Origin of the sequence: Nonomuraea jabiensis, from assembly GCF_014204795.1 — a bacterium.
In the GTDB taxonomy this organism is placed as follows: domain Bacteria; phylum Actinomycetota; class Actinomycetes; order Streptosporangiales; family Streptosporangiaceae; genus Nonomuraea; species Nonomuraea jabiensis.
Genome location: NZ_JACHMB010000001.1, coordinates 8,773,252 through 9,228,393 on the forward strand (window position 1 = coordinate 8,773,252; position 455,142 = coordinate 9,228,393).

The following is a 455,142-nucleotide window of genomic DNA, read 5'->3' on the forward strand; positions in this document are numbered from 1 at the left end:
CGCCGCGAGCTGCGAGGTCACCCGGTCCTCGTGCCCGTCGGCGGAGACCTCGGCCGGGACCTTGCTGAGGGCGTTCAGCCGGCGGCCTTCCCTGCGGCGGTGCCGGGCCACGACATTCGTCGCGATGCCGTATAACCACGACCGCACGGTGCCTCGTCGGGAGTCGAAGCCGCCTCTGCCGTTGAACGCGATCAGGAAGGCGTCCGCGACCAGATCTTCGACGTGCTCGCTGCCGAGCCGGGCGGCCAGATATCGGTAGAGCTCGGTGAAGTACCGGTCGTACAGGAGGGCGAAAAGGTCAGGGTTGTCCATCGACCGCTCGACCACGGTGACGTCTTCCATCACGTCACTGGTGTCAGGTGGTGCAGCCATGGCGTCCTTTCGGAGGGAACTGTCACCCCGGAATTCGCCGCTCAGCCGTTTTTCTTCACGCCCGCGATCAGCCCAGGTCGAGGCGGGCGAGTTCGGTGCGGGTGGTGACGCCGAGCTTGGGGAAGGCGCGATACAGGTGGTGGCTGACGGTCTTGGGGCTGAGGAACAGCTGGGCGGCGATCTCCCGGTTGGTGACACCCGTGGCGGCCAGGCGTACCACCTGCAGTTCCTGCGGGGAGAGCGAGGCGGCCAGGTCGGGCGCGCCCTGGGCGACGGCCTCGCCCGCCGCGCGCAGCTCGGCGCGCGCCCGCTCGGCCCACGGCGCGGCGCCGGCGCGTTCGAAGGTCTCCAGCGCCGAGCGCAGGTGGGTCCGGGCTTCGTTCTTGCGGCGGGCGCGGCGCAGCCACTCACCGAAGAGCAGGTCGGTACGGGCCCGTTCGAACGGCCGGTTCGCGTCGGCGTGCGATCGTACGGCCTGCTCCCAGTGCCGCTCCGCCTCCGCGTCGCCGGTGGCGAGCAGGGCCCGGCAGCGGTGCAGGACGGCCTCCGCCCACGGGTGGCGGGCGGCGCCGGCCCAGGACTCGAAGCGGGCGAGCGGCCCGGCGGCGCGGCCGGGCAGGCCGAGCCGTACGGCGGCCTCGATCTGGTCGGGAGCGAAGTAGACCGGCATGATCTGGTGCCGCAGCGGCCCGCGGGCGGCGGCGTCGAAGCGCTCCAGCGCGGCCTCGAAACGGCCCTGACCGAGGTCCAGCAGGCCGAGCGCCCACTCGGCCCAGCCCACGATCGTCGCCACCGGATGGCCGCCGACGTGCGCGATCGTGCGCTCGGCGAGCTCCCGGCAGTCCCGCTCCCGCCCCTGGACGGCGGCCACCATGGCCATGACGCTCTCGAAGTGCGCGATGCGGTGCGTCTGGCCGATGTCGGTGGCGAGCCGGCGTCCCTCGGTCGCGGTCGTGACGGCGTCGCGGAAGCGCCCGAGGTACATCTGGTGGATCGCCAGCACCGCCTGGGCGAGCGGCAGCAGCCCGATCATGCCGTCGGCCCGGCACTCCTCGATCGCCGAACGGGCGATGGCGAGCCCGTTGCCGAAGTCGCCCGAGATCCCGGCCAGCGAGCAGATGCTGATCCGCAGGGCGGTCATGCCGGAGGGGATCGCCGCGGCCAGGGCGACGAGCTCGCGGAACGGCGGCAGCGCCCGGTCCAGGTCGCCGGCCAGGAAGTCCGCCATCGCGCGGGCCGCCCGGACGAACCCGTCGAGCCCGTCCTCCGCCGTCAGCGGCAGGCCGGCCAGCCGCGCGGAGGACTCGGCGACGGCCGCCGGATCGCTGACGTACCAGGCGTTGCGCACCGCGTCGAGCAGGAGGAGCGCCGCGCCCTTGCGGTCCAGGCCGGCGATGGCGGCGGCCCCGTCGAGGAGGATCCGGTGGGCCTCCTGCACGGCGCCCCGGTCGAACGCGATCCGGCCGCGCAGCCCCGCCAGCCGGGCGAGGGTGCGCGGGTCGTCGCCCAGCCGCCGGGCCTGGTCGGCCAGGACCTGCGCGTGCTCCAGGGCGCCGGCGTCCGCGGCCGCCTCGGCCGACAGGGCCAGCCGCCGGGCGCGTTCGGCCAGGCCGGGGGTGAGCCGGGCGGCCCGCTCCAGAGCCGCGGCGGCCGCGGCATGGCCGGCGCGTTCGCGGGCGCGGCCGGCCGCCTGTTCGAGCGCGGCGGCGATCGGCTCGTCGCGGCCGGTCACGGCGGCGGCCAGGTGCCAGGCGCGGCGGTCGGCGTCCTGGTCGTCGTCGAGCACGCCGGCGAGGGCGCGGTGCACGGCCAGGCGCTCGTCGTAGGTCGCCCGCCGCGCCGCCGCCGTACGCATCAGCGGGTGGCCGAAGGACAGCCGCCCGCCGGCGGTGGACAGGAAACCGGCGCGCTCGGCCGGGCCCAGGGCGGCGGCGTCGACCCCCAGCCTCCCGGCCGCGCGCACGACGACGTCCAGATCCCCGGCGTCGTCGAGGGCGGCGACCAGCAGCATCGTCTGGCTGCCCGGCGGCAGGACGGCGATCCGCGCCTCGTACGCCTCCTGGATCCGGCGCGGCAGCGGCAGCGGCTCCTGCGCGTGGTGCGGCGAACCGGGCATCCGGGGCAGCTCGATCAGGGCGAGCGGGTTTCCGCCGCTCTCGGCGAGGATCCGCTCCCGCACGCCGGGGCCCAGACCGGGCGTGTGCTCGCGCAGCAGATCGCCGGCGGCCTGCGGGTCGAGGCCCTCCAGCCGCAACTCGGGCACTCCAGGTGCGTGGAAGGCGTCCCTGGCCGCGAACAGCAGGGCGATCCCCTCGGAGTGCAGCCGCCGGGCCGCGAACAGCAGCGCCTCGGCCGACGACCGGTCCATCCACTGGGCGTCGTCGACCAGGCAGAGCAGCGGGCCGTCCTCGGCCAGCTCGGTGAGCAGCGACAGGGCGGCCAGGCCGATGAGGAAGCGGTCCTCGGGGGCGGTGGCCAGGCCGAACGCGCCCTCCAGCGCCCTGGCCTGCGGCGCCGGAAGTCTGCCGATCCGGTCGAGCGCCGGGCGCAGCAGCAGGTGCAGCGCCGCGAAGGGCAGCTCGGCCTCGGTCTCGATGCCGGTGCCGCGCAGCGGGCGCATGCCCTCCGCCGACCGGGCGGCGTGGTCGAGGAGAGCGGACTTGCCGATGCCGGGCTCGCCGCGCAGGATCAGGCTCCCGCTCCGGCCGCCCCTGGCCTGCGCGAGCAGCGCGTCGATCTGCGCCTGCTCCCTCTCCCGTCCCCACAGCACCATCAGAATGTAGCGTCCCCCGCCACCAGACAATCGTCCGATACCGGGCAGACGCTCTCCCTCCCTAACGTCGTAACGCCACGTGAGGAGAGACATGGAGTTCTTACTTTTCCTGCTGCTGTTCGTCGTGCTGTGCGGGTGGCTCGACCGCTGGGCCACCCGAACCCCCAAGCCGGTCTCCAAGGAGGGACGCTGAATGTTCGTCGGACACTTCGGTCTGGCCGCCGCCGTCAAGGCCGCCCAGCCGCGCGTCCCGCTGTGGGCGGTCATGCTCGCCACGCAGTTCCTCGACGTCATCTTCGTGATCCTGTACCTGGCGGGTGGGATCGAGTCCTTCCAGGCCGTCGCCCCGGGCACCTACGGCGAGGCGCTGATCGACGCGCAGTACACCCACTCGCTGCTCGGCGCGTTGCTGCTGTCGGCGCTGTACGGCGGCTTCGGAGCCTGGCGGTGGGGCCGCACGGCCGGGTGGGTGCTGGGCGGGGTGACGTTCAGCCACTGGCTGCTCGACCTGCTCGTCCACCGCGCCGACCTGCCTCTGCTGCCCGGCAACGCCGGCGGCCTGCCGCTGCTCGGCCTCGGACTGTGGCAGACCCCGTGGCTCACGGCGGTCGTCGAGGGGGTTCTCGTGGTGGTCGGCGCGGTCCTGTACTTCCGCTCGGTACGGGAGCGCGCCGAGGTCACCTGGCGCGCGCTGGTCTCCGGCGGCGCCATGGCGCTGCTGCTCGCGCTGGGGCTGGTCGTGGACGTCCTCAGCTAGGAAGGCGGCGACATGTTCGTTGACGTTCCGGGCGGTCGCCTGGCCTACGACTGCGCCGGCGAGGGGCCGCTCGTCGTGTGCGTACCCGGTCTGGGAGACACCCGCGCGGCCTACCGGTTCCTGCGCCCGCCGCTGGTCGAGGCGGGCTACCGGGTGGTGACGGCGGACCTGCGCGGCCACGGGGAGTCCTCGGCGGGCTGGGCGGACTACTCCCAGTCCGCGGTGGGCGGCGACCTCGTGGCCCTGCTGGAGGAGCTGGACGCGCCCGGCGCCGTCCTGCTCGGCAACTCCTACGCGGCGGGCGGCGTCATCCGCGCCGCCGCGGAGGCGCCCGAGCGGGTGGCGGGGATCGTCGCGATCGACGGCTTCATCAGGGCCGTCCCGCTCAACGCCGCCGTCCGCGCGCTGGTCCGGCTGGTCGCCGCCTCCCCGCGGCTGTGGAGCCTCTACTACGCCCTGGCGCACCGTACGGCCAGGCCCGCCGACCTGGCCGGACACCGCGCCGCACTGGTGGCCATGCTGCGCGACCCGCAACGGCGCGAGGCGATGCGTGCCATGCTCCTCGACCGCGAACCGGACGCCGAGCGGGCCATCGACCAGGTCCGCTGCCCGGCCCTGGTCCTCATGGGCGCCAGGGACCCCGACTTCCCCGACCCGGCGGCCGAGGCGCGGGCCCAGGCGTCGCTGCTGCGCGGGCAGGCCGTCATGATCGACGGCGCGGGCCACTATCCGATGTCGGAATATCCCGAGCGTACCGCCGAGGCTCTGCTGCCCTTCCTGAAGAACGCGTTCTGACGGCGCTCACGCCGCCCGCCGCGACCAGAGCGTGTGCGCGGCCCAGGCCGCCGCCGCGCCCACCGCGTACCAGAAGAGGTCGGGCGGGTTGAACGTGCTGCCCAGCAGCGGCCGCAGCACGGCCGGGATCTCCCCGAGCTGGGCGAACTCGATCACCCAGCTCGCCCCCGCCGCCAGCGCCGCCGCCACCCAGGGGCGCACCCTGGGGCGGATCAGCACCACGAGCGTGTAGATCAGCACGGTGTAGAGGGCGTCGCCCGCGTACTTCGACACCGGGCCGTCGAACAGCGCGCGCACCCCCAATCCGGCCACGACGGTCAGGACGGCTACGCAGGCAACGGGCAGGCGGGGCACCGGATCACGTTATCGGCGTATCGCGGCTCCCTGTGACGGGCCGCAGCCGCGTACGGGAGCTGATCGGCGCACGGCTGGAGGGGGACTCCTACGGAGATCACCGCTGGTGGCTCGGGGACGTGCGGATCGACGGCCTGGACCGGCACTGCCAGCACCTGTGGATGAGCCCGGAGCAGGCAGGAGCGGCGCCCCGTCGCGCGGGCCGTCCTCGACGACAGCACCTCCCGGCTGCGGGCCGTCACGCGTGCCGCCGCCGACGGCGACGGGTCCTCCGCGCAGCGCGGCCTCACCGGGGACCGCGGCCACCCCGCGCCGTACGGCGCCGTCGACGAGCCTCTGGCCGTCCCGCTGCGCACGGTCCGCGTCACCACCGACACCGCGGCGGCCGCTCCCGGCACGGTCATCGACACCGACGGCGACGCGCACGGCAGCTACGACGTCCACGAGGACACCGCGTGCTCATCCGCCCGGACGGCTACATCGCCGCGCGCTCTGTGGCGACGTCGGCGATGGCACGGGAAGCGGTACGGTGACGCGGCGGCGACCCCGCCCGGCCCGCCTCATGACGGCCGCCAGGTCTGCTCCGCGGCCAGGACGCGGGCGGACTCGGCGGGAGCCGCGTTCCGGACGGTGAGCAGGTCGCCGTCGCCATCGAGGACCGTGACGATCGCCGGGGCCGGGGCAGTGAGCCGGTGGGACGTCCCGGGGTCCGGATCACCGAAGGTGCTCAGGTCATGCCTGCGGACGACGTACGTCGGCGCGCCCTCGGGGTTGAGGGCGTGGCGGATCCCGGTGCGGCGCCGGTGTTCGGCGAGGGTGCGCCAGGGATAGGGGTCGTCGGTCACGTCCGGCTCGGGTTCGTCCTGGGGCGGCGGGACCGTGCGTTCCCGCAGGACGGGCCAGTCCATCGAGGGGACGTAACCGGACGGGGGAGGCGAGTCTCCGGGCGACCGCTGCGGGAGCGCGTGGCGCGCCGGGTCGAAGACGTCGCGGAGCGGCCAGAAACGTAACAGCACGTGTGCTCGCCGCGGGTCCTCCCAGAAGTCGCTGTCGCTGCTCCTGGCCGGTGGCACGTGGTAGGCGCGCACGCCGTACAGGAAGTGGGGCGGGCCCAGCACGAGGGCGTCGACGGAGCCGCCGCCATCGTCATCGCTTATGGTCACGATCCCGGCGGCGCTGAGGTACGTGCTCTCACCCGCCGGCACCCAAGGGGCGGGGGCGACTGGCGGGGCGGCGTCCCAGCTCTCCAGACGGACGTCGGTCCTGCCGCGGGAGACGGTGCTCTCGATCCGCATCCAGCCGGGCCCGCTCTCCAGGATGCCGTCGGCCAGCGACGGGCCTCCCTCGGCGCCGCACAGGTCGATGAGAAAGAAGCTGGCGTAAGGGGTGGAGACGTCGTCCCGGAAGGTGCGCAGCGTGATCGCCATGGCCTCTCCGCAATCGGTAGGGGAATCGTCCGCGGACAGTGACCGTAGGGGGCGGGGCCGACAGTTTCGCGCCGTCGTACGTGTCAGGCCGATCGGGCCACGTCGGGCTGGTCGAGGCTGGTACGGAGGGTGACCGGCTTGAGCAGGACGGCGCCGAGCACGCCGATCGTGCCGCCCAGCGAGCGGAAGAATGAGACCGTGGAGCTGGCCGCGCCGATGTCCTTGAGCGGCACGGCGTTCTGCACGACGAGCACGAAGTTCTGCAGGGTCATGCCGACGCCCAGACCGACGCCCAGACCAACGCAGAGCATGGCCGCGCCCATGAAGACGAGCGAGGTCGTGTGGTCGATGGTGCCGAGCCCGGCGAACCCGGCCGTCAGGAGGACGGCGCCGGTGACGATGAACGGCTTGAGCTTCCCGCTCCTGCTGATCAGCCGGCCCGCGACGTCGCGGTGGGGTTCTGCACGCGGGGCTCCAGGATGAGGGGACAGCTGATCGCGCAAGGTCAGATGATCACGGTGCGGACGCCCTCACCTCGCCGACGACCTCCTCGCTCGACGGGGAGACGACCTTCAGCACCTCGCCGCCCTCCGGTTCGACCCGCTCACCTCCGACGTAGAACTCACCCGTCCTCGTCACGCTGGTCGAAGACGTCGTCGGCGGCCATGACGCACTGCCCGGACGCGACGCACTTGTCCTGGTCGACGATGATCTTCACGTTCTTCTCCTCCTCGGTCACCAGGTGACGGGCAGCTCGTAGGCCCCGTACACGAACCCGTCGTGCTTGAACGGGATCTGCTCCAGGTCGGCGGCGAGCGCCAGGGTGGGGATCCGCTTCAGCAGGGCGGGGTAGGCGACCTGCAGCTCCATCCGCGCCAGCGGCTGGCCCAGGCACTGGTGCACGCCGTAGCCGAAGGTGACGTGGAGCCGGGGGTTGCGCTGGAGGTCCAGCCGGTCCGGGTCGGGGAAGACGGACGGGTCGCGGTTGGCGGTCTCGTTGACCACGACGATGCCCTCACCGGCCTTGATGAGCTGACCGGCGATCTCGATGTCCTCCAGCGCCACCCGCCGCAGCCCGCCGTGGGTGATCGTCAGGTACCGCAGCAGCTCCTCGACCGCCGAGGCGACCAGCTTCGGGTCGTCGCCGTCGCGGAGGAGGGCGAGTTGCTCGGGGTCCTGCAGCAGGGCCAGCGTGCCCAGGGTGATCATGTTCGCGGTGGTCTCGTGGCCGGCGAACAGCATCAGCACGCCCATGCGGGCGGCCTCCTGCCGGGACAGCTCGCCGGCCTTGACCCGCTCGACCAGCCCGGACAGCAGGTCGTCGCCGGGCTTGGCGAGCTTCTCGCCGATCAGCCCGTCCAGGTACTCGGCCAGCCGCAGCTGGGCCCCGCCCCGCTGCTCCGGGGTGGAGTTGCGGTTGATGATGGTCCGGCTGTTGGCCTGGAAGAACTCGTGGTCGTCGTACGGGACGCCGAGCAGGTTGGAGATCACCAGCGAGGGCAGCGGCAGCGCGAAAGCCTCGACGAGATCGGCGGGCTTCGGGCCGGCGAGCAGCCGGTCGATCAGCTCGTCCGCGATCTCCTGGGTGGCCGGGCGCATCGCCTCCACCCGCTTGACCGTGAACGCGGAGGTCACCATCCGCCGCAGCCGGGCGTGCTCGGGGTCGTCCATCATGATGAAGCCGAGGCTCGCCGAGTCCGCCTTGGAGATGCTGTCCATGGCCGCGGCCTCCGCAGGGGAGAGCCGGGGGAGGCCGCGCGCCGGCTCGACGCTGACCTTGGGATGGCCGAGCACGGCGCGGTGCTCCGCGTGGCCGGTCACCAGCCAAGCCGTGCTGCCGTCCCACAGCCGGACCCGGGCCAGCGGGCCCTCCTCCTGCCGTGCCCGCATCGCGGGCGCCGGGTCCAGCGGGCACTTCGCCGATCTGGCGATGTCGTACTCCGGGATTGTGGTCACGGTTCTCTCCTGGAATGTGTCTCAAAGCGAGCTGCGCGGGACGGCCGATCACCGGCACGGCGACGTGCGCATTGGATTAAGTCAACCGATTGATTTAAACTCTAGCGTGGGACGGATGCCTGTCAAGCCGGAGCAGCCCTCGACGGGGACGGCCACCGGCTGAATAGGCTGTCCTCCGTTACGCCTCGCCGGCACGGCCGAGGACCTGCGGCGGCCTGTGGGACTGGGCCGTCGCAGGCTGCGCGAAAGTCCCGGTGCGGTGAATGACGATGATCAGCAAGATGACACGGGAGGAGCAGGTCAGCGCGACCCGGGAGGCGCTCCTGACCGCGGCCGAGCGGCTGTTCGCCGAACGCGGCGTGCACGCCGTGGGCAACCGCCAGATCAGCGAGGCCGCCGGGCAGGGCAACAACGCCGCGGTCAGCTACCATTTCGGCACCAAGGCCGACCTGATCCGCGCGATCGCCCGCAAGCACGCCGAGCAGATCGAGCGCATCCGCGAACGCATGATGGCCGACCTCGCCGGCTCCACCGACCTGCGCGACTGGGTCGCCTGCCTGGTCCGCCCGCTCACCGAACACCTGGAGACCCTGGGCAGCCCCACCTGGTACGCCCGCTTCGCCGCGCAGGTCATGGCCGACCCCGCGTTCAACGCGATCATGGTGGACGAGGCCCTGACCGCCGCCCCGGTGCTGCGGCTCTTCAGCGACGGCCTGGCGCGGTGCATGCCCGACCGTCCCGCCGCCCTCCACCGCGAACGCATCACCATGGCCCGCCACCTCATCGTGCAGATGTGCGTCGAGCGCGAACGTGCCCTGGCCGAACACACGCCCACCTTCCGGCCCACCTGGGACGACACGGCCGACGGCCTGATCGACGCGATCGTCGCGCTGTGGCAGGCCCCCGTCCGGGGCACACCGCAGTGAGGCCCGCCCGCGCTGCTCAACAGCCTGCGCGGTGCGGCGCCGGCAGGGCGACGGCGGTGCAGGATTTCGCCGCGGCTGTCACAGGCCCGGAGGCTGCCCGGTCTTAGCCGGCGACCCGGTGGCGACGAGGTGGCCCGGCGGAGCGAAAGGGATCGCCATGAAGATCGTGGTAATCGCGCGGGACGGGCCTGATCGGGTCGAAGCTGGTGGCGAAGCTGGGCGAGCACGGTCACGAGGCGGTGGCGGCGGCGCCGAACACGGGCGTCAACACGCTGACCGGTGAGGGGCTGGCGGGCGCGCAGGTGGTGGTCGACGTGTCGAACTCGCCGTCGTTCGAGCGGGCCGCGGTGCTGGAGTTCTTCGTAAGGCGGGCATCCCGTTCTCGCTCATCCACTCGACCCAGTTCTTCCAGTTCGCCCGCGGCATCGCCGACGAGGCCACGGTGGACGGCAAGGTGCACATCACGCCCGTGCTGTTCCAGCCGATCGCGGGCGACGACGCGGCCCCGGGCGGTCGGCCGGACCGGGGTGGGGGCGCCGTTGAACGGCAGGGTCGAGATCGCCGGGCCCGAGGAGTACCGGATGGACGAGTTCTTCCGCCAGGCACTGACCGCCTGGGGCGACCCGCGCGAGGTGGTCACCGACCCGCACGCGCGCTACTTCGGCAGCGAGCTGAGCGAGCGGTCGCTGGTTCCTGGCGACGGCGCCGTCCTCGGCACGATCGGCTACCGCGACTGGCTCGGCCGGAACACGACCGGCAAATAGCCGAAGGCGCGTCGTCGGGCACGGGCGAGGCCACCGCGCCGGTGACCAGGTGGCAGCGGGCGCGGCGCACGAGTCGCCGCGACTGGTCCTTGCCCAGCTGTGTCGACCGCGTCGCGTCGTGCGGCCGCCGTCTCGGGGGCCGTCAGCGCGAGGAACGCCGGTGGGCTGATGATGACCGAGCGATCGGCGCGGGCCCATCGCTGACCGCTTTATCTCGGAGGTAATCGACACCACGTGCCTTTGCCGAGAGGGTTGTGGCATGAGCGCTGACACCCGTGACGTCGTGGAGGAACTGCTGCGCAGGATGGCCAAGGGCGACCATCCCCGCACCGCGGAGCTGTTCGCCGAGCCGGTCGACTGGCAGCTCGCCTGGCCCGCCGAGGGGCATCCCGCGGTGCCGTGGATCCGGCCCCGGTCCAGCCGCGCCGAGGTGGCGGATCACTTCCGGTCGCTGGAGGCTCACCACGTGCCCGAGCTGAACGGCACGTCGGTGACGCGCATCCTGGTCGACGGGGCGCACGCCGTCGTGCTCGGGGAGATCGCGCAGACGGTACGGGCCGGCGGAACCGCGTACACCTCGCCGTTCGCGCTGCACCTCACGGTCGAGGACGGGCTCATCACCCGCTACCACATCTACGAGGACAGCCTCACGGTCGCGCGAGCCCTCGGCGGCCTCCAGCCCTGAGCTCTCAGCCGTGCCTGGGGCGGGAGCTCTCGCGCGGGTGCAGCTCCGTCTGCAGCACCATCCGGGCCGCCGGCCGGGCCGGGTTGTCGATCCGGCTCGCCAGCAGTTGCGCCGCCGCCCGCCCCAGCTCGTACGTCGGCTGCCGGACCGTGCTCAGCCCGGGCCGGAACAGCCGGGCCCACGGGATGTCGTCGAACCCGATCACCCCCACCTGCCCGGGGATCGGCACCCCCCGCTCGGTCAGGCACTCCACGGCCCCCACCGTCATGAGGTTGTTGGCCGCGAACACGGCGTCCATCTCCACCCCCTCGTCCAGCAGCGCGGCCATGGCCGAGTAGCCGCCCTCCTCCCGGAAGTCAGCGTGCCGCACCAGGGCACGATCCACCGGCACGCCGGAGGCGCGCAGCGCCCGATGGTAGCCGCGCAGCCGCCGCATGGCGGTGGACATCCGCCGCGGGCCCGTGATGCACGCGATCCGGCGGTAGCCGGACGACAGCAGGTGCGCGGTCGCCATCTCCGCGCCCTTCTCGTTGTCCACCATCACCGCGTCGACCTCGGTCTCGGCCAGCTCTCGGTCGATGGTGACCACGGCGGTGCCGGCGGCGACCAGGGCGGAGATGTCCGTCGAGTCGTCCGCCGGAGAGATGATCACGCCGGCCATGTTGTCGGCCAGCGCCACCGCGATGTACTCGGCCTCCCGATCCCGGTTCTCGTCGGTGTTGCACAGGACCACCGAGTACCCGAACTGCCGGCCCCCGTCCTCCACACCCCGTACCAGAGAGGTGAAGAACGGGTTGCCGACGTCGGAGACCAGCACCGCCCACAACGTCGTCTGCCTGCGCCTGAGATTGCGCGCCACCCCGTTGGGCCGGTAGCCGAGCTCCCGCACGGCCGCGAGCACCCGCCCCGCCAGTTCCGGGTTGACCGTGGAACGGCCGTTGAGCACGCGGGAGACCGTCGCGGCGGAGACCCCGGCGTGCCGCGCGACATCTTGGATCTTGATCAACCTCGTCCCATCTCGGAGACACGGGCAGGAGAAATCGATTACGCAGCAGGGAACGGCAGCCGCTCCGCCACCGGCGCCAGCCCGAACGGCTTGTGCGGCAGCGTCTGGTACCAGTACGCGACCGACGAGAAGTCGTCCGAGCGCTTGTTGGCGTGGCCGTGCTCGATCGTCACCCTGATGGACTCGGTGAACGTGATCGGGTCCTCGACGTGGAAGCGGTAGAGGGAGATCTCGCCGCTCCAGTTGTCGCCGCCGGGCAGGGTGATGCCGTGGTACGGCGCGTGGTAGGTCTGCGTCGGGCACCAGGCGGTGTTGAAGTAGTCCTCGGTGCCGGTGCCGTGCAGCGAGGGCGGGAACGGCTCCCCGTCGATGAAGATCATGTCGTCGCCCTCGCCGTACCAGTTCCAGTCGCTGGTCTCGCGCAGGTTGCGGATGTTGAGCACGCAGCCCACGTAGTGGCCGCGCCCCTCGGCGTCGAGGATGACGTAATTGCCGTCGCCCGTGTCGTTGATGCCCTCGACCTGGTACTCGCGGTTGCTCTGCGTGCCCTGCGGGATCCCGTCGGTGGGCCGCTCGCGCCGCCACTGCGCGTGGAAGTAGCCGAGGTCCTCGGCCGCCGAGTCGAACAGCTCGTAGTCGACGTAGTAGTAGAAGAACACCGGCTCGGCCGACAGCTCGCTGATCAGCTCCACCTTCGCGCGGCTCGCGAACGGCATGTGGAACCACGAGTTGAAGCCCTTGCCGTCCTGCGGGCTCATCTGCAGCGGCGCGGAGACGAAGTTCGCGGTCTTGGCGTGGCCCATGCCGAAGAAGTCGCCGAGCGGCACCAGCACGCTGGGGTGCTCCTGGTCGTCCCAGGTGATCTTCAGCACGAGCCTGCGCAGGTAGTCGACGTCCACCGCGTCCGGCACGTCCTTCAGCGGGAGCGCCACCGTGCACCAGATGTGGTTGATCGAGCCGGGGCCCTCGATGTCGGCCAGGGTCACGGTGGTGCCGGCCGCGACGGTCAGGCGGTCCTCGTTGCCGCCCGTGCGGTCGTAGCTGGAGACCCGCTTGCGCCTGGAGGCCCGCAGGCGGGGCAGGTCACGCAGGCTGCTGCCGTGGTTTCCGTAGCTCATATGCTCCTCATTCACTTCAATCCGGAGGTCTTGATCGCCTCGACCAGGCGGCGCTGGCCGAGCACGAACGCGATCAAGGTGGGCACGGCCGCGATCACCGTCGCGGCCAGGACGTAGTTCCAGGCCGAGCCGTACTGGCCCTGGAGGGTGGCGATGCCGACCTGCACCATGCGCAGCTCGGGGTCGCGGGTGGCGGTCAAGGGCCAGAGGAACGCGTTCCAGTTGGCCAGGAAGAACAGCACGGCGAGCGAGGCGAGCACGGGCCGGCTGAGCGGCACGACCACCTGCCACCAGCGCCGGAAATATCCGCATCCGTCAAGATCTGCCGCCTCTTCGAGCTCGCGCGGGATCGTCAGGTAGTACTGCCGGAGCAGGAAGATCCCGAACGCGTGGAAGATCGCCGGCAGGATCAGCCCCGCGTACGTGTCGAGCAGCCCGAGCTGCCTGGCCACCAGGAACAGCGGCACAAGGATCACCGGCAGCGACACCAGCAGCGTGGAGACGATCATCGAGAAGATCACCTGCCTGCCGGGGAAGCGCAGCCGGGCCAGCGCGTAGGCGGCCATCGAGTGCAGCACGAGCGCGACCACCGTGACGGCCACGGAGACGACGAGGCTGTTGAGCATGTACGTGCCGATGGGCACCTCGGTCAGCACGTAGAGCAGGTTGTCCAGGGTGAAGCGGCTGGGCAGCGCCACCTCGAACAGCTCGTCCGCCGGCTTCAGCACCGTCACCAGCAGCCAGACCAGCGGCGCCACCGTGACGGCCGCCAGCACGTACCCGACGAGGGCGCGCAGCCTAACCGACATCGAACCTGCCTCCCTTCGTGAGCCCGAACATCAGCCCCGTCGCCACGACCAGGAACCCGACGACGACCGTGGTCAGCGCCGCCGCATAGCCGTAGTTGTTGAAGGTGAAGGCCTGCTGGTAGATGTAGAAGACCACGCTGGACGTGCTGTTGGCCGGACCGCCCTTGGTCAGCACGTAGACGAGGTCGAAGGCCTGCAGGCCGGTCACCGCGCCGACGGTCGAGTTGACCAGCACGAAGAAGCTGGTCGGCCGGAGCAGCGGCCAGATGACGTGGCGGAAGCGCTGCCAGGAGGTGGCCCCGTCGACGCGCGCCGCCTCCTCGTACTCCTTGGGGATGTCCTTGAGCCCGCCCAGCAGGATCAGCATCTGATACCCCATGAGGAACCAGATGCTGATCACCACCAGCGACCCCAGCGCCAGCGCGGGATTGCCCAGGAACGACACGTCGCCCAGCCCCACCGGCCGCAGCAGCGCGGGCACCGCGCCCTGCTTGTCGGCCAGCAGGAACTGCCACACCACGCCGACCACGACGAGGCTGATGACGTGCGGCAGGAAGAACATCGTGCGCACCAGGCCGACGCCGGGGAAGTGGTCGCGGACCAGCAGCGCGAGCCACAAGCTCACGACGAACCCGATGGGGACGAAGGTCACCATGTACGTCAGCGTCACCTTGACGCTCTGCCAGAGCTGCGCGTCCTCGGCCATCTGGCGGAAGTTGTCCAGGCCGACGTAGGTGTAGCCGCCGAACCCGTCCACGCTGAACAGCGACACGCCGACGGCCAGCACCATGGGGAGGCCGACGAAGACGAGCAGCCCGAGCAGGTCAGGTGCGACGAACGCGTAGCCGGCCAGCGCCTCTCTCCTGCGCCGGGTCCACCACACGCGGGGCACGGCCTCGCCGGCGACCGCCGTACCCGGATCGACCAATGTGGCCATGACTACCTCCTTTCGCTCAGGGGCCCGCCGCCGGGTGCCTCCGGCGCGGGCCGTGCCCGTGGGGTCGCGCCCGCGAGGGCGTCAGAGCATGGCCGCACCCTTGTAACCCTTCAGGAAGGCGTCGATCTTGGCGGCGGCGTCCGCCGCCGCCTTGGCCGGGTCCGCCCCGCCGAGCTGGGTGGCCTGGATGGCGTCCGAGACGGCCTTGTACACCTCGGGCGTGTAGCGGGGCTCGCCCCGGCCGCCCGGCACCACCTGCTCCAGGAACACCTTGAGCGCGGGCTTGTCGAACGCCCCCGCCGCCTTGGCCGCCTCCTGGACGGACTTGCGGGCCGGCAGGTTCGTCTTGACGACCGTGTTCCACTGCCGGCCGCGCTCGACACCGGCCGCGTCGGTGGCGCCCAGCGCCCAGGCGATGAACTTGGCCGCCGCCTCGGGGTTGGCCCCCTTGGCGTTGGCGACGAACGCCCACCCGCCGATGTCGGTGGTGTAAGTCCCGCCTTCAGGAACGGGAAGCCGGAACACCCCGTACTTGAAGTCCTTCTTCTCCTGCTCCAGCTGCGACACCGACCAGATGCCGCTCTGCTGCATGGCGACATACCCGCCGGCGAGGTTCGCCGGGGCGTTGCCCGCGCCGTCGCCCTGCGGCTTGCGCGGCGCGACCTTGCTGTTGACCGCGTCCTGCCAGAGCTTCAGCGCCTGGTGTACGCCGGGCGCGTCGAACCCGGCCCCACCGTTCTCCGGCACGGCCGAGCCGCCGGCCATCCACATGAACGGGTACCAGGTGAAGTTCTGGTAGTAGCCGGGGATGGTCTCGAAGAGGATGCCGAACTGGTCCTTGGTGGTCAGCTTGGCGGCCACGTCCAGCAGCTGGTCCCAGGTCTGGGGGAGGTCGCCCTCGGCCAGCTTGGCCTTCTCGAAGGCGTCGATGCTGTAGTACATGGCCAGCGGCTCTTGTTCCATCGGCAGGCCGTAGACCTTGCCGTCCACCTTGCGCGTGTCGAGCACGCCGCCGTCGAAGTCGGCGATCTGGTCGGGCTTGAGGTGCGGCGTGAGGTCGGCCAGCACGCCGCCGTTGTGGTAGCGGAGGAAGTCGCCGGGGCTGAGCAGGAAGATGTCGGGCCCCTGGCCGGCGGAGAAGGCGGTCTGCAGCGCCGTGCCGGCGAGGTACTCGGAGACGGGCAGGTAGTGGAGCTTGACCTTGACCTCGTTGTTGGCGTTCCACGCCGCCGCCAGGTCGGTGAACCACTTGCTCTGCGCGTCGCCCTGCGGGTTGGGGCCGTAGAAGTTCCAGAACGTCAGCTCTTTGGCGTTGCCGCTCCTCCCGCCGCTCCCGCACGCGGACAGCAGCGGTGCCGCCATCGCCGACCCTAAGACGACGGCGCCGCCACGCAGCAGAGATCGGCGGGTCACCCTCTCGAAAGCCGACATGTCGCATCCTCCTGATCTTGCAGAGAGCTCGGGGGGTGAGCAATCGATTTCCAGAAAGGTAGGCGTCGGTGAGCTCATCGTCAAGAAGTTCCTGCTACGGCTTGCCAAATCCGGGAATCGATATCTCCCCGAGACCTGCGAGCTCGCTCTGACGGCCCATCGGGCGTCACGATGCCCCGCCGCCCGCCGCCCGCCGCCCGCCGCCCGCCGCCCGCCGCCCGCCGCCCGCCGCCCGCCGCCCGCCGCCCGCCGCCCGCCGCCCGCGGTGCGGGAGGCGAAGGGGCCGGGTGTGGGAGGCCCTCAGGTGGAAGCGCAGCGCGCCGAAGGCGAGGGGGGAGGCGCCAGGCGGCGAAGTGGTCGGAGGGGGTTAGAAGGGCTGGAGGGGCCGGAGAGGCCGGGCGCCGTCGGGGTGGGCGGTGTGCTGGTGGGCGGCGTCGGTGGTGAACGTGTCGTGGACGAGGCGCGGCGGCTGCCTGGCCAGGCCCCGGCGGTGCGCCGGGGCGGGGCCTCAACATCAGCGTTCGAGAAATCGGTTCACCGTTGCGATTCTGTGATGTGAGCGGGATTGACGGCCTCAAGGGTCAGATCTACCTTGAGGGAAATCGATTTCTGAGCAATCGATTTCTCAGGCATGGAGGACATACCGTGGCACGTATCGGAGTGCTGAGCATCTCGGACGGGCGGGACTTCGTCGCCCGCGATCTCGTGGAGCACATCACCCACGCCACCACCGCCCTCGCGGAGGCGTTGCGCAAGGAGGGCCACGAGGTCATCGTGGCGCCGGAGATCGTGTGGACCAACGAGCTGGCCACGTCGCAGGCGCGGTGGCTGGCCGATCGCCGGCCCGATCTGACCATCTTCAACTACGCGGTCTGGGCTTTCCCGCATTTCACCATGCTGGCCGCCGAGTCCACCCCAGGGCCGCTGCTGCTCATGGCGAACATCGATCCCGCGCAGCCCGGCATGGTCGGCATGCTCGCCGGCGGCGGCGGGCTGGACCAGATCGGCCGGGTGCACGCCCGCGCCTGGGGAGACATCGATGACCCCGCCGTCAGGGAGCGCGTGCTGACCGAGGTGCGGGCCGCCCAGGCGGTCCGGGGCCTGCGCGGCTCGACGTTCGGCCGGATCGGCGGCCGGCCGATGGGCATGTACACCGCCGTCGCCAACACCGACCAGTGGATGCGTACGTTCGGCGTCGACGTCGAGGAGATCGACCAGTGGGAGATCGTCCGGCGGAGTGAGAACGCCTCCCAGGCGCGGGTCACCCAGGCCCGCCAGTGGCTCGAGGCCAAGGGGAACGTGCACTACGACGGCAAGCAGCTCACGCCGGACCTCCTCGAACGCCAGATCCGCACCTACTACGCGATGCGCGAGCTCATCGACGAGTGGAACCTGGACTTCTCCGGCATCAAGGGCCAGCCCGAGCTGACCACCCACTTCTGCACGATGGACCTCGCCGAGGCCTTCCTCAACGACCCGTACGACTGGGAGGGGCCGAAGGACACGCACGTCTGCGCCACCGAGGCCGACATGGACGGCGCGCTGACGATGCAGATCCTGAAGCTGCTGAGCGGCGACCCGGTGCTCTTCGCCGACGTCCGCCACTACCACGCGGACAAGGACGTCTGGGATCTGTGCAACTCCGGCCAGCACGCCACCTGGTACGCGGCCAGGTCCGACGACCCCGAGGAGAACCTCGCCAGGACGCACTTCTACCCCGAGGTGTTCTTCTTCCCGGCCGGTGGCGCGAGCGTGCACCACCTGGCCGCGCCCGGCGCAGCCACGTTCGCCCGCCTCACCCGCAGGGACGGCCGCTACCGCATGCACGTGATGCGCGGCGACTTCGAGCTGTACGACGACGCGACCAACGAGGCGATGGCCCGGCAGTCCACGTTCGAGTGGCCGCACGCGTTTACCAGGCTGCACGTGCCGGCCACCGAATTCCTCGGGCGGTTCGGCTCCAACCACATCCATGCGGTCCCCGGCGACTACATCGCCGAGCTGGAAGCGGTCTGCAAGCAGCTGGGCGTCGAGTTCGAGGGGTTCGGCGATGCGGCTTAGCCCTCTCCTCCTCGCGGCCGCGCTCGTCCTGGGCGGGTTGAGCGCACCGGCGCAGGCGCAGGCGAGCGCCAAGGGCCCCGTCGGGTGGGACGTCTACCGCAGGCTCGACCGGCTGCCCGAGCTGCCCGTCGGCGTGCAGACCAAGCAGTTCTCCAGCTTCGACCGCACCGGCGACAACAACGACGGGTTCGAGGGCACGTACTCGTGCCTGAACACCACCGCGCAGGGCTGCGTGATCGCCGAGCACACCGGCGCCGGCGAGGTGCAGGCCATCTGGTTCACCAGGGACGGCGGCGACGTCAGCAGGACCGGCAGGATCACCGTCGAGCTCGACGGCAGGAAGGTGGTCGAGGCGAGCCTCCAGGATCTCGTGGACGGCAAGCTCGGCGCCCCCTTCGCCCACCCCCTCGTGGGCAACGCCGACCAGAGCTCCGGCGGCGTCTACGTCGAGGTGCCGATGCCGTTCACCCGCTCGATGCGCATCACCACCGAGCACAACCCGCTCTTCTACCACGTCAGCTACCGCACGTTCGCCGACGCCGAGGGCGTGAGCACGTTCGACCCCGCCGACCGGGCACAGGACGTCATCGACCGGCTCAAGGCGGGCGGCGACCCCAAGCCCGCCGTCCCGGGCGCGCGCTCCCAGGACGCCGCGATCCGCCTGGCCCCCGGCCAGTCGGTACGGATTGCGCGCACCCAGGGCGCCGGCCTGCTGTCGGCGATCAGGCTGAGGCTCCCCCAGGCCGAGCAGGTGCTGCCGAGGACCGAGGCCGACGAGGGCCGGGCGTTCGGCCGGAACGGCTCCAGCGAGTTCACGGTGAAGATCGACCCCGCCAATGACGGCGTGCGGCTGACCAGGCGCATCGACCCGGCCATCGGCAGGCAGGCCGCCAAGGTGCTGGTGGACGGCCAGGAGGTGGCCCAGTGGCCGCCGAGCAAGCCGGGCGCCGCCGGGATGTGGGCCGACGAGGTCGTGGACCTGCCGGCCAGTGCCACCAAGGGCAAATCGCAGATCACGATCAAGAACGTGTTCGTCTCGTCGGACCTCGACTACAACGAGTTCACGTACTGGGTGGACAGCGCCGGCAAGCGTACCGACACCGTGGACGTGGGTGACGCGGCCGACGAGGCCGCGCATGACTACACGATCGTGGCGCAGACCTGGCAGGGCGAGCGGACCTTCGCCTTCCCGATGGACCCGGCCCAGCTGGCAAGGATCAGGACGGCGCAGGAGATCCTGCAGGGGCTGCGGCTGCGGATCGCTTTCGACGGCCGGCGCACGGTCGACTCGCCGGTCGGGGAGTTCTTCGGCAGCGGGCACGCGATGCTGCCCGTCAAGTCGCTCATGTACGCCGTCGACGCCGCGACCAGCACGCTCAGCGCGTGGTGGCCGATGCCGTACCGGACGGGCGCGACGATCGAGCTGTTCAACGACTCCGGCCGCACGATCGAGGGCCAGGCGACGGTCACGTCAGCCAACCGCCCCGTATCAGGAAATGTCGGATACTTCAGGACGCAGTCCCGTGCCGGCGGCACCACCCCCGGCACGAGCTGGCCCTTCCTGCGGGTCTCCGGCGCGCAGGGCAAGTTCGTCGGGATCAGCCACACCATGCGCGGCCCGGCCAACCGCAACTACCTGGAAGGCGACGAGCGCGTCCATGTGGACGGCTCGCGCACCCCGCAGATCCACGGCACCGGCACCGAGGACTTCTACCAGGCGGGCTGGTACTTCAACCGCGAGACCTTCAGCACCCCGTTCCACGGCAACACCGCCCACCTGGCCCCGGCGACCGGCTGCCCGGCGGACGACGACTGCACCGGCGCGTACCGGCTGATGATCGGCGACGCCGTGCCGTTCGCGGGCTCGCTGACGTTCGACATCGAGCACGGCTGGACGAACGACGTCGAAGGCGTCTACTCCTCCACCGCCTACTGGTACGGCTCCGACCGCGCCGCGACGGCCCAGACGGACTCGCTGACGGTCGGCGACCCGGCGAGCGAGCGGCAGCACCGCTACACCGGGCAGGGCGAGGTCACCACGCTGGAGTCGGCGTTCGAGGGCGACTTCAGGAACCCCGTCACGCTCAAGGCCACCCAGCGGGTCACGCAGGCCCCGGTCACGTTCAGGCTCGCGATCGACCGGGACAACCAGGGCGTCGAGCTGCGCCGTACGAGTGACCAGAGCGTCGCCGGGCAGCACGCCGAGGTCACCGTCAACGGGCGGCGGCTGGCCGACTGGGTGCAGCCGCTGGGCAACCGGAGCCGCAGGTGGCTGGAGGACGTCTACCAGATCCCGGCGGGCGTCACCCGCGGGCAGCGGGAGATCACCGTCCGGCTGGCCCCGAAGACCCCCTGGTCGGCGGCCTCCTACACGGCGTGGAGCCTCCGGTGACCACCGTCCTGGCGATGCGGGCCATCGGCAAGTCCTTCCCCGGCGTGCGGGCCCTCGACGGGGTGTCGATCACCGTGGCGGAGGGCGAGGTGGTGGCCCTGCTCGGGGAGAACGGCGCCGGCAAGTCCACGCTCATGAACATCCTGGCCGGAGTGTTCAAGGACTACGAGGGCGAGATCGAGATCGGCGGCGAGGTCGCCCACATCCACTCGCCCAAGGACGCGCGGCGGCACGGGATCGCCATGATCCACCAGGAGCTCAACCTGGTGCCCGAGCTGTCCGTCGCGGACAACATCTTCCTCGGCCGGGAACGCGCGATCCTCGACCGCGGGGCCACCGAGGCCCGCACCGCCGAGCTGCTGCGCGGCCTCGGGCTCGACCTGTCGCCGGGCACGCTCGTCAAACAGTGCAAGATCGCCGAACGCCAGCTCATCGAGGTGGCCAAGGCCCTGTCGCAGAACGTCCGCGTCCTGGTCATGGACGAGCCCACCTCGGCCCTGGCCGACGCGGAGGTGCGCCGGCTGTACGAGGTCATCCGCGACCTGACCGGGCGCGGCGTGGCCGTCATCTACATCTCGCACCGGCTGGAGGAACTGCAGGAGATCGCCGACCGGGTCGTCGTGCTGCGCGACGGCCAGTACATCGGCGAGCGCACCGGCATCAACCGGGACGAGCTCATTCAGATGATGGTCGGCCGCCCTCTGGGCGAGATGTTCCCGCGCGCCGACGGCGACACCGAAGGTGAGGAGTTGCTGCGGGTCGAGGGGCTCTGCGTGCCGGGGGATCGGGACACCGGGCGCACGGCGCTACGGGACATCTCGCTGACGGTGCGCAGCGGGGAGATCGTCGGCGTGGCCGGGCTCATGGGCGCCGGGCGCAGCGAACTGCTCGAATCGATCTTCGGCGCGCACCGGCCGTCGGCGGGAGCGATCAGCCTGCATGGCGCGCCGTACCGTCCCAGGAGCCCCAAGCAGGCGATCGACCGGGGTGTCGCGCTGGTCGCCGAGGACCGCAAAGCGCAGAGCCTCGTGCTGGGGAACAGCGTGGCCTTCAACGCGAGCCTGTCATCGCTCGGGCGGTACCTGCGGTTCTGGACCGTGGACCGGCGGCGCGAGGGCACGGCCGTCGAGCAGCAGGTGCGCGCGCTGCGGGTCAAGACGCCCGGACTGCGCTTCACCGTCGGCAACCTCTCGGGCGGCAACCAGCAGAAGGTCGTGCTGGCCAAGTGGCTGCTCACGGCGCCCTCGCTGATCCTCATGGACGAGCCCACGCGCGGCATCGACGTGGGCGCCAAGGCGGAGATCCACGCGCTCATGTCGTCGCTGGCCGCCGAGGGCAAGGGCGTGCTCGTGGCCTCCTCCGAGCTGCCCGAGCTGCTCGCCATGTGCGACCGGATCCTCGTGCTGTGCGAGGGCCGCATCACCGCCGAGTTCCCGAGGGGGCAGGCCACGCAGGAGGCGATTCTCGAGGCCGCCATGGCAAGACAGCAGGAGACGATGTGACAACCGTGAAGACCGCGCCGCCCGTGAAGGCGCCGGGCGAGAGCCGGATGCGGCGCACGCTCTCCGCCCTCGGGGCCGCGCAGGCGTACATCGGCCTGGTGCTGATCCTCGCCGTCGGGATCGCCACCAAGGGCGAGATGTTCCTGAACGAGACCAACCTCACCAACGCCATCGGCGCCTTCGCCTCCCGCGGCATCCTGGCGGTCGGCGTCACGCTGGTGATCCTGACCGGCGGCATCGACCTGTCCGTGGGGTCGCTGCTGGGCATCGCGTCGATGACGGCCGCGATGATGCTCGCCAAGTTCTCGCTGGAGCCGTGGCAGATCGTGCCGGTCTGCATGGTGGTGGGAGCCCTCTTCGGGTTCCTGAACGGCGCCGGCACGGCCTGGCTGCGCATCCAGTCGTTCGTCATGACCCTGGCCATGCTCTCGGTCGTACGCGGGCTCGACCGGCAGGTCAGCGACAACGTCAGCGTCGGCACCCAGATCGCCGGGCCCGACGGGAAGCTGACGCCGCAGGCGGAGGCGTTCCAGCTGTTCGGCACGCCCGGGCACAACCTGTTCGATCGCATTTACTATCCGGTGCTGGCCTTCATCGTGGTCTGCGTCGTCTTCCACCTGATCCTGACGAAGACCCGGTTCGGCCGGCACGTGTACGCCGTCGGCGGCAACCCCACCGCCGCCCGGCTGTCCGGTGTCAACGTCACCGCGGTCACGATCGCCGTCTTCACGCTGTCCGGCATGCTCGCCGGCTTCGCCGGACCGATCGACGCCGCCTACAGCGCCTCGGCCGACCCCCAGGCCGGGCAGTCGTTCGAGCTGGACGCCATCGCCGCCGCCGTCATCGGCGGAGCGTCGCTGGCGGGCGGCAAGGGCACCATCGCCGGCACGTTCGTCGGGGCGCTCATCCTGACGCTCCTGGACAACGTGCTCGGCCTCAACGCGGTCAGCGACAACTGGCAGCTCGTCATCAAGGGACTGATCGTCGTCGTGGCGGTCGTCCTGCAGCGTCCCGATCTCTTCAAGATCTTCCGAGGAGGGTCTCGATCATGAAGAAGACCATCACCATCGCGCTGTGCGCGCTCCTGGCGGCCGCGTGCGCGTCCAAGGCGCCCGCGCCGTCGGCGTCGTCAGGCGAGAAGAAGAAGTTCGTGGTCGGCTATTCGCAGTCGAACAACGCCGAGCCGTACCGGGCGCAGCTCAACCTGCAGTTGCAGCACTTTTTGAAGAAATATCCGGACATCGAGTTGCTGCCGATCGCCGACGCCAAGCAGTCGAGCGCCACGCAGGTCTCCCAGGTCCAGAACTTCATCACCCAGAAGGTCGACGCGCTCATCGTCTCGCCCACCGAGCCCGCGCCGCTGACGGCGGCCGTGCAGCAGGCGTGCGACGCCAAGATCCCCGTGATCGTCCTCGACCGCACGGTGAACACCGACTGCTACACCGCCTTCATCGGCGGCGACAACGTGCTCATCGGCAGGAAGGCGGGGGAGGAGGCGGTCCGGCTCCTGCCGGACGGCGGCAACGTCGTCGAGCTGCGCGGCATCATGTCCAACCAGCCGCAGATCGACCGCGACAAGGGCTTCCGCGAGGCCGTCGCGGCCAATCCCAAGATCAAGATCATCGCCGACCGCGAGGGCAAGTGGCTGAAGGAGCAGGCCACCCCGATCATGCAGCAGTGGCTCGCCCAGCACCAGCAGATCGACCTCGTGTACGGGCACAACGATCCCATGGCGCTGGGCGCGTACCTGGCGGCCCAGGCGGCGGGCAGGGCCGACAAGATCAAGTTCATCGGCATCGACGGCCTGGCCATCCCCGACGGCGGCATCCGCGCGGTCCAGCTCGGCCAGCTCTCGGCCACGTTCATCTATCCGACGGGCGCGCAGGAGGCGGCCGACACCGTCAACAAGGTCCTGCACGGCCAGCAGGTCGACAAGAAGCAGGTGCTCGGCACGACGCAGGTCACCAAGGACAACGCGGCCGAGCTCTACAAGCAGTTCGACCTGTCGGGGCAGAACTGATGTTCCTCGGAATCGACATCGGCACCTCCAGCTCCAAGGGGGTGCTCGTGGCGGCCGACGGCACGGTCGTGGCGACGGCGGTCCGCGAACACCGCACCGCCACGCCGCGGCCGGGCTGGTTCGAGCACTCGGCGCAGGACGTCTGGTGGGCCGACTTCACCTCGATCGTGGCGGAGCTGGCCCGCCCGGACGTCGCCGCCGTCGGGCTGAGCGGGATCGGGCCGTGCGTGCTGCCCTGCGCGCAGGACGGCACGCCGCTGCGGCCCGCGATCCTGTACGGCGTGGACACCCGGGCCACCGCCGAGATCGCGGCGCAGACTTCCCGGTACGGCGCCTCCGCGATCCTGGAGCGGTGCGGGTCCCCGCTGACCTCCCAGGCGGTGGGGCCGAAGCTGGAGTGGCTGCGCGTTCACGAGCCCGAGGTGTGGGCGCGCACGCGGCGGATCTTCATGGCGCACTCGTGGCTGGCGTACCGGCTGACCGGCGCGTACGTGCTGGACCATCATGCGGCCAGCCAGTGCACCCCCTTGTACGACACCCGGGCCCATGAGTGGATCACCGACTGGGACCTCTTCCCCGAGCTGGAGCTGCCCGCGCTGGCATGGAGCGGCGACGTCGTCGGCACCGTGACCGAGGCGGCCGCGGCCACCACCGGGCTTCCGGCGGGGATCCCGGTGGTCGCGGGGACGATCGACGCGTGGGCCGAGGCGCTGAGCGTGGGGGTGAGCTCGCCGGGCGACGTCATGCTCATGTACGGGACGACGATGTTCCTGGTCGAGGTGCTGGCCTCGCGGGCCGTCTCGCCGCGGTTGTGGGGGACCGCAGGGGTGTCGCCGGGGACGTACAACCTGGCGGCGGGGATGGCCACGTCGGGCGCGGTCACCGGGTGGCTGCGCGACCTGACCGGCGCCTCGTTCGAGTCGCTCACGGCCGAGGCCGCGGCGGTGGGGCGCGGGGCGGAAGGGCTGCTCATGCTCCCCTACTTCGCGGGAGAGCGCACGCCTCTGTTCGACCCGGACGCGCGGGGCACGCTCATCGGCCTGACGCTGCGGCACGGGCGCGGCCACCTGTACCGGGCCGCGCTGGAGGCGACCGCCTTCGGGGTGCTGCACAACCTGGAGGCCATGCGTTCGGCGGGCGGTTCGGCCAAGCGGCTGGTCGCGGTGGGCGGCGGCACGAAGGGCGGGCTGTGGACGCAGATCGTGTCCGACGTGCTCCAGCAGGCGCAGGTCCTCCCCGCCCACACGGTGGGCGCCGCTTTCGGCGACGCCATGCTGGCGGCGCAGGCGTGCGGCGTCTCGTGTGCGGGCTGGAACCCGGTGGCGTCCGTCGTGGAGCCCGACCCGGCCGCCGCCGAGGACTACGCGCGGTTGTACGGGCTCTACCGTGACCTGTACGACTCCACCTCCCACATCGCCCACGAGCTCGCGAGCCGTTAACGGCGGGTGCTGCTCTGGCGGGGATGGAGTTCGGCGGGCAGGACGATCGTGGCGGGCTTGGCGGCCGGGGCGGCGATGCGGTCGACCAGCAGGCGGGCGGCCATGCGCCCCAGCTCGTACGTCGGCTGCGTCACCGTCGACGGCGACGGGTGCACCAGGTCCGCCCACGGGATCTCGTCGAAGCCGACCAGGCCGACCTGCCCGGGCACGTCCACCCCGCGCTCGGTCAGGCAGCGCAGCGCGCCCACCGTCATGAGGTTGTTGGCCACGAAGACCGCGTCGGGAGGCTCGGGAGAGGACAGCAGTGCGGCCATGGCGTCGTAACCCCCCTGCTCGCGGAAGTCCGCGCGGACGATCACCGGATCACCGGGCAGCGCCGCCGTGTAGCCCCGCAGGCGCAGGTCGGCGGTGCTCACGCCCTCGGGCCCGGCGATGCACGCGATCCGCCGGTATCCGGCCGCGAGCAGGTGCTCGGTGGCCGTGCGCGCGCCTCCCTCGTTGTCGACCACCACCGTGTCCACGGCGCCCCGGGGCAGCTCCCGGTCGACCGCGACGACGGGGACGGGCGAGTCGATGAGCGTCTTGGCCGCCTTGACGCTGCCCGAGGAGGAGATGATGACGCCGGCCATCTGCTCGCTCAGCGCCGCCGCGACGTAGGTCTCCTCCTTGGCCGGGTCCTCGTCGCTGTTGCACAGCACGACCGAGTAGCCCTCCTGCTGCGCGACGTCCTCGACGCCGCGCACCATGGCGGTGAAGAACGGGTTGCCGATGTCGGAGATGATCACGGCCCAGAGCGTCGTGCGGCTGCGCCGCAGGTTGCGCGCGACCGCGTTGGGGCGGTAGCCGAGCTCGCGGACCGCTGTGAGCACCCGGGCGACCATGGCGGGGTCGACGGTCTGGGCGCCGTTGAGCACGCGGGAGACGGTGGCGGCGGACACGCCGGCCTCTCGCGCGACATCGTAGATAGTGGGCATCGCACCAAGTTTCTACCATCGCGGAGCCCCGCGCCCCTCCTCGCCGCAGATGCGGGGCCGAGGTCCTGGTCCAGGAATCGCTTTCCGATCATGATCATACCTCCTCATTTCCTGAAAAATTGAAATGTGCTGATTTACCTGGGCAAATGCTCGACAGAAATCCTGACAAATCAGGGCTTGACGGCTGTCAGGTCGCGATTATACGTTCATCCAGAAATCGATTGCTCAGCTCTCTTCTCCCTTCACCCCCCACCTCACGGCCTCCTGCCTGCCATGCGCTCAGGAGTCCCGCACCGCCAGGAGAAGTCATGTTCTCGATCGTTCGACGATGTTTGGGCGCGGGCCTGGCCACGCTGCTCATGATGACCATCGCGGCCGTCCCGGAGGCGAGGGCCGCCGCCTCGCCGCCGCCCAGCCCGTTCTTCTCGACCGTGCAGATCGACTCCGGCGCGACGGTCGGCGCGCCGGCCGCGGGCGACAACCGCAACCACGGCGACCTGTGGCCGAACTGCTGGTCCGACGACGACAACGTCTACACCGCCTACGGTGACGGCATCGGGTTCGCGGGCACGTACAGCGACATCGGCGTGGCCCGCGTCTCGGGCATGCCCGGCAGCCTGACCGGCGCGCAGTTGCCGATCGGCGACAACGTCGGCCAGGTGTGGACGGCGAACCACACGCGCAAGCCCACCGGCATGGCCTGCGTGGGCGGCACCCTCTACCTGGCCGTGCAGGACCTGGCGTTCGACTTCGACGACGCCCCGGCGGCGACGATCGCGAAGTCGACCGACCACGGCAGGACGTGGACGTGGGACAGGTCGGGGCCGATGTTCGGCAACGGGGTGTTCACCACGATCATGTTCCTGGACTACGGCAAGGCGTACGGGAACGCCCCCGACGGCTACGTCTACGCCTATGGCCTCGACCACAACTGGCGCGACTCCTTCGCGAACCGGGTGCCCGACCCGGTGGACCTGTGGCTGGCCCGGGTGCCCAAGGACCAGGTGCAGAACCGGTCGGCCTGGGAGTTCGTCAGCGGCTTCACCGCCTCCGGCGCGCCCACCTGGTCCGCGGACATCGCCAGGCGGGTCGCGGTCATGCACGACGACCGGCGCGTCTACCAGGACGTCTACACCGCCGGCCGGGCGAAGAACCTGACCGTGGTCAGCCAGGGCGGCGTGGTCTACAACAAGCCGCTCAACCGCTACCTCTACACGTCCTGGACGGAGTACACCTTCGAGTTCTACGAGTCGCCCACGCCGTGGGGCCCGTGGAAGCACTTCTCCGGCAAGGACTTCGGCGGCTACCCGTGGACCACGACCAAGCACGGCGGCTACGCCACCACGATCCCGTCCAAGTACATCAGCGCCGACGGCAAGTCGATGTGGCTGCAGTCGAACGTCTGCCCGTGCGGCGGCGGCTTCCCCGAAGGGCAGCACTGGGCGTACACGTTCTCGCTGCGCAGGATGCGCCTGGAGCCGCACGTGGACACCACCCCGGCCAACCCGCCCGACGGCGCCAGGAACCTGGCCCGCGAGCCGGGCACGGCCGGCGTCGAGCGGGTGGCGCATTTCGGCAACGTCGGCTACTACAACGACGGCGACAAGGCGCGGAGCGAGGACGACTGGAACGACGAGCGCAAGGGCGCGAGCTGGTGGGGCTACACCTGGCCGCGCGAATACCTGATGAACAAGGTCGCCTTCACCGGCGGGCAGATCTTCGGCGACGGCGGCTGGTTCGCGAGCGATCTGCGGGTGCAGGTCCGCAGGAACCACGAATGGGTGAACGTCACCGGACTGCGCATCACGCCCGACTACCCGTACGACAACACGGCGGGTCCGAACCGCACGTACGAGCTGGGCTTCAACCCGATCGACGGCGACGGCGTGCGCGTCATCGGCGCCCCGGGCGGCACCCGCACCTTCACCTCCATCGCCGAACTGGAGGTGTACTACACGGGCACCAGCGGGACCATGTTCGGCGGCTCGCCGGCGGACTTCACGGGTGACGGCAAGGACGACATCGTGGCCTTCACCCACGGGGCGAGCGCGGACGTGTGGGCCGCCGCCTCGACCGGCACGGGCTTCGGGGCGTCCGCGAAATGGCACGACTTCTTCGCCCCGAGCGGCGAGATCCCCTACACCGGCGATTTCACCGGCGACGGGAAAGCCGACATCATCACCTTCACCCAAGGGGCCACCGGCGACGTGTACGTGGCGCCGTCCACCGGCAACGGCTTCGGGCCGGGCGTGAAATGGCACGAATGGTTCGCCCCGAGTGGTGAGGTCCCGGCGGTGGGTGATTTCGACGGCGACGGCAAGGACGACATCGCCACCTTCACCCGCGGCGCCGCCGCGGATGTCCACGTGGCGCTGTCCAGCGGCACAGCCTTCGGCGCCGGCCAGAAATGGCATGACTTCTTCGGCGCGAACGGCGAGTTCCCGGCCGTCGGCGACGTCAACGGGGACGGCAAGGACGACCTGATCGTCTTCACCCAGGGCTCCACGGCGGACGTGTACGTGGCCATGTCCACCGGCCACGGCTTCGGCCCCGCGACCAAGGTGGCCGACAGTTTCGCACCCGGCGCGGACCAGCCCCGCGTGGGCGACTTCGACGGCGACGGCAGGGACGACATCGCCGCCTTCACCAACGATCCCGCCGCCGACGTCTCCGTGGCCCTCTCGGACGGCGCGGGATTCAAGGCCGCCACGAAATGGCACGACGACTTCGCCCCGGCGGGTGAGTTCCCGTACGTCGGCGACTACGACGGCGACGGGAAGGACGACATCGTCTCCTTCACCCACACGCCGTCCGCCGACGTGCGCGTGAGCCTGTCGACCGGCACCTCCTTCTCCGGCGGCGGCAAGTGGCACGACTTCTTCGGCCTGCCCGGCGAGACCACCCTCTGATCCAGGAGACATCATGTACAAGTCCCGAATCGGCCGCGCGTTATCCGTCACCGCGGGCGCCCTGGCGATCGCCGCGGCCTCGGCCATGCCCGCCCAGGCGGTCCCCGACCCCGGCAAGCACCGCTCCAACGCCGAACTCCTCCTCGCCTGCCCGTCCGTCCCCGCCACCCACGACCAGTGGGTGACGACCGCCGTCCACCGAGTCGGCCGCAGCCTCAACGCCAACGACAAGGTGATGCTCGCGGCGTTCGAGACCGGCTGGGTCGAGTCCCACATGAACAACCTCAACTGCGGCGACAAGGACTCCCTCGGCGTCTTCCAGCAGCGCCCGAGCCAGGGCTGGGGCACCCCTGAGCAGATCCTCGACGTCAGCTTCGCCGCCAACTCCTTCTTCACCCGGGCCATCAGGAACGACGCGGCCAACCCCGGCTACACCCCGGGCCAGCTCGCCCAGAGCGTCCAGCGCTCCGCCTTCCCCGACCGCTACGACCAGTCCGAGGCCAAGGCCCGCTCGCTCCTCAACGAGGCCGCGTGGATGCACGGGATGCAGGCGGGCTCGCCGGCCGACTTCGACGGCGACGGCAAGGACGACATCATCACGTTCACCAAGAACGCCTCGGCCGACGTGTACGTCTCCACCTCGAGCGGCACCGCCTTCGACGGGACGTCGGTGAAGTGGCACGACTTCTTCGGCCTGGGCGGCGAGACCACCTACACCGGCGACTTCACCGGTGACGGCAAGGACGACGTCGTCGCCTTCACGCACGGCTCCAGCGGCGACGTGTACGTGGCGCCGTCCACCGGTACGGGCTTCGGCCCTGCCGCGAAATGGCACGACTACTTCGCGCCCGGCGGCGAGATCGCGGCGGTCGGCGACTTCGACGGCGACGGGAAAGACGACATCGCGACCTTCGCCCGCGGGACGACCCAGGACGTCTTCGTGGCCCTGTCCAACGGGAACGGGTTCGGCGCCGGCCAGAAATGGCATGACTTCTTCGGCCTGAACGGCGAGTTCCCGGCGGTGGGTGATGTCGACGGTGATGGCAGGGACGACATCATCGTCTTCACTCAGGGTTCGATGAATGACGTGTATGTGGCGACGTCCACCGGATCGGGGTTCAACGCCGCGGTGAAGGTGCATGACAATTTCGCGCTCGCCGGTGAGCAGCCGCGGGTCGCGGATGTCAACGGTGACGGCAAGGACGACATCGTCACGTTCACCAACAACGGTCTCGGTGATGTGTGGGTCGCGATTTCCGACGGTCAGGGGTTCGGTCCGGCCGTGAAGTGGAACGACTGGTTCGCTCCGAACGGCGAGTTCCCCTACACCGGTGATTTCGACGGTGACGGCAAGGACGACATCGTCACCTTCACCAAGGGCGCCACCAATGACGTCTTCGTCGGCCTGTCGAACGGCACTTCGGCCTTCGGCGCCGGGGTCAAGTGGCACGACTTCTTCGGCCTCAACGGCGAAACCACCCTCTAGAAGGAGCCGGAACAAATGCAGTGGAAGCATGTGCGTAAGGCCGCCTTATGCGCGGCCGTCGGCGGGCTGCTGCTCACCGCCAGGCCCGCCGTCGCCGCCCAGCCGGACGGGCTGGACAAGGCGTTCGCCGACGCGACAGCGGAATATCAGGTCCCCAAGGACCTGCTCGTGGCGGTCGGTTACGGCGAGACGCACCTCGACGGCCACAACGGCGCACCCAGCAGCGACAACGGCTACGGCGTCATGCACCTGGTGAGCAATCCGCGGCACAAGACCCTCGAACAGGCCGCCGAGCTCACCGGCGAGTCCGAGGCCGAGCTGAAGAGCGACACCGCGGCCAACATCCGCGGCGGCGCGGCGGTCCTGCGTGCCCTCGCCGACCGGGCGGGGCTCGACGCCTCGAAGCGCAAGGACGTCAACGCCTGGTACCCGGTCGTCGCACGCTACAGCGGCGCCGCCGATGACCGGGTGGCCCGGCTGTACGCCGACACCGTCTACGGCCTGCTCGCCCAGGGCATCAAGGCCGGGGTCGTCGTCCGGCCGCGCGAGGTGCGGCCGGAGCGCGGCACGTACGAGAAGGTCAAGCCCCTGGCGGCCACCACCGGTGAACCCCAGGCCGGCATCCTGAGCACCGACTACCCGCCCGCGCACTGGGTGCCCGCCAACGGCAACAACTACTCGCCCGGCCGCTCCAGCCCCATCCGCAAGATCGTCATCCACGTCACCCAGGGGTCGTACGCCGGCACGATCAGCTGGTTCCAGAACCCGTCCGCGCAGGTCAGCGCCCACTACGTGATCCGCTCGTCCGACGGCGACGTCACGCAGATGGTGCGCGACACCGACACGGCCTACCACGCACGGTCCTCGAACTCCGAGGCCCTGGGCATCGAGCACGAGGGCTTCGTGGACAACCCGTCGTGGTTCACCGACGCGATGTACCGCTCCTCGGCCGCCCTGACCCGCTACCTGGCCGACAAGTGGGGCATCCCGCGCACCCGGGCGAACATCGTCGGCCACAACGAGCTGCCCGGCAACGACCACACCGACCCGGGCCCGCACTGGAACTGGGACTACTACATGTCCCTCGTCAACGGTGGCGGCGGCCCCCTCCAGGGCGGCTCTCCGGCGGACTTCGACGGTGACGGCAAGGACGACATCGTCACCTTCACGCACGGCGCGAACGCCGATGTCTACGTGGCGAAGTCGACCGGCGCCGCCTTCGACGGCACGTCGGTCAAGTGGCACGACTACTTCGCGTTGAGCGGCGAGGTCCCGCTGACCGGGGACTTCACCGGTGACGGAAAGGACGACATCATCACCTTCACCCAGGGGGCGAACGCCGACGTCTACGTGGCGCCGTCCACCGGGAACAGTTTCGGGGCGGCGACCAAGTGGCACGACTATTTCGCGCCGAGCGGTGAGGCGCCGGCGGTCGGCGATTTCGACGGTGACGGCAAGGACGACATCGTCACGTTCACCCGGGGCACGGCCAACGACGTGTACGTGGCGTTGTCCAACGACCACGGATTCGGTGCCGGCGTCAAATGGCATGACTTCTTCGGCCTGGACGGCGAGTTCCCGGCGGTGGGTGATGTCAACGGTGATGGCAGGGACGACATCATCGTCTTCACTCAGGGTTCGACGAATGACGTGTATGTGGCGACGTCCACCGGGACGGGGTTCAACGCCGCGGTGAAGGTGCATGACAATTTCGCTCTCGCCGGTGAGCAGCCGCGGGTCGCGGACGTCAACGGTGACGGCAAGGACGACATCGTCACGTTCACCAACAACGGTCTCGGTGATGTGTGGGTCGCGATTTCCGACGGTCAGGGGTTCGGTCCGGCCGTGAAGTGGAACGACTGGTTCGCTCCGAACGGCGAGTTCCCCTACACCGGTGATTTCGACGGTGACGGCAGGGACGACGTCGTCACCTTCACCAAGGGCGCCACCAATGACGTCTTCGTCGGCCTGTCGAACGGCACTTCGGCCTTCGGCGCCGGGGTCAAGTGGCACGACTTCTTCGGCCTCAACGGCGAAACCACCCTGTGAAAGGCACGCCGATGATGCGAAAGCTGCTCGCCGCGCTGGCGACGAGCCTGCTTCTCGTGGCCGCCCCCGTCACCGCGACCGGGCAGCCCGCGGTCGCGGCGGCGGGGGCCGACAAAGGGCCGATCGGCTGGGACGTCTTCCGGCGCCTCGACCGGCTCCCGTACCTGAGCCCCGGCACCCAGACCCGGCAGTTCACCAGCTTCGACCGGGCCGGCGCCAACGTCCAGGACGGGTTCGACGGCGTGTACTCCTGCCTGCGGACCTCGGGCACCCAGTGCGTGATCGCCGAGGACACCGGCGCCGGCGAGATCTCCTCGATCTGGTTCACCAGGGACGGCGGCGACGTGTCGGCCACCGGCACGATCACCATCGAGCTCGACGGCGCCGTCGTCGTCAGCGCGCCTCTGCAGAGCCTGGTCAACGGGCAGGTCGGCGGGCCGTTCGTCTTCCCGCTGGTGGCCAACGCCGACCAGAGCTCGGGCGGCGTCCACATCAAGGTGCCCATGCCGTACCGCCAGTCCATGCGGGTGTACACGCAGCACAACCCGCTCTTCTACCACGTCACCTACCGGCACTTCCCCGACGCGGAAGGGGTGCGGCGGTTCGACCCCACGGAGAACGCCTCCGACGTCGTCAACCTGCTGAAGGCGTCCGGCACCCGCGACCCCAAGCCGGCCCGGCCCGGCGCGCAGACCGTCACCCAGAAGGCGAGCCTGACGGCGGGGCAGCAGCGCGAGTTCACCCGGGTGACCGGCTCCGGCGCGATCTCCATGCTGCGGGTGCGGGTCCCGGACGCGCAGGCCACCGACGACACCCTGGCCGGGCTGCGGCTGCGGCTCGACTTCGACGGCCGTACCGCCGTCGACTCGCCGGTCGGTGAGTTCTTCGGCGCCGGACTGGGCGAGTACCCGGTCAAGTCGCTGCTGTTCGCCGTGGACACCGCGGGCGGCGGCTGGTACACCACGTGGTGGCCGATGCCGTACCGGTCCGAGGCCAGGGTCAGCCTGGTCAACGGCACCGGGCGCACGCTGAACGACCTGGAGGTACAGGTCACCTCCGCGGCCGACGCCTCCTGGGCGGACGCGCTCGCGCCCGGCGGCCAGGCCGGCTACTTCACCACCGAGTCGCGGCGCGGCCCGGCCGTACGCGACTCCGACTGGCTGTTCTCCGATCGCACGGGACGGGGCAAGTTCGTCGGCGTCTCGCACACCATGAACGGGCTCATCCCCGAAGGTCTCACGCGGGAGTACCTGGAGGGCGACGAGCGCGCCTACGTGGACGGCGCCCTGACGCCGCAGCTCCACGGCACCGGAACCGAGGATTTCTACGAGTCCGGCTGGTACTTCAACCGCGGCGAGTTCACCGCTCCGCTGGCCGGCAACCCGGCGCACGAGAAGGCCGGCGGCGGCTGCGCGTACGAATGCGACGCCGCGTACCGGCTCATGCTCTCCGACGGCGTGGAGTTCTCCTCCGCGCTCAGGTTCGGCATCGAGCACGGCCCGCAGAACGACAAGCCCGCCACGTACGGCTCCACCGCGTTCCTCTACACGCAGCCCACCTTCGGCACGCACCGCACCGGCGTCCTCGACGTCGGCGACGCGGCCGGCAGGGCCGCGCACGACTACCGGGAGAGCGGGGCCGCCACCCAGGCCACGCTCACCTCGGTGTACGAGGGGGACGAGGACCACCAGACCGTGCGCGGGGTGACGCGGTCCACGTCGAGCCCCGTGTCGTTCCTGCTCGGCGTGGACGCCGCCAACGCGGGCGTGCTGCTGCGGCGCACCTCCGACCAGGCGGTCGCCGGCCAGGCGGCCCGGGTGCTGCTGGACGGCGTGGACGTCGGCGAGTGGCGGCAGCCGCTCGGCAACGGCACCCAGCGCTGGCTGGCGGACACGTTCGCGCTGCCGGCGAGCGCGACCGCGGGCAAGTCCGCCATCAGGGTCGAGCTGCGGCCCACGGCCGGCGCGCCCCCGTGGACCGCTGCCCGGTACGCCGCCGACAGCCTCGTCCCCGCGCAGCACGCCGACGACCGGGCGCCCACGGCGGATGAGGGGCCGTTCCTGGTGGGGGGAGACAGGCACGCGCTGCACCTCACGTGGCGCGAGCCGGACGACGACCTCGGCATCCGCGAATACCGCGTGTACGGCTCCACCTCGCCGTCCGCGCAGAACACGCTGCTCGGCACCACCCGCGCGCCCGGCTTCACCCACGGCCCGCTGGCCGCCGGCGCGACCTGGTACTACCGGGTGGAGGCGGTGGACCTGTCAGGCCGCACGGCCGCCGCCGGGCCGATCGTCTCCGGCCGTACCGGCACGCCCACCCGCACCGACCTCGACAAGGACGGGCGCGACGACGTGCTGACCTTCACCCGGGGGAGTACCGCCGACGTGTACGCCTCGCTCTCCGACGGGACGAGGTTCGTGCAGGACGGGTGGAAGTGGCATGACTCGTTCGCCGTCGGCCAGGAGATCGCCCTGACGGGGGATTTCGACGGCGACGGCCGCGACGACGCGGTGACGTTCACCCGGGGGAGCGCCGCCGACGTTTTCGTGTCGCTGTCGGACGGGACGAAACTTGTGCAGAACGGCTGGAAGTGGCACGACTACTTCGCCGCCGGCACGGAGATCCCGGCCGTGGGGGACTTCGACGGCGACGGGCGCGACGACATCGCGACCTTCACCCGGGGCGACTCGGGTGACGTCTGGGTGGCTCTGTCGACCGGGTCCGGGTTCGGGGCGTCGCGCAAGTGGCACGACCGCTTCGCGATCGGCGACGAGATCCCCGCCGTGGGCGACTTCGACGGCGACGGCCGGGACGACGTCGCGGCCTTCACCCGGGGCACGTCCGCCGACGTGTTCGTGGCGCTGTCCAGCGGCAGCGTCTTCCGGCACGACGGGTGGCGCTGGCACGGCAACTTCGCCGCCGGCTCCGAGACGCCTGCCGTCGGCGACTTCGACGGTGACGGCCGCGACGACATCGCGACCTTCACCGGCGGCTCGGCGGCCGACGTCTTCGTGTCGCTGTCCGACGGCGGGAGGTTCGTGGAGAACGCCTGGAAGTGGCACGACGCCTTCGCGGGCGGCGACCAGGTTCCGGGCGTCGGCGACGTCAACGGCGACGGCCGGGCCGACGTGATCGCCTTCACGCGGGGCGACGCCGCCGACGTGTTCGTGGCCACCTCGGAGACCGGCCGTTTCCAGCCGGCGCCGGTGAAGTGGCACGACCACTTCGCCGCCGGCACGGAGTGGCCGCAACCGAGCCGGATCCGCTGACCCGCCCCACGGCACCGAGCCCGCCCCCGGCCCTCCGGGAGCGGGCTCACGCCGAAGCGGAACGACTGTCGCTGAGGGCGCGCAGGCGCTGGAGCGCGCGGTGTGAAGGCGTGCCCGGGGCGGCGGTGTAGAGGACGATGCGGTGATCCCCGCCGGGCAGGGGCAGGACGTCGCAGTCGAGCTCCATCACCCCCATCACCGGGTGCATGGCCCGCTTCGTCACCGTCCGCTGCACTTCGATGTCCTGCGCCGCCCACAGCTCGGCGAACAGCGGGCTGGTCGCCGTCAGCTCGTCCACGAGCTGCCGTACGTCGGGATCGTCCGGGTAGCGGCCGCTGGCCCGCAGATCGGCGACGGCCTGGCGGGCCTGCCCGGCATGATCGCTCAGCAGGGCGGGCGCGCCGCCGAACAGCCAGCGCAGCGTGTTGCGCTCACGGGGCGGTCTGGCCGCCGGGTCGCCGATGAGCGCGACCAGCATCCTGTTCCAGGCGAGCAGGTCCCAGCAGACGTTGACGATCACGGCGGGGAACTCCTCGAGGCGATCCAGCAGGCGCAGCGCGTTGTCGGGAATCTCCGGCGCCGAGCAGGTCCGAACCGGCGCCTGGCCACCCATCCGCAGCAGATAGTCGTGCTCGTCGCCGCTCAGCCGCAGCGTGCGGCTCAGCGCGGCCAGCACCTGCGCCGACGGCTGCGGCCCGCGGCCCTGCTCCAGCCGGATGTAGTAGTCGACCGAGATCCCGGCCAGCAGCGCGACCTCCTCGCGGCGCAGGCCCGGCGTCTGGCGCCGGCCGCCCGCCGCCATCCCCGCCTCTTCCGGCCTGACCCGCTCGCGCCTGCTCCGCAGGAAACTGCCCAGCTCGTCCTTGTTCATCGTCTTCCATCATGGCCTGGTACCACGAGTCCCAGGCCCACGGGGGCCTACCCGCCGTCCCGGCCGCGCGGCCAGCCTGGTCGCATGACGATTCTGGTGACCGGGGCGCGCGGGCACGTCGCGCGCGGCCTCGTACAGCGACTTCTCGCCACGGGCCGCGCCCGGGTTCCGGCCGTCCGCGCGGGCGGCCGGAACCCGGGCGCGGCCCGCCTGCCCGCCGGGGTGGAAACGGTGCTCTGCGACCTCGCCGACCCGGACACGTTCGACACCGCGCTCGCCGGCGTCACCAGGGTCTTCCTGTACGCCGAGCGGCGCGGCCTGGACGACTTCGTCACCCGTGCCGCGACCGCCGGGGTGGAGCACATCGTCCTGCTGTCCGCGCTGCTGGCCGACCCCGACTCGACCGACGCGATCGGCCGCATGCACGGCGACGCCGAGCAGGTCGTGGCCCGCTCGGGGATCGCCTGGACGTTCCTGCGCCCCGGCGCCTTCGCCACCAACACGCTCCAGTGGGCGCCGTCGGTCCGGGCCGAGGGGGTGGTCCGCGACCCGTTCCCGGACTCGCGTTCGGCCCCCGTGCACGAGGCGGACATCGCGGCGGTCGCCGCCCTCGCCCTGACCGAGCCGGGACACGAAGGCGCGACCTACCCGCTGACCGGGCCGGAGCTGGTCAGCCGCAGACGCCAGGCCGAGCTGATCGGGGAGGCCATCGGCCGTCCGGTCCGCTTCGCCGTCCAGGATCTGGACGAGTACCGCGCGGAGCTGAGCGCCTGGACGACGCCCCAGGTCGCCGAGGTGGTGATCAAGGAGTCCGCCGCCGCGGTCGACCGGCCCATGCCGGCCACGGACACGGTCGAGAAGGTCACCGGCCGGCCCGCCCGCACGTACGGCGAGTGGGCCCGCGACCACGCCGGGGACTTCCGCGACGAGCCCTCGTGATCGTGGCCGGGGCCTTCAGGAGCCCTTGACCAGCGTGAACGCGCCGCGGGTGAGCCCCAGCTGCTCCGAGAGCGCCCGCGTCTGGTCGAACGGGGTCTTCGGGTCGATCGCCAGGGTCGTCACCACGAACGATCTCCCGTCCGCCGTTCTGGCGAGGTAGCCGAGGTCGCTCACCCCCGGCTCCGACCCGCCCTTGAACCAGACCGACGGCCACTGGGCCCTGTCCAGCGCGAGCCCCGCGTCGCTGATCGACAGGGCCTCGCCGACGTGCTTGTCGGGCAGTCTGGACAGCCGGGCGAAAGCCTGGCACACCTGCGCGGGGGAGGCGTACCACTCGAGCGTGTCCAGCTCGCGCGGCGCGGTCCACCCGGCGACGCGCGACAGCGGCACCTTGGCGACCACCCGGTCCAGGTAGGCCCGCTTTCCGGCCGTTCCCAGCGACAGGTACTTCCTGGCGTGGCGCGGGTAGCCGGCGCCCTTGAGCACGAACATCTCCCGCGTGGTCAGCCAGGGCGTGTCACGCCGGTCGCGGGCGCCCCAGGCCCGCGCCGTACGCTCGACGTTCTTGCGGCCGGCCCGGTGGATGAGCAGGTCGGCGGCGGTGTTGTCGCTGATCGAGATCATCAGCTTGGCGGCCTCCAGCACCGACACCTTGCTGTTGTCCGGGCGGTTCTGCAGCTCGCCCGACCCCAGGCTCTTCAGCTCCGGCGTGATCGTGAGCTGGGTGTCCCACCCGAACGCCCCGCTCGCGATCCGCTCCGCCACGGCCCCCAGGACGTAGAGCTTGAACATGGAGCCGAGCGGGCGCGCCGTACTGGGGGCGACGGAGTGCACGGGGCGGCAGGCCCCGTCCTTGGTCACCTCGGCGGCGATGAAGCCCGCCTGCGGCGCGAGCCTGCCCAGCCGCTGGTCCAGCTCCGCCCAGTCCTTGGGCGCGGGGGAGACGGGCGGGCGGAACAGCAGTCCGTCGACGAGGCCGGCGCCGTCCGTCGTGAGCGACAGGTCGAGCAGGGTGCCGGCCGCCTCGACCTTGGCGACGATCAGAGCGCTCTCCGACCTGGTGAGCTCCTGGAGCCGCATGCCCTTGAACGCGGTCAGGGTCTGGTTCAGCTGGTCGGCGGGGACGCTCTGGAGGAACTCGGCGCTGAAGTGCTGCTTCAGCTCGCTCTCCGGGATCGGCAGGCGCGTGGCGGCGTCGAGCAGCCAGCGCAACTGCCTGCCCGCGGGCGTGTCGGGGATCTCGGGCGCGGCGACGGCGGCGGCCTGTACGGGCGTGGTGTGGCCCGCGCTGACCGCCGTCATCGTCGTTGCCATGGTGGCCGCCGCCAGGATGCGGACGACCTTGGACGAAGTGGGGTTGCTTCTCATGGTGCCCAGGCAATCGCGGCGGGGGCGTGGCGGGCCACCAGGGGAGCCACCGTTCTGGCCGGTGGGGATGGCCGTACGAAATATGCGGATAACCTCATAGCCCTCTCGCCGATCGCTGACGACGATGGAGGCTTATGGGTTCGAGGCTGGTGGCCGGGGTGCTGGCGACGGGCGCGGCCGCCGGCATCGTGGCCAACGTGATCATCACGAGCCGCATCACGGCGAGCCGCGGCGTCCCCCTCCCGGTGACCGAATGGGTGTACATGGTGGTGGCGCTGCTCATGCCCGCGCTGGGCTGGTTGCTGGCCACCCGGCGTCCCGAGCTGCGTTACGGCTGGCTGCTCCTGGTCTGCGCGCTCTTCCTGGGGATGGGCCTGACCGGCACGGTGCTGGCGATCGCGGGCGCGGCGCCGCGCTGGCTGACCGCCCCGCTCTCCTCCGTCCTCGCCGCCTTCTACGGCCTGAACTGGATCTTCGTCCCGCTGCTCTTCCCCGAAGGGCGGCTGCCCTCGCGCCGCTGGCGCGCGTTCGCGTGGATCTCCGGCATCGCGATCGCCCTGCACGCCATAGGGCTCATGCTGGGCGGCGCCGTCGCGCGCGAGCCGCTGCGGGTGCTGGAGTCGCCGCTCGCTCTGGTGGGGGTCTTGTCGGCCGCCGCCGGCCAGTTCATCACGTGGATCATGGCGCCGATCGGGCTCTGCGGGCTCGTGCTCCGCCTGCGGCGCAGCGCGCGGGTCGAGCGGCGCCAGTACGCCTGGATGGTCGGGGGCGTGACAGTGAGCCTGCTGGGCGGGGTCGCCCAGCTGGTGTTCATGACGAGGGCGCCGATGCTCGCGCTGCTCGGGACGGTGGCCATGACGGGGGCGCTGCCCGTCGCGATCGGGGTCACCGTGGTCCGCCACCGGCTGCTCGACATCGGGATCGGCATCCGGGGCTCGCGCCTGCACCTGATCTTCGACGTACGGCCGACGGTGGACGAGGTGCTGTCCGACCTCGGCACGGCGCTGGAGGACGCGCACGAGCCCGCGGAGCAGCTCGGCCGGGTGGCCGGGGCCGTGCGCGCCGCGCTGGAGGCCACCTGGGCGGCCGTGACGCTGGCGGACGGCACCCGCGTGGTCGCCGGCCGGCAGGAGGGCCCGGCGACGCTGACGGTGCCGGTGCATGGAGGGCTCGGCCGGATCGAGTGCGGCCCCCGAGGCGTGGGCGGGCTGACCCGCGTGGACCGGCGGCTCCTGGAGGCGCTGGCCGTGCCGGCCGGGCTGGCCATCCAGAGCGCCGGCCTGGCCACCCGCCTGGTCAACGCCCAGGAGGCGGAACGCCGGCGCATCGAACGCAACATCCACGACGGCGTCCAGCAGCAGCTCGTCGCGCTCATCGCCGGTCTGGAGCTGGCCCGCTCCACCGGCGCGAGCCCCGACATGCTCGCCCACCTGCGCGAACAGGCCCGCCAGACGCTCGCCGACCTGCGCGAGCTGGCGGCCGGCATCCATCCGTCGGCCCTCAGCCAGGGCGGCCTGGTGGAGGCGGTGGAGGAACGCTGCTCTCGCCTGCCCGTGCGCACGACGGTGACCTCGGACCCCGGGCTGCGGGCCAGGCGGTTCGCGGACGAGGTCGAGGGCGCGATGTACTTCACGGTCAACGAGGCCGTCGCCAACGCGCTCAAACACGCGGGCGCCGCCACCATAGAGGTGGGCCTGTCGCACGCGGGCGGCCGACTGCGTGCCACGGTGGCCGACGACGGCAAGGGCTTCGACCCGGGTGCCACCGGCCGCAGGGGGCTGGCCACGCTGTCCGACCGGCTGGACGCGCTCGGCGGCGGGCTCGACCTCGACAGCTCGCCGGGAAAGGGGACACGGGTGAAGGCGTGGGTGCCGGTCGATGGGTGAGCGGATCCGTACGGTGGTCGCCGACGACCATTACCTCGTACGCGAAGGAACCCGCCAATTGCTCGACATGTCGGGCGAGATCGCGGTCGTCGGCGCGGTCGGCAACGCCGACGAGCTCCTCGACGCCGTCCGCCGCCTCGGCCCCGACGTCGTGGTCACCGACATCCGGATGCCCGGCGGCGACTGGCGGCCCGGCTTCGAGGGCATCGACGCCGCCCACCGCATCAGGACCGCGCATCCGGGGGTCGGCGTCGTGGTGCTGTCGCAGTTCTCGGACGCGTTGTTCGCCTTCGAGCTGTTCAAGCACGGCACCGAGGGCTACGCCTACCTGCTGAAGGACCGGGTCGGAGACCTGGACGAGCTGCTGGGGGCCATCAGGGCGGTGGCCGGCGGCGGCTCCGTCATCGACCCGAAGGTCGTGGAGGGCCTGCTGGCCAGGCGCGACGTCCGCGGCCAGCAGGAGGCGCTGACCGGACGCGAACGCGACGTGCTCCGGGAGATGGCGCACGGCCGCTCCAACTCGGCCATCGCCAGGGCGCTGCATCTGTCGATCTCGTCGGTGGAGAAGAACGTCAACGCCATCTTCACGAAGCTGGGGCTGGAGAACAGCGGGGACGTGCACCGCAGGGTGGCGGCGGTCCTCGCCTACCTCGGCCCCGACCGGTAGGCGCGGCCGCTTGTGCGCGGGCGGCGATGCGAACGAGACGGTGACCCGTGGCGGGTGACCGCCAGGTGATGCCGGGCACGACTTACTACGATGGGTAGCCATGGAGTTGACGGAGCGATTCGAGTGGCGTGGGAGGCAGATCGCCTGGGGCCGCGCGGGCGACGGTCCGGCCGTGGTGTTCTGTCATGGCACGCCGTTCTCGTCGGTGCTGTGGCAGCCGTTCGCGGAGGCCCTGAGCCGCGACTTCACCGTCTACCTGTGGGACATGCCTGGATATGGCCGTTCGTCCAAGCATGCCGAGCATCCCGTGGACTTCGGCGCGCAGGCCGACGCGTTCGCGGCGCTGCTCGCGCACTGGGGGCTGGACCGGCCGCACGTGGTCGCCCACGACTTCGGCGGTGCGGTGTCCCTGCGCACGCACCTGATCCTGGGCGTCGGCTACGCCTCGCTCATGCTCGTGGACGTCGTGGCCATCCCGCCCAGCGGTTCGCCGTTCTTCAGGTTCGTGCAGGACCATCCTGACGTCCTGGGGCAGCTCCCGGCGTACATTCACATCGCCATCGTGCGGGCCTACATTCAGGGCGCGAGCCATCGCGGCCTGCGCGACGACGATCTCGACGCCCTCGTGCAGCCGTGGACGGGGGAGGAGGGGCAGCCTGCCTTCTACCGGCAGATCGCCCACTATGACGAGCGCTTCCTCGAAGAGAACGAGGAAGCGCTGGGCCGCATCGCCATCCCCGTACGGATCCTGTGGGGCTCCTGCGACGCGTGGATCCCCACCGAGATCGGCCGGCGGCTACAGGGCCTGATCCCCGCCGCGGAGCTGTCGCTGATCGACGCCGCCGGTCATCTGGTCCACCACGACGCGCCCGTCTCGCTCATGGACGAGATCCGCGCCTGGCTCACCGTCCGCTGAGGCACCGCAGGAATCTACAATGTAAAGGCGCCGGGGCTGAGAGCCGCAGTCACGCCGATCCCGCGAGCAGCGAGGTCGCGGCGAGCTCCTGCCGGTGCAGGCGGGCCTGTTTGGGCATGTTCCAGCCGAGCACGCCGGTGACCCGGCCGTCGTGGCGGTAGACGGCGACGAAGCGGCGTTCGGCCAGGGAGCCCTCGGCGATGGTCACCTCGGCGTCCGGGGACGGCATCCCGTGTACGTGGATCTTGGCGTCGAACTGGTCGGTCCAGAAGTAGGGGATCGGGGTGTAGGGGCGGTCGTCGCCGAGGAGGTTGCCGGCGACGGCGATGGCCTGTTCGGTGGCGTTGGTCCGGTTCTCCAGCCGTAGGGACCTGCCCAGGGTCTCGTGGTGCCAGCGGGCGACGTCGCCTACCGCGTAGACGCCCTCCGCCGCGCGGCAGCGGGAGTCGCACACCACGCCGTTGTCCAGGTCGAGCCCGCTGCCGGCGAGCCAGTCCGTGGCCGGGGCGGCGCCGAAGGCGACCACGACGACGTCGGCGGGCAGCACGTCGCCGGTCTCCAGGCGTACCCCGGTGACGCGGCCGTGCCGTTCGGTCAGAGCGCTGACCGCGGCGCCGAGCCGCAGCTCGACCCCGTGCTCGGCGTGCAGGTCGGCGAGCAGTCCCGCGACCGGTTGGCCGAGCTGGATGGCCAGCGGCGCCGGTTGGGGGCCGGCCAGGGTGACGTGTACGCCCATGCCGCGCGCGGTGGCGGCGATCTCGGCGCCGAGCACGCCGTCCCCGACGACCACCAGGCGCGTGCAGGACAGCAGGTCGGCCCGCAGCGCCGGCGCGTCGTCGAGCGTGCGCAGCACGTGGACGCCGGTCAGCCCGGCCTGGCCGGGCAGCGTGCGGGGGCGCAGTCCGGTGGCGACGACCACGGCGTCCGCGCTCAGGGCGCGTCCCGATGCCGTGCGCACGGTACGGGACGGGACGTCCAGCCCGGTGGCCGGGTCGCCGAGCACGAACTCCGCGTCCAGCGCGTCCAGCGCGGCCGGGGGTCGGAGCTGGGCTCGCTCGGGCTCCCAGGCGCCGGACAGGACCTGCTTGGACAGCGGCGGCCGGTCGTAGGGCAGGTGGGATTCGGCGCCCAGCACGGTCACCCGGCCCGCGTACCCCTTGCGGCGCAGGGCTTCCACGGTGGCGAGGCCGGCGGCGGAGGCGCCGGTCACCAGCACGTGGTCCGGGGTGTTCACGCGTCCTCGCTCACGGAGATCGCCGCTCCGGGGCAGACGTCGGCGGCCTCGCGGACGGCCGCGTGGAGCTCCGCGGGCGGCCGCTCGTTGAGCAGGATCACGATCCCGTCGTCGTCCCGCTGGTCGAACACGTCCGGGGCGACGAGCACGCACGTGCCGGCGGCGCAGCACTTGTCCTGGTCGATGGTGACTTTCATGGGTTCGTCTTCCTTTTCGGGTGATGGGCAGGCGGCGCGCAGGAGACAGCGAGTGAGAGCAATTCAATCGACTGACTTAATTAAATCACATGATTGAGTTGGGTTAGTGTGAGGCTCCTGACAGGGAGGAGAGGGTGATGGCGGGCAGGGCTGCGCGCCCCGAGCGGGGGAGCGCGACGCGGGAGGCGATCCTGGCAACCGCGGAGCGGCTGTTCGCCGAGCACGGGATGCATGCGGTGTCCAACCGCCAGATCAGCGAGGCCGCGGGTCAGGGCAACAGCGCGGCGGTGGGCTACCACTTCGGCACCAAGGCCGACCTGGTCCGGGCGATCGCGCGCAGGCACGCCGAGGAGATGGAGCGGCTGCGGGTGCGGATGGTCGCCGACGCCGCCGGTTCGACGGACGTACGCGACTGGGTGGCCTGCCTGGTGCGCCCGTTCACCCGCCATCTGGAGGCGCAGGGCAGCCCCACCTGGTACGCCCGGTTCCGCGCACAGGTGATGACCGACCCGGCGCTCTACCAGATCACGGTCGAGGAATCGCTCCTGTCGCCCTCGCTGCGGCTGCTCGTGGACGGCGTGAACCGGTGCCTGAGCGATCTGCCGGCCGCCGTGCAGCAGGAGCGCTGGGCCATGGCGCGTCACGTGATCGTGCACATGTGCGTCGAACGGGAACGCGCCCTCGCCGAGGGCGCCGCCACCCTCCCGTCCAGCTGGGACGACCTCGCCACCAGCCTGATCGACGCGATCGTCGGGCTGTGGCGGGCGCCGGTGACGCCCATCTGAAGTATCCGGTGAACTTCGGCGTGGGCGTGAGCCAGCCGTACGGAACGGAGATAGGCCATCGGGGTGGTCCGCAGGTGTTCACGGAAGCCGAGCTGGAGGGTACGGACGCTGACCTTGGCCGCGGCGGCGATGTCGGCAAGGGTGACGCGAAGGGCAGCGTGCTGGTGGCCTCCACCCCAGGTTCGAACCGCAGCCGTTTCTTGAGCACCTCCTCCACGGCCGCCAACGGAACCTGCATCATCAGAACGTCGTGATCGACGCTCCACCGCATGTCGATCTTCTGCTTGGGGCCTATGGGGGAGATCGGTGCGGTGACGTCCCTTCTCAATGAATGGTTTCTTGGCTGGTTGCGGCTGAACTCGCGCTGCGGCGAGCGGGTCCGGCCAGGTCGTAGGGCCGATCCGGGCGCCTGATCCGTCGTGAGATGCTGCATTCGTGACGACTCAGCCTGCCGAACCGTCCCCGCGCCGCGGGCGTGGCCGTCCCGGCCATGACCAGGCCGCGGTCCTGCGCGCCGCGGTGGAGCTGTTCAACCGCAAGGGGTACGACGCCACGAGCATGGGCGATCTGGCCAAGGAGCTGGGCCTGACCAAGCCGGCCATCTACCACCACGTCACCAGCAAGGAGCAGCTGCTCGGCCAGGCATTGGACGACGCGCTCGACGAGCTGACCGCCGTCGTGACCGAGGCGTCCCGGGACGGGGCCGGGGGGACGAGCGCGTACGGGCGGCTGCGCGAGGTGCTGCGCCGCAGCGTCGAGGTGCTGGTGGCGCACCAGTCCTCGGTCACGCTCCTGCTGCGGGTGCGCGGCAACAGCGAGGTCGAGCTGGCGGCGCTGGAGCGGCGCCGCTGGCTCGACGACCGCCTCGCCGCGCTCGTCACCGAGGCCATCGCGGAGGGCGCGCTCCGCGACGACGTGCCGGCGACGCTGGTCAGCCGGCTGCTGTTCGGCATGGTGAACTCGCTGGTCGAGTGGTACCGGCCCGACGGCGCCTACGACCGGGCGATGGTCGCCGACGCCATCACCGCCATCGCCTTCGACGGCCTGGCCAAACACGAAGCCTGAAAGTCTTACCAGGTGTAGAAGCCCTGGCCCGTCTTGCGGCCGAGATGCCCGGCCGCCACCAGGTCGCGCAGGATCCGCGGGGGCTCGAACCGGGGCCCCAGCTCCCGGGCCAGGTGCTCGGCGATCGCGAGCCGCACGTCCAGCCCCACCACGTCGGTGGTCCGCAGGGGTCCCATCGGGTGCCGGTAGCCGAGGGTCATCGCCGTGTCGATGTCGGCCGCGCTCGCCACGCCCTCCTCCAGCATCCGCATCGCCTCCAGCGCCAGGCAGACGCCCAGCCGGCTGCCGGCGAACCCCGGCGAGTCCGCGACCGTGATCGGCGTCTTGCCCAGCTCGGCCGCCCACTCCTGGGCGAGCGCGCCGCCGTAGCGGCCGATCGGCGTCCGGACGCCGGAGACGACGAAGGATTCGGGCATGAGAAAGGCTCCTTATGCGTCGAAGTCGACGGTGACGCGCTCGCCGACCGGAAAGGTCTGGCAGGTCAGGACGAACCCGGCGTCCACTTCGGCCTGTTCGAGGGCGTAGTTGCGGCGCATGTCCACCTCGCCCGCCCGTACGACCGCGCGGCACGTCCCGCAGACGCCGCCCTTGCAGGCGAACGGCAGGTCCGCGCGCGCCGCCTGGGCGCCGTCGAGCAGCGTCGCGTGGCGGGAGACCGTCGAGGTCGTGCGCAGGCCGTCGAGCACGGCCGTCAGCTCGCTCGTCGCGCCGGGCGCGACCCCGTCCGCGGCCCGTCGCGGCCGCGGCGGCGGCTCGTCGACGTAGAACAGCTCGACGTGTACGCGGGAGGCGGGTACGCCCAGGTCGGCGAGCACTTCCCGGGCCTGCTGGATCATGGCCAGCGGCCCGCAGAGCCAGACGTGGTCGAACACCTCGACCGGCACCAGCTCGGTCAGCAGCCGGCGCAGCCGGTCGCCGTCGAGCCGCCCCGAGAACAGCTCGACGTCGCGCGGCTCCCGCGAGAGCGTGTGGATCACCTGGAGCCGGGGGCCGTACCGGTTCTTCAGGTCGCCCAGTTCCTCGGCGAACATCACGGTCCGGCTGGTCCGGTTGCCGTACAGCAGCGAGACCTGGGTCCGCGGGTGGGTGAGCACGGTCGAGGCGAGCGACAGCATCGGGGTGATGCCCGACCCGGCGGCGACGCACAGGTGCCGCTCGCCCGCGGCGGGATCGGCCCGCCAGGAGCCGGCCGGGGTCTGGACCTCGATCCGCGTCCCCGGCGCGACCTCGCGTACCAGCCAGGACGAGAACAGCCCGCCCGGGATCTCGCGGACCCCGATCCGAGGCTGCGCGCCGGCCGGCGCGCAGATCGAGTACGACCGGCGCTCCTCGCGCCCGTCCACGACGCGGCGCAGGGTGAGCGACTGCCCGGCGCGGAAGGCGTACGCCTCGCGCAGCTCGTCCGGGACGGCGAACGTGATCGCCGCGGCGTCCTCGCACAGGCGGTCCACCGCCGCCACGGTGAGCGGGTGGAAAGAGGCCATGTCAGATCTCCTTGACGTGCTCGAACGGCTCAAGGCAGCCGGTGCAGCGGTAGAGGGCCTTGCAGGCGGTCGCGCCGAACTCGGACGTCAGCCGGGTCGCCGCCGACCCGCAGCGCGGGCAGGGCGGGGCGCTCCTGGCCGGCCCCAGCGTGAGCGGGATCGGGCCGCTCCGCCGGGGGGCGGGGCCGGGGGCCGACAGCCCGGCCTCCCGCAGGGCGGCCCGGCCGCGCTCGCTGATCCAGTCGCTCGACCAGGGCGGATCCAGGACGATCCGCACCTCGACCCGGGCGAACCCGGCCGCCCGCAGCCGGTGGACGAGGTCGTCGCGCATGGTCGCCACGGCCGGGCAGCCGGTGTACGTCGGGGTGATCGAGACGACCACCTCCTCGCCCACCTCCTCGTCACTGTGCACCTCGACGCCGCGCAGCACGCCGAGGTCCGCGAGGGTGAGCATGGGCATCTCGGGGTCGCGCACCTGCGCCGCGACCTCGGCGGCCCGCTCGCGGGCGCTCACCAGCGCCCGCTCGGGTGGGCGCGGGCGACGACCTGCATCTCGGCGAGCAGCGGGCCGAGGGCGTCGGTGTGCGCGCCGTCGCGGCCGGTGCCGGGCAGCGGCGCCCGCTCGGGCCGCTCGACGCCGCTCACGGCGAAGACCTGGTCGAGGACGGCGTCCACCTCGTCGCGCAGCTCCACGTCGAAGCCGGTGAGCTCGGCCTGGTACGGCCACAGGGCGTCCAGCGCCGCCACCAGCCTGCGCCGCGACTCCTCGGTCCCCTGCGCCAGGGTGAGGAACCAGCGTCCCGCCCAGTCGCGGTGGTAGGTGATCTCCTTGACGCCCTTGGCCGCCACCGCCGCCAGGACCTGGTCACGGCTCGTACGCAGCCGCTCCAGCAGCGCGAGCCGGGCCACGGAGAACAGCAGCAGCCGCACGACGACGTGCGCGAAGTCCCCGTTCTCCACCTCGGCGAGCCGTACGTTGCGGAACTGCTCGGCGTCGCGGAAGTACGCCAGCGCGTCCTCGGCGGGCACCGGCGAGCCCTCGGGGAGGGCGGGCACGACGCCGGGATCGGCGGCGGCCGCCCGCGACAGCAGGAGGCGGGCCTGTCCGAGCAGGTCGAGCGCCATGTTCGCCAGCGCGATGTCCTCTTCCAGGTCGGGCGCGCGGCTGCACCACTCGGCCAGGCGCTGCGACATGATCAGCGCGTCGTCGCCGAGCATGAGGCAGCGCGCGGCCAGCTCGGCGGCGTCCACGCCCGGCGGCACCGTGGTGTCGACCCCGGCCAGGGGGTCCTCGAAGCCGGTGCCGAAGGCCCACTGCGAGGAGTCGCCGGCGAATTCGTCGTTCATGAGTGCCAACCGATCACATGTGCGGGACGTTGTCGGGAATGTCGTAGAACGTCGGGTGCCGGTAGACCTTGTCGCCGCTCGGCGCGAACAGCGGGTCCTTCTCGTCCGGGCTGGAGGCCGTGATGGCGTCGGCCCGTACGACCCAGATGCTCACGCCCTCGTTGCGCCGGGTGTAGACGTCGCGGGCGTGCCGTACGGCCATCGCGTCGTCGGCGGCGTGCAGCGATCCGACGTGTACGTGGTTGAGGCCCCGCTTGCCGCGGACGAACACCTCGTACAGCGGCCACTCCCGCCGGTCGCCGCTCATCGCGTACCCGCCCGCTCCGCGAACGCCGCCGCGGCCTCGCGTACCCAGGCGCCGTCCTCGTGCGCGGCCCGGCGGTGCGCCAGGCGCTGCGCGTTGCACGGCCCGTCGCCGCGGATCACGGCGGCGAGCTCCGCCCAGTCGGGCTCGCCGAAGTCGTGGTGGCCGCGCTCGGCGTTCCAGCGCAGGTCGGGGTCGGGGAGCGTCACCCCGAGCGCCTCGGCCTGCGGGACCGTCATGTCCACGAACCTCTGGCGCAGCTCGTCGTTGGAGTTGCGCTTGATGCCCCAGGCCATCGACCGGGCGCTGTTGGGCGAGTCGGTGTCGGGCGGGCCGAACATCATCAGCGCCGGCCACCAGAACCGGTCCACCGACTCCTGGACCATCGCCCGCTGGGCGTCGGTGCCGCGCATCATCGTCATCAGCAGCTCGTAACCCTGCCGCTGGTGGAACGACTCCTCCTTGCAGATGCGGATCATGGCGCGCCCGTACGGGCCGTAGGAGGTGCGGCAGAGCGGCACCTGGTTGCAGATCGCGGCGCCGTCGACCAGCCAGCCGATCGTCCCGACGTCGGCGTACGACAGCGTCGGGTAGTTGAAGATCGAGGAGTACTTCTGCCGGCCCGTGAGCAGCAGCTCGGTCAGCTCGGCACGCGAGACGCCCAGGGTCTCGCACGCCGAGTACAGGTACAGCCCGTGCCCGGCCTCGTCCTGCACCTTGGCCAGCAGGATCGCCTTGCGGCGCAGCGACGGCGCGCGGCCGATCCACGCGCCCTCGGGTTGCATGCCGATGATCTCGGAGTGCGCGTGCTGGGCGATCTGGCGTACGAGCGTCCGGCGGTAGGCGTCCGGCATCCAGTCCCGGGGCTCGATCCGGTCGTGGCGCGCGATCGTCGCCTCGAACGCGGCTTCGAGCGCTTGCGGCTCCGCCGGTGTCGTCGTCATCGGTTTCCCTCCTCGGGCGTCGCGCCGTATTTACTTATCGCTCGGTCAGTAATACCGTGGCACGTGTCGGGGTACCTGCGCAAGGGGCCCTGTGGAGAGGAGAGGACGCGTGAGCGCGCTGCTGGAGAGCTACGCCGCCGGACGATGGTTCCGGGCGGCCGATGACGGGGAGCCCCTGCTCGACGCCGCCACGGGCGAGGAGGTCGCGCGGATCTCCAGCCGGGGGCTGGACGTCGCCGCGATGGTCCGCCACGCCCGCGACACCGGCGGGCCGGCGCTGCGGTCCCTGACCTTCCACGAGCGGGCGGCCCTGCTGAAGGCGCTGGCCAAGCACCTGACCGAGCGCACGGAGGAGCTGTATGCGCTGTCGGTGCGCACCGGCGCCACCTCGCGCGACACGATGATCGACGTGGACGGCGGCATCGGCACCCTGTTCAGCTACGCCAGCAAGGGCGTGCGCGAGCTGCCGAACGACACCGTCGTCCTGGACGGCGGCCTGGAACGCCTGGGCAAGGGCGGCACGTTCGTCGGCCAGCACCTCTACACCTCGCGGCCGGGCGTCGCCGTGCAGATCAACGCCTTCAACTTCCCGGTCTGGGGGATGCTCGAGAAGCTGGCCCCGGCCTTCCTGGCCGGGCTGCCCTCGATCGTCAAGCCCGCGAGCCAGACCGCGTACCTGACCGAGCTGGCCGTACGGCTGATCGTCGAGTCCGGCATCCTGCCCGAGGGCACGCTCCAGCTCGTCTCGGGCGGCGCGGGCGGGCTGCTCGACGAGCTGACCGTCCAGGACTCCGTCGCCTTCACCGGCTCCGCGCACACCGCGGGCATCCTGCGCCGCCACCCGAACGTGCTGGACGGCGGCGTCCTGCTGGGCGTCGAGGCCGACTCGCTCAACTGCTCGATCCTGGGGCCGGACGTGCGGCCGGAGGACCCGGAGTTCGACCTGTTCGTCAAGGGCGTCGTCACCGAGATGACGGTCAAGGCAGGACAGAAGTGCACGGCCATCCGCCGGATCCTCGTGCCCTCGGCCCTGGCCGACCAGGTCGTCGAGGCGCTGGCCGCGCGCCTGGCGAAGGTGACCGTCGGCGATCCCCGCAATCCGGACGTGCGGATGGGCGCGCTGGCCAGCCTCGGCCAGCGCGACGAGGTACGCAAGGCCGTCGAGGCGCTGCGGGCCGGCTCGGAGATCGTCTTCGGCGACCCCTCCGGCGCCGCCCTGCTCGACGGCGACCCCGAGCGCGGCGCGTTCATGACCCCGCTGCTGCTGCGCGCCCGGCCCGGCGCCACCGAGCCGCACGACGTGGAGCCGTTCGGGCCGGTCGGCACCGTGCTCGCCTACGACGGCCTGGACTCGGCGATCGCGCTCGCGGCGCGCGGCAGGGGCAGCCTCGTCGCCTCCGTCGCCACCCACGACGCGGAGGTCGCGCGGACCGTCGTGCTCGGGCTCGCGCCGTGGCACGGCCGGGTCCTCGTCCTGGACAGGGACGACGCCAAGGAGTCCACCGGGCACGGCTCGCCGCTGCCCGTCCTCGTCCACGGCGGCCCCGGCCGGGCCGGCGGCGGCGAGGAGCTGGGCGGCGTGCGCGGCGTCCTGCACCACATGCAGCGCACCGCCGTCCAGGCCTCCCCGGACCTGCTCACCGCGGTCACCGGCCGCTGGACCACGGGCGCCGCGCGCGCCGAGTCGGGCGTCCACCCGTTCCGCAAGTCCCTGGCGGAGCTGCGGGTCGGCGACACGATCGCCTCCGCGCCGCGTACGGTCTCGCTCGCCGACATCGAGCACTTCGCCGAGTTCACCGGCGACACTTTCTACGCGCACACCGACGCCGCGGCGGCGGCGCGCAACCCGCTGTTCGGCGGCATCGTCGCCCACGGGTACCTGGTCGTGTCCCTGGCCGCCGGCCTCTTCGTGGACCCGGCGCCCGGACCGGTCCTGGCGAACTTCGGCGTCGACTCCCTGCGCTTCCTCACCCCGGTGAAGGCGGGCGACACGATCGACGTGACGCTGACCGTCAAGCAGATCACCCCGCGCAGCTCCGCCGACTACGGCGAGGTCCGCTGGGACGCCGTCGTCGCCAACCAGGACGGCCAGCCGGTCGCCACGTACGACGTGCTGACCCTCGTGGCCAAGACCTGGCCGCTGCCCGAGCGGGAGGCCTGAGGTGGACGGCTCCCCGCTCCTGCTGGAACGCGACGGCGCCGTGGCCGTGCTGACCCTCAACCGCCCGGAGCGCCGCAACGCGCTGGACACCGGGCTGAAGACTGCGCTGCGCCGGGCGCTGGAGGAGGTCGCGGCCGACGACGCCGTACGCGCGGTGCTGCTGACCGGAGCCGGGACCGCCTTCTGCGTCGGCCAGGACCTCGCCGAGCACGCGGCGGCCCTCCGCTCGGACGCCGGGCACGCCTTCGACACCGTCGAAGAGGACTACGCGCCGATCGTCCGGCTCCTGGCCACCATGGGCAAACCGGTCGTCGCCGCCGTCAACGGCACCTGCGTCGGCGCCGGGCTGGCCCTCGCGCTGGCCTGTGACCTGCGGGTGCTCGCGGAGGAGGCCGTCTTCGCCACGGCGTTCACGGCCATCGGGCTGACGTGCGACTCGGGGCTGTCCCTGACGCTCGTACGGGCGGTCGGCGAGGCCAAAGCCAAGGAGCTGGTCCTGCTCGGCGAGTCGTTCGGCGCCCGGCAGGCGGTGGAGTGGGGGATCACGGGCCGCGTGGTCCCCCGGGAGGAGGCCGGCGCGGTGGCGCGCGAGCTCGCGGCCCGGCTCGCCGCCGGCCCGACCGCCGCCTACGCCGAGTCCAAGCGGCTGATCGCCCGGGCCTGGGACCAGGACCTCGGCGCGGCGCTCACCGCCGAGGCCCGCGCCCAGGCCCGCCTGGGGTTGACCGCCGACCACGCGGGAGCGGTGGAGGCGTTCCTCGACAAACGCAAACCCACCTTCGAGGGCCGCTGACCCACCGGCCGTCTGCGGGCGGGGCAGCCGATCGCCACCCACGCGCCGGCCCGCGTGTCCTCGAAGGCCGGCCGGGGCGTGGACGCCGGTCACCCCAGGCCCGTACGACGCCGGCGGGCCGTCAGGCGGCCGGGGCGGTGTGGATCGAGGTGGGGCGGGTGGCCGCGTCGTAGGCGGCGCGGGAGCCGGTCGCGCCCATGCCGCTGTCCCCGGCCGGTTCGTACAGCCGCTCGGGGCCGCCGCCCTGCCACTGGTTCACCCACACGACACCGGCGGGGATGCGGCGGGCGGCCGCCATGTGCGCGGGGTCGGCGGTGTACACGGTGGCGGCCAGGCCGAAGCGCGACGCGCTGGCCCGCTCCAGCCCCTCCTCGAAGGAGGAGACCACGGCGACCGGGGCGATCGGGCCGAAGGTCTCCTCGGTCATCACCAGCATGGACTCGTCCACGCCGGTGAGCACGGTCGCGGGATAGAAGAAGCCCCTGCCCTCGGGCACCACCCCGCCGGCCCGCACGGTCGCGCCGCGCGAGACCGCGTCGGCGACGTGCCGTGCCACGATGTCGCGCTGCCGCCGGTCGACCAGCGGGCCGAGGACGGTGCCCGCGTCGTGCCCGTCGCCGAGCGCGTACGTGCCCGCCGCCTCGACCAGGGCCTCGATGAACGGCTCGGCGATGTCGCGGTGCACGTAGACGCGTTCCATGGAGGTGCAGATCTGGCCGGAGTTCGCGAAGGCGCCGAAGGCGACCGCGGCGGCGGTGGCCACCGGGTCCACCCCCGCGTCGACGACCACGGGGTCCTTGCCGCCCAGCTCCAGGATCGAGCGGCGCAGCAGCGCCCCGGTCCGTTCGCCGACCTTGCGCCCGGACTCGACGGAGCCGGTGAAGTGCACGAGCCCCACGCGTTCGTCGGCGACCAGCGGCGCGCCCGCGCGGGAGTCGCCGAGGACCAGGTTGACCACGCCGGGCGGCAGGTCCATCAGCTCCAGCAGCCGCACCGCCGACATCGGCGAGCGCTCGGACGGCTTGAGCACGACGGTGTTCCCGGCGGCCAGCAGCGGGCCGAGCGCGCCCAGGGTCATGGGCACGGGGAAGTTCCACGGCACGATGACGGCCGTGACGCCGAGCGGGGCGCGCACGATCGTGGTGCTGCCCCCGTCCGGCGCCGGGATGATCTCCTCGAACGCGTACTCCAGGGCCTCGGCCACCGCCGCCTTGAACCCCGTCGCCGCGCCGCCGATGAAGGCCCGGCCGAGGGCGACGGGCTTGCCCATCTCCCGGCATTCGAGCTCCGCCAGCTCGTCGGCGTGGGCGGCGATCGTGTCCGCCCATCGGGACAGCCGCTCCACCCGTTCGGCGACGCTCAGCGCGGCCCAGTCCGGCTGCGCGCGTACGGCCGCGTCCACGGCCAGGCGCACGTCCTCCGGCGAGCCGCTGGGGCAGCGGGCGACGACCTCCTCGGTCGCGGGGTTGACCACGTCGTGGAAGGCGTCGCCCCGGGAGTCCTCCCAGATGCCGCCGATCAGGTTCCGCAGGGTTTTCACAGGGCTCCTTGGAGGCGGTCGGCCATGAGCTCGCCGACCATGATCGATGCGAGGTTGGTGTTGGCCCGGGGTACGGACGGGAAGATCGACGCGTCCACCACGCGCAGTCCCTCGACCCCGAGGACGCGGCACGACGGGTCCACCACGGTGGCGGCGTCCCCGGGCGCGCCCATCCGGCAGGTGCTGGTGCCGTGCTGGGCGTCGACGGCGGTGGCGAGGAGGTGCTCGTCGAGCGCGGCGTCGTCGTCCAGCACCGCGAACAGCCGCTTGTTGGCGGCCTCCACGGAGCCCGCGACGACCGTGGCCGCCTCGGGGCCGCGCGCCAGCTCGACCAGGGCGCGCACGCCCTCGCGCAGGCGTCGCAGGTCGCGGGAGTCCGACAGCATGCGTTCGCGCACCTCGGGCTGGGCCTGCGGGTCGGCGGAGGTCAGCGTCAGCACGCCGCGCGAGTGGTTCTGGTTGAGCCACACGCCGAAGCCGCCCGCCGGGAAGCGGGTGTCGGCGGCCTCCATGGACAGCACGTTCTGGTTCAGCGAGACGAACATCATGTCGTGCGGAGCCCCGCCGGGGCCGCTGGTGTAGCGGACGCAGACGTTGGTGTGGCGGTCGTCGGCCGTCTTGACGGCGGCCTCCCGGGTCAGCGGCAGCTCGACGACGATCATCGGATGGTCCTGCATGCCGCGCCCGACCGGGAGGTCCCGCCGTACCGCGATGCCCAGGCGGCGCAGGTCGGCGGCCGGGCCGAGGCCCGAGCGCATGAGGATCGCGGGGGAGTGGATCACGCCCGCGCTGAGGACGATCTCGTCGGCGTACTCGGTCACCATCGTCCCGCCGACGACGGCCCGCACGCCGACGGCGCGGTCACCGGCGAAGACGACCTGGTCGACCAGGGCGTCACCGCGGACGGTGAGGCCGGGCAGGGACCGGGCAGGCTCCAGGTAGCCGTCGTTGACCGTGACCCGGCGCCCGGCGCGCGAGTTGATCGGGTACGGGGAGACCCCGGCCGCCCCGGGCGCGTTCACGTCCGGCGCCCAGGCGTGCCCGGCGGCCAGCGCGGCGGCGGCCAGCGCGGCGTCCGCCCCGCCCCACCGCTCGCGCGGCATCCGGAAGATCGGAGTCGGCCCGCCCCGCCCGTGGTACGGCTCGTCGCCGAACTCCTCGTCGTCCTCCAGCTTCGCGAAGTACGGCAGCACGTCCCGCCACGACCAGCCGGCGCATCCCGCCGCGGCCCAGTCGTCGAAGTCCTCCATCGGCGGGCGGATCGCGATCTGCCCGTTGATCGACGAGCTGCCGCCGACGCCCCTGCCCCGCCAGTACGGAGCCGGCGCCTGCCTGTCGGTGCGCGAGGAGGCGACGCCCATCCAGACCATGCCCTCGACGGCGGTGGGGTCCAGCAGCGCCCGGACCGGGTTGGGCGAGCGCCACGCCTCGTGCATCTGCGCCGAACGGTAGTCGGGCCCGGCCTCCAGCAGCAGGACGCGCCTGCCCCGCTCGGCGGAGCGGGCGGCGAATGCCGCGCCGGCGGAGCCCGCTCCGACGACGATGATGTCCCAGCCCGTGTCTGTCACGGCGAACCTCCTGCGCTCGGCCCGGAACCGCCCGGGCCACCGTTAGCCGGTAGACTGCCCCCAGCAGAAAGTTCAGTCAATAGTGAAAGTTCATTTTTTTCTGAACGGATGGTGTTCCGCTGGTGTCCGTCGGCGACGTGAACCCCCTGATCGACGACTTCGGCCTGCGCATCGGCCGCGCGATGGGCTGGCCGCCGATGGCCGGGCGCGCCGCGGGAGTGCTCATGCTGAGCGAGACGCCCATGACGATGGACGACCTGCAGACCGCCCTGAACGCCAGCAAGGGCTCGGTCTCGGAGACGACCCGCCTGCTCGTGGTCAACGGGACCGTACGGCGGTTCAAGGAGCCCGGGTCCCGGCAGTACGTGTACGAGTGGCGCGACGACGCCTGGATCGGCTGCCTGCAGCACCAGCTGGAGCAGACGATCGAGCTGCTCGCCCTGGCCGAGAACGCCCGGGCCCGCGCGGCCGAGCTCCCCGAGCGGCAGCGCGCCCGCATGGCCGAGATGCACGAGTACTACACGTTCATGGTGCGTAGCCTGGAGGCGCTGCTCGGCGAGTACAGGGCGGTGCGGGCACGCTGACCGCTCACCCGGCTCCGGCGCCGCGGGCCTCCTCGAACACCAGCCACGTACGGGTGGCCCGGATGCCCGGGATGTCCTGGATGAGCTCCAGCACCACGTGCCGGAGCGTCGCGTTGTCCGGGGTCCTGACCAGGGCCAGGACGTCGTAGTCGCCGCCGACCAGGGCGAAGTTCTCGACGTAAGGGGTCTCCCGGAGCCGGGCCGACACCGCGCGCCAGGAGTTCTGCTCGATGGTGAGCGAGACGTACGCGCTGGTACCCAGACCGGCCTTGTGCGGCGCGATCCGGCTGCGTGGAGAACCCCGCCGTCCTGCTCGCCCACGTCTGACGCAGGGAAGTGCCCGGCGTCGCCGCCCGCCAGGGGTTGACAACGGGTGTCTTGATCCAACACCCTTTCACTACTCAAATAGTGAAAGGGTGTTTTGGTTGATCGAGTTCAACCTGGACCGCGGCTCGGGGGTCTCGACGTACCTGCAGCTCGTCCACCAGGTCAAACAGGCCCTCCGGCTGGGTACGCTGCGGCCCGGTGACCAGTTGCCGACCGCCCGCGAGGTGGTCGAGAGCCTGGCCATCAACCCCAACACCGTGCTCAAGGCGTACCGGGAGCTGGAGCGCGAAGGGCTGGTCGAGGGGCGGCCGGGGATGGGGACGTTCGTCCAGCGGGGCATCGCGGGCGCGACGCTCGCCGAGCACACGCGGCTGCGGCGCGGCCTGGAGGCGTGGGTGCGCGAGGCGCGCGCGGCCGGGCTCGACCAGGAGGACCTGCGGGCCTTGTTCACCGTGGTCCTGGCCGACGCCGCGAAGGAGGGCGCGGCATGACTCTCGCGCTGGAGGTGACCGGGCTGGGGGTCCGCTACCGCCGTACGTGGGTGTTGCGCGACTGCTCGCTGTCCGTGCCCGAGGGACGCGTGGCGGCGCTCGTCGGGCCCAACGGCGCGGGCAAGACCACGCTCATGCACGCGGCCGTCGGCCTGCTGCGGCCCGCGCGGGGAAGCGTCCGCGTGGCCGGCGAGGCGGCGTTCGTGGCCCAGGACAAGCCGCTGTACGACAGCTTCACCGTCGCCGAGATGCTCACCTTCGGCCGCCGCATGAACACCCGCTGGGACGCCGCCGCCGCTGCCGACCGGCTGGCCGGGCTGGGCATCCCGCTGGAACGGAAGGTGAGCGGTCTGTCGGGCGGGCAGCAGGCGCAGGTGGCGGTCACGCTGGCGCTGGCCTGCCGGCCCGACCTGCTCATACTGGACGAACCGCTGGCCAACCTCGACCCCCTCGCCCGCCACGACGTGATGCGCTCGATCATGGCGGAGGTGGCCGGGCGGGAGCTGACCGTGCTGCTGTCCTCGCACGTCGTCTCGGACCTGGAGGAGACGTGCGACTGGCTGATCGTGCTGAACGGGGGCCGGCTGCAGGTCAGCGGTGACATCGAGGAACTGCTCGACGGGCATCTCGTGCTCACCGGACCGGACGGGGCGTCGGCGGCGGGGATGCGCGTGGTGACCGCGAGCCGCACGGGCAGGCAGGTCACCATGCTGGTCAGGGGCACCGCCCCGCTCGATCCTCGCTGGCGGGCGCGGCGCCCCCGGCTGGAGGAGCTCGTCATGGGCTACCTGCGCAGCCCCGAGTCGGCGGCACTGCCGGAGCTGACGGGGGTGGACGCGTGATCTGGGTGACGTGGCGCCAGCACCGGGCGCAGCTCCTCGTGACGGCGGGCTTCCTGGCGCTGCTGGGGATGCTGCTGCTGGGTTCGGCGGTGGAGGCGAGCCGGTACGTGGCCGAGCACACCCCGCCCGGCTGCCCGGGGCCCGCTGTGGCGTGCGGAGACCTGGCGGTGGCGCTCGGGCAGCGCTACGACGCGGTCTACTCGGTGTTCGGCTGGATGCCGCTGGTGGCACCGGCGTTGATCGGGGCGTTCTGGGGCGCGCCGCTGCTCGGCCGCGAGTACGAACGCGGCACCCACCGCCTGGCCTGGACCCAGTCCGTGCCCGTGTGGCGGTGGCTGGCGGTCAAGCTGTCGGTCCTGGGCGGGGCGGTCGTGGCGGGCGGGCTGCTGCTGTCACTCATGGTGAGTCTGTGGCGGCCGGTGTTCCGGGCGGGGGCCGACTCCACGTTCGGCAACATCGGCGTGTTCAACATGGTCGGCGTGGAGCCGGCGGCGTGGTGGCTGTACGCGTTCGCGCTGGGCACGCTGGCCGGCACCCTGTTCCGGCGTACGCTGCCCGCGATGGCGCTGGTCGTGGCCGGGGTGGCGGTGACGATGTTCACGCTGTTCCGGCTGAGCGACTTCTACGCCGAGCCGGCGCGTACCGAGCTGTCCGGCACCGTGCTGCTGGACGACCCCGACGCCCGGCTGGTGAGCGCCACCTGGGTGGAGCCGTCCGGGAGGGAGGTCGCCGAGCTGTCGGGGAGCGGCTGCCCGCGCCGGGCGGACGCGGGGCAGAGCGACAGGAACACCCAGGCGTGGCAGGCGTGCCTGTTCGGCAAGGGCTACCGGTACGCCGTGTACTACCATCCGCCGACCCGATTCTGGCGCTTCCAGTGGACCGAGGCGGGGATCCTGGCGCTCGCGTCGGCGGCCCTCGGCGGTCTGGCCGTCCGCCGCACCCTCCGCCGCCCCGGCTGACAGGCCGGGTCCGCCAGGGGCTCGTCAAGTCCCGCTGGTGACCTCGTCCACGCCCCGGTCCAGCCGCAGGCCGCGGGTCTCCCTGAACGAGGTCAGCACCACCACCAGCGACACGGCCGCGAGCCCCACCACGTAGAACGCGGGCGCGACGGCGCTGCCCGACGCGGAGACCACCCCGGTCGCCACGAACGGGGCGGTGCCGCCGAACAGCACGTACGCCGCTTGCACGAGCTGACCACCGCCAGCCAGCTCGCCAAGCTGCGCGCGGAGGAGCTCGACGTGGGACTCGTCCGGCATCCCTGTGACACGGTGGGGCTGGAGTCCAGCGAGGTCGTCCACCGGCGGCTCGGCGTGGTGCTGCCCGCCGGCCACCGCGCGGCCGGGCAGGAGGTGGTACGCCTGCGCTCGCTCGACGGCTCGCCGCTGGTGATCTTCCCCCGGGAGATGGCACCTCGGCTCTACGACCACATGCTGGAGGCGTGCCGGGACAACGGGTTCCTGCCCGGCGCGATCAGGCACGCCAGAAACCCCCACTTCGTGCACGGCCTCGTCATGTCGGGGCTGGGGGCGCACCTCAACGAGGAGCCGTACGACGAGCTGCCCGCCGGGCTGGTGTGGCGGCCGATCGACGAACCCTGGCTGACCTGGTCGACCTCGGCGGTGTGGCTGCCGGTGCAGGGCGGCGAGGTCGCCACCGCCTTCGCCGCCGCGGCCCTCGCGGGGCTGCGCGAGGTCGGCCATGCCTAGCTGCGGCTGGGGGGTCAGCGCGCCTGGCGGCGCCAGGCCGAGGGGCTGAGGGCGCGGGCGCGCTTGAACGCCACGCTGAAGGCGAAGGCGTCCTCGTACCCGACCTGCCGGGCCACGGTGGCGACGGTCGCCTCGGTGTCGCGGAGCAGGTCCGCGGCCAGGGCCATCCGCCAGCCGGTGAGGTAGGTGAGCGGGGGCTCGCCGACCAGGCCGGTGAAGCGCGCGGCGAAGGCGGCGCGGGACATGCCGACCTTGGCGGCCAGCTCGGCGACCGTCCAGCGGTGGGCAGGGTCCTCGTGCAGCAGGCGCAGTACGTCGCCGATCGCGGGGTCGGCCAGCGCCCGGTGCCAGGCGGGCCGTGCCGGGTCCGGCCTGGCGCACCAGGCGCGCAACGCCAGCACGAGCACCAGATCCAGCAGGCGGTCGAGGATGGCGTCCTGGCCGGGTTCGTCGCGGGCGACCTCGATGGCGAGCAGATCCAGGGCCGCGCGGGTCCGCGGCCCGGCGGGCACGACCGCCAGCGGCGGGAGCATGTCCAGCAGGCGGTCGCCCACGTCGCCGCGGAGCTCGTACGCGCCCCGGATCATGACCGTGGCCCCGGGCAGGCCGTCACCGTAGGTGCGCGGCGCCAGGCTCCGGTTGGCCGCCGTCGCCACCTCCTCGCCGCCGACGACGTACTTCTTCTGTCCCTGAATCACCACCTGGGGCGGGGTGGACGGGCTGTCCGCGATCGTGTAGCCGGTCGTGGCGCTGATGAGGGCGATGTCACCGGCGGCGAGCTGTACGGACGCGCCGTCCTCGTCGAGCCGGACCGACGCCTGGCCGCCGAGCGTGGCCACGACCGTGAGCGCGGGGGCGTCGGCGAAGCCCAGCGACCAGGGCGGCCGCTGGACCAGCTTCCTGACCAGCGCGTTCCTGGCGCGGGCCCGATGTAGCAGATCGCTCAGGACATCCACGCCCACCACGTTAGACGATCACAAATGTATCCCGGACGTTCCCCCATGGATCGTCTTCGCGTTGTGGAGTTCCCTAAGGGGAATGACGAACCTCCTCATCCTGGGCGGCAACGGCAAGACCGGCCGCCGCATCGTCCGGCGTCTGCGGAGCGCCGGCCATCCGGTACGGGCGGTGGCCCGTACCACCGGCCACCTCCCCTTCGACCTGGGCGACCCCACGACCTGGGCGCCCGCGCTCGACGGCGTCACCGCCGCCTACCTCCTGGAGCCCGACCTGCGGGGGAGCGGCGACCACCGGGCGCGTATCCCCAGGTTCGTGGCCCAGGCGGTGGCCTCGGGGGTGCGGCGGCTGGTGCTGCTGTCGGCCTACGGCGTCGGCGAGGCCGGCGACAGCCATCCCCTCAAGGCCGCCGAGCAGGCGGTGCGCGGCTCCGGCGTCGATTGGACCATCCTGCGGCCGGACTGGTTCGCGCAGAACTTCAGCGAGAGTTTCTGGCGGCAGGGGGTTCTCTCCGGGGAGCTGTTCCTGCCGGCCGGTGACGGGAGGACGCCGTTCGTCGACGCCGAGGACATCGCCGAGGTCGCCGCGGCCGCGCTGACCGACGACCGCCACAGCGGCCAGACGTACCAGCTGACCGGCCCGCGGGCGATCAGCTTCGGCGAGGCGGCCGATCTCATCGGCAAGGCCACCGGGCGTACGATCCGTCACGTCGACGTCGAGCCCGAGGTCTTCGTCGAGCGTCAGGTCTCCCATGGCGTTCCCGCCGAGGTCGCCCGGCTGCTCACCGGCCTCTTCGTGGCCATCCGCGACGGCCGGGGCTCCCCGGTCTCGGACGGCGTGGAGCTGGCCCTCGGCCGCCCGGCGAGGCCGTTCGAGGACTACGTCGCAGAGACCGCCGCCGCCGGCCACTGGGACTGACCACAGCTGATCGGCTCTCGAACCCCCGCGGTGCTAGGGTCCGGTCGTGAACCACGAACGATCAACGGGGCCGACCGGCTTCAGGTAGCCCGCCAGGAGATACCTGGCGGTGCTACCAGGGGAGCCCCATGTCCCGCACTGCCCATCACCTTGACCGCCCGATCCCCGACGCAGGTGATCGGCGCGGAAGCCCATGGCGATCGGTGACGATTGTCGATCTCCGTTACAGCGCCGCCTGCCTCCGCGAGGCCCGACGAGCGGGCCATCGGGCACGCCCCATCCCCGTCCGCCGGAAGGTCGACGTCTACTCCCGGGCCAGGGCCGATCGTCGGGACCGGTGGGTGGCGCAATGGGCCAAGATCGAGGAGCGTCGAGCGCGCCAGCGCCTGCGGCTCCAGCTCGAAGCGATCCGCCAGACGGTCAACGCCGCCGAGGCTGTCGACGATCTCGAGGTCCACCCTGCCCGGCATCGCCGCAACGCCATCTGGCTGTATTGATCAGGGGATACGCCCTCCATCCGTAGATCCGGCGTCGCGTCCGTCGGATCGTCAGTCCATGATCATACCGGTCCTTGGGCGGTGGGCAGGAGGAACAGTCCGGTCAGATTCCAGGTTTTGCGTTGCCGGATCGGCCTGGTCAGTGGTCGTCCGGCCGTCTTCAGCGCGTCCGCCGCCCAGCCGAGCAGCTCCCGCAGGCCGTCGATCCGCGCCCACGGAGCCCGCAGTCGCTCGGGCCTGTCCAGTGCTCCATGGTCGGTGGGGAGTGGAGCCGTCAGCCGCCCGGGCGCGGGCCGCTCCAGCGCTTCGACGTGATAGGTCACATGACCGTCGCGGGCGCCTTCGCCGCCGTCCACGCCCAACAGCCACAGCACCAGCACCTTCACGCCGAGCACCTGGCGCAGGTGCGCGATGACCGGCTCCACCTCGGCCCACCACGGACCTCCACGGCGAACGGGCCGACGACACCGAGCCGCTCCTCACCCGATGTGACCCACGCGCTGACCGTTCTTCCCATCCGGACAGTCCGCCACGGAATATCCGGCCGGTGCGGCGCCCGCGTCGGCGGCCCTCGGCGGCCTGGCCGTGCGCCGCGCCCTCTGCCCTCGGTGCGTCTCAGGCTCGGTGGCGGTGCGGGCAGCGGCCGTTCGGGCGCGCTGAGCCGGGCTGGTCGCCAGGCGCGGGCTTACGTTGATTCGCCCTGGATGAGCCGGCATTCGCCCACGTCGGTGAAGTCGGCCTCGGTGGGCTCGTGGTGCAGGAGGAGCTCGGCCAGGCGATCATAGAACGTGTGCGGCCCGAAGCCGATGGTGGTGAGCCGGGGGCTGGTCTGGGTGGCCACCGGGGTGTCGTCCACGCCCATCACCCCCAGCTCCTGTGGCACCGTGCGGCCGATGACCCGCGCGGCCGCCAGTGCCGCCGCGGCGGTGTCGTCGTTGTAGCAGGCCAGGCCGGTGCCGATGGGCAGCGAGGCGATGGCGTCCAGGTCGGCGTCCGCGCGCAGCGCCACGGTGATCACTTGCGGTTCGTCCATGCCGGCGGCCCGGCACGCCTCCCGCACGCCCTGCTCGCGGGCGCGCAGCAGCACGTCGTCGCGGGCTTCGGTGAGGCGGGCGTAGGCGATGCGCCGGTATCCGCGCCGCATGAGGTGTTCGGCCTGCGTCCGTCCCACGGTCCAGCTGTGCCCGCCGGGCTGGGAGATCGCGTGGGCGATGTCGAGGGTACGCACGCCGGCCGAGCTCAGGACGGCCCGCTTGCTCTCGCTCAGCTCCGACAGCGCGATGACCATGCGGGGCCGGGCGGTGGTGATGACCGCCGCGAAGGATCGCGCGGAGGCGGTGGCCGAGCACATGAGCAAGGACAACCCGTGCTCGGCCAGCGCCTCGGTCAACTGGTCGGCCACCTGGCTGAACTGGCCGTTCGGTGAGATCGGCAGCACGAGGAGGATCAGGTCGCTCTGCCCGCGCGCGAGCGCGCGGCCGGCCGAATGCGGGCGGTAGCCGAGTTCGGCCACGGCCCGCTGGACGGCGTCGCGGGTGGTCTGGCTGAAGCGGTCGCCGTGCCCGTTGAGGATGTAGCTCACCGTCGAGCGGGACACGCCCGCGTGCCGGGCGACGTCTTCGCTGCTGACCCGCATCGCACTCCTGTTCAGTCTGGAGCGATTCGCCCCAGACAGATGCTAGACGAAACGGCTGCGGGCCCCCTACGCTTCCCATTCACGCGCGTGTTCACACGCGTGAATCACGCGCGTGAACATGACAGGAGAACCTCATGCCAGACGCTCTGCCGGCGCAGGATCCGGAAGCGGTCACCCCCCGCCCCAGCGACGCCCCCACCCCACCCCCTGCCGCCGAGCCGGCGCCCGGACGCTGGCTATGGGTGATCTATCCGCTGGCCATGGTCGCGATGAACGCCGTGTGGGGCGGTGTGATGCAGGTGCTGCTCGGCAAGCAGATCGCCGCGATCGTGCCGGAGCAGGCCGCCTCCGCCGCGGCGCTCGGGATGGCCCTGAGCGTCTCGGCCGTCTCCAGCGTCGTCTCCCAGCCCATCGCGGGGATGTTGTCGGACCGCACCCGCACCCGCTTCCTCGGCCGCCGCAACGTGTGGATCTTCGGCGCCGGAATCGTCGGCGCGCTGGGGCTGGTCGCCATGTCCCAGCTGACCTCCACCATCGCGATCGCCATCACGTGGGCGGCGATGATGTGGCCGCTGAACGCCACACAGGCCAGCCTGACGGCGGTGCTGCCCGAGCGGGTGCCGCAGCGGCTGCGCGGCAGCATGTCCGGCGTGCTGGGAGCGGCCGGCCTGATCGGGGCGTACGCCGGTGTCGCCCTGGCGGGCCTGTCGCGGGACCTGTTCATGGGCTATCTGCTGGTCGCCGGGCTCTTCCTGCTGCTGACCCAGATCTTCGCCCTGACCACCAAGGATCGTCCGGCGCCGGAGCCGGACGCCCGCACCGCGCCCGGGGACGAAGCCGGCGGCACGAGGCTCAGCCTGCGCGGCGCGCCGGACTACTGGTGGGCCTTCACCGGCCGCTTCCTGCTGATCTTCGGCTACTTCTCCGTCAGCAGCTTCCAGCTGTACATCCTGCGCGACCACATCGGCCTGGGCGACATCGACCGGGCGGCCACCACACTGGTCGCGATCTCGGGCCTGAGCACGCTGCTGAGCCTGGCCTTCGCCCTGCTCGGCGGCTGGATCTCGGACAAGACCGGCCGGCTGCGGTTGTTCGTCGGCGTGTCGAGCCTGATGTTCGTCCCGGCCGGGCTGGTCTACCTGCTCGTGCCCACGCTGACCGGGGCGTGGATGGCCACCGCCGTCACAGGAGCGGCGTTCGGCGTGTACATGGCGGTCGACCAGGCGCTGATCACGCGGGTCCTGCCAGGCGTCGGCAACACCGGCCGGGACCTGGGAATCATGAACATCGCCAACGCCGGCCCGCAGATCATCGCCCCCAGCGTCGCCGGCGCCGTGGTCGGCGCCACGGGCGACTACCGGCTGGTGTTCGTGCTGCTCATCGTCTGCACCGCGCTGGGCGCCCTGTCGGTGCGCTTCATCAAGGGTGTCCGCTGACCCCGTCCCCCTGAGGAGAGAACAACCATGATCCGCGAACCCTTCAACGACGGCTGGCGCGTCACCCGCCGCACGTCCATCTTCGAACTGTTCACGGCCGGCGACGGCGCCGGGGCGGTCAGCGTGACGCTGCCGCACGACGCCATGCTCGCCGGCGGCAGGTCCGCCGACGGCTCGGACGGCTCGCACACCGGGTACCACCGGCCCGGCGCCTGGCGCTACGACAAGGAGTTCGAGGTGCCCGCCTCGTGGGCGGGCAAGCGGGTGAGCATCGAGTTCGAGGGCGTGTACCGCGACGCCATGGTCTACATCAACGACGCCTTCGCCGGCCAGTGGGCGAACGGCTACTCCACCTTTCACCTCGCCGCCGACCCCTACCTGCGCTACGGCCGGACCAACACCATCCGGGTCGAGGCGCAGGCGTACAAGGACTCGCGCTGGTACAGCGGCGCCGGCATCCACCGCCCGGTGCACCTGCTCGTCGGCGACCTGCTGCACGTCACCCCGACCGGGCTGCGGGTGACCACCCCGCAGATCGACGACGAACTGGCCGTCGCCGCGGTCGCCACCGAGGTGGTCAACGAGGGCACCGGCACCCGTACCGTCGAGGTCCTGCTGGAGGTACGCGACGGCGACGGCGAGATCGTGGCCGCCGACCACGCCCCGCTGACCGTGCTGGCCGGTGAGCGGGCCATCGTGCGCCGGCGCGCCTACATCCGCCACCCCGCTCTGTGGAGCGTGGAGGAGCCGAACCTGTACACCGCGACCGTCCGGCTGACCGACGCCGGCGGGCAGGTCGACGAGGCCCGCGCCACGTTCGGCATCCGCAGCGTCTCGGTGGACCCGATCCGGGGCCTGCGCATCAACGGCGCCACCGTCAAGCTGCGCGGCGCGTGCGTGCACCACGACAACGGCCCGCTCGGCTCGGCCGCCATCGCCCGGGCCGAGGAACGACGCGTGCGACTGCTCAAGGACGCCGGCTTCAACGCCATCCGCTCCGCGCACAACCCGCTCAGCACCGCGATGCTGGAGGCCTGCGACCGGCTCGGCATGCTCGTCATGGACGAGACGTTCGACATGTGGACGGTGTCCAAGACCGACGACGACTACGCGCGCCGGTTCCCGCAGTGGTGGGAGCGGGACGTGGACGCCCTGGTGGCCAAGGACTTCAACCACCCCAGCGTGATCTTCTACTCCATCGGCAACGAGATCCTCGAAGTGGGCACCCCGCACGGCGCCCGCTGGGGGCGCCTGCTCGCCGAGCGCATCCGGGCCCAGGACCCGACCCGCCTGGTCACCAACGCCCTCAACGGCATGATGGCGATCATGGACCAGATCCCTGCGCTCATGGCCCAGGGGAGTGGCGCACAGGCGGACGACGCGCAGACTCAGGCGCCCGACGCGCAGGCTCAGGCGAACGCCGGCGGGCCGGCCGTCGAGGGCGGCTTCAACGACCTGCTGGACGGCATGGGCGCGCTCACCGCCCTGCCCGAGGTCGGCGAACGCATCGCCGAGTCGGCCGCCGTGCTGGACGTCGTGGGGCTCAACTACGGCGACTCCCGCTACCTCACCGACCACCAGACCCACCCCAACCGGGTCATGGTCGGCTCGGAAACCTTCCCCACCCTGATCGACCGCTACTGGAAGCTCGTCACCGAGCATGGCCACATCATCGGCGACTTCACCTGGACCGGCTGGGACTACCTGGGCGAGAGCGGCATCGGCCGGCCGACCTATCCCGGCGAGGGTCCCTCCTTCGGCGCTCCGTACCCGTGGCTCACCGCCTCCACCGGCGACTTGGACATCACCGGCCGCCGCCGCCCCATCTCCTACTACCGCGAGACCGTCTACGGCCTGCGCCGCACCCCCTACCTGGCCGTGCAACGCCCCGAGCACCGCGAGCACCCCTTCCGGCCCAAGGCTTGGGCCTGGAGCGACTCCGTCGCCAGCTGGACCTGGGACGTCCCGGCCGGCACCCCCGTCACCGTGGAGGCCTACACCGACGCCGACGAGATCGAGTTCGTGCTCGACGGCACCACCGCGGCCAGAGTGCCCGTCGGCACCGACAAGGCGTACCTGGCCACGGCCGAACTGCCGTACCAGCCTGGCACGCTGGAGGCGGTGGCCTACCGGGACGGAGCCGAGACCGGCCGCTGCCGGCTGCTCACCGCGGGCGCGGCGGCGCGGCTGCGGCTCACCCCCGACCGGCCGCACCTCGGCGCCGACCCGCAGGACCTGGCCTACCTCGACATCCACCTTGTGGACGAGCACGCCACGATCAACCCGATCAGCGACCGCACCGTGACCGTGGACCTCGACGGCCCGGCGACCCTGCAGGCCCTGGGCACGGCCAGGCCCTCCACCGAGGAGCCCTTCCACACCACCTCCTGCACCTCCTACGAAGGTCACGCCCTGGCCGTGCTGCGCCCCACCGGCGGCGAAGGTCCCGTCACGGTCACCGTCCGCGCCGACGGCCTCCCGCCGGCCACCGTCACCATCGAGGTGCGGCAGCCCGGCGGCACCGTTTCCGGCACCGCCACGCGCCACGAACCGGCACGTTCATGAGCCGGCGCTGGGGGGTTCCCGCGCGGGCCGAACGTGTATTCTGGCAGGTCAGGGGGATATTCGGTGCGGCGCCGACGGGTACGCCTTGATCAGTGAAATGCCTGAGCAGAGGCTCGATCATGGAACTTCAGAACCAGACCGCGCTGGTGACCGGAGGCGGCTCGGGGATCGGCCGGGCGACCGCGCTGGCGCTCGCCCGCGAGGGGGCCTTCGTCATCGTCGCCGGTCGCAGTGCCGGCCACCTCGCCGAGACGGTCGCCGGGATCGAGGCCGCGGGTGGCAGGGCCCGTGCCGTTCCCGCGGACCTCAACGATCTGGACGCGCTGCGGCGGCTGGCCGACGGAGCCGGTGACGTCGACATCCTGGTCAACAACGCGGGCGTCTACCCCTTCATGCCGACCCCGAAGCAGGATCTGGAGTCGTTCATGCGGGTGTTCGACACCAACGTACGGGGGCCGTTCTTCCTGACCGCCGCCCTCGCGCCGAGGATGGGGGCCAAGGGGTCCGGCAGCATCGTCAACGTCAGCTCGGTCGCCGCTCTTCAGGGCATTCCGGACGCCGCCGCGTACGGGGCGACGAAGGCTGCTCTCGACGCCCTCACCCGCTCTTGGGCCGCCGAGTTCGGCGGTCGCGGGGTGCGGGTCAACTCCGTCGCCCCTGGTAACACCAGGACCGAGAACGTGGTGAAGGCCCTCGGTGCGGAGATGTTCGAGGAATGGGGGCGGACGGGCAATCCGCTCGGGCGCCTCGGCCGGCCGGAGGAGGTCGCCGAAGCGATCCTCTTCCTCGCCTCCCCGCGGTCGAGCTATATCACCGGGGTCACCCTGCCGGTCGACGGCGGCTACGTCGCACGCGGTTGAGCCGGTTGGGGCGGCCGGATGGCCGTGCCGCGCGGGGTGGAGGATCCCCGTCCACGTAGGATGTCAGGGATATCGGAGGATCCTCCGATATCCCTGACTCGCTATGGAGCAATACCGGAGGTCCCTCCGCTTTGAGTTCGCCTGAATCGGCGTCCGCCGACACCTCCGCAGAGCGGCCGGCCGCGACGCAGCGCCCGCTGCGTGCCCATGCCCAGCGCAACCGGGACAAGCTCATCGCCGTCGCCCGCGCCGCCTTCGCCACGGCCGGCGACACCGTGCCGCTCGAAAGCATCGCCCGTGAGGCGGGCGTCGGGATCGGCACCCTCTACCGCCATTTCCCCACCCGCGAAGCGCTGGTGGAGGCGGTCTACGCCGCCGAACTCGACGACATCGCCACGAGCGCTCCGGCCCTGCTCGAACGGTTCCCGCCGCAGATCGCGCTGCGTGCCTGGATGGAGCGGTACGCGGCGTTCGCCGCGGTGAAACGCGGGATGGCCGACGCGCTGCGTGCCGGCCAGGCCTCGGGCCGGATCCCGACCTCCACCACCAGGGAACGCATCACCGCCGCGATCGCGACGATCCTCGCCAAGGGGGCCGAAACGGGCTCGCTCCGTGCGGACGTCGACCCCGACGAGGTCACCACGATGGTCCTCGGCGTCCTTCTCGCCACGGCGGCCCGCGACACCCCCGAGCAGACCGGCCGGCTCCTCGACCTGCTCGTCGACGCGCTGCTCCCCAGGGCGGCCGGGTAGCGGCGGGCGGGGGCAACGCCGCCGCGCCAGGGCCTGTGCGCAAGCGGTTGCTCAACCGGCGCCGCGTGCCGACAGCAGCACCACCCGGCGGACACCGGCCCCCGCCACGCGGGTCGGCCTGGGCGGAGACGCTCTGCGGGGCGGCCGCCAGCCACCGCGAGGAAGTCCTCCACGGTGGCGGCCGGTCTTGGCCCGGGCGCCGGCACGAGAACCGCGGGTGCGCGGCATGCCGCCCAGCGGCCTGGCCGTTACGGTGCGGTGGAGCGGGCGACGACCTCAGCCGTCGCCGATCCGCACGCGGTGGCTCTCGCCGTCGGACAGGAACGCCGCCAGCGCCCGCCCCTGCTCGGCGACCTCGTCGCGGTCGGCTCCGGACAGGCGGCCCAGCGGGGTGACGGCCACCGTGCCGTCCTCGACGGTCCAGGTCGCCGAGACCCGGCCGTCGACCAGGACGACGCGGGCGCCGGCGACCGACAGGCCGCGGTGGGCGTCGTCGATGATCCGGCCGCGGTCCTGGTAGCCGAGGATCGCGTTGTCGAAGGCGGGCAGGAACCGTACCGGCGCGGGCGTGCCGGGGTCGGGGCGTGGCGCGTCGGGCAGGTCCAGCAGTTCGCGGCCGCGCTCGTCGCGGAAGGAGACGAGCTCGGGGCGTACCGCGGCCACCGCGGCCGGCAGCCCGGCCAGGCCGCACCAGGCGCGCAGGTCGGCCGAGGCCGCCGGGCCGTAGGCGGCCAGGTAGCGCCGCACCAGGGCCTCGCCGACCGGGTCCGAGCCGTTCGCGGCGGGCGGGTCGATCTCGCGGCCGAGCCAGGAGGACAGCAGCGCGTTGCGCACGCCCGCCTTCGTCCGCCACAGCCCGCGCGGCGGCAGCTGCACCATCGGGACGAGGGCGGCGACCACCATCTCGCCCAGCACGCGCGGGCCCGGCGCCGGCCAGAGCTCGGCGAGCACCCGCCCGATCTCGCCCATCGAGCGGGGCTGCCCGTCGGCCATCACCGCCCGGCCCGCCGCCGCGAGCTCGTCGAGGTCCACGCTGTCGAGCTCGCGGCGGTAGGTCCCGAGCATCCGCTGGCGCAGCATGGCGTCGTGGCGGGCGCGCCAGGCCAGGGCGTCCTCCGCGGTGAGGAGGTGGACGGTACGGCGCATGAGAATGGTCCGCACCAGGCGCCGCCCGGTCAGCAGGTCCGACAGCGCCGCCGCGTCGAACGCGCGCAGCCGCGACCAGAGCCCCACGAACGGCTCCTGCGGTTCCTGCGCCTGCAGGCCGCACAGGTGGGCGACGGCGTCCCGCACCGGTAAGTCGGCGCGGTCGAGCAGCAGCTGCCGCGCCAGCGTCGCGCGGTTGAGTGTCCGGGTGTCGAGCACGGTCATGCGATCATCCTGCCGTGCCGTCGACGACGTTTGAGCCCTGAGTCCAGAGCGTGAGCCTCACTGTCTGCCTTTCGGTGCGTGGCCGGGCGGGTGGCGGGCCGCGCCCGGCCTGTGATGATCAGTACTGGGCGGCGACGTCGACGACCCAGGTGACGCCGAACCGGTCGGTCAGCATCCCGTACAGCGGGGCCCACTGCGCGGGCCCCAGAGGCTGCAGGACGGTCGCGCCGTCGGAGAGCTTCTCCCAGTACGCGGTGATCTCCTCGGCCGTCTCGCCGCGCACCGAGACGAAGAACGCGTTCTCCCCCCGGCTGTAAGGCAGGCGCGAGGGCACGTCGTAGGCCATGACCTGGAATCCGCCGGCGGAGCTCACCTGGCCCCACATGACCTGATCGGCCTCGGCCGGCTCCTGCACGTTGCCGGCGTCCTTGTAGGTCACCACGGCCAGGTCCCCGCCGAACACGGACTGGTAGAACGCGAGTGCCGCCTGGGCGTCTCCGCGGAAGTTCAGATGGGTCACGGTGTTCACGGACATGATGGGCTCCTTTGCCGGTCGTCATCCCGTCGCCGACCACATTCCCAGGGGTAGCGGTCAGGTTGTGGCCGCTTCTCTGGGCGATACTGGGCCGGTGCAGAAAACCTCGTCCCGTCTGCTGTCGTTGCTCTCGCTGCTCCAGGCGCGCCGGGACTGGCCCGGAGCGCTGCTGGCCGAGCGTCTCGGCATCAGCCCGCGTACCGTGCGCCGCGACGTCGACCGGCTGCGCGAGCTCGGCTATCCGATCGTGGCCGCCAAGGGCCCCGACGGCGGCTACCGGCTCGACGCCGGTACGCGGCTGCCGCCGCTGCTGTTCGACGACGAGCAGGCCGTCGCCCTGGCCATCGCCCTCCAGGCCGCGCCCACCGGCGCCGGGATCGAGGAGGCCGCGGCCCGTGCGCTGACGACCGTCCGGCAGGTCATGCCCGCGCGGCTGCGCCACCGTATCGACGCCCTCCAGATCACCGCGGTCGAGCGGTATGTGCCGGATCCCCAAGTCGACAGCGCGGTACTGGTGTCCGTCGGCGCCGCCGTACGTGCCCGGGAGGTGCTGCGTTTCGACTACGCCTCACCCGGAGACGGCGGTGCGCCGGGCACGCCGCGCCGGGTGGAGCCGCACCACCTCGTCACCTGGGGCGGGCGCTGGTATCTCGTGGCGTGGGATCTCGACCGGGAGGACTGGCGTACCTTCCGGGCCGACCGGATCGCGCCGCGCGCCCCCACGGGGCCCCGCTTCACGCCGCGTGAGCTGCCCGGGGGAGGGGTGGCCGCCTTCGTGGCCGATCGGTTCCGGGGCTCCGGCGGCTCCGGCGACTGGCCCTGCCGTGGCGAGGTCATCCTCGGCGTGCCGGCCGCCGCCGTGTCCCCCTACGTTCACGACGGGGTCGTCGAGGAGCTCGGCCCGGACCGGTGCCGGCTCATCCTGGGGTCCTGGTCGTGGGTCGGGCTGGCCGCGAGCGTCGGCAGGTTCGACGCCGACGTCGAGGTCGTCGGCCCCGCCGCGCTCAAGGACGCCTTCGCGCACCTGGCCCGCCGCTACGCCGACGCCTCATCGTCCCATGACACGATTCGCCATCCGGATGCGTGATCGGGCCATGGCCGGGACCGGGCCGCGATGGCGATGATGAGGTGATGACGAACCCCGACCTGAAGACCCCGTACGAGCGCGACGGCTACCTCGTCCTCGACCGCGCCCTCGAGCCCCGCGAGGTGGGCGAGCTGCTCGAAGAGGCCGTCCGCATCTGCCGGGGCGAGCTCGGCGACATCAGCGGCGCGCTGCCCGCCGGGGACGCCGACACCGACGACGACGTGCTGCGCAGGTTCCTGTGCGTCCACTACCCGCACAAGCTGTCCGGCCTGATGCTCGACACGATGCGCCATCCGGCGATCGTGTCGGCGCTGACCTCGGTGATCGGCCCGAACGTCAAGGCGATGCAGTCGATGTTGTTCATCAAGTCCGAGGGGGAGCCGGGGCAGGCCTGGCACCAGGACGAGCTGTTCATCCCGACCCGTGACCGTTCGCTCGCGGCGGCCTGGATCGCGCTCGACGACGCCACCGTGGACAACGGGTGCCTGTGGGTGCTGCCGGGATCGCACCGGCGCGGCGTCCTCTACCCGAACCGCGAGCACGACGACCCCCGCTACGACTGCACGGTGGAGTCGTACGGCTTCCCGTTCGACGACTCCGACGCGGTACCCGTCGAGGTCGCGGCGGGCACCGTGGTGGTGTTCAACGGCTACCTGTTGCACAAGTCGCTGCCCAACACCGGACGGCGCGGCTACCGGCGGGCGCTGGTCAACCACTACATGAGCGCCGAATCCCTGCTGCCCTGGGCCGTACCGGCGGAGGGGACGGGCATGGCGCAGGCGGACTTCCGGGACGTCGTCCTCGTCGCCGGCGCCGACCCGTACGCCTACAAGGGGCTCCAGGACGTGCGCAGGCCGCGGATCCGCCCGAATCGCGACGGCGGCTGTGACAGATGACGATCTCCGTCGATCTGGTGGCCCGGCTCGAGCCGAGCGTCGCGGACTATCCGCCCGGCTCGACCTTCGGCCCGCGGGAGGCCAGGTCGTACCAGTTCGTCTGGCTCCTCCGCGGCAGCGCCACCTGGCTCTGGGACGACGTCGCGCTGTCGCTGGCTCCGGGAAAGCTGCTGCTCATCCGGCCGGGGATGCGTGACGCGTTCCGCTGGGATCCCCGCACGCCGACCCGGCACGCGTACGTGCATTTCACGCTCACGGGGCAGGTGCCGGGCGACTGGCCGCTGGTACGGGACCTGACCGGGCGGCATGACCCGATGGGCGCCCTGTGCCGGTACCTGCTCTGGCTGGGCGCCGAATGCCCGCCGCGGTGGCGGGTCCAGGCCTGCGAGACGCTGCGCCTGCTGGTGCTGATGTTCCTGGCCGATCCCGCGCCGGCGCAGCGCACGCCCTCGGTCCTGCCGCCTCCGGTGATCGCGATGCTGCGCGCGGTGCGCGAGCGCTGGTCCGACGGGGTGGCCAGGCCGGTCCCGATGCGGGAGCTCGCCTCGGCCGCCCGGGTCTCGCCGAGCACGCTGTGCCGTACGTTCCGCCGCACGTTCGGGGTCGGCCCGGTCGCCGCCCTCGAACTGCTCCGCCTGACCAGGGCCGAACCGCTGCTGTGGCAGAGCAACCTGTCCATGGGGGCGATCGCCGTGCAGTGCGGGTTCGCGGACGCGTACCACTTCTCCCGCCGGTTCCGCGCGATCTACGGGATGGCGCCGACCGCGTTCCGCCGCACGCCACCGGAGGCCGCCCCGCCGTCACCGGCCGAGTCCTTCGGCCTCACGGTGCTGCAACCGCTGGTCCAAGCCCCCTGACCCGGCCGCAACGCGTCGCCCGGTGCCGCGAATGACCTGCCGGGGAAACGCTCGAAGAGCTGCGTCACGTACCTCCTCACCCGACCCCGCGCGGGTCGCCTCGGCGCCCGTACGCCTGCGACAACGCCAGCAGGACGGCCAGGCCCGCCCCCACGGCGACGCAGTGCTCGGCCACGGCCACCCCGCGAAGTTCGACCGGCTGGTACGTCCCGGCCACCAGCCACGCCAGCCGCCACGCCCCCCACGAGAACAACGACCCGGAGGCGACGAACCCCACGGCCATGGGCAGCCACACCGGCGTCCGCCCGCTGCCCCACGGACCGAGCGCCCACAGGCTCCAACCGGCGCCCGCCGCGCACAGCGCGCTGTTGGCCATGAGGAGCCTGCCCTGGGTGTCACACACCGCGAGCAGCCCGTAGGTGCTGCCCGCGGCCCAGGAGATCCACGTCGCGGTGAGCCCCCCGAGCGGCGCCAACGCCCACAGGAACCGGCCGTCCGCTCGTTCCCGGCCCACCCGCCCCGCAAAGGCTCGGGGCCATCGTTCACGCAGGAAGAGCGGCAGGCCCACGACCAGCGCCACCGCCATGCCGGCGAATCCCACGCCGATGAGCACGCTCTCCCAGGCCGGCGTGGCGGCCGCCGGCTCGGGCGCGCTCGGCGCCACCAGGCTGGCAGCGATCATGTACGGGATCATGGACACGAGGAAGCCGCCGGCGACCCACCCGAGCGGCAGCACCAGCCAGCCCGGCAGCCGCGTCCCCCACGACTGGGCCAGCGCCAGGCCCAGCGCGGCGCCGGCCAGCGCCATCACCACCGTGATCGCGTTGAGCAGCACCCAGTGGGCCGTGCCCTGCCACACCTCGGCGGCGATCCAGACCAGCTTGACCAACAGGTAGAGGGACATCGCCACCGCCGCGGTGAACCCTGCGGCACGGCGCAGCAGCACGAGCGTACGGACCTTGATGTGTACACGCATGTCAGGAGCCTCGCGGCGCGCGCCGGTGCCCGGCCACCCCCGCAAGAGGCAGGTCCCTCCCCAGCGAGGGGGAGGCAGGGGCGCGGAACGCCGGGTCGGCTACGCTGCCCCCGAACGGTCACGAACTCTACGAAGGGGGACGAACGGGTGCACGGGACTGTCACTGCCGTCAGCAGCAGCGGCGAGCACTCCTTCAGCAAGCCGACCCGGGAGAGCATCACCCTCCTGGCCGGGCTCGGGGTGGAGGGTGACGCGCACGCGGGTGTGACGGTCAAGCACCGCTCCCGGGTCGCCCAGGACCCGACCCAGCCGAACCTGCGCCAGGTGCACCTCATCCACGAGGAGCTCTTCGCCGAGGTGGGGCGGGCGGGCTTCACGGTCAGCCCCGGCGAGCTCGGCGAGAACATCACCACCCAGGGCCTCGACCTGCTCGGACTGCCGGTCGGCACGCTCCTGCGCATCGGCGAGGAGGCCGTCGTGGAGCTCACCGGGCTGCGCAACCCGTGCGTGCAGATCGACGGCTTCCAGAACGGCCTGCTCAAGCAGGTCGTCGGCCGCGACGAGGCCGGGCACCTGGTGCGCCGGGCCGGCGTCATGAGCGTCGTCAGGACGGGCGGCGTCGTACGCCCCGGGGACGTGGTCAGGGTGGAGCTCCCCGCCGAGCCGCACCGCCCCCTCGACCGGGTCTGACCCGGCCGGGCGGCCACCCCGGTTAGGGTGGTCCCCATGATCGACACGACGACGGCCCTGCGAGCATTGCTGGACGACGGGGGCTCATGGATCCCCGTCACCGACGGCGAATCCGGGGCCGCTGTCTTCCGCTCCGACGACGGCACCCGATACGCCAAGTGCGTCCCCGCCGATTCCGTGACCGCGCTGGAGGAGGAGCGGGCCCGCGTCGAGTGGCTGGGCACGCAGGGCGTTCCGGGCCCGCGCGTCCTCGACTGGCGCGTCACGGCCGACGGCGCCTGCCTGGTGACCAGCGCCGTCGCGGGCGTCCCCGCCCATCGCGTCCCGGCCGCGGAGCTGCGGGCGGCCTGGGAGAAGATCGCGGACGCCGTACGCCGCCTGCACGACCTGCCCGCTCGCCAGTGCCCGTTCGCGCGGGATCTCACGTGGATGTTCGCCATGGCCGGCGACGTCGTCGCACGGGGCGCCGTCAACCCCGCGTTCCTCCCGGAAGAACAGCAGGACACGCCCGCCGGCGAGCTGCTCGCCCGCCTCGAGCCCCAGCTGGAGCGCCGCCGCGCCCAGGAGGCCGCCGAGATGGTCGTCTGCCATGGCGACCTGTGCCTGCCCAACATCATCCTCGACCCGGACACCCTGGACGTGGCGGGCTTCATCGACCTCGGCCGCCTCGGACGCGCCGACCCGTACGCCGACATCGCACTCCTGCTCGCCAACGCGCGGGAGACGTGGCCCGACGAGGAGCAGGCGAACCGGGCGGACGAGAGGTTCGCCGAGCGGTACGGCATCGTCCTCGACCGTGACCGCGAGCGCTTCTACCTCCACCTCGACCCGCTCACCTGGGGTTAGCACCGGGGGAGCCCAGCGTCCTCCGGGCAGGGCCGCTGCGGGACTCTCACACTTCTCACACAGTCGCATGCGATGACTGGTCCCATGACAGATTCGCGAGCGGGCAAGTGGTGGTGCGCATGACGGACAACGCCGTGGCCGCGCGAGGCGACGCGTCCCTGCCTCCCGGGCTGACCGCGACGGTGGAGATCGTGGTTCCCGTGTACAACGAGGAGCGGGCCCTGCCCGGCTGCATCGACGTTCTCCGTGACTATCTGGGGCGGTGCTTCCCGTTCGAGTGGACGATCACGGTGGTGGACAACGCCAGCACCGACCGCACCCCGGTGGTCGCCGCGGAGCTGGCCGACCGCCATCGGGGTGAGGTGCGGCTGCTGCGGCTGGAGCGCAAGGGGCGGGGGCTGGCGTTGCGTACGGCGTGGGCGCGCAGCCAGGCCGACGTCGTGGTCTACATGGACGTCGATCTGTCGACCGGCCTGGACGCGTTGCTGCCGCTGACAGCGTCGCTGGTCAACGGGCACTCCGACGTGGCGATCGGCTCGCGGCTGGCACGCGGCGCCCGGACGTTGCGCGGACCGCGCCGGGAGATCATCTCGCGCGCCTACAACGCGTTGATCAGGGTGACGCACGGGGTGGGGTTCACCGATGCGCAGTGCGGGTTCAAGGCCGCCCGTACGGAGGTGGTCCGCCCGCTGCTGGAGAAGATCGAGGACGACGGGTGGTTCTTCGACACCGAGCTGCTGCTGCTCGCCGAGTACAACGGGCTGCGGGTGCAGGAGGTCCCGGTGGACTGGGTGGAGGACGTGGACAGCCGGGTGCAGGTGGTGTCCACCGCCGTCGACGACATCAAGGGGCTGATCAGGGTGGCCAGGGCCAAGGCGTCCGGCGCGGCCCGCGTTCCGGATCTGCCGCGCCGGCCCGAGCCGCGCGCCGCGCACCCGGATGCCGTGCTGGCCGACAGGCGCGGCGGCGGCATGCTGTGGCAGGTGTTGTCGTTCGGGGCGATCGGGGTGCTGTCCACCGTGGCACATCTCGGCCTGTACGCGCTGCTGCGGATGTGGCTGCCCGTGCTGCTGGCGAACCTGCTGGCGTTGACGATCACCACCATGCTCAACACCGAGGCCAACCGCCGCTTCACCTTCGCCGGCTCGCGTGGCTCCACCGCCCGCACGCACCTGCTGGGGCTGGTGGTCTTCGCCCTGTACTACGCGTTGACCTCCGGCGCGCTGCTGGTCCTGCACGCCGTCGATGCGAATCCGCCGCGCCTGCTGGAGCTGATGGTGCTGATCTGCGCCTGCGTGCTGGGCACGGCCGGGCGCTTCCTCCTGCTGCGCGGCTGGGTCTTCGGCCGGGCCTCCACCTCTTCCGAAAGCTGACCGACCGATGACTGTCATCTCCCTGCCCGCCCCCATCGCCCGCCGGTGGCGCCCGTACGCGCTGAGCGCGATCTGCGTGCTCGCCGCGCTGCTCTACGGGTGGTCCTTCTGGACCTGGGGCTGGGGCAACACGTACTACAGCGCCGCGGTCAAGTCCATGTCGACGAGCGTCACCACGTTCCTGTTCGGCTCCTTCGACCCGGCGGGCGTCTTCACGGTGGACAAGCCGCCGATGGCGCTGTGGCCGCAGGTCTTCTCGACCTGGATCTTCGGCTATCACGGGTGGGCGCTGCTGCTGCCCCAGGCCGTCGAGGGGGTGGCGGCGGTGTTCCTGCTGCATCGCACCGTACGCCGCTGGGCCGGTGACGGCGCCGGCCTGATCGCCGCCCTCGTGCTCGCCCTGACCCCGGTCACCGTCGCGATCAACCGGGACAACAACCCGGACACGCTGCTGGTGCTGTTCCTGGTGGCCGCCGCGTACGCGCTGACCCGCGCGCTGGAGGCCGGCATCGCGCCGCGCCGGGCCACCGGCTGGCTGATGCTGGCCGCGTTCCTGATCGGGTGCGGGTTCACCACCAAGATGCTGGCCGCGTGGGTGTGCCTGCCCGCGTTCCTGCTGGCGTACCTGTTCGGGACCTCCGCGCCGTGGCGGCGGCGGATCGGTGACCTCGCCGCCGCGGGCGGGGTGCTGCTGGCCGGCTCCCTGTGGTGGGTGGCCCTGGTGGACCTGTGGCCGGGCGAGAAGCCGTACATCGGCGGCAGCACGGACGGCACCGCGCTGGATCTCGTGCTCGGCTACAACGGGCTCGGACGGATCCTCGGCGGCGGGCTCGGCGGGGGCTTCGGCGGTGGGGGGCCGGGTGGTCTGCCGCAGTTGCCGGGCGGGGGTGAGCTGCCGGACATGCCGGGCGGGTTCCCGTTCCCCGGCTCGAACGGCGAGCCGCCCACCTCGTACGCCGGATCTCCGGCCCCGTACGGCGACTTCCCCATGCCCAGCGGCGGGATCGGCGGCCTGTTCGGCGGTCCCGCCGGCCCGGCCCGCATGTTCGACGACGCGGTGGGTGATCAGGTGAGCTGGCTGCTCCCGCTCGCGCTGCTGATCATCCTGGCCGTCGCCGTGCTCGCCGTCCTGGCCAGGCGCCGGGGCACGGCCATCGTGCCGGCCGTACGCGGTGGATGGCTGTTGTGGAGCGGCTGGCTGCTGGTCAACGCCGTCGTCTTCAGCTTCGCCTCCGGGATCTTCCACTCCTACTACACCACGATGCTGGCCCCCGCCATGGCCGCGCTGATCGGCGCGGGAACCGTGTGGCTGGCCCGCCGCCGCGAGGGCGCCCTCGCGGGCGCGGGAGCGGTGGCCGTCACCGCGGCCTGGGCCTGGGTGCTGATCTCCCGCGACCCGTCGTGGAACGGCTGGCTGCGTTACGCCGTGCCGGCCGCCGCCGTCGCCGCGATCGCCTTCCTTCTCCTCGTGACACGCCGTGGCCGCCCGGGTCCGGCCGTGGCGGCGGCCGTGCTCATCCCCTCGTTGCTGGCTCCGGCCACGTGGTCGCTCGCCTACGCCTTCGGCCCGCCCGAGACCAACCCCACCAACCCCACCGCGGGCCCGCGCGGCGCCTTCGGCGGCATGCCGTTCGCGGCAGGGCGAGACGGCTCGGGCGGCATGCCGGGAGCCGGCCGGCAGGACGGCTCCAATGGCCCTCCCGGATCCGGCCGGCAGGACGGCCCCGGCGGGTGGATGCCCGGTTTCGGGAGTGGCGGGCCAATGGGTGGCGGGCCGATGGGTGGCGGCAGCGAGCTGAGTGCCGAGCAGCGCAAGATCCTCGACTACGCCGTCGCCCACTCCGGCGGAGCCCGCATCAAGCTCGCCGTCAACTCTCCCGCCATGGCGACCGCCGCGTACATCATGAACAGCGACGCGACGGTGATCGGCATGGGCGGCTTCATAGGGTCCGACCCCGCGCCGACCGCCGAGCAGCTCGACCGCTGGGTCAAGGCAGGCGAGCTGCGCTACGTCCTGAACGGCTCCGGCCTGGAGCGTATGATGGCCGGACAGGGCAGCGGGGCGTCCCGTACGACCTGGATCACCAGCACCTGCAAGGCCGTGCCCGCCTCGGAGTACGGCGGCACGGAGCAGCAGAGCGACACCGCGGACCGGTCACCGTTCGGCGGTGTCCAGACCCTCTACCGATGCGGCTCGTGATCCGGCGGCGACGCCTCACACGTTGCTCTCACCATGAGCGTGTAGAACGAGGCCGTGAACGAACAATCCGCCGCGAAAGTCCTGGTCGTCGATGACGAGCCGAACATCCGCGAACTGCTGTCCGAAGCCCTGGAGCTGAACGGCTTCGCCGTGCGGACCGCCTCCGACGGACGCCAGGCGCTGGCGGAGGTGGCCCGCGAGCGGCCTGACATCATCGTGCTGGACGTGATGATGCCCGGCGTGGACGGGTTCGCGGTCGCCCGCAGGCTGCGCGAAGCCGGCGACAGCCCCATGATGCTGTTCCTGACCGCCAGGGACACGGTGTCCGACCGGATCGCGGGGCTGACCGCCGGTGGCGACGACTACGTGACCAAGCCGTTCAGCCTGGAAGAGGTGGTGCTGCGGCTACGGGCCATCATGCGCAGGACGCGGCCCGTGGAGGAGCAGGTCGACGACGGCGTGCTGCGGTACGCGGATCTGGAGCTCGACGAGGAGGCCCACAGCGTGCGGCGGGCCGGGCGGCCGATCCACCTGTCACCGACGGAATTCAGCCTGCTGCGCTACCTGATGATCAACGCCGAGCGGGTGGTCAGCAAGACGCAGATCCTCGACCGCGTGTGGGACTTCGACTTCGACGGCGAGAGCAGGATCGTCGAGTCCTACATCAGCTACCTGCGGCGGAAGATCGACTCCGAGGGCCCGCCGCTGATCCACACGCTGCGTGGCGTCGGCTACCGGCTGCAGGGACCCTCGTGAAACCGGCCTTGCCGCTACGGCACCGGCTGCTGATCGCGCTGCTGGGGCTGTGCGCGGCCGGGCTGGCGGCCTTCGCCACGGCGAGCGTGCTGCTCCTGGACCGTTCGTTGCTGGCGCGGGTGGACACCCAGCTGACCGAGGTGGCCACCACGTTCGGCCGGCGCCCGCTACCCCCTCCGCCGCCGGTCGACCTGGTCCGGGCCGTTGAGCTGCCGACGCAGTTCAGGATCGCCTTCTACAGTCCGTCCGGGACTCTGCTGCGCAACCTGCCCACGGAGGACAGGAGCGGCCCGGCCATCCCGCCTGCCGTGGTCTCCACGGCCTCGCCCGGTCCCGTCACCGTGCCCGCCAGGACGGGCCCGGAGCAGTGGCGCGTGCTGGTGAAGGGCCTGCCCGACGGCGCCAGGCTGGCGGTGTCGATGTCGCTGGAGCCCAACCAGGCGACCGTGCACCAGATCCTGATCATCGAGGTGGCGGTGGGCAGCCTGGTGCTGCTGCTGCTCGGCACGCTCGCCCTCGCCGTGGTACGGCTGGGGCTGCGCCCCCTCACCCGCATGGAACGTACGGCCGAGGCCATCGCCGGAGGAGACCTCGACCGCAGAGTCGATGACACCGACCCGGCGACCGAGAGCGGGCGGCTCGGCAGAGCGCTCAACATCATGCTGGAGCGCCTGGCGACCGCGCTGCGCGAGTCCGAGCGCTCCGAACGGCGGCTGCGGCACTTCGTCGCCGACGCCTCCCACGAACTGCGCACGCCGCTCACCTCGATCCGGGGCTTCGCCGAGCTCTACCACCACGGCCAAGGCGCCCGGGACCCGGCGGCCGAGCGGCTGCTGCGCAGGATCGAGGCCGAGGCCGCCCGCATGGGGGTCCTGGTCGAGGACATGCTGCTGCTGGCCCGCATGGACCAGGAGCCCACGCTGGAGCCTGCCGTCGTGGACCTGCACGTGCTGGCCGGGGACGTGGTGCACGCCGCCCGGGCCCGGGACCGCGATCGGCCCATCCGGCTGGCCGTCTCCGACGAACCGGTGTTCGTGCTCGGCGACGAGCACCGGCTGCACCAGGTCATCGCCAACCTGGTCGGCAACGCCATCCAGCACACGGCCCCGGGAGCGGAGGTCCGGGTCGAAGTCGGCCCGCGCGCCGTCGCCGGGGTGCCCGCTCCCGGGGTGGTGCACGTCGGCTCCGGACCCGCCCCGGACGCCAGGGCCGCGCTGATCGAGGTGCGCGACGAAGGTCAGGGCATCGATCCCGAGCACCTGCCGTACCTGTTCGACCGCTTCTACCGGGCCGACGCGGGCCGCTCCCGCGACAGCGGCGGAACCGGGCTGGGCCTGGCCATCGCCGCGGCGCTCGTGCAGGCGCACCACGGCCGGATCGAGGTGACGAGCACCCCGCGCCACGGCACCACCTTCCGCGTGCTCCTGCCGCTCAAGCAGCCCGAGGACGGCTGAACCCTCCGTTCACCTTCACGTCAGATTCGGTTCACACATTATTCCCAGCCTCGTGCTGTCGGATGTGTGCTGACGAAAGGAGGGACATGCTGGAAAGGTTCCGCAAACGAGCGGTTTCCGCAGCTGGCGACGCTGATCGGCCGGTGTCCGGGGCTGAGGTGGACGGCGAGCTGGGCCACCGGCTGCGGGCGCCGAGCAAGCTGCACGCCTTCAACCGGTACGAGATCAAGTACCTCGTGGACGCGGCGGAGGCGGTCGCGCTGCGGGAGGAGATCGAGCAGCGGCTGGATCGCGACCGGCACAGCGGCGACGCGGGCTACGGCATCTGGAGCGTCTACTACGACACCCGGCAGCTCCGCTTCTACTGGGAGAAGATCGAGGGGCTGAAGTTCCGCAGAAAGCTGCGCATCCGCCACTACGGTGACCGGTTCGCCGTGGGGGCCGACACTCAGGTGTTCGTCGAGATCAAGCAGCGGGTCAACCGGGTCACGCAGAAGCGGCGGGCACGGCTGCCGTACACCGACGCGCTGCGCCTGTGCGACGGGCGGCAGATGGTCGAGCACGACCCTTCCCAGCGGGCCTTCCTGGAGGAGGTGCTCGACCTGGTGCTGCGCCTGGACCTGCGGGCCGTCGCGATGACCGGGTACCAGCGGCACGCGTACGTGGGCCGCGACGCCGACGTGGGCCTGCGCGTCACCTTCGACCATCGCGTCCGCGGCCGGGACCGGGACTTCCACCTCGGCGCCGACGCCGAGAACCGGCTCATCGTGCCCGCCCGCAAGGCGATCGTGGAGGTCAAGGCGAACGAGCGGGTGCCGTACTGGCTGACCGACCTGAGCGCCAAGCGGAACCTGCAGGTGGTGCGGGTCTCCAAGTACTGCCAGAGCGTCGAGGCCCATGGGCTGGCCCCGCGCTCGATCTTCCACATCCCGGACCACGACGCCGGCTACGACCTCGACCGCTCTCGGTCGACCGCTCTCTCGGAGGCCTGACCCCCCATGGACTTCTCCTTCCAGGACCTGTCCGGCACGTTCAGCGTGGCCGACATCGCGATCGCGATGTCCCTGTCGTTCGTGCTCAGCGCGATGATCGGCTGGGTGTACCGGGCCACGCACCGCAACGTCTCCTACAGCCAGTCGTACGTGCAGACGCTGGTCATCCTCGGCATGCTGATCTCGCTCATCATGCTGGTCGTCGGCTCGAACATCGCCCGCGCCTTCGCCCTGGTCGGCGCCCTGTCGGTGGTGCGCTTCCGCAACGCCATCAAGGAGACCCGCGACGTCGGGTTCATCTTCCTGGTGATGGGCGTCGGCATGGCCGTCGGCACCCGCTTCTACCTGCTGGCCGTCGTCGCCGCGGTGGCGATCTCGCTGATCGTCATGCTGATGAGCCGGTTCAACTGGTTCGCGTTGAACGTGCGTCGTCAGGTCGTCAAGGTGCAGGTGCCCTCCGACGACGACTACACGCACGCCATCCAGGACGTGCTGGTGCGGCACACCGACGAGTTCGAGCTGGTCAGCATGGAGTCCATCAGGGCGGGCGCGCTGCTGGAGCTGATGTACACCGTCAAGATCAAGAAGGGCAGCGAGCCGGCCGACGTCATCTCCGCCCTGCGCGAGCGCAACCACGGCCAGTCGGTCACCGTCCTGACCGGGTACGACCAGACCGATCTGTAGGGGCACGCGCATGACAGCACAGCCCAGACGGCTCAAGCACCGCATCCCCGTCAAGCTCCGGCACAACTGGAAACTGGTCGCGCTGTGCACGGCGTTCCTGGCGGCGTGCTGGGGCGTGTTCGGCAGCGGGACCATCCGCCCGTACGTCACCAGTGTCCAGGCCGCCGAGGCCGAGACCGTGGTCACGAACCTGACCGGCACCAAGGACCTGTTCGACGCCTCCGTGGCGCACGACGTGAAGCTCACCTTCACCGACGCGGCGTACGAGGACATGCTGACGGAGTACTTCAAGGACGGCGAGAAGGAGTACGTCGAGGCGGACCTGACCATCGACGGCACCCGCATCCCCAGCGTGGGCATCCGCCTCAAAGGCAACTCCACCCTGATGGGGCTGACCTGGAAGGGGCAGGCCAAGCAGCGCGGTATGCCCGGGGGCGGCCGGCGGCCCGAAGGGCTGCCGGAGGGCTTCCAGCCTCCCGAAGGCTTCCAGCCGCCCGAGGGCTTTCAACCGCCCGGCGATGGACAGCTCCCGGCCGGGCAGCCGCAGACCGGGCGCGGTGGCGGCTTCGGCGGCGGTGGCGGGCCGGGGGGCTTGGGGGCCCAGCTCAAGGGCGAGGAGCCGGAGAAACTGCCGTGGCTGATCAGCTTCGACGAGTTCGTGGAGGGCCGCCGCTACCAGGGCCACACCCAGCTGGCCGTGCGCCCGGCCTCGACGGGCTCGACGGCGATGCTGAACGAGGCGCTGGGCATTTCGGTGGTCGGCGCCGCCGGCGAGCCGACCCAGAGCTCCACCTACGCCTCCTTCACGATCAACGGCCGCTCCGCCGCGCCGCGGCTGCTTGTGGAGTACCTGGACGAGGGATACGCCGAAGGTCTCGGCAACGGCGTGCTGTACAAGTCCCTGGCCTCCGGATCCTTCGACTACAAGGGCGAGGACCAGACCGGGTACACCGAGGACTTCAAGCAGATCAACAAGGTCGGCGGCAAGGACCTGCAGCCGGTCATCGACCTGGTCAAGTGGGTGAACGAGGCCTCCGACGCCGAGTTCGCCGAGGGTCTCGACGAGCGCCTGGACGTGGAGTCGTTCGCCCGGTACCTGGTCCTGCAGAACCTCATGGTGAACTTCGACGACATGGCGGGGCCCGGGCGTAACTACTACCTGTGGTACGACCTGGACACCAAGAAGTTCCAGGTCGTCACCTGGGACCTCAACCTCGCGTTCAGCGGAAACGCGGAGAGCGGCGTGAACGACACGATCAGCATGGGCTTCGGCCAGGGACGCCCCCAGCAGGGCCGGCAGGCTCGGGACTTCACCCCGCCCGACGGCGGCGGCATGATGCGCATGGGCCACCCCTTGAAGGAGAGGTTCCTCGCGAACGCCACCTTCAAGAAGCTCTACGAGGAGCAGTACCGCGCCCTGTACACCAAACTGCTGGCCGGCGGCACCGCCTCCGGCCTGCTCGACGACCTCGTCGCGGCCTACAAGCTGAACGAGAAGGCCGACCCCGCCAAGATCGAGGAAGAGGCGAAGACCCTGCGCACCTTCCTGCAGACCCGGACCAGGACCTTGGGCTCGGACAAGGCGATCAGCGGCACGTGACACCTCCGCAGCGATGGGTCCGCCGCGTCCCAGAGCCCGGCGGCCCCATCGTCCTCCGCCGCGAGCCCTCTGAACCGGCAGCGTGCCGTCGCGTCAGCCGGCGGCGAAGGGGGTGTCGGCGTCACCGGTTCCCGTTTCGGGGTCGTCCTCCCGCAGCCTGCGGTCGGGCAGGAAGAACGCGAGTGCCAGGGCTGCGAGGGCGACCACGGACAGGCCCGCGAAGATCGGCAGGAGCGCGTCCACGTAGGAATGCACCACCTGATCGCGGACGGACCCGGGCAGCGAGCGGACGAGCGCGGGGGTGAGCGAGTCGGTGCCCGTCCCGCCCAGGCTCGGTGCGAGGCCGGACAGAGAGCCGGTGAGCCGCTCGGCGAACAGCGCACCGACCGCGGCCGTGGCGATGGTCGCCCCGATCTCACGGAAGAAGTTGTTGGCGGAGGTGGCGGTGCCGACCTCGCTGCGCGGGAAGGCGTTCTGCACGGCCAGGACCAGGTTCTGCATGAGCAGGCCCATGCCGGTGCCGAGCAGCGCCAGATAGGCGCACACCAGCTGGACCGGCGAGTCCGAGTTGAGGGTCGACAGCAGGTACACGCCCGCCGGGACGATGACCAGACCCGAGATGACGAAGCCCTTGTAGCGGCCGATCTTGGCGATGAGCTGGCCGGAGACGGTGGCGGTGAGCATCAGGCCGGCCACCATCGGCAGCAGGAGCAGCCCGGAGACGGTCGCCGAGTAGCCGTAGACCATCTGCAGGTAGGTCGGCATGTAGCCGACGACGGCGAACATGCCGGCGCCGATGGCGATCATGCCGATGACGGTGGACAGGGCGAACACCCGGTTGCGCAGCATGCTCAGCGGGATGAGCGGTTCGGCGGCGCGCCGCTCGACCAGGACGAAGGCGATCGAGCCGGCGATGGTCACTGCGATGAGCGACAGGATCAGCGGCGAGCCCCAGGCGTGGTCGTTGCCGCCCCAGTCGGCGACCAGCACCAGGCTGGTGACCGTGATGGCCATGAGGGCGGTTCCGAGGTAGTCGAGTCTGACCGTCCGGCCGGGCTTGGGGAGCCGGATGCCGAAGTAGCTGACGGCGAACGCGGCGACGCCGAGGGGGACGTTGATCCAGAAGGCCCACCGCCACGAGGCGTTGTCGGTGATCCAGCCGCCCAGGAGCGGACCGGCCACCGAGGACAGGCCGAAGACCGCGCCGATGGCGCCCATGTACTTGGCTCGCTGGCGCACCGGCACCAGGTCGGCGAGGATGGCCTGGGTGCTGATCATGAGTCCGCCGCCGCCGAGGCCCTGGAGGGCGCGGAAGGCGATGAGCTGGCCGATGTCCTGGGAGAGGCCGGACAGCAGAGATCCCGCGACGAAGATCGCCAGTGCCCACAGGAACAGCGGTCGCCGTCCGATGAGGTCGCCGAGCTTGCCGTAGACGGGCATGCCGATGGTGACGGCCAGGATGTAGCCGGTGCTCACCCAGGCCATCTCGGACAGTCCGTCGAGCTCGCCGACGATGGTCGGCAGAGCGGTGGAGACGATGGTCTGATCGAGCGCCGACAGCAGCATCGAGACGATCAGGGCGGCGTAGATCCAGCCGAAGCGCGCCGGAAGCTTGGAGTCCGTCACCGGCGTGGTGATGTACGGGGTGCCGGTCATGTCAGCGGACTCCCAGTACCGGGAGGATGACGGCGTCGACGAAGCGTGCCGAATGGTCCTCGTGGACGCCGCGACCGGTGCGGGTGCGGCGCACGAGGACCGAGGCCAGGAGCAGTTCGGGGATGAACTCGCGGCCGGGGGAGTCGGGGGCGATCTCGCCGCGCGCGGCGGCCCGGTCGATGATACGGCGGGCGGCCTCGGCCATCGGCGCGGCCAGGACCTCGTTCATCGCCTCCTGGAGCTCGGGATCGGTCCTGGAGGCGTGCGCCAGAGCCGACATGACCGCCTCCTGGTCGTCGGCGACGGCGGCCATGCGGCGTCCGCCCTCGAGGAAGTCGCCACGCAGGCTCCCGGTGTCGATGTCGGCCAACGGCGGCGGCGCGGCATGCCGCAGTGCCTCGGTGACCAGGCGAGGCTTGCCCTTCCAGCGGCGGTACAACGTCGCGGTGCTCGCCCGCGTGGCGGCCGCGATCTGCTGCATCGTCAACCGTTCGTAGCCGTGCTCGCCGACCAGGCGCACCACGGTCTCGTAGATCTCGGCCTCGCGCTCGGGTGTGAGCTTGGAACGACCCTCCACATCTCCTCCTATCGAAACGAAATCATTTCGTTTCGATACTATGCGAGGATCGGTTGCCCGCGAACGCCGTCGCCTTGATCGCGGGGGCGGGCTCAGTCCTGGGTCGTCGGGCGGATGACGATCTCGCCGATCTCCACGTCGCGCGGTTGTTCGATGGCGAAGGCGACGGCGCGGGCGACGGCCTGCGGCGCGATGGCGTACTGGTCCATGTTGCGGCGGATCTCCTCGCGGACCTCGGGGTTGTCGATGGAGCCGGCGAGTTCCGTACGCACGTAGCCCGGCGAGATCGCCGTCGTCCGCAGCACGCCGTCGGTCGACTCCTGCCGCAGCCCTTCCAGGAGGGTACGTACGGCGTTCTTGGTGGCGGCGTAGACCGCCATCGTGGGTGAGATCTTCAGCCCGGCCGTCGACACCGTGGTCACGAGGTGGCCATGGCCCTGCTCGCGGAACACCGGCAGCGCGGCGGCGATGCCGTGCAGCACGCCGCGCAGGTTGACGTCGATCATCGCCGACCAGCCGGCCACGTCGAGGTCGGCCACGGGACCGATCTTGCTGATGCCGGCGTTGCCCACCAGCACGTCCAGCCGCCCGAACTCCGTCACGGCCAGGCCGACGAGCCGTTCGAGGTCCTCTCGGGCGGTGACGTCCACGGCGCTGGTGACGGCGCGCCCGCCGCGGTCGCGGATCTGGCGGGCGATCTCGTCGAGCCGCTGCGTTCGGCGCGCGCCGAGCACGACGGCGGCGCCCCGCTCGGCGAGCAGGCGGGCGGTGGCCTCGCCGATTCCGCTGCTCGCACCGGTGATGGCTACGACCTTGCCCGTGATGGCTGACATGGGGATTTCCTCCACAGTAAAATGGACACGTGTCCGGTTGGTCCCTCCACCGTATCGGACACGTGTCCGCTTAGCCAATCCGCCCTGCAGAGGACCGATGAACGCACCCCGCCGAGCCGATGCCACCGAGAACCGCGCACGGATCCTCCAGGCCGCACGAGACGTCATCGCGAACGCGGCCGAGGTGCGGCTCAATGAGATCGCCAAGCGGGCGGGCGTCGGCCAGGGCACCCTCTACCGCCACTTCCCGACGCGGGAGGCCCTGCTCGCCGAGGTCTACCGCAAGGACGTGGACGACCTCGTGGCCGCCGCGCCGGCCCTGCTCGCCGAGCACGCGCCGCTGCCCGCCCTGGCGGGCTGGCTGGATCGGGTGGCCGAGTACGCGAAGGTCAAGCGCGGGGTGTTCGCGGCCGTCGAGGTGGGGGTGTGGCAGGACCTGTCCGCGCACAGCCTCGGCCCGATCGGTGAGGCGCTGACCATGCTCCTCGACGCCGGCAAGGCCGAGGGCGTCATCCGCCCCGACGTGGATGCCCGCGACGTCATCCTGCTCATCGGCTACCTGACCCGCCTGGAGCCCGCGGAGTGGGACCCCCGCGCCCACCACCTCCTGCGCGTCATCCTCGACGGCCTGCGCCGTCACGCCTGAGCAGGTTCGCGCTCGGCCGGCCTGGCGTCGCGGAACACCTCCTTCACGAGCTTCTCCAACGCCACCGGGAACACCTGCATCACGTCGATTGCGGCGTCCCCGCTGGTCAGCGAGGCGGTCAGGGTCCTGCTGCCGTCGGGGGCGCTGTACATCAGCGCCCCGAAACCCAGGGTGCTGCCGTTGTGGTGGACGACGATGCCACCGTGGTCCGGGCCCAGGTCCTGCACGAACAGCCCGAGGCCGTAGCCGAGCTTCCCGTGCGGCCGGCGCATCTCGGCCAGCAGCTGGGCCGGCAGGAGCTTGCCGCCGTTCAGCGCGGCGACGAACGTGTGGAGGTCCTGGGTGGTCGAGATCAGATCGCCGGTGCCGGGCAGCAGGGAGGGGTTCTGGCGGGTGACGTCGACCACCTTCCACTGGCCGGCGTCCTCGTACCGGTAGTAGCCGTGGGCGTGCGGCCCGGGGATCTCCGTCTGGGCGCCCGGCGCCACGGTGTCCGACAGCCCGAGCGGCCCCAGGATCCGCCGCCGCAGCTCCTCGGCGTACGAGCGGCCGCTGACCTTCTCGATCAGCAGCAGGGCCAGCGTGTAGTTGGTGTTGGAGTAGCTCTGGTCCGTCCCCGGCTCGAACCGGGCCGGCTTCGACAACGCGAACCGCACCAGCTCCTCCGGCCGGTAGGTGCGCAGCCGGTTGTCCACCCACTCCTGGCCCACCGAGGGGATGCCCGGCACGAACGTCCCGTCGGGGTCGAGCTCGCCGGTGTGGTTGAACACCCCGCTGGTGTGCTGCAGCAGCATCCGCACCGTGATCCGCCGGTCCAGGCCGAACTGCGGCAGGTGGTCGGCCACCGGGGCGTCCAGGGCGAGCTCGCCGTCGGCCACCAGTTGCAGCACCAGGGTCGCGGTGAAGGTCTTGGTGGTGCTGCCCACCCGGAACCGCCCGTTCGTCGGCGGCTTCGCGGCCTCGCCCAGCTTGCGCACCCCGGCGCTGCCGACCCACTCACCCCGCTCGTCGTGCACGCGCAGCTGGATCCCGGCGAAACCGGCATCGACGAACTCCTGGATGGCTTTGTGCAGCTCCGGGCGGTCCTGCCCGGCAGCGGCCTCCGGCACGACCCCACGGCTGACCGTGTGGAGAGATTCACTCATGACCAGTCCTCGCTTTGCGATAGTACGTGTTTTGCGCAACTCGAAAGCTACGTTGCATTCAGGTGCGCGTCAATCCGGCAAAGGACGTTATCCCTGGTAAGTAGCTATGAATTGGCGCAATGACGCTGCGCCCGAAAGCAACACCATGTTGCAATGAATGGTGGCTAAGGCAACACTGGTGGCATGCCAGGAGGACGATTGACCCAGCAGGAACGCCAGCGCATCGCGGCCGGACTCACCGCCGGACTCTCCTACCGCGAGATCGCCCGGCGGCTCGACCGGCCGACCTCGACGATCACCCGGGAGATCGCACGCAACGGCGGCCCCACCGGCTACCGGCCCCAGCAGGCGCACCAAGCGACCCTCCAGCGGGCACGGCGCGGCACCCCGGCACCCCCGCAGGCGGCCGCGCCGCCGGCCGGAGCGATGGAACAGGAGATCCTCGAGATGGCGGTCAGAGCCGGGATGCCGAGGACGGCCGCGCGCGTGCACCACGACCTGATGCTGTCCGAGGACGGCAGGCGCACCGCCGCCGAGCTGGCCCGCAGGCTGAACGTCAGCCCCGCCTCCGTCTCCGTGGCCGTGAACTACCTGGTCGAGCATGGGTATGCCCGGCGCGAGCGCGATCCGCGGCGCCGCCGCGACATCTACGTGATCGACAACGACGCCTGGTACCGCTCCGTCGTGATCAGCAGGCGGCAGACCCTGGAGACCGTACGCGCCACGATGGCGGCGGCCGAGACCTTCGGGCTCGACAGCCCCGTGGGGGAACGGCTGGCCAAGACGGCGGCGTTCCTGGAACGCGTCAGCCTCGACATGATCGAGTCGGCCGACCGCTGGCGCCCCCTCCTGACGTGACGGGCCCGGCGTCCTGCTCGACCGGCACGCCGCGCCTCAGGATCGGCCGCAGGCCCCGGGGCAGAACTTGACCTCGGGGTAGCGCGAGGACGGCTGGTCCAGCAGGGGCTGCCGCCGCGACTTCAGGTGCTGGTCGAGGAAGGCCGCCACGTACGTGCGGGTGAGCTCGGCGGCGCGCGCCGCAGGCAGGAGGCCATAGGCGGGTTTGATGCCGAGGGCGCCCGCCAGCAGCGGTACGTCGGTGAACGACTGGTGCTCCGAGCCCGACAGCACGATCCAGCGCTTCCACCCGGTCAGCAGCTTCCAGTCGCGCTCCCACGAGTTGTCGCTGCCGCCGGGGACGTGCTGCGGCGAACCGATGAACATGAACGGCCGGGAGAGCCCGCCCTTGGGGATCCGGGCGTAGGTGGTGCCGTCCATGTCGATCCCGGCACGTACCCGGGGGTCCCGCACCATGGCCGCCAGGGCGGCGGCCCCGCCGATGGACTGGCCGACCATGGCGATTCTGGAGCGGTCGATCCGGCCGGCGCCGTCCCACGTCGAGGGCAGCCGGTCGAGCACGAAGGAGACGTCGGCCGCCCGGCCCGCGACCACGCCGGTGCCGAAGCCCGGGTCGGCGTCGCTGTCGCACGCGAGGCATTCGGCGACCCGCCCGTCGGCCAGGGTCGTGGCGTAGCTCTCGTAGGTGTGGTCGATGCCCGCGACGACGTACCCGCGGCTGGCCAGGTCTTCGGCCAGGGAGGTGAGGGTGCTCATCGGCTTGGTGAAGCCCGGGGAGAGCACCACCAGCGCAAGCTTGCGGCCCGCGGGTTCGGCGTCCTTGACGGCGTTGGTCCGGGTCTTGCTCAGCGTGTCGTCCGGCACGCCCGCGATCCTGCCTCCCTTCAGGGTGAGCTCGGACTCCTTCGGCGTCATGTAGGAAGCGCGCTGCCCGTCGCGCTGCTCGGCCGGGTACCACAGGGTGACCTTGAGCTCTCGGGCTTTCGCGTCGAGGTTCCAGGGGTCGGGGCGGGAGGTGTCCTTCAGGTACAGGGCGGTGGTGCCGACCGGATGGGGGCCGGTGGGGGCGGGCAGGGTGGCGGGGCCGGTGGGCGCGGCGGGCACCGCGGCGGAGCGGGGCGGCGCGGGCGCGGAGCAGGCGGACGCGGCGAGGACGGCCAGTCCGGCGGCGGCGGCCAGGAGGTGTCTCATCGGAAAGGTCCGTTCACTCGTGCAGCAAGGTCAGCGCCTTGGCCAGCGCGGGGTCGCGCCCGGCGGCCGCGTCCTTCGCGGTCAGGGGTACATGGTGGTCGGGCGGCACGCCGATCCGGTCGATCACCTCGCGGCCCGGCCCCAGGTGGTGTCTGGTGGGGAAGGCCAGCGTGGTGTTGTCGGCGAGCAGGTACGGCTGCGCCGGTCCGGAGATGACGCCGGCGGTCCTGGTGCCGACCAGCCGGCCGATGCGCAGGTCCTTGACCGCGGAGCTGAAGTGCTCGCACGCCGAGGCGCAGCCGCGGTCGGTGAGCACCACCAGCGGCAGGTCGAGCAGCTGGACGGCGTCGTCGGTCCACAAGGTCTCGCACTTGCCGTCCACGGTGCACAGGTGGCCGGTGGCCTTGCCGTGGACGAACGCGCTCACCAGCCGGATCGCCTCCTTGGGGCTGCCGCCGCCGTTGCCGCGCAGGTCCAGTACGACGCCGGTGAGCATGCGGCCGGTGCGCAGCCTGGAGATCGCCTTGAGGACCCTGTCGGCGGAGTCGGGAGCGAAGGCGCGCATCCGTACATAGGCGATGTCGTCGTCCAGCAGCTTCGACCGCACCACCTGCAGGGCGGCCAGGTCGCGCTGGAAGAGGCCGGGCCTGAGCGTCACGCTCCAGCGGCGGCCGGTGCTCTGCCGCCGCAAGCGCAGCCGGACCGGCCGCGCTTGCGGGTATCGCGGGTAGAGGGCGGCGATCGGGGGTGTCGCCTTCCCGTCGATGAAGGGCGCCGACCCGTTGATCGACTCGATGACGTCGCCCGGGCGAAGTCCGGCGGCCTGCGCCGCGCCGCCCTGCACGGTGGTGACGAACAGCGGCGCGAGGGCGGTGCCGGGGTTGGCGTGCACCTGAGCGCCGTTGACGTTCGCTTCGAGGCCCAGGCCGTAGCCGTCGCCGTCGTGGTAATCGGGTGGCCGCTCGACGCCGCGCGTCCAGCCGGCGTGGTTGTCGCCGAGGGCGGCCACGAGAGCCTCGAGAGTGACCACGGCCAGCTGGTCGCGCAGGCCGGGGACCTGGTCGGTGACCTTCCGGTAGACGGCCTCGAAGGCGGCCCAGTCGGCTTTGCGGTCGCCGGTCAGCGCCGGCATGCCGGCCTCCGGCACGTCGTGCCCGTCGCGGTCGAGCTCCTGCGTCAGGGCGGCGAAGGCGGCGGTCAGGAGCGAGCGGGCGTCCAGGGTGGCGCCGCTGTAGTAGTTGCCGAGGATGCAGAAGTACGCCTGCTCGACGACGTCGATCGTGGTGGCCGTCTCCGGTCCGGGGCGCGCCTGGGGCTGCGCGCAGGCCGTACCGGCGGCCGGGCTCGCCTGGCTGCGCGGCGGCGCCGGCGCCGTGCAGGCGGCCGCCAGGAGGAGGGCGAGCCCCGCCGCCGCGGCCTTGACGGCGGCGGCGGTCATGACAGCCGCCTGCGGATCCACCAGAAGCAGAACCATGCGAGGCCGAGGGTGAGCAGGGCGTAGATCCCGGTCTCGATCCACTGGAAGGGCCAGAAGCGCTCCAGGGGCTGGTAGGTCGCCTGCTGCCGGTAGCCGAGCCGGTTGATCTCGGCGGTGCAGCCGTCGCCGCCCACCGCCCCCGTCGGCGAGCAGGGTCCCGACGTCGTGGAGATCTGGATGGCGGCTCCGCCGTCGTCGTCGGAGATCGTGCGTCCGGAGGGATCGGCCATGGTGCTGGACATGACCCAGGCACCCGCGTGGCCCGGAACGGCCGATTTCAGGAGGATCCGCACCGGCCCGCCTCCCTCCCTCGAGATTCCGAGGTTCTCCACGTTCGCGTGGCTGAGCTGGAAGGTCCCGGTGACCGGGGGCATCAGGTGGGCGCGGACCAGCAGCGGCATGGCGAGCTGGATCGCGGCGAAGACGGCCAGGGTGAGGGCCATGGCGGGCAGGGTGCGGCGTACCAGCATGCCCACGGTCACGCCGAGGACGAAGGCGAAGGCCGCGTACCCGATCGGGGCGATGCCGCGCGCGCCGAACACCAGGGGGGCCATCAGGGCGAGGCCCTCCGAGGCCGACTCGTCCAAGGGGCCGGACCACCAGCTCACCGCCAGGCCGCACAGGCACGCGGCCGCCATGGCGGCCAGGCCGGTGAGCCCGAGCTTGACCGCCAGCCAGCGGCCCCGGGTGATGCTCTGGTTCCACACCAGCAGGTGCGTGCCCGCCTCCAGCTCGCGGGTGATCAGCGGTGCTCCCCAGAAGGTCCCGACGAGGGCGGGTAAGAGCAGCACGGCGAGATTGACGGCCAGGAAGGGCGTCTCGTACGCGCCGAAGAACCGGTTGTAGAAGCGGTCGCAGCTGCCGTCCTGGGTGCAGGCGGCGATCCCGGCGGAGTAGCGGCTGGCCAGGTCCGGGCCGGTCAGGGCCAGGACGGCGGTGAGAACGACCAGGAGGGTGGCCATCGTCGCGGCCGAGCCGCGCAGCTGGCGCCAGGTCAGCCAGATCATCGCCGCACCTCCAGGGGGACGCGCCGGTTCTCGGCGGTGCGCTTGTCCATGTAGGCCAGGACGAGGTCCTCCAGGCTGAGCCCGCTGACCGTCCAGGCCGGGTCATGGATGGGGCCCTCGGTGCGGATGATGAACGTGCTCTGCCGTTCGGTGTGGCGTGCGGAGATCACCTGCTGGCCGGCGGGCAGCCGGTCGGGGTCGCGGCGCGGCCCGGTGAGCCGGTGATGGGTGGCCAGCAGCTCGTCGACCTCCCCGGCCACCTGGACGCGGGAGTCGACGAGCACGACGAGGAAGTCGCAGACGCGTTCCAGGTCGGAGACCAGGTGGGAGGAGAGCACGACGCTGAACTCGTGCTCCACGGTGGCCTCCATCAGCCCCTGCAGGAACTCGCGGCGGGCCAGCGGGTCGAGCGAGGCGACCGGCTCGTCCAGGATCAGCAGCTCGGGCCGCTTGGCCAGGCCCAGCGTGAGGGCGAGCTGGGCGCGCTGGCCGCCGGACAGCTTGCCCGCCCGGTGGGCGGGGGCGAGCCCGAGTTGCGCGATGCGCTCCCGCGCCGCGGAGGCGTCCCAGCGGGGGTTGAGCCGGGCTCCCAGCCGCAGGTGTTCGGCGACGGTCAGCCCCGCGTAGACGGGGGTGTCCTGGGCGACGAACCCGACCCTGGCCAGCTGGGCGGGCGTGGCCGCGGGCCGGTCGCCGAGCACGGTGATGCCGCCCGCCGAGGGTTCGAGCTGGCCGCCGGCGAGCTTGAGCAGGGTGGTCTTGCCGGCTCCGTTGGGGCCCACGAGCCCGACGACGTGGCCCGCCGGGATGTCGATGCTGCACTCGCGCAGTGCCCAGCGTCTGCCGTATCTCTTGCCCAGTCCCTGGGCCTGCAGGACAGAGGTCACGCTATGTCCTCCTGAGCGAAGGTCCGAAAAGTGGTCATGAAGAGGGCCTCGATGCTTTCGTCGTCGAGACCGGCCCGGCGGGCCTTGGCCAGCCAGCGCTGCAGCTCCATCCGCAGCGGGCCGTGCGCGGCCAGGGAGGTGTCGGCGAGCGTCGCCGTCACGAACGTCCCCACCCCTGGCCGGGCGGCCACCAGGCCCTCGTGCTCGAGTTCGCGGTAGGCCTTGAGGACGGTGTTGGCGTTGATCGCCAACTGCGCCACGACCTCCTTGACGGTCGGCAGCTGGTCGCCCTCGCGCAGCACGCCGAGCCGCAGCGCGTGCCGTACTTGCTGGACCATCTGCAGGTACGGCGAGAGCCCGGACCTGCCGTCCAGATGGAACTCGATCACGGCTTCCTCCATTTATCTAGCTTCCTAGCACTTTAGGACTCTAGATGTTAGAGGACCGTAAGGTGGGCTACCGTGCCGCCGCCGGCCCGTACAGGGAGTCGAGGGTGAGGGGCGGCGCGGGTGGCAGCGGGTCGGCGTGCTGGGCCCGGAAGGACTGCAGCAGGTACGCCACCAGCCGCCGCGACCCCGCCGCCGCGACCTCGCTCGGCCCGGTGGCGACGCCGCAGTTGGCCTTGAGCAGCAGCGTCAGGTCGGCCAGGTCGAAGTCGGCCCGTAGCTGTCCCGCGGCCTTGGCCCGCCGTACCACCTTGGCGAAGCCCTGCTCGGCCCGCACCCGCGCCCGCTCGTAGTCGATCGCGCCGGGGAACGCCGTCAGGAACGCCTCGGTGAACCCCCTGTCGGCGACCTGCATCGCGCACACCGTTTCGATCGCCGAGCAGAACCCCCGCCACGGGTCCGGATCGGCCAGCGCCTCGTCCACGACCGACGCGCACGTGGCCAGCTCGTCCCCGAAGACCTCGATGATCAGCGACTCCCGCGACGGGAAGCGCCGGTAGAGCGTGGCCACCCCGACCCCGGCGCGCCGTGCGATGGCCGCCATGGGCACGTCGAGCCCGCGCGTGGCGAACGCCTCCCGTGCGGCCTCGAGGATGCGCACGCGGTTGTGCCGCGCGTCGGCCCGCAGATCCTGTGCGGGCTCCATCTGAGAGGGATGACCAGGCATGTTTCTCACATTAACGTAAGTGGATGGTGCCATCCGTTTAGCTCGGTAGCGTCGTTCCCGTGGAGATGAATGCGACTGAGATGCGCGCGGCCCTGTTCGACCGGTACGGGCCACCGGAGGTGCTGTATGTGGGCACGGTGCCCAAGCCGGTCCCCGGACCCGGCGAGGTGCTGGTGCGCGTGCACGCCACCAGCGTGAACGGCGGCGAGCTGCACGGCCGGGCCGGCAAGGTGCGGCTCGTGACGGGGCTGGCGCAGCGGGGCTTCCCCAAACGCATGGGGCTCGACTTCACCGGCGAGGTCGTCGCCCTGGGCCCGGACCCGGCCGAACCGGGCCCCCGGGTGGGCGATCGGGTGTGGGGGGTGCTGGGCCGCACGTTCGGCAGCGTCGCCGAGTACCTCGCCGTCCGCCCTCGCCATTTGTCCCTCGTCCCGGCGGGCCTGGACCTGGTGGAGGCAGCGGCACTCCCGGTGGGCACGACGGCGATCACGGCACTGCGCGACAAGGCGCGGCTGCGGGCGGGCGAGCGGCTGCTCGTACGCGGCGGCAGCGGCGGCGTGGGCGTCGTGGCGGTGCAGCTCGGCAGGGCGCTCGGCGCCCACGTCACCGCCCTGGCCGGGGCGCGCAACCTCGACCTCGTCCGCGACCTCGGCGCCCACGAGGTCTATGACTACGCCACCACGCGGCCCGCGGATCTGCCGCGCTTCGACGTGGTCCTGGACACCGTCGGCACCGAACACGCCGCCTACCGGCGCCTGCTGACCCCCTCGGGCCGCATGGTGGCGATCGCCTTCGACGTCAACCGGGCCGCCTCGGCCCTGTCGTACCTCGCCGCCTCCACCGTGTACGGCCGGCGGCGCGTGCGCTTCTTCAGCGGCCAGCCCACCCACCGCCTCTTCGCCGATCTGGCCCGGTACGTGGAGAGCGGCGCCATCCGCCCGGTCGTGGACACGGTGTTCCCTCTGGAGGAGATCGCCAAGGCGCACCGGGCCCTGGAGGCGGGCGGCGTGCGCGGCAAGATCATCGTTCGCGTCGTCTGAGCCCGGACGTCGTGGGCGGGGGACCGTCGCGTCGAAGGGCGGCTACTGGAGGCCGGCGCGGACGGACGTGATGCGCTGGGTGTTGAAGCCGAGCCAGTGCATCCGGCCCACATAGCGGGCGTGCTCGACCTTGAGGCAGCGGTCCATGATCACGGTCACGCCGCCGTCCCCGGCGATCCGCGCGCCCTCCTCGTTGATCACGCCGAACTGGCACCATAGGGCGCCGGCGCGCATCGCCACGGCCTCCTCCGCGATGGCGGGCAGCGCGTCCGGCGCGCGGAAGACGTTCACGAGGTCCACCGGCACGGGCACGTCGAGCAGGCTCGGGTAGCTGGTCTCCCCGAGGATCTCCGTCTCGCGGGGGTTCACGGGGATCACCCGGTAGCCGTGCCGCTTGAGGTAGTAGCCGACGAAGTAGCTGGCTCGCAGCTCGTTGTTGGACAGGCCCACGATCGCGATCGTTTTGGTGGAGTGCAGCACGCGCTGGATCGTCAGCGGGTCCTGGTATCGCGCGAGATCGGTCATGGCGTCTCCACCTTCTCTCCGGCCGGCACGGCGACGCGGGCGAAACCCTGCTCCAGGTCCCAGATCAGGTCCTCGACGGACTCGGTGCCGACCGACAGCCGCACCGTGCCCGGCCCGACGCCGGCCGCCCGCAGCTCGTCGTCGCCGAGCTGGCGGTGCGTCGTGCTGGCGGGGTGGATGACCAGGCTCTTGGCGTCGCCGACGTTCGCCAGGTGAGACCAGAGCGTCAGGCCGCCGATGAGGCTCTGCCCGCCGGCCCGGCCGCCGGCGCAGTCGAAGGAGAAGACGGCGCCGGCGCCGCGCGGGAGGTACTTGTCCACCAGCGGCCGGTACCTGCTCCCCGGCAGGCCGGGGTAGGTCACGTTGGAGGCCAGGTCGTGCGACTGGAGGAACGCCGCGACCGCCCGCGCGTTGCCGACGTGGCGATCCATGCGCAGCGACAGCGTCTCCAGCCCCTGCAGGAACAGGAAGGCGTTGAACGGCGACAGCGCCGCGCCGAGGTCGCGCAGGGTCTCGGCCCGCAGCTTCATCAGGTAGCCGTACGTCCCGAACGTCTCGTGGAAGCGCAGGCCGTGGTAGGCGGGCGACGGGTCCGCGACCACCGGGAACCGCCCGTTGGACCAGTTGAACGTGCCGGCCTCGACGACGACGCCGCCGATGCTCGTGCCGTGGCCGCCGATGAACTTGGTCGCCGAGTGGATCACGATGTCGGCGCCCCACTCGATCGGGCGGCACAGGTACGGCGTCGCGAACGTGTTGTCCACGATCAGCGGCAGCTCGTGCTCGTGGGCGATGGCCGCCACGGTCTCGATGTCGAGCACGTTGCCGGCGGGATTGCCGATCGTCTCGCCGAAGAACGCCTTCGTGTCCGCCCGTACCGCCCGGCGCCAGGCGTCCGGATCGTCGGGATCGACCCACGTCAGCTCCACGCCCATCTTGCGCAGCAGGTGCTTGAGCTGGTTGACCGTCCCGCCGTAGAGGGCCGAGGACGAGACGACGTGGTCGCCCGGCTGCAGCAGCGTGAAGAGCGCGGCCGCCTGCGCGGCGATCCCGCTGGCGAAGGCCACCGCGCCGCTGCCGCCCTCGAGGTTCGCCACCCGCTCCTCGAAGACCGCGACGGTCGGGTTCATGATGCGCGAGTACGTGTTCCCGTACTCCTGCAGGTTGAAGTACGCCGCCGCGGATTCCGGATCCTCGAAGACGTAGCTGGTCGTCTGGAAGATCGGCACCGCACGGGCGCCCGTGTTCGGGTCGGGCCGCTGCCCGGCGTGCAGTTGCCGGGTCTCGAACCCGAACTCGCGGGGCTGTTCGGCACGGGGGAACTGATCGGTCACGAAGACCTCTTCCTCGACGTCGTCCCGGCCCCGTCCTGGGCCAGGAACCGGCGGATGATGGGCGTCTGCCGCGCCTCCTCGAGCAGGAAGCAGTCGTGGCCGTACGGCGCCTCGATCACCTCGAACTCGACCGGTTTGCCGAGGGCGCGCAGCGCCTGCTCGATCTCCCGCGACGCCGACGGCGGGTACAGCCAGTCGGAGCTGAAGGCGATCAGCAGCGTCCGCGCGCGGACCCCTTCGAGCGCCGGCGAGAGGGACCCGCCGCCATGCTGCCGCGCGAGATCGAAATACGTCAGGGCGCGCGAGGTGTAGAGGTAGGTGTTGGCGTCGAAGCGCTTGACGAACGAGTCGGCCTGGTGGCGCAGGTAGCTCTCCACCTCGAACTCCGGCTCGATGATCGTGTAGCGGAGGGCGTCGGCGGACTGCAGCCGCCTGCCGAACTTCTCGCTCAGCGCGGGCGCGGACAGGTACGTGACGTGGCCGACCATCCGCGCCACGCCCATGCCGGCATGGGGCGCGCGGCCCGTGCCGTAGTAGTGGCCGCCCTGCCAGGCCGGATCGCGCATGATCGAGTCGCGCGCGATCGCGTTCCAGGCCACCCCCTGCGGGTGCAGGGCGTGCGTGCTGGCGATCGCCACGACCGCGTCGACCTGGTCGGGGAACAGGACCGCCCACTGCAGCGCCTGCATCCCGCCGAGCGAGCCCCCGGCCACCGCCGCGAGCCGCTCGATGCCCAGGGCGTCGAGGAACGCTCGCTGCGTGCGTACCATGTCCGCGACCGTGATCACGGGGAAGTCCGGCCCGTACGGCCTGCCCGTCGCCGGGTCGGTCGAGGACGGACCTGTCGTGCCGCCGCAGCCGCCGAGCAGGTTCGTGCAGATGACGAAGAACCGGTCGGTGTCGAACGCCTTGCCGGGGCCGATCATCCCGTCCCACCAGCCGAGCCCTCTGCCGCCCGCGCCGTCGCGGTCCTCGGCCCCGAACCCGTCGCGCGTGCTCTGGCCGGACGGCGCCTTCGCCAGGCCCGCGGCATGGGCGTCGCCGCTGAGGGCGTGACACACCAGGATGACGTTGTCGCGCCGGGGCGAGAGGGCGCCGTAGGTCTCGTAGGCCACGCGCACCGGGTGCAGCTCCCGGCCGCAGTCGAGGCGGACCGGCTCCGGCAGATCGAGGTGCCGGGTCTCCACCGTGCCGACCGTGCCGGCCGCGAGCGCCGGGGCTGGCTGCGACATAGGGCTATGGTAGCCGCCACGGCCAGTGTATGGTCAAATACCTACCGGAAATGTGGGAAGGACCGGAAGGGGCGGGACATGACGACGGTCGCCAATGGCGTGAACGTGCAGGCGCTGCTGGACGCGCGCGAGGTGCTGAAGGGCGCGCCCGAGGCCGCGCAGTTCGTCTGGCGGGCCTCCTCCAGGTGGCAGAACGGCGTCCACAGCACCACCACGGTCAAGGAGTTCTTCGGTCTCGGGCAGGAGCAGAGCCACCGGACCGAAGCGGTCTTCGACGCCGACCACCCCGCGGTCTTCGCGGCCGAGGACAACGGCATCACGCCGATCGAGTACCTCCTCGTCGGCCTGGCGAGCTGCCTGACGGCCGGCGTGGCGTCCGTCGCGCAGAACCGCGGCATCCAGCTGCGCTCGGTCGAGGCGACGCTCGAGGGCGAGCACGACATCCGCGGCATCCTCGGCGTCGACGCCGACGTCCGCAACGGCTTCAACGACATCAAGGTGACGTTCACCATCGACGCGGACGCCTCCAAGCAGGACATCGAGGCGCTGGTGGCCCAGTCCCAGAAGCGGTCGGCCGTGTTCGACGCCCTCACCAACCCGACGAACGTCACCGTCGAAGTCGCCTGAAGGGCCGAGCCATCGAGCACGTCACCACGGTCGTCATCGGCGCGGGCCACGCCGGTCTCGCCGCGAGCCACTTCCTCGGCGAACGGTCGATCGATCACCTGGTGATCGAGCGCGGCGAGGTGGCCAACTCATGGCGGCACGAGCGCTGGGACTCCTTCCGCCTGCTCACCCCCAACTGGCAGAGCCGCCTGCCGGGCCTTCGCTACGAGGGCCCGGACCCCGACGGCTACATGACCACGAAGGAGGTGACGCAGTTCATCGAGCGCTTCGCCGCGTTCTCCCGGGCTCCCGTCCGTACCGGCACGAACGTCACCTCCGTCCGGCGCAGCGGCGACGGATACCGGGTGACGACGAGCCGCGGCGAGCTGCGCTGCCGGACGGTCGTCATCGCCAGCGGAGCCTGCAACCGGCCGGCGGTGCCGCAGTTCGGCGACGCGGTGCCGCCGTCCGTCGAGCAGCTGACGCCGTTCGGCTACCGTGCCCCCGATCGGCTCCCCGACGGCGGCGTGCTCGTGGTGGGAGCGTCGGCGACCGGCGTGCAACTGGCCGCCGAGCTGCGCGGGTCCGGCCGGCCGGTGACCCTCTCGGTGGGGGAGCACGTGCGGCTGCCCCGCACCTACCGCGGGCGCGACGTGCTGTGGTGGATGGACGTCTCGGGCGTGTGGGACCAGCGGTACGACGAGGTCGACGATCTGGCGCGGGCCCGGCGGCTGCCCTCGCCCCAGCTCGCCGGCACTCCCGGACGCGCGACGCTCGACCTCAACGCGCTCACCTCGATGGGTGTCGAGCTGGTCGGCCGCTGGGCGGCCGTGCGCGACGGCGTCGCGCTGTTCTCCGGCGGGCTGCGCAACGTGTTCTCGCTCGCGGACCTCAAGATGGAGCGCCTGCTGGGCACGTTCGACGAGTGGGCGCGTACGCACGGCCGCGACGGCGAGGTCGGCCCGCCCGAGCGCTTCGCGCCGACCCGGGTGCCCGAGTCGGCGCGCCTGCGGCTCGACCTGCGCAGCGGCGAGATCCGCACGATCGTGTGGGCGACGGGGTTCCGGCCCGACTACAGCTGGCTCGACGTGCCCGTGGTCGACGAGAAGGGCCGGCTGCGCCATGACGGCGGTGTCGCCGACAGCCCGGGACTGTACGCGCTGGGGCTGCCCGTGCTGCGGCGGCGCAGGTCCACGTTCATCCACGGCATCGAGGCCGACGCGCGCGAGGTGATCGACCACCTCGCGCGGTACCTGGCCGGGCGCCGGTGACGGCTCAGCGGGTCCGCAGCACCAGCTCGCCGATCTCGGGAAGCACGGCCTCGGCGACCGAGACCTTCTCCCGGATGAGCCCGTTGGCGTGGAAGAGGTCGGCGGCGTGCTGCTGTTCGGCGACGAACTCCTCGCTGATTGGGTGCAGCCCCCACGGGCGGGTGCGCAGCGCGTGCTCCCAGGCGTCGAGGTCGCCGTCGAACAGGGCGGCCGCCTCACGCGGGTGCCCGGCGGTCCAGCGGTCGGCCTCCTGGAGCGCGGTGACGATCCTGGCCAGCTCGTCGGGCCGCTCCCGCGCGAAGTCGCGGCGGGTGAACCAGAGCGAGCGGTGGCTGAACAGGCCGTCGGTCTCCACGAGCGTCCTGGTGCGCGACTCGACCGGCGTCAGGTACGGGTAGGAGCCCACCCAGGCGTCCACGTCGCCGTTCACCAGGAGTTCGGCGGCGTTGCCGTAGGCGTCCACGGGGACGATGTCGCCCCAGCCGAGCCCGGCGCGCTCCAGGGCCAGCAGCAGCAGCGTGGTCTGCCACGAGCCGTGCCCGAGCGCCACCCGCCTGCCCTTCAGCTCCGCCACGGAGCCGATCGGCGAGTCGTCCCGCACCACCAGGCGGCCGTTCTCGACCCGCGGCTCCGAGATCGCCACGTACACGATGTCGTGCCCCTTGGCCTGGGCGGTGACCGGGGGAGTGGAGCCGGTGCCGATGAAGTCGTACCCGCCGTCGAACAGATGGTCGCCGTGCGCGGACGGCAGGTCCCGGGTGGGATCGACGCGCTCGCCCCGGCCGAGGGCGTTCAGGTCCACCCACTCCACGCCGGGCAGCAGGTCGCGGTGGCGGGCCACCCACAGGGTGTTGTTCTGCGGGAAGAAGCCGACTCGGGTGGTCATGAGGTGCGTCCTTTCAGTAGCGGCAAGACGTGGCGGCCCACGCGGCGGGCCTCTTCGAGATGGGGGACCCCGGCCAGGATGAAGGCGTCCACGCCGAGGTCCAGGAGCTGGTCGAGGCGTTCGGCGACCTGGTGGTAGTCGCCGACCAGGCCGAAGGCGGGGCCGTCGCGCAGCTGGCTGAACCCGCCCCACACGTTGGGGGCGACCTCCAGGGCGCGGGGGTCGTCCCCGGCCCCGGCCAGGAAGGAGCGGCTGCGCCGCACGCCGACGGAGTCACCCCCGCCGGAGTCGCCGCCGCGCGGCCTGGCCGCCCAGCCCTGCCGGATCTCCTCCCACGCCTCCTCCTCGCTCTCGCGGGCCAGCACGTCCACGCGCACGGCGAACCGGGGCGGCGTGGCGCTGTGCGCGCGCACGGCGTCGAACTTCTCCGCCAGCGCGTCGAACGGCTCCAGCCACGACAGGTAGTAGTCGGCGTGCCGGCCGGCGGCGTCGATGGCGGCGGGGGAGGAGCCGGAGAAGAAGATCTCCGGGAACGGCTGCCCGGCCAGCTCCTCCGGCAGGCCCGCGTCCTCCACCTGGTAGAAGCGGCCATGATGGGTGTGCCCGCCCTGCCAGACGCCCTTGAGCACGTCCAGGAACTCCGACGTCCGCGCGTAGCGGTCGTCGTGGTCCACCTTGTCGCCCCACCAGAGCTGCGCGGGACCGCCGCCGCCGGAGATGACGTTGTAGACGATCCGGCCGCCGGTCGCCCGTTGCAGCGTGGCCGTCATCCGGGCCGCCTGCACCGGATGCAGGAACCCTGGCTGGAAGGCCACCATGAAGCGGTAGGAGGTGGTCTCGCGGGCCAGCGTCGCGGCGGCGGCCCACGGGTCGTCGGTGTGCGGGAAGTTCGGCAGCAGCCCCCCGACGAAGCCGGACTCCTCGGCCGCCCGCGCGACCTCGCCCATGTAGTCGGCGTGGGTGTAGCCGTCGTCGCGGCCGTCCCGCGTGCCGGGGGCGGTGCCGCCCGGGGCGAAACCGCCGCGGCTGCGGACCCTGCGGCGCAGCGACGGCTGGTCGCCCTCCATGTGGATGCGCCAGTAGATGTCAACCGGCAAGAGCCTGCTCCTTGAGGTGCTCACCGAGGTGGTAGCCGTCCTCGGTACGGACGAAGAACTCGCTCACGCCGCGGCGGGCGTACTCCTCCACGCGCTCCTCCACGCGGTCGAGCGAGGCCAGGTGGACGCCGTAGCGCAGGCCGGGCAGCTCGGGGACGAGGGCCTCCAGGTCGTCGCCCTCGGCGAAGACGTGCACGTCCGCGTGCCGCCGCGACAGGGCGAGGGCCTCGGGACAGGTGCCGGAGAGCTGCACCTCGGGGAAGGGCGACGCCGACAGCGGCGGGCCGAACCCGCCCGCGGCGACCTCGTAGAAGTCGCCCCGGAAGTCGAACGGCCCGCCGTGCCAGACGCCCTTGGCCACGGCCAGGAACTCGCCGGCGCGGGCATAACGGTCGGGGCCGGTCAGGAAGTCGCCCTGCGCCCTGGCCACGGCCGGGTCCAGGTCCACCGCGAGCCGCCAGCCCAGCCGGCCGGCGGCGAAACGCTGCAGCGAGGCCGAGAGCTTGGCGGCGTAGACGGGGGTGGCGGCCGCGGCGTGGAACCCGGCGACCACGCGCAGGTGCCGGGTACGGCGCAGCGCGTTCGCGGCGACGGTCAGAGACTCCTGCCCGCCGGGGTCGAACGGCACCAGCGCCCCCGCCAGCCCCGCCAGGTCAGCGGCCACGGCGGCCCGGCCGGCCGGATCGGTCAGGGCGGGCCGCACGTCGGTGACGAACGCGGGCAGCTCCGGCGCGGCGGCGCTCCTGGTGGGCAGGACGACGTGGAAGCGGGTCGTCGCGGGGCGGGTCATCATGCCACCGCCGCCAGGGCGCCGGTGCAGGGGCTGCCGGAGATCAGCAGGACGGCCATGTCAGCTCTTTCCCAGGAGTTCGGTGGAAACGGGCGGCGTGCCCGCGTGGGTGTCGACGCCGAGGTCGGCGAGCAGGCGGCGGCGCAGCTCCACGAAGACCGGGTCCGTCCGGTCGCGCGGACGGTCGAGGCCGACCCGCAGGTCCGTGACGAACCGGCCCTCGCGCAGCACCGCGATCCGGTCGGCGAGCAGGATCGCCTCCTCGACGTCGTGCGTGACCAGCACCACGGCCGGGCGGTGCCGGGCGCACAACTCGGCGATCAGGTCCTGCATGTGCAGCCGGGTGAGCGCGTCGAGCGCGGCGAACGGCTCGTCCAGCAGGAGCAGCTCCGGCTCGCGTACCAGGGCCCTGGCCAGCGCCACCCGCTGGGCCTCGCCACCGGACAGCGTCGCGGGCCAGGCGTCGGCGTGCCGGCTCAGGCCCACCTCCGCCAGTGCCTCGAGCCCCTTGGCGCGGGCGGAGCGGCCCTGCCCGATGATCACGTTCGCGAGCGCGCGCTTGGAGGGGATGAGCCGCGGCTCCTGGAAGACGACCGTGCGCACCGGGGGTACCAGCACGGTTCCGCCGGTGGCGGCGTCCAGGCCGGCGAGGATGCGCAGCAGCGTGGTCTTGCCCGTGCCGCTCGCGCCGAGCAGCGCGAGGAACTCGCCCCGGCGCACGTCCAGGTCCACGCCGTCGAGCACGGCGCGCTCGCCGAAGACCTTGCGCAGCCCTCTCGTCCGTACGGCGAGCCCCGCCGGCTCCGGGCTCAGCTTTGGCGTCATCGGATGCTCACCGCCCTGCGCCACGGCATCGTTCCCCGTTCGACCAGCCGCAGCGCCAGGTCGGCCAGCAGCCCGATCACGGCGTAGAGCAGCACGCACAGCGCCAGGATGTCGGTACGCAGGTAGTCGGTGGCCCGGGCCATGAGGTAGCCGAGCCCGGCCGTCACGTTGATCTCCTCGGCGGCGATGAGCGCGATCACGCTGAGCGTGGTGGCCAGGCGCAGCCCGGCGAAGACCGACGGCAGCGCGCCCGGCAGCACGACCTCGCGGGCGATCGCGAGCCGGCCGAGGCCGAACGAGCGGGCCGCCTCCACGACCTTGCGGTCCACGTTGCGCACGCCGCTGGAGACGTTGACGTACATGGGGAAGGTGCAGGCCACGCCGATCAGCAGGATCTTGGAGGCCTCCTCGATCCCGAACCAGACGACGAACAGCGAGGTCAGCGCCAGGAAGGGGATGGCGCGCAGCGCCTGCATCGAGGAGTCCACCAGCTCCTCGCCGAGCCGGGTGAAGCCGGAGACGACGCCCAGCAGCAGTCCGGTGGAGGCGCCCAGCACCAGGCCGAGGCCGGCCCGGGTGATGGACACGCGCAGCGCCTCCGGGAGCTGGCCGTCGGCCCACAACTCGCCGAAGGTCCTGACGACGTCCTGGGGGCCGGCGAGCACGTCCTTGGTGAGGGCGCCGGAGGCGGTGGCCGCGTACCAGGCCGCCAGCAGCAGGACCGGGCCGATGGCCCGCAGCACGAACGTCAGCGCTGGCGCGCGTCCGGCGGCGCGGGGCGGGTTCGGGGCGACGAGCCCCTGCACTGCGGCGCTCATTGCTTCGCGTTCCCCAGCGTCGTCACGTCCACGACGTGCTGGGAGACGTCCAGCGGCGCGGTGAGCACCTTCTGGTCGAGGAAGAACTTCGCGACCTCCTGATATTTCGCGATCTCAGACGCGGTGACCGCCTGGGCGGGCTTGCCCTTCTTCTGGATGTCGACCACCAGGTCCTTCTGCTTGCCCTGCACGGCCTGCGGGCCCGCCTGGGTGAAGACGTTCAGGTACGCCGCCGGGTCGGCGATCTCCTTCGCGCTGCCCTCCTTGAGGAACTCGAACAGCGCCTTGACCACCTCGGGATGCTCGTCGAGCAGCTTGTTGGCGGCCACGTAGATCACGTAGTTGTCCGACTTGATGGCCTCGCCGTCGGCCAGGATCCGCGCGTCCAGGTCGGTGACGGCGGGGATGAGGAAGGTGGAGAACGTCGACCAGGCGTCCACCTTGCCCGAGCCGAAGACCGGTGCGGTCTGCGGCGGCTGCAGGTAGACGCGCTTGACCTTGTCCACCGGCACGTTGAACGTCTGCAGCGCCTTGAGCAGCAGGTACTCGCTGGTGCCGCCGTGGCCGACGGCCACGCTGCGCCCGGCCAGGTCCGCGACCGACTTGATCGGCGAGCCGTTCTTGACCACGATCCCCTCGCCGGCGAGGTCGGGCGGCACCGTGGCGAAGATCTTGAAGCTGGGTTTGACGGCCAGCGCGGTGACGCCGGCGGTGATCGAGCCGGTCGCGACGTCGAGCGAGCCGGCGTTGATGGCCTGGGCGGCGGGGGCGAAGACGGAGAAGTCACCGGCCCACTTCACCTTGGCGTTGACCTTGGCCAGGGCGGCGTCCAGGCTGCCGTCCTTCTTCGCGACGGCCAGGAAGCCGCTGTTGCCCGGGTCCGCGATCCGCACGACCACCTGCTCCTGGGCGGCGGTGGCGCCGGTGCCGCCGCCACAGGCCGCGGCCAGGAGGACGAGAGGGGCGGCGAGCAGCAGCTTACGCATGGGGGACTCCTTGGAGCGGGGTGTGGTCGGCCCAGGCCGCGACGTCCACGGGCGACTGGAGGAAGCGGTGGCCGCGCAGGAAGTGCTCCTGCCGGGCCAGCAGGTCGAGGCGTTCGGGCGACAGGTCCAGGTGGAGCGAGGCGCCGGGGACGTAGGCGGCGGCCACGCCGGTCGCGCCCGCGCCGGTCTCGGCGCCGAGGATCCTGGCGACCTCCGCCGGATGATCGGCGGCCCAGTCGGCCGCCCGCAGCAGGACGCCGAGGAAGCGGGTGACCACGTCGGGGTGCTCGTCGAGCAGGCGCTGGTGCACGGTGATCGGCCGCGGGGTGCCGTTGTTCACCCGCGCCCGCCGGTCCGGCACGGCGTCGAGGTCGATGCCGACCTCCGCGCCATGGCGCAGGGCGGCCTCGACGGCGAGCGCGCCCTTGACGTAGACCGCGTCCACCTCGCCGGCGGCCAGCGCGGCCAGCTCGGCCTCCCACTGGCCGCCGCCCGGCTCGGCCGGGACGTCCACCAGCTCGGCGTCGCCGAGGCCGAGCCCGGCCAGCGACAGCGCTCCGTGGAAGCCGCGCAGGGCCATGGCCCGCCAGAAGTCGATCGCGATGCGGTGCCGGGGAACGGCCAGGCGCAGGCCCTTGAGCTGCTCGGGGCGCTCCAGAGCGGTGCCGGCGCGGACCAGGACGGCCTGGTGCTCCTCGATCCAGGTGAGCCCGATGAGCCGGGTGGCCTCGCCGCGGGAGCGCGCCCAGAGCGCGGGCACGTTGCCGCCCTCGCGGAACAGGCCGGTCAGGGCGTGGGTGTAGTGCGTCTCGCGGGGGACGCCAGGCGAGTCGTCCTGCAGGGACCGGACCTCGATCCCGTCGGCGGCGAACTCCCCGGCCAGCCAGCCCTGGTCCGCCGCGATGCCCGTCGCGGTGGGCACGGGACAGCGGGTGAACCAGATGGTGTCGAGTGCGGCTGTGGTCATGGGAGAGAGTTTGCTAGTAAATTGGTAGGGAATGCAAAGAATATCCCGCGATGCGGGAAGCGTTCCCGGCCGGACCGGCTCTCACCTGGTCACGGCTCTCCCTACTCGGAAGACGGAGTTTCCCGCATGGCAGCAGAAGGCGGCGTCCAGTCCGTGCGCAGGGCGATCGGCGTGCTCGACTGCTTCGGCGGTGGGGACGCCTCGCTCAGCCTGTCCGACCTCTCGCGCCGGATGGGGCTGTCCACCTCGACCACGCACCGCCTGGCCAGGACGCTGACCGGCGCCGGCTTCCTGGAACAGGAGGCGCGCACGGGCCGCTACCGGCTCGGCCCGTCGATCACCGAGCTGGGCCAGCTCTCCTTCCACCGGCGCGGCCTGCACCGCATCCCGCCCGAGCTGGCCGAGCTGGCCCGGATCACCTCCGCCACCGTGGACCTGGCCGTCCGCAACGACCGGCACGCGGTCATCCTGAGCGGCGGCTCGCTCAACCCCGACAGCGGCATCGGCCTGCGCCGCCCGTTGCACTCCACGGCGCTGGGCAAGGTTCTGCTGGCCTGGGACCCGGAGGGCAGGGCGGACCTGGAAGCGCTCGGGCCCCTGCGGGCGCTGACCGGCCGCACGATCGTGGACCACGGCGAGCTGCGCGCCGAGCTGGACCGCGTACGCGAGGCCGGGTACGCGCTCAACGACGGGGAGTCGGGCGACGGCATCCGCACGGTCGCGGTGCCGGTGCTCGACCGGCAGGGCCACGCTCGTTACGCGCTGGCCGTGCGCTCCACGCCGCTGGTCATGAGCGACGCGCGGATCGACTGGTTCGTCACGCACGCGCGGGCCTGCGCGCGGGCGCTGGAAGTGCTGCTGATCCCGCCCGCCGAGCGCCGCCTGCGCACCTCCGACGGGTGGGCCCCAGCGTGATGACGCGGCCGCACTGTGCGGCGCGCGCGTCAAAGACGGAAGCGGTCGGTGGCGTCGATCAGGCGGTGCCGGGTGCCGGGCTCGGAACCGCCGTGGCCCGCGTCCTCGACGAGGTGGAACTCGGCCTCGGGCCAGGCCTGGTGCAGATCCCAGGCCTGGTCGGGCGGCGTCTTCATGTCGTAGCGGCCGTTGACGATGACGGCGGGGATGTGCCGGATGCGGTCGACGCCCGCCAACAGGCCCTCCTTGGGGAGGAAACCGCCGTTGCTGATGTAGTGGTGGGTGATGCGGGCGAAAAGGAGGACGGCGCCGTCGTCGAGCTCCGGCGGGTCGACCGGCAGCAGGGTGTTGGCCGAGAACTCCCAGCCCATCCAGGCGCGGGCGGCCGGGAGATGGACGGCGGGGTCGGGGTCGCCGATGCGGCGGCCGTACGCGGCGACCAGGTCGTGTCGCTCGTCGGCGGGGATCGCGTCGCGGAACGCGGCCCACTCGGCGGGGAAGAGCCGGGCCGCGCCGGTGGAGGTGAACGTCCAGTCCTCGTCGGAGGGCCGGACGAGGTAGACGCCGCGGAGCACGAGTTCGGTGACACGGTCGGGGTGGGCCTGGGCGTACGAGAGGGCGAGGGTGCTGCCCCAGCTTCCGCCGAAGACCAGCCAGCGGTCGACGGACAGGTGCTCGCGGAGCCGCTCCATGTCGGCGACCAGGTGCGCGGTGGTGTTGTGCTCCAGCGACACCCCCGGGCCCGCGGCGCTCGGCCGGCTGGCGCCGCAGTTGCGCTGGTCGAACAGCACGATCCGGTACGCGTCCGGGTCGAAGAACCGGCGGAAGGCGGGCAGGATGCCGCCGCCGGGCCCGCCGTGCAGGAAGACCGCGGGCTTGCCGGCCGGGTTTCCGCAGACCTCCCAGTAGATCTCGTTGCCGTCTCCGACGTCGAGCAGACCGGAGTCGTACGGTTCGATCGGCGGATAGAACTCCTTCAGCGCCATCAGAGTCTCCCGAGGGAACCGTCGTCTTCAGGCGACGGGGGAGTGGGGAGCGGGAGGGCCGCCAGGGCCCGAGCGTGCCTTGGCCTGTCAGGTGCGCGGGTCACAGGTTTCCTTCCGGGTTTTGTCGGTGCCGGCCGATATCGTGGTGGTCTCGTTACCGAGCGTGGGGGGTGGGGTGTGCGCAGGTCGTTCAAGTTCCTGCTGCGTCTCACCGTAAAGCAGGGCGCCGCACTGGCCGCCTGCCTGGAGGACCACCGCACGCTGTACAACGCGGCTCTTGAGCACCGCCGTACGGCCTACCGCAAAGCCGGGGTGACGGTGCGCTACGGCGAGCAGTCGGCGGAGCTGAAGCACATCCGCGCCGACGACCCGAGCGGTCAGGGCCGGTGGTCGTTCTCCTCTCAGCAGGCCACGCTGCGCAGGCTGGACAAGGCGTACCGGGCCTTCTTCGACCGCGTCAAAGCAGGCCGCACGCCAGGGTTGCCGCGTTTCAAGGGGCGGGGCTGGTTCGACACGGTTGAGTGGCCCAAGGACGGTGACGGCTGCCGGTGGGACTCCCAGCCACACCACCCGGCCGCGACCTACGTGCGGTTGCAGGGCGTCGGTCAGGTGCGGGTCCACCAGCACCGCCGGGTGCTGGGCATCGTCAAGACGATCAGCGTCAAGCGGGAAGGCGCCCGCTGGTTCGTCGTGCTGTCGTGCGATGAGGTGCCCGCACGCCCCCTTCCCGCCACGGGTGCGGTCGCGGGTGTTGACGTGGGTGTCGCCTGGCTGGCCACGACCAGCGACGGCGACCACCTCGACAACCAGCGCCACCTCGCCGCCTGCGCGAGCCGGCTGGCAGCGGCCCAGCGGAAGCTGGCCGGTAAGAGACGAGGATCCCAGCGGCGCGGTAAGGCCGTTGCGCGGGTGGCGGCGCTGCATGCCAAGGTGCGGCGGCAACGCCTTGATGCGGCGCACAAGGCCGCGCTTGCGCTGGTTCGCGGCTATGACGTGATCGTGCATGAAGCGCTGAATGTGGCGGGCATGACCCGGCGTGCCGCGCCGAAACCGGACGGCGAAGGCGGCTACCTGCCCAACGGGCAAGCGGCTAAATCCGGGCTGAACAAGAGCATTCTCGACGCGGGTTGGTCGGCGTTCTTGACGATCCTGTCGCACAAGGCTGAAAGCGCCGGTCGACAGCTGATCGCGGTGAACCCGGCCAACACCTCTCGTACGTGCTCGCGTTGCGGGCACTGCGCGAAGGACAACCGTGTCACCCAGGCCGTCTTCCGGTGTACGGGGTACGGGTTTTGCGGGCACGCCGACGTGAACGCGGCGATCAACATCTTGAGGGCAGGGCTTGCCCTTCGTGAGGCTGCGCAAGCGGCTTAGCGAGAAGCCGCTCCCTTCAAGGAGCGGAGGAGTCACGTGATCAAGTAGACCACCCGGACCAGGCGATCGCGCACTGTCAGACCGCGACCATCGTCATCGCGGGGTCAGTCCCGCGGTGCGGGCTCGGCCTGCCGGTGCTGAGCGGGCTCGGTCGCCGACACCTCGATCGGGCCGAACATGATGCCGCTCAGCCCGGTGGTGGCCAGCGCGACACCGGGCCAGGTCGAGCCGGTGTCGCCGGTACGGGCGCATGGGCGGCGCGACGGTCAGCGCCGGCACGGCGGCGGGCGGGAAGATCGTCAGGATCGACGAGATGACCTGCGGGAACACCAGGGGTGGTGCGAGGTGGCGAGCGGTCGCAGCCCGGCCGCGAAAAGCTTGTCTCTTTTGTAGACGAGGTTTCCCTCGGCGCGCTAACGTTGTCTTTGCTAGAGACGACGTTAGATCGTGGTAGTACTGGAAATCCGCGAAGGAGGCCGCACAGACAAGCAGGTGCACCCATGGTCGAGCGCTACCTCGGTGTTCTCGGCATCGCCGAGGCCCTGGGCGTGAGCCGTCATGCGGTGCACAAGTGGCGCAGCCGCTATTCGGACGGCTCCGATCACCCGTTCCCCCTGCCCGACGTCGAAGTCGACGGCGCTCCCGGCTGGCGGTCCGAGCGGCTGGCGGAGATCGTGCGGTGGCGCGAGGGGCTGCCCGGCCGCGGCGCGGGCGGGGGCCGCCCTTCCCTCGCACGTCAGGAGTACCTCAAGGAAGCAGAGTCGCGCGGCCTGACCCGGGACGAGGCCATACGCGCGCTCGCCACGTTCGGCGAGGAGTTTCCCGAGATGACCGAGCCGGAGATTTGCGCCTGGCTCGTCGGGAAATGGCGCGGCTAGACCCTTCCCCCCAACCCCATCAGCACGGAAGGCGATGACGCATGCCCGAAATCGGCGGAGACACCGCACCGGGATTCGAAGCAGTACGCGAGGCGTTCGCGGCCGACCTGGCCGCCCAGCAGGGAACGGGCGCCGCCGTGAGCGTCTACCTGCACGGCCGGAAGGTCGTCGACCTGTGGGGCGGCATCGCCGACCCCGGCACCGGCCGCCCCTGGGAGCGCGACACCCTGCAGCTCGTCTACTCCACCACCAAGGCCGTCACGGCCACCTGCGCCCTGCTGCTGTCCCAGCGGGGCGAGCTGGACCTCGACGCGCCCGTGGCGGAATGCTGGCCGGAGTTCGCGGCCAACGGCAAGGACCGCATCCCGGTCCGCTGGCTGCTCACCCACCAGGCGGGGCTACCCGCGATCGACCACCCGATCACCCCGGAGGAGGCGATCGCCTGGGAGCCCATGGTGGCCGCGCTGGCGGCCCAGCGGCCGTACTGGGAGCCGGGCACGGACCACGGCTACCACGGGCTCACCTACGGCTGGCTCGTCGGAGAGGTCGTCCGCCGGGTGTCCGGCCGCAGCCTGGGCACGTTCCTCGCCGAAGAGATCGCCGCCCCGCTCGGGCTGGACCTGTGGATCGGGCTGCCGGAAACCGAGCGGCACCGGGTCAGCCGGATCATCGAGACCCCGCCCGACTTCCAGGCCATGGCCCGGCTCGACCTGGCCACCCTTCCCGAACCCCTGCGCGAGGTCATGGCCGCCTTCGCCGATCCCACGTCGTTGACCAGGCGCTCGCTCGCGGTCGTCACGCCGCCGCTGGACCACAACAGGCCGGAGGAGCAGGCCGCCGAGATGCCCGCCACCAACGGCATCTGCACGGCCCGCGCGCTGGCCCGCTTCTACGCCGCGCTCATCGGCGAGGTGGACGGGCACCGCATTCTCACCCCCGCCACCTTGACCGCCGCGACCGCGGAACAGGTCAGCGGCATCGACCGCATCCTGCGCGTGCCCGTCCGGATAGGCACCGGGTTCGGCCTCCCGACTCCGGACGCGTTCTGGTACTCCCCGACCGCCTTCGGATTTCCCGGCCGCGGCGGCTCGCTCGGTTTCGCCGACCCGGCGACCGGCCTCGCGTTCGGTTACGTCATGAACCACGTCCTGGAAGGCGTGCCGGACCTGAGGGCCGCGAACCTGCTCGCCGCGGTCCAGAAGGCGATGGGCGCAGCGGTGTCGCCCGCCGGCAAGTGATCGTCAAGCGTTTTCCAACTGCGGCCCCTTACGTTAGGGGCATGCCTAACGTCGGTTTCGTGGAAATCATCTTCGCGTTCCTCATCCCGCTGGCGGCTCTCTGGGTCGTCATCTACACCGCCGTACGGGCGGCGATCCGCCACAGCAGGTGACAGCCCGGCAGCGAGCCCGCGTCGGGGCGGGCTCGGTTTGCCGCCTGACAGCCCGGTCAGATAGAAAGCTTGCGTGCTGAAAGGGAAAAAGGTCGGGCTCAGGGCCCGGTACGAGGACGACATTCCGATCCTTCGGGCCGAGCTCTACGACGACGTGGTCAACGCCTCGCGAGCCGAAGGCCGGCCGTGGCGGCCGATCACACCCGGCTCGAAGGATCCGCGGCTCGTGGTGGACGACCAGGAGCAGGGCCACGTCCCGTTCTCGGTCGTGGAGCTGGACGGCGGCACGCTGGTCGGCACCGCCAACCTGTGGGGCATCGACACCCACAACCGGTCCGCGCACATCGGGCTGGGGCTGCTGCCGTCGGCCCGCGGCCACGGCTACGGCACCGACGTGGTCGCCGTGCTGTGCCACTACGGGTTCGTCGTGCGCGGCCTGCAGCGACTGCAGATCGAGACGCTGTCGGACAACGCCGCGATGCTGCGCGCCGCCGAGCGCAACGGTTTCGTCCGTGAGGGCGTGCTGCGCTCCTCGTCCTGGGTGATGGGCGAGTTCCTGGACGAGGTGCTGCTCGGGCTCCTCGTGCAGGAATGGAAGGGCTGACTCCGACCTCGGATCGCCAGCTGCTCGCTCATTTGACTTCAAGCACACTTGAAGTCGTTGACTGGCGATCATGCAGACAGCAGGTACATCTCTCAAGCAGCGCGTCCTCCGGAAACTGGTGCGCCAGGCCCATCACCCCCGAGGCGTCGTCGGATGGGCGATCGGCCAGATGTTCGCCCATCGCCCCTCCAACCGGCAGCGCAACCTCTGGGCGGTGTCGTTGCTGGACGTGCGACCCACCGACCGGGTGCTCGAGATCGGCTTCGGCCCCGGCATCGCCATCGCCGAGCTCGCCCGCCGCGCCACCCGAGGTCACGTCTTCGGCGTCGACCACTCGCAGGCCATGGTCCGGCAGGCCGCCCGTCGCAACGCCGCGGCCGTCCGCGCCCGCCGCGTGCACCTCGCGCAGGCCTCCGTGGAGCAGCTGCCGAGCTTCGGCGATCCGCTCGACGCCATCCTCGCCGTGAATTCCGCGGGGTTCTGGCCCGACCCGGTGGGGCGGCTGCGCGAGCTGCGCCGCCTGCTCCGCCCGGCGGGACGCATCGCGCTCGTCAGCCAGCCGCGCTGCCCCGGCGCCACCCGGGACACCACCGTCCGGGCCGCCCAAGAGCTCCAGGACCTGCTCACCCAGGCCGGCTTCACCCACCTCCGGGTCGAGACCCTCGAACTCGACCCACCCGTCGCCTGCGTGCTGGCCGACAATCCGGCCGGCATGCCGTAGGCCGCTGTCCCGTCAGGTGAGCGGAACCTGGGAGGGCACTTCCCTGCGGCGTACGGCAATCGCCGCCCCAAGGGCGATGGCAGCATAGCCGCAGGTCACGGCCAACCCCGCCCACGGCGGGAGCGGGTAATAGCCCCCGAGCGGCGACGGGCTCACGTCCACGTGCGCGAACGTGGGGACGCTCTGCGTGATCGCGAACCCGGCGGCAGGGGTGATCGTCAGCAGCCATGGCGCCAGGCCCGCGGTCGCCAGCAGGTAGGGCACGACGACCAGCGCGACGGCCAGTCCGATGGCGACGATGCCCCGCCTGACCAGCGCGGCGAGGCCCAGCGCCAGCACGGCGGCGGCCGCGGTCAGGGCCGCGTAGCCGGTGATCACCCGGAGCTCGGTCTCCAGGGTGATCGGCTGAATCGGGTTCTGATTGGCGCGCAACATCGCCAGGCCGACGGGAATCACGACCCCTGCGGTCACCAGCCCCGTCACGAACGCGACCGCGCCGGCCACCGCGGCCTTGGCCGCCAGCAGCCGCGCCACCGGCGGGCCGGTCCCGATCAGCCCGCGCCGGTGGTCCGCCGTGAAGAAGGTGACCGCCGCCACGAGCACCGGGACCAGTCCCAGGGCCCCGCCGATCAGCATGAGGTCGGCGCGCAGGCCGCCCTCCACCGTGGCGGGTCCGATGTCACCGCCCCCGGTCACGATGAGCTTGTCACCGGACTCGACGACCCCGCCCGGGTGATGCGGGGTCTTGCCGTCGGACTCCATGGAGACGCCGACGTCGTCGCGGCGCCACGGACCGTTCGCGCCCCGCAGCGTGATCTGGTCGAAGGTGGCGGTGGCCTGGGCGAAGGCTTGCGCCATGTCCCACAGGGCGCCCGGTGAGGTGGCGAACAGCCCGATCTCGACCGTCTCCGGCAGCCCGGTCAGCTTGACCGCGCTCACCTCGGTCCACGCCTTGCCGTCGTCCGACTCGTAGCCGGTGACGGTGTCGCCCGACCTGGTCAGCCGGAGCCACTGGGGGCCGTTGTGAGGACCGCCGGGCACGTCGTGGATGTAGTTGTACTGCATCCGCACGCCGTGGTCCCCGGTGAGCATGACGGCGGCGTACGGTGTGCCCTGCTTGAGGCTCTGCCTGACCAGGAGCCCGGCCTTCGCCCACGGCACCACTCCCTCCTTGAGGTTGCGCACCCCGGGTACGGCGTCCGGCAGCCGGATCTGCCCGGTCATGTCGGATATGCGGGCGGTGAGGCTGCCGTCCCCCTTGAGCGGCTGGTGCACGAAGTAGTACTTGTCCCTGACCGCTGTGCCATCGGGTCCCACCAGCGGCGCGGGGCAGGCGCCTTCCCCCTTCCCGGTCACGCAGGTGGTGCGGGCGCCCCCGGCGACCAGCAGCCCGAGCGACACGGTGACCAGTACGGAGGCCGCCATGGCGAGCGCCCAGCCGCGCGCGGTCCGGAACCTGGTCCACTGCGCGCGCAGCAACTGAGGGAAACGATCCTGCCCCGCCTGCCGGCTGGATCGGTGAGGCGTGAATGAACTCATGCCGACCGGTTGTACGCGGCACCCGGTTCCATCCCGGTCGCACCCGCTGCGACTTGGCTGGAACCGGGGATCTGGCATCGTTGACCCATGGCACCTCGACCCGGCGGCCGGCCCGGCCGCTCAGCCCGCACGAGCACCGGCGGTGAGCGGCGGTGAGGGTCCTCGTCGTCGAAGACTTCGAGGTCCTCGCCCGCTCCATCGGAACGGGGCTGCGCCGCGAGGGCATGGCCGTCGACGTCGTCCTGGACGGGACGGCAGCCCTCGACCGCCTGGCCGCCACCCGTTACGACGTGGTGATCCTCGACCGTGACCTGCCTGGCGTGCACGGCGACGAGATCTGCCGGCGACTCGCCCACGGCCGGTGCGAGACCCGCGTCCTGATGCTCACCGCCTCCGGCACGATCGAGGACCGCGTCCACGGGCTCAGCCTCGGCGCCGACGACTACCTGCCCAAGCCGTTCGCGTTCGCCGAGCTGGTCGCCCGCGTCCGTGCCCTGGGCCGCCGCGCCACCCCGCCGCTGCCGCCCACCCTGGCCTGCGGGGACATCAGCCTCGATCCGGCCCGCCGTACCGCGTTCCGGGCCGGTCGCCGCCTTGAGCTGAGCCCCAGGGAGTTCGCCCTGCTCGAATGCCTGCTCGCGGTACCCGGCGTGGTCATCTCCGCCGAGGAACTGCTCGAACGCGTCTGGGACGAGGCCGCCGACCCCTTCAGCAGCGCCGTCAAGCACACCATGCACCGGCTGCGGGCCAAGCTCGGCGACCCGCCCGTGATCGAGACCGTCCGCGAAGGCGGCTACCGCATCGGATCGTCATGACCTCCCGGCAGCTCGCCAGAAGGTCCCTGCAGAGGCGGCTCGCGCTCGCCTACGCGGCGGGCATCTACGCCGCCGGGGTCTTCGTGGTCATATTCGTCGACGTCCCGCTCGCCGGCATCCACGCGGCCAGACCCGTAGGCGGCCCCTCATCCAGCACGATCACCGGGACCGGGTCCGGGATCAGCCTGCCCCAGCTCCTCATGGGATCCGCCGTCGCCCTGGTCGTCCTCATCCCCGTCGCCCTGGCTCTCGGCTGGTACGTCGCCGGCCGGTTCCTGCACCCGCTGCGCGCCATCACCACCACCGCCAAAGTCATCTCCGCCGGAGACCTCCACCGGCGCCTCGACCTCGGCGAGCCCACGGACGAGCTGACCGAGCTCGGCCACACCCTCGACGACCTGTTCGCCCGCCTGCAAGCCTCCTTCGACGCCCAGCGACACTTCGTCGCCAACGCCTCCCACGAGCTGCGCACCCCCCTCGCCGGCCTGCGTACCCTCCTCGAAGTCGCCCTCGCCGACCCCGACGCCGACGCCGGCACCCTGCGCTCTGCCTGCCAGGAGGCCCTGGCTCTCGGCGGACACCAGGAGCGGCTCGTCCAGGCCCTGCTCGCCCTGGCCACCAGCGAGCGCGGCGTCACCCGCTGGGACACTGTCGACCTCGCCCACGTCGTCGGAGGAGTGCTCGCCTCCCGCCGCGACCAGGCCACGGCGACAGGCATCGACCTCGCCGAACATCTCACGCCCGCAGTGACGGCCGGGGACCCGAGACTGATCGAAAGCCTCGTGGCCAACCTCGTCGACAACGCCATCCGCCACAACCACGCGGACGGGCACGTGAAGGTCACCACCGAGACCTCCGGCACGCAGGTGACGCTTACGGTCACCAACAGCGGGCCGGTCATCCCCGGCGACCAGATCCAGCGCCTCTTCCAGCCCTTCCAGAAACTGGCGGCCGAGAGAAACGGCCGGGGCGACGGCTACGGGCTCGGCCTCGCCATCGTCAACGCCGTCGCCCAGGCTCACCACGCCACCCTCACCGCCGGCGCGCGCCCCGAAGGCGGCCTGGCCGTCACCGTGCGGTTCGCGCAGCCGGGTGCCCGATGACCGGCCCGTCAGGCCCAGTTGGTGACGCGGCGCAGGACGTACTCGACCGGTCCGTAGCGGTGCGTACGCAGCCAGCGCGCGCTCAGCCAGAGCAGGACCGTGTAGATCGCCAGGGCCACGCCCATCACGGCGAGCGGTGACAGCTCGCCCGCCAGCGCCAGGCCGTACCCGGTGAAGACCAGGCAGCACAGCACCGACTGCCCGACGTAGTTGGAGGCCGCCACCCGCCCCGCGGGGGCCAGCGCGCGCCCGGCGGCGGGGAAACGCCGGGTCACCCGCAGCAGGGTCACCACGTACGCGGCGGCCAGCGGGATCGAGGTCACCGTGGACACCGCCGTGCCGACCAGCTCCCACGTGGCCGGCGCGCCGGCCGTCAGCGCGAGCAGGATCCCGCCGGGCAGGCCCAGGCCGAAGCCGACCCACTGGATGCGCGGCGCGAGATGCCACCACCGCCCGGTCTCCTCCAGCAGCCTGGACTTGCCCGCCGCCAGCCCGAACAGGAACATGGCCAGCGCCATCGGCCCCTGGAAGATCCAGACCATCGCGACGATCGGCGGGTAGAGCTCCAGTTGCAGGGTCAGCACGTCGAGCGGGCTGCCGGTGGCCAGGGCCAGCGCGTGGGCCGCCGCCGCGGTGTCGGCCGCCGGAGCCTGGCCGGCCGTCGGGTCGAGGGTGGACAGCCACGCCAGCCCGGCCCACAGCAGGGCCAGCACGCCGACGATGACCGATCCGGTCACGACGGCGGTCTTCGGCCTGATGTTGCGCAGGGCGAGCAGGAGCAGGCCGAGCATGGCGTACAGGGTGAGGATGTCGCCGATCCACAGCAGGATCCCGTGTGCCAGGCCGATCAGGAACAGGCCCAGGCACCTGCGCAGCGTCCTGGCCCGCACGCTCGCCCCCGCCCGCTCCGCCGAGCGCATCTGCAGCGTGAACGAGTAGCCGAACAGGAACGAGAAGATGATGTAGAACTTGGTCAGCACGAGGGCGGTGATGACCGTGGCCACGGGCCCGTCGGGGATGGGCATGGTGCCGTTGAGCGCGTAGCCGGGGTCGGCGAAGAAGCCGATGTTGGCCACCAGGATGCCCGCGAGCGCGAAACCGCGCACCACGTCGATCTCGTGGATCCGGCTGGCGGGCGGGGTGCGCACTTGTGTCATGCGCCCGAAGTTACGGACGGCGTGCCCGTCGGGGCATCCGACCTTGGTCTGCCTTCCGGCGACCAAAGCAGCACGCGATGTCTACCGCAGTCTTCTGGTCCGGGCGCCGGGTCTCCGCCTCAGGGGTGGTCCGGGATGCGCACCGAGAGCAGGGCGACGTCGTCGTCGTTGTCCGCGGGGCGGACGCGGTCGATGAGTACGTCGCCCAGCGAGGCGACGGGCCGGTGGGCCATCGAGGCGGCGTACCGGCTCAGCCGGGCCATCCCCTCGTCCAGCGTCCGGGTCGGCGACTCGATCAGGCCGTCGGTGTAGAGCACCAGCGTGGACAGAGGCGGCAGGTCGGCGACGGCGTCGGCGCGGACGGTGGGGATGCCGGTGCCCAGGAGCAGGTCCTGCGCCTCCTCCAGGAAGCGGGTCCGCCCGTCCCGCTCCACCAGCAGCGGCGGCGGGTGGCCCGCGTTGGTCCAGCACAGCCGCCATCCGCCGTCGTCGCGGCGCTCCAGCCGGGCCAGAACGGCGGTGGCCATCGTGGTCTGCGCCATGCGGGCCACCGCCTGGTCGAGCCGGTCCACGACGACGCTGGGCGGATCCTGGCCCGCGCCGGCATAGGCGCGCAGCATGTTGCAGACCTGCGCCATGCCGGCGGCGGCGTCCAGGTCGTGGCCGATCACGTCGCCGATCACCAGGGCCGTGGCGCCGTCGGGCAGGACGAAGGAGTCGTACCAGTCGCCGCCGACCTGCGAGGCGTGGGGCGCGGGCCGGTAGGAGGCGCTCATCTGCAGCCCGGGCACCGACGGCAGCAGGGGGAGCAGGTGGCGCTGCATGGTCTCGGCGACCCGCCGCTGCCGCTCGTACAGGCGGGCGTTGTCCAGCGCCAGGCCCGCCCGGCGGGCGATGTCCTCCACCAGCAGCAGGTCAGCGGTCGTGAACTTCGCCGGCTGACCGGAACGTCCCAGCGTCAGGGCGCCGACCACGCCGCGCACGCCGCGGATCGGCGCGATGCACGCAGAGTGCATGCCCGTCTCCCGGAACAGCTCCTGCTGAGCGACCGCGATGCCCGAGTCGGGAGGTCCCTGGTACGTTTCCGGGCTCACGAGCGTGGCGGTGACTCCGCGCAGCGCCCGCGACAGGGGCATCGGCGACTCCTCGGGAACGGGCGGCATCGGCCCCTCCAGGTCGTCCCGGTATGTCAGGAGACCGCCCTTGTAGTGCGCGACGGCGGCCCGCGACACTCCGCCCTCCTCGGTGAGCAGGTCGATCACCGCCCAGTCCGCCAGCAGCGGCAGGACCAGGCGTACGAGCTGGCGCAGCGTCTCGTCCACGTCCAGGCTGGAGGTGAGCGTCGTGGTCGTCTCCGCGAGCAGGGCCAGCCGGTCGAGCTGCGACATCGAGGCCGCGGCGCCGTCCGCCTCGTGCGGGGGCGGCGTGGACGAGGGGGTCTCGTGGAAGAGCACCAGCGCTCCCGTCCGGCCCTCTTCGAGCCGGCAGGGGGTGACCATCCAGGAGATCCGCATCAGCTGGCCGTCGCCGCGCTCGAACCAATCCCCTTCGCCCTGCGCGGTGCCGCCCACGATGAGGGGCTGCCGCATCGTGCACCGGCTGCGCGGCATGGGCTCGCCGTACTTGCCGCGGTGCAGCAGGTCGTGGGCGTCCCGGCCCAGCAGCTCCGCGGCGGGGCGGCCCAGCAGCCGTTCGGTCTGGGCGGTGACCTCTACGATCCGCCCGCTGTCGTCCACCACGTACGCTCCCGCGTCGGAGAGGTCGGGCAGGCGGGTCAGCCGCGTGCCGTCCACCGTCCATGACGCCCCGGTATCGCCGGCTGGCACGTTCACGGACGGCGCTCCTTCCCTGGTGCCGGTGACCTGCATTGTCACAGGTAGCCTAGAGGAACGCGGCATATGCCCGGCCAACGTCGTCACCCGCCGTCCCGCCCCCAGGCATGGGCCGGGCCCCGGCCGACGGGCGACCGGGGCCGGGTGGACCGGAGATCAGTCGGCGCAGATGGCGAAGACGCTGATGCCGACGTCGTTGTAGCCGTCCTGACGGCCGATGCCGATCCAGCCGCGGCCGTCATCGGTGGGGAACGACCCGACCAGGATCGCCCTGTTGCCGCGCGCTTCGGCGCCGCCCCCGAGGACCCTCTTGTTGCCGGGGCAGAGGAGCGTGCGGCGCTGGAAGTTGGGGACGTTGGCGTTGGGCAGGGTGACGAGCTGGTAGCCGGGTGGCAGAGCCGATGGGCGGGCGGCCGCGGGGACCGGTGCGGACGCCTGGCTGGCGACGGCGGTCGTCGTCAGGCACGCCCCCGCCGCGAGGACGGTGAGGGGGAGGGTCAGGAACCACTTCGACTGCATCGTTCTCCTTCTGTCGTGTCCCCTGACGACCACTACTCCGGGCAGCGTGCACTCAGAGTGATGGGTTGGTCGCGGGGGGCAAAGGGTCTGACACGATGAGTATCCGTGCCATTACTTACTGTGTCCATGCGTATCTGTGTTCGGTTCCCGCTCACCGGTCAGCCGACACGCGCGTTCACGTGTCGTACCTCGCGCACGCACGCTGCGGCTGCGGCACCGCCCAGGACGATGGCGGCGCATTCCGCGAGGACGGCGCGCACGCCGACCAGATCAGCGAGGGGGCCCGCCACCGAGTACGCGACGGGCACCAGGAGCGTGCCGATCATGGCGTTCGTGGCCACGATGCGGCTGAGCTGCTCGGCGGGGATGACCTCCTGCAGATGCGACGTCCAGGCGATCAGCTGGAGCGTTCCGGCCGCGCCGGTCAGCACGGCCGCGCCGGCGAGGACGGGCAACGGAGCGTTCGATGCCATGCTGACCAGGAGCAGCGCTTCGGGGATCGGGGTGACGCACGACAGCAGGCCGACGCGGCCCGGCGGGAAGAGCAGCGAGGTGATCGACCCGCACGCCAACCCGACACCGATCGCCGAGGTGACCAGCCCTTGACCAGGTGCGACGAACTGGCTCACCCCGCATACGAGCTGGCACGCCACGATGACGGACAGCCGTGGCAGCCGGTCGGCCACCACCCCCGCGACCGGTGTGACCGCGAGGAAGACGAGCAGCCCGCCCATCAACACGAACCCCAGCGCGGCGGGCCCGCCACCGGACTGGATGACGGCGAAGGCCAGCCCCAGCGGCGCCACGGTGGTGCCGGTGGTCGAGGTGAGCCTGGCCAGCGCGTACCGGCGATAGCGGCCGTTGGTACGGAGGAGCTCGACGGCCGTGGACAGACGGTGAAGCGTCATGAGGTGCGAGATCTCCCTCCTTCACGGGCGCTGTGGCGCCGCAGCCGTGATCAGTCAGGATCAGGCCATGACAAAGGCGCCGATCGCGGTCCCAGGTCCGGACGTGATCGCCTTCATGCTGCTGTGACCCGAGACGTCTGCCGACAACTTGGTACGGTGCCGGGAGGTGACACCGCTCGGAGAGCACGGCAGCGTTCAGGGGAGAGAGGCCAGGCGACGATGCAGGCGTCAGAAGTCCAGCGTGCGGTGACTACGGCCACGTCGATCGCCTCATCACTCGGCCTGACAGCCGACGACGCGATCGTCCTTCACAACTCGAACAAGCTCACGCTGCGGCTGCTCCCTTGTGACGTCCTGGCCCGGGTGGCGCCAGTAGCGGATCAGGTCGCACAGTTCGAAGTCGAGCTTGCTCAGCGGCTCGCCGAGTCCGGGTGCCCCGTGGCTGCTCTCGAGCCTCGAGTGGAGCCACGTGTCCACGAGCGTGACGGCTTCGCGGTCACGCTATGGACCTACTACGAACCCGTGACCGCTCGCGAGGTCCCGCCGGCCGACTACGCCAATGCGCTCGAGCGGCTGCACGCCGGCATGCGCAAGCTCGATCTCCCGACGCCGCACTTCACGGATCGGGTCGAGCAGGCTCAACAACTCGTGGCGAACCGCGACCGCACTCCGGCGCTCGCCGACGCGGACCGGGAGCTGCTCGGCGACACGTTACGACGCCTGAGACGAGGGATCGGCGAGCGCGGCGGCGCCGAGCAGTTGCTGCACGGCGAGCCGCACCCGGGCAACGTGCTCACCACCAAGAACGGGCTGCTGTTCATAGACCTGGAGACGTGTTGCCGTGGGCCCGTCGAGTTCGACCTCGCCCATGCGCCCGACGAAGTCGGCGAGCACTATCCGGGTGTCGATCAAGGGCTGCTGCGCGAGTGCCGGATCCTCGTGCTGACGATGATCACCACGTGGCGCTGGGATCGAGGCGACCAACTCCCGAACGGGCGCCAGCTGGGCACAGAGTGGCTCAGCCAGATCCGAGCGGCGCTCGATCGCGAAGGACTGGAGACACCTGGCTGATCACAGACCTCCGGGGTCGTGCGCCAACGTCGCGGACGCCAAGGCGACCAGGCGCCTTCCCTGCCGCGTGCTCGTCACTGCCCCTGCGTTGCCAGGGCGGGGTCCACTCGGGCTCGCCCGCGGTTAGATGACTGCGCCCGGCCGGCGGCGATCAAGGGCGGGTGTCTTCTCGCTCCGCTGATCTTCGTCAGGGGTGGCGGCTAGCATCTCCGCCATGTCTTCTTCTCGATCGGACGCGGCCCGGGTCCCGTTCACCAAGAACGCGCGGTGGTCCTTGGCGTGGAGCAGTCGCCCAGCGAGTGACCTGGCGTTCGGTGAGCCGGTCGGGGTGCCACGAACCGGCCACACCGATCGGGTGTGGGCGGTTACGACCATGGTCGTGGACGGGCGGCCGGTGGCGGTCACCGGCGGTCGCGATCGGACCCTGCGCCTGTGGGACCTGACGTCAGGCCGGCAGATCGGTCAGCCGTTCACCGGCCGCGCCGACTACGACTACGTGGAGTCCCTGGCGACGACGGTCCTGGACGGGCGGCCGGTGGCAGTCTTCGTTGGCGGCAACACCGGGATCGTGCGGGTGCTGGATCTGATGTCCGGTCAGCAAGTCTGCGAGCCGTTCAAGGGCCACGGCGGCTGGGTCAAAGCGGTTGCGACCACGGTGGTGGACGGGCGGCCGGTGGGAGTTTCCGGCGGTGACGACAAGACCGTACGCGTGTGGGATCTGCGGTCAGGCGAGCAGATCGGCCAGCCGTTCAGAGGTCACACCGGCTGGGTCACAGCGGTTGCGACCACGGTGGTGGATGGCCGATCGGTGGCCGTCTCCGGCGGCGCCGACCGCACTTTACGTCTGTGGGATCTGAAGTCCGGCCGGCGGATCGGAAAACCGCTGAGGGGCCACGGGTACGACGTCGAGCTGGTCGTGACCACGGTGGTGGACGATCTGCCGGTGGCCATTTCCAGCGGTGCGGACGACGGAACCCTGCGCTTGTGGGATCTGAGGTCAGGCCGGCAGCTCGGCGAACCGTTCAAGGGCGACACCGGCTTTGTGAAGGCGGTTGCGACCACGGTTCTCGACGGGCGCCCGGTGGCCGTTTCCGGCGGCATCGATGGAAAAGTACGGATCTGGGATTTGGAGTCACGCCGGCACATCGGCAAGCCGCTCACGGGGCACACCGATCAGGTTCGGGCGGTCGCGACGGCGGTGGTGGACGGGCGGCCGGTGGCCGTCTCCGCCGGCGACGATCACACGGTACGGATGTGGGACCTGTCGTCAGGGCGCCGAGTCGACGAGCCCCCGACCCGCCACACCAGCTGGGTCCATGCCGTCGCCACCACGGTGCTTGACGGACGCCCTGTCGCCCTGACCGGCAGCGACGACAGGACCGTCCGAGTGTGGGATCTGGCCACCGGCGAGCAGGCCGGTGATCCGCTCACCGGTCACACCGACACGGTCACCGCCATTGCCGCCGCGCCGGTTGGCGACCGACCGGTGATGGTCACCGGCAGCTACGACAAGACCGTCCGCGTATGGGATCTCCGCTCGGGGACGCAGACAGGCGGGCCGTTCACCGGTCATGGCCACGCCGTCTGCATGGCCGCCGTAGTGGAGTTCGACGGCCGGCCAGTCGCCCTGACCGTCACCGAAGACGGCAGCCTCCAGGTACTCGAGCTCACCACCAACCGGCCGACCACCACCGTCCCCACGGACGGGCCCGCCGGATCCGTGCGACACCTCGCCGCCACCACCATCGGCGATCGGCCGGCCGCGATCATCGTCAGCGACAGCAGCTCAGACCCCGTGAGGATAGGGGACCTGGCCACGGGCGACGCCCTCGGCAGGCTTCCCGCCGGAGCGACCGATGCGGTCGCCACGGCCACAGTGGAAGGTCAACCCATCGCTGTGACCACCAGCTACCAGACGGTACGCGTATGGAACCTCACCACCCGCCGGCAGATCGGCCCCGACCTGCACTTCCCCAAACCCGTGACAGCGGCGGCGATCAGCGAGGACGGACACGTCATCGTCTGTTTCGACCGCGACATCGCCGTGTTCACCAGCACCCCGGCACCCCCGGGTCAGAACGACTAGATCAGCTCGTGCCGGTGGGCGGCCGTGGCGGCCTGGACGCGGCTGCGTACGCCGAGCTTGGCGAGGATGTTGCTCACATGCGCCCCCGCCGTCTTGACCGAGATGAACAGCTCCTCGGCGATCTGCCGATTGGTGCGGCCGTCGGCGAGCAGGCGCAGCACGTCCCGCTCGCGCGGCGTGAGGCCGAAGCCGGCTCCCTCGGCCAGGCCGGTCTCCTCCCGCGCGACGAGCGGGATCCGGGCCAGGCGCGCCAGCCGTTCGATCCGGGTGTTCAAGGGCTCTGCCCGCAGACGGCCAGCCTCCCGGGCGGCGGCGGTCAGATGGGAGGAGGCCGCGGCGCGGTCTCCCGCTTCCGCGGCGTGTTCGGCGGCTCGCAGGAGGGCCAGAGCCTGCGGGTAGGGCTGACGAAGGTCCCTCCAGGCGGCCGCGACGCCTGGCCAGAGGTCCGGCTGTCCGGTCTCGGCGGTGCAGGCGAGGCGGTGGGCTTCCTGGACGGGACCGATCACCGGCAACGCGGCCGCGGTCCCGGGCAGGCCGGGCACGGGCAGGGACGCGCCCGCTTCGATCACGGGCCACAGGTAGCGTGGGCTCGTTCCTCCGCTGTTCAGCGCCTCCTCCACGAGGTGCGCGGCGTCCGCCGTGCGCCCCTGCGCCTTGCGTAGATCCACTTCCAGGCGCACCAGCAAGAGGTGGTCCTGGGCATAGGACGTGCCTCTGGTGAAGACGTCGCGGGCGTGGGCCGTGGCGTGCTCGGCGGCTCCGAGGTCGCCTCTGGCCAGCGCGATCGTGCCGGCCAGCACCATCAGGTACGCGCTGAGGCTCGGTGTCGGGGTGACCTGGAGCGCGTGCTCGACGATCTCGGCGGCCTCGTCCCACCGGCCCAGCGCGATCAGCGCCTCCGCGAGGTTACCCGCGTGGACCGGACCCGCGGTGCGGGCCAGGCCCGCCCGCGTGGCGGCGGCGAGTCCCTGGCGGGCCGCCTCGGCCGCCTCCGCGTACCTGCCGGTTCCCTGCAGGACGTCCGCCTCACAGCGATAGGCGTGCAGGAGCGCGCCCTGGTCGCCGATGCGCAGGGCCGTCGCCTGGGCGTTGACCAGGTGAGGCAGCTGGGCGTCGAGGTCGCCGGCGCGGGCCCGCGCGTACGTCAGGTTGACGGTGGCGATGACCTCGGCCCTGGCGTCGCCCGCGGCCCGCGCCGCCTCCAGCGCCTCGCGGGCGGCGACGCGGCCCTCCTCTTCCAGCGGGACCGTGAGGAGGCGGTTGGCGAGCAGATTGAGTACGGTCGCGCGGGCCGGATCCGCGCCCGGCGTGAGCCGTGCGGCTTCGCGTAGATCGTCCAGATCGCCCGGCACGCCGAGGAGGTGGCGCAGTTCGCCGCGGTGGGCGATCAGCCAGCCGGCGCGCGCGGGATCGGCACCGGCCGAGAGCGCGGTCTCGACGAGTTGGACGGCGGTCGAGTTCTCGCCCGCGGCGATGGCGGCGCGGATCGCTTCGTCGAGCACGTCAGCCTTGGAGGTGGCCGGATCGGGCGCCTGATCCCACAGCTCCAGCACGCGGAGCAGCAGGTGCAGGTGTTCCGCGTGCGCCAGGGACGCCGCGGCCTCGGCGGCGGCGCGGCGCGCGGCCGCCAGCGTCCTGGCCGGATGGCGCTTGGCGGCGTGCCAGTGCAGGGCGGACTCGTACGCCGCCCGGCCCAGCGGAGCGAGCTCCGGGTCCGTCTCCAGGGCTTCGGCGTAGCGCGCGTGGAGGTGCCCGCGTTCGCCGGGGAGCACGTCGTCGTGGAGCACCTCCTGGATCAGCGTGTGGCGGAACGCGTACACCTCCTCCTCGATCAGGAGGAGGTTCGCGCTCACCGCGGGGCGCAGCGCGTCGGTGAGCGCGGCGTCGTCCAGCCCGGTGACGGTGCGCAGCAGCGCGTGGCCGATCCGGGCGCCGCCGACGGCCGCGGCGTGGACCACCCGCCGCGTCTCCCGTGGCAGGCTGTCGAGCGGCGTGATCAGCAGGTCGCGGATGGACGCGGGCACCGGCGCGCCCGCCCGGGCCGACAGTGCCTCGACGAACAGCGGGTTGCCCTCGCTGCGCCGGAAGACGTCCTCGATGACGGCAGGAGCCGGCTCGCCGCCGAGCAGGCCGCGAAGCTGCCGGACCACCTCGCCCCTGCCGAGCCGGCCGAGGTCCATCCGGGTCGTCCAGGGCCTGCGGTCCCATTCGGCCAGCACCGGGCGGAGCGGATGCGTCCGGTGCAGGTGGTCGCTCCGGTAGGACACGACCAGGAGGAAGGCCGCGGCCGCCTGCTGGTTCCTGATGAGGAAGTCGAGCAGCTCCCGGCTGGAGCGATCGCTCCAGTGCGCGTCCTCGGCGACGATCACCAGGGGCCGCTCCTCGGCGAGGTTCTCGAAGAGGGTGAGGAACTCTTCGAACAGCCGCGCCTGCGTCAGGGCGGGATCGCCGTCGCCGGCGGGCCGGCCCAGGAGCGGCAGCAGCCTGCCCAGCTCACCCGGCTCGCCACGAGGCAGGAGACGGAGAAAGCCGGCCACGCCGATCTCGCGCAGCAGCCGGCGCAGCATGGCGGTGAACGGCGCGAACGCCAGGCCGTTCCCGCCCACCTGCGGGCAGTCGCCCGAGAGCAGCCAGGCCTCTCCTGCCAGCGGCGCCGCGAACTCGGTGATCAGCCGGGTCTTGCCCACCCCGGCCTCGCCGCCGAGCAGCACGGTGGAGGAAGAGCCTTCCCGGGCATGGGCGTAGCGCTCGCCCAGCGCGGCCAGCTCCGCGTCCCTGCCTACGAAGACCATGGACACAGGCTCTCAGACCGGGATGAAAACTAGGGATGCCGGATAGGGCATTCGCCCGATCCGCCTGGCCGCCGTTCCGGCGAAGCTGACCCGGTGCTCCGAACCGGTACGCGACCGCTGCTCAGCCGTCCGATGGTCCTCCTGGGAGTGACCTCGCTCGCCTCGATGACGAGCTTCTACCTGCTTGTCCCCATCGTTCCGCTGTACGCGGCATCAGGCGGTTCGGGGGAGACCGGCGCCGGGCTGTCCACCGGCGTCACCATGCTGGCGACGGTGCTCATGGAACTGGTCATGCCGGCGTTGCTGGCCAGGTACGGCTACCGCGCCGGCATGGCGCTGGGCGTCCTGCTTCTCGGCCTGCCCCCGGCCCTGCTGGTCCTGTCCTCCGCGTTGCCGATGGTGCTGGCCACGAGCCTGGCGCGCGGGGCCGGCCTGGCCATCGTGGTCGTGGTGGGCCCCGCCATGGTGGCCGAGCTGGCCCCGGCCCAGCGCCGGGGCGAGGCACTCGGCGCGTACGGCGTGGCCGTCGGGATCCCCGCGATCCTGGGGCTGCCGACCGGCCTGTGGCTGGTTCCGCTCATCGGCTACGGGCCGGTCTTCCTCGCGGGGACGGGGCTGGCGCTGCTCGCGCTCATCGGGATTCCCGGGCTGCCCGCGAGGGCGGCGCCGGTCGAGCAGCACGGGGGCGTCCTTCGCGCTCTGCGCCACGCCGGTCTCGCCCGGCCCGCCGTCGTCTTCGCGGCGATCACGACGGCGGCCGGCGTGCTGCTGACGTTCCTGCCGCTGGCCGTCCCCGCCGGCTCGCCGGGGACGGCCGCGACGGCGCTGCTCGCGCACTCCTGCGCGATGCCGCTCGCACGGTGGGCGGCCGGCCGGTACGGCGACCGCCACGGCCAGTCCGTCCTGCTGGTGCCGGCGGTGATCGCCGCGGTCGTCGGGATGGCCGGGATCGTCTGGCTCGACAACCCCTACGCGGTGATCGCGGGGGCGGCGCTCTTCGGTGCCGGGTTCGGCGCCGCCCAGAACGTGACCCTGGTGCTGATGCTCGCCCGGTCCCCCTCCTCCGCGTTCGGCCGGGTGAGCGCGCTGTGGAACCTCGCCTACGACGGCGGGATGGGGATCGGCGCCGTCGGGTTCGGCCTCGTGGCCGGGCCCGCGGGATATCCGGCGGGGTTCGCGCTGATCGCCGCGGTGCTGGCCCTCGCCCTTCTGCCCTCCTGGCTCGACACCCGATCGGAAAGGAAGCCCACCAATGAACGATGACCTGCGGCGCGCTGTTCAGAAGGCGCTGCCAGGCGTACGAGCCGACCTCGAGGCCCTCATCCGCATCCCGTCGGTGAGCGCCGACCCGGCCGCCGCCGGGGACCTGCGCCGCTGCGCGGAGCTGACGGCACGGCTCTTCCGCGCCGGCGCCGCGCAGGAGGTGCGGATCCTGGACGACGTCCCCGGCGGCCGGCCGGTGGTCCTCGCCAGTTGCCCCGCACCACCCGGCCGTCCCACCGTGCTGCTGTACGCCCACTACGACGTGCAGCCCGCCGGCGATCCGGCCCTGTGGTCGAGCGGGCCGTTCGAGCCGCGCGAAAGCGGCGGTCGGCTGTACGGCCGCGGATCCGCCGACGACAAGGCGGGAATCGCCACCCACCTGGCCGCGCTGCGCGCCCACGCCGGGCGTCCGCCGGTCGGGGTCGTCGTCGTCATCGAGGGTGACGAGGAGATCGGCTCTCCCACGCTCGGCGCCTTCCTCGACCGGCACCGTGACAGGCTCGCCGCCGACGTGATCATGCTCGCCGACTCGGAGAACGTCGAAGCAGGCGTCCCCTCGTTCACCACCATGCTGCGCGGCCTGGCCAACTGCGTCGTCGAGGTGCGGACGCTGGCCGAGAGCGTGCACTCCGGCACGTACGGCGGGGCCGCCCCCGACGCGCTCACCGTACTGTGCCGCCTGCTCGCCACCCTGCACGACGAGGACGGCCACGTCGCGGTGGACGGCATGGTCACCGGCCGCCCGCCGCGCACGGCCTACCCCGCCGAACGGTTCCGGGCCGAGGCGGGCGTGCTCGACGGCGTCAGGCTCCTCGGCTCGGGCACCATCGCCGAACGGGTCTGGACCGGACCCGCGGCGACCGTCCTGGCCATCGACGCGCCCCCCGTGTCAGGGGCCGCCAACGCCCTCACCGCGTCCGCCCGGGCCAAGGTGAGCCTGCGCCTCGCGCCGGGCGACGACGCGGTACGGGCCCGCGCGGCCCTGGCCAGGCACCTGCGCGAGCACACGCCCTGGGGCGCGAAGGTGGAGGTCACCGAGGCGGAGCTCGCGCAGCCGTACGCGGCCGACACCCGAGGCCCCGCCTTCGACGCGGCACGCCGCGCCTACCAGCGGGCCTTCGGCGCCGAGGTGGTCGAGCTCGGAGGCGGCGGCGCCATCCCCTTCGTCGCGGAATTCGCCGCCGCATACCCGGAAGCAGCCGTCCTCATCACGAGCCCGGGAGGCGATCCGGCCGCCCGCGCCCACAGCACCGACGAGAACCTGCACCTGGCCGACTTCGAACGCGCCTGCCTCGCCGAGGCATTCCTGCTCGCCGAACTCGCCGAACTCGACGACTGGCCTCGTCCGGGCCGGTGAGGCCTCAGTCGTCGTGGGCGATGAGCATGAGCTGCCGCCACAGCAGCACCACGAACACCGCGGAACCGGCGAAGGCGAACCAGAACGGCGCCGCGACACCGAAGCGGGTGGCCAGGACGCCGCCGATCAGCGAGCCGACCACCAGACCGGCGTAGACGCAGATGGCGTTGACGCTGCCCACCCGGCCCTGCAGCTCGCGCGGGACCGCGCGCTGGCGGACGGTGACCGAGGTCGTGCCCCAGATGAACGCGTGCGCGCCGAAGGCCAGGAAGATGCCCCCGGCGACCCACGGCGAATGGGTCAGGGCCAGGCCCAGGTGGGTGAACGTCTCGATGATGAGCCCGATCCGCATCAGGGCGCCGAGGCTGACCTTGCGGGTGATGGCCCCGTACAGGCCGGTGCCGATCAGGCCGCCGATCCCGCCGATGGTGGTCATCAGGCCGAAGCCCATGGCGCCGAGGCCGAGTTGCTCCTGGATGTAGAGGACGAGAACCGACCAGGCCGCGCCGAACGTGAAGTTGAAGATCAGGATGGTGAGCGCCAGCGTGCGGACCGCCGCGTGCCGGATGGTCCAGCTGAACCCGGCGATGAGCTCCCGTACGGTGTTGGGCCTGGGGTCGTCGGCCTGCCGGCCGTGCGGCGGCAGCGTGATCCGGGAGACCAGCACGATCCCCGCCACCACCAGCAGCAACTGGCTCGCGAACGGCCAGGTCAAGCCCAGGCCGAACAGCGCCGCGCCGATCGGCGGCCCGGCGAGCTGGTTGAGGGTGATGAATCCCGTGCCCAGGCGGGCGTTGGCGATGGCGAGGTCATCCTTGCCGACCATCATGGGCGTCAGCGTGGCCGTCGCGTTGTCGGCGAACACCTCGGCGATCGAGCGGAGGGTGAGCGCCACCAGCGCCGTCGCCACGGTCACGGTGCCGGTCACCATGAGCGTGACGAGCGCCGCCAGCACCACGGCCCGTACCGCGTTCGCGACGAGCACGATCCTGCGCCGGTTGTACCGATCCGACAGCACGCCCGCATACAGGCTGAACAGCAGCGGCGGCGCCCAGCCCACCAGGGCCGACAGCGAGATCAGCAGCGGGTCGCGGGTCAACGTCGCGATCAGCAGCGGGCCCGCGGCGGCGGCGACCCCGTCACCGAGATTCGTCAGCCAGCTCGAGGCCAGCAACCACCGGAATCCCGTCCCTAGCCGGGCAGGGAGGACTCGCTCCACGACTGTGATCACGAGCGCAAAACCATACGTTGTGAGGGCATCCACGGCAACGCGTTTTTCTGCCGGACCGTCCTGACGTCACTCCGCGCGCATGCGCCCGACCTCTGACTGGAAGACCGCCTCCGTCCTGTCCAGGAAGTCGGCGATCAGCTCCAGCTGCTCGTCGGTGTAGCCGTCCAGCGCGCCGCGCCACGCCCGTACGAACGGGGCGAACACCGGGGCGATCACCTGCGCGGCCTCCCGGGTCTGGAGCGTCACCACGACCTTGCGGCGGTCGGCGCGGTCGCGCTCGCGCCGTACGTACCCCACCGCCTCCAGCCTGTCGATCACCCCGGTGACGGACGCGGTCGTGATGCCCGCCCGCCTGGCCAGCTCGCTCGCGGTCAGCGGGCCGTCGCTGAGCAGGTTGAGGCAGTGCAGGTCGGTGGTGTTGACGCCGATCCGCTCCGCGGCGCCCTGGCTCATCGCCACCGACAGCGCGTTGGTCCGGCGCAGCGCGTCGAGCAGCTGGGCCACGAGCTCGGCACGCCTTGACATCCCCATCCAAACTCCTTAGCGTTCCAAATATCTAGGAAAACTAGAGATATGGTTCTCTAGTGGCTAGCTTACCGGAAGGATGGCAGATGAAGGATGTCATCAGGCGCTTCTACGATGAGGTGCTCAACGCCGGCGACCTCGACGTCGCCGACGAGATCGTCGGCCCCGGCTTCGCGCCCCGGAGCGGCGAGGTCACCGGCCCCGAGGCGCTCAAGAAGACCGCCCGCTACCTCCGCTCGGCGCTGCCCGACCTGCGCTTCGACCTCGAGGACCTGATCGCCGAAGGCGACCGGGTGGCCAGCCGGTGGACGTTACGGGGCACGCACGAGGGAGACTTCTTCGGCTTCCCGCCCACCGGCAGGCGGCTGGAGGTGCGCGCCTGCGTCTTCTTCCGCATGGAGAACGGCAAGGTGGCCGAGATCTGGCCGGTCATCGACTCCAGCTCCCTCACGGCCGCCCGGACGAACGCAGGAACCGCAGGTCCTCCATGACCAGGGCGACCCCGGTGGCGCCGCCGCGGCGGAGCGCCGGGGCCAGCGCGTCCAGGTCGGGCCGGCGGGACGGGCGGAGGTGGACGCGGTAGCCGTCCCCGGCGGGCTCCAGGGTGAGGGCCTCGCCGATGGCGAGCCTGCTCTCCGGGAGGTGGGCCGCGGTCGCTCCGGCGGCTCGTTCCAGGGCCGCGACCGAGGTGACCCCGGTGGCGACGGGCAGGGTCGTGTCCGGGCCGGTGACGTGTTCGCGCAGGTCACGCAGGCGGGCGGCGGCGGTCGTATGGGCGGGGTGGCCCTTGGGCAGGCGGTCGGCCAGGAGCCTCGCGGCGCGGGCGATGTGGCCCAGCGGCGGCACGGACGGACGCTCGCCGAGCAGGGCGATCAGCGCCTCCAGGGCGTCCTCGGCGCTGGAGGCGAGCGTGACCCACTGCTCGGAGGTGAGCGGGGTGAGCCTCGGGTGGCGTTCCGTCCAGTACGCGACCGCCCGGTCCAGGTCGGGGCCCGTACGCCAGAGGTCGGCGGGGTCGTCGGGCATGAGCAGCTCGGCGACCTCGACGGCCTCGTCGGTGGTGGTGAGCGCCTCCAGGGAGAGCGCGGCGACGCGCAGCTCGATCTCGGTCAGGCCGAGCTCGCGGGCGCGGGCGGCGTCGCCCTCGCGGAAGGCGGCGACGCGGCCCCGCGCCCAGCCGTCCGGCCAGGAGAGCGTGCGGGCCGAGGTGGACAGCAGGATCAGGCACTGGGCCGGTGACAGGCCGGTGGCCTCGGCGAACGCCCGTACGGTCGCCTCCCGGTCCACGGGCGGCGGGCCGTTCTCGGCGATCAGGTCGAGCGCCCGCCGGAGCCGGTCCGGGTCGCCCCAGCCGCGGCAGGTCCGCAGCTCGACGGCGCGGTTGCGGGTGAACGGTGAACCGCGCCCTGTCCCCCTTGATGCGCCCGCCCAGCTCGTGCACGCGGCGCTCGAACGCGCCGCCGCTCTCGTACCGGGCGTCCAGGTACGCGAAGGTGTCGACCACGCCGAACCTGCGGTCCATGCCCGCGGGACGCGTCCACACCTCGCGGCGTACCTGCTCGACGACCTGCGTGAGGTTCCGTCCCCGCCAGACGGGCAGCTCGTCGCCGAGCAGCAGCGGGTGCGGGATCGCGAAGGCGTCCGCGCCCGTCCACGCGCCCTCGCGCAGGAGCGCGCAGCGGCCGAGGTCGGGGGCCCCCTCGACGACCGGGGCGACGATCGGGGCGATGACCAGGTCGGTGAGCGTCTCGCGCCACACCGGGTCGTCCCACACGGCGGGGAACACCGCGGCCGGGACGGGCAGCGACCGCACCATCCAGGACTCGACCCGGTCGCGCACCACCCGCGCGTGCTCGCCGAGCCGGTCGCAGAGGGCGGCGAGCCGTACCGCGGCCGGATCCTTCCTGACGCCGGCGGGCACCTTGGCCGGCACGCGGCCCGCGGCCGTCCGGCAGGCGAGCACCGGCCGCCGCGTCCCCTCGACGGTGAGCGCGTGGCCCGTCGCGATCGCGATCCATCCCATGGCACGCCATTCTTGATCATCCCTACGACATTCGGCGGGAAACTGATCATTGAATCCGTGCGCGCCATTGCCGTAGCCTCCGACCATGGCGGTGCCGTCCGGCTACATCCTCTGCGGGACCCCGCGGACCGGAAGCACGTTGTTGTGCAGCCTGCTGAGCTCAACGGGAGTACTCGGCCGGCCCGAGTCCTATTTCCGCGAACCGGACGAGGCGACCTGGGCTCAGCGCCTCGGCGTGCCGACCGAGGGCGCGAGGGCACGCGACTACCGGGACTTCGTCAGGGCTGTTTCCGACGTGGCCCGCACCGAGAACGGCGTCTTCGGTGTCCGGATCATGTGGGGTTCGCTGGAGCGGGTCACGGACGGACTCCGGGGGTCCCGCGACGAGACGGACCTCGCGACTCTGGAACGCGCACTCGGGCCGCTGACGTTGATCCACCTACGGCGCGAGGATCTGCTCGGCCAGGCAGTCTCCTGGTCTCGGGCCGAACAGACGGGCTACTGGCAACAGGGCGACGTGGCGTCGCGGCGGCCGCACGAGAACCTCGATGAGATGCGCCGGCTGCTGGAGACCATCCGTGACCACAACCAGGCATGGGAATCCTGGTTCCGCTGTCAGGGAGTCTCACCGCACGAGGTCACCTACGAGCAGTTGGTGGGCGATCCGGGCGCGGTCGTCGAAGGGATCGCCGCTCGACTGCGGGTTGACCTACCCCCAGGGTGGCAGCCCAAGTCGGTCCACCAGAAGCAGGCCGACGAGGTGAACGAGAAGTGGGCGCTCGCTCTGCGGGCGTCTCTCGCGGCGCGTCCTCTGTGAGCCGTGGCGCCGAACCGCCCGCGCCCGCCCCGGCGTGCTTCGCCACAAGCGCTCAAGGACGGCGGCTCGGGTGCAGGCGTCTGCCGGGCAGGTAGACCGCTGCCGCAGAGCAGGCCGCGGCGACGAAAAGCACCGTCACGAACACCGGCGAGATCTCGACCAGCGCCAGGTTGTGTCCGAGCCCCACGATGACGGTGAGCTGGACCGCCGCGAGCAGTTCCGGCCAGTCCTCGAGCGCCTGGGCGGACACGAGCAGCAGCACCAGCAGGGCGGGCACGTAAGCCGGGATCTGCGGGTGATCCGAGCCGGTGTTCCGCAGGTAGACGCTGCACACGTCCGCGACGACCAGCAGCGTGGCCGTCATGCCCAGGACGAGTGTCGGCCGTGCCCCGTCCGCCCGCCAGCGCAGGACCACCCGCGTCACGAAGAAGCCGAGCAGAAGCACGGCGGCCGAGAACACCACCCGCCACGGGACCTCTTCTCCGGGATCGTCCATCATGTCGTGGGCGGACTGCTGGTTGATGATGATCATGACCAGTACGAGCACTCCGCCGAAGGCTCCTGCGGCTCTCCACCACCAGCGGCCGGGCTGGGCCAGGGCCGTCTCCGTGAACGCGACCAGCAGGATCAGCAGGGCGGATACCGTGGGGCCGACCAGTCCGGATGCGCTGAAAGGCGTGTTGACCTGGGCGAACACGCCCAGGTGCAGCGCGGCCAGACCGGCGGACGCGCCGAGGCTCACGGTGCGCCATCGGCCCTCCGGCAGCAGGCCGACCCCGAATGCCGCGGCGATCAAGAACCACGACCAGATGACGTAGTCAGTGACGACCGGGCGGTTGAGCATGGGCGGGTACGAGGGCATGCGCTCCGGGCCGAGCAACAGCAGCAGCCCCGACAACAGCGCCAATCCCCGCAGTGCCAGGAGCAGCCACGCCCGCCCGCGCGGCGTGTCGGAATCCACGTCCGCCGATGCGGCGTTGCTCGCACCAGGATTTTCGGTCAAGGAGCCGGGAGCCTGAGCAGCCGCGCGAACCTGGTCGGCTTCCACGTCGCCGTCGGACGCCTGATCGGCCTCCGGCGCCGCGCGGCCGACGTCCGCGGATGTCCCACGGCCGGCATCATCCGGCAGGATCTCGGGCTGGACGGCGGGCTGGACGGCGGGCTGGACGGCGGGCTGGGCGGCGGGGTGGACGGCGGGGTGGCCGAGGGCGCGTGACGCCGCTGCCGAGACGGATCGGCTGTCGTCGTGCGCGAGCTCTTCCAGGGCCAGCCGCGCCGCGAGCGCGAGCCCGGCATGGCGGCTGCGCCGCAACCGCTCCAATTCGCCGATCGTACCCTCCCGGATCTTGGCGATCGGGTGGTCGATGGCCTCCTGCAGTTCGGTCGGCAACGGCGCGGGCCGATCCACGGGACGGCCGCGCCGTGCGATGATCAAGTCGCCCTGTACGTCGAACGTCCACTTCCCGGGCGTCTGCTTGGCGGTGACGGCCCGGACCTTGTCGTAGACGAAGTCGTACAGCTCGTGGATGCCCACATAGCCGTCCTGGTCCTGGTCGGCCTCGCCGGTCTCGAGCCCTTCGACCAGCGCTCTGGTGAACACCGAAGGCGAGGTCGTCTCCTGGGCGTCGGCGAGGTCGGTCCCGTCGAAGGCGTACTCCAGGGCGTTGGAGGCGGTGATGACCACCCGCCCGCGCCCGCCGAACTGCTCCTCGACGTGCACGTCCGTCCCCGCCCGCGGCAGCGCGCCCCGCGCGAAGGCGCCGGCGTAGCAGCAGTCGAGCAGCAGGACGATGCGCCGGCTGCGGCTGCGGCCCATCCGCCGGTTGACGAACTCCGCCGACACCGCGGTGGCGCCGAGCCGGTTGAGCTTGGTGCTGGGCGTGGCGAAATACAGCTCGCCGTTGTCGTCCTTGACCCCGTGGCCGGAGAAGTGCAGCAACAGCAGGTCGTCGGGGTGACAGTCGGCGAAGAACTCCTCCACGGCTTCGTTGACGTCGGCGGTGGACTCGTTGAGCATCGTGCGCACGTCGAACCCGCCGATGGCCTCGTCGCCCAGCACCCTCGCCAGGGCCTCGGCGTCGAACGCGGGCGCCCGCAGCCGCCGCAGCCCGGGATCCCCGAACTCGTCGCTGGCCACGATCAGCGCGAGGCGGCGGCCGGACTGGCCGGGTGCGTCCGGCTGCTTGCGGCGGCGCAACCATACGTCGGTGAGCTCGCGTTGCTCCGTGGACGGGATGCCGGTCAGTTCCAGCACGTCGCCGTCGATCTCCAGCTTGACCGAACGGTGCTGATGGCGGCTGAGCCAGGCGGTCACCGCGTTCACGATCGAGGCCAGCAACTCCGTACCGACCAGCGAGATCACCAGGCCCCCGAGCGTGAACGACAGGACCGCCCTGGTGCCTTCAGCGGCCTCTGCCGCCTCGGCGGCGCCGGCCACCACGTCCAGTTCGAGGAGTTCGTTCCGCAGCCTGGCCGTGGCCTCGTCCAGCTCTTGGGCATCCGCGGCCGCGTCCATCACCTGTAGCCGCAACCGCACCGTCTCACTCACCATGGGCCGCCTCCGGGCAAACGCAGGACACCACGAAGACGGCACGTCGCCAGGGACCGAGCCGTCACATACCGATATCGCCGATGATCACGCTGTCGCTACCTGGAACTTCGGAGCTGGGCCGGCCGGTGATGATCGGGCATGCCTTTTCTGGTGGTGTGGGCTATGGTCGGCCCTATGACGGGACCGTGGAGAACACCACAAGGGTCCATCGCGTTCGCCGGCGTGATGGTCCTGGTCCTGCTGTCCCTGATGCTGACCAGCGCGTCGGGCAGAGCGAGTGGCCCCGCCGTGGTGCAGGGGGCGGCCTCCGGCCCGGTGTGGAGCCTGGGCGGAGGGGACGCCGACCTGTCCAGCCTGCCGCCGCAGGCCAGCGGCGTCCGCGAGCACCACGTACTGTCGCTGTGGCCACCGCTGCGTGGTGAACGCCACGGCGAGCTCGCCCATCTGGCGCTGCTGCCGTCACCGGGCTCGGACGCGGACACGTTCCGCGATCCTCAGCAGCTGGCGCAGCGCACCGCGGGATCGCGCAGCCCGCCGCTCACCTAGCCGACGTCCTCCCCGTCCGGCTCTGCGGCCACGCGCGCCGCGGAGTCTGAGCGCGCGCCCACGCCCAGAGGCTGTCCGCCCCGTGCGTGCCGCTGAACACGCGCCCACGCCCGGGCTGTCCGCCCGGCGTGCCGTCGCGCCTGGAGATGTCGACGACCGTCCCCGCGGCAGGAGATGTGACAGGGCCACCTGTCCCATGCCGCCCTTTCCTCCGACGTCAGGTAGGAGCTGATCATCGTCATGCCGTCTGCTGGATCCGTCCGCGTCCATCCGCGCCTGGTGGCGCTCGACCTGGGCACCGCGCGTACCCGATCGCTGGCCCTGAGCGGGCACGCCATCGCCGACCGGCCCTCCACGATCATGAGGCGGGCCGCCGGCGTGGCGGACGTGGTGCGGCCCATCCGGTACGGCATGGTGGCCGACCCGGGCGCCTGCCTCCGGCTGGTGCGCCTGGTGTTGCAGGACACCCGGCTCTACGACGGCCGGCCGCCGGCGCGGGTGCTGGCCGGGGTGCCGATGGCGGCGTCGCCGAGCGATCGCCGGGCGGTCCACGCCGCGGTGTCCGAGATCGCCGGGTGCGAGGTGACGCTGGTGGAGGAGCCGCTGGCCGCCGCCGTCGGCGTCGGCCTGGACGTCCTCGATCCCCGGCCCTGCCTGGTGCTGGACGTGGGGGCGGGCATCGTCGAGGCCGTGGCGATCGGTGGCGGGGCCGCCGCCGACGCGGTCTCCCTCCAGCTCGGCGCCACCACCGCCGCGGGGCTGCCGCCGTACGCGCTGGACAGCATCGTCGACATGACGGCGGGCCTGCTACGCCGCATGCCGGACACCTCGCGCTCCCGGGGCCTGGTGGTCACCGGCGGCGGCGCTCACCAGGAGCAGCTGCTGAGCCGCCTGCGCGCCGCGCTGCGGCTGCCGATCAACGTGGCGCCCCAGCCGCAGTACGCCACCGTCCGCGGCCTGATGCGCCTGTGCCTGCAGCCGGCCCTGGCCGACAGCCTCGGCGTGCGCTGACGTATTCCGTTCACAGAAAGGATCTTCCATCATGACCGACGACCACGCGACCTCACACCTCAGCAGCGTGCAGCTCCAGTCGCTGCGCCAGGACCTGCAGCAGCAGCTGGAGCAGCGCAGGCGGCACCTGGACGCGCTGCGGGTGCAGGAGCAGGACGGCAGCGGCGCCGACGGCACGTGGCAGGAGCTGGTCACCTCGATCACCGCCGCCGAGCGCGCCGTCGCCGAGCTGTCCCAGGCCTACGACAGGCTGGTGGCCGGCACCTACGGCCGCTGCGCCCGCTGCCGGACGGCCATCCCGTTCGAACGGCTCAAGGTCCGGCCGCTGGCCCGCAACTGCATCGACTGCCAGCGGCGGCACGAGGCCGCCTGACACCCCGGAAGGGAGCGGGGCGGCCCGCTCCCTTCCGCCGACCCGGAGTTGACCATGATCACATTGGACCGCCTGGTGAACGTGCTCGGCGGGTACGGCGTGCGGCTGTGCGGCCGTCCCGAGGCACGCTCGGCCTGGCTGCGCAGCGTGGCGATGCCCGATGCCACCGGCCGCCCCGCCGCCGGCGACCTGCTCCTGGCCGTCGGCACCACCTCGATCGCCGAGGCGGTGCAGTGGGCCGCCGCGTCCCGCGCCACAGCGGTCCTGGTCCGCCCCGCCGGGAACGGCGCGGACGCCGAGCGGGACGCCGCCGCGCTCGGCGACCGGCACGGGGTGGCCGTCCTGCTGGCCGACCCCGCCGTCTCGTGGAGCCAGCTCGCCGGCGTGGTGTACGGGCTGGTGCTGGAGAGCCGCGAGACCGCCTCCGGACGTGGCCCGACCGACCTGTTCGCCCTGGCCGACAGCCTGGCCGACGTCATCGGCGGGGCGGTGACCATCGAGGACCGGCACTCGCGGGTGCTGGCGTACTCCCGCTCCCAGCAGGCGGGCGACCCGGCCCGGCTGGAGACCATCCTCGCCCGGCGCGTCCCCGACCGGTTGCGCGAGCTGTTCCAGCAGCGGGGAGTGTTCGCCCGGCTGGCGGCGACGGACGAGCCGGTGTTCGTGCCCGCCGATGCCGAGCACGGCCTGACCGGGCGGATGGCGGTGGCGGCGCGGGCCGGGCGCGAACTGCTCGGCTGGGTGTGGGTGACCTGCGAGCGCCCGCTGACCGGCGCTCATCTCCGCGCACTGGCGGACGGCGCCCGCACCGTCGCACTGCACCTGCTGCGCTCCCGGGCCAGCGCCGACCTGGAGCGGCAGGTGGAGTCGGACCTGGTCATCCGGCTGCTGGAGGGCAGCTCCGACGCCGAGACGGTGATCAGCCGGCTGGGCCTGGCGCCGCAGCCGATGCGGGTCGTCGCCGTCCGCGCGCACACCTCAGATCGCCATGCCGCGCTGCTGCTGGCCTTCGAGCAGGCGACCACCGGATTCGGCTGGTCCAGGCCCGGCCGCAGCGCGCTGCTCGGCGACACGCTCTACACCGTCATCCCGGCCGAGCAGGCCGGCACGGCCCGGCAGTGGATCACGGCCCTCCACCGCGAACTGCCCGCTCAGGTACGCGTCGCGGCAGGGATCAGCGCACCCGCCGAGGTCGCGGAACTGCCCGCCGCCCGCCAGGAGGCCGACGAATGCCTGGCGCTGCACGAGAGCGCCGGACTTGGCGCCGTCCCGCCCGCCTACGACGAGTCCTGGGACGACATCCTGCTGCGGCGGCTGCGCGCGGCGTCGCGTACCGGCCGGACTCCGGCCCGCGGGCCGGTGAGCACGCTGCTGCGGCACGACACCAGTCACGGAACGCGCTTCGTGGCCACCCTGCGGGCCTGGCTGATGAACCAGGGCGACCTGGCCCTGGCCGCCGAGCAGCTCGGAGTCCATCCCAACACCGTGCGCAACCGGCTGCGCAAGATGGACGAACTCGTCCCGCTGGACCTGAACGACGGCCGCAAGCGTCTCGCCATGATCATCATGCTGGCCGCCGTCGAGGACGAGCCCCGCCACTGACCCGTTGTACCGGATCGACAACGGCCGCGCCGCGATTGTCGCCCGCCCACAACGCCGCGGGCCGTCGCCAGGGCCATGCTGACTGGGACATCCCGTCATTCGTCCCGTTGGAGGTTGGGCATGGTCGGCAACTGGCCGCGATCGGTGATCGTGGTGGGCGCGGGCATCGTGGGCCTGTCGACCGCGTGGTTCCTGCAGGAACGCGGCGTCGAGGTCCACGTGGTGGACCGCGGGGGAGTGGCGGCCGGCGCGTCCTGGGGCAACGCCGGCTGGATCGCCCCCGGCCTGGCCATCCCGCTGAACGAACCCGCCGTCCTGCGCTACGGCCTGCGCTCGCTGCTGAACCCGGCCGCGCCGCTGCACGTGCCCGCGAGCCTCGACCCTGGCCTGTGGCGGTTCCTGGCCCGCTTCGCCGCCAACAGCCACTGGCGGGCCTGGACCCGCGCCGCGCGCGCCAACGTGCCGCTCAACGACGAGTGCATCGAGGCCTACGAAGTGCTCGCCGCCGACGGCGTGTCCGCCCCGGTCGTGGCGGCGCCGATCACGGCCGCGTTCCGTACGCCACGCCAGGCCGAGGGCCTGCTGCGCGAGCTGCGCAGGCTCCAGGCGGTCGGGCAGCGGGTCGACCACACCGTGCTGGACGGCACCCGGCTCGTCGAGCACGTCCCGCTCGCCGGCGACGCGCTGAGGGCAGGGGTACGGATCGACGGCCAGCGCTACGTCGACCCGGGCGCCTTCGTCCACGCTCTGGCCAAGGCCGTCATGCGACGCGGCGCGACCGTGTACGCCGTCGAGGTCGACGAGGTCCGTACCGATGACCGGAAGGTGATCGTCCGCTCGGCCAAGGGCACCACCCTGTCCGCCGACGCGGTGGTGCTGGCCACCGGCGCGTGGCTGCCCCGGCTGGCCCGGGAGTGGGGCGTGCGCGTCCCGGTGCGGGCGGGCCGCGGCTACTCCTTCACCGTGCCGGTCGACCATCCCGTCCCAGGCCCGATCTACCTGCCCGACGTGCGGGTGGCGTGCACGCCGTACCAGGGTGGGCTGCGGGTGGCGGGCACCATGGAGTTCCGGGACCCGGACGCCCCGCAGGTGCCGGCGCGGCTGGAGGCCATCATCGCCTCCGCCCGTCCGCTGCTGCGGGGGGTGCGCTGGGAGGAGCGTACCGACGTCTGGGTGGGGCCCCGCCCCGTCACCGCGGACGGACGGCCGCTCATCGGCGCGACGGTGGCCCCCACCGTGTACGTGGCGGGTGGGCACGGCATGTGGGGCCTGGCCCACGGCCCGATCACGGGACGGCTGCTGGCCGAACAGATCACCACCGGGAAGCAACCCGACGCCCTGGCCGACTTCGACCCCCTCCGCTGACCCGGGCCCGCGCCGCCGATCGTGGCATGAGACAGGTATTGCATAGGAAGCTTTCCTATTTAATACTTCGATCAATGCAGCGTATCGCGGTGCGCGATGCTCCATCGCGCGCCTGCTGCACGTGACGCCCTGCCCTGCCGGCTCGGCGACTTACTCCCCGGAGGTCCTCGTGACTCGTCGTGTCCCTGCCCTCCTCACTGCCATGCTCGCCGGACTCGGCGCGCTGTCCATCTCCGCCTCGCCGGCGCAGGCGGCAACCGTGGAGGTGACCTACAGCCCGGTCTCACTCGGCGATTACTGCTCCACCAAGGTCAATTCCTCCTCCACCATCGGCTTCTACAACGGCGGCCTGAGCTGCTACCGCTGGAGCAGCGGCGGCTCCGGCATGACCTACACCGGTAGCGGCAGCGCCTCCGCCGCGTGCGCGTACTTCAACCCCACCTACACCTACCTCAGCCACACCCAGGGCGCCAGCCAGGCGCTGACCTGTAGGTACTCGGTCTGATCCCAGGCCGGTGCCGTCCCCTGGGCGGTCAGCCGCCGGGCGAGTGCGGCGAGGTTCGTCGTGCCCGGCCGGCGGCTCTCGGCCACGGCACGTACGGAGAGTCCGCCCGAGGCCGGCAGCTGTACTTCCCCGTCTTGAAGAGGGGTGTTGTGTCAGGTGCGATCGGTGTGCTCGAGTGTGGCGGCCCAGGAGGCGAGCAGGCGGAGCGCGTCTGCGGAGGGGGAGCCGGGTTCGGCGGTGTAGATGGTCATGGACAGGTCGGGCTCGGCGCGCAGGTCCATGCTTTCGTAGGTGAGGGTGAGGTCGCCGACGATGTGGTGGTGGAAGTGCTTGACGCCGGTGCCGTGGGTGCGGACGTTGTGGGCGCCCCAGCGGCGGCGGAAGTCCTCGCTGCGCGTGGACAGCTCGCCGACCAGGTCGTGCAGGCCCTTGTCGTGCGGGTCCTGGCCGGCGGCGGTACGCAGGTTGGCCACGGTCATGTCGGCGGCCAGTTCCCAGTCGGGGTAGAAGCGGCGGGCGGCGCTGTCGAGGAAGGTGAGCGGGCGAAGTTCGGCGGCCGGGTGGGGTGGGCGTAGACGTCGCAGTACATGGCCCGGGCCAGGTGGTTGGCGGCCAGCAGGTCCGACCGGTCGTTGCCGATGATCGCCGGGGTGGTGATGGCGTCGAGCATCCATTGCAGGCCGGGACGTGCCGCCGGCTGCTTGGGACGGCGGCGGCGCAGGATGGCGTTGCTGCCGTTGGCCTCGTGCGCGAGGCGCAGCAGGTGGGCGCGTTCGGCGTCGTTCAGGTGCAGGGCGCGGGCGAGCGCGTCGAGCACACCGGCCGAGACGCCGGCCAGGTGGCCGCGTTCGAGTTTGGCGTAGTACTCCACGCTCATTCCGGCCAGGGCGGCGACCTCGCTGCGCCGTAGTCCGGGGACGCGGCGCTGCCCGGCGACGGGCAGCCCGGCCTGCTCGGGGCTGATCTTGGCGCGTCGGGAAGTGAGGAATTCGCGCACTTCGGACCGGTTGTCCATGACCTGACGGTACGCCAGTCCCGGGCAGATTGAACCCGCACCTGGTCACGCCGCTGCCGAACCCGGCGAGCGCCGTTTCGGGCATGCCGGTGGTGATGTGGCTCGGCGACCGGGCCGTCACCGCGACCTTGATCGACACACCGCCATCGCGGCAGTTCGCCGCGATGTTGCCGTTGACCGTGCAACTGGCGGACGCGTGGGGGCAGGCGAAGGCGGGGCCGCTGCCGCGCGCCCTCACGGCCGATGGCGGCGTGGCGGTCCACGATCCCATCCCGGGTGAGGTCTGCTTCTGGCCCACGAACTCGGTGATCGCCATCTACTACGACGATCTCGGCCAGGCGGTCCCTGATCCGGGCCTGATCCGCCTCGGCGTCGTCAAGACCGGCTTGGACGGGCTTGCCGCGGCGGGCAACCGGGTCACGGTCCGGATCGAGCCGGCTGCCGCGACCGGCTGAACCGGCTGCTGCACCGGCGGCCGTCTCCATCATCACCTACCGAGGAAAGCGCTCTGCTCATGCGTGTTGTCGTCATGGCCGCTCCGGGACAGGTTCGCGTCGAGGACCGGCCCGACCCGCGGATCATCGAGCCGACCGATGAGATCGTCCGCCTGTCGGCGACCTGTATCTGCGGCTCGGACCTGTGGCCGTACCGGGGCGTGGAAAAGCTCGACGGGCCGCGGCCGATGGGCCACGAGTACGCCGGCATCGTCGAGGAGGTCGGCAGCCCTCGGACGACCTGGTTCCCGGCTTCCTGGCCGCCTCAGACGTGCTGGGCACCGGCTGGTTCGCCGCGGTGGCCGCACAGGCCGGACCGGGCAGGACCGTCGCGGTCGTCGGCGACGGCGCCGTCGGCCTGCTCGGCGTGCTGGCCGCCCGGCAGCTCGGCGCCGAACGGATCATCGCGATGAGCCGGTACGAGCCCCGCCAGAAGCTCGCCCTCGCCTACGGCGCCACCGACATCGTCACCGAACGGGGCGAGGAGGGCGTGAGCCGGATCAAGGACCTCACGAACGGGCTGGGCGCCCACCGCGTCATCGAGGCGGTCGGCACCCAGGAATCGATGATGCAGGCCATCGGCTCCACCCGCGCCGGCGGACACGTCGGTTACGTCGGCGTCACCCACGACGTGCGACTGCCCGGCATGGACCTGTTCTTCTCGCACGTGCACCTGCACGGCGGCCCCGCCCCGGTGCGCCGCTTCCTGCCCGAGCTGATGCGGCTCATCTGGGAGCGGCGGATCGACCCCGGCGAAGTGTTCGACCTCAGCCTCCCGCTCGACCAGGCCGCCGACGGCTACCGGGCCATGGACCGGTCGTGCTCGGCCTGCTCACGATCTTCGGGCCGGTCATCGGCGGGCAGCTCGCCAGCGTCACCGACTGGCGCGGGCTGTTCCTGTTCCTCGCCGCGGTCGGCCTGGCCATCCTCCTCGCCTCGATCGCCGTTCTCCGCGAGACGCTGCCGCCCGGGCAGCGCGTCGGCGGAGGGTCGACGCGCATGGCCGGCCACTTCCGGCGCCTGCTCACCGACCGGGTCTTCCTCGGCGCGGTGCTGATCAGCGGCCTCACCAACGCCGCCATCTTCGCCTACCTCAGCGGCCGGCTGGCTGAGCGCCGGTCGGAGCGGACGGCCCTCCTGATCGGGCTGGGCGTGTGCGCGTCCGGCGCGGCCGGGCTGCTGACCACCGCCGTGCTGCACCTGCCCCTGATCGCCATCATTCTGTCGCTGCTGGCGATGGTCAGCGGCGTCGCCGTCACCTCCCCACCCGTGACCTCGCTCGCCCTGGCCGGCTACCCTGACATCGCCGTCACCGCCGCTTCCGACCCCACGCCCCGGGGCGAGCGCCGAGCGGCATCGCACTGCCCGCCGCGCTTGGCCGGTGCGCGACGGCGCGGTCACCGTTGCAGGGCCAAGAGGCGGAACGCTGCCCGGACGATGGATTGGCTTCTGGCCGCGACGTCGATCGTGTCGGGTGCGGTGGTGGGGTCGGACACCATGAGGCTGGTGGCCAGCGCGCGGCCGTCGGCGGTGCGGGCGAGGTAGTGCAGGGTCACGACGCCGGGCTCGCTGCCGCCCTTGTACCAGACCGACGGGAATTGAAGCGCGTCGAGGTGAAGTCCGTCGTCGTTGAGCGAGAGCGCGTGGTGGATCTCGGGCTGGTCGAGCCGCAGCAGGCCTGCGTAGGCGTGGCAGATGTCGGCCGGCGAGGCGAAATACTCGATCTGGTCGATGTATCTGGGCTGGGGCCAGGTCTCGTGCACTTGCGGCAGCGGTAGCTGTTCCAGCTCCAGCACCGCGGCGGTGCGCTGGTGGGTCGGCAGGGCCAGGTACTGCCGTGCCCGGTCCTCATCCGAGGTGGCCTTGAGCTGGAAGAACGCCTTGGTGGTGAGGATGGGGACGTTCGCCTCGGGCTGCCGGTGCCCGAACAGCGACAGTTGGCGTCGCACCGCCTCCCGGCCCAGCCGGTGGATGAGGCGGTCGGTGGCGGTGTTGTCGCTGATCGAGATCATGTGATCGGCGTAGTCCGACAGCGGGAGCATGGTGCCGGCCGGGCGGTTCTGCAGGGTGCCCGAGGGCAGGCTCTTGTGGTCGTCGCGGATGGCCAGCTGCTCGTTCCACGAGAGCCGCCCTTCGGCGACGGCTTGGGCGAGCGCGCCGAGCACGTACAGCTTGAACGCCGAGCCGATCGGGCGTGGCGTGTCCGCGTCGAGGCCGTGCGCGATGCGGCACTGCCCGTCCGGCTCGATCCGCGCCGCGGCGAAGGATACGCGCGTTCCCAGCTCGGCCAGCCGTGCGTCGATCTCGGTCCACGAGGCCGGCTCGGGTTCCTCCGGGGTCAGGCGCAGGTTGTCCACGAGCCCCGCCGCCTCCACGTGCACCGTGATGCGGTAGCCGGTGGTGCGGCCGCGCACGGCTGCCTGGACCTGGTCCGGTTGTGTCATGAGGGTTTCCCGGAGGGCGAGCCGGCCCACCGCGGCCAGGGCGGCGTTGAATCCGTCCGGGCCGCCGATCGCCTCCAGCAGGGCCGGGGCCAGGTGCCGACGGATCTCGCCGTCCGGCAGCGGACCCCGCAGTGACGCGTCCAGCAGCCAGTCCAGCTGTCGCTCTGCGGGGGTGGAGGAGGTGTGCGTGGCGGTTTCGTCGATCACTGCTGTCCCTTTCCTGCAAGGGGTGTCGAGCCGGGGTGGTCAGCGTCTGAAGCCGGAGACGAGCCGGGCGATCGCCGATGGGCGCGGTCCCAGCCAGTCGGCGATGTCGCTGACCACGGCCGCGTCCACGTGCTGGGGCCTGTCGTAGTCCGCGGGCGTGGACGGACCTGAGCCGGGGAAGAACAGGTGGTCGTCGGCGTCGTAGACGCGGATGGTGACGTCCGTACGGTGGGCGAGGCCCGCCTGCCAGCCTGCCAGGTCGTCGGCGACGGTCACCTGGTAGTCGCGGCCGCCCTGCAGGATGAGCATCGGCTTGTCCAGCGCGGCCGCGGTCGCGACCGGGTCGTAGTCGCGCAGGTCGAGCCAGTACGCCCCGGAGTAGCCGAACGGCAGCTCCGTGGCGGGTGTATCGGCCGACAGATGCGGGCTGTCGACGAGTGCGGCCTGCCGCGTGAACGTCTCGACCGCGGCCTGCGCGCCGGGATCGAGCGAGGCGAGGTAGCGGACGACGCGGACGGCGGCCCGGTGCATGGGCTGGGTGTCACCGGCCAAGAGCACCAGTCCGGCCACGGACGGCTCGGCGGCGGCGACCCTCGGGGCCACCTTGCCGCCCATGCTGTGGCCCGCGACATGCACCCGCGCCGGGTCGACGGCAGGGTGGCGCTGGAGCAGGTGGATGGCCGCGACGGCGTGCGGGACGTACTCGTCGCGCATCGTGAAGTCCGGGATCGCCGCCACCTGGCCGGGGTGGGCGCAGGTCACCTTGTCGAAGCGCAGCACCGCCACGCCGCGGCCGGCCAGCCCCCAGGCCAGGTCCTTGAGGGGCTTGTTGGGGCCGCTGGTGGCGTCCCGGTCGAACGGCCCGCCGCCGCTGAGCAGCACCACTCCCGGCCACGGGCCGTGCCCGCGCGGCAGGCTCAACGTGCCGGGTACGGCCAGCGCGCCGGAGCCCACGGTGACCTCGTGCTCGTCGAACCTCTTGCGGCGGACGTACGACGGCGGCGTCCACTGCCTGGTGAGCGCGGGCGCGAGCTGCAGGCCCTGCAGCAGGCCGGTCTCGTCGACCGACATGACCACCGTCAGCCCGCCACGCTCGTACGTCACCGGGACGCTCACCTTGACCAGCTCCGCCTTCCCCGATGCGGTCACCGAGCTCTCGGGGGCCGGCTCGCTGATCGGCGTCCCGACCGCGGAGATCGCCCCGATCCTGGAGAGCTGGCTCTCCCAGGCGACTTGCAACGTCTCAGCGGAGACCACCGCTCGCAGCGGCGGGGCGAACAATGCCTCAATGTCCGCGAAGCGTCCACTCCGCGCCATCTCGACGACCGCTGTGGCGATCGCCGCCGGATCCCGTCCCCCGGTCATCCCGCCACCGTCCTTTCTATTATTGTGCGAACGGTAGCACAACATGAGACTGTTGCATCGGCCGGCTGCGCGCACGGCGGGGGAGAGGCGGGGTGCGCTGCGCGCTGGAGCGCGCCGCTACCGGCTACGCGACGACCGGGAGGACTCCTCGCCGGGGCGGTGGGCCGGCACCGTTACCGGCCGGGACGCTACCGGCCCACGCGCCCTCGGAGTGGCGGCGACTCAGGTGTTCAGTGACGCGATGATCGCCATCGTGGTGTAGGCCATGGTGAAGCCGCCTCCGATCGCATCGATGGCGGCCCCGACGCCCTCCAGCACCTCGGCCAGTTCGTCGGGTGGGAGTTGGGTGAGCGCGCCGGTGGTGGGCAGCAGGTCGAGCCAGTCGTCGCGGCTGTAGTACTGCTCCCAGTCGAATCGCCACTGCTCCGGCTCGCCGAACCCGGCCGTCTTCCGGATGCCGTCGGCGAACGTGGCGAACATCGCCTGGTAGATGTCCTGGGCCGGCCTCGGCGGTCCGGCGCTGAGCGGCGAGTCGGGCACCACCTTCCGGAAGACGGTGGCGAACGCCTCCGCGACGAAGGGCGGCGGGTCGTACGCATGCGCGAACACCGCCAGCAGGCCGCCGGGACGCAGCACCTGCGCCGCCTTGGCCGGGCCCGCGACGGGGTCCACCCAGTGCCAGGACTGCCCGGCGACGACCGCGTCGAAGGTGCGACCGGCGGCGTCCCAGTCCTCGAACGTCGCCACCTCGACCTCGACCCCGGTGCGCCGGGCGAACTCGGCCATCCGGACGTCCGGCTCGACACCCAGCACCTTGCACCCGGCCGCCAGGAACTGGCGGGCCTCTATGCCGGTGCCGCAGCCGACGTCGACGATGTCGGGGCCCGGGCTGGCGGTGATGATCTGCTGCACCAGGGCGTCGGGATAGGCGGGCCGGGCCCGGTCGTAGCGTTCGGCGTCGACCCCGAACGACTCCGCCATCTGCCTGGCCTTATGGGGCTCGTTCCGCGGTGGCTCTGGTTGCTCCTGCGATATAGTGGGCATGCGCCCACCGTAGTGGGCGGGTGCCCACTTCACAAATCCGGTTCGCGGTGGGCGAAAGCGTGTGAAGGAGGAACGGGCGATGCCCACTGGAGTGGCCCTCCGGGACGTGCGGCAGCAGTTGTTCGACGCCGCCGAACGCGTCCTGCTCCGGGACGGCGCGAACGGCCTGACCAGCCGGGCGGTCACGGCGGAGGCGGGCGTCGCCAAGGGTGTTCTGCACCGGCACTTCGAGGACTTCGACGCCTTCCTCGCCGAACTCGTGCGGGACCGCATCGCCCGGCTCGAGGGCCAGGCCGACGCCCTTCGCGGCTCCGCCGGGACCGGCGATGTCGCCGGCAACCTGACCGGGGCGCTCATTGACCTGTTCGACTCGGTCGCCGTGGCGATCGTCGGCCTGGTCATCTTCCGCGACGAGTTGCGCGCCCGGCTGCGTCAGGCCCGGCCGGCTCCCGGTGTCCCGGTCTTGACGGACGCCGCGGCCATGATCGCCGCCTACCTGAACGAGGAGTGCGAGCTGGGCCGCATCGCGGCGGACGCCGATGTGGACGCGCTGGCGCTTTCCCTGATCGGGGCCGGGCACATGCTGTTCGCCGGCCGGGAGGGGAGCCCGCCGGAGCCTGAGGAGGTCGGCAAGGTCGTCAACGCCGTCATCGCCGATGTCGTGCAAAGACGACTGCTATGAGCTGATGTCCTGCGAGGACGAGCTGTCGGCGAGGACCGCGACGGCGTCGTGGCGCCGCCGGGCGAGTTCGCGCGACACACCTGCGGAGCTGCCGGACATGACCTAGGCATGAACGTCACCGACACCGGGCCACCGGAGCGCACCCGGCGCTTCGCCCACCTCTACGAGCAGACGTATGCCGCGTTGCTGCGGTTCGTCGAGCGTCGCGTCCACCCCTCCCACGCCGAGGACGTGGTCGCCGACGTGTTCCTCGTCGCCTGGCGGCGCCTGGACGACGTGCCGCCGGCGGCGGACGAGGCGCGGGCCTGGCTGTTCGGCGTGGCGCACCGCACCCTCCGCAACGGGCTGCGGGCCGACCAGCGGCGGCAGGCGCTCACCGTACGCATCGCCGATGGCCGGCTGACCGACGCCGCGGCGGCCGGGCTGGACCCCGAGCTGGTGGCACGTCGGCTCGACCTCGTCCAGGCGTGGCGGCGGCTCAGCCCGCGCCACCAGGAGACGCTCGCCTTGGCCGTGTGGGACGGACTCACAGCCCCGCAGGCCGCGCGGGTGCTCGGCATTTCCCCCGTCGCGTTCCGGCTTCGGCTCACCCGGGCCCGGCGCGCCTTACGCCACCACGCCGACGCGGCCCCCGCCACTGCAACCCAGCCCGCGGCGACCGCCACCGTCGACTCCCGGAGCATGCGATGAACGACACCCTCGACCACACCCTGCGCGACCTCGACCCGGCCGTCACCCCCGCCGACCTGGACACCAGCACCGACCCCAAGGCCCGGGCCATGCTGGCCCGGGTGGTGGCCACCGACCCGATGGGGTCGCCCGCACCGACGAGCAGCCCTCGCCTGCTCACCAGAGGGCGGCTCACCGCTGTCGGCGGAGGGGTGGCCGCCGGCATCGCGGCAGCGCTGGTGCTGCCCGGCGTGTTCGGCGGCGGCTCGGCGATGGCAGCGTGGACCGCGACGCCGTACACGGTGAGCGGTGACAGGGCCACCGACGCCCAGGAGAAGTGCCTTGACCACGCCCAGGACGCCGCCAAGAGCACAACCGGGCGCGAGCTCGGTTTCCGGCCCGTGGTGACCGAGGGCCGGGGGCCGTGGACGCTCGTCTACGTCAACGACGACAGCAGCCATCTGGCCGAGATCAGGTGCCTGTTCCGCGACGGCGACCTCGCCGCCGCGGGTGGCAGCACGCCGGGGCCCGGCGCACAACCGCTTCCACCGGTTCCCGCGGGGTCGGCGCGGGCCGCCCTCGGCTCGGTCGTGAGCTCGAGTGAGGAGAGCGTGCGTATCGTGACCGGCAGGGTCGGCGCCGGCGTGGTGGGTCTGGAGCTCGCCACGGAGGCGAAAGGCAGCGTGACCGCGACCGTCACCGGCGGCTACTTCGCGGCCTGGTGGCCGGACGCGCCGACGACGGAGGAGCGCGAGAACGCCTCACGTCGTGGCGGCGTCAAGAGCGTCACGGCAATCCTCCAGGACGGGTCGCGGCACAACGTCCCCCTCGAGGAGCTCACCGGCCGGACGAGTGCGCAGCTGAACACACCGGCCACGGGCGGCTCCGCCCGCGACTGACCTGGCCACCGGCGGCGGCGCCGGGCCTCACGCTCCGGCGCCCCCTGTCACGGACGGCTTTCGGCCGGAGCCCGCCATGGACGGCGTCGGTGTATGAGCGGCAACCGAATGGCCGGTGGCGGCGAGAGTTTTCGGAACGGGCCGGCCATCGCGTACCGGTGGTCGGTGTCGCGGTCGCAGTACGCTCCTGGATAAGCGTGAGCGGAGGCCGAGGTGGCGCTCGATCCCATGACGGTGAACGCCGCCGGCGGCCGGTCAGCCGCGCGGGTTCCAGCCTGTGACGTCGATGTCCAGCCCGAGGCGGCGAGCGATGTCGTCCCACTTCACATACTTGAAGTTGGTGTTCTCGCGCACCTCGCCCGCCGGATCCGTCGCCTCGGGGGTGTTGGTGCCGTCGTGGGTGACGAACAGGCCCTTGGGGAACCGGCGGCCGAGCGGCACGTTGATCACCATCGTCCCGTCGCTGCCCTGCACGCCGTCGATGCCGCCGCTCTCGCCGACCTGGAAGGAGCCGAGGTAGGCGTTCTCGCCTCTGCGGTCATAGACGGCGAAGGTGTCGCTGCCCTGGCTGGAAGCGATCAGGTAACCCTTGCCGTCCTTGCCGTAATAAATGGTCAGGCCCTCGGCGTCCGCCGTCAGGTTGTGGCCGCCGTATCCGGGGTCGGCCCCGGGGGCGCACTCCTCCGTGGTGGGGTCGTAGGTGGCCGGTACGCCGTACTCGCGGACGCGGTCGACCAGCTTCGGGGTACCGGTGAGATCACCGGAGACGCGCCAGATGCCGACGTCCTCCTGGGCCGCGTAGAGCGTGCCGGTCTGGGCCTCGACGACCATGCCTTCGATCTGCGGGCCCACGCCCGGCTCGTCGCAGGGGCTCCAGCTCTGACCGTTCGGAAGGGTGAAGCTCGACGGCAGATCGATGGTCCGGAGCGTCGTGTAGCCGATCTTGCCGCCCGGGGCGTCGGTGAGCTTCAGCAGCGCGAGCCGCGTGGTGTGCCGGCGGCTGACCAGGACGTACGTTCCCGAGCTCCGCTTCCACGTCGCGAGGCCGTACACGGTCTCGGCGTCGTTCACCTCCGTCTGGGACGCGTTGAAGATGAACGGCGCGGCGGGGTCGGTGATGTCGGTGAGCGGCTGCGGGTTCTGGCCCGCCCTCGCCGAGTTGATCCGGTAGATGCGCAGCTTGTCGGAACCGCGGTCGGAGGCGACGAAGACATCCGACCGGCCCGCCTTGGACGTGTGCCCGTAGACGACATCCACGTTGTTCAGCCGGCCCGGCTCGTCGTCCTGACCCGGCGCGGCCGGTGCGGGCAGGTGCTGGAGCTGTCTGCCGTCCAGGTCGTAGACGTACAGACCGCCCTCCTTGGTGGTGGTCGCGATCAGGCTCCCCGCCGGAGAGGTGGGGTGGACCCAGATCGCCGGGTCGTCGCCGTTGGCATTGCCACCGGCCTCGTCGTCGAACAGGGGCGGGGTCTCGACCTGCGGCTCGATGGCGGGCAGGTCTTGCGCGGTCGCCGGTGGGACCAGGGCGCCGAGCAGGCCGATCGTCAGCACTGTGGACGCCAGCGAGGTCAGGGGGCGCATCGACTTCTCCTCATTGTGGAACCTTGCAGGCTTGATCCTCATGAGTGAAGCCGACCGGGCCATGAACCGTACCGGAATTTCCGCCCAAATCGCGGCGCCGCGCTGGTCGGCGGCGCCATGCTTACCACGGTGCTCACCACGGTGCCGGCCACTCCCACCGCTTACGCCACCTCGCGCCAGGTGGCGGCCGCCCTGCCGCCCCGGCTGCGGCACGGCCATCGGCGCGGCGGTGACTCAGCGCGATCGAGCCTCGATCAGATCGTGGAGCTGCTGGGTCACGGGATCGTGCGGGTGAGCGGCGTGGGAGATGTGCAGCCAGCCGTCGGCGTCGGTCTGGAGGAGGTCGTCGCGGATGGACGGGTCGGCACCGCGCTCCAGGAGCAGGCGGATCACGTGGAGACGACCGCCCGGGATCGCCCAGTGCAGGCCGGTCCGCCCGAGGTAGGGCGCGACGTCGGGATGGACGCCGTGGTCGAGGAACCAGCGTACGACCTCGACGCGGCCGTGCTGGCAGGCATGGACGAACGCCTCTCCCACGATCTCCGCCGGATCATCGGTCGGCGGCAGCCGAGACGGAAAGCCTGCGCCGGTGTCGGCGAGGTCGGGGCGCGCCGACGCGGCGCCCGGCCGGAGGCCGCCGTCGGCGTCGAAACAGGCCCGCACCAGATCCAGGCGGCCGCAGGCGGCATACGTCCAGAGCGCCTGCGGGACGATTCCGTGCTCGGCGAGCAGGTCGACGACCTCCGTGTTGTCGTGGTAGATGGCGTTCTCCAGCGGGGTGGCGCCCCATTTCCGGATGCCGGGGTCGGCGCCGGCGGCGAGCAGCAGGCGCACGTATTCGACCCGGTTGCAGCGGGCAGCCCAGGCGAGCGGGAGATCCAGGTCGGTGGCCTTGCCGAGCAGGACCTCGACTGCGGCGCGCGGCACGCCGAGCTCCTTGCCGAGCCGGACGCCGGGGATGAGTTCGGGGCCCGCGAGCATGTGCAGCAGGGTGTCGGCTTGCGAGGCGGTCAGGCCGGCCAGCCGATCGGTGTCGCCGGCCAGCAGCGCTTCGGCCTCGCGGCGCAGGCGCCGCCGCCTCTCACGGCGTTCGTCGAGGTCGCGCTGGGATTTCTCGGTGTACGACACGAGCTCCTGCCAGGTCGGGAAGCCCAGCTCCCGTGCGATGATCAGCCGCGCGTCGCGGAGCTCGGCGGTGGCGCCGGAGGCCGCGGTGGCGTGCCGGGGCACGTAGGCCCGCAACCGTCGCAGCGCGCCGGGATCGTCGCGGCGCAACTCGGCGAGGAGGGTGTCGGCCATCGAGGCGTAGATGCCCGGCCGGATTCCCATGAGGCGGGAGACCGGCCGTTCTTCGGTGGTGCCGCGGCTTTCGACGTGGGCGCGGAACTCGGCCCAGGTCCGGAATCCGTGCTCCTGAGCGAGCACGAACTGGGCGTCGCTGAGCAGGAACCGCTCGGCGGCTCGATCGCTCAGCACGTCGGCGACCCGGGCCCCGGCTGCCGCGTCGCCCGCCGCGTACGCGTGACGCAGGTGCTTGGCCTGCTTGCGGTAGTACTCCAGGTTCGGATGGGCCGGCAGCTCGAAATGACGATCGGACATCGCAACCTCCTTCGACGCCGAGGTCCGCTTGCCCGGCCGGAAAGAGGTTCGTCTTGTCCAGTGCGTTGGCGTTCTGCTCGAGGTGGGAACATCCCTGCCCGCGGACTGGCAGCGCCCTCGCACGCTCCTTTCAGAGTAGTGATCGCCTCCCCGTGGAGGCAACCGTCGCCACCGGCGGATGACCGAGCCGGTGGCTGTTCAGAGCAGGGTGGGGGCGCGCCCGGCGAGAATGCCCGCGCGGGCGAGTTGGACCTCGCGGGCCTTGCGGGCGGCGTACCACAGCAGCGGCCGCACAGCCGCGTCCACCGTCAGCCTGTCCTCGACCTCGGTCCCCGCACCGTCCGCGGCCAGGCCGAACCGGTAGTCGAGCCGTACCCCGCCCGGGCTGACCACCTCGCCCTCCACCGCCTCACCGGTGGCACGCAACGTGACCTCGATCAAGTTGTCGTACTTGACGAAGCCGAAGAAGCGAAACCGCTCCACGGACACGAACCGGCTCTCGCCGGGCGCCCGGCGCACGTCGCGGACGGCCACCACGAGCGGCGACAGGCCGACATAACTGGAAGGCTCGCTGAGGTGCGCGAGCACCGCGGACGGCGGGGCAGGGACATGGAAGGCGTTGCGGAGCACAGTCTGCGGCACGGGCTACCTCGTACTCATCGAAGAACGCGTTTCAGTATGGCAGCGACAGCCGCGCCGAGCTCGTGCGAGCCGCCGCCACGGACGAGGACGTCACGGCGTCCGTGCTGGCCGACAAGCGCAACAGGCTGGCGGTCACGACGTCCACGGCGCTGGCCGGCGCGATCGGCGCTCGCCAGAACGACATGGATCAGCCGCCTCCCTACCACGGTCCCAGCACGAGCGCGCTCTACACCATGGCCGGGTCCGGCAGCTCCATCCGCATGACCCGCCCGCCCATGGACTACAACGGCCACTTCGGCGAGAACACCGGAGTGCTCAGCCTGCCTTGACCGGCAACCGGAGCGGCCGGTAGACGAACCCGTCGCTCCACGCGACCGCCGACAGCTCCTCCTGCGCGCGCAGCCCCGGCAGGCGCGTCACCAGGGCGCGGAACGCCTCCTGCAGTTCCATCCGGGCCAGGTTCGCGCCCAGGCAGTAGTGAGGGCCGTGGCCGAACGCCAGGTGCGGGGTGGACGGGGCGCCGGCGAATCTGCGCAGGTCGAAGCGGAGCGGGTCCTGGAACACCGACGGGTCGTGGTCGGCGGCCCACAGGTTGGGCAGCACGACGCTGCCGGCCGGGATGGTCCCGCCGGACGTCTCGACGTCCTCGGTGATCCGCCGGAGCATGCCGTTGGAGCCGGGTGCCTCGTGGCGCAGGATCTCCTCCACCGCCGGATCGACCAGTTCGGGATGCGCCACGAGTTCGGCGTACTGGTCGGCGTGGTGGAGCAGGCGGAAGACGCCCCGGGCGATCATCGAGGCGGTCGTCTCGTGCCCGGCGAGGATCAGCGTGAACACCATGTTGGTCAGCTCGTCCTCGCTGAGCCCGTCCTCCTCGTCGCGTGCCGCGATGAGCAGGTCGATCAGGTCCTCGCCGGGCTCGGCCCGGTGCTGCTCGATCAGCTCTCCCGCGTAGGCCATGAACGCGGCGAACCCCTGGCCCCGGGCATCAGCACTCGCGTCCGAGGTGGACAGGAACATCTCCGTCCAGCCGCGGACCTGCTCGAAGCGGTCCATCGGCACGCCCAGCAGCTCGCAGATCACCCGAGCGGGCAGCAGCAGCGCGAAGTCCGCCACCAGGTCGAACTCCTCGCCGGCCGCGTCGATCAGCTCGCCGGCGATGGCCGCCGCCCGGGGCCGCCAGCGTTCGATGTGCCTGGGCGTGAACGTGCCGTGCAGGATGCGCCGGTATCGGGTGTGCTCCGGCGGGTCCTGGTTCATCAGCGCCGCCGGGTCGTCATCCAGGAACGTGCCCCTGACCATTCGCGGCAGACCGGGCTCGCGCAGGTTACGGCTGCTGGCCGGCGAGGTGAGCACGCTGCGGACATCCGCGTACCGGACGATCATCGGCACCCGGTCGCCGCTCGGGAGCGTGGCCGCCTCCATGGGCGCCTCGGCGTAGCGGCGGGTCAGGTCGGGGGAAGGGGTGCCGTACGGGCCGGGAGGAAGGTCCGGCCAGGTCGATGTGGTGCTGGACTGTTCTGTCAAAGCCGCCTCCGGGCGTTGCCGTCGTCCAACAAGCTCGCCGGGAACGTACGCAACCAGCCGCCGCCGGTCAAGACCGCCACCCCAGATCCCGGCCGGACAAAAGGCCAAGGATGTTAGATTGTCGGGCGGTTGATGTTGATCTGACAGTAGAGGCGTACTCGTGGCAGGGTTTGAGATCTACTTCGACACGCTCGAGGAGTGTGCCACCAAGGCCAAGGGAGTCGCGAACCAGTTCAAGAGTGCGGCGGAGGACGGTCCCACGACCGTCAGCACCTCGTGCTTCGGCGACCTGGAGAACGTTTCTGACAAGCTCGCCAAGGCCGTCAACGACTTCGAGGCGAAGATCGACGCCGAGATACGCCATGCGCAACAGAACCTGACCAAGGTCGAGGCGGCCATCCACCAGGTCGTCCACAACGTCCGTACGGCCGACCTCCCCGGCGTTCCCCGGACGGAGCAGGTGTGACGGACATCTGGGACCAGTACCTCAGCCCCATCCAGCGCGTCATCGACGACCTGAGCGGCGACCAGGCGCAGATCTCCAAGATCTCGGGGCAGTGGCGGACGCTGGCGGGCGACATCACCACGGAGACCGGCGTGATCAAACGCGCGGTCAACAGGGTGGACAGCGCGTGGAACGGCGCCGCCGCCGAAAGCTTCGCCAGGTACATGGCCAGATATCCCAAGTCCGGTACGGCACTGAGCGAGGCCCTGACCAGCTGCGCCGGCAAGCTGGACGCCGCCGGGAGCGCGCTGGAGACGGCCAAGGGTGAGGTGCAGGCCCTCTACCGGGAGAAACGCGCCTGGCTGGACGAGCAGCGCAGCGACCCCGACAGCACCACGATCTCGATGACGAGCATCAGGTCCCAGGTGTCCAACGCCCTCCAGCGCGCCAAGGTGCACACGGACAAGGCCGCCGAGGTGCTCGGTCAGGCCACCAGCGAGATCAACAAACACCTCGGCGAGGTGCGGTTCTTCACCGGCATCCCCGCTCCCGGCGATCAGGACTTCGTCCCGGGCAACAAGGCCGGGATGCCGTGGATCCCCGACCCGGACTTCCGGCCTCAGAGCCCGAAGACGCAGCTGGCGTCCTACAACGGCAACGGCCAGCCGCCCGGCGGCGGCATCGGGAACGGCCTCAACGGTGCGGGCGGCAGTGGCGGCAACGGCGCCAGTGGGGGTGGCGGTGGTGGCGGCGGTGCGGGCGCGCCTTCGCTGGCCGTCCCGCCGAACGCCCACAGCCTGGCGCCCAACCCCCGCGCCCAGGCCGTCATCGACTACGCCCTCAAGCAGCTCGGCGACCCGTACGTGTGGGGAGCGACAGGACCCGGCTCCTTCGACTGCTCCGGACTGACCCTGCGCGCGTACGAGTCCGCGGGGACCGCCATCCCCCGGGTCGCGCACGACCAGTGGCTGCGCGGACCGCGCATCCCCGATGGCAACGCGCAGCCCGGAGATCTTGTCTTCTTCGACAACAACGGTGACGGCACCGCTGATCATGTGGGCATCGTGCTCGACCCCGAGAAAGGTACGATGATCCACGCGCCCAGACCGGGCTCCGAGGTCAAGATCGCCCCCTACAGCCGTACCCCCATGGGCTTCACCCGGCCGGGAACGAGCTGACCCAACCACTCCGGAAGTACGGCATGCACCCCCTCATCGTCGCCGTGGCCCTTGTCACGGCCGCTCCCACCACCGCCCACGCCCGGACAGCCGAACCCGACCCGATGGCGGGCCTGCGTTCGCTGCTCGTGCGCGGCGCCGGCGCGACCGCCGAGTTCTACGGCCAGGCCTCCACGGACTTGTCCAAGGAGGTGCGGCTGAGCAACGGCAGGCGCACCTTCATCGGGAGCGGCATGGGGCTGCGCGGGACCGGCAAGGTCAAGCTGGGCCGGGCCGGCGTGCTCGCCTCGGAGCACACCCGGCAGCTCAGCGTGAGCAGCAAGGAGCTGATGGCGGAGGAGGCGCCCAGGGACCCTTACTTCGCCGGCGTGCTCGCCACGGTGGGGACGCTGCGCACGATCAGCGCGGGCGGCTGGCAGTACCAGCTCGCGCCGCAGGCGAAGACGTGGGTGCGTACCGGCCGCGCCAGTGGTGCCGCGGCCGCGTACGGTGACCAGTTCATCAACGTCCTGGAGCCGGCCACACTGCGCAAGCTGCTGGCCACCAAGACCCGCAAGAGCGTCGCGCCCTGGACCACGGATCACACCACCGGCCGCAGGCAGCGGATCTACACCCTGACCGGGACGATCAAGCTCAGGGACCTCTATCGCGTCTCTCCCAGCTTCCGCGAGGCCGCGGGGACGGCGGCCCTCGGGAATTCTGAGGTGACATGGACGTACATGTACGACGATCGCGGGTGGCCGTACCGGGTCGGCTGGCGCTTCTACGCGCACCCGCGGCCCGAGGTCCCGGGGCTCGGACACGACCGGATCCTGCGGGGGCACCTGGCCACGCAGTACCGGAACTGGGACAAGCCGATGACGATCACCGCGCCCCAGGCGAAGCCGGGCCGGGGACTCGCGGTGGACGACCTCGCCGACGTCCTCAGCGCCCCCGCCCGCCGCAAGTGAGGCGCGTACGTCCATCGCCCGCAGCGATGGGAACGGCCGAACAAGGGCGGGGACGACCATCGCCCCCGCCCTCCTCTGCCTCCCGACCTCACGTCGGGCTCGCGCCGTTCTCAGGGATTGCCGTACTTCTTGACGAACTGGTAGTACGTCCACGCCCATGCCCTGCAGTCGGGCCGCACCAGGATGAAGTAACCCCCGCACACCTTGTCGCGCATGGTGATGTAGAACCGGTTGTCCACGTCAAGCTTTCGCGTACGGGTGTTGTCGAGGTAGTACTTGTACTTCTTCTTCTGGTTGGCTATCAGGCCGTACCCGTAGTCGTGGGAGTCGCAGGCCGGCCGCATATCGAAATTGTGGGGTTTGTCCGGAGACTTCGTGCAGTGGTCGTAGTAGATGCCCCTGACCTTGAAGCCGCTGGCGGTCCGTTTCCAGTCGGGCTTGCGCCATTTGCCGCCGTGCCACGCCCAGGCCGAGCAGCCGGATTTCGTGTACCACATCCAGGTGACGGCCGTGTTGCACTTCTTCGGGTAGGACTGCGGAGGATCCACGCCGTCCGGCAGGAAGTCACCGGCCGGCGGCTCGGTGGCGTTGGGGTCGTCGAGCCCGGCCGCGCCCTCGGTCGGCCCGCCGTTGGCCGGCATGTCGGTGCCGGTGGCGACCACCTGGGGAGCGGCGGCGCCCGCCGGGAACGACAGCTGCCAGCCGCCGCTGGTGACGGACTCGATCGACGACAGGCGTCCCACCGGGTCGTAGGTGTAGGTGCCCTGGACGGCGCCGGCGCTGGGATCGGTCACGGTGCGCAGCAGGCCGTTCGGGTCGTAGGCGTACCTCGCCTCGATCTGGGGCGCCTCGGTCCCGTACGTGACCGCGATCTCCTTGAGCCGGCCCGCGTAGTCGCCGGTGGAGGTGCCGGTGGCCGTGGTGGCCGTGGCGTAGGTGAACCGGGTGACGGACGCGGGCGTCGCGGTGCCGGCCGGCTCCTTCACGGTGCTGACGCGGCCCTGGGCGTCGTAGGTGATCGTGGACTTGCCGAAGGCGGTGCTGCCCACATCGGTCACCCGCCAGGGGTCGGCGCTCGGCGCCCCGGCCGGCCGGGCCCAGGTGTAGGTGAGCTGGAGGTCGCCGATGCTGATGGGGGTGCCGTCGTCGGTGGTGAAGGTGTCGTCGCCCGCCTCCACGGGGCCCGGATCCGTCACGAGCGTCTCGACCGTCGTGGTGCGCATCGCTCCGATGACCGCGTCCCACTTGGTGGTTTCGGTGATCTTGGATCCGTCGGTGGCCTGGTAGGTCTGGATGCCGCCGCCGTCGGGGAAGGAGACGCTGCTCTTCAGGGGGTAGCTGGTCGACGTGCCTTCGTCGAGCTCCGTGACGACGATGGTGCCGTTCTGGTTCTCCAGCTTCCGGTTGATCTCTCCGCCGGCGAACTCGGCCTGCCAGCCCGGCCCGAAGACGCCCAGCTCGGGCCGGGTCGCCGGGGCGGACTGCGGCCTGGCCAGGTCGTCGGCGGCCAGAACCACGCCGTGCCTGCGGCTGATCGCGCCCGCGGACACGTCCAGCTCGGTGAGCTTGAAGGTTTTGGTGTCGGAGGAGTACTGGCCGGGGCCGATCTCCTGGACGTTGGCCGGTGGCGGGTCGTCGAGGGCGGCGGCGGAGACCTCGGGGGCGAGGAAGGGGAGGAGCATCGCCGAGATGGCGAGGGGGAGCGCTAATCGGCGCAAGAGGTGCCTCCAGGTAAAAAGAGAAAGTGATTTGATCACCTGGAGAGTAAGGGTCGGTAAATCGCTTGGCAAGAGCTGGACATTGCCCTGAAACAATGTTCAAATCGCCCTTGAAGTCATGCCCTTGCGTGCGATTCATGGCAAATTTATGGCGAATTTATGGCGGCACTGTGGCGCCTTTGAGAATAATGAATCGACGGCCGGGCGTGGGGAGGGCGGCAGCCCAGGCGAGGGTCCCGTGTCCTATGATCGGGGGCTTATGAGCCAATTGCGCACGCTGTCCGCCACAGAAATCCCCTCGGAACGACTCCTGCTCCGCAAGGCGCAAGCTGCCGACCGTGAAGGATTCATCGAGCTCATGACCGATCCCGAAGTCCGGGCATACCTCGGTGGCCCCCGGCCGCGGAGTGACGTCGAGCAGCACTTCGACCAAGCCATAAGCACCGGCGCGGCATCCGGTCCTGGCAATTATGTGATCGCGGACAACACGACGAACCGGCTTGTCGGAACATTGATGCTCGGCCGCCGGTCGGCCGACCGCCCGGGGCGTGTCGCCGAGGATGGCGAGGAACTGGAAGTGGGCTATGTGCTGCGGCGCGGCGCATGGGGCGCGGGGTACGCGTTCGAGGCCGCGACGGCCGCGTTGCGCGCTGCGGCCGGCGAACTCCCCGACCAGCCGGTCTTGGTCGTGACCCAGACCGCCAACAAACGATCTCTGAAACTCGCCGCCCGCCTCGGCTTCCGCCCCATCAGCACGTTCGAGGAGTTCGGCGCCGAGCAGACCCTCTGCACCGCTCCCTTGTCCACGTTCCGCATCTGAGCTCAGCATCGGGCCGGGCCGGTGAGCCCTACTTTCGCCAGCCGTTGATGGCCAGGCCGGGGTCGGCGGCCGCGTGCAGCAGCCGCCGGCCCCAACCGTAGGTCATCGGCAGCCAGTTGAAGTCGTGATCCGGTCCGACGATGTCGGCCAGCTCGATCAGCTTCATCATCTCCACCACCGCGGCGAGCGGCTTGGCCACGCGCCACGCGTCCCGCATCCGTTCCGGAGCGACGGTGTCGGCCCAGGCGGCGAAGAAGGCTTCGAGGTAGGTCGCAGCGTCCGGCTCGGACACGTCGAGCAGCCACGAGGCCAGATCGAACAACGGGTTCGCGACGGTGGCGAAGCTCCAGTCGTGCAACAGGATCCCGTCGTCGCGCACGACCACGTTGCCCGGGTGGAAATCGCGGTGGACGATCGTCGCCGGGACGGCCGCCTCGTCCAGGCGCTCGGCACACTCGACCAGATACGGCGTCAGTGCCCGCAGCCGGTCTGCCTCCTCGCCGGTCAGTGCCCGGCCCAGGTTCTTGGCCAGCTTGGGCGCCCGCCAGATGTCGTCGCGGGCCATGGTCGACCGTACGCCGTCGGCCAGCGAGGCCGGGCTGAGCGGGACACACCCCGCGGCGATCAGCTCGTCCCCGCGGTGAATGGTCTCCTTCTGCACCATGACCAGCTGTTCCAGGCAGGCGCGACGCTGCTCTGTGGAGAGCGCCCAGCCGTCCACACCGCCGAAGTCCTCGGCGAGCCACCACCGGTCACCGGGTGACACCGCGGTGATGGTGGCGAACGGCGCGATGCGCAATGACGCCAGGTATCGGGTGATGTCCGGTTCGCGGGCGAGCCTCGGCAGGACCGCCTTCAGGTACAGGTCACCGCCGTCAGTCGGCGTGCGGAGCACGGCGGACATGCTCCAGTGCTTGATCTGGCGGCTCGGACCGAGCCGCACGCGACCGGCAGCCTTGATCTCCGCGTCGATGTAGGACTCGGCCCGCTCGAACCAGCCGGGCCTGAACCAGTCGGAGACGGGCGGCCGGGATCGCGCCGCCCGGCGGTCGAATGCCAGGCTCTGCCCGGCCACCGCATCATGACCGTGCCAGGCGAACCCATCGGCGGAGACCGGCCGCGTCCCGCCCGCCGCCAGCAGCACCACCGTCGTGAAGTCCAGCGGCTCCAGGACCACCGTGGCCGGCCCGAGTTCGCGACGAACGCGATCGGTCAGCTCGCTGTCCATCGGCGGCCACTGGCCGTCGAACCGCATCCTCGGCAGCGCCGGACTGCCGCCGGTCATGTCGCACAGCACGGCACCGTCCTGGTCGACGATCACCAGCACGGATTCGGACGACATGATCACCCTCCAAGGCTCGACGGGTGGTGACCAGGTTGATCAGGCCGAGCGCGCCCAGACCGGCGATCTTACCGCCTCGACGCGCCGCCCGACCGGCCGAGCGCCGTCCTGCGGGGCTCCGCCGCACGTTCTACCCGGGAGATGAACAGCACGGGCTCGCCCGCACGAATCCCCGTCCAGCCACCGGCTACCGGCAGCAGCTCGTCCACCTGCTGCGCCCCCGGGCAGGGGACGATCCGGTCGATCGTGACGAGGTCGCCGGTCACCGGGCCGGCCGCGCGGACGGCGGCCTCCAGGGCGGCGGGCGCGATGCCGTGGGAGGGCGGGAACGGTGTCGTCCACAGGTCGGCGGCCGTCACGGTGGGTGGCGGGCCGGCCGCCGTCCCGAGGACGAGCCCCGACCAGGCCAGCCGGCCGCCGTCCCGCGCCGCGCCGGGGTGAGGGACGGGCGCCGGAGCCGGGAGCGAGGGCGGCTCGGGCCGGTAGAGCAGGCGCATGGAACCGGCGACCGCGCCGTCGGCGGCGGTGATTGACACGTGTACGGTCCAGCCCTCCTCCGCCGTCTCGCCCACCGCCGACGTGGTGAACCGGCTCCCCTCCTCGGTCAGGACCAGCGCCGACGGCCGCACCCGCACCTCACGCACCGAGGCGAGGTGCTGGAGCGGCCAGCCGGGCGGGACCACCCAGTCGGCGACCGAGCACGCCTGCTCCACCAGCACCGAGACCGGCAGCGCCGGCCGGCCGTCCACCGTGAAGTCGGCCAGGCAGGGATGGGCGCCGGGCCGGTGCACGATCGAGCCGCGCAGGGAGCGGAACGGCCGGAACTCCTCGACGGTGCCGAGGAAGTGGGCCAGGCCGTGCAGCCGGGGCAGGTCGGGGTGGCCGGTGAACAGCCAGAAGCCGCGCAACTGCGTGGGGACGAGCGCGCCGCCCACCTGGCCGATGAACATGACCTCGCCGGCGCCGCCGGAGCGCAGCTCGTCGATCCAGCGGCGTACGCCCTCGGCGGGGTCGATGGTGGACACGTAGCGGACCGCCGCGTCGTAGTTGGCGATCACGCCCAGGCGCTCCCACGTCGGCCAGCAGAGCGTCTGCGCCGGCAGCCCGTACGTGTTGCGCGCCCAGAACCCCAGCCTGGACAGCGCCTCGTTGCCGGCCGCGTAGTCGATCTGGCCGATCATGCCGCCCATGCGCCCCGCCAGCGACCCCACGTTGCAGAAGACCTTGAGCGCCGCCCGCCGCTCCGGCGTGGCGAGCACCGCCCCGGTCAGGGCCGCGAACCCCGACACCTTCACCTCGACCGTGCGTACGACCTCCTCGGGGGTCTTCCGGTCGAGCCGGGTCGGCAGGTCGATGCCGGCGTTGTGCACCACCACGGCCGGCGCCGGGAGGCGGGCGAACAGGGCGTCCACCTGCTCCTGCCGGACGCAGTCGCACGGCTCGTAGGCGATGCGCAGGCCGTCCCGCCGGGCGGCGGCCAGGTTGGCGGCGACCTGGCGCAGCTCCGACTCGCGCTTGAGCGCCGCCCGCGCCTCCCGCAGAGCACCGGCGGTACGGGCGGCGGCGATCCTGGCCCGGCAGTGCGCGGCGTAGCGGTCGTCCGGCAGCGTGAGCCAGCCGGCGGCGGGCAGCTCGTCGCGGCCGGTCACCACGACGCGGCAGCCGAACCGCTCGGCCAGGCCGCGCGCCAGCGCGAAGCCGACACCGCGCGCCCCGCCCGAGATCAGCACCAGGTCGTCCGGGCCCAGGTCCAGTGTGGGCACGGGCTCCGGGCTCGGCAGGGCGGTGAGGGCGTGGCGCACGCCACCCCGGTAGCCGATCTCGAACAGGTCCCAGGCCGCCAGCTCCGCCTCCAGCAGCCCGGCGAGCGCGTCCGCGTCGCCGGCGTCGGCGGTGTCGACGTCCAGCACCTTCACGGCCAGGTTGGGCAGCTCGCGGGGCAGGCACTTGGCGAACCCCGCCCAGATCCCGCCCAGCGGCGAGTCGATCGGCCCGTCGTCGTAGCCCATCAGCCCGCCCATCGCGGTGACCGCGACGTAGCAGCATCGGTCGGCGCGCGACTCCTCCCGCCAGGCGCCGTACCGGTGCCGCACCATGCGGGTGGTCCTGGCCAGCGCGTCCCGCCATTCGCCGCCGCCGAGCCGGTACGGGACGCCGGTGACGTTCAGGTCGACGATCCCGTCCCAGCCGCCGTCCGCCGGCTCGTGGCCGGGGACGCACACCTCGGCGCCGAGGCGGTCCGCCACGCGCCGGGCCAGTTCCGCGTCCGAGCCGATGACGAGCAGCCGCCGCGCCACCGGGGACGGCGGCGGCAGCGGGTGCGGCACCGGCTCCCACACCATGCGGCGCACGGGCCGCACGAAGGAGCCGGTCTCGAACGACACCAGGTGCGGCCGCACCGGCGCGGGCGCCGCGACCGTCATGCCCGCTCCTGGACGACCGCCGGCAGGCCCGAGCTCGGGAACAACGTGATGTAGTGGCCGCTGCGCACCTGGCGCGTGCCCGGCAGCCGCAGCCGGTAGCGCTGCGACAGCATCGCCACCGCCGTCACCAGCGTCGCCATCGCCAGCCCCTTGCCGATGCACATGCGCCGCCCGCCCCCGAACGGCAGGAAGGCGTGCTTGTGCCGGCCGTCCTGGGCGCCGTTCAGGAAGCGCTGCGGGTCGTAGGCCTCCGGGTCCGGCCAGTGCTCGGGGGAGCGGTGCGTGCCGTACACGCTGAGCAGCACCGTCGTGCCCGCCGGGACGTGCCGCCCCGCCAGGGTGTCCGGCTCGACGGCGTCGCGGGGGAACTGCCAGACCGGCGGGTGCAGGCGCAGCGCCTCGTTCACCGCCGCCGTGGTCTGCGGCAGCTCGCCCAGCCGCTCGGGGTCGGGCGGGCCGCCGGCCAGCACCTCGTCCACCTCGCGCTCGACGGCGCGGCGCGCCTGCGGGTGGCGGGCCAGCTCGTACATGGTCCAGGCGAGCGCCTGGCCGGTGGTGTCGGAGCCGGCCAGCAGCAGCGTGCGCAGGTTGTCCGACACCTCCGTGTCCGTCAGGCCGGCCGCCAGCAGCAGCCCGGCGGCGTCCGAGCCGGGCTCGCCGGCGGCCCGCCGCTCCTCGATCACCTGGCGGATGAGGCCGTCGAGCCACCGGGTCGACCACTTGCGGGCCCGGTGGTAGCGCGTCGGCACGAACGACGGGACCAGCGCCGGGACGCCCTTGATCGTACTGGTGTAGATCACCTTGTTGGCGATCGCGGCGGCCCGGGAGTAGTCGGTGCCCGACAGGTCCCGGCCGACCAGCGCCAGGCCCATCACCCGGGCGGACACGTCCATCAGCTCCGGCGCGACGTCCACGACCGCGCCCGAAGCCGCGTGCTCTGACCAGCGCCGCAGCACCGCCCGCGTGGCCGCGACCGCCTCGCGGGCGTTGCCGTTGACCCGCTGCGGGGTGAACGCCGGCTGCACCGCCCGGCGCGGGCCGCGCCAGCCATCGGTGTCGAGCGTCAGCAGGCCCGACCCCATCATGCCGAAGAAGCCCTGGTAGAGGGTGCCGCGCCGGTAGTTGTCCGGGTTGACCCGCAGCACCCGCTCGATCGCGTCCGGCTCGGTGACCTGGACGAACGTGATGGGCAGCCGCACCGTCACCAGCGAGTCGCGCTCCTGCATGCGCAGCGTGTAGGCCAGGGGGTCCTTGAAGTAGGGGATGGCGTCGCCGATCACCGGCAGCCCTCGCGGGCCGTGGGCGACCGGGCAGGTCCCTTCGCGGTTCATGGGCGCTCCTCGCGATCGAATCGCTCTCTGTCGACGTACTCGCCGGTCTCCTGGTCCACGTAGCCGACGACGGCGCCGATGATGTCCTTCACCTGCAGCAGCACCTCGCCGCTCGACGCGACCGCGATGGCCCGGTTGTCCGGCTCGGGGTCCTCCAGGTCGAGGTCGACGGGCGTGACGTACAGCTCCACCGGCTCGGTCAGCGCGGCGAGCGTCAGATCGGTGTGGCCGCCGTACAGGTCGATGCGGCGGATCGAGCGGGGGATCGCGACGGGCGTCCAGCGGCCCGCCACCCGCTCCAGGACGGCCACGCGCACGAGGCCGTCCAGCGTGACGGACGGGACCAGCAGGTCGGGGAACCAGCGGCGCAGCGCCGGCGCGTCGAGCGCGAGCCGGCCGCGCCGGCCCAGCGGATGCGTCCGGGTGCCGGTGGTGGAGGCGAACACTTCCCGCAGCAGCACCTCGGAGCCCGGCACGTGGTAGGGGTCGCGCAGCGGCCGGCTGCCGTGCTCGTCCCAGTGCGTCCAGGCGGGGCCGGGCACCGGGGCGTCGCGCAGCCGTACGGTGACCGAGAAGTGCACCCGGTCGCGGGCGACGGTGACGCCGTTCGGGGCGACCACGTCGCCCAGCACCTGCACCGCCACCACCGACTCGCGCTCGTCGGCGCGCAGCAGCCTGGCGGTAAGCCGCTTCACCTCCGGCCGGTCCGCGCGGTAGATCCGCAGGAACGACTCCAGCCGCAGGTCCTCGAAGACGACCGGCACCCGGCCCGGCACCAGGGCGACGGCGGCCTGCGCCGCCAGTTCGGGGACGAACGTGCCCGGCAGCGTGGGATAGCCGCGGACCTGGTGGAGGTCGAGGTATCCGTCCCTGTCCATGGAGAACGTCCGCTCGGCCACCAGCTCGGCGCCGTCGCGGCGGAGCACCCGGTCGATGTACGGCAGGGGCCGCGTCTGCGCCTGGGCCTCGGCCGAGAACTCCAGGAACTCGGGCACCGCGGCCCTGATCGCCGCCCGCTCCTTGTCGCCGAAGAACACGGTGACCGGGGCGTCCGGGGCGGCGGCCAGCTCGGCCATGAAGTGCTCTACGCCCTCCTCGGTCGGCGTCGGCGTGAACTCGCCGCTGCCCTCCAGGAAGTCGCGCATCAGCGGGGTGGCGCCGAGGCCGATGTCGCGCCAGAGGGTCCAGCCGATCGTGAACTCCCCGCTGGCGTTCATGGCGCTGGTGGTGAGGAAGTCGTTGGCGGCGCCGTAGTCGGTCTCGCCGCGCTGGCCCGTCAGGCCGATGAACGAGCCGAAGTTGCACCACAGGCGCGGCTCGCGGCCCCTGGTCGCCTCCTTGAGGTTCAGGTACGCGCGCACCTTCAGGTCGCGCACCGTGCGGAAGTCGGCGACGGACTTGGCGGCGACGCCGGACGCGCGGTTCGTGCCCGCGATGTTGAGCAGCAGGTCGATCGGGCCGTCCACGGCCGCGAGGGCCCGCTCGACCGCGGCGCCGTCCCGCAGGTCACAGCGCAGGTAGCGGACGCGTCCCGGGCCGCACAGCCGTTCCAGGCCGGCGAGCGTGCGCCGGACCTGCCGCGCCTCGCCGAGCCGGTCGAACCGGGCGTTCGCCTCCGGCACCGAGGCTCCCTGCCGTACCTGGGCTCGGATGAACGCGCTGCGGTCGAGCTCCTCGCCGGCCTCGTCCGGGAGCTCGGAGCTGCCCAGCACCACCAGCCGCGGCCGGTGGCGGGCGGCCAGCGCCTCCAGGATCGGCGCGCCGATGCCGCGCGCCCCTCCGGCGGCCACGACCAGCGTGTCCGGGCCCAGCGGCGGGACCTCGGACGGCGGGGCCGGGGTGGGCACCGCCCTCGGGGTGAGCCGCAGGCCGCCCGCGTGGTAGGTCACCGGGATGAGCCGCCGCGCGCCCAGCTCGGCGCTCACCGTGGCGAGCACCTCGTCGAGCGGCACGTCCTGGTGCACGGTGGCCAGCACGTCGGCGCCGGGGAACTCCAGCGCCAGGCTCTTGACCAGGCCGGTGAACAGGCCGGTGAAGGGCAGCGGCACGCCCGCCTCCGTCACGCCGCCCACGACGCTCACCACGAACGAGCCGCCGTCCAGGTGCGGGGCGCACTCCTTGGCCTTCATGAAGGTGCGTTCGTGCAGGTCGAGCAGGTCCTCGACTGGCTGAGACCAGCGGGCCGCGCGCAGGCGGGGGTCGGTGGCGTCCACGATCACCCTGACGTGCGCGGACGCGCCGTCGCCGCGGCCCGCCGCGAACTGCGCCGCGTAGCCTGACGCGTTCGTGAGCACGACGGCGTCGGGCGGGACGGCCGGCGGGGCCGCGCGGACGGGCCGGCGCGGGTCGGGGGCCAGCTCGAACACGTGCCGGTCGAGCAGCCGCCCGCTCGCACGCTCGGTGGTGGTGTCCTGGCCGGCGGTGGCGTCCCCGCGGGTGGGGCCGGTCGGGTGGTCGGTGGTGTCCTGGTCGGTGGGTCTGGTCAGCCGGATGAGCCGTGCCCGGGCGCCGGGGTCGGGCCGGAGTTCGATCGTTCGGTCGCCGCCGCCCTCCAGGAAGGCGATCAGCTCGCGGGCGCCCTGCGCGCCCAGCAGGTTGGCCCGAGCGCCGCTCATGCCGTCGCCTCCAGCCTCTCCTCGGCCGCCGCCTCGACGGACACCTCGGCCAGCACCGGCAGCCCCTCGGCCAGCGCCAGCGACTTGCGGGTGACCGCGAACAGGAACGTGCCCTCGCCGATCGGGCCGCCGCCGAGCAGCTCGCCCCACGAGGCGAGGCTGTTGCCGTTGCTCCCCGCCACCAGGGCGACGTCCACGTCGCCGAAGTCCAGGTAGCGCCCGGCCAGGTCGAAGGCGTCGGCCAGCGAGGCGGCGCCGCCGTCCACGGCGATGTTGAGCCCGCGCAGGTCGAAGTAGCCGCACAGGCGGGCGGCGATCACGTTGGGCATCTCGCCCGGGAAGGAGTCCTCGTCCGGCTGGGCGATCAGCCTCGTCACGCGCTCGCGCAGCTCGCCCGCCCTCTCACGCGCCAGGTGGTCGAGCTCGTCCAGGTAGGCGCGCACGGCGTACAGGACGGCGTTGCGCGTGGGCCCGGTGTGGCCCACGACCACGCCGGTCGTGCGGCTGTGCCGCGCGCAGAACTCGCGGATGCGCGGCTCCAGCCGCTGCATGCACTCGATGATCATGAGCTGGGTGCGGTCGGTCGCCCGGATCGTGGAGGCGGGCAGCCGCAGGCGGGCGAACGGCGGGTGCGGATAGCCGTCGCCGAACGAGTCCGGCAGGAGGTGCCGCCCGCGCGCCCACGCGCCGACCTGCTCGTTGTCCTCGGCGCCCGGCACGTGGGCCGACCAGCCGACGATCACCATGGACTCGCCGTTCCTGGCCCCGTACCCCGCCTTCGCGGGCCGGCCGGGCCGGAACTCCTGCACCAGCAGGTGCGCGTTGGTGCCGCCGAAGCCGAACCCCGACACGGCGGCAGTGCGCGGCCCGTCCGCTCGGGGCGGCCAGGGCACCGGCCGCGTGGGGACGCTCAGGTTGCACGACTCCAGGCCGAAGGCGTCCGGCGCCGCCGAGAAGCGGTGCTGGGCCGGGATCACCCCGTGCCGCAGCCCGAGCAGCGCGTGGATGACCGACACCACGCCCGCCGCCCAGCCGGTGTGGCCGATGAGCGACTTGTTCGAGGTCACCCGCACCGGGCGGGTGCCGGCGTAGGCGGCGCGCAGGCTCAGGAACTCGGCCTCGTCGCCCGCCGGGGTCCCGGTGGCGTGCGCGATGACCCAGTCGACCTCGTCGGCGGCGACGCCCGACTTCCCGAAGGCCCGCGCGATGGCCAGCTCCTGGCCGGCGCTGGACGGCGCGTAGATCGCCTTGCCCTTGCCGTCCGCCGACAGCCCGACGCCCGCGACGAGCCCGTGCACGGTGTCGCCGTCGGCCAGCGCCCGCGACAGCCGCTTCAGGACCACCACGCCCGCGCCGTCGGAGAACAGCACGCCGTCGGCGCCCCGGTCCAGCGCGCGGACCTCGCCGCCGCGCGACAGGCCGTGCAGCTTGGAGAACAGCACCGAGCCGCCGGGGGCCAGCGCGAACGCGCCGCCGCACACGGCGATCTCGGCCCGGTCCGCCAGGAGGGCGCGCAACCCCAGGTCGATGGCGTAGAGGGAGGACGAGCAGGCCGTGTCCACCATGAGCAGCCGCGTGTCCGCCGGGAGCAGGCCGTCGATGGCGCCCGCGCCGACCCGGTGCGGGAACGGCCGCGAGCGGGCGGCGTCACCGTGGGGCAGCACGCCAGGCCCGCCGAGCTCCCGGTCCACCAGGGCCTCCTGCAGGTGCTGGCTGCCGTCCGGCGTGTAGCCGAAGCAGGCGGTGAAACGGTCGGAGTCCCGCCTGGCCACGCCTTCGAGTGCCTGGTGAACGCTGTGCCGCAGCCACAGCGTGGTGTGGTCGAGCCCGGCGTCCGGGCGTTCGGCGGCCAGCGCGGGGTGCGGGGTGAAGCCGGTGATGAAGCCGGAGCGGCGCTGGTAGGTCTTGTCGGGGGCGCGGGGGTCGTCGTCGTGGAAGCTCGCCACCGGCCAGCGGTCCGGCGGGACGTCCACGAACAGGTCGGCGCCCTCGTTGAGCAGCCGCCAGAACGCGTCGGGGTCGCCGGCTCCCGGGACGGCCAGGCCCATGCCGACCACCGCGATCGGATCCACGCCCTGGATCCGTTCCACATCCTGGATCCGCTCCACGGGCGGCGGCGCAGGCTCCGGCACGGGGGCGGGGGAGGGGGCGGGGTCCGGGGACAGGGCCGCGCGGTGCAGCGACATGCCGCCGTCCGCGACCACCGTCTGGCCCGTGACCCAGGCCGCGCCCGGTGAGGCGAGGAGCAGCACCAGGTTCGCCAGATCGGCCGGGGTCGCCAGCCGGCCCATCGGGGTCGCGGCCACCGCGTTCGCGCTCATCGACGCGAACCCGGGGAACATCCGGCCGACCGGGTTGTCCAGCAGCCCGGCGGAGGCGGTGTTCACGCGGATCCCGTCCGGGGCGAACTCGGCGGCCAGGTAGCGGGTCAGCGCCTCCAGCGCCGCCTTCGACAGTCCCACCGGCAGGTAGTTCGCCGGCGCGTACGCCGCGCCGACCGAGGAGACGTTGACGACGCAGCCCGCGTCCGAGGCCGCCAGCAGCGGGCGGGCGGCGCGGGCGCACCACAGCGCGCCTTTGACATTGGTCTCGTACGCCTGGTCCAGGTGCTCTTCGGTCAGCTCGGCCCAGCCGGCGAAGGTGCCCGCGGCGGCATTGTTGACCAGCAGGTCCAGCCGCCCGTACACGGAGGTGACCTCGTCGAACATCCGGCGCACCTGGTCCTGCTTGGCCACCGACGCCCTGATCACCCGGATGCCGCCGCCCAGTTCCGCTGCCAGCGCCTTGGCCGCGTCGTAGGAGTGGAAGCAGTTCAGCACCACCGTGGCACCTGCCTGGGCGAGCGAGCGCACGATGTGCGCGCCCACGCTGCCCGCGCCGCCGGTGACGAGGGCCACCCTGCCCTCGAACCCGCCCTTCGCCGAGGTCATGCCGCGTCCGCCCTGGCCAGCGAGTCGACCACGAAGTCCACGACCTGGCCGAACGTGCGGTAGTCGGAGACCCGCAGGTCCTCGGGGCGGGGGCCGAGCTCGAACAGCAGGCCGAGCCGGCTCATGAGCTCCACCCGCTTGACCGAGTCGACGCCTAGGTCGGCCTCCAGCTCGGCGTGGTCCTCGAAGACCTCCTCCGGGTACTCCAGGGTGGTGGCGTAGAGGTCGCGCACGCGCGCCGCGATCGCCTCCCTCGGCTGCGCGGCGCCCGACCTCCCATCGGCGATGGCAGCTGGGCCGGGGCTGTCGGCGGAAGCGGCGTGCGCCCTCTCAGCGGTGCGCGGAGCTTCGGCGGTGCTTGGGGTGTGCGCGCCTTCGGTGGTGAATGCGGTGGCGACGGTGTGCGGGCCCTCGGCGGTGGCGCGGGGGCCTTCGGCGGTGGGTGCGGTAGGGGCGGTGCGCGGGCCGGTGGCGGCGGGGGCCAGGAACCGTCCGGTCTCCCGCAACGTGTCCACGTCCGCCAGCAGCGGCGTGTGCACGGACGCGGCCCGGTGCGCCGCCCGTACCCGAGACGTCAGCGCCCGCCCGGCGCCCACCTCGACCCAGACCCCCACGCCCGACCGGTGCAGCCGCTCGACGGCCGCGCCGAACCGCACGGGCGTGATGAGATGGGCGGCGAGCAGCTGGCCGAGGTCGTCCGAGTCGCGGTAGTAGCGGCCCAGGATGGGGGAGAAGACGGGCACGCTCAGCCCCCGCCGCCCGTACCCGGTGAGCCTGCGGCCGAGGTCCTGCGCGGCGGCGGTGAGCAGCGGGCTGTGGAACGGATGCGGCGCGCGCAGCACCGTGGCGGACAGGCCCACGGCGTCGGCGATCGCGGACGTGCGCCGCAGCGCGTCGGCAGGCCCCGACACCACCGTCTGCTCCGGCCCGTTGTCCACCGCGATCACGGCCCCGGAGGTCGGCAGCAGGTCCAGGATCTGCTGGGCCCGCTCCGTGGCGCAGCCCAGCGCCAGCAGCCCGCCACCACTGCTGTCGTGCTCGCGCAGCGCGATGATGCGATGGCAGAGGATCTCCGCGCCCTCGGCGACGTCCAGCGCGCCGCCGGCGACCAGCGCGGCGATCTCGCCGAGGCTGTGCCCGACCAGCACGCTGAACCGGGCGCCCTCGTCGGCGAGCGCCCGGAAGGCCGCGGTGGAGGTGGCGAAGACGGCCAGCTGCAGCACGTCCGGCGCCTCGTCGAGCAGGCGCTCCGCGGATTCACCGGAAAATGCGCGCCCCAGGCCTTTCCCGAGCATTCCCTGGGCCACTTCGTCAATGGTTTCGACCGCTTTGGCCACACCATCGCCATGCGTTTTCAACCGCTCCAGAATGTTCGGCGCATATGCGCCCTGGCCTGGGAAAAGGCCTACTACGATTTCGATGGTGCTCAGCATTGTCTACCCTTCCCGAGCACGACGACCGCGCGAATCGGCCGCCCCTTGAGATCCCCGTGATAAAGGTGCGTGCGGGGGATTGACGCATTCGACGATAACCACGGCCGGGAGTCGCCGAACACCCCTAAGGCGCGACCTCTGGGGTGATCCGGTGGGGGCGGAGGGGGGAGTGCGGTGACGTCCTCGAGTCATCCCTGACGGGCAACCCGCACCCACTACCGGCGCTGCGAGAAGCCCGACGCAACTGCCGTCCCGCCTGCGCTCGCTCGGCCTGGACCGCGTGAGAAGCCCCGACGCACCCGCCGTCCCGTCCTGAGCCGGAACGGCCGGCCGGTGATTGGCCGCGCCCATGGCCCCCGCGAAGCTCCGCGCCTGAGCCGGGCGCGTCACCTCGCGTCAGTGACGTCCCTTGCCCTTGCCGGGGTGCCCGGCGCGGTGCCCGGGCGGGACGTGGCCGCCGTCGGTGGTCGCCTTCTTGGCCTGGCCCGGCGGCACCGGCACTTCGGCCGCGGACGTGCCGGCGTGCTCGGCTTTCGGGGTGCGGCGCGGTATCGAGACCTGCCGGGATTGCGACGCTCTGGGGCGAGATGTCGTCGCCACCGTTGTCGTGGGTTCGGGAGTGGGCGTGGCAGGCGTGGCCCGAAGCTGGTCGCCGGGTTGCTGCGCGGTTGCGGGTGGACCGGGCGGGGCGTCCGGCCAGAAGCCGGCGGCCAGCGCGCCGACCGTGAGCGCGGCCGCCACGGCCACGTGCCATGCCGGCGCTCGCCGCTCCTGGCCGGGCGTACGGGCGCGCCGAGACCGGTACCGGCCCACGCCAGACAGGGCGCGACCGCTCGCCGCAGCCAAGCCGGGGGACGGCGGCAGATCCGGCGCACCGGTTGCCGGTGCGGCTGCGAGGTCCCCGGTTGCCGGTGCGGTTGCGAGGTCCCCGGTGGCCGGTGCGGCGACGGGCAGGAGGTCCCCGGTCTGTGGCAGGCCGTCAGGAGGCGGGGCGGAGATCTGCTCAAGATGCCGGCGGGCCGCGCCGACGCTCATGCGGCGCTCCGGGTCCTTGTGCAGCAGGCCCGCGAGGAGGGGAGCCAGCGGTCCGGCGCGCTCGAACGGGGCCGGCTCCGCGGTCAGCACGGCGCTGATCGTGGCCAGCGCGTCACCTTGTTCGAAGGGCGCGCGCCCCTCCACCGCCGCGTACAGCGTCACGCCCAGCGACCACAGGTCGGCCTGCGGTGTCGGCGGGCCGCCGCGCGCGCGTTCGGGGGCGATGTAGGCCGGCGTGCCGACCACCACGCCGGCCCCCGTGAGATCCACCGGCTGCTCCAGGCTGGTCGCCAGGCCGAAGTCGGTGAGCACGGCGTGGGTCTGGCCGGCGTCCAGCAGGATGTTGGCGGGTTTGACGTCGCGGTGCACGATACCGGCGGCGTGCGCGGCCTGCAGGGCGTCCAGCACCTGCAGGCCGATCCGGGCGACCATGGCGGGCGGCAGCGGCCCGTTCCCGGCGAGCACGTCGGCCAGGGTGGGGGCCGGAACGAGCTGGAGCACGATCCACGGCCGCTCGTCGGCTTCCACCACGTCGTAGACGGTGGCGATGTGCGGGTGGGACAGCCGGGCGGCCAGGCGGGCCTCGCTCATGGTACGCCCGAGCAGCGCCTCGCGTTCGGACGGCGGCCGCTCGTCGAGCGTGACCTCCTTGACGGCGACCGGGCGGTCCAGCAACTCGTCGTGGCCGCGCCAGACCCGGCCCATGCCGCCACGTCCCAGCTCGGCCTGGAGCCGGTAGCGTCCGGCCAGCAGCCAGCCTTCGTATCGCGAAACGGACATAGCGCCCGGACTACCCGATCACTGGACGCTCATGCAGCCGTCCCCCGACGAGCTCCAGCCGAAGACCCGCGGACCCCGGATACCATCCTGCCCGGCCCCTGCCGCAGCCATTGCACATGGGTTATCTTGCCTAGGATTGACATCACTGGAGTGCTATATACGTCTGGAGGCGTGATGGAGCTGAACTCGCTCAGGCAGTTCGTGGTGGTGGCGCGGCTGGAACACCTCAGCGGTGCGGCAGAGGAGCTTCGCGTCGCCCAGCCGTCGCTGAGCCGTACCATCGCCCGCCTGGAGAGCGAGCTGGGCACGCCGCTGTTCGACCGGAGCGGCCGGCTCCGGCTGAACGACACGGGCAGGCTCTTTCGCGATCACGTCGAACGCGCACTGGGCGAACTCGACGCGGGGCGGCGGGCCGTCGCCGAGGCCGCCAGCGAGGGGGTGGGCAGCGTGCGGCTGGCGTCGGAGACCTTCCTCACGCTCACCGGGCCGCTGGCGGCCTACAAGCGCGCCCACCCCACCGTCGAGGTCGAGCTCCGCTGGGCGCCGGCCGAGGACATGGCCCGACACCTCCGCTCCCAGGACGTCGATCTGTGTGTCGCCTCGCAGCCGATCCCCGCAGAGGGACTGGAGTCGGCGGAACTGCTCGACGAGGCGGTGGGGCTGGCCGTGCCGCTCGACCATCCGCTGGCGGGCCGTGCCTCCGTGAGCATCGAGGAGCTCGCCGATCAGCCCTTCGTCAGCGCCGGTAGAGGGCACTGGCAGCGGCGGCTCCTGGACCGGCTCTTCGCCGCGCGAGACCTGACCCCGAAGATCGTCTGCGAGGTCGATGAGCTCAGCGCCATCGCGGCCCTGATCAGCGCGGGGCTCGGCGTCGGTCTCGTCCCCGCTTTCGCCCGCAGCAGCTCCACGCGGGTCCCCGCCGCCTGGGTCCCCGTCGACAGCCCTGACTGCCGGCGGGTGGTCACCCTGTACTGGGGCGCCGGCAGCCACCTGTCCACCGCCGCCCGCCTGATGCGCACCACGATCGCCAATTGGAACTGGATCACCGGCGAACCGCAGGAGCAGCGCTGAGGACGCGCTTCATCATGGTCACGTCTGGTTGACGGCACTGCGCGTCAGGGAGGAGATCCGGCAAGGGTGTGTCGGGGTCGGCGAGTTGTCGCGGGTCGGCGGGGTGCGCGGTGGCGATGAGGGCGCGCAGGTGCTCGGCGGCGCCCCGGTTGTCGATGGTCAGGGCGGCCACGGGGATGCCGCGGTCGAGCCAGAAGGCGGTGAATCCGGGACCGGCGTGCTCGCCGCGGGTGATGATGCGGTCCCAGATGGTGGGGAGTCCGAGGTATTCGAGGGTGGAGCCGTACTGGGTGGAGAAGAAGTAGGGGACGTGGTCGATGGTCGTGGGCCTGCCGAGCAGGGTGGTCGCGGCTGCGAGGCCGTGGAGGACGGCGTTGTCCCAGTGTTCGATCCGTACGGGGTTCAGGTAGCGGGCGTGCTGGTGGCGGGCGACGTCGCCGGCGGCCACCGCGGCCGGATGCGAGGTACGCAGGTGCTCGTCGGTGAGGATGCCGCCGTCGACGCGTAGCCCGGCCGCCTGGGCGAGTTCGGTGTTGGGGATGGCGCCGACGCCGACGATGACGAGGTCGGCGGGGATCGTCCGTCCGGTGATGGTCTGGATGGCCTCGACCGAGCGTGTCCCGAGGATGGCCTCGACGCCGTCGCCGAGGAGCAGGTTCACGCCGTGGTCGTGGTGGCGGCGGGCGACGAGGCCGCCGATCCGGTCGCCCAGCACGTGGTAGAGCGGTGTGGGCAGGGGGTCGATGACGGTGGTGCGGTTGCCGAAGGTACGGCTGGCGGCCGCGAGTTCGGAGCCGAGCCAGCCGGCGCCGATCACGACGACGTCACCGGCCGCGCGCAGGGCCGTGGCCAGGTGTTCGCTGTCGTCGCGGTTGCGCAGGTAGCGGACGCCGTCGAGATCGGCGCCCGGCACCTGGAGGCGGCGCGGGCGGGCGCCGGTGGCGATGAGCACCTGGGTGAAGGGGAGCTCGGTGCCGTCGGCCAGTCGTACCCGCCGGACGTCCAGGTCGAGGGCGGTGGCGGGGGCGCCGAGCGCCAGCGTGATGTCCTGGTCGGCGTAGAACTGCGGCTTCAGGACGTCGAGGTCACCGGGCGCGGTCGTGCCCAGGAGGTAGCCCTTGGACAGGGCGGGGCGCTGGTACGGCAGGTGGGGTTCGTCGCCGACGAGGGTGATCGGCCCGTCGTAGCCGTGGTCGAGTCGCAGGGCCTGCGCGGCCGTCGCGCCGGCCAGGCTCGCTCCGATGACGACGATGCCGGGATCGGCGCTCATGGCAATCCTCCTGAGCTCGGCGAACGCGCTGGACCAGAGTGGTGGTGTCCCGGTCCCGCTCGGTCGAACCGCGGAACCGGGACTGGACGGGGGACTTGCGGGCTGCCCTGCCGGGCCGGGTCACTGCTGGAGAACGGCCTGGATCTCGAGGCTGATCGACACCTTGTCGCCGACCACGACGCCGCCGGCCTCCATCGGGGTGCTGATGTCGATGCCGAAGTCGCTCCGGCTGATCTCCGCGGTCGCGGAGAAGCCGGCCCGCTGTCCACCCCACTGGTCCGCGCCGAACCCGCTCACCTCGAGGGCCAGCGGCACCTGCCGGGTGACGCCGTGCAGCGTCAGCTCACCGTCGATGGCCCAGCCGTCGCCGGTCCGGCGGATACCGGTCGAGCGGTAGCTCATCGTCGGGTACTTGCCGATCTCGAGGTAATCGGCGCTGCGCAGGTGGTTGTCGCGCATTTCGTGGCCGGTGTCGATGGACGCGAGGTCGATCGTCGCGGTCACCGACGAGTCCAGCAGGTTCTCGCTCGTGACGAGCGTGACGTCGTAGCTGGTGAACCGGCCACGCGTCTTGCTGATCATGAGATGGCGGACAGAGAAGGCGATCTCGGAGTGCACCGGGTCGGCTTTCCAGGTGCCGGCCAGATAGCCCGGGATCTCGACGGTCGCGGGGACGGTGTTCATGGCTTCCTCCATGGACGTGGGGGAGTGGGGAGTGGGGGTGGCCGCGATCACGGCTCGAGGTCGACGACTCCCTTGCCGCTGGCGATGTCGAGCGGCACCGAGACCTGGTCGTGCGCGATCAACCACGTGCCGTCGATCTTCTGGAGGCAGTACGTGACCCTGACCCACATGCCGCTCGTCGCCGTCCCGTTCTTCAGCGTCCCGCTGAGACGGGCGAAGGCGTGCCCGAACGCCACGTCATCGCCCACGGTGAGCGTCAGGTCGCGAACCTCATAGCTCACCCGCTCGAAGAACGTGAACACGGGCGCCCAGTTCTTGAGCTTCGCCTCGATCCCCACATGCTGGAGCGGCGGCTCGACGTCGAAGGACACGATGTCCGTCGCGTACAGCCGCTTCAGACCCTCGAGATCCTTGCCTTGGAGCCCTTCGACGATCCTGCCGACCAGCTCGCGGATCTCGGCTTCGTCAACCTCGCGTTGCGTGGGCATCGCTACCCCAACCCTTCCTTTTGCGGTGGAACCTTCCGACACCCCCAACGCTATGGCTAAGAAGTTATTCTGTCTAAGATCAATATTGCTATGAGGTTATGCCATGGGCAGCATGATGTGCCCGAAGTGATCCATGTCGACATAGGCTCGCCACTGACCGCCGGCCCCGATTCGCGAAGGATCGAACCCCTTGACGACGCTGCCGCCCTCGTCGGCCCCCCAGAGCTTGGTCCAGGCCTGGTGATCCGCAAGCGCGCCACCCGACCCACTCAGCAGTTCGACGTGACTCGTCTGCCCGAGGACCTCGTGGCACTCATCGACGCTCTCGAGCCCGGTGAGAGCCTGACGGTCACGCGGGACGGCCGGTCGATCGCGACAATCTCCAGCACCGTCGACGTCCTGCAGGGCACGATCGTCGATCCCGGCACGCCAGAGGAGGCCGACGACCAACCGCCGATCGACTACGACGACGTGACAGTCGTCGCCACCGCGATGGAGTTGTCGGCGAAGGCGCGGAGGTCGCTGTCCACCCAACTCGGCGCGGACTACGTCGTGCTCGACATGAACGCGGCTCCCGCGACGGCCGACGTGCTGCTGGTGCCGGCGGTCAGCCCGCAGCTGATCGCGATGCTCCGATCGAGGTTCCCGAAAGCTCGGGTCATCGTCACCGAAATCGAGGACCACGAGCTCGGAGTCAGCTATCACGGTCCGGTCCGACGCCTGCTCGATGCCGGCGCTGACGCGTACCTGCCCCCGTCGACCGTCCCTCACCTGGCCAGACAGCTCGACTACACGCTCACTCACGGACACCAGCTCGCCGCCGGGGCCGCCACGCCACTGGAGATCGCACCGGTCTCGGAACCACCTGACCCCGAAGACGAATGACCCCGCTGCTCCTCCTTCGAACGCCGGACGCGGGCGCCATCCCGCTACTGTTGCTCCGCATGACGCACACCGAGATCGAGATCACCGCGGAACTGGTCCGGGATCTGCTGCGTGACCAGCACCCCGACCTGGCCGACCGCCCTGTGAGGCTCGGCGCGCGGGGCTGGGACAACCAGCTGTGGCGGCTCGGCGACGACCTCGCCGTCCGGTTGCCCTGGGTGGGGGAGACCGCGGACGAGTTGCTGCTCAAGGAGCACGCCTGGCTGCCCGCTCTCGCCCCGCGCCTTCCGCTGCCGGTTCCCGTACCGCAGCGCCTCGGCGAGCCCTCCGCTCGGTTTCCGCGACCCTGGATCGTCACCACCTGGGTGCCGGGCACGCCTGCCGACCACGCCCCCATCACGCGCGGCGCGGAGGCCGCCGACGCCCTGGCCGCCTTCCTGACGGCACTTCACCAACCTGCCCCCGAACAGGCTCCCGCCGGCCGGGACCGCGGGGGGTCGCTGGCCGACCACTCCGAGGGGTTCATCAAGGGCCTCGCCTCGGCCACGGAGATGGGGCTGATCCCCGACCCGGACGCCGTCCGCGCGGTCTGGGACGACGCCGTCGCCGCGCCCGACTGGACAGGCCCGGCGCTCTGGCTCCACGGCGACCTGCATCCGGCCAACGTCCTCACCGCGGACGGCACCATCTGCGGCGTGATCGCCTTCGGCGACCTCTTCGCGGGCGATCCGGCCGGAGACCTCGCCGCCGCCTGGAACCTGCTGCCGGACGGCGCCGCCGACCGCTTCCATGAGGCCTACCAGCCGGCGCCGGACGCCGCGACCCTGCGCCGCGCCCGCGGATGGGCGGTACGCCGCGCCCTCGGCGGCATTCACGTCGGAGAAGCCGGCGTCCGCGGCCGCCCGGGCGGCAAGGCCACCTGGGGCCCACCTGCCCAAGCCGCCCTGCGCCGCCTCATCGCAACGGCCCACCACTGAGCGATCGCCTCTCCACCCGCCCGAATTCCTTCAGCGCCGCAGGTCACGCCCCGCGAAACGAGCCAGAGGTACGGCAGGGGCACCATCGCCGGCCGGACCACCACGGCGGCCATCGCGGCCTGCCGGCCAAGGCGGGCGATTGCGCGGGTACGGAGTTTCAGGGGCGTTTTCGGCTTGACCTTCACGTAAGGGTCAACCCCTACCGTCGCCGATATGGACACACCTTCGAAAAGCACCATGCACTCCGCCACCTCCCGCACCGGACTGGAGGTCCGGCTTGCCGCACGCCCGGAGGGCCTGCCCGGTCCCGGCGACTTCGAGATAGCCGAGGTCGCCGTCCCTGATCCCGCAGCGGGTCAGGTACTGGTCCGCAATCTGTTCATGTCGCTCGAACCCGGCATGCTCATGTTGATCGCAGGGACCTCTGGTCTGCCGATGCCCCGCTATGAGATCGGCGAGGTGATGTACGGGGCCGCCATCGGTGAAGTGGTGGCCTCCGCCGACCCGTCACTCGGCGCAGGCGACCTGGTGATGCATCGGTTCGGCTGGCGCGAGTACGCCGTGGCGCAGGCCGGGCTGTTCCGCCGCGTCGACCGCCACGCCTACGCGACGCCATCTACCCACCTTGGCTCCGGGCTGGTCGCGTATGTCGGGCTCATGGATGCCGCGCAGCTACGGCCCGGCGACACCGTCTTCGTCTCCAGCGCGGCTGGAGCGACCGGAAACATGGCCGGTCAGATCGCCCGGCTCAAGGGGGCGTCCCGGGTGATCGGCAGCGCCGGATCGCCCGAGAAGGTCGCCTATCTGACCGGCAAACTCGGGTTCGACGCGGCCTTCGACCATCACGACGGCCCGATCGTGGACAGGCTGCGCGAGGCCGCCCCCGAAGGCATCGACGTCTACTTCGACAACGTGGGCGGCGAACAGCTGCATGCCGCGATCGAGGTCATGAACCCGCATGGCCGCATCGCGCTGTGCGGAGCCCTCGACCGGCAGGGCAAGGGCCGTCCTGACGACGGGCCGGGCAACTTGCTCACCGTGATCGGCAAGCGCCTCACCATGCGCGGCTTCACCGCGAGCGATCATCTTGACCGTGCCCCGGAGTTCGACGCGCAGTTCCGTACCTGGCTGAGCGAAGGTGCGATCGTCCACGACGAGACGGTGATCGAGGGGCTCGCGAACGCGCCGCAGGCCCTCCTCGGTCTCATCAAGGGCGCATACACCGGGAAGACGGTGGTCCGGCTCGGGACTTGACCGTACGGTTGGCCTGTGATGCTCATCGGTGAACTGGCCGCGGAGGCCGGGACCACGACCCGCGCCCTGCGCTACTACGAGGAGCAGGGCCTGCTGGAGCCCGGCCGTACGACGGCGGGTTATCGCGTGTACGAGCCCAGCGCGGCCCTCCGCGTCCGCAACATTCGTGAACTGCTGGCCTGCGGGTTCACCGTCGACGATGTGAAGTCGTTCCTGGACCATCTCGACCGTGAGCTGCCCCAGGTGTTCTGCCGCACGCCGTCGTGCGCCGCCGGTAACGCCGTCGCCGCGCAGCGGGTGGCCGAACTGGAGGAGCGCATCGCCACCCTCACCCGGCTGCGCGACAGCCTTGTCGACCGCATGCCCTGGCTGGCGGCGCCTGGCGAGCGGGTCGCCCGCTTGTGACGTGTCGCGTACTTTCAAGCGTGGGTCAGCCGTTGGCGACCCAGTCCATGTTTTCGATCCAGTGGTCGAGCAGTGCCCGATCCCCGTGCACCTCCAGCGTAGGAGCCGCATCCAGCGGGCGGCGCCTGCTGATCACGAGCAGGAGCTCGACGGCCGGGCCGCGTACCACGACGTCTGCCTTGGTGTGCGTACGCTCCAGCACGACCATGTCCGGCTCCCGGCGTGCCACCCACTCCCCAGACGCGTCGGTCGCGTGGAAATGCAGAGTCTGACCGTCTCCGCGCATCGCATCGGAGAAGCCCGGCTGGTTCTCCCAATAGCCGCGGGAAGCCATCGTGTCCAGCCAGTCCTCGAGGGCCGCGACGGCAAGCTCCGGCGCCAACTCGTACCGCATGCCGAGGGCCGCGGCCGCGTCCGCGCGATGCACGCAAGCCTCGCCGAACAGCCGGCGTGACCAGAACGGCACGCCGGCAGCGCCACCCGACGGATCCCACACCGGCGTGTCGTCGGCGACCGATGCGAACGCCTGTCTCGCCTCGGCCGCGCCGTCGCTCAGCCAGGCGCGCCACTGGCCCGAATCGGCCGGACCCGGAACGTAGCCGGCGAACGCCCTGCTCGGCTCGGTCATTTGGGCACCCACGAGCATCGCCACCATGCGCTGTGTCGCGCCGACATGGTCGACAAGATCGGCCAGCGTCCACTTCGGGCAGGTCGGCACCGGGGCCGCCGCATCCTTGCCGTGCACCCAATCGGCAAGGATGCCCGTCTGCTCGACAACGGCCTTCAAGTACGCGGATGTGTCCATCGCTGCATCTCCAAGTGAGGGGTGAGTCGGGCTGTGCCGGGGCGAGGAACAGGACAATGGCGGATGGCCTCGCGCCCTTCCCTCCAGACCGGCCACGCGGCGCCCCGGGTCAAGTGTCGACTGCAACTGAAGGCTGGTCGAGGGCGGAAGCCGGACATTTACCGGCCACTTTCACGGCGAATGAACCGTTCGACGGTCTCCCAGGTGGGAGCCGGCGCGTTCGCCAGGAGCCCTTGCCGTCCGCCCTCGGCCCACCTGGCGACGTACCCCGCGGCTCGTGCCGGGTCGGTGACGTAGGAGTGCTCGTGGCCGACCTCAGGGATGGAGTAGAACACGGCAGTGCCGCCTCGCGCGGCGATCGCTTCGAACAGCAGCACGCTCTGGTGCTCCGGGACGAGCCGGTCGGCCTGGCCGTGCAGGATCAGCAGCGGTGGCATCCCGGCGCTCGCGTACGTGACGGGGTTGGCCAGAGCCACGGCCTCGGGGCACTCCTGGATGGGCCCGCCCATCAGGAGCGACTCGGGCGAGAACGGGTCGTCGTGGCCGTCCGACAGTCCCAGCATGGCGTTGAACTCCTCGCGGGCGCCGGGCGGCATGTGCGCGTCCATCTGCAGGAAATCCGTCGGCCCGTAGAAGTCGACGGCCGCCTGCACCCGGCTGGACGGCCCCGTGACGCCGACCTCGCCCTCCAGCTCGGGGACATCGCCGGTGAGCGCCGCCATCGTGGCGACCCACCCGCCGGAAGAGTTGCCCATGACGACGAATCGGCCGGCGTCGAGGCGGTAGCCTGCGGCATTGGCACGCAGCCACCGTACGGCCGCCTTGATGTCGTGGAGCTGGGCCGGGAAGCCGGCTTGCGCGCTGGAGCGCACACTCACCCCGGCCACGGCGTACCCGGCCGTGGTGAAGAAGGCGGCGGCTTGTGCCGCGCCGTTCTTGCCCTCGTCGGAGCGCCACGCCGATCCCGAGGTCCAGATCACCAGCGGGTACGGTCCTCGTCCCGCCGGGACGTAGAGGTCCAGCAGATGCCCGCGGCCGTCCGCCGGCTGGGGCGGGGCGTAGGCCAGATCGCCGAACCGCTCGGTTTCCGTGCCGGGGGGCGGGGAGGGATTCGGCTCGGCCAGGAACACCGCTTCCTGCGGCTGGTATGTCACGGAACCTCCTCGTATGCGCTCAGGCACGAGTCTCCCGTGTCCCGCCGGCCAAAGCCGAGCGGGCCACGCGTGAGTTCCGTAGAAATCTACAATGTAAAGGGCGATGGTCAGGCGGCCGGGCCGCGGACGATGTAGAGGTTCATGTGGGTGAAGTCGACGGTGATGTTGTACGGCTTCCAGAAGCAGTGGGAGAACCAGCCCATCGAGTCGAACCCGGTCCCATAGGGCCAGGGCACGTTGACCTCCTGGTTCGGGTTCGTGTAGCAGTAGACCTCCTTGGCGACGGCGTTGCCGAGGCGGACTTCCTTCGGGTAGCAGGGGTAGACGACGGCCGGGTGGCTTTGGGCGAAAGTCCCGATCTGGCGGTCGTAGTCGGTGCGGATCCCCAGCTGCTCGGCAGTTTTGCCGCGCACGCCCGCGGCGATCTCGCCGACTCCGCCGAAGTTCACGCCCACCACCCCTGTGCCGGAGCCGGTGGCGCCGGCGAAGCTGCCCGTGGTGTGCAGGTACTGCTCGCGGGCCAGCCACAGCGGCAGGGGTCCGGCGCCCGCCCGGGTGGCGGCGGCGCGTGCCTTCCTGGCCGTTTCGGGGGTGCGGCGGCGCAGGATCAGCTGCCGGCCCGCGTAGTCGAAGGTGGTCAGCAAGTGGTAGAAGACCCACGTGCCGATCAGGCCGTCGCTGTCGGTGCCGACGTCCTCGCCCGACTCCGTTGCCGACCAGCTCACGGGGATGTTGCGTAGTTCGATGCCGCCCAGCTGGAAGGAGTCCAGTATTCCCCAGTATGCCCAGACGGAGATGCCCTCGAAATCGGTTTTCTGGCTGGCGACGGGGCTCAGTCCGGCTTCCTTGGCCACCGAGGCGCGCATGCTCAGATAGGGGGCGCCGGTGTAGAAGCTGAAGCGCTTCGTCGGCCCGCCGTTGACCGAGGCCTCCACCAGCGGCATCGGGTCCATCTGCTGGAGCGGCAGCCGCGCGGTCTCGCCGTGGACCTGGTATGCCTCGCCGCTGACCGCCGCGAACCATGTGGCGTAGCTTTCTTCGCCGCCCGCTTTCCAGTGTGGTGCGGACTGGGCGAATTTGTCCTGCCGGATGTAGCAGTCGCCCAGGAGCTGGTGGGCTTGCTTGTCGTCGGGTGCCAGGTTGAGGGCCAGCTTGAGGTATTTCTCGGCGTCGGGGAACCGGTTGGACAGCAGTGCTACATAGCCGCGCTGGCGGGCCGCGTGCAGGTTCGTGGGGTCTGTCTTGAGGATCTTCTCGTAGGCGCGGCCGGCCTGGTCGAACTTGCCGGCCTTGAACAGCGTGTCGGCGTCGCCGGTGTCGGCCAGTGCTGTGGGTGCCTTGCCGAGCAGCGGCGCGGTCGCGGCGGCACCGGCCAGCACGGCGGCGCCTTGAAACAGCGAACGCCGGTCCCATTTCCCGTCATGTGTCATGCCTTCTCCTGTTCGTCGTGACGTTCTGTCCCGGCGGGCGGCCGGTGGGGACGCCGCCGTACGGCCCCGGCCAGTACGGCGGCGTCCTGATGCGGGCGGCCGGATTGCCTGGCGGCGCCGCTCCGTAACTCGTCCGCCGGTCAACCCCGTCTACTGTCGGGCGGCCGCGTCCGCGCCTCGTTCGCGCGGTGTCATGGTTGCGTCACAGTCGCGCCGAGAGACGAAACCTGTCAGACGGAAAACGTTTACGGATCATCAATCCAAGATCACTCGTTTGGACGCCGACCAACTTTACGTTTGCGACGTTTGTGCATCCCCTCCGCATGTGGAAGGACATCCATGCGCATTTCCGCTCGGGCGATGATCGTCGCGTTAGCGACCGCTCTGGCAATCAGCGGCGCGAACATGGCCGGCACCCCGGCCTTCGCGAACGACGACCCCACGCTGGCGGCCCTCACCAAGGTCGTCCCCGAGATCGTCGAGGAGGCCAGAACCGTCCCGCCGACCGAGATCCCGGACGGCGACGTCCAGCGTCCCTTCGCCGCCGCGACCGACGCCGACCACACGCTGGCGGCGTCGGTCAGCGAGAACGAGATCGGCATCGGCATGCCGGAGGCCAGCGGCGCCGGCAGCCAGCCGCTGCCCGGCCTGGTCACCTACGCCGCCAAGCAGCCCAGCGTCACCTTCGCCCACCAGCGGACCGGTCAGATCGCCCGTGCGCTGACCGTCATCCACGGCGCTTCCGCGCCGACCGAGTACCGCTTCCCGATCAGCGCGCCCGAGGGCTCCATGCTGGAGGTGGAGGAGGACGACGGCACGGTCCTGATCTACAACAACGACTTCTACCTCGCCGAGATCGACCTGCCCTGGGCCAAGGACGCCAACGGCAACCCGGTGCCGACGTCGTACCGGGTGGAGGGCATGACGCTCGTCCAGACCGTCGACCACGCGGGCGCCGCCTACCCCGTGGTCGCCGACCCCGCGCTCAAGCTGCAGTGCGAGTGGTGGAAGGCCATGTGCCGGGTGATCTTCTCGAAGAAGCTCACGAACCAGATCTACGGCTCCTGGCTGTACGCCGGGGCGGCCGGCGCGGTCAAGGTGGCCGACGCCGCCTGCGACAAGGCCAAGAACAGCAAGATCAAGCTGGCCTGCAAGGTGATGTTCGCGGCGGGTATCGCCCAGTACATCTACAAGATCCGGGAAGCCGCCAACAAGAAGCAGTGCTTCGCGCTGCGGATGCAGTGGCCGGGCCCGATCGTCTGGGGTGAGGTTCGCAAGAAGAGCTGCCAGAGCAAGTAACCCCCCTGTGACAACCTGACGCCCCCGTCAAGCCGGCGGGGGCGTCGCTCTACCTCGGAGCTCCCATGTCTGCCCTCCTGCCACGGGTCCTCGCCGGTGGTCTCGCCTTCTTACTTCTTCCTCTGGCCGCGCCGCCCTCGCCGGCCGCCGCCGAACCCGCCGTCGCCGAACCGCCCGCCACCCAGGCCGTGGACGACCCCAGCGACCCGGCCCGGGTCGTCGCCGAGCCGAGCGCGCCCGACGAGGCCTCCGCGCGCCTGTCCGCCCGCCTGACGGGCCGCCGGGTCGAGGTCGAGGACGCCCGTACCGAGACCACCACCACCTACGCCAATCCGGACGGCACGCTGACGGTCGACTCGTTCGCCGGTCCGGTGCGCTACCGCGGCGACGGCGGGTGGGCCCCGGTGGACATCGCGCTCACCACGACCCGGTCCGGTGAGGTCGTGCCGCGCGGTCACGGCCGCAAGCTGCGGTTCGGCGCCGGGCGCGCCCGGCAGGCCGCCGCGGACACCTCGGCGACCGATCTGATCACGATCGGGGAGGGCTCCGCCAAGGTCACCTTGCAGTGGAAGGGCGCGTTGCCGGTGCCGAGCCTGTCCGGTGAGACGGCCACGTACCCGGAGGTCAGGCCGGGAGCCGACCTGGTGGTCACCGCGACCCGGACCGGTGCCGAGCAGTTCCTGCTGCTCAAGTCGCGCCCGGCCGCGCCCGTGACGTACACGCTGAGGCTCAAGGCGCCGGGCCTGACGCCGCGCGAGGCGAAGGACGGCGGGGCGGAGCTGGTCGACGCGAAGGGCAAGGTCGCCGTCACCATCCCGGCGCCGGAGATGTGGGACGCCACCACGTACCCGATCTCCGGCGAGCACCTGCGGCGGGCCGCGGTGGGAATGAAGGTCTCCGGCCGCGACCTCGTCTTCACCCCTGACGCGGCCTTCCTGAACGATCCGGCCACGACGTATCCCGTCACCGTGGATCCCCCGCTCAACCTGGGCCAGGTCTTCGACACGTTCGTGCAGGAGGGCTACGGCACCGACCAGTCGGGCGCCACGGAGCTCAAGATCGGCAACAACGGCAGCGGGCAGGTCGCCAAGTCGTTCATCACGTGGAAGACCTCCGGCATCGCGGGCAAGAAGATCATTTCGGCCACGCTGAAGCTGTGGAACTTCCACTCGTGGTCCTGCGACGCCCGCTCGTGGGAGGTCTGGTCGGCCGATCGCGCCTCGACGTCGTCGCGCTACCCGGGCCCGCACATGGCCGCCAAGTACGCCTCCTCCAGCGACACGAAGGGCTACGGCAGCGGCTGCGCCGACGGCTGGGTCACCGCCAACGTCACCTCGCTGGTGCAGCACTATGCCGACCAGGGATGGAAAGAGTCCGGCATGGGCCTGCGGGCCGCCAGCGAGTCGGACAAGTACGCCTGGAAGCGGTTCAACTCCGGCAACGCCTCGTCGAAGCTGCCGGTCATCTCGGTGACGTACAACTCCTACCCGAGCACCCCGGTCTCGACCTGGGTCTCGCCGTACACCGACTACGACGGCACGCTCTGGACCAACACGCTCACCCCGCAGCTGCGCAACCACGTGCGCGACCCCGACGGGGGCAACGTGCGCGGCAAGTTCGACCTGTACGAGGGCTCGACGATGCTGATCGACGACCTCTACGGCGCGTACGTGGCCAGCAACGGCTTCTCCGGCGCGACCGTGCCGGCGGGCAAGCTGGCCAACGGCAAGTCGTACATGTTCCGGTCGTGGGCCCACGACGGCTCGCTGGTCTCGAAGCTCTGGCAGACGGCGTACTTCTCGGTCGACACCGTCAAGCCGCCCGCCCCGAAGGCCGCCTCCAGCGACTACCCGAACGACGGGACCTACCACGGCGACGCCGGCCAGGCCGGCACGTTCACCCTCACCCCGGCGAACACCGACACCGGCTGGATCGCCTACAAGCTCGACGGCGGCGCCGTGACCAAGGTGCTCACCACCGGCGCGGCCGTCACCGCCAAGCTCACCCCGGCCACGACGGGCGCCCACACGCTCGGCGTCTACACCGTCGACAAGGCCGGCAACGCCTCCCCGACGACCTCCTACACCTTCAACGTCGGGACCGGCGCGGCCGTGGCCTCGCTGACCGCGCCCGCGGACGGCCTGCGCAGCACGGGCAAGGTGCCCCTCGCCGTCACCGGCACGGCGTTCACGCAGGCGACGTTCCAGTACCGGCGCTCCGAGAGCGACGCCTGGGCGGACGTGCCCGTCGCGAACGTCACCGGCGCCGACGGCAAGCCGCTGACCGCGTGGCCGGTCGCCGCGCCCGGCAAGCTGTCCGGCCTGACGTGGGACGCGGGTACGCAGCTCGGCGACGCCGCGGTGCAGGTGCGCGCGGTCGTCACGGGCACGGCCACGGCGCAGTCCCAGCCGGTCGAGGTCGTGGTGGACCGCCGCGCCACCCGGGCCGCCACGAAGGAGGTCGGGCCGGGCGTGCTCAACCTGCAGACCGGCGACTACCGGCTCCAGGCCACGGCGGGCGGGCCGTTCGGCCTGACGCTCACGCGCACGGCCTCCTCCCGCGAGGCAGGCTGGTCGCTCCCGGTGCCCGTGCTCAGGGAGACCTCGGCCACGTCGGTCGAGGTGACGCGGGCCGACGGCAGGCCGGTGCAGTTCACCAGGACCGCGGACGGCTGGAAGCCGGAGCCCGGGGCCGAGAACCTGACCCTCACCGGCACGTACACGCTGACCGACGCCCGCGGCGAGGTCACCACGTTCGCCAGGCAGGGCGACCTGTACGCCCCCGAGGGCCATGTCTACGACCAGGGCCGGCTGAAGTCGATCACCAGGTCGGGGCACACGCTGGAGCTCGGTTACGACAGCGCGGGCCGCCTGTCCACCGTCTCCCTGCAGGGCGCGGTGACCACTCAGTACGGCTACGACAGCGCGGGACGGCTCGCCGAGGCGTGGGACCCGCGGATCAGCCCGGCGCTGAAGACCGTCTACGGGTACGACTCCGCCGGCCGCGTCTCCACCCTCACCCCGCCCGGCGAGCTGCCGTGGACCTTCGCGTACGAGAGCGACGGGCGGCTGCGCACGATCACCCGGGCCACGCTCAAGGCCGGCACCGCGGACCAGGTCGCCGGCGAGGCGAAGACCACCATTGCCTATGGGGTGCCGCTCACCACGGCGGCCGGCGGCCCGGCCGACGTGACGGCCAAGGAGGTGACGGCGTGGGGCCAGGCCGTGGCGCCGGTGACGGCGACGTCGGTGCAGCCGCCGGGGCTCGCCGCCACGGTGACGTACCTGGACGGGTCGGGCAGGGCGGTCAACGTCCTGACGCCCGGCGGGCATCTTTCCGCCACCGGCTACGACCGGTTCGGCCACGTGGTGCGGGAGCTGACCGCGGCGAACCGGGAGCTGTCGCAGCGCGACATCACCGACTTCCGGCTCGCCGAGCTGGCCATCACCGGCTACGAGCCCGAGGAGCGGGCCGAGCTGCTGTCCACCCGTTCCGTCTATGACGCCTCCGGGCGGCGCAAGCTGGTGGAGCTGGGCCCGGTCCACATCGTCAACCTGGAGTCGGACGTGGACGACCTGCCCGCCGGGTACGCCATCGGCGCCAGGAGCCGCACGGTCCACACCTACGACGAAGGCCGGCCGGCCGGTGCGGTGGCCCGCGACCTGCCGACCACCGTCAAGACCGGCGCGGTGATCGTCGGGCGCGAGTCCAAGCCGGACGTGGACGTGCGCACCATCGCCATCACCTACGACTGGGCCACGGGGCAGCAGGTCAAGACGGTCCGCGACCCCGGCGGCAAGGCGGTCACCACCATGGTGGCCAACCCCGTGCTCTACACCGCAACCGGCGGCGGGCCGTGCGGCGGGCGGTCCGACTGGGCGGGCCTGGTGTGCCAGGACGACGGGCGCACGTACACCTACGACGCCTTCGGCCTGGCCGCCACCGTGACCGAGGGCGGCACGGTCACCACCTTCAAGCGCGACACCGCCGGCCGCCTCGCCGCCACCAAGGCGGGCGGGGAGGCCGAGATCAACCTCGGGTACGACTCCGCGACCGGCCGTCCCACCCAGCGCTGGCGCGGCACGGAGAAGGTCGTCACGGCCTACGACAGGCTCGGCCGGGTGATCTCCCACGCCGACGCCGACGGCGGCCTGACCCGCACCGAGTACGACGACCTCAACCGGCCGGTCAAGGTCACGGACTCCTCCCCGTCCACCAGGACGTACGCCTACGACGCCAAGGCCGAGCCGCGCGGCCTGGCCACCTCGGTGACCGACTCCGTCGCGGGCACGTTCACCGCGCGCTACGACGCCGAGGGACGCCAGACCGAGGGCGACCTGCCGGGCGGTCTCCACCTGCAGACCGGCTACGACGAGCGCGGCCAGGGCTACGCCCGGATCTACACCCGCGACGGCCTGGAGGGCCCGGTGATGATCGACCAGGTCGGCCGGAACGTCCACGGCCAGGAGGTGCTGAGCATGCGGACCGACCTCATGGCCGAGCGGCAGCTCGGCTACGACAAGGCGGGCCGGCTCGCGTCGGCGCTGGACATGGCGTTCCCGGTGTGCACCCTGCGCCGGTACGACCACGACGGGGCGGGCAACCGGACCCGGCTGGCGGTGCAGTCGTCGGAGGAGGACTGCCCGGTGGCCGACGACTCGGTCGCGTCGATCACCGGTTACGGCTACGACTCCGACGGCAGGCTGACCGGCGACGGCTACGCCTACGACGCGGCGGGCCGGACCACGTCGCTGCCCGGCGGGCGTACCCTCGACTACTTCGCCGACGGGCTGCCGGCCAAGATGACCTCCGGCGAGCAGAGCCTGACCTGGACCCGTGACCCGGCGGGCCGGATCCGCTCGGAGACGGACGAGGCGGGCGCGGTCACCGTCCACCATTACGGCTCGGACGGCGACAAGCCCTCCTGGACCGCCGCGAACGGCACGATCGTCCGCAACGTCGCCGGGATCGGCGGGGAGCTGGCCGCGCTCACCGGCGCGTCCGGATCGGTGCGCCTGCAGCTGCTCACCCTCGGGGGGAGCGTCGGGACCGAGCTGGCGCTCGGCACCGGCCTGGCCACGGTGGTCGGGTACGACGAGTTCGGCGTGCCCTCCCAGCCGGTCCGCTACGGCTGGCTCGGCGGGGCGTACCATCCCACGGTGCTGAACGGCGGGGTCCTGGTGTCGGGCCGCGTGTACGACCCGGCGCTCGGCCGCTACCTCCAGCGTCCGTACTGAACGCACATGACGAAGCCCGGGTGCCCCGTGCACCCGGGCTTCGTCACGTTCAGGCCGCGCAGACCCCGGCGGGCTTGACCGACAGCACGGTGTGGGCACAGGTAACCGGTCGTTCAGGCGACGCGGTGGTCGTCGAGGGCATCGGGGTCCCAGTCGATCCCGATGCCGGGGACGTCGGGCGGTGCCACCTGGCCGTCCTCGATCAGCAGAGAGCTGCGGGTGATCGCCTGCAACTGCGGGATGTGCTCGACGTACATGCCGTTGGGCACGGCGGCGGCCAGGCTGACGTGCAGTTCCATGAGGAAGTGCGGGCTCACCGCGACGTTGAACGCCTCGGCGGCGTGGGCGACCTTCAGCCATGGGGTGATCCCGCCGATGCGGGCCACGTCGACCTGCACGATGCCGACCGCCCCGGCGGCCAGGTAGTCGCCGAACCGCTGGACGGAGTAGAGGGATTCGCCGACCGCCACCGGCACCGAGGTGGCGGCGGCCAGTCTTCGGTGTCCGTGCAGGTCGTCGGCCGGTAGCGGCTCCTCGCACCAGGATCAGGTCGGCCTCGTCGCGAGCACGGTTCAGCGGACAGGGCACACCGGGAGGGCCGTCAAGCGTGCCCGGCACGGTGGTCCGAACTCGCGGGGAACGGCCCCGCGGTCAGCGGCCGTACGCCTCCAGCAGCCGCAGCCACACCTCACTGACCGTGGGGAACGCCGGAACCGCATGCCACAGCCGGTCCAGCGGAACCTCCCCGACGACCGCGATCGTCGCGGCGTGCAGCAGTTCTGCGACGTCCGGGCCGGCGAGCGTGAAGCCGACGACCACTTTCCGGTCCTCGTCCACGACCATGCGGGCGTGCCCCCGGTATCCGTCGGCGTGCAGGGCGGATCCGGCGACGGCGCCCAGGTCGTAGTCGACGACGCGGATCCGTACCCCGGCGGCCTCGGCCGCGGCCGCGGTCAGCCCCACCGACGCGATCTCCGGTTCGGTGAAGACCACCTGGGGCACCGCGCGCTCGTCGGCCGTGGCGACGTGCCGGCCCCAGCGGCCGTCCTCGACCGCTTCGCCCTTCGCACGCGCCACGATGACGTCGCCGACCGCGCGGCCCTGGTACTTGCCCTGGTGGGTCAGCAGCGCTCGCCGGTTGACGTCACCGGCGGCGTACAGCCTTCCGTCACCGATCGGCGCCCCGTCCTGCCCGAGCACCCGCAGCGTGTCGTCCACCGTGAGCCAGGCGCCCGGCATCAGGCCGACGGCGCCGAGACCGATGTCCTGGGTGTTCGGTGTCCGGCCGACCGCCACCAGAACCTCGTCGGCCTCGACCTGGTCGCCGCCGGCCATCGTGAGGTGCACCGTTCCGGCCTCGTCGCGGTGCACCGATGAGGCTTCGGCGCCGAGGCGTACCGACACCCCGGCCTCCCGCAACGACTCGGTGACCCGCTCACCGGCGAACGGCTCGGCACGCGGCAGCACACCGTCACGGGCCAGCATCGTCACCGAGGACCCCAGGGCGGCGAAGGCGGTCGCCATCTCCGACGCCACCACGCCGCCACCGATGATCGCGAGCCGGCCGGGGACCTCGCTCGCGGCAGCCGCCTCCCGGCTGGTCCACGGCGCGGCCTCGCGCAAACCGGGAACGTCCGGCAGCAGCGCGCCGCTCCCGGTCGCGATGACCACCGCATGCCGGGCCGTCAACGTGACCGGTAAGCCGTCCTCGCCGGTCACCTCGACCACGCCCGCGGCCACGATCCGGCCCTGACCACGGTGCAGAGCGATCCCGGCCGAATCGAGCCAGCCGACCTGACCGTCATCCTTCCAGTGCGAGGCGAAGGAATCCCGGCGGCCCAGCACCGCGGCCGCGTCAAGACCGCCGGTCACCGCCTCGCGCGCGCCCGGCACCTGACGCGCCGCCCGCAACGCCGCCGCGCTGCGCAGCAACCCCTTGGTCGGCATGCAGGCCCAGTAGGAGCATTCCCCGCCGACGAGCTCGCGCTCGACGACGGCGGCGCTGAGCCCGCCCTGCACCACCCGGTCGGCGACGTTCTCACCGACCGGACCGGCGCCGAGGACGACGACGTCGTACGCGTTGCCGCCCACGTCAGTTTCCCTTCGCGGCGCGGCCGAGACGCAAGGCCGAGATGAGGAAGAAGATGCCGCCGGGGATGGCGTAGCCGGCCGCGTTGGTCAGCGTCGGGCCGGCCGCGGAGGCGCCGAGGATGAACGACGCGCCGGCGAGCACGGAGATGCCGCCACTGATGATCATCGGCCACTGGCCGCCCATCTTGCGGCGGGTGACGCCCACGATCAGCTGGACCAGCCCGGCCACGACCGCCCACGCGCCCCACACGCGCAGCACCGCCGGGATACCGGACGCGCAGGCGATGGCCACGCCGACGGCGGTGATCAGGCTGACCGCGACGTTCACGTACAGCAGGGCAGGTGATCCGGTGGCGCGCGACGCGCGGGCGTCGATGACGGCGGCGGCCACGTCGAACAGCGGGTAGAGCACGAGCAGGGTGACCGCGAACGGACCCAGGTTCGCGGCGGTCGTGAACATCGCGAGGGCCCAGACGATGGCGAACGCGAACCGGACGAAGTACAGCCGCCGCAGCGCGGACGCGGTCCCGGAGATGCCGGGCGAAGCAGCGATGGTGCTCATGATGATCCTTTTCAGTGGATGTAGCGAGTGGTAGACCGAACGTTCTGTCTCGGGCACAGCATGGCAATCTGCGACGGAGACTGTCAAGACCGAACGTTCTACCTACTAGGATGGTGGCATGTCCAGCCAATCCGAAGGCCGGCCGTCCGAAGCGCGGTCCCGGCTGCTCAACACGGCTACCCGGCTCTTCTACGGTGAGGGCATCCATGCCGTCGGCATCGATCGCATCGTCGCCGAAGCGCAGGTGACGCGGGCCACCCTCTACCGGCACTTCCCCGGCAAGGAGGACCTTGTCCTCGCCTACCTGAACGAGGTCGACCGAGCCATGCGGGGCCAGGCGGAGGAGGCCGTCGCCGCCGGACTACCGGCCACCGACACCATCCGGGCCCTCAGCGCGTCCATCGCCCAGAGCATCCAGTCCCCAGGCTTCCGGGGATGCGCCTTCCTCAACGCCGCCGCCGAATATCCCGACCCCGAGTCCCCGGTGCACAAGGCCGTGCTCGCCCACCGCCAATGGTTCCTGGAAACCGTCACGGAACTGCTGGCCAAGATTCAGGAGACCGGCGCCGAGCCCGCCGCCCGCCACTTCGTGATGATGCGCGACGGCGCCATGGCCGCCGGCTGCCTGTTCGACCCGGCGCTGATCTGCGAGACCTTCCTGCGCGGAGTCGAGAGGCTCCTGCAGGTTTACGCCGCCACCGACTACAGCGGACCGGCGGGCGCCTGAAGCCGCACGCCTCCGCTCAGGATCGCCGCCCAGAGTCCAGTCCCCGACCAGCTCGCAGAATTTCCTGGTGTCGATCCACGCGACAGGCGGACATCCGGCGAGCCGGTCGGGCGATCCGTGCCCGGCGTCAGGCGACGCCGGGCACGGGGTCAGCGCGGCTTGGTGGTTACCGTGGAAGGGTCCGGTGCTGTGACCGACACCTTGCTGCCCCACTTCGTGTAACTGGTGTTCACGGTGCTGGTGTGGCTCTCTCCGTCCGCCGCCATCGTGTACGTCGACGTCACCCTGTTGACCAGACCCGCCGAGGACAGCGTGAGGGTGTAGGAGATCTTCAGGCCATCGTGTTCTTTACCGATCCTCGCGGCGGAGACCCAGCCCGAAACGGCCTTGAGCTCTTTCAGGGTGATCGAGCCGGAGACGGAGTTTCCCCTGGTCTTTCCGTTCTTGAGCAGTTTGGCCAGGGTCTTGGGCTCGGCCGGGTTGATGAACTGCGACCACGAGTCGGGCATGCCGTAGTTCTTGCTCTTGTACCAGGTCTTGCCCTCGGGCAGGAGGCCGCTGATCCGGTCGCCCGAGTAGTAGCCGGTCTTGCCGATGCCGATCACGCGCTCATGCTCGTCACCGTACTTCGTCGTGATGTCAAAGGCGGCGATCTCCTTCTTGCCGAACTGGAAGACGCCGTTGATGTCGCGGGCGCCCCGCTCGTCGGTGCCGTCCGTCCACGTGACGTCGCCGGTGAACCGTACCCCATGCCCGGCGGCGATCGTCGCCTTCAGCACGCCGACCGGGTCCTTGGGGGCCGCCTGCGCCGGCACGGCGGCCATCGTCAGCGCGGCGAACACCACCGTTGATAAGATCTCTTTCTTCACACAGGCGATCATGCCGGAGACGGACGACAACCTGGAGCCCAAGGCCGTCTGCTCCCACGAATCGTTATCCGGCTGAGGCGGTCGCCGCGGCATGCGTAAACCCAGCAGGCGCCGGGGGCGTCTCGTGATCATGATTGGCAGAAGTCGGCATCATGAGTCACCCGCCGAGGCGGCAGTCGAGAGCGGCGCCTGGTTCTCATGAGCTCGCGGACCGCAGTCAACCGCGGGTAGTGCGGGACCGATTACGCGTGCTCGGCGGCGTCGTGGCCGTCGCGCTGCTCGCCGGGCTGCTCGGCGGTGAGGAAGGCCCGCGTACGCCCTACCGGCCGCCTTACGACGTGAGCTGCCCCGCGTGGACCAAACTGCACCGCGGGTTCGGCGACACCCGGACAGAGGACCGGGAGCGTGCCTTCCTGTGCCTGGTACGGGAGGCGGGCGGGCCGATGTTCCCTGAGGGCAAGTCCGACCAGGCCCTTCTCGCGTCCGGCAGGGCATTGTGCGCCCAGCCGGGGTGGCGGAGAGCCGACGAATGGCTGCGCAGCGGGGACCGCACGATCAACCTGCACGGTCTGGACAGCGCGCTGGTGTTCCTGTGCCCCGACGTCATCGGAGGCCCGGACCTGATGCCCTCGGACGAACAGATGGTCAAGGAGGCGGCCGACTACGTCGCCGCGAGCAACGCCGCCTGCCGCGACCCGTGGCCCAGGCGGCGGGCCCGCAAGCAGGGGAGTGCCGCCTACTTCACGTCCGAAGGCGGCGGCTATCACCTCTCCGACGACGCCGATGCGGACAACGAGGACAGAATCGAGCGGGACCACGACAGATTGCTCACGGGTCAGGAGACCGGCGTGGGCATCGAAACGATCAGAAACATGAACGTCTGCGTGACCGTCAAGGCGTTCGACCAGGCTCCGCCGCTGCGGCTCAAGGGCTGGCAGGAAGTGGCCGAGGTTGGGGTCACCAGCCGCAGCGGCCGCCTGACGGTGCCGGTCATGCAGCCGGGCGGCGAGGAGGGGGCCGGGCGGCCCCTGCCCAACCTGGCGATCAAGGGGCCGGGGCACTACCGGGTGCGGGTCTACGCACGGGCCGACGAGGACGCCACCACCATGCTGCCCGCCGAGTGGCACCTGATCGTGGTCTATCCCGGACAGTCCAAGAAGGAGGCCGTCCATCGGTCTCGTGGTTGACAGGGTCGATGCCGCGGCCGGGCCGGCCAAGGCCCTCCGCCTGGTCACGGGCGCCTGCCCGCGTCATGATGGCCCGCACGCCGAAGAGATCGCCGATCCGAAGCACGTCGACCTGGCGACTCTCGGCCCTTGACCGCCGACGGCTTACGACCTGGGCGGTGAAGCCCGCCCCGGGCGGCGGGCGCGGGTTCGGCCGACGTCATGGCCCGCCGAACGACAGCGGGCTGGCGCGCGGTATCAGGCCAGAAGGGCGATTGTCACACATTGACAGATCAACATCTGAAATTTCATGCCCTATCCATGCCACATACAGAGATTTCAGCTGTTTGTCGGTTTACGCTCCCACGCATGCCAGTCAAGTCCCGGGCCACAGCGATCCTCGTTGCCGCCGGCGTCGTCGCCGGTTCGATCGCAGCCCTCTCCTCACCCTCTTCGGCCGCGGCCCCCGGAACCGTGGTCATCAGCCAGGTCTACGGCGGAGGCGGCAACACCGGCGCCCCCTTAACCAACGACTACGTCGAGCTGTTCAACCGCAGCGGCGCCCCCGTGTCCCTGGACGGCTGGTCCGTGCAGTACACCAGCGCCGCCGGCACCGGGAACTTCGCCGCCAACAAGGCCTCCCTCTCCGGCAGCATCGCCCCCGGCCAGTACCACCTCGTACAGCTCGCCGCCGGCACCACCCCCAGCGGCGCGCTGCCCCAGCCCGACAGCGTCGGCTCCGTCAACATGAGCGGCACCGCGGGCAAGGTGGCGCTGGTCCGATCGAGCGACGGGCTGGCCTGCAACGGCTCCTCCACCCCCTGCGCCGACGCCCAGCTCGCGCTGATCGCCGACCTGGTCGGCTACGGCAGCGCGAACTTCTCCGAAGGCACCCCCGCCCCCGCGCTCACCAACACCACCGGCGCGTTCCGCAAGGGCGGCGGCTGCACCGACACCGACGACAACGGCGCCGACTTCGAGACCGCGGCCCCCGCGCCGCGCAACACCGCCACCGCCGCGGCCCCCTGCGGCGGCGGAGACCCGTCCCCGACGCCCACCCCAACCATCACGCCGACCCCCACCCCGACCCCCACCCCGACCGTCACGCCCACCGAGAGCTGCGACACCGCGCCCACCCACCGGATCTCCGAGGTGCAGGGAAGCGGCGAGACCAGCCCGGTCGCCGGTCAGAACATCCGGGTCGAGGGCGTCGTCACCGGCTCCTTCCAGGGCTCCGGCCAGTTCGGCGGCTTCTACCTCCAGGGGCTCGAGCCGGACGCCGACCCGGCGACCTCCGAGGGGCTGTTCGTGTTCTCCTCCTCGCCGGTCAAGACCGGTGACCGCGTGCTCGTCTCCGGCAAGGCGATCGAGTTCAACGGCCTCACCGAGATCTCGCCGGCCACCGCGGTGAACGTGTGCGGCACCGGCGTGGTCAAGCCGGCCAAGGTGAAGCTGCCCCTCAAGAAGGGCGTCACCTTCGAACGCTACGAGGGCATGCTCGTCACGTTCCACGGCGACCTCGCCGCCTCCGAGATCTACAACCTCGGCCGGTTCGGTGAGATCACCCTCGCGGGCGGCGGCCGGCTGTGGCAGCCGACGGACCGCAAGGGCGTGGACACCGAGAAGGACGCGCGGCGCGCCATCCTCCTCGACGACGGTTCGAGCGTGCAGAACCCGCCCACCCTGCCGTACCACACCACGGGATCCAACACCGTCCGCATCGGCGACGAGGTGAAGAACCTGACCGGCGTCCTGACGTACGGCTTCGACGCCTACCGCGTCCAGCCGACCAAGCCGGTGGCCTTCAAGGCCGACAACCCCCGCCCCGCCCAGCCCGCCAAGGTCGGCGGCGACGTCCGGGTGGCCAGCCTCAACACGCTCAACTGGTTCACCACGCTCAAGTCCCGCGGCGCCACCACCGCCGCGGAGCGGGAGCGCCAGCTCGCCAAGCTGGTCGCCAACATCACGACGCTCGACCCGGCCGTGGCCGGGCTGATGGAGGTCGAGCGCAACAACGACGTGGCGCTCAACACCCTGGTCGACGCGCTCAACGCCAAGGCCGGCGCCGGCACGTACAAGGCGATCACCCACCCCAACCCGGGCACCGACCTCATCCAGACCGCGCTGATCTATCAGCCGGCCAAGGTCACCCCGACGGGCCCGGCGCGGTCGTCGTCCGACCCGATCTTCAACCGGCCGCCGCTGGTGCAGACCTTCGCCAAGGCCGGCGGGGGCGGGAAGTCCTTCACGGTGCTGGTGAACCACTTCAAGTCCAAGGGCTGCACCGACGCCGACGGACCGGCCTCCGGTGCCGACGCCGACCAGGGCGACGGGCAATCCTGCTACAACGCCAAGCGCGTCCAGCAGGCCAAGGCCGTGCTGGCCCTGATCGGCAGCCTCAAGCTGCAGAACGTGCTCGTCCTCGGCGACCTCAACGCCTACGGCGAGGAGGACCCCATCCACACGTTCGAGGGGGCCGGGCTGACCAGCCTGAGCAAGGCGTACGTCAAGAAGGACGACCGCTACAGCTACGTCTTCGACGGCCTGTCCGGTGAGCTCGACCACGTGCTGGCCGACAAGGGCGCGCGCAAGCTGGTGACCGGCGCCACCATCTGGCACATCAACTCCGACGAGGGCCGGTTCATGGACTACAACACCGAGTTCAACCCGCCCTACCTGTACGCGCCCGACCCGTTCCGCTCCTCCGACCACGACCCGCTGCTGGTGGGCCTGAAGCTCTGAGACCGTACGCGGGCCGCGGCGGCCACACTGCCGCGGCCCGCCGCAGATTCACGGGGCCGGTTCACCGGCGCGCCGGGTGATCGCCAGAATCGCCATGTCGTCATCGCGCGGACCGCCGGCCCACCGCTCGACGTCTCGCACCAGCACCTCGATCACCTCCTCCGGCCGCCGGAACGGGCCTCGGCCGCCGAGCCGGCTTGCCGGGTCGTAGAACGTCCCGCCACGGCTTCGGGCCTCCGTCACCCCATCCGTGACGAGCAGGAGCGTGCTCCCGGCAGGGAAGGGCCAGCGGTCGGGTCGTGCCCGCGGCACGCCCAGGCGGCTCATGCCCAGGGGAAGACTCGGTTCCTCGGGATCCAGGCAGGACACCGTGTCACCCTGAAGGAGGTACGGCGAGGGGTGGCCGCAGTTCAGCAGGCGCACCGAGGCCGCGTCCGAGGTGATCTCGCCGAGCACCGCGGTGACGAACCCCTCCATCCGTACGCTTTCCTCGCGCGAGGCGGCTTCTCTGATCAGCGCGTGCTCCATGCGCTCGGCCAGCACCACGAGGTCGGCTGCCTGGTCCGCCGCCTCTCGGAAGGTGCCCAGCAGCACGGCCACCGTGCCGACCGCGTCCAGGCCCTTGCCTCGCACGTCCGCGATCAGCAATCTGGTGCCGTACGGCGTCTCCTGGACGGCGTAGGCGTCCCCGCCGATCAAGGCCTCGATCTGCGCGGCCTTGTAGACCGCGGCGATGGCCAGCGGACCTACCCGCGCCGGCGGTGCGGGCAGGACGGCGCGCTGGACGGCCTCGGCGACGGAACGCACCACTTGCAGCCGGCGGCTGTGGCTCGCGACCACGCGGTTCACCCCGAGGCCCACGAGCGCGGTGAACACCGCGCTGATCAACGAGAGTGTGCCGACGGCATGACCGAAGTAGCCATCCTTGATCAACAACACCAGCTGGACCAGAACGATGGCCGCCGCGACCGCGATCGTGTGCCGTCGCGACAGCAGCCCCCCTGCCACCACGACCGCGGCGCCCAGCAGGTAGTCGCCCCAGTAGTAGCGCGGGGACAGCATGTTGAAGACGGCGCCGATGACGACCATGGCGGCCGGTATGAAGGAGATGTACCGGGGCCATCTCATGGAGAGTGGGTTCATCCGCGCCCCGATCCCGCAGCCGATCGACCTGTGCTCGACGAGCATGGGGAGGCCGCGTGACGTCCTCTGGAGGTCTCCGCACGCCGTTCCCTCAGGTGATCCTTTTCTAGTGAATGTCGAATCGCCTGTCGAGGCGACACTCCCAGGGCGTCCTGGGAATGGGCGCACTCAGTCCCGCGGCGCGGGAGACGGAAAGAGCAACCGGCGCAAATCCGCCTCCGTGAGCGGACGTGCCCGCTGGATGGCCTCCCGTAGCGTCTTCCTGGGGACCGCGTCTGTGGCGCCGATCCTGAGATATAACGTGCCGCGCTGCATCACGTACTCCTGGAGGCCGCACGGGCAGCCCTCTTCCGCCTTCGGCCGGCGCCCGCTGCGATACCACAGCCCGGGCCGCTCGACCGTGCACTCGAGGTTGTCGGCGCCCCGGAAATTGACCACGAGCATTTGCTCACTGCAGTATTTGGTGGAGAATTCGCCGTGTTCGGCGCTCAGGGTGATGGTGCGGGCCCACTGGGCTTCCCCGGGTCGCCGGTCTTCGGGGGTGAACCAGGCGGTCCTGCCGTCGTGCTCCAGCCGATAGCCGGGCATCGACGTGCTGAACGCGAGCCCCAGCCAGAGGCTGGTCTTCTCGTGCAACGCCTGTTCGTGCGCTTGCTCCCGTAACTTGTCCGCCCGCACATCAGACAGGTACGAGCCGCCCGCGACGAGTGACGCCGCGATCGCCAGCCCGCTCAGTGTGAACCACCGGCCGGCGAGGATCGCGGCGCACAACGCGTAACCCGCACCGCCCGCGGCCAGTGCCGGCCACTGATCGAAGTTCAGGCCCAGTCCGAGTCTGCCGTTCATCACCACGCCGTACACCGACGTGGCCAGCCCGCCGGCGAGCACCAGCCATGCCCAGGCCAGCCGCCCCTTGGCGGTCGAGGTGAGTCCGGACGCCTGTTTCGACACCGCGGCGATGGCGTACAGCAGCGCCACCGACCCCAGCACGGTCAGCACTGCGACGGCGAGGCCGAGCAGTGGGCCTCCCATGAAAGCTGCGGCGAGGCCACTGTAGAAGATCAGGGGTGCGATGATCACCCCTGCCGCCCAGGCCAGCGCCATCTGTAACGCGACGTACCTGCCCATCGCCACCGCCGTTCGGTTGGGGTCTCGTCACCTGGGTGGTGTGACGTCCCTCGGCGTACGAACGATCGAGGCGGTGATCAAGATGTGATGTCCCTGCCGAAGAACTGTTTCACGATGGGCCCGGCGGAAGGTGTCGCCACCGCCGGCGGCCGCTGGTGTATGGCTAGCGGACCATCTTGAGCCCGGTGTGCCAGACGTAGCCGTGTCCTCCGCCGTTCAGGTTCCAGACTTCGGTCCATTTCCAGGTGGGCTTGTTGTCCCAGCAGTAGCCGTGGAACTTGGTGCCCTTCTTGGCCACCCGGTAGCCGGAGCTGAGGCTCTTGCGCTTGTGCACCTTGACCGCCCACTTCGCCTGGACGATGCAGGGCCAGAGCGCGGTCGAGGCCTTGGTGGCGCCTTGGGTGGCGCTGGTGGCGTGCGCTGGGGGGACCAGCACGCCGGAGGCGAGCGCGGCCGCCATGGCCAGGGTGGCGATCTTTCCTACGGTTCTCATGTCCGGAAATGTAGGTCTGCAGGTGTTGAGGATATGTTGAGAATCCGTCGAGCTTCCTGGACTGGGCCGCACGCACCAATTGTCAGGAGCCGGGGCACAGGTCGAACGGTTCGATGCCGGGCAGGTATCGCTCCCACTCGGCGGCGGTGAGCGCGCGTCCCACGCGCTCACACACCTCGCCCGCCACGCGTTCGCCGCCGAGTTCGTGCGTGCGCACCGTGCCGTCCGGGGCGGCGTTGTAGAGCTTGCCGCCGTCAGCGGAGAACACCAGCGAGCCGGGATCGCCGTACTCGGGCGAGAGCAGCCCGTCGAACACGACGCCCAGCATCTGCCGGGTGGGCACGTCCCACAGGCGCACGCGCAGGCCTCGCTCATACGCGGCGAGCGTGCGCCCGTCCGGTGACCACGCCAGCAGCTCCACCTCGCCGCCCGGCCCACGGGGGAGTTCGGCGAGCTTGGCGCTGAGGTCGCCGTTCCAGACGGAGATGCCGTCCAGGCCGGAGAACGCCACTTGCCGGCTGTCCGGGCTGAAGGCGAAGGTGCCGTCCAGACGGTCGACCCCGGAGCCGAGTGGCCGGGTGACCGCGTTCACGGGGTCGATGAGCTCCGGCGGCGTCCCCGCGAACAGCAGCCGTCCGTCAGGGCGGAATGCCATGGCCGAATCGCCGTGCGAGCCGGTGACGAGGGTGGAGGACCCGCGTTCGAGGTCGCGCAGTTCCACGGGTGGGTCTCTGGGTGGGGTTCTGCCCTGATCCCAGGACGAGATCGCGAGGGTGCGGCCGTCGGGGCTGAAGGCCAGGCCCGTCACCTCGGCCGCGCCTTCTGCCGCGAGCGTGAACTCGGCCGACACCCGTCCCGAGACCGTCTCGATGACGTGGACGGTGTTGTCATCGCCGTACGCCAGGCGCCTGCCGTCGGGGCTGAACGCCATCGCGGGAGACGTGCCGCGCCACGTCAACGGGCCGGCCAGGCGACGGCCCGTCGCGGCCTCCCGCATGATGAGGGTGTCGCCGCTCATGGCCGCCACCACCCGGGCGGACGGGTCGAGCAGCGCCGTGTCCGGGCCGTCGCTCCCGCCTGCGGGTGCGTCGAACAGCATGGAGACGTCCAGCGTGTACACCGTGCCGCTGTCGTTCATGAAGCGGACGGCCCGTCCTGGAAGATCGAAGCGGAGCTCTCTGACCTCGCTGGGCAGCTTGCGCTGGAAGACGGTGTCGTGATCGGCGCGCCGCAGGATCTCCAGCTCCCTGTCCCACCCCCAGAGCGCGACGAACCGGTCTCCGAAGGCGAAATCCACCGACTCGCCGGGGCCCCCTTCCCGAGTCGATCGCCGAGTTCCTGACGGGAGGTCGTACACCCGCGTCCTGGTCATGTGCCCGGCCCCGATGTCCTCGACCGTGGCGAGCGACCGGCCATCAGGGCTGAACACGGCCTTGATCGTGACCCCCTGCCCGGGCAGGTCGGACGTGGGCAGGCGCCTGCCCGACCGCAGGTCCCAGAGCTGCGCGTCCGAACGCCCGTCGGAGACGTATCCGTAGCGGCCGTCGGGGCTGACGGCGAACAGGCCGGATCCCGAGGGGGCCGTGAGCCTCCGGCGCGTGGACACGTCCCACATTTGCACGGAATCAGTCGGGCTGTCCTTCGGCACCTGGAGCAGCCGGCCGGTGGTGTCGAAGGCCAGCGGCTGAGTGATCAGGGGTTCGCCGGCGTCCTGGGCGAACCGCTCGCCGAGCTGCGTTCCCGTGCCGGTGTCCCACAGGCGTACCCCATGCTCGTCCTGCAGGGCCAGCATCGCCCCGTCGGGGCTCAGCGCGGCCTTGGACGCCCCGTCACCCAGCCCGGACAGCCGGCGTATCTCTCTCCGGCCCGGGACATCCCAGATCCTGGCGGTGCCACCGGAGACGGAGACCAGCGTGCGGCCATCCAGGCTCAGCGCGTAAAGATTGTGCTGCTCGAAGTACGGGTCGGTGAACGCGTCGGTGGTGGGCTGGGAGAGCGAGTCGTAGAGCGCGCCGCGGGTCTCGGGCAACGCGGGGCCGAGCCGCCAGGCCGCCACCGTCAGCAGGCGCGCCAGCGGCGGCTCGGCCTGCCGCAGGTCGGCGGCGCGCAGGGCCAGCTCCCTTGCCAGGGCGTCATCTCGCTGCCGGTTGGACTCCCGGCGCAGAGATTCGGCCAGCCCGAACCCGCCGAGCGCGGCCACCAGCAGCACCGCCAGTGCCGCCGCCAGCAGCCCGCGCCTGCGGGACTGCCGCCTGGCCTGCCGGGAGGCGGCCTCAAGGAACTCGCGCTCCCGCCTGGCCAGCGTGAGGTCCTTGCGCTCGGTGGCGGCCCACTGGAGCGTGCGATCGAGGTTGGAGCCGTGCAGCAGGTCCGCCGGCTTCCTGCCGTGGTGGTCCCACTGAGCGGCGGCGTCGGCCAGGCGGCGGTGCACGGCCAGGCCGTCGCGGTTGGCGGCCAGCCATTCCCGCAATCTGGGCCAGGCCTGGACGAGGCCCGGACTGGCCAGCTCGTACGAGTCGCCCTCGCGAGCGACGAGGCCCGCGGCGGCGAAGACGGCCAGCAGCGCGTCGATCGCCTCGGTCTCCGGCAACTCGTCACGGGCGACCGGCCGCAGCGAGTCACCGTCGATCATTCTCAGGAACACCTCGGGAACGCTCGCCCGCTCGGCCTCGGTCAGCTCCGCGTACAGCTCCTCCGCGACGGCTCCCAGATCCGGCCCCGCCGGCTCCTCTTTCAGCGTCGCGGCCAGCGTGCCCCCACGTGACAGGAGATCGCCCTGCTCGCCGCCCAGCAGCCGCAGCAGCACGGTTCCGGCGGCGGGCCGGTTGGCGGGGTCGCGGTCGAGGGCCGCCGCGACGAGCCGATCGAGAGGTTCGGGGAGTCCGCCTGTGTCCGGCCGGAAGTCGAGCACGCGGGTGACCACCGACATCGGGTCGTCCGCCTCGATCGCGTCCTTCCCTGTCGCCGCGAAAAGCACCACCATGCCCCACGCCCACAGGTCGGCCGCCTCGGTGGCGCCCCGCCCGGCGAGCACCTCGGGCGACATGTAGCCGGGCGTCCCGATGACGGCTCCGGAGGTGGTCGGGCCGGCCTCGCGCGCCACCCCGAAGTCGATCACCCGCGGCCCGTCCGGACCGAGGATGATGTTGTCCGGTTTGAGGTCGCGGTGCACGATGCCGACCTGGTGGATGGCCATGAGCGCGGTCGCCACGCCGACAGCCAGGCGGTGCAGCCGGTCCCCTTCGTACGGCCCCGACTCCGTGACCACCTGCCGCAGATTGGGCCCGGGGACGAACTCGCTGACGATGTACGGGGCGGGCTCCGCGGTCTGGGCGTCGATCACCTTGGCGGTGCAGAACGACGCCACCCGCCGGGCCGCCGCGGCCTCCTTGGCCAGCCTGACTCGGGCCTCGGTGCTGTCGAACCTGGGCACCTTGATCGCGACGTGCTCGCCCGCGGGTCCGTACGCTTCGTACACCACGCCCTGGCCGCCGGCTCCCAGCCGCCCGGCCAGCCAGTAGCCGCCGATACGGTGCGGGTCCGCTGGGGTGAGAGGAGTCATCAAGTACGCCATTCTGATCCAGACCTCCTCCCGGAAGGAAGGCCGCGTGGCATTTCGCGACGGCGCGGCCGTCGACGTGGACATGGCAGACCAGCACGACGGGAGACCGCCCGGAGGGCACCGAAGCGGCAGTGGCCGCGGCCTTCGGAACGGACCGGCACGGCGCGGGCCCAATACCGGCGACCGAATCGGTGCCTTCCCGGCGGCAGCACCGGCCTCGCGGTGGGTCGCTGGCCGGGTCAGATGGTGATGGCGATTTTGCCGGCGGGCCGGCCGGTTTTGAGGTAGTCGATGGCGTCGGGGGTCTGGGCGAGGGGGTAGGTGCGGTCGAGGACCGGGGTGAGGGCGCCGGAGTCGATGAGGCCGGTCAGGGTGTACAGGTCGGCGGCGGGCTCGGTGGACATGAGGCCGGTCAGGCGCTGGCCGACGAAGGGCGACAGCAGCATCGCCCGGATCTGGCGGTCGGCGCCCTGGAGCACGCGTCCCTCTCCGGGCCCGCCGACGATGACGAGCGTGCCGCGGGGGGTGAGGGCGCGGCGTAGCCGGGTCAGGTGGCGGTTGCCGGCCGTGTCGAGGATGAGGTCGTACCGGTCGGTGCTGGTGGTGAAGTCCTCGCGGGTGTGGTCGATGACGTGGTCGGCGCCGAGGGAGCGGACCAGGTCGGTCTTCGCGGTGCGGCACACGCCGGTGACGTGGGCGCTGTATGCCTTGGCGAGCTGGACGGCGAAGCTGCCCACGCCGCCGCCGGCGCCGGTGATGAGGACCCTCTGCCCGGCTGTGAGCTGCCCGGCGTCGCGCAGTCCCTGGAGGGCGGCGCAGGCGGAGACGGGCACGGTGGCGGCCTGGGCAAAGGTGAGGGTGGCCGGTTTGGGAGCGAGCTGGTCCTGGTGGGCGCGGGCGTACTCGGCGTAGGCACCGTCGCAGGTGCCGTAGACCTCGTCGCCGGGACGGAACCGGGTGACGTTGGCGCCGACGGCTGCGACGCGGCCGGCGACGTCCATGCCTGGGACGGGGTTCTTGGGCCGGCGCAGCCCGAACCCGGCGGCGCGCACCAGGTAGGGCAGGCCGGTGATGACGTGCCACACGCCCTGGTCGACGCCGGCGGCCTCGACGCGGACGAGCACGTCGTCGGCGCCGATGGTCGGGACGGCCATGTCGCGCAGCTGGAGCTGCGCCGGTGCGCAGTAGGTGTCGCGGGCGATCGCGGTCATCGTCTTCGTCATGGTCACGGTGGTTGGGGTGATCTTCGGGGTGGTCATGAGGAGTGGTCCTTTCGGTGAGGTGGGTCGGGCCCGGCTCAGGCGGCAGTGGGACGAGCCGGTTTCGTGGGGCGTTTCTGGGTGCGACGGAGGATCATCGAGACCTCCGCGCAGCCAACCATGAGCAGCACACCGATCGCGCGCGGGATCATGCCCGACCGGTAGACGAGGTAGCCCATCGGCAGCAGCCACAGGCCGAAGAAGACCTGCGTCATGAGGTATCCGTGGTGGTGCAGGTCGAGCATGAGGAGCACGAGCGCGTCGGACCCCGCCGCGCCGAACGCGTTGGTGTAGGCGGCGTCGCTCGCGTGCAGCGCCTGGAACTGGTGGGCCAGGTTGAGGGACATCATGGCGGCGGCGACCGCGATGAAGGCCACCATCGCCCGGGCGGCGTCGGCGTGCACGTGTTTGAGCAGCACGTACCGGGCCATGGCCGTCAACAACCCGGTCACGGTGGTGACGAGGTCCGCCAGGACGCCGGCCCGGACAAGGCCGGCGTGGGCCGCGACGTTCCGCGCCGTCGTGGCGGCGTCGCCGGCCTGGTACACCGTGACCCGCACGATCTCCGCGAAGCCGCCGCCGATACCGACCATGAGGTAGAGCAATCCCGCGATACGGGCGAGGCGCTGAGGGGTGCGCACGGCTTCCTCCTCGATCTCGGGTGTGACGGCCCGGGCCCGCGAGGCGATCTTCTCGCGCGCCGGGTGCGGCGGTAGGTGGCTAGTGCTGGGAGTCCGGGTACTGGAAGACGTCGTCGAGCGGCACCCCGAACACCCGGGCGATCTGGAATGCCATCTCCAGCGACGGTGAGTAGCGACCCTGCTCGATGGCGATGACGGTCTGCCTGGTGACCCCGACGCGGTCGGCCAGCTCCGCCTGCGTCATCTCCCCGTGCGCGAACCGCAGGGCTCGGATCGAGTTCGTGACCTTCGTGGGCTTGACCATGGTCAGAAGCCGCGGCGGTACAAGACGATCTTCACGATCGACGAGGTGAGGGTGGCCAGCACAAACGCCAGGTACAGCGCGTTGGCGATCCAGAAGTGGGCGACCTCCGCCATGGTCAGGGCGAGCGGGATGATCGACGCGATGCTCATGACGTAGAACCCGACGTACTCGCCCAGCCGGTGGATCTGCCGGTCGCGCTCGTCGGTCCGGCCGGCCTCCTTCGGCGAGGCGATGGCGGCCGCGATGCTGGCGACGATGCCCAAGCCGATGCCGGCACCGATGGCGGTGAGCATCGGCCGTACATAGGCGATCCGCGCGACGTCCGCTCCCGGCACCTTCGACAGGACGGTGACGAAGTAGACCGCGGAGACGCCGACGGCGACCACGACGTAGATCCACGAGCGTTTCTCTTCGGAGGACATGTCCAGCTCCCATGTAAAGAACCTTTGACATTGCCAAAAGTAAAGCAGCGCAGACACGATGTCAATAATTTTTTACTCCAGCCGAGGCGAACGTTCCGGCTCTCGACCGGCCACGAGGACTTGGCGCCGTCGAGTTCCGGGGGATAGGTGGTTGAGGACGCGCGGCCAGACCACCTTCAGGGGGCCTAAGCGTCCTATGGCAAACGGCTGCCCTCAGGTTCCCCAACCCCGGAAACCCCGGACGAGACTCGGCCCGTGGCCAAGATCACCATCTACCGGCTGCTGTACGAGACCGCCGCCCGCGCCGCCGAGATCCTCGCGCTGAACGTCGAGGACCTCGACCTGGAGCATCGTGGTCCGACACGCTATTGCCCGGGAGGGAACATCGGTGTTAACGTCCTCGCACTCGTTAGTTACACGTGTTAGTGCGCTCCCGCTCGCCCTGACCGTCCGAGAGATGGCTCATCTCCCGTCGCCATGAATCTTGCTTGAAACGATCTAGTGGAGAGTGTGATGTCCGATCCCGGACCTCCAGCCGCCGTCGCGTCCGTCGCGCAGCCGTCACGGGTGAGCGGTGGCTTCATCGCCGTCTACGTCCTGGCCTATCTGGGGCTGTACGTGGCGGTCATGACCCCGTTGCTGGCCTCTCTCGCGATCCGCCTCCAGCAGATCGACCCGAGCGGCAAGGAGGCGGCGCTAGGCCTGGTGATCGGCGTCGGTACGCTGGTCAACATCCTGATGGGCCCGGTCATCGGCCTGCTCAGCGACAACACCACCGCCCGGCTCGGACGGCGGAGGCCCTGGATGCTGGCGGGCATGCCGATCCTGGTCGCCGGCGCCGTGCTCACCGCCGTCCTGGCTTCGGTGCCCGGCGTGCTGCTCGGCTACGTCGTCGTACAGGTCGGATTGAGCTGCATGATGACGCCGCTGATGGCGGTCATGCCCGACCAGGTGCCCGAGGGGCAGCGTGGCAAGGTCGGCGGCCTGCTCGGCTTCACGGCCCAGATCGCCGGTGTCGGCGGTTTCCAGCTTGCCGGGGCCCTCGGCGGCTCGCCGCTGCCGCTCTTTCTCGTGCCGGCGCTGATCGCGTGCGCCGCGGTGCTGGTCCTGGTCGTGGTGATGCGCGACCGTCCGCTGCCGGAGGCGGAACGCCGGCCGCTCGATCTGCGCGGGCTGGTACGCGACCTCACGTTCGATCCGCGTCGCCATCGCGACTTCGCCTGGACCTGGCTGGGACGCTTTCTCGTCCAGTTCAGCCTGATGTTCCTGTCCACCTATCAGCTGTACTTCCTCACCGACCATCTCGGCTACAAGCTGACCGAGGTCACCGGGCTGCTGGCGCTCACCGGCGGTGTCGGGCTCGTGATGACGTCGGTGGGTGCGGTCGTCAGCGGCTACCTGTCGGACCGGCTGAGGCGGCGCAAGCTGTTCATCTATCTGGCCGCCGCCTGCTTCGCGGCCGGGTTCGTGATCGTGGCGTTCGCCGGGTCGTTCGTCTCGGTGCTGGTCGGCTCGCAGTTCATCTTGTTCGGGGCGGGCGTGTTCGGCGCGGTGGACCTGGCGGTGGTCAACGACGTGCTGCCCAATAGGGAGAGCGAGGCGGGCAAGTACATGAGCCTGGCCGGGATCGCCAGCGCGCTTCCCCAGTCCGCCGCCCCGGTCGTGGCTCCGCTCGTTCTGGCGATCGGTGGCGGTGGCAATTACCTGTTGCTGTTCCTGGTGGCGGCGGGTGTCGCGCTTGCCGGTGGTTGGACGGTCCGGCAGATCAGAGGTGTACGGTAATGTCACTAACACGTGTAAGCAAGGAAGGCGCCCTGACGTGATCATCATCCGGTTCGAGCACCTTCGTGAGCCTCTCGGCATCGGCGTGGCGAGGCCCCGCCTGTCCTGGATCATCGAGACGGACAGCCCCGGCTGGCGCCAGACGGCCTACGAGGTCGAGGCGCGCGGCGAGCGGGTACGGGTGGAATCCGCCGAGTCGGTGCTGGTGCCCTGGCCGTTCGCGCCACTGGCCTCGCGGGAGCGCGTGGCGGTCCGGGCACGGGTTCAGGGGCCCGACGGCTGGTCGCCGTGGAGCCAGGAGTCGTTTGTCGAGGCGGGGCTGCTGGAGCCGGAGGACTGGTCGGCCCGCTTCGCCGGCCCGGGGGAGGGCTCGCTGCTGCGCGGCGAGTTCCGGGCGCGGTCAGGGGTGCGTGCGGCCCGCCTGTACACGACCGCACTCGGTCTGTACGAGGCCGAGCTGAACGGCCAGGTCGTCGGCGACCACGTGCTCGCCCCCGGCTGGACCGCCTACCGGCACCGCCTGCGCTACCAGACCTACGACGTCACCGATCTGCTGCGCGAGGGCGCCAACTGCCTGGGCGCGACGCTCGCCGACGGCTGGTACCGGGGACGGCTGGGCTTCGAGGGCAAGCACGCGCTCTACGGCGACCAGCTCGCCTGGCTCGCCCAGCTGGAGATCTCCTATGCCGACGGCACGACGGAGCGGTTCGTCACCGACCCGTCGTGGCGGGCCGCGCCCGGGCCGTTGGTCTCCTCCGGCCTGTACGACGGCGAGGTCCACGACGCCCGGCTGGAGCGTTCCGGCTGGTCGCTGCCGGGCTTCGACGACTCCGGCTGGGCTGCGGTGGAGATCGTGGACCGTGACCTGTCCACGCTGGTGGCCCCGGACGGCCCGCCGGTGCGCCGTACCGAGATCCTCGCCCCCGTGGAGCGGCGTACCAGCCCGAGCGGCGCCACGATCTACGACTTCGGTCAGAACCTGGTCGGCCGCCTTCGGATCACCGCACGGGGACGGGCGGGCGAGCAGGTGACGCTGCGCCACGCCGAGGTCCTGCAGGACGGCGAGTTGTGCGTGAGCCCGCTGCGCACCGCCAAGGCCACCGACGTCTACACGTTGCGCGGCGGGGACGAGGAGACGTGGGAACCTCGCTTCACCTTCCACGGCTTCCGCTATGCCGAAATATCCGGCCCCGTTCAGGAGGTGGCCGCCGTGGTGTGCCACTCCGACCTGGAGCGCACCGGCTGGTTCGACTGCTCCGACCCGCTGATCAACCGGTTGCACGAGAACGTCGTGTGGAGCATGCGCGGCAACTTCCTCGACGTCCCCACCGACTGCCCGCAGCGCGACGAGCGCCTGGGCTGGACCGGCGACGCGCAGGTGTTCGCGCCGACCGCGAGCTTCCTGTTCGACAGCGCCGGGTTCCTGTCCTCCTGGCTGGCCGACCTGGCCGCGGACCAGGGCAAGGACGGCCTGGTGCCGCACGTCGTACCCGATGTCGCCTCCGCCTCCAGCGCGGCCGCCGCCTGGGGCGACGCCGCGGTGATCGTTCCGTGGGTGCTGTACCGGCGCTACGGCGACAGCGGCATCCTGCGGCGGCAGTTCGCGAGCATGCGGGCCTGGGTCGAGCACGTGTCCGCCCTGGCCGGGCCGGGCCGCCTGTGGGACAGCGGCTTCCAGTTCGGCGACTGGCTGGACCCCACCGCCCCGGCCAACCGGCCGGAGCAGGCCAAGACGTACCCCGAGATCGTGGCCACCGCCTACTTCGCCCGCTCGGCCGACCTGCTCGCCCGAACCGCCGACGCCCTCGGGGAGGACGCCACCCGCTACCGGGCGCTGGCCGGGGAGGTGCGTCAGGCGTTCGCCGACGAGTACACCACCGCCTCCGGGAGGCTGCTCAGCGACTCGCCCACCGCCTATGCCCTGGCCCTGGAGTTCGCGCTGCTGCCTGACGAACGGCAGCGCCGCCGCGCCGCCTCCCGCCTGGTGGAGCTGGCCCGCGCCAACGGTTACAGGATCGCCACCGGGTTCGTCGGCACCCCGCTCATCTGCGACGCCCTGGCCGAGGCCGGCGAGATCGAGGCCGCCTACCGGCTCCTGCTGCAGCGCGAATGCCCCTCCTGGCTGTACTCGGTCACCCAAGGGGCGACCACGATCTGGGAACGCTGGGACAGCCTGCTGCCCGACGGCACCGTCAACCCCAGCGGCATGACCTCCTTCAACCACTACGCCCTCGGCGCCGTCGCCGACTGGCTGCACCGCACCGTCGCCGGACTCGCCCCGGCCGCCCCCGGCTACCGCGAGCTCGCCATCCACCCCCGCCCCGGTGGCGGCCTCACCCACGCGAGCGCCCGGCTGCGCACCCCGTACGGCCCGGCCGCGTCCTCCTGGAGCATCGCCGCCGACGAGATCACCGTGGAGGCCGTGGTCCCGCCGAACACCACCGCCCACGTCACGCTCCCCGGCGGCGAGCAGGTGAGGGTCGGTTCCGGCACCCACCGCTGGACGCTGCCGCATGCCGGCACCGGGCCGGCGTCCGCGCCGCTCACCCTGGACAGCAGCCTGGCGGAGGTGGCCGACCGGCCCGGCGCGATGCGGATCGTCATCGACGCCATCGTCCGCCACCTGCCCGAGCTCGCCGAGCACGTGGAAATCGGCCTGGGCGCCGCCGCGCAGAACATGACCGTCCGCGAGGCCATCGCCCTCATCCCCAACGCCGGCCACCTGCCCGACGAGATCGAGGCCGGCTTCGCCCACCTCGACGAAGGCTCGTGATCACGAACCACGCCTGGCAGGTGGCCGCCGGTTTCCTGCCCGAGGCGACCGAGGCCGCCGGCCGTACCGCCGCCTTCCTCCAGAGGGTCGCCGAAGGCAGAGCCGTGGACGGCGCGGCCCTGTCCGGCGGGCCGCTCTCCCCATGATCCCCTTCCAGAAAGGACTGCCTGTGCCCTCATCCGATGAGGCGGAGCTGTCGCGCCGCCTGGCCGCCATGACGTTGAAGGAGAAGGTCGCCCTGCTGACCGGGGCGGACGCCTGGACGCTGACCCCCGTGGCGTCGGCCGGGCTGGCCGCGCTGGCCCTGTCGGACGGCCCCGTCGGGCCGCGCGGCACCTCCTTCGGCGGCGACACCCCCGCCTCGCTGCTCTTCCCGAGCCCGACCTCGCTGGCCGCGGCGTGGGACGAGGAGGCCGCACGCGAGACCGGCCGGCTGATGGGCGCCCGAGCGCGGGAGATGGGCATCCACGTGCTGCTCGCGCCGACGGTCAACCTGCACCGCTCGCCGCTGGGCGGCCGCCACTTCGAGTGCTACTCCGAGGACCCGCTGCTCACCGCCCGCGTCGCCGTCGCCTTCATCCGGGGCGTGCAGTCGGCGGGCGTCGCGGCGACCGTCAAGCACTTCGTGGGCAACGACTCCGAGACCGAGCGGATGACGTACGACGCCCGCATCGGCGAGGCCACTCTGCGCGAGGTGTATCTGGCGCCGTTCGAAGCGGCGGTACGCGAGGCCGGCGTGTGGGCGGTGATGGCCGCCTACAACAGCGTCAACGGCCGGACCATGACCGAGAACCACCGCCTGCTCACCGACGTGCTGAAGGGCGAATGGGGCTTCGACGGCGTCGTGGTCTCCGACTGGACCGCCGCCCGCTCCACCGAGGCGACCGCCCTGGCCGGGCTCGACCTGGCCATGCCCGGTCCGGACGGGCCGTGGGGAGACGCGCTCGTCGCCGCCGTGGAGGACGGGCGCGTGCCGATGGCGGCCGTGGACGACAAGGTGCTGCGCATCCTGCGGCTCGCCGCACGTACCGGGGCACTCGACGGCGTCGCCGCGGTCCCGGCCCCCGCCGTACCGGACGACGTCCGCGACCGGTTGCGCGCGCTGGCGATCGGTGGCTCGGTGCTGCTGCGCAACGACGGCCTGCTGCCCCTGCGGGCCACCGAGCTGCGCCGGGTCGCGCTGATCGGACCGAACGCGGTCCGCTTCGCCGCGCAGGGCGGCGGCAGCGCGCACGTCACCCCCGAGCACGTGGTCACGCCGCTCGAAGGGCTGCGCCGGGTGCTCGGCGAAGAGGCCGAGATCACCGTCCACGCCGGCGTCTTCCCGCACGCCAAGCTGCTGCCCCTGCCCGCCGGCCTGGCCGCGGACCCCGAGACGGGGCAGCCGGGCGTTCGGCTGGAGTACCGTACGGCCGGCGGCGGCGTGGTGACGGCCGAGCACCGCGACCCCGCCACCTGGTGGTTCCCGATCGTCCTGGCCGAGGAGGTGACGGAGCTGGCGGTACGCGCCCGCCTCACCCTGACCGAGTCCGGCCTGCACCGGCTGTCGGTCCTGGGCACCGGACAGCACACCCTGCGCGTCCCCGGCCAGGACGACCAGGTCCACGAGCAGCTGCAGGACGGCGACGACATCGGCGCCCTGCTGCTCAGCCCGCCTTCGCACACCTTCGCCTTCACCGCCGACGCCGGTCAGGTGGATGTCGAGGTGCTGATCAGCCCGCAGCGCAACCTCCCCTACCCGGTCACCCTGGTAGGGCTCGGCTACGCCCCGCCGCGCGGCACCGACGAGGAGGAGCTGGCCGCCGCAGTCGAGGCCGCGCGTGCCGCCGACGTGGCGATCGTGCTGGTCGGCAGCGACGCCGACACCGAGACCGAGAGCCTCGACCGGGCCGGGCTGGCGTTGCCCGGCCGCCAGGACGAGCTGGTACGGCAGGTGTGCGCGGCCAACCCGCGCACGGTGGTCGTGGTCAACGCCGGGGCGCCCTGGCTGATGCCCTGGGCGCGGGAGCCCGGGGCGCTGCTGTGGTCGTGGTTCCCCGGCCAGGAGGGCGGCGCCGCCGTGGCCGACGTCCTGTTCGGCGCCGAGCCCGGGGGCCGCCTGCCCACCACCTTCCCCGCCACCGAGTCCGGCGTGCCGATCCTGTCCACCCAGCCGGTCGACGGGGTCCTGGACTACGCCGAAGGCGACCGCATCGGCTACCGCGCCTACCGTCCCGGCAGCGTGCTCTTCCCCTTCGGTCACGGCCTGTCGTACACGACCTGGGAGTATCTGCGAGCGGTCGTTGTGGACGGCGCCGTGGAGGTGACGGTACGCAACGCCGGCGACCGGCCGGGGCGCGAGGTCGTCCAGGCGTACCTGGACGAGGGCGGCGAGCTCCGCCTGGCCGGATTCGCCGCCCTCGAGGCGGCACCGGGCCAGAGCGTCACCGCCCGCATCGACCTCGCACCTCGGACGCTGTCCCGCTGGGCCGGGGACGGCTGGGCCCGCACCGACGGCCCGTACGTGCTGCGCATCGGCCGCTCCTCCGCCGACCTCCCCCTGACCTGCACCATCGACTGAGACAGGAACGAACACCCCATGATGCGACTCACCGACCGCCGCGTGCTGATCACCGGCGCCGCCTCCGGCATCGGCCAGGCCACCGCGCTGCGGCTGCTGTCCGAAGGCGCCCGCGTGGTGGCGGCCGACCTCGCCGAGGACGGTCTGAAGGAGACCTACGCGCTGGCCGGCCGGCAAGGCACCGCCGACCGGCTCACCACCCGCACCGTGGACATCGCCGACGAGGGCTCGGTTGGCGATCTGGTCCCGGCCGCGGTCGCCGAGCTGGGAGGGCTGGACGCCCTGGTCAACGCCGCGGCCATCCTGCGCGGCGCGCACACCCACGACTGCTCGCTGGAGCTGTGGAACCGGATCATCGGCGTCAACCTGACCGGCACCTTCCTCATGACCAGGGCCGCCCTGCCGGCCCTGCTGGAGTCCGGCCGGGGCGTCGTGGTGAACTTCAGCTCCACCGCGGCCTTCTTCGCCCACCCGTTCATGGCCGCCTACTCGGCCAGCAAGGGCGGCATCGCCTCCTTCACCCACAGCCTCGCCCTGGAGTACGCCAAGCAGGGGCTGCGCGCGGTCAACGTCGTGCCCGGCGGCATCAGCAGCGGGATCACCAACAACATCGGCTCGCTCGTGCCCGAGGACACCGACTGGAACCTCTTCCTCAAACTGACCGCCGCCATCGGCGACGGCCTGCCCGGCCCGGAGAACGTCGCCGGGGTGGTCGCCATGCTGGTCTCCGACGACGGCGCGTTCATCACCGGCACCGAGATCCGCGTCGACGGCGGCGCGCACATGTGAGCTGAACGATATGGCGCACGGTCACCCCTCGCGACGCAGGCCACCGCAGCGGTACAGCATGTCCTCGATCAGACCGCCGAGCCCCGGCCCTGGCGCGGTCTGCTCAGGTCAGGCCGACTCTCGTTCGACCACATGAACGGTGTCCGGGAGGAAGTCCAGTTCGGGGGACCCGCCCTCCAGCGCCGCCAGGAGAGCGCGCGCGATGCGGGCGCCCATCTCGCCGCTCTCCTGAGCGACCGTGGTCAGAGCCGGTACGGCGAAACGGGCCGCGGGGATGTCATCGGCGCCGATCACGGCCAGATCGCCCGGCGCCGCCAGGCCCAGCGTCCGCATCCCGGCCAGCAGGGCCAGAGCGACGTCATCGTTGTAGGCGCACACTGCCGTCACCGCGTCCCGCCAACTCGCGACCACGCCGGCCGCGTCCGCGGTCTCCATCGGCAGGGTGGACATGACCGGAGCCGGCAACCCGGCATCCGCACAGGCCTGCGCCGCGCCCTCGGCGCGCCCGCGGCCGAGCGCGGCCAGCCTCGGATCGTCCGGCAGAGCGCAGGCCAGCCGGGTATGGCCCTTACCGATCAGATACTCGGCCTGCAACCGTCCGATCCCTCTGATCCAGAAGCTGGTGCTCAGGTCGTGATCGGAGGGTTGCGACGGCGGAAGGACGGCGGAGATGCCCGCCCGGCGCATGCTCTCCCGTTCCTGAGGTGTGAACGGTCGCATGCCGAACACGGCCGCCGGCGTGAGCGCGCTCCACAGCCGTGCCAGCCCGTCGTCCTCGCCCGCGTGAACGTGCGTGACCAGGGTGAGGCCGGCCTCTCCCAGCACCTGCGCGGCCCGGTCGATCAGGTCGGCCATGGTGTGCCCCTGCGGCCAGTCGGGCAGCACGAACACCGCGACGTCGCTGCGGCCACTGCGCAGAGTGCGGGCGGGGGCGTACGGCGTGTAGCCCAGCCTTGCCGCGACTTCGAGCACCCGCTCGCGGGTGGCCTGGGGGATCGACTGGTTGGGCGTGTTGTTCAGGACGAAGCTGACGGTGGCGCGCGACAGACCGGCCTCTCGCGCCACGTCCACGCTGGTGACGCGGCGCGTGGTCTTCTTGTTGTCCGACACCCCGTGCCCCCTGGCCGATCGTCGACATCTGCTGCTGGTGCGGATGTCAAACCGATGTTAACGTGCGCAAGGATCTAAATTACACGTGTTAGTGTCCCGAGCCGCAAGACGGAGCTACGCCTGTCGCCCCGTTCGGCGACGCGTCGCAGGCGAGGTTCGTCCTGCCACGCCGGTACGCCGCGGGCATGGGCGGTGTCCGCGGATTGCTGATCGCCGCGTCTGCCCCAGAAGCCGCCCGGTTCGGCGGCGCCATCGCCCTGGCCGACCCAGCGCCGCACCTTCCACCCGGCGCCCGCCAGGCTCTCGTCTCGTGGCCGCGAGCCTCCGAGGTGCGCCGTCATCGGCAACCGAACCAGGCGTACATCCGTCCACCACCGGCAGGGCGTCTGCCGGCGGTGCTTCCCGACAGCTTTCCGGCCGACCGGCCGGCGTGCTGACCACGGCGTCGGTCCGCTCGCTGGAATGTTGCGAGGAGAGTTCCCTCAAGAAAAGCAACGGGGGTAAGCGGTGGCGTGCCTGACGGATCGCGAGCTCCTGGCGTGGCAGGGCGGGCGTTGGGGCCTCGCCACGGCCGTGCGGACAGGGGTCAGCCCTGCGCGGCAAGGGAGACGTGCTCCCAGTCGGCCCAGGTCCGCAGGCGCTGGTCGTACAGGGTCTTCACCAGTTGGGTGGGCTGCTCGCCGAAGAGCACCCGCAGTGGCGGGTTGTCGGCGTCGACGATCGTCAGGAGGGCGGACCCGGCGGCGGCGGGGTCGCCGGGGTTGCCGGCGCCTCTTCGGGCGGCCATGGCGGCCCTGATGCCGTCGTAGGCGGGGTCGGGTTCGGCGTGGACGGCGGAGGAGCCGGCCCAGTCGGTGCTGAAGCCGCCGGGTTCGACGAGGGTGACCTTGATCCCGAAGCCGGCGACTTCCTGGGCCAGGGATTCGGTGAGCCCTTCGAGGGCCCACTTGGAAGCGTGGTAGCCGCCGAGGTTGGGGAAGGCGCCGATGCCGCCGATCGTGGAGATCTGGATGATGTGCCCGGAGCCTTGCACGCGCAGGTGGGGCAGGACCGCCTGGGTGACCCAGACGGCGCCGAAGAAGTTGGTCTCCATCTGGTCGCGCAGACGCTGCTCGTCCAGTTCTTCGACGGCGCCGAACAGGCCGTAGCCGGCGTTGTTCACAACGACGTCGATCCGGCCGAAGTGGCCGTGCGCCGCCCCGACGGCCTTGGTGACGGCACTCTTGTCGGTCACGTCGAGCGGCAGAGGAAGAACGAGGTCGCCGAACCGCGCCACGAGGTCGTCGAGCGCCTGGACGTCGCGGGCCGTCGCCGCCACTTGGTCGCCTCGCTGGAGGGCGGCCTCGGCGAACGACCGGCCCAGCCCGCGGGATGCGCCGGTGATGAACCAGATCTTGCCCATGTGTGTCTCCTCAGAAGAGCTGGTCGGCGAGGGGCAGGGGGCTCCTGCCTGCCTACGCATGCCACCCTAACGCGATAATTAGACTAAGTACAACTATAGACGGAGTATAGTGCGGTATAGACTGGTTCTGTGACTGTGGACTCACCCGACTCGCCCGACTCTCCCCGGGCGCCGCATGGGCTGCGTGAGCGCAAGAAGTGGCGCGCGCGCCGCGCCATCCGGGAGGCGGCGTTGCGGCTGTTCGTCGAGCACGGCTACGAGTCGGTGACTGTCGAGCAGATCGCCGCGGCCGCGGAGGTGTCACGGGCCACGTTCTTCAACTACTTCGCCGGCAAGGAAGCCACGATCACCGAGCCGGACCCTGACGAGATCGCCGCCTGGGCGGAGATCCGTGCGCGCCGTCCTGCCGATGAGCCCCTGTGGCCGGCTCTCACCGCGGTGGTTCTTGAGAGCTTCCGGTCCAGTGAACGATCACTGGTGGCCCAGAAGCGCATCAAGGCTGCCTCGCCGGCCTTGGCGGGCACCTTCAGCCGCTCGAGCCAGTGGATCGCGCGAGACCTGCGCGAGTGGGTCGACCAGCGGACCCCGGCAGAACAACGTCCCTGGGCCCGCCTGCAGCTCAACGTCGCCATGGCGGCCTTGGCGACCGCCTACGAGGAGTGGCAGGCCGACCAGCCCTTCGAGCGGTTCGTGGACACCGCGCGCGCCTACCTTCAGCGACTCGCGGAGGGCATTCATCCGTCCGGCTGACAGCTCGCGGGACTGCCGCCGGGAGGGCCGTGGGCGCCCTTTGTCCCTGGCACCTCTGGAGATCGACGTCGCTGCCCATCGTCGTCACGGGCGGGGTCCTCGGCGAGGTCAGCGTGTTCGGCTGGGGCGATGAGGAGCTGGGACGCTTCGCCACCCCGGCGCTGTCCACGGTGGCCATGGCCAGGCTCATCGCGAAGGTACGCGGCGAGCCCGCGCCGGAGCCTGCCGCACGGTCGATCAACCCCGGTCATCGTTCGAGAGACGGTCGGCCCGCCACCCCCGGCGGCCCGAAGGCCCCGCCCGAGTACGTCTGGGACGGCGACGGCAACAGCCACGTCTGGACGGCCAAGGCCGCGCAGGAGTACGGCGTCGAGCGCTTCTTCGCCGTCCCCTGGAGTCCGACGCGAACGCCTCGCTCCGTCTTGGGCGGGGCGGTGACGTTCCCGTCACGCGCCCCGACGACGATCGTCCTGCGCTGAGCCGGGATCGCTCGTGCCGAGCCGCCGGGTACGCGACCCGGCAACTCGGTTCGGTCCTGCCGCCGGATCAGGACGAGGGCAGCGGCGTCCAGGTACGCAGCCGCCCGCACATGCCGAAGGCGCGCGGCTCCGGTCCGGAGGTGGTCCTTACCACGGTGGCCTGCCCGAGGTGGGCGGGATCGCCGCTCGCAATGGCCACGAGCTGCTCGCGGGTGCGTTCGGTCTCGGCCGCGACGGTCTTGTCCCACAGCTCCTTCCAGGACGCGGCCCGAGGCCGGACGATCGCCGCCGCGAGCCGATGGAAGTCCGCCAGCGCCTGCTCGCCACGCTCCTCCACGGCCTCCAGGAGCTGCCGGAACCCGGTGATCGCCAGGTCCCGCCGGGCCCGCGCGGCCGCCGCCCGTTCGTCCTCGGACCCCTGCGCCGGCAGCGTGGCGGCGGCGAGGTAGGCGTCACGGTCGCGCAGGACGTCGGTGGGGAAGGTGAGTACGGCGTCGCCGGCCTCGGGCAGCCCCGCGTTCTGCATGATCACGACCAGCCGCAGGTCCTCCTCGTTGACCAGGCGATGGATCGTACCGGGGGAGAACCACAGCACCGTGCCTGCTTCGAGCCGGTCCCGGGCGAAGCCCGCGGCGCTGAGGGTGTGCACCTCCCCGCGGCCCGCGGTCACGACGTACGCCTCGGTCGAGACCGTGTGCAGGTGGGGTGTGCCGCCGTGCACGCCGTCCGCGCACTCCCAGTCGTAGACCGCCAGGTCGCTGATCGACGTGCCGCCCGGGAACAGCGGAGTCACAGCGCGAACTCCGCGCCGAGCTCGTCCAGCTCCGCCCGGTCGCACATGTGGTCGATGAAGACGTAGCGGTGCGCGAGTTCGAGGGTGTCGCCGTCGGCCAGCGCGATCTCCTCGTCGAAGGCGGGGGAGGGGCTGATCACGGCGAACGCCTCCCTGCGGACGAACCACTTGATCGGCACCGACGCGCTGGAGTGTCCGGCGATGGCCAGTACGGTGCCGCCGCCGTCGAGCTCGTCGTGCTGCCCGACCATGGCCAGCCAGGGCGCCTCGGCGCCCATCATCTCCTCGCCGCCCTTCCCGCCGGCGGCGATGATCGTCCCGCCTGTCCAGGACCGGGGGCCGCGCCAGAAGTAGCCCGCGTACCCGGCCATCGGCCTGCCGTGCGTGGTGGGGCTGCCGAAGTCGAGCGTGGCGCCGCGGACGTTGCGCAGCTGCGTGGTGAAGTCCAGGGCCCAGATGCCGCGCTCGGCGTCCACGCCGTGGAAGACCTGGCGGCGCTGCTCGGTGATCCAGTGCTCGCCCTGTGCCGAGACCCAGTGCAGGCTCTCCGCGACCGTCACCCGCTCTCCGTCGGAGGAGAGCTCGGTGAAGTCGATGTGGTTCATGTGGCCGAGGTTGTCCTCCCAGTGGTAGTTCTTCTCCACCGAGAACGTGGGGCCGCCCCAGAAGTTCTGCCCGGACAGGTGGGCCCAGGTCATCTGCAGGCCCTTGTGCCAGCGGTGGTCGTGCGGCCGGTAGACCGACATGGGCGCGCCGGACAGGCTGCGGATGGGGTGGAGGTACGGCTTGGGCGCCTCGGAGTCGGGCGCCTCCGGGTGGTAGACGTACTGCGCGATGTCCACGTCGCCGGCGGTGACGATCAGGGACCTGTCCGCGTCGCGGACGCTGAGCTTCGTTTCAGGCATGGGTGTTCTCCTTGTGCCGCAGGCGGCTGAGGGCGGTCGGCAGGTCGCCGCCGTTGAGCGAGTGGTAGAAGGGGTTGGTCTCGTCGAGCTCGGCTCGGGTGACGGGACGGCTCGTGATGGCCGACTGGTACATGGCGGTGATCAGCTCCATGACGCGCCTTCCGTCGGCGCCGCTGGCCGGGGGCCGCTCGCCGGCCTTCATGGCGGCCAGCAGGGTGGCGAGCTGGGCACGGTGCGAGCTGGAGGTGTTCTCGGCCGGCGCCCAGCCGGCGATTCTGTCCTGGTCGGTGACATGCGGGGCGGGTGTCCAGCGCCAGTTCGAGTTGTCGTAGCCGTACAGGTGCTCGACCTCGACGGTGGCGTCGGTGAAGTCGAAGCGCAGGTAGCTCGTCTCGCGGGGAGACAGCACGCTGTTGACGACCGAGGCGATGGCGCCCGAGGCGAAGCGGACGATCGCGAACGACACGTCCTCGGTCTCGACCCGGCGGCCGAGCGTCGCCGCCACGGCGTGCACCTCGTGCCAGTCGCCGAGCAGGCTGAGCAGGAGATCCATCTGGTGGATGCCATGGCCCATGGTCGGGCCGCCGCCCTCGGTCTCCCACTTGCCACGCCACGGCACCTCGAAGTAGTCGTGGCCGCGGTACCACAGCGTGTTGCACACGGCGACGAGCGGCGCACCCAGCTCGCCGTCGCCGATGTGCTGCCGGAGGCGCTGCGCCGCGCCGCCGAAGCGGTGCTGGAAGACGTAACCGGCGTACGGGCCGCCGTCCTTCTCGTGGGCGGCGATCTCGTCGTACTCGGCCAGAGACAGTGTCGGCGGCTTCTCGCACCAGACCCACGCGCCGGCATCGAGCGCGGCTATCACGGCCTCGCGATGGGCGACCGGTGGCGTGGCGACGACCACGAGGTCAGGGCTCTCCGCCGCCAGCATCTCGGTCACATCGGTGTGGCGGCCCGGGATGTCGTAGGCGTCGGCCAGCTCGTGCGCGCGGGCGGAGTCGACGTCGCACACGGCGACGACCCGTACCGAGTCGCCTGCCGCGGCCAGGGCGGGCAGGTGACAGGCTTTCGCGATGCCGCCGGTGCCGACGACGGCGACGCGAAACGGGGGCGAGGACGCAGGCATGCGGAACTCCCTTGGACGACCCAAAGAGTGATCGATCACTTTTGCCTGGTTAACTTATTTTCGATCGCCATTCGGGTCAACCCTGGCTGCGTCCATCCCCGGAGAATGTGACGTGGCTCTCCTCGCGGGTCAGGAGGTGACGCGAAGGACCAGGCTGGCGATCTCGGTACGGCCACTCTTGCGGCCTTGCCCTTCGTAGAGGGTGAGCGAGAACGGCTGGATGGCTGCGGCTCGGCTGCGCCGTCGTCGCTGACTGACCTGAAGTCGCCGGTGTAGTTGACCGCCGGGATGTCCCGGCCGCCGGTGGTGTGTGCCGGAGACTCCCGACGGAGATCGTCAAGGGAGTTCAACGGGCCGCATAGGCCCATGGCTTGAGCGGGGTCCGTCCCCTCGACCGCCGGGTCACGGGACCGGCGGGCCGAGGGTGACACGACCTCAGAGCGCGGTCACCCGGTCGAGCGCGGGAGGAGCGACCGTCTCGCTGGCCTGGAGGTAGGCGCGGAAGGCCTCGTAGTCGCGCGAGCCCCGCACCGGGTCGGTGAAGCCGCTCAGCGCGCCGAATCCGTCGGCGCCGATCAGGGTGTACGCGAGCGCGGCCACGCGGTAGGTCCGCCCGGCGTCCAGGGGAGTACCGCCGATCAGCACCTTGGAGGGGAGGACCCGGTCGCCCACCGGCCGCGAGGCGTCATAGGCGTACCGGACGTTGGCGGAGACCGCCAGCGGGCTGAACCGCACCGTGCCGTCGGCCTGCGTCTGCCTGCTTTGCTTCGTTTTACCTACACTTGCTCTCGCTTTTACTGATCGGCCGGCATTAGATCAGCGCCGAATGACGGCTGGCGAGCCGGTTGTGGCCGGGCAAGTGAAGAGCCGGGAAAGCGGGATGGCGGACGGGCGCGGTCAGCTCGGCCGGTAGATGGCATCTCCGCCGGGCGTGGGAAGGTCCGGTCTCCATCGAGCACGGCATCCGCAGGCTTACACCGATATGTACATGCGTACATCCGATGTGTACGCTCGTACGTATGGTGTCTGACTTCGACGGCCGCTCGATGCGCGAGCGGATGCTCGCCGGTGACCTGTACATCGCCGACGATCCCGAGCTGGCCGAGCACATGCTGCGCGCGGCCGACCTGATGGAGGCGTTCAACGCGACATCGGCCCGCGATCCGCGGGAGCGGCGCCGACTGCTCACCGAACTGCTGGGCGCGATCGGCGAGGGCACGGAGATCCGGCCGCCGCTGCGGGTCGACTACGGCAGCCACCTCCGCATCGGCGCGCGGTCGTTCGCCAACTTCGGCCTCGTCGCCCTGGACGTCGCACCGATCGTCATCGGCGACGACGTGCAGATCGGGTCGTACGTGCAGCTCATGACGCCGACACACCCGGTCGACCCGGAGCTGCGCCGGGCGAAGTGGGAGGCCGCCGAGCCGATCACCATCGGCGACAACGTATGGCTGGGCAGCGGGGCGATCGTCCTGGGCGGCGTCACGATCGGGGAGAACACCGTGGTCGGCGCCGGCGCGGTGGTCACCCGGGATCTGCCCGCGAACGTCGTGGCGGTGGGCAACCCAGCCCGCGTGATCCGTACGATCGAGCCCGGCACGCCGTGAGCGGCCCCGCCACCCCGCGGCGGCCGCGCCGGCACGACCCCGGGCGGCGGGACCGGCTGATCGACGCCGCGCTCACCGTCATCGCCGAGCGCGGCGTCGCCGGGACGACGCACCGGGAGATCGCCCGCGCCGCGGACGTGCCGCTGGGCTCGATGACGTACCACTTCACGTCCCTGGACGAGGTGCTCGCCGAGGCGTTCACCCGGCACGCCGACTCGGTGGCCCGCGTCTTCGACGAGCGCCTGAGCGCCGCGAAGGACCGTGACGCGGCGGTCGAGGCCGTCATCACGCTGGTCTCGGACGACCTGCTCGGCTCGCAGCACGACCTCGTTCTCACCGTGGAGCTGTACGTGGCCGCGGCGCGCAACCCGGCCCTGCGGGCCGTCACCCAGGCCTGGATGGCGCGCAGCCGCCAGGCGCTGGAACGCCACTTCGACGCCACCACCGCCCGCGAGCTCGACGCGCTCATCGAAGGGCTCGTGCTGCACAGCGCCCTGTCGACCGACCCGATGACGTCCGAGCAGATCCGCCACGCCATCCACCGGTACCTGCGCTGATCCCGTCCCCTGCGCCTACATCTTGGAAAGCCTCATGTCCGCTGCCGCCGCACCCCTCACCGCGCCCACCCGTCAGGCCCGCCTGGCCCGCGCCGCCGTCGCCGCGCTGTTCCTCACCAACGGCGCCGTGTTCTTCAACATCGTCCCGCGCTACCCGCAGATCAAGGCCGACCTCGGCGTGAGCAACGTCGTCTTCGGCACCGCGCTGGCCGGCACCCCGATCGGCGCACTGCTGGCGGGGCTGCTGGCCGGCGCCGCCATCCGCCGGTTCGGCTCCGCACGCGTGGCGTCGTTGGGGATCGTGCTGACCACTGTCGTGCCGCTGGCCATCCCCTTCGCGCCGAACTGGATCGCGTTCGGCCTCGCGCTGTTCGTCATCGGTGCGCTGGACGCAATCGTCGATGTCGCGCAGAACGCCCACGGCTTGCGGGTCCAACGGCTCTACCAGCGCTCCATCCTCAATTCACTGCACGGCGTGTGGAGCATCGGCGCGGTCCTGGGCGGTTTGATGGGCTCGGCCGCCGCCGGCCTCCGCATTCCCCTTGCGGTCCATCTGAGCATCTCCGCTGCGCTGTTGAGCATCGTCGCCCTCGTCGCCTACCGGTTCCTGCTGCCAGGCCCCGAAGACGCCGAACGCCCCGCCGAAGCCCAGGACCTCGCCGCAGCGGACGGGCGCCCGGCCGCCCCACCGGCCCACGGGCGGTGGCGCTCGTTCACCGGCTCGGCCGTACGGATGCTCGCCGCGCTCGGTGTGCTGGCCGCCTGCGGCGCGCTGGTCGAGGACGCCGGCGCGTCCTGGGGCGCCCTCTACCTGAGCGGAGATCTGCGCACCGATGCCGCCGCCGCCGGTCTGGCCGTCGTGGCCCTGCAGGTCGCCATGACCGTCGGCCGCCTCACCGGGGACCGCGTCGTGGACCGCTTCGGCCAGCGCACCGTCGTACGTGCCGGAGGAGCCCTCGCCGCCATCGGCATGGGCGCCGCCGTCGCCATGCCCAGCGTGGGCACCGCCCTGGCGGGCTTCGCCCTGGCCGGGCTGGGAGTCGCCACCCTCGTCCCCGCCGCCATGCACACCGCCGACGAACTGCCCGGCCTGCCCTCCGGTACGGGCCTGACCATCGTGAGCTGGCTGCTGCGTGGAGGATTCCTGCTGTCCCCGCCCCTGGTCGGGTTCGTCGCCGACCTCACCAGTCTGCGCTTCGGCCTGCTCTCCGTCGTGCTCGCCGGCGTCATCACCGTCGTCCTCGCTCGGGTCCTGGTGAACCGCACCCGCGCCTAGAGCTGTTTCTTCTGGAGCGTCACGGCGAGTGGGAACGGCTCGAACCGTTGCTGTCCGAAGGTGGCCGGCGGGGCGGGCGGTGGAATGACCACCGCACCACGATCAACGGCGTGTCGTACCGGGCTCGCACCGGGCTGAAAGCTGCACCGCAGGACCGGCAAGACCACCATCGTCACGATCTACGCCGTCACCAGCCTGCCACCGGGACGGATCATCCACGCCCAACGCGTTGATTCGGGACTGGTAGAAGCCGGACCCGATCCCGAAAATCTTGGCTCGCATCCGGCCGCAGGCCATCTGTGATCTTGATAGGGCACGCTAGGCCGGTAATCGAAGAGTCGGGAGGAAGCAGTGGGGTGGCGCGTCGCAGTCCTGGCTGGGGTGGCTCTGGCCGCAGTTCCCACGATTACAGCGGCGGCTCCGGTCGGAGTGTCCTGCCTGATGTCGGCGTCATACACGGACAAGCTGATCGAGGCCTGGATCGCTGAGAATGCACCAGCGACGGTGCAACAGCCTGTCCCTGAGATCACCGCGACGTTCTCTCCCTACATGGACGTAAAGGCGATGGAGGGGCCGCCGCCCATAGGGGAGGAGAGCGTTACGACAGAAGAGTTGGCGCTCTACGTGGTGGCACTGAAGGGGTGCAACATCGATACGTGATCAGGAGCGTCGATCGGGCCGTCGAGGAGATCGAGTTGTCCCCCCAGCAGCTGCGTCAGGTCGCCGCGGAATTGGTCAGGCTCGCGGAGCTGGCCGGGGCCGACTGGCAGACGGCAGCGTCTTATGTCCAGGAACCACAAGCCGTTCGCGCGCCTACTCAGCTTTCGGTGAGAGTCCGCCACGCTCGACCTCGACGTGATCAGGTTGTGAACGCGCGCCAGGGCTGCCCGGGGCTAACCGTTACAGGTCCTTCTGGGACCTTGCAATGGACGAGCTGCCCTGGTCCTGGTTGTCCTTTGCTTTGAACGTACGAATCGAGAAGTCCCACTCGGTGCTCGCGGCCCCCTCCGCGTGGGCGCGAACGGACGAGTCGATGAGAGTTTCTTCCTGAGCACGCTGGTGGTTCTCTGCAGCGGTCTTCCGGCCGCGGTCGCCCCCATCGGCCGCGCCCCGGTCGGGGTGCAGGCCTCTCGTACGGAACGGCCGGACGAGGACAAGACTTTGAACGATGCCCCAAACCGGTCCCGATCAACATGACGTCCCGCAGGTCAGCGCCCCGTCTCTGCCGCATGCTGTTCGTGCTGCCGGTGTAGTTGGCGCGCTTGCTGGGTCATCCACAGCAGAAACACGGCGATCGCCCGGCCACGCACACGCCAGATATCGGCCAAGCCCGTCCTCGACCGGCGCTCATCACCGTGCCGCACCGCGGCATAGGTCCGGAAAGGGGCTCAGCCGTAGTAGTCGCGGATTTCCCAGAAGCGGGAGGGGTGGGTGTCGCAGGTGTACTGGACGGCCTCGAGGTTGTTCTGGGTGCTGACGCCGCCGGCGATCGTGAGGCATTTGCCGGTCTGGACGTTCCGGAACTGGATGTGTTGGCCGGCCTGACTGCCAAGCGCCCAGTAGCGCGAGGGGTGAGTGTCGCAGGTGTACTGGAGGGCGACGACGTTGTTCTCGGTACTGACGCCGCCGGCGATGGTGAGGCATTTGCCGGTCTGGCGGTTCTTGATCTGCAGGTACGCGCTGGAGTAGCCCCAGATGTCCCACCGGCGGGAGGGGTGACTGTCGCAGGTGTACTGGACGGCGTGGACGTTGTTGTCGGTGCTGACGCCGCCGGCGATGGTCAGGCACTTGCCGGTCTGCCAGTTCACGAGCTGGACGTTCGACGCGGCCCAGACGGCCGTGGATGACTGCGCGGCGGATGCCGGGGCGGTCGCGCCGAGAGCCAGGAGGGGAGCGATGACGGCTGCCGCGTGAAGGATGTGTGACTTCATGTGACCCAGCGTGCGGGCGTGGGGTCAGCATGGCTTGAGTACCTCATACTCAATTTGTGCAACGCTGACCACGGCCACGAGCCGCCGTCTGCCTGCTGTCGGACGAGCGGCTACGAAGACGGAACGCCCTCCGTCCGGCCAGACAGGGGGACAACGGGCCGCCGCGCCTCACACCGGGCGTTTGCCACCCGATTCGCCGTCGGCCGGCACCATGGCTCCTTGCGGTGATGGTTCTTGCGGCTTGCGGATCACGGTATCCGCATGCACAGGAGTGATGCCCAGCGCCAGCATGGCGACCAGGCCGGCGGCCGAAGCGGCGGCACGGCGAATCCAGGTACGGGTCTTCATGCGGCTCTCCCGGGCGGTCAATGATCACGACAGTACCGTTCACCAGCATCAGGGCTACATCCGGGTCCGTCCACCCCAGAACGGCCGAGTGGCCACAAGCGGACAGGCCCTCGCACCCGCAGACGTTCACGCCGGCTACGAGGTCGTGTCGGTCTTGGCCCAAGAGATCAAGACCGGGATCCGATGTGGCGCACGGTGCTCCGGTGTGGTGATACGCGCCCGGCCCGTTACCGGCACGCGCGATGCGTCCGCGACGATGGGGGAGGGTCTTTCGGCGGCTGGCTCCGCTGCGGACGGGTTACGTCTGGCGGCGAACGCGTCCCTCACGTAGGCATGGTTGATCCATTGACGCGACACGACCACAGAGTTGCGATCGCGGCATCAACCTGGCCCGCACAAGCAGCGGAGCGATCCAAATAACCCGCAGACAGGACTCCCACCGTTATCTGCCCGGCGGCAGGCCCTCGCACCCCGCTACGGCGGCATCAAAAAGGTCCACCTCGAACACATCGCCTCCGCCATCACGGTCAATTTGATCCGTCTGGACGCCTGGTGGAACGGCCACCCCCTGGAACGGAAACGCATCAGCCACCTGGCCCGACTCGAACCAACCCTGACCGCCTGAAACGAGTTGACCAGCAGGGTCCTACAGGCGTCTCGGCACATCGCTTCCGGAATGGCCGCGCAGCGCGGACAGTCACCGCCCGGAGCCCCGCGGTCGCCGGCTACGTCCGCGCAGGCACCGCGTACATGACGGCGACGAGCGACTCGCCCTCGAACCCGATGCGCACGCTGTCCGGATCCTGACGGATGGCGGCGGGAGTAGCGGCTTCCGGTACCGCGGACGGGGGCACCGGCATCGGGTGGAACCCGGCCTCACGCAGCCGGGCTAGCCAGGTGGCGGTCGGCTCGTGACGTTCGTAGCGTTCCTTGTCGTCGGCTGTGCCGATGATGTCGGCCACCTCGCGGCGGAAGAACAGCTTCATCGCGTTGCGGTCGGCGGCCGCCACCTCCAGCGCGTCTATCAGCCGGAAGACGGCGTGGAAGTGCTCCCACGAGTTGTGGAACCGCTCGGGGAGCGCCACCCGATGATGGTCGGAGTCCGGCTCGCACAGCACCACGACGTCCGGCTCGGCCGCGCGCAATCTCTCGAAGAACGTGTTCCGCTCGTCCACGCCGGACGGACTGTCCCGAAGGTGGTGCAGCGCGAACGCGGCGTTCATGACCAGCGGACGTGGCGCGCGGCGTACCAGGTCCCAGTCCTCGTCGGTCATGTGTTCGGCGAGCCGGGGCACTCCGTGGAAGTCCAGCGTGACACCGGTGTCGCGGATGTCTTGTTCGGCCTGGCGAAGGCTGGCGGCCGCAGGGTCCACCCCGATGACCCTCAGCCGTCCGGGTGCCTGGTCGCGGTCCGCGAGCGTCCGCAGCACCGCCGCCTCCTGGCCGCCTGAGCCGATCCCCACCGACAGCATGGTGGCCTCGTCCTGACCGGCGAGGTGTTCGGCGAGGAGCGCGCCGCCAATGCGACCTGCCAGATTCACGATCGGCAGGTGTGTGGCCACCAGGTCGAACAGCTGGATCTGTGGACGCTCGAAGCTGCGGAGATAGAGATTGTGCCGCTCGTCTTGGTACGTTCCATGCCGGGCGGCCAGCGCGTCGTGATAGAGCAGATAGAGGAAGTCGTCGCCGCCTGCCTTCTCGGGGTTGATCACACTGCGGAGCTTTTCCAGCCAGCGCCCCGCCGTGTCGACGCGGCCCGCGTCCGTCTCCTCCACGGCACGACACAGCAGGTCGAATGCATGGGAATTCACGTTCAGGCCTTCCTTCGACGTCGGTGATGATCGAGGATGCCGCGAGGCCCTTGGAATCAACTTGGGCCGCGCTTGGTGGTCACCGAATGGACAAACGACGCGCCTGCGCGACGACGTCGGCGTGGCTGCCGGGCACCGGTCTCGCCCTCCAGGCTCGTCAGCGGGACCGACACCGTCGCAACGCCATCTGGCAGTACTGGTCGGGGGATAGCGCCGCATCCGGTCCGAACTGCCACGTACGGTACCGGCGGCACTTGGAGCGTCTCGGCTGTGCCGCCGGTACCAGCTGGCCGGCCTTTTCCCCCGGTTCACTACGGCGGTGTCTTCGCCGAACCCCTGATGGCAGACGAAGGGCTTCGGGTCGACGACCGTCGCCACCTGGTCGTCACGTGAGTACAGGCGCACGAACCCTGGCGCGGCGGACGCGGGAACAAGGAATCTACATTGTAAAGGCGTCGGGTACAGACAAAATCATCCCCGATAACAAAGGAAACGGGCTCCGCCCTTCTATCCCCAAAAACAAGAACCGGCGAAGTAGACCCTTGGCCCGTTTCCGTGGTTGCTGGATCGTGGTGAACCGATATCGGGAGCCGGCTTGAGAGAATTCGCCGGGTGCTCTTGGCGCGTTGCGGCGGGTCACGTTGAAGAGGTGGTGCGGTGTTAGAGGGTGTGGACGACGTGCCGTGAGGGCGGCTCGGGTACTGGTCTGGTGGGCCGGACTCGGTGCCCGGTCTGTTGCGGGAGATCGCGGCAGCGCCGTCGGGTAGGTCGGATGAGTCTCCGGTGTGGCGGCTGCGGCATGGGTTGTTCGGGGGTGTCGGGTCCCGCGAGGTGTTCGGTGCGGCCCCGTACCTGGTGCCGTACCTGTTGGAGCTGGCGAGGATCGCGCGGCGGCCCCATCGGGGGCTGGTCATGGGCCTGATGGTCGACATCGCGGTGGCCGAGCCGTACCGTGACCGGTTCCGGGATCCCGCTGCCGGGCCCGAGCCTGATCATGCGGCGTTGGCGCGGGCAGCCATGGTGAGGCACTGCGCGATCATTGCTTCGGTCAGGGGTACGGGCGCCGCCGTGGCGGGGGAGGCGGTGTGTACGGGGTCGTTGTGTTCGGTGGGCAGGTTGTCGGGGTGGTCGGTCAGATCGATGCCGATGTCGTTCTGCGCGATCTTGATCTCCGGTGGGGCGGCGGGCGAACACTGATGAGCTTGTGTGGAGCAGCCTGTGCGCCGGACTCTTTACGCCGATCATGGCTCACCGGGGGGCCGGGTTCGGCTCGCTGGAGTGGCCTCGAGTTCGGCATTTCACCGATCAAGGGCTCGATCTTCGTCCAGGCCGAGCCGCAGCGGCGGCGCCGCCGTGCTGCGCGAGCGCGGTGAGTGCGATTCTCGCCGCTCCACTGTCCGTCCCGTCTCGTCCGGGATGAGGCAGTCTCATGAGGTGAGGCATCCTGTCGGCGTCTCACTGACTCGGGATAGCTCGCGGTCCTCTCGAGCCGAGGAGAGCAAAACAGGACATGAGGTAGATCCCTTGACTCTTCTCCGTGGCGTTGCTGGTGATCGTAAAATCGTGCGCGTGGACCTGGAGGACACCGCTGCCCGGCTCGGGGTACCCGTTGAGGACGTCGACCGCGTGCACCGGCTTGCCGGCGACCGGCCGTCGGCTCCGCTGCCGGCCAAGGCCGACGCGCCCGCGATTCTCGACCGGCTCGCGGTGCGGCCGGACGACGCCGCCGAGATCATGGCGGGCTGGCCCGATCCCGGCTCTCCGTTGTGGACGCCGGAGCTGCGTTGGCTGCTCGACCGTTCGATCGCCCTGGTCCGCGCCGATCTCGGGGGTCACGGCTGGCTGTCACCCGGTCCGGAGCTGCCGCGCGAGCGGGGCCCTGCCTGGCGGCATCTCTACGTGTACGCGTACCTGGCCCTGGTCGACGTCGTCATGGGGTATCACCGCGACCATGGCATTGCCGATGCGGTGTCTTGGGTGACCCTGGCGGATCTGGGCCGCAATCTCGCGGTCGATCGGCGGATGCGTCGTGAGGGTTGGCCGGTGATGCAGAGCTGGCTGACGCTGCATGCGCGTGGTGGCATTTACGAGCTGGGCCGGCTGCAGCATCAACGTGGCGGCACCACCATCGGCCTGCACATCCCCGAGTCGGGGCCGATGACCCCGGAGGCGGTGGCGGCGTCGCTGGACGAGGCCCGTGCGTTCTTCCCTCGCCACTTTCCCGACGAGCGCTACACCGAGTTCTCCTGCAGCTCGTGGCTGCTCGATCCGCAGCTACTGGAGTACCTGCCTGAGGACTCCAACATTGTCCGGTTCCAGCGGAGGTTCGAGCTGGAGCCCTATGAGGAGCCGGAAGGGCAGGATGCCGACGTTGAGGTGCTGCGGTTCGTGTTTCGCACCCTGACCACGCCGCTCGACCAGTTGCCGCGCCGCACTGTGCTGCAGCGCGCGATCGTCGACCACTTGAAGGCCGGCCGACACTGGCGTATCCGCCGGGGCCGCTTCCCGATTTAGGCCGGCTCGGCCAGTCCTGCGCGGGCGAAGGAGTGCATGCGATCGACCAGGGGCCGCAGCTCTTCGGTGGTGGTGTCGCCGTGGTGGGCTTCGGGCGTCGTGTACAGCTCGCGTAGGCCGCCCACGAGTGTGTACGCGGTCAGCCGTGGGGCCAGCGTGTCGGGCGGCAGGCCGGTGTCCTTGCCGATGGCGGTGGCGATCAGGCGTTCGAGCTCGTAGTGGCTCGCGCGGCCGCGGAGGTCTTCGTCCTCGGCTGTCAGGGTGGCGTGCTTGGTGCGCAGGGACCAGATCTCGCCCGGCTCGTGGCCCTGCTCGGCGTCGTGTTCGCCGAGGGTGCGGATGGTGTCGCGCATCCATGCGCCGACGGCGTCGATGGCGGTGCCGGGCCGGGTCCGGAGGCGGGTGCGGAGGCGGGTGCGGAGGCGGGCGGTCAGCGACTCCGGGGCGAATGGGTCGGTCGAAGTGGGCGGTGGAAGGCCTGTCGGAGTCGCTGCGCAAGGAGGTCGCGCTCATGGAGTGCGCGGTGCTCTGGGGGATCCACACCGTGCAGCCGGGGGTGGCCAGGTGCACGGTGTCGTTGACGAAGACCTCCCATTCACCCTCGATGATGTGGAACAGTTCGCTCTCGCCGGCGTGCCGGTGTACCGGCGCCTGCCACCCGTACGGCACGTCGCACTGGAAGAATGACAGCACGCCGCGGGTGTCGGCCGCCTTGGCCCGGAAGGTGATGAGTGCGCCGGCGAACCAGGTCATGGTTCCGTCGTCGGGGCCCAGCATGTAGCCGTCCGGTTTCGCGCCCGGACCGGCGCGCCGCCGTGCGGTGCGGGGTAGTCATCTGTGTGGTCGAAGGACATCGAGGGTGCCTCCCGTGGCTGAGGTGCAGTTCCCGACGGTGTTCTTTGGGGTCTGTGCGGACATGATCGGCGTCTTTCAGCTCGGCGTCCGGCGCAGGCCGGCCTGGTCCAGGTAGGTCTCGATGTCGCAGGAGCTTACGGATCCCGCCGCCCTCCCTGGCGTCGATCCAGACCAGGCCCGCCGCCACTGGAAGGCCTTGCTCAACGAACCGTTCAACCTGTTCCAGGAGGTCTTCAACGACCGGACGGAATGGGAAGATGCCCTGTACTCCGCCGTGAAATATTGGCTCTCCACGTGGCCAGGCTCGGCCCCCGGGTGTCTCCCAGGCAGCTTCTGCGGACCTTGAAAGAAATGTACGAGCGCGGCCTGGACCGGCAACTCCTGACGGCCCACGATCAGGCATCCGATGAGTCCGACGAGTCCGAGGACACCGGGGTCGTCCCTGCGCCCTACGACGGCGCTCGCAAGCTCTTCGAGATATCGGGACGGCCCGCTGTACGACGATCGGATGAACAAGCGCGCAGCAGAAGCGGAAACGAAGGAGCAGCAGTGACCGGTGACCCGGTGGCCATCGCTGAGGCCGTACGCGGCAGGCTGCGCAGCAAACTCGACCTGTCCAGGGGCTGGGTGACCGCCGCCGGGCACGGCGGCCTGAACGCCGTCCATCGCCGCGACGCCGGGCGTGACCCCCTGCCCGAGCAGGCCGGCGCCGAACCGCTGGCCTGGGCGCTGGCCCATCTGCGTGACGCCGGCGAATGCCTGGGCACCCTGAACGGTCTCCCGGACGCCGGCGCCTCCGCGCCCGTCAGGAGGGTGAGCGCGGCGGTGCCGCAGGCCGTCACCGCGCTGAGCCAGGCGTACGATTCCTGCCAGGACCTCGCCACGTCACCGCCGCAGAGCGACGCCAGGACCAAGCGGCACGCCGACGTCAGCCGGCGACTGGGCTCCGTCATCGGGACCCTGGAGGATCTGCAGCTCGAATGCGAGGACCTGCGCGCGAACTTCGACCCTTCCGCGCGCCCAGCAGAACAACGCCGGGCGCGCCACGACAGCCGACAGCCGACAGCCGGCAGCCGGCAGCCGGCAGCCGGCAGCCGGCAGTGCGGCGAACGGTCGGGGTCGTGCGCGGATTGCCGCCCCCGCCGTGACCACACTCGGGGCAAGTGAGCCGGGTCCGCATCTCGGCCGGAAGCGATAGCTGGTCAGCGCATCACTTGTTACGGTGCGGATTGCTGTTGGCCGGGGTTGACCTCGACGCAGACCTCGAAGAGGCCGGGGTGCGCCGTCACGCCGGGCACGCGCTGACCGGCGGGGATGAAGTCGCGGAGGGCGGCATGGTAGGCGTCGATGCTCTCCCACAGCGCGACGTTGACGTAGCGGAAAGTGGTGTCCTTCAGGCCGGTGTTGCGATGTAGGCGTGTCTGGAGGAAGCCCGGCGCGGTGGCGTAGTGGTCAATGGTGCTGCGCCAGGTCCGCAGGAACTCCTCCTCTTTGTCGGGCGCGACGATGAAGCTGTTGATGAGGGTGATGGTCATGTCATGCTCCGTGGTGGGTGCGGGTGGTGAGCCCATGGTGTGGTGCATGGGGGATCAGGGCACGGTGACGATGACTCGGCCGCGGACGTGCCCGGTTGCGTTCGCTGCCTGTGCTGCTCCGGCTTGGGCGAGCGGGAAGGTTCGCGCGACCGGGAGGGTGAACCGGCCGGCCGTGGCCAGGCGTGCGCCTTCGCGCAGGGCGCGGGTCTTGTCCCGGCCGAAGCCGGTGGATACCCGGGCACCGTGCTCGGGCGCGCTGAAGTCGCTGATGGACACCACCCGGTCAGGATCGCCGGTCAGTTCGATCAGCTCGGGGATGATTCCGGAGCCGGCGATGTCCACGGCGGCGTCGACGCCGGCCGGGGCGAGCGCGCGGATCCGGGCGACCAGTCCAGGACCGTAGGTGGTGGGAGCGGCGCCCAGTGAGGCGAGATAGTCCTGGTTCGACGGGCCGGCGACACCGATCACGATGGCGCCCCGGTCGACGGCGAACTGGACGGCGGCTGATCCGACGCCGCCGCTGGCTCCGTTGACGAGTACGGTGTGCCCGCTGCGGACTCCGGCCTCGTCGAGGACGCGCAGGGCAGTCTCCAACGGGGTCGCGAAGCCGGCCGCTTCCTCGAAGGACACCCTGTCCGGCTTGGGCGCCCATGAGGTGAGCACGGCGTGCTCCGCGTACGTCTCGGCGCCGGAGCCGAACACCGCGTCGCCGGCCCGGACGTCGGTGACGCCATCGCCGACCTCGTCGACGATCCCAGCGGCGTCGCCACCGACCCCGGCCGGCAGTCGCAGTGGACGGACCTCGCGTAGCAGGCCCTGCCTGACCTTCCATTCCAGGCCATTGACCCCGGCGGCGCGTACGGCGATCCGGATCTGTCCCGGCCCCGCATGCGGGGTGTCGATGTCGACCAGCTCAAGCACTTCCGGCCCGCCGTACCGCGTGAACCGCACAGCCTTCATGGTTGCTCCTGACGTGGTTTCCGATCACTGTTCGCCTGACGCCCCGCACGGCCACGGCGGACCGGCGGGGGATCTGTGCGCGCGTCCCGCCGATCGGGCGTCAACGTGGTCAAGAGTGCCTGGCGTGCGCCACAGTCCGGAATCAGCCGCGGCTCTTTGCAAGGATCCGGCATGATGCGCACCATGGAGACGGATCGAGTCATGCTCGACAGCGTCGACCGGGACGTGCTGCAGGCTCTGCACATCAACGCCCGAGCTTCGTTCGCATGTATCGGCGAGGTGATCGGCGTCTCAGATCGGACAGTCGCGCGCCGCTACGCACGGCTGCGCGACAGCAAGGTGATCAACCTGGTCGGCGTCGTGGACTCCAGCCGTCTCGGCGGCGCCGAGTGGGTCGTGCGGATGCAGTGCACGCCGGGATCGGCCGTGCCGGTCGCCGAGGCCCTCGCCCGCCGTGACGACACCCGGTGGGTCGCGCTGCTGTCTGGTGGCACCGAGATCAGCGCCAGCCTCCGGGCGTGGTCCGCCGCCGAACGGGACGACTTGATCCTGCAGCGGCTGCACCGCACCGCACCGGTGGTGTCGGTGACCGCGCACAGTGTGCTGCACGTCTTCAGCGACGCCCGCCACGGCTTCGAAGAAGCAGGATCACTCACCGACGAGCAGATCAGCGCCTTGCGGCCGGCCTATACCGACGCCGGTGCCGCCCGCCTGGTCGACACTGACCGGTCCTTGCTGGCGGCGCTCGCCGTGGACGGCCGCGCGCCGTACCCCGTGCTGGCCGCCGCGACGGGCTGGTCGGAGTCGACCGTCGCCCGGCGGGTCCACGCTCTACGCGCGGCCGGTCTCCTACGTTTCGACCTCGACGTCAACGCCGCGGCGCTCGGCCACCACGCCGAGGTACGCGTGTGGGCCAGCGTGCCGCCCACCCACCTCGCCGAGACCGGCGCCGCCGTCGCCGACCACCGCGAGGCCGCGTTCTGCGCCGCGACCACTGGGCCGACGAATCTGCTGATCTCAGCCGTCTGCCGCGACAGCCGGGACCTCTACCGGTACCTCACCGAGTGCCTCGGAGGCCTGCCGCAGATTCACCAGATCCAAACCGCACCCGTGATCCGGGTCGTCAAACGTGCCGGCCGCCGCCCCTGAGGACGCCACTACTGGCGCGCAGCTTCGGACACAGCCGATGACGGCGCTCCGCTTCCGAATGTGTCCCCAGCCGCCAGGTGTTGACAAGAACCCTCTTGGCCGGCGTGACAGGTCGCAGAGGCTCTGGTCGGTGAAGCGATCGGTGGGCGATTCCACAGTTGGGCCAGCCCCGAGACGGTGCTGGTCGACGAGGTCGCGAACGGCTCGCCCTATCCCTGTGACAGGACGCCACCACCCGGCCCTTCGAGCCCGGCCGCGGCGAGCCCACACCCGACCATCTGGAGCGCTGGCTTGCGATACGCGATTGCGTGCCGTGGCAAGACGTCTCGAACGCCGGCGGTGGGGATGGCCCGATGGCCCCATCCCGTGACGGCGCGGTAGAAGACATCCGCGCTTTCGATGGCGCCATAGAATCCGCGCCGAAGGTCTACTCGCCGCCCTTCAACTGGCCCGAATCGATGCGGCGCCCGGTGCCTCCCGGGCTGGCAGCAGCACGTCCTCCGCACTCCTCAGCCGCCCCCGTTCCGCAGCTCGCCCGGTTCTTCACGGCCGCGCACCTCCTCGTCAACGCGGTCAGAAGGTGGCGATCGGGTTGACCGGACTTCCGGACGTGCCGGCGAAGCGGACCGGCGCGACTGCGAGCTGGAAGTCCCACTGGCCGAGCTCGGCGGCCGTCGCCGCGCACGCCTCCAGGTCGCAGTTGTCGAGCAGCCACAGCCCCATCGCGACCAGGCCCACGGTGTGAACCGGCATCGCCAGCTCCTCATACCCCGACGGCTGAACGTCCTGGGGGGTGTCAGCGCCGATCAGCGCGACCTGCCGTTCATGCAGCCACGGCAGGCAGGAGGCGTGCCAGCCGGCCTGCGTGAAACCGCCGGCCGCACCGGCCTCGTGCCGGACGCGGCCATAGCCGGTCCGCAGGAGTACCGCGTCGCCGGATCGTACCCGTACCCCCTGGCGACGCTCGGCCTCCTCCAGATCGTCGGGATACACCCCCTGCCCCGGTTCCAGCCACGGCACCTCGCGGACCTTCGCGATGTCCAGCAGGACGCCACGGGTGACGATTCCGTTCGCCGCCGCCGTGACGGCCCCCCACGCCGATCCCGTCGCGGCGTCGACCATCGAGTGCGACCGCCCGTTGTACATCGTGCCGTCCCAGAAGATGTGGGACGGCGAGTCGACGTGGGTGACGGTGTTGCCGTGGAACGTGAGGCCGAGCCGTTCGGACGAATAACCCCAGTGCCGGTCGTTGCGGAACCCGGGCAGCGGCATGCTCTCGGCACCCGGCAGGTCGGCGAAGCACGGGCACGTCGTCGTCGACCGCTCCATCTCCTCCGGCACGGTGACCTCCCACGCGCACGACACGCTCCTGCCGTGGCGCACGGCCCGCGCCGCTGCCAGCCGGACGTCGTCGGTGATGTGGTTCAGAGTGCCGAGCTCGTCGTCGTCGCCCCACCGTCCCCAGTTCGACAGCGTGTCGAAGTACCCGAGCACGTCGTCCTGTGTGGGCATCGGTCGCCCTTCCGTCATCCCAGCATCGACTCCTCCGGTCACGCGGTTCGAGTGCATGGTGATTCCTCTCATTGTGGCGTCCCGTTCGACAGACGCGGGCCCGAGTTGAGCGATGAAGGTGGCTGTAGAACTTCCGGCTATTTGGTGATCTTGTAGCGCAGCACTGCCAGGCCGTTGTCGAACGAGGTGGCCTCGATCAGCTTCAGGTCCTGGCGATCCTCGAAAACGCGCTTTCCCTTGCCGCGTGAGACCGGGCAGACCAGCAGGGTGACCTCGTCGACGAGTCCGGCCTCCAGCAGGGAGTTCATGAGCGTCAAGCTGCCCCACAGCCAGATGTCCTTGCCGCCCTGCTGCTTGAGCTCCCGGACGGTGGCGGCCGGGTCGACGCGGCCGGCGCCGAACTGGCCGCCCAGCTCGGGCTGCAGACCGGCCGGGTCCGCCTCGCGGCCTTCGGCTCGGCTTTGAGCGTCCTGGTCCCGCCCGCGGCGATGGCGCTGTCCCAGTCGTACCCGAACATCGAGCTGCACCTGACCGACGCCCATCCCACGGTGGCCCTGCGGCGGCTGCGCGACGGCTCGGCCGACCTGGCGATCGTGCACCGCTACGACGACGCCGTGCCGCAGGACGGCGTCCGCTACTCCTATCTCCTCGACGACCCGATGTACCTGCTCAGCCGGCACCCCGACCAGACGCTCGCCGACCACCGGGACTCGATGTGGATCGCGGGCTGCGAGAACTGCCGTGGTGAGCTGCTCCAGTTCTGCGAAGCCGCCGGGTTCAGGCCGCGCATGACCTACAGCAGCGACGACATCGTCGTCGAGCAGGCGTTCGTCGCCGCCGGGCTCGGGGTCACCACCATGCCCGGCCTGGCGCTGCGCTCCCACCACGCGGACGGGGTCGTCGCCAGCGAACTGACCGACTTCCGGCGCCGCATCTACCTCGCCACGTTCGGCGAACCACCGGACCCGCCGGCCACGACCGCTTTCATCACCGCCCTGCGCACCGCCATCGACGCCCTCGGCTGAGGGAGGCGCCCTCCCGGAGACGGGCAGTCGTTCGCCGAACTTCTCGATGGCGCGGTCGCCGCTGACCGGGGCCGCCATCCAGGCGGTCAGCCCGCAGGAGGGCTGTCTCGCCTCGGGCGTCAGCAGCACCCCCGTGACGCTGGGCTGCGCCGTGTTCACCGGCCTGTGGCTGACCGCGGCCCGGACGCCGCGGGCTATCCCGGGCGGCGTCCCCATGCCGAGATCAGCGGTGCGAGGGTGAGGTCGAGCTCGCCGGCATCGATGGCGGCCAGGTGCGCGTCGATCTCGGCGTCGTTGGCCAACCCGGCGGCGAGCAACTCGGCGCGGACCATGCGCACCGTCGCGCTCTCCAGCCGGTCGCAGGCTACCCCGCCGACCGGGAAGCAGCCGGCCGCCGTGACATCGGCCAGGCCGGCCGCACGCAACGCCCGCGGCAGCGTACGGCCGTAGCGCAGGTCGGCGCCGCGGCGGGTCATCAACTCCCGGACGGCGCGCCGCAGCCGGTTGGCGCGCTGCTGGGCCGGGCCAACCTCATCGAGGCAGGCCAGTGGCTGCAGCTCGGTATCGGCGTCCTCGACCAATAGCCAGCCACCGGGGCGCAGCGCCGCCACCATCGTCGCCAACGCCCGGGCACGGTCGGGCACGTGGACGAGCACGAGCCGGGCGTGTACCAGGTCGAATGTGCCTGGCTGCGGCGGCGGGTCCCCGACGATGTCGTGCCGGAGCACCTCGTACGCGCCGTGCGGGTCCAACCAGGCCGGATTGATGTCCGTGGCCAGCACGTAACCGGTTGGTCCGACGGCTGTGGCGAGTGCCTCGGGAATGCTGGGGCCCCCGGCACCGACTTCCCAGCAGCGCCAGCCCGCCTTCACTCCGAGCCGGTCGAAGTGTCCCCGGGTGACACCGTCGAACAGCTCGGCCAGCCAGGTGAACCGCTCGCCCGCCTCCACCCGGGCGTTGTCGAGCAGGTAGCGGTGGTCCGGCTCGGACCCGGGGTCGGGGAGGGGTTGCGATGAACTCATGCCTCCATCCTCACGACCTTCCGCGTGTTGTGTCAGCGCGACGTGGAAGGAAACCAGACGGCCTCCGGGACTGGTGCGGATCGGACCAGATTGTGGCACCGCGCCACTACCGAACGAATGCGGTCGAAGTACGCCAAAAACGCGCCGCGTGGCGCAGCGTTGGCGTCGCCGGGCCGCCGGGTCGTGTTCGGCCGTGGTGCGGGCGGAGGTCTCCTCGTCGAGTTGGACGTAGCGGCCGAGGCTGGCCAGGCTCGCCGATGGTGGGGTATTCCAGCGAGCCGGTCCGGCCGTGGTTGTCGTAGGAGGTGCGGCTTTGAAAGGGGCCTGCTGAGCGCTGCCCGGTGACTGTGGTCTCCACCGAGATCGGCCGTGCGTGGTGCCGATGGGCCGCTCGTCCCGATTGGCTCCTGATGATGATCGGGTGCGCCCTGTATTCCATGGACCAGAAGCCCCCGCTCCAGCCTCCTCAGCGGCCGTCGAACACCCCGGGAAACTCGGAAGCGTGATTACAGAGGGCTACTTCAGGGCTCGTCGCGTGGACCCGAGTGAAGGGCCTTGGTCGGTGCTGCCGGTGGCCGACCGCCGGGAGGCGGCGTGGGGGTGTTCTCCGGGTGCTCGGGTGGTTTACCAGTCCTGGCGGGTGGGGTGGATGACGACGTCGTTGACGGTGACGTTGGCGGGCTGGTTGAGGGCGTAGACAACAGCGTCGGCCACGCGGTCGGGGTGGATGGCGCCCTCGTTGAGGTCCTGGGCGATCTGCTTGCCCTCGGTGTTGGAGACCTTGTCGGCCCAGCCGGTGTCGATGACGCCGGGGCTGATCATGGAGACCTGGATGCCGTGGGTGATGCCGATTTCCTGGCGGAGGCTGTCGGTGATGCCGCGGATGAAGAACTTGGTGGCGCTGTAGACGCCGCTGGCATCGCCGACGCGGATGCCGGCCACCGAGCTGAGGTTGAGGATGTGGCCGGACCGGCGGGCGATCATGCCGGGCAGGACGGCGCTGATGGCGTGCAGGTAGCCGCGGAGGTTGGTGTCGATCATCTTGTCCCAGTCGTCGACGGCACGGTCGGACCACTTGGAGAAGAGCATCAGGCCGGCGTTGTTGACCAGGTGGTCGACGGGGCCGTACGCGCTGGCGGCGAAGTCCATCAGGCCCTCGACGTCGTCCAGGCGGGTGACGTCGGTGACGCGGGCGGTCGCGGTGCCGTCGGCGTCGCGGATCTGCGTTACCAGGCTGTTGAGCCTGTCGGCGTTGCGTGCGGCGAGGACGACATGGGCGCCGCGCGCGGCCAGGGCCCGGGCGGTGGCCGCGCCGATGCCGGAGGAGGCGCCGGTGATGACGCTGACGCGGCCCTGCAGGTGGTTGTCGTGGATGTCTGCCATGGGTGGCTCTCTCCTTGCGTAAGCGGTGTTCAGGTGGTGCGTGCGCGGGTGTCGAAGTCGAGGAACATGCGCACGAAGCCCTCCGGGTTCTCCTCGGGCACCCAGTGGCCGGCCTTCTCCACGAGGTGGCCGGTGACGTTGTCGGCGATCTCCTCGCACATGCCCTGGTAGTGGGCGGCCAGCGCCTGGGTGGCGCCGCCGGAGGCGAGCACGGGGACAGTCAGCTTGCCGCCGGAGGCAATGGCGTCGCGGTGGATCCGCGCGTCGTGGTCGAGTTCCCGGTAGATCTCGCACAGGGCGCGCATCGCGCCAGGTGCCTCGAAGGCGCGCGCGTAGACGTCCACATCGGCGTCTGTGATCGCGTCGGGCTGGTAGGTCAGGTCGTCGAAGAACCGTGTGATGTACCAGCGTTCCCGGCCGCACGTGAGGTGGACGGCGATGTCGGGGTGGGCGTGGAAGTCGAAGTGCCAGGCACTCTTGGCGACCTTGCGCTGCTCGTAGTAGTCCGTGCCGGGCAGCGGCGCCTCCATGGTGGTGAGACTGACGACGTCGTCGCGGTAACGCAGGGCATAACCGAACCCCAGCATCGAGCCGAGGTCGTGGCCGACCACGGAGACAGGCTTGTGGACGCCGAGGTGGTCGTGGACGAGGGTGTGCAGGTCCGCGGCCATCGTCCACTTGTCGTAGCCGTCGCGAGGTTTGGTGGACGCGCCCGCGCCGCGGTAGTCAGGGGCGATGACGCGGTAGCCGGCCTGCGCGAGCGGGGCGAGGACCTTGCGCCAGGCATGCCGGGTCTGCGGGGCGCCGTGGATGAGCACCACGGTCTTCGATCGCTCCCCCTCGGGCCGAGGCGAGGGCTCGGCGAGGGTGTAGCCGATACGGACACCGGCGTCCTGGTCGATCCAGGCACGTCCGTGGCTGATCTGGACACTGCCGTGGTCGGTACCGGTGGCCGCGGCGGGGTGCGCGTTCATCTGGAGGCCCTTTCGTCGTACGGCTGCGGGGTTGCCCGCGGCTGGGGCGGTGTGCGTGCTCATCTGATCGGCTCGGCTTTCGTGCGGGTGAAGGCCGGCCGGCACGGCGCGCCCGACGTGAGGTCAGGCGGCGGGGCCATCGAAGTCGGCCGACTTCGTCAGCGCCTCGTTCGCGCGGATCTCCGCGAGCATCGACTCCAGCTGCTCGATCGCCATGCTGTACGCCGGGCCGCCCAGCAGCAGGCGCTGGGGGTGGGGGTCGGCGGCGAGGGCGGTGATGATCGCCCGGGCGGCGGCGTGGGGGTCGCCGGGCTCCTTGCCGGTGTCCGCGCGGAACGCGGCACGCTGCGCGCCGGCCGTGCCGGCGTAGTCGGCGATCTCCCGCTCGGGCAGCGTCTCATGGGCGGAACGCCCGGCCCAGTCGGTACGGAAGGGGCCGGGCTCGACGAGCAGCGTGGTGATACCCAGCGGGGCGACCTCCTGGCGCAAGGCGTCGGTCAGGCCCTCGACGGCGAACTTGGTGGCCGCGTAGTAGCCGACGGCCGGGAAGGCACGCAGTCCTCCGATGGAGGAGAAGTTCACGATCGTTCCCGAGCGGCGCACGCGCATGCCCGGCAGCACGGCGCGGATCACGTCGGACAGGCCGAAGACGTTGATGTCGAAGATCCGGCGTATCTCCTCGTCGGTGCTCTCCTCGATGGCGGCGAAGTAGCCGATGCCGGCATTGTTGACCAGAACGTCGATGCCGCCGAACCGCTCCTGGGCCGCGGTGACGGCGGCGCGGACCTGTCCGGGGTCGGTGACGTCCAGCGGCAGGGCCAGGGCCCGGCCGGGCGCCGCCTCGGCAAGGTCCTTGATCTGCTCGACGTCGCGGGCAGTGATCACTGCCTGGTCTCCGTGGGCCAGGACGGCCTGAGCGAGGGCGCGGCCGAAGCCGGTGGAGCAGCCAGTGATGAGCCAGGTCTTCACGATGCGAAGTTCCTTTCGCGCGGCGGCGCGCGAGGCGTCGCCAGGTCGGTCGGTACGGGTGCGGTCCGGGCGCCGCGGGGCGATCGGATGCCGCTCTTCCACGACATCACCGGCCAGGGGTGGGTCAGGGACCGGTGGCGGGGGAGGATTGTCCTGGTCAACGGCTTCCTAGGACGCGGCGACCCAGGCTCGTGGCGTTCCGCGGCACGGTCGGCGGGGAGCATGGGGGTATGGCACGAAATGTGGACCTGAGCGAGTTTCTGCGCCGCTGCCGTGCCCGGATCAGCCCGGAATCGGCGGGCCTGCCCGAGCGCGGCGCCCACCGGCGGGTGCCGGGCCTGCGGCGCGAGGAGGTCGCCCAACTGGCCGGGGTGAGCACCGACTACTACACGCGGCTGGAGCAGGGGCGCCAGATCAGCCCCACGCCCGGGGTGCTGGAGGCGATCGCGGGCGCGCTGGGCATGGACGACGCCGAACGGGCCCACCTGTTCGACCTCGTTCGGCCCCAGCCCGCCGCCCGCCGGAGCCCGCCGCGGGTGCAGAAGGTCCGCTCCGGGCTGCATCGGTTCCTGGACTCCTTCACCGACCAGGCCGCCTTCGTCCTGGGGCGGCGCGGCGACGTCCTGGCCGCCAATCGCCTGGCCAGGGCACTGCTGGCCGACTTCGACGCCATGCCCTACCGAGAGCGGAACCTCACCCGGTGGATCATCCTGGATCCGGCCGCCCGCGACCTGTACGTCGACTGGGAGAAGATCGCCTCGGAGATGACCGCGATCCTCCGCCTGGATGCCGGCCGCCACCCCGACGACACTCGCTCCGCCGAGCTGGTGGGTGAGCTGTCGATGAAGAGCGAGCACTTCCGCCGTTGGTGGGCCGACCACAAGGTCTTGGACCGCAGCTTCGGCACCAAACGGTTCCGCCACCCCGTCGTCGGGCCGCTGAGCATCGACTACCAGGCATTCACCATGCCCGGCACCGACGACCAGACCCTCTTCGTCTACCTGCCGGCCGACGACCAGTCCTGTCAGGACGCCTGGCGCCTTCTGGCCAGCTGGGCCGCAGATCCCCTTCCCCGGCCCGCAGCCGATCAGGCCGCTGCCGGCCCGGTCGATTCCGCACACGACCCCAGGAGCACCTCATGAGCACCAACCACCGCAATTCCGGCCGCCCTCTCGCCCTGGTGACCGGCGCGTCCGCGGGTATCGGCTACCAGCTGGCCCTGCTGTTCGCCCGCAACGGCTACGACCTGGTCGCCACCGGCCGCAGCGACAGCATCGACCGCGCCGCCGCCGACTTCGAACAGCACGGCGCCCACGTCGTTCCCGTACGGGCCGACCTGTCCAAACGCGACGGCGTCCAAGTGGTGTGGCAGACCGTCGAAGACACCGGCCGACCGCTGAAAGCAGCTGTGCTCAACGCCGGGCGCAGCATCGGCGGCGCGTTCCTCGACACCGACCTGGACGACGAACTCGACCTGCTCGCCCTCAACGTCACCTCCGTCGTCGCGCTCGCCAAACCGGTCGCGCGGCACATGGCCGACCACGGCAACGGCAAAATCCTCATCACCTCGTCCCTCTCGGCGACGCTGCCCACCCCGTACGAGACCGTCTACGGACCCTCCCGCGCGTTCACGTACATGTTCGCGGAGGCACTGCGCCAAGAGATGAAGGACCGCGCGCCCGGCGTCACCGTCACCGCGCTGCTGCCCGGTGCCACCGACAGCGACTTTCACGCCCGCGCCGGAATGGGCAACACCGCCTTCGGCCCCGGCGCCAAGAAGAACAGCCGCATCCAGGTCGCCGCCCAGGGCTACCGCGCCCTCATGGCCGGCAAAGACCACGTCATCGGCGGAGACCTGCGCACGAGACTCACCGCCCTGACCAACCGCCTGCTTCCCGAACCGTTCAAAGCCGCCCGCCACGCCCGCAAGGCGCAGCCCCGCAACACAGCGCCCCGGCAACGCGACACCGCCACGGCCTCCCGCTGACCGGCAGCGGCCCGGGCTCTCCCCGACCTCAAGGATCCGGTTCACGTTCCGGTACGCGATCGAGACGGCCTTCTACGGGGTGCGCTGCTGGATCGAACCAGAATGCCCATCGCCGACCTCGATGAGGTCACGCCGCATTACCGGGACAACGGCACAGGCGAGCCGGCCCTGCTGCTCGTGCACGGGTGGGGCGGCGACCTGCGGGTGTGGGAACCGCTCGGATTTCACGATCACCACACCATCGCCCAGTCCTCAGCCCCGCAGGACGGCTACCGGCGCATGAGTTCATGGCTTTGTGCGGGTTGCTCGGCGCCGAGCCGTACATCAGCGGCAACGTCGGATCGGGCACGGTCAAGGAGATGAGCAACTGGGTGGAGTACCTCACCCGTGAGGGCGACTCCCCGATGATCCAGGCCACGCGGATCGACGAGCTCATCACCCGCCACTCCAACGTCGTCGACCTGCCCTCAGGCATCCCGACACGGGCGGTCGACTCAGCACAGCTCCAGACCGTTTCGGTGTCGGCCAGCCGTAAGGACGGCCGAATGCTGGTGTCACTGTCCAACCTGGACGCGACCCAGGCGACCGACGTCGAACTGGACCTGCGTGGCGGCTCACCTGGCCGAGGTCCGCTCCCGGATCCTCACCGCCGACAAGCTCCAAGACCACAACACCCCCGACGCACCCGGCACCGTCGCCCCCCGCATCCGCGAGCAGGTCACGCTAATTCCCGCCGACATGGGCGTACACCTGCCCGCCCACTCCTTCGTCACGGTGGAGGGATGCCTGGCATGACCTCACGCCGGCTCACCACCGTCGCGCTTCACCAGGTGCCGGCGTTCTCAACACCTGCCTGGCCGCCGCCTGCGGTGAGCCGCGTGCTCGAGCGTTACCAGCACGGCGGTCGCCTTTCGGGCCGGTGCCGAAGTCGGAGGACGCGCCTGGTGGCCGACGATCGCGACGCGGCTTTCGTCGATCCGGCGTGCTTCCGGCCATCATGCCGCCGCAGTGAGTCGTACGGCGATGTACGCCCGCCCCGGCAGATCGACTCGTCCGCTCTCGAACGTCCCCGGCAATTCGTCGATCGTCATGTGCCAGGTGTCGATGATCTCGACGCGGTAGCGGCCGGGCGGCGGGGTCAGCGTGCAGAACAGCGGCTGGCTGAGTCCGAAGTAGATCAGGTGGTACTGCCCGGCGACACCGGCGGCGGGAGCGTCAGTGTCCGCGGGTGCCCCTACGGGCTCGAGAATGCCACCTGGCGCCTCTGCGGTGATCCGGCGCAGAAAGTCGATGCGTGAGGGGGACTGACCGGTCAGCTCGCCGCCCTTGGCCCACCAGAGTTGCTCGTCCGCGCGGTAGTAGGTCTCGCCGTGCCCGACGTACCCGCCGCGAACGGCGCCCTCCCAGAACCGGCGGACCAGTTCGGTGGCCGGAACGTTGCCCCAGGAAGGTTCGATGTCGCCCTCGTAGCCGCACTCGTCGACGATCACGGGCTTGCCCCACTGCTGCCGCCACTGGTCCACGTACTCGGCGGTCCGATAGCGATCCAGGCGCTGCATGCTGACATGCGTCACCCACTCGCGCCCGGCTGGACCTCCTACCGGCACCGGCTCCAGGTCAGCACCTATGACGTCACCCCGCTGATCCGCTCGGGCGCCAACGCCTTGGGCGCGATCGTCGGCGAGGGCTGGGCCGCCGGGCGCCTCGGCTACGAGGGCAAGAGGCACCACTACACGCGGCGGCCCGCCCTGTACATGCGGCTGGAACTCACCTACGGCGAGCAGACGATGATCGTCGCCACCGACGGGCAGTGGATGGCCGGCACCGGGGCCGTGCTGACCACGAGCCTGTACGACGGCGAGGCCTACGACGCGCGGCGTGAACCGGACGGCTGGAACCTGCCGGGGTTCACCGGCGCCTGGTCGCCAGTGGAGCTCTTCGACTGGGATCTCGGCACGCTGGTGCCCACGGTCGCCACTCCGATCCGCCGGATCGAAGAGCTGGCCCCGGTGGAGACGTTCGTCAGGGACGGCAAGACGATCGTCGACTTCGGGCAGAACATCTCCGGCTGGGTACGACTCGCCGTCACCGGCGAGGCCGGGCAGAGCGTGACGATCCGCCACGCGGAGATCCTGCGAGACGGCGCGCTCGACACCGCTGCGACTGGCTGCACAAGACCGTCGGCGGCTTGACCCCGCTCGAACCCGGTTACCGGCGCATGCGCATCGCCCCCAAGCCCGCCCCCGACCCCCGCTGGGGCCTCACGCACGCCACCCTGACCTGCACGACCGTCCACGGGGAGGTCCGCATCGGCTGGCGCGTCGCCGACCGGTTCACCCTCGACGTGACCGTTCCCGACGGCACCCACGCCCTGGTCGAACTGCCCGACGGCCAGACCGCCGAGATCACCGGCGGCAGCCACTCCTTCGACTGCGAACTGCCCGGCGAGGACGGCCCCCGCGAGCCGTACACGATGGGACACCCCGTTGCAGACGCTCGCCGGCGACCTGGCGGTGTGGCGGGCGCTGACGGAGGTGTTCGCCAAGCACTTCCCCGGCATCCCCCTCGACGGCACCTCACCCGAGGCGGCCGAATATTCCCTCAACCAGATCGTCGGTTTCGTTCCCGGTGCGTCCGAGGAACTGAAGAACGACCTGAAATCCGCGCTGGAAGGTTCGCGGTGATGTTCCCAACCAGTGGAACACCCGCGTCCGCTGCCCCCCACCGGCCGGTGTACTGGCCTTCGCGCCCGGACTCACCGCTTGTCAGGAGGAAACATGGCCCACGGCCGGCGCTTCGCGTTCACCAAACTCCTCGTCGGCGACCTCGAAGCCGAGGTGGCCTTCTACTCGGCGGTCCTGGGCCTGGTCATCAAGCACCGGGTCTCTGCCGGGGAAGGTGCGGAGGTGATCCTGTGCGCCACGGGCCACGAGGAGCCTTCCCTCGTCCTGCTCCACCGCCCGCACCAGGCACGCCCCGAGCCCGGTGAGGCCGTGCTCGGCTTCGTCGTCGAGGACGTCGAGCATGCGGTGCGGGCGGCGGAAGGCGCCGGGGGAGTCGTGCGGGTCGCGCCCAAGGCCGTACCGCAGGCCGGCGTGACCGTCGCGCAGGTGGAAGACCCCGACGGACACCTGGTGGAACTGCTCCAGCACCAATGACCGGCCGGTGCGGCGACGAACATGGCCGAGCGTCCAAGCACGCAGAGGAAAGGAAAGACACGATGTTCGATCTTTCGGGCCGTACCGCGTTGGTGACCGGAGCCGGTCAGAACGCGGGTGCGGGCATCGCTCGCGCGCTGGCCGCGCAGGGCGCCGCCGTGGCAGTCAACGATCTGGTGCCCGAGCGTGCCGAAGCGGTGAGCAAAGAGATCACCTCCGCCGGGGGACGCGCTGTGCCGGTCGTCTTCGATGTCACCGACCTGGAGGCGGTGCGGGAGGGCGTCGGGCAGGCCCGCACGGAGTTCGGGCGTCATCTCGACATCCTGGTTCACAATGCGGGCATCCCCGCCGACTTCGGGCAGGGACCGTTCCGCACGCTCGCGCCGGACCGGTGGCGGGCGCCGGTGGAGATCAACCTGTTCGGAGCCATGAACTGCGTGTCGGCGGTCGCCGGCGACATGTGCGAGGCGGGCTGGGGGCGGATCGTCCAGATCTCCTCCGGCGCCGCGCGCACCGGCTCGGCGGCGGGCATCTCGCTGTACGGGGCCGCCAAGAGCGGGGTGGAGGGCTTCATCCGGCATCTGTCCCAGGAGTTCGCCCCGTTCGGCGTGACCGCCAACTCTCTCGCGCTCGGGCTGCAGAGCAACGTCGCCGGAGACAGTACGGAGGAGTTCGCGCGGCGGATCCCGACCCGCAGGCTCGGCACTCCGGAAGACGTCGGGGCGGCCGTCGTCTATCTCGCCTCGCCGGAGGCCTCCTGGATGACCGGCCAGACCCTCAACCTCAACGGCGGCAGCGTCACGAGCTGAACACCGGAGCGTGTGCGGGGTGGCTCAACCCCTACGGTGGAGGGGGATCGTGAGGAGTGCCATGCCGTCCAGGAAGACTTCGCCCACCGCCGCGCCTGCCGCCGGTCAGGTGGTGGCGCGGGTGGTCGACGAGATCACGCAGATGATCGTGTCGGGGGAGTTGCTGCCCGGCCAGCAGATCCGGCAGGAGCACATGGCGGCCGCCCTGGGCGTCAGCCGGCTGCCGGTGCGCGAGGCACTGCGCCAGCTCGCCGCGGACGGCCTGGTGGTCCACGAGCAACACGTCGGCTTCGCCGTGACCCGGCTGAGCCGCTCGGAGTTCGACCAGGTGTATCTCATGCGCCGGCTGCTGGAAACGGAGGTGATCCGCAGCCTGCCCCGGCCCGGCGCTGACGAGCTCGACCGGATCGCGGCCCTGGCCGAGGAGGTCGAGCGGGCCGCCGCCGAGATGGACCTGCCGCGCATGCGCACCCTCAACAGCCGGTTCCACTTCGCGATCTTCGCTTTGAGCGATCTGAATCTCGTCGTGGGCGAGATCAGGCGCATCTGGACGTGGGCGCTGCCCTATCACGCGGTCTACCTCCATGACGAGGCGGGACGGGAAAGGATCCTGGCCGAGCATCGCGCGATGGTCGCCGCCCTCGGCGCCGGAGACGTGGAGCGGCTGGTGGAGCTGATGGACACCCATCGCGCGGGATCGGCGGACCAGTTGAGCCTGATGCTGGCCCCAGGCGCGGCACGCTGACTGTCCGCTCAACGGAACATTGTCCCTTTTGGCTGGCTCTGACCTCATAGCGTGAACCGGACTGAAGGAGGAGCCCGGTTGACGACGACCATTCATCTTCCCCCACACCGCCTCAGCGCGGCCTCGCAACGGCTTCGCGACGACGTCCGGAGCTTTCTGGACGGCGAGCTGGAGGCAGGCACCTTCGTCCCGCGCTGCGACGCGTGGATGTCGGTGGCCGATCCGGCCTTCAGCCGCCGGCTGGGCGCGCGCGGCTGGATCGGCATGACGCTGCCGAGCGCCTACGGCGGCCATGACCGGTCAGCCCTGGAGCGGTTCGTGGTGACCGAGGAGTTGCTGGCCGCGGGCGCGCCCGTCGCCGCGCACTGGATCGCCGACCGCCAGATGGCGCCGTCGATCCTGCGGCACGGCAGCCAGGCGCAGCGGGAGCGCTACCTGCCGGCGATCGCGCGCGGTGAGTGCTCCTTCGCCATCGGGATGAGCGAACCCGACGCCGGCTCCGACCTGGCTTCCGTACGCACCCGCGCCCGGCAGGTCGAGGGCGGGTGGGAGATCACCGGCACGAAGGTGTGGACGACCGGGGCGCACTTCGCCCACGCGATCGTCGTCCTGGCCCGCACGGACGGCTCGCCGGCGGACCGGCACTCGGGGCTGTCCCAGTTCATCGTGGACCTGCCCGCACCAGGCGTCGAGATCCGCCCGATCCGCACCATCGACGGGGAGCACCACTTCAACGAGGTGATCTTCGACGCGGCCGTCGTCGCCGAGGACAGCCTGCTGGGCGAGCGCGGCGCGGGGTGGCGGCAGGTCACCGCCGAGCTGGCGCACGAACGGTCCGGGCCCGAGCGCTACATGAGCACGGTGCCGCTCCTGCGAGCGTGGGCGGAACAGCTGCGCGGGCAGGACGGCGGTGCGGCGGCGGAGCGAGAGCTGGGCAGGCTCACGGCACGCGCCTGGACCCTGCGCCAGATGTCGTTGTCCGTGGCGGCGGCCCTGGCCGAGGGGCGGCCGCCCGAGATCGCCGCCGCGCTGGTGAAGGATCTCGGATCCCGCTTCGAAGGAGACGTGGTGGAGACCGTACGGAGGCTGGCGGGCATCGAACCCCGCAAGAACGGGCCGGGCCTGGAAGGACTGCTCGCCGAGGCCATCCTGCACTCCCCGGCGTTCACCCTGCGTGGCGGAAGCAACGAGATCCTCCGCTCGGTCGTGGCGCGCGGGCTGGGGGTCCGATGAACGACGATCTGCGCGCGGAGATCCGCGCCGCGGTGACCGCCATCCTGGACCGGCAGGGCGAGGACCGTACCGGCGGCCAGAGGGCGTGGAAGGAACTGTGCGAGGGAGGATTCCACCTCGTCGGCGTTCCCGAGGCGGTCGGCGGCAGCGGGGGCAGCCTCAGCGAGCTGGCGGTGGTGGTGGATGTCGCGGCCTTTCACGCCGTCCCTGTGCCGGTGGCAGAGACCGCTTTCCTCGCTGGTTGGCTGCTGGCCCGCGCAGGGCTGTCCGTACCCGAGGGCCTGGCCGTCGCCTCGCTCGACGAGGCTCGCGGGCACTGGCAGGACGGTGTCCTGCGGCTGTCAGGACGCCTTCGCGTGCCGTGGGCCCGGCACGCCGGCCATGTCGTCACGATGGTCCGGTGCGGAGAGGAGAACGTGGTCGCCCTCATCCCCGGCGATGCCGGGGCGGAGCTGGTGACGGCGGAGAACCTGGCCGGCGAGCCACGCGACGTGCTGGTCCTGGAAGGAGTGGCGGCAGCCGCGTCCGCCGCCGCGCCGCCCGGCCTGGACACCGACGCGCTGCTGATGCGGGGCGCTCTGGCCAGGTCCGTCCAGCTCGCGGCGGCGGCCCGCGCGGTGCTGGTCTCTGCCCGCCACTACGTCACCGAACGCGAGCAGTTCGGCCGCCCGCTCGCCCGCTTCCAGGCGGTGCAGCAGCACCTGGCGGCGCTGGCCGCCGAGATCACCGCGATGCAGGTGAGCGCGGAAGCGGCCGTGGCCGCGGTCGAGCACGAGGACGCGGACGCCGAGGTGGCCATCGCCGCGGCGAAGGCGACCACCTCGGCCGGCGCGCAGCAGGTCGCAGCGATCGGCCATCAGCTGCACGGCGCGCTCGGCTACTCCAGCGAACACCACCTCGGGGCCGTGACCACGCGGCTGTGGGCCTGGCGCGACGAGTTCGGCAACGAGAGCCACTGGCACGACCACCTGGCCGCCGCCCTCCAGGACCGCGCCTGGTGGCCGCTGCTGACAGGGGGCGCCAGGTGAGCGGCGCGGTCCGCGGAGTACGGGTGCTCGACCTCAGCCGGGTCCTGGCCGGGCCGTTGTGCGCGCAGATGCTGGCCGACCACGGCGCCGAGGTGATCAAAGTGGAGGCGCCGGCGGGTGACGAGACCCGCCGGTGGGGCCCGCCGTTCATCGACGAGGCCGAGACGACCAGCGCCTACTACCAGGGCCTCAACCGCAACAAGGCCAACGTCGTGCTCGATCTGCGCACGCGGCCGGGCCGTGAAGTGCTGCACGATCTCATCGCCCGGGCGGACGTGGTCGTGGAGAACTTCAAGGCGGGCACGATGGAGGGCTGGGGGCTGGGGTACGAGTCCCGGCTCGCGCGGGCATTCCCCCGGCTGGTCTACTGCCGCATCACCGGTTACGGCGTCGACGGCCCTCTCGGAGGTCTGCCCGGCTACGACGCCGTGCTCCAGGCCTACGGCGGGCTGATGAGCCTGAACGGCGAGCGCGACGGCGACCCGCTACGCGTCGGGGTGCCCATCGTGGACCTCACCGCGGCGCACCAGGCGTTCGCGGGTGTGCTGCTGGCCTTGCTGGAGCGCGCCGGCAGCGGGCGGGGCCAACTCGTGGACGTGACGCTGTTCGACGCGGTCCTGTCGATCCTGCATCCGCATTCCGCCACCTACCTGCAGTCCGGCGAGGTGCCCGAGCGGACCGGGGCCGCGCACCCGACCGTGGCGCCCTACCAGGTGTTCCGCACCAAGGGGCAGGGCCGCCTGTTCGTCGCCGCCGCCAGCGACGCCCAGTTCGCCGCGCTCACCGAGGTGCTCGGCCGCCCGCGCCTGGCCGGCGATCCGCGCTTCCGGCGCAACAAGGACCGGGTGAGCCGTCGGGCGGCGCTGCTGGCGGAACTGGAGCCGCTCTTCCTGCGCCGCGATGCCGGTGATCTCGCCGACGAGCTGGCGGCACGCGGTGTACCGGCGAGCCCGGTGCACGACATCGACGGCGCGCTGTCCGCGCCGCACACCCGGCACCGCGCCATGGTCGTCCAGGACGGGACGTACCGCGGTGTCGGGGTGCCGATCAAGCTGGGCCGGTCGGCGGCGGCGCCGCCGCGTGCCCCTGCGGCGGCAGGGGCCGACACCCGCCGCGTTCTGACCGAGCTGGGCTACAGCCCGGAGCGGATCTCGGCGCTCGGCCGTTCGGGGGCCTTCGGGACGCACTCACCCTGAGGGTGTCCGGACGTCGGCGACCGTGCGGACGCCGTCGAGCACCATGCGAAAAGCCTCCCGCAGCAGATCGGCGATCTCCTGGCCGGAGTCGGAGACGATCCACTGCATGAAGACATGCCGGGTGGCCTGCACCACGAGGTAGGCGGGCAGCGAGCGTTCCAGCGGACGCTCGCCCCACCCGAGGCGCTTGCCGAGGAATTCCGCCACGGCCTCGGACAGCTCCTCGTCGACCTCCATCCAGCGCAGCCGGTACTGCGGACTGGCGGCCATCACCGCCAGGAAGCGACGCTCGGAAGGGCCGATGGTCTCCTCTTCCAGCGCCGACATCCACACCCCGACCAGCACCTCGATGAGATCCCCGTCGCAGGGCGCCTCCCGCAGAGCCCTGATGACCAGTTGCGAGCTGTGGCGGAACAGCGGCCGGACGACGTCCTCCTTCACCGGGAAGTGACGGTAGAACGTGCGGGTGGCGATGCCCGCCGCCTCGGCGATGCGCTCGACCGTCGCCGAGGTGTCGCCGTCGGCGACGAAGATCTCGGCCGCCTTGTGAGCGATCGTCATGCGCAGTTCTTCGGTACGCCGCTCCGTCAAGCTCTGCCGGATGGGCTTCGTCATGGACAACACCTCACAGCCCCCAGTCTCCCAGAGGCCCGACACCATCCCGATCCGCCATTTCGTATGCGGAAAGTGGATCCAATCCGTTTACACCGCTGCAATGAAGTCGTAAGCTCACGACGTGTCAGTTTGTGCCATCTCGGCACAATGTGCAACCTTGCGATGGTGCCGGGGAGGCAAAGAATGACCACGGCACAGAGCCATGGCTCGCCCAACACCATGATCGACAGGGTGGCGTCCCTGCTGCAGGTCTTCGACGGCTACCCCCGCCGCACGCTGGCGCAGATCGCGCGGCAAGCCGATCTACCGCGTTCGTCGGCGCACCGGATCCTGCAACGGCTGGTGGAGCTCGGCTGGGTGGAACGGGAGGGCTACCAGTACCGCCTGGGCCTGCGCATGTTCGAGCTGGGCAGCAAGGTCGTCCAGCGCGAGCGGCTGCACCAGACGTGCCTTCCCTTCATGTACGCCCTGCACCGCTCCACCGGCTTGACGGTGCACCTGAGCGCGCTGATCTCAGGTGAGGTGCTGCACCTGGAGCGCATCGGCGACTGGCCGGACAGGGGAGAGACCTGGCGCCCCGGGGGCCGCCAGCCTGCTGTGCACTCGGCCGCGGGCCGCGCCATCCTCGCGCAACTCGCCGAAGCCGAGTGGCCGGACCTGACCTTCCCGCCTCCGGCCACCGCGTACGGCGTCCATACCCTCACCCAGCTGCGACGCGACCTGGGGCGTGTGCGCGACCGAGGCGGCGTCGCCCATGACGTCCAGGGTTGCACCGCGGGCATCACCGCGGTGGCGGCCTCCATCGGCCCGTCGGGCAGCGACCTGCGCGCGGCTCTGTCACTGTGCGGGCCTGCCGAGACGATGCCGGCACAGGAAGCGGGCGATGCGGTGCGCATCGCCGCCATGGACATCTGGTACGCCGCCTCAGGACTGGCCCGCCGCCCCGGACGGGCCGCGCGCGTCGCCGCGATCACGCGTGCCTGCTGAATCACCCCCCTACCAAGAGACCGGTGACCTATGACCTTGATATCCCCGGACGACCCCACCTACGTGCTGGCCCGCGTGACCGATGTCGATCGCGAGGCCCTCGACGCGGCCATCGACGTCGCCGAGCCGGGCGCCCTGCTGATGGCGCTGATCCACCACAGCGGGGACACCCGTCTCCTCGACGAGTTCAAGGCCAGGCTCGACCAGGAGCGCCGTCACGCGCAGGCGATCATGGGGGAGTACCCCGCGGCGGTCGCGGCCGAGGTGCGCGAGCGCGCCCGGCGCCTCCTCGACGGGCCGCTGGTCCCCCGGATCGCCGTACCCGACGACACGCTGTTCCGCCGGATGGCAGAGCTGTGCGTGGACGACGTCGTCGGCGACGAGTACGTCCCCCACCTGCGCGAGCAGGGCGGCTTCGAGCCCGCCCGACGGGTCGTTCCGACCACCCGCAAGCCGCCGGCCGACTTCACCGTCGCGATCATCGGCTGCGGCATGATCGGCCTGAACGCCGCGATCAAACTCGGCCAGGCCGGCTTCCGCTACCAGGTGTTCGAAGAACGCGACGACCTCGGCGGGACGTGGTCGCGCAACACCTATCCGGGCTCGGCCGTCGACACGCCGAGCCACTTCTACTCGTACTCGTTCGAGCTCAACCCCGGCTGGTCGAAGTACTACCCCACAGGACCGGAGTACCTCCGCTACCTGCACCACGTGGCCGGCAAGTACGACCTCTACCCGCACATCGCCTTCTCCACGAAGGTGCTCGGCTGCCGCTGGCAGGAGGACGACCAGATCTGGGAGGTCACCGTCCGCCACAAGGACGGCTCCGTGCGCACGCATCGGGCCAACGCCGTGGTCACCGCCACCGGCGTGCTCAACGCGGCTGCCATCCCCGACATCGACGGCATGGACACCTTCGAAGGCGAGACGATGCACACCGCCGAGTGGCGCCATGACGTGGACCTGAGCGGAAAGCGGGTGGTCGTCCTGGGCACCGGCTGCACGTCCGTCCAGGTGGTGGCCTCCATCGCCGAGCAGGTCGAGTCCTTGGACGTCGTGATGCGCCAGCCGCACTGGGTCATCCCTGAGGGTAAGGTCGCCGCCGACGTGCCCGCGGGCATGAGGTGGGCGCTGGAGCACATCCCCTACTTCCACCAGTGGTTCCGCGTCAAGACCTACTGGTGGGCCGCGGACAAGGGCTGGTCCATCCCGCGCATCGACGAGGAGTGGTACGCCACGCACGTCTCGTCGTCCCCGGCCAACGACATGGTGATGCAGGTCTGCCTGGATTACCTCGACCGGTCGTTCGCCGACCGTCCCGATCTGAAGGAGATGCTGACGCCGGACTTCCCGCCGTTCGCCAAGCGGATCGTCAAGGACCCCGGCTTCTTCGAAGCCGTCAAGCGCGACAACGTGTCGCTGCACCGCGGATCGTTGCGGCAGATCCGCCCGGACGGCGTGGTGACGACGGAGGGGGAGTTCATCTCCGCCGACGTCATCATCTGGGCCACCGGCTTCAGGCTCGAATACCTCGGCTTCCTCGACGTCGTCGGCCGCGGCGGCGTCAGACTGTCCGAGGAATGGGCCGAGGAGAACCCGAGGGCGTATCTGGGCATCACAGTGCCGGGCTTTCCCAACTTCTTCGTCACGGCAGGCCCGAACGCCGCACCCAATCACGGCGGCGGCCACAACGTCACCAGCGAGGAGCACGTCCACTACATCGTGGAGAGCCTGCAGTACCTCGTCGAGAACGGCCACACCGCGATGGAGCCGACGCGGGAGGCGACCGAGGACTACAACCGGCGCGTCGATGAGGAACTGGACAAGACCGTCTGGAAACACGGCGGTACGGCGAGCGGGTACTACCGCAACAAGGCCGGACGTGCCTGGGTGGCCTGCCCGTGGCGGCTGGTCGACTACTGGGCCATGCTGCGCGCGCCGGAGCCACGCGACTACGTGTTCACCTCATCACCCGAAAGCTGATCGTCACGCTCAGGGGGTGCGGGACAACCGCACCCCCTGAGCGTGGGTCACTCCCCGCGGAACACCGGGGAGCGCCGCTCAAGGCTCGCCGCGATGCCCTCGGCGCAGTCCGCGGTCGCCCACAGCCGCGCCTGCTCGGCCAGTTCGTGCTCCAGAGCCTCGGCGACACGGCGCGCCAGACCGGCCCGGAGCGTCGAGCGGATCGACCTCACCGCCAGCGGGGCCGCCGACGCCAGCTCACGTGCCCAGGCCATCGCCTGCTCGCGCTGTCGGCTGGGCTCGGCCAGCCGGTCGGCCAGCCCGATGCGATGTGCCTCCTGGCCGCGCACCGGCCGGGCGCTCAGCAGCATGCCGGCCGCCGCCTGCCGGCCGACGATCTCCGGCAGCGTCACGCTCAGCCCGAACCCCTGATGAAAGCCCAGCATGGCGAAGTTCGCGACAAACCGGGTGTTCTCATCGGCGACCCGGAAATCGGCCGCGCAGGCCAGCCCCAGCCCTCCACCCACGGCGGCGCCCTGGACCGCGGCGATGATCGGGGTCCGGATCTCGAACAACTGCGCCGCCCGCCGGTACAGGCGCTCCGACACGGCCACCCGGTCGCCGTCGAAGCCGCCGCCCGTCCCGAAGTCGGCGCCGGCGCAGAAGTGCTTGCCCTCGGAGGCCAGGACGAGCACCCGGCAGTCCGCGCTGCCGTCCAGTTCGCGGGCAGCGTCCACGAGCAGGCCGATGAGATGCTCGTCGAAGTAGTTGGCGGGCGGCCGGCGCATCTCCAGGAGCCCGACCCCGTTCTCCACCGTGACCGACAGATCCTCGCTGTCTGCTTGCACGAACGGCCTCCGCAATGTCGGGGATGAGTTCGCCTTCCACCCTGCCGGACGCCGGTCGCCGCCTCCCCCGAGGCGTCCGCTCAGTGGACGTCCGCCCTCGGACGACCGAGATCAAGACCAAAGTACATCTCCATGACCTCCGATATCGCCAACCTCCTGCACGCGTTCGCCCGCCTGGCCGACGAAGGAACCCCGCACGACCTCGGCGCCCTGCTCACCGACGACGTCGAGTGGGCGATGGCCGGAGCGCGCTGGCGCGGGCGCGAACAGACCGTTGCCGGGCTGACCCGGATGCGCGAGCTCGGGCACGCCGGTCCGGAGTCGGGCAACCGGCATGTGATCACCAACCTGGAGGTGCACGCCACCGGCGACCACGCCACCGCGTTGTCCTACTTCCTGCTCGTGTCGGCCGGCCCGCCCGCGGCGATCGTCGTCGCAGGCTCCTACCGGGACGAGCTCGAACGCGGCCGGGACGGCCACTGGCTGCTGGCGCGCCGCGAGGTGACGACCTGAGACGCGCAAGCCGTCCACTCACCGGAACACCGTCCAGCAACGGCGTCGCCTCCGCCCTAGCGTCGGGTCACCAGCCCGCAAGCGATGCCGCTCACCGCAGGGGGACAGCACATGACAACCACCGATCCTCGCCTCGGCAAGGCCCTTGATCGCGCGCTTGATCTGGGGGAGATCGGCATCGCCGTGGCCGCCTACCACCGCGGCGAGCTGATCGTCGACGCGGTCGCCGGAGTCACCGACGTCACCACGGGCGCACCCGCCGACGAGCGCACCCTGTTCCCGGTGTTCTCGGTGACCAAGGGCGTCACCGCGACCGCGCTCCACCTGCAGGCCGAGCGCGGGCTGGTCGACCTGCAGGCGCCGATCGCCCGGTACTGGCCGGAGTTCGCCGCGGGCGGCAAGCAGGCCATCACGGTCGAGCAGGCCCTGTCGCACCGGGCGGGCATCCCGCAGATGCCAGAAGGCGTCACCCCGGAGCTGCTGGCCGACTGGGAGTGGATGACGGACCGGATCGCCGCCTTCACCCCGCTGTACGAGCCGGGCACGACCAGCGCCTACCACGTCCTGGTCTGGGGCTGGATCGTCGGCGAGGTCGTACGCCGCACCGATCCGGCGCACCGGCCCTTCGACGTCTTCGTCACCGAGGAGATCTGCGCGCCGCTCGGCGTCACCGACTTCCACCTCGGCGTCTCCGGCGACGACCTCGCACGCGTGGCCACCCTGTACGGCGGCAACGCGTTCGCGATCTCCGACGAGCACAACATCAGCCCCCAGGCCGTCTTCCCCGGCTCCGACGTGCACAACCAGCCGGTCATGCAACAGGCCGTGGACCCCGGGGCGGGCGCGATCGCCACCGCGGGCTCGGTGGCCAGGATCTTCGCGATGCTGGCCGAAGGCGGGCAACTGGACGGCGTCCGGCTGCTGTCGCCGGACAGGGTCGCCACGTTCACCCGCCCACGCACGGACGCGCACGCCCCCGACCAGGTGCTGACCATCCCGGTGTGGTTCGGCGCGAACGGGTTCTGGCTCGGCGGCGAGCCGGGCGCCTCCGACCCGCTCGTGGGCGACCACCGTTCCGTCATCTACAGCCCCGGCGCGGGGGGCTCCGTCGCCTGGGCCGATCTCCGCGACCGGATCGCGGTCGCGATCTGCCACAACAACATGGACGCCCCGGTGAGCGCGGGACCCGGCAGCACCTTCGAGCCCGTGGTGCCCGCCATCCGCGAGATCGTCGCCGAGCGTGAAGGGAGCATGCGATGAGTACGCCACGGGAGCTGTTCGGCGGCGGCGTCGCGGTCATCACCGGAGCCGGTGCGGGCATCGGCGCCGGCCTGGCCCGGTACGCAGCCCGTGAGCTCGGCATGACGGTCGTGCTCGCCGACGTCGATGCCGCCGCGATCGCCGCTCTGCGGGCCGAACTGGAGCAGGACGGCGCCCGCGCCCTCGACGTCGTCTGCGACGTGCGCGATCCCGACGCCGTCGAGCGCCTGGCCGCGACCGCCTTCCGAGACGCCGGTCCCGTCAGGCTCCTGGTCAACAACGCCGGCGTCGAACAGTTCGGCTACCTGTGGGACACCCCCGTCGCCAACTGGGAGCGCCTGGTGTCGATCAACATCAGCGGCGTCTTCCACGGCATCAAGGCGTTCCTGCCGCGCATGATGGCTGAGCCAGGACGCTCGTGGGTGTGGAACCTGTCGTCCATCGGCGGGGTCAGCGCCAGCCCTCTGCAGGCGCCGTACATCATGAGCAAGCACGCCGTCCTGGCGCTCACCGAATGCCTGCGCCAGGAGGTCGAACTTGCCGGGCACGTACATCACGTCCACGTCCAGGCGGTCCTGCCCGGCGCCGTGGCCTCGAACATCTTCGAGTCCGCCGGCGCCGTCGAGGACGGAGACGTCGCCGCCGCCGAGGACCACCGCGCGGCCATGCTGCAGATCAAGGCCCAGGCGATGGACCCGTTCGACGCCGCCCGGGTGTTCTTCGACCAGGCCGCCGCGGACGAGTTCTACCTGCTGTCGCAGCCCTTCGTCGCCGACGCCATGGCCGAACGCGCCGACACCCTGACCCGCCGCCGCGCCCCGCGCCTGCCGCAGGGCGAGTTCACCGTCCCCGCCTCATGACCTCGCCCGCCGAACTGGACCCGGACGCCGCCGCGATCGCCGCCGCGGTGGCCGGCGTGCCGCCCATGCGCGAGCGCGGCCTCGACGCGATCCGCCAGGCCATGGAGGCGATGCCGCTGCCCGCGGATCTGCCCGTCATGGCCGTTACGCAGGACCGTCTGATCGACGGGCCGTGGGGGGAGATCCCGCTGCGCGTCCACCGCCCCACCCTCGACGAGCGCGCGCCGGTGCTCGTCTATTTCCACGGGGGCGGGATGTGCCTGGGCTCCAACCACTCCTTCGAGCCGCTGGCCAGGCACCTGGCCCACCACAGCGGCGCCACGGTGGTGTCGGTCGGATACCACCTCGCGCCGGAATCGCCACCTCCCGCCCAATTCGACGACGCCTACACCGCCACCGTCTGGACCGCCGAGCACGCCGGCGACCTGCAGATCGACCCGAACCGGCTCGTCGTCATCGGTGACAGCGCGGGCGGCACCCTCGCGGCGGCGGTCGCCCTGGCCGCGCGAGATCGAGGCGGACCGGCGATCAGCTGCCAGGTACTCGCCTACCCCGGCATCGACCGGGATCTGGCCGCCCGGTCGATGTCGCAGTACGCGCAGGCGCCCATTCTCACCCGGGACGACGTCCTGTTCCTGAACGAGAACGCCGACGCCGGGCAGGGCCACCCGGACAGCCCCTACCGCATCCCCGCCTACGCCGCCGACCTGAGCGGGCTGCCGCCGGCCATCGTGGTGACGGCCGCATGCGACCCGATCAGGGACTGGGGCGAGCGCTACGCCCGCCGGCTGCGCGAGGCCGGCGTCCAGACCACCCACACCCGCTACCCCGGCACCTACCACGGCTTCCTCGCCCAGTCGGACCACCTCGCCCGAGGCCGGCTCGCCGTCGCCGAGATCGGCGCGCTGCTGCGCGCCAAGTTCGCCTACCCGCTGCCCTTCTGACCTAGGAGAACCCGTGGCCGATCCGTTCGCCGACGCCCGCGTGCTGGCCGCCAAACAGCTGTCGAGCGGCTACACCTGGGCCGAATGCCCCCGGTGGCACGACGGGGCGCTGTGGTTCAGCGACATGTACGCGCACCGCATCGTCCGCCTCGACGACGACGGCACCCCGCACACCGTGCTGGACCTGTCGCAGCGCACGTCCATCAACGGCACCGAGGTCATCCCCGGCGGGTTCGGCTGGCTGCCCGACGGCAGGCTGATCGTCACCTCGATGCACGAACGGCTCGTGCTGGCCTTCGACGGCGAGCAGGTCACCGTCCACGCCGACCTGCGGGAACTGGCGAGCGGGCCGATCAACGACATGGTCGTGGACGGCGACGGCCGCGCCTACGTCACCCAGCTCGGCTTCGAACTGTTCCAGGGGGAGGAGCCGCGTGACTCGCCGCTGCTGGTGGTGGAGCCCGCCGGCACCGCGCACGCCCTGACCGACCTGGGCGGCATGTCCGGCGCGAACGGCATCGCGATCACCGCCGACGGCAGCCGCGTGCTGACCGCCGAGGCGTTCGCCAACCGCATCACCGTGCTGGACCGCGACAAGTCCGGCCGCCTGGACGGCCGGCGCGTCTTCGCCGAAACGCCCTCCTTGCCGGACGGCATCTGCCTGGACGACGACGGCGGTGTGTGGACGGGAATGCCCGGAGTGGCCGTGGCCCGCTTCGTCGAAGGCGGCGCCATCACCGACGTGGTGCCCTTCGACGCCACCGAGGCCCTGCCACCCGCCTGCGTGCTCGGCGGCGCCGACCGGCGCACCCTGTACATCTGCGCCGGCCTGGACGTCATGGACTGGGCGGAGTCCCGGCGCAACCGCCGCGGAACCATCTGGCAGGTCCCGGTCCAGACGAGCGGCGGAGCCAACCGCCCATGACCGAGAAGGGATCCACTGTGGACCTGCTGTCCTTCCACGACCGCGTCGTCATCGTGACCGGCGCCGGGCGCGGCATCGGCCGGGCGCACGCCCTGCTGCTGGCGACCCGCGGCGCCGGCGTCGTCGTAGCCGATCTCGGTGCCAGCGTGGACGGCTCCGGCGTCGAGGACGACGATCCGGCCGCCGACGTCGTCGCCGAGATCCGCGCCGCCGGCGGGCGGGCCGTCGCCTGCCGCGCCGACGTCGCCACCGAGGCCGGTGCCGCCGCAGTGGTCGAAACCGCCCTGGCCGAGTACGGCCGGCTCGACGCGGTGGTGAACAACGCCGGCATCGTCCGGACCGGGCACTTCGACGAGATCCCGATCGAGGAGTACCAGCGCCACCTCGACGTGCACTTCTTCGGCTCCCTGTACGTCTGCCGCGCCGCCTGGCCGCACCTGATCGCCTCCGGCACCGGCCGGGTGGTCAACACGGTCTCCGCCGCGATGCTCGGCAACCCGCTGATGACCCACTACGGCAGCTCCAAGGGGGCCGTCTTCGCCCTCACCCGCAACCTCGCCATCGAGGGCGCCCCGCACGGCGTGCTGGTCAACGCCCTCGCGCCCGGAGCCGGCACCCGCATGGCCGAGAACTCGGCCGACTCGCTGTCCCCCGACGTCATGCAGTACCTGCGCACCCAGCTCCTGCCCGAGCACGTGGCCCCCGTGGCCGCCTACCTGACCCACCCCTCCTGCCGGGTGAGCGGCGAGGTCTTCAACGCCGCGGGCGGCACCGTCAACCGGCTCGCCGTCGTCACCACCCAGGGCATCCACGAGCCCGGCCTGACCATCGAGACGGTGGCCGAACGGTTCGACGACATCATGGCCCTCACCCCCGAGGCGCGGCCGGAAACCATCACCCTGACTTCGACGGAGAGATGATGACCACCCACATCGAGTTCCCCTTCGCGCCCCGGCCCCCGGCCGAGGCCGTCGAACACCTGCGGCGCCTCATGGCCGACCGTCCCATGACCAAGGTCACCATGCCGTACGGCGGTGACGTCTGGATCGTGCACCGCAACCAGGCGGCCCGGCAGATGCTCAGCGACCGGCGCTTCGTCCGGGAGCCGTTCCGCACGGGGGAGCGGGAGGTGCCGTTCTTCGTGCCCTTCCCCGACTTCCTGCGCACGACGTTGCAGTTCGAGGATCCGCCCCAGCACACCAGGCTGCGCAAGCTGGTGCAGAAGGCGATCTCGCCGCGGCGCGTACGCGACATGCGCGACTCGGCGGTCGCCTTCGCCAACGAGCTGATCGACGGCATGATCGCCCGGGGCGGAGTGCGCAACCTCGTCGCCGAGTACGCGGTACCGCTGCCCATCGAGATGCTCAGCTCGCTGCTGGGCGTGCCGTCGTCGGATCGGGAGAAGTTCGAGCGGTGGAGCTCCTCCACCCTTTCCGTGGCCGGGAAGTCCGAGCAGGAGATCGCCGCCGACATGGGCGAGCTGGCCGCGTACATGACCGACCTGATCGCGAAGCGGCGGGCGGAACCCCGGGACGACCTGCTCAGCTCCCTGGCTCACGCCCACGAGCGGGACGAGACGCTCACCGACGCCGAGATCCTGCCCATCGCGTTCCTGCTCATCGTCGGAGGCTTCGACAACACCGCCAACTTCCTGACCACCGGCGTGCTGTCGCTCCTGCGCTCCGACGAGCAGCGGGAGCTGTTCCTGACCGACCCCGACGCCCTGGCCCCCACGGCGGCCGAAGAGGTGCTGCGCCACGGCGCCTTCATGATGGGCGGGCCCGTAGGGGGTGGAGGCGGCCTCGTGCCGTTCGTCGCGACAGAGGACGTGGTCATCGACGGGCAGCTGATCGCCGCAGGGGAAGCGGTCAGCATGGACCCGGGCGCCGCCAACCACGACCCCGGCGTCGTACCGGAGCCGGGCCGCTTCGACATCACCAGGACCGACAACCCGCACCTGATGCTCAGCTACGGCATGCACCACTGCCTCGGCGCGCCCCTGGCCCGCATGGAACTGCAGGTCGGTATGGCCGAGATCTTCAAGCGGCTGCCACAGCTGCGGCTGGCCGGCGAGCCCGTGGTCCGCCATGACGTGCTGACCCAGCCGATGACCGACCTGCCCGTCACCTGGTGAACGCAAGGAACAGCGCATTGCCGAAAGTGTTCTACACCCAGCCCGACGGCCGCCAGGAAGTGATCGAAGCGGCCGCCGGCGACTCGGTCATGCAGACCGCCGTCCGTAACGGCGTCTCCGGCATCGTCGGCCAGTGCGGCGGCTCGCTGTCCTGCGCCACCTGCCACGTCTTCCTGGCCGAGGAGAACGCGGGCGACTTCGCTCCCGTCGGCGACGACGAGGACGAGATGCTCGACTGCGCCGCCACCGAACGCCAGGACAACTCCCGCCTGTCCTGCCAGCTCGTCCTGCGCGAGGGCCAGGAGGTCCACGTGACCGTCCCGGAAGCCCAGCTGTGAACCTCCTCATCGTGGGCGCGGGCCAGGCCGGCGTGCAGCTCGCCGGCAGCGCCCGGGAACTGGGCTGGGAAGGTCCCATCACCCTCGTCGGCCAGGAACCGCACGCCCCCTACGCCCGGCCCCCGCTGTCGAAGGCGTTCCTGAAAGGGGAGGCCCCGCTCTCGTCACTCGCGCTGCGCAGCGCCGCCTTCTTTGCGGACAAGCGCATCGATCTGGTGACCGGGGAGCACATCGACCGGATCGACCTCGCCGGCGACGGCGCGGGCATGGCCACCTCCGCCACTGGCGGCCGCTGGAGGTTCGACCGTCTCGTGCTGGCCACCGGCGCGCGCTCCCGGCGCCTCCCGATCGAGGGCGCCGACCTCGACGGCGTGTTGTCGCTCCGCGACGTCCGCGACGCACAGGCCCTCGCTGAGCGCCTGGCCACCGCCACAGCCGTGGTCGTCATCGGCGGCGGCTTCATCGGTCTGGAGGTGGCCGCCACCGCCGCCGCGGCCGGCGTACCGACGACCGTGGTCGAAGCCGCGCCCGCGCTGATGAACCGCGTCGTCAGCACGGCCACGGCCGACATCATCGCGACCGCGCACCGCGCCGTCGGCATACAGATCCGCACGGGACTGCGCCCCGTCCGCCTGCGCGGCACGGACGGCGCGGTCGCCGCTGTGGACCTGGACAACGGCGAGGAACTGCCTGCGGACCTCGTTGTCATCGGCGTGGGCGCCCGACCCCGGGACGAACTGGCCCGCGCCGCCGGACTGCACTGTGCCAACGGCATCGTCGTGGACGCCCGTTCCCTGGCCTCCGACGGCCACACCATCGCCATAGGCGACTGCGCGAACCTTCCCGACCCGTCCCCCGGGTGGGACGACGCTCCACGGGTGCGGCTCGAAAGCGTCGACAACGCCGTCGAGCAGGCTACCTCGGCCGCCGCCACGCTGGTCGGCCTGCACCGCCCCCACCGCGGGGTCCCCTGGTTCTGGTCCGACCAAGGAAAGCTCAAGCTGCAGATCGCCGGGCTGGCCCGCCCGGACGACGAGGTCGTCCTCCGCCCCGGCCGGCGCCCGGGGCAGCACACGGTGCTGCGCTACCGGGGCCCGCGGCTGGTCGCCGCCGAATGCGTCAACAGCCCCGCCGACTTCCTCGCGGTGCGCCGGGCTCTCGGCGAGGGCCTCTCCCTGCCACGGACGACGGCCAGGGACACCGCTTTCTCGCTGAAGGAGCACCTCGCCATCGCACAGCGCGCCGACATCAAGGAGTCGCGACGCCCATGACAGGCCCGTACGAACCGAGTCCGGTCAGCTGGATAGCCCAGGACGCCCTTGATGCGGGTCACCGACGGCACTCGTTACGCTGTCGTCGCATCCCAAGGCGGTGCGCCGACGAACCCCTTCTGGTTCCACAACATCCTGGCCGCCCCGCATGTCTCCCTGCAGGACGGCGCGGTCATCCGCGACTACGTCGCGCGCCGCGTAGAAGGCGAGGAGCGCCGCAAGTGGGTGGCCGTGGCCGTCGAGACCTGGCCCGACTACGAGGAGTACCGCAAGCGGACCGACCGCGACATCCCCGTCTTCGTTCTCGAGCCCTCCTGACCGGCACCCGACGCGAGATCTCCGGTCGACGCGATCCAAGCTCTCTCCCAGCAGACGAGCGGCCGTCGCCGGGTGAGACTGGGCGATCCGCCTGACACGTCAACGACGTCGAGCAGGGTGCGGGCAGCAGAAGGCACCGGCGGAGTCGTGCGTGCCGCCCCGGGACCGTGCCACAGGCCGGTGTGACCGACCCATCCCGCACGCCTTCAACCACCCCTTTCCTCCATAGACCTCTCCGCGGAGACACAGGATGAACGACAGCACTCCAACATCCCGATGGAACGGCTCCTATATCGCCGTCGACGGCGCCCCGTTCCCGACATCGGCGCCGAGGTGCACAACTCGAGTTCGAGCACGGTTCACGCAATCGCCGAGTCTTTCTCCACAGTGCGAGAGCTCGGCGCGAACACCGTGCTGGCGCCAGTGGCGTGGGATCTCTTCGAACCGGCGGAGGGTACGTTCGATTTCTCGCTGATCGACACGATGATCTCCACGGCAGCCGGCCTCCGGTTGCGGTTGATCCCAATGTGGTTCGGGACGTGGAAGAACGCCGTATCGACCTACGTGCCACGCTGGGTCAAGACCGACCTCGATCGTTTCCCTCGTGCCGTTGTCAGCGGCGGGCGCCGCATTGAGCATCTCACGGCGTTCTGTCCTGAATCCCGTGATGCCGACGCCCGCGCGTTCGCCGCGTTGATGCGGCGCATTCGCGAGGTCGACACGGACGGCGTCGTTCTGGCTGTGCAGGTGGAGAACGAGATCGGACTTCTGGGAGACACACGCGACCGAGGCGAGCTCGCGGAATCCGCCTTCGCGTCGGCTGTGCCTGCCGAAGTGGTGGACGCTGTTGCGAGCGACCCGTCGATGCCGCTGCATGCTGAGTGGGTCGATCACGGATCCCGCCGAGAGGGCACTTGGTCGGAGGTCTTCCCCGATGGTGACCGGCGGGACGAGGCTTTCATGGCGGCGGCGTTCGCCGCCTACGTCGGTCGCGTCGCAGCCGCCGGCGCCGCGGAGCACGACGTGCCCTTGTTCGTCAACGCCTGGTTGGATGCCGACAGCGTGCTCGATGGACCCGTCGCCGTCGCGGGGGGCAAACGCCCGGGAGACTATCCCAGCGGCGGCCCGGTCATTCCCGTGGCCGCGATCTGGGAGAAACTCGCGCCCGCACTGCACTTCCTCGCGGTCGACATGTACGTCGACGGGGGAGAGGACGTGTTCGAGGCCTACCGCAGCCGCCGCGGCCGGCTCTTCATACCGGAACTGCGCGCGGACGCCGTCGGCATCGGCCAGATGTTCTCCGCGCTCGGCACCCACCGTGCGCTGGGTGTGTCGCCGTTCGGAGTGGACAGCCTCGACCCCTGCGATGCGGGAAGCGCTCAGCTCATCGATGCGTACTACCTCCTCAGGGCAGCCGCGCTCCTCATCCGCCAGAATCCGGATGCTACCGTCCGGTCGTTCGTGCTGTCAGAGACCCAGCCGGAAGCTCAACTGCACTTCGGCGACGCCACCATCCACATCCACTCCAAGGACGAGTGGGGCACGGTCACCCCTGTCTATCCTGCGTACGGGATCGTGATCGAGGACGGTGACGGCCTGTACATCATCGGGCGCGGGTTCTGGATCACGCTCGCCGGCAGCGACGACAAGCAGGTGTCATTCGCGTCGGCAACCCACTACCGCCTTGAGGGGGAAGCCCTGCGGCCGGTCCGGCACCTCAACGGTGACGAGACGGCAGGCGGGACCCTCATTCCCTTCCCGTTCACAGGGTCGCCGCTGGTTCCCGGGCGCGTCATCCCGACCCGAATTCCCGACGCGGGTATCGCTCGCATATCCGTCTACTCGTACTGACCATCACGGGGAGCATCGATCATCGGGGTCACGATCTGGATCTGCGGTACGGATCGTGCCCTGACGATGCGTCGCCGGCAGTGGAACATCGCTCACTCACCCGGCGGCAAACGATCTGGTGGTCGGGCGGGACGGGCGCAGATGGCGGACAGGTCGTGGGCGAAGCGGTCGACGAGGGCAGCCAGGCCCACGACTTCATCGGTGCGGGGCACGCCGGGGACGGCGACTGGCCCGACGGCTCAAGCTCTCGTGGTCCGGATGCGGCCGGCGCCGGCCTTGCAAGGGAACACGGCCTGCAGCGGAACCTGGAGACGGTCATCCCTCGCCTGCCTCCAACGCCGGTCGAAACCAGGCTCGTGGCTCGGCGACATCGCTCGAGCCGGCGCCTGCGCGGGGACCGTTCTGGGGCGAGACGCAGGCGTGCAGCGCTTGCTGGAATGCGCCCGCCGCCTGGGCCTGGCGCTCAACACCGTGAAACGCTACGCCCGGGTCAGCGAACCCGAACGGCTGGCGCGTGTGCCGAAGTACCGGCCCACGCTCGTCGACCCGTTCCGCGACCATCTGCGCCAACGCCGGGCCGAAGACCCCGCCGTCCCGGCCTCACCCTCCCGTTCCACCACGGCGGCACCGAAGGCGTCAGCACCATGTACGGACGCACTGGACCACCCAGAACCCGCCGAGCTGTTCCTTGGTCCCGGCGAACGGGCCGTCGGTCATCGTGGTCGTGCCGTCGCCGGGGCGTACGACGGTGGTGGCGTGCGAACCCGCCAGCCCGCCGACGAACACCCAGCAACTGGCGGCCTGTATGTCGGCGGTGACCTGGCTGGTGCGGGCCCGCTGCCGCAGGTCCTCCTCGGCCGGCCACGGCGCGTTCTCGTCGAACTGGACGGCCGGGCGGTACTCCCTCACGGCGAACTCCTTCGTAAGGGGATGCCGGGGCACACCGTCATCATCAAGCCCGCACCCCTGCGCCCGGCCGTGGCCGTCTGCACCCGCACGACTCCCTGTTACGCCAGGCCCGCCAGGCATGGGCCACCGATCCGTCGCAAAACCACGTCCGCCTGGCCTTCTACCTGCTGCCCATCACCCAAGCAACATCTTCAGAACACTCCTAGGTGGCCGGCGCGGCCTCGAGTACCGGGCCGGTCTGTTGGTCCTTGTCGGTGGTGTCGTCGTCGCCGCCGTGCGCGTTGGGCACATGCCGGAACGCCCGCAGGGCGAGGACGGCCAGGCCCGCGTAGAAGGCGGCGCTGACGAAGCCCACCACGTGCACCCCGGAGGTGAACGCATCGCGGGCCGCGTCCAACAGGTCGCCACCCTGCTCCGCGGGCAGCCGACCCACCACGGCGACCGCACGGTCGATGCTTTCCCGGGCGGCGTCGGCCACGCCGGACGGCAGGGAGCCGAGCGCGCCCCTCACGCCGGCCCGGTACACCGCGGTCCCGAGCGTGGCGAGCGTGGCGATGCCGAAGCCGGTCGCGAACTCGGCGGGTAACCGGTCCCGGCGACCAGCAGCCCGCCCGCGATCAGGTACGCCGGGCGGATCCGGCCGGCCAGCGGCGGGGTGGACAGGTTGCCGATGATCATCAGCACGTTGGGGACCATCAGGAGCAGGCCGGCTGTCAGCGGGCTCAGGCCGGTGACGTTCTGCAGGTACGACGTGACGAGCAGGAGGGTGCCGGCGCCCACCACGGCGGTCACGAACATCAGGGTCAGCGCGGAGCGGAACGTGCGGTTGCCGAACATCCGCAGGTCGAGCATCGGGCGCTCCAGATTCCGCTGCCGCCGGACGAACACCACCCCTGCCGCGATGCCGGACACCAGCGCCACGGCGGGCCACCACTGCCAGCCGCTGCGAACCAGTTCCTTCAGCCCGTAGACGAACGGCAGGATCGCCGCGAGGCACAGCACGACACTGACCGGGTCGAGCCTGCCCGCCTGCGCCGCGCGCCGGCCGGGGAGCAGGAAGGGGCCGCACACCAGCAGCAGCACCATTCCCGGCACGGCCACCAGGAACACCGACCCCCACCAGAAGTACTCCAGCAGTACACCACCGACGAGTGGGCCGAGCGTCAGCCCGCCCATGAAGCAGGTCAGATAGATGGCCAGGGCGCGGCTGCGTTGCCTCTGGTCGGTGAACATGCCGGTGACCAGGGCCAGCACCGACGGCATCACCGCGGCGCCGGCCACGCCGAGCAGCGCCCTGCTGGCGATGAGCATTTGCGGGCTGGTGGAGAATGCGGCGGCCACCGAGGCGATGCCGAACACGGCGCCGCCGATGAGCAGGAGTTTCTTGCGGCCGATCCGGTCACCGATGGTGCCCATGGTGACCAGGAAGCCCGCGATCAGCAGGCCGTAGATGTCCACGATCCACAGCTGTTGGATGCCGCTCGGCGCGAGCGCGGCGCTCAGGTGCGGAACGGCCAGGTACAGCACGGAGAAGTCCATCGAGACGAGGAACGTGGGCAAGCCGAGCACGGCCAGCCCTACCCATTCCCGCGGCCCGGCTCCGGGCCGCGTGTTCGCAGTGGTCACAACCTCATCCCTTCCGTAGGGCGACTGGCGCGTCGCCGGCCTGTCACCTTGGCTACGAACGGACTCGACGCCATTCGACACCGCCAAAAGAATCAGAAGACGTTCTCACCCTCGGCCGAAAGGGGCGTCTCGTCGGAGACACTGAGACTGACTTCTCGCCAGGCCTCGTCGCCGGCGGCGAGTTCCTGTGCCGCCTGCTGCGCCAACGGCACGGCATCGGTGCCGAGCAGCAGGCGAAGGGGGGCATCATCGCGGCCGGCGATGTCCCGGACCACCTGGGCGACACGGCGCGCGCTCGTCGCCTCGTGACCGGAGGCGGCGCGCACCTGCTTGGCGAACGCGCCGATGGTCGACTGGTACGGCGCGCTGGGCTGCGCAATCGTCATCGACGAGCCCGCCCAGTCGGTACGCATACCGCCCGGCTCGAGAACAGTGATCTTCACTCCGAACGGCGCGAGTTCATGGGCAAGGCCGCTGGAGAATCCGGTGACGGCCCACTTCGCCGCCTGGTAGGCCGTCAGACCAGGGGCGGAGAAGCGGGCACTGAGCGAAGAGACCTGGATGAGATGACCATGGCCCTGCTCGCGCAGGATCGGCACGACCGCCTTGGAAACGTTGACGACGCCGTAGAAGGTGGTTTCGATCTGCGTCCGGAAGGAGTCGATCGTCGTGTCCTCGAACGAGCCGAGGTCGCTGTAGCCGGCACTGTTGACGACGACATCGATGCGACCGAACCTTTCCACGGTCTGAGCCACCGCGCGCACGGCCGCGGCATGATCGGTCACGTCCAGGCGCAGCGCAAGCACTCTGTCGCCGTAGGCGTCCAGGAGATCCTCCAACCGCTCCGGGGTACGCGCCGTCGCCGCCACCCGATCACCGGCTTCGAGTGCGACCTCGACGAACGCGCGGCCCAGACCGCGCGAACTTCCTGTCACGAACCACACCTTGGACATGGACACTCCTCGCTAGTGATCGACTCGTATGACGTGCTCGGTACGCCGGTGGAACCTGGTGGACGGGGTAAACGTGGATCCGGTGTGAGACGACGGCGCTGGTCACCGGCCGGCACCTGAGGTCACCCGGTAGCGCAGGTGCGTGACACCGGGCGCATCAAGCACCCGGGTCAACTCCAACTCGATGCGATCGGCGCCGAACAGCCGCCGCCCGTCACCGAGCACGACCGGGATCAGGTGGATCTCCAGTTCGTCGAGCAGGCCCTCGCGCAGCAGCGACTGGGCGAGGGCGGCACCGTGCACCATCACATCCTTGTCGCCGGCGGCAGCCTTGGCCTCGCGCATGGCCGTTGCGACGTCGGACACGTAGTGCACCCAGCCGCTCTGCGGCGCCGGTAGGACACCACGCGTGGGTACGAAGATCGGCACACCGTGGTGATCACCGTGCCAGTGGCCGGCGTACTCGAACGTCTTGCGGCCCACCACGACCGCACCCGTCGCCATCGACTCGCCGAACACCTGCCCGCTGATCCCCGGCGGGTCGAAGTACGGCGGCTCGGAGACGGGCTCGCCGAGCCACTCGTGCAGCCGCAGCCCGCCGTTCCCGAGCCCGTTGCCCGGCCCGTCGCCCGGGCCGGTGATGAACCCATCGAGCGACATCGACATGTACAACACGGACTTCGCCATCGGTTTCCTTCCTTACCGGCGCAGGGCGAGCGCACCTGGCCTGATCATGTGGCCTGCCCGTACCGTCACCGGGATGTGAGGCAACCGCCAGACAGATGTCCTTGTTCGAGGCCTGCCGGGGCGTCGCTCCCGCAGCAGGTGGATCCAGGGCGCGGCGATCAGCCGGACCGGCCCTGTCGCCGGCGAGCACTAGGCCGGATGGCGCCAGGGCGTCACGGGCGCGCGGTGGTCGGCGGCGATGCCGTGCAGGAGGCACGCCTGACGCGGCTCACGGGGGCACAGCACGAACGCCTCACTGATCGTCGCGCGATACAGGCGCCACGCCGCCGGTGCGGTGACGTCCTCGAGCGACAGGACGGCCCCACCCCGGCTGGGCTCTCCGGGGAAGATCTCGATACCGCGATCCAAGTCACGGCCGGTCAGCTCGGCCGCGGTGCCGGACAGATACACCGCCCGGCCGTGGTACGCCGGCACCGTCGAGTCGAAGATCACCATGCTCAGCCGGGGACGCGCGGCGAGGTTACGGGAGTGCCGCGTGTCGGGGCTGGACACCCAGAAGATCTCGGCGTAGTCGGCGGTCGCGAAGTAGACGGGCGACGTCCACGGAGCGCCGTCGGCGTCGGCGGTGCCGAGGACCACGTACAGGTTGGCGTCCATCAGAGCACGGGCATGGGCGTCCAGATCGACGTCGGTCATGACGCCGCCCCCCGCCGCACCCGAAAGACAACGGCCATCGCGGCGCGCTCGGCTCCGTTCAGCCGGTCGGCGGGCGGGTACCACACTTGAGCAAGCAACGACCTCCAGTGGATCGAGAGCTCTTCCATGACGGTCACCCCGCATCCGCGGTCGTACATCATGACCTCCTTGTTCGACGGTGTACGGCCAGTCTGGCGAGCGGCACGCACCTGGACATCCGTACTGAGCACCCAGCCACTACTGATCCGCTACGGAGCGGTCACTGACGTACGCCACTCTGGTAGGCGTGGATTCGACCGCGATTGCGTCGGTGCGGCAACCGGGGTGAGGTTGGCGTTGGAGATGCCTTATAGCTGGGTGACGCCGCTGGCGCGCTCGATCAGGAAGCGGATGGCGACGCGTCCTTCAGCGTGGATGTTCGACAGGAACACCTCCCAGTCGGGGTATTCGTCGCTGAGCGCGCCGTGCAGGTTCTTGAGAGCCTCAGCATCCAGTCCGACGTCCGGCGAAAGAACCTCTGCGTGCCCCTCGACCTGAATCCATGGCCCGAAAAATCGGTCTGTGAAGACGCAGATCGAACCCCGTGGGTCTCGCCGTAGGTTACGGGTCTTGGCTCGCGCCTCCGTCGTGCTCAGCACAACGCGACCGGCACCGTCGAGAGCGACGATCACGGGTGAGAGCTGGGAGCCTCCATCCTTGCGGCACGTACTGAGCACCGCGTGATGGTGATTGCGGAGAAAGTTCTGGGCCTGTTCGACTTTCATGGATTTTCCCGATTCAGATAGCGCTTCTCAGCGAGCTTTGGTGCGATGCCAGGGTGCCCCCTGAATGGGCGTTCACCTCTGATGGAGCTGCGGCCGTGTGCGCGGCGGCGATCAGGGCGGCACCAAGCTGCACCGCGACCAGCCTGCGGATCTCGATCGGCGGGCCGGGGGAGTCGGATTCGGCCTGGCCGTACCAGAGGTCGAAACGTTCGGCGAGCAGGCGACGCTGCTCGCCGATGGCTGGTGCCACGTTGCCGGCGGCGAGCTCGGCGTCGAGCATGCGCAGGAATACTCCAAGCAGGCGCAGCCGCAGCAGGTGCACCGTCTGACGGTTGCCGAACTCCTCGGCGACCGTGGCCGGCCGATGGGGATCGTGCGAGGCCTCTTCCAGCTCGCCGAGCTTACGGAAGCTTTCCAGCGTTCCCTCGGTCGAGCGGCGGAACGGCGAATGCACAGTCAGATCGCCGACGACGGCCTGCATGCTCGCCTGCAGCGCATCGATCAGCTCGCGCCGGGCCGCGTTTCCCTCAGCGGCGATCTCCCCATAGGTGCGGCCGGTGGGACTTCGATCCGACACCCGCTCGTCGGTCCAATAGGGCACCTCGGTGACCAAGTGGAGCGCGCCGTATCTGGCTGCGTAGTCAGCGCTGCTGCCGCCGACGCCGAAGGCCACGCCCACCTGCGACCCCGGCGGGGTCAGGTAGACGGCGGGGACGATCGGTGTGGCGCCGGGCAGTTCCGGCTCACCGTGATGCAGCGGGAGGCCTTCCATGCCCGGCAAGGCAGCCAGTTGCTCGGCGAGCGCCGGGTCTTCACGGTTGATGTAGAAGAACGCGCCCTGGTACTCGCCGTTGTGCAGGGAGTAGACCAGCGACGGGCGTACCTCGTCCATCAGCCGCATGAGCGCGGCGGTCTCCGGTAACGGGCGGTCGAAGGAGTAGTCGCCGGCGGTCAGCGGGAAGGTCCACTCGACCTGGTCGGCCAGGTCGGGGCGGTAGAAGTGCTCGGCGTAGGCGCGGCGGTCGCCGGGGCGGTCGTACCAGCCTTCGTTCAGGCGGGCGCCGTCGGGGTCCGCGCACGCCACGACATGCCAGCGAAAGCCTGACTCTGCCCGCAGTTGCGGGTGCCGGCAGAGCAGTTTCAGCAACGTGAGGGCGGTCAAGGCCCCGACAGGCTCGTTGGGATGCGGTCCGGCGATGACCACCGCGTCGGCTGGGCCGTCGCCGACCGTCACGGCATACAGCGGGTCGCCCATCCGCGAGGTGCCGATGCGGCGCAGCCGTACATGGCGGGGATGGGCGGCGGCCAGCTCCTCCAGCTCGGCCTGGAGCGCGTCGACGGATGGGAACGCGGAGCTCTCGGGGACGCGGCTCATGTACTCGGCAACATTCATAATGAGATTACGGTAATAATAAGATTATGAGAATGACAAGGGCTGAGGCCAAGCAGCGCAACCGGCAGGCCCTGCTGGCCGCCGCGCGCCTGATCGTCGCCCGCGACGGCCACCGGGCCAAGCTGGAGGAGATCGCCGAGCAGGCCGAGCTGACCACCGGTGCCGTCTACTCGCTGTTCGGCAGCAAGAACGGACTGCTCGTCGCCCTGGTCACCGACCACCTCACCCCGCACTACGACAGCATCGAGCAGGCCATCCCTGCCGGCATGGGCCTCGTCGAGGCGGTGGAGGTCTTCGCCCGCCACTACCGCCACCTGTGCGACGACCCCGACGCGCTGCGCGACCTGTCGTTCGAAATCAGCCTGCAGGACCTGGCCCTGCGCGACCCCGAACTGGCACCCAAACTCGCCGCCTCCGTCCGGGCACACGAACAACGCCTGACCGCGCTGCTGTCCGGCAGACTCCATGACGGGAACGCACTCACGCCTGGCCAGGCGCAACGCCTGGCCACGGCGCTGCGCGCGCTCCTGGTCGGCCTGAGTCAGGGTGTCATCCTCGGCCTCGCCGACGCCGCCCCCCAGGACTATTTCGCCGCCACCGCCCGCGCCCTGATCACCCCGGACGTACTCGGACCGCCCTGACCTCCCCTGCTCGAAGCGCAGGCGGCTTGCACTCTGTCCTCGACCGCCGCTCCTCCTATCGAACACGCGGCCGCACCACCACATGTGTGCCGAGGGACCCAGAGCCGCCATCACCTCGGTGGCAGCCGCCAGGATGAGTGTTTCCACGCTCCTCCGCGTCGTGCCGAACATTGCGGCGCCCGCTCCTCCGCGCTGGGCCACCGGCTCGACATGGAGCCGCAGAGCTTCCACCGCCTGCTGAAACCTATGCGCCGGCCGTCCGGCGGCGCCAGATGAAGATGCCGACTTTTAGTCGAATACAAGTACGCGGCAAGACCGGCCGCAAGGGTGCACCAAGACGTCCCGGCCAGAGTGATGTCCAACCGGGGGTGATCCACCGGAAACAAGCCCGGAGGAGACCTCCGGAACCTGATGAGAGGACAGAACTCATGAAAATCGACATCTTGGACCTGCCGGCCGGCAGCGTCTCCATCGCCGACGACGAGCTCGACGTGATTGTGGGAGCCATGGATACCGAGGACCAGTGGTCTGCCTACGTCTGCACCGCCAGCCAGCGGGGCGACTGCTGGAAGGACTGACCCGTCCGCCGGTGGGCCGGTACGACCCGGTCCACCGGTCGAGCACGGCTAAGGACCCATCATGCTAATGATCATCAGTGACCCCGCCGACGCGTCCGCTGCCCTGGTGCTCCCGAAACTGAAGGAGCAGGGCGTCGAGACCCTCTGGTGGGATGAGAGCTCGCTGGCGGCGGGCTCGACCTTGACCATCGGCCTGGACGGTTCGGTGGTCCGCCAGACTCTGACCCATGAGGGCCGGTCCTACGATCTGACAGAGGTGACCGCCGTCTGGCACCGGCGGCCCCGACGTCCCAGGGCCGTCGCCGTCGCCGACGAGAGCCAGCGGGCCTATGCCGATCTGGTCACCCGGGACACCCTCGAGGGCGCCTACGCACTCATGACGGACCGGTGGATGCCGGCGCGGCCACAGGATGCCAAGAGGATCGACTACAAGGCCCTGCACCTGGCCATGGCCGCCCGACTCGGCTTCTCGGTGCCCGACACGGTTGTGACGAATGACCCGGCGGAGCTGGTGCCCGCCTGGCACCGCGCGAGTGGGCGGTTGATCTGCAAGACGCCGGAGAAGCTGCCGTTCGAGCTCGACGGCGAGGCGCGGCACATGTACACGACCCAGGTGGAGCGCCGGCACCTCGCAGGCCGCCACCGCATGGCGCACGCACCTGTCATCCTCCAGCCGAACGTGCCCAAGGACCGCGAGCTCCGGGTGACCGTGGTCGGCGACCGGGTGTTCGCGGCGGAGATCGACTCCCAGTCCTCACGCCTCACCTCGCTGGACTGGCGGCACTACGAGGACCAGAGCGTCGCCTACCGCCCCCACGACCTGCCGCCCTTGGTGGAACGCCGGTGCGTCGAACTCGTCAGGGCACTCGGGCTCAGCTTCGGCGCAATCGATCTGATCCGCACGCCCGCCGGCGACTACGTCTTCCTGGAGCTCAACGTCAACGGGCAGTGGGGATTCGTCGAGCTCTTCGCGGGCCTGCCCATCAGCGATGCCATCGCCGGCTGGCTGTCGGCGAACGAGAAACGAAGGGAGGGACAACGATGACGACCACGTTCGAGAACGACCTGGCCGATGCCGTACGGCTGCTTCGTGAGCTTCCCCGCGGCCGGGAGCACCGAGACCAGGCGCGCGCGAGGGTGGCCGCGTGGAGCGCGGAACGCCCCGGGCGGGAAGCCGAGCTCGTCATCGACGAGACGCCTGGCACCGGACGCGTGAGCTACGACCTGCTCATCGCCCACCCCGATGGCGGCACCGTCGGGCTCACCGCACACGTCGAAGACGGCCTGCCATGGATCGTCGACCACTCGACCCACTGGGCGGCCGGACAGGTGGTCAGCGTCGACGGGGTCGGCCTGTCGATGCCCGCCGCCTTGTACGCGCTGCGCTCACTCGGTACCCGGGATCGCCGGATCCACGAGCAGCTCGTCGAATACCGCATTCTGCTGAGCGAGATCGAGCAGGACGAAGAGCCGGCGTCGCGTGAGGAGGTGCAGCGGGCCGCGGACACCTTCCGTCAGCGTCGCGGGCTGATCGGCCAGGAGCAGACCCTGGCCTGGCTGGCCGAGATGGGGCTGCCCCAGCGAGCTTTCGTCGCCCAGATGGAGACCGAAGCCAAGATCGCGAGGGTCAGAGCGAGGTTCCCGTCGGAGGACGCCTTCAAGGCCTGGCTGGCCGAGCGTCGCCGGACCAGCGACATCCGCTGGCACTGGCTGTGAGCCGCGTGCCGCTGCGAATGCAGCTCACCCAGACCGGCTGCGGCGCCGCCTGCCTGGCGATGCTGCTCAGTGCTCTCGGCCGGCGCACGAGCGTGGCCGAGGCGCGTGCTCACCTGCCCGACAACGCGGACGGCGCGTCGATGCGCGACCTCATCCAGGCAGGCGCCATGTTCGGCTTGCGGCTCCGGCCGTTTCGGGTGCCGGCACTGACGGGGCTGCCCACCCCGTTCATCGCGCACTGGGAGGGCGACCACTACGTGGTAGTCGAGCGGATCCGGCGGGGATGGGTCGATGTCGCCGACCCCGCGCGGGGGCGCCGACGGGTGCCGGACTTCGGGACCGCGGTCCTGCTCGCGGAGGTGCCGGAGACGCTGACGCCTGCTCGGCGGGGCCGCGCCCCCTGGCTGCCGCTGGTGACGCGGGCGTTGCGCGACCGGCGGTTGCTGACCAGCGTGGTGCTGGCCTCGATCGCCGTCCAGGGCCTTGGGTCGGTGGTGCCTCTGGCCACGAAACTGGTAGTGGACGGTACGGCGACGGGGGGCGCGCTGGCCGTGGTCGCGACCCTCGCGGTGGTTGCGCACATCCTGCTGACCCAGGTGCGCGCGCTGCTGCTGATCCGCCTTCGTACCAGCGTCGCGGGGAACATGATGCGGGCCCTGGTCACCCATTCGTTCGCGCTGCCGTACCTGTTCTTCCAGCGGCGGACCAGCGGCGACCTGCTGTCGCGGCTGGGCGCGGTGGCAGTGCTCCGCGACCTGGTGGCGGACCGCTCGCTGGCGTTCGGCCTTGACCTTCTGACCGGCCTCGGCTACCTGGCGGTGCTGGCCGTGGCCGCACCCTGGCTGGCGCTGATGACCGCGCTGGTGGCGGCGGCTCAGGCGGCGGTCACGATGATGGTCGGACGTGTCGGACTGCGACGGACCTTCGAAGCGCTGCACGCCTCATCGCTGACCCAGACAACCCTGGTGGAGAGCATCTCCGGCATAGAGGGCGTCAAGGCGAGCGGTGAGGAGGACGCGGCCGTCCAGCGCTGGAGCCATCGCTACGAACGGGAGCTCACGGCCGCCGCAGGGCGGGACCGAGCACTGGCCGGCGCGCAGGCCGTCACCGAGGGGTTGCAGGTCGCGCTGGCGCTCGGCGTGCTGGTGATCATCGCGTTCCGGAGCACGAGCGCGGAACTCGGAACCATGCTGGCGTTGGGTGCGCTGGCCACCTCGACGATCACACCGCTGGCCGGGCTGCTCGGGACGGTGCAGCAGCTCCACATGGCCTACGGGCACCTCGACCGGATCGCCGATGTGCTCGGCACGCCCGTGGAGCCCACCGGCGGGCTGCGCCCGGCGATCACTGGCGCGACCGAGCTACGTGGCGTGACCGCAGGCTACGATCGCCGACATCCGATCCTGCGCGACGTCAGCCTGTGGGTGCCTGCGGGGGCGCGGGTCGCTGTCGTGGGCAGGTCGGGGTCGGGCAAGACCACCCTGGGCCGGGTGCTGCTCGGCCTGCTCGAACCGGCCGAGGGCGGCATCACCTTCGACGGTGTGCCGCTGGAGCGGATCGACCGCTCCTGGCTGCGCCGTCATCTCGGCGTCGTCACCCAGCAGACTCACCTGTTCGCGGGCTCGGTGGCCGACAACATCCGCGGCGGCTCGGACGAGAGCCGGGGTGGTGACGTCGAGTGGGCCGCACGGATGGCGGAGATCCACGATGAGATCGCCGCGATGCCGCTGGGTTACGCGACCAACATCGGCGAAGCGGGCCGCCGCCTGTCCGGTGGCCAGCGGCAGCGCATCGCACTGGCCCGGGCGCTCCACCGCCGTCCCCGTCTGCTGCTGCTCGACGAACCGACGGCGAGCCTGGACGCTGTCACCGAAGAGCGCATCAGGAAGAACATCGCGGGACTGGACTGCACGCAGATCGTCATCGCGCACCGTCTTTCCACGATCAGGGACGCCGACCTCATCGTGGTCCTCGACCGGGGGCGCGTCGTCGAGGCGGGCACGCACGACGCCCTGGTGGCGCGAGCCGGCGCCTACGCCGACCTCATCGCCCACCAAGCCACCTTCGTCCGCTCCGACTGACCCCGTCTCCGCGCCGGCCACCGAGCACACCAGCGAGGGCGGCGCCGGCATTCGTCTGCGACAGCGCCGCCGGCCAGGGCCCCATCCCCGGAGGTATCGCGTGAACATCGAGCCGAGTTCGTCCTCTATGCGCTCCGGATCGACGGGCCTTCCACGAACGGCGCGTCCCTCTCGACACGTTAGGTGAAACCTACGGCTTGGCCGACGAGATCATCGGTAGTCCGGCCGACGCCCCGGAGTCCGGCACCCCTGCGTAGTCGGGCAGCTCGACGCCGTTGATCGCACGCTCGACCAGTTCGGTGAACCATTCGCCGGCGAAGTCGGGGCTCGGCTCGGCGTCCGGCCCCGGGCTCTGGAGGCTGTGTACGTGCAACCGGCCGATCTCCTGGTTGGCCTCCACGAACGAGCGCATCCGAGTCTCGTAGCCGGCGAACCCGGCCTCCGGGTCCCACCCGGCGGCGGCCAGCTCTCCGGCCAGCAGGTAGGCGCCGATCAGGGCCAGCCCGGTGCCCGCCCCGGACATCGGCGACGCGCTGAACGCCGCGTCCCCGAGCAGCCCCACCCGTCCGCTCGACCAGCGGTCCATCACCACCTGAGCGACCTGGTCCAGATAGAAGTCCGGGGTGTCGTCCACGTGCGCGAGGATGCGCTGGGTCAACCAGCCGAAACCGTCCATCCGCTCGCGCAGCAGGCGCTTCTGCGCCGCGACGTCGCGGTAGTCGACGTCGAAGTCGGCCGCGGGGAAGGAGAACATCGCCATCGCCCGGGTGGTGTCCGGGACGGGCCGCAGGCCGGCGGACCGTCCGGCCTCCTGGTAGTCGATCATCCAGCGGTCCACTCCGAACTCGTTGGGCACGCTGTAGAAGGCCAGCACGAGCCCGAGATGGTGGATGAAGTGCTCGCGCGGCCCGAAGACCATCGCTCGCAACTGCGAGTGCAGCCCGTCGGCCCCGATCACCAGGTCGAAGCGCCGCCGGTCGCCGCCGGCGAAGACCACGTCAACCCCGTCCGCGTCCTGGCTGAGCTCGGCGATCCGGTCACCGAAGACGTACTCGACACCGTCCCGGGTGTCGTCGTAGAGCACCTGGGACAGGTCCCCGCGCAGGATCTCGATGTCCGCGATGAACCCGTCGCCACCGTCGTCGTCGGCACGGAAGGTCTCCAGCACTTGCCCGTCCGCGTCCACGATGTGCGCGCCGGCGGTATCGGTGCAGGCCGCGCGCACCGCCGCGTCCAGCCCCATCCGCCGGATGACCTCCTTGGCGACCCCGCGCGCGTCCACCGCCTGCCCGCCGGGACGCAGTTCGGGAGCCCGCTCCACCACGGTCACCTCGGCCCCCCGCCGGCGCAGCCAGTGGGCCAGCGCGGGTCCCGCGATGCTCGCCCCCGCCACCAGCACCCTGGGGCCGCTCACCCGCGTCCCCTGCTCGCCAGTCCGGACGGTGTGTTCCTGCTTGGAGTCGTCGACGCTCATCACTGCCTCCATGTGTTTCCTCCCGCGCTGAACGTTCCCAGCACAGGCCCACCGCTGTCGATGTGCCCAGCCGTATCGACCACGGATCCGCACAAAACTCATCGGCACGACCGAAATCGCGTCCACGCTCCCGCAAACACCCTGAACTCGGCATGTGCGTGCGACGGGCATGGTCATGATCGCCTCGGCAGACGTTGATGAGAAACGCCAACTCCGATGACGCTCACATCAGCCCAGACTGGTGCAAACGAGGCGAATCAGGCCGTCAGCTAGGCCGCCGCCTGAGAATTCGCCAGATCTGCGCGCAACACAGTGAGACGCCGCCAGGCTGGTGAGACGGGACACCGGGTGACCTTTCGCAGCGAAGGTCGAGCGTTTTCAGCGAAGGTTGAGTGAGGGGCACGCCGCAGGGTTGCGTCCACGGGAGTGGTGTACGAGTTTGGCCTGGTCACAGGCGTGGCGTCGGGAAATGAACACGGCCATCGCGTGATCCTTCGAGTAGCAAGATCAAGAACCGGGCGATGGCCGTAGACAACAGCGTGACGCCCGCTTTCATGGCGAACGCGTGCATCGCGCTGTTGGGGGCGCGGGTGATCGTGACGCGTCCCTCGTGCTGGCGAGCGGAGGTCGGCGTGAGGTCGTGCGCGTACTCGACCTGGCCGCCCAGCAGCGCGTTGACCCGAGCGGACTCCTCGCTGGCGATGAGGAACTCCAGCTCCTCGATGTACGGCGCGCCCTCCCAGTAGCTCGGGTTGCGCTTGAGCAGCACGGAGCTGCCCGGCTTCCAGGACACGAAGGAGAAGGGGCCCGAGCCCACCGGCTTGCCGAAGTCCGTGCTCCCCTCGGGGACGATGTAGGCGCCGAACGCGGCCAGCGCATTGGGGAACTCGGCGAACGGCCGCTCGAGCCGGAACTCGACCGTCTGATCGTCGACGGCCCGGCTGTTCGGCAGGTCGATGAGCGCGAGGCTGGACTTGGCGCGGAAGGTCTTTTTCGGATCCGTGATGCGGGCGTAACTGGCCAGGACGTCCTGGGCGCGCGCACTGGCCGCCCGTCGTGGAACTGCGCCTGTCGCAGGGTGATCCGCCAGAGGGTGAAGTCGGCGTCGGGCTCCCACTTCTCGGCCAGGCGGGGCTGCGGTGAGACATCGGGGCCGAGGTCGGCGAGCTTGTCGTAGAGGGCCTTGGCGCGTGCGGCCTCGTTGAACAGGTTGGCCAGGTGCGGGTCCAGTACCTCGGTGGCGCCGCCTCCGGCGAACACGGCACGCAGCCGCCCGCCGGAGCCGCCGGAGGAGGCGGTCCCGGTGCCGCATCCGGCGAGCAGGGCGGCTCCGGCGGTCAGGCCGAGGAAGCCGCGGCGGCTGAGATGGTCACGCATGGTCGAGGGTCCTTTTCGGGTTGGTCGGTGGACAGGGGCGGGTCGTCGTGGCGTCCCACCTGGGGGCCTGACCGCCGCCACCAGCACGGTGCGGTGGCACGTGATGCCGGTGACGACGGGGCTGTTTCGGTGTTCGTCAGACCGTCGCCGGTGCCGCCGATCTGTCGCCCCAGCCGGCGCGCATACGCAGGGCGCCGATGGCGCGGCAGGCCAGATAGAACGTGAACGAGATGGTGGTGACGTAGGGGCTGATCGGGATGCTGCTGCCCAGGGCGAGCAGGATGCCGCCGACCATGGAGGTGACGGCGAAGGCGACGCTGAGCAGCGGCACCAGGCGGGGTGAGGCGGTGACGCGCATGGCGGCCGCGGCCGGGGTGACGAGCAAGGCCAGCACGAGCAGCGCTCCTACGACCTGGATGGAGACGGAGACGGCCAGGCCCAGGATGAGGGTGAAGGCGGGCGACAGCGCGCGTACCGGCACGCCGCGCGCGGCGGCGACTTCGGGGTCGACGCTGGCGAAGGCGAGAGGCCGCCAGATGACGGCGAGCGCGACGAGCGTGATGGCGCTGGTGCCGAGCAGCCAGGTCATCTGCGGAGTGTCCACGGCGACGATCTGTCCGGTGAGCAGGCCGAACTTGTTGGCCGCCCGGCCCTTGTACAGTGCCAGGAACAGCACGCCCAGCCCCAGGCCGAAGGGCATCAGAACGCCGATGACCGAGTTGCGGTCGCGGGCGCGGATCCCGAGGGCACCGATCACCAGGGCGGCGAGGATCGACCCGGCCAGCGATCCGACGGCGACGTTGACGCCGACCAGTAACGCGGCCGAGGCGCCGGCGAACGACAGCTCGGCGATGCCGTGCACGGCGAAGGCCAGGTCCCGCATCATCACCACGACGCTGATGAGCCCACCCACGATGCCGAGCACCGCGCCGGCGATGAGGGAGTTGGTGACCAGCGCCAGCAGCTCGCCGTAGTTGTCATAGTTGAAGATCTGGCCCCAGATGCCGGGGTCATCGGCGATCACGATGTCTCGCCGCCATGATCATCGGAACCGGGGGCGCCGACCACCACGAATCTGTCCCGCGCCCGGATCACCTCGACAGGGCTGCCGTACAGCTCGGACAGGACGGCCGAGGTCATGACCTCCGCGGGTGGTCCGATCCGGAAGCGTCCCCCGGCCAGGTAGAGCACCCGGTCGACATAGCCCAGGATCGGATTGATCTCGTGGGTGACGAACAGCACCGCGGTGCCGTGTTCCCGCCGCCGCTGGTCCACCAGGGCGGCCACCGCCTGCTGGTGGTTGAGGTCCAGCGACAGTAGTGGTTCGTCGCAGAGCAGGAGGATCGGGTCGGTCGCCAGGGCCTGGGCGATGCGCACGCGCTGTTGTTCGCCGCCCGACAGCAGGCCCAGCGGTAGATCGGCGTACGGCGCGGCGCCCACTGCGGTGAGCAGTTCCTCCACGCGTCGCCGGAGGCGCCCGCCGCCGAGCGGCAGGCCCCAACGGTGCCCGTCGATGCCCAGCCGCACCAGGTCGCGCGCCCGCAATGGGGTGTGCGCGGCCACGGCCCGGTGCTGGGGGATGTACCCGACCAGATTGCTTCCTCGACGGGGCGGCCGGCCGTCGATCAGCAACTTGCCCGCCGAGAGCGTTTGCTGACCGAGCAGGGCGCGCAGGAAGCTGGTCTTGCCGGAGCCGTTCGGGCCGAGCACCGCGATGAACTCTCCGGGTCGCACATCGAGATCGAGGTCCTGCCAGAGGACGCGCTGCCCGTACGCGAGCATCGCGCCCTGGAGGCTGAGGACGGTCGCGCCGGATGCCTTGAGCCCCGGTTCGACGGGTGACACGGCGGTGTGCTCGGTCATCGGCCCAGGGCCTTGTCGAGGGTGTCGAGGTTGCCGGTCATCCAGCCGACGTAGTCCTTGCCGGCCGGCAGCGTCTCGGTGACAGGCACCACCGGGATGCCGTTGTCGGTGGCGGCCTGCTTGACCTTCTCGGTCTGCGGTCCCGCCGTCTGCTCGTTGTAGACCAGGGCCTGGACCTTCTTGCCGCTGAACAGGGCGAGGGTCTCGGCCAGGACCTTGGGGGAGACGTCGTCGCCCTCCTCGACCGCCTCGGCGAACTCCTCGGGCGTTGCGTTCACCAGGCCACAGGCCTCCAGCAGGTAGCCCGGCACCGGCTCGGTGATGGCCACGGCCGTGCCCTTGGCGGTCTTGGCGACGTCTGCTTCCTGGCCCTGGAGGGTCGCGAGCTTCTGCTTGAAGGCTTCGGCGTTGGCCGTGAAGGCGGCCGCGTCAGCGGTGTCGGCCTTGCCCAGTGCGGTGGAGATCTGGTCGGCCAGTTTTGCCATGGAAGGGAAGTCGTACCAGACGTGTTCGTTGAGTTCGCCGCCGGCCGGGGCGGTCTTGCCGGAGATGGTGACGGCGTTGAGGAGTTGGGCCGAGGGGTTGTTCGCGGCTTTGAGCATGGTGTCGACGAAGTCGTCGTAGCCGCCGCCGTTCTCGATGACGAGCTTGGCCTTGGACAGGGCGAGCTGGTTCTGCGTGTTGGCCTCGTAGGAGTGCGGATCCTGCTCGGGGTCGGTGATGATCGAGGTCACCTGGACCTTGTCGCCGCCGATCTGCTTGGCGATATCGCCGTACACGTTGGTCGAAGCCACGACCGTGATCGGCGCAGACATCGTTGCGGAGCCATCGGCGCCGGGTGTCGAAGGGGGCGAGGAGGATCCGCAAGCCGCCAGGACCAACGAAGCCAAGCCGGCCAGGGCGAACAGTGAGGGGCGGCTCAGAGGAGGGTACATACCTCTCCTAGAGGAAATGATAATGATTTTCAGTTTAATGTAGCACTGGTCCTGGAAGCAGCGCCAGAGTCCGGATGTCGCTTGGGGGCACGTGATGCTTGGGGCATGCGCAGCGGGGACCGTAGGCGGCCGTTCGTCTACTCGTACGGCTCGGCAGGCGTGGCTACCGGATCGACCTTGGACGCGGCCGCTCTCCAGCGGGGTGGTGTCCGCGTCGACGATGGCGGGTGGAGGCATGTGGGAGTCCAGCTCGTTTTGCTGGACGGCGTACGAGCCGAGGGCGGGCGGCGCGATCAGGGCAGCGGCCGGAACCCGGCTTGATGTAGTTGGCGAAGTCCGTGGAGAAGGCGGAGATCTTCAACGGCGCCCCGCCGAGCAGGAGGAGCAGCAGGCTCTGCGATAGGGACCCGCATGACGATGGCCGGGTGGTCGAGCCGACTCATTCGTAGGGTTCCGCCGGTTGCTCGACGGCGGTCACAGTGGCAGCGGTCATCGCGGGGGCCGCGTAATCGTAGGGGATCCCGTGCTTCCAGGGGATCCACGTGCCCGTGACCTCCACCCAGGAGTTCTCCTTGGGCGCGGGAGCGCCTTCCACGGCGACCTTCATGGCGAATGCGTCCGCGGCGCAGCAGCTGATCCGCATCCTGGTGACGTACCAGCGCCTGCCGGTCCTCGGCAGCGTGACGAAGCCGGTCAGCCGGACGCGCGTGCCCGCCAGGGACAGGCCCGATGGTGTGTACGCGCGCCCGATGAACTCGCTCAGCGTCAGCCCGGTCACCTGGCCGTTGGTGAGCGGGCGATAGGCGGCGGTCCGCAGCGGTGCTGGGGCGCCGTCATCGCGCCCGGCCGCAAAGGAGCCGAGCGCGGGAGGGGCGATCAGGACCAGGGCGAACACCGGCACGGCGAGCAGCCAGGCCACGCGATGGCCGTGCCCGGTCCCGTGCGCGTCGGCCCGGCCGAGCCATTCCTGGGCGATGGACAGCAGCCCGAGGGCTGCCAGCACCACGCCGGCCGCGATGATGAGCGGCCGGAAGCCGGGTCTGACGTAGTTGACGTACGTCGCGGAGAAGGCGGAGATGCTCAGCAACGTCGCGCCGAGCGTCAGCAGCAGGGCCCCCTGCGTCTGACGCCTCACAGCAGCGCCCAGCCCGCGACGAAACTGACGCCGATCGCCAGCCCGAGCGTGAGAGGAGCGAAGCGCCAGGCGAACGCGCGGCCGAAGGTACCCGCCTGGAGCGCGATGAGCTTCAGGTCGACCATCGGCCCCACCACGAGGAACGCCAGCTTGGCCGTCGGGGAGAACGCGGTGAGCGAGGCGGCCACGAACGCGTCGGCCTCCGAGCAGATCGACAGCAGCACCGCCAGGAACGCCAGCACCAGCACCGACACCACCGGCACCCCGGCCACCGCGGTCAGCCACGCGCGGGGGATCACCACGTTCAGCGTCGCCGCCGCCAGGGCGCCGACGACCAGGAACCCGCCGGCGTGCATCAGGTCGTGCCGCATCCCGTCCAGGAAGGCGCTCCACCTGCCCTGCCCGTGCGCGACCGGGCGGCGAGGAGTCGGGAGCCACGCGGCCCGCCCGAACCGGGCCCAGATCCATCCGGCCAGCACGGCCACCGTCAGCGAAGCGCCGAACCGCGCGACCACCATCGCGGGGTCGTCGGGGAAGGCCACCGCGGTGGCCACCAGCACCACCGGGTTGATCGCCGGCGAGGCCAGCAGGAACGCCAGCGCCGCGGGCGGCGCCACACCCCGAGCCATCAGCCCCGAGGCCACCGGCACCGACGCGCACTCGCAACCGGGCAGCACCGCACCGGCCACTCCGGCCACCGGCACCGCCGCGTAGGTGCGGCGGGGCAGTGCCCGGGTCCAGAACGACGCGGGCACGAACGCGGTGATGGCCGCCGACAGCGCCACCCCGAACACCAGGAACGGCAGCGCCTGCACGCACACCGCCACGAACACGGTCGCCCAGGTCTGTAGCGCCGGAGCCGTCAGATATGGCGCAAGCAGGAACCGGCCCGCCGCCAGCAAGGCCACCAGGACGATGAACGCCCACGGCAGCCGGATCTCGCCGGTGTCCCGGCCCTGCCCGGAATGGGGCGCGAGGTGGTCGGTCGTGCTTGTCTCGGTCATCGCTCTCCCCGCCCGTGCTGGCAGCAGAGTAGCGGTTCACGCTGCGACGACAGGGCCGTGTTGACTGCTTTTGGTGGGTTCGGCGACCGGGTCAGGCGTCGGGCCGGGAAGTGTAGGGGAGCAGGGCCATCTCCCGAGCGTTCTTGATGGCCTTGGCGATCTGGCGCTGCTGCTGCACGGTGACGCCGGTGACGCGGCGGCTGCGGATCTTGCCCCGGTCGGAGACGAACTTGCGCAGCAGGTTGGTGTCCTTGTAGTCGATGCGGTCGACGTACAGGAGCGGGTTGGGCTTCTTGCGCGGGGTGCGGCGGTTCTTCATGCGTTCTCCTTGATGGTGAGGATGGGGGCGAACGGGTCGTCGTAGCCGGCCCAGGCGTCCGGGCCTGCTGCTTCCTCCGCCTCGGTGAGCAGGCAGGAGTCGAGCAGGGCGCGGAAGCGGGCGGGATCGAGGCCGGGGCCGGTGAAGACGAGGTGCTGGACGCGGTCGCCGCGCTCGGGGTGCCAGTCCAGGGCGGCGGCGAGGCGGCGGGCGGGGGAGACCAGGTCCCAGGCGGCTTCGGGCAGGGCGGCCAGCCAGGGGCCGGCGTCCTCGACCGAGACGATGCCGGCGACGGCGTCCCAGGCCAGCAGTTGGCCGGGCCGGGTGGCCAGCCAGAAGCGGCCGCGTGAGCGTACGGACTCGGTGACCAGCTCGTCGACGGCCTCGAACAGGCGGGCCGGATGCAGCGGGCGGCGGCTGCGCCAGACGGCGGTGACGATCTCGTCGGTCTGGGTGTCGCAGGGCAGTTGGGCGGTGGCCGGGTCGACACGTTCGGCCAGCTCGCCGGTGCACACGGCGGCGCCGGTGACCGGCGGCAGGCAGGACACGGTGTGGATCGGGGTGACGGGGGCGAGGTGGGCGAGGACCGTGCGGGACAGTTCGTGGTCGTCTTCGTCGCCGCCGTGCAGGACCAGGCCGGTGGGGTATTCGAGCTGGCGGGCCAGGACCTCGGCGAGGTAGCGCTGGTCGCCGGCGGCCGCGGGTTTGCCCACCTCGATGAGACGTTCGCCGCGGGTGATGTCGTCGGGCATGGCCTCGGCGTCCAGCGCGGTGAGTACGGCGGTGAGCCGCAGGATGTCGTGGGCTTCGGCGGAGTCTACGGCCTCGGCCACCGATCGGGGCTCCACCGAGTCCCACAGGTCCGCGATCAGCAGGGGTGCGCCGGGCGCCAGCAGGACGAGCTGGGGCAGGAGGTCCTCGCGCACGGTGCAGGTGACGCAGCCGTGCGCGAGCCGCATGTCGGCGGTGTCCAGCACGCGTGTCGCGTCGCGGACGGTGCGGCGGACGCGTCCCCGGGCGACGTCGCTCAGGTCGTGGTGGATGGCGAGCGATCCCGGGTGCTCGGCGAGCAGCCGCTCGACGGTGGCGGCGCGGGCCGTGCCGTGCAGGCCCGCGACGAGGATGACGGGGGTGGACACTGACGCCTCCAGGAGTTGAAGTGAAAACCGTTTTCGTTATCATTGCATGGCTTCGCCAGTGGAAAGGAACCGCTTTGGCCAGAAATGAGGTGCGACCCGTGATCAAGCTGCGATCCACGGCAGGCACCGGATACACGTACGTGACCAGGAAAAGCCGCCGGAACACCCCCGACCGGCTCACCCTGCGCAAGTACGACCCGACCATCCGACAGCACGTGCTGTTCCGGGAGGAGCGATGAAGAAGGGCGTCCACCCCAGGACGATCGAGTGGACCGCCGGCAACACCTATCCCGTCGTGGACGTCGACGTGTCCTCGGCCAGCCACCCCTCCTGCACCGGCCGCAACCGCGTCCTGCACACCGCAGGCCGCGTCGAGCGGTTCGACCAGCGCTACGGAAGGACCTGATGTCCGCGCACTGCCAGCTCACCGGCGTCAAGCCGGTCTTCGGCAACAACGTCTCCCACTCCCACCGCCGTACCCGGCGGCGCTGGGACCCCAACATTCAGCAGCGCCGCTACTGGCTGCCCGGCGAGAGCCGCTACGTCCGGCTCACGCTCAGCGCCCGGGCGATCAAGACGATCGACCGGATCGGCATCGACAGGGCGATCGCGCAGATCCGGGCCCGGGGAGAGAAGATCTGATGGCCAAGAAGAGCAAGATCGCCGCCAACGAGCGGCGCAAGGCCGTGATCCAGCGCTACGCCGCACGCCGGGCGGAGCTGAAGGAGCTCATCCGCACCGGCACTCCGCAGGAGCGGGCGCAGGCCGCACGGGAGCTAGCCCGACAGCCGCGCGATGCCAGCGCCACCCGCGTCCGCAACCGCGACTCCGTCGACGGCCGTCCCCGCGGGCACCTCACCAAGTTCGGGCTCTCCCGCGTCCGCTTCCGCGAGATGGCCCACCGCGGCGAACTGCCCGGCATCACGAAGGCGAGCTGGTAGCCATGGCCGTGCCCAAGCGCAGAACCTCGCGCAGCAACACCCGGCACCGCCGTAGCCAGTGGAAGGCCGCCGTGCCCGACCTCGTCCCGATCATCGTGAACGGGCGGGAGCTGCGCGTCCCCCGCCGCCTCGTCCGCGCCTACCAGCGGGGACTGATCACGATCGACTGAGGCCATGCGGCCACCGGGCACGACGACGTGCCCGGTGGCCAGTGCGTGTCGTCGTCTCATTGGGTGGGTGGCGCGATGGTGCCAGGCTCTCCGGCGAGACGGCAGGTGCCGCAGGTGCCGTAGACCTCAAAGTGGTGACGTTCGGCCTGGAAGCCGTGCTCGGTGCCCAGGCGTCGTAGCCACCGACCTAGTTCGGGCACCGGAGGCCCCTCGATCACCGTGCCGCAGGACTGACAGACCAGATGATGATGGTGGTTAGGGCCGCACAATCGATAGGTCGTTTCTCCGTGATCTTCGAAGACGTGCGCGAGGCCGTTCTCCGCCAGGGCGTTGAGTGTCCGGTAGACCGTCGTCAAGCCGAGACGCGCGCCGTTTGCCTGGAGTTCCTCATGCAGCGCTTGCGCGCTCACGGGCCGTTCCAGCCCGATGAGCCGCTCTACGACGACGCGCCGCTGACGTGTTGGACTCAGGCCGACGTTCTTGAGCAGCGCCGTCGCGGTGGACGAAGGGGTCACCGACTCAAACTATGACAAGAGCGGTGAATCTGACAATCATTTTCATTCGGTCGCCGTCGTGCTTTAGCTCGCCGACGAGGGCAAGCTGTCCCTTGACGACCCGGTCGGCCTGTCCAAGCCGGCCTACTTCAAACCGGGCGCGGGCTGGCACTACTCCACCACCAACTATGTCGTGGCGGCCATGCTGATCGAGAAGCTGGCGGGCGGCTCGTACGCGGACGCGATCAAGGCGAGGATCCTGCGCCCGCTGGGTCTCACGCACACGCTTCTGCCGGCCACGCGAAGGTGATGCCCGGCCCGCACGCGCACGGCTACGCCTCATACAACGGCAAGATCGTGGACGCCACGCGGATGAACCCGTCGCTGGACAGCGCGTACGGGCACAGCGGCGGCACCTTCGGCTACCTCACCTACGCCCTCAGATCCGACTCGGGCCGCATGCTCGTGATCTCCGCGAACCCGTACCCGGGCAACGCCCCGGCGGACACCCTGCGGCAGGCTCTGACCGCGACGTTCTGCTGACCAGCGGGTCAGGGTTCGAGCAGCGCGCGGCAGATGCGGGTGACCTCGTCGAGCAGCCGCCGTTGATCGTCCGGGGCGTGCAGGATGTGATCGGCGGTCCCGTGCATGGCGTGGTAGAGCACGATGGCGGTCGCTCCGGGGTCGGGGAGTGTCGCGGTCTCTTGGAGGAGGTTGCGCAGCGCGTCGATCGCCAGGTTGGAGCGAGGCTGCTCGCCCGGCCGGGAGGCGTGGGAGTTGTGCCGGAACAGGACGTCGTGCAGGCGGGTGTCGGACAGGTATTCGGTGATTCCGGCCCGCAGCCAGGCGTGCACCCGGGCGGGGCCGCTCTCTGCTTCTGAGGCTTGCCGCTGGCGCGCGACGAACCGCTCGACGTATCGGTCGCGCAGCGCCGCCAGGAGCTCGTCTTTGCTGGCGAAGTGCAGGTAGAAGGTGCCTTTGGCGACTCCCGCACCGACGACCACGTCGTCGATCTTGAGCGCGTCGACGCCGTGGGCCAGGACGAGTGACTCGGCGGCGTCGAGCAGGTCGCTGCGCCGCTGCTCGCTGGGTTTGGTCCTGACCACCTGCCTCCTTCCGGCTGCTGTCGACCTTAGCGGATCTCCGCATCCATCCTCTTGTCAATGAAAATCGTTTCCGTTATCGTCCGACTGACTGTCAGTCATTTGGGAGGCGATAGTGCAGGACCCAACTGTGCTCCGGCAAGCCGGCCGGTTCCTCATCGGTCCGGTCGTGGACCACCGGTACGGCGACTACCGCGGCCGGCTGATCGGCACGCAGCCGGCGCTGTTCGCCCTTGCCGCGCTGGATCCGGTGGCCGACCTGCCCGCCGTCCTGGCCGTGATGGCGGCGGTGCTGGTGGTCTCCGCGTTTCACGACACCGCCGTCAACGGACTGCCGGTACGCCTGCTCGCCCCGGACGAGCGCGGCACCGCCAACGGCATCCAGACCGCCGCCGCGTGCCTGTCCATCCTCGTCGGCTCGGGCGGCGCCCTGCTGCTATACACATGGCCGGGGTGGGCGGTGACGCCGGCCGCCGTGGCGGCGGTGTTCTGCGTCCCGCTCGCCGTGCCGGCCAGGTTCACCGAACCCGGCCCATGGCCAGCCGGCGATGCGGTCCCGCCCTGGCGGTCGCTGACCGGGGTGTTCCGGTCGCGCAGATCGGCGGCGTGGACGCTGCTTGTGGTGCCGCTCTCCGCCCTTGGGCTGTACCTGGCCACCGCGGTGCAGTCGGCGATGTTGCCGGCGGCCGGATGGGGGACGGAACGCATCGCGCCCGTCCGGTACACCTTCGCCCCCATGGCCGGGGCGGCCGCCACCGACGTCACCGTGCAGGTCTCCGCGCTGGGCGTGCTGCTCGGCGCGGCCGAGCTGGTGCTCGCGGGCCTCGCCGGCTACCCGCTCCTCATCGCGGCCTCCGTGCTGCTCTCCCTGGCCGGAACCGCCGTGGCCGTGCTCTGGGCCCGGCGGCACACGTACTCGAATCTCGCACCACAGAGGGGATGACCTTGTCCACCACCCCGCGACGCAGGGGAACGTTGATCGCCGCGTTCTCCGCCACCTTCATCGCCCTGCTCGACCTCACCATCGTCGCCGTCGCGCTCCCCGCCATGCAGACCGACCTGCACACCACCATCACGGGGAGCCAGTGGATCGTCGACGCCTTCTCCATCTGCCTGGCCGCCTGCATGTTGTCCGGCGGCTCGCTGGGAGACCGGTACGGCAGGAAACGCTGGTTCCTCATCGGCATGGCGCTCTTCCTGGCCGGCTCCCTCCTCTGCGCCCTGGCGCCGACGCTGGGCTATCTGGTCGCCGGCCGCGCCGTGCAAGGGATGGCCGCGGCCCTCCTCGTCCCGGGCGCCCTGTCGATCATCGGGCAGGCCGAGCCGGACCCGGTGCGCCGAGCCCGCCTCCTCGGCTACTGGGGCATGTGCGCCAGCGCCGCCGTCCTCGCCGGGCCGATCATCGGCGGCCTCCTCGTGGACGGCTTCGGCTGGCCCGCGATCTTCCTGGTCAACCTGCCCATCGGAGCCGCCGCCATCCTGCTCGGCCGGCGGACGATCGACGAGAGCGCTGACCCCGACCACGCCGCGCTCGACCCGGCCGGCCAAGCGCTCGGCATCGTCACCCTGGCGATCCTGATCTACGCCATCATCGAGACCCGCGCCAACGGCTGGGGCTCGCTGATCACGATCATCCTGCTGGCGCTGGCCGTGGCAGCGGGGACGGCGTTCGTCATCGTCGAGTGGCGACAGGCCACGCCGATGCTGCCCGTCCGCCTCCTCGCCGACCGCCGCTTCGCGAGCGTGAACGCCGCCTCCGTCCTGCTCGGCTTCGGCGCCAACGGCGCCTTCACCCTCCTGTCGCTCTACCTCCAGCAGGCTCAGGGGCACAGCGCACTGGCCACCGGGTTGCTCCTGGCGCCCATGACGGTCGCCATCATGCCCGCTTCCGTCCTGGCCGGGCGGCTGACCGCATCCCGTGGCCCGCGCCTGCCCATGCTGCTCGGGTACGCACTCATCGGCGCGAGCCTGCTGGGCCTCGCCACGCTCGACATCGGCCGGTCCCTTCTCGCGACAGGAGCGCTCTTCGTGCTCTGCGGCATCGGCCAGGGCCTGGCCATCACCCCCGCCGTCGCCGCCGCCCTCCAACTCGTGCCACGCCAGAGATCCGGTGTCGCCTCCGCCACCGTGAACACCGCACGCCAGGCAGGCAGCGCCCTGGGCATCGCCGTGCTCGGAACGATCCTCTCCCAGAGCCTCGCCAACGCGGATCCCACGACCTTTCAGCGGTTGTACGGCACCGGCATGCGCGACGTCATGCTGACGGCAGGCACCGCCGTACTCGCCGGGGCCCTGCTGCTGGCCCTGCAGCGTGGATGGCGACCCGCGACTGCGGATACGCACGAGCCACAGGCCAGGCAGAAGGATCGCATCCGCCACACACCTTGACCATGACCGGTACCCGCTGTTGCGGGTACCGGTCCAGGTACGGGGAGCGGTCACCCTGTGTCGGCACGTCGAACCTCGGGGCCTGCACGTCCAGGGTTGCCGGGCGACGTTCTCGTCGAACATCGTCGCCGTGCCGCCCGGGGCGAGGTCCCACAGGCGCACGCGTCAGGCGTGGGACGACTTTCGGCGGGTGTCCACTACGAGCGCGACCGCCAGACCGGTGACGGCGAGGGCGAGGGCGGGCACGACTGCGAGGCGAGGTGCGGTGACCAGCAGCGGCGTGGCGTCGCTCACCATGCCGCCCCAGTCGGTGTCGGGCGGGGGCAGCCCGATGCCGAGGAAGCTCAGGGAGGTGACCGCGATCAGCGTCCTGGCGAAGTCCGCGGTGGCGACGGTCAGAACAGGTCCGGCGATATGAGGGGCGATGGTGCGCCGGAGCAGGTAGAGCGGTGACGCGCCGATGGCCCGTACGGCCAGCACATAGTCGGCGGAGGCCACGCGCCGGGTGGCCGTACGGGCGACGAGGCCGCAGTTCACCCAGCCGAGCGGCACGAGGGCGGCCAGGACGGTCGCGTACCCGGGCCGCAGCACGCCCACCAGCGCGAGCGCCAGCGTGAGGCCCGGCAACGCGAGCGCCACGGTGGCGGCGAAGCGCAGCAGCCGGTCGGGCAGTCCACCGGCCAGCCCCGCCGCGGCGCCGAACACCGTACCGAGAGCCGTGGTCGCCACCGTGACGGCCAGCGCGAACAGCAGGGACGTGCGGCCGGCCGCGGCCGTCCTGGTGAGGAGGTCACGGCCGAGCTGGTCGGTGCCGAGCCAGTGTTCCGCGCCGGGCGGCATCAGAGCGCGCTCCAGGTCGGGGACGTGCGGATCGTACGCCGACGCCACCGGCGTGATCAGGCAGAACAGCACGACCGAGGCGAACACCGCGATGCCGGCGCGGCCCCTCACCGGCGGCGCACCCGCGGGTCGACGGCCGCCAGGCAGAGCTCGACCAGAGCCAGGACCAGGACGGTCGTGACCGCCGTGACCAGCACGTACGCCTGCACAATGGGCAGGTCGCGCTGCCTGATCGCCGACACCGCGAGCTGCCCCACCCCCGGCCAGGAGAACAGCGTCTCCACCACCACCGCGCCGGCCAGCAGGTCCGCGAGCACCATGCCGGTGGCCGTGATGGCGTTCGGCGCGGCCACGCGCAGGGCGTGAACCATGACCGCGCGCCGGCGCCGCAGTCCCTTGGCGGCCGCGAGCTTGATGAACGGTAGCCGCAAGGACTGGGCGAGGTCGGCCCGCAGCAGCCGCAGCAGCGTCGCGGCACCGGCCAGGCCGAGGGTGAGAGCGGGCAGCACCACCGCGCCGGGGCTGCCGTCTCCGCCTGTGGGCAGTGCGCGCAGGCCGACCGCCACTATGCTGATCAGCAGGATCCCCACGATGTAGGGCGGAACGCCGGTCATCGCCACCGTCACGAGCGCGACGGCGCGACTACCGGGCGCGCGCGGCCTGAACGCGGCCCTGACCGAGACGAGCGCGGCGAGCGTGACCGAGATCAGCGCCGCCGCTCCTGCCAGCCGGAGTGTCGCCGGGACACGCGAGAGGATCTCGGCGGCGACGGGGGAGCGGTCGGTGTAGGAGTGTCCGAAGTCGCCGCGGAGCACGGCGAGCAGCCACCGCAGGTACTGGGTGAACAGCGGCTGGTCCAGGCCGAGTTCGGCGCGCAGGACCGCGACGCTGCGCGCCGACGGCTGGATGCCACCGCGGCGCAGGATCTCCTCCGCCGGGTCCCCCGGCGCCAGCGAGGTCAGCAGGAAGACCAGCACCGACACGACCAGCAACGTGAGCAGGAGCTCCGCCGCACGTCGCAGCAGGACGGCGGTCACTTCAGGGGTGCCAGCTTGCCCAGGTCGACCACGTACGCCGCGTTCTGCGTCACCCCGTTGACCTTGCCGGTCGTCACGATGGGATTGTCCTGGTAGGCCAGCGGGATCATCGGGCGGTCGGTGGCGAGCAGCCGCTGGATCCGGTGGTACAGGTCGCGACGGATGGCCGGGTTCGTCTGCGCCGCGGCCTGGTCGACAAGTTCGTCGAACTCGGTGTTCCGGTAGCCGAGCTTCCGGTCGACGTTCCAGGACGCGTCCGAGCGCAGGAACCGGCGGAACAGGTAGTCGGCGTCGCCGTTGGGCACGCTGTAGGCGCTGAGGAAGAGGTCGTAGTCCCCGGCCTCCATCACGGACTTGGTGGCCTCGGCCACGGTCACCTTCGCGGGCAGGCCCGCCTGCTCGAAGGCCGCGCGCAGCACCTCGGCGATGTCGGCGTAGGGGAACTGACCGGTCTCGGCAGAGGAGATGAGGATGTTCACGGGCTTGGCAGGCGGCCCGGCGGCGGCGATCAGCTCGCGGGCCTTGCCGGGGTCGTGGCCTGCGGCGATCCCGGGGTCGGCGAGGTCACCGAAGACCGGTGACAGGAACCCCGCCCCCGCCTTGGCCGTGCCCGCGAGCAGTCTGCCGGCGATGGCCTGACGGTCGATTGCCAGGTCTGCCGCCTCGCGCAGGCGGGGATCGGAGAACGGCTCGCGCGAGGCGTTGAAGGTCAGGTAGTGCGTCAGCACCGAGGGGCTGCGGATGACCCGGAACCCGTCGGCGACCGCCGCGACCTGCCCCGGTAGCAGCGCGCCCTTGTCGATCAGCCCGTCCACCTCACCGGCGCGCAACGCCGCGACCCGCGCGTTGGCGTCCGGGATCACCCTGACCACGATCTTCTTGTAGGCGGGGGCGGGGCCGTAGTAGTGCGGGTTCGCGGCCAGCACGGCCTGCTGTCCCTTGGTCCAGTCGACCAGCGTGTACGGCCCCGTGCCCACCGGCTTGCCGGCGAAGTCCCCCGAGGAGGCGAACGCCTTCGGCGACTGCACCATGCTGTAGAAGCCCGCCAGCCTGCCCGGCAAGTCGGCGACGGGCTCGTTCAGGACGAACGCCACCTTGCCGTTCTCGGCGCGGACGTCGCCGAGCTTGCCGTACGCCACCTCCATGCCGGCGTCGAGGCTGAAGAACGCCGACTGGCGGGGCGCGATCCGCAGGAACCGCTTGATGTTGGCGACCACCGACTCGGCGGTCAACGGCGTCCCGTCGCTGAACGTCACGCCGTCGCGCAGCGTGAACGTCCAGCGCCGCCCCCCGTCCGCGGCGGCCCAGGAGACTGCCAGGGCCGGGACGGGCCGTAACCTGTCGTCAACGGTCACCAAGGGCTCCCACACGCGCAGCGTCTGGTGCGTGTAGTACGGATCCCCGGGACCGGCGACCAGGTCACGCGGGGCCGCCAGAGTGAGCTGCCTCCCGTCCTGGGCGTCGGGTTCCTGACTCCCGCATCCCGACAGGAGCGCTCCCAAGAGCATCACCAGCATGATCGCGGCTCGTCCTCGCATGTGAGCTCCCATCAAAGACCCGAACCGGGCATTCCTGTGCTGAGCCTGCCGGGCCTGCCACCGGCCACGATCACCTTGTCCCTCACGTACCGGCTCTTTCGATGAGGTACAGGCCGAGTTCGGCCGGACCGGTGCGGGACGGCGCGAGGCCGTGCCCGCCGAGCTCCGCCCTGAGCCGCCGCTCGTCGAGCACCCACCAGGCGTAGGCCACTTCCAGCTCGTCGACGAGCTGATCATCGTGGTAGGTGCGATACGTCATGTGCCAGGTGATCCGGTCAGGGCCTGCGGGCTCGGCACGGCCCCAGCCCTCGTACCTGCGCCGCCCGAGCCGTACGTCGGCGAACCGGGACTCCGGCACCGTCATCGGCTCGGTGGGCGGCTGCAGGTTAAGCACCGCCCGGCCGCCGGGGATGAGGCGCTCGGCGAGCAGGCTCCAGATCCGTTGCCGTCCGGCCGGGTCGAAGTGGCCGAGGACGTTCATGGCGACGACGGCGCCCAGCTTCTGCGGCAGCGCCGCCTCGAGGAAACCCTCCGGCAACACGGTCACCCGGTCACGCAACTCCGCGCTCTCGTTCACCCGCGCCAGCAGGACGGACCGCAGCGCCGCCGACGGCTCGACGGCCACGATCTCGGCCTCGGGCACCGCCTCCGCGATCACGCGGGTGCCCTGCCCTCCGCCGGCGCCCACATCGACGACCGGGCCGGTGACGTCGCGCAGCGCCTGCGACAGCGGCGGCGCCAGGGCCGCCCAGTGCGGCGCGATCATCACGTCCACGAACTCCGCCGATCGCTCGTATTGGTCTGCCACTCCCACATCCTCGCCGTACATTGATAATCATTACCGTTTTGCGAGGTTAGAGATGGGCGAAGCGATCGTCAAGAGTGCGGCCCCGGTAAAGGTCTTGCCGTCCCCAACGGCAGGCATCGAGTGGCCCATGTCACACTCTCCGGCGTAGCGTTGTTGAGGAGACCTCCCCACATGAAGGATCACCGTGACGATTCGGTAGGGGGTGCTGGACATGGTTGTCGCCGCCGAACACCGCCAGCATGCTGATCACGCTCATGGGCACGGCCCTGGATGTGGGCACGTGACCGTTCCGCATGCCGATCATGTCGACTACGTTCACGACGGATGCCTCCATCGCCTCCATGAGGGGCACGTGGACGAGTGCGAGCCGCAGGCGCACGTCACGCACGACGCCCATGGCCACCAGCACGGGGCCGGGTGCGGGCATGTGGCCGTCCCTCACGGTGACCATGTCGACTACATCCACGACGGACACCGCCACGCGGCACACGAAGGGCACTGGGACGACCACTGAGCTTGTCCCGGCCCTCACGTAGCCGGCCTCGGCATTGGCCGGAGGCGGTGCCGGAGTTGTGTGCTGCCGACGTGCTCGTCCGTCGGCGCGAGGCTCCCATGAGCCGCCGCCGACAGGGGTGAAATCCTGACAACGGTATTGATAACCGTTTTCATCGATGTTAGACATGACTTCGGCCGGTTGGCCCGTGTCTTGATGCTCCGCCCTCGTTCGTGGAGGTTTGGTGACCCCTTTTCCGCTGGTTGATCTGTCGTGCCCGCAGCTGGACGACGTCGTCTCCTGTGTGGCGCAGGTGCTCGGCATCGAGGAAGACGAGGTGGAACCCGATGCGAGACTGACGGAGCTGGGCTTGGAGTCGTTCACCGCCGTACGGCTGCGGCGCAGATTGCGCGAGCGCGTGGGGGCGGACCTGCCCATCGCGTCCTTCCTGGGCGAAGCCTCCGCACGGTCCATCGCGCAGCGGATCTCGCCGGACGGAGCCGGCTTTCCGCTGACCGCCGCCCAGTCGGCGTACTGGGTGGGCCGGGATCCCGCGTTCCCGCTGGGTGGCGTCGCGACGTTCTTCTTCCACGAGTACGACAGGCGCTCCGGCGACCAGGATGCCGATCTCGACCGCCTGGAACGGGCCTGGAACGTGCTCGTCGAGCACCACCCGATGCTGCGCATGGTGGTCGGCGACGACGGCCGGCAACGCATCCTCCCGTCGCCGGGTCCTTACCGCATCACCCGTACCGACCTGCGAGCTGCGTCCGCCGAGGAGGCCCGGCAGGCGCTGACGGGGTTACGTGCGGAGCGGTCGCATCAGCTCCGCCCGGCAGACGTCTGGCCGCTGTTCGACATCCACGCCGCGCTGCTGCCGGGCGGCCGGACGCGGCTGTTCGTCGGCATGGACATCCTGGCGCTGGACATGGCGAGCTGGCTGCTCGTCATGCGCCAGTGGGGCGAGCTGGCCGCCGACCCCCGGGCGCGGCCCGAGCCGTGCGCGACCGACTTCCCCACCGTGGTCAGGGAACGGGAGTCGGACCCCGAGGAACGCGAGCGCCGGGCCCGCGCCCGCGCATACTGGGCCGAACGCGCGCCGAATCTGCCGCCGGGGCCCGCGCTCCCGCTCGCCGTGCCGATCGAGGAGCTCGGCGTGCCCAGGTTCGTGCGGTACGAGGGCGGGCTCACGGCCGAGGAGTGGGCGCTGGTGCGGGCACGCGCGGCCGAGCACGGGCTCAGCCCGACCGGGGTGCTGCTGGCCGCCTTCGCTCTCACCCTCTACCGGCGGGCCGCGTCCGCTCCGTTTGCCCTGAACGTGACGCTCTTCGACCGCCCGGACCGGCCGGAACTCCGGGACGTGGTGGGGGACTTCACCACGACGGCCCTGGTCGGCATCCCGGTCCCGGACCTGTCGCGCCCGTGGACCTTCACTGATTGGGCGGCCGAGGTCAACGAGCGGTTCTGGACCGATCTGGAGCACCGCGCGGTCTCCGGCGTCGAGGTGCTGCGCGCGGCGGGACGTACGAGCGGCGTGCCCGCGCATCCGGTGGTGTTCACCAGCGGCGTCGGGCTCGCCGGCGGAGAGGCGACGGCCTGGCTGGGAGAGGAGGTGTTCGGCGTCTCGCAGACGCCGCAGGTCCTGCTCGACCACATCGTGCGCGACGACGGCGGACCGCTGAGGATCGCCTGGGACGCGGTGGAGTCGGCGCTTCCCGCGGACTGGGTCCGGGGATGTCTCGACGCCGAGGTCCGGCTGCTGCGCAGGCTGATCGACCCGGACGCCTGGACGTCCGCCACCCTGGCGGCCGATCCGGCCTTCCTCCCCGACGAGCCGCTGGACCGCGTGGCGTTCCCCCAGGCCGGGCCGCTGCTCGACGATCCCTGGACCGAGGCCGCCCGCCGCGATCCGGATGCCCCCGCCTTGCTGGGGCCCGCCGGCAGGATGACGCATGGCCGGCTTGCGGAAGCCTCCAGGAGGCTCGCGGCGGGCATCGGGCGGGGGGTCCCGGTCGCTGTCGCGCTGGACAAGGGGTTCGAGCAGATCGCCGCCGTCCTGGCGGTCGCCGCCGCAGGAGCCTGGTACGTGCCCGTGGAGACCACCTGGCCCGCCGCCCGCATCGCCGCGGTCTGCGAGCAGGCAGGCATCACGCACGCGATCGGCCAGGTCGCCTGGCCCGACAGCGTGACCGTTCACCACCCCTCCGGCGACGGGCACCGGGAACGGCCCGCGCCGGGCGAGCTGGCCTACGCGATCTTCACCTCCGGCTCGACGGGCACGCCCAAGGGCGTCGCCGTCGAGCACCGAGCGGCCCGCACGACCGTGGACGACATCGTCGACCGGTTCGGGATCGACCACCGGGACCGCGTGCTGGGGCTGTCGGCGCTCAGCTTCGACCTGTCGGTCTTCGACATCTTCGGCGTCCTCGGGGCGGGTGGCGCGCTGGTGCTCCCCGAGGTCGCGCGGCAGCGCGACCCGGAACACTGGCTGGAGCTGGCCGAACGGCACGGCGTCACGGTGTGGAACACCGCGCCCGCGCTGCTGGAGATGCTCGTTGAGTACGCCGAGCTCGACCCGGACGCCGCCCGCCGCCAGCTGCGCTCGCTGCGCCTGGTGATGCTGTCGGGCGACTGGATCCCGGTCACCCTGCCCGAACGGTTGCGCGCGCTCGCACCGCAGGCCCGCCTGTTCAGCCTGGGCGGGGCCACCGAGGCGTCGATCTGGTCGATCTCCTATCCGGTGGAGCAGGTGGACCCGGCCTGGAAGAGCATCCCGTACGGGCGGGCGCTACGCGGGCAGAGCTTCCGCATCCTCGACGAGCACGGCGTGCCCGTCCCGCTGGGCGAGCCGGGAGAGCTGTACATCGGCGGCGACGGACTGGCCCGCGAATACCTGGGAGACCCCGAGCAGACCGCCGCCCGGTTCGCCGTTCACCCGCAGCTCGGTGAGCGGCTGTATCGCACGGGCGACCTCGGCCGGTGGCGGCCCGACGGCACGATCGAGTTCCTCGGCCGGGTGGACCGGCAGGTCAAGATCCGCGGGCACCGGATCGAGCTGGGCGAGATCGAATCCGTACTGGCCCGCGAGCCGGGGGTCAGGGCGTGCGTCGCGGCCACCGTCCCCGGTTCGGACGGCAGGCCGAGGCTGGTCGCGTACGTGGTGGGGAAGGAACCCCTGTCCGAGGAACGGCTGACCGAGGTCCTGCGGGAGCGGTTGCCGTCGTACATGGTGCCCGGCCGGCTGGTGACGCTGGATCGGCTGCCGATGACGGCCAACGGCAAGGTGGACCACAGCGCCCTGCCCAACCCTTACGTGCGCACCAGCCCGGCCGCCGTCGGCCAGGTGACGGAGACCCAGGCGGACGGCGGCTCGCGGGACCTCGCGGACTGGCTGGCGAAGGTCCTGCGGGAGGCACAGGAGCGCGGCCTGGAGCTGGCGCTGACCATCCGCCCCGGCGTGCCGGAGCCGTCCGCGACGCTGAAAACGCCCGAGCCGGGCAACGCGGACACGCCGAGTGCTGCCGTCGAGCCGGACCCGCCACGCGGACCCGGCGCTTCGGCCGATCCCGACATGCTGCAGTCCGTCACCTCCGTCTTCGAGGAGCTGCTGGGGCATCCGATCGATCCTGAGACGTCCTTCTTCGACCTCGGGGCCACCTCGCTGACCCTCGTCCTGGCGCACCGCAGGCTGCGCCACCTGGCCGCCGGGCTGTCCGTCGTGGATCTGTTCGAGTGGCCCACGGCCCGTGCCCTCGCCGGCCACATCACCCACCGCGCCGCACCGCCGGAACCAGCCCGGCCCGCCACCCCGGCGGCGGGCCGAGGGGCCAGATTGCGGGCTCGCGCACATGCCGAGGAGGTATCCCGTTGAGCACCGGTACCGCCGTCGCGGTCGTCGGCCTCGACTGCCGCTTCCCCGGCGCGCCGGACGCGGAGTCGTTCTGGCGCATGCTGGTCGAGGGCCGGGAGGGTCTCGTCCGCTTCGACAGGAGCGAACTCCTGGACAGGGGAGTGGATCCGTCCCTGCTGAGCAGGCCGGGATACGTCCCGGTCGGCGCGCTGATCGAAGGACAGGACCTGTTCGACCCCGACCTGTTCGGCATGACGGAGGCCGAAGGAGCACTCGCGGACCCGCAGCAGCGGCTCTTCCTGGAGTGCTGCTGGCGGGCGCTGGAGTCCTCCGGCCACGGGGGCGGCGCGGGCGCGGGCACGGTCGGCGTCTACGCCGGGGCCGCGCACAGCTCGTACCTCATGGCCAACCTGCACGACCGCTACGACCCGACGGGCGGCGGCGCGGACCCGGTCGGCAGCCTGCAGACGGCGATGGCCACCGTCGCCGACTACCTGCCGCTGCAGGTGGCCTACCGGCTCGGGCTCACCGGACCGGCGATCGCTCTGACCACCACCTGCTCGACGTCCCTGGTCGCCGTGCACGTCGCCGCCCAGGCGCTGCTCAACGGCGAGTGCGACACCGCGCTCGCGGGCGGGGTGTCGCTGACAATCCCGCAGGGCCACGGCTACCTGCACGTGCCCGACGCGATGTTCTCCGCCGACGGCCGGGTGCGGCCGTTCTCGGCGGAGGGCAGCGGCATCGTCTTCTCTCAGGGCGTGGGAGCCGTCGTACTGCGCCGTCTGGACGACGCGCTCGCCGACGGCGACGAGGTGCTGGCCGTGCTGCTCGGCTCGGCGGTCAACAACGACGGCGCCGGCAAGGTCGGCTTCACCGCACCCTCCGTGCGCGGGCAGGCCAGTGTCATCGCCGAGGCGCTGTCCGTCGCCGGGCTCGGGCCGCGAGAGATCGGGTACGTCGAAGCGCACGGCACCGCCACCCGACTGGGCGACGCCGTCGAGGTCGCCGCGCTGCGCAAGGTGTTCGGCCCGGCGGGCCCGGCATGGTGCGCGCTCGGCTCGGTCAAGGGCAACATCGGGCACGCCAACTCGGCGGCGGGCATCGCGGGGTTCGTCAAGGCCGTGCTCGCGGTGCGCCACGGCGCCATCCCGGCCTCGCTCGGTGCCGAGCCGATCAACCCGGAGCTGGAGCTGGAGGGCTCGCCGTTCGAGGTGGCCGTCGCGACCCGGCCGTGGGAAGGGCCCCGGTACGCGGGCGTCAGCGCGTTCGGCATCGGCGGCACCAACTGCCACGCGATCCTGGGAGAGGCACCGCCGCGCCCGCCCGCCCCCGCCGACGACCGTCCGCAACTGCTACTGGTCTCGGCCCGTTCAGCCCCTGCGCTCACGCGCGCCGCGGAGGAACTCGCGGACTCGGAGCCCACGGGGAATCTGGCCGACGCCGCGTACACGCTGCATGCCGGGCGCAGGCCGTTCGCCCACCGCCTCGCGGCGGCCGTGACCGGCCCCGCCGACGTCCCCGACGCGCTACGCGGAGCGGCGCGGGCCACGGTACCCGCCACCGTGCCCCGGATCGTGTTCGCCTTCCCCGGCGGTGGCGCGCAGTACGCCGGGATGGGCGCGGGCCTGTACGGTGACGAGCCGGTCTTCGCCGAGTCGGTCGACCGGTGTGCCGAGGCGCTGGCGCCGCTCTTGGACACTGACGTGCGCGAGCTGATCCTTGCCCGCCGCGACGACCCGGCGGCGCGGGCCGCCGCGCGAGATCCCGGGATCGGGCTGCCCGCGCTGTTCACCGTCAGCGTGGCCACCGCGGCGCTGCTGGAGTCGTGGGGTGTCGTGCCGGACGCCGTGCTCGGGCACAGCCTCGGCGAGTACGCCGCGGCGGTGGTCTCGGGCGCGCTGTCGATGGAGGACGCGGCCTCCCTGGTGGCGGTCCGTTCGACCGGCATGGCGGCCGCGGCCGGAGCGATGCTCGCGGTGCCCCTGCCCGAGGAGACGGTCGCCGAGCTGCTCGGCCGCCATCCGGACCTCGACCTGGCCGTCGTCAACGCCCCGGACTCGTGCGTGCTCTCGGGACCGGCCGGAGCGGTGGAACGCCTTGACGAGGAGCTGCGCGCGGAAGGCGTCGATGCCACGCGGCTGCAGCTGGACGCCGCCGCCCATTCGCGGCTCATCGAACCCGTCATGCCCGCGCTGCGCCGGGCCGCCGACCGGCTCACGCCGCGCCGGTCGCGGCTGCCGCTGGTCACCACGCTCACGGGCGGCTGGGCCGGTGACGCACTGTCGGATCCCGAGCACTGGGTACGCCACCTGCGTTCCACCGTGCGTTTCTCCGAGGCCGTTCGGACCGCCGTGGGGGATGCGGCCACCGTGCTCGTGCAGGTCGGGCCGGGCAGCGGGCTGGTGACCGCCGCCCGCCGCCACGGCCTGCCCGCGCTGCGCGCCGCCCTCCCCACCTTCCCGGCGCCCGGGGAGGATCAGCCGGACCGGGTCGCCGCGCTGTCCGCCGCCGGACAGCTGTGGACGCACGGCGTGCCGATCGACGCCGCGGCACTGCACCGGCCGGGCCGCCGCCGCGTCCCCCTTCCCGGCCACCCGTTCCAGCGCCGGCGCCTCTGGATCGACCCGTCCGTCCCGCGCTCGGAGGCGGCGCCGGATGACCGCGAGCCGCTGCAGATCCCCGCGTGGAACCGGGCGGTCCCCGCTCCCGCTCCGCTTCTGAGCGGCGAGCGATGGCTGGTCGTCGGCGGTTCCCCTGCTCTGGTGGACGCCCTCGCACGTGCCGGAGCCGAACCCGTCGACTTCCCCGCTCCGAGCTGCACCGGAGCCATCTACGTTCACGATCGGCGAGAACATCGGGAGCATCTCGACGGGCGAGTCCGTGACGCCGTCATGGGCTTCGCGCGCTTCGCCGCCCTGCTCGCCTCCCACCCCGACCCGCCCCGTCGCCTGCTCCTGGTGACCGCTGGGGGCGAACGGGTGGAGAGCACCGACGCGCTCGATCCGGCAGCGGCGGCGATTCGGGCGCTGCCCCGGGTCCTCGCGCAGGAGAGCCCCGGCTTGACCTGGCGATCCGTCGACTTCCCGCTCGGTGCCGTGGACGTGCGTGCCGTGGTCGCCGAGGTGGCGGACCTCGCCGCCGCCGGGACCAGCCCGTCAGGCGGTGCGGCCGAGATCGCCGTGCGCGCCGGGACGCGGTGGCTGCGCTCCTTCGCGCCCTGGCGGCCCGCCGAAACCCCGGTCAAGCCGGAGTCGGTGGCGGTCATCCTGGGCGGTCTCGGCGATGTCGGGTTCACGATGGCGGAGCATCTGGCCGGTCAGGGAGCTCGCGTCGTGCTGACGTCCCGCACCGGAGTGCCCGAGGAGGTCACTCCCGGGAGCAGGGACGCCGAGCGGCTGGCCTGGCTGCGGCGGCTGGCCGGGCTCGGGCTGGAGGTGGAGATCGCGGTCGTGGACGCCGCCGACCCCGCGGCGACTCGCGCGCTGCTGGACGGCCTGGCGACGCGGTACGGGCGGCTCGACCTCGTCATCCACGGCGCCGGTGTGGTGGCCTCGGCCGGGATAGCGCCCCTGCGGGAAGCCGACGCCGGCACGGCTGAGGCTCACGCCCGCGCCAAGGTCGGCGCCGCCGTCGCGCTGCGGGGGGCGATCGACGCGCTGCCCGAGCGAAGCCGGCCGCGCACCGTCGTCCTGATGTCGTCGGCCACCGCCGCGGTCGGCGGGCTCGGTCTCGGCCTCTACGCGGCGGCCAACCGCGCTCTCGACGCCATCGCCGAGCAGGCGTTCCGGCCCGCCGAGACCGGCACGCGGTGGATCAGCGTGGCCTGGGACGGGTGGCGGGTCGGCCCGGCGGGACAGGAGCGTACGGTCGCGTCGGCGCACTCCATCGGCGCCGCCGACGGTATGCGCGCCCTCGACCGGATCCTGGCCGCCGTGGCCGCGGGCAGCGCGCCACCCGTGGTGGCCGTGTCACCCGCCGACCTTGCCGCCCGCCTGACCTTCGACGGGTCGTCACGCGGGCCCCGCAACTCGCCGGAACCGTCCCCGGCGGGAGAACGCGACGGCCGGCGTCAAGGTGAGCGGCTCATCGCCGGACTCTGGTCCGAGCTGCTCGGCTTCCCCGTGGACGACCGCGAGGCGGACTTCTTCGCGCTGGGCGGGCACTCCCTGCTGGCCACCCGCATGCTGGCCCGCCTCGCCGACGATCACGGGGTGACGCTGCGGCTGAGCGACCTGCTGGCCAGGCCGACCGTGGCCGCCCTCGCCGAGCTGCTCCCGGACGGCGGCTCCCGGCGAGAACCAGCCGGCTCCACGCGGACCGGCGAAGTCGACTTCCCGTTGACCCGGGTCCAGCACGCCTACTGGGTCGGCGGAGGCGGCGGATACCGCCACGGCGGCACCGCCTGCCACTTCTACCTCGAATACGACTGCCCCGACCTGGACATTCCCCGATACCAGCGGGCGTGGAACCGGGTGATCGCCCGCCACCCGATGCTGCGCGCCGTCATCACCCCCGAAGGCCGCAACCGCGTCCTCGACCGGGTGCCCACGTACCGGATCCGGGTGCACGACCTGCGCGCGGAGCCCGACCCGGCGGCCCGGATGGCGGCGCTGCGCGAGCAGCTCTCCCATCGGACGCCGCGTCCGGACCGTTGGCCGCTGGTGGAGCTGCGCGCGGCCCTGCTGCCGGGAGGGACGGTACGGCTGTTCGTCGGCGTGGACGTGCTCGTCTGCGACACCGCCAGCTACCTGCTGCTCGACCGCGAGCTGCGGCACTTCTACGAACACGACGGCGGCGCCGACCTGCCTCCGATCGGCACGGATTTCGGGGCCTGCGTGCGCGCCATGGAGGAGCGGCGTACCGGCCCGGCGGGACAGCAGGCGGCCACGTACTGGCGGGCCAGGCTCGACGACCTGCCGGGCCCGCCCGCGCTGCCCGTGCGCGACGGCGACGCGGACACTCCGCGGTTCGCCAGGCGCAGCGCCACGCTCCCGGCCGAGGCGTGGGAGCGGCTCAAGCGGCAGGCCGCCGCCCACGCCGTCACCCCGACCGCGGTGCTGCTCGCCGCGTACGGTGACGCGCTGCACGCCTGGTCGGGCAGCGATCGCTTCTGCGTCAACCTCACCCTGTTCGACCGGCCGCGGATCCATCCCGACGTCGGCAAGGTGGTCGGCGACTTCACCTCGCTGCTGCTGCACGAGACGGACCGCCGGACCCCGGCCACGTTCGCCGAGCGCGCCAGGGCCGCTCAGCGCAGGTTGTTCGAGGACCTCGACCATCGTGACTTCTCGGCGCTCGACGTGCTGGCGGAGCTGTCGGCCCGCACGGGGCGGCTGGCCCAGGCGCCCGTCGTGTTCACCAGCGCTCTCGGACTCGACGACGCGCACGACCTGGACTGGGTGGGCACGCCCGTCTACGGGGTGAGCCAGACGCCGCAGGTCTGGCTGGACCACCAGGCGTTCGTCCAGCACGGAGAGCTGCTCCTGCAGTGGGACGTGGCGGAGACCGCACTCCCGGCCGAGGAAGCGGACGCCGCCTTCGAACGATATGTGACCGATGTCCGCCGCCTGGCCGACGACCCGGCGGCCTGGGACGACGCGTACGGTGACCTGACCCTGCTGCTGCGCGAGGGCAAGGACCCGCGCCCGCTGTTCCTGGTGCACCCGTCCGGCGGAGACGTGCTCTGCTACGCCGAGCTGGCGCGGCTGCTGGCCACGGACCGCCCCGTCGTCGGCCTGACCGACCCCGCCTTCGCCGGCATCAGGCCGCCCGGCGACATGGAGGCGCTCGCCGACCTGTACGTCCGGGCCGTGCGCGCCTGGCAGCCGTCCGGCCCGTACGCGCTCGGCGGCTGGTCCATGGGCGGCACGCTGGCCCAGCTCATGGCCTGCCGGTTGGCCGAGGCGGGGGAGAAGGTCGAGCTGCTGGCCATGCTCGACTCCAACGTCCCCGACCGGATCCGCCCGCTCCCCGCCGAGAGGCGGGACGCGCACGCGGCCGCCCGCTACCTGCGCTCCCTGGAGGCGTTCCTCGACGCCGACCTCGACGCGTCCCCGGCCGACCTCGTCGAGCGCCTGGCGGCACGGCCCGCGGCCGACCTGCCCGACACCGTCTCCGGGCTGCTGCGACGGGCCGGGCTGATGGGCGCCCGCGACTCGGCGGCCGAGCGGCTGGAGGTCTTCACCCGCCACCTGCGCATCCTCGGCGAGCACCGGGCCCGCCGCCTTGACGCGGACACACGGGTGCTCCTGATCAGGGCCGCCCGGCCGGCACCGCTCAACGGCGGGGTCGGCATGGGCGTCGACGACGTGCCCGGCCACGACGACCTCGGCTGGAGCCCGTTCCTGACCCGGCTCCACGTCGAGCAGGTCGACGCGCACCACTACTCCCTGCTCCGCCCGCCCGCCGTGCGACGGGTCGCGGAGCTGCTCGGCGAGCTCCTTCACGAGCTCTGAACTTCCAGAAGAGGAACCCATGCCTGTCAAACAGCGCCCTGCCCTCCTGATCGCTGCGGCGGTGCTCGTGGCCGGTTGCTCGGCCGCGCCGCCACCCCCATCGGGCGGCGGCGGGACCTTGCGGTACGTGGCCGCGGGCAGTCCGGCCGCCGCCAGCGACGACCCGCACGGCGGGCTGGCCAACGAGTCGGACGCCCTGCGCTTCTCCCTGCTCTATGACGTCCTGACCGTCCCCGGCGCCGACGGAAGGGCCAAGCCACGGCTGGCGGCCTCATGGGAGCCCGACCGGACGCTCACCCGGTGGACGCTCCGGCTGCGGCCGGACGCGACCTTCACCGACGGGCGTCCCGTGCGCGCCGCCGACGTGCTCTACTCGCTGCGCCGCATCGAGCGCAAGGCCGCCGAGAACTACGGCAGGCTCGCCCTGTTCGACACGAAGGCGTCCACCGCGCCCGACGACCACACCGTCGTCCTGATGACCAGGAGCCCGAACGCCCTGGTGCCCGAGGCACTGGAATCGGTCACGTTCGTCGTTCCGGAGGGTAGCGAGGACTTCGGGCAGCCCGTGCCGGGGTCGGGGCCGTACCAGCCGGCGAGCAGCGACGCCCAGACCGCCGTGTTGAAGCGCAACCCCCGATGGTGGGGCGAACGCCCCCACCTGGACGGCATCGAGATCCGAGCCGTCGCCGACCCCCAGGCCAGGGCCGCCGCGGTCACCTCCGGGCAGGCCGACGTGGCGGGCAGCGTGAGCCCCGCCGCGGCGAAGGCCGCAGGCGCCGGCGTCCGGGTGGTGCGCCGCACGCCCGTGACCGAATACCCGTTCGTGATGCGCCTGGACCGCGAGCCCTTCGACGACCCCCGCGTCCGCGAGGCGTTCAAGCTGGCCGCCGACCGGCAGGCCCTGGTCGACACCGTCTTCCTCGGGTACGGGCAGGTCGCCAACGACCTGCCCACCCCGTACGACGCCTCCTACCCCAAGGACCTGACGCAGCGGCCCCGCGACGTGGCGCGCGCCAAGCAGCTCCTGGCCGAGGCCGGACACGCGGACGGGCTCAAGGTCACGCTGCGCACCACCACGTCGTACCCCGGCATGGACAGCGCGGCCGCCCTGTACGCGCGCCAGCTCGCCGACATCGGCGTCACCGTCACGGTACGCAACGAGCCCCCCGACACGTACTTCACGAACGTGTGGAGCAAGGCCGACTTCTACACCGGCTACTTCGGCGGCATCCCCTTCACCGACGTGGCCAGGGTCGCGCTCGTCTCGACGTCCCCGACGAACGAGACCGCCTGGAAGCGGCCCGCGTGGGACAAGGCGTTCACCGAGGCGCTGGCCGTCCGTGACGACGCCGACCGCAACGGCCGCCTCGGGGCGCTGCAGAAGGAGCTGTGGAAGGACGGCGGGTACGTGGTGTGGGGGCTCGGCGAGGGACTCGATCTGACTTCGCCGGCCGTCCAGGGCCTGCCCACCGGTCCCGGCTTCCAGCGCTTCCTCCTCGACGGTGCGCGGCTCGGCACAGCGGGCTGAGCCGATGCGTCTCCTCCTGGTCAAGGGGCTACGCGTGGTCATCCTGCTGGTTGCGATCTCTGCCGCGGTGTTCGCCGCCACCGAGCTGTTACCGGGAGACGCCGCCGACACCGCAGGCGGCGGACGCGCCTCGGCCGCCCAGCTCGCCGAGCTGCGCGCCGAGCACGGGCTCGACCGGCCCGCGTGGGAACGGTGGGGCCGGTGGGCATGGGCGCTGGCCCACGGCGACCCGGGCCGGTCCCTGCTGACCGGCCGCTCCGTCGCCGACCTCGTCGCCCTGCGCCTGCCGGCGACCGCCGTACTGGCCGGGTCGGCGTTCGCGCTGACCGTGCTGCTCACCCTCCTGGGGTGCGCGCTCGCCGGGCGGCGGGCGCTGCGCCGACCCGGAGACATCGGCGGCGGCCTGGCCACAGCGCTCACCGCCGTACCCCAGGTGGTGGTGGCGGCGGGGCTGGCGGCGCTGCTCAGCGGAGTGCTCGGGTGGGTGCCGCCGGTTTCCCTGCTGCCGCCGGGCGGCTCTCCGCTCGCGGATCCGGTGATCCTCGTTCTTCCCGTCCTGACGCTGGCTCTGCCCTCCGCCGCGTACGGCGTCGCGCTGCTCGGCGGCGCCGTGGCCGATGCCCTGCGGGCGCCGCACGTGGCGGACGCCCTCATCCGCGGCGTCCCCACCGGTCGCATCCTCCGGAGGCAGGTGCTGCCCGTGCTGGCCGGGCCCGCGCTGCGCGTGCTCGCCGTCGTGGCCGGGGGGTTCACCGCGGGCAGCGCTCTGGTGGAGACGGTCTTCGGGTACGCGGGGGCGGGCGAGCTCCTGGTCAGCTCGGTTGCCGCACGGGACACTCCCGTGGTGCAACTGCTGGGTCTCGGCTCGGCTGCGGTCGTGCTGGCGGTGCTGCTGCTCGCCGATCTGGCTCCGGGCCGGTCATGGCGGGAGGGCACCTCCTCGTGAGCCGGATCCCGCTCCTGCTCGGAACCGTTCTGGCAGTCGTGACCGTGCTGGGGCCCGCCCTCGCCCCCTACGATCCGGCCGCACCGGTGACCGCGCCATGGACGGAAAGCGGCGCCGATCATCTGCTCGGAGGCGACGTGCTGGGCCGGGACGTGCTGTCGCGGCTCCTGGCCGGAGGGCGCCACCTCCTGGCCGTCTCGCTCGTGGCGGCCGCGCTCGCCACCCTCGTCGGGGCGCTCGGCGGGCTCGCCGCGGGGTGGCGCGGGTCCCGCGCGCTCACGGCCTCCGCCGATCTGCTGCTCGCGGTGCCGGTGCTGCTGCCCGCGCTGGTGCTCGCCGTGTCCCTGCCCGGTGACGCCGCCGTCGTCGCCGCCACGGTCCTGGCGGGAGCACCGCTGACGCTGGGCGTGATCAGGGACGTCACCGCGGGTGTCCGCGAACGCGGATACGTCAGGGCGGCGCGGCTGAGGGGCGAGAGTGCCGTGGCGGTGCTGCTGCGGGAGGTCCTGCCGGCCATGGCCGGAGTGCTCGCCGCCGACCTCGGGCTGCGCTTCGTCACCGCGTTGCAGCTGGCGTCCGCGCTCGGCGTACTCGGCGTCACCGACGCGCCCGCCACCGGGGACTGGGCCGTGATGCTCCGTGAGAACCTCGCGGGCGCCGCGCTCAACCCCGCCGCCCTCGCGGCTCCCGCACTGCTCCTCGCGCTGTTGTCCCTGGCCGTCGCCGTCGCCGCGCGCACGGGGCTCCGCCACGCGTTCGGAACGGAGAGCTCCTGATGACGGGCTTGAGAGGCGAGGGGATACGCGTCACCGGTCCTTCCGGCCGCGTTGTCATCGACGGATTCGGCACGCATGCGGCGCCCGGCCGCGTGCTCGCGCTGACCGGGCCTTCCGGCAGCGGAAAGACCACCGTCCTCAGGGCCCTGCTCGGCTGCCTGCCCCCGGAGATGCGGCTCGCCGCCGGTTCGGTGCGCTGGCGCGGAAACCCGCTGCCGGCCGGACGCGCCGGGCGCCGCTGGCGCCTCACCCAGGTCGGCTGGCTGGCCCAGGACCCCGCCTCGACCCTCGACCCGTGGCGGCCTGTACTCGACCAGGTCACCGAGGCTCTCGCGGACCGCACCGGCGCGGCCGCCCGCGACGAGGCCGCCGCCCTGCTCGAACGGCTGGACCTCGCCCCCGCTCTGCAGGCCAGGACCCCGGGCCGGCTCTCCGGCGGACAGGCCCAGCGGGCCGCCCTGGCCCGCGCCCTGGCCGGAGATCCGCCCCTCCTGGTGCTGGACGAGCCCACCAGCAGCCTCGACCCGGAGTGCGCGCAGCTCGTGGCCGACGCCGTACGGGAGCGGCGCGGCGACCTGGCGCTTACCACGGTGCTGGTCACCCATGACCGGCGGCTGGTGGCGGAGCTCGCCGACGACGTGACCGAGCTGGCCCCTGTCCCTCCAAGGGCAGCTTCGAACGGTCACAAGAAGATCGCCGCAGGGCTTCCGGTCCTGACCGTGCGCGGGCTCAGAGTGGACCACCCGGCAGGCGGATCCCCGCTGCTCGCCGCCACCGATCTGACGCTGCGCGCAGGCGAGATGGTCGCGTTGCTGGGGCCGTCCGGCAGCGGCAAGAGCACGCTGCTGCACACGCTGGCCGGGCTACGCCCGCTGGCGGCCGGAACCCTGACCCTGTCGGCGGCCGGCGCCGCAGGGCCCCTTCCGCCCCGCGCGTCCGAGCGCAGCCGCGCCCAGCTACGCCGTATCCAATTTGTCGGCCAGAATCCCCGCGACGAGCTCAACCCCGCCCACCGAGCCGTGACAGCCGTCGCCCGCCCGCTGCGAACGCTCGCCGGCCTGCGACACGCCCCCGCACGCGTGGAGGCGCTCGGCCTGCTGGCTGCTCTCGGCTTGGACACCGATCATGCCCGACGGCGCCCAGGACGGCTCTCCGGCGGCCAGCGGCAGCGGGTCGCCGTGGCCCGCGCCGTGGCTCCGGGCGCCGCCGTCCTGCTCGCCGACGAGATCACCTCGGCCCTGGACGCGGCGACCGCGTCGGAGCTGCTCGAACTCCTCGACCGCCTCCGGGCCGACGGCCTCGCCGTGCTCCTGGCCACGCACGACCCGGACGTGGCGGCCCGCGCCGACCGAATCCTGCGCATGAGCGCCGGAGCCCTGCACGAGCAGGGCTCCAACACCATCCGACGGAGGACGAACCGTGCCCGACGAAGCCATCCTTGACGTGCTGCGCGACCACCCATGGGTGGCTACCGCACGCCGCGGCCCCCAGGGCGTCCTGGTGAGCCCGCGACTCGAAGCGCTCGCCGTGCACCCCCAGCCAGGAGTGCTGCTGCGGGAGTTCCTCGAACACTGGGGCGACGTCTACGACTGGGTGTACGAGAGCTCGCACAACCCCGGTGAGCTGGACTTCTCCGGCTGGCGCGCGTCCGACACAGGACTGCCCCTGCCGCGGGAGCACATGGCCGACTGGCTGCGGTGCACCGTAGACCTGGTGCTGGGCCGCCGCCCGTCGCGCGTGCTCGAACTCGGCTGCGGCAGCGGCCTGCTGCTGCACGAGCTACGTGACCACCTGACCGCCTACGTCGGCACGGACGTCTCCGCCGCCGCCGTCGAGCGTCTGGGCCGGGCGCGCATGCCCCGGGTCACGGTCGTCCGCGCCGCCGCTCACGAGGTCCGCTCCGAGCAGGTGACCCGAGCATTGGCCGAGACCATGGGCGCCCGGCCGGACTGCGTCCTGCTGAACTCCGTCACCCAGTGCTTCCCCCATCTGGGCTACCTGCGGGCCGTGCTCCTCGACGCGCTCGACCTCGTCGCGCCCGGGGGCACGGTGATCGTCGGCGACGTCCGGCACGCCAGGCTCGTCGAGCATTACTGCCGCTGGGTCGAGCACGCCAAGGATCCCGCGGCGGAGGCCGCCGAGATCGAGCGGCGGGCGGCACGGCGGGCAGCTCACGAGGAGGAGATGCTGCTCGACCCGCGTGCCGTCGCGCGCATCGCCCTCGAGGCGGGCCGTGCCGTCGCCGTGTCGATCCACGCCCGCACCATGGCCGACGACACCGAGCTCACCCGCTACCGGTACGACCTCGTGTTGCACGCCGACGTCCGGGACGCCGCGCCATGGCCCGGCGGGACGGCGGTGCGTACCGGCATCCCGAACGCGCTCCTATCCAGCTCACCGGACGCGATCGCGCCCCACGAGCTCCGTGCCAAGACACCGGACGGGGAGATCCTCCTCGATCCCGCCGACCCGGCACGCCTGGCGGTCGCGCGGCCCGCGTCGGCCAGCCGGTTCACGGCCGAGAGCATCGCCGGCCTGGCCGAGGGGGTCGATCCCGGGCTGCTCGCGCGTGAGCCGATGACGGCCTTCGCGGCCCGGCGGCTCCCCGAGGTGCTGCACGACCACCTGCGCGCGATGGTGCCCGGCCTGCCGCATCCCGACATCGCCGTGGAGCAGGTGCCCGCCGATGCCCGTTGAGCTGCCCTCTCGTGATGACCTCCAGCTGGTCCGCCGCACGCTGGAGGCATTGCCGGACGTGGCCGAGGCAGAGGTCTTCCTCATCGCCGACGGCCCCGGCGCCGCCCCTGCCGCTCTGGTGTCCGGCGGGCACCCGCAGCCTGAAGCACTTCCTCGCACCGCTCACCTCGGGGGTGCCGAGACGGGCGTCGTGCCGCGCTGCCTGGCGGTGATGGACCGGGCCGCCATGCTCGCCATCGCCCACACGCTGCACGCCACCGGTCTCTTCCGCGGCGGCCGCGTCCACGGCTGGGAAGAGGTCGCGGAGGCGCTCGGCGCGGCCCCTCGACATCGGTGGATCGTCCGCCGCTGGCTTGCCTCCGATGAGACGCTTCGGCCGCCGTCGAGGCGGGAGCTGGCCACCGCCATGCGAGACCTGGACGTCGCCCGGCACGAGCTGGGATACCCCGCCGCGATGGGCCGCTTCTTCCAGGCGGCGCTGCGCAGCCTGGCGCGACTCGTACGCGATGAGATCACCCTGCAGTCGCTGCTGTTCTCCGGCGGAGGCATGACCACCGCCCTGGGCAACTACCGCGACAACCTGATCAGCCGCCACCTCAACAAGGCGGCGGCGGATGCCGTGGCCGAGGCGGCCCGCACGCGTGGCAGGGTTCTGGAGATCGGCGCGGGCGTGGGAGCGACCACCGACGCGGTCCTCGCTGCCGTGGACGACGTGGACTACCTGTTCACCGACGTCTCGACCTTCTTCCTGGACGCGGCGCGCGAACGGTTCCGGCACCGGCCGGGCATGCGCTACGCCCTGCTCGACGTCAACGCCAAGATGACACCGGACGAGCCCCCCTTCGACGTCGTGCTGGCCGCGAACGTCCTGCACAACGCCCGCCACGCCGGACGCACCCTGGCCGCGATCCGCGAGCTCCTGGCCCCCGGCGGCACCCTGGTGCTCATCGAGTCGTGCGTCGAACACCACCTGGTGTCCGCCTCGATGCACTTCCTCATGTCGCCGCAGGCCGACGCGCTCCTGCCCGGTTTCGCGGACATCCGGCAGGGGCAGGACCGCGTCTTCCTGAGCCGCACCGAATGGATCCGGCAGCTCGCGGCGCTCGGTTTCCGGGACGTACGTGCCGAGCCCGCTCCCGGCGACCCGCTCGCCGCGGCCGGGCAGCACGTGTTCACCGCCGTCCGCGGCGACCACCACCCTGATCCCGCGCCGCTGCTGTCCAAGGCGGCCGAGGCGCTGCCGCCGCACCTGGTCCCGCGCGAGATCCACACCGTCGACGCCCTCATCACAGATCGGAGTCACCGCCCGTGACCGCAGACCTCGAACCCGCGCTCCGCCGGATCTGGGCAGACGTCCTGGACCTGCCGGAGGAGCGGATCGCCTCGGGAGACAGCTTCCTCGCCCTGGGGGGCGACTCCGTCCTCGCCGTCCGCACCGCCGCTCTCGTCCGCAGGCGGCTGGGCGTGGTCCTGGCGATGTCCGACCTCCGAGTCCAGGACACGCTCGCCGACCTCGCGGCCGCGGTCCGGGAGCGGGGCTCCGCACGGGACGGCGACGTACCCGACCTGAAACCGGTACGCCGGGACGACCCGCTCGCGCCGTTCCCTCTGCTGCCGCTCCAGCAAGGCTACTTCGTCGGCCAGCAGGACGGCTGGGAACTGTCGTACGAGTCCGCGCACCACTACGTGGACTTCGGCCTGACCGGAGTGGACGGCGACGAGGCCGCCGAGGCGCTGCGCGACGCCCTGCACCGGCTGGCCGAGCACCAGCCCGCGCTGCGGGCCCGGATCCTGCCCGACGGCACCCAGCGCATCCTCGACCCGGACGCGCCCGGCGCGATCCCGTCCCCGACCGTCCACGACTGGCGCGCGCTCGACGCCGGGGAAGCCGCCCGCCTCCTCGCCGGGCTGCGCGCGGACATGCGCGCCAACGGCCCGGACCCGGCCACGGGCCCCGGGGTCGACCTGCGCCTCAGCCTCATGCCGGACGGCCGGGGCAGGCTGCACTCCTCGATGAGCCTGCTCCTGGTGGACGGCTGGTCGTCCGGTGTGTTCTACCGCGACCTTCTCGCCTTCGCCGCCGACTGGAACACCGTCCTCGCCCCGCTGGACATCGACTTCGGCGACTACGTCACCGCCGTGCAGGGGCTGCCGGAGACCCCGCAGTGGCAGGCCGACCGCGACTGGTGGTGGGAACGGCTCGACGCCTTCCCCCAGCCTCCCGCCCTCCCGGTCACGGCCGAACCGGACACCGTACGAGCCCGCGTGATGCGCAGCCTGGAAACCCGCCTGGCCCCGGACCGCTGGGCCCGCGTCCAGGAGCTGTGCCGTGAGCACGGGGTCACGCCGTCCGCCGCGGCGCTGGCCGCCTACGCCGTCGCGCTCGCCCGTACGGCCGGCCACCGGCGCTTCCTGCTCAACAGCCTGCAGCTCAACCGGCTGCCGCTGCACCCGGACGTGCACCGCATGGTGGGCGCGTTCTCCTCCACCGTGCTGCTGCCGATCGAGCTGCCGGAGCACCGCACGTTCGCCGACCTCGCCCGCGAACTCCAGACACTCACCGGCGAGGCACTCGCGCACAACCTCGTCACGGGCGTGGAAGTGTCCCGGGAGCTCGCCCGCCGATGGGGCACGACCCGGCCCGTCGCGCCCGTCGTCTTCCAGAGCACGCTCGGAGTGGACGCGGCCATGGGCAGCTCCGTTCCCGAAGAGGCAGGGCCTCTCGGCCACATCGACCTGACCGACCACCGCCAGGAGCTGCGCACCCCGCAGGTGGCCATGGAGGGCCGGCTCTACGAGGCCAGGGACGAACTGGTGATCGTGCTGTCGCTGGTGGAGGAGCTTTTCCACGCCCAGGACGTGGAGGGGTTGTTCACCACGTTCACCACGCTCGTCCGGTCCCTGGACACACCCGACGGCTGGGAGCGCACCTGCGATCTGCCCGAGCGGCTGGACGCGGACGGCGGGCTCCGGCTCGACGCCCGGCCCCGCGCGAGCATCGCGCAGGACGGCGGGCCGCTGCGCGACGAGTTGGAGCAGGCGGTGGCCGACTGCTGGAGCGAGCTGCTCGACCTGCCGGAAGACCGGCAGCTCGACCGCGCGGCGGAGTTCTTCGCGCTCGGCGGGGACTCGCTCGCCGCCATCCGGATGCTCACCCGCCTGGCCCGCTCAGGACTTCCGCACGTCACCCCCAGAGACTTCCTGGCCGCCCCCACCGTCGCCGGCCTCGCCGCCGCCATCCGCGAGAAGCGGGGGCCTGAGGGATGAGCGAGCGGCCCGGCGGACACGCGCCGCCGGGCCGCTCCAGCGGATCAGCCGATCCCGCCGGGCGGGGCCTTCTCAACTCCCGCCCGGGCCCGCCAGGCCGGCGTCCTCGCGGAACAGCTCCTGGTCCACCCAGATCGCGGCCCGGGCACCGTCCGCCGCCCCCATGACCACGAACGTCATCGCGTCCGGCAGCGCCTCCAGCCGAGCCATGTCACCGGCCGCGTACACCCCGCGCACCGAGGTCTGCTGGAACTCGTTGACCCGCACGCACCCGTCGGGCAGCAGCTCGCAACCCAGCCGCTCGGCCAGGTCCGAGTGCTGCCTGATGCGCGTCCGGTGGAAGACCGCCCCACGCGCGAGCGGCTGCCCACCCTCGAAACGCAGCTCAAGAGCGCCGAACTCGCCGACCACCTCCGCGACCCGCTCCTCCCGCACCCCGACACCGGCCTTCTCCAGCCGTTCGCGGTGCTCGTCCGCCGGCGGGTTCCCGTTGCCGCACAGCACCACGTCGTCGCTGAAGCGGTCGGCCACGTACAGGGCGAGCATCACGCTCGGGAAGTCGGATCCCAGGACGGCGATCGGCTGCTCCCCGGCCTCGTAACCATGGCAGAAGGGACAGTGGAAGACGCTGCGGCCGAACCGCTCGGCCAGCCCGGGAACGTCGGCGAGGACATCGGTCTGGCCGGTGGCCAGCACGAGCTTGCGTGCGCGCTCCCGCGTGCCGTCCGCCAGGACCAGCTCGAAGCCCGACGTGACAGCGGACGCCTCGACGACCTCGGCGAGCCGCGTCTCCACCGTGGGATACGCCCGCAGGTCCGCCTGCCCCGCCTCCCTGAGCGCAGCGGGGGACAGGCCGTCCCGGCTCAGCAGCATGTGCGTCTCCTGGGCGGGCGCGTTGCGCGGCGCACCGCTGTCGAGCAGCAGCACGCGCCGCCGCTGCCGTCCCGACACCAGCGCCGCGTTCAGCCCCGCCGGTCCCCCGCCTACCACAATGACGTCAAACATCCCGTAGGCATCCCTTCTGTACAAACCTTGGCATAACGATAATCATTTCCATGCGCTGTTGGCTAGAGCGGCATGGTGATCGGTCGTGCCTGCGCTTGGCCTGTCTCACGGTGATGACCGTGCCCTGCTTCGACCGCTCTGTGATCCCGATATCAACCCGGTCCCGATCACCTGCATGGACATCCGCCGACGTGATCGGCTCGGAGGGCCGGGTGGCATCGTTCGTCACCGAGTCTGTTATTCACGCTCGGCGGCGGGGTGGAGCAGTGGGCGGCCGGAGTGGGTGGTGGCCAGAACTCCGAGGATGATCAGTGCGCGGACGAGCAGCGACGGCCAGCCGCCCTCCGGGCCGTAGCTTCCGCCGGTGATGAGGCTGGGCCCGTTGTCGTGCAGGGTCAGCAGGCCACCCACCACATCGTGCTCGGCGAGGAACGGCACTCCGAGGCGGTGCTCGCCGCTGACCGGATAGCCCAGGATCGAGCCTTGGACGAAGTTCCAGGCGAAGTGCATGGCGATCGGCATCCACAGCCGTCCGGTACGCAGCAGCGCCAAGCCGTACATGAAACCGCCCAAGGTGCTGCTGACGGCGCCGAGTAGGGTGCCGTCCCCGCCGACCAGGTGCACCGAGCCGAAGGCGAGCGAGCTGACCGTGAGCGCCAGCCACGGCCTGCGGGTCAGGACGAGCAGCGCCAGCAGCAGTCCCATGCGGCTGACGACCTCCTCCAGCACGGCCCAGGACAGGAAGGCGGCCAGACCGTTCCAGATCACGTCGGCGCGTAAGGCGACCCCTGTCACGGTGGTGGCGCCCATCGCCACCAGCACGCCGAACAGCGCGAGCATGGCGACGGTGACGATCAGGAACCCCTTGCCGAGCTCCGATCCCACGCCCGGCCGGCGGACGCCGAAGCCCAGCAGAACCAGGCCGCGCAGCCGGGCGACCACCGTGATGAGCACGGAGATGAGAAACAAGGCCCAGATGGCTGTTGCGATGAGATCCATATGCCCAGACGTTAGAGAGCTTCGCCCGCGCGGCGAATGGAGCGGGCAGGTGTCCTAATCTCGGGTTAGCCTCAGTATCATCCGTGAACGCGCCAGAAGAATGGTGCGATATCGTTATGAGCTCATTATTTGAAATTAACTTCCAATTGCTATGATTGTTATACATATTTGCGAAGTGCATTTAGCATCGGTGTTCCCGGCGAGGAAGAAAGGGAACGCCTCTCCATGCGCGACTCGCATCCCAGTCAGACCGCCATCATGGCCGCGGCCGCCCGTGCCGCCCACCTTCTCGTGGACGGCGAGCCGTTCATCCTCTGGGACACCCTGGCCGCCTCCCTGCTCGGTGACCGGGCCGAGGAACTGATCGGCTACCACCGAGCGCACGGCGATCACCCCGTACTCGCAGGGGCGCGCGCCCAGGCGACCGTCCGCGGCCACTACGCCGAGCGCCGCGCCACCGACCTGTTCCGCAGCGGCCTGGAGCAGTACGTGGTGCTGGGCGCCGGACTCGACACCTTCGCCTGCCGCCGTGCCCCGGCCGCCCGGCCGGTCCGCGTGATCGAGGTCGACCATCCCATCACCCAGCAGGGCAAACGCGACGCGATGGCCGCGGCCGGCATCGCCGTGCCCGACGGGCTGGCCTTCGCGCCGGTGGACTTCGAGTCCGACGATCTGATGGCCGCCCTTCACAAGGCGGGGTTCGACTTCGGCAAGCCCGCCCTGGTCACCTGGCTCGGCGTGACCATGTACCTCACCCACGAGGCGATCGCCGCCACGTTGGCCACCGTGGGCCGCATGGCGCCCGGCAGCGAACTGGTGATGGAGTACGCCGTACCGCCCGCTCTGCGTGACGATCGAGGCAACGCCTACGCCCGGTTCCTGCTGCCCGCCGCCGCCGAACGGGGCGAGCCATGGCTGTCCCTCTTCACTCCCGAAGAGCTCTCGGGCCTGCTCGAACGGCAGGGGCTGGAGGCGGTCGAGCACCTGCGGCAGGCCGATTGCCTCGCTCCCGCGCTGTGGCGGCGTTCGGACGCACTGCGCCCCGGCGACCTGTGCCGCCTGGTCCGCGCCACCGTCCCCAGCATGGCCTGAACCGGCCGAACTTCCGTACACCGACGCGGCCTCGCCATGCCCTACAACGCCATCAGCGCCCCTTCTAGAGGAGAGGACCCATCTCATGTCCGAGGCCACCACCCGCGATGACGAGCTCCGCCGCTTCTTCGACGTCTTCGCCCAGGCAAGCGGCAGTCTGGATGTGGACACTCTGACGGGCTGCTTCGCCGAGGTGTTCCTGGCCGGGGACGCCGGCGGCGCCCGGCCCGTGCCCCGCCCCGCGTTCCTTCGGGCCCTGCCCAGACGCGCGCAGATGTTCGCCGATGCGGGCATCGGCCCGGCCGCCCTCGACACCCTGACCCACCAGCAACTCGACGACCGGTACGTGCTTGTCCGCACCGAATGGACCGCACCTCGCACCGCCGGCGGCGAACCCGTCCACCTGTCGTCGTCGTACCTGCTCCACCGGGACGCAGACGACACCTACCGCATCGTGGCCTACCTCAACCATCAAGGCCTGCCACTCTCCCAGGCCTGACCATCACCGCTGCCGTCCCCTACGAGCCCGCACCTTCCGCTCGACCGGACTGGAGATCCAAGGAGTGCTCTGGAGGTCCTCGAACGGATCGCCATCGGCCTGTCCACCGCGGGGATCGCCGCAAATCGTCGTGGCCGGCTTCAGGCTCTTCGAATCCGGCGGTGCCAGGTAGGCCTGGCGAAGGGCAGCCGTCGGCGGGGTGGTGCCGGTGATGATCGAGCCCGGCACCACCCCGCCGGTCGGCAGGCCGAGGTCAGGGTCGCCGCTGCCCTGGCATTGACGCCTGGCTACGAGCAGATGGCGGTGGTCATCGCCTTGAGCGCGGACGGGATGACGGCGGTGGGGTTCGGGCTGCTGGTCATGCTGCTGGGCGCCGTGCTGATCGTCCGTCGGCGCTTTTGGTCGGGCATGGCGGTCGCCGGCGCCGGCAGGGCCACCAGCAGCGGCGCTCCACGTTCGGCCCGCTCACAAGCACGCGGCGGCATGGGGAGGTGGGGTGCGATATAGGCCGCCGGCGGGCGGATCGTCACCGTTCGCATCTTCTAGGGCCTTGTGCGACCTTCGTAGCGTGTCCGGCATCGGTAAGCCTGCCTATCAGGCGTAGCCTTCAAGGCGAAATAAACTCACGCTTCGGCACGGCTTCGCTAACCTGGACCCGTCTCTCTGATGTCAGATAGAAAGACGCCGGCCTGTGGTAAGCGGCCGGACCGATGCTGCGCCCCTCAGTCAACCCATCTTCTGTCGCCGCTATGGCGCAATGGCCAGGGTGAGCCAGATGTGCGATGAAAGCAAGATCAATAAAGTTCGAGCCACCGGACGGCTCCTTCTCCGCCTGCTCCTCGAACGAGAGGAGTATCGGATGCAGTGGCAATACCACCAGCAGCGCAGGCCCGGAACCGGCGTGAACCGGACCGCCGTCGCCGAGGTGATCTCGGGGTATCTCTACGACAAGGGCGAGCGTCCCGACTCCACGACGGCCCGCCATATCAAGGATCGCGTCGGCAGGGCGATAGCCGGCCAGGTCCTGAGCTCGGAGACACTGAAGTGGTTCATCGGGGCGTTCGAAATGTCTCCCGAGGACGAGCACCTGCTCACGGAGGCGTTCGCCCACGGCAGGACCACGATGGCATTGCCTCCCGTGGACACTCTGCAGAAGCGGCAGTCGTTGCCGCGCCCGCAGCGGCACCGCACCGTGATGCTGTTCGAACGCCGCATCATCGATGCCACCGGGCAGGCGGTGTCCCACCACTCGCAGCACACCATCATGGCGCGGGAGGACGGCGTCGACCGCTACCCCTGCTTCCTGTCGTCGAGGCTGGCGAACGTCATCATGGTGCACGGCGGGCAGGTCGAGAAGCCCTGCCGGCCGCCGCTGATCGAGATCGTGTTGTCCCGGTCGCTGCGCCAGGGGGAGACGACCTCCTTCGCGTTCGAACGCGCCTTCCGGCGCATCGACGGCGTCGACACCGAGTACCGGCGGGTCGCCAACGAGCTCACGCAGAATCTCGACATCGTCGTCCAGTTCGATCCGCGACGGTTGCCCAGCCGGGTGTGGTGGACCGAATGGGACGACCATCGGGCGGGCAACGTGCTACAGGAGGAGCTGGTCACGCTCGACGGTGATCACCGGGCGCATCGCTTCCTGCCGTACATGATGAACGCCGCTGCCGGTTTCCGCTGGACGTGGTGACCGGACGGGCCCGGCCAAGCCCCAAACAGGCACAAGGCGTCAGCTGATCGGCCGTCCTGCGACATAGGCGCTACAACCGTCTCACACCATGGCGGGATGGTACGTCAGCAGAGCTCAACGCGATCCGGCAGGGCACAGGAAGATCGCGAAACCCGCCTTGAGGACTCACTCCCGCCCGGGCGGCCGGCCTGGACAGGCCCACCGGAAGAACCGATCGTCTACGCGGCGAGCGACCGTCGCGCAGACCTGAGAGCGGGGCGTGCCGACGGCCGGCGCGGTCTGCTGCAGGCGCGGCTCAAAGGCGTGGCGAAGCTGCTGGAGCAGGACGGGCAGGCCGACCTGCCCAAGATCGAGACTCCGCATCTCGCCATGCTGGCGCACTGGAGCGCCGGCCTGATCCAGGCCGAGTGGATCCGGTGCGAGGACGACTGTCGCCTGCTGGGCATGCAACTGGCCGTGGCCGAGAACGCCGCGCACGGGTTGCGCCTGCGTTGCGAGATCACCGCACAGTACCTGGCGACAGCCCGGCAACGCGCCGCGGCCGGACCGGCGCCGCTCGAACTCTGCGGACGCCTGCCGGCGGAGGCGGACCCAACCACGCACCCCGACGAGCTGATCGCCAGACGCCGCCGAACGGCACTGGCCAACGCCGTACGGCGGGCGCAGGACGCACACGTAGAGACCTGCACACGCCTCGACGAGGAGATGCGCCGCTCGGCGCTGCTGCGCGAGCTGCTGATCAGGCGGGAGCGCGTGGCCAGGGCCAGGGCACTGCGGGTGCATCAGCACTTCCAGCTCCGCCGGGCGGTCTACCTCGGGCGACTGGTGCGCAGGCACGCCAACCGGGCCCTCCTCAACCTCCTGCTGGAGCTGAGCACCCCGGACCTGCCCCCCTGGGTACGGGACGAGCCCGCCGGGGACGCGGAGGCAGCCCGATGACGTGGCCGGCCCGAGCCCGGCAACGGCTGGCCGCCCTGGGGGGAGTGGCCGTGCCGGCCGCCGGCTCCGCGTTGCCCGTCGTCGAGCGGTTCGCGCCCACCCCGGTCGACGCCCAGGCCAAGCTCGCGGAGGTCGAACGGCTCATCGACGACCTCGCCCCCGGCCTGGACGAGGCCACCGGTCACACGCTCGACAACCTCATCAACGCCTGGGGAGAGGCGTGGGAGGCCGAGGTGATGGCGGAGGCGAGCGAGTACGACGCCCTGGTCGCCGGCAGGCTGAGCGCTCTCGATCCTCAGGCGGCCCAGTGCCGGGCCCTGCACGACCTGAACGGCAGGCGGTTGGCCGACGCGAAGACCGCGCTCGCCGCGGCACGGGAGCGCCTCGTGGGGGAGCGGCGTCCTGTGGACGACTCCGGAGACGGTGAGCGCGGGTTCGCTCCCTGGGGAGGGAAGTCCTTCACCGAGCCCACCTTGCTCGCCGGCCGCGGTCCGGCGGCGTTCGCCTCCGTAGCCGTGCTCGCCGTGGCCGCCTGCGCCGACGTCGCAGCGTTCTTCCAGATTGTTCAGCTCTTGCTGCCAAGGCAGGAGGGAGAGAAGAGCCTGCTGCTGGTCGGTGGGCTCACGGTCGTGGCGGTCACTCTCGCCCACCGAGCCGGCGTCGTCCTCAGGGAGCGGCACGCCGGATCGCGGACGGCCAAGCGATGGCAGGCCCTGCTCTGCCTGCTCATCTGGCTGCTCCTCGGTCTCGGTGCCGCTGTCATCCGCTTCTACGTCGCTGACCCCGGCACTGGACCGGTGGACATCGACTCGCAGGCCGGGCCCGGCTCCGAGCCCTCCTTCGCCTACGAGCAGGCGGGCATGGCCGGGTTCTTCCTCGTGCTCTACCTGGGGACCGGAGTCGTTGCGGCGCTCGGCGGCTACGCCCTCCACCAGCCCGTACGCGCGGCGTACGCCAGGGCATCGCGTCACCACCGGATCCGGCAGGAACGGATGGCGGTCTCGGTCGCCCAGCTGGCGCGGGTGGAGGCCGAACGCGCCCGCTACGCCGGCGCCCTGGTGGCGGCCCGGCAACGACTGACGGTCGAGCTGAAGCAACGGCTGGCGTTCACCGAGGAGCTCAAACAGATGGCGAGGGTGCACAACGCCCGCGCCGCCCAGAACCCCACCACGACCGATGGCCTCTTTCACCACGATCGCAAGCCATATGTCTGGGACAGACTTGGAGAGAACCGATGAGAAGACGGTGGCCCTGCTGGCCGGCCCTGGTGGCGCTGGGCGCCGCCACCGCCGGATGCTCCGCAGGCCGGGAGGAAGGGCCCGTGGCCCGGCCGCAATGTCTGGCTGGAGGCGCCGTTTCCATGGCCATCGTGGTCGGAGCCCGGTCCGGTACGCCCGCCCCGAAGCTGTCAAAAGCGCTGACGGCCATGGCCCGCGACACGGTCGAGGCCGGCGGGAAGGTGTTCGTCATCCGGCTGGACGGCTCACCCGCGGTGGTCTTCGACGATGACCTGAACAGCACAGCGTCGAACGGATCGGCGTTCGAGCGGGACGTGAACAGGCACATGGAGTCGATCGCCAGGGCGTTCAGAGAGAAGGCGACGGCGGCGCAGCCGGAGGCCGACGTGCTGGCCGCGATCGGGATCGCGGCCCGTTCTGTGGGCGAGGGCGGCAACGTGGTGGTGCTTGACTCGGCGCTCGCCACCAAGGGAGACCTGAACTTCCGTCAGGACGGCATGCTCAGCGCGGATCCAGCGGAGGTGGCCGAGTCGCTGAAGAGGAACGACGCTCTGCCCGGCCTGGCCGGACGGCGTGTTCTGTTCGAGGGGCTCGGCAACACCGTCGAACCGCAGCCGCCGCTCGGTGAGAGGGGGGTGAAGAATCTGGGCCTGATCTGGGCCCAGGTCGCCAAGGCGGCCGGAGCCGCGTGCACCTTCGTGAACGCCACACCTTCCAGCCGGACGGCGCTGGGGGGCACGCCTTCGGTCACGGTCGTGCCCGTGCCGCCCCCCGTTCCATCGATCAAGGCGTGCGGTGACACGAAGCTCACGGAAGCGCACTCTGTCGGTTTCGTCCGTGGCGAGGCCGAGTTCCGCGAGCCCGGCGCCGCCAGGAAGACGCTGGGCCTTCTGGCCGCGGTCCTGGCCGGGAGCGGCAAGCGGGTGGAGGTCATCGGAACGACCTCTTCCGAGGGGGACAGGCTGTACAACCTCCGGCTGTCCAGGGCACGCGCGGAGAAGGTCCGCGACACGCTGGTCGAGCTGGGGATCCCCGGCGACCGCGTCACGGCTCGCGGTGTCGGCACCGACTGGCCCGACCACGTGCCGGACCTGACCGCCGGTGGCGCGGTCATTCCCGCCGCCGCGGCGAGGAACCGCAAGGTGATCGTCAGGCTTCCGGCGTGCCCGGCATGAGCGATCCACTGCCGTACCCGGCGCGGTCCAGGCTCTCGGACTGGTGGAACGGCTTCAGGGACGGCAGGGAGGGCATCCCCGCCCGGTCTCCCGCGGCGCCGCACCGCCAGGTCACCACGCCGCACCGAAACATGCTGCTCGGCCGCGCCGGGGAGTTGTACCAGCTCGAGTACCTGAGCCTGCAGGAGCGGCTCGCGGTGACGACGTCCGCCCTGGCCAAGGCCGGGGCGGACGCCTCCGCCCGGCATGAGGCCCGCCTGCGAGGGCTGGAGGACCTGCGGGAGGCGACCGCGCCCCTCGGCGCCGAGGAGCGGGACGCCAGGCTGCTCGGCGACCGCGACCACCCGATCGGTCTGGTCAGGAAGCGCAGGCGGAATGAACGCGAGCGGCGGATCGCCCAGGTGCGGCGGTCTCTGGCGGCGGTGGAGGAGTCGCTCGCCCGGGCCGAGCACGTCCGCGACGCTCTCACCCCGCTGCAGGAACAGCTGGTGGAGATGGCCTCCGCACGTGCCCGCCGGATTCGCGAGCACACCGAGCGGCGGATCGCCGCCTACCTGCGGCCCCTGCTGCGACGTCATCCGCACCCGGCGTGGGCGGCGGAGCGGCTCGGCGGGCCTCTGGACCTGCCGGCCTGGACGCTCGCCGAACACGAGGAGGTCCCGGTTGCCGGCCCGGAGCGGGAGGAGCCGCCCGCCGCGTACGAGATCGAGCTCCTGACACCGGAGAGCATCTTCGGCGCGCAGTGCCCTCCGCCGTTCCTGCTGCGCGAGCCCGGCTCCGCGCCCCGGCAGTTCAGGCTCGTCCAGGAGGAGGCCGGGCTCAGGCTGCGCGACTACGGGCATGGCAACGGCCCCTACATCGATGGCCGGCCGGTCAGGTCGGCGCTGCTCCACCCGGGCGATCATTTCGACTTCGGCGACCATCGCTACGTGGTCCGGGACGGCCGCCGCCACCTCGGCGTGACCCGGCTCGGGGTCCGCGACCTCATCGTGGCCGGCCTGGAGGCGGAGAGCGGCGGGCGGTACCGGCTGCGGGACATGTCGTTCGTGCAGCGTGAGGGCACCGTCCTGGCCATCGTCGGACCGTCGGGAGCGGGCAAGAGCTCCCTGTTCCACGCCCTGCTCGGCGAGCTGCCCCTCACCGCCGGCGAACTGTACTTCGAGGGGCTCGCCGTGCGGGAGCACCGCGAGCAGATCAGGGAACGGCTCGGGTTCGTGCCCCAGGAGATCGACCTGTTCGGCCAGCTCACCGTGGAACAGCTGCTCCGGTACGCATACCGGCTGCGCGGCCCCGGCACCCAGGCCGACGACCAGATCGACTATGTGTGCGGGAAACTGGAGCTGCGCGACCACCGGACACGACTCGTCAGCACGCTGTCCGGCGGCCAGCGGCGCAGGGTATCCATCGCCATGGAGCTGCTGAACGAGCCCAAACTGCTGATGCTCGACGAGCCGACCTCCGGCCTCGACCTCGGGCTGGACCGCCAGCTCATGACGTTCCTGCGGGAGTACGCCTCGCTCGGCAACACCGTCATGATCATCACGCATGCCACCGAGCACCTGCATCTCGCCGAGCAGGCGCTCGTGGTCGTGCGGGGCGGGCGGCCGGTGTACGCCGGATCGCCCGGCGAGCTGACCAAGCGGCTGGGCGTGTCCAGCCACCCGCAGCTCATGGTGGACCTGCAGGAGGAGGAGGGAACGGCGGGCAGGGCGACCGAGCTCGCCGAGGAGTACGCCCGGCTCGACTCCGGGGCCGAGGCGCGGGCCGCCGCGGAGCATGTCCGCGTGACCCGGCCCGAGACGGCCGCCCGCGACCTCGTGCGCCGCGGCAAAGCCAGGCTGCTGCGGCGCCAGCTGCACGTTCTCCTCCGCCGCCAGATCCACCTGGTGCTCACCCGCGGCGTGACCAAGGACCGATGCTCCCCGCTGGACACCTGTCGCGCCGTCATCCTCGCGAGCCTGCCGCTGCTCATCGCCGCGCTGTCCGCCGTCCTGGCGGCCATGGTGACGGGGCCCGACGGGCTGGGACGCGGCCCTTCCCCGGACGGTGCCACGGCCCTGACGCTACTGACCACCCTCGCGGTCCTGAGCGGGCAGGCGCTCAGCTACGGGGACATCGTCGGCGAATACCGCATCATCCAGCGCGAACACCGGACCGGAGTTCTCCTGCCCGCTGTCGTCCTGGCCAAATGGCTGGTCTTCGCCGTGGTCGCGCTGCTCCAGGGCCTGCTCATGACCGGCGTCTTCCTCGCCGTGCGGCCGGGCCCGCCGGCCGGGCTCGTGCTCTGGCCGTGGCTGGAACTGGCCGCCGGACTCTGCGGCCTGACCGTCGCCTCGATGTCACTGGGGCTCGTCATCTCCGCCATCGTGCGCAAGCTCGAACAGGCCGTGGCCCTCGTCACGGCCACGTCGGTGGCACAGATCGCGCTGAACGGACTCACCGCCGACCTGTCGGGCAACGTCCTGCTCAACGCCCTGGCCTCCCCCTTGCCGAACCGTTGGGGAGTGGCCGCCACCGCCTCGGCGTCGAATCTGCGGGGGAACTCCCCGCAGCCCGTAGCCGACGCGTTGTGGCGGCACACGCCCGGCCAATGGCTGTTCGCCCTCGCCGTTGTGGCCGCGTTGTCCCTGGTCTATCTGATCGCGACCGGCGTGGCACTCAAGTTCAGGTTGGAGCCACGATCCCCGGATCGGGGCGAGCGGAAGGCAACATCATGATCGTGTCCTTGGGCGCCGCCGCCATCGGCGTCGTGGCGGGCGTACTCCTCAACGTCTACGCGACGCTCCTCATCGAACGCGTCCCGGCCTTCGGCCGGCTCAGGAAGACACACTTCGTGATCTTCAGCGTCGTCCTGTTCGCGCTGGCGCTCTCGCAGACGCTGCTGCCGCTTGTCCTCGGGAGCCCTGACCCTGCCTCCCCCCGGCCTCAGGCGACGTTGGGGGCACATCCCACGGTGCTGCTCTCGAAGGACGCCTTCAACCTGGGGCCTCCTTCCGCGTACCCGAGGGAGGAGACGGACAAGATCGACCTGGACACCGGGGAGCGCGGTTATGGCAAGATCGTCGAGGAGACGGGTATGGACCTCCAGCCGGACAGGGGCCGACGCACCGACGTCATCATCGAGGAGACCGAGATTCACGCGTTCAGCGAGAGCAGCCGATCTCTGGTCGTGCTCGACCGGGCCGAACAGGCCGGCTATAACGCGTGCGCGGCCGCGCTGGTGGACGATGCGCGCCGGGTCGGACGCATCGCCCTCAGAGACTTCGTCACCGGTTCCCGGCTGTGCGTGAAGACCGACGAGGAACGCATCGCCCTCGTAAGCGTGCTCGGCGTCTCCGAAGGCCCCGTTCTGACGATCAGCTATGTAACGTGGGAAACCCATTGAGGACGATCCGGCGCGACGCCGTCGTGCCATGAGGCTCTGCTGCAGGACCGTCAAGGAGCCGGCAAGGCCAGCCAGCGGTGCTGGGTGATCGGCGCCGAATACCCGCTCGATGGTCGGCAGCAGAGCGGTGAGCTGTTCCCGCGCGCCGGCCATGTCCCCGGCCTGGCCGGTCGACTGAGCCAGAGCGTGCCGGGCGATGCGCGTGTCGGGGTGTTCGGGCCGAGCACTCGCTCCCTGAGCAGGGTGGCCAGCTGTCCGCGGGCGCCAGCGGCGTCCCCCGCCTGCCCGGTCCATAGGCGAGGTTGTGCCGGACCCTGAGAGTGTCAGGATGTTCGGGGCCGAGGACACGTTCGCGGATGGGAGGCAGGGCGGCGAGCTGCTCACGGGCACCGATCGCGTCTCCTGCCCGCTCGCGCCCAAGTACGGCCACCAGCCTGTACCGCTTCAAAGTTATCGCAGGGCGCTTGAACTGCGGATCGACCTGATGCGGCGATACCGGCAAGATCAATTCTTGTGTCTCTCCCTCTCCTGTATCTGATCGCGCTTCGGGGGTTCGGCTGGCTGGTGCTGCTGGGCCGAAGTGAGGCTTCCAAGAACGCCGAAATCATGGTGCTCCGTCATGAGGTGGCGGTGCTGCGGCGTCAGGTTGCCGGCCGAAGCCGGACTGGGCCGATCGGGCGGTCCTGGCCGCGCTGGTGCGGCTCCTGCCACCCGGGCTGCGGATTCACCGGCTGGTCACGCCGGGAACCCCGCTGGCCTGGCACCGACGCCTGCTCCGACGCCTGCTCCGACGCCTGCTCCGACGCCTGCTCCGACCCCGATGGACGTATCCGAACCGGCTCGGCCGCCGGAGAGCAAGCAGGCGCCCCGGCGACACCCTCGTGGTGCCCTTGCTGGACCGGCTGGGCCGCTCCCTGCAGGACCTCATCGCCATCGTGGCCGGGCTGCGCAAGCGCGGCGTCGGCTCCCGCTCCTTGCACGAGGCGCTGGACACCACCGCCGCCGGCGGTCGGCTTGTCTTCCATGTCTTCGCCGCGCTCGCCGAGTTCATCCGTGAGCTCATCGTGGAAGGCACCCACGAGGGACTGGCCGCCGCCCGCGCCCGCGGCCAGCGCCTCGGACGCCCGCCGGCGATGACACCCGAGCAGATCCGGCACGCCCGCGACCTGCTCACAGCTCGCAGCAGCCATCCAACCGGAAGAGCACCTGCCCTGACCCATCTGTTTCACTCGACGACTCGACAGCCCCGAACATCTGGCCAAGTGGCTGGACGACGTACCCGCCGAAGAGCTTCCTGCGGTGCAGGAGTGCCTGATGGCCCAGGCCGGTCGAGATCCAACTTACGAAGCCTCCATTACCGCGGGTCAGACGCTACTTCGGGGGAAATTTCTCCATTGCTACCGGGACCCGTTAAGCGATGAAGAGGCGGCCGCGTACGGCCGCTACGTAGGGGCACCGACGCGGGCCGAGCTGGAGAAGATGATCTTCCTCGACGACGCGGACCGGAAGCTGATCGGGCGCCGCCGTGGCGATCAGCACCGGCTCGGGTTCGCCCTGCAACTGACCACAGCCCGGTTCGTGGGCCGGTTCCTGCGCGACCCGCTGGAGGTCCCGGCCGAGGTGATCGACTACCTGGCCGGTCAGCTCAGCGTGGCCGACGTCTCGCAGATCAAACAGTACACCGAGCGGCGCCAAACACAGTTCGACCACCAGGACGAGATCAAGAAGGCGTACGGGCTGCGGGAGTTCTCCGCGGTCGAGAACGCCGCCCTCGACCTTGAGCCAGTCTGGCATCGGATTGGCTCAAGTTTGGGTGGTGGGCGGCACTTCCTCGGTCAAGAGCGAAAGAACCCTGTGAGCACGGGGCCGAGGACCTTGGCGTTGACTATGTGCTCGCGCACGTCGAGAGTCCGGCGCTCGGCGTGGGGCAGGCACGCGGCGATCGCATCGGCGGCCTGGCCGAAGAAGCCACCCGGAAGACCTGCCATATGCGGGTCGACGCCCGCTCCGGTGGTCACCAGTACCGGCTGATCGATCGTGGACAGTCGCGTGGCGGGTGGAGACCCCTCTCCCAGGCATGTACTCGCCTGCTGGCTCTTCGCTTTGGAGCGGAGCAAGCTACAGCCCAGACACCTTCAGGTTCATCCTCGTTCGTCTGATCAGGCGTACCGTGAGACCTGCGGTTTCAGTCAAATTTCAGCGGTAATTCAGGGCCGTGCGAGAACCTGACTTCAGGAAGTCAAAAGCTCTTCCGCCGCCGAGTTAGGGCGACGCGGCTAACTCCTGTCTCCTCGGAGAGATCTTGCGCATTCGGATAAGCAAGCCCATCGCAATCAGTGGTGCGATCCTCGCCGTTACCGCGGGCATTGTGACAGCTGGCGGAGCTCCTGCCGCTGCAGTCGTCGGCGGAGCTCCTGCCGCCGCAGCCGTCGACGGCAGCTGCAAGGATGGTGGGAAAGTGCGACCAGTCGCGCGATTCGTCCCCGACCTTCTCTATAGGTGTCAGGGAGGGGAAGGACTCGATGTCATCTGCTGGAAGCCGGGCGAACTGAGCGGCAGCGGATCCAACGTCTGGTATCGGGTAGTGGTGGTCAAAGTCCTGGTCCCGACCGGTTGGATTCACGAATCTCAGACCAATGGCGTCAAGGGCGCACGCCTCTGCTAGATCATGTCTGGTACCCCCTCCTCATTCCTCTGCCGAATGCCGTGAACCGGCACATCCTCGATCAGGGACTCGATGAACAGAAAACTTGCCGCATTCGTTTCCGCCCTTCTGATCAGCTTTAGTGTTGGCTTCGCCGCTCCTTCCGCGTCGGCGACCGTCCTGCACGATACGACGATCGCGAGCGCTGTAGCGAGCCCACCCCTCAAGACATGCGACATCAGCGCCAACCTCAACACGACAGCGACCGTTTACATCTCGGCATGTCGCAAGGCGGGTATCCGTAAGGTATTCCCCGGTCAATACCTGAACGTAGTCATCGGCAAGATCAAAGAAGACCGGACCGCCGCAGGCAAGAGGGCCTGGAAGCTTCTCAACGAGCAACGATGGAGAAAGTGACGGGTCGGATTCAGTGCTGGGCAATGCCGGCGCCAGTACGGAGTGCCGTGCTCCCTCGCGAAGGGAGCACGGCACGTTCGGTGCTCCACACGGCAGGGCCTTCGACGATGGAGGGTGATCCCCCGGACGAAAGCGACTTCGACGACTTCCTGTGCGCCTACGCCAACAACGGCCACACCGTGATGACCGAAGAGGGCGCCGCCTGGCTCCTGGACCGCTTGCCCGACTAGAACGCATCCACCGCTGCCATCACGAGCGGCCCCGCATCCGCGACCGCGGCGCGGGGCCGCTCTTTGTCTCCACACGGGTAGGGGCCCCTACGATGATGCGGGGTCTGGCCACGCTGAGGCTGCTGGCGGGTCTGCGTGAGGGCCGGAAATATGTCGAGTCGTTTTGGACGCCTTGTGTCCTGCGAAAGAATGTCCTATTTGTACCGCTTTGGGTGCCGCGCTGACCGCAGGCTTCGCCTGGTTCCAACTGCTGATGACAGGCAACTACCTCGGGGTCGCCAGCAGACTGGTCGACAAGGTGCTGTACGCCGACCACGCTGCGGGTGCCGAAAATTCCTCCGTGCAGATGGTAGGCCCGATGGGTGCGCATGCACGTCAAATCGGAGGTGTGGGCTGTACCGAAACGGCATGAGGATCTCTCGTGCTGCTGCGCCTGGCCTGCCTCGCCGTAACGAGCACCTTCTCGTTCATGCGCCTGCTACCGATGACCGATCGCGATAAAGAGATCGAGATCCTGGCCCTCCCGCATCAACTGATGGTCTTACAGCGGCAGGTGGCCAAGCCCATGTTCACTCCGGCGGACCGATTCCTGCTCTCAGGGCTGCTCCACCATCTACCCATGGACAAGCTGCGGCGGCTGGTGCTGCTGGTCCGCCCGGACACTCTCATGCGCTGGCATCGCGACCTGCTCAGGCGCCGTCACGCGGCGGCCAGGACGCCCGCGCACCGTCCGATCCATCCGCACCCTGGTGCTGCGCCTTGCACGGGAAAACTCCTCCTGGGGCTACCGGCGTATCCATGGCGAACTGGCCGCACTCGGTATCAAGATCGCCGCCTCCTCCATGTGAGAGATCTTGAAAGAGCACGGCATCGCTCCGTCCCCGCAACGCTCCCACACCGGTTGGGCCGACTTCCTGCGAGACCAAGCCGGCGCACTCCTGACATGTGACTTCTTCGAGGTCCGCACCCTGACCGGGGCGCGGCTCCACGTCTTGGCCGTCATCGAGCACGCCACCCGCCACATCCACATCCTCGGCGCCACCGCCCACCCCACCGGCCAATGGGTCACCCAACTCGTCCGCAACCTCCTCATGGACCTACACGAGGTGGGCACCACCCAAATTCGCCGCGGCCTTCGACGCCGTACTGACCGACGCCGCAGTACAGGTCGTCACCACAGGCATCCGCATTCCGCGCATGAACTCCATCATGGAGCGCTGGATCCAGACCTGCCGCCGCGAACTGCTGGACCGCACACTGATCTGGAACCAGCCTCATCTACTCCACGCGCTGCGAGAGTTCGAGACGTTCTATAACGAACATCGACCACATCGAACGCTCAGACAGGCAGCGCCCCTCCGGCCGCTGCCCGAGCCGAGCACTATCCCGACCGAGACCACCCGCATCGATATCCGCCGACACGATCGACTTGGCGGCGTCCTCAGGGAGTACGCGCATGCGGCTTGACCTGGACGGATGAATAATCGGCACCCGCAGGGTCAGTCGAGCTGAGCACAGACCCCGACCTACGGGGCAGTCCCTAAGGAGGACGTGCGCTACCTCGGCGACATCATGACCCGCGTGCGCGACCACATGCGCGCAGCCGCCCCGCTCGGCGGCCTCGCGCAAGCGCCGTACCCGGTCAGAGACCTAGCACGGCCTCGAGGTCGTCGATGGCCGCCAGGGGCTGGGCGAGCTGCTCGCGTTCTGCCTCGGTCAGGGTGAGGGCGCGCGCCCGGGCCAGGGCGTGCCCGGCGGCGGCGTGGTCCTTGGCGCGGACGGCGAGCTCGGCCCGGTAGACCAGCGCCTCCAGCAGCTCGGCCGCCGACGCGGTGTCCTTGTCCCGCTCCAGGGCGCCGTCCAGGATCTCGGCCGCCCGCTCGTGCTTGCCGTGGGAGTCGCCCATCACGACCGCCCGGTTCAGCGAGGCGGTGAGCCTGCTCGTGGCCTCCTCCTTCTCCGGCAGGGGGCGGGCGGCCATGAAGCGGATCCAGTTGCCGCCGGGGTCGATGACAGCGAAGCCGGAGTGGTTGCCGTCGTTCTTCCGCCTGCGCGGCCGGGTCATCCGGGGGATGCCGGAGACCAGGAGCTTGCCGTTCGCCGCGCGCATGCCCGCGGCGAACGCCTCGAACAGCTCTCCGGTGTCCGGCACGACGATCACGCAGGTCCCGTAGGAGTCTTCGGGCTTGAACGCCTCCGGCATGCCGAAGAAGCCCAGCTGGAGATCCTCGCGCTTGAGCAACACGTACGGGTTCGGCCGAACCTGGTAGTAGATCCGGTGGAAGCCGAGCATCGTGTAGAAGTCGACCATCTCGTCGATGGAGCGGCAGGGGAGCAGCGGTATGGCGATCTCGTTGGCCATCGGGGGAACTCCTATTCGCCGGCCATGGTGAACGCGCCCTCTTCCAGGCGGCGGATCATCCGGTCGGTCCACTGGGCGCCGGCGTCGGCGGTGCTCAGCCACAGGGACAGCACCTCGCCCACCGGGCCCCAGGTCGCCAGATCCGTGCCCTCGGGAAGGTACGCGGTGATGCTCGCGCGCCACTCGCGCATGGCGCGGGCCCGCTCGCGCAGCAACTCCAGGGCCCGCTCCCGGGGAAGGTCCTCGATGAGGCCGACAGCGGCGCCCAGCACGTCCAGGCTCGGCTCGCGGTCGGCCAGCGCCTGACCCAGCAGGTCGAGGTACTCCCGCTCGCCCTGCTGGGTCAGCTCGTACTCGATCCGCGGCGGCCCCCCGGCCTCGGAGGCGACCGTCTCGTGCGTCACCAGCAGGCCCTGACCGGCCATGCTCTTGAGCGCGTGATAGACCGAGCCCGAGGTGGCGGTCGACCACTCGTGCGCGCCCCACGACTCCAGATCCGCGCGGACCTGGTAGCCGTGGGCGCGCCCGCGCCTGCGCAGCGCGCCCAGGACCAGCAGCCGTACCGGCTTCATCGAACCCTCCCGAACTTCACTAGCCAAATTTGGCTAGCTGCTATCGGGAGCTTACCGCACCAACGTGGAGGCAATCGGCGTAGCGGCCGCCGCGGCGTACCAGCTCCTCGTGATCGCCCTCCTCGACGACCCGGCCACCGTCCAGGAAGGCGATGCGGTCGGCGCGCTGGACCGTCCGCATCCGGTGGGCCACCATCACCACCGTCCGGCCGGCCATCAGGCGCTCGATCCGCTCTACGGGTGACGCCCCGACGTGACCGCCTGGTGTGGGATCGCGCCAGGTCGGGGTGGCAGTTCCGGTCAAGCGGCGGGTCATGTCGTCGGTCATCGACCAACAGATCATCGACTCGGAGCCGGCCGATCGGGTCGCCGCGCGGGCAGCGTGGCCGAGAGGGCATGGAAGGGACAGGCCGGCCCGCGGCAGGGTCGTGCGGTCAGGCGGTGATAGAGCCTCCAGAGAACGACCGCGGACAACAGGTATGCGGGGGCTTCGATGAGAATCTTGACGACTCCCATCACGACCGCCTGATCGTCGAGGTAGAGCCTGATCTGGTTGGCGGTGAGCGTGGCGTCCACCAGGAACCAGATGAGGTTGACGATGGTGAAGGCGCGCAACTGGATGGGGCAGCGTCGCCAGGCCGGCTTCTGACGGGTGAGTACGCCGTAAGCGAGCCCGAACGGCGGCAACCTGAGCAGGAGCAGGACGGGCGTGGCGACCGCGAGTGCCCCGCGCATCACCAGTAGCGGCAGGAAGAAATCGGCGGCGTTGCCCGAAGCGGTGACCAGAGCCGCAGCCCCTGCCGACACGCCGAACCCGGCGAGCGCCGCCCATGGCTTCCGGGCCTGCCGTACTCGGAAGAGAGCCACCGCGGCGGCTGCCGCCAGCGCGGCCACCAGTGATGGAGCGATCTGCCTCGTTATGGCGTACGCGACGGTGAAGCCGATGACGGGCAGCGCGGTCTCGACAACGTGGGCGCCGACCCGGCGCAACAGGTCCACGGGTTCAGCCGCGCAGCAGGAACTCGCCCATGGCGGACACCGAGGCGTTGACCGCTTCGAACCCGTCCCTACGCATTTCCTCCTCGTAGGTGGCCACCGCATCGAGCAGCGGGCGCTCATCGACCAGATAACGGCACAGGCGCCCGGCGTCCTGCAGGGCGGTGTTGGCGCCCGAGCCGCGGTTGGGCGGCATGGCGTGGATGGCGTCGCCCAGCAGGGTGACGGCGCTGGGCTGCCACGGCTCGACCGGCATCGAGGCGCCGAGCGGCAGGCAGAGCGTCTGCTCCGGCCAGGCCTGCTCGACGACCAGCCGCAACGTCGGATGAGCCGGCTCGACCAGCTCGCGTGCGCGTTCCCAGAGCCGCGTGGTGCCGAGGGTCTGGAATCCCGCCCCGAGCCTGTCGTTCGGCGGGATCAGAGCCCACATCAGGAAGTCGGTGGCCTCGCCCGGCTCCAGCCCTGGCAGCAGCCGCGCGGCGGCGCTCAGTGGCGGCTCCTTGAACTGCATGGCCGCCAGGATCATGCCGAGGTCGTCCAGTTCGGTGATGGTGAAGCTGCTCCCGATCAGATCGATGATCCCCGTGCCGGTGATCTCCACGGTGATCGGCGTCTTGCCTCCGAGCCAGCGCGCCCCCGTATCGATCACCTCGGCGTGCGGAAGGAGCTGGCGGCGTACGGCGGAACCGATGCCGTCGGCTCCGACCAGCAGATCTCCGTCGGCGTGGCCGCCATCGGCGAAGTACGCGCGAACACCCTGGCCCAGGTACTCGAACCGGACGAACTCCCGGCCGAAGCGCACGTGGTCCTCCATGCCGTTCAGCAGGATCCGCCTCAGTAGCTGACGGCTCACCGGGTGGCCGGGCCGCACGGCGTCGGGCCTGCCGTCCTCGCCGTCGAAGGAGTTCGTGGCCAGCAGCTCCAAGCGGCCGTTCACGTCACCGATCACCTTGAGCGCTCGGCTGTCGTGTCCCAGGGTCGCTTCGAACAGCTCGGCATGGGCCGGCGGCAGGCAGGCGTGCAAGGCATGCTTTCCCCGGTCGTCGATGTGGAAGCGAGCTCCCTGGGCGCGGCTGTCCGGTGCCGGGTCCCGCTCGTAGACGGCCGCCTCCATCCCGGCTCGGCGCAGCCCGTGGGCGAGCGTGAGCCCGCCGAGTCCGGCTCCGGCGATGATGACGCGCAAGGTCACGGCTGATCTCCTCTGTTCAGGATCTGGTTGAGTACGGTCTCGATGTCGTGTTCCGGTGATGCCATCCATGCGCGCCAGGCGATGATCCCGTCGGGACGGACGAGCACGGCACCGGTCCCGCTCACGCCGAGAGCCTCGGCCCACGACGGCTCCAGTGCGGTGAGCGGGAGGCCGGTGCTCGTCCAGCCGGGCCCTGCCAGGCAGACGAAGTCCCGGCCGAACAGATCGGGCCCCAGGTAGGGCACGCGGGTGCCGGGCAGTCCTGCGGACTCCAAGGGGTGCACGAAGGTCTGCTCGCCTTCCGAGACCACCGCCGAGGACCGGTACACCGCACCGAATTCCAGGGTGAGCCGGTCGGGTAGATCCTCCGAAGGTGGGATCACGCTGATCCGGGTGAGCGCATCGGTGAGCGCGAGGCTCGCGAGCGGGCGGCGCTCGGCGTCGTAGCTGTCGAGCAGCCCGGGACCCGCTGTGCCCTTGAGGGTTAGAGCCAGCTTCCAGGCGAGGTTCTGCGCGTCCTGGAGCACGTTGCCGCCGTGCATACCCGGTGTGGGCGGCAGCGAGCAGGCGGCGTCGCCGATCAGCGCGACCCTGCCACGCGTGAACCGCTCAGCGGTGAGCAGGGTGATCGGCAAGCTGAAGGTGCCCTCGATCTCGACTTTCAGGTCCGGCAGGCCAGCCGCTGAGCGGACGAGCTCGACGAGGTCCTCGCCCTCGTCGGGGCTGTCGTCGGCCGGGCGTGGGCGCAGGAGCACCCACGAGTCGCGCTCGGACTCCTTCAGCAGGGTGCCGCCCACGCCATCGAGCTGCACTCCGGCGAAGTGCCGCCCGCGGATGGCCTCGCTGAGGTCCGCGCGGAAGGCCACTCCGTACAGCTGGGCGATGGTGCCCGGACCTTCGGCCTCGATCTGGGCGCGTTCACGGACGAGGCTGTGCGGGCCGTCGGCGCCGACCACGTACGAGGCGCGTACGCTCGTCTCACCCTCCGGCCCGCGCACGTCGGCGACCAGCCCGTCGGCCTCCTCCCGCAGGTCGATCAGCTCGGAGCCGGTCCAGATCTCCGCGCCCAGCTCCCGAGCGCGTTCGCGCAGCAGCTCACGCAGCCACGCATGGTTGCAACACACCGGCTCGAGCGGGCTCAGCTGCGGCGGCACGGCCACCCACGGCTGCGGGACTCGCCCGAGTTCGGCGCCGGCCAGGGTGTCGGCCTGCAGCATGTCGCCGAGCTCGTCGGGGTGGAAGCCGGCCGCGCGGACCCGTTCCTCCAGGCCGAGGACGCGCAGCAGCTCCATGGCGCGTACGCCGAGCCGTTCGTTGCGCGAGGTGGGTGGCAGTTCGGTCCGGCGTTCGACGATCAAGCAGGGCACGCCATGGTGGCCGAGGAGGGTGGCTGCGGCCAAGCCGCTGAGCCCTCCACCGACCACCAGGACGCGGACGCTCCGGTCCATGGGTCCTCCGTCTCGGATAAGTTCGACAGGCGGTGAAGTAAGCTGACGGCGTGAACGACACCGTCGGTGAGCAGGGGCGCCGCGGCCGCTGGCGCACCGGCGCGGCCAACCGGCAGCGGATCATGGAGGCGGCGGCGGCGCGGTTCGGCGCCGAGGGGTTCCAGCGGGCCACCATCAAGGCGATCGCCATCGACGCCGGGGTCGACCCCGCGATGATCCACTACTTTTTCGGCAGTAAGCAGGGCCTCTACGAGGCCGTGCTGAACAGGTACAGCCCACAGCGCGATCCGGTGGGTGAGCTGCTGTCGGAAGGGGTGGAGCGGTTCGGGGAAAGGCTGGTGCGCCGGTTCCTCGAAGTCACCGAGGGAGGCGACGCCGCGGACGGGGTGGGCGTTCTGACCCGCCTGGCCGTCATCGATCCTGAGCCCGCGGCCAAGCTGCGCGGATTCATCGAGGCCGAGTTCGCCGGCTCGCTCGCCAAGCACCTCGACCTGCCGGACGCGCACCTGCGGGCCGGCCTGATCGGCGCCCAGCTGGCCGGCCTGGCCGTGGCCCGCCACCTGCTGCGCGTGGAGCCCCTCGCTTCGATGTCCACGGAATCGCTTGTCACGCTGATGGCGCCGGTGATCCAGCGGCTGGTCACCGAGCCGCTGGGGTGAACTTCACCGGCAGTTCGGCCAGCCCGCGGAACAGGGGGGTCGTCCCCGGCCGCTGGCGCAGTTGCTCGGGCGGGCAGTCGAGCGCCAGGTCGGGGAAGCGGTCCAGCAGGCCGCGGAAGGCGATCTGCGCCTCCATCCTGGCGAGCGGCGCGCCGAGGCAGAAATGCAGCCCGTGGCCGAAGGCGACATGGGCATTGTCCTCGCGCTGGATGTCGAACCGGTCAGGGTCGGGGAAGCGCCGGGGATCCCGGTCGGCTGCGGCCAGCGCCACCGTCACCTGGCTGCCCGCCGGGATGGTCACCTCGCCGATCTCGATGTTCTCCACCGCTGTGCGGCCCGTTCCTTGCTCGACGGGTCCGTCGTGGCGCAGCATCTCCTCGATCGCCGAGGGAAGCAGCTGTGGCTGGTCCCGCAGGAGGGCGAGCTGGCCGGGGTGGCGCAGCAGCGCCGCCATGCCGTTGCCGATCAGGTTGACGGTCGTCTCGTGGCCGGCGACGAGCAGCAGGTTCAGCATGCCGACCAGCTCGCGCTCGTTCAGCCCGTCCTCGTCGTCGGCCGCCGCCACCAGTGCGCTGGCCAGGTCGGGCTGTTCGTCTCTGGGTACGCCGGGCCGCAGGTCGCGGCGCTTGCGTTCGATCAGGGCGGCGAGGTAGCCGTTGATGGCCTCGATGCCCTGCGATCGCCTGGCGCGCAGCTCCTCCTCAAGGGGCATCAGCAGCATGGCGGCGGTCCAGGACCTGAAGTCGTCCCGGTCCTCCTCCGGCACCCCGATCAGTTCGCTGATCACGGTGATCGGCAGCGGGTAGGCGAACGCGTCGATCAGATCTACCCGTCCCAGGGGCGCCATCCGGTCGAGCAGATCGTCGGTGATGCGCTGCACCCGGGGCCGCAGAGCCTCGATGCGGCGCGGCGTGAAGCCCTTGCTCACCAGGCGGCGCAACCTCGTGTGGTCGGGCGGGTCGCTGTTGAGCATGTTCGTTCCGGTCGGTCCCTCGTCGGCGGTGACGATGCCCAGATCACGCAGCCATTGGGGAGCATGCCGGGGGTGCTTGGAGATGCGCGGGTCGTTCAGCAGGGCCCTGGCCTCTTCGTACCCGGTGACCATCCAGACCTGACCGCCGAGCGGGCCCTGGACGGGGCGGACGGGACCGTCCTGGCGTATGCGGGCGTATATGGGGTACGGGTCGGCCCGCCCCTCCGCGCTGATCAAGCTGGGCTCGGACCGCGCCGGCGGTGGCTGCTCCAGTGTGGTCCGTACCGCGCTGGCTGGGAAGCTTCCGAGCACGCCGACCTTGACCTTGCCGGTCCACTGATCACCGTCTACGACGCCGGTGAAGCGCAGGTTCATCCCCATGACCGCCCTGCGTACCAGCCAACCCACCTCATTGCCGTGCACCGAGCCCTCGTCGATCTCCCAGATCCCCTGCGCGCCGGTCATCGTCCCTGCCAGCCGTTCGCCGTCCGAGGTGAACGTCGCGGCGAAGCTCTGCTCGCCCCTTGGAGACTCCGCGGTGAACGCCCACGTGCCGTCGATGCTCATGCTGGGTTTCCTCCTCCCAGAAAACTTCGTTTGCCAATGAAGAAATATAGGCCACTGGAGCGATTACTTCAACGCGACATGAAGTAATCCGGTCCTGGCGTGCGGAGGCAGGCCGACAGGCCGTAATCCAGACCTGTGAGCGGACTCCGTTCTGGTGGGAGATGGGAGTGCTGATGAGCTGGATCGGATGGGAATCTTCTGTTGCCCATGGTGTTGAGAACGGCAGCGGGTGCGCCATCCACGCCGGCCTCATGCGGCGCTCCTTCGACCCCGGGGGACGCGACGAGGCGTCCCGCGCCACGCACGCATGGTTCCCCGCGATCCCTTTCCTGACGTATGGGACACAAGAGGCGTTCCACGACAGACCAAGGAGTTCCCCTTTGAATCGCATCCTCGCTGCCGGTGGCGTCCTGGCCTCTCCCGCATCCGATGGCAAGCCGGGTGTCATCCCCGCGATAGGCGAGACGAAGAAGACGGCTACCACGTCGAGGAACATCAACCTGCCCAAGACCGTGGGGAAGGTGTTCTTCGTCCGTGACGGCAAGCCGTACTGGTGCTCGGCCACCTCTGTGCAGTCCAAGTACCGCAACCTGGGTCGCTACTGCGGGCCACTGCGCCTACGACACCGACGACGACGGCCATGTCCTCGACCGCTGGGTCTTCGTCCCGGGCTATTACCAGGGCAGGGCGCTGTGGGGCATCTACGCTGCCAAGCAGGCCTTCACCCATTACGACTTCGACGTCTACGAGGACTTCGACCGCGACTACGCCTTCGTCTCGGTTTACAACGGTCTCAAGGTCAAGCTGGTCGGCAAGGGCAGCAAGGCAGAGTACGACGCCTATCTGGGTCCGAAGTGGACCTACAACGGCGAGTGGCGCTACGCCGTCCTGGAGGACGCCGGTCGTCTGGGTGACGCCGTCGGAGGTCAGGGCATCGCCTACAACATCAAGCCAGGCCAGAAGATCTTCGCGTTCGGTTACCCGGCCGTCTGGTCCGGCAGCATCCTGCCCAAGGACCCGAAGGTGCCGGACCCGAGGCCCACCAAGGGGTCCCCGCCATCATCAGGAACCGTCGGCACGGCAGAGGAGAACGAGGTCGTCCGCCTGACCAACGCCGAGCGGACCAAGGGCGGCTGCAAGCCGCTCACACCCGATCCGCAACTGCGCGCCGCCGCTTTCGGCCACTCCGACGACATGGCCAAGGGCCAGCCGAACCCGGCCTCGGTGGTCCAGAGCTGGATGAACAGCCCCGGTCACCGCAACAACATCATGAACTGCGCCTACACCCTGATCGGTGTCGGCATGGCCGAGAACTCCGGCGGGACGAAGCACTGGACGCAGGTCTTCGCCGCCAAGTAGCCGCGACCAGCGAGGTGCGTAGGCGGCTGGCTGTCATGGGTCATCACTCGTGTGCCGAAGAGTTGCGGCCGCGACCCCGTGAAGGCCATCGCGGTGAACGCCCGGGGCGGCGCGTCTGGGAGGGATGCACAAATTCTTGAACAGATGCTGGAAGGTCGTATGCGCGAGGACGCGGAACTGACCCACCAGGTCAGGGCCGGTGACAGCAATGCCGTCGCGGAGCTGTACGAGCGGCACCACGCGGCCGTCCTCGCCTTCGCCCGCCGTCTGTCCCCGGATCCGCAGGCCGCCGAGGATCTGGCCAGCGAGGCGTTCACCCGAACCTTACGGACCGTCCGCACAGGTGCGGGCGGTCCGTCCGGCGGGTGGCGTCCCTATCTGTATGCCGTGGTGCGTAACACGGCGGCCGAGTGGGCGCGGACCGACCAGCGTCTGGTCCTGACGGGCGAGTTCAGGGCTGAGGAGTTCGCCGATCTGCTGGTGACGGAGCCCGAGGTTTCCGACGACCTCATTGTCCGGGCCTACCGCTCGCTGCCGCCGCGCTGGCAGACCGTACTGTGGCACACCCTGATCGAGGAGGAGGAGCCCGAGCGGGTCGCACGGATCCTCGGCATCACTCCCGGGAATGTGAGCGTGCTGGCCTTCCGCGCACGCGAAGGGCTGCGTAAGGCATACCTGGCCGCTCATGTTGTGGCCGGCTCGCCCGAGTGCCAAAGTTTCGCCGACCGGATGGCGACAGTTGTCCGCAAGCCCAGCGGTCGCATTCCCCGGGCGCTGCGTGCGCCCTGCGCAACGTCGGCACCCGACTCTGCCTCGACGTCCCCGAGGGCAGCCGCAACAACGTCGGGCAGATCTGGGTCTACAGCTGTAACGGCACGAGCGCCCAGCTGTGGACCAGAACGCCCTCCGGGCAGATCACCGTCTACGACGGCCAGAAGTGCCTGGACGCCCTGGAGCAGGGCAAGACCGACGGCACCGCGGTCGGCATCCGCGACTGCCAGGGAGGAGACAACCAGAGGTGGCAGGCGGTCTAGCGAGGTCGCGGCCGGGCCTGTACCGTGCCGGGAGGTCGTCTTCGCGCCCATCCGGCGCGCCGCTCGTGAGAGCATGCCCGTGCCGCTGCCCCGCTCGTAGCGGGGCAGCGGCCTATTAAGGGTGTTCGGTTGTCAGCCGCCGATGACCGAGATCATCTTGTCGGCGTCGCGGGTGAGCACCTGGCGTACGTCGGCTCGCGGGACGAGCTTCCCGTCCGCGACGAGCTTCTTGAATTCGGCGAGGAGCCGCACCGCTGTTTCGTCCTTGCCGGAGGCCTCGGCCTTACGGGCCTGGGTCAGCTTCCTCGTCAGCTTGTCGTGCGCGCCCGCCGACAGCCAGCTGGTGGCCCGGAATCGGTCGAGCAGGTTCTGCATGTCCCGCAGCGAGGTGGTGACGTTGAACCGCACCGACGTGGTCACCGCGTTGCCGGCGTTGTCCGTTGACGTCACCGCGACCGTGTGCTTGGCCAGCGCCTGGGTGAACAGTGGCAGCACCGAGCCCGAGGTGTGCGGGACGCCGTCGAGGGTGCCGGTGGTGGTGCGGACGCCCGAGGTGGCGTCCACGGCCTCCCAGGTGATCACCACGTCCTGGGAGTCGCCGTACACCTCGCCGTCGGCCACGCCCGACACGAGCAGGATGGGCTTGGTGCCGTCGATCTTCAGCACCGCCGCCTTCTCCTCCTCGCGATTGCCCGCCGTGTCGGTCGTGCGGTAGCGCAGTTCGTGCTCACCGTCACCGTCGACCACCACGGGCGTTCCCGCGTAGGCCTTCCAGCCGCCGCCGTCGAGCGAGTACTCGATGAGCTTGACGCCGGAGTGGGCGTCCTGCGCGGCCAGCTCGACAGGGACCGAGTCCTTGCTCCATCCGCTCTCGTTCGGCGGGGCGAACGAGGCGGTGGTCTGCGGAGCGGTCGTGTCGATCTTGAGCGTGAGAGAGCGGGCCTGCTCGACGTTGCCCGCGCCGTCCCGCGAGCGGTACTCGAGGGTGCGCGCCCCGTCACCGCTCACCGTGAACGGCATGCTGTACGCGGTCCAGGCTCCGCCGTCGAGGCGGTACTCGGTGGCGGCCACGCCGCTGCCGTTCTCCTCGTCCACCGCGGCCAGGGTGACCTCGATGGGAGCGGCGGTGTACCAGCCGTCCTTGCCGTTCGGCTCGGCCGGGTTCTGCTTCGCCGTGGTGGTCGGCGCGGTCTGGTCGGCCGGGCCACCGCCGACCTTGGTGAGGCGGAAGGTCTGGTTGGGGGAGGCTGTGCAGTTCCATTGGATCACCGCGGCGCCGTCGGCCTGGGAGACGCCGTTGATGTCGACGCACAGCCCGGTCTTGGCGGAGACGATCTGATAGAGGCCTTCGCCGCCGCCGGTCGGAACCACCGTGAAGTACTGGTTGGGCGCGTCTCCGCTGCCGCCGGCGTGGCAGGTCCACTGGACCAGCTGGGTGCCGGGTGTGGCCGTGCCGCCCGGAATGTCGGCACACTTACCGCTGCCGACGTTCTTGAGCTGGTAGCCGCCCGGTGCGGTCACCAGTTCCCACCGCTGGATGGGGTCTTCGGCGGCGCCCATCTGGACGAGCTTGGCGTTGTCCGCGGTCGACGCGTTCTCAGTGGTCACGTTCTTGCCGCTGTGCTGGGCGGTGACCTTGTAGACGCCCGGCTCGATCGCGGGAGGCGGAGCCTCGCCCACGAACTGGACGGCGTCCAGGTCGAAGGCGTTGTTGGCGGAGTTCTTGAACACCACGTAGAGCGTCGAGGTGGTCGCGTTCGCCGCCACTGGGACAGTCTGGGTTTGCTGGTAGTTGTTCCAGCCCCCGGTGTTGGGCACGGCGGCGCTGGCCAGTAGCCGGCCGGTGGGGGACTCGGCGCGCAGCTCGATCAGCCCGCCGCCGGTCGGGCTGGACAGCCGGTAGTTCACGCCCTTGACGGCGTGCAGGTTCATCGGGGTGAACGAGATCCAGTCGTTGTTGCTGATGTCGCCGATGCGCTTGCCGCTCTCGGCGCCCGGTTCGTCGATGACGCGCACGCCGGCCTGGGCGTCGAAGAACTCGGCCTGCTTGCGCATCGGCTGCAGGACTGCCTTGGCACGGCCGGTGAGCGGCATTTCCTGAGAGCCGTCGGTGTAGTGGGCGTTGAGGACGTAGAACAGGTTGGCGCCGTCGGGGTGGCCGCCGAGGTCGCCGGTGTTGACGACGCCCTCGCAGCCGGGGATCTCCACGGTCTCGTGCTCGTGGTCGTCATGGCCGAGCGCCGGGTTGACGAAGACCTTGGCGCAGTCGATCTCGCCGTCCTCGGGATCGGTGACCTTGATCTTGTACGGCACGTCCTGGCCGAACTGGATCGGCGTGCCGTTCAGCGGGGTCTCGATGGTCACTGTGGGCCGGCTGTTGCCGGCGGTGATCTCGATGTTGGCGAAGCCCTCCTTGCCGGTGCTGTCGGTCACCTTGAGCTGGGCGGTGAACCGGCCTGGGGTTTCGTACACGTGGGTGGCCTTGACCTGGGTGGAGTCGACGGTGCCGTCGCCGTCGAAGTCCCAGGCGTAGGTGAGCGAATCGCCGTCCGGGTCGTAGCTGCCGGAGGCGTCGAACTCGACGGTCAGCGGGGTGACGCCGTCGACCCGCGAGGAGGTGGCCTTGGCCACCGGCGAGCGGGCGCCGGCCGCGTAGTCGATCCGGTAGAGGCCGGAGTCGTTGTTGCCGCCGCCGAAGTCGGTGCCCCACTCCAGCAGGTACATCGCGCCGTCCGGGCCGAAGGTCATGTCCATCGGCTTGAGGAAGGGCGTGGTCCCCAGGAAGCTGTTGATCTTGAGGACTTGGTCGTTGGAGTCGAGGTGGATCTCCTTGATGTAGTGGCGCGACCACTCGTAGAAGAAGTTCACGCCGTCGAAGTAGGGCGGGAACTTGGTCTTCGAGGGGTTGTCCGCGTCGTAGCGGTAGACGGGGCCGCTCATCGGCGCCGAGCCGCCCGAGCCGAGCTCGGGGAAGGTCGGGGAGGTGCTGTAGCCGTACCACATGATCGGCTTCTCGATCGGCGGCAGCTCGGTCAGGCCGGTGTTGTTCGGTGACTCGTTGACGGGGGCGGCGCAGTTGAACTTGGCGCCGATCTCCTTGGTGTCCGGGTTGTACGGCGCGTACGGCTGGTTGTCACCGTGGCAGAACGGCCAGCCGAAGTTGCCCGCCTTCTTGATGACGTTGTATTCCACCAGGCCCTCGGGGCCACGGTCGGTGGTGGGGCCGCCCCGGTCCGGGCCGTAGTCGGCCACGTGCAGGTAACCCGTCTTGGCGTCGACGGTGAACCGGAAGGGGTTGCGGAAGCCCATGGCGTAGATCTCGGGACGGGTCTTCGCGGTGCCCGGCGGGAAGAGGTTGCCCTCGGGAACGTCGTAGCCGCCGTCGGCCTTCGGCTTGATCCGCAGGATCTTACCGCGCAGGTCGTTGGTGTTGCCAGCGGTGCGGGCGGCGTCCAGCATGTGCTGACCGGGCCGCCAGTCGAGCGGCGCGTAGCCCTGCCAGTCGGGCGACAGGTTCGGAGGGACGTCGTCGCCGACGCTCAGGTAGAGGCTGCCGTCAGGGCCGAACTCGACCGCCCCGCCGGTGTGGCCTGGCTCGGGATAGGTCCGAGCGCGATAGGCGGGAATTTCGATGATCTTCTTCTCGGTGCTCAGGTCGATGGTGTCGCCCTGCACGGTGAACCGGGACAGCCGGTTGACGTCCTGGGCACTGTCGGCAGGCGACCAGTAGACATAGATCCACCCGTTCTGGGCGAATTTCGGGTCGAGTTCCATGCCGACCAGGCCGTCCTCGCCACCGGTGTAGACGTTGAGGGTGGCGGCGGTGACGGTCATGTGCGTGTCGGGCTTGTAGATCTTCACCTCGCCCTGGCGCTGGACGTAGAACACCCGCCCGTCGGGGGCGACGTCCAGTTCCATCGGGTTGCTGGTGTTGTCGTCCAGGGCGACCTTCTCGAAGCTGCTCCATACGGTGCCGCCGCAGTCGCCCGGCTGGGCGCCGGCCGCCCACTCGACGCCGCCGAGAACGTGCTCGCGGAACTCCGGCTCGGCATAGGCGGCCGACTCGTGTCCCATGGCGGTGGCCCACACCCGGGCGCCCTCGGCCTGGCGGCACCAGGAGATCGGGTGGTCAGGACCCATGGCGGAGGAGCCGGGGTCGTAGGTCGTCTCGTCCGCGGCGACCAGGACGTGCACGTTGCCGCGCGGGTTGGGCGCGAAGTTGTACCACTCCTCCGCACGCTGCCACCGCTGGGGGAGGTTCTTGGTGGAGGGGTGCACGCGGTCGACGACCTTGGCCAGTCCTTGGAGCGTACCGGGCGAGTGCGCCGGCATGTGGGCGCCGCCGTTGATCAGCTCGTCCCACCAGGGGAACTCGTTCTCGATGCCCATGTCGAGCGCGTTGTGGACGGCCACGACGCCCTTGCCCGACCGGACGAACTTCTGCAGCGCCTGCCGCTGGGCGTCGTTCTCCCAGACCATGCCGGAGTTCTGCATCATGATCAGGACGTCGAACGTGGCCAGGTCGGTGTCGTTGAACACCGAGGAGTCGGCGCTCTGCACCACCTCGAAGTCATGGGCAGCGGCCAGCTCGTTCACCATCTGGATGCCGGCCGGGATGGAGGCGTGCACATATCCCGCTGCTTTGGTGAACAGCAGGGCACGGAAGCTGTGGAGGGTGGCACTGGTCGCGTGGGCGGGAGCCGGCGCCAGCGCCAGCAACAAGGCCGGGAGTAAGAGGGCAGTGAGAAATCGTCGCATGGCGAATCTCCTGGGGGGTGTGGCGACACCTCGGAACGAGGTGTGAAGGAACGCTGCTGGGAAGGCGCGCGCCACTGGGGGCGCACGCCGATGGGCGGTCAGGGGGTGCGCAGGTGAGCTGGAGTCGGACGGCGAGCAGGCGTCGGGGGCGCGAAGGTGACCCGGTGTCGGAGGGGCGAGCGGTGTCAGAGGGTGCGCAGGTAGGCGAGGCCGTCCACGGCGAGCGCGTCCTGGCTTTCGGCGAGGGGCCGCCAGATGGAGGCCGCGGTGGCGATGGTCTGGTTGTGCGCGGTGAAGGACTCGATGACGAGCGGCCCGTCATAGCCGGTGTCGTGCAGCGCTTGGGTGAAGCGGGGCCAGTCGAAGCGGTCGGCGCCCGGCGTGCCGCGGTCCGTGCCGCACACCTGCACGTGCGCGATCCGGCCGGCCGCGGCCCGGGCCGCCTGGGCGGGGTCTTTCTCCTCGATGTTCATGTGGTAGATGTCGAGGGCCAGGTGGCAGTCCTCGGGCAGCGCGTCGAGGGCCTGTTCGACGGTGTTGATGAGGCTGGTCTCGTACCGGTTGAGCGGTTCGACCGCGAGTTTGATCCCGCGCTCGGCCGCGTGGTCCAGGACGGGCCGCAGGTTCTGGCGCAGTTCGGTGTAGGCGGCGCGGCGCTCGTCGGGTGACAGCCGCCAGGTTCGGCCGACGGAGGCGTATGCCGGCCCCCCGATCATCGGGGAGCCGACGGTCACCGCCACGTCGACGCAGTGCCGCAGATAGTCCTGGGTGTCGCGGACGGTTTCGGGGCAGGCGGCCACGAGCTCGCGCCCCGGCGGCATGACCAGGACCACGGACGCGGCCAGCCCGTGCTCGGCCAGCACCGTCGCGGCCTTGTCCGGGTTCCAGTCGCCGGGCTGCTCGACGGGCAGCTCGATGACGTCGAAGCCCCACCCGGCGATGCGGGGGGCGAGCCGCGCCAGGTCGTCGTCGGTCAGCGGGGAGACCCAGACCCAGGTGTTCACGCCGATGGAGTACATGCGCCTCTCTTCGCGGTCGGTGCCGATCAGTTCTTCTTCCCGCCCCAGGTCTCCGGGAACCCGGGCAGGGTCTCGCAGCCGCACAGCGCGTAGTGCAGCGGCGGCATGTTGGGCTTGAGGTACGTCGACAGGTTCTCCGAGGTGACCTTCGGCTGCGGCAGGTTCCACATCTTGGGCACCTCCTCGCCCTTGAGGATCTTCAGCGCGGCGATGATCGGGGTGCGCCACTGGTAGGTCGGGTACGTGGGCGCGACGGCGGTGAGGCCCGCGTCCTTCCATTTCTGCAGGAAGTCCTGCTGGTCCTCGCCGTTGATCGGCGGCACCGGCAGGCCCGCGTCCTCGAACGCCTCGATGGCCGCCACCGCCGTGGCTCCCGCGTCCATCCAGACGCCGTCGATCTTGCCGTACCGCTGGATGTAGTCGCTGACGATGCTCTTGGTCTTGGCGGCGTCGCCGTCGGTGAACTCCACTCCCACGACCTGGACCTTGCTCTTGTCGAAGACCACCTTCGCCGCCGACCAGCGGGTCTCCAGCACGTCCACGCCGGGCAGGATGCGCAGCGCCAGCACCTTCCCGCCCGCCGGCACCTTCTCCACCAGGAACTCGGCGGCGTCGGCGCCGAAGGCATAGCCGCCGATGGGCTTGATGAAGGTCACCGGGCAGTCGGTCTGCACTCCCCGGTCGAACACGATGACGGGCACCTTCCCGCACGCCGCCGTCACGGCCGGGGTGAGCGTGGCCGTGGTGTTCGGCGAGACGATCAGCGCGTCGCACCCCTTGGCCTGCAGCTCGGCGATGTCGGAGATCTGCTTGTCGTCCTTGCCCTCGGCATCCAGCGCGGTGAACGTGGAGATCTCCTTGTGCAGGCCCACCTCGGCCTGCATCGACTTCCAGCCGACCTGGCGCCAGGGGTTGTTGACCGCCGCGTTGGAGAAGCACAGCTGGTACGGGCCGTCCTTCTTGTACTTCGCCGTGTCGACCATCTTCGGGGCGATGGCCTGCTCCCAGGGCTTGTCGGAGGGACCCTGCGGCGTCTGGGAGCGCATGGCCAGCTGGGCGTCGAAGTCCGCCTGCACGAAGAACTTCGACTGCGCGCCCGTGCCCGAACCCTGGGCACTCTGACTGGCGCTCGTGGCGGGAGCCGCGGACTGGGTGGTGGACGCCGGCTTGTCGGTGGTGCAGCCGGCGAGGACGAGAACGGCGAACACGGCGACTGCGGCCTTATGACGCGGCATGTGCGTCTCCTCTTCGGGGGGTGAACGTCCGGGGAAGCCGGATGGCTCTGGCCGCGACCGCGGCGATGATGATGACGCCCTGCACGGTGAACTCCAGCGCCCCCGAGATTCCGTACAGGTTGAGCAGGGTGAACAGGGCCTCCAGGGTGAAGGCGCCGGCCATGGCGGCCGGTACGGAGCCGCGGCCGCCGCCGAGCGCCACGCCGCCGAGGACGACCGCGGTGATGGCGGAGAACTCCAGTCCCTGGCCGACCTGTGCCGAGACTCCGGCGAACCCGCCGAGCAGGATCGCCGCGACGGCGGCGGCCAGGCCGGAGAGCATGAAGGCGAAGATCTTGGCCCGGTTGACCCGGACCCCGGACAGTGCCGCGGCGCGCTCGTTGTCGCCGGTGGCCATCAGGGTCTTGCCGAAGTCGGCGCGCATGAGCCAGATCGCCGCCGCCCCCATGGCCAGCAGGATCAGCACCGACCATGGCACCGGTCCGAGGCTGCCGCGGCCGAACATCCGGAAGCCTTCCGACAGGGCGCCGCGGGGCGCGCCGCCGGTCCAGAGGAAGACCGCTCCGCTGAGGATGAGCAGCATGCCGAGCGTCACGATGAACGACGGCACCCGCAATTTGGTGGTGGCCATGCCGTTGACCAGTCCGACGAGCAGGCCGACGACGATCAGCAGGGCGATGACCGGCCAGGTGGCGGACTCCTCGCCGTCGATGAGCCGCGCGGCGATCACTACTTCGGCCGTCACCAGCGAGCCGACCGACAGGTCGAACTCGCCGGAGACGATGACGAAATACTGCCCCGCGGCCAGGATCACCAGCGGCGCGGCCCGTTTGAGGAACGCCAGGAACCCGGCGGGCTCCAGAAAATGGGGGTTGGCGACCGCGATCGCGGCCAGCAGAATCGCGAGGACCGCGAGGATGGGAAGCGCCCTTTTCATGTCGACCGCCCCTTGATGCGCCGGGCGTAGGCGGCCACCGCGATGACGATGACCACGCCGCGGACCACGTCCTTGACGAAGGAGTTGATTTCGAGCTGGTTGAAGATGGTGTCCAGGATGGCCAGCAGCAGGACCCCGCCCACGGTTCCGGCGACCCCGCCCTTGCCGCCGGCCAGGGCGGTCCCGCCGAGCACGACCGCGGCGATGGACTCCAGGTCGTAGCCGCCGTCGGTGCCGACCGTGGGCGCGCCGGCCCCGAGCCTGCCGGCCAGCAGCAGGCCCGCGATGCCGGCGCAGACCGAGCAGAGCACGTGCGTGATCACGATGGTCCGGCTGGTGCGGATGCCGGACAGCCGGGCGACCTCCTCGTTCCCGCCGACCGCGTAGATCCGGTAGCCCAGCCGGGTCCTGCTCAGCAGGAACCAGGCCACGACGGCCACGCCCGCCCAGAGCAGGGCGGAGAGGGGGATCGGCCCGATCCGGGAGTAGCCGAGCAACTGGAACGACTCGGGCACCTTGCCCGCCGGGCCGTCGTACAGGTGGTCGACGATGCCCCTGATGATGAGGGCGACGCCGAGCGTGGCGATGAAGGCGTGAACCTGGAGCCTGGTGATGACCAGCCCGTTGACCAGCCCCACCAGCGCGCTGACGGCCAGCACCGCGGCGACCGCCGGCAGGATGTTGCCGTCCCGGCCCGCCATGATCTCCGCCGCGACCAGCGAGGTCAGGCTGATCAGGTACGCCACCGACAGATCGAGCGAGCCGGCCAGGATGGCCAGTGTCTGACCGATCGCCACGATGCCGAGGGCCGCCGAGCGCTGCTGGATCCCGACGACGCTTTCCATGGTCAGGAACTGGCCGCCGTCGAGCGCGACGAGGACCCAGCCGACCGCGATCAGGCCGAACAGCGCGAGGAACACCATCTGCGTGGGCTCACGTAACCGGGCCGCCAGGCCGCCTCGTGCCTCGCTGCCGAGGGCGGGACGGCGACTGCGTGAGAGGGTGTCCATTCAGGCCACCTCGCTCGCGGCCAGGCGCATGACGGCCTCCTCCGAAGGGCCGGCCGGCAGCGTGCCCGCGATGCGGCCGTCGCGCAGGACGACGACGCGGTCGCTCATGCCGATCAGCTCGGGCAGCTCGGACGAGATCATCATGATGGCCATGCCGTCGTTGGCCAGCTCGCGCATCAGGTCGTGGATGGCGGCCTTGGCCCCGACATCGACACCCCTGGTCGGCTCGTCGAACAGCAGCACGCGCGGCGCCATCGTCATCCATTTCGCCAGCACGACCTTCTGCTGGTTGCCTCCCGACAGGTAGCGGACCTCCTGTTCCTGGCGCGGAGGCGAGAGGCGTACCCGTTCGAGCAGGTCGCCGACGCCGTCGCGGCCCTTGGCGCCCGTCGCGCGGGCGACGAGCAGGGCGTTGTCGCGTACGGACTGGCGCAGCGCGAGCCCTTCGGCCTTGCGGTCCTCGGTGACGAGACCGATGCCGAGGGCCACGCCTTCCCGGACGGAGCGGGGGCGTGATGGGGTCATCTCGCCCGTGGCGAACGGCTCCGCGCCGAAGATCGCCTTGGCGAGTTCCGACCGGCCGGACCCCTGCAGGCCGGCGATGCCGACGATCTCCCCGGCGCGCAGCTCCAGATCGATGTCGCGGAGCTTGTGGTTGCCCGCTCGGTGCAGGCTGAGCCGTACCTCGCCGGCGCCGGTCGAGCGGGGCGGAAAGTAGGTGCCGAGATCGCGGCCCACCATCAGGCGGATCAGCTCGTCGGGGGTCACCTCGCCGATCGGGAGCGTGGTGACGAGCTTGCCGTCCTTGAGCACGGTGACCCGGTCGGCGAGGTCGAACACCTCGCGTAATCGGTGGGAGATGTACACGACGGCGACTCCACGCTCCCGCAGCCGCCCGATCAGCCGGTAGAGCAGCTCGACCTCGTGCTCGGCGAGCGCCGCGCTGGGCTCGTCCATGACGACGAGCCGGGCGTTCACCGACAACGCCTTGACGATCTCCACGACCTGCTGCTGGGCCACCGACAAGCGCTTGACGGCGTCACGCGGGCCGAAGGAGTGCTCGCCGAGCTCATCGAGGAGCCGCGCGGTCGCCTGCTCCATGGCGGCCCGGTCCACCAGGCCGCGCCTGACGGGCTCGCGCCCGAGGAAGACGTTCTCGGCGACGGTGCGCTCGGGCAGCAGGTTGAACTCCTGGTAGATGATCGCGATGCCGGAGCGCTGCGCGTCCAGGGGGTGGCCGAAGGAAACCGGCCGACCGTCGATCTCGACGGTGCCCTCGTCCGGCGCGTGCACCCCGCAGATGATCTTCATGAGGGTGGACTTTCCGGCGCCGTTCTCGCCGACGACGGCGTGGACCTCGCCGGCCGCCACGTCCAGGTCGACGCCGGACAGCACCCGCACGCCCAGGAAGCTCTTGCCGATGCCGCGCATGCTCAGCACTCGGTCCACCCCCCGGTCCGCGCCGAGGTCAGGACGGCCTCGCAGATGGCGGCGGCTCGGGCGCCGTCCGCGAACACCGGCAACCCGTCACGATGCTCGCCACGGAGCGCGGCGTAGGTGTCGGCGACGAAGGCGTCGAAGCAGTCATGGTAGCCCTGAGGGTGTCCGGCCGGGAGCGGCGAATACGGCTGGGCCGCCGCGGAAAGGATCGCCGGGTCGCGCATGAGCGTCCGCGATCCGCTGCGGTCGCCGACCCAGAGAAGCTCGGGCTGCTCCTGGTCGAACGCGAGGCTCGCCTCGGTGCCTGAGATCTCCAGGAACAGGCGGTTCTTGCGGCCCGGGGAGACCTGGCTCGTGGCGAGCGTGCCGAGGGCGCCGGAGGCGGTGCGGAACTGGACGGTCGCCACGTCCTCCGTCACGACGGGCGCGTTGGTCGCCCGGCTGGACTGGACGATGGCGGTCTGCGCGCAGACGCTGACGATGCGGTCGGCGGTGACGAACTCCGCCAGGTCGCACCAGTGGGAGCCGATGTCGGCGAATGTCCGGCTGGGCCCGCCGAGCTCGGGGTCCACCCTCCAGTTGTCGTCGTCCGCGCGGAGCAGCCAATCCTGCAGATAGCTTCCCTGGATCAAGCTGATCCTGCCGATGTCACCGCGGGCGACCCGCTCCCGCGCCTCCCGCACCATGGCGTGGAAGCGGTACACGAACGGCACCGTCGCGACCAGTCCCGCCTCGGCCGCCCGGCCCGCCATGAGCGCGGCGGTCATCGCGTCGCCGGCCAGCGGTTTCTCGCAGACGACGGCCAGCCCGGCCGACAGCGCTTTGAGGACGAACGGGGCGTGGAGATGGTTGGGGGTGCAGATATGCACCAGATCGATCTCGCCCGACTCGATGAGCTCGTCGCCGGAGGCGAAGACCCTGGCAGCACCCAGTCCGGCCTCCTGCGCCTTCTCTAATCGCGACCCGGCCACGCCGGCGATCGTTGCCCCGGCCATGCGCGCGGCGCGGGCATGCACCCGGCCCATGAAACCGGTGCCGACGATCCCTACACGCGGAGCATCATCCGGTTTCCGGCTTATGTCCTTCATGTTGCCGGATGCTAGATCGCACTTATGCCGACGGTCAAGCAAAAGTTGAAGTGTAAATGGCATAATTGCGCATGCGGGATCATATGAAGTGTGCATCTATCGACGAAATGGAGCGCTGTTGACTGAGAGCATGCTGACCGGCACAAGCAGCCCGGCGGCAGGAGCGGGGGCTCTGCTCTCGCTCCTGCGCGACGGGCGGGCCCGCACCCGCGCTGAGCTGGTCGAGCTCACCGGTCTGGCGCGGTCCACGGTGTCCCTGCGCCTCGACGCCTTGCTGAGTCGGCGCTGGGTGGTGCCGGCCGACGACGTGATCTCCTCTGGCGGCCGTCCGGCGACGGCGTTCGCGTTCAACAAGAGTGCGCGGATCGTGCTCGCGGCTGACCTGGGGGCGACGCACGCCAGGCTCGCCGTGACCGACCTGGCGGCCACGATGCTGGCCGAGCAGGAAGTGGAGATGCCCATCGCCCGCGGTCCGGAGGCCGTGTTGACCTGGCTCGTGGACGCCTTCCGCGAGCTCCTCACCGAGTGCGACCGCCGTCTCGCCGACGTGTGCGGAGTCGGCGTCGGCCTGCCGGGTCCGGTGGAGCATGACACCGGCAAGCCGGTCAACCCGCCGATCATGCCCGGCTGGGACGGTTTTCCCGTGCCCGACTGGCTCAGCGCTCGGCTCGGTGTCCCTGTGCTGGTCGACAATGACGTGAACATGATGGCGCTGGGTGAATACTGGGCCGGGCGGTCCGGGGCCGAGCACCTCATCTACGTCAAGATCGGCACCGGCATCGGCTGCGGCATCATCAGCGGCCGCAGCCTGCACCGCGGTGCGCAAGGTGCGGCGGGGGACATCGGCCACATCCGGGTGCCCTCGTCCGAGGAGAACCTGGTGTGCCGCTGTGGAAACGTCGGTTGCCTGGAGGCCGTGGCGGGCGGCGCGGCGCTGGCCGCACGCCTGCACGCGGCGGGCCACGAGACCGCCGACAGCCGCGACGTCGTGCGCCTGGTGCGTGCGGGCAACACCGAGGCCATCCAACTGGTCCGGCAGGCAGGCCGGGAGGTCGGCGTCGTCCTGGCCTCCATTGTGAACTTCTTCAACCCAGCCGTGATCTTGATCGGCGGTGACCTCGCGGGAGCGGGCGAGCACCTGCTCGCCGGACTTCGAGAGGTGATTTACAGCAGGTCCCTGCCCCTCGCCACCCAGCATCTGAGCATTCGTGTCAGCGAGCTCGGCGACCGGGCGGGGGTGGTCGGCGCGGCGGTGATGATGATCGAGCACATGCTGTCGCCAGAGGCCGTGGACCAGGCGCTGTCGGCCTGAGCGACGCCAGTTAGGGCGAGAGTCGGCAGACTTATGCTTGACCGTCGATAAAAGGACTCTTACGATCCGCGTAATCCCATACCGGTATGTCCCCTCCATGCCGGTATACGCGGAATGAACAGGAGCTCCTATGCGCAAGGTCGGTGTCTGGTTCATCGGAGCACGTGGATCCGTGGCGACCACCGCGACCATCGGCGCCGCCGCGGTCAAGGCGGGCGCTTTACCGGCCCAGGGATGCGTCACCGAGTCCCCGGACTTTCCCGGAGGCCTGGTTCCGATCGCCGGCCTGCTCTTCGGCGGCCACGACATCACCGAAGTCCCCTTACGGAAGCGCGCCGAACAGCTGAGCAAGGCGGGAGTGGTGCCGGCGGGCCTGCCCGGACTGCTCGACCAGGATCTCGACGCCGCCGACGCGGAGATCAGACCGGGTCATGTTCCCGGCGACAACACCCAGGCGGCAGCGGCGGCCCGCCTGGCCGACGACATCGCCGACTTCCGCGACCGGCACCGGCTCGCCCGGGTGGTCGTCGTCAACGTCTCCTCCACCGAGCCTCCCGCCGCCCCACGCCCGGAGTTCCAGAGTCTGGCCGACCTCGAAGAGCGGCTCGCCGCGGGCGATGAGGTGCTGCCGACGAGCTCCCTCTACGCCTACGCCGCGTTCCGCGCCGGCTGCGGCTACGTGGAGTTCACCCCCTCCACCGGGCCCACCCTGCCGGCCTTGGCCGAGCTCGCGGAGTTGCGGGCCGTCCCGTATGCCGGGCGCGACGGGAAGACCGGCGAGACCCTGGTCAAGAGCGCCCTGGCGCCCATGTTCGCGCAGAGGTCGCTGCGGGTCCGCTCGTGGTCCGGGCTCAACCTGCTCGGCGGGGGAGACGGCGCCACCCTCGCCGACCCGGCGGCCCGGGCGAGCAAGGCGCTCTCGAAGGACCGGGCCGTCGCCGGGATCCTCGGCACGCCCGTCGAAGGAGAGACGCACATCGACTACGTCGAGGATCTCGGCGAGTGGAAGACCGCCTGGGATCATGTGACCTTCGAGGGCTTCCTCGGCGTGCGCATGAGCCTCCAGTTCACCTGGCAGGGTTGCGACTCGGCGCTCGCCGCGCCGCTCGTCCTGGATCTGGCCCGGCTGGTTGCTCGCGCGCACGAGCGCGGCCGGTACGGCGTGCTGGCAGACCTCGGCTTCTTCTTCAAGGACCCGCTGGGCGCGGATGAGCATGCGCTCGCCGCCCAGTACTCCCGGCTGCGCGCGTTCGCCGCGGACCTGGCTGGGGATGCCTCGTGAAGGCGCTGCTCGAACTGGTCCGTGCCCCCGCCGCGCTGTCGGTGCCGGGGGACATGATGGCCGGGGCCGCCGCCGCCGGGCGGAACTCCACACCTGGCCTGGCCCTCACCTCGGTGCTCATCTACTGGGCGGGCATGGCGCTGAACGACTGGGCCGACCGCGAGGCCGACGCCGTAGAACGGCCGGAACGCCCCATCCCCTCGGGCCGGGTACGCCCGGGCGCCGCGCTCGGCATCGCGGCCGGGCTGACCGGCGCGGGCCTGGTCGTCGCCGCGGCGTCCGGCGGTCGCCGCGCCCTGGGAGTGGCCGGGTTACTGGCCGGTGCCGTGTGGGCGTATGACCTGGGACTCAAACGGACCCCGCTGGGACCGGCCACGATGGCGAGTTGCCGCGCACTGGACGTGCTGCTCGGCGCGGGCCCACAGGTCAGGGCCGCCGCCCCGATGGCGTTGGCGATCGGCGCCCACACCTACGGGATCAGCATCCTCGGCAGAGCCGAAGTGACCGGGGCGACGGTGCAGACAGTGCGCGGCGCGCTCGCCGCCAGCACCGCTGCGGCCGGGCTGGCGGCCGTGTCCTGCCTGCGTGACAGTTCCTCTTCGAAGGACGCCACCGCGCGGGCGAGCGCCGCACTTCTCCTCGCCGGCCATCTCACCGCGACCATCCCGGCCCAGGCCGGGTTACGCGCCCGCCCCGATCCCGAGCAGGTACGCAAGGCCGTCCGGGCGAGCATCCTCGGCCTGATCCCCCTGCAGGCGGCGGCGGTCGCAGGCAGCGGACGACTGCCGGCGGCAGGCATGTTACTCGGCGCGCTGCCCGCGGGCAGGTGGCTCTCGGCCCGGATGGCCACGTCATGACCCGGACCGGCGTGAAGACCCCGGCCCTGAACTGGGCCTATTGCACCAACGGATTTGCCGGCCATCGACTTCACGAGGCCCTCGTCATCCTGTCCGAGCTGGGCTACACGGGTGCCGCCATCACCCTGGATCACGGCCATCTGGACCCCTACGCCCCCGGATTGACCGCCGAGGTGAACCGCATCGCGGGCCTGCTCGACCGGCTCGGTATGAACGCGGTCATCGAGACGGGTGGTCGCTACACCCTCGACCCCCGCCGCAAGCACCATCCCACTCTCATCAGCGAGGACGCCGAGCGCCGCGTCGGATTCCTGAGCCAGGCCATGCGGATCGCCGCCGACCTGGGCGCTCCCGTGGTGCACCTGTGGAGCGGGGTCAAGCCCGAGGACGTGCCCGAGGAGACGGCGTGGTCCCGGCTGGCGCGCCAGTGCGAAGAGCTCCTCACCACAGCCGATCGCCTCGGCATCACGCTCGGATTCGAGCCCGAACCCGGAATGCTCGTGGAAGACCTGGCCGGGTTCGAGGGGCTGCGGGCCATGCTCGGCGATCACCCTCGCTTCGGGCTCACCCTCGACATCGGGCACTGCCGCTGCCTGGAACCGGACGACGTGCCCGCATGCGTCCGGCGGGCGCTGCCGTATCTCGTGCATGTGCAGATCGAGGACATGCGCCGAGGCGTCCACGAGCACCTGGAGTTCGGCGAGGGCGAGATCGACTTCCCGCCGGTGCTCGCCGCGCTGGCCGGTTATCGGGGCCAGGTGGCCGTGGAGCTCGCCCGGCACTGCCACGCGGCACCGCAGGTCGCCCGCCGGTCGATCGATTTCCTCAGGACCGCGAGTCAGGAAGGAAGGAGACGGTATGGGCGAGATGGAGCCGCGGGCGGAGGAGTGGCTGGCGCGGGCGCTGTCGCAGGTCGAGGCTGACCACGGCGCCGTACACCTGCTCTTCCCGCAGGCCGAACGGCGGGGCGGCACCGGCGCGCGGCGCGCGCTGCTCGCGGCGCTGCACGGGGACCAGGCGACCATACGAGCGCTCTACGAGCGGGGCGACAGCGGTGAGCGGCTGACGATCCTGGCGGCCCTGCCCGAGCTCGGCCTCGGCGCGGCGGCGATCCCGCTGGTCGAGGACGCGTTGCGGACCAACGACGCGCGGCTGGTGGCCGCGGCCCTCGGGCCGTACGGCGCGCAGTGGCTCGACGACCACGCCTTCCGCCAGGGCGTGCTCAAGTGCGTCTTCATGGAGATCCCGCTGGCTTCCATCGCCGGGCTCGACCGCCGGACCGACGTCGAGCTGACCCGCATGCTGTCGGACTTCGCGACGGAGCGGCGGGCGGCCGGACGCCCGGTTCCCCACGACATCCTGGAGAGGATCTGATGCGTATCTTCGACCCGCACATCCACATGACCTCCCGGACCACGGACGACTACCAGCGGATGTACGACGCCGGGGTACGCGCCGTGGTCGAACCCGCCTTCTGGCTGGGGCAGCCGCGGACCAGTGTCGGGAGCTTTCTCGACTACTTCGACGCGCTCCTCGGCTGGGAGCCGTACCGCGCCGCGCAGTACGGCATCCACCACCACTGCGCCCTCGCGCTCAACCCGAAGGAGGCGAACGACCCGCGCTGCGCCGAGGTGCTCACCGAACTGCCGCGATACCTGCTGAAGGACTCCGTCGTCGCGGTCGGCGAGGTCGGCTACGACTCCATGACCGACGCCGAGGAGCGGGCCTTCGAGGCTCAGCTCGCGATGGCGGCGGACAACGACCTCCCGATCCTGGTGCACACCCCCCACCGAGACAAGGTCGCGGGAACCCGCCGCAGCCTCGACGTCGTCAAGGCGGCGGGCACCCCGCCCGAACGGGTGCTCGTCGACCACCTCAACGAGCCCACCGTCGGCATGGTCGCCGATTCCGGCTGCTGGATGGGGTTTTCGATCTACCCCGACACCAAGATGGACCCCGGCCGGATGGTGGCGATCCTCAAGGAGTACGGCACCGCCAGGATGCTGGTGAACTCGGCCGCCGACTGGGGCCGCAGCGACCCGCTGAAGACCCGTGAGGTCCGCGACGCCATGCTCGCCGCCGGCTTCGGTGACGACGATGTGGACCAGGTGCTCTGGCGCAATCCGGTCGCCTTCTACGGGCAGAGCGGACGGCTCGATCTGGAGACCGGCTCACCCGATCCGGACTACGCCGGCAACACGATCAAGCGAGGCTGACCATGCGACTGCGCCACCCGGACGGCTCGACCGTGCACCTGGCCTACTGCACCAACGTGCACCCTGCCGAGGATCTCGCCGGCATCCATGGACAGCTCTCAGGTATCGCGGCGAGGGTCAGGAATCTGCTCGGCACCGAACGGCTCGGTCTCGGCCTGTGGCTGTCGCAGCACGCCGCCGCGGACCTCCTTGCCCGGCCCGAGGAGCTCGCCGGCCTGCGTGAGCGGCTGTCCGAACTCGGGATGGAGGTCGTGACCCTCAACGGGTTCCCGTACCGCGGCTTCCACGACGAGATCGTGAAGTACCGCGTGTACACGCCTGACTGGGCCGACGCGGAGCGGCTGCGCCACACCCTGGGGCTCGCCGAGATCCTCGCCGCGCTGCTGCCGGACGACGTCACCGACGGCACGATCTCCACGCTGCCCCTCGCCTGGCGGACCGGCTGGACGGCGGAGAAGGCGGCAGCGGTCGCGGCCAATCTCGACACCGCCGCTCGTGGACTGCGCGATCTGGCCGATCGAACCGGCAAGACGATCCGGCTGGGCTTCGAACCAGAACCTGGCTGCATCGTCGAGACCACCCCGCAGGCCACCCGCCTGCTGGCCGACGTCGACCGCGACCACCTCGGCGTATGCCTTGACGCCTGCCACCTGGCCGTGGGCTTCGAGGAAGCCGCCGCGGCGGCCGGCCTCGGACTCCCCATCGTCAAGCTCCAGGCATCGTGCGCCCTGGAGGCGCCACCCGGCAGCCAGGACACGCTGAAGGCGTTCGACGAGCCCCGCTTCCTGCACCAGACGCGCTCGCCGAGCGGATTCACCGACGATCTGGGCGAGGCGCTGGCCGGCGGGCTGCCCATGGGGGAGCGCTGGCGGGTGCACTTCCACGCACCGCTGCACGCCGCACCACCGCCACCGCTCACCACCACCGCGCCCTACCTGCGGGAAGTGCTGGATGCCCTGTTCGGCGGCCCCGCGCCGCTCACCCGGCACATCGAGGTGGAGACCTATACCTGGAATGTGCTCCCCGGCGCACCACCGGACCTCGCCGAAGGCATCGCCGCCGAACTCGACTGGACCCGGCGGCAACTGGCCGCGCTCGGTCTGAAGGAGCTGTGATGGCGCCACTGGTCGTGATCAACGTCGTCGGGCTCACCCCGCGCCTGCTGGCCCACATGCCCAACGTGGCGAAAGTGGGCCCGGCAGGCGGCCTGCGCCCGATCCTTCCGGCCGTCACCTGCTCGATGCAGGCCACCCTGCTCACCGGCGCGCCACCGCGCGAGCACGGCATCGTCGGCAACGGGTGGTACTTCCGGGACCTCGGCGAGGTCCTCCTGTGGCGCCAGCACAACGCGCTCATCCAGGGCGACCAACTGTGGAGCGCCGCGCCCGGGCTGCGCACCGCCAACGTCTGCTGGTGGTACGCGATGGGCGCGGCCACCGATCTGCTCGTCACCCCGCGCCCCATTTACCACGCCGACGGCCGCAAGTCGCCCGACTGCTACACCCGCCCGCCCTCACTCCACGACGACCTCGAAGCCGCGCTGGGACCGTTCCCCCTGTTCACCTACTGGGGCCCGAACGCCGGGATCGCCTCCTCCGAATGGATCATCGCCGCGACCCGCCGCATCCTGGCCCGCGAACGGCCCGACCTGCTGCTGGTCTACGTACCGCACCTCGACTACGACCTGCAACGGTACGGCCCCAACGGTCCCGAGGCGATCGCCGCGGCCCGCGCCGTCGACGCCGCACTGGCCCCGCTCCTGGAAGAGGATGCCGAGGTGGTGGTGCTGTCGGAATACGGCATCACGCCGGCCTCCCGCCCGGTGGACATCAACCGGGCGCTGCGCACCGCAGGCCTGCTGGAGGTCTACACCCAGGCCGGGATGGAGTACCTCGACCCGTGGACCTCCCGCGCCTTCGCCGTCGCCGACCACCAGGTGGCCCACGTGTACGTACGCGACCCCGCCGACCTCGACCGTGCTCGCGACGTCATCGCGACCCTGCCCGGCGTGGACGAGGTGCTCGACCAGACGGGCAAGGCGAAGTACGGCCTCGACCACGAACGCGCGGGGGAACTCGTCGCGGTGGCCGAGCCCGACGCCTGGTTCACGTACTACTACTGGCTCTCCGACGATCGGGCGCCGGACTTCGCACGGCTGGTGGACATCCACCGCAAACCCGGTTACGACCCCGCCGAGCTGTTCATGGACCCCCAGGATCCCTTCGTCAAGCTCCGCGCCGCGGCAGCGCTGGCCAGGAAGAAGCTGGGGTTCCGCTACACGATGTCCGTCGTACCGCTGGACCCCTCGCCGGTCCGCGGCAGCCACGGTCGCCTCCCCGACGATCCCGCCGACGGCCCCGTCCTCATCGGCCCCTTCGACGGCGACTCCTACGCGGCGACCGAGGTCAAGGACCTTCTCACCGCACTCATCCGCGGTTGACCGCCTTGACCTCGACCTGGTGTGGCGCTTGCCGCGAGAGTCCGTTTGCTGTTCCCGCTGTCGTTGCTGTTGTCGATGCTGGCGGGAGTGCTGACCGTACCGTGGTCCACCTCGGCGGTGGCAGCTTCGCGATCGCAGTTCGCCTGCGACGCAGAGGATTCGCCGGACAAGGGATGGGTGTTGCCGATCTACGTCTATCAGCCAGAGCAGGACAAGTACGACGCCGATCTGGGCGCCCTGTTGAACGCCATCTGGGAGACGGACCAGACCTTCGACGCCAGCGCTCAACGGTTCGAGATCTCCCGGAGAATCCGGTTCCTGCAGGATGGCGACTGCCGTCCCGTGGTGGCGAAGCTGCCCTTCGTCAAGGGCCGCAACCGGGCGGAGATGAGCAAGGCGCTCGGGGAGAACCTCGCCGCCCAGCCGGCCCTGGTGCGCAAGCTCTGGCCTACCAATCGTGTGAAGCCGCTGTTCTCCGTCAGGGACAACGACATCACCAACTCGTGCACGGGTGGCGGTGCCGACGCCGGACTCAGTAATGGTGGCGCCATCCTGCCTCGCTGGTGCTGGGGCGAAGCCGGGCTCACCCACGAGCTGCTGCACACCTTCGGGCTTTCGCACTGCAACAACGATCCCAAGAACGGTGACGACCCCCTCTGCCGCAACTCGGGCAGCAAGCCGGAGTGCAAGAGCGACGCCGCGTCGAACTATCACCTCGACTCCTGCCGGATCGACGACTTCCGCTACTTCGAACCGACGCCCGTGCGGCAGCCGCCACTGGCGAAAAACTGGAACGTCGCGTTCAGCCCGTACCTGATCCAGGACCAGCCGAGCCCGGTGTGGAACCTCCGCCTCAAAGCAGTCGATAACGGCAAGTGTCTCGACGGCAGCGGGCAACAGGTGGTACAGCGCTCGTGTGCGGACACCAAGAACCAGACCTGGCAGCGGACAAGCTTCGTCAGCCGGGCCGGCGGCCGCCTGTCCGTCAAGGACAACAATGACGGAGCTCCGGCGGTGCGCGATGCCGGAGGCACCGTCATGGCCGAATCGCTTGGGGGCACCACAGCAGCGTCGACCCCGACCAAGACCCCGGAGGCCACCACGACTCCCACCCCGACCCGGGCTCCTGACCCCTCCGCGGCTCCGACGACGGCGCCTGAACCGCCCCCGTCCCATGGGCCGCAGGCACGGACCGCCAGCTTCAAGAGCTCGTACGGGACCTGCCTGACCGCCACCCGCACACAGGCGAGCCTGAAGGCGTGCCGGACGAAGTGGCGCGTCGTGCCGGTCGCCCGCGGGGCCGTTCAACTGCGATACGGCAGCGGCTGCCTGGCTCTCGGCCCGGCCCGCCAGGGTAAGCGCGCCGTCGTCCTCACCGCCTGCCGCGGCACGGCCAAGGGCCGGCGCCGGCTGCTGGAAACGCAGCGGCCGGCACGGTGACGGATGAAGAGCGCGACCACGAAGGCCACCCGGCTCGTCATTCTCGCCGCCGGCAAGTCGGCTCGCGTGTATGCCAAGGCGGCGTACACGAAGAACGCGCTGAAGTTCGCGATCAGGTAAGTGACGGAGTCCACCATCGAGGACACCGCCCTGACCCGCCTGGTCAGGGCGGGGGACAGTCGTGCCATCGCCGAGCTCCATGAGCGGCATCACGCGGCTGTCCTCGCTCTCGCCCGCCGTCTGTGTCTAGACCCGCAGACGGCGGAGGATCTCGCCAGTGAGGCGTTCGTCCGCACCCTCCGGACCGTCCGCTCTGGCACGGCCGGTCCGGAGGGGCCGTGGCGTCTTTATCTGTACGCGGTGGTACGCGACACGGCAGCCGAGTCGCTCCGATCAGCGGCTGGCCCTGACCCGGAGTTTGGGGAGAGGCGCTGGCGGCTTTCGCGGTCGCTGCGCGCACATCTGGAGTCGTGCCCGAACTCCTACACCGCAAAGCGCGGACCGCGGCGAAATGCTTCGACCGGGTACTCGTGGTGAGTGCTCACTCTGTCCCCACGACGACGGCGGTAAGGATGAGATCGTCAACGACCTTCCAGCGGCCGGTGAGCTCCGACGGAGTCCCGGGCATCAGCGGCCGGGCCGCGAAGGTCCCTTCGCCCAGCTCGACCTCCAGATCGGTGAAGCCGAGCCGGTGCCGGGTCAGTGGCCACCAGGCCTTGCACACCGCTTCCTTCGCGCTGAACAGCACTCTTCCCAGATGGACGCCTGGCGCATGGAGCTCCAGCTGTTCGAGCATGATCCGTTCGGCCTGGGTCGTGATGAAGTCCAGCGCGACGCGCGGGAACTCCGCGTGCGGCTCGGCGTCGATGCCCACCGCGGCCGCCTCGCGGCTCACCGCGCACGCCCGATAGCCGAGGCAGTGCGTGATGCTCCCGGCAACCCCGGGGGGCCAGTCGGGGGCGCCCATCGGCCCCCGGCCGACTGGCAATGGCGGGAAGCCGAGCCGCGTAAGCGCTGCGCGGGCGCAAGCGCGCCCAGTTGCGAACTCCTGGCGGCGATACGCGCTCATCTTTTCGGCGACCGCCCATTCCACGGGATGCAGCAGCACACTCGGCAGATCCCGGCGGGCCTCCACAGCGATCACCCGGGGCGGCAGGATCTCCTGGATCAATCCTCCAACGTGCACAGCACCGCCCCACCCGGTACGACATCCCCGACAGAGGCGCTCAACCCACGCACCACTCCCGGCTTGTGCGCGAGCACCGGCTGTTCCATCTTCATCGCCTCGAGCATCATGATCAGCTCTCCGCTCTCCAGCCGCTCTCCGTCGGCGGCGGCGACTTTGACGATCGTCGCCTGCATCGGGCTGACCACCGCGTTGGCGTTGTTCGTGCCGGCGGCACGCGAGGCGTTTCGCCGCGTGGGCCTGGCCCTGGTAGCCGGAGTCTGACCGCCGAATCCGGACGGTAACCGGACCTCCAGTCGGCGGCCGTTGACCTCGACCACGACGGGCTCGGCGGCTGCGCGGTCGGACTCCTCGATCGCCCTTTCATCGGCGGGCGCGAGCGGCGTGGCGAACTCCGTCTCGATCCACTGCGTGTGAACCGCGAACGGCTCGGCGGTGAAGGCGGGATCGGTCACGACGGCTCGATGGAAGGGCAGCGTGGTCGGGATGCCGGTGATCTCGAACTCGGCCAGCGCGCGGCGCGAACGCTCCAGCGCCTCGGCCCTGGTCCTGCCCGTCACCACCAGCTTGGCCAGCAGGGAGTCGAAGGCACCGGGCACGTTCATGCCGGCCTCGTATCCGGCGTCCACGCGGACGCCGGGACCGGAGGGGGCGCGCCAGCCGGTGATGGAGCCGAAGCCGGGCAGGAACCCGCGTCCGGGGTCTTCGGCGTTGATCCTGAACTCGACGGCGTGACCGCGCAGGGGCAGCTCGTCGTAGCCGAGGGGCTCACCGGCGGCGATCCTGAACATCTCCCTGACCAGGTCGACGCCGGCGACCTCTTCGGTGACCGGATGCTCCACCTGCAGCCGGGTGTTGACCTCCAGAAAGGAGATCGTCCCGTCTGCGGCGACCAGGAACTCGCAGGTGCCGGCCCCGACATAGCCCGCTTCCTTGAGGATGGCGACCGAGGCGGTCTGGAGAATGCCGAGCTGCGCCTGCGTCAGGAACGGCGCGGGGGCCTCTTCCACCAGCTTCTGGTGACGGCGCTGCAGCGAGCAGTCCCTGGTGGAGACCACGACGACGGTGCCATGAGCGTCCGCCAGGCACTGGGTCTCCACATGGCGGGGGCGCTCGAGATAACGCTCTACGAAGCAGTCGGCCCGGCCGAATGCGGTCCGCGCCTCTCGGGCCGCCGACTCGTACAGCTCCTCGATCTCGGCCGCCGACCGGGCGACCCGCAGCCCGCGGCCGCCTCCGCCGTAGGCCGCTTTGATCGCGACCGGCAGACCATGCACGGCGGCGAACCGGGCGACCTCGTCGGCCCCGGAGACAGGACCGTCGGTCCCCGCGGCCAGTGGCGCGCCCACTCGGGCAGCGATCCGCCGGGCCATCACCTTGTCGCCCAGCGCCACGATGGCCTCGGGCGGCGGCCCGATGTAGATGAGCCCGGCATCGAGGACGGCCTTGGCGAATTCGGCGTTCTCCGCCAGGAACCCCCATCCGGGATGAATCGCGTCGGCCTTGGTGCGTGCCGCGACCTCCAGCATTTTGCCGATGTCGAGGTAGCTGGCCGCGGGGGTCTCCCCACCCAGGGCGAACGCCTCGTCCGCCAGGCGGACGTGCAGGGCGTCGCGGTCCGAGTCAGCGAACACCGCCACGCTCGCCAGCCCGGCGTCCCGGCAGGCGCGCACGATGCGGACGGCGGCCTCGCCGCGATTGGCAACGAGCACCTTACGCACGTCGGTTCCTCCCCGGGAGATACCGTTCCTCCGATGTCCACCGTGGCCGCTCGACTCGCGCCGGCTCGGCCTTCTCTCTGGGGCGTGTCAGAGACAGCAGCAGGACCACGGCGGCCGCGATCTCCTCGTCGGTGGCCATCAGATCGGGGGGTTGCCGTGCTTGCGCTTGGGCAGAGCGGCCCGTTTGGTGCGCAATGCCTGCAGTGATCTGGCCAGGACCGCCCGGGTGGTGCTCGGGTCGATGACGTCGTCCACCAGGCCGCGCTCCACGGCGTAGTAGGGGTGCATGAGCTCACGCCGATAGTGCTCGACGCGCTCGGCGCGAGTCGTCTCAGGGTCGAGAGCGGCAGCGATCTCCTTCCTGAAGATCACGTTGGCTGCCGCCTCCGCGCCCATGACCGCGATCTCGTTCGTGGGCCAGGCGAAGGACAGATCCGCGCCGATGGAGCGGGAGTCCATGACGATGTAGGCACCGCCGTACGCCTTGCGCACGATGACCTGGATCCTGGGCACCGTCGCGGCGCAGTAGGCGTACAGCAGCTTGGCGCCGTGCCGGATGATGCCCCCGTGTTCCTGGCCGGTGCCGGGCAGGAACCCGGGGACATCCACGAAGGTGACGAGCGGGATGTTGAACGCGTCGCAGGTCTGCACGAACCTGGCCGCCTTCTCCGAGGCGGCGATGTCCAGCACTCCCGCCAGCGAGAGCGGCTGGTTGGCGACGACGCCCACGACCTGGCCGTCGATGCGGGCCAAGCCACAGATCATGTTCGGCGCCCAGTCCTCATGGCAGGCCATGAAGTCCTCGTCGTCGACCACCTCGGCGATGACGGCCCGCATGTCGTAGGCGCGGCTCGGGTCGGCGGGAACCAGATCCAGCAGCGCCGTGGCCGGCCGGTCGGCCGGATCGCTCGTCTCCAGTGCCGGCGGGAACTCCTCGTTGTTGGACGGCAGCATCGACACCAGGTACCGCACGTCCGCCAGGCACGACAGCTCGTCGTCGTGCACGAATGTGGCCACGCCCGTCTGGCTGCCGTGCACCCCGGCGCCGCCGAGCTCCTCGTGGCTGACCCGCTCGCCCGTCACAGCCGCCACGACGTCCGGGCCGGTGATGAACATCTGCGAACTGGTCCTGACCATGAAGACGAAGTCGGTGAGGGCGGGGGAGTAGGACGCCCCTCCCGCGCAGGGGCCCATGATCACGCTGATCTGCGGAATCACCCCGGACGCTCGCACGCTGCGCTGGAAGATGCCGCCATAGCCCGCCAGACCGGTTACGCCCTCCTGGATCCGAGCGCCGGCGCCGTCGTTGAGGCCGATGAGCGGTGCCCCCGCGTCGTACGCCATGTCCATGATCTTGTGGATCTTCTGCGCGTGCGCCTCGCCGAGCGAACCTCCGAAGACGCGGAAGTCGTGGGCGTAGACGAACACGGTCCGGCCCTCGATCGTGCCCCAGCCGGTGACGACCCCATCTCCGTACGGCCGGCGGCCTTCCATCCCGAACCCGGTGGCACGATGCCTGCGCAACCCCTCCACCTCGGTGAAGGAGCCAGGGTCGAGCAGCGCGTCCAGGCGTTCCCACACCGTGAGCTTGCCCTTGGCCCGCTGCCGCAGGGTCTCCGGGGCGTCTGGCGCCGGCCTCGCCGCCACGCGGAGCCGGTCCAGCTCCGCCACGCGGGCGCGCATGCCGGTATCGAGTTCCCGATCCTCGAGAATGGTCATGTCGGGGCACCTCCAATGCGGTGGATATCGTCGATGCTGCCAAGCCGGAACGCGCCCCCGAAAGGGTGGTCCGTCCTAAGTGGCAGGCCCGTGTTCGCCTAAAGAAACATGTTTCCCGGGCTCTCTGGCCGTGCTATTGGCCCGGTGTTCTGATCGTTGCCGGAATGGCGCGCGACTAGGAGGTCATCCGTGCGAATAGATTTCCACGGCATCACGGCCGGCCCGGAGATATTCGGGGAATGGGCGGAGCGGGCGGAAGAGCTCGGCTACGACTCGATCTGGATGTCGGAGACCCAGCACGATCCGTTCGTGGGCCTGACCGCGGCGGCCCTACGCACCAGCCGGCCATCCATCCGCACGGGCCTGGCAGTGGTGTTCGCCAGGAACCCGATGACGACCGCGATGCTGGCCAACGATCTGCAGCTGGTGTCCGGGGGGCGATTCGCGCTGGGCATCGGCTCCCAGCTGCAGACGCACATCACCAAGCGCTTCGGCATGCCCTGGTCCAACCCGGCGGCGAGGATGCGAGAGTACATCCTGGCGCTGCGGGCGATCTGGGAATGCTTCGCGACCGATGGCCGGTTGCGCTTCCGAGGGGAGTTCTACCGGCACACGCTCATGAGCCCGTTCTTCAACCCCGGGCCCAATCCGTACGGCTCGCCGCCGATCCTGCTGGCAGGGGTCGGCCCGATGATGACACGGGTCGCGGGCGAGCTCGCGGACGGGTTCCTCGCCCACATCATGACCACGCGGGAGCTGCTGGAAGAGACCACCTTGCCCGCACTGCGTGCGGCACGCGAGGCGGCGGGCAGATCCATGGACGGCTTCGAGATCCACGTCACGCCCATCGTGGCCGCGAGCGACGACGAGCGGGAGCTGGGCGTGGCGATCAGGCGCGCCAAGGAGTCGATCGCCTACTACGCCTCCATCCCGAGCTACGCGCCCGTGCTCGAACTGCACGGCCTGGGCGGGCTGAAGGACGAGCTCTACCGGCTGGCCGGGACCGGGCGGGCGGCCGAGATGCCGGACGCCATCGACGACTCCGTACTGGAGACCTTCGCGATCGTCGGTGGCTTCAAGGAGGCGGCCGTCAAGATTCACGAGCGGTTCGGCGGGCTGGCCACCAGCGTCGCGTTCTTCCAGTCGATCGAGCGGTCGCCGGAGGAAATCCAGCCGATGCACGAAGCTCTGCGCCGGCAGGTGTCCTGATCCGGCGGACGGAATGGTGTGAGCGGTAGCCGGTTCCCGGCTACCGCTCACGTTTTTTTCTCGTGACCGCGTTACCGTCCGCCGATGGAGAAGGCGTAGAAGGTCTTGCTGCCCTTGCCCTGGATGAACCGGTTGTTGTACCCGTTGCCCCAGTAGAGCGTGCCGTTGACGATGGCCGGTCCCGCGTTCGACGACCCCTCGCCGAGGAAGTCCCACAGGATCTTGCCGGTTGCGCCGTCGAGGGCATACATGTGGCCGCTCATCGAGCCCGCGAACATGACCCCGTTGGCCGTGGTCACGGCGCCCATCGTCTCGGCGTTGGACGGATCGGCACGCTCCCAGAGGATCCGGCCGGTGACGGCGTCCAGGGCGAAGAAGATGCCGTTCGTGGTGACCGTCCCGTCCGGGAGCGTGTGTGCAACGTGGTTGGTGTTGGCGTTGCTGACGTAGATCCGGCGTCCGTCGGTGGCGCTGCCCCACTCGATGCCGCCGTGCACGCCGCCGGGTCCCACCTGTGTCTTCCAGACGGTCTTCCCGGTCCGGGCGTCGACCAGCCAGTATTCCCCGCTCTTCTGGCCCGCGCCGACCACGAGGCGCGGCCGGCCGTACTCACCGGGGATCGTGAACAGGTGGCCGCCCTCGCCGAAGTCGAAGTCCCCACCGTGGTTGGGCGGGCAGTTCTCCGGCGGGAAACCGGGTTCACAGGCCACGGTCCAGGCGTCGAACGCCTTGTCACCGGCCGTCCATCGGATCGCTCCGGTACGCAGGTCCAGCGCGAGCAGCTGGTCGATGTGGTTGTCGTCGGGCAGGCACTGCTCAGGCGTGCCACCGGCCGTCTGACACTGGGTGACGCTGAGCGGCACGGTCAGGTTCTGGCCGGACCCGACGATCACCGTACGGTTGACGACGTCGATGACGGGGGAGGTGCTCCACACCCCACCCCCGCTGAAGCCACCCGGCTTGCCGCCGTTGTCCGGCACGGTGTAGGTCTTCCACAGCACGCGGCCTGTCGCGGCGTCCACGGCGTTGACGCTGCCGCGGAAGGTGCAGCAGGGGTAGCCGGGCAGGCCGGCCACGGCGGCCTCCTTGGAGGAGACCCCCTGGTAGACGACCCCGCCGAAGACCACGGGAGAGCCGGTGAGCACGGCGGCGAAGTGCTCGTCCAGGGTGGTCTTCCAGATCAGGTCGCCCGACGCGGCGTCCACGGCCATGAGGTGCGTACCCTTGCCGCCGCTGGGGCTGTTCTGGTCGCCGAAATACAGCCGGCCGCCCGCGTAGGCCGGGCTCGCCCGGACGATGCTGCCGGGGATTCCGTTCCAGTCCGAGACCTTGCGCTGCCAGATCACCTTGCCGGTCGCAGCGTCCAGCTTGGAGAAGGTGCCGCCCCAGTCGGGCACGTAGACTGCGCCGTCGACCACGGCCGGGATCGCGGAGGTGTCGCCGGCCGCGGTGAAGGTCCATTTTACGGCGAGCCGATCGGCGTTGCCCGGGCGGATGCGCCGCTCGAAGGGGTTGGACTTGGTGTTGAGGTAATCGTGGCCGCCCATCCGCCAGTCCAGCGGAGAGCCGTAGGGTTCGGCCGAGACCGCCGCCTCGGCGGGAGCCGTACTCACGCCCAGAACGAGGGCGACAATCGCGGCGATGGCCGGCCGCCACCTCATCGACCTCCTCATCACAGCCCCTCGGCCGCGGCGGCGTCGGCGGGCGTGCGATTCTCCGGGGTGAAGACCCCGATCTGGCGGAGCAGGGTGAGTTCGTCCCGAGCGCCCCAGTGCTCGACCGCCTGGCCGTCGGCGATCCGGTAGAAGTGCAGGTGTTGGACCTGCACCTGCTTGCCGGTCGCAGGAACGCCGAGGAAGTCCCCCGTGTGGCGGCCGCTGAAGGTCACCCGGCAGGCGAACTTGTCGCCTTCGGCGATGAAGTCGTCGACCTGCCACCTGGCCTCGGAGAAGGCGCGGCGCATGTACCGGGCTGTGGCCAGGTATCCCTCAGGGCCGCCGCCCACGCCCGGCGACGCCTCGTGATCTACGAAGTCCTTCGCCACGTATTTTCTGGCGGCTTCCGCATCCAGCTCGCCGAACACCTTCGCGATGCCGATGGCCACTTCGACCAACTCCTGCGACGCCCCGGGAGGCGAGGTCTGCACCGGAGCCAGCATCTCCGTCACTTCGTCAGCCATGATCAGTTCCTTTCTGCGGTTTCGTTCAGTGGCCCAGACCGGATCCGCCGCTGATCGGGATCGCGGCGCCGGTGATGAACGAGGCCTCGTCCGAGGCCAGGAAACGCACGGCCGGCGCCACCTCTTCGGGCGTCCCCGACCGGCGCAGCGCGGTGATGCTGTGGAGGTAGGCGCGGTGCTCCGCGCTGAGGCCCGCGACCATGTCGGTCTCGATGAGGCCCGGCATGACCACGTTCACGGTGACCTTGCGGGGGCCCAGCTCCCAAGCCAGAGAGCGGGCGAAGCCGACGAGGGCCGCCTTGGAGGCGGCGTAGTTGGTCACGCCGGGCGAGCCCCAGAAGGCCGTGGTGGAGCCGATGAAGATCATTCGACCCCACCTGGCCTGGACCATGTCCGTGACGGTCGCGCGGGCCACCCGCATCGCGCCGAGCAGGTTGGTGTCCACGACCTCGGCGAAGTCCTGCTCCTTCATCGCCATGAACAGGTTGTCCCTGGTGGTGCCCGCATTGGCGACCAGGACCTGGACGGGGCCGTGCTGGGCGCGCACCTCGTCCACGGCCGCCTTGACCGAGGCGGTGTCGGTCACGTCGCACCGTACGCCGAACAACCCTTCAGGTGGTTCGCCCGAGCGATGGGTGACGGCGACTTTGTCGCCCGCGTCGGCGAACGCGCGGGCAATGGCCAGCCCGATGCCGCGGTTGCCTCCGGTGACCAGGACGGAACGGCTCACGGTGTCCTCACTCTCAGGTGCGTGCACAGTTCGGCGATCGCGTGGGCGGTGTCGGTGAACAGGATGGAACTCCATCCGGCGGCCACTGCTCCCTCGCAGTTCTTGGCCAGGTCGTCGACGAAGAACGAGCGGGACGCGGGGATGCCGGAGCGCTCCACCGCCAGGTCGAAGATCGCTCTGTCGGGTTTGCGGTGTCCCACCTCGAAGGAGAGCACCACATCATCGAAGTACGCAGCAGGGTCGATCATGCGACGCCAGTGGGCGTCCCATGCGGGCACCATGTTGGACAGCAGGCCGACGAAGAAGCCTTGCGCCCGGAGCGCGCGCAGGTGCTCCGCCCATTCGAGGTTCGCTTCTCGGCCGTCGAACCACGCGTCGGCCAGACTCGTCAGGCGGGGTTCGATCCCGTGATCAGAGCGGAGGACCTGCCCGATCCGGTCCAGCCACTCGCTCTCGGTCACCAGGGGCGTGTCGATCGGCAGCATCACGTCGTCGGTGCCGAAGGTCGCGGTGACCTTGAGCACGGCGTCGATCACCGCCTCCATGGGGAGGTCCTGCCTGGCGCAGAAGGTGGCCAGGGTGTGACTGATGGGCGGGGTGAGGACTCCACCGAAATCCGTCCAGATCGCCTCCACGGGCTCAGTCATCGTGCACCATCACCAGCGTGGACCGGGCGATCATCGATCCGTCCTGATAGAAGGAGACAGCCACCCCGGTGCGCGTCGGCCTCCCTGCCGGATCGAGCTCAGTGCAGACCGCGGAGGCCCGCACAGGCAGGTCAAGCTCGGCGAAGCGGCGGAACTCACCCGTCAACGTCGCCGGCCAGGCATGCTCATCGCCACAAGCCACGAGGGCGAGTTGACGCGCCGCCTCGGTGAGCGCCATGGCGGGCAGGTGGTCGTAATCGTGGTCGAACAGCGACCGGTTGCCGAACCTGGGCCTGACGACCGCCTGGGCGGCTCTCGCTCCACGCTCCACCTGAGCGAGAACGACATTGAGCGGGTTGACCCGCCCGACCATGGCGGGTGACGCCTGGAGGAGGTCGTCGACGTCCGTCATGTCGCGAGTGGTGGGAGCGGGGGAGCCGCGGACGACGGTGCGCAACGCCGCCAGCTCCTCGCGCGAGACGATCTGGACCCGCATCGAGTGAGTGCCCAAATGCCCGGTGCCGAGACGCAGGTCCTGACGCACGACGCCCTGGCGCACACGGCCGCGTCGCATGCGCGTGGCGTCGAAACGGCTGTCGATCAGCAGCTCGCCGGGCAGGTGCCCGATCCGCAAGGCGGGAACATCGGAGATATCCAGCTCGAAGCTGTCAACCATCATGATCGTGTCTGGCGGGAAGCCCAGCAGGTGCCCGCCGGCTATCCCTGCCTGGCGGCCAGCCTCCAGGATCAGCAGCGGGTCGAACCGGGGAGGTCCGCCCAGGTGGTCGTTGTAGTAGCCGTGGCTGAGCGGTAGCTGCGCGCCCGCGAGAACTCGTTGCGGTTCGGCCTGCTGTACGTCCGTCACGAACACCTCGGCGACCGAGGTCCGGTGGACCAGGGCACGCTCCACGGTGCGGGTGAAACTCAATTCAGCCGGACGGGCCGGAGCGCCGGAGATTTCCAGGTCGACTGTCATCATCACCTCTGCCGAACGGGAATGGAGCGAGGGCGACTGTGGCACACGTCGATGAAATAGAAATAGAAAGCAGATAAAAGCGACCTGACGCGTACCACTTTCGGACCACTCGTCTTGCCGGTCTCCTGTTCGCCTGGTTAACGTCGTGGCACGGACAAGCGCCGCTTTCGGAGGGATCAGCAAAATGGATATTCGCGAAAAAGTGCGTGACATTATTTCGCAGGAGCTGGAGCTCGAGCCCGGCGAGCTGACCGAGACCGGTCATTTCATCGACGAATATGACGCCGACTCTCTCTCCCTCATCACGATCATCGCTCGCATCGAGAAGGAGCTGGGGGTGCTCGTCCCGCAGGACGAGCTGCCCAACATGCCGAATCTGACGGGCGTGTACCAGGTCATGGACAAGGTCGCGGAGGAGACCAGCGGTGTCTGAGACCCGCCGCGTGGTCGTCACCGGGCTGGGCGCGGTGAGCTGTATCGGCATCGGGGTCGAGGCGTTCACCGAAGGGATACGCGCCGGCCGTACCGGCTTCTCGCCGATCGAGAGCTTCGACGCCTCAGAATTCCCGACGGTCGTCGCCGCGGAGGTGCACGACTTCGACGCCGCCGCCATCGTCGAGCGGCTGGTCCCCGAGCGGTGGGGACGCAGCGGGCAGTTCGCCGCCGCTGCCGCCCGGCTCGCCGTTCGGGACTCCGGCATCGACCCCGACCTGCTGTCCACGTACCGGACAGGCTCGATCATGGGCACCACCGCCGGCGAGGCGCAGGTGCTCCAGGCCGCGGTGGAGCAGTGGGTCGCCGACGGGTTGAAGAACGTCGACCCACGGCTGCCGGGAATGACGCCTGTCAGCCAGATCGCCAACGCGGTCAGCAACGAGCTCCGGCTCTCCGGCGACTCCCAGACGATTCCCACGGCGTGTTCGGCGAGCAACATGGCACTGGGGTACGCCTTCGACCTGGTGCGTACCGGCAGGGCGGACTTCATGCTGGCCGGGGGGGCCGACGCGGTGAACCGGGCCTGCCACGCGGGTTTCTACCGCCTGGGTGCGCTGGCCGAGGAGGTCTGCCGGCCGTTCGACGTGCACAGATCAGGCATCATCACCGGCGAAGGTGGCGCGGTGCTGCTGCTGGAACCGCTGGACCACGCGCTGGCTCGGGGCGCGCCCATCTACGCCGAGCTGCTGGGCTACGGGGTCAACTGCGATGCCAGGCACATGGTCAATCCGGACGCCGACAGCATCGCCGAGTGCATCAGGCTCGCCCATCGGTACGCCGGGGTGCGTGCCGAGGAGATCGACTACATCTGCGCGCACGGCACGGGGACGCCGACCAACGACGTCACCGAGGTGAAGGCGGTGCGTGAGGTGTTCGGCGAGCGGGTGCCGCCGATCAGCTCGATCAAGTCGATGATCGGCCACACCATGGGTGCGGCCAGCGCGTTCGGCGCGATCGCCTGTTGCAAGGCCATCGAGGAAGGGTTCCTGCCGCCGACGGCGACCGTCGAAGAGCTGGATCCCGCGCTCGGCGAGGGACTGGACGTGGTACCGGGCGCGGGCCGACCGGCCACGGTGGAGCTCGCTCAGAATCAAGGGATGGCCTTCGGCGGGAACAACGTTGTGACGATTTTCGGGAGGTCGGCATGAGCCTCGTCCTGGCCGGAAGGCCGCTGGCGATCACCTCGTGCGGCGTCGTCTCTCCCGCCGGGCTCGGGTTGGAGGTCCTCGCACGGGCCCTGAGGCACGGGCTGGATTCCTACGCCGAGCCGGAGGACTCCCCGGATGGCTATCCGCCGCGTCCGCTGTGGGCGATCCCCGACCTCGAGGTCGCCAGACTTCTGGGCCGAAAGGGGTTGCGGCATGTCGACCGCTTCACCCGGCTCGGCCTGGTGGCCAGCACGCTGGCCCTGGAAGGGGTCATCGCGAAGCTCGACGCGGAGGCCCAGGCCCGCACCGGCGTGGTGCTCGCCACCAACACCGGCAGCCTGACCAGCATGGTGGAGGTCGGCATCGACACGCTCGTGCAGGACAAGCCCTACCTGGTCAATCCCGGCAACTTCCCCAACGTGGTGACCAACGCCTGCGCCGGGCAGATCGCCATGCGAGTCTCGCTGCGCTCCGTCAACTCCGTCGTGTCCAGCGGCCAGGTCGCCAGCCTGGCGGCCATCCGGTTCGCTCGTACGACGATCGAGCAGGGCAGGGCGAGCAGGCTTCTGGTGGGCGGTGTGGAGGAGCTGTCGCCGGCCGCCGCTTGGGGCTGGCACCTGTCAGGGGCGCTCGTGGAGGGCGCGCCGGTCGGCGAGGGCTGCGCACTCTTCCTGGTCGAGGACGCTGAGGCGCTCAGGTCGTCCGGCCGGACGGCCCTGGCTGAGCTCCTGGCCTGCGAGGTCTCCTACCAAGGGCTGGGCTCTGCCGGTGAGCAGGGCGAAGGGCTCCTGCACTGTGTCGAGCGGGCGCTGGAACAAAGCGAGGTGAGCCCAGGCGAAGTCGATGTCGTCTGCCTGAGCGCGACCAACCACCGAGACCTCGACCACCAGGAAGAGTGGGCCGTGGGGGAGGCGCTGGGCCGGACCGCCCCGCAGGTCCGGGTGGGCCACGTCCTGGGCGAGCTCTACAGCGCCAGTGGCGCCATGCAGGTGGCGGCACTGCTCGCGATGTGGCGGGAGCCGGCCAGGCAATCGCGGCCGCGGGTCGGGCTGGTCACGTCCATGGGCGAGGACGGCAACGTGGGCTGTCTGGTGGTGCGCGAGTGGCGTTGAACCTCTCCTGCGTCGGCAAGCTCTACCCGCCGAGCGAGCCGTACGAGGTCAGCAGGGAGAAGATCAAGGAGTTCGCCCGAGCTCTGCGCGACGGGCACGAGGCCTACCTGGATCCAGAGGCGGCACGGGCGCTCGGCTACCCCGACGTGATCGCCCCACCGAGCTTCCCCATGGTGGTCACGCTCGACGCGGAGTACCAGGCGGTCCTCGACCCGGAGCTCGGTGCGCACGGCCAGGACCGCTTCGTCCACCGGGAGCAGCGCTTCTCCTACGAGCGCCCCCTCCATGCGGGCGATGTCATCACCGTGACCGTGCGGTTGGCCGCGGTGGAAACACTGGCGCGGGGCGACGTGGTCAGTTACGAGAGCCGGGTCACCGGCCTGGACGGGGAGAACATCTGCACCGGACGGTCGATCTTCGTCGTCTTCGGAGAGGGGTCATGAGCGTCCTCACGATCCCGCGCTACGACCGGCTGGAGCCGGGCTTCCAGCTGCCCCGCCGTACATTCCAGGTGCGACGCGAGGACCTGGTCAGGTATGGCGGGGCCGCCCGCGACTACAACGCCATCCATTGGGACGATCGCACAGCCACGGAGTTCGGCCTGCCCGGACCCATCGCCCAGGGGATGCTGACCATGGGCCTGGCCCTGGGCCACCTGGTCGACTGGGCGGGCGATCCTGGCGCCGTGGTCGACTTCGGTGGCCGTTTCCCCCGGCTCGTGCCCGTGCCCAACGACGGCATCGGCGTCGAGCTGACCGTGGAGGCGACGGTGGTGGAGAAGCTGGAGCAGCCAAGGGTGCGGGTGAACCTCGCTGTGCGGCTTGACGGCGCGAAGGTACTGACCATGCCTCGAGTCGTCGTGGCCCTCCGGTGACTGGGGGCTAGCCGGCGCTCGCCAGTAACGCCCGCTGCAGCTGCCGCACCTCGTCGGAGGGTTCCACGCCCAGCTCGTCGTGGAGGACCTGGCGCAGGCTCTGCACCGCGTGCAGGGCGTCCCCGCGGCGTCCCGACCGGTGCAGGGCCTCGATCAGCCGGGCGTGGAACCACTCGTTCAGCGCGTGTGCGGTGACCAGTTCCCGAAGGTCGGCGATGAGCTCCCGATGGCGGCCCAGGCGCATGCCGGCCTCGATCCACAACTCGAGTCCCTGGATGCGGACCTCCTCGAGGTAGGCGACATGCTGGGCGAGGATCGGGCCGCGCGGCACGTCCGTCAGGGGAGAGCCCCGCCACAGGTCCAGAGCCTCCCGCAGGACTCCCGCTGCCGCGGCCGGATCGTCCTGTTCGAGGTACGCGCGCCCGTCACCGATCAGGCGGCGGAACCTTCCCACGTCGCCCTGGTCGGCCGACAGCCGCAGCAGATATCCGGTCGGTTCGGTCGCCAGGAGATGGGCGGCGTCCGGCAGCCCGGCCTCCAGCATCGTGCGCAGATGGTAGACGTGCGTGCGGATGGTCTGCACCGCGGTACGTGGCGGGCTGCCGTCCCACAGCTCCTCGATCAGGACGTCAAGGCCGACCTTCTGCGAGGGCCGCATCAGGAGCAGCGACAACAGCTGCCTGGTCTTCGACCCGCGCGGAGTCCAGATCTTGTCCCCCTGTTGCAGCTCGACAGCTCCTAGCAGGGAAAACGTCAACATTTCGCCTCCCAGTTCGCATGCTGATACTGCGTAAAGTCCCATACCGGGCGAGATCCTCCTATGGCACATAAGGGGCACGGCATGCCTCTCCTGAGGTACCGCGTACCTCCAAAGAGGAATGCCGCACAGCCGGGTCGCGCGGATACATTCGCCAGTGATTGGAGGGTCACGATGCCTCTGGATCCCGCCCTCGCCGGCCGGGTCTATCCGGCCGGCGAGCCTTACCTGGTCAGCCGAGAGAAGATCCGAGAATTCGCCGGGGCCCTTGGTGATTCCAGCAGGGTCCACCAAGCACCACCCACCTTCGCGGTCGTGGTCACCCTGCCGGCGGAGCTGCGCGTGGTCGCCGACCCCGAGCTGCACTTCGACCTCACCAGGCTGCTCCATCGGGAGCAGCGTTTCGAGCACCGGCGGGCCATCGAGCCGGGCGACGAGCTGACGGTGACCGTCACCATCGCCGCCGTCGACCACGTAGGTGGCATGGACGTACTCGCCCTCATGAGCGAGGTGCGCACGACCGAAGGGGAGCTGGTCTGCACCGGCGCCTCCACGCTGATCGCGAGGACCGATGGCTGAGCCGCGCTACGAGGAGGTCGGCGTCGGCACGCGCCTGCCGACCCTGACCCACATCCTGTGCCGCGGCGATCTGGTCGTCTACGCGGGCGCGTCAGGGGACTTCAATCCCATCCACTGGAGCGAGCGTGCGGCGGCCCGGGCCGGTCTGCCGACCGTGATAGCCCACGGCATGCTCACCCTGGGCATCGCCCTGCGCACGGTCACCGCGTGGGCGGGTCGCGAGGCGGTGCTGGAGTGCGGGGCCAGATTCGCCGCTCCGGTGTCGGTTCCCGACACGGACGAGGGAGTCGAGATCGTGGCCGACGGGATCGTGGCGGAGAAGCTGGGGGAGGGCCGAGTGCGCGTCGAGCTGACCGTCCGGTGCGGTGGAGAGAAGGTTCTGGCGCGGCCACGCGCCGTCGTCAGACTGAGCTGAAGGAGCTTGGACATGCACATGTTCGTCGGCGGCTACTCCTGGGCCGAGACCCCGGCCCGCGGCCTGTCCGTCATCGGAGACGGAGGACTCGTGCGGTCCTTCACCGAGATCCCGCAGCCCTTCCATTGCACCTTGTCACCCTCCGGACACACGCTCTACGTGGCGAGCAACGTCCCGGAGGGGCGGATCCACGCGGTGACCGTGAGCGCCGACGGCACCCTGATCGAGCGGGCCTCGCAGCCCGCTGAGGGCGCGGGAACCGTGCACACCCTGGTGCACGACGGCCACCTCTTCGCGACCAACCACGACTCGGGCGAGGTCGTGGTCTTCCCCCTGGGCGAGGACGAAAGCCCGGGCCCGGTGTGTCAGGTGATTCGCCACACGGGGTCGGGCCCGAACTCTCTGAGCCAGCAGGGTCCGCACCCGCACATGACGCTGCCCGACCCCACGGGGAGCCGGCTGCTGGTGCCCGACAAGGGTACCGACTGGCTCCACGTCTATCGATGGGACGGCGCTCGCCTGTCGCCGCACAGCCAGGTGCACCTGGGCTCCGGCCACGGCCCGCGGCAGGCGGTTTTCCATCCCGGCGGGCGCCACCTCTATGTGGTGAACGAGCTCGTCTCCTCCGTCACGATCTGCGGCTACGAGCCTGCGAGTGGGGCGCTGTGGACCTGCGGGGCGGCCGCGACCCTCCCCGAGGGCGCCGACGGTTGGAACGCCCCGTCGGCGATCCTTCTCTCACCCGGTGGCGAGCACCTCTACGTGGCCAATCGCGGGCACGAGAGCATCGCCGTGCTCGAGGTGAAGGACGGCGGAGCCGTCCTGGAACCGGCGGGTTGGCTGCGGCTGGGGGAGGAGCCGTTGTCCGTGATGCCATGGGATCTTGCCTGGGACCCGGCGGGCCGCCTCAACGTCGCGAACCAGACGGCCGGGACGGTGCTGCCGCTGCCGGTCGATCCGGCGACCGGCCTGCCGGAGCTCTCCGACGCCGCGATCAAAGTGCCGGATGCCGCGTTCCTGCTCTTCGGCTGACCCTCACTCCTGCCGCTCCGCGCCGGCCTGGAAGACGGCCTCCCCGAAAAGGCGGACGGTCTCGGCTTCTTGTGCCAGCTTGCGGAGTGACGCGATGATCGAGTCACCGATCGCGGTCCAGACGACGATCGCTTCGGCCATGCTGTCCACGTTCTGGCGCGTCAGGACGGCGTCCACCTCCATCGCCGCCAGCCGGCCGACCGCGTCGGCATAGCGGTCAATCAGGACAAGATAGTCGTCCTGCCCGAGGCGGCGCAGCGTCGCGAGGGCTTCGGCCAGTTGGAGCCGAGCCGGGTTGCGCGGTGAGACCTGCCAGTGGCGCTGGGCGAGCAGCTCGCTCACCCGGGCAGTGGCCCACTCCCACGCTTCGTCCGGCTCGTGCTCCTTACGTGTGGTGAGCGCGTACTGGGCTTTGCCCAGGCGTGCCAAGTCGCTCGCCTGGGCGTTCATCAACTCCAGCACCGTGCGGGTTGCGGCTATGGACAGCCCTCCGACCTCCACCAGTGCCCTGACGAGCTTGAGCCGGCGCAGGTGCGTCTCCTCATACTGAGCCTGGTTGAACTGGGTGCGCTCGCCGGCGGGCAGCAGGCCTTCGCGGAGGTAGTACTTGATCGTGGGGATGGGTACACCGCTCAGCTTGCTCAGCTCACCTATGCGCACGGTGGACCCCTCTCCATGGTGAAACCGCGGCGAACGTGCCAAGAATAGATAGTGGCACTTGAGCCTAGCCACTTACGGTGGGGCTCAGCGGGGCCTCCATGCTCGACTCGGCCACAGCGGGGAGCGGGCGAGGCACCAGGATCGCAGCGATGGCGCCGAGCAGCACGATCGCGGTCCCGGCCCACAACGCCGGGCGCAGACCCGCCACGAAGGGTTCGGGGGAACTGTAGCTTCCCGTCGCGGCGAACACCGCCGACAACACGGCCACGCCCAGGACGACGCCGAACTGCCGCATCGCGTTGTTGACTCCGGAGGCCAGTCCTTCCTCGTCCTTGGAGACGAAGTCCATGGTCACGCGGGCGGCCAGGGCGAAGAACAGGCCCATGCCGACGCCGGCCACCACCATGCCGGGCAGCAGCATGCCGTACGGGACCTCTCGCGTGGAGACGACCGCGAACCAGGCCAGCGCCGCCGCCTGCAGCAACGCCCCCGCCGTCAGCAGCCGTCGCGGCCCGATCCGATCACCGAACATGCCCGCCAGGGGCGCCACGAGCAGCGGCATCATGGTCCACGGCAAGGTCATCGCGCCGGCCCGCAGTGGCGAGTGGCCCAGGGCGTTCTGCAGAAACTGGGTCAGCAGGAAGACGGCGCCGAACATGCCGCCCTGGACCAGCAGCGCGACCGCGTTGGACAGGGTGAAGCCACGGCTGCGGAACAAGCGCGGGGGGATGATGGGGAAGACGGCGCGCTGCTCCCACCAGACGAAAGTGCCCAGGACCGCGAGGCCGGCGAGGATGGGAAGCACCACCTGCGCGTGCAGCCAGCCGAGCTGGACGCTGCGGATCAGACCGTACACGACGCCGAAAAGGCCGGCCGTGACGAGGAGTGTGCCGCGGACGTCCAGGCGGTCGTGCGCGCCCCGGCTCCGGCTCAGCAGCCGTACGGCGAGCGGCGCGAGCACCAGCCCGATCGGCACGTTGATCCAGAACACCCAATGCCAGTCGCCGTACTCGACCACCAGCCCGCCGATCCAGGGCCCCAGGGCGATGCCCAGGCCGCTCATGCCGCCGAAGCCCGCCATCGCCAGACCGCGCCTGCCCGGCGACACCGCCATCACGACGAGGGTGAGGGCGAGGGGGAAAATCAGCGCGGCGCCGATGCCCTGGACGGCGCGGGCGGCGATCAGCACGCCGACGGATCCGGCCGAGGCGGCGACGGCGGAGGCGAGGGCGAACACCAGCAGCCCGGTCACGAAGACCCGCCGCCGCCCGAAGCGATCGCCGAGGACTGCCGCGGTGAGCAGGCAGACCGCATAGGTGAGGGTGTAGGAGTTCACTGTCCACTCCAGGCCCTCGAGGGAGGCACGGAACTGCCGTTGGATCGTGGGCAGGGCCGTGGTGACGACGAGGTTGTCCAGGGCGGTCATGAAAGCCGCCACCCCGGCGATCAAGAATGTGGCGACTGCGCCGCCGCGTGAGCTCATGACGGTCCTCCAAGGGCCGTTGCGTCCTATCTACAGATAGTGGATAGTGATACTCACGATAATTATGGATAGCAGAACTTTCTACTCTTGACTCTGGGAGTGGTTCATGTTCAGGCTTCTGAGCACCTTCGTGGTCCGGCGGCGCCTCTGGATCGTGTTGGGCGCCCTCGTCTTCGCGATCGGCGCGGGCGGCTGGGGCGCCGGCGTCCTGGGGGCGCTGGGCGGCGGAGCGGGCTTCGACGATCCCGGCAGCGAGTCCGTCCACGCCGACAACCTGCTGGCCGGCCCTCTGGGCCGGTACGCGAACGACGTGGTGGTCCTCTACGAGAGCGACACCCTCACGGTGGACGATCCGAAGTTCGCCGAGCCCGTCCAGCGGGCGATCGCCTCCGTGCCCCGGGACGACATCGTGCGGCTGGAGTCCTTCTGGTCCACTCGGTCCGAGAGCTTCGTAGCTAAGGACCGGCATGCCACCTACGTCACGGTGCAGCTGAACTCCAGTGTCGATCAGGAGCGCGTGCAGATGCTCCGGGCGATTCAGGACAGCTTCAAGGCCGACGGGCTCACCGTGCGGTTCGGCGGTATCACCTCGATGACCGACCAGGTCAACCGTCAGACCATGCGGGATCTGCTCTTCGCGGAGGCACTGTCCATCCCGATTCTCCTGATCCTGCTGGTGATCATCTTCCGTAGCCTGCTGGCCGCCGCCCTTCCGCTGCTCATCGGCATCATCGCGGCGCTGGGTTCGCTCGCTGTGCTCCGGGTGGTCACTTTCTTCGCCGACATTTCCACTTTTGCCATCCAGGTGGTCACCATCCTGGGGCTAGGCCTGGCCATCGACTATGCGCTCCTCATGGTCACCCGATTCCGTGAAGAGGTGGGCCGGGGCCAGTCCGTGGACCAGGCGGTCCAGCGGACCGTGGCCGTCGCCGGCCGTACGATCATGTTCTCCGGCATCGTGGTGGCGATCTCGCTGGCCGGATTGACGCTTTTCCCCTCCAGGTTCCTGCTGTCGATGGGTTACGCGGGGGCCGGCGTGACGTTGCTGGCCGTGCTGGCTTCGCTGACCGTGCTGCCCGCGATGCTCCGCATCGGAGGTCGCCGGCTTGCCGGCCGCGCCAGTGCGCTACCCGCCCCGCCCGAACTGGGGCGCTGGTACCGGGTCGCCCATGCGGTGATGCGGCGGCCACTGGTGAGCACAGTGGGCATCGTGACCGTGCTCGTGGTGCTCGGCCTGCCGTTCCTGGGCGTCAACTGGGCCCGTCCGGCCGACTGGGTGCTGCCCTCCTCCGCTGACGCCCGTGTGGTCACCCAGGAGATGGCGGCACGCTTCGACGCGGACCCGGGCAAGCTGATGACGGTGGTCGTGGAGTCTGCGCCGGACCGCGCGGCGCTCGACGGCTATGCCAGGCAACTCGACGCGGTGGGCGGCGTCCACAGCGCGAGCGTCACCGGTGTTCGGGGCGGCCAGGCGCGCGTGACGCTGAACTACTCGATCGACCCGATGTCACGCGAGGCCCGCCGGATGGTGGAGGAGCTGCGTGCTGTCGCCCCGCCCTCGGGCGCGACGAGCTTGGTCACCGGCATGCCCGCATCACGGGTCGACATCGTCGACATGGTCATCTCGAGGATGCCGTGGATGGCGCTGTTCGTCGCAGTGGTCTCCTTCGTGGTGCTCTTCCTGGCCTTCGGCTCGGTCCTGCTACCCCTGAAGTCCGTGGTGCTCAACCTGCTGTCCCTGTCGGCGTCGTTCGGAGCGATCAAGCTGATCTTCCAGGACGGCTGGCTCTCCGGCGTGCTGGGGTTCGACCCGATCGGAGCGGTGGATGTGAACTTCCCGGTGCTGATCGTGGCCATCGCCTTCGGCCTGGCCATGGACTACGAGGTCTTCCTGCTTTCGCGTATCCGCGAGCATTGGGTGCTCACGGGCGATCCCGTCGAGTCGGTGGCGGTGGGCGTGCAGCGCACCGCCAAGATCATCACGAGTGCGGCACTCCTCGTCGTGGTCGTCGTCGGTGGCTTCACCATCTCCGGCATCGCCTTCATGAAGATGGCCGGGATCGGCCTGGTGATCGCGGTCGTCGTGGACGCCACGATCGTCCGGATGCTGCTGGTTCCCGCGACCATGCGGCTTCTCGGCCCGTGGGCCTGGTGGTCGCCGCGAAGCCTGGCGCGTCTGTGGAGCCGGTACGGCGTACGTGAAGGAGAGGCGGCTTCTCGCGACAGGCAACTTCCGGCGGAAGTGTAAGGCATGCGCCAGAATGCCATTCCAATTAACATGAAAGGCGAAATGAATAATTAACCTTCCATAAATGGGTTATACATTGCATAAAGCTGGCGCGAAGTCGTACAGTGTTCACAGGGCCATCGGTTGATTCCGCTGATCGGGGGATTTGGCCCGAATGATCCTCTGTCGCTATCCCGGGGGAATATGGTGAAGCGATTTGAATGCACGACACTTCCCAGTCCGGACGAGATCTTCTCAACTCGCATATCCGGAATACCGCGCGATTGCCAGCCAGACGGTCAGGCACCGGCGAGTACGCCCGGACCTGCCGAGCAGCCGTCGACGGCCTGCGCTGAACACAGATCGTTATCCGACCTTCTGTTGAGCGCGCTGGCGAGCGTGTCGCGCACCGCTCGGGCCGCCGAGCACCAACGGCTCGCGAGAGAGCTCCACGATCGCGTCGGTGCCGGCATCAGCTTGGCGCTGCGCAGATTGGAGCTGTACGAGACCCGCCACGGCAGACCGGAGAGCCGACCAGAGCTGAGCGACATCCGGCGTGCGCTGGAAGAGAGCTATCACCAGACGCGGCTGCTGGTCGCCGGTCTGCGGCCGCGAGAGATCGAGACGACCATCGAGCTGGCGCTGAAGGATTTCATCAGCAAAGCGGAGCCGTACTGCGATGTCGAGCTCACCGTTCGCGGCGACGAATCGCTGCTTTCGGCTCACTACCGAGACCAGATCTTCATGGTGATGCGCGAAGGCCTGCGCAATGCCTTCGCGCATGCCCGGGCCAACCGCGTGACCGCCGTTCTGGACATCGCGCCCGGCCGGGTCTCGGCAGTCGTCGAGGACGACGGAGTAGGCCTGGCTTGCGAGATACCCCGCCAGGCCGGCGGCCTGATCTCGATGCGGGCCCGCGTCGAGGCTCTGGAGGGGACCTTTGAGATCACCGGTCCCCGGGCCGCAGGATGCCTGATCCGTATCCACATCCCTCTCCTGGACCCGTATGGCCACCACGCCCGCTAACCCCATCAGAGTGCTCATCGCAGATGATCACACGTTGCTGCGGCACGCATTACGGGACATGCTCGACGACGAGCCTGACATCCATGTGGTGGCGGAGGCCGCGGACGGCGCCGACCTGCTGTCCGCGACCGCTCAGGTCCGCCCCCATGTCGTGCTGCTCGACGTGGAAATGCCGGGACACGTGCCCTCATACGCCATCCCGCGCCTGTTGCGGGTCCGTCCCCAACCCAAGTTGATCGTGGTCAGCATGCACGACGATCCGCGTCTGGTCCAGGAGATGATCAAACTCGGCGTCCGCGGCTATCTCCACAAGGCCGTCGCACGCCACGACCTGCTCATGGCCATCCGAAGCGTGCACCGCAGCCGGCACGGGGTCACCGTTCTGCTGTCCAAAGCCCTTTCCTGGAACATGCCTCCCGACTCTCCCACCGGTGTGCTCACCGAGCGGGAACAGGAGGTGCTGTCGCTGGTCGCGCTCGCTCTCAGCAACCGCCAGATCGCCGCCCAGTTGTCCATCACCGAGGGCACGGTCAAACGGCATCTGCGCAACGTGTTCGGCAAGCTCGGCGCGGTCTCGCGGATCGACGCCGTCAACAAGGCGAGCAAGTTGCCCATCGCCCTGTCCGGCTCGACGCCGCTCTTGCCCTCGCCGGGCGAAACCCTGTCCGAACCGCCCCCGATTCAGCCCGCATCGGGCGAAACCCCATCCGACGCCGCCCCACCGTCCCGGGCGACAGCCTGGACGCAGAGCCATGACAGGAGATCCCATGCGAGCGCTCCTCCGCCGCGTGCTCGGCCTGCACCGGATGCTTACGATTTTCTGCGGCATGCTGATTGCGCTGGCCGTGGCCTGCCTCGTCGGCCTGATCGTCGATGACCGCACACTTCTCGGGGCGCCGGTGTGGCTGAAGCCGTTCAAGTTCGCCGTCTCGTTCGGCGTCTACTCCCTGACGCTGGCCTGGCTGCTGACCCTGCTGAGCCGAGCCTCGACGCTCGCCAAACGGCTCGGCGACGTGATCGCGTTCATGAGCATGGTGGGAGTCGGTCTCATCACGGTCCAGGCGGCGCGGGGACGGCAGAGTCATTTCAACGTGAGCACCCCTGGGGATGCGGCGATCTTCGGCCTCATGGGATCCCTGGTCACGGCCCTGTGGGTGATCACCATCGTCATCACCGGTCTGGTGCTCCTGCAGCGGTTCGGCGACAGGCCCACGACCTCGGCGCTTCGCTTCGGGCTCGTGCTGTGCGTCATGGGCATGGCCGAGGCCTATTTCATGGTGGGAACCACCTCCAATGCCGGGGGCATCTCCGGCGCGCACAGCGTGGGCGTCCCCGACGGCGGGCCGGGGCTGCCGATCGTCGGCTGGAGCACCACGGGCGGCGACCTGCGCGTGGCCCACTTCGTCGGGCTGCACGCCCTGCAGGCCGTACCTCTCCTACTCGTGGGCATGCGGGCACTGAGCAAAAGGCTGCCCGTTCTCGGCGACGAGGGTGTGCGCCTGGGGCTGGTCAGGGTGGCGGGCGCCGGATTCGGCGGGATGATCGTGCTGCTCACCTGGCAGGCGCTCAAGGGCGAGCCGTTGATCTACCCCGACTCGACCACCATGGCCGCTTTCACCGCCCTGGTGGCGACCATCGCGGTGGCGGCCTCGGCAGTGATCGTCTCAGGGACTCGGCGCGTCCGCACCCGTCCCAGCCTGAATCTTCTTACCTGAGAGCGCCTGCGGACAATGTCGGCCGAATGCCTTCACTGTGCTGCGGGGGACCGGGACAAGGACGTCAAGTCTCGCGCTGCGTCGCAGGTCCGACACCACAGGTGCGATGCCTTCGGCAGCGGCCAGATACTAGTGATCGCGGCCGCGCCGCCGGATCTGTACGAGGCCACGCTCGCGGCCTGCGAACGACTGCTGGGCACCGGCCATCCGACAATGCGGGGGAGCTGGACGACCGTTGATGTTCGCCTCCGAGCTCTATGCACGTTGTGCCACATGTGTTCCGGTACGGCAGGATCTGGCCGGGGGTATGGACTATGGCAATCGATCAGAGGCACCGTCACCTCGAGCGCGGCCGGTTCCTATGGGAGTTCGTCAAATCGCCGCTGCGTACGGCCTCGGTGGTGCCGAGCTCGGCGTGGCTGGCGGAGCGCATGGTGGCGGGCGTCCCGGAGCGCGGTGACCCGGTGGTGGTGGAGCTCGGCGCGGGGACAGGCGCCTTCACCTCGGCCATCCAGCGACGGCTGGCCGGCCGCGGCAGGCACGTCGTGGTCGAGCTCAACGAGAGATTCGCCGACGGGATCGCGCAGGCGTACCCGTCGGTGGAGGTGGTTTGCGACGACGTCACTCACCTGCCCGAACTGCTCGCGGAGCGTGGCATCGGGCCGGTGGACGTCATGGTCAGCGGCCTGCCGTGGGTCGCCTACGCAGGAGAGCCTCCCCTGATCCAGTCAATTTCGCGTGCGCTCGCCCCCGCCGGGGTCTACACGCAGTTCGCCTACAACTGGACGCGCTGGGCGGCCCCGGCCCAGCGGCTGCTCGGTGACCTGCGGACGGAGTTCGAAGAGGTCGTGACCAGCACGACGGTCTGGCGCAACCTGCCACCTGCGGTGGTCTACGTCGCCCGCCGCCCCCGCTGGACGTGAGGGCAAGTTGCCACAGGGGTGATCCAGCACGCGGGTCACATACGGCCTTCTCCGGCGGCGGGGTCTCTTTCTTGCACTCGGTCTTCTCCGGGAGCCCACCGAGGCGGCCACGCGCTATCCGTACGCGGGGCCGCTAAGAGCGCCCGCCGGAACGAAGACCTCATCCGCCGAGACATCCGCGCCGCGGGCGTGTACGGCCCGTAACGCCAGACAGGAAGAACCTGATGTACGTCCCCACCAGGGACAACGAGATCACGACCCCCTCGGTGACTCGCAGACCGGCGCCGGACCACAGGTCGTCGGATAGGGAGTAGCCGGTGAGGCCCCCGAACAGGGCCAACGTCAGCAGGGGCAGCTCGCGGTCCCTCTTCAAAAGTCATCGCAGGGCGCTTGACCTGCAAGTCGACCTATGCGGCGGTACGGGCAAGATCGGTTCTCGTGTCTGTCCGTCTGCTGTATCTGATCATAATTCGGTTGTTCGGCTGGGTGGGTGCTGCTGGGCCGAGAGAGGCGACGAAGGACGTCGAGATCATGGTGCTGCGGCCGTGGAAGATCTCCCCCGCCAGTGCATGCCGGGACTCCTGCAGGTTGCGTATGCCCTTGATGTCGTGTCGGTAGGGCTCTTCCACGGCGTAGGTGAGGATATGGAGGGTTTTGAAGATCCGCCTGTAGTGGGCGATCGCTTCCCCGAGCGGGGTCGGGTTACCGTCCCGCTGGATCATGCGCATCACGTCGTAGGCGCGGATCTCGCCGGTGTAGATCGACACCACGACACGCAGGATGGGGATATCGGCCAGCGCGGGCCGGTACTGCATGCCCAGCAGGTGGACCAGGCCGAACACGTCGTCGCTGTTCATATGGACACGTCAAGGGCTGTCGCCTGCTCATGCCTGCCGATCGATCGTGTCCTGACCTGACTTAAAGTGTTGGCCACCAACACGGGCGATCTTCGGGGATGGGTGCGGTGGGTGATGCCGTACGAGGCGCGGCGACGCGGAACGAAACGGATCAGTCGCGGAGTTCGCCTTCGAGGAGGCCCATAAGGATCATATCGTGCCACTTGCCATCACGGCGGAAGCACTCGCGCACGCGGCCCTCCTCGACGAAGCCCACCTTCTCGTAAACTCGGCGCGCTGCAGTGTTCTCTGCCGCGAAGTCCAGAGTGATCCGGTGCAGGCGCATTTCGTTGAAGCCGTACCTGCACATCAGGCGCATCGCCTCAGTGGCGAAGCCACGACCCCAGACATCCTTTTCGCCAATCTGGATATCCAGCTGGGCATTCCCGACCTCCGGCTTCGCATCCCTAAGGCGGACGAATCCGACGGCGCGCCGATCGTCGAGCGACTCGATGACAAACCGGCAATTCTCATAGCCGTTGCGCGGCGCCGCTGCCAGCCGCTCCTGTGCCTGCACGTACGACTCGGGGTAGCCGCTGCTCATCCAGCGCGCCACTTCGGGGTCGTGACTCCAGCGCCAGATGCTCTCGAAATCTGCGGGCTCGACGGCGCGTAGGCAAACAAGCTTTCCAGTCAGCATCGCCATGTTCTACCAGTGTGCAATCCGGCCAATCAACTCGATTCCCTCGCCCTATGGAAATCAGTTCAGATAAAAGCGCTCCTCAGTCCGTCGACGTGCATGATGATCTTCCTGAAGAGTTGCTGTCATCCGGATCGGTGGTCTCGCCGAGGTCGGTGAGCAGGCCGGTGAGACGGCGGGCGACGGCGGTGTGCCGTTCGACTTCGCGGGTCCAGCCGCGTTCGTCGGCGTCCTGGACGAGCTGCTGCTCGACCTCCAGGCGGGCCCGGAGTCGTGGGGCGTAGTCCGGGGTGGTGACGAACGTGGCGCAGGTCAGGTAAAGGTCGCACTCGCAGGGGCCTTCGGCGGGTAGGCGCCGGCAGTGGCCGAGCTCGAGCTCAGTCTCGAGGAAGTTGCTCTGCAGCCAGTCAACGGCTTCGGCGGGCAGCGTCCCGGACTTCAGCTCCTCAGCCGCGAGGCCGGCGACGACGGCGCCGGCTTCGAGGACGGACTTGTAGTCACGCAGCACTTCGCGGTCGCTGACCTGGGCATAGACCAGCGCCTTGGAGACCGAGGAGTGGCCGAGGACCTTCACGATGGTGTGCAGCTTGGCGCCGCGTTCGGCGAGCTGGGCGCCGAAGGTGTGCCGGAATCTGTGCGCGGAGACGGTGCCGCGCTTCTTGCCCTTCCAGCCACCCGGACCGACCAGGCCAGCCGCCTTGCTGGCCTTCTGGAGCGGAGTCTCGAACAGGTAGGAGCTGGAGAGGAGTTTGCCGTGACGGACGAACAGATAGCGGATCTGTTCGCCGGTGCGCTCGTCGGTGAACGGCTTGTCTCGCCCAGGTCTGCGCAGGTCGATGAGCTGCTGGAGAGCGTCGGCGGCACCTGGGGGAGGGGCACCATCCGTTCCTTGCAGGCCTTGCGGGCCGGAGAGCCGGAGCCGAGGTGTTCCGTCGGGATAGCGGTCCAGCCAGTCGAGTGGGAGCCTGCGGATCTCGTCTCGGCGAGCCCCGGACCATCGGACCGCCAGCAGTGCGGCGCGCTGGAACGGGCAGGGGATCTCGTCGATCACGGGCATTAGCTGGTCGAGTTCGTGGTCGAGAATGAAGCGGGGCACCCGACGAGGGGGACCGTGGTGGGGCCGGGCCACCGCAACGGCCACTGCCCAACCACCGTCAAGACCACCAGCGGCCCGATCGCCATCGCCCGGCCCAAGCTGCGCGACACCACCGAGAAGTTCGCCTCCCGCCTGTTCGGCGCAGGAAGGCCGAATCGACCCCCATCTGGCTGGCCTCATCGACGATGACGACGTCGAAGCAGTCCGGCTCGGGCCGGATGGTCTCCACCACCAGCGGCAACGGCATGATCCACGCCGGGACCGCGTCCCGCGCGAGCGACATGGCATCGCGCACACCTTGGCGGTACCGCTCGGCGTAGCGCTTGCTCGTGCCTTTGCCCAGGTCGCTCACCCGGTTCTTGTAGGCCTGCAGGCCTTGACGTTCTTCCTGCGTCATCCGGGCCAGGCAGCACAGCCAGGCGTTTTCGGCGGCCAGCTCGGCGGTGATGTCACCGACGGCGCGTTCGGCTTCCTCCAGCGCGGAGGTGAGTTTCCGGTCCAGCTCGGGATCGCTGAACCGGCGGCAGCAGGCGGCGGCCCTGCCCCAGTTCCAGGCAGCGGCAAGCTGCGACAGCCGTTCGCTCCAGTGCGGGTCGGTGGGGGAGCCGGCCTGGTCACGATCCATGGTCCTACACCAACTGGCGATCGGAGCATGGCGTCCGGCCTCTCGATCACGCACGGCCCGGCTTCGGCGAGCCGCCGGAGCCCGATGGAGCATCCGCGGCCATCCCGGCAGTAGGCGCTGCTGGCCAAGCACCGCAAGGGGGAGTCCAAACTGCTGTGGCGGGACGGCGCGTGGTTCCTGCACGCCACCGTCGGCGTACCGGATGCCCCGATCACCGTGCCGGACGCCTTCCTCTGGGCGGATCTGGGTATCGCCAACATCGCTACGCTCTCCGGTGGGTTCGGCACAGTGGCGAGGGCCTGAACGCGGTCCGGCACCGGCACCGTGAGCTGTGCCGCGTTGCGGTAGGTGGTGCACCGGTCCTCCAGACACTCGGCAAGCGCGGCGGCCTGCTTGTGAGCCAGGTCGCGATAGGCGGAACCGGCAGGGCGGGACGAGCTGCTCATTCTCTGCGGACGAGGTGCCAGTTTTGGTGGCCCAGGTTGCACCTTCCGTGACCCGGTTGCTGATGGGCCCCAGCAGAACTTGGCAACAGAAATCTACATTGTAAAGGGGGGCGGTTTTGATTCGTTGCTTTCAACTACAACATCAAGCAACACCCTCAGCAGAACGGTCACCGCACGACACATGTCGATGTGTCCGAAGGTAATGGGCCCCGTTATCGGGTGCCCGCTCGTGCTGGGCCTCGATGTATTGCTGGACCGCCTCCATCCGGCGGCTGTTGGGTGAGAAATGAGACTCCACAGGATGCGCAGACTGGGGCGCGATGCGGTGCGGTCTGGGGTTGTTGGCCTCTTCTTGCAGTTCAGAGCGATATGATCTTGTTTGCCATGTAAGGCATGTCGGCTGATCTTCTCGGTACCCAGATACTGGCCGCGGTGGTGGAGGTCGGCGTGGAGGGCCTTGGCACCCTGCGCATCCACCTCGTTGCCAGGCCCGTGCCGATCCCCGAGGAGTACGGCGTGCAGCCCAGCGTCTTGGATGAGGTGATCTCCACGGCGTCCGGCGGCGACTGGGAGATTGGCGGCATCAGGCCGCCGCTTCGCCGGTGAGGGCCTCGTCCGCCGCGTGATAATGCGGTCATGCCGCGATGATCGTGGGCCTTTCTCTTCATCGTCTCCTTCGTGCTCGTGGGCGCCGTCGCCTGGTGGATGGCTGGCGACGGCCTGGAAGTCAACGACGCTCGCGCGAGCGTGCTCAGCTTCGTCGTGAGCCTGTGCACGCTGCTGCTGGCCCTGGCGGGTGTGCTGCGGCGCTGGCAGGGCCGCCGCCGCGACGACAGCCTCTCGGGACCCCGCCCGACCGACCCGGTCATGCACGCGGGCTACCTGAAGCAGACGATCCTGGCCGCCGCGGTCGCCGGGGACGACGCCCTGAGCAGGCCGCAGCTCCTGCCACTGTCGTGGACGAGCGCGGCGCCGGAACTCGGCGACGGTGTGCCCGCCCCGCCGGTCGGTAGCCGGATCAGGGAGCGTAAGCGCAACCGCCTCGACGTCGGCTTCCGGCGCGCCATCCGCGACCTCGCCGCGCACTATCGGCGCATCGCCGGCGGCCGCTTGGTCATCCTGGGCGAGCCGGGCGCGGGCAAGAGCGTGCTGTCGTTCATGCTGGTCCGCGGGCTGCTGGAGGAGTGGCGTCCGGGCGAGCGGGTGCCGCTCCTGCTGTCGGCGGTCTCCTGGGACCCCACCCGCGAGAAGCTGGGGGACTGGATCGTGCGGACCCTTGCCGTCGCGTACTACAGCGGGGCGCGGGAGATACCGCGCAGTCTGCTCGAGCATGACCTGCTGTTGCCCGTCGTCGACGGCCTGGATGAGATGCCGGAGTTCATCCGGCGTCTGGCGGTCCGGGCGGTCAACGAGGCGCTTGCCCGTGACCGCCCGATCGTGCTCGCCTGCCGTACGGCCGAGTACGCCGAACTCATCGGCACCGGCAGCCCGCCGCTACGCCGGGCGCCGGTCATCGAGCTCGAACCGCTGGACATCGAGGACGTGACGGCCTACCTGCGCGCTGTGGACTGGGCTGACCCGGCCCGCTTGGAGCCCCTCTACGCGCATCTGGACGCGCATCCGGGTGGCGCGGTGGAGGCGGCGCTGGCCACGCCGCTGACGGTGTCGATGCTGCGGACCGTCTGCGAGCGCGGTGGCGACCTCGATCCCGTGCTGCGCCTGACGTCGCGGGCGGCGGTGGAGGACGCGCTCGTCGGGGCCGCCGTCGGCGAGCCCGACCGCTCGCGGCGCTGGCTGTCCTACCTGGCCGGGCACCTGCACCAGCATCGCGAGCGTGAGCTGGCGTGGTGGCGGCTGAGCGGGCGCCTGCTGTCGCCCTGGGCGGTCATCGGCCTGGCATTGTTTTGCGGTGTCGCGCTCACGCTGCTGTCCTGGGCGTGGATGCTGACCTTCGGCGGCTGGCAGGACCTTGGCCTGAACACCGCGCTGCTGGCCGGCGCGTACATCGGCGGCGGGTTCGCGGTTCTTGCGATCATCGCCTGGTATGCCGGGGACGCGGCGGCCCCCCCGGACGGCTCGCCCCCGCCGCGGCCGGGTGGGCCGCCCGGCTGTGCAGGGGCATGGCGACCGGCCTGGCACTGGCCGCCATCCCAGTCCTGCCGGTCCTCATCGGCGTCGGCGTAGTCATCACCCTCGCGTACGGCTGGCCGCCCGAGAACACCGAGTTCTACCTGTCCGCCGTGGCCATGGGCCTGGCCGTGATGGTCGTGACGGGCTTGGCGCTGGCCGTACACCGGTGGCTGGGCGGCTCACCGGAGCGGTCGGGCGAGGCGGGGCCGGTGGCGCTCCTGGTCGAGGACCGGCGCTCCAGCCTGGTCTCGGCCGCGGTTGCGGGCGCCGTGGTGGGGTTGGGAGCGGGTCCGGCGTTGATCGTGGCGCTGATAGCGGTGCGGACCCTGCAGATGCTTGCCACCGGCTGGTCCGGAGAACCGTCGCTGAGCGAGCTGATTGCGTCGGTCTTACCGGAGGAGTGGAGCGACCCGCTGCTGCTGGGCGCGGTCGTGCTGCTGCCGGGGATCGTCTTCGCGTCGCTCACGCTCCTCACCCGGGCCTGGTCCCGGTTCGTATGGGTGCGGTTCGTGCTCGCCTTACGCGGGCACCTGCCGTGGCGGTTCGTGGCCTTCCTGGAGGACGCGCACCGGCAGGGGTTCCTGCAGCACTTCGGCGGGGAGTACCGGTTTCGGCACATCCGGATGCAGGACTGGCTGGCCGGCACTGCGCTGAGGCCGCCTGAGCGGAGCCCGCGGCGGCGTGGGCGCAGCAGGATCGCAGCGTTCGCGGGTCTCGCCGCCGCGCTGGTGGTGTGCGTCGCCCTGGTCCGCACGCTGCCGCCCGACAGTTCCTCTCGCACCTTTCTGACCGGTGTGGCCAAGAGCATGCACTTTCTCGACGACAACCGGACCATGACAGTGGAGCAGACGGACGGGCGAATCCGGCTGTGGGACCTGGAGACCGGACGTCCCATCGGCCGCAGCCTGCCCGTCGCCGGTAAGGTGGCCTTCAGCACCGCGGGTCGACTGGTGGCCGCGCTCGAATCGCCGGTGAACCTGTCGATCCTGGACCTGCGGACCGGGGCGGAACTGTGCAGGACCGTCCTGCCCAAAACGGCCGCCACGACCCGCACGCTGGACTTCAGCCCTGACGGTCGCGTCCTGCTCACCAGCCTAGAGCCCGACAATTTCCAACTGTGGGAGCCGCGCACCTGCACCCGGATCGGCAGGCCCCTGGCGTCAGGGACCGAGATCGACATCCCCACGTTCAGCCCCGACGGCGGCGTGCTCGTCATCAAGGTGCCGGGCAGCGACAAGCTCACGCTGTGGAACGCCCGCACGGGAGCCCGCATCGACGACGGGACCATCGCCGGCTCACCGCACTTCACGCCTGACGGCAAGATTCTCGTGACGGTGAAGGCCGGCGTGGAGATATGGCTGTTCGATTCCGCGACGGGAAAGGTCATCGACGGCCCCCTACACGGGGACAACCCGAAGCCCGGGTACGACCTGGAGCCCGTGGTGCCGGTCGACGGGAGTCGGTCCTACCTGATCCGCTGGAGTCGCCCGAGCGGTTCCCTGGCGGTCAGACGGCTGTGGGGAGACCAGCGCACTTTCATCTTCACCGGCGTGCTCGACCAGCACATCGCCGGCGGTGTGTTGGCAGGCGTGCTCGCGAACGGGGAGATCCGGCTATGGAGCCTGGATGACGGCAGGCTGCTCGGCTCCATCGACACCGGTGCCCGCGTGGCAAGCGTCGCCCTCAGCTCCGACGGGCGGAGCCTGCGCCTGGACCGGGGCGGCAGCATCGAGTACTGGGACGTCAGGCGACGGGTCCGTGTGAGCTCCGTTGAGATGACGCAGGGCGTGAGCACATGGTTCGTGCCCGGTGCGCGGACGGCGGTCGTCGCGGAGACGAGGATCGACGGCGGCTGGATCATCACCCGCCTCATCGACCTCGACACCGGCGAGACGAAACCTGCCGCCATCCCCGCCGACCGGGGCACGATGAACTTTCGGGGGAACCAGGTCGCCGATCGATCCGCCGACAAACGGACAGTCGAGGTGCGGGTTCTCGCCACCGGCCGGAGGTTCACCCTAACCGGCCACACCGGGGAGATCTTCAGCGTGCGCTACAGCTGGGACGACCGGCGGCTGGCCAGCCTGTCCGCGGACGGCACCATCCGCCTGTGGCCCGCCCCGGGCTGAGCGTCCTCCGCCGTTCCAGATGACTCCGACGTGCCGGTGGTAGGCCCCGATTGACGGCAGCCGGGTCGGCTCCTCGGTGGGTGAGTCGAAGAGGCGCGGCTCGAAGTCGCCCTCCTCGGGGCGAACGCCGCGCCCAGCTCAATCACCTCGTCCAGGGCGTCAGGCTTGCCGAGCACGATGGACGGGAGCTGCCGTGGTGCGCCATCGGATGCCCGTTGACGGACCCGTTCGCCGGTGACGGCGCGGTAAGTGGCCTGCCGTTATGGAAGCTGCTACCAAGTACACGCGAGCGGTGGGGACGGACGGAGCTTGGCCAGCCGCCCCGTGATCGTATTTTTCAAGAAGTCTTCGCAGGTCGGCAGCAACATCGTTGGAGTCACAGCCATTACTACCGGAGTTCGTCAGTGCGGGGGGCGGCGCAGCAGGCCGCGTTCCAGCGCGACGACCACGGCCCGGGTGCGGTCGTTGACGTCCAGCTTGGCGAACAACCGCAGCAGGTGCGTCTTCACCGTCGCCTCCGCGATCACCAGCCGGTCGCCGATCTCGGCGTTGGTCAGGCCGTCGGCGACCCCGTTGAGCACCTCAGCCTCGCGGGAGGTCAGCGCGACGTGCGCGGGTTTGCGCAGCTTGGCGATCAGCTTCTCGGCGACCCTCGGCGCCAGCACCGTCTCGCCGCGGGCCGCCGCGTGGATGGCGTCCACGAGCTGCTGACGGGTGGTGTCCTTGAGCAGGTAGCCGATGGCGCCGGCCTCCACGGCGCGCTCGATCTCCTCATCGGTGTCGTACGTGGTGAGGATCAGCACACGGGTGCTCGCGTGTCCGGCGACGATCTCCGTCGTGGTCGCCACGCCGTCCAGGACCGGCATGCGCAGGTCGAGCAGCGCCACGTCCGGGTCGTGCCGTTCCACCAGTTCCAGAGCGGCCCGTCCGTCGCCCGCCTCGCCGACGATCTTGATGCTCGGCTCGGCGGCCAGCAGGGCGACGACCCCGGCCCGCATGACCGCGTGGTCGTCCACCACGACGACGCGCACCACAGATGTCCTTGTCACGTCACGGGCTGTCATGTCAGGGGCTCGCTCTCTAGGGGAATCATCGCCCAGACGCGCGTGCCGTCGCCGAGCGAGCTCGTCACGGCCAGCTCGCCGCCCAGCTCGGCCAGCCGCTTGCGCATCCCGTCCAGGCCGAAGCCGCGCGACCGCGCGGTCTCGAAGCCGACGCCGTCGTCGGTGATCTCCAGCTCGACCCCGTACGGCTGCTGCGCCAGCACGACGCCCACCGTGGACGCTCGCGCGTGCTTGCGTACGTTGGCCAGGGACTCCTGGGTGCACCGCAGGAGCGCGATGCGGGTTTGCTGGTCGCAGTTGATCTCGGCCAGCTCCGCGGTGACGGCGAGCCCGGTGTCTTCGGTGAAGCGGTCGAGGGTGCGGCGCAACGTCGCCGCCACGGACCCGGCGGCTGCCCCGCCGTACTGCCGCGCTGAGCCGACGAGGTCGCGGGCCTCGGCGAGGTTCTCGCGCGCCGTCGACTCGATGGAGCGCAACTGCTGGGCGCTGCGGCCGTCGGCCCGGTCGAGCCCGGAGCGCGCGGCCTCGGCCAGCACGATGATCGAGGCGAAGCCCTGCGCGAGCGTGTCGTGGATCTCGCGCGCCATCCGCTCGCGCTCGTCGGCCGCGCCCTGGCGCTGGTGCGCCCGCGACAGCTCGGCCTGGGCGCGCTCCAGCTCGGCGAGCAGCCGGGCGCGCTCGTGGCTCTCCTCGACCACCTGGTGCACCCAGGTGCCGATCAGGACGCTCGCCGCGTACACGATCAGCGTGGAGACCACGTTGGAGGTGAAGAACTCCGCGCTCCACCCGGCCCGCAGGACGCTGGTGGCCAGCGTGCCCACGGCGCCCGCGCCGCTGAAGACGACCGCAGCGCGCCACGACCCGGCGAAGATCCAGAAGTGCGGTAGCGTCACCATGAACAGTGCCGCGTACCCGGGGCGCAGGTAGGCCAGGCCGCTCAGGGCCACGACCAGCACTCCCAGGTACGCGTGCGGACGCAGCACCCTTGGGAAGCGCACCACCATCGCGTACGAGCCGGCGACCGCGCCGATCAGCACCAGCGACCAGATCTTGGCCTCGCCGGGCGGGTCGAGCGCCACGATGGCTGCGGCGAGCAGGCCGTACAGCGCCCAGCAGACGGCGTTCCAGCGCTGTAGGGTCCTCTCCCAGAACGGGCCTGTCAAGGAAGGCGGCATAGGGTTCAACCTACGTGGGCGGGCGCGCTGCCCCGCACGTCCCCAGCCGCGGAGCGGACCCGCCGCGACGGCCACCAGCTCGCCTCGCCCAGCAGCAGCATCGCCGACGGCAGCACCAGCACGCGGATGACGAAGGCGTCCAGCAGCACGCCGGCCGCCAGCACGAACCCGATCTGCTTCATCTCGATCAGGTGCAGGAAGACGAAGCTGGCGAACACCGTCACCATCACCGCGGCGGCGCTGGTCACCACGCCCGCCGAGCCCGCGACCCCGTCGAGGACCGCTGTCCGCGTGGGCACGCCGCGCAGCGCGGCCTCCTTGATCCGGCTCAGCACGAACACCTGGTAGTCCATCGACAGCCCGAAGAGGATCACCAGCAGGAACAGCGGCACGCGCGAACCGATCGTCCCGGTGGACTCGAACCCCAGCAGACCCTCGGCCCACGCCCCCTGGAAGACCAGGACGAGCAGCCCGAGCGCGGAACCCGCCGACAGCAGGTTCAGCACGATGCCGAGCAGGCCGAGCACCAATGACCGGAACAGGACCACGGTCATCGCGAACGTGACCAGCAGCAGCGCCACGAGCACCAGCGGCAGCTTGCTCTTCTGGTGCGCGGCGTAGTCCGTGAGCCGCGCCACGTCGCCCGAGACCGCCCATTGCGCACCGGGCACCCGCCCGAGGGCTGCGGGCAGGTAGCCGTCCCTGAGCTGCGCCAGCGATGCGCGCCCCTGCGGCGAGTCGTTGCGATACGGGACGGACAGGGCGAGCACGCTGACGCGGCGGTCGGCCGAGACGCGCAGCCGGGGCTCGCCGGCGAAGAGCCGGTCGGACCGCGTCCGCCGCGTCACCTCGCCGAGGGCCTGGCGCACCTGCGCGGCCTGCTCGGTGCCGGCGCGCACGACGACCTGGTGCGTGACCCTCGTCTCGGGGAACGCGGCGACGAGCCGGTCGCGCACCCGCATGGCCGGGATCTCCCGCGAGTGCGATTCCAGGCTGATGTCCGACAGTCTCAGGCCCAGCAGTGGGGCCGCGAGGGCGAGCAGCGCCCCGGCCGAGACGGCCAGCGTGATCGCTGGATGCCTGCTCGCGGCCCTCAGCAGCACGCCCCGGACACGGCCCTGCCGCGCTCGGGAGCGGTCCGGCCCGCGGCGGTGTTCCCGCCGCCGTTCCCGCCGCCGTTCCCGCCGCCGTCCGATGACCACCACCAGTGCGGGCAACACGGTCAGCGAGCTGGCCACGGCCACCAGCGTGACCACGATCGTGCCGGTTGCCAGGGAGGAGAAGATGACGTCTCCGGCCAGGTAGAGGGTCGCGCCGCACACGATCACGGCCAGTCCGGAGCCGACGACGGCCCGTCCGGAGGTGGCCGCCGCCAGCTTCACCAATGCCTCGGGGGCGAGCCCGCCACCGGAGCGGGCGCGTTCCTCCTGCTCCCGTTTGAGGTAGAACAGCGAGTAGTCGACGCCGACGGCCATGCCGATCAGGATGATCACGTTGTTGCCCACGCCGGCGTCGGGGAAGACGTGGGAGGCCGCCATCGACAGCCCCATCGCCGCGGCGATCGATGAGAACGCGAGCAGCAGCGGTACCGACGCGGCGACTACCGAGCCGAACACCAGCAGCAGGACGACCAGCGTCACCGGGAAGGTGATCGCCTCGGACAGCGCCAGGTCGGCGCCGCGCTGGGCGTTGACGCCCTTGCTGATGGAGGGGGCGCCGGTCTCCTCGACGCGCAGGTCCGGGAAGGCGGCCTGGACCGCCGCCGTCTGCGCGGCCAGCGGATCGAGGTGTTTCTGGGCGTCCAGCTCGGCGCCCCGCATCGTCACCCGGACCATGACCGACCCGCCGTCCGCGGAGCGTGCGGGCGCCGCCGCGCCCTCCACCTGGGGCAGCCGCTCCATCCTGGCCCTGACCTCCCGCGCGGCGGCGTCGAGCCGGGCGCTGTCGCGGCCGGTGATCAGCACCTGTTCCTCGGGCCTGCGTTGCAGCCCTCCTTCGGCGGCCATGGTCTCGGCGCGGCCGGCTTCGCCGACCCGGTAATCCTCGGTGGCGGCGGCGCGGGTGCCGAGCGTCATGCCGGCGCCCAGGCAGAGGACCACGAACATCAGCCAGCCGGCGATCGCGCGCCAGGGGTGCCGGGCGCTCCACAACGCGGCCCGCACGGGTAGTTCGCTCATGCGTCAAGCCTGGTCCGGCAGGGTGTGCGGGCGACAGCACCGTCCGGTCGTACCTGCCGTCCACCGTCCGGTGGACACGGGGGGCCTGCAGCACACCCCGATAGGTGAGAATCAAGCTTTCCGCCACCTGCGATGGTTATCTTGGGTTGGCGGCCTTGTCCTGCAGGATGTTGGCGAGTGGCCGGGGGCGCCGCACCACCTTCCACGCCACCGAGACCACCGTGACGGTCGGGATCTACGGCACGGACGCCGCCGCCCGGATCATCGTGCTGCGCACCGCGTTGGCCGCGCTCATCACCAAGCACGGGCTGGCCGCCCGCGACCAACCATGGTGAGCATGCGGGTGTTTCTGGTCTTTCGGGCGGGTCGAATCGAGCCGCACAATGCCCGAACAGCCGTTCTCGAACAGTCAGTGCCGGACGGTCCCGCGCCTGAAGAACGGGGGCGAGCAGCAATGGAACGGTCAGCGGCGTTAGCGCGGCGGCTTCCAGGTCCGTGAGGACCTCCCGCGCGTGGGCGTGCCCTGTCGTACGGGGCAAGGAGCGGACCGCACAGGCCGTGGTCCGCGAGCGCAGCACGTTCAGGTGCTGGTGGCAGGGCGAATGATCAGTCGCGTGCATGGCATGGCAGGATCGCGGCCATGTCCCTAAGCGTTCCTCACCTGCGGATCGGCTCGACCGAGATCATCGCCCTCGCCGATGGCGAGGGCCCGTTCTTCTCCCCGCGCGCCGAGGCCTTCCCTGAGGCCACGGCCGGTCAGTGGGCCGAGGCCGACCGGTACGACCCGGGCGCGGTCGACGCCGAGGGTCGCTGGCGGCTCCAGTTCCGCGCATACGCGATCCGCAGCGATAAGAGCCTCACCCTCGTGGACGCCGGAATCGGCCCGGCGGACGGCCCCGCCGTCTCGTGGGCGCCCGTGCCCGGCGTGCTCCCCGCGTCGCTCGCCGCCGCGAACATAGATCCGGCCGAGGTCGACACCGTGGTGCTCACGCACCTGCACACCGACCACGTCGGATGGGCGGTCGTGACCGAGGCGGCTGTCCCGTCAATGGGCGGCGCGGTGGATGGCGCCCCTACGTCCGGCAGCGCGACCGGCGACCGCCGCCCCTACTTCCCGAACGCCGAATACCTGCTCCAGCGGGCCGAGTTCGACGCGCTCGACGCGCTCAACCCGCAGCTACGCGAGACCCTCACCGACCCGCTCTCGGCGGCCGGTCAGCTCCGGCTCCTCGACGGGGACACGCCGCTGCGCGCCGGGCGCGCGGTCGCCACGCCCGGCCACACGCCCGGTCACCAGAGCGTGCTGGTCGCCGACGGGCGCGAGCTGGCGCTCGTCACCGGCGACCTCCTGGTGCACGCGCTCCAACTGCTCCACCCCGAGCTCGCCTACTCGCACGAGCTCGACCCTGAGGCGGCCAGGCACTCAAGGAAGCGCATGCTCGGCCACGAGACCGGCACCACACTGCACCTGGCGACACCGCACCTGACAGAGCCGTTCATCTCGGCCTGATCGGCGGTCGTCCGAGCCATCCGGCACGAGCGGGCCGCGAATATGCAGACGCTTCAACCTCGTAGCGACGTCGGCCCTCTGCGGTGCGACCAGCGGCTGACCCTGTTCCTCAACATCGCCGCCCGCGCGCGCTCGTGTCTCGGCGGGGTCTGGGCCGGCGTTCGCAGGAGGGCGCGCTTGCGCCGGCGGGCGATGAAGTCGGCCACGCGACATCGTCGACCGCGAGCCACGGCGCGGCGGCCAGGGCCGTGGGCGTGAGCCCGGCGAACGTCGCGACCTCCCGGTGCAGGTGGGACTGGTCGACGTAGCCGCTCTCGCCGGCAACGCGGGCGGCGGCGTGACCCGCCGCGAGAAGGTGGGCGGCGTGGTCGAAGCGCACCAGCCGGGCGGCGCGTTTGGGGGTGATGCCGAGCTGGGACCGGAAACGGGACCACAGGCGCTTGCGGCTCCAGCCGACCTCGTCCGCCAGGCCGTCGACCCGCACCCGCCCCCGGCTGGTGAGCGTCCGCCGCCAGGCGTAGGCGATCTGCGGATCGACCGGTGGGTGGGCGCCCAGCCGTCGGCTGAGGATGTCCACCGCGATGGTGAAGCGTTCGTCCCACGACGCGGCGGCGCGCAGCCTGTCCTCGGCTCGCTCGGCGTCGCGGCCCCAGACCTCCTTAAGGGCTACCACCGTCCCGCTGAGCTCGGTCGATGCGCCGAACAACGCAGCTGCCGTGACCGGATCCAGGCGGATCTGGAGGCACTGGCCGGCTCCCCGGCCAGCCGCCCGGAGATCGCCGGGCAGGAGCCCGACGACGACACTGCCGCGCTCGTGGCGGCCATGGGTTTCGTAGACGACGCCTTCTCCCTCGCTCAGATCGACGAGCAGGGTGACGGACGGGTACGCGACCATGGAGATGTCCACCAAGGCCGGGGCACGATGGCGGAACCCGGCCATGCTGACCCCCGGCAGCCGAACCGACGGGCGTGGGACCGCGACGTCCACCCACGCCCGGCCGGGTGGCGTACCGGTCGGCAACACATGGCCAGTCTAGGCATCGGGGATCATGGGTTGTCGGCGGCCCGTTGCCGTGAAGCTCAGCAGCAGTTTGCCGACCGTCTCTGGCGCTTCCAGCATGGGTAGGTGCCCGACGCCGGGCAGCACCTCGACCCGTGCGTCCGGCACCGCGTCGTACCGGTGCGCCGACGACGGCTCCCAACGGGGGTCGGCAGAGCCGAAGATCACCTGAACGGGGACCTGGAGGGCGGCGAGCCGCTCCGGCATGCTCCGTTCGGCGATGTAGGCGGTGTTCCGGCGCAGCACCGTCCTCATCACGCGGTAGGTGATGCCCCGTACGTCGGCGACCACGTCGTCCGGGAGGTCCACCGGGCGAGCGGCCGTCGCGCTGATCCCCTTGCGGATCATCGCATCCGAACGCCTCGACCACATGAGCGGGCCCAACGGCGGGGCCAGCAGCACCCGAAGGATGAACGGCTGCCGGAGGAGCGCATCCGGGCTCGGGCCGCTACTGATCAACGCAAGCGAACCCACGAGGTCGGGACGTTGCTCGGCAAGCGCGGTGGCGACGTAGCCGCCGCTGGAGTGCCCGACCACGGCGACGTGACGGAGGCCGAGGTCGTCCAGCAGCGCCGCCACCTGGCGCGCCTGGGCAGGCACGTCATACGACGGCGCGGGCGGGGACTGGCCGCAACCCGGAAGGTCGACCCGGATGACGTGATGGTGGCCGGCCAGCGCCGGGACCACCGGGCCCCAGAAGCCGCCCGAGGCCCCCGATCCGTGGATGAGCAGCAACGGCGGCGCCTGCCGCGTGCCGTCATGGACCACGTGCATCCCATGCGAGTGCTCAATGTCGTACTCATTCATGCGGAGACTATGCATGGGCGGTTGACTATCAGTCTTGGACAAATGTTCCTGCGGAGTCGGAGGCCGACGGCCCGCCACCATCGTCTGGGCCCGCCATTCGGGTCGGAGCGATCGGACGCATGGTAGCTCTGTGTAGTGGTCGTGACTGTTTGTGTTCTCAGAAATGGTCAGTTCTGAGAAGATGATCAAACGCCGGGACCATGTCCGGTTTATCCTCGATCTTCGTTCTCAGAACCTCTCGCAAAACTGTCTTCTCAGAACATCGCTTGCGGTAGGTTCTGCGACATGACCGAGCTCGCCGATCCGGCCGCCGCCGTCGAAGCCTTCGACTGCCCGATGTGTGCGGCACCGGCGGGCAGCGCCTGCCGGACCCGGGGCGGAAAGGTCGCGCCCAAGTACCACACGCCGCGCTTCATGCTGGTGCCGCAGCTGCGTACCGAGCTGGAGGTGCGCACCCCGGCCGAGCGCAGGCCGGGCCGCCGCTGGCAGGCGGGCCCGGCGGTGGACGCGTCGGCGGCGGCCGCGGCCAGACCGACCCGGGTCGGCTATGCCCGGTGCAGCACCGCGCAGCAGGAGCTGGACAGCCAGCTCGACGCCCTGAAGCAGGCGGGCTTCAAGATCAGTACCAGGGGTCCGTCCTTAGCGTAGCTACCCGTCAGTAGAGTCCCGGGCCCCCTGGACAGGGAGGTTCCCTCCCGATCGGTCTGAGTGAGTACGGCGACCGGGCGCACGCCGGGCGCGGTGAACAGCTGCAGGCGGAAGGTGGCCGGGGAGTAGCCCGTCCGCTCGACGGTGAACATGTGATCGTCGACGGTGCCGGCACGGGGCGCGGCGTGCCGGGAGAGGAAGTCCTGGCGGCGAGCGGTGGTCATGGCGCGGCGGCTCCAGAATCGGCGGGTGATCGGCTGGTCTCCGCAGTACTTACAGATGGTTGATCAGGTGGATGGGCTGACCGTCTTCCTTCCGCGTGACGATGACGGCGAGCGTCTGCCCGGGGTAATACACCGCGCAGCAGGAGCAGTAGAAGCCGGCAGCTCCAGGTAGCTCCCATGACGCCCGTGCAGTCGCAGTGATCAGGCGGCTCCGCGCCGGCCGCAGTCGATCTCGCGGTTCGGGCGGCAGCAAATATTTGGCTAGCCACATATTCCTTGCTACGGTGATTATGTGTCTAGCCACATAATGTGTGGCGCAACGTGAGGAGTGGTCATGAAAGCCATCGTGTTCGACCGTTTCGGCGGCCCGGAAGTACTGCGCGAGGCGGATATCGAGGTCCCGCAGCCCGGCCCCGGGCAGGTCCGTGTCCGTGTGAAGGCTGCCGGGCTGAACGCGCTGGACGGCAAGATGCGCTCCGGGATGCTGGAGGCCGTGTTCCCCACGACCTTCCCCGCCGTTCCCGGGGGCGAGCTCGCCGGCGTGGTGGACGCCCTGGGGGAGGGCGTGACCGACGTGCAGGTCGGCGACGAGGTGCTGGGCTGGTCGGACACCGGCTCGTACGCCGAGTACGCGCTGGCCACCATCGTGGCCCCCAAGCCCGCCGCCCTCGGCTGGCAGCACGCGGCCGCGCTGCCGGTGGCGGGTGAGACCGCCGAGCGGGTCCTGAACCTGCTGGGTGTCGCCGCCGGGGAGACCGTGCTGATGCACGGCGCGGCGGGAGCGGTCGGAACCCTGGCGGTTCAGCTCGCCACGGCTCGCGGAGCACGTGTCATCGGCACCGCCGGCCCCGGAAATCAGGAATATCTCGCCTCGCTCGGCGCCACCGCGACCGTGTACGGCGAGGGCCTGGTCGAGCGGGTCCGGGCGCTTGCCCCTGACGGCGTGGACGCGGTGTTCGACCTGGCCGGGAAGGGCGCCCTTGAGGACTCCATCACCCTGCGGGGCGGCACCGACCGCATCGTCACCATCGCCGACTTCCGCGCGCAGCAGCTCGGCGTCACCTTCTCCCGCGGTCCCTCGGAGGCCTCGTCCGACCGGCTGGCCGCCCTGGCCCAGGACGCCGCCACCGGCAAGGTCGTCACCACCGTCACCGCCTATCCGCTCGACCAGGCCGCCACGGCCCAGCAGGTCAGCGACGCCGGGCATGTCCGCGGCAAGCTCGTCCTCACCGTCGGCTGAACACGCTCGCCTCTTCATCCACCCCGCCCGCCGCCTTCCCCGTTGCCCACCCGGGCTCGCCGCACCGAAGGACCACACATGCTGGACTCTCTGTGGACGCCGACCACCGTCGGCGGCATATCCCTGCCGCACCGCCTGGTCATGGCCCCCATGACTCGTGACCGCTCCACGCCGGAAGGCGTCCCGACCGAGCTGAACGCCGAGTACTACGCCCAGCGGGCCTCGCACGCACTGATCATCACTGAGGGAACCCAGCCCTGCGCCGACGGCCAGGGCTACCTCCTCACTCCCGGCATTCACCATGACGAGCAGATCGCCGGGTGGCGCAAGGTCATCGACGCCGTGCACGCGGCCGGCGGCCGGATCGTCATCCAGCTGATGCACGTCGGACGCATCTCCCACCCCGACAACACCCCCCACGGGCGCCGGCCGGTCGCCCCGTCGGCGATCCGTCCCGAGGGCGTGATGTTCACCGCGTCCGGGCCCCAGGAGATGCCCACGCCCCGTGCGCTGTCGACGCAGGAGGTCGCGGCGACGGTCGACGACTTCCGTCGCGCGGCGGCGGCCGCCGTCGCGGCGGGCGCCGACGGCGTGGAGATCCACGGCGCCAACGGCTACCTGGTGCACCAGTTCCTGTCCGACAACACCAACCAGCGCACCGACCGCTACGGCGGCTCCCTCGACAACCGCATCCGCTTCGCCGTCGAGGTCGCCGCCGCCGTGTCCGGCGAGATCGGCGCGGAGCGCACCGGTCTGCGCATTTCCCCCGGCAACCCCTACAACGACATCGCCGAGTCCGACACCGCGGAGCTGTATCCGGCGCTCCTGGACGCGCTGCGCCCGCTGAACCTGGCCTACCTCCACGTGATGCACACGGGCGAGGAGGCTCTGCTGGAAACCCTGCGCGCGCAGTGGCCGGCCACGCTGATCCTCAACCGGGGCGGCACCGACCTGCCCACCCGCGCCAAGGACATCGACAACGGTACGGCCGACCTCGTCTCCGTCGGCACCCTCGCGCTGGCCAACCCGGACCTGGTCGAGCGGCTCCGCGCCGGCGCGAAGCTGAACACCCCCGACCCGGCCACCTTCTACGGCGGCGGAGCGGCCGGCTACACCGACTACCCCACCTACACGGCTTAAGGTACCGAACCATGCCCCACATCCCCACGACGGCCGGCAAAGGGCCGCTGAGCTACGCGATCTTCCTGCTCGCCCGCGCCCACCGCGCCCACGCCGCCGCCCTGCTTCGCGCGATGGACCTGCATCCCGGACAGGAACTGCTGCTGATGCAGCTCTTCGACCGGGACGGCCAGACCCAGTCCGAACTGCTCGAAAGCGTCGGCCTGGACCACTCCACCGTCTCCAAGTCCCTGCGCCGGATGCAGGACGCCGGCCTGCTCGTCCGCGAGCCGGCCGCACATGACCGGCGCGTCCTGGTGGTCCACCTCACCGACAAGGGCCGTGCCATGCGCGAACCCATCGCAGCCCTGTGGCAGACCCTGGAGGAGACCTCCGCGCGGACCCTGTCGGAGCAGCAGGCGGAGTCCTTCATCGACACCGCCCACGCCATCACCGAGACGCTCACCAGCCGCGCGCTTCCGCCAGAAGAATCCGAGTAACGCGCCGGTGCGGCCGACCGTCCGCACATCGAGAACGGCCGCATCACCCCGTCCCATCCGCCTGCGGACGACCGGCCTCGGAACCAAGCCCCTCGCTCCTGACCTGATGGAAAGTGACAACCCATGACTGCCACCGACTCCACCACCCTCCCGGTCCTCGTCGTCGGGGCGACCGGCTCTCTCGGGGGCAAGGTCGTCGACGAACTACTCAAGCGCGGCAAGAACGTCCGTGCCCTGGTCCGGCCGACCACCGACGCGAGCAGGCCCGAAAGCCGGGGCGTGGAGATCGCCCGCGGCGACATGCTCGACCTCGACTCGCTCGTCGCCGCCATGAACGGCGCCGATGCCGTCATCACCACCGCCGCCGGCTACACCCGCGGCGGCAAGAACGCGCACGACATCGACACCGTCGGCAACGCCAACCTCGCCGAGGCCGCCCACCGCACCGGCATCCGACGGTTCGTCCTGACCAGCATCCTCACCAGCGACCGGACGCCCGATGTCCCACACTTCTGGCACAAGAAGCTCGCCGAGGACAAACTCGAACAGCTCGGCGTCCCGTTCCTCGCACTGCGGCCGGGGGCGTTCCTCGACCAGATCGCGAGCATGGCGGGCGACCCGATCGACAAGGGCCGCCTGATCTGGATCGGCAAGACCACCGTCCCGCTGACCTTCGTCCACACCTCCGATCTCGCGACGTACCTGGCAGCCGCAGTCGACGCCGAGGCCGACGACGGTGAGCGCATCGACATCGGCTGGGACCGCCCGGTCAGCATGCGCGAGATAGCCGACCTGATGGGCAGCAGGGCCGGAAAGAAGATCAAGGTGTGGGCCGTCCCGTCCGCCGTCGCCCGCGCCGCGGGAGCCGTCGCCGGCCGCTTCATGCCCCTGATCAAGGACATGGCCGCGATGTTCAGCTGGTTCGACACCGGCCGCTACGTCGCCGACCCCCGCCGCCAAGAGCAGCTGTTCGGCCCCGTCCCCACGGCCGAAGAGGCCCTCGCCCGCTACAGCGACGAGCTGGACACCGCACAGCACCGGTGACAGGCCCGCGCCCCGGCGCCCTGACCAGGACAACTCAGGCTGCCCTACCGAATCCGATGGCCTGCAAGTCCTGCGAGTCTGCGCGCTGGCCCCCCAATAGGGCTGACGGCCGCGTGATCGTGGCGGCGTTCCGGAAGGGGATCCTCAACCGCAACACCCGCCAGCCGAGACAGCGCCCCAGGTCGAGGTGTTCCGTATAGCTGTTCCGGTGAAGGGCCCCTATCCGGAACACTTGAGCGCGTGCACGGCGGGTTCTCCGGCACCACCCGGCGCAACCGCTCCGGCCTCGACCAGGCCCTCGCCGCCGTGTGGGACGGCAGCGTCTTCACCGTGACCAAGTTCGACCGCTTCGCCCGCAACATGACCGAGGCGACCCGATCCTCACCGACCTGTCCGGTCGCGGTGTGCTATTCGGACTGGGCGCATCCGTCCACGACTGGAACGACCCGTTCGGGCGGCTGTTCCTGCAGACCCTCGCCATGGTCGCCGAGTTCGAGGCCGACCTCGGGCACCTGCGCACTCGCGGGGGCATTATCCCTGGCCGACCTGGCCACCGAGTACAGCGTCGGACGCTCCACCATCCACCGCATCATCCACAGGCCAGAGACGCCGGGTAGGGCGATCACACATCGAGGTCGGGCGTCGCACTTCGTTAACCCCGATCATCGTCTGGCAGACCCGCACCGTGCGGCTCCTACCGAAGCTGCTCGCCGGCCGCAGCAGGGGACCGCTGTTCCTCACTGAGCGGCGCGCCCGCGTCGCTCTCGCCGTCGGCGACCTCGACCCGGTCACCGACGGCGCAGCATCTCGCCGACCAGGGCTACCGGTACCGGTCGCCGCGGTGGCAGCGGCAGGCCCGCGCCACCAAGCTCCACACCAGCAGCAAACGGCGAAACCAGCACAAGGACACGCTCGACCCGCGCCGGCTCGGGCTGGTCTCGTTCGAGTACATCCCTCCAGCGCCCGCGCGGCGGGTCAGGTGAGTTTGTCGCGCAGGCTTGCCAGCGCCTCGTCCGGGTGTCGCCGACGCCGACCGTGCCGCCGTGTTTCTTCCACGAGCCGTACGCCACGTCACTGGCGAAGGCGTCCTGCGGGACATCCTGCCAGCTCCCACCTCGGCGTTTCCTCGCGCCGCGATTCCTCCGCCTCAGGGAGGATCTCATGCAGTGGAAACAGCCGTGCTTTGGAGTGCCGCTTATCCCGCGAAGGGATCGAGGAATAAGCGGCTTCCAGCGAGCAGAAAGGCACTTTCTGGCGTGTCCAGCGCCTTCAGGTTCGTCAGCCTGACTGCTCAGTCTGAAGATCGAGTCCAGAATCGGCGCTCCGTGTCGCACCTGCGCAGCCGGGATCGGTGGACAGCAATGCCTTCACATCGTAACTACCCGATTCGAACCAGACGTGCCTGTTCCCTTTGAGGACAACGGGGTCCGTCAGACCCTCCGGAGGTGGGGGGTTTTGCTCAGTCCCCCAGAGCCAGCCGCGGATTCTTACGCAGTACCCCGGCCCGACCCAGATGCCCGCAGTGCTTGGGTAGCCCGAAAAGCGCCCCCCTGGCATCAGGGCATCGTATTTACCATCGATAGCGTAATTACCGTCCCTGTACTGGACGGCGCCGATGCCGACCGTGCCTGTATTGCGAACCTCTGTTGCATCGGCGTGCGCTGCGGACGGGGTCAGGGTCAGGAGTCCTGCGGTCAGGGCAATCGCGGATGCCCAGGTCGTTTTCTTCATTGTCCCTCTCTCGTGCCTGCGATTTTCTGCTGGGTCTACGCGTGTTCTTCTGTTGAAGAGCGGCTGTTGCGAGAAAGGTAGCCCTTTCGCTCTTCTGGCAGCCAGGGCGATAACCGGACGTTTTGGGGACTTTTCCGCTCATCGGGGGGTGGACGACGAAACAGTCACACAAGGCAGGTGAGTGGTCGCTGCGTGCGCGGCCATCACGGCAAGCATCCGCACGATGCGTGCCCGGTACGGCAACCGGGCGGCAACAGGGACGGAGAACTGATCATGGCTGTGGACATTCGCCAGTACGAGCCCATCGACACCGTCGTGGAGGTGGTCGAGGTGAACGGGCACGACATCGAGGACATCGTCGCCTGGATCAACGCCGAGTCGAAGCTGAAGGGCATCGTCGGCCAGACCGCGCTGCGCGGCCGGTCGGCCGAGTACGTGGAGATCCAGACGCCGGAGGGGGCGCTGCGCGCCTGGCTGGGCGACTACATCGTGCACGACGGCAAGGGTGCGTTCTGGAAGGCGGCCCGGTCCATCTTCCCGCGCATGTACACGCCCGCCGCCGCCGGCGCCGTCGCTGACGCGGCCGAGGACGAGGGCGGCGAGGGGGAGTAGTGCGGATCCAGGTGCTGCGGTTGCCGCTGTACGAGCTGGCGGGCGTCTCGGAGGAGCCGTTCGCGCTCATCGTGGACCAGGCCGCGCCGGAGGGGGACGGCTGGTCGATGCCGTCGCTGGCGGTGTTCGCCGAGCAGGTCGGCGCCCGCGGCGTGTGGGTGACCCCGGCGACGGTGGAGGTGGTGGACCAGTTCCCGCCCGAGATCGTGGATCACGTGCCGATCGGCGACCTGGCCGAGGCCGTGGACGGCCATTAGTCGTTGGCGGAACCGACAACCAGCGTCCGGAAGGAGGCGTGCCCGGGTGGCCGACGACAGGCGCAAGCTCGAACTCGCCCAACGGCGCTCACAGGCGCTCCAGATGCGGATCGCCGGAGTGTCGCCGACGCTGATCGCCGAGCGGCTGGGCTACAACAGCCCGCAGGCCGCGTCCGGCGACGTCACCGCAGCGCTGAAGCGGGCCGCGAAGGTGGAGGGCCTGGCGGCTGAGCATCTGCTCGCGTTCATGGTCACGATCCCGGCCCTCGGCCTCACCGAGACCGCCGCGGGCTATGTGTCCACGATCGGCTCCGGCGTGCTCGCGCTCATCGTCGCCTTGCAGACCCGGCCGTGGGTCATCTCGACCCTGACCGGCGCCGTGTCCACGATCCTGACAGGCCTCTCGCACTTCTGGCTGGTCCTCACCCCGGCGCAGACGGCGGCGTTCATCCTGCCGCTGCCGGCGGTGCTCGGCCTGGTCCTGCGTGGCCAGGTGTCGCCGAAGTCCGGGCCGGTCGCGCACGTGGTCGTCGTGGAGGAAAGCTGCCGTGACCGTGTACCCCTTCTCCTGCGCTGCGGCGTCCCCCGAGGTTCTCACGGCGACGAAGACCTTCACCGAGGACGAGTCGCGGCTGATGCGCAGCCAGCTCCCCCTGAGGCTGGGCACAGGCTGGCGGTGGGGCCATATTGAGTACATCGTCCCAGCCGCCAAGCATGACCGGCTGGTGTGGCTGGCCGCGATCGTGCCGCCCCTCTCCGACGATCCGCCTGCGCTCGCAGTCACCGAGCAGGTGCCAGTCGATCTGCTGAACCCTCTGCCGCCTCGCACGGTCGTGGTGGCCAACGAGACGACGTTCCCGTAGCCGCTCGGGAAGCCTGCCGCCGTTCCGGTGCCTCAGCCGTTCGTGTTCGGTCTCGCGGTCCGCAGCGAAACCCCAGTGTAGTGATCAGTTAGGTTGTTTCACGGGACAGACCGAGCCCCGTTCACCTCGCATGGCGCATTCGAGGGGTCGCAACACAGGTGATCGGTTGCTGGCGGCAGTCAGCATAGCGAGATGGTTTTCGCTGAGCGTCCTTCCGGGGTCGCCCAGTCCGCCCCCGGGAAGAACGCCCGCCACTCAGCGTCACGGTTCTCGTGACCGGATGCGCAGAGGGTGCTCCATGCCCGGATTCTCTTCACAGCCCGGACGCCACGTGACGCAGCACCCTTCGCAGATTTCGATCTCGTTGCCGTGTGTGTCCGTCCACACGTAAGCAGCAAGGGAACTTCAGCCCCGTTGTCGTCGGGATCGCGCCAGTTCTGAAGGTCTATCGTTCTCCTCGATCGTCTGACATCGCCGATGAAGACGAGGAGGCGTGGGTTGAGCCTGTCCGTCGTGCGAGACCTCCGTGAGGCGCGTGCCCCGGTCGGCCCTGAAGAGCTGGTTGAGTTCGAGACCGACGTGCTGGCCGGGTTCGTGCTCGCGCGCGCGGCTGCCGGCCTGTCAGACACCACGATCAGCTCTGAGGTGATCCACATCGAGCAGGTCCGGGCCTGGCTCGGCCGGCCGTTGTGGTCGATGGAACCGGCCGACGCCGACGCCTACTTCGGCCAGGTACTACGCGGTGCGGCCAAGGGCACCCGCCTGTCGCGGGCCCAGGCGATCAAGACCTACTTCTTGTTCTTGGAGCTACGACACAAGATCGAGATCCATCAGCTGACCGGGCACGTGGTGGAGTGCCCGATCGATGAGATGAACCGGCCGCGCGGACAGAAGGACGCGGCGCTGCGGATCCCGCCCGGTGCCGAGCAGATCACCCGCCTGTTCGCCGGCTGGCGCGCAGAGCTTGCCACCTGTCGCAAGTTCGCCCCCACAGCCCGCAACTACACCGCGGCCCGGCTGATGGCCGAGGTCGGCCTGCGGGTGAACGAGGCTCGCAGCCTGGACCTGGCCGACGTCAAATGGGAGCTGGGCAGGTTCGGCAAACTCCACGTTCGCCTCGGCAAGGGCGCCCGCGGCTCCGGCCCGCGCGAGCGGATGGTTCCGCTGATCAACGATGCCGGCCGGACGCTGCGCTGGTTCGTCGAGGACGTCTGGGCCATTTCGGCGACGACCACACCCGTCACGGCGTCCCGCTCCTGCCCTCCGAGCGCAAGAACGCCGACGGCAGCGCCGCCCGGGTCGGCACCGAAGCGTTGCGCGCCGCGCTGGCCGAAGCCGCCGCCCGGCACCTGCCGGACTGGAAAGAGAAGCTGACACCGCACGTTCTGCGGCACTTTTGCGCCAGCCAGCTCTACTTCGCCGGCATGGACTTGATCGCCATCCAGGAGACCCTCGGCCACGCGTGGGTGGCCACCACGATGAAGTACATCCACGTCCATCGCACGCACGTCGAAGAGGCCTGGCTCGCCGGACAGCAACGGGCCGCCGACCGGCTGAAGGGATTGATCCCATGAAGTGGAACCTGCGCCTGGCCGCTGCCAACCGCGGCATCTGGAAGGCCAGCGAGCTGCAGCGTCTGCTTGCCGAACGCGGCATGGTGATCAGCGCCGGGAAGATGTCCGGCCTGTGGTCGGGCCATCCGGCCAGCGTCAAGCTGGAGGACCTGGACGTCATCTGCGCCGTGCTCGGTTGCGGCATCACAGAGCTGCTGATCCCAGAACCGGAGCTCGTGCCCGCTCCTGCCGACAGCGGCCAGGCCCGCATCACAGCCGTCGGCCAGACACCCGTGGTGACACCCAAGCGGCGGGACGGACGGTCGCTGCCACCCGCCTGATGGGCTTCATCTCCCCGACCAAGCCGGCGGCGACCTGTGTGGGCTGCTATGCCTGGGGCGTGCTCCCGGGCCGATACTGCCGCGCCTGCTACACCTTTGGCCAGCTCCACCAAGTCGGCCAGTGCGCAAGCTGCCACCGCGAGGTCCCGATCAAGAAGGGGTATTGCCGGCTGTGCTGGCTGCAGGCCAGCCTGGAGGCCAAAGACCAGGTCACCGTGCTGGAACCGTTCCTGCGCAGGCTCACCTGCCAGCAGCTGTTCCTCAGCAACATGCACCGACAGCGATCCCAAGGCCCTGGGCCGCGCATTGGACGGCAGGGACGCCGACGCTCCCGTCCCCAGCCGCCGCCCGCCCAGCCAGAGATCTTCCCCACCACTGGGCTCAGCTGCGGCTGCCCATCACAGTGCGTCACGACTATGCCAGGTTCGACCGGCGCCGGCACACTGACCCGGCCAACCCGGCCTTACGCACGGCCCGCGGGGCGGCCGCTGCCCTCGCCGAGGCTCGGGGTTGGACCCGGTGGATCATCAGTGACGTCGACCGGGCCCTGGTCATGCTGCTGTCCACCCACACTTCCGGCGACATGATCCGCTTCTCGGAACTGTTTCCCAAGCTGCGTCACCACGGCCTCAGCGTCGGACGCACCGTCGAAGTCCTCGCTCGCATCGATCTGCTCGATGATGACCGCGTCCCCGCCTTCAACAGCTGGCTGGCCGGCAAGCTGAGCGGCATCGCTCCCGGCATCGCCGCCGACGTCGAGGCATGGGCCTGCCTACTGCACGAGGGCGGGCCCCGCCAGCGAGCGCGCAGCATCCAGACCGTCTGGAGCTACGTCACCGAGACCCGGCCTGTCCTGCTCGACTGGTCAGGCACCTACGATCACCTGCGGGAGGTCACCCGCGACGACATCGTGACCATCAAGGACACCCTGCAGGGCGCCAAACGGGAGAGCACCATCGTGGCACTGCGCTCGCTCATGCGTTTTTGCAGGAAGAGCGGGCGGATCTTTCGCGACCCCACCATCCGCATCCGCATCGCTCGCCGGCCGGAAAAGGTGATCCTCCCCCTCGCCTCCGGCGAGATCGACCGCGCCGTCGCCACCGCGACGACCCCGGCGATCCGCCTTATTCTCGCCCTGGCCGCCGTCCACGCGGCTCGGCCCAGATGATCCGCGACCTCCGGCTCGACGACATCGACCTGGGCAACCATCGCATCACCATAGGCGGTCACCCTCGCCCTCTCGACGAGCTCACCCGTCAAGCGCTCCTCGCTTGGCTGGACTACCGGCGCAGCCGCTGGCCGAACACCGCCAACCCCCCATGTGCTGCTCACTCAGCACACCGCGATGGAGAACTCCCCGGTCGGCAAGCTCTGGGTCACCAACGCCGTCCGGGGCCTGACCGCCACCCTGGAGCGCCTTCGCATCGACCGCCAACTCGAAGAGGCTCTGACCCGCGGCCCCGACCCACTGCATCTGGCTGCCATGTTCGGCATCGACGACAAGACCGCCATACGCTACGCCAACGCCGCCCGCCACCTCCTGCAGACCGCTGCGGAAACGCCCGAACCACCGTGACACCATAGGCGTCGTGATCTCCGCTGATGAGCTTGTCAGCCGAAGGCTGCTCCAGGTGACGGTGTCGTGGCACACCCACCCCAGCGACGACCAGCTTTCACTGGTGCACATGTGGTTACACCTGAGCGATCTCGGCCCGGTTCGCTTTCACACCGCCCCCGACGCCTCGCTCGAGTTGACGCTCGATCAACCACACGACTCCTATGACATGGACGAGTACGGCCAGGTCACCGTCGGTCCCGCCCCAGACGATTTTCTGATGAGCCGATTCACCGGCCAGTCGATCCGAGCCGTTCACCGCATCATCGACCACCGGATCGAGACGGAGATCGGCCTCCGGCTCGGACTCGATCACGGCGAGGTGCGCATCCTCAACCTGGGCGACGACCTGGTCATCACCGATACTGCTCTGCCGGACGCGCTCGAAGCCGCTCTCCGCTGACACTCTCCCGCGACGTTCAGTGCGCTGAACCCACGAGGCGAACAGGCATTGAGATGCCGAACCCACGTGAGTTCCCGCTGAAGAACCTTCAGTTCGCGTGAACTCTGGGCTTTCCTGGCCCTCCACTCGGGTCCGTGTCACCGGCCGCAAGGTAGCTCCAAGGCGGTGTGGGTGGCTGGTCTAGCGGTTGAGTCCGAAGAGCTCTCTCGCGGCTTGGACAGCGTCGGGTTTTCCTCGCACGTGGAGGCGGCCGGTGGAGACGGCGGTGAGCGACGCGGCGGGATCGCGCCCGATCTCGGCGAGCGTCGCGGCATCGGTGAAGGTCAGGACGGCATCAGGATCGTCGGCGGAGCCGGGGCAGGTGTGCAGCGCGCCGTCGGCGATGCGGGCGTGTATGGCGTCGGCGCCTACTCTGAACTCGATGGTGAGGGATAGGGCCTGGGCCCGCTCTGGCTGGAACATCGCCCGCAGCGACGGCGTGATCCAGTGGATCTGGAAGGCGTCGTCGTCCTGCTCCCCGAGCAGGCGCATGCCGAACCGGGCTAGCTCGGTCATCGCCGGCTGCAGATCCCGGCCGAGGGGCGTCAGCTCGTACACCTTCGACGCGGCAGGCGCTGGGAGCGTGCGCCGGCTGACGATTCCGGCTTCTTCCAGGACTTTCAGGCGGGTGGCGAGCATGTCGGTGGAGATGCCTGCGAGCCCGGCGAGCAGATCGACGTAACGTCTCGGCCCGTTGAGCAGCTCCCGGACGACCAGCAGGGACCACCGCTCACCGACCACGTCGAGTGTCTTGGCCACTGCGCAGTAGTGGCCGTAGGTCCGCGATGCCATGACGGGAGCCTACCGCAAGTCTCAGCAATCAAAGCTTTCACTTTGAAAGTCAGATTCAAGACTTGACTTTTCCAAGCGACCATCTGAAGGTGGTGCAGCGGCAGGCGCCCGACAAGACCTGCCCCCACGAACGGCCTGGGAGGACACCTCATGACTCTCGTCGACGCTGACCCAGCAATCACCGCGGTCGCGGTCGAGCACCTGTGCGACTTCGCCATCACGTTCCAGACCATGCAGACCTTCTCCACTCCACTGGGCACGCGCATGATCGCGGTCGTCGACCACGGAACCGTCGAGGGACCGCGGCTGCATGGCGAGTTCCTGCCCGGCGGCGGCGACTGGATCATGGTCGGCTCCGACCGCGTCGCCCGCCTCGATGTCCGGGCAACGCTTCGCACCCATGACGACGAGCTGGTGTTCGTCACCGTCACCGGTCGCGCCACACTCTCGGACGAGGCGATCGGCCGGCTTTGGGCCGGCGAGACCGTCGCCTGGAACGAGATGCACGCACGGTCCGCGCCCCTGTTCGAGACCGGCGCGAACCGCTACGCGTGGCTGAACTCCACCGTCGCCATCGCCGTCAACGAGCTGTCCCTCAAACACGTCAACTACCGCGTCTACAGCATCCAGTAATCCGGCCAGCGATAGGAAGCAGAGCGCCATGCCCGCCGCCACACCACCCTCACCTGACGTCAGAGCACTCTTCGACACCTACGCCGCGACCTTCGCCAGCCACGACGTGGACGCGATCGTCGCGCTGCACTCGCCCGGAACCCAGTTCTGGCTGCACAACGGCGAGCAGCCGATCCACGGCCGATCCGCGGTCCGCGACACCTTCGCCGCCATGTTCGCCCAGTGGCCAGAGATGGGGTTCGACATCTACCGGGTCATCATCGGTGACCGCCACTGGGTTCTCGACTGGGCACTCACCGCCGTTCTCACCGACCCGGACGGCAATCGACGCCCGATCCGCTTCGACTGCCTCGACGTGGTCACGCTCGACGACAACGGACTGGTCGAACGCAAGGACACCTTCATCGACCTTCCCCAGGCCCAGACCGCGCTCACCGCCGCAGCGACGGCCGGATCCAGGGGCCACTCATGACACCGAAAATCGGAGTGTTCCTGCCGCCCGAGAAGCACTCCTCAGCGGCACCCCCATCGCCGAGGTGCTCGACTTTGCGAAACAGGCGGAGAACGCCAGGTTCGACTCGGTGCGGACGGGTGATTCATTGCTCGCCACGCCCGTCCCCGAACCGCTGACCTTGCTGAGCGCGGTTGTGGCTCGAACGACCCGGATCCACGATCGGTAGCGCCGCCCTTCTGCCCGTCCTGCGCAGTCCGGTCACACTCGCGCACACCCTGGCCACCCTCGACCAGCTGGCCGATGGACGACTGGTGCTCGCCCTGGGCAGCGGCTTCGGCCTGCCCGCCAACCGCGCCGAATTCGAGGCCGTCGGCGCGGCCTTCGACCAACGCGTCGGCCGGCTCCTGGAAACCGCACACCCCAGCAAGCCGGTGGCCCGCCGCTGTGGCTGGCCACCGGCACGACCGCCGGAGCCCGCCGGGCTGGTAGTTCGGCGTGACGACGACGATGTCTTCGGCCGCCGCCAGATTCCGGCCGTGATAGCCGGGGCCAGGCGCTGGCGCCGCTGAGCCGGCCGGAGCCATGAATCCACACCAGCACGGCGCGGGGCGCGCCCAGGTGAGATCGGTCAATGCGTGCCGATAGCCCGCGAACTCGAAGTTGATGAGCCATCCGTGATCGCGTTCGACGAGGAAGTTGTTCGGTTCCGGATCACCGTTCGTGAGCACCAGAAGTTTGCGATGCTCCGGGTCGTCTTCGGCCAGGACCTCGTGCAACATGGCCAGTTCGGCGGCTGCGCGCCCATTGGGTGCCATGCCGAGTTCTTTCAAGCGGTGCGAGGTCTCGCTCCAACGATGTCCGAGCACGGGAAGATGGCCGGCCTCCGGGGCGACGGTGCAATATCGTGCCTGTCTGCCGTAGAACATGTCCGCGCGGCCGGCAGAAACCGTGTGAAGCTCGCCGATCGTACGAGCGAGCGCCCTCCTACCAGCCGCCGACCGCTTGGCCGAGGGATGTGCGGCCCGCTGGCGGGCGTCGGTCAGATCGATGAGGCCGGTCGGTCGCCTTGGCGGTGGCGGAGCCGTTCGAAGCGGGGGCAGGTGAGGGAGGGAGAGGTGTCCGCGGCCGGGCATTGAAGCCGGATGGCCTGGTGGGTGTGCCGTCAGGCGTCGAGGGTGTGGTCGTTGGCGACGATGAGCGCGATGAGCAGTGCCTGGTCGACGCCGCCTCTGCGAGGATTTCCAAGGTCCGCTCCCCGACGGGCAAAGCGATGCGTGAACACCAGACAGCCACCGACTGCCAACCGGCGTGAGCACCATCGGCAACTCCGCCCTACGCAGCCATGGCTCGATGTGGCTACGTGCTGGACCATGTCGTGGTCCCCGACAGCGGACAAGCGTCCCCCCGAACCAACTCGCAGCTCGGCTCAGCGGAGATGCGCCGACCCGGCCGGCCTCGCGATCGGCGGGAAGTCACGCGCGGGTTTGAGAACGGGTAAGTCTGCTTCGTCTTCATCCTCTTCGACTTGGAGCGTTAAGAACGCGATGTCCGCCTATTACCACGTCTGCTTCACCGTCCCTGATCTGCAAGCAGCGATGAGGGATCTCTCCAGCGCCGCAGCGGTCACCTGGCATGACCCCCGTGACGGACGCATCGGGGACTGGGACTATCGCATCGTCTTTTCCACCGACGGTCCTGCCTTTATCGAACTCATCGAGGCCGCGCCCGGCGGCCCGTGGGGCGACACAAGCCGACCTCGCTTTCATCACCTCGGGTTCTGGACATCTGACCTCGTAGCCGGAGCCGAGAGACTCGCTACCGCCGGCTTCCCCGAATCCTTCTCCGGCTGCCCCTACGGCCGTCAGTTCGCCTACCACCGCCTGGACTCCATAGGGGCGGACATCGAACTCGTCGATATGAGGCAGCAAGCCGCGTTTCTGCAGACCTGGCACCCGGGTGGACTTTCCATGCCTCCCATCGAGGAGGCGTAGATGCAGCGACGTCTCCTAACCCGCCCCTTTCGAACCTGAGGCATGCACTGACCGCGCAGCCTGGGAAACGATCAGCCAGTGGAAGGCTTCCAGCCGGTCGAGCACGTTTTTGACGGTGCGCACCTGGGCGGCGTTCAGCGCACGGACCTCAGGGGCGGGCAGGGCTGCTGCACCAGCAGCTCAAGACGCCTGGGCGACGATGCCGGGCGGGCTGGTGGTAGACATGAGCGGGCTGACGTTCTGCGATTCGAGGGGCGTCGGCGTCTTGGTGATGCTGCTGCGCCAGAGCCGGGAACAGCACAGCACCCTGGTCTTGTCGGCCATCCCGCCCCACCTGGGGCGCATCTTGACCATCACCGGCCTGCGGACCGCCTTCCAGATCGAGGCATCGGTGGAGGAGGCCATCCCGGCCGTTCAGGCAGCACCGGGGCCGGCGGCCGCGCCGCAGCCGCCCAGCGAGGCCGACCCCGTCTGAACCACCCGTGCTTGCCGCACACCAGGCCGTCCCCGGGGCATCGGACTGCGAGACGCATCACCTGAAGATGTTTTCGTCATAAGCTGTTCAGGTGTCGTGAGGCTGGGGCTTCGTTCCGACGGAGGATCTCATGGGCGTCCAGGAACCGGCTGAACGCGATCCCACCTGGGCCTTTCTGACCAACCACGGCCGGGTGCTGCGCCTCATCGCTGACAACCCGCAGGCGCGCATCCGCGACATCGCCCACGCTATCGGCATCACCGAGCGCGCCCGCCGCTGGCATCGTCAGCGATCTGCGCCAGGCCGGCTACATCGAGGTGTTGCGCGAAGGCTGACGCAACCGCTACGTCATCGTCCCGGGACAGCACCTGCGCCATCCCAGCCAGCGCACCATCCCCGTCCAGGCCCTGCTGGATCTGTTCACCCAGCATGACGCCAACGCCGGCGATCTCGCTCAGGCTCGACGAGCCGCCGATGAGGCAACCGCGACAGCCGCAGATCGGAACGAACTTACTGCCAACCGTGACCGCCCGAGCAAACGCGAGCAGCCTACGTGCCTGACGTGACTGACCGGCCTTCAACTGGCTGACGAGCAGGTTCGCTTGAAAACCCCAGATAACGGTGGTGGTGCCGTCGTCGCTCTGGACGGTCCATCGGCCGTTGGCGAAGTTGCTGGCGATGATGACGCCGACGGGGAGCTTCGCTTCGCGTCCGGGCGGTGTGCGGGCGCGTCGGCTACGCCTGAGGTGCCACGCCGAAGCGTAGGAAGCCGGCGATGCGGGGGGAGAACGTGAGCGGGGTCTGCTCGCCGAGCGACGAGCGCAGGCCCGCCGCCACCTCGGCGTCCGGCTCACCGAACACCTCGAAGTGCTTCACCCGGCAGTGCTTCATCACGTCCTGGATGAACGGGTCCGCGAGTTTCCAGTGCAGGCGGACCGCGTCGGAGTCCCGATAGAGCTGGAAGCTGTGCGCGAGCATCCGCGTCTCGTCCACGAAGGTCTGCACCATCAGCTGCGGGCCGTGCTGCTGGGCGAACTCCACGGCTCGGGCGATGGCGTCGCGGAAATCCTCCAGGTGGCCGTCGGTGATTCGCATGGTGTTGCGGAAGAGGAGGATTGTTTCGTCCTGGTAGCTCATGACGCGATTCAGCCTTCCTTCGCCAGCAGCTCGAACAGGCTCGAGAAGCCCTGTTCGCCGTGGCCGTCGGCGATCCGGCGATCCATCAGTTCCTTGACCTGGCGCATCCGCATGGTTTCCACGCCAACGGACTCCCGGTGGTCGATCATGTCGTCCATCAGCGCGGCCTGGACACGGAGCGGACCGAGGTCCGGCGGGTATTCGCCGCTCGCGACCGCCTTGGCGATCCCGGTCAGCAACGGCGGATATGCGGCCAGCGAGCCGGCGAAGCGCTGAGCGAACTCCGTCACATCACCCCCTTCCGCCCGAACCAGCTTGAGCACGTGCAGAAAGCCGATCAGCATCTCGTAACCCATGGCGACCTGGGCCATGAACTCCACGGCGGCGAAGCCGGGGTCCTCGCCGTGGTAGCCGACGCCGCCCAACACCCGCAGGGCCGACTCGTGGGCGTCGAAGGCGCTGCGGGAACCACTGAGCAGGACGGTGAAGTTCGGTGTGCCGACATACGGCGGGTCTCCCATGATCTTGCCGTCGATGTACTCGGCGCCGTGCTCACTCACCCAGCGCTCGTCGGCGCGCGCCTGGGCGGGTGAGCCGCTGGTGAGGTTCACCAGCACCCTGCCGGCGACCACGTCATCGACCGAGGCCAGCACTTCGTCGACTGCTGCGCCGTCGAGGAGGCAGACCACGACGAGCGGGCTGGCCGCCACCGCCTCCGCGGCTGTCGCGGACGCCGTGGCGCCGACGTCGACCAGCGGCGCGCTCTTGCCTGCCGTTCGGTTCCAGACCGTTGTGCGATATCCGCGTTCGACGAACGTTCTGCCGATCGCCGATCCCATGGAACCTAGACCGAGCACAGTGACCCGGCTCGCCGCGGGGTTGAGGATGCCGAAGATTTCGTGGATGCGTCCGTCGCCGATGCCGAAGGTGACCAGTTGCCGCTGCCCGCCGATCACGGTCCAAGAACGCGGGCTCGCCGTTGACCTCGGACAGGCGGGCCTCCTCCAGCGGATACCGGGACATCAGCCCGGCCACGAATGCCAGCCCGCGCTGCGGCCGGTGACCGGACGCAGCGCGGGGCGCACCTTGCTGCCGTCGTCGTTGTCGGCGATCGCGTCCTCGGCCAGCAGTTCCGCCAGCGCCGGCACGTCGCCGTTCTGCGAGGCGTCCAGGAAACGCTTGAGGAACTCGGTGTGGTCGCCGGTGGCCGGCTTGAGTCGGCCGCGGCCTTCGGTCAGGCGTCCCACCGCCCGGTGGTGCCATTGCCGGCGTACCGGTGAGCTGGGCGAACAGGCTTAGCGTACGTTCTCGTTCCTTCACACTCCGAGGGCCGGATCGTCGAGGTCAGCCGGCGAGCGCGGCGGCGATGGCGGGGCCGAATGCGGCGCCGAGCAGGTAGCAGAGGTTGAACTGGCCCATCGCCGTCGATCTGGCGCCGTCGGGCACCGCGGCGGCGGCGCGTGCCGCGAGCGCCCCTTGTCCGGAGGCGGCGGCGAGGGAGGTAAGCGCCTGGGCGATGAGGAGGGCGGCCGGCGAGAGGCTGAGGCATGCCAGCCCCACGCCTGCCGCCGCCAGCCCGGGGAAGAGCCCGGCAACGGCCTTCACCGGCGCTTTCGCGGTGGCGGCGATCATCCCGTAGGAGGCCAACCCGCCGAACATCAGCGGCCACAGGATGGCGGCTCCCACCTGGCCGCTGGTCCAGTCCGCCTGTCCGACGAGCAGGGTGGGCAGCAGATAGATCATGCCGAAGTTGGTCGCGGCCAGCAGGAACGCCAGTCCGGACGTCAGGAGGAACACCGGAGCGCGGACGATCGAGGCGGGCACGAATCCGTCGCGCCTAGACCGTAGGTGCAGCGCCAGCAGCCCACCGGCGGCCACGGCGGCCGTCCCCGCAACCGGCCATGAGTTGGGCACGAACACCAGCGCGGTGACCAATGCCGTCAGCAGCACCGCACCCACCGGGTCGAAGGGTGCGTCCGGCACCGGGTCGGCGGGTCGGTGGCGCAGCACGCCGGGAACGGCGAGCAGGCTCAGCGCGGGCAGGGCCAGGCCCGCCTGCCAGGACAGCAGCTCTCCGGCCAGGTCGGCGATCAGCGGCGCGGTGGAACCGACCGTCGCCAGCGAGGCCGTGACGAGTCCCATGGAGCGCGCCGAGCGGGTGAGGCTCATGGCGATCGTGGTGAACCCGGCAGTGCCGAGCCCTTGAGCCGCGCTGCCCAGCACGAGCGACGGCAGTGAGGGCACGCTCACCACGAGCACTGCGCCGAGGGCGACCAGCGCGGCACAGGTGAGCAGGGCCCGGCGTACGCCCTGGTGGCTCTGCAAGCCCGCCATCAAGGGGGTGCCGATCGCGATGGCCCAGCCGAAGGCGGTGACGATCCAGGTCACGGCACCCAGAGTCAATCCGAGGTCGCGGGCGGCGTCCGGCAGGATGAGGCTGGGCCCGGCGATCCCGAAGGAGAGCGGTCCCGCCAGCAGCGCCAGCCAGGCCGCCGGAACCCCGCGGTCCGGAGCTCCAAGCTGATCGGGCGCTCCGGCGTGGGTGAAGGGGGCGGGGGATGAGCTGCTCATCTGTCCTCCCCGCTCACGGACAGCACGGGGTAGTCGGTGTAGCCGCGGTGGTCGCCGCCGTAGAAGGTCCTCGGGTCGGCCTCGGTGTACGGTCCGCCCGCCGCGATCCTGGTGGGCAGGTCGGGGTTGGCCAGCCACAGTCGGCCGAAGGAGATCGCGTCGGCCAGGCCGGAGCGCAGTGCCTCGACCCCATCCGCGGGGTTCGCCGGCTCCTCGCCGCTCCACGGGTGCGGGTTGAGGACGAGCGGGCCCTCCCACTCGGCGCGGATGAGCTTGGTCACGTCGCGTGTGTCGTTCTCCGAGACGTGCACGTACGCCAGGTCGTACGGTGCCAGCGCGCGGGCCAGCTCCGTGTAGAGGATCTCCGTGTCGCTCTCCTTCATACCGTTGTAGGAGATGCCGGGAGAGATCCGGATGCCGGTGCGGCCAGGCCCGATCACGTCGGTGACGGCCTGCACGACCTCCACGGCGAACCTCAGCCGTCCTGCCACCGAACCGCCGTAGGCGTCGGTGCGCCGGTTGGTATTGTCCGACAGGAACTGGTGGATCAGGTAGCCGCTGGCGCCGTGCAGTTCGACCGCGTCGAAGCCGGCCTCCATCGCCAGCCGAGCCGCGGCGGCGAAATCCTCAATGGCCTGGTCGATGTCGGCCAGCGTCATCTCCCGCGGCGTCGGATGATCCAGCAGCCCTTCGGGGGTGTAGAGCCGCTCTCCGGAGCAGATCGCCGACGGAGCGAGGGGAAGCTCCCCTCCGGGATACAGGCAGGGATGGCCGATCCGCCCGGAGTGCATGATCTGGACCGCGATGCGGCCGCCTCGCCGGTGCACCGCGTCCGTGACCAGCCGCCAGGCGGCCATCTGCTCCGGCGTGTGCAAGCCGGGGGTGTCGATGTAGCCCTGGCCGATCACGCATGGCTGGGTGCCCTCGGTGATGATCAGACCGGCGGCGGCGCGCTGGGCGTAGTACTCGGCGGTCAGTTCACCGACGAGCCCGTCCCGTGCCCGGCTGCGCGTCATGGGCGCCATGATCAGGCGGTTGGGAAGATCCAGCTCGCCGATGGTCACCGGCGTGAGAAGCTCGTTCACGTCACTCTCCTCGTCACGGGATCGTCTTCGTTGCCACGAGGGTATGAACGGGCGTTTACGGGCCGAATCGGTAAGGTTTCGGTACGGGACTACTGGGATCGCGTACGTATCCCGGACGGCACGGCCGTACGTATCCCCGCACGAAAGGCATAGTCGGTTGCTGTATGGCAGGGCGGGCGAGCAGGCCGCGATCGAGGACCTCGTGGAGGCCGCGCGTGGCGGCCGCAGCGGCGGCCTCGTCCTGCGCGGCGAGCCCGGCATCGGCAAATCGGCGTTGCTCGACTGGGCCGCCGAGTACTGCACCGGCATCGGGGTGCGCGTCCTGCGGGTCACCGGCGTCGAGACGGAGGCGGATCTCGCCTTCGCCGGGCTCGTCCAACTGCTCTGGCCGGTCCAGGAACACCTCGATGCGCTGCCCGGGACACAGGCGGACGCCCTGCGGGCGGTGCTCGGCTCGGGCGGCGCGGGCGCGCGGGACAGGTTCCTGTCCGGGCTGGCCGTGATGAGCCTGCTGGCCCATCTCGCCGACGACGGGCCGCTGCTCTGCCTGGTCGACGACGCGCACTGGCTCGACCATGCCACCGCCGACGCACTGCTGTTCGCCGCCCGCCGTCTGACGGAGGAGAGGGTGGCGCTGCTGTTCGCCGCGCGGGAGGAGGGCTTCGCCGCCGCCGGTCTGCCCGAGATCCGCCCGTCGAGGCTGTCGCAGGAGGACGCGGAACGCGTCCTGGCCCACCGAGGCCTGACCCCCGCGGCACGGGAGCAGGTGATCGCCGAGTCCGAGGGGAACCCGCTGGCGCTGATCGAGTTCTCCTGCGAACGGAGGCGCTACCACGCGGCGGCCGGCCCGATCCCGATCGCCGACCGGGTGCTCGCGTCCTTCCGCTCACGCATCGCCCTGCTGCCCGACAAGACCCGTCTCATGATGCTGATGATCGCCGCCGAGGGCCGTGGTGACCTGCCGATGCTGCTGAGCGCCGCGGACGCGCTCGGAGTCGGACCGGAAGACCTGGAGGAGGCCGAGAAGGTCGGACTGGTCGAGGTGAGTGCCGCGGCCATCGCCTTCCGCCATCCTCTGATCCGCACCGCCGCCTACCAGGGCGCGCCGCTGGCGCGGCGGATCGCCGTGCACCGGGCGCTGGCGGACGTGGCCACCGACGACGACTGCCGGATCCGGCACCGGGCCGCGGCCACGACGTCACCTGACGAGGACCTGGCGGTGGCGTTGACGCGCGCCGCCGAACGGGCTCGCGGCCGGGCCGCCTTTGCCGCCGCCGCCGGGCTGTGGGAACAGGCCGCGACCTACACCCCGCGCCCGCGCGACCGAGCCGCCCGGCTGGGCCAGGCGGCGGCGCTGGCGCTGTCGTCCGGCCACGCCGACCACGCCGCCGGCCTCGTCGGCCAGGCCGAGGACCTGCTGGACGATCCCACGTCCCTCGCCACGCTGACCGAGACACGAGCGGCGGTGGAGTTCGAGCGGGGAAAGGGCCGGTCGGCCGCCCGGCTCCTGATGGAACGGTGCCCCCCTGCCGACCCGGTGGGCGCCGTGCCCATGCTGCGCACGGCGGCGGGGTACGCCTGGCTCTGCGGCGAGGCGGAGGTGATCCGGGGCGCGGCCGCACGGCTGACCGCCATGGGCACACAGGATCCGATGATCCAGGGTCTGGCGCACCTGGTCGACGACGACTACGCGCGCGGCCTGCCGCTGCTGGCACAGTTCGTCGCGCACACCCTGCCCGACATCACCAGCCACGCGCCGGGCACCCTGCTGGAGGGCGCCACCATCCGGTGGGCTGCCTTCTGCGCGATGGTCATGACCGACGACGACGCGGCCGCCACCCTGGCCGGCGCCGAGGTGGCGCGGTTGCGTCGGCAGAGCCTGGTGGGGGCGTTGCCGCAGGTGCTGCAGGATCTGGCCGGGGTGCACGTGCAGGCCGGCAGACACCGTGACGCCGAGGCGTGCATCGCGGAGGCCGTAGAGCTGGCCCGCCACACGGGAATGCACCAGCGTGTGCCGCGGCTGCACTCGGTGCTGGCCAGGGCGGCGGCGATCGAGGGCGACGAGCAACGCTGCGTCCGGCTCGCCGGCGACCAGCCGGACTCCGGCGGCATGGTCGGCCTCGCCGCACTCTGCCTGCTCGACCTGGGGCTCGGACGCTACGACCGGGTGCTGGAGCGGCTCGAGGCCGCGGCGCGAGGACCGCTGCGCCACCTGACGATGCTGGTCACAGCCGGAGCCGAGCAGGTCGAGGCCGCCGTGCGGCTGGGCGAGCCCGAACGGGCCCAGGAGCCCCTGCGCCGCCTGGAAGCCTGGGCACGCGCCGGGAGACAGCCATGGGCCGAGGCGGTCAGCGCCCGCTGCCGCGCGCTGCTGAGTGACGACGAGGACGACTATCTGCGCGCCCTGGCGGCGCACCGGCGCGCCGACCGGCCCTTCGAGCAGGCGCGCACCGAGCTGGCGTACGGTGAGTGGCTGCGCCGGGCCCGGCGCAGCACCGACGCCCGCACCCCGCTGCGGGCGGCGCTGAAGACCTTCGAGCGGTTGCGGGCCGCGCCGTGGCGGGCGCGGGCGGAGGCGGAGCTGAAGGCGACAGGAGAGTCCGTCCTGGCAGCCCAGCCGACGGCCGCCGACCCGCTGGAGCGGCTCACGCCCCAGGAACTCCAGGTCGTACGTCTGGCCAGGGACGGGAGCACAAGCCGGGAGATCGCTGCACACCTGTTCCTCAGCCCGCGCACGATAGAGCACCACCTTTATCGGGCCTACCGCAAGCTCGGCATCCGGTCACGCCGGGAGCTGGCCCGCCTCGACCTCACCTGAACCACGCCGACATTCACGCAGCCGCGCTCTTGGCCTCCGAATAGGAGCAGCTCAGCTAGCCGGGCTTACTGTCACATTTGTTGACGGACGGCCTCTGGCCAGGCCAGCCTTACGCCGTGGCGGAACCTCCTGCCTCGCGGGCCCGGCAGAGCCTTTGAACCCGGGCTACAGGCCGGTCATCGGGCTCATGTAGTACCAGCAGTCGGCAAGCTCAAGGGTAAGCAACTCAAACTGCCCGAACCCGCTCGGCGCTCCATCCGCCGGCGGTATGTCGATGGCGAGATGTCCCTGGCCGACCTGGCCACCGAGTACAGCGTCGGACGCTCCACCATCCACCTGTACCGCTTCATCACTCATCGCGTGGTGCTTGACCTGCGGCTTTGACCTCCAGATGTCGTGTGGGCAAGATCCCTGCCTGTGCTGGTTCGTCTGCTGTATCTGACCTTGATTCGGGTGTTCGGCTGGCTGGTGTTGCTGGGTCGTAGCCAGGCGTCCAAGGATGTCGAGATCATGGTGCTCCGGCATGAGGTTGCCGTGTTGAAGCGTCGGGTCGTCCGTCCGAAGCCGGACTGGGCCGATCGGGCGCTCTTGGCGGCCTTGGCCCGCGTCCTGCCGACGGTGCTGCGAGCTCATCGGCTTACGTAAGGCGGTAAGGCGGTTACGCCCAAGCTGCTCGGCCACCCGTTGCGTCCAGCCTCGCGACTCCATACCGGCCCTGACCATTGCGACGCGTGTTCCAACCGCCGATGGGAGGCTCTGACGGGTAGCGGTGTGCATGTGGCTCCAGCCGGGTACCGTCAGCGCGTGGATGCGCGCGCCGAGCGGATCGCCTTGTTCCTCGCCGTACGGAACGTGCCGTACGCCACGGACGGCGCCCATGACGCCGAGACGCTGATGATCTCCGGGTGCGGTGACTGCCTGGCGAAGTCCGCCTATCTGATCGAGGGCTTCCGGGCGCTGGGGTACCAAGCCCGGAAAGTTCGGTGGCTGTATCACCTGCCGAACCGGCCGGCCGAGGTACGGATGCTGCCCTCCCGGGAGGACGTGCATTCAGCGGCCGAAGCGTTGATCGATGGCCGGTGGACGCTGGTGGACGCCACCCACGATCCGCCCCTGGCCGCCGCCGGGTTGGCGGTCGCCGTATGGGACGGCATCACCGACACTGTCCCGGCCTACGAGCCGCGCGGGCCGCTGTGGCGACCGGGGGACGGGCCCGCACCGGTGCCGAACGCCGACCTCGACGAGACCGTCGACGCCGACGGCGGCGGCCGCTGTCAGAAGGCGTTCAACCGCTGGTTGCGCGAGGTCCGTGCCGGTGCCGCGACGAACGCGCCCTGGCATGGGGCCGGTTGATGGCGGGGCCTCGCCGCTGTACTGCGATGCCGCCTTTGCCCGGCACACCTACCTGGTCATCGACTTCGAGGCGCTGACCCCGCCGGACGGTCCGCCGTTCCGGTGGAGGTGGCGGTCCTCGCCCTCACTGTCATCGTCAACGGCTGGTCGGAGCTGTGGAGTCTTGAATCGTTGATCGCGCCGCCCGTCGAGGTGCCGGTTAGCTCGTTCGACGTGCGTATGTATCACCGCGGCGATGCTGGCCACGGCTGCCGGTCCCGAGCAGGTCATGGCCGAGCTCGACCGCCGGTTGTCGGCGCCGCCGTACCGGGTGGTCGCCCATCACGCGCCCACCGAGGCGGGGCTCATCGCCCACCAGCGGCTGCACTGTCCCGTCCTGGCGGCTGTCCCGCTGCTGGATACCGTACGGCTGGCTCGCGCGCTGTACCCGGAGCTGCCGTCGCACCGACTGGACGATCTGATGCGGTATCTGCGGATTAAGCCGCCTGGGCGCCGTCATCGGGCGATGCCGGACGTGCAGGTCACGGCGCGGGTCTTCGAGCGGCTGGTGGCTGAGGGCGGGCGCTCGGGGCGCTGGCGCACGCTGTCCGATCTTGACCGGGTGGGTGGGTTGGCGCCCAAGCGTCTGGCGTCACCGGGCGGAGTTCAGGTTGGGCTGTTCTGAGATCTTGAACGCGGTTGTGGAGCGTGGTCAGGGACTGCTGGCGCGTGGTTCGTCTGCATGAAGTGTTGCAGGGCGGCATGTCCTTCGGCGGTGAAGCGGTCTTGCCGGTTGGCGGTCGCGGTGACGGTCATGGTGACGGCGTCGGGGGCGCCGCATAGGGACATCAGTCTCTGCTCTGCCGGGCTGGGCCGGCGCCCGTAACCTGCGTAGGAAGGCATCGCGCAGGTCGTCGCGGTCGTGGAGGGTGCGCATGGTGATGCGGAGGAAGGCCCGTCCGGCGGGCTCGTAGCGACTATTTTCGAAGTCACAGCTCCCTGGGCACGAACTCCGCGCCTCGCATGCACAGATGCTCGGCCGCCAGGACGACACCCACCCCGCGGCATTCCAGCCGCTCCTCCAGGAAAGTAGCGATCTGCTGCCCGAGCTCCTCCTGTACGTGCATGCGCGCCGCGAAGGACTCCACGGCCCGGGCCGGCTTCGACAGGCCGGCGATCCGAGCAGCGGGCAGCACGCCGACGTGCGCGCCGCGCACCAATTGCTATGCCGAACGGTGGAACGGCCTCCGACTGCGGGTAGCGAGGCTGAAGTGCCCCGGTAAGCCGGCGGAGGCCGATCTGCTGGAACTTGATCAGTCGACGCACATTGCTTCGTGGGTGGACTGGAAGACCCAGGTGCCGCCGCCCGGAGAGGCGTAGACGCCGGAAGTGTAATAGGTGCCAGGGGTGCAGTCGTGGCCGACCGCGAGGACGGCCTGCCGGGCCCGGCGTTCGGCTGCCGCCACCCCTTCCGCGTAGGTGTTGCCCGCCCCCACAACAGTGGCGCTGCGGGGAGTGTCATAGCCGTCGGCGTGGGCGGCCGCGGGCGTGATTGCCAGGCCGGCCGCCACTGCAGAGATGAGACCGAATTGGCGGAGCAAAGTGACTTTTCGCATGCTTCTCCTTACAGGGGCGGGCGTTTGGTCGATCACCGGAATTCGGCGGCAGCGTTGACCGCCTGTCATAAGAATCTGGCGGCCGTTTTCTCATGGTGGAGCACATTGCTTCGGGCACGTCGGGGGAATTGCTCATTCGGTTGATCTTCGATTTGGCGGATTGTGCGCTTCACCTCGAGTGCCGCCTCGAGATCTACAAGCATGCATACTGTGATCGCTGCTATGGATCACTGTCAACGGGTGTGGCAGGACCCTTTCCGCTGCGAGCTTTCGGGCTTCGGGGGTGGCAGGATTTATTCTGGCCCATATTCTGTACTTTGCGCCCGAGTCGGAGCTGAAAGGCATTGGCGGGCGGGTTCTGGGATGGACGGTTTGAACCAGCGAGCATTGACATTGGTGAAAGTTTCATCGGCGCATGGCAGTCGCGCCGCCTTGTCGGCGACCGTCCAGAAGCCGGGCCGCCGCCACATCGGCCGCCCGGCCAATATCGGGCATGAACTCATGCTCTGCCCCTGACGATTTCTCTTTGCTGCCTCTTCACGCGAAGACGCGGCCTCGCATCTCTGCGAACTCTGGGTGTTCCGGTCGGATGACCCCTTCGTTCCCAGGGAAGGGTGCGGCACCTGCTTTGTGCCGGGGATTGGTCAGCGGTCAGGGGGAGGGCGGGGTTTCGGTGAGGAGGTGTTGTTCGAGGACCGCGTCGAGTTGCAGCTCGCGATACCCGGCCGTGTCGAACAGGACCGTCAGGCGGTCCTCGCCGCGTTGGATGACCTCGCCCGGCCCCGACGTGCGATGCTCCACGCGGGCGTGCGGGGGGAACGGTCCAGTCTCCGCCTGCCGGCGTTCGGGGGTGCCTGCCAGGCAGGTGTCGCAGTTGCTGCAGGGGTCGCGGGGAGTTGCTCGCCGAAGTAGCCGAGCAGGAAGCGGCGACGGCAGTCGTCGGTCTCGGCGTAGTGGCGCATCATCTCCAGCCGGGTACGTTCGACGTCGCGGCGGCGTTCGGCCAGGTGGCGGGCGAGGTCGGCGGCGGTACCCGGGGCGGGGGCGTCGGGGGCCGGCTCGATGTGGCGGGCGGACAGGCGTACGGCGCCGGCTCTTTCCAGCAGGTCGAGCAGGAGCGTCAGGCGGCGGGGCGACAGTCCGGTGCGCGTGCTCAGCGTTTTGCGGTCGGTGCCCGCGCCGGCCGCGGCAATCTCCTGCGCCACTCCGGTCAAAGGTCCGGTACGGTCGCGGTGAAGTAGCGTTGCAGGCCCAGGTTCTCGGGGCGGTAGAACAGCACCGCCCTGGCGGGGTCGCCGTCGCGGCCGGCCCTGCCGATCTCCTGGTAGTAGGCGTCCGGTGAGCCGGGCACCTCGGCGTGGAGGACGAACCGTACGTCCGGCTTGTCGATGCCCATGCCGAACGCGCTCGTGGCGACCACGACGTCCAGGTCGCCGGCCATGAACCGGCCGTGGACGTCGTCGCGTTCCGGACGGCGCAATCCGGCGTGGTAGGGGGCGGCTCGCACGCCCGCGTCGGTGAGCAGGCCGCTGAGACGGTGGGTCTGCTTGCGTACCGCCGTGTAGACGATGCCCGGTCCCGGTTCCTCGCGTACCGCGGCGACGATGTCGGGGGCGGGGTCGTCGAGCATCCGGCGTACCGTGAGCGAGATGTTGGGGCGGTCGAAGCCCTGGACGATCTCCATGGGGTCGCGCGGGCCCAGCCGTTCGGTGATCTCCGCCCGCACCGGCGGGGCCGCGGTGGCGGTCAGGGCGGCGATCGGCGGGCGGTCCAGCGCCTCGGCCACCGCCCCCAGCCGCAGGTAGTCGGGCCGGAAGTCGTGCCCCACGAGGAGATCAGGTGGGCCTCGTCCACCACCAGGAGAGAAGGCCCGGCGGCGGCGAGGTCGCGTACGACGTCGGGCTTGGCGAGCTGCTCCGGCGCGCAGAACAGGAACTCCGTCCTCCCGGCCCGCAGCGACTCGAAGGTCGTCCTCCGCTCGCCGGCCGGGGTGCCGGCGTCCAGGCTCACGGGCTGCTCGTCGTGCTCGCGCAGCGCCTCGACCTGATCGCGCTGCAGGGCGATCAGCGGGGAGACCACGACGGTGGGGCCGGGCAGGAGCAGGGCGGGCACCTGGTAGATCGCGGATTTGCCGCCGCCGGTCGGCATCACCACCAGGGCGTCCCGGCCCCGCGCCAGCGCGGTCATCGCGGCCAGCTGCCCGGCCGCAGGTCGGTCAGGCCCAGCGCCTGCCGCGCCACCCGTTCGCACTCGGCGCCCACCTCTGCCATCGGCCCTCCTGCCGCGATCGCACTGCCGGATTGTCGCTCCTGCCCCGGCAGGTGGCCGGCATGTCACCCGGCGGCCACCGCCCGATGGAGGCCCGGCGCGAGCCGGTTCCGCTCTTACGCGGTCACCTGGGCGGAGGTCTCCTCCTCGTCCGAGGATGCGGGTGCGGATAGCGATGCTGAGGTCGAGGTCGGAGTGGACATGGAGGTGGTGGGGTTGTTCTGCGGGCCGCGGACGGCCGTGTAGACGAACAGGATGCCCATGACGACGACGCCCGCCCACATCGCCTGCTGCCAGCCCTCGACGAACGACTGACGGGCGGCTTCGACCAGTGCCTGCGCGTGGGAACCGGCGTCGCCCGCGGCCTCGATGGCGTTGGCGACGCCCTGGCGGGCGGCGTCCGCCGCGCCCTGGGGGAGGCCGGCGAGCCGGTCGTCGACGGCGCTGCGGTAGCCGCTCGCCAGGAGGGCGCCGAGCAGGGCGACGCCGAGTGCGGTGCCGAACTCGCGGGTGATGTCGTTGAGCGCGGAGGCGACACCCTGCTTGTCGCGGGGCAGGGAGCCGGTGATGGCCTCGGTGGAGGGGGTCATCGCCAGGCCCATGCCGATGCCCATGGCGAGCATGCCGGGCAGGATGGACGGGTAGCCGCCTTCGACGGAGACGATGCCGGCCATGAGGGCCAGCCCGGCGCCGAACAGCGCGATCCCCGCCGCCATGGTCGAGCGGGCGCCGATGCGCGCGGTCAGGTGGGGCGCCAGGCCGGAGGTCGCCATCATCAGCACGGCCATGGGCATCATCGCCAGCGTCGACAGCAGCCCCGACCAGCCGAGGACGGCTTGCAGGAACGGGAAGAGGACCACGAACACCCCCGCCTGGACACCGAAGACCGCCAGCAGCGTGATGGAGCCGCCGGCCAGGCCGCGCTCGCGGAAGAGCCGCACGTCCAGCAGGGACGCGTCCGCGCGGCGCAGCTCCCAGGCCACGAAGAAGATCAGGGCGACCAGCCCGACGACGAGACAGGCCAGGGTGACCGGGCCGCTCCAGCCGCGCTCAGGGCCTTCCTGGAGGACGAAGATGAGGCCCACCACGGCGACGACGGAGGCCAGCGCGCCGACGGTGTCGAAGGAGTGCCCGGAGCGCTCGCGGGAGTCGGGCACCGATCGCATCATGCCGAGCGAGACGACGACCAGGACGACGGGCAGCAGGAACAGCCACCGCCAGTGGGCCACGTCCACGAGCAGGGCGGACAGGAACATGCCGATGATGCCGCCGCCTCCTGCGACGCCGGTCCACACGCCGATCGCCTTCCCGCGCTGCTCGTCGGGGAATGTCGAGGTGATCACGGCGAGGGTGATCGGCATGATCACCGCGGCGCCCGCGCCGCTGAACACCCGGGCGGCGATCATGACTTCGGCGGACGGGGCCAGGCCCGCGAGCCCACTGGCGGCCCCGAAGACGATCAGTCCGGTGATCAGCATGGGTTTGCGGCCCAGCCGGTCACCGATCGCGCCGAGCGGGAGCAGGAGGGCGGCCAGGGTGAGGGTGTAGACGTTGATGATCCACAGGATGGTGGTCTGTGAGGCGCCGAATTCGACGGACATGTCGGGCTGGGCGACGTTCAGCCCGGTCACCGAGGCGATGACCGCCATCAACGCGACACAGACGGCGATCAGGATGGTGCGCAACTGGCGCGCGTCCGGCGCGCCGGTCTCTGTATGGCTGGTGCTCATGCGGGTTCCTCTCGATCAAGGCAGGTCGAAGCCGCCATCGGCGACGTTAGCCCCCCCTTGCACGAAAGGCATAGCATCTTGCCTATGAAGCAAGAAGATGAGGACCTGGACAGCCTCGTACGCAAACGCATCCGCGCCCTCCGGGTCGCCCAGGGCTGGTCCCTGGAAGAGCTGGCCACCCGCGCCAGGCTCAGCCAGTCCTCGCTGAGCCGCATCGAGAACGGTCAGCGGCGCCTCGCCCTGGATCAGCTCGTCACCCTCGCCCGCGCCCTGGACACCTCCCTCGACCAGCTCGTCGAGACCGCCACCGACGACGTCGTCATCAGCCCGATGATCGACGGCACGCAGGGCTGGATGCGCTGGCCCGTCAAGGGCGACCCGGGCATGACCGTGATGCGCCAGCGCCTGACGGAGCCGCCGCCCGACAACTCGGCCCGCATGCGCGCCCACCCGGGCCGGGAATGGCTGGTCGTCCTGTCGGGCACGGCGGCCCTCATGCTGGGCCACCGCCGCATCCGTCTCGAGGCCAACCAGGCCGCCGAGTTCCCGACGATGATGCCGCACGCCATCGGCGCCGAAGGCGGGCCGTGCGAGATCATGGGCATCTTCGACCGCGACGCGCGGCGCGGGCACCAACCAAGCGGAGATGGCCGTACGTGACCAAGAGGGGAGCTGTGACGGGCATGCGTGCGGAAGTGGAGTGGGTGGACTCCCGGGAGAGGCTGCCGGAGGACGGGATCCCTGTGGCCGCCGCGATCGCCGGCCGTTACGCGCCCGAGGACGGCGCGGACGAGCGCGACCCGGCCGCGGGGCTGGAGTTCTGGCTGGTCAGGCCGATGTACTTCACGACTCGGCACTTCGATGAGGACGGGCGCGAGCACCGCGACTGTTTCGTCGACTCCGACGGGATCGTCCGCCCGCCCTACGGCCGGGATGGTGAGGACCCGATCACCCATTGGGCCTACCTGCCCACGCTGCCGGGTACGACCGTGCACTACCTGACGGGCGAGGAGGCGAGGACCGCTCGCGCGAAGGCTCTGGGTGAGGAGGCGTAACGGCAGCGGCATCCCGTCGCCCGGCACGGACGGCCTGACGTTCCTCGACGTGGTGTGGGACCAGGCGCCGTTCGCGACCCACGGGGCGTTCGTCTCCACGGTCGCGAGGACGGCGGGGGAGTTCGTGAGGGCGGGGAGCCTGACCGAGGCGCAGAAGGACGCGGTGGTGGCTGCCGCCGCGAGCGCGCGCAGGGAGCTGACACCGGAGCCGTAGGCGCTGGGGCGGGAAATGTCCGCCTTATGTCCGGGTGACGCCCTGGTTCGCGCACGGCGTGATCTTCACAATCGAGCCGTGGAACTCCAGCGAATCATCCGGTCCTTACCCCTCACGACTCTCTCCCTCTTGATGGTCATCTCCTCGGCGGTGCTCTGGGCAGGGGCGACGCCGGCCCAGGCGGTGCGGGGCGGCGGCCCCGTGGCCGACGGCACCTGGGGCTTCGTGGCGAAGGTGAACGTGGGCGAGACCCACGGCTGCACCGGAGCCCTGATCAGCCCGCAGTGGGTGCTCACCGCCGCCAGCTGCTTCGCCTCCCCGGGCCAGTCGCTGACGAGCGGGGCGCCGAAGACCGCGACGACGGTCACGGTCGGCAGGACGGACCTGTCCGGTGCGGGCGGCCGGGTGCTGCCGGTGGAGTGGATCCACCCGCACCCGGACCGGGACGTCGTCCTGGTCAAGCTGACCTTGCGGGCCGTCGGCATCACGCCTGTCACGGTCGGCACCACCGCTCCCGCCTCGGGGGACGCGCTGCAGGTCGCCGGCTTCGGCCGGACCGCCGAGCAGTGGGCGCCGAATCTGCTGCACGCCGCGCCGGTCGTGGCCGGGGCCGTGGCCGCCGGCTCGTTCGGCTGGAGCGCGACGAGCGGAGACGTGAGCGCCTGCCAGGGGGACGCGGGCGCGCCGGTGCTCCGCACGAACGGGAGCCGCGCGGAGCTCGTCGGGCTCGGCTCCGGCTCGGGACAGGGCGGCTGCCTCGGCGCCGCCGCCGGCGGGACGCGCGGCGGCGACGCGATGCGGGTGGACGACCTGGCGAGCTGGATCCGCACCGCCGCCCCCGAGCCCACCACGTCCTTCACCCAGTACGGGTCCAGCCTCACCGGGATCGGCGGTTACGACCTGGACGACGACCGCGACCAGGTGGTGGCGTTCGACTACGAGCACTCGGGCAAGCTCGATCACCTGCTGCTCTACCGGCCGGGCTCGCAGATCGTCTCTATCGTCAAGCGGAACACCGACGGCACCTACGCCTCGGTCTACTCCTCGACCACGGGCATCGGCGGCTACGACCTGAAGGACAATCGGGACCGCATCATCGCCTTCGACTACAAGGGCACGGGGAAGCTGGACCACCTGCTGCTCTACCGTCCGGGCGGGGAGACGGCCTGGATTCTCGAGCACGGCGCCGGCGACACGTTCAAGGCCGTCTTCCACAGCTCGGAAGGCATCGGCGGCTACGACCTGAAGAGCGCCGAGGACCAGATCATCGCCTTCGACTACTCGGGGTCGGGGAGGCAGGACCATCTGCTGCTGTACCGGCCGGGGATCGGGACGGTCCACATCCTCCAGCGCGGCGGCGCCACGTTCGCGCCGGTCTTCGCCACGGTCGACGGCGGGATCGGCGGCTACAACCTGAAGGACGTCCGGGACCGGATCATCGCCTTCGACTACTCGGGGTCGGGGAAGCTGGATCACCTGGTGCTCTACCGTCCGGGCGGGGAGACGGCCTGGATTCTCGAGCACGGCACGGGCACCACGTTCAGAGCCGTCTTCAACAGCTCGGCCGGCATCGGCGGCTACGACCTGAAGAGCACGGCCGACCGGATCATCGCCTTCGACTACGAGCACTCGGGGCGGCTGGACCATCTGCTGCTCTACCGTCCCGGCGGGAAGACGGCCTGGATACTGAAGCACGGCGCGGGCAACACGTTCACCGCCGTGTTCCACAGCTCGACCGGCATCGGCGGCTACGACCTGGAGATGGCGAAGGACCGCGTGATCGCCTTCGACTACCGGAGCACGGGTGGGCAGAGTCACCTGTTCCTCTACCGCCCGGGCGACCAGATCACCTACTTCGCCGGACGGGCCTTCCCGCCGGTACGGGTGGTCCCGGTCACGGTGACGCCGGTCATCGGCCCGGACTCCATCGTGGAGCGGTACGCCTACCCGCTGGACTTCCCGCACGCCTACGCGGGCACCTCCGGCCAGGCCGACTGGGGGACGGACGAGGCCGAGGCGCGCAACTTCGAGCTGATCTCCGGCAACGGCGGGCTCATCTGGGTCTCGTGCACCGTGTCCCCCGAGAACGGGGTCGGCGTGATCAAGGTGTTCCCCGGGCTGCTGAACGGCCAGACCGAGATCGGCGAGCCGCATCTCGGCGTGACGGCGGTCTGCTTCAAGGTGCTCGGCGCCGGTGGCTGGGTGAAGCTGCGCATCCCCAACGTCTACGAGGTGCAGGGGGACAGCCGCTCCCCAGGGGCCGGCCATGACGTGGACGCGACGGTCGTGAACGTCTCCTCCGGAGCGGAGCGGACCAAGCGCGTCGAGCGGGACGAGAGCGAGCAGTTCGGACGTACGGACACCACCTGCGACGAGGGTCACCCGGACTATCCCGACAACTGCCGCGAGACCCTGCTGGAGCTGCGGGTCGTCGCCTGACAACGTCACGGCCGGCCACCCTTCGGGGGGGGCCGGCCGTTCGCCCCATTCCTTGATCGCGTGGACGGAAACGGTGGATGTGAAGACGAATCGAGCGTTACGTGGCGCGGGAGTCGTGGGCAGCGTGCTCGCGTTGCTTCTCGCAGGCAGCCCGATCACCGAGGCCGCGGCGGCGGACCCGCCCGCCGCGCCGGTGTGCGAGCGCCAAGTGGTGTTGGAGGCGTGGGTCACGGGCGGCGTGAACGTGCGCCCGGCCGCCGAGCGGGCCCTGCTCGGGGACAAGGCGGCGATCTGTGCCCTGCTGGCCGAGTTGCCCCGGCTCACGGCGCAGGACGACCGCGAGCAGGCCGGCCGCATCAAGGCCCAGGGAGGGGCCGAGGTGGCCGCCGCCGCCAACGCGGCCCTGCGCTCCGACGACTCCAGCGCCGTGTCGAAGTTTCTCGACGGCGGCTGGCAGAGCGCCCGGGAGATCGACCTGCGGGCCAGCGTGAACCAGATGAAGGCGGCCGGCGGGCCGGAGGTCAAGGCCGCGGCGAACGCGGTGCTGCGCAACGGGACGCGTGAGGCCCTGGGGCAGTTCATCGAGTCGGGGTGGCGGCTGCCGTACAGGCTGGATCTGCGTGCGGTCGTCAACCGCGCGATGGCGGAGGGCGGCCCGCAGGTGCAGGCCGCGGCGAACCGGGCGTTGCAGGACGGCAGCCTGGAGATGCAGGAGAGATTCGTCCAGATCGACTGGGGCGTGGCCCAGGCCAGGGACAACGAGAACCAGACCCTGAACGACCTGCGGGCCAGCGCCACGGAGGCGACCCGGCGCGCTGCGTTCGAGACGGTCTCCGCGGTCGCGCAGGCCGACCGCGCGAAAGCCGAGGCCGCGGCGGCCAAGGCCGACGCGCAGGAGGCCGAACGCCTCGCCTCGCTCGCCGGGCAGGAGTCGGCGGAGGCCAAACGCCAGGCCCAGCGCGCGGCCGAGGCCGCCGACCGCGCCGCGATCGCCTCCAGCGTCGCCGTCCAGGCCGCCCGGGCAGCCGCGCAGGCCGCCCGCGCGGCGGCCGGAGCCGCCGGACGCGCGGCGACCGCGGCGGCGCGGGCGCACACCAAGTCCGACGAGGCCTGGGCCGCAGCGGCGGCGGCGGAGCTGGACGCCAAGGCCGCCGCCGACGCGGAGAACCACAACCGGGTCATGCAGCAGATCGGGCCGCAGATCTCCGCCTGGCTCTCGCCCATCGACCAGATCACCGCCGTGACGCAGCAGGCCTACGCCGCGGTCGCCGCCGCCGACTCGGCGCGGGCGAACACCGCGGCCGCCGGGCGCGCCGCCGAGGCCGCCGGCCGGTACGCGGGGCAGGCCAGCGCCGAGGCCAAGGCCGCGTTCGCGGCGGCCGCCCGCGCCGGAGCCAGCGCCGAACGGGCGAAACGCGCCACCGAGGAGACCGTGCGTCAGGCCGACATCGCCAAGGACGCGGCCGGCAAGGCACGGGACGCCGCGACGCGCGCGGTGACGTACGCGGAGCAGGCGGCGAGCGCCGCGAAGAGCGCGGCCCAGCACGCGGGCAGCGCCGTCAACGCGGCCGAGCTGGCGACGCAGCACGCGAACAACGCCTACCGCGCGGCGGAGGACGCGCTGCAGGCCGCCGAGACGGCCCAGACCGTGTACAAGGCGGCGCGCGCGGCCGACGCCGAACGGCTCCAGCACGAGCTCGAACTCGAGCTGTCCTTCGCCCGGCACGTCAGCCAGAAGGCCGCCGAGGCCCACCTGGGCGACGCCCGCGGCTTCGCGGTGCCGATGCGCCGCTACCACACGCCCGAGATCGACGCGCTGATCGCCGAGGCCGCGAACCCGCAGGCCGACACCGCGACGGCCGCCCGCAAGGCGCGCGAGGTGGCCCGCTACTTCGCCACCGTGCCCGGCACCTGGACCAGCTCGGCGGCCATGGCGGCGCTCGGCGAGGACGACGACGTGCGTACCGTCGCCTTCGTCAAGACCGGGCTCGCGTCCGCCGAGGAGCAGGACGACCGCACGACCCTGACCGGTCTCATGCCCACCGGCACCCCCGCCATGAGAGCCGCCGCGCAGCAGGCCCTGGACCGCGGGTGGGCCGACGTCATCGCCTTCCTCGACGACCCCGACTACCCCGAGCGGGCCGCCGAGCAGCGCGAGCAGGTCGGCCGCATCCTCGCCGAGGCCCGCGAGGCCGGCCACGCCCAGACCGAGGAGGCGGCGAACCTCGCCCTGCGCTCCGACGACCCCGACGCCCTCCAGGAGTTCCTGGAGGTCAAGCACAACACCGCCTACACCATGGACATCCGGTCGAAGGTCGGTGAGATCGCCGGCGACGCCTCGAACGGCACCGAAGTGCGCAACGGCGCCCAGATCGCCCTCGCCGGCACGACGGCGATGCAGGCCGAGTTCCTGGAGGTGGAGCGGCACCGCGCGGCCGAACGCGACTACGCGACCGCCACCCACAACTACATCGCCACGTCCCTGATGATCGAGACCTCGGAGATCGCGCAGCGCGCCGTCGACTTCGCCCGCACCGCGCAGGCCGCCGCGGCGGAGGCCCGGGGCGCGGCGGAGGAGGCCATCGGGTACGCCAACGCCGCCGGCAAGGCGGCCGAGCAGGCGGGAAAGTACGCCACCGAGGCCGTCGCCCACGCCCGCGACGCCGCCGCCTCCGCGGAACGGGCCGCGCAGTCCGTCCGCACCGCCGCCGCGGCGGCCCAGCAGGCGCGGCAGTCGGCCGGGCGAGCGTCCCTGTCGGCCCGCTGGGCCCGCGCCTCCGCCGTCTCGGCCGCCCAGGACGCGGCCGGCGCCTACGCCGCCTACGACAGCGCGTACGCGGCGCAGATCCGGGCCGGCCAAAGCGCCTCGGAAGCGGCCAGGATCGCCGCCGAGGTGTTCGACCACTACCGGGAAGAGGCCCAGCGCCGCCTGAGCACGCTGAAAGGCGAATGGCTGGGTCACTGCAAATGGGGGCCGGAGGACGGGCTGCCCGGATACCACGACTGCAGCGCGTATGTCGAAGGCATTCTCAACGACCCCAAGGGGCCGCTGCACGACCCGGAGGGTTACGCCAGCCAGAACGCCGACAAATGTCGGCAGCAGTTCGTCGGCAAGGCACTGGACGCGTGCCTGTCCGTCGTCATGAGCCCCCTCTTCTCCTTCGCGAAGACGGGGATCGCCGACCGGGAGACGGAGACCCACCGCCTCGCCGAGGAGTACATCACCGCGACCGCGCTGGACCTGTTCAACGCCGCCTCCCAGTACGGGATGATCAGCGATTGCAAATCCGCCTTCAAGGGCGCCCTCAGCGGCCGGGTGTCCAGCTTCTCGGACTGCATCACCGGAGCCTTCGACCTGTCGGAGGATCCCAACTGGAACGAGAACGCGAGCCAGTGGAAGGGCACCTTCGTGGAGTCGCTCATCCCGGAGGAGCTGCGCTTCGCCGAGTACAACTCGATCTTGGGGCCGATGTACCTGCTCCACCACCTGTCCGACCGCACCATCATCGTGGCGACGTACGAGTCCGCCCTGGCGACCTCGCTCGTGCGGACGCTGCCCATCGGCTGCGTCCAGGACGGCGGGCAGTGCCCGTACGCCGACGCCGCGCAGCAGCTCAGGGACGTCAGCGAATCGATCAAGCGGCTCAACAACCAGGGCTACATCGTCGACGAGTCCGGACGGGTCCTCGACGCGAACGGCCTGCCGATCGCGAGCCTTCCCCCCGCCGACGACCTGTCGAAATGGGCGAACTACACGGTCGAGAGCGGCCTGCACGACGACCTCGCCGCCCTGGAGAACCGCCTCGACCTGCTGTACCGGCAGCAGTTCGGCCTGCCCATGGCACCCCCGGCCTGGCACCTGGAGACGCAGCTCGCCTACCGCGTCGCCACGCGGGAGGTGGCCCTGCGCGACTCCACGCTGCGGCTCGTCATGAACAACCCGGGCGGCGTCTGCGACGCGGTCCCGCTCACCGGCACCGGGCCCGACCGGCAGCGGCAGGCCGTGGCAGGGTGCATCCAGGCCGTCAAGATGCTGCTCCCGGCCGGCACCACGATGATCATCTACTATCCCGATCCGGACGATCCGGCGGAGCTGCTCGAAGTCACCGTGCGCGGGGTCGGGCGCTGGCTGGACTGAAACCCGCGTGAGAACCCAGGCTGAAGGCGCGGTCGCCGAAAGACACCGCGCCTTCAGCCTGCGGCGCATAATCCCCGTTGACCATGCCGGGATTACGGGTAATGGTGGGAGGACCGGTCAAGGGGAGGTTCGATGAGCATCACCGACGAGCTGGTCGCCAACGCCGAACGCTACGCCGAGTCCTTCCAGCACGGGGCGCTCGCCCTGCCGCCCGCCAAACGCTTGGCCGTGGTGGCCTGCATGGACGCCCGGCTCAACGTCTACGGCCTGCTCGGCCTGCGAGAAGGCGACGCGCACGTCATCCGCACTCGGGCGGCGTCATCACGGCGGGCGAGCGCCGCAGCCTGGCCATCAGCCAGCGGCTGCTGGGCACGCGCGAGATCGTCCTGATCCACCACACCGACTGCGGCATGCTCACCTTCACCGACGACGGCTTCAAGCAGGACGTCTACCGCGATGTCGGCATCAAGCCCGACTGGGCCGCTGAGGCCTTCACCGACCTGGAGGAGGACGTGGTCCAGTCCGTCCGGCGGATCAGGCAGGACCCGTTCATCCCGCACAAGGACGCGATCAGGGGGCTCGTCTACGACGTCACGACCGGGCGGCTCGGCGAGGTCAAGCTGTAGCCGGACCGGGCCACGAGCCGCCGCCTGCCCCCACCCCGTCCCGCCCCGTCCGGCCTCGCCTCACCCCGCCCCGCTGAGTATGCGGTCTGAATGGTGTGGGGTGTCCTTCTCGGTGCGGCTCGTTCATAACTGCCGGCATGGGGAATGCGGCAGCACGCCGCGATTTCCCGAATGCGCCGCCTTGACCGTGAAAACTCGCCCGTGTTTCAATCCAGGACCGCTTTGTGCGGCGTACTGATTCGCGGGGGATCGGAGACACAGTCATGGAATTAGGCCGTCGGGAAGCCGTCAAACTGGGATTGGCCGCATTAGTGAGCGGCGGCGTCATGCGAACGGCTCCCGCCGCTCACGCGGCCGGCGCCGTCAACCCGTACCCGGCGGGCGAGGACAGCGTCGTCGTGGCCCTGCGCCGCGCGCTCGACAACGCCGCCAACGGCGTCGCCGGGCCGGCGGGGCGCGACGCCCAGGGGCGGATCGTCGTCCGGGCCACGGCGAACCATCGCCACGTGCTCAAGGGGCGGCTGATCGTGGGGGGCAACACCCACCTGGACGCGACGGGCGCGCGGTTCGTCGCCGGCTTCACCTCGCCGGGCACCTCGGAGACGATGGTGCTCAACCACGTTCCCAGCGCGACGACCGGGGGGTACGGCGCGCCGGGCAACATCAGGATCACCGGCGGCTCCTGGGACCCGATCTGGCAGTACCTCCAGGACGGCCGCCAGGCGCCGGCGTCGAACGTCATCACGATGCAGCACACGTCCGGCGTCGAGCTGGTCGGCCTGACCATCTACAACGTCAAGTGGTACCACGCCATCGAGCTCAACGCCGTACGGAACGCCACCGTGAGCGGCTGCGCCCTGTACGGCTGGGTGCTCGCCCCCCAGTACGCCGACAAGCGCTACCACGGCGAGGCCGTCCAGCTCGACCTGGCCGGCGTCACGAACACGTGGGCGGGCGCGACGGACAACACGCCCTGCACCGGCATCCGCGTCCTCGGCAACACGTGCGACAAGTCGGGATCGCAGGGCCCCTGGGGCACCCTCGTCGGATCGCACACGGCCGTGCCCGGCGTCCGGCACTCGCGGGTCTGGATCGAGAACAACGTGGTCACCAACACCAGCTACGACGCGATCACCCCGTTCAACACCGAGGCCGTGTACATCCGGGACAACCGGATCACCGGCTGCAACGGCGGCGTGTACGTCCGGGCGTCCGAGACCGAGGCCAACCCGCTGACGATCGTGGAGATTACCGGGAACACCGTGGGCCCGCTCGTCCCCGACTACCAGGGGAAGATCAGGTCGGGGATCGGGCTCGTCGCCCACGAGGGCTCTCCCATCAGCGACATCCTGGTCAGCGGCAACACGGCGCCGTCGTTCATCTACCGGTCCCGGCAGCTGATGACCTTCCGCGAGCCGCCGCAGACCAGTTGAGACCATCCCGCCCGGCAGTCGGGCGGGATGCTCTCAGGAGCTCACCACCTGAGGGGAAGGCCGGCGATGAACGAGCCGAGCGCGCCCGCCAGCGCCTTGTGGTCGTGCAGGGAGGGGTGCCAGTCGCAGCCGAGCAGGTCGAGCCCCAGCGCGGCGTTGTCGTAGTGGAGCGCCTTGACCCGGCCGTCCCCCTGGCTGTTGCGCTGCCGCACGACCTGCTGGACGGAGTCGGCCAGGGCGGTCGCGTTCGACATGGTGGGGTAGGTCAGCACGATGGAGGTGCTCTTGCCGTACCTGGCCCTGAGCTCGTCCAGGAAGCCCAGGTAGGCGGTGCGGTAGTCGGCGGCGAGGGCGTCGAGGTCGGCCCAGGGCTCGCCGGGGTTGAGCGCGGTGGAGAAGTCGTTGATGCCCAGCCCGACCACCACGAGCTCACGGTCGTCTCCACGGTGGCCGGGCTGCCGCAGGTGGACGCGTCCCGGATGGCGGCGATCGGATTCTGCTTCGGCGGGCTGTGCGTGCTGGACCTGGCCAGGCACGACGCGGCGGTCCGCGGCGTGGCGAGCTTCCACGGGGTGCTGACCCCGCCGCCGGCGCCGACTGGCAGCTCCAAGCCTTCGGCCACACCTGCCACTCGTTCATGGCGGAGCAGGCCGACAGCCCGGAGCTCGGCATCCAGTACAGCCGGCGCTCCGCCGAGCGGGCGTGGTGGAGCCTGGAGCGCTTCCTCGCCGAATGCCTGCGCGACCCGTCGTGAGCCTGGGCGAGGCGGTGCGCTCGCACCTGGCGCGGCCGGCGGAGAGCCTGGTGCCCGGTCGCGGGTCGCGCTAGGGCTGGGGTGGCGGCGGTGGTTTCTGGGAGCGGAGGACCGGGGCCAGGGTGCGGGTGTCGTGGTGGAGGGCTCGGGCGCACAGCGTGAGCGTTTCCGCGAGTGTCGCGCGGTCCGTGTCGTCGATCTCGGCGAGCATGACGGCTTCGATGCTGTCGAGGGAGTGGTCGCATCGCCGCAGCGTGTTCAGGCCCTTCGGGGTGAGGCGGGTGCGCAGGGCGCGGCCGCCGCGGGGGTGGGGGTCGCGGCGGATGAGGCCGCGTTGTTCGAGGTCGCGGATGACCAGGTTCATCGCCTGCGGGGTCACGAAGGCGATGCGGGCCAGGTCGGCCGAGGACGGGGCGTCGCGCAGGCGCAGCTCGCTGAGCGCCATGTACTCGGTGGTCGTCAGGCCGTGCCGGGCGAGCGCTTCGTCCAGGCAGGCGCGGATGCGGCGTTCGAGCCGGAACACGAGGTAGCTCACACGGGGCGGAGGCGAGTCCGGCGCAGCGGCCGCGGGGACACCCGGATCGGTCACCAGGAGACGATATCGCGCCCTTGTCGGAACGGGCTCGATGTAAGTTTCCTCACCCCGTATCAAGGACCTTGATAGCAAGTTACTTGATAACCAGGGAAAACGGCTTTCTGCCAGGTGAACCGGCGAGCGCGCGCACCGGCCGGGCATTGACGGTGAATCGCAGCCCTTCTATTTTCCAGCGACCGAGGTCGATCCG

428 protein-coding genes and 14 pseudogenes (1 of these 442 only partly in view) are annotated in these 455,142 nt (G+C 70.8%); 241 read left to right on the forward strand and 201 right to left on the reverse strand.

Going from position 1 to position 455,142, the window contains the following annotated elements:
* Both HD596_RS39920 and HD596_RS39925 read right to left on the reverse strand, forming a co-directional pair.
* A protein-coding gene (locus HD596_RS39920; RefSeq protein ID WP_221519728.1) for an RNA polymerase sigma factor crosses the window boundary here: on the reverse strand, window positions 1-372 show its 5' portion. Its footprint begins 213 nt before the window's first position; 372 of the gene's 585 nt are visible here — the first part of the coding sequence; its start codon is at window positions 370-372; its stop codon lies beyond the left edge, outside the window.
* A 67-nt stretch (window positions 373-439) separates the two neighbouring features.
* Window positions 440-3,145, reverse strand: coding sequence for a helix-turn-helix transcriptional regulator (locus HD596_RS39925; protein WP_185074634.1), 2,706 nt, complete (start codon window positions 3,143-3,145; stop codon window positions 440-442).
* Between the two features lie 193 nt (window positions 3,146-3,338).
* Here HD596_RS39925 and HD596_RS39930 point away from each other — a divergent pair, with 193 nt between their 5' ends.
* On the forward strand, window positions 3,339-3,902 hold the full coding sequence (locus HD596_RS39930) for a permease (protein WP_185074635.1): 564 nt from the start codon (window positions 3,339-3,341) through the stop codon (window positions 3,900-3,902).
* 12 nt (window positions 3,903-3,914) lie between these two features.
* The gene (locus HD596_RS39935; protein ID WP_185074636.1) at window positions 3,915-4,697 is read left to right on the forward strand and encodes an alpha/beta fold hydrolase; all 783 of its coding nucleotides are present in this window, start codon (window positions 3,915-3,917) and stop codon (window positions 4,695-4,697) included.
* Between the two features lie 6 nt (window positions 4,698-4,703).
* On the opposite strand, the gene HD596_RS39940 is transcribed toward HD596_RS39935, so the two are convergent.
* The 6 genes from HD596_RS39940 to HD596_RS39960 all read right to left on the reverse strand — a co-directional run bounded on the left by HD596_RS39940 (window position 4,704) and on the right by HD596_RS39960 (window position 8,434).
* Complete coding sequence (locus tag HD596_RS39940) at window positions 4,704-5,051, reverse strand: ribosomal maturation YjgA family protein (RefSeq protein ID WP_185074637.1); 348 nt, start codon at window positions 5,049-5,051, stop codon at window positions 4,704-4,706.
* Between the two features lie 560 nt (window positions 5,052-5,611).
* A complete protein-coding gene (locus HD596_RS39945) occupies window positions 5,612-6,478 on the reverse strand; it encodes a hypothetical protein (RefSeq protein WP_185074638.1) in 867 nt (288 codons plus the stop codon).
* 83 nt (window positions 6,479-6,561) lie between these two features.
* A complete protein-coding gene (locus tag HD596_RS39950) occupies window positions 6,562-6,981 on the reverse strand; it encodes an MFS transporter (RefSeq protein ID WP_221519729.1) in 420 nt (139 codons plus the stop codon).
* Window positions 6,982-6,991: 10 nt separating this feature from the next.
* Complete coding sequence (locus HD596_RS64115; RefSeq protein ID WP_281398298.1) at window positions 6,992-7,117, reverse strand: hypothetical protein; 126 nt, start codon at window positions 7,115-7,117, stop codon at window positions 6,992-6,994.
* Window positions 7,101-7,196: a ferredoxin gene (locus HD596_RS60665; protein WP_221519730.1), complete on the reverse strand. Its 96-nt coding sequence runs from the start codon at window positions 7,194-7,196 to the stop codon at window positions 7,101-7,103. Before HD596_RS60665 ends, HD596_RS64115 begins: the two co-directional genes overlap by 17 nt.
* A gap of 17 nt (window positions 7,197-7,213) precedes the next feature.
* Window positions 7,214-8,434, reverse strand: a complete 1,221-nt coding sequence (locus tag HD596_RS39960; RefSeq protein WP_313046215.1) for a cytochrome P450 — start codon at window positions 8,432-8,434, stop codon at window positions 7,214-7,216.
* 281 nt (window positions 8,435-8,715) lie between these two features.
* Here HD596_RS39960 and HD596_RS39965 point away from each other — a divergent pair, with 281 nt between their 5' ends.
* Window positions 8,716-9,360: a TetR/AcrR family transcriptional regulator gene (locus HD596_RS39965; RefSeq protein ID WP_246555175.1), complete on the forward strand. Its 645-nt coding sequence runs from the start codon at window positions 8,716-8,718 to the stop codon at window positions 9,358-9,360.
* Between the two features lie 229 nt (window positions 9,361-9,589).
* Here the strand turns inward: HD596_RS39965 and HD596_RS62530 are convergent, their stop codons facing one another.
* Window positions 9,590-9,820, reverse strand: coding sequence for a hypothetical protein (locus tag HD596_RS62530; RefSeq protein ID WP_246555177.1), 231 nt, complete (start codon window positions 9,818-9,820; stop codon window positions 9,590-9,592).
* Between the two features lie 79 nt (window positions 9,821-9,899).
* Here HD596_RS62530 and HD596_RS62535 point away from each other — a divergent pair, with 79 nt between their 5' ends.
* Together HD596_RS62535 and HD596_RS39975 are read left to right on the forward strand one after the other, a co-directional pair.
* Window positions 9,900-10,124, forward strand: a complete 225-nt coding sequence (locus HD596_RS62535; RefSeq protein ID WP_246555179.1) for a hypothetical protein — start codon at window positions 9,900-9,902, stop codon at window positions 10,122-10,124.
* A gap of 259 nt (window positions 10,125-10,383) precedes the next feature.
* Entirely contained in the window at window positions 10,384-10,809 is a 426-nt protein-coding gene (locus HD596_RS39975) for a nuclear transport factor 2 family protein (RefSeq protein WP_185074640.1), read from the forward strand.
* A gap of 4 nt (window positions 10,810-10,813) precedes the next feature.
* Here the strand turns inward: HD596_RS39975 and HD596_RS39980 are convergent, their stop codons facing one another.
* The 5 genes from HD596_RS39980 to HD596_RS40000 form a co-directional block, all read right to left on the reverse strand.
* Window positions 10,814-11,815 carry a LacI family DNA-binding transcriptional regulator gene (locus HD596_RS39980; protein WP_185074641.1) on the reverse strand — a complete coding sequence of 334 codons (1,002 nt, stop codon included), beginning with the start codon at window positions 11,813-11,815 and terminating at the stop codon, window positions 10,814-10,816.
* Between the two features lie 38 nt (window positions 11,816-11,853).
* Entirely contained in the window at window positions 11,854-12,933 is a 1,080-nt protein-coding gene (locus HD596_RS39985) for a glycoside hydrolase family 172 protein (RefSeq protein ID WP_185074642.1), read from the reverse strand.
* Window positions 12,934-12,944: 11 nt separating this feature from the next.
* Window positions 12,945-13,742 (reverse strand): carbohydrate ABC transporter permease, encoded by a 798-nt coding sequence (locus HD596_RS39990; RefSeq protein ID WP_185074643.1) that lies wholly within the window; start codon window positions 13,740-13,742, stop codon window positions 12,945-12,947.
* A complete protein-coding gene (locus tag HD596_RS39995; protein WP_185074644.1) occupies window positions 13,732-14,679 on the reverse strand; it encodes a carbohydrate ABC transporter permease in 948 nt (315 codons plus the stop codon). Before HD596_RS39995 ends, HD596_RS39990 begins: the two co-directional genes overlap by 11 nt.
* A gap of 81 nt (window positions 14,680-14,760) precedes the next feature.
* Entirely contained in the window at window positions 14,761-16,110 is a 1,350-nt protein-coding gene (locus HD596_RS40000; RefSeq protein WP_185074645.1) for an ABC transporter substrate-binding protein, read from the reverse strand.
* A gap of 645 nt (window positions 16,111-16,755) precedes the next feature.
* On the opposite strand from HD596_RS40000, the gene HD596_RS40005 reads away from it, so the two are divergent.
* The 6 genes from HD596_RS40005 to HD596_RS40030 are packed head-to-tail and all read left to right on the forward strand — an operon-like array spanning window position 16,756 to window position 25,524.
* A complete protein-coding gene (locus HD596_RS40005) occupies window positions 16,756-18,171 on the forward strand; it encodes an L-fucose/L-arabinose isomerase family protein (protein ID WP_185074646.1) in 1,416 nt (471 codons plus the stop codon).
* Window positions 18,161-20,563 (forward strand): glycoside hydrolase family 172 protein, encoded by a 2,403-nt coding sequence (locus HD596_RS40010; protein ID WP_185074647.1) that lies wholly within the window; start codon window positions 18,161-18,163, stop codon window positions 20,561-20,563. The genes HD596_RS40005 and HD596_RS40010 overlap by 11 nt, the downstream gene beginning before the upstream one ends.
* Window positions 20,560-22,065 (forward strand): sugar ABC transporter ATP-binding protein, encoded by a 1,506-nt coding sequence (locus HD596_RS40015; protein ID WP_221519731.1) that lies wholly within the window; start codon window positions 20,560-20,562, stop codon window positions 22,063-22,065. The genes HD596_RS40010 and HD596_RS40015 overlap by 4 nt, the downstream gene beginning before the upstream one ends.
* The gene (locus tag HD596_RS40020) at window positions 22,062-23,117 is read left to right on the forward strand and encodes an ABC transporter permease (protein ID WP_221519732.1); all 1,056 of its coding nucleotides are present in this window, start codon (window positions 22,062-22,064) and stop codon (window positions 23,115-23,117) included. Before HD596_RS40015 ends, HD596_RS40020 begins: the two co-directional genes overlap by 4 nt.
* Complete coding sequence (locus HD596_RS40025; RefSeq protein WP_185074648.1) at window positions 23,114-24,085, forward strand: substrate-binding domain-containing protein; 972 nt, start codon at window positions 23,114-23,116, stop codon at window positions 24,083-24,085. The genes HD596_RS40020 and HD596_RS40025 overlap by 4 nt, the downstream gene beginning before the upstream one ends.
* Window positions 24,085-25,524 carry an FGGY-family carbohydrate kinase gene (locus HD596_RS40030; protein WP_185074649.1) on the forward strand — a complete coding sequence of 480 codons (1,440 nt, stop codon included), beginning with the start codon at window positions 24,085-24,087 and terminating at the stop codon, window positions 25,522-25,524. The genes HD596_RS40025 and HD596_RS40030 overlap by 1 nt, the downstream gene beginning before the upstream one ends.
* Here HD596_RS40030 and HD596_RS40035 read toward each other — a convergent pair.
* Window positions 25,521-26,498 (reverse strand): LacI family DNA-binding transcriptional regulator, encoded by a 978-nt coding sequence (locus HD596_RS40035; RefSeq protein ID WP_185074650.1) that lies wholly within the window; start codon window positions 26,496-26,498, stop codon window positions 25,521-25,523. The two genes, HD596_RS40030 and HD596_RS40035, sit on opposite strands and share 4 nt — an antisense overlap.
* Before the next feature lie 308 nt (window positions 26,499-26,806).
* Here HD596_RS40035 and HD596_RS60670 point away from each other — a divergent pair, with 308 nt between their 5' ends.
* The 4 genes from HD596_RS60670 to HD596_RS40055 are packed head-to-tail and all read left to right on the forward strand — an operon-like array spanning window position 26,807 to window position 36,214.
* Window positions 26,807-29,407 (forward strand): FG-GAP-like repeat-containing protein, encoded by a 2,601-nt coding sequence (locus HD596_RS60670; protein ID WP_221519733.1) that lies wholly within the window; start codon window positions 26,807-26,809, stop codon window positions 29,405-29,407.
* Window positions 29,408-29,420: 13 nt separating this feature from the next.
* The gene (locus HD596_RS40045) at window positions 29,421-30,893 is read left to right on the forward strand and encodes an FG-GAP repeat domain-containing protein (protein ID WP_185074651.1); all 1,473 of its coding nucleotides are present in this window, start codon (window positions 29,421-29,423) and stop codon (window positions 30,891-30,893) included.
* 15 nt (window positions 30,894-30,908) lie between these two features.
* Entirely contained in the window at window positions 30,909-32,942 is a 2,034-nt protein-coding gene (locus HD596_RS40050) for an N-acetylmuramoyl-L-alanine amidase (RefSeq protein WP_185074652.1), read from the forward strand.
* An 11-nt stretch (window positions 32,943-32,953) separates the two neighbouring features.
* Window positions 32,954-36,214, forward strand: coding sequence for a glycoside hydrolase family 172 protein (locus HD596_RS40055; protein ID WP_185074653.1), 3,261 nt, complete (start codon window positions 32,954-32,956; stop codon window positions 36,212-36,214).
* Between the two features lie 46 nt (window positions 36,215-36,260).
* Here HD596_RS40055 and HD596_RS40060 read toward each other — a convergent pair whose 3' ends face one another.
* On the reverse strand, window positions 36,261-37,085 hold the full coding sequence (locus HD596_RS40060; RefSeq protein ID WP_185074654.1) for a helix-turn-helix transcriptional regulator: 825 nt from the start codon (window positions 37,083-37,085) through the stop codon (window positions 36,261-36,263).
* A gap of 84 nt (window positions 37,086-37,169) precedes the next feature.
* Here HD596_RS40060 and HD596_RS40065 point away from each other — a divergent pair, with 84 nt between their 5' ends.
* Window positions 37,170-38,024 carry an NAD(P)H-binding protein gene (locus HD596_RS40065; protein ID WP_185074655.1) on the forward strand — a complete coding sequence of 285 codons (855 nt, stop codon included), beginning with the start codon at window positions 37,170-37,172 and terminating at the stop codon, window positions 38,022-38,024.
* 15 nt (window positions 38,025-38,039) lie between these two features.
* Here the strand turns inward: HD596_RS40065 and HD596_RS40070 are convergent, their stop codons facing one another.
* Window positions 38,040-39,392 (reverse strand): serine hydrolase, encoded by a 1,353-nt coding sequence (locus tag HD596_RS40070; RefSeq protein WP_185074656.1) that lies wholly within the window; start codon window positions 39,390-39,392, stop codon window positions 38,040-38,042.
* Window positions 39,393-39,526: 134 nt separating this feature from the next.
* On the opposite strand from HD596_RS40070, the gene HD596_RS40075 reads away from it, so the two are divergent.
* The 3 genes from HD596_RS40075 to HD596_RS40085 all read left to right on the forward strand — a co-directional run bounded on the left by HD596_RS40075 (window position 39,527) and on the right by HD596_RS40085 (window position 42,861).
* A complete protein-coding gene (locus HD596_RS40075) occupies window positions 39,527-41,278 on the forward strand; it encodes a sensor histidine kinase (RefSeq protein ID WP_185074657.1) in 1,752 nt (583 codons plus the stop codon).
* A complete protein-coding gene (locus HD596_RS40080; RefSeq protein WP_185074658.1) occupies window positions 41,271-41,945 on the forward strand; it encodes a response regulator transcription factor in 675 nt (224 codons plus the stop codon). The genes HD596_RS40075 and HD596_RS40080 overlap by 8 nt, the downstream gene beginning before the upstream one ends.
* A 100-nt stretch (window positions 41,946-42,045) precedes the next feature.
* Window positions 42,046-42,861: an alpha/beta fold hydrolase gene (locus HD596_RS40085; RefSeq protein WP_185074659.1), complete on the forward strand. Its 816-nt coding sequence runs from the start codon at window positions 42,046-42,048 to the stop codon at window positions 42,859-42,861.
* Window positions 42,862-42,910: 49 nt separating this feature from the next.
* On the opposite strand, the gene HD596_RS40090 is transcribed toward HD596_RS40085, so the two are convergent.
* Both HD596_RS40090 and HD596_RS40095 read right to left on the reverse strand, forming a co-directional pair.
* A complete protein-coding gene (locus HD596_RS40090; RefSeq protein ID WP_185074660.1) occupies window positions 42,911-44,095 on the reverse strand; it encodes an NAD(P)/FAD-dependent oxidoreductase in 1,185 nt (394 codons plus the stop codon).
* Window positions 44,092-44,292, reverse strand: a complete 201-nt coding sequence (locus tag HD596_RS40095) for a ferredoxin (RefSeq protein ID WP_185074661.1) — start codon at window positions 44,290-44,292, stop codon at window positions 44,092-44,094. The genes HD596_RS40090 and HD596_RS40095 overlap by 4 nt, the downstream gene beginning before the upstream one ends.
* A 137-nt stretch (window positions 44,293-44,429) precedes the next feature.
* On the opposite strand from HD596_RS40095, the gene HD596_RS40100 reads away from it, so the two are divergent.
* The 3 genes from HD596_RS40100 to HD596_RS40110 all read left to right on the forward strand — a co-directional run bounded on the left by HD596_RS40100 (window position 44,430) and on the right by HD596_RS40110 (window position 46,142).
* Window positions 44,430-45,077, forward strand: a complete 648-nt coding sequence (locus HD596_RS40100) for a TetR/AcrR family transcriptional regulator (protein ID WP_185074662.1) — start codon at window positions 44,430-44,432, stop codon at window positions 45,075-45,077.
* Window positions 45,050-45,331, forward strand: coding sequence for a hypothetical protein (locus HD596_RS65785; RefSeq protein WP_376775980.1), 282 nt, complete (start codon window positions 45,050-45,052; stop codon window positions 45,329-45,331). The genes HD596_RS40100 and HD596_RS65785 overlap by 28 nt, the downstream gene beginning before the upstream one ends.
* Window positions 45,332-45,512: 181 nt before the next feature.
* The gene (locus HD596_RS40110) at window positions 45,513-46,142 is read left to right on the forward strand and encodes a TetR/AcrR family transcriptional regulator (protein WP_185074663.1); all 630 of its coding nucleotides are present in this window, start codon (window positions 45,513-45,515) and stop codon (window positions 46,140-46,142) included.
* 5 nt (window positions 46,143-46,147) lie between these two features.
* Here the strand turns inward: HD596_RS40110 and HD596_RS40115 are convergent.
* The 6 genes and pseudogenes from HD596_RS40115 to paaA all read right to left on the reverse strand — a co-directional run.
* A pseudogene (locus tag HD596_RS40115) lies at window positions 46,148-46,486 on the reverse strand (3-hydroxyacyl-CoA dehydrogenase family protein); the annotation flags it as partial.
* A gap of 84 nt (window positions 46,487-46,570) precedes the next feature.
* Window positions 46,571-47,626, reverse strand: a complete 1,056-nt coding sequence (gene paaE, locus HD596_RS40120; protein ID WP_185074664.1) for a 1,2-phenylacetyl-CoA epoxidase subunit PaaE — start codon at window positions 47,624-47,626, stop codon at window positions 46,571-46,573.
* 1 nt (window position 47,627) lies between these two features.
* Window positions 47,628-48,140: a 1,2-phenylacetyl-CoA epoxidase subunit PaaD gene (paaD, locus tag HD596_RS40125; RefSeq protein ID WP_313046239.1), complete on the reverse strand. Its 513-nt coding sequence runs from the start codon at window positions 48,138-48,140 to the stop codon at window positions 47,628-47,630.
* Entirely contained in the window at window positions 48,137-48,973 is an 837-nt protein-coding gene (gene paaC / locus HD596_RS40130) for a 1,2-phenylacetyl-CoA epoxidase subunit PaaC (RefSeq protein WP_185074665.1), read from the reverse strand. The genes paaD and paaC overlap by 4 nt, the downstream gene beginning before the upstream one ends.
* A gap of 13 nt (window positions 48,974-48,986) precedes the next feature.
* Complete coding sequence (paaB, locus tag HD596_RS40135) at window positions 48,987-49,280, reverse strand: 1,2-phenylacetyl-CoA epoxidase subunit PaaB (protein ID WP_185074666.1); 294 nt, start codon at window positions 49,278-49,280, stop codon at window positions 48,987-48,989.
* The gene (paaA, locus tag HD596_RS40140; RefSeq protein ID WP_185074667.1) at window positions 49,277-50,221 is read right to left on the reverse strand and encodes a 1,2-phenylacetyl-CoA epoxidase subunit PaaA; all 945 of its coding nucleotides are present in this window, start codon (window positions 50,219-50,221) and stop codon (window positions 49,277-49,279) included. The genes paaB and paaA overlap by 4 nt, the downstream gene beginning before the upstream one ends.
* A 109-nt stretch (window positions 50,222-50,330) precedes the next feature.
* Here paaA and paaZ point away from each other — a divergent pair, with 109 nt between their 5' ends.
* Entirely contained in the window at window positions 50,331-52,382 is a 2,052-nt protein-coding gene (gene paaZ, locus HD596_RS40145; protein ID WP_185074668.1) for a phenylacetic acid degradation bifunctional protein PaaZ, read from the forward strand.
* A gap of 1 nt (window position 52,383) precedes the next feature.
* Window positions 52,384-53,175, forward strand: a complete 792-nt coding sequence (locus HD596_RS40150) for an enoyl-CoA hydratase/isomerase family protein (RefSeq protein WP_313046243.1) — start codon at window positions 52,384-52,386, stop codon at window positions 53,173-53,175.
* 121 nt (window positions 53,176-53,296) lie between these two features.
* Here HD596_RS40150 and HD596_RS40155 read toward each other — a convergent pair whose 3' ends face one another.
* Together HD596_RS40155 and HD596_RS65145 are read right to left on the reverse strand one after the other, a co-directional pair.
* A complete protein-coding gene (locus HD596_RS40155) occupies window positions 53,297-54,715 on the reverse strand; it encodes an aldehyde dehydrogenase family protein (RefSeq protein ID WP_185074669.1) in 1,419 nt (472 codons plus the stop codon).
* Entirely contained in the window at window positions 54,712-56,283 is a 1,572-nt protein-coding gene (locus tag HD596_RS65145) for a GMC family oxidoreductase (RefSeq protein WP_185074670.1), read from the reverse strand. Before HD596_RS65145 ends, HD596_RS40155 begins: the two co-directional genes overlap by 4 nt.
* Before the next feature lie 122 nt (window positions 56,284-56,405).
* Here HD596_RS65145 and HD596_RS40165 point away from each other — a divergent pair, with 122 nt between their 5' ends.
* Complete coding sequence (locus HD596_RS40165; RefSeq protein ID WP_313046245.1) at window positions 56,406-56,867, forward strand: GbsR/MarR family transcriptional regulator; 462 nt, start codon at window positions 56,406-56,408, stop codon at window positions 56,865-56,867.
* 4 nt (window positions 56,868-56,871) lie between these two features.
* Here HD596_RS40165 and HD596_RS62555 read toward each other — a convergent pair whose 3' ends face one another.
* Entirely contained in the window at window positions 56,872-57,237 is a 366-nt protein-coding gene (locus HD596_RS62555; RefSeq protein WP_185074671.1) for an Lrp/AsnC family transcriptional regulator, read from the reverse strand.
* A gap of 46 nt (window positions 57,238-57,283) precedes the next feature.
* On the opposite strand from HD596_RS62555, the gene HD596_RS40175 reads away from it, so the two are divergent.
* The 3 genes from HD596_RS40175 to HD596_RS40185 are packed head-to-tail and all read left to right on the forward strand — an operon-like array spanning window position 57,284 to window position 59,486.
* Window positions 57,284-57,685 (forward strand): GntR family transcriptional regulator, encoded by a 402-nt coding sequence (locus HD596_RS40175; protein ID WP_313046248.1) that lies wholly within the window; start codon window positions 57,284-57,286, stop codon window positions 57,683-57,685.
* On the forward strand, window positions 57,682-58,527 hold the full coding sequence (locus HD596_RS40180) for an ABC transporter ATP-binding protein (protein ID WP_185074673.1): 846 nt from the start codon (window positions 57,682-57,684) through the stop codon (window positions 58,525-58,527). Before HD596_RS40175 ends, HD596_RS40180 begins: the two co-directional genes overlap by 4 nt.
* Window positions 58,524-59,486, forward strand: a complete 963-nt coding sequence (locus HD596_RS40185; protein WP_185074674.1) for an ABC transporter permease — start codon at window positions 58,524-58,526, stop codon at window positions 59,484-59,486. Before HD596_RS40180 ends, HD596_RS40185 begins: the two co-directional genes overlap by 4 nt.
* A gap of 24 nt (window positions 59,487-59,510) precedes the next feature.
* Here HD596_RS40185 and HD596_RS40190 read toward each other — a convergent pair whose 3' ends face one another.
* Window positions 59,511-59,714, reverse strand: coding sequence for a hypothetical protein (locus HD596_RS40190; protein ID WP_221519736.1), 204 nt, complete (start codon window positions 59,712-59,714; stop codon window positions 59,511-59,513).
* Here HD596_RS40190 and HD596_RS40195 point away from each other — a divergent pair.
* On the forward strand, window positions 59,709-60,233 hold the full coding sequence (locus HD596_RS40195; protein WP_185074675.1) for a LysR family substrate-binding domain-containing protein: 525 nt from the start codon (window positions 59,709-59,711) through the stop codon (window positions 60,231-60,233). The two genes, HD596_RS40190 and HD596_RS40195, sit on opposite strands and share 6 nt — an antisense overlap.
* A 14-nt stretch (window positions 60,234-60,247) precedes the next feature.
* Here the strand turns inward: HD596_RS40195 and HD596_RS40200 are convergent, their stop codons facing one another.
* Window positions 60,248-61,189 (reverse strand): AraC family transcriptional regulator, encoded by a 942-nt coding sequence (locus HD596_RS40200; protein WP_185074676.1) that lies wholly within the window; start codon window positions 61,187-61,189, stop codon window positions 60,248-60,250.
* Window positions 61,190-61,271: 82 nt separating this feature from the next.
* Here HD596_RS40200 and HD596_RS40205 point away from each other — a divergent pair, with 82 nt between their 5' ends.
* Window positions 61,272-62,108: an NAD(P)H-binding protein gene (locus HD596_RS40205; protein ID WP_185074677.1), complete on the forward strand. Its 837-nt coding sequence runs from the start codon at window positions 61,272-61,274 to the stop codon at window positions 62,106-62,108.
* A 341-nt stretch (window positions 62,109-62,449) separates the two neighbouring features.
* Window positions 62,450-62,605, forward strand: a complete 156-nt coding sequence (locus HD596_RS60685) for a hypothetical protein (protein ID WP_221519737.1) — start codon at window positions 62,450-62,452, stop codon at window positions 62,603-62,605.
* A 62-nt stretch (window positions 62,606-62,667) separates the two neighbouring features.
* Here the strand turns inward: HD596_RS60685 and HD596_RS40215 are convergent, their stop codons facing one another.
* Both HD596_RS40215 and HD596_RS40220 read right to left on the reverse strand, forming a co-directional pair.
* Window positions 62,668-63,030, reverse strand: a complete 363-nt coding sequence (locus tag HD596_RS40215; protein WP_185074679.1) for a hypothetical protein — start codon at window positions 63,028-63,030, stop codon at window positions 62,668-62,670.
* A 260-nt stretch (window positions 63,031-63,290) separates the two neighbouring features.
* A complete protein-coding gene (locus HD596_RS40220) occupies window positions 63,291-64,241 on the reverse strand; it encodes a LacI family DNA-binding transcriptional regulator (protein WP_185074680.1) in 951 nt (316 codons plus the stop codon).
* 134 nt (window positions 64,242-64,375) lie between these two features.
* Between HD596_RS40220 and HD596_RS40225 the strand changes: the two genes are divergently transcribed.
* The 4 genes from HD596_RS40225 to HD596_RS40240 all read left to right on the forward strand — a co-directional run bounded on the left by HD596_RS40225 (window position 64,376) and on the right by HD596_RS40240 (window position 69,854).
* A complete protein-coding gene (locus tag HD596_RS40225) occupies window positions 64,376-65,677 on the forward strand; it encodes an MFS transporter (protein WP_185074681.1) in 1,302 nt (433 codons plus the stop codon).
* 27 nt (window positions 65,678-65,704) lie between these two features.
* Window positions 65,705-68,242, forward strand: a complete 2,538-nt coding sequence (locus HD596_RS40230) for a glycoside hydrolase family 2 TIM barrel-domain containing protein (RefSeq protein WP_185074682.1) — start codon at window positions 65,705-65,707, stop codon at window positions 68,240-68,242.
* 119 nt (window positions 68,243-68,361) lie between these two features.
* Complete coding sequence (locus HD596_RS40235; protein WP_185074683.1) at window positions 68,362-69,102, forward strand: SDR family NAD(P)-dependent oxidoreductase; 741 nt, start codon at window positions 68,362-68,364, stop codon at window positions 69,100-69,102.
* A 131-nt stretch (window positions 69,103-69,233) separates the two neighbouring features.
* Window positions 69,234-69,854: a TetR/AcrR family transcriptional regulator gene (locus HD596_RS40240; protein WP_185074684.1), complete on the forward strand. Its 621-nt coding sequence runs from the start codon at window positions 69,234-69,236 to the stop codon at window positions 69,852-69,854.
* A gap of 276 nt (window positions 69,855-70,130) precedes the next feature.
* On the opposite strand, the gene HD596_RS40245 is transcribed toward HD596_RS40240, so the two are convergent.
* Both HD596_RS40245 and HD596_RS40250 read right to left on the reverse strand, forming a co-directional pair.
* The gene (locus tag HD596_RS40245; protein ID WP_185074685.1) at window positions 70,131-71,225 is read right to left on the reverse strand and encodes a winged helix DNA-binding domain-containing protein; all 1,095 of its coding nucleotides are present in this window, start codon (window positions 71,223-71,225) and stop codon (window positions 70,131-70,133) included.
* A gap of 118 nt (window positions 71,226-71,343) precedes the next feature.
* Complete coding sequence (locus HD596_RS40250) at window positions 71,344-71,760, reverse strand: VOC family protein (RefSeq protein WP_185074686.1); 417 nt, start codon at window positions 71,758-71,760, stop codon at window positions 71,344-71,346.
* A 94-nt stretch (window positions 71,761-71,854) separates the two neighbouring features.
* On the opposite strand from HD596_RS40250, the gene HD596_RS40255 reads away from it, so the two are divergent.
* From HD596_RS40255 to HD596_RS40265, 3 genes are read left to right on the forward strand one after another with little or no spacing between them, the layout of a single operon-like run.
* Complete coding sequence (locus HD596_RS40255; RefSeq protein WP_185074687.1) at window positions 71,855-72,847, forward strand: helix-turn-helix transcriptional regulator; 993 nt, start codon at window positions 71,855-71,857, stop codon at window positions 72,845-72,847.
* A gap of 44 nt (window positions 72,848-72,891) precedes the next feature.
* Window positions 72,892-73,743, forward strand: coding sequence for a phytanoyl-CoA dioxygenase family protein (locus HD596_RS40260; protein WP_185074688.1), 852 nt, complete (start codon window positions 72,892-72,894; stop codon window positions 73,741-73,743).
* Window positions 73,740-74,600, forward strand: a complete 861-nt coding sequence (locus tag HD596_RS40265) for a helix-turn-helix domain-containing protein (RefSeq protein ID WP_185074689.1) — start codon at window positions 73,740-73,742, stop codon at window positions 74,598-74,600. The genes HD596_RS40260 and HD596_RS40265 overlap by 4 nt, the downstream gene beginning before the upstream one ends.
* A 76-nt stretch (window positions 74,601-74,676) precedes the next feature.
* Here the strand turns inward: HD596_RS40265 and HD596_RS62560 are convergent, their stop codons facing one another.
* Window positions 74,677-75,576, reverse strand: a complete 900-nt coding sequence (locus tag HD596_RS62560) for a hypothetical protein (protein ID WP_185074690.1) — start codon at window positions 75,574-75,576, stop codon at window positions 74,677-74,679.
* A 147-nt stretch (window positions 75,577-75,723) separates the two neighbouring features.
* Between HD596_RS62560 and HD596_RS62565 the strand changes: the two genes are divergently transcribed.
* The 9 genes from HD596_RS62565 (at window position 75,724) to HD596_RS40315 (ending at window position 86,171) form a co-directional block, all read left to right on the forward strand.
* A complete protein-coding gene (locus HD596_RS62565; RefSeq protein WP_185074691.1) occupies window positions 75,724-76,266 on the forward strand; it encodes an MOSC domain-containing protein in 543 nt (180 codons plus the stop codon).
* Window positions 76,267-76,302: 36 nt separating this feature from the next.
* On the forward strand, window positions 76,303-77,112 hold the full coding sequence (locus HD596_RS40280; RefSeq protein ID WP_185074692.1) for an APH(3'') family aminoglycoside O-phosphotransferase: 810 nt from the start codon (window positions 76,303-76,305) through the stop codon (window positions 77,110-77,112).
* A 119-nt stretch (window positions 77,113-77,231) separates the two neighbouring features.
* Window positions 77,232-78,485, forward strand: coding sequence for a bifunctional glycosyltransferase family 2/GtrA family protein (locus HD596_RS40285; protein ID WP_185074693.1), 1,254 nt, complete (start codon window positions 77,232-77,234; stop codon window positions 78,483-78,485).
* A gap of 7 nt (window positions 78,486-78,492) precedes the next feature.
* Entirely contained in the window at window positions 78,493-80,685 is a 2,193-nt protein-coding gene (locus HD596_RS40290) for an ArnT family glycosyltransferase (protein WP_185074694.1), read from the forward strand.
* Between the two features lie 54 nt (window positions 80,686-80,739).
* Window positions 80,740-81,441, forward strand: coding sequence for a response regulator transcription factor (locus HD596_RS40295; protein WP_185074695.1), 702 nt, complete (start codon window positions 80,740-80,742; stop codon window positions 81,439-81,441).
* Entirely contained in the window at window positions 81,438-82,895 is a 1,458-nt protein-coding gene (locus tag HD596_RS62570) for a sensor histidine kinase (RefSeq protein ID WP_221519738.1), read from the forward strand. Before HD596_RS40295 ends, HD596_RS62570 begins: the two co-directional genes overlap by 4 nt.
* Window positions 82,896-83,038: 143 nt before the next feature.
* Window positions 83,039-83,887, forward strand: a complete 849-nt coding sequence (locus HD596_RS40305; RefSeq protein WP_313046273.1) for a polyphosphate polymerase domain-containing protein — start codon at window positions 83,039-83,041, stop codon at window positions 83,885-83,887.
* Between the two features lie 6 nt (window positions 83,888-83,893).
* Window positions 83,894-84,571, forward strand: a complete 678-nt coding sequence (locus tag HD596_RS40310) for a DUF4956 domain-containing protein (protein WP_185074697.1) — start codon at window positions 83,894-83,896, stop codon at window positions 84,569-84,571.
* Window positions 84,572-84,581: 10 nt separating this feature from the next.
* Window positions 84,582-86,171, forward strand: a complete 1,590-nt coding sequence (locus tag HD596_RS40315) for a CotH kinase family protein (RefSeq protein ID WP_185074698.1) — start codon at window positions 84,582-84,584, stop codon at window positions 86,169-86,171.
* A 93-nt stretch (window positions 86,172-86,264) separates the two neighbouring features.
* Here the strand turns inward: HD596_RS40315 and HD596_RS40320 are convergent, their stop codons facing one another.
* From HD596_RS40320 to HD596_RS40330, 3 genes are all read right to left on the reverse strand, one after another.
* Window positions 86,265-87,827, reverse strand: a complete 1,563-nt coding sequence (locus HD596_RS40320) for an MDR family MFS transporter (protein ID WP_185074699.1) — start codon at window positions 87,825-87,827, stop codon at window positions 86,265-86,267.
* Window position 87,828: 1 nt separating this feature from the next.
* Complete coding sequence (locus tag HD596_RS40325) at window positions 87,829-88,404, reverse strand: TetR-like C-terminal domain-containing protein (protein WP_221519739.1); 576 nt, start codon at window positions 88,402-88,404, stop codon at window positions 87,829-87,831.
* Between the two features lie 92 nt (window positions 88,405-88,496).
* Window positions 88,497-89,237 carry an SDR family oxidoreductase gene (locus tag HD596_RS40330; RefSeq protein WP_185074700.1) on the reverse strand — a complete coding sequence of 247 codons (741 nt, stop codon included), beginning with the start codon at window positions 89,235-89,237 and terminating at the stop codon, window positions 88,497-88,499.
* A gap of 97 nt (window positions 89,238-89,334) precedes the next feature.
* Between HD596_RS40330 and HD596_RS40335 the strand changes: the two genes are divergently transcribed.
* Window positions 89,335-89,883 (forward strand): TetR/AcrR family transcriptional regulator, encoded by a 549-nt coding sequence (locus HD596_RS40335; protein ID WP_185074701.1) that lies wholly within the window; start codon window positions 89,335-89,337, stop codon window positions 89,881-89,883.
* Here the strand turns inward: HD596_RS40335 and HD596_RS40340 are convergent.
* Window positions 89,874-91,028, reverse strand: coding sequence for a serine hydrolase domain-containing protein (locus tag HD596_RS40340; protein WP_185074702.1), 1,155 nt, complete (start codon window positions 91,026-91,028; stop codon window positions 89,874-89,876). The two genes, HD596_RS40335 and HD596_RS40340, sit on opposite strands and share 10 nt — an antisense overlap.
* Window positions 91,029-91,226: 198 nt before the next feature.
* Here HD596_RS40340 and HD596_RS40345 point away from each other — a divergent pair, with 198 nt between their 5' ends.
* Window positions 91,227-91,886 (forward strand): GbsR/MarR family transcriptional regulator, encoded by a 660-nt coding sequence (locus HD596_RS40345; protein WP_221519740.1) that lies wholly within the window; start codon window positions 91,227-91,229, stop codon window positions 91,884-91,886.
* A gap of 36 nt (window positions 91,887-91,922) precedes the next feature.
* Here HD596_RS40345 and HD596_RS40350 read toward each other — a convergent pair whose 3' ends face one another.
* From HD596_RS40350 to HD596_RS40375, 6 genes are all read right to left on the reverse strand, one after another.
* Window positions 91,923-93,077 carry an alpha/beta hydrolase family protein gene (locus HD596_RS40350; RefSeq protein WP_185074704.1) on the reverse strand — a complete coding sequence of 385 codons (1,155 nt, stop codon included), beginning with the start codon at window positions 93,075-93,077 and terminating at the stop codon, window positions 91,923-91,925.
* A gap of 13 nt (window positions 93,078-93,090) precedes the next feature.
* Window positions 93,091-94,551 (reverse strand): S41 family peptidase, encoded by a 1,461-nt coding sequence (locus HD596_RS40355; protein WP_246555183.1) that lies wholly within the window; start codon window positions 94,549-94,551, stop codon window positions 93,091-93,093.
* Window positions 94,512-95,561 (reverse strand): ABC-2 membrane transporter-related protein, encoded by a 1,050-nt coding sequence (locus HD596_RS40360; protein WP_185074705.1) that lies wholly within the window; start codon window positions 95,559-95,561, stop codon window positions 94,512-94,514. The genes HD596_RS40355 and HD596_RS40360 overlap by 40 nt, the downstream gene beginning before the upstream one ends.
* Window positions 95,558-96,448 (reverse strand): ABC transporter ATP-binding protein, encoded by an 891-nt coding sequence (locus tag HD596_RS40365; protein ID WP_185074706.1) that lies wholly within the window; start codon window positions 96,446-96,448, stop codon window positions 95,558-95,560. Before HD596_RS40365 ends, HD596_RS40360 begins: the two co-directional genes overlap by 4 nt.
* Window positions 96,445-96,837, reverse strand: coding sequence for a GntR family transcriptional regulator (locus tag HD596_RS40370; protein ID WP_313046284.1), 393 nt, complete (start codon window positions 96,835-96,837; stop codon window positions 96,445-96,447). The genes HD596_RS40365 and HD596_RS40370 overlap by 4 nt, the downstream gene beginning before the upstream one ends.
* Before the next feature lie 67 nt (window positions 96,838-96,904).
* On the reverse strand, window positions 96,905-97,540 hold the full coding sequence (locus tag HD596_RS40375; protein ID WP_185074708.1) for a TetR/AcrR family transcriptional regulator: 636 nt from the start codon (window positions 97,538-97,540) through the stop codon (window positions 96,905-96,907).
* Between the two features lie 86 nt (window positions 97,541-97,626).
* On the opposite strand from HD596_RS40375, the gene HD596_RS40380 reads away from it, so the two are divergent.
* Window positions 97,627-98,601 (forward strand): NAD(P)-dependent alcohol dehydrogenase, encoded by a 975-nt coding sequence (locus HD596_RS40380; RefSeq protein ID WP_246555193.1) that lies wholly within the window; start codon window positions 97,627-97,629, stop codon window positions 98,599-98,601.
* 42 nt (window positions 98,602-98,643) lie between these two features.
* On the opposite strand, the gene HD596_RS40385 is transcribed toward HD596_RS40380, so the two are convergent.
* From HD596_RS40385 to metX, 3 genes are read right to left on the reverse strand one after another with little or no spacing between them, the layout of a single operon-like run.
* The gene (locus HD596_RS40385; protein ID WP_185074709.1) at window positions 98,644-99,126 is read right to left on the reverse strand and encodes a CoA-binding protein; all 483 of its coding nucleotides are present in this window, start codon (window positions 99,124-99,126) and stop codon (window positions 98,644-98,646) included.
* Window positions 99,123-100,460: an O-acetylhomoserine aminocarboxypropyltransferase/cysteine synthase family protein gene (locus HD596_RS40390; protein ID WP_185074710.1), complete on the reverse strand. Its 1,338-nt coding sequence runs from the start codon at window positions 100,458-100,460 to the stop codon at window positions 99,123-99,125. The genes HD596_RS40385 and HD596_RS40390 overlap by 4 nt, the downstream gene beginning before the upstream one ends.
* Complete coding sequence (gene metX / locus HD596_RS40395) at window positions 100,457-101,692, reverse strand: homoserine O-acetyltransferase MetX (protein ID WP_185074711.1); 1,236 nt, start codon at window positions 101,690-101,692, stop codon at window positions 100,457-100,459. Before metX ends, HD596_RS40390 begins: the two co-directional genes overlap by 4 nt.
* Window positions 101,693-101,770: 78 nt before the next feature.
* On the opposite strand from metX, the gene HD596_RS40400 reads away from it, so the two are divergent.
* Window positions 101,771-102,319, forward strand: a complete 549-nt coding sequence (locus HD596_RS40400; RefSeq protein ID WP_185074712.1) for an OsmC family protein — start codon at window positions 101,771-101,773, stop codon at window positions 102,317-102,319.
* 35 nt (window positions 102,320-102,354) lie between these two features.
* Window positions 102,355-103,569 carry an NAD(P)-binding domain-containing protein gene (locus HD596_RS40405; protein ID WP_313047630.1) on the forward strand — a complete coding sequence of 405 codons (1,215 nt, stop codon included), beginning with the start codon at window positions 102,355-102,357 and terminating at the stop codon, window positions 103,567-103,569.
* 4 nt (window positions 103,570-103,573) lie between these two features.
* On the opposite strand, the gene HD596_RS40410 is transcribed toward HD596_RS40405, so the two are convergent.
* Genes HD596_RS40410 through HD596_RS40440 form a run of 7 tightly spaced genes read right to left on the reverse strand, consistent with a single transcriptional unit; the run spans window position 103,574 to window position 109,938 of the window.
* Window positions 103,574-104,455 carry an ABC transporter substrate-binding protein gene (locus tag HD596_RS40410; RefSeq protein WP_185074713.1) on the reverse strand — a complete coding sequence of 294 codons (882 nt, stop codon included), beginning with the start codon at window positions 104,453-104,455 and terminating at the stop codon, window positions 103,574-103,576.
* Complete coding sequence (locus HD596_RS40415) at window positions 104,452-105,552, reverse strand: LLM class flavin-dependent oxidoreductase (RefSeq protein WP_185074714.1); 1,101 nt, start codon at window positions 105,550-105,552, stop codon at window positions 104,452-104,454. The genes HD596_RS40410 and HD596_RS40415 overlap by 4 nt, the downstream gene beginning before the upstream one ends.
* Window positions 105,542-106,345, reverse strand: a complete 804-nt coding sequence (locus HD596_RS40420) for an LLM class flavin-dependent oxidoreductase (RefSeq protein WP_185074715.1) — start codon at window positions 106,343-106,345, stop codon at window positions 105,542-105,544. The genes HD596_RS40415 and HD596_RS40420 overlap by 11 nt, the downstream gene beginning before the upstream one ends.
* A 57-nt stretch (window positions 106,346-106,402) precedes the next feature.
* A complete protein-coding gene (locus HD596_RS40425) occupies window positions 106,403-107,167 on the reverse strand; it encodes an ABC transporter ATP-binding protein (RefSeq protein ID WP_185074716.1) in 765 nt (254 codons plus the stop codon).
* Window positions 107,164-107,985: an ABC transporter permease gene (locus HD596_RS40430; RefSeq protein ID WP_185074717.1), complete on the reverse strand. Its 822-nt coding sequence runs from the start codon at window positions 107,983-107,985 to the stop codon at window positions 107,164-107,166. Before HD596_RS40430 ends, HD596_RS40425 begins: the two co-directional genes overlap by 4 nt.
* The gene (locus tag HD596_RS40435; RefSeq protein WP_185074718.1) at window positions 107,982-108,971 is read right to left on the reverse strand and encodes an ABC transporter substrate-binding protein; all 990 of its coding nucleotides are present in this window, start codon (window positions 108,969-108,971) and stop codon (window positions 107,982-107,984) included. Before HD596_RS40435 ends, HD596_RS40430 begins: the two co-directional genes overlap by 4 nt.
* Window positions 108,964-109,938, reverse strand: coding sequence for an ABC transporter substrate-binding protein (locus HD596_RS40440; RefSeq protein WP_185074719.1), 975 nt, complete (start codon window positions 109,936-109,938; stop codon window positions 108,964-108,966). Before HD596_RS40440 ends, HD596_RS40435 begins: the two co-directional genes overlap by 8 nt.
* Before the next feature lie 126 nt (window positions 109,939-110,064).
* On the opposite strand from HD596_RS40440, the gene HD596_RS40445 reads away from it, so the two are divergent.
* Window positions 110,065-110,853, forward strand: coding sequence for an IclR family transcriptional regulator (locus HD596_RS40445; RefSeq protein WP_185074720.1), 789 nt, complete (start codon window positions 110,065-110,067; stop codon window positions 110,851-110,853).
* A gap of 29 nt (window positions 110,854-110,882) precedes the next feature.
* Here the strand turns inward: HD596_RS40445 and pip are convergent, their stop codons facing one another.
* A complete protein-coding gene (gene pip / locus HD596_RS40450; RefSeq protein ID WP_221521047.1) occupies window positions 110,883-111,833 on the reverse strand; it encodes a prolyl aminopeptidase in 951 nt (316 codons plus the stop codon).
* 183 nt (window positions 111,834-112,016) lie between these two features.
* Between pip and HD596_RS40455 the strand changes: the two genes are divergently transcribed.
* The 5 genes from HD596_RS40455 (at window position 112,017) to HD596_RS40475 (ending at window position 116,806) form a co-directional block, all read left to right on the forward strand.
* The gene (locus HD596_RS40455) at window positions 112,017-113,213 is read left to right on the forward strand and encodes an RNA-guided endonuclease InsQ/TnpB family protein (RefSeq protein ID WP_185074722.1); all 1,197 of its coding nucleotides are present in this window, start codon (window positions 112,017-112,019) and stop codon (window positions 113,211-113,213) included.
* A 500-nt stretch (window positions 113,214-113,713) separates the two neighbouring features.
* On the forward strand, window positions 113,714-114,091 hold the full coding sequence (locus HD596_RS40460) for a helix-turn-helix domain-containing protein (RefSeq protein ID WP_185074723.1): 378 nt from the start codon (window positions 113,714-113,716) through the stop codon (window positions 114,089-114,091).
* Window positions 114,092-114,132: 41 nt separating this feature from the next.
* Window positions 114,133-115,329 (forward strand): serine hydrolase domain-containing protein, encoded by a 1,197-nt coding sequence (locus tag HD596_RS40465; RefSeq protein ID WP_185074724.1) that lies wholly within the window; start codon window positions 114,133-114,135, stop codon window positions 115,327-115,329.
* Window positions 115,330-115,554: 225 nt separating this feature from the next.
* Window positions 115,555-116,085, forward strand: coding sequence for a GNAT family N-acetyltransferase (locus HD596_RS40470; RefSeq protein WP_185074725.1), 531 nt, complete (start codon window positions 115,555-115,557; stop codon window positions 116,083-116,085).
* A 70-nt stretch (window positions 116,086-116,155) separates the two neighbouring features.
* Entirely contained in the window at window positions 116,156-116,806 is a 651-nt protein-coding gene (locus HD596_RS40475; RefSeq protein ID WP_185074726.1) for a class I SAM-dependent methyltransferase, read from the forward strand.
* 12 nt (window positions 116,807-116,818) lie between these two features.
* Here the strand turns inward: HD596_RS40475 and HD596_RS40480 are convergent, their stop codons facing one another.
* Window positions 116,819-118,345, reverse strand: coding sequence for a DUF1349 domain-containing protein (locus tag HD596_RS40480; protein ID WP_185074727.1), 1,527 nt, complete (start codon window positions 118,343-118,345; stop codon window positions 116,819-116,821).
* Window positions 118,346-118,497: 152 nt separating this feature from the next.
* Here HD596_RS40480 and HD596_RS40485 point away from each other — a divergent pair, with 152 nt between their 5' ends.
* Together HD596_RS40485 and HD596_RS40490 are read left to right on the forward strand one after the other, a co-directional pair.
* Window positions 118,498-119,160 (forward strand): response regulator transcription factor, encoded by a 663-nt coding sequence (locus HD596_RS40485; protein WP_185074728.1) that lies wholly within the window; start codon window positions 118,498-118,500, stop codon window positions 119,158-119,160.
* Entirely contained in the window at window positions 119,157-120,263 is a 1,107-nt protein-coding gene (locus tag HD596_RS40490; RefSeq protein WP_185074729.1) for a sensor histidine kinase, read from the forward strand. Before HD596_RS40485 ends, HD596_RS40490 begins: the two co-directional genes overlap by 4 nt.
* Before the next feature lie 8 nt (window positions 120,264-120,271).
* Here HD596_RS40490 and HD596_RS40495 read toward each other — a convergent pair whose 3' ends face one another.
* The 4 genes from HD596_RS40495 to HD596_RS40510 all read right to left on the reverse strand — a co-directional run bounded on the left by HD596_RS40495 (window position 120,272) and on the right by HD596_RS40510 (window position 124,679).
* Entirely contained in the window at window positions 120,272-121,420 is a 1,149-nt protein-coding gene (locus HD596_RS40495; RefSeq protein WP_185074730.1) for a DUF418 domain-containing protein, read from the reverse strand.
* A 119-nt stretch (window positions 121,421-121,539) separates the two neighbouring features.
* Window positions 121,540-123,252: a SpoIIE family protein phosphatase gene (locus HD596_RS40500; RefSeq protein ID WP_313046296.1), complete on the reverse strand. Its 1,713-nt coding sequence runs from the start codon at window positions 123,250-123,252 to the stop codon at window positions 121,540-121,542.
* 156 nt (window positions 123,253-123,408) lie between these two features.
* A complete protein-coding gene (locus tag HD596_RS40505; protein ID WP_185074731.1) occupies window positions 123,409-123,771 on the reverse strand; it encodes a hypothetical protein in 363 nt (120 codons plus the stop codon).
* 158 nt (window positions 123,772-123,929) lie between these two features.
* Entirely contained in the window at window positions 123,930-124,679 is a 750-nt protein-coding gene (locus HD596_RS40510) for an MFS transporter (protein WP_185074732.1), read from the reverse strand.
* Between the two features lie 219 nt (window positions 124,680-124,898).
* Between HD596_RS40510 and HD596_RS40515 the strand changes: the two genes are divergently transcribed.
* Both HD596_RS40515 and HD596_RS40520 read left to right on the forward strand, forming a co-directional pair.
* Entirely contained in the window at window positions 124,899-125,750 is an 852-nt protein-coding gene (locus tag HD596_RS40515; protein ID WP_185074733.1) for a phosphotransferase enzyme family protein, read from the forward strand.
* Between the two features lie 214 nt (window positions 125,751-125,964).
* The gene (locus HD596_RS40520; RefSeq protein ID WP_185074734.1) at window positions 125,965-127,836 is read left to right on the forward strand and encodes a WD40 repeat domain-containing protein; all 1,872 of its coding nucleotides are present in this window, start codon (window positions 125,965-125,967) and stop codon (window positions 127,834-127,836) included.
* Here the strand turns inward: HD596_RS40520 and HD596_RS40525 are convergent.
* The gene (locus tag HD596_RS40525) at window positions 127,833-130,628 is read right to left on the reverse strand and encodes a helix-turn-helix transcriptional regulator (RefSeq protein WP_185074735.1); all 2,796 of its coding nucleotides are present in this window, start codon (window positions 130,626-130,628) and stop codon (window positions 127,833-127,835) included. The genes HD596_RS40520 and HD596_RS40525 overlap by 4 nt on opposite strands.
* 93 nt (window positions 130,629-130,721) lie before the next feature.
* Between HD596_RS40525 and HD596_RS40530 the strand changes: the two genes are divergently transcribed.
* Complete coding sequence (locus tag HD596_RS40530; protein WP_221519742.1) at window positions 130,722-131,891, forward strand: MFS transporter; 1,170 nt, start codon at window positions 130,722-130,724, stop codon at window positions 131,889-131,891.
* A complete protein-coding gene (locus tag HD596_RS40535) occupies window positions 131,881-133,248 on the forward strand; it encodes a M20/M25/M40 family metallo-hydrolase (RefSeq protein WP_185074736.1) in 1,368 nt (455 codons plus the stop codon). Before HD596_RS40530 ends, HD596_RS40535 begins: the two co-directional genes overlap by 11 nt.
* Window positions 133,249-133,252: 4 nt before the next feature.
* On the opposite strand, the gene HD596_RS40540 is transcribed toward HD596_RS40535, so the two are convergent.
* Together HD596_RS40540 and HD596_RS40545 are read right to left on the reverse strand one after the other, a co-directional pair.
* The gene (locus tag HD596_RS40540) at window positions 133,253-134,479 is read right to left on the reverse strand and encodes an MFS transporter (RefSeq protein WP_185074737.1); all 1,227 of its coding nucleotides are present in this window, start codon (window positions 134,477-134,479) and stop codon (window positions 133,253-133,255) included.
* Between the two features lie 66 nt (window positions 134,480-134,545).
* Window positions 134,546-135,004 carry a MarR family winged helix-turn-helix transcriptional regulator gene (locus HD596_RS40545; protein WP_185074738.1) on the reverse strand — a complete coding sequence of 153 codons (459 nt, stop codon included), beginning with the start codon at window positions 135,002-135,004 and terminating at the stop codon, window positions 134,546-134,548.
* Between the two features lie 86 nt (window positions 135,005-135,090).
* Here HD596_RS40545 and HD596_RS40550 point away from each other — a divergent pair, with 86 nt between their 5' ends.
* On the forward strand, window positions 135,091-135,495 hold the full coding sequence (locus tag HD596_RS40550; protein ID WP_185074739.1) for an ester cyclase: 405 nt from the start codon (window positions 135,091-135,093) through the stop codon (window positions 135,493-135,495).
* Here HD596_RS40550 and HD596_RS62575 read toward each other — a convergent pair.
* Together HD596_RS62575 and HD596_RS65790 are read right to left on the reverse strand one after the other, a co-directional pair.
* A complete protein-coding gene (locus HD596_RS62575; RefSeq protein ID WP_185074740.1) occupies window positions 135,452-136,291 on the reverse strand; it encodes a hypothetical protein in 840 nt (279 codons plus the stop codon). The genes HD596_RS40550 and HD596_RS62575 overlap by 44 nt on opposite strands.
* 295 nt (window positions 136,292-136,586) lie before the next feature.
* Window positions 136,587-137,114, reverse strand: a pseudogene (locus HD596_RS65790) (DUF4132 domain-containing protein); the annotation flags it as partial.
* Here HD596_RS65790 and HD596_RS40565 point away from each other — a divergent pair.
* Window positions 137,113-137,844 (forward strand): Stf0 family sulfotransferase, encoded by a 732-nt coding sequence (locus HD596_RS40565; RefSeq protein ID WP_185074741.1) that lies wholly within the window; start codon window positions 137,113-137,115, stop codon window positions 137,842-137,844. The pseudogene HD596_RS65790 and the gene HD596_RS40565 sit on opposite strands and share 2 nt — an antisense overlap.
* A gap of 52 nt (window positions 137,845-137,896) precedes the next feature.
* Here the strand turns inward: HD596_RS40565 and HD596_RS40570 are convergent, their stop codons facing one another.
* The gene (locus HD596_RS40570; protein WP_185074742.1) at window positions 137,897-140,395 is read right to left on the reverse strand and encodes a caspase family protein; all 2,499 of its coding nucleotides are present in this window, start codon (window positions 140,393-140,395) and stop codon (window positions 137,897-137,899) included.
* A 174-nt stretch (window positions 140,396-140,569) separates the two neighbouring features.
* Here HD596_RS40570 and HD596_RS40575 point away from each other — a divergent pair, with 174 nt between their 5' ends.
* The 6 genes from HD596_RS40575 to HD596_RS40600 all read left to right on the forward strand — a co-directional run bounded on the left by HD596_RS40575 (window position 140,570) and on the right by HD596_RS40600 (window position 145,797).
* Complete coding sequence (locus HD596_RS40575) at window positions 140,570-140,941, forward strand: hypothetical protein (RefSeq protein WP_185074743.1); 372 nt, start codon at window positions 140,570-140,572, stop codon at window positions 140,939-140,941.
* Between the two features lie 240 nt (window positions 140,942-141,181).
* Complete coding sequence (locus HD596_RS40580) at window positions 141,182-141,952, forward strand: rod shape-determining protein (protein WP_185074744.1); 771 nt, start codon at window positions 141,182-141,184, stop codon at window positions 141,950-141,952.
* Window positions 141,953-141,983: 31 nt separating this feature from the next.
* Window positions 141,984-142,325, forward strand: a complete 342-nt coding sequence (locus HD596_RS40585; RefSeq protein WP_185074745.1) for a TraR/DksA family transcriptional regulator — start codon at window positions 141,984-141,986, stop codon at window positions 142,323-142,325.
* A 54-nt stretch (window positions 142,326-142,379) separates the two neighbouring features.
* Entirely contained in the window at window positions 142,380-143,927 is a 1,548-nt protein-coding gene (locus tag HD596_RS40590) for a helix-turn-helix domain-containing protein (RefSeq protein ID WP_185074746.1), read from the forward strand.
* Between the two features lie 120 nt (window positions 143,928-144,047).
* Window positions 144,048-145,292, forward strand: a complete 1,245-nt coding sequence (locus HD596_RS40595) for an NAD(P)/FAD-dependent oxidoreductase (RefSeq protein WP_185074747.1) — start codon at window positions 144,048-144,050, stop codon at window positions 145,290-145,292.
* Window positions 145,293-145,461: 169 nt separating this feature from the next.
* The gene (locus HD596_RS40600) at window positions 145,462-145,797 is read left to right on the forward strand and encodes a hypothetical protein (RefSeq protein ID WP_185074748.1); all 336 of its coding nucleotides are present in this window, start codon (window positions 145,462-145,464) and stop codon (window positions 145,795-145,797) included.
* Between the two features lie 152 nt (window positions 145,798-145,949).
* Here the strand turns inward: HD596_RS40600 and HD596_RS65795 are convergent.
* Window positions 145,950-146,812, reverse strand: a pseudogene (locus HD596_RS65795) (helix-turn-helix domain-containing protein).
* 29 nt (window positions 146,813-146,841) lie between these two features.
* Here HD596_RS65795 and HD596_RS40610 point away from each other — a divergent pair.
* Together HD596_RS40610 and HD596_RS40615 are read left to right on the forward strand one after the other, a co-directional pair.
* Window positions 146,842-147,267, forward strand: coding sequence for a cyclophilin-like fold protein (locus tag HD596_RS40610; protein WP_185074749.1), 426 nt, complete (start codon window positions 146,842-146,844; stop codon window positions 147,265-147,267).
* Between the two features lie 59 nt (window positions 147,268-147,326).
* Window positions 147,327-148,120: pseudogene (locus HD596_RS40615) on the forward strand (zinc-binding dehydrogenase); the annotation flags it as partial.
* Between the two features lie 583 nt (window positions 148,121-148,703).
* Here the strand turns inward: HD596_RS40615 and HD596_RS65160 are convergent.
* From HD596_RS65160 to HD596_RS40630, 3 genes are all read right to left on the reverse strand, one after another.
* Complete coding sequence (locus tag HD596_RS65160; protein WP_185074750.1) at window positions 148,704-149,957, reverse strand: serine hydrolase; 1,254 nt, start codon at window positions 149,955-149,957, stop codon at window positions 148,704-148,706.
* A 39-nt stretch (window positions 149,958-149,996) separates the two neighbouring features.
* Entirely contained in the window at window positions 149,997-151,322 is a 1,326-nt protein-coding gene (locus HD596_RS40625) for an alpha/beta hydrolase (protein WP_185074751.1), read from the reverse strand.
* A gap of 222 nt (window positions 151,323-151,544) precedes the next feature.
* On the reverse strand, window positions 151,545-152,303 hold the full coding sequence (locus HD596_RS40630) for a class I SAM-dependent methyltransferase (protein WP_221519743.1): 759 nt from the start codon (window positions 152,301-152,303) through the stop codon (window positions 151,545-151,547).
* Window positions 152,304-152,445: 142 nt separating this feature from the next.
* Here HD596_RS40630 and HD596_RS40635 point away from each other — a divergent pair, with 142 nt between their 5' ends.
* From HD596_RS40635 to HD596_RS40645, 3 genes are all read left to right on the forward strand, one after another.
* On the forward strand, window positions 152,446-153,048 hold the full coding sequence (locus tag HD596_RS40635; protein ID WP_185074753.1) for a TetR/AcrR family transcriptional regulator: 603 nt from the start codon (window positions 152,446-152,448) through the stop codon (window positions 153,046-153,048).
* A 108-nt stretch (window positions 153,049-153,156) separates the two neighbouring features.
* Window positions 153,157-153,738, forward strand: a complete 582-nt coding sequence (locus HD596_RS40640) for an RNA polymerase sigma factor (protein WP_185074754.1) — start codon at window positions 153,157-153,159, stop codon at window positions 153,736-153,738.
* Window positions 153,735-154,616, forward strand: a complete 882-nt coding sequence (locus HD596_RS40645; RefSeq protein ID WP_185074755.1) for a hypothetical protein — start codon at window positions 153,735-153,737, stop codon at window positions 154,614-154,616. Before HD596_RS40640 ends, HD596_RS40645 begins: the two co-directional genes overlap by 4 nt.
* 255 nt (window positions 154,617-154,871) lie before the next feature.
* Here HD596_RS40645 and HD596_RS40650 read toward each other — a convergent pair whose 3' ends face one another.
* The 3 genes from HD596_RS40650 to HD596_RS40660 form a co-directional block, all read right to left on the reverse strand.
* On the reverse strand, window positions 154,872-156,197 hold the full coding sequence (locus HD596_RS40650) for a phytase (RefSeq protein WP_185074756.1): 1,326 nt from the start codon (window positions 156,195-156,197) through the stop codon (window positions 154,872-154,874).
* A 234-nt stretch (window positions 156,198-156,431) separates the two neighbouring features.
* Window positions 156,432-157,796 (reverse strand): ankyrin repeat domain-containing protein, encoded by a 1,365-nt coding sequence (locus tag HD596_RS40655; protein WP_185074757.1) that lies wholly within the window; start codon window positions 157,794-157,796, stop codon window positions 156,432-156,434.
* A 198-nt stretch (window positions 157,797-157,994) separates the two neighbouring features.
* Window positions 157,995-158,438: an SRPBCC family protein gene (locus tag HD596_RS40660; RefSeq protein WP_185074758.1), complete on the reverse strand. Its 444-nt coding sequence runs from the start codon at window positions 158,436-158,438 to the stop codon at window positions 157,995-157,997.
* A gap of 62 nt (window positions 158,439-158,500) precedes the next feature.
* Between HD596_RS40660 and HD596_RS40665 the strand changes: the two genes are divergently transcribed.
* Window positions 158,501-158,767: a hypothetical protein gene (locus tag HD596_RS40665; protein WP_185074759.1), complete on the forward strand. Its 267-nt coding sequence runs from the start codon at window positions 158,501-158,503 to the stop codon at window positions 158,765-158,767.
* Here HD596_RS40665 and HD596_RS40670 read toward each other — a convergent pair.
* The gene (locus HD596_RS40670; RefSeq protein ID WP_246555199.1) at window positions 158,754-159,965 is read right to left on the reverse strand and encodes a cytochrome P450; all 1,212 of its coding nucleotides are present in this window, start codon (window positions 159,963-159,965) and stop codon (window positions 158,754-158,756) included. The genes HD596_RS40665 and HD596_RS40670 overlap by 14 nt on opposite strands.
* Window positions 159,966-160,125: 160 nt before the next feature.
* Between HD596_RS40670 and HD596_RS40675 the strand changes: the two genes are divergently transcribed.
* From HD596_RS40675 to HD596_RS40685, 3 genes are read left to right on the forward strand one after another with little or no spacing between them, the layout of a single operon-like run.
* A complete protein-coding gene (locus HD596_RS40675; protein ID WP_185074760.1) occupies window positions 160,126-160,431 on the forward strand; it encodes a hypothetical protein in 306 nt (101 codons plus the stop codon).
* Entirely contained in the window at window positions 160,428-161,588 is a 1,161-nt protein-coding gene (locus HD596_RS40680) for a bifunctional WXG100 family type VII secretion target/C40 family peptidase (protein WP_313046298.1), read from the forward strand. Before HD596_RS40675 ends, HD596_RS40680 begins: the two co-directional genes overlap by 4 nt.
* A 23-nt stretch (window positions 161,589-161,611) precedes the next feature.
* On the forward strand, window positions 161,612-162,538 hold the full coding sequence (locus tag HD596_RS40685) for a hypothetical protein (RefSeq protein ID WP_185074761.1): 927 nt from the start codon (window positions 161,612-161,614) through the stop codon (window positions 162,536-162,538).
* Between the two features lie 110 nt (window positions 162,539-162,648).
* On the opposite strand, the gene HD596_RS40690 is transcribed toward HD596_RS40685, so the two are convergent.
* The gene (locus HD596_RS40690; RefSeq protein WP_185074762.1) at window positions 162,649-164,256 is read right to left on the reverse strand and encodes a phospholipase A2; all 1,608 of its coding nucleotides are present in this window, start codon (window positions 164,254-164,256) and stop codon (window positions 162,649-162,651) included.
* 259 nt (window positions 164,257-164,515) lie between these two features.
* On the opposite strand from HD596_RS40690, the gene HD596_RS40695 reads away from it, so the two are divergent.
* Entirely contained in the window at window positions 164,516-165,076 is a 561-nt protein-coding gene (locus HD596_RS40695; protein WP_185074763.1) for a GNAT family N-acetyltransferase, read from the forward strand.
* Between the two features lie 28 nt (window positions 165,077-165,104).
* On the opposite strand, the gene HD596_RS40700 is transcribed toward HD596_RS40695, so the two are convergent.
* The 7 genes from HD596_RS40700 to HD596_RS40730 form a co-directional block, all read right to left on the reverse strand.
* Window positions 165,105-166,418 carry an aminoglycoside phosphotransferase family protein gene (locus HD596_RS40700; protein ID WP_185074764.1) on the reverse strand — a complete coding sequence of 438 codons (1,314 nt, stop codon included), beginning with the start codon at window positions 166,416-166,418 and terminating at the stop codon, window positions 165,105-165,107.
* A 68-nt stretch (window positions 166,419-166,486) separates the two neighbouring features.
* Window positions 166,487-168,841, reverse strand: coding sequence for a KR domain-containing protein (locus HD596_RS40705; RefSeq protein ID WP_185074765.1), 2,355 nt, complete (start codon window positions 168,839-168,841; stop codon window positions 166,487-166,489).
* Complete coding sequence (locus HD596_RS40710; RefSeq protein ID WP_185074766.1) at window positions 168,838-170,172, reverse strand: cytochrome P450; 1,335 nt, start codon at window positions 170,170-170,172, stop codon at window positions 168,838-168,840. The genes HD596_RS40705 and HD596_RS40710 overlap by 4 nt, the downstream gene beginning before the upstream one ends.
* Complete coding sequence (locus HD596_RS40715) at window positions 170,169-172,787, reverse strand: KR domain-containing protein (protein ID WP_185074767.1); 2,619 nt, start codon at window positions 172,785-172,787, stop codon at window positions 170,169-170,171. Before HD596_RS40715 ends, HD596_RS40710 begins: the two co-directional genes overlap by 4 nt.
* Complete coding sequence (locus HD596_RS40720) at window positions 172,784-175,717, reverse strand: SDR family oxidoreductase (protein WP_185074768.1); 2,934 nt, start codon at window positions 175,715-175,717, stop codon at window positions 172,784-172,786. Before HD596_RS40720 ends, HD596_RS40715 begins: the two co-directional genes overlap by 4 nt.
* Window positions 175,714-177,012 carry an acyltransferase domain-containing protein gene (locus HD596_RS40725; RefSeq protein ID WP_185074769.1) on the reverse strand — a complete coding sequence of 433 codons (1,299 nt, stop codon included), beginning with the start codon at window positions 177,010-177,012 and terminating at the stop codon, window positions 175,714-175,716. The genes HD596_RS40720 and HD596_RS40725 overlap by 4 nt, the downstream gene beginning before the upstream one ends.
* A gap of 534 nt (window positions 177,013-177,546) precedes the next feature.
* On the reverse strand, window positions 177,547-178,965 hold the full coding sequence (locus tag HD596_RS40730; RefSeq protein WP_185074770.1) for a serine/threonine-protein kinase: 1,419 nt from the start codon (window positions 178,963-178,965) through the stop codon (window positions 177,547-177,549).
* A gap of 174 nt (window positions 178,966-179,139) precedes the next feature.
* Here HD596_RS40730 and HD596_RS40735 point away from each other — a divergent pair, with 174 nt between their 5' ends.
* The gene (locus tag HD596_RS40735; RefSeq protein WP_185074771.1) at window positions 179,140-180,036 is read left to right on the forward strand and encodes a LysR substrate-binding domain-containing protein; all 897 of its coding nucleotides are present in this window, start codon (window positions 179,140-179,142) and stop codon (window positions 180,034-180,036) included.
* On the opposite strand, the gene HD596_RS40740 is transcribed toward HD596_RS40735, so the two are convergent.
* The 3 genes from HD596_RS40740 to HD596_RS40750 form a co-directional block, all read right to left on the reverse strand.
* Entirely contained in the window at window positions 180,008-181,306 is a 1,299-nt protein-coding gene (locus tag HD596_RS40740) for an NAD(P)/FAD-dependent oxidoreductase (RefSeq protein WP_185074772.1), read from the reverse strand. The genes HD596_RS40735 and HD596_RS40740 overlap by 29 nt on opposite strands.
* Window positions 181,307-181,426: 120 nt before the next feature.
* Window positions 181,427-181,990: a YceI family protein gene (locus HD596_RS40745; RefSeq protein WP_185074773.1), complete on the reverse strand. Its 564-nt coding sequence runs from the start codon at window positions 181,988-181,990 to the stop codon at window positions 181,427-181,429.
* Between the two features lie 47 nt (window positions 181,991-182,037).
* On the reverse strand, window positions 182,038-182,478 hold the full coding sequence (locus tag HD596_RS40750) for a YybH family protein (RefSeq protein WP_185074774.1): 441 nt from the start codon (window positions 182,476-182,478) through the stop codon (window positions 182,038-182,040).
* Window positions 182,479-182,595: 117 nt separating this feature from the next.
* Between HD596_RS40750 and HD596_RS40755 the strand changes: the two genes are divergently transcribed.
* The 4 genes from HD596_RS40755 to HD596_RS40770 all read left to right on the forward strand — a co-directional run bounded on the left by HD596_RS40755 (window position 182,596) and on the right by HD596_RS40770 (window position 185,999).
* Window positions 182,596-183,363 carry a response regulator gene (locus HD596_RS40755; protein WP_313046299.1) on the forward strand — a complete coding sequence of 256 codons (768 nt, stop codon included), beginning with the start codon at window positions 182,596-182,598 and terminating at the stop codon, window positions 183,361-183,363.
* Between the two features lie 59 nt (window positions 183,364-183,422).
* Entirely contained in the window at window positions 183,423-184,340 is a 918-nt protein-coding gene (locus tag HD596_RS40760) for a phosphotransferase (RefSeq protein ID WP_185074775.1), read from the forward strand.
* Between the two features lie 213 nt (window positions 184,341-184,553).
* On the forward strand, window positions 184,554-185,594 hold the full coding sequence (locus HD596_RS40765) for an NADP-dependent oxidoreductase (RefSeq protein ID WP_185074776.1): 1,041 nt from the start codon (window positions 184,554-184,556) through the stop codon (window positions 185,592-185,594).
* 18 nt (window positions 185,595-185,612) lie between these two features.
* Complete coding sequence (locus HD596_RS40770; RefSeq protein ID WP_185079019.1) at window positions 185,613-185,999, forward strand: MerR family transcriptional regulator; 387 nt, start codon at window positions 185,613-185,615, stop codon at window positions 185,997-185,999.
* 25 nt (window positions 186,000-186,024) lie between these two features.
* Here the strand turns inward: HD596_RS40770 and HD596_RS40775 are convergent, their stop codons facing one another.
* The 3 genes from HD596_RS40775 to HD596_RS40785 form a co-directional block, all read right to left on the reverse strand.
* Window positions 186,025-186,804, reverse strand: a complete 780-nt coding sequence (locus tag HD596_RS40775; RefSeq protein WP_185074777.1) for a maleylpyruvate isomerase family mycothiol-dependent enzyme — start codon at window positions 186,802-186,804, stop codon at window positions 186,025-186,027.
* Between the two features lie 158 nt (window positions 186,805-186,962).
* Window positions 186,963-187,958 (reverse strand): alpha/beta hydrolase, encoded by a 996-nt coding sequence (locus tag HD596_RS40780; protein WP_185074778.1) that lies wholly within the window; start codon window positions 187,956-187,958, stop codon window positions 186,963-186,965.
* A gap of 107 nt (window positions 187,959-188,065) precedes the next feature.
* Window positions 188,066-189,388, reverse strand: a complete 1,323-nt coding sequence (locus HD596_RS40785) for a tetratricopeptide repeat protein (protein WP_185074779.1) — start codon at window positions 189,386-189,388, stop codon at window positions 188,066-188,068.
* 339 nt (window positions 189,389-189,727) lie between these two features.
* On the opposite strand from HD596_RS40785, the gene HD596_RS40790 reads away from it, so the two are divergent.
* Both HD596_RS40790 and HD596_RS40795 read left to right on the forward strand, forming a co-directional pair.
* Window positions 189,728-190,687 carry a hypothetical protein gene (locus tag HD596_RS40790; RefSeq protein WP_185074780.1) on the forward strand — a complete coding sequence of 320 codons (960 nt, stop codon included), beginning with the start codon at window positions 189,728-189,730 and terminating at the stop codon, window positions 190,685-190,687.
* A 65-nt stretch (window positions 190,688-190,752) separates the two neighbouring features.
* Window positions 190,753-195,924 carry a DNRLRE domain-containing protein gene (locus HD596_RS40795; protein ID WP_185074781.1) on the forward strand — a complete coding sequence of 1,724 codons (5,172 nt, stop codon included), beginning with the start codon at window positions 190,753-190,755 and terminating at the stop codon, window positions 195,922-195,924.
* A gap of 113 nt (window positions 195,925-196,037) precedes the next feature.
* Here the strand turns inward: HD596_RS40795 and HD596_RS40800 are convergent.
* The 3 genes and pseudogenes from HD596_RS40800 to HD596_RS40810 all read right to left on the reverse strand — a co-directional run.
* A pseudogene (locus tag HD596_RS40800) lies at window positions 196,038-196,454 on the reverse strand (enolase C-terminal domain-like protein); the annotation flags it as partial.
* Between the two features lie 121 nt (window positions 196,455-196,575).
* Window positions 196,576-198,015, reverse strand: coding sequence for a dihydrolipoyl dehydrogenase family protein (locus HD596_RS65165; RefSeq protein ID WP_185074782.1), 1,440 nt, complete (start codon window positions 198,013-198,015; stop codon window positions 196,576-196,578).
* Between the two features lies 1 nt (window position 198,016).
* Window positions 198,017-198,577: a hypothetical protein gene (locus HD596_RS40810; protein ID WP_185074783.1), complete on the reverse strand. Its 561-nt coding sequence runs from the start codon at window positions 198,575-198,577 to the stop codon at window positions 198,017-198,019.
* A 118-nt stretch (window positions 198,578-198,695) separates the two neighbouring features.
* Between HD596_RS40810 and HD596_RS40815 the strand changes: the two genes are divergently transcribed.
* Entirely contained in the window at window positions 198,696-199,304 is a 609-nt protein-coding gene (locus tag HD596_RS40815; protein WP_185074784.1) for a TetR/AcrR family transcriptional regulator, read from the forward strand.
* Window positions 199,305-199,453: 149 nt separating this feature from the next.
* Here the strand turns inward: HD596_RS40815 and HD596_RS40820 are convergent, their stop codons facing one another.
* Entirely contained in the window at window positions 199,454-200,173 is a 720-nt protein-coding gene (locus tag HD596_RS40820; protein WP_185074785.1) for a hypothetical protein, read from the reverse strand.
* Between the two features lie 230 nt (window positions 200,174-200,403).
* On the opposite strand from HD596_RS40820, the gene HD596_RS40825 reads away from it, so the two are divergent.
* Window positions 200,404-201,360 (forward strand): hypothetical protein, encoded by a 957-nt coding sequence (locus tag HD596_RS40825; protein WP_185074786.1) that lies wholly within the window; start codon window positions 200,404-200,406, stop codon window positions 201,358-201,360.
* 348 nt (window positions 201,361-201,708) lie between these two features.
* Window positions 201,709-204,081, forward strand: a complete 2,373-nt coding sequence (locus HD596_RS40830; protein ID WP_185074787.1) for an ExeM/NucH family extracellular endonuclease — start codon at window positions 201,709-201,711, stop codon at window positions 204,079-204,081.
* A 48-nt stretch (window positions 204,082-204,129) separates the two neighbouring features.
* On the opposite strand, the gene HD596_RS40835 is transcribed toward HD596_RS40830, so the two are convergent.
* The 8 genes from HD596_RS40835 to HD596_RS40870 all read right to left on the reverse strand — a co-directional run bounded on the left by HD596_RS40835 (window position 204,130) and on the right by HD596_RS40870 (window position 213,033).
* Window positions 204,130-205,209 (reverse strand): PP2C family protein-serine/threonine phosphatase, encoded by a 1,080-nt coding sequence (locus HD596_RS40835; protein WP_221519744.1) that lies wholly within the window; start codon window positions 205,207-205,209, stop codon window positions 204,130-204,132.
* A gap of 183 nt (window positions 205,210-205,392) precedes the next feature.
* Window positions 205,393-206,352 carry a hypothetical protein gene (locus HD596_RS40840; RefSeq protein WP_185074789.1) on the reverse strand — a complete coding sequence of 320 codons (960 nt, stop codon included), beginning with the start codon at window positions 206,350-206,352 and terminating at the stop codon, window positions 205,393-205,395.
* 163 nt (window positions 206,353-206,515) lie between these two features.
* On the reverse strand, window positions 206,516-206,845 hold the full coding sequence (locus HD596_RS40845; RefSeq protein ID WP_185074790.1) for a hypothetical protein: 330 nt from the start codon (window positions 206,843-206,845) through the stop codon (window positions 206,516-206,518).
* 82 nt (window positions 206,846-206,927) lie between these two features.
* Complete coding sequence (locus HD596_RS40850; RefSeq protein WP_246557853.1) at window positions 206,928-210,407, reverse strand: protein kinase domain-containing protein; 3,480 nt, start codon at window positions 210,405-210,407, stop codon at window positions 206,928-206,930.
* A 239-nt stretch (window positions 210,408-210,646) separates the two neighbouring features.
* Window positions 210,647-211,666: an NAD(P)-dependent alcohol dehydrogenase gene (locus HD596_RS40855; protein WP_246555201.1), complete on the reverse strand. Its 1,020-nt coding sequence runs from the start codon at window positions 211,664-211,666 to the stop codon at window positions 210,647-210,649.
* 38 nt (window positions 211,667-211,704) lie between these two features.
* A complete protein-coding gene (locus tag HD596_RS40860) occupies window positions 211,705-212,307 on the reverse strand; it encodes a DUF4386 domain-containing protein (RefSeq protein WP_185074792.1) in 603 nt (200 codons plus the stop codon).
* A 79-nt stretch (window positions 212,308-212,386) separates the two neighbouring features.
* A complete protein-coding gene (locus HD596_RS40865; RefSeq protein ID WP_185074793.1) occupies window positions 212,387-212,611 on the reverse strand; it encodes a helix-turn-helix transcriptional regulator in 225 nt (74 codons plus the stop codon).
* 2 nt (window positions 212,612-212,613) lie between these two features.
* Complete coding sequence (locus tag HD596_RS40870; protein ID WP_185074794.1) at window positions 212,614-213,033, reverse strand: hypothetical protein; 420 nt, start codon at window positions 213,031-213,033, stop codon at window positions 212,614-212,616.
* 255 nt (window positions 213,034-213,288) lie between these two features.
* On the opposite strand from HD596_RS40870, the gene HD596_RS62605 reads away from it, so the two are divergent.
* The 6 genes from HD596_RS62605 to HD596_RS40900 all read left to right on the forward strand — a co-directional run bounded on the left by HD596_RS62605 (window position 213,289) and on the right by HD596_RS40900 (window position 220,937).
* A complete protein-coding gene (locus HD596_RS62605) occupies window positions 213,289-213,459 on the forward strand; it encodes a hypothetical protein (RefSeq protein WP_246555202.1) in 171 nt (56 codons plus the stop codon).
* Between the two features lie 87 nt (window positions 213,460-213,546).
* Window positions 213,547-214,815, forward strand: coding sequence for an MFS transporter (locus HD596_RS40880; RefSeq protein ID WP_185074795.1), 1,269 nt, complete (start codon window positions 213,547-213,549; stop codon window positions 214,813-214,815).
* Window positions 214,816-214,852: 37 nt separating this feature from the next.
* Window positions 214,853-217,588, forward strand: coding sequence for a family 78 glycoside hydrolase catalytic domain (locus tag HD596_RS40885; protein WP_185074796.1), 2,736 nt, complete (start codon window positions 214,853-214,855; stop codon window positions 217,586-217,588).
* Window positions 217,585-217,734 carry a hypothetical protein gene (locus tag HD596_RS40890; protein WP_185074797.1) on the forward strand — a complete coding sequence of 50 codons (150 nt, stop codon included), beginning with the start codon at window positions 217,585-217,587 and terminating at the stop codon, window positions 217,732-217,734. Before HD596_RS40885 ends, HD596_RS40890 begins: the two co-directional genes overlap by 4 nt.
* A 23-nt stretch (window positions 217,735-217,757) precedes the next feature.
* Window positions 217,758-220,148: a beta-glucosidase family protein gene (locus HD596_RS40895; protein ID WP_313046300.1), complete on the forward strand. Its 2,391-nt coding sequence runs from the start codon at window positions 217,758-217,760 to the stop codon at window positions 220,146-220,148.
* A gap of 18 nt (window positions 220,149-220,166) precedes the next feature.
* Entirely contained in the window at window positions 220,167-220,937 is a 771-nt protein-coding gene (locus HD596_RS40900; protein ID WP_185074799.1) for an SDR family NAD(P)-dependent oxidoreductase, read from the forward strand.
* Window positions 220,938-221,045: 108 nt separating this feature from the next.
* Here the strand turns inward: HD596_RS40900 and HD596_RS65170 are convergent, their stop codons facing one another.
* Entirely contained in the window at window positions 221,046-222,047 is a 1,002-nt protein-coding gene (locus HD596_RS65170) for a LacI family DNA-binding transcriptional regulator (protein ID WP_185074800.1), read from the reverse strand.
* A 586-nt stretch (window positions 222,048-222,633) separates the two neighbouring features.
* A complete protein-coding gene (locus HD596_RS40910; protein WP_185074801.1) occupies window positions 222,634-223,449 on the reverse strand; it encodes an SDR family oxidoreductase in 816 nt (271 codons plus the stop codon).
* Between the two features lie 135 nt (window positions 223,450-223,584).
* Between HD596_RS40910 and HD596_RS40915 the strand changes: the two genes are divergently transcribed.
* Together HD596_RS40915 and HD596_RS40920 are read left to right on the forward strand one after the other, a co-directional pair.
* Entirely contained in the window at window positions 223,585-224,199 is a 615-nt protein-coding gene (locus HD596_RS40915) for a TetR/AcrR family transcriptional regulator (protein WP_313047635.1), read from the forward strand.
* Between the two features lie 29 nt (window positions 224,200-224,228).
* Window positions 224,229-224,678 (forward strand): hypothetical protein, encoded by a 450-nt coding sequence (locus HD596_RS40920; RefSeq protein WP_185074803.1) that lies wholly within the window; start codon window positions 224,229-224,231, stop codon window positions 224,676-224,678.
* 67 nt (window positions 224,679-224,745) lie between these two features.
* Here the strand turns inward: HD596_RS40920 and HD596_RS40925 are convergent, their stop codons facing one another.
* From HD596_RS40925 to HD596_RS40940, 4 genes are all read right to left on the reverse strand, one after another.
* Complete coding sequence (locus tag HD596_RS40925; RefSeq protein ID WP_185074804.1) at window positions 224,746-225,471, reverse strand: cupin domain-containing protein; 726 nt, start codon at window positions 225,469-225,471, stop codon at window positions 224,746-224,748.
* Window positions 225,468-226,376, reverse strand: a complete 909-nt coding sequence (locus tag HD596_RS40930) for a DUF6807 domain-containing protein (protein WP_185074805.1) — start codon at window positions 226,374-226,376, stop codon at window positions 225,468-225,470. The genes HD596_RS40925 and HD596_RS40930 overlap by 4 nt, the downstream gene beginning before the upstream one ends.
* Window positions 226,369-227,502, reverse strand: a complete 1,134-nt coding sequence (locus HD596_RS40935) for a Gfo/Idh/MocA family protein (RefSeq protein WP_185074806.1) — start codon at window positions 227,500-227,502, stop codon at window positions 226,369-226,371. The genes HD596_RS40930 and HD596_RS40935 overlap by 8 nt, the downstream gene beginning before the upstream one ends.
* A gap of 435 nt (window positions 227,503-227,937) precedes the next feature.
* Window positions 227,938-228,237 (reverse strand): 5'-nucleotidase C-terminal domain-containing protein, encoded by a 300-nt coding sequence (locus HD596_RS40940; RefSeq protein WP_185074807.1) that lies wholly within the window; start codon window positions 228,235-228,237, stop codon window positions 227,938-227,940.
* 284 nt (window positions 228,238-228,521) lie between these two features.
* On the opposite strand from HD596_RS40940, the gene HD596_RS40945 reads away from it, so the two are divergent.
* From HD596_RS40945 to HD596_RS40960, 5 genes and pseudogenes are all read left to right on the forward strand, one after another.
* Window positions 228,522-229,109 carry a sugar O-acetyltransferase gene (locus HD596_RS40945; protein ID WP_185074808.1) on the forward strand — a complete coding sequence of 196 codons (588 nt, stop codon included), beginning with the start codon at window positions 228,522-228,524 and terminating at the stop codon, window positions 229,107-229,109.
* Window positions 229,106-229,666: a TetR/AcrR family transcriptional regulator gene (locus HD596_RS40950; protein WP_185074809.1), complete on the forward strand. Its 561-nt coding sequence runs from the start codon at window positions 229,106-229,108 to the stop codon at window positions 229,664-229,666. The genes HD596_RS40945 and HD596_RS40950 overlap by 4 nt, the downstream gene beginning before the upstream one ends.
* A gap of 34 nt (window positions 229,667-229,700) precedes the next feature.
* Window positions 229,701-230,942: an MFS transporter gene (locus HD596_RS40955; protein WP_185074810.1), complete on the forward strand. Its 1,242-nt coding sequence runs from the start codon at window positions 229,701-229,703 to the stop codon at window positions 230,940-230,942.
* 2 nt (window positions 230,943-230,944) lie between these two features.
* A pseudogene (locus HD596_RS65800) lies at window positions 230,945-231,079 on the forward strand (transposase); the annotation flags it as partial.
* 214 nt (window positions 231,080-231,293) lie between these two features.
* A complete protein-coding gene (locus tag HD596_RS40960; RefSeq protein WP_185074811.1) occupies window positions 231,294-231,602 on the forward strand; it encodes a hypothetical protein in 309 nt (102 codons plus the stop codon).
* Window positions 231,603-232,330: 728 nt separating this feature from the next.
* Here HD596_RS40960 and HD596_RS40965 read toward each other — a convergent pair.
* The 3 genes from HD596_RS40965 to HD596_RS40975 all read right to left on the reverse strand — a co-directional run bounded on the left by HD596_RS40965 (window position 232,331) and on the right by HD596_RS40975 (window position 235,032).
* A complete protein-coding gene (locus HD596_RS40965; RefSeq protein WP_185074812.1) occupies window positions 232,331-232,873 on the reverse strand; it encodes an RICIN domain-containing protein in 543 nt (180 codons plus the stop codon).
* Window positions 232,874-233,041: 168 nt separating this feature from the next.
* The gene (locus tag HD596_RS40970) at window positions 233,042-233,221 is read right to left on the reverse strand and encodes a hypothetical protein (protein WP_185074813.1); all 180 of its coding nucleotides are present in this window, start codon (window positions 233,219-233,221) and stop codon (window positions 233,042-233,044) included.
* A 725-nt stretch (window positions 233,222-233,946) separates the two neighbouring features.
* Complete coding sequence (locus tag HD596_RS40975; RefSeq protein WP_185074814.1) at window positions 233,947-235,032, reverse strand: GRAS family protein; 1,086 nt, start codon at window positions 235,030-235,032, stop codon at window positions 233,947-233,949.
* Between the two features lie 783 nt (window positions 235,033-235,815).
* On the opposite strand from HD596_RS40975, the gene HD596_RS40980 reads away from it, so the two are divergent.
* Entirely contained in the window at window positions 235,816-236,229 is a 414-nt protein-coding gene (locus HD596_RS40980; protein WP_185074815.1) for a hypothetical protein, read from the forward strand.
* Between the two features lie 372 nt (window positions 236,230-236,601).
* Window positions 236,602-237,546: an acyltransferase domain-containing protein gene (locus HD596_RS40985; RefSeq protein WP_185074816.1), complete on the forward strand. Its 945-nt coding sequence runs from the start codon at window positions 236,602-236,604 to the stop codon at window positions 237,544-237,546.
* Here the strand turns inward: HD596_RS40985 and HD596_RS40990 are convergent.
* A complete protein-coding gene (locus tag HD596_RS40990) occupies window positions 237,543-237,899 on the reverse strand; it encodes a DUF1800 domain-containing protein (RefSeq protein ID WP_185074817.1) in 357 nt (118 codons plus the stop codon). The genes HD596_RS40985 and HD596_RS40990 overlap by 4 nt on opposite strands.
* A gap of 205 nt (window positions 237,900-238,104) precedes the next feature.
* Window positions 238,105-238,323 (reverse strand): annotated as a pseudogene (locus tag HD596_RS65805) (cupin domain-containing protein); the annotation flags it as partial.
* A gap of 627 nt (window positions 238,324-238,950) precedes the next feature.
* On the opposite strand from HD596_RS65805, the gene HD596_RS41000 reads away from it, so the two are divergent.
* Window positions 238,951-239,568 (forward strand): hypothetical protein, encoded by a 618-nt coding sequence (locus HD596_RS41000; RefSeq protein ID WP_185074818.1) that lies wholly within the window; start codon window positions 238,951-238,953, stop codon window positions 239,566-239,568.
* 50 nt (window positions 239,569-239,618) lie between these two features.
* On the opposite strand, the gene HD596_RS41005 is transcribed toward HD596_RS41000, so the two are convergent.
* Both HD596_RS41005 and HD596_RS41010 read right to left on the reverse strand, forming a co-directional pair.
* Entirely contained in the window at window positions 239,619-239,936 is a 318-nt protein-coding gene (locus tag HD596_RS41005) for an antibiotic biosynthesis monooxygenase family protein (protein WP_185074819.1), read from the reverse strand.
* 54 nt (window positions 239,937-239,990) lie between these two features.
* A complete protein-coding gene (locus HD596_RS41010; protein ID WP_185074820.1) occupies window positions 239,991-240,896 on the reverse strand; it encodes an NADP-dependent oxidoreductase in 906 nt (301 codons plus the stop codon).
* 171 nt (window positions 240,897-241,067) lie between these two features.
* Between HD596_RS41010 and HD596_RS41015 the strand changes: the two genes are divergently transcribed.
* Window positions 241,068-242,045, forward strand: coding sequence for an Lrp/AsnC family transcriptional regulator (locus tag HD596_RS41015; protein ID WP_221519746.1), 978 nt, complete (start codon window positions 241,068-241,070; stop codon window positions 242,043-242,045).
* Window positions 242,046-242,618: 573 nt separating this feature from the next.
* On the opposite strand, the gene HD596_RS41020 is transcribed toward HD596_RS41015, so the two are convergent.
* Both HD596_RS41020 and HD596_RS41025 read right to left on the reverse strand, forming a co-directional pair.
* Complete coding sequence (locus HD596_RS41020) at window positions 242,619-243,557, reverse strand: cyclase family protein (RefSeq protein ID WP_185074822.1); 939 nt, start codon at window positions 243,555-243,557, stop codon at window positions 242,619-242,621.
* A gap of 137 nt (window positions 243,558-243,694) precedes the next feature.
* Window positions 243,695-244,084, reverse strand: coding sequence for a dihydrofolate reductase family protein (locus tag HD596_RS41025; protein WP_221519747.1), 390 nt, complete (start codon window positions 244,082-244,084; stop codon window positions 243,695-243,697).
* On the opposite strand from HD596_RS41025, the gene HD596_RS41030 reads away from it, so the two are divergent.
* Window positions 244,019-244,582: a LysR substrate-binding domain-containing protein gene (locus HD596_RS41030; protein ID WP_185074824.1), complete on the forward strand. Its 564-nt coding sequence runs from the start codon at window positions 244,019-244,021 to the stop codon at window positions 244,580-244,582. The two genes, HD596_RS41025 and HD596_RS41030, sit on opposite strands and share 66 nt — an antisense overlap.
* Before the next feature lie 194 nt (window positions 244,583-244,776).
* Here HD596_RS41030 and HD596_RS41035 read toward each other — a convergent pair whose 3' ends face one another.
* The 4 genes from HD596_RS41035 to HD596_RS41050 form a co-directional block, all read right to left on the reverse strand.
* Window positions 244,777-245,604 carry a methyltransferase domain-containing protein gene (locus HD596_RS41035; RefSeq protein ID WP_185074825.1) on the reverse strand — a complete coding sequence of 276 codons (828 nt, stop codon included), beginning with the start codon at window positions 245,602-245,604 and terminating at the stop codon, window positions 244,777-244,779.
* A 624-nt stretch (window positions 245,605-246,228) separates the two neighbouring features.
* Window positions 246,229-246,987 (reverse strand): SDR family oxidoreductase, encoded by a 759-nt coding sequence (locus HD596_RS41040; RefSeq protein WP_185074826.1) that lies wholly within the window; start codon window positions 246,985-246,987, stop codon window positions 246,229-246,231.
* A gap of 29 nt (window positions 246,988-247,016) precedes the next feature.
* Window positions 247,017-247,961 (reverse strand): alpha/beta fold hydrolase, encoded by a 945-nt coding sequence (locus HD596_RS41045; RefSeq protein WP_185074827.1) that lies wholly within the window; start codon window positions 247,959-247,961, stop codon window positions 247,017-247,019.
* A gap of 123 nt (window positions 247,962-248,084) precedes the next feature.
* The gene (locus HD596_RS41050; protein WP_313046301.1) at window positions 248,085-248,930 is read right to left on the reverse strand and encodes an oxidoreductase; all 846 of its coding nucleotides are present in this window, start codon (window positions 248,928-248,930) and stop codon (window positions 248,085-248,087) included.
* A gap of 230 nt (window positions 248,931-249,160) precedes the next feature.
* Between HD596_RS41050 and HD596_RS41055 the strand changes: the two genes are divergently transcribed.
* From HD596_RS41055 to HD596_RS60700, 3 genes are all read left to right on the forward strand, one after another.
* Window positions 249,161-250,072: a helix-turn-helix transcriptional regulator gene (locus HD596_RS41055; RefSeq protein ID WP_185074828.1), complete on the forward strand. Its 912-nt coding sequence runs from the start codon at window positions 249,161-249,163 to the stop codon at window positions 250,070-250,072.
* Window positions 250,069-250,917 carry an SDR family NAD(P)-dependent oxidoreductase gene (locus HD596_RS41060; protein ID WP_185074829.1) on the forward strand — a complete coding sequence of 283 codons (849 nt, stop codon included), beginning with the start codon at window positions 250,069-250,071 and terminating at the stop codon, window positions 250,915-250,917. Before HD596_RS41055 ends, HD596_RS41060 begins: the two co-directional genes overlap by 4 nt.
* Before the next feature lie 606 nt (window positions 250,918-251,523).
* Window positions 251,524-251,712, forward strand: a complete 189-nt coding sequence (locus tag HD596_RS60700; RefSeq protein ID WP_221519748.1) for a hypothetical protein — start codon at window positions 251,524-251,526, stop codon at window positions 251,710-251,712.
* A 200-nt stretch (window positions 251,713-251,912) separates the two neighbouring features.
* On the opposite strand, the gene HD596_RS41070 is transcribed toward HD596_RS60700, so the two are convergent.
* The gene (locus HD596_RS41070; RefSeq protein WP_185074830.1) at window positions 251,913-252,476 is read right to left on the reverse strand and encodes a DUF5605 domain-containing protein; all 564 of its coding nucleotides are present in this window, start codon (window positions 252,474-252,476) and stop codon (window positions 251,913-251,915) included.
* Window positions 252,477-252,482: 6 nt separating this feature from the next.
* On the opposite strand from HD596_RS41070, the gene HD596_RS41075 reads away from it, so the two are divergent.
* The 9 genes and pseudogenes from HD596_RS41075 to HD596_RS41115 all read left to right on the forward strand — a co-directional run bounded on the left by HD596_RS41075 (window position 252,483) and on the right by HD596_RS41115 (window position 259,086).
* A complete protein-coding gene (locus HD596_RS41075; protein WP_185074831.1) occupies window positions 252,483-253,109 on the forward strand; it encodes a family 78 glycoside hydrolase catalytic domain in 627 nt (208 codons plus the stop codon).
* Window positions 253,110-253,135: 26 nt separating this feature from the next.
* A pseudogene (locus HD596_RS65810) lies at window positions 253,136-253,273 on the forward strand (alpha-L-rhamnosidase C-terminal domain-containing protein); the annotation flags it as partial.
* 130 nt (window positions 253,274-253,403) lie between these two features.
* Entirely contained in the window at window positions 253,404-253,601 is a 198-nt protein-coding gene (locus HD596_RS41085; RefSeq protein WP_185074832.1) for a hypothetical protein, read from the forward strand.
* 93 nt (window positions 253,602-253,694) lie between these two features.
* Window positions 253,695-254,075, forward strand: a complete 381-nt coding sequence (locus HD596_RS41090; protein ID WP_185074833.1) for a VOC family protein — start codon at window positions 253,695-253,697, stop codon at window positions 254,073-254,075.
* Between the two features lie 62 nt (window positions 254,076-254,137).
* A complete protein-coding gene (locus HD596_RS41095; RefSeq protein ID WP_185074834.1) occupies window positions 254,138-254,884 on the forward strand; it encodes an SDR family NAD(P)-dependent oxidoreductase in 747 nt (248 codons plus the stop codon).
* A 61-nt stretch (window positions 254,885-254,945) separates the two neighbouring features.
* Window positions 254,946-255,629: a GntR family transcriptional regulator gene (locus tag HD596_RS41100; RefSeq protein ID WP_185074835.1), complete on the forward strand. Its 684-nt coding sequence runs from the start codon at window positions 254,946-254,948 to the stop codon at window positions 255,627-255,629.
* A gap of 78 nt (window positions 255,630-255,707) precedes the next feature.
* Complete coding sequence (locus tag HD596_RS41105; protein ID WP_185074836.1) at window positions 255,708-256,862, forward strand: acyl-CoA dehydrogenase family protein; 1,155 nt, start codon at window positions 255,708-255,710, stop codon at window positions 256,860-256,862.
* Window positions 256,859-257,890 carry an acyl-CoA dehydrogenase family protein gene (locus HD596_RS41110; protein ID WP_185074837.1) on the forward strand — a complete coding sequence of 344 codons (1,032 nt, stop codon included), beginning with the start codon at window positions 256,859-256,861 and terminating at the stop codon, window positions 257,888-257,890. Before HD596_RS41105 ends, HD596_RS41110 begins: the two co-directional genes overlap by 4 nt.
* Window positions 257,887-259,086, forward strand: coding sequence for a CaiB/BaiF CoA transferase family protein (locus HD596_RS41115; RefSeq protein WP_185074838.1), 1,200 nt, complete (start codon window positions 257,887-257,889; stop codon window positions 259,084-259,086). Before HD596_RS41110 ends, HD596_RS41115 begins: the two co-directional genes overlap by 4 nt.
* Here HD596_RS41115 and HD596_RS41120 read toward each other — a convergent pair.
* Window positions 259,078-259,701: a TetR/AcrR family transcriptional regulator gene (locus tag HD596_RS41120; RefSeq protein WP_185074839.1), complete on the reverse strand. Its 624-nt coding sequence runs from the start codon at window positions 259,699-259,701 to the stop codon at window positions 259,078-259,080. The genes HD596_RS41115 and HD596_RS41120 overlap by 9 nt on opposite strands.
* A gap of 183 nt (window positions 259,702-259,884) precedes the next feature.
* On the opposite strand from HD596_RS41120, the gene HD596_RS41125 reads away from it, so the two are divergent.
* Both HD596_RS41125 and HD596_RS41130 read left to right on the forward strand, forming a co-directional pair.
* The gene (locus HD596_RS41125) at window positions 259,885-260,688 is read left to right on the forward strand and encodes an IclR family transcriptional regulator (protein ID WP_185074840.1); all 804 of its coding nucleotides are present in this window, start codon (window positions 259,885-259,887) and stop codon (window positions 260,686-260,688) included.
* Between the two features lie 30 nt (window positions 260,689-260,718).
* Window positions 260,719-262,671, forward strand: a complete 1,953-nt coding sequence (locus tag HD596_RS41130) for a flavin-containing monooxygenase (RefSeq protein WP_185074841.1) — start codon at window positions 260,719-260,721, stop codon at window positions 262,669-262,671.
* A 47-nt stretch (window positions 262,672-262,718) separates the two neighbouring features.
* Here the strand turns inward: HD596_RS41130 and HD596_RS41135 are convergent, their stop codons facing one another.
* Window positions 262,719-263,498, reverse strand: coding sequence for an enoyl-CoA hydratase/isomerase family protein (locus HD596_RS41135; RefSeq protein WP_313046302.1), 780 nt, complete (start codon window positions 263,496-263,498; stop codon window positions 262,719-262,721).
* Window positions 263,499-263,630: 132 nt separating this feature from the next.
* Here HD596_RS41135 and HD596_RS41140 point away from each other — a divergent pair, with 132 nt between their 5' ends.
* The 12 genes and pseudogenes from HD596_RS41140 to HD596_RS41195 form a co-directional block, all read left to right on the forward strand.
* The gene (locus HD596_RS41140; RefSeq protein WP_185074842.1) at window positions 263,631-264,011 is read left to right on the forward strand and encodes a nuclear transport factor 2 family protein; all 381 of its coding nucleotides are present in this window, start codon (window positions 263,631-263,633) and stop codon (window positions 264,009-264,011) included.
* 111 nt (window positions 264,012-264,122) lie between these two features.
* Window positions 264,123-265,271, forward strand: a complete 1,149-nt coding sequence (locus tag HD596_RS41145) for a serine hydrolase domain-containing protein (protein ID WP_185074843.1) — start codon at window positions 264,123-264,125, stop codon at window positions 265,269-265,271.
* Complete coding sequence (locus tag HD596_RS41150; protein ID WP_185074844.1) at window positions 265,268-266,131, forward strand: SDR family NAD(P)-dependent oxidoreductase; 864 nt, start codon at window positions 265,268-265,270, stop codon at window positions 266,129-266,131. Before HD596_RS41145 ends, HD596_RS41150 begins: the two co-directional genes overlap by 4 nt.
* A complete protein-coding gene (locus HD596_RS41155) occupies window positions 266,128-267,075 on the forward strand; it encodes an alpha/beta hydrolase (protein WP_185074845.1) in 948 nt (315 codons plus the stop codon). The genes HD596_RS41150 and HD596_RS41155 overlap by 4 nt, the downstream gene beginning before the upstream one ends.
* A 13-nt stretch (window positions 267,076-267,088) precedes the next feature.
* Window positions 267,089-268,000: an SMP-30/gluconolactonase/LRE family protein gene (locus tag HD596_RS41160; RefSeq protein WP_185074846.1), complete on the forward strand. Its 912-nt coding sequence runs from the start codon at window positions 267,089-267,091 to the stop codon at window positions 267,998-268,000.
* The gene (locus HD596_RS41165; protein ID WP_221519749.1) at window positions 267,997-268,920 is read left to right on the forward strand and encodes an SDR family NAD(P)-dependent oxidoreductase; all 924 of its coding nucleotides are present in this window, start codon (window positions 267,997-267,999) and stop codon (window positions 268,918-268,920) included. The genes HD596_RS41160 and HD596_RS41165 overlap by 4 nt, the downstream gene beginning before the upstream one ends.
* The gene (locus HD596_RS41170) at window positions 268,917-270,134 is read left to right on the forward strand and encodes a cytochrome P450 (protein ID WP_185074847.1); all 1,218 of its coding nucleotides are present in this window, start codon (window positions 268,917-268,919) and stop codon (window positions 270,132-270,134) included. The genes HD596_RS41165 and HD596_RS41170 overlap by 4 nt, the downstream gene beginning before the upstream one ends.
* Before the next feature lie 26 nt (window positions 270,135-270,160).
* Window positions 270,161-270,472: a 2Fe-2S iron-sulfur cluster-binding protein gene (locus tag HD596_RS41175; RefSeq protein ID WP_313047637.1), complete on the forward strand. Its 312-nt coding sequence runs from the start codon at window positions 270,161-270,163 to the stop codon at window positions 270,470-270,472.
* Window positions 270,469-271,743: an NAD(P)/FAD-dependent oxidoreductase gene (locus HD596_RS41180; RefSeq protein WP_185074849.1), complete on the forward strand. Its 1,275-nt coding sequence runs from the start codon at window positions 270,469-270,471 to the stop codon at window positions 271,741-271,743. The genes HD596_RS41175 and HD596_RS41180 overlap by 4 nt, the downstream gene beginning before the upstream one ends.
* A 51-nt stretch (window positions 271,744-271,794) precedes the next feature.
* The gene (locus tag HD596_RS41185; RefSeq protein ID WP_185074850.1) at window positions 271,795-272,061 is read left to right on the forward strand and encodes a nitroreductase/quinone reductase family protein; all 267 of its coding nucleotides are present in this window, start codon (window positions 271,795-271,797) and stop codon (window positions 272,059-272,061) included.
* A gap of 276 nt (window positions 272,062-272,337) precedes the next feature.
* Window positions 272,338-273,912: a DUF5597 domain-containing protein gene (locus HD596_RS41190; protein ID WP_221519750.1), complete on the forward strand. Its 1,575-nt coding sequence runs from the start codon at window positions 272,338-272,340 to the stop codon at window positions 273,910-273,912.
* A 429-nt stretch (window positions 273,913-274,341) separates the two neighbouring features.
* Window positions 274,342-274,509, forward strand: a pseudogene (locus HD596_RS41195) (ISL3 family transposase); the annotation flags it as partial.
* A 39-nt stretch (window positions 274,510-274,548) separates the two neighbouring features.
* Here HD596_RS41195 and HD596_RS41200 read toward each other — a convergent pair.
* The 8 genes from HD596_RS41200 to HD596_RS41230 all read right to left on the reverse strand — a co-directional run bounded on the left by HD596_RS41200 (window position 274,549) and on the right by HD596_RS41230 (window position 280,940).
* A complete protein-coding gene (locus HD596_RS41200) occupies window positions 274,549-274,821 on the reverse strand; it encodes a YciI family protein (protein WP_221519751.1) in 273 nt (90 codons plus the stop codon).
* Between the two features lie 202 nt (window positions 274,822-275,023).
* The gene (locus tag HD596_RS62615; RefSeq protein WP_246555215.1) at window positions 275,024-275,332 is read right to left on the reverse strand and encodes a hypothetical protein; all 309 of its coding nucleotides are present in this window, start codon (window positions 275,330-275,332) and stop codon (window positions 275,024-275,026) included.
* The gene (locus HD596_RS41205) at window positions 275,329-276,447 is read right to left on the reverse strand and encodes an MFS transporter (RefSeq protein WP_313046303.1); all 1,119 of its coding nucleotides are present in this window, start codon (window positions 276,445-276,447) and stop codon (window positions 275,329-275,331) included. Before HD596_RS41205 ends, HD596_RS62615 begins: the two co-directional genes overlap by 4 nt.
* 92 nt (window positions 276,448-276,539) lie before the next feature.
* On the reverse strand, window positions 276,540-277,400 hold the full coding sequence (locus HD596_RS41210) for an SDR family NAD(P)-dependent oxidoreductase (protein ID WP_185074852.1): 861 nt from the start codon (window positions 277,398-277,400) through the stop codon (window positions 276,540-276,542).
* A 102-nt stretch (window positions 277,401-277,502) separates the two neighbouring features.
* Window positions 277,503-278,087 carry a dihydrofolate reductase family protein gene (locus HD596_RS41215; protein WP_185074853.1) on the reverse strand — a complete coding sequence of 195 codons (585 nt, stop codon included), beginning with the start codon at window positions 278,085-278,087 and terminating at the stop codon, window positions 277,503-277,505.
* Between the two features lie 189 nt (window positions 278,088-278,276).
* Entirely contained in the window at window positions 278,277-278,783 is a 507-nt protein-coding gene (locus tag HD596_RS41220) for a pyridoxamine 5'-phosphate oxidase family protein (RefSeq protein WP_185074854.1), read from the reverse strand.
* A gap of 347 nt (window positions 278,784-279,130) precedes the next feature.
* Window positions 279,131-279,547 (reverse strand): PPOX class F420-dependent oxidoreductase, encoded by a 417-nt coding sequence (locus HD596_RS41225; RefSeq protein ID WP_185074855.1) that lies wholly within the window; start codon window positions 279,545-279,547, stop codon window positions 279,131-279,133.
* A gap of 13 nt (window positions 279,548-279,560) precedes the next feature.
* Window positions 279,561-280,940, reverse strand: coding sequence for a M14 family zinc carboxypeptidase (locus HD596_RS41230; RefSeq protein ID WP_221519752.1), 1,380 nt, complete (start codon window positions 280,938-280,940; stop codon window positions 279,561-279,563).
* 32 nt (window positions 280,941-280,972) lie between these two features.
* Here HD596_RS41230 and HD596_RS41235 point away from each other — a divergent pair, with 32 nt between their 5' ends.
* From HD596_RS41235 to HD596_RS41255, 5 genes are all read left to right on the forward strand, one after another.
* The gene (locus tag HD596_RS41235; protein ID WP_185074856.1) at window positions 280,973-281,581 is read left to right on the forward strand and encodes a TetR/AcrR family transcriptional regulator; all 609 of its coding nucleotides are present in this window, start codon (window positions 280,973-280,975) and stop codon (window positions 281,579-281,581) included.
* Window positions 281,582-282,009: 428 nt separating this feature from the next.
* Window positions 282,010-282,159 (forward strand): hypothetical protein, encoded by a 150-nt coding sequence (locus HD596_RS41240; protein ID WP_185074857.1) that lies wholly within the window; start codon window positions 282,010-282,012, stop codon window positions 282,157-282,159.
* A 61-nt stretch (window positions 282,160-282,220) separates the two neighbouring features.
* Window positions 282,221-283,204 carry an MvdC/MvdD family ATP grasp protein gene (locus tag HD596_RS41245; RefSeq protein ID WP_185074858.1) on the forward strand — a complete coding sequence of 328 codons (984 nt, stop codon included), beginning with the start codon at window positions 282,221-282,223 and terminating at the stop codon, window positions 283,202-283,204.
* Window positions 283,201-283,875 carry a hypothetical protein gene (locus tag HD596_RS41250; RefSeq protein ID WP_185074859.1) on the forward strand — a complete coding sequence of 225 codons (675 nt, stop codon included), beginning with the start codon at window positions 283,201-283,203 and terminating at the stop codon, window positions 283,873-283,875. Before HD596_RS41245 ends, HD596_RS41250 begins: the two co-directional genes overlap by 4 nt.
* A gap of 5 nt (window positions 283,876-283,880) precedes the next feature.
* Complete coding sequence (locus tag HD596_RS41255; protein WP_185074860.1) at window positions 283,881-285,956, forward strand: peptidase domain-containing ABC transporter; 2,076 nt, start codon at window positions 283,881-283,883, stop codon at window positions 285,954-285,956.
* Window positions 285,957-286,146: 190 nt separating this feature from the next.
* Here HD596_RS41255 and HD596_RS41260 read toward each other — a convergent pair whose 3' ends face one another.
* The 9 genes from HD596_RS41260 to HD596_RS41300 form a co-directional block, all read right to left on the reverse strand.
* Entirely contained in the window at window positions 286,147-287,430 is a 1,284-nt protein-coding gene (locus tag HD596_RS41260) for an FAD-dependent monooxygenase (RefSeq protein WP_221519753.1), read from the reverse strand.
* A gap of 448 nt (window positions 287,431-287,878) precedes the next feature.
* Entirely contained in the window at window positions 287,879-288,547 is a 669-nt protein-coding gene (locus HD596_RS41265; RefSeq protein WP_221519754.1) for an ABC transporter substrate-binding protein, read from the reverse strand.
* 396 nt (window positions 288,548-288,943) lie between these two features.
* Window positions 288,944-289,831: a metal ABC transporter permease gene (locus HD596_RS41270; RefSeq protein WP_313046304.1), complete on the reverse strand. Its 888-nt coding sequence runs from the start codon at window positions 289,829-289,831 to the stop codon at window positions 288,944-288,946.
* Window positions 289,828-290,670, reverse strand: a complete 843-nt coding sequence (locus HD596_RS41275) for a metal ABC transporter ATP-binding protein (RefSeq protein WP_185074861.1) — start codon at window positions 290,668-290,670, stop codon at window positions 289,828-289,830. The genes HD596_RS41270 and HD596_RS41275 overlap by 4 nt, the downstream gene beginning before the upstream one ends.
* Window positions 290,667-291,485, reverse strand: coding sequence for a metal ABC transporter solute-binding protein, Zn/Mn family (locus HD596_RS41280; protein ID WP_221519755.1), 819 nt, complete (start codon window positions 291,483-291,485; stop codon window positions 290,667-290,669). The genes HD596_RS41275 and HD596_RS41280 overlap by 4 nt, the downstream gene beginning before the upstream one ends.
* A 559-nt stretch (window positions 291,486-292,044) precedes the next feature.
* On the reverse strand, window positions 292,045-292,740 hold the full coding sequence (locus HD596_RS41285) for a TIGR03943 family putative permease subunit (protein ID WP_221519756.1): 696 nt from the start codon (window positions 292,738-292,740) through the stop codon (window positions 292,045-292,047).
* Entirely contained in the window at window positions 292,737-293,744 is a 1,008-nt protein-coding gene (locus HD596_RS41290) for a permease (protein ID WP_185074863.1), read from the reverse strand. The genes HD596_RS41285 and HD596_RS41290 overlap by 4 nt, the downstream gene beginning before the upstream one ends.
* A gap of 91 nt (window positions 293,745-293,835) precedes the next feature.
* Window positions 293,836-294,063 carry a 30S ribosomal protein S18 gene (gene rpsR / locus HD596_RS41295; protein ID WP_185074864.1) on the reverse strand — a complete coding sequence of 76 codons (228 nt, stop codon included), beginning with the start codon at window positions 294,061-294,063 and terminating at the stop codon, window positions 293,836-293,838.
* Entirely contained in the window at window positions 294,060-295,202 is a 1,143-nt protein-coding gene (locus tag HD596_RS41300) for a CobW family GTP-binding protein (protein ID WP_313046305.1), read from the reverse strand. Before HD596_RS41300 ends, rpsR begins: the two co-directional genes overlap by 4 nt.
* 74 nt (window positions 295,203-295,276) lie before the next feature.
* Here HD596_RS41300 and rpmG point away from each other — a divergent pair, with 74 nt between their 5' ends.
* From rpmG to rpmF, 5 genes and pseudogenes are all read left to right on the forward strand, one after another.
* A complete protein-coding gene (rpmG, locus tag HD596_RS41305) occupies window positions 295,277-295,441 on the forward strand; it encodes a 50S ribosomal protein L33 (protein WP_132630004.1) in 165 nt (54 codons plus the stop codon).
* Window positions 295,442-295,458: 17 nt separating this feature from the next.
* Window positions 295,459-295,608: pseudogene (rpmE, locus tag HD596_RS41310) on the forward strand (50S ribosomal protein L31); the annotation flags it as partial.
* Window positions 295,608-295,844, forward strand: coding sequence for a 50S ribosomal protein L28 (gene rpmB / locus HD596_RS41315; protein ID WP_185074866.1), 237 nt, complete (start codon window positions 295,608-295,610; stop codon window positions 295,842-295,844). The pseudogene rpmE and the gene rpmB, both read left to right, overlap by 1 nt.
* A complete protein-coding gene (gene rpsN, locus HD596_RS41320) occupies window positions 295,844-296,143 on the forward strand; it encodes a 30S ribosomal protein S14 (RefSeq protein ID WP_185074867.1) in 300 nt (99 codons plus the stop codon). The genes rpmB and rpsN overlap by 1 nt, the downstream gene beginning before the upstream one ends.
* Window positions 296,144-296,145: 2 nt before the next feature.
* Window positions 296,146-296,313 (forward strand): 50S ribosomal protein L32, encoded by a 168-nt coding sequence (rpmF, locus tag HD596_RS41325; protein WP_185074868.1) that lies wholly within the window; start codon window positions 296,146-296,148, stop codon window positions 296,311-296,313.
* Window positions 296,314-296,369: 56 nt separating this feature from the next.
* On the opposite strand, the gene HD596_RS41330 is transcribed toward rpmF, so the two are convergent.
* The gene (locus HD596_RS41330) at window positions 296,370-296,828 is read right to left on the reverse strand and encodes a Fur family transcriptional regulator (protein ID WP_185074869.1); all 459 of its coding nucleotides are present in this window, start codon (window positions 296,826-296,828) and stop codon (window positions 296,370-296,372) included.
* Between the two features lie 109 nt (window positions 296,829-296,937).
* Here HD596_RS41330 and HD596_RS60705 point away from each other — a divergent pair, with 109 nt between their 5' ends.
* A complete protein-coding gene (locus HD596_RS60705; RefSeq protein ID WP_246557894.1) occupies window positions 296,938-297,117 on the forward strand; it encodes a serine hydrolase in 180 nt (59 codons plus the stop codon).
* The gene (locus HD596_RS60710; RefSeq protein WP_221519757.1) at window positions 297,117-297,350 is read left to right on the forward strand and encodes a hypothetical protein; all 234 of its coding nucleotides are present in this window, start codon (window positions 297,117-297,119) and stop codon (window positions 297,348-297,350) included. Before HD596_RS60705 ends, HD596_RS60710 begins: the two co-directional genes overlap by 1 nt.
* Before the next feature lie 8 nt (window positions 297,351-297,358).
* Here HD596_RS60710 and HD596_RS41340 read toward each other — a convergent pair whose 3' ends face one another.
* Window positions 297,359-297,913, reverse strand: a complete 555-nt coding sequence (locus HD596_RS41340; protein WP_185074870.1) for a TetR/AcrR family transcriptional regulator — start codon at window positions 297,911-297,913, stop codon at window positions 297,359-297,361.
* A gap of 127 nt (window positions 297,914-298,040) precedes the next feature.
* On the opposite strand from HD596_RS41340, the gene HD596_RS41345 reads away from it, so the two are divergent.
* A complete protein-coding gene (locus HD596_RS41345) occupies window positions 298,041-298,853 on the forward strand; it encodes an MFS transporter (RefSeq protein WP_185074871.1) in 813 nt (270 codons plus the stop codon).
* On the forward strand, window positions 298,850-300,298 hold the full coding sequence (locus HD596_RS41350) for an MFS transporter (protein WP_185074872.1): 1,449 nt from the start codon (window positions 298,850-298,852) through the stop codon (window positions 300,296-300,298). The genes HD596_RS41345 and HD596_RS41350 overlap by 4 nt, the downstream gene beginning before the upstream one ends.
* Before the next feature lie 165 nt (window positions 300,299-300,463).
* On the opposite strand, the gene HD596_RS41355 is transcribed toward HD596_RS41350, so the two are convergent.
* From HD596_RS41355 to HD596_RS41375, 5 genes are all read right to left on the reverse strand, one after another.
* Entirely contained in the window at window positions 300,464-301,249 is a 786-nt protein-coding gene (locus HD596_RS41355; protein WP_185074873.1) for an ABC transporter permease, read from the reverse strand.
* Window positions 301,246-302,175 (reverse strand): ABC transporter permease, encoded by a 930-nt coding sequence (locus HD596_RS41360; protein ID WP_185074874.1) that lies wholly within the window; start codon window positions 302,173-302,175, stop codon window positions 301,246-301,248. Before HD596_RS41360 ends, HD596_RS41355 begins: the two co-directional genes overlap by 4 nt.
* On the reverse strand, window positions 302,172-303,713 hold the full coding sequence (locus HD596_RS41365) for an ABC transporter substrate-binding protein (RefSeq protein WP_185074875.1): 1,542 nt from the start codon (window positions 303,711-303,713) through the stop codon (window positions 302,172-302,174). The genes HD596_RS41360 and HD596_RS41365 overlap by 4 nt, the downstream gene beginning before the upstream one ends.
* A gap of 82 nt (window positions 303,714-303,795) precedes the next feature.
* Window positions 303,796-304,521 (reverse strand): class I SAM-dependent methyltransferase, encoded by a 726-nt coding sequence (locus tag HD596_RS41370; protein ID WP_185074876.1) that lies wholly within the window; start codon window positions 304,519-304,521, stop codon window positions 303,796-303,798.
* A gap of 130 nt (window positions 304,522-304,651) precedes the next feature.
* Window positions 304,652-304,987 carry a hypothetical protein gene (locus HD596_RS41375; protein WP_185074877.1) on the reverse strand — a complete coding sequence of 112 codons (336 nt, stop codon included), beginning with the start codon at window positions 304,985-304,987 and terminating at the stop codon, window positions 304,652-304,654.
* Window positions 304,988-305,258: 271 nt separating this feature from the next.
* Between HD596_RS41375 and HD596_RS41380 the strand changes: the two genes are divergently transcribed.
* Genes HD596_RS41380 through HD596_RS41420 form a run of 9 tightly spaced genes read left to right on the forward strand, consistent with a single transcriptional unit; the run spans window position 305,259 to window position 324,533 of the window.
* Window positions 305,259-308,885, forward strand: coding sequence for a non-ribosomal peptide synthetase (locus HD596_RS41380; protein ID WP_221519758.1), 3,627 nt, complete (start codon window positions 305,259-305,261; stop codon window positions 308,883-308,885).
* Window positions 308,882-315,319 carry a type I polyketide synthase gene (locus tag HD596_RS41385; RefSeq protein WP_221519759.1) on the forward strand — a complete coding sequence of 2,146 codons (6,438 nt, stop codon included), beginning with the start codon at window positions 308,882-308,884 and terminating at the stop codon, window positions 315,317-315,319. Before HD596_RS41380 ends, HD596_RS41385 begins: the two co-directional genes overlap by 4 nt.
* 19 nt (window positions 315,320-315,338) lie before the next feature.
* The gene (locus HD596_RS41390; RefSeq protein ID WP_185074878.1) at window positions 315,339-316,847 is read left to right on the forward strand and encodes an ABC transporter substrate-binding protein; all 1,509 of its coding nucleotides are present in this window, start codon (window positions 315,339-315,341) and stop codon (window positions 316,845-316,847) included.
* Between the two features lie 4 nt (window positions 316,848-316,851).
* Entirely contained in the window at window positions 316,852-317,793 is a 942-nt protein-coding gene (locus HD596_RS41395) for an ABC transporter permease (RefSeq protein ID WP_185074879.1), read from the forward strand.
* On the forward strand, window positions 317,790-318,569 hold the full coding sequence (locus HD596_RS41400) for an ABC transporter permease subunit (protein ID WP_313046306.1): 780 nt from the start codon (window positions 317,790-317,792) through the stop codon (window positions 318,567-318,569). The genes HD596_RS41395 and HD596_RS41400 overlap by 4 nt, the downstream gene beginning before the upstream one ends.
* Window positions 318,569-320,011 carry an ABC transporter ATP-binding protein gene (locus tag HD596_RS41405; protein ID WP_185074881.1) on the forward strand — a complete coding sequence of 481 codons (1,443 nt, stop codon included), beginning with the start codon at window positions 318,569-318,571 and terminating at the stop codon, window positions 320,009-320,011. The genes HD596_RS41400 and HD596_RS41405 overlap by 1 nt, the downstream gene beginning before the upstream one ends.
* Window positions 319,989-321,266, forward strand: coding sequence for a class I SAM-dependent methyltransferase (locus HD596_RS41410; protein ID WP_185074882.1), 1,278 nt, complete (start codon window positions 319,989-319,991; stop codon window positions 321,264-321,266). Before HD596_RS41405 ends, HD596_RS41410 begins: the two co-directional genes overlap by 23 nt.
* Complete coding sequence (locus HD596_RS41415) at window positions 321,256-322,578, forward strand: class I SAM-dependent methyltransferase (RefSeq protein WP_185074883.1); 1,323 nt, start codon at window positions 321,256-321,258, stop codon at window positions 322,576-322,578. Before HD596_RS41410 ends, HD596_RS41415 begins: the two co-directional genes overlap by 11 nt.
* Entirely contained in the window at window positions 322,575-324,533 is a 1,959-nt protein-coding gene (locus HD596_RS41420; protein WP_185074884.1) for a phosphopantetheine-binding protein, read from the forward strand. Before HD596_RS41415 ends, HD596_RS41420 begins: the two co-directional genes overlap by 4 nt.
* A 72-nt stretch (window positions 324,534-324,605) precedes the next feature.
* Here HD596_RS41420 and HD596_RS41425 read toward each other — a convergent pair whose 3' ends face one another.
* Entirely contained in the window at window positions 324,606-325,538 is a 933-nt protein-coding gene (locus HD596_RS41425; protein WP_185074885.1) for an NAD(P)/FAD-dependent oxidoreductase, read from the reverse strand.
* Between the two features lie 237 nt (window positions 325,539-325,775).
* Complete coding sequence (locus HD596_RS41430) at window positions 325,776-326,537, reverse strand: CPBP family intramembrane glutamic endopeptidase (protein ID WP_185074886.1); 762 nt, start codon at window positions 326,535-326,537, stop codon at window positions 325,776-325,778.
* Between the two features lie 225 nt (window positions 326,538-326,762).
* On the opposite strand from HD596_RS41430, the gene HD596_RS41435 reads away from it, so the two are divergent.
* Together HD596_RS41435 and HD596_RS41440 are read left to right on the forward strand one after the other, a co-directional pair.
* Window positions 326,763-327,629 carry a class I SAM-dependent methyltransferase gene (locus HD596_RS41435; RefSeq protein WP_246555220.1) on the forward strand — a complete coding sequence of 289 codons (867 nt, stop codon included), beginning with the start codon at window positions 326,763-326,765 and terminating at the stop codon, window positions 327,627-327,629.
* Window positions 327,630-327,714: 85 nt separating this feature from the next.
* Window positions 327,715-328,128: a DUF6841 family protein gene (locus HD596_RS41440; protein WP_185074887.1), complete on the forward strand. Its 414-nt coding sequence runs from the start codon at window positions 327,715-327,717 to the stop codon at window positions 328,126-328,128.
* Window positions 328,129-328,415: 287 nt separating this feature from the next.
* On the opposite strand, the gene HD596_RS41445 is transcribed toward HD596_RS41440, so the two are convergent.
* Complete coding sequence (locus HD596_RS41445) at window positions 328,416-328,667, reverse strand: hypothetical protein (RefSeq protein WP_221519760.1); 252 nt, start codon at window positions 328,665-328,667, stop codon at window positions 328,416-328,418.
* A 320-nt stretch (window positions 328,668-328,987) separates the two neighbouring features.
* Here HD596_RS41445 and HD596_RS41450 point away from each other — a divergent pair, with 320 nt between their 5' ends.
* The 11 genes from HD596_RS41450 (at window position 328,988) to HD596_RS60715 (ending at window position 341,313) form a co-directional block, all read left to right on the forward strand.
* Window positions 328,988-329,818, forward strand: coding sequence for a hypothetical protein (locus HD596_RS41450; RefSeq protein WP_185074889.1), 831 nt, complete (start codon window positions 328,988-328,990; stop codon window positions 329,816-329,818).
* A 303-nt stretch (window positions 329,819-330,121) separates the two neighbouring features.
* A complete protein-coding gene (locus HD596_RS41455; RefSeq protein WP_185074890.1) occupies window positions 330,122-330,757 on the forward strand; it encodes a hypothetical protein in 636 nt (211 codons plus the stop codon).
* Entirely contained in the window at window positions 330,754-331,995 is a 1,242-nt protein-coding gene (locus tag HD596_RS41460) for a hypothetical protein (protein ID WP_185074891.1), read from the forward strand. The genes HD596_RS41455 and HD596_RS41460 overlap by 4 nt, the downstream gene beginning before the upstream one ends.
* Before the next feature lie 122 nt (window positions 331,996-332,117).
* A complete protein-coding gene (locus HD596_RS41465; RefSeq protein WP_185074892.1) occupies window positions 332,118-333,170 on the forward strand; it encodes an OmpA family protein in 1,053 nt (350 codons plus the stop codon).
* Window positions 333,167-335,887, forward strand: coding sequence for an ATP-binding cassette domain-containing protein (locus tag HD596_RS41470; RefSeq protein ID WP_185074893.1), 2,721 nt, complete (start codon window positions 333,167-333,169; stop codon window positions 335,885-335,887). Before HD596_RS41465 ends, HD596_RS41470 begins: the two co-directional genes overlap by 4 nt.
* Before the next feature lie 8 nt (window positions 335,888-335,895).
* Window positions 335,896-336,555: a hypothetical protein gene (locus HD596_RS41475; protein WP_185074894.1), complete on the forward strand. Its 660-nt coding sequence runs from the start codon at window positions 335,896-335,898 to the stop codon at window positions 336,553-336,555.
* Window positions 336,556-337,439: 884 nt separating this feature from the next.
* On the forward strand, window positions 337,440-337,976 hold the full coding sequence (locus tag HD596_RS62620; protein WP_313046307.1) for a recombinase family protein: 537 nt from the start codon (window positions 337,440-337,442) through the stop codon (window positions 337,974-337,976).
* A complete protein-coding gene (locus HD596_RS41485; protein WP_246555224.1) occupies window positions 337,870-338,586 on the forward strand; it encodes a DUF4158 domain-containing protein in 717 nt (238 codons plus the stop codon). Before HD596_RS62620 ends, HD596_RS41485 begins: the two co-directional genes overlap by 107 nt.
* A 706-nt stretch (window positions 338,587-339,292) precedes the next feature.
* Window positions 339,293-339,616 carry a hypothetical protein gene (locus HD596_RS41490; RefSeq protein ID WP_185074896.1) on the forward strand — a complete coding sequence of 108 codons (324 nt, stop codon included), beginning with the start codon at window positions 339,293-339,295 and terminating at the stop codon, window positions 339,614-339,616.
* A 107-nt stretch (window positions 339,617-339,723) separates the two neighbouring features.
* Entirely contained in the window at window positions 339,724-339,846 is a 123-nt protein-coding gene (locus HD596_RS64135; protein WP_281398300.1) for a hypothetical protein, read from the forward strand.
* A 1,182-nt stretch (window positions 339,847-341,028) separates the two neighbouring features.
* Window positions 341,029-341,313: an integrase core domain-containing protein gene (locus tag HD596_RS60715; RefSeq protein WP_376776161.1), complete on the forward strand. Its 285-nt coding sequence runs from the start codon at window positions 341,029-341,031 to the stop codon at window positions 341,311-341,313.
* Between the two features lie 175 nt (window positions 341,314-341,488).
* Here the strand turns inward: HD596_RS60715 and HD596_RS41500 are convergent, their stop codons facing one another.
* The gene (locus tag HD596_RS41500) at window positions 341,489-342,208 is read right to left on the reverse strand and encodes a DUF8817 family protein (RefSeq protein ID WP_185074897.1); all 720 of its coding nucleotides are present in this window, start codon (window positions 342,206-342,208) and stop codon (window positions 341,489-341,491) included.
* An 11-nt stretch (window positions 342,209-342,219) separates the two neighbouring features.
* Window positions 342,220-342,780 (reverse strand): PadR family transcriptional regulator, encoded by a 561-nt coding sequence (locus HD596_RS41505; protein ID WP_127934783.1) that lies wholly within the window; start codon window positions 342,778-342,780, stop codon window positions 342,220-342,222.
* Between the two features lie 64 nt (window positions 342,781-342,844).
* Between HD596_RS41505 and HD596_RS65175 the strand changes: the two genes are divergently transcribed.
* Complete coding sequence (locus HD596_RS65175) at window positions 342,845-343,024, forward strand: hypothetical protein (protein ID WP_185074898.1); 180 nt, start codon at window positions 342,845-342,847, stop codon at window positions 343,022-343,024.
* A gap of 95 nt (window positions 343,025-343,119) precedes the next feature.
* Here the strand turns inward: HD596_RS65175 and HD596_RS41515 are convergent, their stop codons facing one another.
* Genes HD596_RS41515 through HD596_RS41525 form a run of 3 tightly spaced genes read right to left on the reverse strand, consistent with a single transcriptional unit; the run spans window position 343,120 to window position 346,413 of the window.
* Complete coding sequence (locus HD596_RS41515; RefSeq protein WP_185074899.1) at window positions 343,120-343,779, reverse strand: DUF3159 domain-containing protein; 660 nt, start codon at window positions 343,777-343,779, stop codon at window positions 343,120-343,122.
* Between the two features lie 4 nt (window positions 343,780-343,783).
* The gene (locus tag HD596_RS41520; protein WP_221519762.1) at window positions 343,784-344,965 is read right to left on the reverse strand and encodes an FAD-dependent oxidoreductase; all 1,182 of its coding nucleotides are present in this window, start codon (window positions 344,963-344,965) and stop codon (window positions 343,784-343,786) included.
* Complete coding sequence (locus HD596_RS41525; RefSeq protein WP_185074901.1) at window positions 344,962-346,413, reverse strand: FAD-dependent monooxygenase; 1,452 nt, start codon at window positions 346,411-346,413, stop codon at window positions 344,962-344,964. The genes HD596_RS41520 and HD596_RS41525 overlap by 4 nt, the downstream gene beginning before the upstream one ends.
* Before the next feature lie 50 nt (window positions 346,414-346,463).
* On the opposite strand from HD596_RS41525, the gene HD596_RS41530 reads away from it, so the two are divergent.
* The gene (locus tag HD596_RS41530) at window positions 346,464-347,072 is read left to right on the forward strand and encodes a TetR/AcrR family transcriptional regulator (protein WP_185074902.1); all 609 of its coding nucleotides are present in this window, start codon (window positions 346,464-346,466) and stop codon (window positions 347,070-347,072) included.
* Here the strand turns inward: HD596_RS41530 and HD596_RS41535 are convergent.
* Window positions 347,053-348,612, reverse strand: a complete 1,560-nt coding sequence (locus HD596_RS41535; RefSeq protein WP_221519763.1) for a cytochrome P450 family protein — start codon at window positions 348,610-348,612, stop codon at window positions 347,053-347,055. The genes HD596_RS41530 and HD596_RS41535 overlap by 20 nt on opposite strands.
* A 534-nt stretch (window positions 348,613-349,146) precedes the next feature.
* Here HD596_RS41535 and HD596_RS65180 point away from each other — a divergent pair.
* From HD596_RS65180 to HD596_RS41545, 3 genes and pseudogenes are all read left to right on the forward strand, one after another.
* On the forward strand, window positions 349,147-349,971 hold the full coding sequence (locus HD596_RS65180; protein ID WP_185074903.1) for a CAP domain-containing protein: 825 nt from the start codon (window positions 349,147-349,149) through the stop codon (window positions 349,969-349,971).
* 159 nt (window positions 349,972-350,130) lie between these two features.
* A pseudogene (locus HD596_RS65815) lies at window positions 350,131-350,631 on the forward strand (RNA polymerase sigma factor); the annotation flags it as partial.
* Window positions 350,632-350,678: 47 nt separating this feature from the next.
* Window positions 350,679-351,005: an RICIN domain-containing protein gene (locus HD596_RS41545; RefSeq protein WP_313046308.1), complete on the forward strand. Its 327-nt coding sequence runs from the start codon at window positions 350,679-350,681 to the stop codon at window positions 351,003-351,005.
* A 132-nt stretch (window positions 351,006-351,137) separates the two neighbouring features.
* On the opposite strand, the gene HD596_RS41550 is transcribed toward HD596_RS41545, so the two are convergent.
* The 7 genes from HD596_RS41550 to HD596_RS41580 all read right to left on the reverse strand — a co-directional run bounded on the left by HD596_RS41550 (window position 351,138) and on the right by HD596_RS41580 (window position 362,555).
* Window positions 351,138-355,763, reverse strand: coding sequence for a ThuA domain-containing protein (locus HD596_RS41550; RefSeq protein ID WP_221519764.1), 4,626 nt, complete (start codon window positions 355,761-355,763; stop codon window positions 351,138-351,140).
* A 185-nt stretch (window positions 355,764-355,948) separates the two neighbouring features.
* Window positions 355,949-356,782, reverse strand: coding sequence for a sugar phosphate isomerase/epimerase family protein (locus tag HD596_RS41555; protein WP_185074904.1), 834 nt, complete (start codon window positions 356,780-356,782; stop codon window positions 355,949-355,951).
* A gap of 26 nt (window positions 356,783-356,808) precedes the next feature.
* Window positions 356,809-358,017 (reverse strand): substrate-binding domain-containing protein, encoded by a 1,209-nt coding sequence (locus HD596_RS41560; protein ID WP_185074905.1) that lies wholly within the window; start codon window positions 358,015-358,017, stop codon window positions 356,809-356,811.
* Window positions 358,004-358,954: an ABC transporter permease gene (locus tag HD596_RS41565; protein WP_185074906.1), complete on the reverse strand. Its 951-nt coding sequence runs from the start codon at window positions 358,952-358,954 to the stop codon at window positions 358,004-358,006. Before HD596_RS41565 ends, HD596_RS41560 begins: the two co-directional genes overlap by 14 nt.
* Entirely contained in the window at window positions 358,951-359,964 is a 1,014-nt protein-coding gene (locus tag HD596_RS41570; RefSeq protein ID WP_185074907.1) for an ABC transporter permease, read from the reverse strand. The genes HD596_RS41565 and HD596_RS41570 overlap by 4 nt, the downstream gene beginning before the upstream one ends.
* A complete protein-coding gene (locus HD596_RS41575) occupies window positions 359,965-361,395 on the reverse strand; it encodes a sugar ABC transporter ATP-binding protein (protein ID WP_185079033.1) in 1,431 nt (476 codons plus the stop codon). It lies immediately after the preceding gene.
* 2 nt (window positions 361,396-361,397) lie between these two features.
* Entirely contained in the window at window positions 361,398-362,555 is a 1,158-nt protein-coding gene (locus tag HD596_RS41580; RefSeq protein WP_376776017.1) for a Gfo/Idh/MocA family protein, read from the reverse strand.
* A gap of 55 nt (window positions 362,556-362,610) precedes the next feature.
* On the opposite strand from HD596_RS41580, the gene HD596_RS41585 reads away from it, so the two are divergent.
* The 10 genes from HD596_RS41585 to HD596_RS65820 all read left to right on the forward strand — a co-directional run bounded on the left by HD596_RS41585 (window position 362,611) and on the right by HD596_RS65820 (window position 372,576).
* Window positions 362,611-363,804, forward strand: a complete 1,194-nt coding sequence (locus tag HD596_RS41585; protein ID WP_376776018.1) for an ROK family protein — start codon at window positions 362,611-362,613, stop codon at window positions 363,802-363,804.
* Between the two features lie 130 nt (window positions 363,805-363,934).
* Window positions 363,935-365,086 (forward strand): inositol-3-phosphate synthase, encoded by a 1,152-nt coding sequence (locus HD596_RS41590; protein WP_185074909.1) that lies wholly within the window; start codon window positions 363,935-363,937, stop codon window positions 365,084-365,086.
* A complete protein-coding gene (locus HD596_RS41595) occupies window positions 365,083-365,943 on the forward strand; it encodes an SCO3242 family prenyltransferase (RefSeq protein WP_185074910.1) in 861 nt (286 codons plus the stop codon). Before HD596_RS41590 ends, HD596_RS41595 begins: the two co-directional genes overlap by 4 nt.
* Window positions 365,940-366,866 carry a sugar phosphate isomerase/epimerase family protein gene (locus tag HD596_RS41600; RefSeq protein WP_185074911.1) on the forward strand — a complete coding sequence of 309 codons (927 nt, stop codon included), beginning with the start codon at window positions 365,940-365,942 and terminating at the stop codon, window positions 366,864-366,866. Before HD596_RS41595 ends, HD596_RS41600 begins: the two co-directional genes overlap by 4 nt.
* Entirely contained in the window at window positions 366,802-367,317 is a 516-nt protein-coding gene (locus tag HD596_RS41605) for an EboA domain-containing protein (RefSeq protein WP_185074912.1), read from the forward strand. Before HD596_RS41600 ends, HD596_RS41605 begins: the two co-directional genes overlap by 65 nt.
* On the forward strand, window positions 367,317-368,159 hold the full coding sequence (locus HD596_RS41610) for a TatD family hydrolase (protein WP_185074913.1): 843 nt from the start codon (window positions 367,317-367,319) through the stop codon (window positions 368,157-368,159). Before HD596_RS41605 ends, HD596_RS41610 begins: the two co-directional genes overlap by 1 nt.
* A 2-nt stretch (window positions 368,160-368,161) precedes the next feature.
* A complete protein-coding gene (gene eboE / locus HD596_RS41615; RefSeq protein ID WP_185074914.1) occupies window positions 368,162-369,274 on the forward strand; it encodes a metabolite traffic protein EboE in 1,113 nt (370 codons plus the stop codon).
* A complete protein-coding gene (locus HD596_RS41620) occupies window positions 369,274-370,599 on the forward strand; it encodes an alkaline phosphatase family protein (protein ID WP_185074915.1) in 1,326 nt (441 codons plus the stop codon). The genes eboE and HD596_RS41620 overlap by 1 nt, the downstream gene beginning before the upstream one ends.
* A gap of 45 nt (window positions 370,600-370,644) precedes the next feature.
* Window positions 370,645-372,039 carry an RICIN domain-containing protein gene (locus HD596_RS41625; protein WP_185074916.1) on the forward strand — a complete coding sequence of 465 codons (1,395 nt, stop codon included), beginning with the start codon at window positions 370,645-370,647 and terminating at the stop codon, window positions 372,037-372,039.
* 120 nt (window positions 372,040-372,159) lie between these two features.
* A complete protein-coding gene (locus HD596_RS65820) occupies window positions 372,160-372,576 on the forward strand; it encodes an RNA polymerase sigma factor (protein ID WP_185074917.1) in 417 nt (138 codons plus the stop codon).
* Between the two features lie 4 nt (window positions 372,577-372,580).
* Here HD596_RS65820 and HD596_RS41635 read toward each other — a convergent pair whose 3' ends face one another.
* Genes HD596_RS41635 through HD596_RS41650 form a run of 4 tightly spaced genes read right to left on the reverse strand, consistent with a single transcriptional unit; the run spans window position 372,581 to window position 376,665 of the window.
* Entirely contained in the window at window positions 372,581-373,210 is a 630-nt protein-coding gene (locus tag HD596_RS41635; RefSeq protein ID WP_185074918.1) for a 4'-phosphopantetheinyl transferase family protein, read from the reverse strand.
* A complete protein-coding gene (locus tag HD596_RS41640; RefSeq protein ID WP_185074919.1) occupies window positions 373,207-374,946 on the reverse strand; it encodes an acetyl/propionyl/methylcrotonyl-CoA carboxylase subunit alpha in 1,740 nt (579 codons plus the stop codon). Before HD596_RS41640 ends, HD596_RS41635 begins: the two co-directional genes overlap by 4 nt.
* Window positions 374,939-375,085: an acyl-CoA carboxylase subunit epsilon gene (locus HD596_RS65825; RefSeq protein ID WP_185074920.1), complete on the reverse strand. Its 147-nt coding sequence runs from the start codon at window positions 375,083-375,085 to the stop codon at window positions 374,939-374,941. Before HD596_RS65825 ends, HD596_RS41640 begins: the two co-directional genes overlap by 8 nt.
* Window positions 375,085-376,665 (reverse strand): acyl-CoA carboxylase subunit beta, encoded by a 1,581-nt coding sequence (locus tag HD596_RS41650; protein ID WP_185074921.1) that lies wholly within the window; start codon window positions 376,663-376,665, stop codon window positions 375,085-375,087. The genes HD596_RS65825 and HD596_RS41650 overlap by 1 nt, the downstream gene beginning before the upstream one ends.
* A 189-nt stretch (window positions 376,666-376,854) precedes the next feature.
* Between HD596_RS41650 and HD596_RS41655 the strand changes: the two genes are divergently transcribed.
* Complete coding sequence (locus HD596_RS41655) at window positions 376,855-377,874, forward strand: TIGR03617 family F420-dependent LLM class oxidoreductase (RefSeq protein ID WP_185074922.1); 1,020 nt, start codon at window positions 376,855-376,857, stop codon at window positions 377,872-377,874.
* Between the two features lie 71 nt (window positions 377,875-377,945).
* Here HD596_RS41655 and HD596_RS41660 read toward each other — a convergent pair whose 3' ends face one another.
* Genes HD596_RS41660 through HD596_RS41680 form a run of 5 tightly spaced genes read right to left on the reverse strand, consistent with a single transcriptional unit; the run spans window position 377,946 to window position 382,409 of the window.
* Window positions 377,946-379,535 carry an outer membrane protein assembly factor BamB family protein gene (locus HD596_RS41660; protein WP_221519765.1) on the reverse strand — a complete coding sequence of 530 codons (1,590 nt, stop codon included), beginning with the start codon at window positions 379,533-379,535 and terminating at the stop codon, window positions 377,946-377,948.
* A gap of 11 nt (window positions 379,536-379,546) precedes the next feature.
* Entirely contained in the window at window positions 379,547-380,053 is a 507-nt protein-coding gene (locus tag HD596_RS41665) for an ester cyclase (RefSeq protein WP_221519766.1), read from the reverse strand.
* 25 nt (window positions 380,054-380,078) lie between these two features.
* Complete coding sequence (gene fabG / locus HD596_RS41670) at window positions 380,079-380,783, reverse strand: 3-oxoacyl-ACP reductase FabG (protein ID WP_185074924.1); 705 nt, start codon at window positions 380,781-380,783, stop codon at window positions 380,079-380,081.
* Complete coding sequence (locus HD596_RS41675) at window positions 380,780-381,430, reverse strand: HAD family hydrolase (RefSeq protein WP_185074925.1); 651 nt, start codon at window positions 381,428-381,430, stop codon at window positions 380,780-380,782. Before HD596_RS41675 ends, fabG begins: the two co-directional genes overlap by 4 nt.
* Window positions 381,423-382,409 (reverse strand): AfsA-related hotdog domain-containing protein, encoded by a 987-nt coding sequence (locus HD596_RS41680; protein ID WP_185074926.1) that lies wholly within the window; start codon window positions 382,407-382,409, stop codon window positions 381,423-381,425. Before HD596_RS41680 ends, HD596_RS41675 begins: the two co-directional genes overlap by 8 nt.
* Window positions 382,410-382,608: 199 nt before the next feature.
* Between HD596_RS41680 and HD596_RS41685 the strand changes: the two genes are divergently transcribed.
* The 5 genes from HD596_RS41685 to HD596_RS41705 are packed head-to-tail and all read left to right on the forward strand — an operon-like array spanning window position 382,609 to window position 386,035.
* Entirely contained in the window at window positions 382,609-382,839 is a 231-nt protein-coding gene (locus tag HD596_RS41685; protein WP_221519768.1) for an acyl carrier protein, read from the forward strand.
* Window positions 382,832-384,049: a beta-ketoacyl-[acyl-carrier-protein] synthase family protein gene (locus HD596_RS65185; protein WP_185074927.1), complete on the forward strand. Its 1,218-nt coding sequence runs from the start codon at window positions 382,832-382,834 to the stop codon at window positions 384,047-384,049. The genes HD596_RS41685 and HD596_RS65185 overlap by 8 nt, the downstream gene beginning before the upstream one ends.
* Entirely contained in the window at window positions 384,046-385,161 is a 1,116-nt protein-coding gene (locus HD596_RS41695) for a beta-ketoacyl synthase N-terminal-like domain-containing protein (RefSeq protein WP_185074928.1), read from the forward strand. The genes HD596_RS65185 and HD596_RS41695 overlap by 4 nt, the downstream gene beginning before the upstream one ends.
* Complete coding sequence (locus HD596_RS41700) at window positions 385,152-385,604, forward strand: FAS1-like dehydratase domain-containing protein (protein ID WP_185074929.1); 453 nt, start codon at window positions 385,152-385,154, stop codon at window positions 385,602-385,604. Before HD596_RS41695 ends, HD596_RS41700 begins: the two co-directional genes overlap by 10 nt.
* The gene (locus tag HD596_RS41705) at window positions 385,601-386,035 is read left to right on the forward strand and encodes a MaoC/PaaZ C-terminal domain-containing protein (protein ID WP_185074930.1); all 435 of its coding nucleotides are present in this window, start codon (window positions 385,601-385,603) and stop codon (window positions 386,033-386,035) included. Before HD596_RS41700 ends, HD596_RS41705 begins: the two co-directional genes overlap by 4 nt.
* 7 nt (window positions 386,036-386,042) lie before the next feature.
* Here the strand turns inward: HD596_RS41705 and HD596_RS41710 are convergent, their stop codons facing one another.
* Window positions 386,043-386,795: an AfsR/SARP family transcriptional regulator gene (locus tag HD596_RS41710; RefSeq protein WP_185074931.1), complete on the reverse strand. Its 753-nt coding sequence runs from the start codon at window positions 386,793-386,795 to the stop codon at window positions 386,043-386,045.
* Window positions 386,796-386,966: 171 nt separating this feature from the next.
* On the opposite strand from HD596_RS41710, the gene HD596_RS41715 reads away from it, so the two are divergent.
* Genes HD596_RS41715 through HD596_RS41725 form a run of 3 tightly spaced genes read left to right on the forward strand, consistent with a single transcriptional unit; the run spans window position 386,967 to window position 388,818 of the window.
* The gene (locus tag HD596_RS41715) at window positions 386,967-387,371 is read left to right on the forward strand and encodes an FAS1-like dehydratase domain-containing protein (protein ID WP_185074932.1); all 405 of its coding nucleotides are present in this window, start codon (window positions 386,967-386,969) and stop codon (window positions 387,369-387,371) included.
* Window positions 387,364-387,786 carry a MaoC/PaaZ C-terminal domain-containing protein gene (locus HD596_RS41720; RefSeq protein ID WP_185074933.1) on the forward strand — a complete coding sequence of 141 codons (423 nt, stop codon included), beginning with the start codon at window positions 387,364-387,366 and terminating at the stop codon, window positions 387,784-387,786. Before HD596_RS41715 ends, HD596_RS41720 begins: the two co-directional genes overlap by 8 nt.
* A 12-nt stretch (window positions 387,787-387,798) precedes the next feature.
* Complete coding sequence (locus HD596_RS41725) at window positions 387,799-388,818, forward strand: lactonase family protein (RefSeq protein ID WP_185074934.1); 1,020 nt, start codon at window positions 387,799-387,801, stop codon at window positions 388,816-388,818.
* Window positions 388,819-388,821: 3 nt separating this feature from the next.
* Here HD596_RS41725 and HD596_RS41730 read toward each other — a convergent pair whose 3' ends face one another.
* Together HD596_RS41730 and HD596_RS41735 are read right to left on the reverse strand one after the other, a co-directional pair.
* Window positions 388,822-389,478, reverse strand: coding sequence for a MerR family transcriptional regulator (locus HD596_RS41730; RefSeq protein WP_185074935.1), 657 nt, complete (start codon window positions 389,476-389,478; stop codon window positions 388,822-388,824).
* A 64-nt stretch (window positions 389,479-389,542) separates the two neighbouring features.
* On the reverse strand, window positions 389,543-390,961 hold the full coding sequence (locus tag HD596_RS41735; protein ID WP_185074936.1) for an MFS transporter: 1,419 nt from the start codon (window positions 390,959-390,961) through the stop codon (window positions 389,543-389,545).
* A gap of 106 nt (window positions 390,962-391,067) precedes the next feature.
* Here HD596_RS41735 and HD596_RS41740 point away from each other — a divergent pair, with 106 nt between their 5' ends.
* The 5 genes from HD596_RS41740 (at window position 391,068) to HD596_RS41760 (ending at window position 396,852) form a co-directional block, all read left to right on the forward strand.
* Window positions 391,068-393,209 (forward strand): MMPL family transporter, encoded by a 2,142-nt coding sequence (locus HD596_RS41740; RefSeq protein ID WP_185074937.1) that lies wholly within the window; start codon window positions 391,068-391,070, stop codon window positions 393,207-393,209.
* Between the two features lie 360 nt (window positions 393,210-393,569).
* The gene (locus tag HD596_RS41745; protein WP_185074938.1) at window positions 393,570-394,214 is read left to right on the forward strand and encodes a sensor histidine kinase; all 645 of its coding nucleotides are present in this window, start codon (window positions 393,570-393,572) and stop codon (window positions 394,212-394,214) included.
* Window positions 394,195-395,091 (forward strand): response regulator transcription factor, encoded by an 897-nt coding sequence (locus HD596_RS41750; protein WP_185074939.1) that lies wholly within the window; start codon window positions 394,195-394,197, stop codon window positions 395,089-395,091. The genes HD596_RS41745 and HD596_RS41750 overlap by 20 nt, the downstream gene beginning before the upstream one ends.
* Window positions 394,982-395,929 carry a hypothetical protein gene (locus tag HD596_RS41755; RefSeq protein ID WP_185074940.1) on the forward strand — a complete coding sequence of 316 codons (948 nt, stop codon included), beginning with the start codon at window positions 394,982-394,984 and terminating at the stop codon, window positions 395,927-395,929. Before HD596_RS41750 ends, HD596_RS41755 begins: the two co-directional genes overlap by 110 nt.
* A gap of 314 nt (window positions 395,930-396,243) precedes the next feature.
* Complete coding sequence (locus tag HD596_RS41760) at window positions 396,244-396,852, forward strand: class I SAM-dependent methyltransferase (protein WP_185074941.1); 609 nt, start codon at window positions 396,244-396,246, stop codon at window positions 396,850-396,852.
* A 160-nt stretch (window positions 396,853-397,012) separates the two neighbouring features.
* Here HD596_RS41760 and HD596_RS65830 read toward each other — a convergent pair whose 3' ends face one another.
* From HD596_RS65830 to HD596_RS41780, 4 genes are all read right to left on the reverse strand, one after another.
* Window positions 397,013-397,225 carry a cytochrome b N-terminal domain-containing protein gene (locus HD596_RS65830; RefSeq protein ID WP_185074942.1) on the reverse strand — a complete coding sequence of 71 codons (213 nt, stop codon included), beginning with the start codon at window positions 397,223-397,225 and terminating at the stop codon, window positions 397,013-397,015.
* A gap of 34 nt (window positions 397,226-397,259) precedes the next feature.
* Complete coding sequence (locus tag HD596_RS41770; RefSeq protein WP_185074943.1) at window positions 397,260-397,709, reverse strand: Tn3 family transposase; 450 nt, start codon at window positions 397,707-397,709, stop codon at window positions 397,260-397,262.
* A gap of 151 nt (window positions 397,710-397,860) precedes the next feature.
* Window positions 397,861-398,394, reverse strand: coding sequence for a GNAT family N-acetyltransferase (locus HD596_RS41775; RefSeq protein ID WP_246555239.1), 534 nt, complete (start codon window positions 398,392-398,394; stop codon window positions 397,861-397,863).
* A 76-nt stretch (window positions 398,395-398,470) separates the two neighbouring features.
* Window positions 398,471-399,484, reverse strand: a complete 1,014-nt coding sequence (locus HD596_RS41780; protein ID WP_221519771.1) for a tyrosine-type recombinase/integrase — start codon at window positions 399,482-399,484, stop codon at window positions 398,471-398,473.
* Window positions 399,485-399,493: 9 nt separating this feature from the next.
* Here HD596_RS41780 and HD596_RS66175 point away from each other — a divergent pair.
* From HD596_RS66175 to HD596_RS41795, 4 genes and pseudogenes are all read left to right on the forward strand, one after another.
* A pseudogene (locus HD596_RS66175) lies at window positions 399,494-399,631 on the forward strand (IS256 family transposase); the annotation flags it as partial.
* A gap of 1,317 nt (window positions 399,632-400,948) precedes the next feature.
* Window positions 400,949-401,161, forward strand: coding sequence for a hypothetical protein (locus tag HD596_RS41785; RefSeq protein WP_185074945.1), 213 nt, complete (start codon window positions 400,949-400,951; stop codon window positions 401,159-401,161).
* Window positions 401,162-401,233: 72 nt separating this feature from the next.
* On the forward strand, window positions 401,234-402,739 hold the full coding sequence (locus HD596_RS41790; protein WP_185074946.1) for an NACHT domain-containing protein: 1,506 nt from the start codon (window positions 401,234-401,236) through the stop codon (window positions 402,737-402,739).
* Complete coding sequence (locus HD596_RS41795) at window positions 402,676-404,814, forward strand: WD40 repeat domain-containing protein (protein ID WP_185074947.1); 2,139 nt, start codon at window positions 402,676-402,678, stop codon at window positions 404,812-404,814. The genes HD596_RS41790 and HD596_RS41795 overlap by 64 nt, the downstream gene beginning before the upstream one ends.
* Window positions 404,815-405,215: 401 nt before the next feature.
* On the opposite strand, the gene HD596_RS41800 is transcribed toward HD596_RS41795, so the two are convergent.
* From HD596_RS41800 to HD596_RS41810, 3 genes are read right to left on the reverse strand one after another with little or no spacing between them, the layout of a single operon-like run.
* Window positions 405,216-405,863 (reverse strand): response regulator, encoded by a 648-nt coding sequence (locus HD596_RS41800; protein ID WP_313046309.1) that lies wholly within the window; start codon window positions 405,861-405,863, stop codon window positions 405,216-405,218.
* 11 nt (window positions 405,864-405,874) lie between these two features.
* Window positions 405,875-407,041 (reverse strand): sensor histidine kinase, encoded by a 1,167-nt coding sequence (locus HD596_RS41805; RefSeq protein ID WP_221519773.1) that lies wholly within the window; start codon window positions 407,039-407,041, stop codon window positions 405,875-405,877.
* A 17-nt stretch (window positions 407,042-407,058) separates the two neighbouring features.
* Window positions 407,059-409,230: an MMPL family transporter gene (locus tag HD596_RS41810; protein WP_185074950.1), complete on the reverse strand. Its 2,172-nt coding sequence runs from the start codon at window positions 409,228-409,230 to the stop codon at window positions 407,059-407,061.
* Between the two features lie 167 nt (window positions 409,231-409,397).
* Between HD596_RS41810 and HD596_RS41815 the strand changes: the two genes are divergently transcribed.
* Entirely contained in the window at window positions 409,398-409,565 is a 168-nt protein-coding gene (locus HD596_RS41815) for a hypothetical protein (protein ID WP_185074951.1), read from the forward strand.
* Window positions 409,566-409,870: 305 nt separating this feature from the next.
* Window positions 409,871-410,740: an MBL fold metallo-hydrolase gene (locus HD596_RS41820; RefSeq protein WP_185074952.1), complete on the forward strand. Its 870-nt coding sequence runs from the start codon at window positions 409,871-409,873 to the stop codon at window positions 410,738-410,740.
* A 109-nt stretch (window positions 410,741-410,849) separates the two neighbouring features.
* Here HD596_RS41820 and HD596_RS41825 read toward each other — a convergent pair whose 3' ends face one another.
* Both HD596_RS41825 and HD596_RS41830 read right to left on the reverse strand, forming a co-directional pair.
* Window positions 410,850-411,764, reverse strand: a complete 915-nt coding sequence (locus HD596_RS41825; protein ID WP_313046310.1) for a helix-turn-helix domain-containing protein — start codon at window positions 411,762-411,764, stop codon at window positions 410,850-410,852.
* A gap of 9 nt (window positions 411,765-411,773) precedes the next feature.
* Entirely contained in the window at window positions 411,774-412,607 is an 834-nt protein-coding gene (locus tag HD596_RS41830) for an alpha/beta fold hydrolase (protein ID WP_185074953.1), read from the reverse strand.
* Window positions 412,608-412,892: 285 nt separating this feature from the next.
* On the opposite strand from HD596_RS41830, the gene HD596_RS41835 reads away from it, so the two are divergent.
* From HD596_RS41835 to HD596_RS65835, 6 genes and pseudogenes are all read left to right on the forward strand, one after another.
* Window positions 412,893-413,255, forward strand: coding sequence for a zinc finger domain-containing protein (locus tag HD596_RS41835; RefSeq protein ID WP_185074954.1), 363 nt, complete (start codon window positions 412,893-412,895; stop codon window positions 413,253-413,255).
* A 558-nt stretch (window positions 413,256-413,813) separates the two neighbouring features.
* Window positions 413,814-414,719, forward strand: a complete 906-nt coding sequence (locus HD596_RS41840) for an NADP-dependent oxidoreductase (protein ID WP_185074955.1) — start codon at window positions 413,814-413,816, stop codon at window positions 414,717-414,719.
* Window positions 414,720-414,800: 81 nt separating this feature from the next.
* A complete protein-coding gene (locus HD596_RS41845) occupies window positions 414,801-415,859 on the forward strand; it encodes an alkene reductase (RefSeq protein ID WP_221521068.1) in 1,059 nt (352 codons plus the stop codon).
* 11 nt (window positions 415,860-415,870) lie between these two features.
* Entirely contained in the window at window positions 415,871-416,338 is a 468-nt protein-coding gene (locus HD596_RS41850) for a MarR family winged helix-turn-helix transcriptional regulator (RefSeq protein ID WP_185074957.1), read from the forward strand.
* A 123-nt stretch (window positions 416,339-416,461) separates the two neighbouring features.
* A complete protein-coding gene (locus HD596_RS41855) occupies window positions 416,462-417,382 on the forward strand; it encodes an SDR family oxidoreductase (RefSeq protein ID WP_185074958.1) in 921 nt (306 codons plus the stop codon).
* A gap of 240 nt (window positions 417,383-417,622) precedes the next feature.
* Window positions 417,623-417,742, forward strand: a pseudogene (locus tag HD596_RS65835) (recombinase family protein); the annotation flags it as partial.
* A gap of 47 nt (window positions 417,743-417,789) precedes the next feature.
* On the opposite strand, the gene HD596_RS62630 reads toward HD596_RS65835, so the two are convergent.
* Window positions 417,790-417,963, reverse strand: coding sequence for a hypothetical protein (locus HD596_RS62630; protein ID WP_246555241.1), 174 nt, complete (start codon window positions 417,961-417,963; stop codon window positions 417,790-417,792).
* Window positions 417,964-419,386: 1,423 nt separating this feature from the next.
* Between HD596_RS62630 and HD596_RS41865 the strand changes: the two genes are divergently transcribed.
* The 9 genes from HD596_RS41865 (at window position 419,387) to HD596_RS41900 (ending at window position 424,757) form a co-directional block, all read left to right on the forward strand.
* Window positions 419,387-419,725 (forward strand): hypothetical protein, encoded by a 339-nt coding sequence (locus tag HD596_RS41865; RefSeq protein ID WP_185074959.1) that lies wholly within the window; start codon window positions 419,387-419,389, stop codon window positions 419,723-419,725.
* Entirely contained in the window at window positions 419,725-419,982 is a 258-nt protein-coding gene (locus tag HD596_RS41870; RefSeq protein WP_185074960.1) for a hypothetical protein, read from the forward strand. Before HD596_RS41865 ends, HD596_RS41870 begins: the two co-directional genes overlap by 1 nt.
* A 46-nt stretch (window positions 419,983-420,028) precedes the next feature.
* Window positions 420,029-420,673, forward strand: coding sequence for a hypothetical protein (locus tag HD596_RS41875; protein WP_185074961.1), 645 nt, complete (start codon window positions 420,029-420,031; stop codon window positions 420,671-420,673).
* 670 nt (window positions 420,674-421,343) lie between these two features.
* Window positions 421,344-422,219, forward strand: a complete 876-nt coding sequence (locus HD596_RS41880) for a site-specific integrase (protein ID WP_221519775.1) — start codon at window positions 421,344-421,346, stop codon at window positions 422,217-422,219.
* Window positions 422,159-422,419 (forward strand): tyrosine-type recombinase/integrase, encoded by a 261-nt coding sequence (locus tag HD596_RS60735; protein ID WP_221519776.1) that lies wholly within the window; start codon window positions 422,159-422,161, stop codon window positions 422,417-422,419. The genes HD596_RS41880 and HD596_RS60735 overlap by 61 nt, the downstream gene beginning before the upstream one ends.
* Complete coding sequence (locus HD596_RS41885) at window positions 422,416-422,739, forward strand: helix-turn-helix domain-containing protein (RefSeq protein WP_185074962.1); 324 nt, start codon at window positions 422,416-422,418, stop codon at window positions 422,737-422,739. The genes HD596_RS60735 and HD596_RS41885 overlap by 4 nt, the downstream gene beginning before the upstream one ends.
* A 553-nt stretch (window positions 422,740-423,292) precedes the next feature.
* On the forward strand, window positions 423,293-423,907 hold the full coding sequence (locus tag HD596_RS41890; protein ID WP_185074963.1) for a site-specific integrase: 615 nt from the start codon (window positions 423,293-423,295) through the stop codon (window positions 423,905-423,907).
* A 177-nt stretch (window positions 423,908-424,084) separates the two neighbouring features.
* Entirely contained in the window at window positions 424,085-424,315 is a 231-nt protein-coding gene (locus tag HD596_RS41895) for a hypothetical protein (protein WP_185074964.1), read from the forward strand.
* 13 nt (window positions 424,316-424,328) lie between these two features.
* A complete protein-coding gene (locus HD596_RS41900) occupies window positions 424,329-424,757 on the forward strand; it encodes a hypothetical protein (RefSeq protein WP_185074965.1) in 429 nt (142 codons plus the stop codon).
* Window positions 424,758-424,937: 180 nt separating this feature from the next.
* Here HD596_RS41900 and HD596_RS41905 read toward each other — a convergent pair whose 3' ends face one another.
* On the reverse strand, window positions 424,938-425,588 hold the full coding sequence (locus HD596_RS41905) for a winged helix-turn-helix transcriptional regulator (protein ID WP_185074966.1): 651 nt from the start codon (window positions 425,586-425,588) through the stop codon (window positions 424,938-424,940).
* 150 nt (window positions 425,589-425,738) lie between these two features.
* Here HD596_RS41905 and HD596_RS41910 point away from each other — a divergent pair, with 150 nt between their 5' ends.
* The 6 genes from HD596_RS41910 (at window position 425,739) to HD596_RS41935 (ending at window position 429,141) form a co-directional block, all read left to right on the forward strand.
* On the forward strand, window positions 425,739-426,221 hold the full coding sequence (locus HD596_RS41910) for a DUF3237 domain-containing protein (RefSeq protein ID WP_185074967.1): 483 nt from the start codon (window positions 425,739-425,741) through the stop codon (window positions 426,219-426,221).
* A 28-nt stretch (window positions 426,222-426,249) separates the two neighbouring features.
* Window positions 426,250-426,693: a nuclear transport factor 2 family protein gene (locus tag HD596_RS41915; protein ID WP_185074968.1), complete on the forward strand. Its 444-nt coding sequence runs from the start codon at window positions 426,250-426,252 to the stop codon at window positions 426,691-426,693.
* Between the two features lie 64 nt (window positions 426,694-426,757).
* Entirely contained in the window at window positions 426,758-426,901 is a 144-nt protein-coding gene (locus HD596_RS65840) for an LLM class flavin-dependent oxidoreductase (protein ID WP_185074969.1), read from the forward strand.
* Complete coding sequence (locus HD596_RS65845; RefSeq protein WP_185074970.1) at window positions 426,867-427,244, forward strand: LLM class flavin-dependent oxidoreductase; 378 nt, start codon at window positions 426,867-426,869, stop codon at window positions 427,242-427,244. The genes HD596_RS65840 and HD596_RS65845 overlap by 35 nt, the downstream gene beginning before the upstream one ends.
* 975 nt (window positions 427,245-428,219) lie before the next feature.
* On the forward strand, window positions 428,220-428,666 hold the full coding sequence (locus HD596_RS41930; RefSeq protein WP_185074971.1) for a VOC family protein: 447 nt from the start codon (window positions 428,220-428,222) through the stop codon (window positions 428,664-428,666).
* A gap of 199 nt (window positions 428,667-428,865) precedes the next feature.
* Window positions 428,866-429,141 (forward strand): STAS domain-containing protein, encoded by a 276-nt coding sequence (locus HD596_RS41935; RefSeq protein ID WP_512699284.1) that lies wholly within the window; start codon window positions 428,866-428,868, stop codon window positions 429,139-429,141.
* Between the two features lie 257 nt (window positions 429,142-429,398).
* On the opposite strand, the gene HD596_RS41940 is transcribed toward HD596_RS41935, so the two are convergent.
* From HD596_RS41940 to HD596_RS41965, 6 genes are all read right to left on the reverse strand, one after another.
* Window positions 429,399-429,722 (reverse strand): hypothetical protein, encoded by a 324-nt coding sequence (locus HD596_RS41940; RefSeq protein WP_185074973.1) that lies wholly within the window; start codon window positions 429,720-429,722, stop codon window positions 429,399-429,401.
* Window positions 429,723-429,876: 154 nt separating this feature from the next.
* Window positions 429,877-430,278, reverse strand: coding sequence for a hypothetical protein (locus tag HD596_RS41945; protein WP_185074974.1), 402 nt, complete (start codon window positions 430,276-430,278; stop codon window positions 429,877-429,879).
* A gap of 8 nt (window positions 430,279-430,286) precedes the next feature.
* Complete coding sequence (locus tag HD596_RS41950; RefSeq protein ID WP_446685875.1) at window positions 430,287-431,174, reverse strand: NAD(P)-dependent oxidoreductase; 888 nt, start codon at window positions 431,172-431,174, stop codon at window positions 430,287-430,289.
* Window positions 431,175-431,300: 126 nt separating this feature from the next.
* Window positions 431,301-431,525, reverse strand: coding sequence for a sigma-70 family RNA polymerase sigma factor family protein (locus HD596_RS41955; protein WP_185074975.1), 225 nt, complete (start codon window positions 431,523-431,525; stop codon window positions 431,301-431,303).
* Window positions 431,526-431,622: 97 nt separating this feature from the next.
* Window positions 431,623-432,849, reverse strand: coding sequence for an MFS transporter (locus HD596_RS41960; protein ID WP_185074976.1), 1,227 nt, complete (start codon window positions 432,847-432,849; stop codon window positions 431,623-431,625).
* A complete protein-coding gene (locus HD596_RS41965) occupies window positions 432,846-433,934 on the reverse strand; it encodes an alkene reductase (RefSeq protein ID WP_313046313.1) in 1,089 nt (362 codons plus the stop codon). The genes HD596_RS41960 and HD596_RS41965 overlap by 4 nt, the downstream gene beginning before the upstream one ends.
* Window positions 433,935-434,091: 157 nt before the next feature.
* On the opposite strand from HD596_RS41965, the gene HD596_RS41970 reads away from it, so the two are divergent.
* Complete coding sequence (locus HD596_RS41970) at window positions 434,092-436,752, forward strand: ATP-binding protein (RefSeq protein ID WP_185074978.1); 2,661 nt, start codon at window positions 434,092-434,094, stop codon at window positions 436,750-436,752.
* A gap of 165 nt (window positions 436,753-436,917) precedes the next feature.
* Here HD596_RS41970 and HD596_RS41975 read toward each other — a convergent pair whose 3' ends face one another.
* The gene (locus HD596_RS41975) at window positions 436,918-437,109 is read right to left on the reverse strand and encodes a hypothetical protein (RefSeq protein ID WP_185074979.1); all 192 of its coding nucleotides are present in this window, start codon (window positions 437,107-437,109) and stop codon (window positions 436,918-436,920) included.
* A 60-nt stretch (window positions 437,110-437,169) separates the two neighbouring features.
* Between HD596_RS41975 and HD596_RS41980 the strand changes: the two genes are divergently transcribed.
* The 3 genes from HD596_RS41980 (at window position 437,170) to HD596_RS60740 (ending at window position 438,769) form a co-directional block, all read left to right on the forward strand.
* Window positions 437,170-437,397, forward strand: a complete 228-nt coding sequence (locus tag HD596_RS41980) for a hypothetical protein (RefSeq protein ID WP_221519777.1) — start codon at window positions 437,170-437,172, stop codon at window positions 437,395-437,397.
* Window positions 437,398-437,556: 159 nt separating this feature from the next.
* Window positions 437,557-438,105, forward strand: coding sequence for a transglutaminase domain-containing protein (locus tag HD596_RS41985; RefSeq protein WP_185074980.1), 549 nt, complete (start codon window positions 437,557-437,559; stop codon window positions 438,103-438,105).
* Between the two features lie 235 nt (window positions 438,106-438,340).
* On the forward strand, window positions 438,341-438,769 hold the full coding sequence (locus HD596_RS60740) for a 3'-5' exonuclease (RefSeq protein ID WP_221519778.1): 429 nt from the start codon (window positions 438,341-438,343) through the stop codon (window positions 438,767-438,769).
* Window positions 438,770-439,073: 304 nt separating this feature from the next.
* Here the strand turns inward: HD596_RS60740 and HD596_RS62640 are convergent, their stop codons facing one another.
* The 6 genes from HD596_RS62640 to HD596_RS42010 form a co-directional block, all read right to left on the reverse strand.
* Entirely contained in the window at window positions 439,074-439,301 is a 228-nt protein-coding gene (locus HD596_RS62640; protein WP_313046314.1) for a GTP cyclohydrolase I, read from the reverse strand.
* Between the two features lie 96 nt (window positions 439,302-439,397).
* Window positions 439,398-439,700 carry a hypothetical protein gene (locus tag HD596_RS42000; RefSeq protein ID WP_185074981.1) on the reverse strand — a complete coding sequence of 101 codons (303 nt, stop codon included), beginning with the start codon at window positions 439,698-439,700 and terminating at the stop codon, window positions 439,398-439,400.
* Between the two features lie 743 nt (window positions 439,701-440,443).
* Window positions 440,444-440,905 (reverse strand): RecQ family zinc-binding domain-containing protein, encoded by a 462-nt coding sequence (locus HD596_RS64150; RefSeq protein WP_221519779.1) that lies wholly within the window; start codon window positions 440,903-440,905, stop codon window positions 440,444-440,446.
* Between the two features lie 5 nt (window positions 440,906-440,910).
* Window positions 440,911-441,528 carry a helicase-related protein gene (locus HD596_RS60750; protein ID WP_221519780.1) on the reverse strand — a complete coding sequence of 206 codons (618 nt, stop codon included), beginning with the start codon at window positions 441,526-441,528 and terminating at the stop codon, window positions 440,911-440,913.
* Window positions 441,447-441,887, reverse strand: a complete 441-nt coding sequence (locus HD596_RS60755; protein ID WP_221519781.1) for a DEAD/DEAH box helicase — start codon at window positions 441,885-441,887, stop codon at window positions 441,447-441,449. The genes HD596_RS60750 and HD596_RS60755 overlap by 82 nt, the downstream gene beginning before the upstream one ends.
* Window positions 441,888-442,084: 197 nt before the next feature.
* On the reverse strand, window positions 442,085-443,698 hold the full coding sequence (locus tag HD596_RS42010; RefSeq protein ID WP_185074982.1) for an MFS transporter: 1,614 nt from the start codon (window positions 443,696-443,698) through the stop codon (window positions 442,085-442,087).
* 84 nt (window positions 443,699-443,782) lie between these two features.
* Here HD596_RS42010 and HD596_RS42015 point away from each other — a divergent pair, with 84 nt between their 5' ends.
* From HD596_RS42015 to HD596_RS42045, 8 genes are all read left to right on the forward strand, one after another.
* Window positions 443,783-444,358: an XRE family transcriptional regulator gene (locus HD596_RS42015; RefSeq protein ID WP_185074983.1), complete on the forward strand. Its 576-nt coding sequence runs from the start codon at window positions 443,783-443,785 to the stop codon at window positions 444,356-444,358.
* A gap of 23 nt (window positions 444,359-444,381) precedes the next feature.
* A complete protein-coding gene (locus tag HD596_RS42020) occupies window positions 444,382-444,753 on the forward strand; it encodes an AQJ64_40280 family protein (RefSeq protein WP_185074984.1) in 372 nt (123 codons plus the stop codon).
* Window positions 444,740-444,967 (forward strand): hypothetical protein, encoded by a 228-nt coding sequence (locus tag HD596_RS42025; protein WP_185074985.1) that lies wholly within the window; start codon window positions 444,740-444,742, stop codon window positions 444,965-444,967. The genes HD596_RS42020 and HD596_RS42025 overlap by 14 nt, the downstream gene beginning before the upstream one ends.
* A gap of 78 nt (window positions 444,968-445,045) precedes the next feature.
* The gene (locus tag HD596_RS42030; protein ID WP_185074986.1) at window positions 445,046-447,406 is read left to right on the forward strand and encodes a S1 family peptidase; all 2,361 of its coding nucleotides are present in this window, start codon (window positions 445,046-445,048) and stop codon (window positions 447,404-447,406) included.
* 79 nt (window positions 447,407-447,485) lie between these two features.
* Window positions 447,486-451,544: a DddA-like double-stranded DNA deaminase toxin gene (locus HD596_RS42035; RefSeq protein ID WP_185074987.1), complete on the forward strand. Its 4,059-nt coding sequence runs from the start codon at window positions 447,486-447,488 to the stop codon at window positions 451,542-451,544.
* 132 nt (window positions 451,545-451,676) lie between these two features.
* The gene (locus HD596_RS64155; RefSeq protein ID WP_281398306.1) at window positions 451,677-451,934 is read left to right on the forward strand and encodes a carbonic anhydrase; all 258 of its coding nucleotides are present in this window, start codon (window positions 451,677-451,679) and stop codon (window positions 451,932-451,934) included.
* A 20-nt stretch (window positions 451,935-451,954) separates the two neighbouring features.
* Window positions 451,955-452,170: a carbonic anhydrase gene (locus HD596_RS64160; RefSeq protein WP_281398307.1), complete on the forward strand. Its 216-nt coding sequence runs from the start codon at window positions 451,955-451,957 to the stop codon at window positions 452,168-452,170.
* A 326-nt stretch (window positions 452,171-452,496) separates the two neighbouring features.
* The gene (locus tag HD596_RS42045; RefSeq protein WP_185074988.1) at window positions 452,497-453,603 is read left to right on the forward strand and encodes a right-handed parallel beta-helix repeat-containing protein; all 1,107 of its coding nucleotides are present in this window, start codon (window positions 452,497-452,499) and stop codon (window positions 453,601-453,603) included.
* A 41-nt stretch (window positions 453,604-453,644) separates the two neighbouring features.
* Here the strand turns inward: HD596_RS42045 and HD596_RS60760 are convergent, their stop codons facing one another.
* On the reverse strand, window positions 453,645-454,028 hold the full coding sequence (locus HD596_RS60760) for an SGNH/GDSL hydrolase family protein (protein ID WP_221519782.1): 384 nt from the start codon (window positions 454,026-454,028) through the stop codon (window positions 453,645-453,647).
* A 21-nt stretch (window positions 454,029-454,049) separates the two neighbouring features.
* Here HD596_RS60760 and HD596_RS65850 point away from each other — a divergent pair.
* A pseudogene (locus tag HD596_RS65850) lies at window positions 454,050-454,181 on the forward strand (dienelactone hydrolase family protein); the annotation flags it as partial.
* A gap of 246 nt (window positions 454,182-454,427) precedes the next feature.
* On the opposite strand, the gene HD596_RS42060 reads toward HD596_RS65850, so the two are convergent.
* On the reverse strand, window positions 454,428-454,946 hold the full coding sequence (locus HD596_RS42060; RefSeq protein ID WP_313046315.1) for a MarR family winged helix-turn-helix transcriptional regulator: 519 nt from the start codon (window positions 454,944-454,946) through the stop codon (window positions 454,428-454,430).
* Window positions 454,947-455,142: the final 196 nt, after the last annotated feature.

What these genes read in the sequence shown, in the direction of transcription:
- HD596_RS39925 (WP_185074634.1), bottom strand. Translation starts at nt 3,145, where the DNA reads ATGGTGCTGTGGGGACGGGAGAGGGAGCAGGCGCAGATCGACGCGCTG.
- HD596_RS39930 (WP_185074635.1), top strand. Translation starts at nt 3,339, where the DNA reads ATGTTCGTCGGACACTTCGGTCTGGCCGCCGCCGTCAAGGCCGCCCAG.
- HD596_RS39935 (WP_185074636.1), top strand. Translation starts at nt 3,915, where the DNA reads ATGTTCGTTGACGTTCCGGGCGGTCGCCTGGCCTACGACTGCGCCGGC.
- HD596_RS39945 (WP_185074638.1), bottom strand. Translation starts at nt 6,478, where the DNA reads ATGGCGATCACGCTGCGCACCTTCCGGGACGACGTCTCCACCCCTTAC.
- HD596_RS39965 (WP_246555175.1), top strand. Translation starts at nt 8,716, where the DNA reads ATGACACGGGAGGAGCAGGTCAGCGCGACCCGGGAGGCGCTCCTGACC.
- HD596_RS39975 (WP_185074640.1), top strand. Translation starts at nt 10,384, where the DNA reads ATGAGCGCTGACACCCGTGACGTCGTGGAGGAACTGCTGCGCAGGATG.
- HD596_RS39985 (WP_185074642.1), bottom strand. Translation starts at nt 12,933, where the DNA reads ATGAGCTACGGAAACCACGGCAGCAGCCTGCGTGACCTGCCCCGCCTG.
- HD596_RS39990 (WP_185074643.1), bottom strand. Translation starts at nt 13,742, where the DNA reads ATGTCGGTTAGGCTGCGCGCCCTCGTCGGGTACGTGCTGGCGGCCGTC.
- HD596_RS39995 (WP_185074644.1), bottom strand. Translation starts at nt 14,679, where the DNA reads ATGGCCACATTGGTCGATCCGGGTACGGCGGTCGCCGGCGAGGCCGTG.
- HD596_RS40000 (WP_185074645.1), bottom strand. Translation starts at nt 16,110, where the DNA reads ATGTCGGCTTTCGAGAGGGTGACCCGCCGATCTCTGCTGCGTGGCGGC.
- HD596_RS40010 (WP_185074647.1), top strand. Translation starts at nt 18,161, where the DNA reads ATGCGGCTTAGCCCTCTCCTCCTCGCGGCCGCGCTCGTCCTGGGCGGG.
- HD596_RS40025 (WP_185074648.1), top strand. Translation starts at nt 23,114, where the DNA reads ATGAAGAAGACCATCACCATCGCGCTGTGCGCGCTCCTGGCGGCCGCG.
- HD596_RS40030 (WP_185074649.1), top strand. Translation starts at nt 24,085, where the DNA reads ATGTTCCTCGGAATCGACATCGGCACCTCCAGCTCCAAGGGGGTGCTC.
- HD596_RS40035 (WP_185074650.1), bottom strand. Translation starts at nt 26,498, where the DNA reads ATGCCCACTATCTACGATGTCGCGCGAGAGGCCGGCGTGTCCGCCGCC.
- HD596_RS60670 (WP_221519733.1), top strand. Translation starts at nt 26,807, where the DNA reads ATGTTCTCGATCGTTCGACGATGTTTGGGCGCGGGCCTGGCCACGCTG.
- HD596_RS40045 (WP_185074651.1), top strand. Translation starts at nt 29,421, where the DNA reads ATGTACAAGTCCCGAATCGGCCGCGCGTTATCCGTCACCGCGGGCGCC.
- HD596_RS40050 (WP_185074652.1), top strand. Translation starts at nt 30,909, where the DNA reads ATGCAGTGGAAGCATGTGCGTAAGGCCGCCTTATGCGCGGCCGTCGGC.
- HD596_RS40055 (WP_185074653.1), top strand. Translation starts at nt 32,954, where the DNA reads ATGATGCGAAAGCTGCTCGCCGCGCTGGCGACGAGCCTGCTTCTCGTG.
- HD596_RS40060 (WP_185074654.1), bottom strand. Translation starts at nt 37,085, where the DNA reads ATGAACAAGGACGAGCTGGGCAGTTTCCTGCGGAGCAGGCGCGAGCGG.
- HD596_RS40065 (WP_185074655.1), top strand. Translation starts at nt 37,170, where the DNA reads ATGACGATTCTGGTGACCGGGGCGCGCGGGCACGTCGCGCGCGGCCTC.
- HD596_RS40070 (WP_185074656.1), bottom strand. Translation starts at nt 39,392, where the DNA reads ATGAGAAGCAACCCCACTTCGTCCAAGGTCGTCCGCATCCTGGCGGCG.
- HD596_RS40075 (WP_185074657.1), top strand. Translation starts at nt 39,527, where the DNA reads ATGGGTTCGAGGCTGGTGGCCGGGGTGCTGGCGACGGGCGCGGCCGCC.
- HD596_RS40080 (WP_185074658.1), top strand. Translation starts at nt 41,271, where the DNA reads ATGGGTGAGCGGATCCGTACGGTGGTCGCCGACGACCATTACCTCGTA.
- HD596_RS40085 (WP_185074659.1), top strand. Translation starts at nt 42,046, where the DNA reads ATGGAGTTGACGGAGCGATTCGAGTGGCGTGGGAGGCAGATCGCCTGG.
- HD596_RS40095 (WP_185074661.1), bottom strand. Translation starts at nt 44,292, where the DNA reads ATGAAAGTCACCATCGACCAGGACAAGTGCTGCGCCGCCGGCACGTGC.
- HD596_RS40100 (WP_185074662.1), top strand. Translation starts at nt 44,430, where the DNA reads ATGGCGGGCAGGGCTGCGCGCCCCGAGCGGGGGAGCGCGACGCGGGAG.
- paaE (WP_185074664.1), bottom strand. Translation starts at nt 47,626, where the DNA reads ATGGCCTCTTTCCACCCGCTCACCGTGGCGGCGGTGGACCGCCTGTGC.
- paaC (WP_185074665.1), bottom strand. Translation starts at nt 48,973, where the DNA reads ATGAACGACGAATTCGCCGGCGACTCCTCGCAGTGGGCCTTCGGCACC.
- paaB (WP_185074666.1), bottom strand. Translation starts at nt 49,280, where the DNA reads ATGAGCGGCGACCGGCGGGAGTGGCCGCTGTACGAGGTGTTCGTCCGC.
- paaA (WP_185074667.1), bottom strand. Translation starts at nt 50,221, where the DNA reads ATGACGACGACACCGGCGGAGCCGCAAGCGCTCGAAGCCGCGTTCGAG.
- HD596_RS40180 (WP_185074673.1), top strand. Translation starts at nt 57,682, where the DNA reads ATGACTCTCGCGCTGGAGGTGACCGGGCTGGGGGTCCGCTACCGCCGT.
- HD596_RS40205 (WP_185074677.1), top strand. Translation starts at nt 61,272, where the DNA reads ATGACGAACCTCCTCATCCTGGGCGGCAACGGCAAGACCGGCCGCCGC.
- HD596_RS40220 (WP_185074680.1), bottom strand. Translation starts at nt 64,241, where the DNA reads ATGCGGGTCAGCAGCGAAGACGTCGCCCGGCACGCGGGCGTGTCCCGC.
- HD596_RS40225 (WP_185074681.1), top strand. Translation starts at nt 64,376, where the DNA reads ATGCCAGACGCTCTGCCGGCGCAGGATCCGGAAGCGGTCACCCCCCGC.
- HD596_RS40230 (WP_185074682.1), top strand. Translation starts at nt 65,705, where the DNA reads ATGATCCGCGAACCCTTCAACGACGGCTGGCGCGTCACCCGCCGCACG.
- HD596_RS40235 (WP_185074683.1), top strand. Translation starts at nt 68,362, where the DNA reads ATGGAACTTCAGAACCAGACCGCGCTGGTGACCGGAGGCGGCTCGGGG.
- HD596_RS40245 (WP_185074685.1), bottom strand. Translation starts at nt 71,225, where the DNA reads ATGACCGTGCTCGACACCCGGACACTCAACCGCGCGACGCTGGCGCGG.
- HD596_RS40250 (WP_185074686.1), bottom strand. Translation starts at nt 71,760, where the DNA reads ATGTCCGTGAACACCGTGACCCATCTGAACTTCCGCGGAGACGCCCAG.
- HD596_RS40260 (WP_185074688.1), top strand. Translation starts at nt 72,892, where the DNA reads ATGACGAACCCCGACCTGAAGACCCCGTACGAGCGCGACGGCTACCTC.
- HD596_RS40265 (WP_185074689.1), top strand. Translation starts at nt 73,740, where the DNA reads ATGACGATCTCCGTCGATCTGGTGGCCCGGCTCGAGCCGAGCGTCGCG.
- HD596_RS62560 (WP_185074690.1), bottom strand. Translation starts at nt 75,576, where the DNA reads ATGCGTGTACACATCAAGGTCCGTACGCTCGTGCTGCTGCGCCGTGCC.
- HD596_RS40280 (WP_185074692.1), top strand. Translation starts at nt 76,303, where the DNA reads ATGATCGACACGACGACGGCCCTGCGAGCATTGCTGGACGACGGGGGC.
- HD596_RS40285 (WP_185074693.1), top strand. Translation starts at nt 77,232, where the DNA reads ATGACGGACAACGCCGTGGCCGCGCGAGGCGACGCGTCCCTGCCTCCC.
- HD596_RS40290 (WP_185074694.1), top strand. Translation starts at nt 78,493, where the DNA reads ATGACTGTCATCTCCCTGCCCGCCCCCATCGCCCGCCGGTGGCGCCCG.
- HD596_RS40310 (WP_185074697.1), top strand. Translation starts at nt 83,894, where the DNA reads ATGGACTTCTCCTTCCAGGACCTGTCCGGCACGTTCAGCGTGGCCGAC.
- HD596_RS40315 (WP_185074698.1), top strand. Translation starts at nt 84,582, where the DNA reads ATGACAGCACAGCCCAGACGGCTCAAGCACCGCATCCCCGTCAAGCTC.
- HD596_RS40320 (WP_185074699.1), bottom strand. Translation starts at nt 87,827, where the DNA reads ATGACCGGCACCCCGTACATCACCACGCCGGTGACGGACTCCAAGCTT.
- HD596_RS40330 (WP_185074700.1), bottom strand. Translation starts at nt 89,237, where the DNA reads ATGTCAGCCATCACGGGCAAGGTCGTAGCCATCACCGGTGCGAGCAGC.
- HD596_RS40335 (WP_185074701.1), top strand. Translation starts at nt 89,335, where the DNA reads ATGAACGCACCCCGCCGAGCCGATGCCACCGAGAACCGCGCACGGATC.
- HD596_RS40340 (WP_185074702.1), bottom strand. Translation starts at nt 91,028, where the DNA reads ATGAGTGAATCTCTCCACACGGTCAGCCGTGGGGTCGTGCCGGAGGCC.
- HD596_RS40350 (WP_185074704.1), bottom strand. Translation starts at nt 93,077, where the DNA reads ATGAGACACCTCCTGGCCGCCGCCGCCGGACTGGCCGTCCTCGCCGCG.
- HD596_RS40355 (WP_246555183.1), bottom strand. Translation starts at nt 94,551, where the DNA reads ATGGTTCTGCTTCTGGTGGATCCGCAGGCGGCTGTCATGACCGCCGCC.
- HD596_RS40360 (WP_185074705.1), bottom strand. Translation starts at nt 95,561, where the DNA reads ATGATCTGGCTGACCTGGCGCCAGCTGCGCGGCTCGGCCGCGACGATG.
- HD596_RS40375 (WP_185074708.1), bottom strand. Translation starts at nt 97,540, where the DNA reads ATGGAGCCCGCACAGGATCTGCGGGCCGACGCGCGGCACAACCGCGTG.
- HD596_RS40380 (WP_246555193.1), top strand. Translation starts at nt 97,627, where the DNA reads ATGAATGCGACTGAGATGCGCGCGGCCCTGTTCGACCGGTACGGGCCA.
- HD596_RS40385 (WP_185074709.1), bottom strand. Translation starts at nt 99,126, where the DNA reads ATGACCGATCTCGCGCGATACCAGGACCCGCTGACGATCCAGCGCGTG.
- metX (WP_185074711.1), bottom strand. Translation starts at nt 101,692, where the DNA reads ATGTCGCAGCCAGCCCCGGCGCTCGCGGCCGGCACGGTCGGCACGGTG.
- HD596_RS40400 (WP_185074712.1), top strand. Translation starts at nt 101,771, where the DNA reads ATGACGACGGTCGCCAATGGCGTGAACGTGCAGGCGCTGCTGGACGCG.
- HD596_RS40410 (WP_185074713.1), bottom strand. Translation starts at nt 104,455, where the DNA reads ATGACCACCCGAGTCGGCTTCTTCCCGCAGAACAACACCCTGTGGGTG.
- HD596_RS40420 (WP_185074715.1), bottom strand. Translation starts at nt 106,345, where the DNA reads ATGATGACCCGCCCCGCGACGACCCGCTTCCACGTCGTCCTGCCCACC.
- HD596_RS40425 (WP_185074716.1), bottom strand. Translation starts at nt 107,167, where the DNA reads ATGACGCCAAAGCTGAGCCCGGAGCCGGCGGGGCTCGCCGTACGGACG.
- HD596_RS40430 (WP_185074717.1), bottom strand. Translation starts at nt 107,985, where the DNA reads ATGAGCGCCGCAGTGCAGGGGCTCGTCGCCCCGAACCCGCCCCGCGCC.
- HD596_RS40435 (WP_185074718.1), bottom strand. Translation starts at nt 108,971, where the DNA reads ATGCGTAAGCTGCTGCTCGCCGCCCCTCTCGTCCTCCTGGCCGCGGCC.
- HD596_RS40440 (WP_185074719.1), bottom strand. Translation starts at nt 109,938, where the DNA reads ATGACCACAGCCGCACTCGACACCATCTGGTTCACCCGCTGTCCCGTG.
- HD596_RS40445 (WP_185074720.1), top strand. Translation starts at nt 110,065, where the DNA reads ATGGCAGCAGAAGGCGGCGTCCAGTCCGTGCGCAGGGCGATCGGCGTG.
- HD596_RS40460 (WP_185074723.1), top strand. Translation starts at nt 113,714, where the DNA reads ATGGTCGAGCGCTACCTCGGTGTTCTCGGCATCGCCGAGGCCCTGGGC.
- HD596_RS40465 (WP_185074724.1), top strand. Translation starts at nt 114,133, where the DNA reads ATGCCCGAAATCGGCGGAGACACCGCACCGGGATTCGAAGCAGTACGC.
- HD596_RS40475 (WP_185074726.1), top strand. Translation starts at nt 116,156, where the DNA reads ATGCAGACAGCAGGTACATCTCTCAAGCAGCGCGTCCTCCGGAAACTG.
- HD596_RS40480 (WP_185074727.1), bottom strand. Translation starts at nt 118,345, where the DNA reads ATGAGTTCATTCACGCCTCACCGATCCAGCCGGCAGGCGGGGCAGGAT.
- HD596_RS40490 (WP_185074729.1), top strand. Translation starts at nt 119,157, where the DNA reads ATGACCTCCCGGCAGCTCGCCAGAAGGTCCCTGCAGAGGCGGCTCGCG.
- HD596_RS40495 (WP_185074730.1), bottom strand. Translation starts at nt 121,420, where the DNA reads ATGACACAAGTGCGCACCCCGCCCGCCAGCCGGATCCACGAGATCGAC.
- HD596_RS40505 (WP_185074731.1), bottom strand. Translation starts at nt 123,771, where the DNA reads ATGCAGTCGAAGTGGTTCCTGACCCTCCCCCTCACCGTCCTCGCGGCG.
- HD596_RS40510 (WP_185074732.1), bottom strand. Translation starts at nt 124,679, where the DNA reads ATGACGCTTCACCGTCTGTCCACGGCCGTCGAGCTCCTCCGTACCAAC.
- HD596_RS40515 (WP_185074733.1), top strand. Translation starts at nt 124,899, where the DNA reads ATGCAGGCGTCAGAAGTCCAGCGTGCGGTGACTACGGCCACGTCGATC.
- HD596_RS40520 (WP_185074734.1), top strand. Translation starts at nt 125,965, where the DNA reads ATGTCTTCTTCTCGATCGGACGCGGCCCGGGTCCCGTTCACCAAGAAC.
- HD596_RS40525 (WP_185074735.1), bottom strand. Translation starts at nt 130,628, where the DNA reads ATGGTCTTCGTAGGCAGGGACGCGGAGCTGGCCGCGCTGGGCGAGCGC.
- HD596_RS40535 (WP_185074736.1), top strand. Translation starts at nt 131,881, where the DNA reads ATGAACGATGACCTGCGGCGCGCTGTTCAGAAGGCGCTGCCAGGCGTA.
- HD596_RS40545 (WP_185074738.1), bottom strand. Translation starts at nt 135,004, where the DNA reads ATGTCAAGGCGTGCCGAGCTCGTGGCCCAGCTGCTCGACGCGCTGCGC.
- HD596_RS40550 (WP_185074739.1), top strand. Translation starts at nt 135,091, where the DNA reads ATGAAGGATGTCATCAGGCGCTTCTACGATGAGGTGCTCAACGCCGGC.
- HD596_RS40565 (WP_185074741.1), top strand. Translation starts at nt 137,113, where the DNA reads ATGGCGGTGCCGTCCGGCTACATCCTCTGCGGGACCCCGCGGACCGGA.
- HD596_RS40570 (WP_185074742.1), bottom strand. Translation starts at nt 140,395, where the DNA reads ATGGTGAGTGAGACGGTGCGGTTGCGGCTACAGGTGATGGACGCGGCC.
- HD596_RS40575 (WP_185074743.1), top strand. Translation starts at nt 140,570, where the DNA reads ATGACGGGACCGTGGAGAACACCACAAGGGTCCATCGCGTTCGCCGGC.
- HD596_RS40580 (WP_185074744.1), top strand. Translation starts at nt 141,182, where the DNA reads ATGCCGTCTGCTGGATCCGTCCGCGTCCATCCGCGCCTGGTGGCGCTC.
- HD596_RS40585 (WP_185074745.1), top strand. Translation starts at nt 141,984, where the DNA reads ATGACCGACGACCACGCGACCTCACACCTCAGCAGCGTGCAGCTCCAG.
- HD596_RS40590 (WP_185074746.1), top strand. Translation starts at nt 142,380, where the DNA reads ATGATCACATTGGACCGCCTGGTGAACGTGCTCGGCGGGTACGGCGTG.
- HD596_RS40595 (WP_185074747.1), top strand. Translation starts at nt 144,048, where the DNA reads ATGGTCGGCAACTGGCCGCGATCGGTGATCGTGGTGGGCGCGGGCATC.
- HD596_RS40625 (WP_185074751.1), bottom strand. Translation starts at nt 151,322, where the DNA reads ATGACCGGGGGACGGGATCCGGCGGCGATCGCCACAGCGGTCGTCGAG.
- HD596_RS40630 (WP_221519743.1), bottom strand. Translation starts at nt 152,303, where the DNA reads ATGGCGGAGTCGTTCGGGGTCGACGCCGAACGCTACGACCGGGCCCGG.
- HD596_RS40635 (WP_185074753.1), top strand. Translation starts at nt 152,446, where the DNA reads ATGCCCACTGGAGTGGCCCTCCGGGACGTGCGGCAGCAGTTGTTCGAC.
- HD596_RS40640 (WP_185074754.1), top strand. Translation starts at nt 153,157, where the DNA reads ATGAACGTCACCGACACCGGGCCACCGGAGCGCACCCGGCGCTTCGCC.
- HD596_RS40645 (WP_185074755.1), top strand. Translation starts at nt 153,735, where the DNA reads ATGAACGACACCCTCGACCACACCCTGCGCGACCTCGACCCGGCCGTC.
- HD596_RS40650 (WP_185074756.1), bottom strand. Translation starts at nt 156,197, where the DNA reads ATGCGCCCCCTGACCTCGCTGGCGTCCACAGTGCTGACGATCGGCCTG.
- HD596_RS40655 (WP_185074757.1), bottom strand. Translation starts at nt 157,796, where the DNA reads ATGTCCGATCGTCATTTCGAGCTGCCGGCCCATCCGAACCTGGAGTAC.
- HD596_RS40685 (WP_185074761.1), top strand. Translation starts at nt 161,612, where the DNA reads ATGCACCCCCTCATCGTCGCCGTGGCCCTTGTCACGGCCGCTCCCACC.
- HD596_RS40695 (WP_185074763.1), top strand. Translation starts at nt 164,516, where the DNA reads ATGAGCCAATTGCGCACGCTGTCCGCCACAGAAATCCCCTCGGAACGA.
- HD596_RS40700 (WP_185074764.1), bottom strand. Translation starts at nt 166,418, where the DNA reads ATGTCGTCCGAATCCGTGCTGGTGATCGTCGACCAGGACGGTGCCGTG.
- HD596_RS40705 (WP_185074765.1), bottom strand. Translation starts at nt 168,841, where the DNA reads ATGACGGTCGCGGCGCCCGCGCCGGTGCGGCCGCACCTGGTGTCGTTC.
- HD596_RS40710 (WP_185074766.1), bottom strand. Translation starts at nt 170,172, where the DNA reads ATGAACCGCGAAGGGACCTGCCCGGTCGCCCACGGCCCGCGAGGGCTG.
- HD596_RS40715 (WP_185074767.1), bottom strand. Translation starts at nt 172,787, where the DNA reads ATGAGCGGCGCTCGGGCCAACCTGCTGGGCGCGCAGGGCGCCCGCGAG.
- HD596_RS40720 (WP_185074768.1), bottom strand. Translation starts at nt 175,717, where the DNA reads ATGACCTCGGCGAAGGGCGGGTTCGAGGGCAGGGTGGCCCTCGTCACC.
- HD596_RS40725 (WP_185074769.1), bottom strand. Translation starts at nt 177,012, where the DNA reads ATGCTCGGGAAAGGCCTGGGGCGCGCATTTTCCGGTGAATCCGCGGAG.
- HD596_RS40730 (WP_185074770.1), bottom strand. Translation starts at nt 178,965, where the DNA reads ATGTCCGTTTCGCGATACGAAGGCTGGCTGCTGGCCGGACGCTACCGG.
- HD596_RS40735 (WP_185074771.1), top strand. Translation starts at nt 179,140, where the DNA reads ATGGAGCTGAACTCGCTCAGGCAGTTCGTGGTGGTGGCGCGGCTGGAA.
- HD596_RS40740 (WP_185074772.1), bottom strand. Translation starts at nt 181,306, where the DNA reads ATGAGCGCCGATCCCGGCATCGTCGTCATCGGAGCGAGCCTGGCCGGC.
- HD596_RS40745 (WP_185074773.1), bottom strand. Translation starts at nt 181,990, where the DNA reads ATGAACACCGTCCCCGCGACCGTCGAGATCCCGGGCTATCTGGCCGGC.
- HD596_RS40750 (WP_185074774.1), bottom strand. Translation starts at nt 182,478, where the DNA reads ATGCCCACGCAACGCGAGGTTGACGAAGCCGAGATCCGCGAGCTGGTC.
- HD596_RS40760 (WP_185074775.1), top strand. Translation starts at nt 183,423, where the DNA reads ATGACGCACACCGAGATCGAGATCACCGCGGAACTGGTCCGGGATCTG.
- HD596_RS40765 (WP_185074776.1), top strand. Translation starts at nt 184,554, where the DNA reads ATGGACACACCTTCGAAAAGCACCATGCACTCCGCCACCTCCCGCACC.
- HD596_RS40770 (WP_185079019.1), top strand. Translation starts at nt 185,613, where the DNA reads ATGCTCATCGGTGAACTGGCCGCGGAGGCCGGGACCACGACCCGCGCC.
- HD596_RS40775 (WP_185074777.1), bottom strand. Translation starts at nt 186,804, where the DNA reads ATGGACACATCCGCGTACTTGAAGGCCGTTGTCGAGCAGACGGGCATC.
- HD596_RS40785 (WP_185074779.1), bottom strand. Translation starts at nt 189,388, where the DNA reads ATGACACATGACGGGAAATGGGACCGGCGTTCGCTGTTTCAAGGCGCC.
- HD596_RS40790 (WP_185074780.1), top strand. Translation starts at nt 189,728, where the DNA reads ATGCGCATTTCCGCTCGGGCGATGATCGTCGCGTTAGCGACCGCTCTG.
- HD596_RS40795 (WP_185074781.1), top strand. Translation starts at nt 190,753, where the DNA reads ATGTCTGCCCTCCTGCCACGGGTCCTCGCCGGTGGTCTCGCCTTCTTA.
- HD596_RS40810 (WP_185074783.1), bottom strand. Translation starts at nt 198,577, where the DNA reads ATGAGCACCATCGCTGCTTCGCCCGGCATCTCCGGGACCGCGTCCGCG.
- HD596_RS40815 (WP_185074784.1), top strand. Translation starts at nt 198,696, where the DNA reads ATGTCCAGCCAATCCGAAGGCCGGCCGTCCGAAGCGCGGTCCCGGCTG.
- HD596_RS40830 (WP_185074787.1), top strand. Translation starts at nt 201,709, where the DNA reads ATGCCAGTCAAGTCCCGGGCCACAGCGATCCTCGTTGCCGCCGGCGTC.
- HD596_RS40835 (WP_221519744.1), bottom strand. Translation starts at nt 205,209, where the DNA reads ATGAGATGGCCCCGGTACATCTCCTTCATACCGGCCGCCATGGTCGTC.
- HD596_RS40840 (WP_185074789.1), bottom strand. Translation starts at nt 206,352, where the DNA reads ATGGGCAGGTACGTCGCGTTACAGATGGCGCTGGCCTGGGCGGCAGGG.
- HD596_RS40845 (WP_185074790.1), bottom strand. Translation starts at nt 206,845, where the DNA reads ATGAGAACCGTAGGAAAGATCGCCACCCTGGCCATGGCGGCCGCGCTC.
- HD596_RS40850 (WP_246557853.1), bottom strand. Translation starts at nt 210,407, where the DNA reads ATGACTCCTCTCACCCCAGCGGACCCGCACCGTATCGGCGGCTACTGG.
- HD596_RS40855 (WP_246555201.1), bottom strand. Translation starts at nt 211,666, where the DNA reads ATGACCACCCCGAAGATCACCCCAACCACCGTGACCATGACGAAGACG.
- HD596_RS40865 (WP_185074793.1), bottom strand. Translation starts at nt 212,611, where the DNA reads ATGGTCAAGCCCACGAAGGTCACGAACTCGATCCGAGCCCTGCGGTTC.
- HD596_RS40870 (WP_185074794.1), bottom strand. Translation starts at nt 213,033, where the DNA reads ATGTCCTCCGAAGAGAAACGCTCGTGGATCTACGTCGTGGTCGCCGTC.
- HD596_RS40880 (WP_185074795.1), top strand. Translation starts at nt 213,547, where the DNA reads ATGTCCGATCCCGGACCTCCAGCCGCCGTCGCGTCCGTCGCGCAGCCG.
- HD596_RS40900 (WP_185074799.1), top strand. Translation starts at nt 220,167, where the DNA reads ATGATGCGACTCACCGACCGCCGCGTGCTGATCACCGGCGCCGCCTCC.
- HD596_RS40910 (WP_185074801.1), bottom strand. Translation starts at nt 223,449, where the DNA reads ATGGGCAAGATCTGGTTCATCACCGGCGCATCCCGCGGGCTGGGCCGG.
- HD596_RS40930 (WP_185074805.1), bottom strand. Translation starts at nt 226,376, where the DNA reads ATGCCTGAAACGAAGCTCAGCGTCCGCGACGCGGACAGGTCCCTGATC.
- HD596_RS40935 (WP_185074806.1), bottom strand. Translation starts at nt 227,502, where the DNA reads ATGCCTGCGTCCTCGCCCCCGTTTCGCGTCGCCGTCGTCGGCACCGGC.
- HD596_RS40945 (WP_185074808.1), top strand. Translation starts at nt 228,522, where the DNA reads ATGGTGTCTGACTTCGACGGCCGCTCGATGCGCGAGCGGATGCTCGCC.
- HD596_RS40955 (WP_185074810.1), top strand. Translation starts at nt 229,701, where the DNA reads ATGTCCGCTGCCGCCGCACCCCTCACCGCGCCCACCCGTCAGGCCCGC.
- HD596_RS40965 (WP_185074812.1), bottom strand. Translation starts at nt 232,873, where the DNA reads ATGAAGTCACACATCCTTCACGCGGCAGCCGTCATCGCTCCCCTCCTG.
- HD596_RS40970 (WP_185074813.1), bottom strand. Translation starts at nt 233,221, where the DNA reads ATGAAGACCCGTACCTGGATTCGCCGTGCCGCCGCTTCGGCCGCCGGC.
- HD596_RS40990 (WP_185074817.1), bottom strand. Translation starts at nt 237,899, where the DNA reads ATGCGCGACACCATCCGCACCCTCGGCGAACACGACGCCGAGCAGGGC.
- HD596_RS41005 (WP_185074819.1), bottom strand. Translation starts at nt 239,936, where the DNA reads ATGACCATCACCCTCATCAACAGCTTCATCGTCGCGCCCGACAAAGAG.
- HD596_RS41010 (WP_185074820.1), bottom strand. Translation starts at nt 240,896, where the DNA reads ATGAAGGCTGTGCGGTTCACGCGGTACGGCGGGCCGGAAGTGCTTGAG.
- HD596_RS41015 (WP_221519746.1), top strand. Translation starts at nt 241,068, where the DNA reads ATGATGCGCACCATGGAGACGGATCGAGTCATGCTCGACAGCGTCGAC.
- HD596_RS41020 (WP_185074822.1), bottom strand. Translation starts at nt 243,557, where the DNA reads ATGCCCACACAGGACGACGTGCTCGGGTACTTCGACACGCTGTCGAAC.
- HD596_RS41035 (WP_185074825.1), bottom strand. Translation starts at nt 245,604, where the DNA reads ATGAGTTCATCGCAACCCCTCCCCGACCCCGGGTCCGAGCCGGACCAC.
- HD596_RS41040 (WP_185074826.1), bottom strand. Translation starts at nt 246,987, where the DNA reads ATGGCAGACATCCACGACAACCACCTGCAGGGCCGCGTCAGCGTCATC.
- HD596_RS41045 (WP_185074827.1), bottom strand. Translation starts at nt 247,961, where the DNA reads ATGAACGCGCACCCCGCCGCGGCCACCGGTACCGACCACGGCAGTGTC.
- HD596_RS41055 (WP_185074828.1), top strand. Translation starts at nt 249,161, where the DNA reads ATGGCACGAAATGTGGACCTGAGCGAGTTTCTGCGCCGCTGCCGTGCC.
- HD596_RS41060 (WP_185074829.1), top strand. Translation starts at nt 250,069, where the DNA reads ATGAGCACCAACCACCGCAATTCCGGCCGCCCTCTCGCCCTGGTGACC.
- HD596_RS41070 (WP_185074830.1), bottom strand. Translation starts at nt 252,476, where the DNA reads ATGCAGCGCCTGGATCGCTATCGGACCGCCGAGTACGTGGACCAGTGG.
- HD596_RS41075 (WP_185074831.1), top strand. Translation starts at nt 252,483, where the DNA reads ATGCGTCACCCACTCGCGCCCGGCTGGACCTCCTACCGGCACCGGCTC.
- HD596_RS41090 (WP_185074833.1), top strand. Translation starts at nt 253,695, where the DNA reads ATGGCCCACGGCCGGCGCTTCGCGTTCACCAAACTCCTCGTCGGCGAC.
- HD596_RS41095 (WP_185074834.1), top strand. Translation starts at nt 254,138, where the DNA reads ATGTTCGATCTTTCGGGCCGTACCGCGTTGGTGACCGGAGCCGGTCAG.
- HD596_RS41100 (WP_185074835.1), top strand. Translation starts at nt 254,946, where the DNA reads ATGCCGTCCAGGAAGACTTCGCCCACCGCCGCGCCTGCCGCCGGTCAG.
- HD596_RS41110 (WP_185074837.1), top strand. Translation starts at nt 256,859, where the DNA reads ATGAACGACGATCTGCGCGCGGAGATCCGCGCCGCGGTGACCGCCATC.
- HD596_RS41120 (WP_185074839.1), bottom strand. Translation starts at nt 259,701, where the DNA reads ATGACGAAGCCCATCCGGCAGAGCTTGACGGAGCGGCGTACCGAAGAA.
- HD596_RS41125 (WP_185074840.1), top strand. Translation starts at nt 259,885, where the DNA reads ATGACCACGGCACAGAGCCATGGCTCGCCCAACACCATGATCGACAGG.
- HD596_RS41130 (WP_185074841.1), top strand. Translation starts at nt 260,719, where the DNA reads ATGACCTTGATATCCCCGGACGACCCCACCTACGTGCTGGCCCGCGTG.
- HD596_RS41140 (WP_185074842.1), top strand. Translation starts at nt 263,631, where the DNA reads ATGACCTCCGATATCGCCAACCTCCTGCACGCGTTCGCCCGCCTGGCC.
- HD596_RS41145 (WP_185074843.1), top strand. Translation starts at nt 264,123, where the DNA reads ATGACAACCACCGATCCTCGCCTCGGCAAGGCCCTTGATCGCGCGCTT.
- HD596_RS41150 (WP_185074844.1), top strand. Translation starts at nt 265,268, where the DNA reads ATGAGTACGCCACGGGAGCTGTTCGGCGGCGGCGTCGCGGTCATCACC.
- HD596_RS41155 (WP_185074845.1), top strand. Translation starts at nt 266,128, where the DNA reads ATGACCTCGCCCGCCGAACTGGACCCGGACGCCGCCGCGATCGCCGCC.
- HD596_RS41165 (WP_221519749.1), top strand. Translation starts at nt 267,997, where the DNA reads ATGACCGAGAAGGGATCCACTGTGGACCTGCTGTCCTTCCACGACCGC.
- HD596_RS41170 (WP_185074847.1), top strand. Translation starts at nt 268,917, where the DNA reads ATGATGACCACCCACATCGAGTTCCCCTTCGCGCCCCGGCCCCCGGCC.
- HD596_RS41185 (WP_185074850.1), top strand. Translation starts at nt 271,795, where the DNA reads ATGCGGGTCACCGACGGCACTCGTTACGCTGTCGTCGCATCCCAAGGC.
- HD596_RS41190 (WP_221519750.1), top strand. Translation starts at nt 272,338, where the DNA reads ATGGAACGGCTCCTATATCGCCGTCGACGGCGCCCCGTTCCCGACATC.
- HD596_RS41210 (WP_185074852.1), bottom strand. Translation starts at nt 277,400, where the DNA reads ATGTCCAAGGTGTGGTTCGTGACAGGAAGTTCGCGCGGTCTGGGCCGC.
- HD596_RS41215 (WP_185074853.1), bottom strand. Translation starts at nt 278,087, where the DNA reads ATGGCGAAGTCCGTGTTGTACATGTCGATGTCGCTCGATGGGTTCATC.
- HD596_RS41220 (WP_185074854.1), bottom strand. Translation starts at nt 278,783, where the DNA reads ATGACCGACGTCGATCTGGACGCCCATGCCCGTGCTCTGATGGACGCC.
- HD596_RS41225 (WP_185074855.1), bottom strand. Translation starts at nt 279,547, where the DNA reads ATGAAAGTCGAACAGGCCCAGAACTTTCTCCGCAATCACCATCACGCG.
- HD596_RS41230 (WP_221519752.1), bottom strand. Translation starts at nt 280,940, where the DNA reads ATGAATGTTGCCGAGTACATGAGCCGCGTCCCCGAGAGCTCCGCGTTC.
- HD596_RS41235 (WP_185074856.1), top strand. Translation starts at nt 280,973, where the DNA reads ATGACAAGGGCTGAGGCCAAGCAGCGCAACCGGCAGGCCCTGCTGGCC.
- HD596_RS41240 (WP_185074857.1), top strand. Translation starts at nt 282,010, where the DNA reads ATGAAAATCGACATCTTGGACCTGCCGGCCGGCAGCGTCTCCATCGCC.
- HD596_RS41245 (WP_185074858.1), top strand. Translation starts at nt 282,221, where the DNA reads ATGCTAATGATCATCAGTGACCCCGCCGACGCGTCCGCTGCCCTGGTG.
- HD596_RS41250 (WP_185074859.1), top strand. Translation starts at nt 283,201, where the DNA reads ATGACGACCACGTTCGAGAACGACCTGGCCGATGCCGTACGGCTGCTT.
- HD596_RS41260 (WP_221519753.1), bottom strand. Translation starts at nt 287,430, where the DNA reads ATGAGCGTCGACGACTCCAAGCAGGAACACACCGTCCGGACTGGCGAG.
- HD596_RS41275 (WP_185074861.1), bottom strand. Translation starts at nt 290,670, where the DNA reads ATGACCGAGCACACCGCCGTGTCACCCGTCGAACCGGGGCTCAAGGCA.
- HD596_RS41280 (WP_221519755.1), bottom strand. Translation starts at nt 291,485, where the DNA reads ATGTCTGCGCCGATCACGGTCGTGGCTTCGACCAACGTGTACGGCGAT.
- HD596_RS41290 (WP_185074863.1), bottom strand. Translation starts at nt 293,744, where the DNA reads ATGACCGAGACAAGCACGACCGACCACCTCGCGCCCCATTCCGGGCAG.
- rpsR (WP_185074864.1), bottom strand. Translation starts at nt 294,063, where the DNA reads ATGAAGAACCGCCGCACCCCGCGCAAGAAGCCCAACCCGCTCCTGTAC.
- rpmB (WP_185074866.1), top strand. Translation starts at nt 295,608, where the DNA reads ATGTCCGCGCACTGCCAGCTCACCGGCGTCAAGCCGGTCTTCGGCAAC.
- rpsN (WP_185074867.1), top strand. Translation starts at nt 295,844, where the DNA reads ATGGCCAAGAAGAGCAAGATCGCCGCCAACGAGCGGCGCAAGGCCGTG.
- rpmF (WP_185074868.1), top strand. Translation starts at nt 296,146, where the DNA reads ATGGCCGTGCCCAAGCGCAGAACCTCGCGCAGCAACACCCGGCACCGC.
- HD596_RS60710 (WP_221519757.1), top strand. Translation starts at nt 297,117, where the DNA reads ATGCCCGGCCCGCACGCGCACGGCTACGCCTCATACAACGGCAAGATC.
- HD596_RS41350 (WP_185074872.1), top strand. Translation starts at nt 298,850, where the DNA reads ATGACCTTGTCCACCACCCCGCGACGCAGGGGAACGTTGATCGCCGCG.
- HD596_RS41365 (WP_185074875.1), bottom strand. Translation starts at nt 303,713, where the DNA reads ATGCGAGGACGAGCCGCGATCATGCTGGTGATGCTCTTGGGAGCGCTC.
- HD596_RS41390 (WP_185074878.1), top strand. Translation starts at nt 315,339, where the DNA reads ATGCCTGTCAAACAGCGCCCTGCCCTCCTGATCGCTGCGGCGGTGCTC.
- HD596_RS41395 (WP_185074879.1), top strand. Translation starts at nt 316,852, where the DNA reads ATGCGTCTCCTCCTGGTCAAGGGGCTACGCGTGGTCATCCTGCTGGTT.
- HD596_RS41405 (WP_185074881.1), top strand. Translation starts at nt 318,569, where the DNA reads ATGACGGGCTTGAGAGGCGAGGGGATACGCGTCACCGGTCCTTCCGGC.
- HD596_RS41415 (WP_185074883.1), top strand. Translation starts at nt 321,256, where the DNA reads ATGCCCGTTGAGCTGCCCTCTCGTGATGACCTCCAGCTGGTCCGCCGC.
- HD596_RS41425 (WP_185074885.1), bottom strand. Translation starts at nt 325,538, where the DNA reads ATGTTTGACGTCATTGTGGTAGGCGGGGGACCGGCGGGGCTGAACGCG.
- HD596_RS41430 (WP_185074886.1), bottom strand. Translation starts at nt 326,537, where the DNA reads ATGGATCTCATCGCAACAGCCATCTGGGCCTTGTTTCTCATCTCCGTG.
- HD596_RS41435 (WP_246555220.1), top strand. Translation starts at nt 326,763, where the DNA reads ATGCGCGACTCGCATCCCAGTCAGACCGCCATCATGGCCGCGGCCGCC.
- HD596_RS41440 (WP_185074887.1), top strand. Translation starts at nt 327,715, where the DNA reads ATGTCCGAGGCCACCACCCGCGATGACGAGCTCCGCCGCTTCTTCGAC.
- HD596_RS41445 (WP_221519760.1), bottom strand. Translation starts at nt 328,667, where the DNA reads ATGCGAACGGTGACGATCCGCCCGCCGGCGGCCTATATCGCACCCCAC.
- HD596_RS41450 (WP_185074889.1), top strand. Translation starts at nt 328,988, where the DNA reads ATGCAGTGGCAATACCACCAGCAGCGCAGGCCCGGAACCGGCGTGAAC.
- HD596_RS41460 (WP_185074891.1), top strand. Translation starts at nt 330,754, where the DNA reads ATGACGTGGCCGGCCCGAGCCCGGCAACGGCTGGCCGCCCTGGGGGGA.
- HD596_RS41465 (WP_185074892.1), top strand. Translation starts at nt 332,118, where the DNA reads ATGGCCATCGTGGTCGGAGCCCGGTCCGGTACGCCCGCCCCGAAGCTG.
- HD596_RS41470 (WP_185074893.1), top strand. Translation starts at nt 333,167, where the DNA reads ATGAGCGATCCACTGCCGTACCCGGCGCGGTCCAGGCTCTCGGACTGG.
- HD596_RS41485 (WP_246555224.1), top strand. Translation starts at nt 337,870, where the DNA reads ATGGCCCAGGCCGGTCGAGATCCAACTTACGAAGCCTCCATTACCGCG.
- HD596_RS41490 (WP_185074896.1), top strand. Translation starts at nt 339,293, where the DNA reads ATGAACAGAAAACTTGCCGCATTCGTTTCCGCCCTTCTGATCAGCTTT.
- HD596_RS64135 (WP_281398300.1), top strand. Translation starts at nt 339,724, where the DNA reads ATGGAGGGTGATCCCCCGGACGAAAGCGACTTCGACGACTTCCTGTGC.
- HD596_RS41500 (WP_185074897.1), bottom strand. Translation starts at nt 342,208, where the DNA reads ATGGCCAACGAGATCGCCATACCGCTGCTCCCCTGCCGCTCCATCGAC.
- HD596_RS41505 (WP_127934783.1), bottom strand. Translation starts at nt 342,780, where the DNA reads ATGAAGCCGGTACGGCTGCTGGTCCTGGGCGCGCTGCGCAGGCGCGGG.
- HD596_RS41525 (WP_185074901.1), bottom strand. Translation starts at nt 346,413, where the DNA reads ATGGACCGGAGCGTCCGCGTCCTGGTGGTCGGTGGAGGGCTCAGCGGC.
- HD596_RS41535 (WP_221519763.1), bottom strand. Translation starts at nt 348,612, where the DNA reads ATGAGCATCGACGGCACGTGGGCGTTCACCGCGGAGTCTCCAAGGGGC.
- HD596_RS41550 (WP_221519764.1), bottom strand. Translation starts at nt 355,763, where the DNA reads ATGCGACGATTTCTCACTGCCCTCTTACTCCCGGCCTTGTTGCTGGCG.
- HD596_RS41555 (WP_185074904.1), bottom strand. Translation starts at nt 356,782, where the DNA reads ATGTACTCCATCGGCGTGAACACCTGGGTCTGGGTCTCCCCGCTGACC.
- HD596_RS41560 (WP_185074905.1), bottom strand. Translation starts at nt 358,017, where the DNA reads ATGCCGCGTCATAAGGCCGCAGTCGCCGTGTTCGCCGTTCTCGTCCTC.
- HD596_RS41565 (WP_185074906.1), bottom strand. Translation starts at nt 358,954, where the DNA reads ATGAAAAGGGCGCTTCCCATCCTCGCGGTCCTCGCGATTCTGCTGGCC.
- HD596_RS41570 (WP_185074907.1), bottom strand. Translation starts at nt 359,964, where the DNA reads ATGGACACCCTCTCACGCAGTCGCCGTCCCGCCCTCGGCAGCGAGGCA.
- HD596_RS41575 (WP_185079033.1), bottom strand. Translation starts at nt 361,395, where the DNA reads ATGCGCGGCATCGGCAAGAGCTTCCTGGGCGTGCGGGTGCTGTCCGGC.
- HD596_RS41580 (WP_376776017.1), bottom strand. Translation starts at nt 362,555, where the DNA reads ATGCCATTTACACTTCAACTTTTGCTTGACCGTCGGCATAAGTGCGAT.
- HD596_RS41590 (WP_185074909.1), top strand. Translation starts at nt 363,935, where the DNA reads ATGCGCAAGGTCGGTGTCTGGTTCATCGGAGCACGTGGATCCGTGGCG.
- HD596_RS41600 (WP_185074911.1), top strand. Translation starts at nt 365,940, where the DNA reads ATGACCCGGACCGGCGTGAAGACCCCGGCCCTGAACTGGGCCTATTGC.
- HD596_RS41605 (WP_185074912.1), top strand. Translation starts at nt 366,802, where the DNA reads ATGGGCGAGATGGAGCCGCGGGCGGAGGAGTGGCTGGCGCGGGCGCTG.
- HD596_RS41610 (WP_185074913.1), top strand. Translation starts at nt 367,317, where the DNA reads ATGCGTATCTTCGACCCGCACATCCACATGACCTCCCGGACCACGGAC.
- eboE (WP_185074914.1), top strand. Translation starts at nt 368,162, where the DNA reads ATGCGACTGCGCCACCCGGACGGCTCGACCGTGCACCTGGCCTACTGC.
- HD596_RS41620 (WP_185074915.1), top strand. Translation starts at nt 369,274, where the DNA reads ATGGCGCCACTGGTCGTGATCAACGTCGTCGGGCTCACCCCGCGCCTG.
- HD596_RS65825 (WP_185074920.1), bottom strand. Translation starts at nt 375,085, where the DNA reads ATGGCCACCGACGAGGAGATCGCGGCCGCCGTGGTCCTGCTGCTGTCT.
- HD596_RS41650 (WP_185074921.1), bottom strand. Translation starts at nt 376,665, where the DNA reads ATGACCATTCTCGAGGATCGGGAACTCGATACCGGCATGCGCGCCCGC.
- HD596_RS41660 (WP_221519765.1), bottom strand. Translation starts at nt 379,535, where the DNA reads ATGAGGTGGCGGCCGGCCATCGCCGCGATTGTCGCCCTCGTTCTGGGC.
- HD596_RS41665 (WP_221519766.1), bottom strand. Translation starts at nt 380,053, where the DNA reads ATGGCTGACGAAGTGACGGAGATGCTGGCTCCGGTGCAGACCTCGCCT.
- HD596_RS41675 (WP_185074925.1), bottom strand. Translation starts at nt 381,430, where the DNA reads ATGACTGAGCCCGTGGAGGCGATCTGGACGGATTTCGGTGGAGTCCTC.
- HD596_RS41680 (WP_185074926.1), bottom strand. Translation starts at nt 382,409, where the DNA reads ATGATGACAGTCGACCTGGAAATCTCCGGCGCTCCGGCCCGTCCGGCT.
- HD596_RS41695 (WP_185074928.1), top strand. Translation starts at nt 384,046, where the DNA reads ATGAGCCTCGTCCTGGCCGGAAGGCCGCTGGCGATCACCTCGTGCGGC.
- HD596_RS41705 (WP_185074930.1), top strand. Translation starts at nt 385,601, where the DNA reads ATGAGCGTCCTCACGATCCCGCGCTACGACCGGCTGGAGCCGGGCTTC.
- HD596_RS41710 (WP_185074931.1), bottom strand. Translation starts at nt 386,795, where the DNA reads ATGTTGACGTTTTCCCTGCTAGGAGCTGTCGAGCTGCAACAGGGGGAC.
- HD596_RS41715 (WP_185074932.1), top strand. Translation starts at nt 386,967, where the DNA reads ATGCCTCTGGATCCCGCCCTCGCCGGCCGGGTCTATCCGGCCGGCGAG.
- HD596_RS41720 (WP_185074933.1), top strand. Translation starts at nt 387,364, where the DNA reads ATGGCTGAGCCGCGCTACGAGGAGGTCGGCGTCGGCACGCGCCTGCCG.
- HD596_RS41725 (WP_185074934.1), top strand. Translation starts at nt 387,799, where the DNA reads ATGCACATGTTCGTCGGCGGCTACTCCTGGGCCGAGACCCCGGCCCGC.
- HD596_RS41735 (WP_185074936.1), bottom strand. Translation starts at nt 390,961, where the DNA reads ATGAGCTCACGCGGCGGCGCAGTCGCCACATTCTTGATCGCCGGGGTG.
- HD596_RS41740 (WP_185074937.1), top strand. Translation starts at nt 391,068, where the DNA reads ATGTTCAGGCTTCTGAGCACCTTCGTGGTCCGGCGGCGCCTCTGGATC.
- HD596_RS41750 (WP_185074939.1), top strand. Translation starts at nt 394,195, where the DNA reads ATGGCCACCACGCCCGCTAACCCCATCAGAGTGCTCATCGCAGATGAT.
- HD596_RS41755 (WP_185074940.1), top strand. Translation starts at nt 394,982, where the DNA reads ATGCGAGCGCTCCTCCGCCGCGTGCTCGGCCTGCACCGGATGCTTACG.
- HD596_RS41760 (WP_185074941.1), top strand. Translation starts at nt 396,244, where the DNA reads ATGGCAATCGATCAGAGGCACCGTCACCTCGAGCGCGGCCGGTTCCTA.
- HD596_RS41770 (WP_185074943.1), bottom strand. Translation starts at nt 397,709, where the DNA reads ATGAACAGCGACGACGTGTTCGGCCTGGTCCACCTGCTGGGCATGCAG.
- HD596_RS41775 (WP_246555239.1), bottom strand. Translation starts at nt 398,394, where the DNA reads ATGGCGATGCTGACTGGAAAGCTTGTTTGCCTACGCGCCGTCGAGCCC.
- HD596_RS41785 (WP_185074945.1), top strand. Translation starts at nt 400,949, where the DNA reads ATGTCGGCTGATCTTCTCGGTACCCAGATACTGGCCGCGGTGGTGGAG.
- HD596_RS41795 (WP_185074947.1), top strand. Translation starts at nt 402,676, where the DNA reads ATGGCGACCGGCCTGGCACTGGCCGCCATCCCAGTCCTGCCGGTCCTC.
- HD596_RS41810 (WP_185074950.1), bottom strand. Translation starts at nt 409,230, where the DNA reads ATGAGCGAACTACCCGTGCGGGCCGCGTTGTGGAGCGCCCGGCACCCC.
- HD596_RS41815 (WP_185074951.1), top strand. Translation starts at nt 409,398, where the DNA reads ATGTTGGCGAGTGGCCGGGGGCGCCGCACCACCTTCCACGCCACCGAG.
- HD596_RS41820 (WP_185074952.1), top strand. Translation starts at nt 409,871, where the DNA reads ATGTCCCTAAGCGTTCCTCACCTGCGGATCGGCTCGACCGAGATCATC.
- HD596_RS41830 (WP_185074953.1), bottom strand. Translation starts at nt 412,607, where the DNA reads ATGAATGAGTACGACATTGAGCACTCGCATGGGATGCACGTGGTCCAT.
- HD596_RS41835 (WP_185074954.1), top strand. Translation starts at nt 412,893, where the DNA reads ATGACCGAGCTCGCCGATCCGGCCGCCGCCGTCGAAGCCTTCGACTGC.
- HD596_RS41840 (WP_185074955.1), top strand. Translation starts at nt 413,814, where the DNA reads ATGAAAGCCATCGTGTTCGACCGTTTCGGCGGCCCGGAAGTACTGCGC.
- HD596_RS41850 (WP_185074957.1), top strand. Translation starts at nt 415,871, where the DNA reads ATGCCCCACATCCCCACGACGGCCGGCAAAGGGCCGCTGAGCTACGCG.
- HD596_RS41855 (WP_185074958.1), top strand. Translation starts at nt 416,462, where the DNA reads ATGACTGCCACCGACTCCACCACCCTCCCGGTCCTCGTCGTCGGGGCG.
- HD596_RS62630 (WP_246555241.1), bottom strand. Translation starts at nt 417,963, where the DNA reads ATGGTGGAGCGTCCGACGCTGTACTCGGTGGCCAGGTCGGCCAGGGAT.
- HD596_RS41865 (WP_185074959.1), top strand. Translation starts at nt 419,387, where the DNA reads ATGGCTGTGGACATTCGCCAGTACGAGCCCATCGACACCGTCGTGGAG.
- HD596_RS41885 (WP_185074962.1), top strand. Translation starts at nt 422,416, where the DNA reads ATGAAGTGGAACCTGCGCCTGGCCGCTGCCAACCGCGGCATCTGGAAG.
- HD596_RS41890 (WP_185074963.1), top strand. Translation starts at nt 423,293, where the DNA reads ATGCTGCTGTCCACCCACACTTCCGGCGACATGATCCGCTTCTCGGAA.
- HD596_RS41895 (WP_185074964.1), top strand. Translation starts at nt 424,085, where the DNA reads ATGGAGAACTCCCCGGTCGGCAAGCTCTGGGTCACCAACGCCGTCCGG.
- HD596_RS41905 (WP_185074966.1), bottom strand. Translation starts at nt 425,588, where the DNA reads ATGGCATCGCGGACCTACGGCCACTACTGCGCAGTGGCCAAGACACTC.
- HD596_RS41910 (WP_185074967.1), top strand. Translation starts at nt 425,739, where the DNA reads ATGACTCTCGTCGACGCTGACCCAGCAATCACCGCGGTCGCGGTCGAG.
- HD596_RS41915 (WP_185074968.1), top strand. Translation starts at nt 426,250, where the DNA reads ATGCCCGCCGCCACACCACCCTCACCTGACGTCAGAGCACTCTTCGAC.
- HD596_RS41930 (WP_185074971.1), top strand. Translation starts at nt 428,220, where the DNA reads ATGTCCGCCTATTACCACGTCTGCTTCACCGTCCCTGATCTGCAAGCA.
- HD596_RS41935 (WP_512699284.1), top strand. Translation starts at nt 428,866, where the DNA reads ATGCCGGGCGGGCTGGTGGTAGACATGAGCGGGCTGACGTTCTGCGAT.
- HD596_RS41945 (WP_185074974.1), bottom strand. Translation starts at nt 430,278, where the DNA reads ATGAGCTACCAGGACGAAACAATCCTCCTCTTCCGCAACACCATGCGA.
- HD596_RS41960 (WP_185074976.1), bottom strand. Translation starts at nt 432,849, where the DNA reads ATGAGCAGCTCATCCCCCGCCCCCTTCACCCACGCCGGAGCGCCCGAT.
- HD596_RS41975 (WP_185074979.1), bottom strand. Translation starts at nt 437,109, where the DNA reads ATGAGTGATGAAGCGGTACAGGTGGATGGTGGAGCGTCCGACGCTGTA.
- HD596_RS60740 (WP_221519778.1), top strand. Translation starts at nt 438,341, where the DNA reads ATGCTGGCCACGGCTGCCGGTCCCGAGCAGGTCATGGCCGAGCTCGAC.
- HD596_RS42000 (WP_185074981.1), bottom strand. Translation starts at nt 439,700, where the DNA reads ATGCGAAAAGTCACTTTGCTCCGCCAATTCGGTCTCATCTCTGCAGTG.
- HD596_RS60755 (WP_221519781.1), bottom strand. Translation starts at nt 441,887, where the DNA reads ATGACCGCGCTGGCGCGGGGCCGGGACGCCCTGGTGGTGATGCCGACC.
- HD596_RS42010 (WP_185074982.1), bottom strand. Translation starts at nt 443,698, where the DNA reads ATGAGCACCAGCCATACAGAGACCGGCGCGCCGGACGCGCGCCAGTTG.
- HD596_RS42015 (WP_185074983.1), top strand. Translation starts at nt 443,783, where the DNA reads ATGAAGCAAGAAGATGAGGACCTGGACAGCCTCGTACGCAAACGCATC.
- HD596_RS42020 (WP_185074984.1), top strand. Translation starts at nt 444,382, where the DNA reads ATGCGTGCGGAAGTGGAGTGGGTGGACTCCCGGGAGAGGCTGCCGGAG.
- HD596_RS64155 (WP_281398306.1), top strand. Translation starts at nt 451,677, where the DNA reads ATGAGCATCACCGACGAGCTGGTCGCCAACGCCGAACGCTACGCCGAG.
- HD596_RS64160 (WP_281398307.1), top strand. Translation starts at nt 451,955, where the DNA reads ATGCTCACCTTCACCGACGACGGCTTCAAGCAGGACGTCTACCGCGAT.
- HD596_RS42045 (WP_185074988.1), top strand. Translation starts at nt 452,497, where the DNA reads ATGCGAACGGCTCCCGCCGCTCACGCGGCCGGCGCCGTCAACCCGTAC.